This is a genomic window from Nakamurella deserti, from assembly GCF_003260015.1.
GTDB classification, from domain to species: Bacteria; Actinomycetota; Actinomycetes; order Mycobacteriales; family Nakamurellaceae; genus Nakamurella; species Nakamurella deserti.
On the sequence record NZ_QCXS01000002.1, the window covers coordinates 978,097 to 1,439,469 of the forward strand.

At 71.5% G+C, this 461,373-nt stretch carries 382 protein-coding genes, 4 tRNA genes, 5 pseudogenes and 1 riboswitch (2 of these 392 cut by a window edge); of the genes and pseudogenes, 185 read left to right on the forward strand and 206 right to left on the reverse strand.

The window, feature by feature from the left end; all coding sequences use genetic code 11:
• The 3 genes from DB033_RS04625 to DB033_RS04635 form a co-directional block, all read left to right on the forward strand.
• Positions 1–458, forward strand: partial view of a TetR/AcrR family transcriptional regulator gene (locus DB033_RS04625; protein ID WP_111765655.1) — the 3' portion only. It extends 133 nt beyond the left edge of the window; 458 of the gene's 591 nt are visible here — the last part of the coding sequence; its start codon lies beyond the left edge, outside the window; its stop codon occupies positions 456–458.
• Positions 459–818: 360 nt separating this feature from the next.
• Complete coding sequence (locus DB033_RS04630; protein ID WP_111765656.1) at positions 819–2,219, forward strand: ATP-binding protein; 1,401 nt, start codon at positions 819–821, stop codon at positions 2,217–2,219.
• Positions 2,212–4,188, forward strand: coding sequence for a vWA domain-containing protein (locus tag DB033_RS04635; RefSeq protein ID WP_111765657.1), 1,977 nt, complete (start codon positions 2,212–2,214; stop codon positions 4,186–4,188). Before DB033_RS04630 ends, DB033_RS04635 begins: the two co-directional genes overlap by 8 nt.
• Before the next feature lie 61 nt (positions 4,189–4,249).
• Here the strand turns inward: DB033_RS04635 and metE are convergent, their stop codons facing one another.
• Positions 4,250–6,535: a 5-methyltetrahydropteroyltriglutamate--homocysteine S-methyltransferase gene (gene metE / locus DB033_RS04640; RefSeq protein ID WP_111765658.1), complete on the reverse strand. Its 2,286-nt coding sequence runs from the start codon at positions 6,533–6,535 to the stop codon at positions 4,250–4,252.
• A 145-nt stretch (positions 6,536–6,680) separates the two neighbouring features.
• Positions 6,681–6,920, reverse strand: a riboswitch (cobalamin riboswitch).
• A 110-nt stretch (positions 6,921–7,030) separates the two neighbouring features.
• Here metE and DB033_RS04645 point away from each other — a divergent pair.
• The 3 genes from DB033_RS04645 to DB033_RS04655 all read left to right on the forward strand — a co-directional run bounded on the left by DB033_RS04645 (position 7,031) and on the right by DB033_RS04655 (position 10,328).
• Entirely contained in the window at positions 7,031–8,266 is a 1,236-nt protein-coding gene (locus tag DB033_RS04645) for a helix-turn-helix domain-containing protein (protein ID WP_111765659.1), read from the forward strand.
• 101 nt (positions 8,267–8,367) lie between these two features.
• Entirely contained in the window at positions 8,368–9,891 is a 1,524-nt protein-coding gene (gene adh, locus DB033_RS04650) for an aldehyde dehydrogenase (protein ID WP_111765660.1), read from the forward strand.
• Positions 9,891–10,328, forward strand: a complete 438-nt coding sequence (locus DB033_RS04655; protein ID WP_111765661.1) for a DUF779 domain-containing protein — start codon at positions 9,891–9,893, stop codon at positions 10,326–10,328. Before adh ends, DB033_RS04655 begins: the two co-directional genes overlap by 1 nt.
• Positions 10,329–10,388: 60 nt before the next feature.
• On the opposite strand, the gene DB033_RS04660 is transcribed toward DB033_RS04655, so the two are convergent.
• Positions 10,389–10,628 (reverse strand): hypothetical protein, encoded by a 240-nt coding sequence (locus DB033_RS04660; RefSeq protein ID WP_170315450.1) that lies wholly within the window; start codon positions 10,626–10,628, stop codon positions 10,389–10,391.
• A 157-nt stretch (positions 10,629–10,785) separates the two neighbouring features.
• Here DB033_RS04660 and DB033_RS04665 point away from each other — a divergent pair, with 157 nt between their 5' ends.
• Positions 10,786–12,312: a cryptochrome/photolyase family protein gene (locus DB033_RS04665; protein ID WP_240615734.1), complete on the forward strand. Its 1,527-nt coding sequence runs from the start codon at positions 10,786–10,788 to the stop codon at positions 12,310–12,312.
• Here the strand turns inward: DB033_RS04665 and DB033_RS04670 are convergent.
• Positions 12,309–12,710 carry a hypothetical protein gene (locus tag DB033_RS04670; RefSeq protein WP_111765664.1) on the reverse strand — a complete coding sequence of 134 codons (402 nt, stop codon included), beginning with the start codon at positions 12,708–12,710 and terminating at the stop codon, positions 12,309–12,311. The genes DB033_RS04665 and DB033_RS04670 overlap by 4 nt on opposite strands.
• Positions 12,711–12,940: 230 nt before the next feature.
• Between DB033_RS04670 and DB033_RS04675 the strand changes: the two genes are divergently transcribed.
• The 4 genes from DB033_RS04675 (at position 12,941) to DB033_RS04690 (ending at position 18,374) form a co-directional block, all read left to right on the forward strand.
• The gene (locus DB033_RS04675) at positions 12,941–13,966 is read left to right on the forward strand and encodes a 3-oxoacyl-ACP synthase III (RefSeq protein ID WP_111765665.1); all 1,026 of its coding nucleotides are present in this window, start codon (positions 12,941–12,943) and stop codon (positions 13,964–13,966) included.
• On the forward strand, positions 13,963–16,518 hold the full coding sequence (locus DB033_RS04680) for an alpha/beta fold hydrolase (protein WP_111765666.1): 2,556 nt from the start codon (positions 13,963–13,965) through the stop codon (positions 16,516–16,518). Before DB033_RS04675 ends, DB033_RS04680 begins: the two co-directional genes overlap by 4 nt.
• Positions 16,515–17,489: an NAD-dependent epimerase/dehydratase family protein gene (locus tag DB033_RS04685; protein ID WP_111767242.1), complete on the forward strand. Its 975-nt coding sequence runs from the start codon at positions 16,515–16,517 to the stop codon at positions 17,487–17,489. Before DB033_RS04680 ends, DB033_RS04685 begins: the two co-directional genes overlap by 4 nt.
• 222 nt (positions 17,490–17,711) lie before the next feature.
• The gene (locus DB033_RS04690; protein WP_157970506.1) at positions 17,712–18,374 is read left to right on the forward strand and encodes an alpha/beta hydrolase; all 663 of its coding nucleotides are present in this window, start codon (positions 17,712–17,714) and stop codon (positions 18,372–18,374) included.
• Here the strand turns inward: DB033_RS04690 and DB033_RS04695 are convergent.
• The 4 genes from DB033_RS04695 to DB033_RS04710 all read right to left on the reverse strand — a co-directional run bounded on the left by DB033_RS04695 (position 18,331) and on the right by DB033_RS04710 (position 22,051).
• Complete coding sequence (locus tag DB033_RS04695) at positions 18,331–19,089, reverse strand: alpha/beta fold hydrolase (RefSeq protein WP_111765668.1); 759 nt, start codon at positions 19,087–19,089, stop codon at positions 18,331–18,333. The two genes, DB033_RS04690 and DB033_RS04695, sit on opposite strands and share 44 nt — an antisense overlap.
• A gap of 9 nt (positions 19,090–19,098) precedes the next feature.
• Positions 19,099–19,803, reverse strand: coding sequence for a dienelactone hydrolase family protein (locus tag DB033_RS04700; protein WP_111765669.1), 705 nt, complete (start codon positions 19,801–19,803; stop codon positions 19,099–19,101).
• Positions 19,804–19,852: 49 nt separating this feature from the next.
• Complete coding sequence (locus DB033_RS04705; RefSeq protein WP_170315475.1) at positions 19,853–21,448, reverse strand: PAS and ANTAR domain-containing protein; 1,596 nt, start codon at positions 21,446–21,448, stop codon at positions 19,853–19,855.
• 90 nt (positions 21,449–21,538) lie between these two features.
• Positions 21,539–22,051, reverse strand: a complete 513-nt coding sequence (locus tag DB033_RS04710) for a GNAT family N-acetyltransferase (protein WP_111767243.1) — start codon at positions 22,049–22,051, stop codon at positions 21,539–21,541.
• Between the two features lie 86 nt (positions 22,052–22,137).
• Between DB033_RS04710 and DB033_RS04715 the strand changes: the two genes are divergently transcribed.
• On the forward strand, positions 22,138–22,521 hold the full coding sequence (locus DB033_RS04715) for a thioredoxin family protein (protein ID WP_111765671.1): 384 nt from the start codon (positions 22,138–22,140) through the stop codon (positions 22,519–22,521).
• A gap of 104 nt (positions 22,522–22,625) precedes the next feature.
• Here DB033_RS04715 and lon read toward each other — a convergent pair whose 3' ends face one another.
• Positions 22,626–24,998 (reverse strand): endopeptidase La, encoded by a 2,373-nt coding sequence (gene lon / locus DB033_RS04720; RefSeq protein ID WP_111765672.1) that lies wholly within the window; start codon positions 24,996–24,998, stop codon positions 22,626–22,628.
• A 222-nt stretch (positions 24,999–25,220) separates the two neighbouring features.
• On the opposite strand from lon, the gene DB033_RS04725 reads away from it, so the two are divergent.
• Positions 25,221–27,455 (forward strand): hypothetical protein, encoded by a 2,235-nt coding sequence (locus tag DB033_RS04725; RefSeq protein ID WP_111765673.1) that lies wholly within the window; start codon positions 25,221–25,223, stop codon positions 27,453–27,455.
• 293 nt (positions 27,456–27,748) lie between these two features.
• Here DB033_RS04725 and DB033_RS04730 read toward each other — a convergent pair whose 3' ends face one another.
• On the reverse strand, positions 27,749–28,771 hold the full coding sequence (locus tag DB033_RS04730; protein WP_111765674.1) for an NADPH:quinone reductase: 1,023 nt from the start codon (positions 28,769–28,771) through the stop codon (positions 27,749–27,751).
• A gap of 288 nt (positions 28,772–29,059) precedes the next feature.
• On the opposite strand from DB033_RS04730, the gene DB033_RS04735 reads away from it, so the two are divergent.
• Entirely contained in the window at positions 29,060–31,519 is a 2,460-nt protein-coding gene (locus DB033_RS04735) for a WD40 repeat domain-containing protein (protein ID WP_157970507.1), read from the forward strand.
• 130 nt (positions 31,520–31,649) lie between these two features.
• Here DB033_RS04735 and DB033_RS04740 read toward each other — a convergent pair whose 3' ends face one another.
• From DB033_RS04740 to DB033_RS04750, 3 genes are all read right to left on the reverse strand, one after another.
• Positions 31,650–32,387, reverse strand: a complete 738-nt coding sequence (locus DB033_RS04740) for a GntR family transcriptional regulator (RefSeq protein ID WP_111765676.1) — start codon at positions 32,385–32,387, stop codon at positions 31,650–31,652.
• A gap of 207 nt (positions 32,388–32,594) precedes the next feature.
• On the reverse strand, positions 32,595–33,194 hold the full coding sequence (locus tag DB033_RS04745) for a class F sortase (RefSeq protein ID WP_205843645.1): 600 nt from the start codon (positions 33,192–33,194) through the stop codon (positions 32,595–32,597).
• 149 nt (positions 33,195–33,343) lie between these two features.
• A complete protein-coding gene (locus tag DB033_RS04750) occupies positions 33,344–34,039 on the reverse strand; it encodes a CHRD domain-containing protein (RefSeq protein WP_111765677.1) in 696 nt (231 codons plus the stop codon).
• A 383-nt stretch (positions 34,040–34,422) separates the two neighbouring features.
• Between DB033_RS04750 and DB033_RS04755 the strand changes: the two genes are divergently transcribed.
• The 3 genes from DB033_RS04755 to nagA all read left to right on the forward strand — a co-directional run bounded on the left by DB033_RS04755 (position 34,423) and on the right by nagA (position 38,583).
• Positions 34,423–36,582, forward strand: a complete 2,160-nt coding sequence (locus tag DB033_RS04755) for a glucose PTS transporter subunit IIA (protein WP_111765678.1) — start codon at positions 34,423–34,425, stop codon at positions 36,580–36,582.
• A gap of 79 nt (positions 36,583–36,661) precedes the next feature.
• Positions 36,662–37,447, forward strand: a complete 786-nt coding sequence (gene nagB, locus DB033_RS04760) for a glucosamine-6-phosphate deaminase (protein ID WP_111767245.1) — start codon at positions 36,662–36,664, stop codon at positions 37,445–37,447.
• Positions 37,448–37,449: 2 nt separating this feature from the next.
• Positions 37,450–38,583, forward strand: a complete 1,134-nt coding sequence (gene nagA, locus DB033_RS04765; RefSeq protein ID WP_111767246.1) for an N-acetylglucosamine-6-phosphate deacetylase — start codon at positions 37,450–37,452, stop codon at positions 38,581–38,583.
• 160 nt (positions 38,584–38,743) lie between these two features.
• Here nagA and DB033_RS04770 read toward each other — a convergent pair whose 3' ends face one another.
• On the reverse strand, positions 38,744–40,006 hold the full coding sequence (locus tag DB033_RS04770) for a serine hydrolase domain-containing protein (protein ID WP_111765679.1): 1,263 nt from the start codon (positions 40,004–40,006) through the stop codon (positions 38,744–38,746).
• Positions 40,007–40,055: 49 nt separating this feature from the next.
• On the reverse strand, positions 40,056–41,741 hold the full coding sequence (gene dacB, locus DB033_RS04775) for a D-alanyl-D-alanine carboxypeptidase/D-alanyl-D-alanine endopeptidase (RefSeq protein WP_111765680.1): 1,686 nt from the start codon (positions 41,739–41,741) through the stop codon (positions 40,056–40,058).
• A 186-nt stretch (positions 41,742–41,927) separates the two neighbouring features.
• Here dacB and DB033_RS21055 point away from each other — a divergent pair.
• The 5 genes and pseudogenes from DB033_RS21055 to DB033_RS04800 all read left to right on the forward strand — a co-directional run bounded on the left by DB033_RS21055 (position 41,928) and on the right by DB033_RS04800 (position 48,851).
• A pseudogene (locus tag DB033_RS21055) lies at positions 41,928–44,855 on the forward strand (glycoside hydrolase family 2 TIM barrel-domain containing protein).
• 149 nt (positions 44,856–45,004) lie between these two features.
• Positions 45,005–45,388 carry a hypothetical protein gene (locus tag DB033_RS04785; RefSeq protein ID WP_205843648.1) on the forward strand — a complete coding sequence of 128 codons (384 nt, stop codon included), beginning with the start codon at positions 45,005–45,007 and terminating at the stop codon, positions 45,386–45,388.
• Between the two features lie 22 nt (positions 45,389–45,410).
• Complete coding sequence (locus DB033_RS04790) at positions 45,411–46,109, forward strand: vWA domain-containing protein (protein WP_111765681.1); 699 nt, start codon at positions 45,411–45,413, stop codon at positions 46,107–46,109.
• Between the two features lie 553 nt (positions 46,110–46,662).
• A complete protein-coding gene (locus DB033_RS04795; protein WP_111765682.1) occupies positions 46,663–47,520 on the forward strand; it encodes an alpha/beta fold hydrolase in 858 nt (285 codons plus the stop codon).
• Positions 47,521–47,642: 122 nt separating this feature from the next.
• Positions 47,643–48,851, forward strand: coding sequence for a hypothetical protein (locus tag DB033_RS04800; RefSeq protein ID WP_111765683.1), 1,209 nt, complete (start codon positions 47,643–47,645; stop codon positions 48,849–48,851).
• Between the two features lie 327 nt (positions 48,852–49,178).
• Here the strand turns inward: DB033_RS04800 and DB033_RS04805 are convergent.
• A tRNA-Leu gene (locus tag DB033_RS04805) sits at positions 49,179–49,261 on the reverse strand.
• Positions 49,262–49,399: 138 nt separating this feature from the next.
• Here DB033_RS04805 and DB033_RS04810 point away from each other — a divergent pair.
• Positions 49,400–50,728, forward strand: a complete 1,329-nt coding sequence (locus DB033_RS04810) for a M20/M25/M40 family metallo-hydrolase (RefSeq protein WP_111765684.1) — start codon at positions 49,400–49,402, stop codon at positions 50,726–50,728.
• An 82-nt stretch (positions 50,729–50,810) separates the two neighbouring features.
• On the opposite strand, the gene DB033_RS04815 is transcribed toward DB033_RS04810, so the two are convergent.
• The 8 genes from DB033_RS04815 to DB033_RS04850 all read right to left on the reverse strand — a co-directional run bounded on the left by DB033_RS04815 (position 50,811) and on the right by DB033_RS04850 (position 58,491).
• Positions 50,811–51,116, reverse strand: a complete 306-nt coding sequence (locus tag DB033_RS04815; RefSeq protein WP_111765685.1) for an AzlD domain-containing protein — start codon at positions 51,114–51,116, stop codon at positions 50,811–50,813.
• Complete coding sequence (locus tag DB033_RS04820; RefSeq protein WP_205843649.1) at positions 51,113–51,802, reverse strand: AzlC family ABC transporter permease; 690 nt, start codon at positions 51,800–51,802, stop codon at positions 51,113–51,115. Before DB033_RS04820 ends, DB033_RS04815 begins: the two co-directional genes overlap by 4 nt.
• A 377-nt stretch (positions 51,803–52,179) precedes the next feature.
• A complete protein-coding gene (locus DB033_RS04825; protein WP_240615735.1) occupies positions 52,180–52,449 on the reverse strand; it encodes a DUF5703 family protein in 270 nt (89 codons plus the stop codon).
• Positions 52,450–52,498: 49 nt separating this feature from the next.
• Complete coding sequence (locus DB033_RS04830) at positions 52,499–53,383, reverse strand: oxygenase MpaB family protein (RefSeq protein ID WP_111765686.1); 885 nt, start codon at positions 53,381–53,383, stop codon at positions 52,499–52,501.
• A 125-nt stretch (positions 53,384–53,508) separates the two neighbouring features.
• Entirely contained in the window at positions 53,509–55,434 is a 1,926-nt protein-coding gene (locus DB033_RS04835) for an ATP-dependent DNA helicase (protein WP_240615736.1), read from the reverse strand.
• Positions 55,427–56,359, reverse strand: coding sequence for an aldo/keto reductase (locus DB033_RS04840; RefSeq protein WP_111765688.1), 933 nt, complete (start codon positions 56,357–56,359; stop codon positions 55,427–55,429). The genes DB033_RS04835 and DB033_RS04840 overlap by 8 nt, the downstream gene beginning before the upstream one ends.
• A gap of 92 nt (positions 56,360–56,451) precedes the next feature.
• On the reverse strand, positions 56,452–57,027 hold the full coding sequence (locus tag DB033_RS04845; RefSeq protein ID WP_111765689.1) for a TerD family protein: 576 nt from the start codon (positions 57,025–57,027) through the stop codon (positions 56,452–56,454).
• Positions 57,028–57,252: 225 nt separating this feature from the next.
• The gene (locus DB033_RS04850) at positions 57,253–58,491 is read right to left on the reverse strand and encodes a hypothetical protein (RefSeq protein WP_111765690.1); all 1,239 of its coding nucleotides are present in this window, start codon (positions 58,489–58,491) and stop codon (positions 57,253–57,255) included.
• A gap of 154 nt (positions 58,492–58,645) precedes the next feature.
• Here DB033_RS04850 and DB033_RS04855 point away from each other — a divergent pair, with 154 nt between their 5' ends.
• From DB033_RS04855 to DB033_RS04870, 3 genes are all read left to right on the forward strand, one after another.
• Positions 58,646–59,221, forward strand: coding sequence for a TerD family protein (locus DB033_RS04855; protein ID WP_111765691.1), 576 nt, complete (start codon positions 58,646–58,648; stop codon positions 59,219–59,221).
• A 119-nt stretch (positions 59,222–59,340) separates the two neighbouring features.
• On the forward strand, positions 59,341–60,474 hold the full coding sequence (locus DB033_RS04860) for a DUF475 domain-containing protein (protein WP_111765692.1): 1,134 nt from the start codon (positions 59,341–59,343) through the stop codon (positions 60,472–60,474).
• Positions 60,475–60,762: 288 nt separating this feature from the next.
• Positions 60,763–61,431 (forward strand): TerD family protein, encoded by a 669-nt coding sequence (locus DB033_RS04870; protein ID WP_111765694.1) that lies wholly within the window; start codon positions 60,763–60,765, stop codon positions 61,429–61,431.
• A 76-nt stretch (positions 61,432–61,507) separates the two neighbouring features.
• Here DB033_RS04870 and DB033_RS04875 read toward each other — a convergent pair whose 3' ends face one another.
• A complete protein-coding gene (locus DB033_RS04875) occupies positions 61,508–61,963 on the reverse strand; it encodes a tellurite resistance TerB family protein (protein WP_111765695.1) in 456 nt (151 codons plus the stop codon).
• 299 nt (positions 61,964–62,262) lie between these two features.
• Here DB033_RS04875 and DB033_RS04880 point away from each other — a divergent pair, with 299 nt between their 5' ends.
• From DB033_RS04880 to DB033_RS04895, 4 genes are read left to right on the forward strand one after another with little or no spacing between them, the layout of a single operon-like run.
• Complete coding sequence (locus DB033_RS04880; RefSeq protein ID WP_205843651.1) at positions 62,263–63,417, forward strand: HpcH/HpaI aldolase/citrate lyase family protein; 1,155 nt, start codon at positions 62,263–62,265, stop codon at positions 63,415–63,417.
• Positions 63,414–64,790 (forward strand): phosphoribosyltransferase family protein, encoded by a 1,377-nt coding sequence (locus tag DB033_RS04885; RefSeq protein WP_111765697.1) that lies wholly within the window; start codon positions 63,414–63,416, stop codon positions 64,788–64,790. The genes DB033_RS04880 and DB033_RS04885 overlap by 4 nt, the downstream gene beginning before the upstream one ends.
• A gap of 17 nt (positions 64,791–64,807) precedes the next feature.
• A complete protein-coding gene (locus tag DB033_RS04890; RefSeq protein ID WP_111767250.1) occupies positions 64,808–65,929 on the forward strand; it encodes a cysteine protease StiP family protein in 1,122 nt (373 codons plus the stop codon).
• A complete protein-coding gene (locus tag DB033_RS04895) occupies positions 65,926–66,780 on the forward strand; it encodes an HAD family hydrolase (protein WP_240615737.1) in 855 nt (284 codons plus the stop codon). Before DB033_RS04890 ends, DB033_RS04895 begins: the two co-directional genes overlap by 4 nt.
• Positions 66,781–66,948: 168 nt before the next feature.
• On the opposite strand, the gene DB033_RS04900 is transcribed toward DB033_RS04895, so the two are convergent.
• Complete coding sequence (locus DB033_RS04900; RefSeq protein WP_111765698.1) at positions 66,949–67,968, reverse strand: PHP domain-containing protein; 1,020 nt, start codon at positions 67,966–67,968, stop codon at positions 66,949–66,951.
• 116 nt (positions 67,969–68,084) lie between these two features.
• On the opposite strand from DB033_RS04900, the gene DB033_RS04905 reads away from it, so the two are divergent.
• The 7 genes from DB033_RS04905 to mshC all read left to right on the forward strand — a co-directional run bounded on the left by DB033_RS04905 (position 68,085) and on the right by mshC (position 74,309).
• Entirely contained in the window at positions 68,085–69,128 is a 1,044-nt protein-coding gene (locus DB033_RS04905) for an LLM class F420-dependent oxidoreductase (protein ID WP_111765699.1), read from the forward strand.
• A gap of 108 nt (positions 69,129–69,236) precedes the next feature.
• The gene (locus DB033_RS04910) at positions 69,237–70,067 is read left to right on the forward strand and encodes an undecaprenyl-diphosphate phosphatase (protein WP_111765700.1); all 831 of its coding nucleotides are present in this window, start codon (positions 69,237–69,239) and stop codon (positions 70,065–70,067) included.
• A 95-nt stretch (positions 70,068–70,162) separates the two neighbouring features.
• Positions 70,163–70,837: an MSMEG_4193 family putative phosphomutase gene (locus DB033_RS04915; protein WP_111767252.1), complete on the forward strand. Its 675-nt coding sequence runs from the start codon at positions 70,163–70,165 to the stop codon at positions 70,835–70,837.
• 45 nt (positions 70,838–70,882) lie between these two features.
• Complete coding sequence (locus tag DB033_RS04920; protein ID WP_111765701.1) at positions 70,883–71,437, forward strand: DUF3090 domain-containing protein; 555 nt, start codon at positions 70,883–70,885, stop codon at positions 71,435–71,437.
• Positions 71,424–72,284, forward strand: coding sequence for an SCO1664 family protein (locus tag DB033_RS04925; RefSeq protein ID WP_240615739.1), 861 nt, complete (start codon positions 71,424–71,426; stop codon positions 72,282–72,284). Before DB033_RS04920 ends, DB033_RS04925 begins: the two co-directional genes overlap by 14 nt.
• A gap of 10 nt (positions 72,285–72,294) precedes the next feature.
• Positions 72,295–73,050, forward strand: a complete 756-nt coding sequence (locus DB033_RS04930; RefSeq protein WP_111765702.1) for a M10 family metallopeptidase domain-containing protein — start codon at positions 72,295–72,297, stop codon at positions 73,048–73,050.
• Positions 73,051–73,076: 26 nt separating this feature from the next.
• Positions 73,077–74,309, forward strand: coding sequence for a cysteine--1-D-myo-inosityl 2-amino-2-deoxy-alpha-D-glucopyranoside ligase (gene mshC / locus DB033_RS04935; protein WP_111765703.1), 1,233 nt, complete (start codon positions 73,077–73,079; stop codon positions 74,307–74,309).
• Between the two features lie 278 nt (positions 74,310–74,587).
• Here mshC and DB033_RS04940 read toward each other — a convergent pair whose 3' ends face one another.
• Positions 74,588–75,448, reverse strand: coding sequence for a PAC2 family protein (locus DB033_RS04940; RefSeq protein WP_111765704.1), 861 nt, complete (start codon positions 75,446–75,448; stop codon positions 74,588–74,590).
• Positions 75,449–75,603: 155 nt separating this feature from the next.
• Between DB033_RS04940 and metH the strand changes: the two genes are divergently transcribed.
• The 3 genes from metH (at position 75,604) to iolG (ending at position 81,014) form a co-directional block, all read left to right on the forward strand.
• Positions 75,604–79,080 (forward strand): methionine synthase, encoded by a 3,477-nt coding sequence (gene metH, locus DB033_RS04945; RefSeq protein WP_420814048.1) that lies wholly within the window; start codon positions 75,604–75,606, stop codon positions 79,078–79,080.
• A complete protein-coding gene (locus tag DB033_RS04950; protein WP_205843653.1) occupies positions 79,067–79,744 on the forward strand; it encodes an HAD family hydrolase in 678 nt (225 codons plus the stop codon). The genes metH and DB033_RS04950 overlap by 14 nt, the downstream gene beginning before the upstream one ends.
• Positions 79,745–80,021: 277 nt before the next feature.
• Complete coding sequence (gene iolG, locus DB033_RS04955; protein ID WP_111765706.1) at positions 80,022–81,014, forward strand: inositol 2-dehydrogenase; 993 nt, start codon at positions 80,022–80,024, stop codon at positions 81,012–81,014.
• A gap of 258 nt (positions 81,015–81,272) precedes the next feature.
• Here the strand turns inward: iolG and DB033_RS04960 are convergent, their stop codons facing one another.
• Genes DB033_RS04960 through glgX (DB033_RS04975) form a run of 4 tightly spaced genes read right to left on the reverse strand, consistent with a single transcriptional unit; the run spans position 81,273 to position 88,735 of the window.
• Entirely contained in the window at positions 81,273–82,109 is an 837-nt protein-coding gene (locus tag DB033_RS04960) for a PhzF family phenazine biosynthesis protein (protein ID WP_111765707.1), read from the reverse strand.
• Between the two features lies 1 nt (position 82,110).
• Positions 82,111–83,904, reverse strand: coding sequence for a malto-oligosyltrehalose trehalohydrolase (gene treZ, locus DB033_RS04965; protein WP_240615741.1), 1,794 nt, complete (start codon positions 83,902–83,904; stop codon positions 82,111–82,113).
• Positions 83,901–86,300 carry a malto-oligosyltrehalose synthase gene (treY, locus tag DB033_RS04970; protein ID WP_240615742.1) on the reverse strand — a complete coding sequence of 800 codons (2,400 nt, stop codon included), beginning with the start codon at positions 86,298–86,300 and terminating at the stop codon, positions 83,901–83,903. Before treY ends, treZ begins: the two co-directional genes overlap by 4 nt.
• Positions 86,297–88,735 (reverse strand): glycogen debranching protein GlgX, encoded by a 2,439-nt coding sequence (gene glgX / locus DB033_RS04975; RefSeq protein ID WP_111767257.1) that lies wholly within the window; start codon positions 88,733–88,735, stop codon positions 86,297–86,299. Before glgX (DB033_RS04975) ends, treY begins: the two co-directional genes overlap by 4 nt.
• 170 nt (positions 88,736–88,905) lie before the next feature.
• On the opposite strand from glgX (DB033_RS04975), the gene uvrC reads away from it, so the two are divergent.
• The 8 genes from uvrC to secG all read left to right on the forward strand — a co-directional run bounded on the left by uvrC (position 88,906) and on the right by secG (position 97,855).
• Complete coding sequence (uvrC, locus tag DB033_RS04980) at positions 88,906–91,029, forward strand: excinuclease ABC subunit UvrC (protein WP_111765708.1); 2,124 nt, start codon at positions 88,906–88,908, stop codon at positions 91,027–91,029.
• A 74-nt stretch (positions 91,030–91,103) separates the two neighbouring features.
• The gene (rapZ, locus tag DB033_RS04985; RefSeq protein WP_240615744.1) at positions 91,104–91,988 is read left to right on the forward strand and encodes an RNase adapter RapZ; all 885 of its coding nucleotides are present in this window, start codon (positions 91,104–91,106) and stop codon (positions 91,986–91,988) included.
• Positions 91,989–92,065: 77 nt separating this feature from the next.
• On the forward strand, positions 92,066–93,067 hold the full coding sequence (locus tag DB033_RS04990; RefSeq protein ID WP_111767259.1) for a gluconeogenesis factor YvcK family protein: 1,002 nt from the start codon (positions 92,066–92,068) through the stop codon (positions 93,065–93,067).
• Positions 93,058–94,038: a DNA-binding protein WhiA gene (whiA, locus tag DB033_RS04995; protein WP_111765709.1), complete on the forward strand. Its 981-nt coding sequence runs from the start codon at positions 93,058–93,060 to the stop codon at positions 94,036–94,038. Before DB033_RS04990 ends, whiA begins: the two co-directional genes overlap by 10 nt.
• Before the next feature lie 175 nt (positions 94,039–94,213).
• The gene (gap, locus tag DB033_RS05000; RefSeq protein ID WP_111765710.1) at positions 94,214–95,221 is read left to right on the forward strand and encodes a type I glyceraldehyde-3-phosphate dehydrogenase; all 1,008 of its coding nucleotides are present in this window, start codon (positions 94,214–94,216) and stop codon (positions 95,219–95,221) included.
• A gap of 237 nt (positions 95,222–95,458) precedes the next feature.
• The gene (locus DB033_RS05005) at positions 95,459–96,655 is read left to right on the forward strand and encodes a phosphoglycerate kinase (protein WP_111765711.1); all 1,197 of its coding nucleotides are present in this window, start codon (positions 95,459–95,461) and stop codon (positions 96,653–96,655) included.
• Positions 96,655–97,440 carry a triose-phosphate isomerase gene (gene tpiA, locus DB033_RS05010; protein ID WP_111765712.1) on the forward strand — a complete coding sequence of 262 codons (786 nt, stop codon included), beginning with the start codon at positions 96,655–96,657 and terminating at the stop codon, positions 97,438–97,440. The genes DB033_RS05005 and tpiA overlap by 1 nt, the downstream gene beginning before the upstream one ends.
• Positions 97,441–97,606: 166 nt before the next feature.
• The gene (gene secG / locus DB033_RS05015) at positions 97,607–97,855 is read left to right on the forward strand and encodes a preprotein translocase subunit SecG (RefSeq protein ID WP_111765713.1); all 249 of its coding nucleotides are present in this window, start codon (positions 97,607–97,609) and stop codon (positions 97,853–97,855) included.
• Positions 97,856–98,037: 182 nt separating this feature from the next.
• Here secG and DB033_RS05020 read toward each other — a convergent pair whose 3' ends face one another.
• On the reverse strand, positions 98,038–98,550 hold the full coding sequence (locus DB033_RS05020) for an amino-acid N-acetyltransferase (RefSeq protein ID WP_111765714.1): 513 nt from the start codon (positions 98,548–98,550) through the stop codon (positions 98,038–98,040).
• Positions 98,551–98,657: 107 nt separating this feature from the next.
• Here DB033_RS05020 and rimO point away from each other — a divergent pair, with 107 nt between their 5' ends.
• The 4 genes from rimO to DB033_RS21630 all read left to right on the forward strand — a co-directional run bounded on the left by rimO (position 98,658) and on the right by DB033_RS21630 (position 101,825).
• Complete coding sequence (gene rimO, locus DB033_RS05025; RefSeq protein WP_205843654.1) at positions 98,658–100,103, forward strand: 30S ribosomal protein S12 methylthiotransferase RimO; 1,446 nt, start codon at positions 98,658–98,660, stop codon at positions 100,101–100,103.
• Positions 100,100–100,687, forward strand: a complete 588-nt coding sequence (gene pgsA / locus DB033_RS05030) for a CDP-diacylglycerol--glycerol-3-phosphate 3-phosphatidyltransferase (protein ID WP_111765715.1) — start codon at positions 100,100–100,102, stop codon at positions 100,685–100,687. Before rimO ends, pgsA begins: the two co-directional genes overlap by 4 nt.
• Entirely contained in the window at positions 100,684–101,220 is a 537-nt protein-coding gene (locus DB033_RS05035; RefSeq protein ID WP_205843655.1) for a CinA family protein, read from the forward strand. Before pgsA ends, DB033_RS05035 begins: the two co-directional genes overlap by 4 nt.
• A 212-nt stretch (positions 101,221–101,432) precedes the next feature.
• Entirely contained in the window at positions 101,433–101,825 is a 393-nt protein-coding gene (locus tag DB033_RS21630) for a helix-turn-helix domain-containing protein (protein WP_111765716.1), read from the forward strand.
• Here DB033_RS21630 and DB033_RS05045 read toward each other — a convergent pair.
• Positions 101,806–102,267, reverse strand: a complete 462-nt coding sequence (locus DB033_RS05045; protein WP_111765717.1) for a dihydrofolate reductase — start codon at positions 102,265–102,267, stop codon at positions 101,806–101,808. The genes DB033_RS21630 and DB033_RS05045 overlap by 20 nt on opposite strands.
• Complete coding sequence (locus tag DB033_RS05050; RefSeq protein ID WP_111765718.1) at positions 102,264–103,058, reverse strand: thymidylate synthase; 795 nt, start codon at positions 103,056–103,058, stop codon at positions 102,264–102,266. The genes DB033_RS05045 and DB033_RS05050 overlap by 4 nt, the downstream gene beginning before the upstream one ends.
• 153 nt (positions 103,059–103,211) lie before the next feature.
• Between DB033_RS05050 and DB033_RS05055 the strand changes: the two genes are divergently transcribed.
• Entirely contained in the window at positions 103,212–103,622 is a 411-nt protein-coding gene (locus DB033_RS05055; RefSeq protein ID WP_111765719.1) for a pilus assembly protein CpaE, read from the forward strand.
• A 36-nt stretch (positions 103,623–103,658) separates the two neighbouring features.
• Here the strand turns inward: DB033_RS05055 and DB033_RS05060 are convergent, their stop codons facing one another.
• On the reverse strand, positions 103,659–103,919 hold the full coding sequence (locus DB033_RS05060; protein ID WP_111765720.1) for a hypothetical protein: 261 nt from the start codon (positions 103,917–103,919) through the stop codon (positions 103,659–103,661).
• Between the two features lie 257 nt (positions 103,920–104,176).
• Between DB033_RS05060 and DB033_RS05065 the strand changes: the two genes are divergently transcribed.
• From DB033_RS05065 to DB033_RS05075, 3 genes are all read left to right on the forward strand, one after another.
• A complete protein-coding gene (locus DB033_RS05065; protein WP_157970508.1) occupies positions 104,177–105,664 on the forward strand; it encodes a glycerophosphodiester phosphodiesterase in 1,488 nt (495 codons plus the stop codon).
• Between the two features lie 61 nt (positions 105,665–105,725).
• Positions 105,726–106,238, forward strand: a complete 513-nt coding sequence (locus DB033_RS05070; RefSeq protein ID WP_205843656.1) for an RNA polymerase sigma factor — start codon at positions 105,726–105,728, stop codon at positions 106,236–106,238.
• An 84-nt stretch (positions 106,239–106,322) separates the two neighbouring features.
• Positions 106,323–107,717: a hypothetical protein gene (locus tag DB033_RS05075; RefSeq protein WP_111765723.1), complete on the forward strand. Its 1,395-nt coding sequence runs from the start codon at positions 106,323–106,325 to the stop codon at positions 107,715–107,717.
• A 65-nt stretch (positions 107,718–107,782) separates the two neighbouring features.
• On the opposite strand, the gene DB033_RS05080 is transcribed toward DB033_RS05075, so the two are convergent.
• The 3 genes from DB033_RS05080 to DB033_RS05090 all read right to left on the reverse strand — a co-directional run bounded on the left by DB033_RS05080 (position 107,783) and on the right by DB033_RS05090 (position 110,535).
• Complete coding sequence (locus DB033_RS05080; RefSeq protein WP_111767262.1) at positions 107,783–108,319, reverse strand: methylated-DNA--[protein]-cysteine S-methyltransferase; 537 nt, start codon at positions 108,317–108,319, stop codon at positions 107,783–107,785.
• 79 nt (positions 108,320–108,398) lie between these two features.
• Positions 108,399–109,937, reverse strand: coding sequence for an SPFH domain-containing protein (locus DB033_RS05085; RefSeq protein WP_111765724.1), 1,539 nt, complete (start codon positions 109,935–109,937; stop codon positions 108,399–108,401).
• A 13-nt stretch (positions 109,938–109,950) separates the two neighbouring features.
• Entirely contained in the window at positions 109,951–110,535 is a 585-nt protein-coding gene (locus DB033_RS05090) for an NfeD family protein (protein WP_111765725.1), read from the reverse strand.
• Positions 110,536–110,756: 221 nt separating this feature from the next.
• Between DB033_RS05090 and DB033_RS05095 the strand changes: the two genes are divergently transcribed.
• The 4 genes from DB033_RS05095 to DB033_RS05110 all read left to right on the forward strand — a co-directional run bounded on the left by DB033_RS05095 (position 110,757) and on the right by DB033_RS05110 (position 114,534).
• Positions 110,757–111,647: a glycoside hydrolase family 16 protein gene (locus DB033_RS05095; RefSeq protein ID WP_111765726.1), complete on the forward strand. Its 891-nt coding sequence runs from the start codon at positions 110,757–110,759 to the stop codon at positions 111,645–111,647.
• 413 nt (positions 111,648–112,060) lie between these two features.
• Positions 112,061–112,333, forward strand: coding sequence for a hypothetical protein (locus tag DB033_RS05100; RefSeq protein WP_111765727.1), 273 nt, complete (start codon positions 112,061–112,063; stop codon positions 112,331–112,333).
• 125 nt (positions 112,334–112,458) lie between these two features.
• The gene (locus tag DB033_RS05105) at positions 112,459–113,454 is read left to right on the forward strand and encodes a hypothetical protein (RefSeq protein ID WP_111765728.1); all 996 of its coding nucleotides are present in this window, start codon (positions 112,459–112,461) and stop codon (positions 113,452–113,454) included.
• A 762-nt stretch (positions 113,455–114,216) separates the two neighbouring features.
• On the forward strand, positions 114,217–114,534 hold the full coding sequence (locus DB033_RS05110; protein WP_111765729.1) for a hypothetical protein: 318 nt from the start codon (positions 114,217–114,219) through the stop codon (positions 114,532–114,534).
• A 1,584-nt stretch (positions 114,535–116,118) separates the two neighbouring features.
• Here DB033_RS05110 and DB033_RS05120 read toward each other — a convergent pair.
• Complete coding sequence (locus tag DB033_RS05120; protein ID WP_240615746.1) at positions 116,119–117,150, reverse strand: helix-turn-helix transcriptional regulator; 1,032 nt, start codon at positions 117,148–117,150, stop codon at positions 116,119–116,121.
• A gap of 166 nt (positions 117,151–117,316) precedes the next feature.
• On the opposite strand from DB033_RS05120, the pseudogene DB033_RS21775 reads away from it, so the two are divergent.
• A pseudogene (locus DB033_RS21775) lies at positions 117,317–118,007 on the forward strand (alcohol dehydrogenase catalytic domain-containing protein); the annotation flags it as partial.
• A gap of 145 nt (positions 118,008–118,152) precedes the next feature.
• On the forward strand, positions 118,153–119,001 hold the full coding sequence (locus tag DB033_RS05130; protein WP_111765732.1) for an aldo/keto reductase: 849 nt from the start codon (positions 118,153–118,155) through the stop codon (positions 118,999–119,001).
• Between the two features lie 351 nt (positions 119,002–119,352).
• Here the strand turns inward: DB033_RS05130 and DB033_RS05135 are convergent, their stop codons facing one another.
• Entirely contained in the window at positions 119,353–120,141 is a 789-nt protein-coding gene (locus DB033_RS05135) for an SDR family oxidoreductase (RefSeq protein WP_240615748.1), read from the reverse strand.
• A 111-nt stretch (positions 120,142–120,252) separates the two neighbouring features.
• On the opposite strand from DB033_RS05135, the gene DB033_RS20520 reads away from it, so the two are divergent.
• The 3 genes from DB033_RS20520 (at position 120,253) to DB033_RS05150 (ending at position 122,935) form a co-directional block, all read left to right on the forward strand.
• Positions 120,253–120,573, forward strand: coding sequence for a hypothetical protein (locus tag DB033_RS20520; protein ID WP_157970510.1), 321 nt, complete (start codon positions 120,253–120,255; stop codon positions 120,571–120,573).
• A 447-nt stretch (positions 120,574–121,020) separates the two neighbouring features.
• Positions 121,021–122,205 (forward strand): NAD(P)/FAD-dependent oxidoreductase, encoded by a 1,185-nt coding sequence (locus tag DB033_RS05145; RefSeq protein WP_111765735.1) that lies wholly within the window; start codon positions 121,021–121,023, stop codon positions 122,203–122,205.
• A gap of 88 nt (positions 122,206–122,293) precedes the next feature.
• Positions 122,294–122,935 carry an FMN-dependent NADH-azoreductase gene (locus tag DB033_RS05150; RefSeq protein ID WP_111765736.1) on the forward strand — a complete coding sequence of 214 codons (642 nt, stop codon included), beginning with the start codon at positions 122,294–122,296 and terminating at the stop codon, positions 122,933–122,935.
• Between the two features lie 117 nt (positions 122,936–123,052).
• Here DB033_RS05150 and DB033_RS05155 read toward each other — a convergent pair whose 3' ends face one another.
• From DB033_RS05155 to DB033_RS05175, 5 genes are all read right to left on the reverse strand, one after another.
• Positions 123,053–123,862 carry a DNA-formamidopyrimidine glycosylase family protein gene (locus DB033_RS05155; RefSeq protein ID WP_111765737.1) on the reverse strand — a complete coding sequence of 270 codons (810 nt, stop codon included), beginning with the start codon at positions 123,860–123,862 and terminating at the stop codon, positions 123,053–123,055.
• Between the two features lie 40 nt (positions 123,863–123,902).
• Positions 123,903–124,337, reverse strand: coding sequence for a VOC family protein (locus DB033_RS05160; RefSeq protein ID WP_111765738.1), 435 nt, complete (start codon positions 124,335–124,337; stop codon positions 123,903–123,905).
• Positions 124,338–124,409: 72 nt separating this feature from the next.
• Positions 124,410–124,832: a VOC family protein gene (locus DB033_RS05165; protein WP_111765739.1), complete on the reverse strand. Its 423-nt coding sequence runs from the start codon at positions 124,830–124,832 to the stop codon at positions 124,410–124,412.
• A 131-nt stretch (positions 124,833–124,963) separates the two neighbouring features.
• Positions 124,964–126,670, reverse strand: coding sequence for an NAD-dependent malic enzyme (locus DB033_RS05170; protein ID WP_240615749.1), 1,707 nt, complete (start codon positions 126,668–126,670; stop codon positions 124,964–124,966).
• A 62-nt stretch (positions 126,671–126,732) separates the two neighbouring features.
• Positions 126,733–128,115 (reverse strand): cation:dicarboxylate symporter family transporter, encoded by a 1,383-nt coding sequence (locus DB033_RS05175; protein ID WP_111765741.1) that lies wholly within the window; start codon positions 128,113–128,115, stop codon positions 126,733–126,735.
• 131 nt (positions 128,116–128,246) lie between these two features.
• Between DB033_RS05175 and DB033_RS05180 the strand changes: the two genes are divergently transcribed.
• From DB033_RS05180 to DB033_RS05195, 4 genes are read left to right on the forward strand one after another with little or no spacing between them, the layout of a single operon-like run.
• On the forward strand, positions 128,247–129,893 hold the full coding sequence (locus DB033_RS05180; protein ID WP_205843657.1) for a sensor histidine kinase: 1,647 nt from the start codon (positions 128,247–128,249) through the stop codon (positions 129,891–129,893).
• Positions 129,890–130,615, forward strand: coding sequence for a response regulator (locus DB033_RS05185; RefSeq protein WP_111765742.1), 726 nt, complete (start codon positions 129,890–129,892; stop codon positions 130,613–130,615). The genes DB033_RS05180 and DB033_RS05185 overlap by 4 nt, the downstream gene beginning before the upstream one ends.
• A 44-nt stretch (positions 130,616–130,659) precedes the next feature.
• On the forward strand, positions 130,660–130,911 hold the full coding sequence (locus tag DB033_RS20525) for a hypothetical protein (protein ID WP_157970511.1): 252 nt from the start codon (positions 130,660–130,662) through the stop codon (positions 130,909–130,911).
• 58 nt (positions 130,912–130,969) lie between these two features.
• A complete protein-coding gene (locus DB033_RS05195) occupies positions 130,970–131,491 on the forward strand; it encodes a class I SAM-dependent methyltransferase (RefSeq protein WP_111765743.1) in 522 nt (173 codons plus the stop codon).
• 30 nt (positions 131,492–131,521) lie between these two features.
• On the opposite strand, the gene DB033_RS05200 is transcribed toward DB033_RS05195, so the two are convergent.
• Complete coding sequence (locus DB033_RS05200; RefSeq protein WP_111765744.1) at positions 131,522–132,124, reverse strand: hypothetical protein; 603 nt, start codon at positions 132,122–132,124, stop codon at positions 131,522–131,524.
• Between the two features lie 299 nt (positions 132,125–132,423).
• Between DB033_RS05200 and DB033_RS05205 the strand changes: the two genes are divergently transcribed.
• Positions 132,424–134,337, forward strand: coding sequence for a DUF8189 domain-containing protein (locus DB033_RS05205; RefSeq protein WP_111765745.1), 1,914 nt, complete (start codon positions 132,424–132,426; stop codon positions 134,335–134,337).
• Positions 134,338–134,389: 52 nt separating this feature from the next.
• Here the strand turns inward: DB033_RS05205 and DB033_RS05210 are convergent, their stop codons facing one another.
• A complete protein-coding gene (locus DB033_RS05210; protein WP_111767264.1) occupies positions 134,390–135,103 on the reverse strand; it encodes a class I SAM-dependent methyltransferase in 714 nt (237 codons plus the stop codon).
• 197 nt (positions 135,104–135,300) lie between these two features.
• Here DB033_RS05210 and DB033_RS05215 point away from each other — a divergent pair, with 197 nt between their 5' ends.
• The 9 genes from DB033_RS05215 to DB033_RS05250 all read left to right on the forward strand — a co-directional run bounded on the left by DB033_RS05215 (position 135,301) and on the right by DB033_RS05250 (position 143,767).
• Entirely contained in the window at positions 135,301–135,804 is a 504-nt protein-coding gene (locus tag DB033_RS05215; protein WP_111765746.1) for a YfbM family protein, read from the forward strand.
• 114 nt (positions 135,805–135,918) lie between these two features.
• On the forward strand, positions 135,919–136,455 hold the full coding sequence (locus DB033_RS05220; RefSeq protein ID WP_111765747.1) for a mycothiol transferase: 537 nt from the start codon (positions 135,919–135,921) through the stop codon (positions 136,453–136,455).
• Between the two features lie 275 nt (positions 136,456–136,730).
• Positions 136,731–137,123, forward strand: a complete 393-nt coding sequence (locus tag DB033_RS05225) for a hypothetical protein (RefSeq protein WP_157970512.1) — start codon at positions 136,731–136,733, stop codon at positions 137,121–137,123.
• Between the two features lie 38 nt (positions 137,124–137,161).
• Positions 137,162–137,308: a hypothetical protein gene (locus DB033_RS20530; RefSeq protein WP_157970513.1), complete on the forward strand. Its 147-nt coding sequence runs from the start codon at positions 137,162–137,164 to the stop codon at positions 137,306–137,308.
• A gap of 422 nt (positions 137,309–137,730) precedes the next feature.
• On the forward strand, positions 137,731–139,257 hold the full coding sequence (locus DB033_RS05230; RefSeq protein WP_111765749.1) for a glyceraldehyde-3-phosphate dehydrogenase: 1,527 nt from the start codon (positions 137,731–137,733) through the stop codon (positions 139,255–139,257).
• 107 nt (positions 139,258–139,364) lie between these two features.
• Entirely contained in the window at positions 139,365–140,273 is a 909-nt protein-coding gene (locus DB033_RS05235; protein ID WP_111765750.1) for a S41 family peptidase, read from the forward strand.
• Positions 140,274–140,653: 380 nt separating this feature from the next.
• Positions 140,654–141,937: an META domain-containing protein gene (locus DB033_RS05240; RefSeq protein WP_111765751.1), complete on the forward strand. Its 1,284-nt coding sequence runs from the start codon at positions 140,654–140,656 to the stop codon at positions 141,935–141,937.
• Complete coding sequence (locus DB033_RS05245; RefSeq protein WP_111765752.1) at positions 141,934–142,926, forward strand: META domain-containing protein; 993 nt, start codon at positions 141,934–141,936, stop codon at positions 142,924–142,926. Before DB033_RS05240 ends, DB033_RS05245 begins: the two co-directional genes overlap by 4 nt.
• 46 nt (positions 142,927–142,972) lie before the next feature.
• Entirely contained in the window at positions 142,973–143,767 is a 795-nt protein-coding gene (locus DB033_RS05250; protein WP_111765753.1) for a DUF427 domain-containing protein, read from the forward strand.
• Positions 143,768–143,776: 9 nt separating this feature from the next.
• Here DB033_RS05250 and DB033_RS05255 read toward each other — a convergent pair whose 3' ends face one another.
• From DB033_RS05255 to DB033_RS05270, 4 genes are all read right to left on the reverse strand, one after another.
• Positions 143,777–145,021 carry an RNA polymerase sigma factor gene (locus DB033_RS05255; protein ID WP_205843658.1) on the reverse strand — a complete coding sequence of 415 codons (1,245 nt, stop codon included), beginning with the start codon at positions 145,019–145,021 and terminating at the stop codon, positions 143,777–143,779.
• Positions 145,018–145,395 (reverse strand): YciI family protein, encoded by a 378-nt coding sequence (locus DB033_RS05260; protein WP_111765755.1) that lies wholly within the window; start codon positions 145,393–145,395, stop codon positions 145,018–145,020. The genes DB033_RS05255 and DB033_RS05260 overlap by 4 nt, the downstream gene beginning before the upstream one ends.
• Before the next feature lie 137 nt (positions 145,396–145,532).
• Positions 145,533–145,751, reverse strand: coding sequence for a hypothetical protein (locus tag DB033_RS05265; RefSeq protein WP_111765756.1), 219 nt, complete (start codon positions 145,749–145,751; stop codon positions 145,533–145,535).
• A 58-nt stretch (positions 145,752–145,809) separates the two neighbouring features.
• Positions 145,810–146,625: an alpha/beta fold hydrolase gene (locus tag DB033_RS05270; protein ID WP_111765757.1), complete on the reverse strand. Its 816-nt coding sequence runs from the start codon at positions 146,623–146,625 to the stop codon at positions 145,810–145,812.
• A gap of 299 nt (positions 146,626–146,924) precedes the next feature.
• On the opposite strand from DB033_RS05270, the gene DB033_RS05275 reads away from it, so the two are divergent.
• Positions 146,925–148,094: an RtcB family protein gene (locus DB033_RS05275; RefSeq protein ID WP_111765758.1), complete on the forward strand. Its 1,170-nt coding sequence runs from the start codon at positions 146,925–146,927 to the stop codon at positions 148,092–148,094.
• Between the two features lie 181 nt (positions 148,095–148,275).
• Positions 148,276–148,482, forward strand: coding sequence for a hypothetical protein (locus tag DB033_RS05280; protein WP_111765759.1), 207 nt, complete (start codon positions 148,276–148,278; stop codon positions 148,480–148,482).
• A gap of 13 nt (positions 148,483–148,495) precedes the next feature.
• Here the strand turns inward: DB033_RS05280 and DB033_RS05285 are convergent, their stop codons facing one another.
• A complete protein-coding gene (locus tag DB033_RS05285; RefSeq protein WP_157970514.1) occupies positions 148,496–149,506 on the reverse strand; it encodes a hypothetical protein in 1,011 nt (336 codons plus the stop codon).
• A gap of 279 nt (positions 149,507–149,785) precedes the next feature.
• Positions 149,786–150,577, reverse strand: a complete 792-nt coding sequence (locus DB033_RS05290; protein ID WP_111765761.1) for a class F sortase — start codon at positions 150,575–150,577, stop codon at positions 149,786–149,788.
• A gap of 121 nt (positions 150,578–150,698) precedes the next feature.
• On the opposite strand from DB033_RS05290, the gene DB033_RS05295 reads away from it, so the two are divergent.
• The 3 genes from DB033_RS05295 (at position 150,699) to DB033_RS05305 (ending at position 152,611) form a co-directional block, all read left to right on the forward strand.
• Positions 150,699–151,403 carry a DUF4142 domain-containing protein gene (locus tag DB033_RS05295; RefSeq protein ID WP_111765762.1) on the forward strand — a complete coding sequence of 235 codons (705 nt, stop codon included), beginning with the start codon at positions 150,699–150,701 and terminating at the stop codon, positions 151,401–151,403.
• Between the two features lie 149 nt (positions 151,404–151,552).
• Positions 151,553–152,224 (forward strand): GNAT family N-acetyltransferase, encoded by a 672-nt coding sequence (locus DB033_RS05300; RefSeq protein ID WP_111765763.1) that lies wholly within the window; start codon positions 151,553–151,555, stop codon positions 152,222–152,224.
• A 42-nt stretch (positions 152,225–152,266) separates the two neighbouring features.
• On the forward strand, positions 152,267–152,611 hold the full coding sequence (locus DB033_RS05305) for a GNAT family N-acetyltransferase (protein WP_111765764.1): 345 nt from the start codon (positions 152,267–152,269) through the stop codon (positions 152,609–152,611).
• Positions 152,612–152,702: 91 nt separating this feature from the next.
• Here the strand turns inward: DB033_RS05305 and DB033_RS05310 are convergent, their stop codons facing one another.
• From DB033_RS05310 to DB033_RS20535, 7 genes are all read right to left on the reverse strand, one after another.
• Positions 152,703–153,551: an alpha/beta fold hydrolase gene (locus tag DB033_RS05310; protein ID WP_111765765.1), complete on the reverse strand. Its 849-nt coding sequence runs from the start codon at positions 153,549–153,551 to the stop codon at positions 152,703–152,705.
• A 209-nt stretch (positions 153,552–153,760) separates the two neighbouring features.
• Positions 153,761–153,949 (reverse strand): hypothetical protein, encoded by a 189-nt coding sequence (locus tag DB033_RS05315; RefSeq protein ID WP_111765766.1) that lies wholly within the window; start codon positions 153,947–153,949, stop codon positions 153,761–153,763.
• Positions 153,950–153,982: 33 nt separating this feature from the next.
• Positions 153,983–154,699 (reverse strand): class I SAM-dependent methyltransferase, encoded by a 717-nt coding sequence (locus DB033_RS05320; RefSeq protein ID WP_205843659.1) that lies wholly within the window; start codon positions 154,697–154,699, stop codon positions 153,983–153,985.
• A 41-nt stretch (positions 154,700–154,740) separates the two neighbouring features.
• A complete protein-coding gene (locus DB033_RS05325; protein WP_111765767.1) occupies positions 154,741–155,133 on the reverse strand; it encodes a TIGR03618 family F420-dependent PPOX class oxidoreductase in 393 nt (130 codons plus the stop codon).
• A gap of 36 nt (positions 155,134–155,169) precedes the next feature.
• The gene (locus DB033_RS05330; protein ID WP_157970515.1) at positions 155,170–155,427 is read right to left on the reverse strand and encodes a hypothetical protein; all 258 of its coding nucleotides are present in this window, start codon (positions 155,425–155,427) and stop codon (positions 155,170–155,172) included.
• Positions 155,428–155,506: 79 nt separating this feature from the next.
• Complete coding sequence (locus DB033_RS05335) at positions 155,507–157,225, reverse strand: RecQ family ATP-dependent DNA helicase (RefSeq protein WP_111765769.1); 1,719 nt, start codon at positions 157,223–157,225, stop codon at positions 155,507–155,509.
• Between the two features lie 553 nt (positions 157,226–157,778).
• Positions 157,779–158,915: a hypothetical protein gene (locus tag DB033_RS20535; protein WP_157970516.1), complete on the reverse strand. Its 1,137-nt coding sequence runs from the start codon at positions 158,913–158,915 to the stop codon at positions 157,779–157,781.
• A 36-nt stretch (positions 158,916–158,951) separates the two neighbouring features.
• Here DB033_RS20535 and DB033_RS20540 point away from each other — a divergent pair, with 36 nt between their 5' ends.
• A complete protein-coding gene (locus tag DB033_RS20540; RefSeq protein WP_157970517.1) occupies positions 158,952–160,502 on the forward strand; it encodes a glycosyltransferase family 39 protein in 1,551 nt (516 codons plus the stop codon).
• Here the strand turns inward: DB033_RS20540 and DB033_RS05355 are convergent.
• From DB033_RS05355 to DB033_RS05375, 5 genes are all read right to left on the reverse strand, one after another.
• Positions 160,448–162,130 carry an NAD(P)/FAD-dependent oxidoreductase gene (locus DB033_RS05355; protein WP_111765773.1) on the reverse strand — a complete coding sequence of 561 codons (1,683 nt, stop codon included), beginning with the start codon at positions 162,128–162,130 and terminating at the stop codon, positions 160,448–160,450. The genes DB033_RS20540 and DB033_RS05355 overlap by 55 nt on opposite strands.
• Positions 162,131–162,389: 259 nt before the next feature.
• The gene (locus DB033_RS05360; RefSeq protein WP_157970518.1) at positions 162,390–162,869 is read right to left on the reverse strand and encodes a GtrA family protein; all 480 of its coding nucleotides are present in this window, start codon (positions 162,867–162,869) and stop codon (positions 162,390–162,392) included.
• Positions 162,870–163,137: 268 nt separating this feature from the next.
• Positions 163,138–163,995 (reverse strand): DUF350 domain-containing protein, encoded by an 858-nt coding sequence (locus DB033_RS05365; RefSeq protein WP_111765775.1) that lies wholly within the window; start codon positions 163,993–163,995, stop codon positions 163,138–163,140.
• Between the two features lie 13 nt (positions 163,996–164,008).
• Positions 164,009–165,316 (reverse strand): glutathionylspermidine synthase family protein, encoded by a 1,308-nt coding sequence (locus DB033_RS05370; protein WP_111765776.1) that lies wholly within the window; start codon positions 165,314–165,316, stop codon positions 164,009–164,011.
• A complete protein-coding gene (locus tag DB033_RS05375; protein WP_111765777.1) occupies positions 165,316–165,711 on the reverse strand; it encodes a hypothetical protein in 396 nt (131 codons plus the stop codon). The genes DB033_RS05370 and DB033_RS05375 overlap by 1 nt, the downstream gene beginning before the upstream one ends.
• A gap of 379 nt (positions 165,712–166,090) precedes the next feature.
• On the opposite strand from DB033_RS05375, the gene DB033_RS05380 reads away from it, so the two are divergent.
• The 6 genes from DB033_RS05380 to DB033_RS05410 all read left to right on the forward strand — a co-directional run bounded on the left by DB033_RS05380 (position 166,091) and on the right by DB033_RS05410 (position 176,865).
• On the forward strand, positions 166,091–166,999 hold the full coding sequence (locus DB033_RS05380; protein ID WP_170315476.1) for a GAF and ANTAR domain-containing protein: 909 nt from the start codon (positions 166,091–166,093) through the stop codon (positions 166,997–166,999).
• A gap of 289 nt (positions 167,000–167,288) precedes the next feature.
• Entirely contained in the window at positions 167,289–173,147 is a 5,859-nt protein-coding gene (gene pulA, locus DB033_RS05385) for a pullulanase-type alpha-1,6-glucosidase (protein WP_111765779.1), read from the forward strand.
• 68 nt (positions 173,148–173,215) lie between these two features.
• Positions 173,216–175,147, forward strand: coding sequence for a nuclear transport factor 2 family protein (locus DB033_RS21065; RefSeq protein ID WP_205843660.1), 1,932 nt, complete (start codon positions 173,216–173,218; stop codon positions 175,145–175,147).
• A gap of 196 nt (positions 175,148–175,343) precedes the next feature.
• Positions 175,344–175,991 (forward strand): class I SAM-dependent methyltransferase, encoded by a 648-nt coding sequence (locus DB033_RS05400; RefSeq protein ID WP_170315477.1) that lies wholly within the window; start codon positions 175,344–175,346, stop codon positions 175,989–175,991.
• A 188-nt stretch (positions 175,992–176,179) separates the two neighbouring features.
• The gene (locus tag DB033_RS05405; RefSeq protein WP_111765781.1) at positions 176,180–176,659 is read left to right on the forward strand and encodes a DUF2975 domain-containing protein; all 480 of its coding nucleotides are present in this window, start codon (positions 176,180–176,182) and stop codon (positions 176,657–176,659) included.
• The gene (locus DB033_RS05410; RefSeq protein ID WP_111765782.1) at positions 176,659–176,865 is read left to right on the forward strand and encodes a helix-turn-helix domain-containing protein; all 207 of its coding nucleotides are present in this window, start codon (positions 176,659–176,661) and stop codon (positions 176,863–176,865) included. Before DB033_RS05405 ends, DB033_RS05410 begins: the two co-directional genes overlap by 1 nt.
• Positions 176,866–176,915: 50 nt before the next feature.
• Here DB033_RS05410 and DB033_RS05415 read toward each other — a convergent pair whose 3' ends face one another.
• Positions 176,916–177,362 (reverse strand): hypothetical protein, encoded by a 447-nt coding sequence (locus tag DB033_RS05415; protein WP_111765783.1) that lies wholly within the window; start codon positions 177,360–177,362, stop codon positions 176,916–176,918.
• Positions 177,363–177,439: 77 nt separating this feature from the next.
• Positions 177,440–178,267 carry a signal peptidase I gene (gene lepB / locus DB033_RS05420; RefSeq protein ID WP_111765784.1) on the reverse strand — a complete coding sequence of 276 codons (828 nt, stop codon included), beginning with the start codon at positions 178,265–178,267 and terminating at the stop codon, positions 177,440–177,442.
• A gap of 221 nt (positions 178,268–178,488) precedes the next feature.
• Between lepB and DB033_RS05425 the strand changes: the two genes are divergently transcribed.
• Positions 178,489–179,517, forward strand: coding sequence for an Atu2307/SP_0267 family LLM class monooxygenase (locus DB033_RS05425; RefSeq protein ID WP_111765785.1), 1,029 nt, complete (start codon positions 178,489–178,491; stop codon positions 179,515–179,517).
• Positions 179,518–179,610: 93 nt separating this feature from the next.
• Positions 179,611–180,627 (forward strand): alcohol dehydrogenase, encoded by a 1,017-nt coding sequence (locus DB033_RS05430; protein WP_111765786.1) that lies wholly within the window; start codon positions 179,611–179,613, stop codon positions 180,625–180,627.
• 253 nt (positions 180,628–180,880) lie between these two features.
• Here the strand turns inward: DB033_RS05430 and DB033_RS05435 are convergent, their stop codons facing one another.
• The 14 genes from DB033_RS05435 to DB033_RS05500 form a co-directional block, all read right to left on the reverse strand.
• Positions 180,881–181,696, reverse strand: coding sequence for an HAD-IIA family hydrolase (locus tag DB033_RS05435; RefSeq protein ID WP_111767267.1), 816 nt, complete (start codon positions 181,694–181,696; stop codon positions 180,881–180,883).
• A gap of 20 nt (positions 181,697–181,716) precedes the next feature.
• Entirely contained in the window at positions 181,717–183,228 is a 1,512-nt protein-coding gene (locus DB033_RS05440) for a xylulokinase (protein ID WP_240615751.1), read from the reverse strand.
• Complete coding sequence (locus DB033_RS05445) at positions 183,215–184,774, reverse strand: iron-containing alcohol dehydrogenase (protein WP_111765788.1); 1,560 nt, start codon at positions 184,772–184,774, stop codon at positions 183,215–183,217. The genes DB033_RS05440 and DB033_RS05445 overlap by 14 nt, the downstream gene beginning before the upstream one ends.
• A gap of 125 nt (positions 184,775–184,899) precedes the next feature.
• The gene (locus DB033_RS05450; RefSeq protein WP_111765789.1) at positions 184,900–185,706 is read right to left on the reverse strand and encodes a lipoate--protein ligase family protein; all 807 of its coding nucleotides are present in this window, start codon (positions 185,704–185,706) and stop codon (positions 184,900–184,902) included.
• Positions 185,703–186,395 (reverse strand): 2-oxo acid dehydrogenase subunit E2, encoded by a 693-nt coding sequence (locus DB033_RS05455; RefSeq protein WP_111765790.1) that lies wholly within the window; start codon positions 186,393–186,395, stop codon positions 185,703–185,705. Before DB033_RS05455 ends, DB033_RS05450 begins: the two co-directional genes overlap by 4 nt.
• Positions 186,392–187,261, reverse strand: a complete 870-nt coding sequence (locus tag DB033_RS05460; RefSeq protein WP_111765791.1) for a class II fructose-bisphosphate aldolase — start codon at positions 187,259–187,261, stop codon at positions 186,392–186,394. Before DB033_RS05460 ends, DB033_RS05455 begins: the two co-directional genes overlap by 4 nt.
• A gap of 118 nt (positions 187,262–187,379) precedes the next feature.
• Positions 187,380–188,879 (reverse strand): FGGY family carbohydrate kinase, encoded by a 1,500-nt coding sequence (locus tag DB033_RS05465; protein ID WP_111765792.1) that lies wholly within the window; start codon positions 188,877–188,879, stop codon positions 187,380–187,382.
• Entirely contained in the window at positions 188,876–190,546 is a 1,671-nt protein-coding gene (locus DB033_RS05470; RefSeq protein ID WP_111765793.1) for a glycerol-3-phosphate dehydrogenase/oxidase, read from the reverse strand. The genes DB033_RS05465 and DB033_RS05470 overlap by 4 nt, the downstream gene beginning before the upstream one ends.
• Positions 190,547–190,642: 96 nt before the next feature.
• A complete protein-coding gene (locus DB033_RS05475) occupies positions 190,643–190,888 on the reverse strand; it encodes a lipoyl domain-containing protein (protein WP_111765794.1) in 246 nt (81 codons plus the stop codon).
• 51 nt (positions 190,889–190,939) lie between these two features.
• The gene (locus DB033_RS05480) at positions 190,940–192,016 is read right to left on the reverse strand and encodes an alpha-ketoacid dehydrogenase subunit beta (protein WP_111765795.1); all 1,077 of its coding nucleotides are present in this window, start codon (positions 192,014–192,016) and stop codon (positions 190,940–190,942) included.
• Complete coding sequence (locus DB033_RS05485; RefSeq protein ID WP_111767268.1) at positions 192,013–192,999, reverse strand: thiamine pyrophosphate-dependent dehydrogenase E1 component subunit alpha; 987 nt, start codon at positions 192,997–192,999, stop codon at positions 192,013–192,015. Before DB033_RS05485 ends, DB033_RS05480 begins: the two co-directional genes overlap by 4 nt.
• 183 nt (positions 193,000–193,182) lie before the next feature.
• On the reverse strand, positions 193,183–194,196 hold the full coding sequence (locus DB033_RS05490) for an ABC transporter permease (RefSeq protein ID WP_205843661.1): 1,014 nt from the start codon (positions 194,194–194,196) through the stop codon (positions 193,183–193,185).
• A 38-nt stretch (positions 194,197–194,234) separates the two neighbouring features.
• Positions 194,235–195,791 carry a sugar ABC transporter ATP-binding protein gene (locus DB033_RS05495; RefSeq protein WP_111765796.1) on the reverse strand — a complete coding sequence of 519 codons (1,557 nt, stop codon included), beginning with the start codon at positions 195,789–195,791 and terminating at the stop codon, positions 194,235–194,237.
• A 61-nt stretch (positions 195,792–195,852) separates the two neighbouring features.
• Complete coding sequence (locus DB033_RS05500) at positions 195,853–196,857, reverse strand: substrate-binding domain-containing protein (protein ID WP_111765797.1); 1,005 nt, start codon at positions 196,855–196,857, stop codon at positions 195,853–195,855.
• Between the two features lie 174 nt (positions 196,858–197,031).
• Here DB033_RS05500 and DB033_RS05505 point away from each other — a divergent pair, with 174 nt between their 5' ends.
• Positions 197,032–198,012 (forward strand): sugar-binding transcriptional regulator, encoded by a 981-nt coding sequence (locus DB033_RS05505; protein WP_157970519.1) that lies wholly within the window; start codon positions 197,032–197,034, stop codon positions 198,010–198,012.
• A 141-nt stretch (positions 198,013–198,153) separates the two neighbouring features.
• Here DB033_RS05505 and pepD read toward each other — a convergent pair whose 3' ends face one another.
• From pepD to DB033_RS05570, 13 genes are all read right to left on the reverse strand, one after another.
• Positions 198,154–199,617 carry a beta-Ala-His dipeptidase gene (gene pepD / locus DB033_RS05510; protein ID WP_111765799.1) on the reverse strand — a complete coding sequence of 488 codons (1,464 nt, stop codon included), beginning with the start codon at positions 199,615–199,617 and terminating at the stop codon, positions 198,154–198,156.
• Positions 199,618–199,671: 54 nt separating this feature from the next.
• Positions 199,672–200,703, reverse strand: coding sequence for an ABC transporter permease (locus DB033_RS05515; RefSeq protein ID WP_111765800.1), 1,032 nt, complete (start codon positions 200,701–200,703; stop codon positions 199,672–199,674).
• 1 nt (position 200,704) lies between these two features.
• Positions 200,705–202,267 carry a sugar ABC transporter ATP-binding protein gene (locus DB033_RS05520; RefSeq protein WP_111765801.1) on the reverse strand — a complete coding sequence of 521 codons (1,563 nt, stop codon included), beginning with the start codon at positions 202,265–202,267 and terminating at the stop codon, positions 200,705–200,707.
• Positions 202,264–203,295, reverse strand: a complete 1,032-nt coding sequence (locus tag DB033_RS05525) for an ABC transporter permease (RefSeq protein ID WP_111765802.1) — start codon at positions 203,293–203,295, stop codon at positions 202,264–202,266. Before DB033_RS05525 ends, DB033_RS05520 begins: the two co-directional genes overlap by 4 nt.
• A 116-nt stretch (positions 203,296–203,411) precedes the next feature.
• Positions 203,412–204,548 carry a sugar ABC transporter substrate-binding protein gene (locus tag DB033_RS05530; RefSeq protein WP_111765803.1) on the reverse strand — a complete coding sequence of 379 codons (1,137 nt, stop codon included), beginning with the start codon at positions 204,546–204,548 and terminating at the stop codon, positions 203,412–203,414.
• Between the two features lie 279 nt (positions 204,549–204,827).
• Positions 204,828–206,072, reverse strand: a complete 1,245-nt coding sequence (locus tag DB033_RS05535) for an epoxide hydrolase family protein (RefSeq protein ID WP_111765804.1) — start codon at positions 206,070–206,072, stop codon at positions 204,828–204,830.
• A gap of 39 nt (positions 206,073–206,111) precedes the next feature.
• The gene (locus DB033_RS05540; protein ID WP_111765805.1) at positions 206,112–207,059 is read right to left on the reverse strand and encodes a beta-keto acid cleavage family enzyme; all 948 of its coding nucleotides are present in this window, start codon (positions 207,057–207,059) and stop codon (positions 206,112–206,114) included.
• A gap of 570 nt (positions 207,060–207,629) precedes the next feature.
• Positions 207,630–208,454 carry an ABC transporter ATP-binding protein gene (locus DB033_RS05545; protein WP_111765806.1) on the reverse strand — a complete coding sequence of 275 codons (825 nt, stop codon included), beginning with the start codon at positions 208,452–208,454 and terminating at the stop codon, positions 207,630–207,632.
• Positions 208,451–209,515 (reverse strand): FecCD family ABC transporter permease, encoded by a 1,065-nt coding sequence (locus tag DB033_RS05550; RefSeq protein ID WP_111765807.1) that lies wholly within the window; start codon positions 209,513–209,515, stop codon positions 208,451–208,453. Before DB033_RS05550 ends, DB033_RS05545 begins: the two co-directional genes overlap by 4 nt.
• Entirely contained in the window at positions 209,512–210,549 is a 1,038-nt protein-coding gene (locus DB033_RS05555; protein ID WP_111765808.1) for a FecCD family ABC transporter permease, read from the reverse strand. The genes DB033_RS05550 and DB033_RS05555 overlap by 4 nt, the downstream gene beginning before the upstream one ends.
• 49 nt (positions 210,550–210,598) lie before the next feature.
• Positions 210,599–211,726, reverse strand: a complete 1,128-nt coding sequence (locus DB033_RS05560; RefSeq protein WP_111765809.1) for an iron-siderophore ABC transporter substrate-binding protein — start codon at positions 211,724–211,726, stop codon at positions 210,599–210,601.
• A 288-nt stretch (positions 211,727–212,014) separates the two neighbouring features.
• A complete protein-coding gene (locus DB033_RS05565; protein ID WP_111765810.1) occupies positions 212,015–212,875 on the reverse strand; it encodes a siderophore-interacting protein in 861 nt (286 codons plus the stop codon).
• 185 nt (positions 212,876–213,060) lie between these two features.
• Positions 213,061–214,335, reverse strand: a complete 1,275-nt coding sequence (locus tag DB033_RS05570) for a S1C family serine protease (RefSeq protein ID WP_111765811.1) — start codon at positions 214,333–214,335, stop codon at positions 213,061–213,063.
• A 64-nt stretch (positions 214,336–214,399) separates the two neighbouring features.
• Here DB033_RS05570 and DB033_RS21730 point away from each other — a divergent pair.
• Both DB033_RS21730 and DB033_RS05580 read left to right on the forward strand, forming a co-directional pair.
• Positions 214,400–215,163: pseudogene (locus tag DB033_RS21730) on the forward strand (histidine phosphatase family protein).
• Between the two features lie 315 nt (positions 215,164–215,478).
• A complete protein-coding gene (locus DB033_RS05580; RefSeq protein ID WP_111765812.1) occupies positions 215,479–215,772 on the forward strand; it encodes a hypothetical protein in 294 nt (97 codons plus the stop codon).
• 13 nt (positions 215,773–215,785) lie between these two features.
• On the opposite strand, the gene DB033_RS05585 is transcribed toward DB033_RS05580, so the two are convergent.
• The 3 genes from DB033_RS05585 to helR are packed head-to-tail and all read right to left on the reverse strand — an operon-like array spanning position 215,786 to position 218,928.
• Positions 215,786–216,196, reverse strand: coding sequence for a VOC family protein (locus tag DB033_RS05585; protein WP_111765813.1), 411 nt, complete (start codon positions 216,194–216,196; stop codon positions 215,786–215,788).
• Entirely contained in the window at positions 216,193–216,675 is a 483-nt protein-coding gene (locus DB033_RS05590; protein WP_111765814.1) for a helix-turn-helix transcriptional regulator, read from the reverse strand. Before DB033_RS05590 ends, DB033_RS05585 begins: the two co-directional genes overlap by 4 nt.
• A gap of 45 nt (positions 216,676–216,720) precedes the next feature.
• On the reverse strand, positions 216,721–218,928 hold the full coding sequence (helR, locus tag DB033_RS05595) for an RNA polymerase recycling motor ATPase HelR (RefSeq protein WP_111767270.1): 2,208 nt from the start codon (positions 218,926–218,928) through the stop codon (positions 216,721–216,723).
• A gap of 240 nt (positions 218,929–219,168) precedes the next feature.
• Here helR and DB033_RS05600 point away from each other — a divergent pair, with 240 nt between their 5' ends.
• The 3 genes from DB033_RS05600 to DB033_RS20545 all read left to right on the forward strand — a co-directional run bounded on the left by DB033_RS05600 (position 219,169) and on the right by DB033_RS20545 (position 221,507).
• Positions 219,169–220,314, forward strand: coding sequence for a metallophosphoesterase (locus tag DB033_RS05600; RefSeq protein WP_111765815.1), 1,146 nt, complete (start codon positions 219,169–219,171; stop codon positions 220,312–220,314).
• 432 nt (positions 220,315–220,746) lie between these two features.
• Positions 220,747–221,103, forward strand: a complete 357-nt coding sequence (locus DB033_RS05605) for a hypothetical protein (protein ID WP_111765816.1) — start codon at positions 220,747–220,749, stop codon at positions 221,101–221,103.
• Between the two features lie 245 nt (positions 221,104–221,348).
• Complete coding sequence (locus tag DB033_RS20545; RefSeq protein ID WP_157970520.1) at positions 221,349–221,507, forward strand: hypothetical protein; 159 nt, start codon at positions 221,349–221,351, stop codon at positions 221,505–221,507.
• Between the two features lie 135 nt (positions 221,508–221,642).
• Here DB033_RS20545 and DB033_RS05610 read toward each other — a convergent pair whose 3' ends face one another.
• Positions 221,643–221,954, reverse strand: a complete 312-nt coding sequence (locus DB033_RS05610) for a hypothetical protein (RefSeq protein ID WP_205843663.1) — start codon at positions 221,952–221,954, stop codon at positions 221,643–221,645.
• A gap of 208 nt (positions 221,955–222,162) precedes the next feature.
• Between DB033_RS05610 and DB033_RS05615 the strand changes: the two genes are divergently transcribed.
• Complete coding sequence (locus DB033_RS05615; protein WP_157970521.1) at positions 222,163–224,019, forward strand: KUP/HAK/KT family potassium transporter; 1,857 nt, start codon at positions 222,163–222,165, stop codon at positions 224,017–224,019.
• Positions 224,020–224,083: 64 nt separating this feature from the next.
• Positions 224,084–224,938 carry a tryptophan 2,3-dioxygenase gene (kynA, locus tag DB033_RS05620; protein ID WP_111765818.1) on the forward strand — a complete coding sequence of 285 codons (855 nt, stop codon included), beginning with the start codon at positions 224,084–224,086 and terminating at the stop codon, positions 224,936–224,938.
• Between the two features lie 126 nt (positions 224,939–225,064).
• On the opposite strand, the gene DB033_RS05625 is transcribed toward kynA, so the two are convergent.
• Positions 225,065–225,691 (reverse strand): HEAT repeat domain-containing protein, encoded by a 627-nt coding sequence (locus DB033_RS05625; protein ID WP_111765819.1) that lies wholly within the window; start codon positions 225,689–225,691, stop codon positions 225,065–225,067.
• A 142-nt stretch (positions 225,692–225,833) separates the two neighbouring features.
• Positions 225,834–226,589: a hypothetical protein gene (locus DB033_RS05630; RefSeq protein WP_157970522.1), complete on the reverse strand. Its 756-nt coding sequence runs from the start codon at positions 226,587–226,589 to the stop codon at positions 225,834–225,836.
• A gap of 564 nt (positions 226,590–227,153) precedes the next feature.
• Between DB033_RS05630 and DB033_RS05635 the strand changes: the two genes are divergently transcribed.
• Positions 227,154–227,507 carry a DUF2200 domain-containing protein gene (locus tag DB033_RS05635; RefSeq protein WP_111767272.1) on the forward strand — a complete coding sequence of 118 codons (354 nt, stop codon included), beginning with the start codon at positions 227,154–227,156 and terminating at the stop codon, positions 227,505–227,507.
• Between the two features lie 186 nt (positions 227,508–227,693).
• On the opposite strand, the gene DB033_RS20550 is transcribed toward DB033_RS05635, so the two are convergent.
• Both DB033_RS20550 and DB033_RS05645 read right to left on the reverse strand, forming a co-directional pair.
• Positions 227,694–228,212, reverse strand: a complete 519-nt coding sequence (locus DB033_RS20550) for an Lsr2 family DNA-binding protein (protein ID WP_157970523.1) — start codon at positions 228,210–228,212, stop codon at positions 227,694–227,696.
• A 980-nt stretch (positions 228,213–229,192) separates the two neighbouring features.
• Positions 229,193–230,161 carry a sugar phosphate isomerase/epimerase family protein gene (locus tag DB033_RS05645; protein WP_111765821.1) on the reverse strand — a complete coding sequence of 323 codons (969 nt, stop codon included), beginning with the start codon at positions 230,159–230,161 and terminating at the stop codon, positions 229,193–229,195.
• Positions 230,162–231,506: 1,345 nt separating this feature from the next.
• Here DB033_RS05645 and DB033_RS05650 point away from each other — a divergent pair.
• From DB033_RS05650 to DB033_RS05665, 4 genes are all read left to right on the forward strand, one after another.
• Positions 231,507–232,253 (forward strand): SDR family NAD(P)-dependent oxidoreductase, encoded by a 747-nt coding sequence (locus DB033_RS05650; RefSeq protein WP_111765822.1) that lies wholly within the window; start codon positions 231,507–231,509, stop codon positions 232,251–232,253.
• A 56-nt stretch (positions 232,254–232,309) separates the two neighbouring features.
• Positions 232,310–232,798: a nuclear transport factor 2 family protein gene (locus DB033_RS05655; RefSeq protein WP_111765823.1), complete on the forward strand. Its 489-nt coding sequence runs from the start codon at positions 232,310–232,312 to the stop codon at positions 232,796–232,798.
• Between the two features lie 50 nt (positions 232,799–232,848).
• Positions 232,849–234,045 carry an MFS transporter gene (locus DB033_RS05660; RefSeq protein WP_205843664.1) on the forward strand — a complete coding sequence of 399 codons (1,197 nt, stop codon included), beginning with the start codon at positions 232,849–232,851 and terminating at the stop codon, positions 234,043–234,045.
• A 203-nt stretch (positions 234,046–234,248) separates the two neighbouring features.
• Complete coding sequence (locus DB033_RS05665) at positions 234,249–234,878, forward strand: TetR/AcrR family transcriptional regulator (RefSeq protein WP_111765825.1); 630 nt, start codon at positions 234,249–234,251, stop codon at positions 234,876–234,878.
• Positions 234,879–235,128: 250 nt separating this feature from the next.
• Here the strand turns inward: DB033_RS05665 and DB033_RS05670 are convergent, their stop codons facing one another.
• Positions 235,129–236,049, reverse strand: coding sequence for an SDR family NAD(P)-dependent oxidoreductase (locus DB033_RS05670; protein WP_111765826.1), 921 nt, complete (start codon positions 236,047–236,049; stop codon positions 235,129–235,131).
• 99 nt (positions 236,050–236,148) lie between these two features.
• Between DB033_RS05670 and DB033_RS05675 the strand changes: the two genes are divergently transcribed.
• Entirely contained in the window at positions 236,149–236,817 is a 669-nt protein-coding gene (locus DB033_RS05675; protein WP_111765827.1) for a TetR/AcrR family transcriptional regulator, read from the forward strand.
• A gap of 542 nt (positions 236,818–237,359) precedes the next feature.
• Entirely contained in the window at positions 237,360–238,616 is a 1,257-nt protein-coding gene (locus DB033_RS05685) for an FAD-binding oxidoreductase (RefSeq protein WP_205843665.1), read from the forward strand.
• A gap of 251 nt (positions 238,617–238,867) precedes the next feature.
• Here the strand turns inward: DB033_RS05685 and DB033_RS05690 are convergent, their stop codons facing one another.
• The 3 genes from DB033_RS05690 to DB033_RS05700 all read right to left on the reverse strand — a co-directional run bounded on the left by DB033_RS05690 (position 238,868) and on the right by DB033_RS05700 (position 244,692).
• Positions 238,868–239,506 carry a LysE family translocator gene (locus DB033_RS05690; protein ID WP_111765830.1) on the reverse strand — a complete coding sequence of 213 codons (639 nt, stop codon included), beginning with the start codon at positions 239,504–239,506 and terminating at the stop codon, positions 238,868–238,870.
• A 409-nt stretch (positions 239,507–239,915) separates the two neighbouring features.
• The gene (locus DB033_RS05695) at positions 239,916–241,394 is read right to left on the reverse strand and encodes an APC family permease (RefSeq protein WP_111765831.1); all 1,479 of its coding nucleotides are present in this window, start codon (positions 241,392–241,394) and stop codon (positions 239,916–239,918) included.
• Between the two features lie 280 nt (positions 241,395–241,674).
• Positions 241,675–244,692: a DUF7507 domain-containing protein gene (locus DB033_RS05700; protein WP_157970524.1), complete on the reverse strand. Its 3,018-nt coding sequence runs from the start codon at positions 244,690–244,692 to the stop codon at positions 241,675–241,677.
• 560 nt (positions 244,693–245,252) lie between these two features.
• Between DB033_RS05700 and DB033_RS20555 the strand changes: the two genes are divergently transcribed.
• Positions 245,253–245,642 (forward strand): hypothetical protein, encoded by a 390-nt coding sequence (locus DB033_RS20555; protein ID WP_157970525.1) that lies wholly within the window; start codon positions 245,253–245,255, stop codon positions 245,640–245,642.
• Between the two features lie 133 nt (positions 245,643–245,775).
• Here DB033_RS20555 and DB033_RS05705 read toward each other — a convergent pair whose 3' ends face one another.
• From DB033_RS05705 to DB033_RS21075, 3 genes are all read right to left on the reverse strand, one after another.
• Positions 245,776–246,573 carry an alpha/beta fold hydrolase gene (locus tag DB033_RS05705; protein ID WP_111765833.1) on the reverse strand — a complete coding sequence of 266 codons (798 nt, stop codon included), beginning with the start codon at positions 246,571–246,573 and terminating at the stop codon, positions 245,776–245,778.
• A gap of 361 nt (positions 246,574–246,934) precedes the next feature.
• Complete coding sequence (locus tag DB033_RS05710) at positions 246,935–248,692, reverse strand: sensor domain-containing protein (RefSeq protein ID WP_205843666.1); 1,758 nt, start codon at positions 248,690–248,692, stop codon at positions 246,935–246,937.
• Positions 248,685–249,395 (reverse strand): alpha/beta fold hydrolase, encoded by a 711-nt coding sequence (locus DB033_RS21075; protein ID WP_205843667.1) that lies wholly within the window; start codon positions 249,393–249,395, stop codon positions 248,685–248,687. The genes DB033_RS05710 and DB033_RS21075 overlap by 8 nt, the downstream gene beginning before the upstream one ends.
• An 896-nt stretch (positions 249,396–250,291) precedes the next feature.
• On the opposite strand from DB033_RS21075, the pseudogene DB033_RS21780 reads away from it, so the two are divergent.
• Positions 250,292–250,663: pseudogene (locus tag DB033_RS21780) on the forward strand (DUF1016 N-terminal domain-containing protein); the annotation flags it as partial.
• Between the two features lie 48 nt (positions 250,664–250,711).
• Here the strand turns inward: DB033_RS21780 and DB033_RS21360 are convergent.
• Positions 250,712–250,981 (reverse strand): hypothetical protein, encoded by a 270-nt coding sequence (locus DB033_RS21360; protein ID WP_240615758.1) that lies wholly within the window; start codon positions 250,979–250,981, stop codon positions 250,712–250,714.
• Positions 250,982–251,594: 613 nt separating this feature from the next.
• On the opposite strand from DB033_RS21360, the gene DB033_RS20560 reads away from it, so the two are divergent.
• Positions 251,595–251,870: a hypothetical protein gene (locus tag DB033_RS20560; protein ID WP_157970526.1), complete on the forward strand. Its 276-nt coding sequence runs from the start codon at positions 251,595–251,597 to the stop codon at positions 251,868–251,870.
• 25 nt (positions 251,871–251,895) lie between these two features.
• On the opposite strand, the gene DB033_RS05725 is transcribed toward DB033_RS20560, so the two are convergent.
• Both DB033_RS05725 and DB033_RS05730 read right to left on the reverse strand, forming a co-directional pair.
• Complete coding sequence (locus DB033_RS05725; protein ID WP_205843669.1) at positions 251,896–252,309, reverse strand: GNAT family N-acetyltransferase; 414 nt, start codon at positions 252,307–252,309, stop codon at positions 251,896–251,898.
• A 38-nt stretch (positions 252,310–252,347) separates the two neighbouring features.
• Positions 252,348–252,920: a helix-turn-helix domain-containing protein gene (locus DB033_RS05730; RefSeq protein WP_111765837.1), complete on the reverse strand. Its 573-nt coding sequence runs from the start codon at positions 252,918–252,920 to the stop codon at positions 252,348–252,350.
• A 67-nt stretch (positions 252,921–252,987) separates the two neighbouring features.
• On the opposite strand from DB033_RS05730, the gene DB033_RS05735 reads away from it, so the two are divergent.
• Entirely contained in the window at positions 252,988–253,989 is a 1,002-nt protein-coding gene (locus DB033_RS05735) for an NAD(P)/FAD-dependent oxidoreductase (protein ID WP_111765838.1), read from the forward strand.
• 372 nt (positions 253,990–254,361) lie between these two features.
• Here DB033_RS05735 and DB033_RS05740 read toward each other — a convergent pair whose 3' ends face one another.
• From DB033_RS05740 to DB033_RS05750, 3 genes are all read right to left on the reverse strand, one after another.
• Positions 254,362–255,051: a class I SAM-dependent methyltransferase gene (locus tag DB033_RS05740; RefSeq protein ID WP_205843670.1), complete on the reverse strand. Its 690-nt coding sequence runs from the start codon at positions 255,049–255,051 to the stop codon at positions 254,362–254,364.
• The gene (locus DB033_RS05745) at positions 255,048–255,791 is read right to left on the reverse strand and encodes a 3-hydroxybutyrate dehydrogenase (RefSeq protein WP_111765839.1); all 744 of its coding nucleotides are present in this window, start codon (positions 255,789–255,791) and stop codon (positions 255,048–255,050) included. Before DB033_RS05745 ends, DB033_RS05740 begins: the two co-directional genes overlap by 4 nt.
• Positions 255,792–256,082: 291 nt before the next feature.
• A complete protein-coding gene (locus tag DB033_RS05750; protein WP_111765840.1) occupies positions 256,083–256,412 on the reverse strand; it encodes a hypothetical protein in 330 nt (109 codons plus the stop codon).
• Between the two features lie 73 nt (positions 256,413–256,485).
• Between DB033_RS05750 and DB033_RS05755 the strand changes: the two genes are divergently transcribed.
• The 4 genes from DB033_RS05755 (at position 256,486) to DB033_RS05775 (ending at position 259,395) form a co-directional block, all read left to right on the forward strand.
• Positions 256,486–257,259 (forward strand): glycerophosphodiester phosphodiesterase family protein, encoded by a 774-nt coding sequence (locus tag DB033_RS05755; protein WP_111765841.1) that lies wholly within the window; start codon positions 256,486–256,488, stop codon positions 257,257–257,259.
• 83 nt (positions 257,260–257,342) lie between these two features.
• Positions 257,343–258,053: a thymidine kinase gene (locus DB033_RS05760; RefSeq protein WP_240615759.1), complete on the forward strand. Its 711-nt coding sequence runs from the start codon at positions 257,343–257,345 to the stop codon at positions 258,051–258,053.
• 249 nt (positions 258,054–258,302) lie between these two features.
• A complete protein-coding gene (locus tag DB033_RS05770) occupies positions 258,303–258,833 on the forward strand; it encodes a CGNR zinc finger domain-containing protein (protein WP_111765843.1) in 531 nt (176 codons plus the stop codon).
• 217 nt (positions 258,834–259,050) lie between these two features.
• Positions 259,051–259,395 (forward strand): RNA polymerase-binding protein RbpA, encoded by a 345-nt coding sequence (locus tag DB033_RS05775; RefSeq protein WP_111765844.1) that lies wholly within the window; start codon positions 259,051–259,053, stop codon positions 259,393–259,395.
• A 66-nt stretch (positions 259,396–259,461) separates the two neighbouring features.
• Here the strand turns inward: DB033_RS05775 and DB033_RS05780 are convergent, their stop codons facing one another.
• Positions 259,462–260,253: a polyprenol monophosphomannose synthase gene (locus tag DB033_RS05780; RefSeq protein ID WP_111765845.1), complete on the reverse strand. Its 792-nt coding sequence runs from the start codon at positions 260,251–260,253 to the stop codon at positions 259,462–259,464.
• A gap of 2 nt (positions 260,254–260,255) precedes the next feature.
• On the reverse strand, positions 260,256–261,944 hold the full coding sequence (gene lnt, locus DB033_RS05785) for an apolipoprotein N-acyltransferase (protein WP_111765846.1): 1,689 nt from the start codon (positions 261,942–261,944) through the stop codon (positions 260,256–260,258).
• Between the two features lie 194 nt (positions 261,945–262,138).
• Here lnt and DB033_RS05790 point away from each other — a divergent pair, with 194 nt between their 5' ends.
• Positions 262,139–262,501 carry an MmcQ/YjbR family DNA-binding protein gene (locus DB033_RS05790; RefSeq protein WP_111765847.1) on the forward strand — a complete coding sequence of 121 codons (363 nt, stop codon included), beginning with the start codon at positions 262,139–262,141 and terminating at the stop codon, positions 262,499–262,501.
• Here DB033_RS05790 and DB033_RS05795 read toward each other — a convergent pair.
• Entirely contained in the window at positions 262,479–264,095 is a 1,617-nt protein-coding gene (locus tag DB033_RS05795; protein WP_111765848.1) for an amidohydrolase, read from the reverse strand. The two genes, DB033_RS05790 and DB033_RS05795, sit on opposite strands and share 23 nt — an antisense overlap.
• A gap of 169 nt (positions 264,096–264,264) precedes the next feature.
• On the opposite strand from DB033_RS05795, the gene DB033_RS05800 reads away from it, so the two are divergent.
• Together DB033_RS05800 and DB033_RS05805 are read left to right on the forward strand one after the other, a co-directional pair.
• Entirely contained in the window at positions 264,265–266,640 is a 2,376-nt protein-coding gene (locus tag DB033_RS05800; RefSeq protein ID WP_240615760.1) for a cation-translocating P-type ATPase, read from the forward strand.
• 58 nt (positions 266,641–266,698) lie between these two features.
• Entirely contained in the window at positions 266,699–267,670 is a 972-nt protein-coding gene (locus DB033_RS05805) for a DUF808 domain-containing protein (protein WP_111765850.1), read from the forward strand.
• A gap of 116 nt (positions 267,671–267,786) precedes the next feature.
• On the opposite strand, the gene DB033_RS05810 is transcribed toward DB033_RS05805, so the two are convergent.
• Entirely contained in the window at positions 267,787–268,242 is a 456-nt protein-coding gene (locus DB033_RS05810) for an Lrp/AsnC family transcriptional regulator (protein WP_111767276.1), read from the reverse strand.
• A gap of 103 nt (positions 268,243–268,345) precedes the next feature.
• Positions 268,346–269,458 (reverse strand): M24 family metallopeptidase, encoded by a 1,113-nt coding sequence (locus DB033_RS05815; protein WP_111767277.1) that lies wholly within the window; start codon positions 269,456–269,458, stop codon positions 268,346–268,348.
• Positions 269,459–269,561: 103 nt separating this feature from the next.
• Here DB033_RS05815 and DB033_RS05820 point away from each other — a divergent pair, with 103 nt between their 5' ends.
• Positions 269,562–270,497, forward strand: coding sequence for a 5'-3' exonuclease (locus DB033_RS05820; protein ID WP_111765851.1), 936 nt, complete (start codon positions 269,562–269,564; stop codon positions 270,495–270,497).
• Positions 270,498–270,579: 82 nt separating this feature from the next.
• Here the strand turns inward: DB033_RS05820 and DB033_RS05825 are convergent, their stop codons facing one another.
• The 3 genes from DB033_RS05825 to tatC all read right to left on the reverse strand — a co-directional run bounded on the left by DB033_RS05825 (position 270,580) and on the right by tatC (position 275,585).
• Entirely contained in the window at positions 270,580–271,785 is a 1,206-nt protein-coding gene (locus tag DB033_RS05825; protein ID WP_111765852.1) for a DUF4333 domain-containing protein, read from the reverse strand.
• Positions 271,786–271,943: 158 nt separating this feature from the next.
• Positions 271,944–274,697 carry a DEAD/DEAH box helicase gene (locus DB033_RS05830; RefSeq protein ID WP_240615761.1) on the reverse strand — a complete coding sequence of 918 codons (2,754 nt, stop codon included), beginning with the start codon at positions 274,695–274,697 and terminating at the stop codon, positions 271,944–271,946.
• A 48-nt stretch (positions 274,698–274,745) separates the two neighbouring features.
• Positions 274,746–275,585, reverse strand: coding sequence for a twin-arginine translocase subunit TatC (gene tatC / locus DB033_RS05835; RefSeq protein WP_111765854.1), 840 nt, complete (start codon positions 275,583–275,585; stop codon positions 274,746–274,748).
• A 193-nt stretch (positions 275,586–275,778) separates the two neighbouring features.
• On the opposite strand from tatC, the gene DB033_RS05840 reads away from it, so the two are divergent.
• Complete coding sequence (locus DB033_RS05840; RefSeq protein WP_205843671.1) at positions 275,779–276,792, forward strand: LacI family DNA-binding transcriptional regulator; 1,014 nt, start codon at positions 275,779–275,781, stop codon at positions 276,790–276,792.
• A 1,351-nt stretch (positions 276,793–278,143) separates the two neighbouring features.
• On the opposite strand, the gene DB033_RS05845 is transcribed toward DB033_RS05840, so the two are convergent.
• The 5 genes from DB033_RS05845 to DB033_RS05865 form a co-directional block, all read right to left on the reverse strand.
• Positions 278,144–279,091: a helix-turn-helix transcriptional regulator gene (locus DB033_RS05845; protein ID WP_240615762.1), complete on the reverse strand. Its 948-nt coding sequence runs from the start codon at positions 279,089–279,091 to the stop codon at positions 278,144–278,146.
• Complete coding sequence (locus DB033_RS05850) at positions 279,088–280,110, reverse strand: helix-turn-helix transcriptional regulator (protein ID WP_205843672.1); 1,023 nt, start codon at positions 280,108–280,110, stop codon at positions 279,088–279,090. The genes DB033_RS05845 and DB033_RS05850 overlap by 4 nt, the downstream gene beginning before the upstream one ends.
• A gap of 3 nt (positions 280,111–280,113) precedes the next feature.
• Positions 280,114–281,472 (reverse strand): Pup--protein ligase, encoded by a 1,359-nt coding sequence (pafA, locus tag DB033_RS05855; protein WP_111765855.1) that lies wholly within the window; start codon positions 281,470–281,472, stop codon positions 280,114–280,116.
• Between the two features lie 113 nt (positions 281,473–281,585).
• Positions 281,586–282,401, reverse strand: a complete 816-nt coding sequence (locus tag DB033_RS05860) for a cache domain-containing protein (RefSeq protein WP_111765856.1) — start codon at positions 282,399–282,401, stop codon at positions 281,586–281,588.
• A complete protein-coding gene (locus tag DB033_RS05865; protein WP_111765857.1) occupies positions 282,398–283,195 on the reverse strand; it encodes a FadR/GntR family transcriptional regulator in 798 nt (265 codons plus the stop codon). The genes DB033_RS05860 and DB033_RS05865 overlap by 4 nt, the downstream gene beginning before the upstream one ends.
• Before the next feature lie 75 nt (positions 283,196–283,270).
• Between DB033_RS05865 and DB033_RS05870 the strand changes: the two genes are divergently transcribed.
• The 4 genes from DB033_RS05870 (at position 283,271) to DB033_RS05885 (ending at position 287,496) form a co-directional block, all read left to right on the forward strand.
• A complete protein-coding gene (locus DB033_RS05870; protein WP_170315478.1) occupies positions 283,271–284,338 on the forward strand; it encodes an ABC transporter ATP-binding protein in 1,068 nt (355 codons plus the stop codon).
• 177 nt (positions 284,339–284,515) lie between these two features.
• On the forward strand, positions 284,516–285,709 hold the full coding sequence (locus DB033_RS05875; RefSeq protein WP_111765859.1) for an ABC transporter substrate-binding protein: 1,194 nt from the start codon (positions 284,516–284,518) through the stop codon (positions 285,707–285,709).
• A gap of 81 nt (positions 285,710–285,790) precedes the next feature.
• The gene (locus tag DB033_RS05880; protein WP_240615764.1) at positions 285,791–286,699 is read left to right on the forward strand and encodes an ABC transporter permease; all 909 of its coding nucleotides are present in this window, start codon (positions 285,791–285,793) and stop codon (positions 286,697–286,699) included.
• A complete protein-coding gene (locus DB033_RS05885) occupies positions 286,696–287,496 on the forward strand; it encodes an ABC transporter permease (RefSeq protein WP_111765860.1) in 801 nt (266 codons plus the stop codon). Before DB033_RS05880 ends, DB033_RS05885 begins: the two co-directional genes overlap by 4 nt.
• Before the next feature lie 778 nt (positions 287,497–288,274).
• Here the strand turns inward: DB033_RS05885 and DB033_RS05890 are convergent.
• Complete coding sequence (locus DB033_RS05890) at positions 288,275–289,336, reverse strand: hemolysin family protein (RefSeq protein WP_111765861.1); 1,062 nt, start codon at positions 289,334–289,336, stop codon at positions 288,275–288,277.
• The gene (locus tag DB033_RS05895; RefSeq protein ID WP_157970527.1) at positions 289,333–290,964 is read right to left on the reverse strand and encodes a hemolysin family protein; all 1,632 of its coding nucleotides are present in this window, start codon (positions 290,962–290,964) and stop codon (positions 289,333–289,335) included. Before DB033_RS05895 ends, DB033_RS05890 begins: the two co-directional genes overlap by 4 nt.
• 220 nt (positions 290,965–291,184) lie before the next feature.
• Here DB033_RS05895 and DB033_RS05900 point away from each other — a divergent pair, with 220 nt between their 5' ends.
• Positions 291,185–292,201, forward strand: coding sequence for a cation diffusion facilitator family transporter (locus tag DB033_RS05900; protein WP_111765862.1), 1,017 nt, complete (start codon positions 291,185–291,187; stop codon positions 292,199–292,201).
• A gap of 276 nt (positions 292,202–292,477) precedes the next feature.
• On the forward strand, positions 292,478–293,617 hold the full coding sequence (locus DB033_RS05905; protein ID WP_111765863.1) for a metallophosphoesterase: 1,140 nt from the start codon (positions 292,478–292,480) through the stop codon (positions 293,615–293,617).
• Between the two features lie 33 nt (positions 293,618–293,650).
• Here DB033_RS05905 and prcA read toward each other — a convergent pair whose 3' ends face one another.
• From prcA to dop, 4 genes are all read right to left on the reverse strand, one after another.
• Entirely contained in the window at positions 293,651–294,475 is an 825-nt protein-coding gene (prcA, locus tag DB033_RS05910) for a proteasome subunit alpha (RefSeq protein WP_111765864.1), read from the reverse strand.
• A 43-nt stretch (positions 294,476–294,518) separates the two neighbouring features.
• The gene (gene prcB / locus DB033_RS05915) at positions 294,519–295,247 is read right to left on the reverse strand and encodes a proteasome subunit beta (protein ID WP_240615765.1); all 729 of its coding nucleotides are present in this window, start codon (positions 295,245–295,247) and stop codon (positions 294,519–294,521) included.
• A gap of 182 nt (positions 295,248–295,429) precedes the next feature.
• Entirely contained in the window at positions 295,430–295,627 is a 198-nt protein-coding gene (locus DB033_RS05920) for a ubiquitin-like protein Pup (RefSeq protein WP_111765866.1), read from the reverse strand.
• 105 nt (positions 295,628–295,732) lie between these two features.
• Positions 295,733–297,244: a depupylase/deamidase Dop gene (dop, locus tag DB033_RS05925; RefSeq protein ID WP_111765867.1), complete on the reverse strand. Its 1,512-nt coding sequence runs from the start codon at positions 297,242–297,244 to the stop codon at positions 295,733–295,735.
• A gap of 148 nt (positions 297,245–297,392) precedes the next feature.
• Here dop and DB033_RS05930 point away from each other — a divergent pair, with 148 nt between their 5' ends.
• Positions 297,393–298,061 (forward strand): DUF998 domain-containing protein, encoded by a 669-nt coding sequence (locus tag DB033_RS05930; protein ID WP_157970528.1) that lies wholly within the window; start codon positions 297,393–297,395, stop codon positions 298,059–298,061.
• Between the two features lie 7 nt (positions 298,062–298,068).
• Here the strand turns inward: DB033_RS05930 and arc are convergent, their stop codons facing one another.
• The 9 genes from arc to DB033_RS05975 form a co-directional block, all read right to left on the reverse strand.
• Entirely contained in the window at positions 298,069–299,829 is a 1,761-nt protein-coding gene (gene arc, locus DB033_RS05935) for a proteasome ATPase (protein ID WP_111765868.1), read from the reverse strand.
• 120 nt (positions 299,830–299,949) lie between these two features.
• A complete protein-coding gene (locus tag DB033_RS05940; protein WP_111765869.1) occupies positions 299,950–300,876 on the reverse strand; it encodes a tRNA (adenine-N1)-methyltransferase in 927 nt (308 codons plus the stop codon).
• 40 nt (positions 300,877–300,916) lie between these two features.
• Complete coding sequence (locus tag DB033_RS05945; RefSeq protein WP_111765870.1) at positions 300,917–302,038, reverse strand: site-2 protease family protein; 1,122 nt, start codon at positions 302,036–302,038, stop codon at positions 300,917–300,919.
• Positions 302,039–302,098: 60 nt separating this feature from the next.
• The gene (locus DB033_RS05950; RefSeq protein WP_111765871.1) at positions 302,099–303,361 is read right to left on the reverse strand and encodes a GGDEF domain-containing protein; all 1,263 of its coding nucleotides are present in this window, start codon (positions 303,359–303,361) and stop codon (positions 302,099–302,101) included.
• 94 nt (positions 303,362–303,455) lie between these two features.
• On the reverse strand, positions 303,456–304,136 hold the full coding sequence (locus tag DB033_RS05955) for a hypothetical protein (RefSeq protein ID WP_111765872.1): 681 nt from the start codon (positions 304,134–304,136) through the stop codon (positions 303,456–303,458).
• Between the two features lie 552 nt (positions 304,137–304,688).
• The gene (gene hisG, locus DB033_RS05960; RefSeq protein ID WP_111765873.1) at positions 304,689–305,534 is read right to left on the reverse strand and encodes an ATP phosphoribosyltransferase; all 846 of its coding nucleotides are present in this window, start codon (positions 305,532–305,534) and stop codon (positions 304,689–304,691) included.
• A gap of 178 nt (positions 305,535–305,712) precedes the next feature.
• Complete coding sequence (locus DB033_RS05965) at positions 305,713–305,976, reverse strand: phosphoribosyl-ATP diphosphatase (RefSeq protein WP_111765874.1); 264 nt, start codon at positions 305,974–305,976, stop codon at positions 305,713–305,715.
• Between the two features lie 413 nt (positions 305,977–306,389).
• Positions 306,390–309,377, reverse strand: a complete 2,988-nt coding sequence (gene uvrA / locus DB033_RS05970) for an excinuclease ABC subunit UvrA (protein ID WP_111765875.1) — start codon at positions 309,375–309,377, stop codon at positions 306,390–306,392.
• 135 nt (positions 309,378–309,512) lie between these two features.
• Complete coding sequence (locus DB033_RS05975; protein WP_111765876.1) at positions 309,513–310,184, reverse strand: maleylpyruvate isomerase N-terminal domain-containing protein; 672 nt, start codon at positions 310,182–310,184, stop codon at positions 309,513–309,515.
• A 48-nt stretch (positions 310,185–310,232) separates the two neighbouring features.
• On the opposite strand from DB033_RS05975, the gene DB033_RS05980 reads away from it, so the two are divergent.
• The 4 genes from DB033_RS05980 to DB033_RS05995 all read left to right on the forward strand — a co-directional run bounded on the left by DB033_RS05980 (position 310,233) and on the right by DB033_RS05995 (position 316,133).
• Complete coding sequence (locus tag DB033_RS05980) at positions 310,233–310,904, forward strand: MBL fold metallo-hydrolase (protein WP_420814023.1); 672 nt, start codon at positions 310,233–310,235, stop codon at positions 310,902–310,904.
• Positions 310,883–312,157, forward strand: a complete 1,275-nt coding sequence (locus DB033_RS05985; RefSeq protein WP_111765878.1) for an MFS transporter — start codon at positions 310,883–310,885, stop codon at positions 312,155–312,157. The genes DB033_RS05980 and DB033_RS05985 overlap by 22 nt, the downstream gene beginning before the upstream one ends.
• A 110-nt stretch (positions 312,158–312,267) precedes the next feature.
• Positions 312,268–315,198 (forward strand): alpha/beta fold hydrolase, encoded by a 2,931-nt coding sequence (locus DB033_RS05990; protein ID WP_111765879.1) that lies wholly within the window; start codon positions 312,268–312,270, stop codon positions 315,196–315,198.
• Positions 315,195–316,133: an ABC transporter permease gene (locus DB033_RS05995; protein ID WP_111765880.1), complete on the forward strand. Its 939-nt coding sequence runs from the start codon at positions 315,195–315,197 to the stop codon at positions 316,131–316,133. The genes DB033_RS05990 and DB033_RS05995 overlap by 4 nt, the downstream gene beginning before the upstream one ends.
• Before the next feature lie 1,386 nt (positions 316,134–317,519).
• On the opposite strand, the gene uvrB is transcribed toward DB033_RS05995, so the two are convergent.
• Positions 317,520–319,667: an excinuclease ABC subunit UvrB gene (gene uvrB / locus DB033_RS06000; RefSeq protein ID WP_170315479.1), complete on the reverse strand. Its 2,148-nt coding sequence runs from the start codon at positions 319,665–319,667 to the stop codon at positions 317,520–317,522.
• A gap of 46 nt (positions 319,668–319,713) precedes the next feature.
• On the reverse strand, positions 319,714–320,922 hold the full coding sequence (gene coaE, locus DB033_RS06005; protein ID WP_111765882.1) for a dephospho-CoA kinase: 1,209 nt from the start codon (positions 320,920–320,922) through the stop codon (positions 319,714–319,716).
• Between the two features lie 129 nt (positions 320,923–321,051).
• On the opposite strand from coaE, the gene DB033_RS20565 reads away from it, so the two are divergent.
• Complete coding sequence (locus DB033_RS20565; RefSeq protein WP_157970529.1) at positions 321,052–321,219, forward strand: hypothetical protein; 168 nt, start codon at positions 321,052–321,054, stop codon at positions 321,217–321,219.
• Positions 321,220–321,267: 48 nt separating this feature from the next.
• Here the strand turns inward: DB033_RS20565 and DB033_RS06010 are convergent, their stop codons facing one another.
• Both DB033_RS06010 and rpsA read right to left on the reverse strand, forming a co-directional pair.
• Positions 321,268–322,038, reverse strand: coding sequence for a hypothetical protein (locus DB033_RS06010; RefSeq protein ID WP_111765883.1), 771 nt, complete (start codon positions 322,036–322,038; stop codon positions 321,268–321,270).
• Positions 322,039–322,224: 186 nt separating this feature from the next.
• Positions 322,225–323,721: a 30S ribosomal protein S1 gene (rpsA, locus tag DB033_RS06015; RefSeq protein ID WP_111765884.1), complete on the reverse strand. Its 1,497-nt coding sequence runs from the start codon at positions 323,719–323,721 to the stop codon at positions 322,225–322,227.
• A gap of 304 nt (positions 323,722–324,025) precedes the next feature.
• On the opposite strand from rpsA, the gene DB033_RS06020 reads away from it, so the two are divergent.
• Both DB033_RS06020 and DB033_RS20570 read left to right on the forward strand, forming a co-directional pair.
• Positions 324,026–324,895, forward strand: coding sequence for a class I SAM-dependent methyltransferase (locus tag DB033_RS06020; RefSeq protein WP_420814049.1), 870 nt, complete (start codon positions 324,026–324,028; stop codon positions 324,893–324,895).
• Positions 324,896–325,017: 122 nt separating this feature from the next.
• On the forward strand, positions 325,018–325,689 hold the full coding sequence (locus DB033_RS20570; protein WP_157970530.1) for a hypothetical protein: 672 nt from the start codon (positions 325,018–325,020) through the stop codon (positions 325,687–325,689).
• 25 nt (positions 325,690–325,714) lie between these two features.
• Here DB033_RS20570 and DB033_RS06030 read toward each other — a convergent pair whose 3' ends face one another.
• Positions 325,715–326,035, reverse strand: coding sequence for a putative quinol monooxygenase (locus DB033_RS06030; protein WP_111765886.1), 321 nt, complete (start codon positions 326,033–326,035; stop codon positions 325,715–325,717).
• A gap of 119 nt (positions 326,036–326,154) precedes the next feature.
• On the opposite strand from DB033_RS06030, the gene DB033_RS06035 reads away from it, so the two are divergent.
• From DB033_RS06035 to DB033_RS06045, 3 genes are all read left to right on the forward strand, one after another.
• Entirely contained in the window at positions 326,155–326,916 is a 762-nt protein-coding gene (locus DB033_RS06035; RefSeq protein ID WP_111765887.1) for an IclR family transcriptional regulator, read from the forward strand.
• 99 nt (positions 326,917–327,015) lie between these two features.
• The gene (locus DB033_RS20575) at positions 327,016–327,555 is read left to right on the forward strand and encodes a hypothetical protein (protein WP_157970531.1); all 540 of its coding nucleotides are present in this window, start codon (positions 327,016–327,018) and stop codon (positions 327,553–327,555) included.
• Complete coding sequence (locus DB033_RS06045) at positions 327,552–329,117, forward strand: GMC family oxidoreductase (protein WP_111765888.1); 1,566 nt, start codon at positions 327,552–327,554, stop codon at positions 329,115–329,117. The genes DB033_RS20575 and DB033_RS06045 overlap by 4 nt, the downstream gene beginning before the upstream one ends.
• 127 nt (positions 329,118–329,244) lie before the next feature.
• Here the strand turns inward: DB033_RS06045 and DB033_RS06050 are convergent, their stop codons facing one another.
• From DB033_RS06050 to polA, 3 genes are all read right to left on the reverse strand, one after another.
• Positions 329,245–329,760, reverse strand: a complete 516-nt coding sequence (locus tag DB033_RS06050) for a DUF1990 family protein (RefSeq protein WP_157970532.1) — start codon at positions 329,758–329,760, stop codon at positions 329,245–329,247.
• Between the two features lie 184 nt (positions 329,761–329,944).
• Positions 329,945–330,244, reverse strand: coding sequence for a DUF805 domain-containing protein (locus tag DB033_RS21365; protein WP_240615767.1), 300 nt, complete (start codon positions 330,242–330,244; stop codon positions 329,945–329,947).
• An 82-nt stretch (positions 330,245–330,326) separates the two neighbouring features.
• On the reverse strand, positions 330,327–333,080 hold the full coding sequence (gene polA / locus DB033_RS06060) for a DNA polymerase I (RefSeq protein ID WP_240615768.1): 2,754 nt from the start codon (positions 333,078–333,080) through the stop codon (positions 330,327–330,329).
• Between the two features lie 176 nt (positions 333,081–333,256).
• Between polA and DB033_RS06065 the strand changes: the two genes are divergently transcribed.
• From DB033_RS06065 to DB033_RS21635, 3 genes are all read left to right on the forward strand, one after another.
• Positions 333,257–333,682 carry a hotdog fold thioesterase gene (locus DB033_RS06065; protein ID WP_111765890.1) on the forward strand — a complete coding sequence of 142 codons (426 nt, stop codon included), beginning with the start codon at positions 333,257–333,259 and terminating at the stop codon, positions 333,680–333,682.
• A gap of 98 nt (positions 333,683–333,780) precedes the next feature.
• Entirely contained in the window at positions 333,781–333,999 is a 219-nt protein-coding gene (locus DB033_RS06070; RefSeq protein ID WP_111765891.1) for a hypothetical protein, read from the forward strand.
• A 58-nt stretch (positions 334,000–334,057) separates the two neighbouring features.
• The gene (locus tag DB033_RS21635; RefSeq protein ID WP_111765892.1) at positions 334,058–336,958 is read left to right on the forward strand and encodes a helix-turn-helix transcriptional regulator; all 2,901 of its coding nucleotides are present in this window, start codon (positions 334,058–334,060) and stop codon (positions 336,956–336,958) included.
• Between the two features lie 411 nt (positions 336,959–337,369).
• On the opposite strand, the gene DB033_RS06080 is transcribed toward DB033_RS21635, so the two are convergent.
• Positions 337,370–338,293 (reverse strand): FAD-dependent oxidoreductase, encoded by a 924-nt coding sequence (locus DB033_RS06080; protein ID WP_111765893.1) that lies wholly within the window; start codon positions 338,291–338,293, stop codon positions 337,370–337,372.
• A 240-nt stretch (positions 338,294–338,533) separates the two neighbouring features.
• On the opposite strand from DB033_RS06080, the gene DB033_RS06085 reads away from it, so the two are divergent.
• Positions 338,534–339,304, forward strand: a complete 771-nt coding sequence (locus DB033_RS06085; RefSeq protein WP_111765894.1) for an SGNH/GDSL hydrolase family protein — start codon at positions 338,534–338,536, stop codon at positions 339,302–339,304.
• Between the two features lie 24 nt (positions 339,305–339,328).
• Here the strand turns inward: DB033_RS06085 and DB033_RS06090 are convergent, their stop codons facing one another.
• A complete protein-coding gene (locus DB033_RS06090) occupies positions 339,329–342,163 on the reverse strand; it encodes an FAD-binding and (Fe-S)-binding domain-containing protein (protein WP_111767285.1) in 2,835 nt (944 codons plus the stop codon).
• A 322-nt stretch (positions 342,164–342,485) separates the two neighbouring features.
• Here DB033_RS06090 and DB033_RS06095 point away from each other — a divergent pair, with 322 nt between their 5' ends.
• On the forward strand, positions 342,486–343,511 hold the full coding sequence (locus tag DB033_RS06095) for a DMT family transporter (protein WP_157970533.1): 1,026 nt from the start codon (positions 342,486–342,488) through the stop codon (positions 343,509–343,511).
• Here the strand turns inward: DB033_RS06095 and DB033_RS06100 are convergent.
• From DB033_RS06100 to DB033_RS06130, 7 genes are all read right to left on the reverse strand, one after another.
• On the reverse strand, positions 343,508–345,484 hold the full coding sequence (locus tag DB033_RS06100; RefSeq protein ID WP_111765896.1) for a BCCT family transporter: 1,977 nt from the start codon (positions 345,482–345,484) through the stop codon (positions 343,508–343,510). The two genes, DB033_RS06095 and DB033_RS06100, sit on opposite strands and share 4 nt — an antisense overlap.
• 609 nt (positions 345,485–346,093) lie before the next feature.
• Entirely contained in the window at positions 346,094–346,810 is a 717-nt protein-coding gene (locus DB033_RS06105; RefSeq protein WP_111765897.1) for an ABC transporter ATP-binding protein, read from the reverse strand.
• Complete coding sequence (locus tag DB033_RS06110; RefSeq protein WP_111765898.1) at positions 346,807–347,739, reverse strand: ABC transporter ATP-binding protein; 933 nt, start codon at positions 347,737–347,739, stop codon at positions 346,807–346,809. The genes DB033_RS06105 and DB033_RS06110 overlap by 4 nt, the downstream gene beginning before the upstream one ends.
• On the reverse strand, positions 347,736–349,979 hold the full coding sequence (locus DB033_RS21080; protein WP_205843675.1) for a branched-chain amino acid ABC transporter permease: 2,244 nt from the start codon (positions 349,977–349,979) through the stop codon (positions 347,736–347,738). Before DB033_RS21080 ends, DB033_RS06110 begins: the two co-directional genes overlap by 4 nt.
• Positions 349,976–350,893: a branched-chain amino acid ABC transporter permease gene (locus DB033_RS06120; RefSeq protein WP_205843676.1), complete on the reverse strand. Its 918-nt coding sequence runs from the start codon at positions 350,891–350,893 to the stop codon at positions 349,976–349,978. Before DB033_RS06120 ends, DB033_RS21080 begins: the two co-directional genes overlap by 4 nt.
• A gap of 184 nt (positions 350,894–351,077) precedes the next feature.
• Positions 351,078–352,301, reverse strand: a complete 1,224-nt coding sequence (locus DB033_RS06125; RefSeq protein WP_111765900.1) for a branched-chain amino acid ABC transporter substrate-binding protein — start codon at positions 352,299–352,301, stop codon at positions 351,078–351,080.
• A 571-nt stretch (positions 352,302–352,872) separates the two neighbouring features.
• Positions 352,873–353,448: an ANTAR domain-containing response regulator gene (locus tag DB033_RS06130; protein WP_111765901.1), complete on the reverse strand. Its 576-nt coding sequence runs from the start codon at positions 353,446–353,448 to the stop codon at positions 352,873–352,875.
• Positions 353,449–353,568: 120 nt separating this feature from the next.
• Between DB033_RS06130 and DB033_RS06135 the strand changes: the two genes are divergently transcribed.
• Both DB033_RS06135 and DB033_RS20580 read left to right on the forward strand, forming a co-directional pair.
• Positions 353,569–353,641, forward strand: a tRNA-Leu gene (locus tag DB033_RS06135).
• A 1,038-nt stretch (positions 353,642–354,679) separates the two neighbouring features.
• On the forward strand, positions 354,680–356,653 hold the full coding sequence (locus DB033_RS20580) for a hypothetical protein (protein WP_157970534.1): 1,974 nt from the start codon (positions 354,680–354,682) through the stop codon (positions 356,651–356,653).
• A 1,400-nt stretch (positions 356,654–358,053) separates the two neighbouring features.
• Here the strand turns inward: DB033_RS20580 and DB033_RS20585 are convergent.
• Positions 358,054–359,010: a hypothetical protein gene (locus DB033_RS20585; protein WP_157970535.1), complete on the reverse strand. Its 957-nt coding sequence runs from the start codon at positions 359,008–359,010 to the stop codon at positions 358,054–358,056.
• 87 nt (positions 359,011–359,097) lie between these two features.
• On the opposite strand from DB033_RS20585, the gene DB033_RS20590 reads away from it, so the two are divergent.
• On the forward strand, positions 359,098–362,073 hold the full coding sequence (locus tag DB033_RS20590; protein ID WP_157970536.1) for a tetratricopeptide repeat protein: 2,976 nt from the start codon (positions 359,098–359,100) through the stop codon (positions 362,071–362,073).
• Positions 362,074–362,450: 377 nt separating this feature from the next.
• Here DB033_RS20590 and DB033_RS21785 read toward each other — a convergent pair whose 3' ends face one another.
• From DB033_RS21785 to DB033_RS06150, 3 genes are all read right to left on the reverse strand, one after another.
• Positions 362,451–363,317 carry a protein NO VEIN domain-containing protein gene (locus tag DB033_RS21785; protein WP_420814050.1) on the reverse strand — a complete coding sequence of 289 codons (867 nt, stop codon included), beginning with the start codon at positions 363,315–363,317 and terminating at the stop codon, positions 362,451–362,453.
• Between the two features lie 1,336 nt (positions 363,318–364,653).
• A complete protein-coding gene (locus DB033_RS06145) occupies positions 364,654–365,094 on the reverse strand; it encodes an SRPBCC domain-containing protein (RefSeq protein WP_111765903.1) in 441 nt (146 codons plus the stop codon).
• Positions 365,084–365,500 carry a VOC family protein gene (locus DB033_RS06150; protein ID WP_111765904.1) on the reverse strand — a complete coding sequence of 139 codons (417 nt, stop codon included), beginning with the start codon at positions 365,498–365,500 and terminating at the stop codon, positions 365,084–365,086. The genes DB033_RS06145 and DB033_RS06150 overlap by 11 nt, the downstream gene beginning before the upstream one ends.
• A gap of 20 nt (positions 365,501–365,520) precedes the next feature.
• On the opposite strand from DB033_RS06150, the gene DB033_RS06155 reads away from it, so the two are divergent.
• Positions 365,521–366,138, forward strand: a complete 618-nt coding sequence (locus DB033_RS06155; RefSeq protein WP_111765905.1) for a CGNR zinc finger domain-containing protein — start codon at positions 365,521–365,523, stop codon at positions 366,136–366,138.
• 10 nt (positions 366,139–366,148) lie between these two features.
• A complete protein-coding gene (locus DB033_RS06160; protein ID WP_111767287.1) occupies positions 366,149–367,573 on the forward strand; it encodes a pyridoxal-dependent decarboxylase in 1,425 nt (474 codons plus the stop codon).
• A 1-nt stretch (position 367,574) separates the two neighbouring features.
• Here the strand turns inward: DB033_RS06160 and DB033_RS06165 are convergent, their stop codons facing one another.
• From DB033_RS06165 to DB033_RS06215, 11 genes are all read right to left on the reverse strand, one after another.
• Positions 367,575–368,507, reverse strand: a complete 933-nt coding sequence (locus tag DB033_RS06165; RefSeq protein WP_111765906.1) for an acyl-CoA thioesterase — start codon at positions 368,505–368,507, stop codon at positions 367,575–367,577.
• Complete coding sequence (pyk, locus tag DB033_RS06170; RefSeq protein WP_111765907.1) at positions 368,507–369,931, reverse strand: pyruvate kinase; 1,425 nt, start codon at positions 369,929–369,931, stop codon at positions 368,507–368,509. The genes DB033_RS06165 and pyk overlap by 1 nt, the downstream gene beginning before the upstream one ends.
• 425 nt (positions 369,932–370,356) lie before the next feature.
• Positions 370,357–370,554: a hypothetical protein gene (locus DB033_RS06175; protein WP_111765908.1), complete on the reverse strand. Its 198-nt coding sequence runs from the start codon at positions 370,552–370,554 to the stop codon at positions 370,357–370,359.
• 173 nt (positions 370,555–370,727) lie between these two features.
• A complete protein-coding gene (locus tag DB033_RS06180) occupies positions 370,728–372,191 on the reverse strand; it encodes a glutamate synthase subunit beta (protein ID WP_111765909.1) in 1,464 nt (487 codons plus the stop codon).
• Positions 372,184–376,758 carry a glutamate synthase large subunit gene (gltB, locus tag DB033_RS06185; RefSeq protein WP_111765910.1) on the reverse strand — a complete coding sequence of 1,525 codons (4,575 nt, stop codon included), beginning with the start codon at positions 376,756–376,758 and terminating at the stop codon, positions 372,184–372,186. The genes DB033_RS06180 and gltB overlap by 8 nt, the downstream gene beginning before the upstream one ends.
• A 213-nt stretch (positions 376,759–376,971) precedes the next feature.
• Positions 376,972–378,036, reverse strand: coding sequence for a prolipoprotein diacylglyceryl transferase (gene lgt / locus DB033_RS06190; protein ID WP_111765911.1), 1,065 nt, complete (start codon positions 378,034–378,036; stop codon positions 376,972–376,974).
• A 25-nt stretch (positions 378,037–378,061) separates the two neighbouring features.
• Positions 378,062–378,838 carry a tryptophan synthase subunit alpha gene (trpA, locus tag DB033_RS06195; protein WP_111767288.1) on the reverse strand — a complete coding sequence of 259 codons (777 nt, stop codon included), beginning with the start codon at positions 378,836–378,838 and terminating at the stop codon, positions 378,062–378,064.
• A 56-nt stretch (positions 378,839–378,894) separates the two neighbouring features.
• Positions 378,895–380,250 (reverse strand): tryptophan synthase subunit beta, encoded by a 1,356-nt coding sequence (gene trpB, locus DB033_RS06200; RefSeq protein ID WP_111767289.1) that lies wholly within the window; start codon positions 380,248–380,250, stop codon positions 378,895–378,897.
• A gap of 14 nt (positions 380,251–380,264) precedes the next feature.
• Positions 380,265–381,083, reverse strand: a complete 819-nt coding sequence (trpC, locus tag DB033_RS06205) for an indole-3-glycerol phosphate synthase TrpC (RefSeq protein WP_338066258.1) — start codon at positions 381,081–381,083, stop codon at positions 380,265–380,267.
• Between the two features lie 44 nt (positions 381,084–381,127).
• Complete coding sequence (locus DB033_RS06210; RefSeq protein ID WP_157970539.1) at positions 381,128–381,814, reverse strand: Trp biosynthesis-associated membrane protein; 687 nt, start codon at positions 381,812–381,814, stop codon at positions 381,128–381,130.
• On the reverse strand, positions 381,811–383,394 hold the full coding sequence (locus tag DB033_RS06215) for an anthranilate synthase component I (protein WP_170315480.1): 1,584 nt from the start codon (positions 383,392–383,394) through the stop codon (positions 381,811–381,813). Before DB033_RS06215 ends, DB033_RS06210 begins: the two co-directional genes overlap by 4 nt.
• Positions 383,395–383,491: 97 nt before the next feature.
• Between DB033_RS06215 and DB033_RS06220 the strand changes: the two genes are divergently transcribed.
• Positions 383,492–384,259: a GNAT family N-acetyltransferase gene (locus tag DB033_RS06220; RefSeq protein ID WP_240615875.1), complete on the forward strand. Its 768-nt coding sequence runs from the start codon at positions 383,492–383,494 to the stop codon at positions 384,257–384,259.
• Between the two features lie 266 nt (positions 384,260–384,525).
• Here DB033_RS06220 and DB033_RS06225 read toward each other — a convergent pair whose 3' ends face one another.
• Entirely contained in the window at positions 384,526–385,767 is a 1,242-nt protein-coding gene (locus DB033_RS06225) for a DUF5685 family protein (RefSeq protein WP_205843678.1), read from the reverse strand.
• A gap of 54 nt (positions 385,768–385,821) precedes the next feature.
• Between DB033_RS06225 and DB033_RS20595 the strand changes: the two genes are divergently transcribed.
• Positions 385,822–385,974, forward strand: coding sequence for a hypothetical protein (locus DB033_RS20595; protein ID WP_157970540.1), 153 nt, complete (start codon positions 385,822–385,824; stop codon positions 385,972–385,974).
• Positions 385,975–386,149: 175 nt separating this feature from the next.
• Here the strand turns inward: DB033_RS20595 and hisI are convergent, their stop codons facing one another.
• Genes hisI through priA form a run of 3 tightly spaced genes read right to left on the reverse strand, consistent with a single transcriptional unit; the run spans position 386,150 to position 387,979 of the window.
• A complete protein-coding gene (hisI, locus tag DB033_RS06230) occupies positions 386,150–386,476 on the reverse strand; it encodes a phosphoribosyl-AMP cyclohydrolase (RefSeq protein WP_111765915.1) in 327 nt (108 codons plus the stop codon).
• Complete coding sequence (hisF, locus tag DB033_RS06235; protein WP_111765916.1) at positions 386,473–387,237, reverse strand: imidazole glycerol phosphate synthase subunit HisF; 765 nt, start codon at positions 387,235–387,237, stop codon at positions 386,473–386,475. The genes hisI and hisF overlap by 4 nt, the downstream gene beginning before the upstream one ends.
• A gap of 10 nt (positions 387,238–387,247) precedes the next feature.
• A complete protein-coding gene (gene priA, locus DB033_RS06240) occupies positions 387,248–387,979 on the reverse strand; it encodes a bifunctional 1-(5-phosphoribosyl)-5-((5-phosphoribosylamino)methylideneamino)imidazole-4-carboxamide isomerase/phosphoribosylanthranilate isomerase PriA (protein ID WP_111765917.1) in 732 nt (243 codons plus the stop codon).
• Between the two features lie 288 nt (positions 387,980–388,267).
• On the opposite strand from priA, the gene DB033_RS06245 reads away from it, so the two are divergent.
• Positions 388,268–389,446 (forward strand): peptidoglycan-binding domain-containing protein, encoded by a 1,179-nt coding sequence (locus DB033_RS06245; protein ID WP_111765918.1) that lies wholly within the window; start codon positions 388,268–388,270, stop codon positions 389,444–389,446.
• 54 nt (positions 389,447–389,500) lie between these two features.
• Here the strand turns inward: DB033_RS06245 and DB033_RS21640 are convergent, their stop codons facing one another.
• Genes DB033_RS21640 through DB033_RS06260 form a run of 3 tightly spaced genes read right to left on the reverse strand, consistent with a single transcriptional unit; the run spans position 389,501 to position 392,269 of the window.
• Positions 389,501–390,667 (reverse strand): THUMP-like domain-containing protein, encoded by a 1,167-nt coding sequence (locus DB033_RS21640; protein WP_111765919.1) that lies wholly within the window; start codon positions 390,665–390,667, stop codon positions 389,501–389,503.
• On the reverse strand, positions 390,664–391,455 hold the full coding sequence (locus tag DB033_RS06255) for an enoyl-CoA hydratase/isomerase family protein (protein ID WP_111765920.1): 792 nt from the start codon (positions 391,453–391,455) through the stop codon (positions 390,664–390,666). Before DB033_RS06255 ends, DB033_RS21640 begins: the two co-directional genes overlap by 4 nt.
• A complete protein-coding gene (locus tag DB033_RS06260; protein WP_111765921.1) occupies positions 391,448–392,269 on the reverse strand; it encodes an ABC transporter ATP-binding protein in 822 nt (273 codons plus the stop codon). The genes DB033_RS06255 and DB033_RS06260 overlap by 8 nt, the downstream gene beginning before the upstream one ends.
• A gap of 145 nt (positions 392,270–392,414) precedes the next feature.
• Between DB033_RS06260 and glgX (DB033_RS06265) the strand changes: the two genes are divergently transcribed.
• The gene (glgX, locus tag DB033_RS06265) at positions 392,415–394,481 is read left to right on the forward strand and encodes a glycogen debranching protein GlgX (protein WP_111765922.1); all 2,067 of its coding nucleotides are present in this window, start codon (positions 392,415–392,417) and stop codon (positions 394,479–394,481) included.
• A 7-nt stretch (positions 394,482–394,488) separates the two neighbouring features.
• On the opposite strand, the gene DB033_RS06270 is transcribed toward glgX (DB033_RS06265), so the two are convergent.
• The 3 genes from DB033_RS06270 to DB033_RS06280 form a co-directional block, all read right to left on the reverse strand.
• Positions 394,489–396,549: a bifunctional copper resistance protein CopD/cytochrome c oxidase assembly protein gene (locus DB033_RS06270; RefSeq protein WP_205843679.1), complete on the reverse strand. Its 2,061-nt coding sequence runs from the start codon at positions 396,547–396,549 to the stop codon at positions 394,489–394,491.
• Between the two features lie 205 nt (positions 396,550–396,754).
• Positions 396,755–397,360 (reverse strand): FMN reductase, encoded by a 606-nt coding sequence (locus DB033_RS06275; RefSeq protein ID WP_111765924.1) that lies wholly within the window; start codon positions 397,358–397,360, stop codon positions 396,755–396,757.
• Positions 397,361–397,464: 104 nt separating this feature from the next.
• Positions 397,465–398,562 carry an LLM class flavin-dependent oxidoreductase gene (locus tag DB033_RS06280; RefSeq protein ID WP_111765925.1) on the reverse strand — a complete coding sequence of 366 codons (1,098 nt, stop codon included), beginning with the start codon at positions 398,560–398,562 and terminating at the stop codon, positions 397,465–397,467.
• Positions 398,563–398,774: 212 nt separating this feature from the next.
• Here DB033_RS06280 and DB033_RS06285 point away from each other — a divergent pair, with 212 nt between their 5' ends.
• The gene (locus DB033_RS06285; RefSeq protein ID WP_111765926.1) at positions 398,775–399,821 is read left to right on the forward strand and encodes a LacI family DNA-binding transcriptional regulator; all 1,047 of its coding nucleotides are present in this window, start codon (positions 398,775–398,777) and stop codon (positions 399,819–399,821) included.
• 8 nt (positions 399,822–399,829) lie between these two features.
• Here the strand turns inward: DB033_RS06285 and DB033_RS06290 are convergent.
• Both DB033_RS06290 and DB033_RS06295 read right to left on the reverse strand, forming a co-directional pair.
• Positions 399,830–399,906: transfer RNA gene (locus tag DB033_RS06290), tRNA-Arg, on the reverse strand.
• Positions 399,907–399,953: 47 nt separating this feature from the next.
• Positions 399,954–400,724: a DUF6308 family protein gene (locus tag DB033_RS06295; protein ID WP_111765927.1), complete on the reverse strand. Its 771-nt coding sequence runs from the start codon at positions 400,722–400,724 to the stop codon at positions 399,954–399,956.
• 202 nt (positions 400,725–400,926) lie between these two features.
• On the opposite strand from DB033_RS06295, the gene DB033_RS06300 reads away from it, so the two are divergent.
• Together DB033_RS06300 and DB033_RS06305 are read left to right on the forward strand one after the other, a co-directional pair.
• Positions 400,927–401,205: a GlsB/YeaQ/YmgE family stress response membrane protein gene (locus tag DB033_RS06300; protein WP_111765928.1), complete on the forward strand. Its 279-nt coding sequence runs from the start codon at positions 400,927–400,929 to the stop codon at positions 401,203–401,205.
• A 185-nt stretch (positions 401,206–401,390) separates the two neighbouring features.
• Entirely contained in the window at positions 401,391–402,485 is a 1,095-nt protein-coding gene (locus DB033_RS06305) for an isopenicillin N synthase family dioxygenase (RefSeq protein WP_111765929.1), read from the forward strand.
• Positions 402,486–403,271: 786 nt separating this feature from the next.
• Here the strand turns inward: DB033_RS06305 and ptsP are convergent.
• The 7 genes from ptsP to DB033_RS06340 all read right to left on the reverse strand — a co-directional run bounded on the left by ptsP (position 403,272) and on the right by DB033_RS06340 (position 410,476).
• Positions 403,272–404,987 carry a phosphoenolpyruvate--protein phosphotransferase gene (ptsP, locus tag DB033_RS06310; RefSeq protein ID WP_111765930.1) on the reverse strand — a complete coding sequence of 572 codons (1,716 nt, stop codon included), beginning with the start codon at positions 404,985–404,987 and terminating at the stop codon, positions 403,272–403,274.
• Positions 404,987–405,256: an HPr family phosphocarrier protein gene (locus tag DB033_RS06315; protein WP_111765931.1), complete on the reverse strand. Its 270-nt coding sequence runs from the start codon at positions 405,254–405,256 to the stop codon at positions 404,987–404,989. Before DB033_RS06315 ends, ptsP begins: the two co-directional genes overlap by 1 nt.
• A 132-nt stretch (positions 405,257–405,388) precedes the next feature.
• Positions 405,389–406,897, reverse strand: coding sequence for a PTS fructose transporter subunit IIC (locus DB033_RS06320; protein WP_111765932.1), 1,509 nt, complete (start codon positions 406,895–406,897; stop codon positions 405,389–405,391).
• Positions 406,894–407,349: a PTS sugar transporter subunit IIA gene (locus DB033_RS06325; protein WP_111765933.1), complete on the reverse strand. Its 456-nt coding sequence runs from the start codon at positions 407,347–407,349 to the stop codon at positions 406,894–406,896. The genes DB033_RS06320 and DB033_RS06325 overlap by 4 nt, the downstream gene beginning before the upstream one ends.
• Positions 407,346–408,323 (reverse strand): 1-phosphofructokinase family hexose kinase, encoded by a 978-nt coding sequence (locus tag DB033_RS06330; protein ID WP_111765934.1) that lies wholly within the window; start codon positions 408,321–408,323, stop codon positions 407,346–407,348. Before DB033_RS06330 ends, DB033_RS06325 begins: the two co-directional genes overlap by 4 nt.
• Entirely contained in the window at positions 408,320–409,081 is a 762-nt protein-coding gene (locus tag DB033_RS06335) for a DeoR/GlpR family DNA-binding transcription regulator (protein ID WP_111765935.1), read from the reverse strand. The genes DB033_RS06330 and DB033_RS06335 overlap by 4 nt, the downstream gene beginning before the upstream one ends.
• 261 nt (positions 409,082–409,342) lie before the next feature.
• Entirely contained in the window at positions 409,343–410,476 is a 1,134-nt protein-coding gene (locus tag DB033_RS06340; protein ID WP_111765936.1) for an acyl-CoA dehydrogenase family protein, read from the reverse strand.
• Positions 410,477–410,625: 149 nt separating this feature from the next.
• Between DB033_RS06340 and DB033_RS06345 the strand changes: the two genes are divergently transcribed.
• Together DB033_RS06345 and DB033_RS06350 are read left to right on the forward strand one after the other, a co-directional pair.
• The gene (locus DB033_RS06345; protein WP_111765937.1) at positions 410,626–411,627 is read left to right on the forward strand and encodes an LLM class flavin-dependent oxidoreductase; all 1,002 of its coding nucleotides are present in this window, start codon (positions 410,626–410,628) and stop codon (positions 411,625–411,627) included.
• 62 nt (positions 411,628–411,689) lie between these two features.
• Complete coding sequence (locus tag DB033_RS06350) at positions 411,690–412,610, forward strand: methylenetetrahydrofolate reductase (RefSeq protein WP_111765938.1); 921 nt, start codon at positions 411,690–411,692, stop codon at positions 412,608–412,610.
• Positions 412,611–412,727: 117 nt separating this feature from the next.
• Here DB033_RS06350 and DB033_RS06355 read toward each other — a convergent pair whose 3' ends face one another.
• Entirely contained in the window at positions 412,728–413,555 is an 828-nt protein-coding gene (locus DB033_RS06355) for a hypothetical protein (RefSeq protein ID WP_111765939.1), read from the reverse strand.
• 221 nt (positions 413,556–413,776) lie between these two features.
• Positions 413,777–415,381, reverse strand: a complete 1,605-nt coding sequence (locus DB033_RS06360; protein ID WP_205843681.1) for a helicase HerA-like domain-containing protein — start codon at positions 415,379–415,381, stop codon at positions 413,777–413,779.
• 143 nt (positions 415,382–415,524) lie between these two features.
• Between DB033_RS06360 and orn the strand changes: the two genes are divergently transcribed.
• The 4 genes and pseudogenes from orn to DB033_RS06380 all read left to right on the forward strand — a co-directional run.
• A complete protein-coding gene (gene orn / locus DB033_RS06365; protein ID WP_111765941.1) occupies positions 415,525–416,136 on the forward strand; it encodes an oligoribonuclease in 612 nt (203 codons plus the stop codon).
• 63 nt (positions 416,137–416,199) lie between these two features.
• Positions 416,200–416,275, forward strand: a tRNA-His gene (locus tag DB033_RS06370).
• A gap of 109 nt (positions 416,276–416,384) precedes the next feature.
• Entirely contained in the window at positions 416,385–417,755 is a 1,371-nt protein-coding gene (locus DB033_RS06375; RefSeq protein WP_111765942.1) for an 8-oxoguanine deaminase, read from the forward strand.
• A 13-nt stretch (positions 417,756–417,768) separates the two neighbouring features.
• A pseudogene (locus DB033_RS06380) lies at positions 417,769–418,296 on the forward strand (Rossmann-fold NAD(P)-binding domain-containing protein); the annotation flags it as partial.
• Here the strand turns inward: DB033_RS06380 and DB033_RS06385 are convergent.
• Both DB033_RS06385 and DB033_RS06390 read right to left on the reverse strand, forming a co-directional pair.
• Positions 418,248–419,048, reverse strand: coding sequence for a Type 1 glutamine amidotransferase-like domain-containing protein (locus DB033_RS06385; RefSeq protein WP_111765943.1), 801 nt, complete (start codon positions 419,046–419,048; stop codon positions 418,248–418,250). The pseudogene DB033_RS06380 and the gene DB033_RS06385 overlap by 49 nt on opposite strands.
• Positions 419,049–419,376: 328 nt before the next feature.
• Entirely contained in the window at positions 419,377–420,255 is an 879-nt protein-coding gene (locus DB033_RS06390; protein WP_111765944.1) for an AraC family transcriptional regulator, read from the reverse strand.
• Positions 420,256–420,347: 92 nt separating this feature from the next.
• Between DB033_RS06390 and DB033_RS06395 the strand changes: the two genes are divergently transcribed.
• The 6 genes from DB033_RS06395 to DB033_RS06420 all read left to right on the forward strand — a co-directional run bounded on the left by DB033_RS06395 (position 420,348) and on the right by DB033_RS06420 (position 428,765).
• Entirely contained in the window at positions 420,348–423,758 is a 3,411-nt protein-coding gene (locus DB033_RS06395; protein WP_111765945.1) for a DUF5107 domain-containing protein, read from the forward strand.
• 110 nt (positions 423,759–423,868) lie between these two features.
• Positions 423,869–424,912: a substrate-binding domain-containing protein gene (locus tag DB033_RS06400; RefSeq protein ID WP_111765946.1), complete on the forward strand. Its 1,044-nt coding sequence runs from the start codon at positions 423,869–423,871 to the stop codon at positions 424,910–424,912.
• A gap of 88 nt (positions 424,913–425,000) precedes the next feature.
• Positions 425,001–426,542, forward strand: a complete 1,542-nt coding sequence (locus DB033_RS06405; protein WP_111765947.1) for a sugar ABC transporter ATP-binding protein — start codon at positions 425,001–425,003, stop codon at positions 426,540–426,542.
• Positions 426,539–427,573: an ABC transporter permease gene (locus DB033_RS06410; RefSeq protein WP_111765948.1), complete on the forward strand. Its 1,035-nt coding sequence runs from the start codon at positions 426,539–426,541 to the stop codon at positions 427,571–427,573. Before DB033_RS06405 ends, DB033_RS06410 begins: the two co-directional genes overlap by 4 nt.
• The gene (locus DB033_RS06415) at positions 427,570–428,484 is read left to right on the forward strand and encodes an aldose epimerase family protein (protein ID WP_111765949.1); all 915 of its coding nucleotides are present in this window, start codon (positions 427,570–427,572) and stop codon (positions 428,482–428,484) included. The genes DB033_RS06410 and DB033_RS06415 overlap by 4 nt, the downstream gene beginning before the upstream one ends.
• Positions 428,481–428,765 carry a hypothetical protein gene (locus DB033_RS06420; RefSeq protein WP_111765950.1) on the forward strand — a complete coding sequence of 95 codons (285 nt, stop codon included), beginning with the start codon at positions 428,481–428,483 and terminating at the stop codon, positions 428,763–428,765. The genes DB033_RS06415 and DB033_RS06420 overlap by 4 nt, the downstream gene beginning before the upstream one ends.
• A 178-nt stretch (positions 428,766–428,943) precedes the next feature.
• Here the strand turns inward: DB033_RS06420 and DB033_RS06425 are convergent, their stop codons facing one another.
• The 6 genes from DB033_RS06425 to DB033_RS06450 all read right to left on the reverse strand — a co-directional run bounded on the left by DB033_RS06425 (position 428,944) and on the right by DB033_RS06450 (position 435,977).
• A complete protein-coding gene (locus tag DB033_RS06425) occupies positions 428,944–430,377 on the reverse strand; it encodes a 2-oxo acid dehydrogenase subunit E2 (RefSeq protein ID WP_111765951.1) in 1,434 nt (477 codons plus the stop codon).
• Positions 430,377–432,563, reverse strand: coding sequence for an alpha-ketoacid dehydrogenase subunit alpha/beta (locus DB033_RS06430; RefSeq protein ID WP_111765952.1), 2,187 nt, complete (start codon positions 432,561–432,563; stop codon positions 430,377–430,379). The genes DB033_RS06425 and DB033_RS06430 overlap by 1 nt, the downstream gene beginning before the upstream one ends.
• A gap of 101 nt (positions 432,564–432,664) precedes the next feature.
• A complete protein-coding gene (locus DB033_RS06435) occupies positions 432,665–433,453 on the reverse strand; it encodes a shikimate dehydrogenase family protein (RefSeq protein WP_170315481.1) in 789 nt (262 codons plus the stop codon).
• A 64-nt stretch (positions 433,454–433,517) separates the two neighbouring features.
• On the reverse strand, positions 433,518–433,841 hold the full coding sequence (locus DB033_RS06440) for a muconolactone Delta-isomerase (protein WP_157970543.1): 324 nt from the start codon (positions 433,839–433,841) through the stop codon (positions 433,518–433,520).
• A gap of 1 nt (position 433,842) precedes the next feature.
• Complete coding sequence (locus DB033_RS06445; protein ID WP_111765955.1) at positions 433,843–434,595, reverse strand: SDR family NAD(P)-dependent oxidoreductase; 753 nt, start codon at positions 434,593–434,595, stop codon at positions 433,843–433,845.
• 443 nt (positions 434,596–435,038) lie between these two features.
• Positions 435,039–435,977, reverse strand: coding sequence for a LysR family transcriptional regulator (locus tag DB033_RS06450; RefSeq protein ID WP_170315482.1), 939 nt, complete (start codon positions 435,975–435,977; stop codon positions 435,039–435,041).
• Between the two features lie 187 nt (positions 435,978–436,164).
• On the opposite strand from DB033_RS06450, the gene DB033_RS06455 reads away from it, so the two are divergent.
• The 7 genes from DB033_RS06455 to DB033_RS06485 all read left to right on the forward strand — a co-directional run bounded on the left by DB033_RS06455 (position 436,165) and on the right by DB033_RS06485 (position 444,221).
• Positions 436,165–437,352, forward strand: coding sequence for a serine hydrolase domain-containing protein (locus tag DB033_RS06455; RefSeq protein ID WP_205843683.1), 1,188 nt, complete (start codon positions 436,165–436,167; stop codon positions 437,350–437,352).
• 172 nt (positions 437,353–437,524) lie between these two features.
• Positions 437,525–437,878, forward strand: coding sequence for an NIPSNAP family protein (locus DB033_RS06460; protein WP_111765958.1), 354 nt, complete (start codon positions 437,525–437,527; stop codon positions 437,876–437,878).
• A 296-nt stretch (positions 437,879–438,174) separates the two neighbouring features.
• Positions 438,175–439,389, forward strand: a complete 1,215-nt coding sequence (locus tag DB033_RS06465; protein ID WP_157970544.1) for an ABC transporter substrate-binding protein — start codon at positions 438,175–438,177, stop codon at positions 439,387–439,389.
• Between the two features lie 8 nt (positions 439,390–439,397).
• Positions 439,398–441,413 (forward strand): ABC transporter permease, encoded by a 2,016-nt coding sequence (locus DB033_RS06470; protein WP_111765960.1) that lies wholly within the window; start codon positions 439,398–439,400, stop codon positions 441,411–441,413.
• Positions 441,406–442,227, forward strand: a complete 822-nt coding sequence (locus tag DB033_RS06475; RefSeq protein ID WP_111765961.1) for an ABC transporter ATP-binding protein — start codon at positions 441,406–441,408, stop codon at positions 442,225–442,227. The genes DB033_RS06470 and DB033_RS06475 overlap by 8 nt, the downstream gene beginning before the upstream one ends.
• A complete protein-coding gene (locus tag DB033_RS06480) occupies positions 442,224–442,979 on the forward strand; it encodes an ABC transporter ATP-binding protein (protein ID WP_111765962.1) in 756 nt (251 codons plus the stop codon). Before DB033_RS06475 ends, DB033_RS06480 begins: the two co-directional genes overlap by 4 nt.
• Positions 442,980–443,318: 339 nt before the next feature.
• The gene (locus DB033_RS06485; protein ID WP_111765963.1) at positions 443,319–444,221 is read left to right on the forward strand and encodes an alcohol dehydrogenase catalytic domain-containing protein; all 903 of its coding nucleotides are present in this window, start codon (positions 443,319–443,321) and stop codon (positions 444,219–444,221) included.
• Positions 444,222–444,396: 175 nt separating this feature from the next.
• Here the strand turns inward: DB033_RS06485 and DB033_RS06490 are convergent, their stop codons facing one another.
• A complete protein-coding gene (locus tag DB033_RS06490; protein ID WP_157970545.1) occupies positions 444,397–445,374 on the reverse strand; it encodes a sugar-binding transcriptional regulator in 978 nt (325 codons plus the stop codon).
• A 128-nt stretch (positions 445,375–445,502) separates the two neighbouring features.
• Between DB033_RS06490 and DB033_RS06495 the strand changes: the two genes are divergently transcribed.
• The 8 genes from DB033_RS06495 (at position 445,503) to DB033_RS06530 (ending at position 453,430) form a co-directional block, all read left to right on the forward strand.
• Positions 445,503–446,555, forward strand: a complete 1,053-nt coding sequence (locus tag DB033_RS06495) for an ABC transporter permease (protein WP_205843684.1) — start codon at positions 445,503–445,505, stop codon at positions 446,553–446,555.
• Between the two features lie 113 nt (positions 446,556–446,668).
• Positions 446,669–447,703 carry a substrate-binding domain-containing protein gene (locus DB033_RS06500; RefSeq protein WP_111765965.1) on the forward strand — a complete coding sequence of 345 codons (1,035 nt, stop codon included), beginning with the start codon at positions 446,669–446,671 and terminating at the stop codon, positions 447,701–447,703.
• Between the two features lies 1 nt (position 447,704).
• On the forward strand, positions 447,705–449,336 hold the full coding sequence (locus DB033_RS06505; RefSeq protein ID WP_111765966.1) for a sugar ABC transporter ATP-binding protein: 1,632 nt from the start codon (positions 447,705–447,707) through the stop codon (positions 449,334–449,336).
• On the forward strand, positions 449,333–450,028 hold the full coding sequence (locus DB033_RS06510; RefSeq protein WP_157970546.1) for a KpsF/GutQ family sugar-phosphate isomerase: 696 nt from the start codon (positions 449,333–449,335) through the stop codon (positions 450,026–450,028). The genes DB033_RS06505 and DB033_RS06510 overlap by 4 nt, the downstream gene beginning before the upstream one ends.
• Entirely contained in the window at positions 450,028–451,512 is a 1,485-nt protein-coding gene (gene xylB, locus DB033_RS06515) for a xylulokinase (protein ID WP_111765968.1), read from the forward strand. The genes DB033_RS06510 and xylB overlap by 1 nt, the downstream gene beginning before the upstream one ends.
• A 24-nt stretch (positions 451,513–451,536) precedes the next feature.
• Entirely contained in the window at positions 451,537–452,256 is a 720-nt protein-coding gene (locus DB033_RS06520) for a transaldolase family protein (protein WP_111765969.1), read from the forward strand.
• Positions 452,253–452,909: a beta/alpha barrel domain-containing protein gene (locus tag DB033_RS06525; RefSeq protein WP_157970547.1), complete on the forward strand. Its 657-nt coding sequence runs from the start codon at positions 452,253–452,255 to the stop codon at positions 452,907–452,909. Before DB033_RS06520 ends, DB033_RS06525 begins: the two co-directional genes overlap by 4 nt.
• Positions 452,906–453,430 carry an SIS domain-containing protein gene (locus DB033_RS06530; protein ID WP_111765971.1) on the forward strand — a complete coding sequence of 175 codons (525 nt, stop codon included), beginning with the start codon at positions 452,906–452,908 and terminating at the stop codon, positions 453,428–453,430. Before DB033_RS06525 ends, DB033_RS06530 begins: the two co-directional genes overlap by 4 nt.
• A 250-nt stretch (positions 453,431–453,680) precedes the next feature.
• Here DB033_RS06530 and DB033_RS06535 read toward each other — a convergent pair whose 3' ends face one another.
• Positions 453,681–454,106 carry an FGGY-family carbohydrate kinase gene (locus tag DB033_RS06535; protein ID WP_111765972.1) on the reverse strand — a complete coding sequence of 142 codons (426 nt, stop codon included), beginning with the start codon at positions 454,104–454,106 and terminating at the stop codon, positions 453,681–453,683.
• Positions 454,107–454,466: 360 nt separating this feature from the next.
• Positions 454,467–455,471: a GGDEF domain-containing protein gene (locus tag DB033_RS06540; protein ID WP_157970548.1), complete on the reverse strand. Its 1,005-nt coding sequence runs from the start codon at positions 455,469–455,471 to the stop codon at positions 454,467–454,469.
• A 1,560-nt stretch (positions 455,472–457,031) separates the two neighbouring features.
• Between DB033_RS06540 and DB033_RS06545 the strand changes: the two genes are divergently transcribed.
• The 3 genes from DB033_RS06545 to DB033_RS06555 form a co-directional block, all read left to right on the forward strand.
• The gene (locus DB033_RS06545; RefSeq protein ID WP_111765974.1) at positions 457,032–457,496 is read left to right on the forward strand and encodes a GtrA family protein; all 465 of its coding nucleotides are present in this window, start codon (positions 457,032–457,034) and stop codon (positions 457,494–457,496) included.
• A 101-nt stretch (positions 457,497–457,597) separates the two neighbouring features.
• Positions 457,598–460,618 (forward strand): galactose oxidase-like domain-containing protein, encoded by a 3,021-nt coding sequence (locus tag DB033_RS06550; RefSeq protein WP_111765975.1) that lies wholly within the window; start codon positions 457,598–457,600, stop codon positions 460,616–460,618.
• Positions 460,619–460,678: 60 nt separating this feature from the next.
• On the forward strand, positions 460,679–461,373 hold the 5' end (the start) of the coding sequence (locus DB033_RS06555) for a glycosyltransferase family 2 protein (protein WP_111765976.1). It continues 907 nt past the right edge of the window; 695 of the gene's 1,602 nt are visible here — the first part of the coding sequence; its start codon is at positions 460,679–460,681; its stop codon lies off the right edge, out of view.

Genomic DNA, 461,373 nt, shown 5'->3' on the forward strand with positions numbered 1-461,373 from the left:
CGGCCGGCGTCAGTCGGGCGACCCTCTTCCGCCGGTTCCCGTCCCGCGCCGCCCTGGTGGCCGAGCTCTGCCGCGCGGCGGCGCAGGGCTTCGTCCGGGCGGTCGACGACGCCGCCCTGGACCGAGGGACCCCACCGCAGGCGTTGGACCGCCTGTTGGACTCCCTGAGCCGGCTCGCCGCGGTCGCCGGTCTGCTCGGGCTGCAGCCGCTCGACCAGCACGTCGAGGCGTCGTTGTTGACCGAGACCGCCGCGACCGAGGAATCGATCCGTGGCCTGCTGGTCCGGGGGCAGGAGAGCGGGCACTTCCGGGTGGACGTCGATCCCGAGTGGTTCCTGTCGATGCTCACCTGGCTGATGGTGGGGGCCGCCGACAGCGTCCGACAGGGGCGCCTCACGCCCGCCACCGCCCACCGGCAACTGGCGGCCACCATCACCGCCGGGGTGCGTCGCGACTGACACCCGCGGGTCGGCATCACGCCGCGGCGGCACAGCACCTCTCGTCGCCGCCGGCTCCCCGGCAGCCGGCACGGCGGCGGCATTCCGACGCATCCCGCGGGTCGGCACCGCGGCGCGGCGGCGGAACACCTCTCGTCGCTGCCGGCCTCCCGGCCTGCCGGCGCAGCGGCGGCATCCCGACGGCCGGGGGCATCGGCACGTCCGGAGCGGCGCCGCGCCCGAGCCCCGGGGTGACCGGCCAGGGCCGGTCGGCGCCGCATCTTTCGCCGGAAGACGCCTCGACGCAAGAGGTCTGCGCTGCCCGCTGAACGCCCGGCGCGACCGCCGGGCCCTCCGACCCCGCGGGTACCGTTGGCGGGCATGCGAATCACCCCTCCCGCTGATCTGCCCACCACCCTCGGCGCGCTCCGCGCGTCCGGCCATCAGCTCCGCTCGGTCAAGGCCGAGCTCCGCGGCAACCTGCTGGACGCGCTGCGCGCCGGGACCGACCCGTGGCCGGGCATCGTCGGCTTCGAGAGCACCGTCGTCCCGCAGCTCGAGCGGGCGATCATCGCCGGGCACGACCTCGTCCTGCTCGGCGAGCGTGGGCAGGGCAAGACCCGGCTGCTGCGCACGCTGACCGGACTGCTCGACGAGTGGACCCCGGTCATCGACGGCTCCGAGATCGGCGAGCACCCCTACGATCCCATCACCGTCGGCAGCCTCCGGCGGGCCGCGGAGCTGGGGGACGAGCTGCCCGTGACCTGGCGGCACCGCAGCGACCGCTACACCGAGAAACTGGCGACCCCCGACACCGCGGTGGCCGACCTCATCGGCGACATCGACCCGGTCAAGGTGAGCGAGGGCCGCTCGCTGGGCGACCCGGAGACCATCCACTTCGGCCTGGTCCCGCGCGCGCACCGCGGCGTGATGGCCATCAACGAGCTGCCCGACCTCGCCGAGCGCATCCAGGTCGCCCTGCTCAACGTGATGGAGGAACGCGACATCCAGGTCCGCGGCTACACCGTGCGACTGCCGCTGGACGTGCTGCTGGTCGCCTCGGCCAACCCCGAGGACTACACCAACCGCGGGCGCATCATCACGCCGCTGAAGGACCGCTTCGGCGCCGAGATCCGCACCCACTACCCGCTGGAGCTCGCCGACGAGATCGCCGTCATCCGGCAGGAGGCGGCCCTGACCGCCGACGTCCCCGACCACCTGCTCGAGATCATCGCCCGGTTCACCCGGCTGCTGCGCGAGTCCAACGCCGTCGACCAGGGTTCCGGGGTGTCCGCCCGGTTCTCCGTCGCCGCCGCCGAGACCGTCGCCGCCGCGGCGCTGCGGCGGGCCGCCATCGCCGGCGAGAAGTCACCCACCGCACGGCCGATCGACCTCGAGGCGACCATCCCGGTGCTCCGCGGCAAGCTCGAGTTCGTCACCGGCCAGGAGGGCCGCCAGGAGGAGGTGCTGGAGCACCTGCTGCGCCGCGCCACCGCCGACACGGCGCGTCACCTGCTCCGCGGGGTCGACCTCACGCCGCTGGCCGAGGCCGTCACCCGGCATCCGCTGCGCACCGGCGACCGGGTCACCGCCACCGACCTCGTCGCCTCGCTGCCGAAGGTCGAGACGTTGACCACCGTCGCCCAGCGGCTCGGCGTCACCGGCACCGAGGACCCCGGCCCCATGGCGTCGGCGGCCGAGCTGGCGCTGGAGCTGCTGTTCCTCACCCGCAAACTCACCAAGGAGCCCAGCGACGACGGCGACACCATCAGCTATGGCTGATCCCAGCGGCCGGCGTCCCGGCCCCCATGCCCGCAGGCGGGGTTACTCCTACGGCCCGTACCTCGACGGGCCCGACCCGCTGGCGCCGCCGTTCGACCTGACCGCGGCGCTGGACAGGATCGGCCGCGACGTGATGGAGGGCAGCTCGCCGCAGCAGGCGCTGCGCGAGCTGCTCCGGCAGGGTCTGCAGAACCGCCGCGGGCTGGACGATCTCACCCGGCAGCTGTGGGAGCGGCGACGGGAACTGCAACGGGACAACCGCGTCGACGGCACGCTGCAGGAGGTCCGCGAGCTCCTCGAGAAGGCGCTCACCGCCGAACGAGAGGCGCTGGCCCGGCAGGACTCCGACGACGCCCGCTTCCGCGAGATGGACCTCGACACGTTGCCCGACAACACCGGTCGGGCGGTCGCTGCCTTGAACGACTACCAGTGGCAGTCCTCCGACGCCCGCGAGGCCTACCAGGAGATCAAGGACCTGCTCGGCCGGGAGATGCTCGACCAGCGCTTCGCCGGGATGAAGGAGGCACTGCAGCAGGCCACCCCGGAGGACGTCGCCCGGGTGCAGGAGATGCTGGCCGACCTCAACCAGCTGCTGGCCGACCATGCCGCGGGAACCGAAAGCCCACAGCAGTTCGCCGATTTCATGGCGCGTCACGGCGACTACTTCCCGGAGAACCCCCAGGGCACCGAGGAGCTCGTCGACCTGCTCGCCGCGAGAGCCGCGGCGGCGCAACGGATGATGAACTCGCTCAGCCCGGAGCAGCGGGCCGAGCTCGCCGAGCTCAGCCGGCAGGCGTTCGGCGATCCGGCGCTCGCCGAGGCGCTGGCGCAGCTCGACGCCCAGTTGCAGGGCATGCGCCCCGGCGAGGACTGGTCCGGCTCCGGACGGTTCCGCGGCGACAACCCGATGGGGATGGGGGAGGCCACCCGGGCCATGGAGGAGCTCGCCCAGCTCGAGGGTCTCGGTGACCAGCTCGGCCAGAGCTACCCCGGCGCCCGGCTGGACGACATCGACCTCGACGAGCTGGCGGCGGCGCTGGGCGACACGGCGGTGGCCGACGTCCGGGACCTGGCCGCGCTGGAGCGGGAGCTCCGCGACCAGGGGCTTTTCGAGCGCGCGCCGGACGGCTCGCTGCGGTTGTCGCCGAAGGCGTTGCGACGGCTGGGACAGGCGGCCCTGAAGGACGTGGTGGACAAGATCGGGTCCCGCCGCGGTGACCGGCAGACCCGGCGGTCGGGTGCGGCGGGAGAGCCCACCGGCGCCAGCCGCCCGTGGGCGTTCGGCGACACCGAGTCGTGGAACGTGCCGCGGACGCTGCTGAACGCGGAGCTGCGCCGTTCCGGCGGCGACGAACGGACACTGGATGTGAGTGACGTCGAGGTGATCGAGACCGAACACCGCTCCCGGGCGGCGGTCGCGCTGTGCGTGGACACCTCGTGGTCGATGGTGCAGGACGGCCGGTGGGTGCCGATGAAACGCACGGCACTCGCGCTGCACCAATTGATCTCGACCCGCTTCCGCACCGACGACCTGCAGCTGATCACCTTCGGCCGGCAGGCCGACGAGGTGGAGCTGGAGGAGTTGATCGGGCTGGAGGGCGCCTACGTGCAGGGCACCAACCTGCACCACGCGCTGATGCTGGCGTCCCGGCACCTGCACCGGCACCCGGACGCGGTGCCGGTGGTGCTCGTCGTCACCGACGGTGAGCCCACCGCGCACCTCGAACCCGGGGCCGGGCCGTACTTCTCGTACCCGCCCGACCCGGAGACCCTCCAGGTCACCGTCCACGAGCTGGACAACCTGACCGCCCGGCGGGCGGCGATCACCTTCTTCGTGCTCGGCGACGACCCGCGGTTGGCCGTCTTCATGGACAACCTGGCCCGGCGCTGCCACGGCCGGGTGGTGGCGCCCGACCTGGACGGTCTCGGTGCCGAGGTGGTCGCCGACTACCTCCGCCAACGGAGCTGAGGTGTGCCGGTTTCGGGGTGAAAACGTCCGCTCAGCGGACGTTTTCACCCCGAAACCTGTCTCAGCGACGGATCTTCAACTCCGACCGGGCCGCCACCGCCGCCGCCACCATGTGGCGCAACGCCGGCTCGACCTCGGCCGGCGTGCGGGTCTTGAGCCCGCAGTCGGGGTTGACCCACAGCCGTCGCGGGTCGACCGCCGCCACCGCCCGGTCGATCAGGGCCCGGATCTCGGCGACCGACGGCACCCGCGGCGAGTGGATGTCGTACACGCCAGGGCCGATGCCGCGGGTGTAACCCACCCCGGCCAGGTCGTCCAGCAGCTCCATCGCCGACCGGGCCGCCTCGACCGACGTCACGTCGGCGCCGAGATCGGCGATGGCGTCGATGATCTCGCCGAACTCCGAGTAGCACAGGTGGGTGTGCACCGCGGTCGCGGCACTCACCCCCGAGGTGGCCAGCCGGAACGCCCGCACCGCCCAGTCCAGGTACGCCGCCCGGTCTGACCGCCTCGGCGGCAGCAGCTCCCGCAGCGCCGGCTCGTCGACCTGGATGATGCCGATGCCCGCGTTCTGCAGGTCGACGGTCTCGTCGCGGATGGCCAGCGCCACCTGCAGGGCGGTGGTGGCCAACGGCTGGTCGTCCCGGACGAACGACCAGGCCAGGATGGTCACCGGGCCGGTCAGCATCCCCTTCACCGGCCTGGTGGTGAGGCTCTGCGCATACGCCGCCCAGCCGACCGTCATCGGCCCGGTCCGGTGCACGTCGCCGAACAGCACCGGCGGCCGTACACAGCGGGAGCCGTACGACTGCACCCAGCCCTGCGCGGTCGTCGCGAAACCGCCGAGCTGCTCGGCGAAGTACTGCACCATGTCGTTGCGCTCGGGCTCGCCGTGCACCAGCACGTCCAGTCCGATGTCCTCCTGCAGCGCGATGACGTCGGCGATCTCGGCCTTCATCCGGGCGTCGTAGCCCGGTCGGTCCAGCGTCCCGGCGCGCAGCTCGGCGCGGGCCGCGCGGAGCGCGGTGGTCTGCGGGAACGAGCCGATCGTGGTGGTCGGCAGCGGCGGCAGCTCCCAGCGGGTGCCCTGCACCATCCGGCGGTGGGCCTCGTCGCCGCGGCGGAACGCCTCCTCGCGCAGCCCGGCCACGCGCGACCGGACCTGCGGCTGGTGCACCCGGGTCGTCGACCGTCGATCGGCCAGTGCCGCCCGCGCCCCGTCCAGCGCCGGGACCGCGGCGCCGCCCAGCGCGGTCGCGAGATCGGCCACTTCCGCCACCTTCTCGTCGGCGAAGGCCAACCACGACCGCAGCTGCGGATCCAGACCGGCCTCGCCGACGAGCGTGTAGGGCACGTGCAGCAGCGAGCACGAAGTGGACACGGCGACCGGTGAGCCGACCCGGTCACGCAGCGCCGCGAGCAGCTCCAGCGCCCGGTCGGGGTCGGTCCGCCAGATGTTGCGACCGTCGACCACCCCCGCGACGACGAGCCGGCCGGCCCAGTCGAGACCGGCGTCCGGCGCCGCGCCGCTGACCAGATCCAGGGCCACGCCGTCGATCCGGGTGGCGAGCAGGTCCGGCAGCACCGGCCCGGCGTCGCCGAAGTACGTCGCCACCAGCACCGCCGGGCGGTCGTCCGCCGACGTGAGCAGGTCGTAGGCCCGACGCGTCGCCGCGCGCACGGTGTCGTCGACGTCCAGCGTCAGTGCCGGCTCGTCCAGCTGCACCCAGGCCGCTCCGGCCGCGGCGAGCGCGGACAGCAGGGCGACATAGTGCGGGAGCAGGTCGTCGAGCCGGTCCAGCGGCGCGGCCGTCCCGCCGAGCGGCGCCTTGGCCAGCAGCAGCAGGCTCACCGGTCCGACGACCACCGGCCGGGCCGGCACACCCTCGGCGACCGCCGCCGCCACCTCCGTCAGCAGTGCCTCGGCGTGCAGCGAGAACGCCGTGGCGGGGCCGATCTCCGGCACGAGGTAGTGGTAGTTGGTGTCGAACCACTTGGTCATCTCCAGCGGCGGCACGTCGGCGGTGCCGCGGGCCATCGCGAAGGTGCGGTCGAGGTCGTCGGTGATGCCGGTGAACCGTTCCGGGACCGCCCCGAACAGCACGGCGGTGTCCAGGACGTGGTCGTACAGCGGGGTGCCGACGGGCACCGAGTCGAGACCGGCGGCGACCATCGCGGCCCGGTCGGTGCGGGCGAGACCCGCGGCGACGCCGAGCAACTCGGCGCGGTCGGTGGCTCCGGACCAGTACCGCTCGAGTGCCCGTTTGAGCTCGCGGTGCGGGCCGATCCGGGGGCGGCCGAGGACGGTGCGGGTGAACGTGGGGACGGGGACGGCAGAGGTCGACATGGCGGGTCCTTCGGACACGGGGGGACGGGCCGCGCCCGTCGTGCGGGGACACCCGGCCGGCGCCGGGCCGCGGTGGATCTCCACCGGGGCGCGTCGCGCGCGGGTACCCCCGCCCTCCCTCGGGGCAGCGGACCACCGGGGACGGACGTTCCCGGTACGCGTGGCAGGTCTTCGGACTCGTGGGCGGTCGCTGTCCGGGACGGACCCGAAAGCGCAGCCCGGAGCATCCCGGGCTCTTCCTACTGGCCGTCGCTTCCCGGGAGGCTTCCCAGTGCGGATGACGGCGGTCGTTCCCACTGACCGCTGCGGGGCAGTTCCGGAGTTCCACCGGATTCCCTCTCGCCACTCCGACCCGCCTCTGCGGACGTCGGGGAAAGCTTCGACACCTCCGGCGCCGCCTGAGCGGACCGGGGTGAACCACGAGCAGGGCGATCATAACCACAGCCGACGGGCCGGTCGCAACCACGTTCCGCCGGTCGGTGCTTCACTGGTGGGGTGGCGACGTCGCGCGGGCTCCGGGCACTGGTGGCCGAGTCGTGGTTCCGGTCGGCGGCGGCGGGCGTCCGGGCCGACACCGTGCACGCACCGATCACGCTGCCCGACGACACCCTGCGCGACCACCGCGAGGCGCATCCGCTGGCCCGGGTCTTCCCGTTGCTGGAGGACGTGCTCGGCCAGGCCGCCAGGGACTGCGACGCGATTCTGGCGGTCAGCGACGAGGCCGGCCAGCTGTTGTGGCTGTGCGGCAGCCCGGCGTCGCTGCGCCGGGCCGAGCCGATCGGTTTCGTCGAAGGCAGCAACTGGGACGAGACTATCGCCGGCACCAACGCCCCCGGGATGGCGCTACGGCTCGACGAGTCCGTGCAGGTGATCCGGGCCGAACACTTCCGTACCTCGGTGCAGCGCTGGAGCTGTGCGGCCACCCCGATCCACGACCCGACGACGCACGCGCTGCTGGGCGTTCTGGACATCACCGGCGGGGTGGCGATCGAGGTGCCGCAGACGATGGGCATGGTCCGGGCGGCGGCCCGGATGGCCGAGGCGGAGTTGGCACGGGACAGCCTGCAGCGCAGGACGTCTCCGGAGCCGGCGGCACACCGGGCGGACATCGCCGTGAACGTCGAGTCGCTGGGTCGCAGCGAGACGCTGCTGACCGTGTCGACGGGTTCCCGGAACCCGGTGACGATCCGGCTGAGCCCCCGGCACTCCGAGATCGTGCTGCTGCTGGCGTGCGCGCCGCGGGGCCTGTCCGGCGACGAACTGGCGGTGCTGCTGTACGAGCACGACACCTCCGACTCGACCCTGCGCGCCGAGCTCAAGCGGCTCCGCGGCCTTCTCGGTGACGAGCTGCTCGCCTCCCGGCCGTACCGGCTGGTCGCCGAGATCAGCGCGGACTGGCTCGCCGTGCGGGCCCGGCTGTCCGCCGGTGACGTCGCCGGCGCCCTGCTCGCCTACCGCGGTCCGCTGCTGCCGCAGTCCACCGCGCCCGGGGTCGGACGGCTCCGCGCGGAACTGGAGAACGAGTTGCGGCAGGCGGTCCTCACCAGTCGGCAGAGCAACCTGATGTCGACCTGGACACGCTCCGCCTGGGGGACCGACGACTACGGGATGTGGCGGGCCCAGTACGAGCACCTGCCCACCACCAGCCCGTTGCGCCCACTGGCCGCAGCTCAGTTGCGTCGGTTGGACCGCGAACTGGGTGTCGGCCAGCCGACCCTGCGTCGCCCCTGACTGTGACCCACGCAACGTCGTTGCAACGTTGCGGCTCCTAGCGTGTCGTCACCGCGAGGTCGGGTGGCCGAGCGGAATCTGCGACACGAGGGAGAACAGCAATGACGGTGTACTCCGCACCCGGCTCGGCCGATTCGCCGGTGACGGTGAAGAGCCGCTACGGGCACTACATCGGCGGCGAATGGGTGGACCCGATCAAGGGTCGGTACTTCGAGGACATCGCCCCGGCGACGGGCCAGGCGTTCACCGAGATCGCGCGCGGCACCGCCGAGGACATCGAGGCGGCGCTGGACGCCGCGCACGCGGCCGCCGACGCCTGGGGACGGATGTCGCCGGCCGAGCGGTCGAACCGGCTGCTCAGGATCGCCGACATCATGGAGGCCAACCTGGAGGACCTGGCGATCGCCGAGTGCTGGGACAACGGCAAGGCCGTCCGGGAGACGCTCGCCGCCGACCTGCCGCTGGCGATCGACCACTTCCGCTACTTCGCCGGCTCGCTGCGCGCCCAGGAGGGCGGCATCTCCGAGATCGACGAGAACACCATCGCCTACCACTTCCACGAGCCGCTGGGTGTGGTCGGCCAGATCATCCCGTGGAACTTCCCGATCCTGATGGCCGTGTGGAAGCTGGCCCCCGCGCTGGCCGCCGGCAACGCGGTCGTGCTCAAGCCCGCCGAGCAGACACCGTGGTCGATCCTCAAGCTCGCCGAACTGATCGGCGACGTGCTGCCGGCCGGCGTCCTCAACATCGTCAACGGCTTCGGCGTCGAAGCGGGCAAGCCGCTGGCCTCGAACAAGCGCATCGCCAAGATCGCCTTCACCGGTGAGACCACCACCGGGCGGCTCATCATGCAGTACGCCTCGCAGAACATCATCCCGGTCACGCTCGAGCTCGGCGGCAAGTCACCGAACGTCTTCTTCGACGACGTGGCCGCCGCCGACGACGCCTTCTACGACAAGGCGCTCGAGGGGTTCACGATGTTCGCCCTCAACCAGGGTGAGGTCTGCACCTGCCCGTCGCGGGCGCTGATCCAGAGCAGCATCGCCAGCGACTTCCTCGCCGACGCGGTCAAGCGGGTCGAGGCCATCGTCCAGGGCAACCCGCTGGACACCGCCACCACGATGGGTGCGCAGGCCTCCAACGACCAGCTGGAGAAGATCCTGAGCTACCTCGACATCGGCCGTCAGGAGGGCGCGAAGGTGCTCACCGGCGGTGCCCGCGCCGATCTCGGGGGTGAGCTGTCGGGCGGATACTTCGTGCAGCCCACGGTGTTCCAGGGTGACAACTCGATGCGGATCTTCCAGGAGGAGATCTTCGGGCCGGTGGTGTCGGTGACCACGTTCGACGACGAGGCCGACGCCCTCAAGATCAGCAACGACACGCTCTACGGCCTGGGCGCCGGCGTCTGGACCCGCGACAGCGGCCGGGCCTACCGGATGGGCCGCGGCATCAAGGCGGGGCGGGTCTGGACCAACTGCTACCACCAGTACCCGGCACACGCCGCGTTCGGTGGGTACAAGCAGTCCGGCATCGGCCGGGAGAACCACAAGATGATGCTGGACCACTACCAGCAGACCAAGAACCTGCTCGTCAGCTACTCGCCCGACGCGCTCGGGTTCTTCTGATGAGCGTGCTGCCGGGTGGCGTCCACGACGACCCGGTGGGCGACGGTGGAATCCCCGCCGTCGTCCGCCGCGTGGACGCCACCCCGGCGGCGGTGGACCTGCTGCGGACGATGACGGACCGGCACGGGCCCCTGATGTTCCACCAGTCGGGCGGTTGCTGCGACGGCAGCTCGCCGATGTGCTTCCCGGACGGTGACTTCCTGCTCGGTGACGCCGACGTCCACCTGGGTGACCTGCCCGTCGACGGCCTGGACCGGCCGGTGCCGTTCTGGATGTCGGTGGCGCAGTACGAGTACTGGAAGCACACGCACCTGACGGTGGACGTGGTGAAGGGCCGGGGTAGCGGGTTCTCGGTGGAGTCACCGGAGGGGGTGCGCTTCCTGATCCGCTCGCGGCTGCTCAGCGAGGCGGAGATGCGCGGACTGGGGTTGCTGTGAGCGTCCGGGTGGGGTGACGCCCGCCGGCCGGGAACGCCGGCCGGCGGAGCGCAGAACGCGTCAGGCGCGGTCGGTGACCCGGTTCGCGCCGGTGGTCTCGTCGTCGGTGAGATCGGCGCCGGTCTCGGTCCCGATGGCCTTCTCGGCCTCGGCGATCTTGTCGTCGAACGCCTTGGGGTAGGTCTGGACCATCGCCGTCGGGTCGTTCAACTCGTCGGAGTCGTCGGCCGGGTCACGTTCGTCCACGTCCTGGTCGACGATGGCGCGCTGGTCGCCGGTCACGGGCTGCTGGTCGGTCACGGGATCCTCCGGTAGGGGTGGGCGCCGGACGTCGGGCGCGGAGACTGGTGCGCGACGCGACCGGGTCGGCCCGGTCGACGTCCGCAGTGCATCTGTATCCATCCGGCGCGCCCGGCAACCGCGCGTCCGGCGGGAGGTCGCTGGGCACTGCTCCGGTGTGCCCACACCCGAGCCCGCGACCACCGCCGCGACCACCTCAGCCCGCCCGGACACCGTCCGCTGGCTCTTCGCCGACCAGCTGGGACCGTCCTTCCTCGACCACCCCGAGCAGCGGGTGCTGCTCGTCGAGTCGCGAAAGGTGTTCGCTCGGCGTCGCTTCCACCGGCAGAAGGCGCACCTGGTGCTGTCGGCGATGCGGCACCGCGCCGCGGAGCTCGGCGAGCGGTGCACCTACGTCCGCGCGGACCGCTACGCCGACGCGGTGCGGGACTTCGGCGAGCCGCTGACGGTGTGCCACCCGACGAGCCGCTCGGCGCTGCGCCTGGTCGGCCGGCTTCCCGGGGTGGAGGTGCTGCCGGCGCGCGGGTACGCGACGTCAATGGAGCAGTTCGACACCTGGGTGCGGTCACGGGGGCAGCGGCGGTTGCTGCTGGAGGACTTCTACCGGGAGTCGCGGCGTCGCTTCGACATCCTGCTCGACGGTGACGAGCCCGTCGGCGGCAGATGGAACTACGACGCGGACAACCGGGAGCCGGCGCCGCGGTCGGGTGAGCTGGACGTCCCCGCGCCGTGGTGGCCGACCGAGGACGCCATCGACGAGGAGGTGCGCGCCGACCTCGACCGCTGGGAGGCCGACGGCGACGTCTCGTTCGTCGGCGTCGACGGCCCGCGCCGGTTCGCCGCCACCCGGGACGAGGCCCGGCAGGCGCTGGCGCACTTCGTGGAGCACCGGCTGGACCGGTTCGGCCCCACCGAGGACGCGGTCCTCGCCGACGATCCGTGGATGTCGCACTCGCTGCTGTCGGCGCCGCTGAACCTCGGTCTGCTCGAACCGCTGGAGATGGCGCACGCCGCCGAGGAGGCCTACCGCTCGGGCGACGCCCGGCTCCCCTCGGTCGAGGGGTTCGTCCGGCAGGTCATCGGCTGGCGCGACTACGTCTGGCACCTCTACTGGCAGCAGGACGCCGACTACCGCGACCGCAACGCCCTCCGGGCGACCACCTCGCTACCGGAGTGGTTCGCCGAGCTCGACGGCGACGCGGTGCAGGCCCGCTGCCTGTCCACGGTGCTGGGCAACCTGCGCAACCACGGCTGGGTGCACCACATCCCGCGGCTGATGATCCTGGGCAACTACGCGATGCAGCACGGCTGGCAGCCGGCCGAGGTCACCGACTGGTTCCACCGCTCGTTCGTCGACGGCTACGACTGGGTGATGGTGCCCAACGTGGTGGGAATGAGCCAGCACGCCGACGGCGGGGTGATGGCGACCAAGCCGTACGCCGCGGGCGGCGCCTACATCGACCGGATGACCGACTTCTGCAAGGGCTGCCGGTACGACCCGAAGGTCAGGGTGGGGGAGAAGGCGTGCCCGTACACCGCGGGCTACTGGGCGTTCCTGCACCGCCACAAGGACAGCTTCGCCCGCAACCACCGGATGGCACAGGCCGTCCGCGGCCTGGACCGGCTGAAGGATCTGGAGCCGCTGCTGGAGCAGGAGGCCCACCGGGGATCCGAGGCACCCTAGGCGGATCGCCGGGCGAGCAGGGACCGGAGCCCGTCGCCCAGCCAGGTGGCCAGGACCATGCCGGCACCGCACCCGACCAGGACGCCGATCGCGCCGACCAGCCAGAGACCCGTCTCGTCCGACGAGGCCTCGGCCGACCAGGCGAGGGTGAACGCGCCGGTCACGAGGACGACGATCGCCGTGCGGCGCAACCACCAGCCCGCGCCGATGGCGAGCAGGGCGAGGACGGCCGCGCAGGCGAGGATCTGGGGCTGCTCGTACGGACCGCTGGTCACGCCCGAATCGGGGTCGCGCTGGTACGTGGTGTCACGGCCCAGGAACACCCACCAGGTCAGCACGGTCGCCGCCACCAGCAGCAGGCCGAGCAGGCGTCGCCGGTCCGTCGGTCCCACCGGCACGGACGGCTCCTCTCCGGCCACACCCGTGCGGGTGTGACCACTGTCGCACCGGGCGTGCGAGGGTCGGTACGTGTGGCGGGGTACCGCTGTGGGCGGGCTGGATCGGACCCACGTCACGATCCGTTACCGTGGAACGGTCAAGCCTACGAGCCCCGTAGTGGGACAGTCTTGGGCATCGCGGGCGACCCTGCCGATCGACGGGTTCGTCGCGTGCCCGCAGGAAGGGTCGTATGGCCGGGAACGCCATCCACAGATTCCGCAACACCTCCGTCCTCGCCGTCTGCGCGATCGAGGCGCCGCGGGTCATCACCTCCGACGCGCTCGACGCCCGCCTCGCCGAGGTCTACCAGCGGGTGGGCCTGCGGCCGGGCATGATGCAGCGGCTCGCGGGGATCAGCGAGCGCCGCTGGTGGAACAAGGGCACGACGTTCGTCGACGGGGCCGCGATGGCCGGTGCGAAGGCGATGGCCGAGGCGGGTGTCCAGCCCGGTCAGATCGGGCTGATGATCAACACCTCCGTCAGCCGGGCGCACCTGGAGCCGTCGACCGCCGTCGCCGTGCACCACCAGCTGGGACTGCCCAGCTCGTGCCACAACTTCGACGTCACCAACGCCTGCCTCGGCTTCGTCAACGGCATGCAGCTGGCCTCGGCGATGATCGACAGCGGCCAGATCGACTACGCGCTGATCGTCAACGGTGAGGACGCGGAGGAGCTGCACGAGGCGACCATCGCCCGGCTCGAGGAGCGCGCCGCCAACGCCAAACACGTGTTCGACAACTTCGCGTCGCTGACGCTCGGTTCGGGCGCCGCCGCGATGGTGCTGGGCCGGACCGACCTGCACCCCGAGGGGCACCGCTACCTCGGCGGCGCCACCCGGTCGGCCAGCCAGCACAACGAACTGTGCGTGGGCGACATGGACGACATGCGCACCGACTCGACCGGGCTGATGAACGCCGGGATCGAGCTCACCCTGGAGATGTGGGGCGAGTCCGCGGCCGACTTCGGCTGGGAGCACGACATCAGCCGGTACATCATCCACCAGGTGAGCAACGTGCACACCAAGGCGATCGCGCAGGTCCTGGACCTCGACCTCGGCCTCATCCCGCTGACCTTCCCGACCCGGGGCAACCTGGGCCCGGCGGCCATCCCGCTGACCCTGGCCAGCGTCTCGGGTGAGCTGTCGCAGGGGGACCGGGTGCTGTTGATGGGTATCGGGTCGGGGCTCAACGCCTCGATCTCCGAGATCGTCTGGTGACGGGCAGGCCCTTCCGCCCGCGTTCCCGTACCGCTCCGGCCACGCTGCCGCCGGCCGGACTGCCCGGTCTGGACCCGTCGTGGTCGCGGCTCGTCGACGTCGTCGACGCGGACGGCATCACCCGGACGTTCCACGTCCTGGACGCAGGTGACCCGGACGCCCCGGCCGGCACGCTGCTGTGCGTGCACGGCAACCCGACGTGGAGCTACCTGTGGCGCCGTCTCGTCGCCGATCCGCCGCCCGGCTGGCGGGTGGTCGCGATGGACCATCTCGGCATGGGCTGGTCCGAGCGGCTGCCCCACGCCCGGACGCTGGCGCAGCGGGTCGACGACCTGGGCCGCCTCACCGATGCCCTCGGCGTCACCGGGCCGGTGGTCACCGTCGCCCACGACTGGGGCGGCATCCTGTCCCTGGGCTGGGCCGAACGGCACCGTGACCAGCTGCGCGGCGTCGTCCTGACCAACACCGCCGTGCACCAGCCCACGTCGTCGAAGGGGCCGATCCTCATCCGCCTCGCCCACCGGCGGCTGCTGAACGAGCTCACCGTGCACCGGACGCCGCTGTTCGTGCGCACCACCACCGCACTGAGCCGCCCGAAGCTGCCGGCCGACGTCCGCGACGCCTTCTCCCGGCCCTATCCCGACACGGCCTCCCGGGCCGCGGTGTCGGAGTTCGTCGCCGACATCCCGTTCGCCGCCGGTCACCCGAGCCGGCCCGGCCTCGACCGGATCGCCGACGCCGTCCCCACGTTGGACGTGCCGGCCCTGCTGCTGTGGGGCCCGAAGGATCCCGTGTTCCTCGAGGAGCACCTGCGGGACCTGCGGCGACGGCTGCCGCAGGCCGACGTGCACCGCTACGAGCGGGCCGGCCACCTGCTGCCCGAGGACGCGCCCGGATACCCGGCGGTCGTACACGACTGGCTGTCCCAGCTCGGCTCCGCGCCGCCGGCGCGCCGGCCGGACCCGGCACTGCCGCCCACCCTGACCCAATTGCACCTGCGGCGCGACGACACCACGCCCGCCGTCGTCGGCACCGCCGGCGCCGCGATCAGCTGGGCCGACCTCCACCGCCGGGTCGAGGCCATCGCCGCCGGACTCGCCGCCGCCGGCGTCCGGCCGGGCCACCGGGTGGCGTTGCTGGTGCCGCCGTCCATCGACCTGACGGTGGCGCTGTACGCCGTCTGGCGAGCGGGTGCGGTCATCGTCGTCGCCGACAAGGGACTCGGACTGCGCGGGATGGGCCGGGCGCTGCGCAGCGCCCAGCTCGACCACGTCGTCGCCGACACCGCCGGACTGCTGGCGGCCGGTCCGATGCGGCTGCCCGGCAGCCGGATCGCCGTCCGGCCGCCGTCGCCGGTCGTCGCGCGGCTGTCCGGAGCGCGCACCTCGCTGGCCGAACTGGAACGCCGCGGTGCCGGCCTGCCGGCACCGGCGGAACCAGGTCCGGAAGCCGAGGCAGCGGTGCTGTTCACCTCCGGCGCGACCGGCCCGGCCAAGGGCGTCCGGTACCGGGACGGGCAGGTGCGGGCCCAGCTCGCGCTGATCCGCAGCACCTACCAGCTCACCCCGGACGACCGCATCGTCGCCGCCTTCGCCCCGTTCGCGCTGTACGGACCGGCGCTGGGCATCCCGAGCGCCGTGCCGGACACCGACGTCACCCAGCCCGGCACGCTCACCGCCGCCGCCCTGGCCGACGCGGCCGCGCGGATCGCCGGCACCGTCGTGTTCGCCTCACCGGCCGCGCTGCGCAACGTGCTGGCCACCGCCGGGGACCTCACCGACGCGCAGCGGACCGTGCTGTCCCGGGTCCGGCTCCTGATGAGCGCCGGCGCCCCGGTACCGGCCGCGCTGCTGCAGAGCCTGCAGAAGGTGCTGCCCCGGGCCGACATGCACACGCCGTACGGGATGACCGAGGCGCTGCCGCTGACCGACGTCTCCCTCCCAGAGATCCTCGAGGCCGGCGACGGCGACGGGGTCTGCGTGGGCCGCCCGCTGGCCGGCGTGGAGCTGGCAGTCGTCCCGCCGGACCGGGCCGGGCACGCCGACGGCGAGCTCACCGACGCGGTGGGCGCGACCGGTGAGATCTGGGCGCGGGCGCCGCACCTGCGCGACTCCTACGACGCGCTGTGGGTCACCGACCGCGCCGCGGCCGCGCACCCCGGCTGGCACCGCACCGGTGACGTCGGGCACCGCGACGCCGCGGGACGGTGGTGGATCGAGGGCCGCACCGCCCACCTGGTGCTGACCGACCGGGGACCGGTGACCCCGGTCGGTGTCGAGCAACGCGTCCAACGGGCCCTCGGCGACGACACCACCGCGGCCGTCGTCGGGGTCGGTCCGGCCGGGGTCCAACAGGTCGTCGTGGTGCTGACGGGCACCGGTCCGGTGCTGCCCGACCTCGGCCTCGCCGACGCCGTCCGGGCGGCCGCCGCCCCGGTACCGGTCGCCGCGGTGCTGGTGCGGGAGGCGCTGCCGGTGGACATCCGGCACAACTCCAAGATCGACCGGACCGCGCTGGCGGCGTGGGCGACGGACACGCTGGCCGGCCGGTGAGGATCCTGTTGACCGGAGCCACCGGCCTGATGGGCCGGCTGACCGCGGAGCGGCTGCTCGCCCGGGGTGACGACGTCACGGTCCTGCAACGCCGCCCGGCCGGTCTGGACACGCGCGAGATCCTCGGGGACGTCACCGATGCCCACCTGGTCGCCGAGGCCTGCCGGCGGCAGGACGTCGTCCTGCACCTGGCCGCCAAGGTCGACGCCTTCGGCGCCTGGCCCGACTTCGAGCGGGTCAACGTCGGCGGTACCGCCGCGATCCTCGCCGGCTGCCGCTCGGCCGGCGTGCCCCGACTGGTCAACGTCTCCTCGCCGTCGGTGGCCCACGCCGGCGACGACCTGGTCGGTGTGGGGGCCTCACCCGCCGACCCGCACGCCGCCCGCAGCCACTACTCGCGGTCCAAGGCGATGGCGGAGCGCGCGGCCCTCGCGGCGAACGGTCCCGACCTCGCGGTGCTGTCGATCCGGCCGCACCTGGTGTGGGGCCCCGGGGACACCCAGCTGATCGCCCGCATCGTCGAGCGTGCCCGATCGGGGCGACTGCCGCTGATCGGCAACGGCGCCGCGCTCATCGACGCCACCTACGTCGACAACGCCGCCGACGCGATGGTCGCCGCGGTCGACGCCGTCGGGCGGGTGCACGGTGAGGCCCTGGTCGTCTCCAACGGCGAGCCCCGACCGGTCGGCGAGGTGCTCCGCCGGATCTGCGCCGCCGCCGGCGTCCCGGGCCCACGTGGACGGGTGCCGGCCCGGCTGGCCACCGCCGCCGGGGCGGTCGTCGAGAAGCTGTGGAGGATCGACGGGTTCGCGTCCGAGCCGCCGCTGACCCGGTTCCTCGCCGAGCAGCTGAGCACCGCCCACTGGTTCGACCAGCGGCGCACCCGGGAGGCGCTGAACTGGACGCCCGCGGTCGGGATGGACGAAGGATTCCACCGGCTGGCCGCGTCCTACGCCGCCGCGGACGGGTGACCGGCGTCATGTCCGCCCACCGGGAATGAACGTCGGGGTGCCGTGGTTGGACCTCTCGACGGACGCCTGGACATGCCCCGGGTACCAACTATTGAAAAGTCGCTGCGAGCGACCACGCTGCCGAGAGGCGCACTGGCAGGCGTCCGTCCCTTCTTCGCCGCCGTCGTTCATCCCTGAGCGGAACCCCGCGGCGGTGTCGTGGATCCAGGCACCATGGAGTGCATGAGTTCACCCGCAGGCACCGTCCAGGTCGGCCGGATCGGCCGACCCGGCAGCACCGCGCCGACCCTGGTCGTGCTGCACGGCTACGGCGCCGACGAGCGCGACCTGATGGGCATGCTGCCGGTGCTGGGCATGATGCTGCCCGGCGTCGACGCCCGGGTGCTCGGCATCCGCGGGTTCTACGACGTCACCCACCGCGGGCGCCCCGGGCGTTCGTGGTTCCCTGGACCCGTGGCCACCCCGCCACCGGACGACGAGATCGCCGCCGTCGGCGACCGCATCACCGCACTGGTCACCGAACACACCGACCGCGCCGTGTGGCTCGGCTTCTCGCAGGGCATGTGCGCGGCCATCACGGCGGTCCGCCGGCGCCCCGACGTGTGCAGCGGGTTGATCGCCCTCAGCGGCTTCAGCTGGCCGAACCCCCAACCGGGAGACCCGACCATGGCCGCCGAGGTCCGCGCGGGCGGCGGCATCCCGGCGTTTTACGGCCGCGACCCCGCCGACCCGGCCATCCCCGGCTACGCGAGCGCGTGGGCGCTGGACTACCTGCGCGACCACACCCGGCTCACCGAACGCAGCTATCCCGGGATCGGGCACAGCCTGTCGATGCCCGAGATCACCGACATCGTCGGCTTTCTGCGGCCGCTGCTGGCGCGCTGACCCGGCCTACCCGGGGTCGGTCGTCGCAGAGCGCGTCGAGCAGCGAGAGCAGCCGCGTCACCAGCACGATCGGCTGGGACAGCGCGAGAAGGTGCCCACCGGGCAGGATCTCGACGTCGACGTCGACGCGCTGGTGCGCCACCCGCTGCTGCAGCTCCGCCGGGAACAGCCGGTCGTCGCGGCCGGCCAGCACCAGGGTGGGCACCGTCGGGTGCGTGCGCGTCGGTTGCGGGGAGGTGAAGAGCGAGTCCGGAGGCATCCGGCCCTCGCCGGCGGCGAGGACCGCGACCACGTCGTCGGGCAGATCGTGGAAGAAGATCGCCTCCGGGCCGACGTCGGTGTCGGGGTCGCGTCCGTCGCGCACGGCCGCCGCGTGAGCGGCGTCGCTCTGACCGACCGCGTCCCACCACGCCCCGGCCGTCTCACCCGGCGCCGGGATCATGGCGTTGAGGTACACCAGCGCGTCGACCGGCATCCGGTCGCACACCGCCGGCGCCAGCTGGCCGCCCATCGACTGGGCGACGAGGACGACCGGACGTGGTGCCGACACCGCCGCGGCCACGACGGCGTCCACCTGGTCGGTCAGGGTGACGCCGTCGTGGTTCGGCAGGTCGACCGCGACGACGACGTGCCCGGCCCCGGTCAGCGGCGGTACGACCCGGTACCAGTAGCCCGGGTCGCCGCCCGCTCCCGGGACCAGCACGAACGACGCCACGGTCGGAGCTCAGCCCAGGGACGCGTGCAGGAAGTCGATCGTCCGCTGCCAGGCGACCGCCGCGAGCTCGGGATCGTAGGTGCCCATGTGGTTGTCCGGGTTCATGAACGCATGACCGGCCGGGTAGTAGTGGATGTCGGTCGCCACCCCCGCCTCCCGTTGCAGCTGCTCGTCGAGCTTCATGGCGTCCTCGAGCGGATACATCTGGTCGGTCTGGCCGTAGTGGCCCTGGACCGGTGCGGTCAGCGACCGGTACGAGTCCGGCACGCCCGGACCGACCCCGTAGAACGGCACCGCGGCGCCGATCCGGTCGCCCTCCTGGGCGGCGAGCATCAGCACGAAACCACCGCCCATGCAGAAGCCGACCGCGCCGACCTTGTCCGAGGTCACCGCCTCGTGACCGAGCAGGAAGTCCACGGCGCCGGACAGGTCGCGGGCCGCCTGCTCCACCGGCAGCTGGTTCATCAGCTCGCCGGCCGTGGACGCCTCGTGCGACACCCGGCCGCCGTACAGGTCCGGTGCCAACGCCACGAATCCCTCGGCGGCGAACCGGTCGACGTAGGCGGCGAGGCTGTCGTCGAGTCCCCACCACTCCTGGATGACGATCAGGCCCGGCCCGGAACCGCCGGGCGGCAGCGCCAGGTAACCGTGGGCCGTGCGCCCGCCGCTGTCGAAGGTGACGTTCTGTCGGGGCTGCTCGGTGGTGCTGGTCACGCGTCCTCCTGGGATGGGTACACCCGGCGGGGGTCGGCCGGGGGTCGGGTCAATCCTGCGCCGCGGCGGTGGCCGCGCCGACCAACGACGCGGCGTCGGACCCGTCCTGCGGGAACCGGGCCCGCCCGATGCGCAGCGCGGAGTCGACGCGCAGGCCGGTGGGGAAGCCGCCGACCGTCTCGGGCCGGCTCATCGTGTCGCGGATCGCGGCCACCACGGCGTCGGTGTCGCCACCACCCAGCGGCAGCCGCAACAAAAACGACTGGTCGTCCTGCACCGACAGGCACGCGTCCGCCGGCAGGGTGGCGCGCAGCCGCTCGACGGCGGACCGCTGCACGGTGCGCGCGCCCGCGGCGTCGACGTCCCCGGTGATCACGCACAGCAGGTCGAAGCAGCGACCACGGCTGGTCAGCACGGCGGCCTCGAGGTCGGCGGCGCCGGCCACCGCGTTCGGCAGGTCGGTGCCGGCGTCCCGGTAGGCGAGGCTGCGCAGCTGCTCCTCGCGCTCCACCCGTTCGCTGACGTCGCTCTGGTAGCCGATGTAGTGGGTGATCCGGCCGGCGTCGTCGCGCACCGCGGAGAGGTGCACCTCGTTCCAGAACGCGGTGCCGTCCTTGCGGTAGTTGCGCAGCACACTGCGGACGTCACGACCGGTGTCCAGCGCCTGCCGCATCTCCTTCACGGCGCGCTGGTCGGAGTCCGGGCCCTGCAGGAAGCGGCAGTTGCGGCCGAGGATCTCGTCCGAGGAGTAACCGGTCAGCGTCGCGAAGGCGTCGTTGACGTAGACCAGCGGCTGCTCCGGGTCCAGCCAGTCGGCGATGGTGATGCTGACCGCGGCCACCGAGACCGCACGGACCATGGTCCGGGGCAGGTCGGCGCCGGAGATGCGGCGCCCGGCCGGCGTGGTCCCACCGGTCCGCGGTGTCGCGGTCGCCGGCCGGGGTGTCGCCACCGGCGCCGGCAGCGGCGGACGTGCCGTGCCGCCGGACTTCTTCAACCCGGCCAGGATCGCGGTGAGCCGTTCACGGGGCCGCGTCCCCGACAACTCGGGGTCGACGAGCCGCTCGACGAGGGTGGCGGCGACGTCGCGCAGCTTGATGTTGTTGTGCGAGGAGTGCCACCGCAGCAGGTCGAACGCCTGGGCCTCGGTGAGGTCGAAGATGACCATCATCATGCCCTTGGCCTGCTCGATCAGGTCCCGGGTCGCCGCGGCGTCGATGACCGCCCGAGTGGTCTCCTGTTCGCGGTGCCGCCGCAGACCCGCCGTCAGGTCGACGACGAATCCGCTGACCACCGACACGCCACCCGCGGCCCCGGCCGCGTAGCCGACGGCGAGCACGGTCCTGACCTTCCGCCGGGTGTCGACCAGCCGCAGCCACTCGCAGAAGGTGGCCCCGGTCTGCAGGGACCCGGCCACCGCCGCGTCCCAGCGCGGGCGGTCCTCGGGGTGCACGTGGCTCGACATCAGATCGAGTGTGGGCACCACCTCGCCCGGACCGAAGCCGTAGATGCCGTAGGTGCGATCGGTCCAGACCGTCCGGCGGGTGCGGACGTCGTGGGAGAACCGGCCGAACGGCGGCCCCGGCGGGGGACTGTGCGTCGCCGCGGCCTCGACGCCGGGCACCGTGCTCTTCGTGTCGGTCACCCGACGAACCTCATCCGTACTCCTGCTGCCGCACCTGCTGCCCTGGCCCATCGTCTTGAGCGGTTTCGATCGTATCCGCCGCGGGCGCGGTCAGGACCGGACCGCGACCGCCCGCAGGGCCTTGCCCAGGTGGACCGAGTTGGGCTCCGCCGCGTAGTGGCCGAAGGCGGGCACCGGGACGTAGCCGCCGGCGCCGTAGAGGCCGATGGCCTCCGGCTGCATCAGGCCCGTCTCCAGGACGAGCCAGCCGGCACCGGCCGCGGCGGCGGTCGCCTCGAGGTGGGCCAGCACGGCCCGGGCGTAGCCGCGACCCCGCCGGTCCGGCACGACGTACATCCGCTTGAGTTCGGCCACCGGCGCGGGCGGCCCGGGGACGGGTGGCGCCTCGGCGCCGAGCATCCGCCAACCCCCCATCGCCGCCGCGACGCCGTCGGGGGCGAACAACACGAAGAACCGGCCGAGCGGCGGGCTGAACTCCCCGTGATCCACCGGGGTCTCGTCGGGACCGCCGTAGCGGACGACGTACTCCTGCTGGACCTCGGCGATCAGCCGTTGGGCGTCGGCGTGGTGGTAGGGGACGGGGCGGATGTCGAACGTCGGCACCCGCACATTGTCCCTGCCGCCGGCGCCGGGAATACCGCTCCGGATGCGGCCGTTGCATCCGTGAGCCCCACGAGAGGACGTTCTTCATGGCCACCACTGAACTGACCGGCGACATCTTCGAGAGCACCGTGACCGGCAACGGCATCGTGCTCGTCGACTTCTGGGCGTCCTGGTGCGGCCCGTGCCGCGCCTTCGCGCCGACCTACGACGCGGCGTCGGAGAAGCACCCCGACATTGTCTTCGGCAAGGTCGACACCGAGGCCGAGCAGGGTCTCGCCGCCGCCGCCAACATCCGCTCGATCCCGACGCTGATGGCGTTCCGGGACGGCATCCTGGTGTTCTCGCAGCCCGGGGCGCTCCCGGCGAAGGGCCTCGAGCAGGTCATCGAGGGCGTCCGCGGGCTGGACATGGACGACGTCCGTGCGCAGGTCGCCAAGGCCCACGAGGCCCAGGCCGGCGCCCAGGTCTGATCGACCGCCCACCGCACGAAGGCTCCACCCGGACACCGGGTGGAGCCTTCGTGCATGTCGGGGCCGGGTGTCCCGGGACCGCTCGGAGCGGTCCCGGGACACGGTCAGGCAGCCGCCCGCGCCGCGGCCGGGTCGGCCGCCTCCAGGGCGTGATCGAGGATCTCCCGGATGTCGCCGACCGGCCGGACGTCGAGCAGGGCGAGGATCTCCGCCGGCACGTCGTCCAGGTCGGGCTCGTTGCGCAGTGGGATGAACACCGTCCGCACCCCGGCCCGCTGGGCGGCCAGCAGCTTCTGCTTGACGCCGCCGATGGGGAGCACCCGCCCGCTGAGCGTCACCTCACCGGTCATCGCCACGTCCGAACGCACCGGGCGGCCGGTGGCCATCGAGGTGAGCGCCGTGATCATCGTGACCCCGGCGGACGGGCCGTCCTTGGGCACCGCACCGGCCGGTACGTGCAGATGCACGCCCCGCCGCAGCACCGCGGGGTCGATGCCGAGGTCGGCGGCGTGGGACCGGACGTAGGACAACGCGATGCGCGCCGACTCCTTCATCACGTCACCGAGCTGCCCGGTCAGCGTCAGCTCGCCGGTGCCGCCCTCGGTCGGGATCGAGCCGGCCTCGATGAACAGCACGTCACCGCCGAGTCCGGTGACGGCCAGGCCGGTGGCCACGCCCGGGGTGGAGGTGCGCTCGGCGGTCTCCGGGGTGAACCGGGGACGGCCGACCAGCCCGCGCAGATCCGCGGCGTCCACCGTGAGCGCACCGGTCCCGTCGTCCAGCCGGGTCGCCGCCTTGCGCAGCACCTTGGCCAGCAGCCGCTCGAGCTGCCGAACCCCGGCCTCGTGGGTGTGGGAGGTGACGAGCTCCCGCAGGGCGGCGTCGGTGACCGTCACCTCCGCGGGGTCGATCGCCGCCCGCTCCAGCTGCCGGGGCAGCAGGTGCGTGCGGGCGATGGCCACCTTGTCGTCCTCGGTGTAGCCGTCCAGCTGGATGAGCTCCATCCGGTCCAGCAGCGGGCCGGGGATGGTGTCGAGCACGTTGGCGGTGGCCAGGAAGACCACGTCGGACAGGTCCAGGTCGACGTCGAGGTAGTGGTCGCGGAACGTGTGGTTCTGCGCCGGGTCGAGCACCTCCAACAATGCGGACGACGGATCACCCCGGTACCCGTGCCCATCAGACCCGACCTTGTCGATCTCGTCCAGCAGGACGACCGGGTTCATCGAGCCCGCCTCGGCGATGGCCCGCACGATCCGGCCGGGCAGCGCGCCGACGTAGGTGCGCCGGTGCCCGCGGATCTCGGCCTCGTCGCGGACGCCACCGAGGGCGACCCGGACGAACGTGCGGCCCAGGGCGGTGGCCACACTCTCGCCGAGCGAGGTCTTGCCGACCCCGGGCGGGCCGACGAGGGCCAGGACCGCGCCCGAGCCGCGGCCGCCGACGACCTGCAGCCCGCGGCGGTTGCGCCGCTCGCGGACCGCCAGGTACTCCACGATGCGGTCCTTGACGTCGGTGAGGCCGTGGTGGTCGGCATCGAGAACCGCTCGCGCGGCGGCGATGTCGTGGTTGTCCTCGGTGCGGACCGACCAGGGCAGGTCGAGCACGGTGTCCAGCCAGGTGCGCAGCCAACCGGCCTCGGGAGACTGGTCGCCGGCGCGTTCCAGCTTCCCGACCTCGCGCAGGGCGGCCGTCCGGACGGACTCCGGCAGGTCGGCCGCTTGCACCCGGGCGCGGTAGTCGCCCTCCTCGCCCGCGGTGCCGTCGAGATCACCCAGCTCCTTGCGGATGGCCGCCAGTTGGGACTTGAGCAGGAATTCGCGCTGGCTCTTCTCCATGCCCTCGCGGACGTCGTCGCGGATCTTCTCGCTCACCTCGATCTCGGCGAGGTGCGCCCGGGTCCAGGCAGTCACGCGCTCCAGACGCGTGGTGAGATCGGTGGTCTCCAGCAGTTCCCGCTTCTGTTCGTCGGTCAGGTACGACGCCCAACCGGCGGCGTCGGCCAGTGCGGACGGGTCGGTCATGCGTTCGACGGTGTTGATGACCTGCCAGGCGTCGCGGTGCTGCAGGACGCCGATGACCAGCGCCTTGTACTCGACGGCGAGTTCGCGGTCGTGGTCGGTCGGGGTGGCGTCCGGCTGCGGCTGCGCCTCGACCCACAGGGCCGCACCCGGGCCGCTGACGCCGGTGCCGATCCGTGCGCGCACACCGGCACGCACGACCGCGGCCGAGGCGCCCGACGGGGTGCGACCGACCTTCTCCACGGTGGCGATCACCCCGTGGCTGGCGTAGCGGTCGGCCAGCCGCGGCACGATCAGCAGGGTGCCCTCGACGGACTCCTGGCCGTCGGGGGTGCGGACGGAGCGGGCGGCGTCGATCGCCGCGCGGGCGGCGTCGTCGAGTTCGAGGGGGACGACCATGCCCGGCAGCAGGACGGTGTCGGACAGGCTCAGGACGGGAAGTTCACGGGACGGTGACATCAGGCTCCTCAGGACTGGTTGAGTCTGATCCACTCAAGTCTCGGCGGACCGGTGTTGTTCCCGTCGGATGCCGGCCTTCGCCGTCGGCGAACGCCGGCCGCTGCCCGGGGCCCCGGGCGGGTACCGGAGTCCCCAGGATGCCGGGGCGGCCTGGCGCCCACACCGGCCCGGTGTCGTTCCGGCACCGGCCCGCACCGACCGACTCGACGACACGGGGTACGCATGCGACGACGTCCGATCGCCCGGTCCGCGGTGCTGGTCACCGCGCTGGTCGTGAGCCTGGCGCAGGGGCCGGGCCCGTCGTCGGCGGCCCCGGCGCCGCGGGTCGCCGCGGCGGCGGCGGCACAGCCGGTCGCGCAGGCGGTCGCCCAGGCCGAGGCGAACGCCGCCGCCAACGGGGTGTCCACGGCGATCAGCGTGGTCGACCGGGCCACCGGGGCGGTGCTGGCCGAGACCGGCAACGCCGGGTCGCAGGTCGCCTCGGAGTCGATCGTGAAACTGATGATCGCCGCCTACCACCTGGTGGCCAACGGCGGTTGGGCGTCCACGCCCGCCGCCCTGCAGGACCGGCTGAGCTACATGCTGCGGGTGTCGGACGACTCGACCGCGACGAACCTCTTCCGCGGGGACATCGTGCCGAGCGTCGCGGCGCGGTACGGGATGGGCTCGACGACCAACGCCACCGACCGCGTCGGTCACTGGGGAGCCGTCCGGATCACCGCCCACGACATGACGACCTTCCTCTGGCGGGCGTCGCAGGACCCCGCGGTCGGTCCGTGGCTGCTGCCGGTGATGGCCCAGAGCGCCCCCCGCGGCTCGGACGGATTCGACCAGGCGTTCGGACTGAACGCGCTGTCCGGTGACCACGGTTCCAAGCAGGGCTGGGGTGGCGACAGTTTCTTCACCCGCTTTCCCTACGCCGTCCACTCGGTCGGCTACACCGACCGGTACTTCGTCGCCATCCTGCAGACGGCACCCACCTACCCGGACCCGATGCGGGCGACGGCGACCACCGCCGCGCAGCTCATCCAGGCGTCGACGGCGGTGCCGCCGGTGCGCGACGGCGACTTCGTCGTCAACGGCGACGACGGCACGCTGTACCGGGTGGCCGGCGGCGCACCGGTGTACGTCTCCGAGTTCGCCGCCGTCCCGGGATCGGCGGCGTACCGGGTGCTCTCCGGGACGGAGTTCGCCGCGCTGGCCCAGGTGCCGCGCGACGGCACGCTGCTGGAAGCGGGCGGGCAGGTCTTCATCGTGGCGGGCGGTGCGCCGCTGTACGTCTCGGACTACGGCCGGGTGGGCGGGTACCGGCCCGGCACGGTGGTGGACCCGGCCGCGGTGCGGCGCGCCGGGGAGGGCGGCCGGTGGAGCCACCTCACCGCGGTGCCGGCCGATGGGACCCTGCTGCAGAACGGATCCGAGATCTTCGTCGTGGCCGGCGGTGCCCCCCTGTACGTCAGCGACTACGCACCGATCGGCGGATACCGCCCCGCCGTCCCGGTGGACCCGGCCGCGCTCAACGCCGCCGGTCAGCCCGCCCCGTGGGACCACCTGCGCTTCTACCCGTCCGACGGCACGTTGCTGCAGGCCGGGCCCGACGGTTCCCCGGTGTACCTGGTGGCCGGCGGCGCTCCGACCTACGTCACCTCCTACGACGCGATCGGCGGCCCGCGGCCCGCGACCCGGGTGGATCCGGCGGCCCTGGCCAACGGAGGCCAGGGCGGGCGCTGGGCGCACCTGCGGTTCACCCCGCCGGACGGCACGTTGCTGCAGGCCGGCCCCGACGGGTCGGCGGTCTACCTGGTGGCCGGCGGCGCTCCGACCTACCTGAGCAGCTACGACGCGATCGGCGGACCGCGGCCGGCCGCCCGGGTCGACCCGGTGCAGATCGCCTACGCGGGCACCGGCGGGTGGTTCGGTCACCTGTCGTTCCGGCCGGCCGACGGCACCCTGGTGCAGGCCGGGGGCGACATCCACGTCGTGGCCGGAGGCGCTCCGGTCTACCTGTCCGACTACGCGGCCATCGGCGGCTACCGGCCGGCCTCGGTGATCGATCCCGCCGCCGTGCGCACGGCCGGCGGCCCGGCGGAGTGGAGCCATCTCACCGACGTGCCGTCCGACGGCACCCTGCTGCAGGCCGGATCCGACGTGTTCGTCGCCGCCGGCGGCGCACCGGTGTACCTGGCCGATTTCGCCGACATCGGCGGCTACCGCCCCCCGGTGCGCATCGACCCGGCCGCGGTGGCGGCTGCGGGCACCGACGACCGGTACCGGCACGTCCGCCAGGTCCCCGCGGACGGCACCGCGCTGCTCGGCAGCCCGGGCGGGCGGCGTTACGTCGTCACGGACGGCACTCCACGCCCCGCCGAGGCGGGCCCCGGGGTGACGGTCAGCCAGGCGGCGGTCGACCGGGCCGGCGAGCCCGGCGTGTGGTCGCACCTGCGGGCCACCGCCTGATCCGTCCGGCCGCCCGGCCCCCGTCATCGACCACGGTCGCCGACGCGCGGTTCCGGAGACGGTGGCGGTGGGGGTGCGCCGACGGCACCGGCGTCGCCGTCGACGCGCCGGTGCCGGCCGGCCCCGCGGTCGAGGGGAACGGACAGTGGCAGTCCGTGATCCGGCACCGGGCGTCGCACCGGGCCGGTCGCGGTGCGGTGCGGGCTCCGGTCGTCCGCCCCCGACCCGTCGTCAGGACCGCCACCGGGGGAGGTGCGGCACGTTCGTCGACGGGGCGCCGAGCGCGGGAGGCGTCAGGGCAGGACGAGGAGCCGCCCGTCCACCGGACCGTCCTCGATGCGGCGGTGCGCCTCCGCCGCCGCGGCCAAGGGGTAGCGGCCGGCGATCCGGGTGGTCAGACTGCCCTCGACGACCATCCGGTTGATGAGTTGCGCACCCGCGGCGAGCTGCGCCGAGGTCGCCCGGCTGAGCACGAAGCCCTGCACGGTGATGTCCCGGGTGTACAGCGGCGCCCAGCTCATCTCCGGTGACGCCACCCGGGCCGCGGTCACCAGCACCCGGCCGCCGGTCGCCGTCGCCGCCGCGGCCACCCGGAAGTCGTTGCCGCCGGCGGTGTCCCACCAGACCTGGACACCCCCCGGGGCGGCCCCGGAGACCTGTGCGGCCAGGTCGGGGGCGCGGTCGTCCACCACCGCGTCGGCGCCCGCCGCGCGGCAGCGCGGTGCGTTCGCCGGCCGGCAGCCGGCCACCACCCGCACACCGGCCCGCCGGGCCAGCTGGATCGCCGCGGTGCCGACGTTGCCCGCCGCACCCCCGACGTACACCGTCCACTCCTTGCGCACTGCCGCGTGCACGAACCAGGCGAGGTAGGCGGTGATCGCCGGATGCGCCACCGCGACCAGGGTCTCGCGGTCGGCTCCGGCAGGGACGGCGTAGAGGCGGTCCTCGGCCACCACGGCCAGGTCGGTGAACGATCCCTGCCGGCCCTGGTGCCCGAGGCTGTTCGCCCACACGGCGTCACCCGGCCGGAACGAGCGCACCGCGGACCCGGTAGCGACGACGGTGCCGACCAGATCGCGACCCAGGATGAACGGGAACGGGATCGGGGTGTCGTACCGGCCGCTGCGCACATAGCCGTCGACCGGGTTGACCGTCGCCGCCTCGACCGCCACCAGCACCTCGTCCGGTCCGAGCCCGGGGACCGGGAGGGCGGTGAGGCGGATCGTGTCGGCCGGGCCGACGCGGTCGACGACCGCGGCGCGGCGGGACACCGGGGTCGGGGACGGAACCGGGGCCGGGGTCCGGAGCGGGGGCATCGCGACATCGTGTCACCGCGCCGCCGCGACCGGCAGGGACCCAGGTCGGTTGCCGGGCCGCACGCACCGATGCCGGCCCGCGCCGTCGTTCTCCTGCGGACCTCGCGACAGCCGTGGGATGATCCGTCGGCGCGAAGTGCCGCGTCCGCCGCGGCCGGTGCGGTCGGCTCGGTCCCGGGCGGACCGCCGTCAGGTGCCGGGTGGACGGCGGTGGCGGGGGCGGAACAGCCCCCCGCCGCGATGTTCCGTCCGCCGGCGTCGCCGCCGCCGAACCCCTGGGATGTGCTGATGACCTCGTTCGACACCGCTGTGCAGCCGGGGGCGCGCCCCCACGCCGGGCGCGCACGCCGCCGCCGGACCGCCGCGACGGCGGCTCTGCTGGTCGCGCTGGCGTCGGTGGGGATCGGGCGGGCCGCCCCGGCGGTGGCCGACACCCGACCCGCGCCCGGGGTGCCCGCGACGGTCAGCGCCGACGTGCTGCCCACGGTGCAGATCAACGGCATCGTCCGGGGACAGGTCGTCGTCGGGAACACCGTCTACGCCACCGGCGATTTCAGCGCGGCCCGGCCGGCGGGGTCGCCACTGGGCGTCGACGAGGTGCCCCGCGGCAACCTGCTGGCCTACGACATCACCACCGGGGCGCTGTCCACCACGTTCGTCCACACGCTCAGCGGGGGCGGCGGCTCCGCGGTCGCGGCCTCCCCGGACGGCACCCGGCTCTACGTCGGCGGCAGCTTCAGCCAGGTGGACGGGGTCGACCGGCTGCGCATCGCCGCCTTCGACCTCACCCAGCCCGGCGCGCCGCTGGTGCCCACGTTCACCAACGGCGTCGACCGCCCCGTCGCCGACATCGTGGCGACCAACGACACCGTGTTCGCGGGCGGGAGCTTCACCGGGCGGCTGCGGTCGTGGGACCGGTCCGGCGCCGTCCGGCAGGGGTGGTCGGCCACCGCCGACGGCAACGTGTTCGCCCTGGTGCTGACCCCCGACGGCAGCAAGCTGGTCGTCGGCGGCGGTTTCACCACGCTCAACGGACGTCCCGCCGCGAGCGTCGGGGCCGTCAGCGTGAGCACCGGAGCCACGATTACCCCGTGGGCGTCGGCCTCGTCGGACCTGTCCGTCTGGCCCATCCGCAACGTCGCGCCCGACGGCGCCGTGACCAGCCTCAGCACCGACGGCACCAATCTCTACATCAGCGGCTACAACTTCGGGGATCGTTCCCAGCCCCGGCTCGAGGGTACCGCGGCCCTGTCACCCACGGACGGCACCATCCGCTGGATCGGCGACTGCCACGGCGACACCTACGACGCGTTCCCGATGAACGGTGTCCTGTACTCGGTCTCGCACGCCCACGACTGCGCCAACATCGGCGGCTTCCCGGAGTCGCCGTCCCGGCGGGCACTCGCCCAGACCACCACCGTCGGCGGGGTCAACACGCATTCCGACGTCGGCGGCTACTACGACTTCGCGGGCTGGCCGCGTCCGAACCTGCTGCACTGGTACCCCACGCTCAACGTCGGGACCGCGTCCGGCGTCGGCCAGGCGGCGTGGTCGGTGACCGGCAACAGCGACTACATCGTGCTGGGCGGCGAGTTCACCATCGTCGACGGCGTCGCGCAGCAGGGCCTGGTCCGCTACGCGATCGCGTCGGTCGCGCCCGACCTGGCGGGCCCGACGCTGGCCAACTGGCAGTTCCCCGGCACCGCCACCGTGGCCGACGCCACCGGGCGTTCGGCCGTGTCGTTCGCCGGGACCTGGGACCCGGACAACACGGCGCTGACCTACTCGGTGTTCCGCGGGACCGGCTCCACCACCCCGGTGTGGACCTACGGCCCGGTGAAGTCGAACTTCTGGACCGTGCCGACGCTGTCGTTCGTCGACCGCAACCTCATCCCCGGCGCGGTGCACCGGTACCGCATCGTCGCCACCGACCCGTTCGGCAACTCCGTCACCGCCTACACCGGCATCGACCAGGACACCACCGCGGCGACGTATCTGGGCTCCTGGAACACCATCTCCCGAGGAATCGGCGACATCTACGACGACGTCCGGTACACCACCACGGTGGGGGACTCGGCGGTGTTCAAGGTGACCGGGACCAACGTCAGTGTGATCGGCAACAAGGCGCCCGACCAGGGTCTGGTGTCCATCTCGGTGGACGGCGGTGCACCGGTGACGGTGAACACCGCGGTGCCGGCGGGTGTGCAGGTGCGCGCGACGCTGTGGGCCACCACCGGGTTGAGCAACACCCTGCACACGGTCCGGGTCACCAACCTGCAGCCGCGCTCGATGGTCATCGACGGTGTGTACGTGTTCAACCGCAGCATGGACGTGACCGTCGACGGTCAGCCCCGGGTGGCCGGCAGTGCGCTGCCGATCAACGACACCTCTCCCGCCATCACCTGGAGCGGCCAGTGGTTCGTCGACACCACCCGCGCCCCGGCCGAACTCACCATCGGTCGCGACATCCACTACACGCCGGTCGACGGCGCCACGGCGACGTTCTCCTTCGTCGGATCCGGTGTGGACGTCCTGGGTCTGTCCGGCGTGGGGCTCGGCACCGCCGAGGTCATCGTCGACGGCGTCTCCCGCGGCGTGTTCAGCCAGTCCGGCTCGGGCGCGAACATCGCCTCAACCCTGGTCTCGCTGCGCGACCTCACGATGGGCGCGCACACCGTGGTGGTGAAGAAGCTGAGCGGGAACTACCTCGTCATCGACGGTTTCGCCGCGTTCGCCGGCGCCGCCTGACGGGTCGGCCGCACCCCGGGCCCGCTGCCCCCTGGCAGGCGGGTATCCCGGGGGGCCGCGCCGACCACCCTCCCGCGGGGTGTCGCCCCCGGTGGTGGCGGGGAGGTCGGCCGGGTCCGGCCCGTGGTGCTCAGCCCGGGGTGGAGGTGGCCGTGCCCGCGGACGCGCGGTCCGGCCGACTGCGGGCGACGAAGCGGAAGCGGTCGCCACGGAACACCGACTCGGTCCACTCCACGACGCGGCCGGCGTCGTCCCAACCGGTGCGGTGCACGAGCAGCAGGGGCAGCCCGGGGTCGACCTCCAGCCGGGCGGCCTGCACCGGGTCGGCCAGCGTGGTCTCGACGAGGTCCTCCACGGCGGCCAGGTCGATGCCGTAGGCCTCGCGCAGCGTGCGGTAGAGCGATCCCCGCAGGGCGAGCTCGGCCGCCAGGTCGGGCAGCGGTCCGGGCAGGTGGGCGACCTCGTGGGCGATGGGTTCGTCGGCCACGGTCCGGATGCGTTCGACGCGGTGCACCGCCGCACCCGGGGCCACTCCGAGGTGCGTCGCCAGCGCCGTGTCGGCCGGGCGGACGTCGATCGAGAGCACGACGCTGCCGGGCCGGCGGCCCTCGTCGGACGTGTCCTGCGAGAACGAGGTCAACTGACGGACCTGCATCAGCCGCGGCTGGGCGATGAACGTGCCGCGCCCCTGCGTGCGCTCGAGCCGGCCGTCGATGACCAGCTCGGTGAGCGCCTGCCGCACCGTGGTCCGCGACGTCGAGAAGCGTTCCGCCAGTTCACGTTCGGTGGGGACGGCCGTGCCCGGGCCGAGGCCCGCGATCAGGGAGAGGATCTCGTTCTTCACCCGGAAGTACTTGGGCAGCCGCACGCCCGGCGGAGGACTCCCGGCTCGGACGCCCACGGCATCGGGATCGGGTCTGGTCAACGTGGCAGCCCTCCGTCAGCCGGCGGTCGACCGGTATTGGTCTGGACCATTACACCGTGCCGCCGGGGTGCGGCGGAGGACCGCACACCCGGTGTGAGGGAGACCACACCGACCGAGCGCGAGCGCGCCGTCCCGGGGCCACCGGTGTCGTCACGCGCGGACCGCGGTGACCACCAGGTTCTCCCGGTAGCTGCCGGCGTCGCGGTCGAACTCGCCGCCACAGGTGACCAGCCGCAGCACGTCGTCCAGGGTGGCGCCGAAGACGGCGAAGGTCGGGAAGACGTCCTTCGGGTACCGGTCCACCGCGGTCACCCGGTAGGACGCGGTGCCGCCGTCGGCGAGTCCGACGTCGACCCGGTCACCCGGCGCGAGCTCGGTGAGGCGGTGGAAGACAGCCGGTCCGGTCGTCGAGTCCACGTGCCCCATCAGCACCGTCGGACCCACCGCGCCCGGGCGTCCGCCCGGGGCGAACCAGCCGGCCGCGTCGTAGTCCGCCGGCACCTCCGCGGCGCCGTCGTCGTCCACGCCCAACTCGATGAGCGGCTCGTCGAGGCCCAGGACCGGCACGGCGACCCGTACCGGAGCCGGCGGCGCCGTCACCGGGGCGGGGGCGTCGGTCGGGACGACCGGCTCGCCGGTGCCGGCCGTTCCGGTCGCGGCGGCCGCGGGAGTGGGGTCGGGCCCCACCGCCGACGGCGCAGCGGCGGTGGGCGGTGACGGCGACGCGAGGACCGCCGGGGGCGACGTCACCGGATCCGGCGCGGCCGGCCCGCCCGACGGCGGTCCGGAGCACGCCGACACGAGCACCCACAGCGCCGGCGCCGCCCACCATCGCCGACGGTGCGTGAGCCGGGACCGCCGGCGGTGGCCGGCGGTCCCGGGCCCATGGGGCACCGCGGTCAGCGGGTGGCCGCGCGCCGTGCGACCCAGGCGAAGCCGCCCAGGGCGAGCACGGCGGCGCCCACCGGGATCAGCGGGGAAGTCGCCCGGTCGGCGGTCCCGCCGCCGCCGGTCGCCACGCCGCCGAGGGGCACCACCGTGAGCTGACCCCGGACCGCGCCGGCCGGGTTGGCCGCGGTGTGGGTGTCGGTGAAGAACGCCGACGGGTCCGCCTCGATCTGCGCCAGCGTGAAGTTCGTGCCGGTGTCGGCGCCGTCCGAACCGGTGATGCCGGTGGTGAACGGACCCTCCAGGCAACCGGCGCTGCGGAAGCTGCCGTCGGACTGCGGGGTCGGGTCGGGGAAGGCGATCCGGGGCGGCCCGGCCTGGCCGGCGGCGGCCTGGTGGATGTGCGTGGCGGTACGGGCCGGACTCTGGAAAGGCTCCGAGATGCCCGTGACAGTGATGTCGTAGCAGATGATCTCGTCGTCGCTGTTGATCCGGTAGTCGAACCTGCCGGTGGCCCCGGCGGTGCCGGGCGTCGGCACCCCGTCGGCGTTGACGACCATGCCCGGCGTGGCCATCGCGGTGTACGCGGACGTGAACGACGACGGCTCGGCGACGGCTTCGTCCGCGGCGGCCGACCCCACGGGGGACGCCGCCAGCAGACCGAACGTGGCCACGGACAGAACGGACAGGGCGGTACGGGAACGCATCAGCGGATCTCCTCGCTCGGGCGGATGTCGGGAGTGGATACGAACCCGCCCGGGCCGGTGTTCACCGCGGATGCGGCCTCGTCCGGGCCGGTGTCGACGACGGATGAGGACCCACCCGGGGCCGGCGTCCACCGCGGATCCGGGTCCGCCCGGGGCCGGGGACGTGGTCCGGCGCGTCCGATCCCCCCGTCCGCACCGCACGCGCGATGTGTGACCGAGACCACATCCGACGCGACCTTGACCGGCTGATTGGTCTATGCCAATGTTTCGTGAATCACATTGGTCCAGACCAATCTCGCCCCGGGAGCGAACGCCCGGACCCCTGTCCAGCACCGTCCGCCGCCCGTCGGCGTCGGTCCGTCCACCGCGGAGGAAACCCGTCCATGAGCACCGCCACCACCAGCGCGGCCGCAGCGCCGCCCCGGAAGAGGTCCGGGTTGCGCATCCCCGGTTTCGCGCAGCTGCAGCGGCTCGGCAAGAGCCTGATGCTGCCGATCGCGCTGCTCCCCGCTGCGGGCATCCTGCTGCGGCTCGGCCAGCCCGATCTGCTGGGTGGCATGTCCACCCCGGTCATCGGCCCGTTCTTCGACGCCATGAGCGCTGCCGGCGGGGCCATCTTCTCGCACCTGCCGCTGCTGTTCGCCGTCGGCGTGGCGATCGGGTTCGCCAAGAAGGCGGACGGTTCGACCGCGCTGGCCGCGGTCGCGGGCTACCTGGTCATCGAAGCCGTCTTCACCACCATGTCGCCGGTGGTGCTCGACGGTGACGAGGTCATCAACTTCAGCGTCTTCGCCGGCATCCTGGTCGGCCTCATCACCGCCGTGCTCTTCGACCGCTTCCACAACATCCAGCTGCCGTCCTACCTCGGCTTCTTCGGCGGGCGACGTTTCGTGCCGATCGTGGTGTCGGTCAGCACCCTGCTCCTCGGCTTCGCGCTCAGCTACCTGTACCCGCTGTTCGACGCCGGTCTGACGTCCGTCGGCCAGTTCATCGGCGGCTCCGGGGCGTTCGGGGCGTTCGCCTACGGCTTCGCCAACCGGATGCTCATCCCGCTCGGTCTGCACCACATCCTCAACACCTACGTCTGGTTCCTCTACGGCGACTACACCCCGCCGGGTGGGGGCGCGGCCGTCACCGGGGAGCTGACCCGTTTCGCCGCGGGTGACGTCACCGCCGGCCTCCTGACCAGCGGCTTCTATCCCATCCTGATGTTCGGTCTGCCCGCCGCGGCGTTGGCGATGATCCACGTCGCGCACAAGAAGCAGCGCAAGGTCGCGCTGGGCATCCTGTCCGCCGCGGGCCTCACCGCCTTCCTCACCGGTGTCACCGAGCCGCTCGAGTTCTCGTTCATGTTCGTGGCCTTCCCGCTGTACGTGGTGCACGCGGTGCTGACCGGTCTGTCGCTGGCCATCGCCTACCTGCTCGACATCCATCTCGGCTTCTCGTTCTCCGCGGGCCTCATCGACCTGCTGCTCTACGGCACCGCGCCCGCCGCGAAGAACATCCCGTTGCTGATCGGCATGGGCGTGGTCTTCTTCGCCGTCTACTACCTGCTGTTCCGGTTCGCGATCACGCGCTGGAACATGCGCACCCCGGGTCGCCAGCCGGAGGCGGAGTTCGAGGCCGAGCAGGCCGCCAACCTGACCGATGCCACCGCGTCCGAGGGTGGCGCCGCCGGCGGTACGGCCGTGGACAGCCAGGCCGAGCGTCTCATCGCCGCGTTCGGCGGCCGGGAGAACCTGGTCAACGTCGACGCCTGCATGACCCGGCTCCGGATGGAGGTCGCCGACCCGGCGAAGGTCGACCGCAGCCGGCTGAAGGCCCTCGGAGCCGCCGGCGTCATCGACGTCGGCTCCAACGTCCAGGCCGTGTTCGGCACCCAGGCCGACACGCTGAAGAACCAGATCAAGGACGCGTTGGCCGCGACCCCGGTGCTCGTCGGCGCCGGGACCACCGGTGCCGCGTCCGTGCCGGCCGTCCCCACCACCGCGAGCACTCACACCGCGAGCACCGACACCGCGAGCACCGACACCGCGAGCACCGGCAGTGCGAGCACCGGCAGTGCGGGCTCCCCGGCGGGCACCGGTACCACCGTGGTCCGCTCGCCGCTGCCCGGCCGCACCGTCGCGCTCACCGACGTCCCCGACCAGGTCTTCGCCCAGGGTCTCGTCGGCTTCGGGATGGCCGTCCAGCCCCCCATGGAAGTCGTCGAGGCGGTCGCGCCGGTGAGCGGTCGCATCCACACCCTGCTGCCGCACGCCTACGTCGTCATGACCGACGACAACGTCGGTGTGCTCGTGCATCTCGGACTCAACACGGTGCAGCTCCAGGGCGAGGGCTTCACCGCCCACGTGGCCGCGGGCGACCGGGTCGAGGTCGGCCAGCCGGTGATGCGCTACGACGTCCCGGCCGTCGCCGCGACCGGGCGGCCGACCGTCGTCCCGGTGGTGGTGATGGAGAAGCCGGTGACGGCGGTCGCCGTCGAGGCCGCCGTCGCCGCCACCGCGGCGACCGGCGACCGGTTGTTCACCGTCACCCACTGACCTCCTGGGCCGGGACGGCTCGGCTCGACCCGCCGTCCCGGCCACCTCCGTGTCCACACCCTTCGAGGAGCACACCACCATGGAAATCGTCATCCTGGACGACGCCCGCGACATCGGCCGCCTCGGTGCCGACGCCGTCGGCGCCCTCCTGCGCCGCAGACCCGATGCGGTGCTGGGCCTGGCCACCGGTTCGTCGCCACTGGCCGTGTACGACGAGCTCGCGGCGCGGTGCGCGGCCGGCGAGGTGTCCTTCGCCCGGGCCCGCGGGTTCACCCTCGACGAGTACGTCGGGCTCGCCGCCGACCACCCCGAGAGCTACCGCAACGTCATCGACACCGCGTTCGTGTCCCGGGTCGACTTCGCGCCGGGGACGGTGCAGGGCCCCGACGGGCTGGCCGCCGACATCCCCGCCGCCTGTGCGGCCTACGAGGCCGACATCGCCGCCGCGGGGGGCATCGACCTGCAGATCCTGGGCATCGGCACCGACGGTCACATCGGGTTCAACGAGCCCGGATCGTCCCTGGCCTCGCGGACCCGGATCAAGACCCTGACCCGGCAGACGCGGCTGGACAACGCCCGCTTCTTCGACGGCGACCTGGACGCGGTGCCCACGCACTGTCTGACCCAGGGTCTGGGCACCATCATGTCCGCGCGGCACGCCGTGCTCATCGCCACCGGCGCCGGCAAGGCCGAGGCGGTCCACCAGATGGTGGAGGGTCCGGTCAGCGCGATGTGGCCGGGCACCGTCCTGCAGCACCACCCGCACGTCACCGTCCTGCTCGACCGGGCGGCCGCCGGCCGGCTGCAGCTGGCCGAGTACTACCGCGAGACCTACCGGTCCAAGCCGCGCTGGCAGGGTCTGTGACCGTGTTGATCACCGCGGCCACGGTCGTCACCGGCACCGGGTTGTCGCGGCCCGGCTGGCTCGAGGCCGCGGACGGTCGGGTGATCGCGGTGGGGGCGGGGGCACCACCCCGCCCCGCCGACCTCGACCTCGGGTCGGTGACGGTGGTCCCGGGCTTCGTGGACATGCACGTCCACGGCGGTGGGGGCGGTGCCTTCCCCGAGGCCACCGCGGCGGCGTCACGTGCCGCCGTCGAGCTGCACCGGCGGCACGGGACGACCTCGATGGTCGCCTCCCTGGTGACCGCGGCGCCGGACACGCTGCTGCGGCAGGTGGCGGTGCTCGCCGACCAGGTCGGCGACGGTGACCTCGTCGGGCTGCACCTGGAGGGTCCCTGGCTGTCGCCGCGCCGGTGCGGCGCGCACGAGGTGGGTGCGCTGCGCGATCCGGACGCCGCTGAGTTGGACCGGGTCCTCGCGGCCGGCCGCGGGACGATCCGGATGGTGACCCTCGCCCCCGAGCGCCGCGGCGGCACCGCGGCGATCCGGCGGCTGGTCGACGCGGGGGTGGTGGCGGCCGTCGGGCACACCGACGCCAGCTACGACCAGGTGCGCGACGCGATCGCGGCCGGCGCCACTGTCGGCACCCACCTGTTCAACGCGATGCGCCCGGTGCACCACCGCGAACCCGGTCCGGTGCTGGCGCTGCTGGAGGATCCGCGGGTCACCGTCGAGCTGATCAACGACGGGGTGCACCTGCACCCGGCGCTGTACCGCGAGGTCACCCGCGCGGCCGGCGCGGACCGGACCGCGCTCGTCACCGACGCGATGGCCGCTGCCGGGATGTCGGACGGGGACTACGTTCTCGGGCCGTTGCCGGTCACCGTGACCGACGGGGTGGCCCGGGTCGTCGGGACCGACACCATCGCCGGCAGCACCGCCACCATGGACGGGGTCTTCCGGGGAGCGGTGACCCACTGCGGACGGCCCCTGGACGAGGCGTTGCTGCTCGCGGTCCGCCAGACCTCGACCACGCCGGCGCGGGCGCTGGGCCTCTCCGGTGCCGGGCTGGCCGTCGGCGGTCCGGCCGATCTCGTGGTGCTGGACGACGGGCTCGCGGTCACCGGCGTCTTCCGGCGGGGCGTCCGGGTGCGCTGACCACCGGGGCGGTGATCACGACCCCGCGATCACCGGCGCGGTGGTCACGACCCCGCGATCACCGGCGCGGTGGTCACGACCCCACGGTCACCGGCGCGATGGTCACGACCCCACGGTCACCGGCGCGGTGGTCGCGACCCCGCGATGACCGGCCCGGTGGTCACGACCCGGTGAGCGCCAGGCACACCGCCCGCTCCTCGGCGTCCCGCAGCGCCCCCAGCACCTGCAGCTCCTCGGGGCTCCCGTCGGCGTTGCGGGCCAGCGTCATCGACACGGTCGCCGACCGGCTCCCGTCGGGGGACGCCGCGGCGAACTGGGTGTACCCGGGGATGTTCCCGGTGTGGCCGTAGACGGTTCCACACGTGGTCGTGTACCGGAACAGGGCCAGGCTCGCGGCGTTGGCGCCCGGCCCGGGTGGGCCGGACTCCCCGCCGGGGATGAACAGGTCGGTCTGCATGGCCTGCGTCGGAGCGCCGAACAGCAGACCCCCGACGTACCCGCGGATGAAGGTGTTGAGGTCCGCCGGGGTCGAGACGATGCCGCCGGAGGCCCAGGCCCAGCCGGCCGCCGCCAGCCCGGTGACGTCGACGGGCTCGTCGGGCGGGTCGAGGTCGTAGCCGTGCAGCACCGGGTCCGGCATCTCCACCCCGACCGGCAGCGAGGTCCCGCTCAGGCCGAGCGGGTCCAGGACCTGTTCCTGCAGCGCTTCGGCGTAGGTCTTCCCGGTGGCGGCCTGGATCATCAGACCCACCGCGATGTTGTCGGAGTTGTCGTAGGCGTACCGGCTGCCGGACGGAAAGGCCAGCGGCTCGTCCGCGACGAAGGTCAGCAGCTGTTCCGGGGGCAGCGGGGTCTCCAGCGACGCTCCGACGGCGGCGCCGAACTCCGGGTCCCGGGTGAAGTCCGGCAGTCCGCTGGTGTGGCTCAGCAGTTGGCGCAGCGTCACCCCGGCCCACGCCGCCGGCAGGTCGGGCAGGCGCCGGCCGATGGTGTCGTCCAGTGACAGCACTCCACGGTCGACGAGCGCGAGGGCGGTGGCACCGCTGAACGCCTTCGCCGCGGAAGCGACCCGCATGTGCTGGTCGGCGGTCGGCGCGGCCCCGGTGTCGAGGTCGGCCACCCCCGCCGTGTGCACGGTCCGCCGGTCACCGATCTGCACCACGGCGATCGCGCCGGGCGGGCCGCCGGGCATCGCGACCAGCTCCGCGAGCGCCCGGTCGAGTGCTGCCGCCGGGTCGGCGCTCCCGGTCCCGGCCGGGGGTGGGCCACCGCTGGTCCCGGTGGCGGACGGCTGGTCGGTGACGCCGGACGTCGTGCCGCCTGACGCCTCGTCGGCGGGCCGCTCGGCCGTGCAGCCGGCGAGCGTGAGTGCGAGTGCGGCGGCGGTCGCCGTCAGCACGGTGGAGCGGCGTCGTGAGCGCACGGTGCCACCTCTCGGGTTCCGGCGGGTCGTAGCGCCGCCGTGGGTCGGTTCAGTAGGCCTGCTGGATGGCGGCGACGACCCGGCCGACGTCGTCGTTGGCCGCGAACACCCCCTGGATGTCGGCGAAGACGCTGTCGGTGGCGATCACCGCGAAGGCGAACCGCCGCCCGCCGGCGGTGTCGATATAGCCGCCGAGGGCCTTGCTGGGCAACAGGAACCGCTGGTTGAACAGGTCCTCGGCACCCAGGGTGCCGGTCTTGCCGACGACCTTGCCCCTGGCCGGACTGTCCTTCTGGACCAGGGCCAGTGACCCGTCGACGCCCAGCGCCGGCATGGCGGACCGCCAGGCGGCCGCGTCGGGCCGGGACGCCATGATCGTCTGCAGCTCCACCTGGTTGTCGGCGGTGATCAGGTTGCCCGGCAACCCGGACCCGTCGATGAGGACGGCGCCCTTCGGGTCGAGGCCGGCCGCCGACCAGATCCCGGCCGCGCGCGCCAGCCCGTCCGAGCACGTGGTGCTGCCGGCGGCGACGGCCAGCCGGCAGACGAAGGTCTCCGCGCCGAGGTTGTAGCTGATCTTGAGGACGTAACGGGCCTCCTGCTCGAAGGTGAGCGAGGTCAGCTCGGCCACCGGGGCCAGCGCCGTGACCGCGGCCACCGGCGGCAGGTCCCCGCCGGGGTTGGGTGCCAGCGGATCGGTGGTCACGGCCACCCCGGCACGCTGCAGCGCCTCGATGAAGGCGGTGCGGGCGAACCGGGCGGGATCGGCGAACGCGTGGATATTCACCACCGGTGGGCTGTCCGCGGCGATCGTGCCGGTCAGGACGACGGTCCGCTCGTCGGGCGAGGACACCGTGATGGCCGTGCTGCCGCCCGCGGCGACCGTCCGCACCCTGCTCTCGACCGCCCACGGCGACACCCGCGGCCGCAGCTCGCTGGCGGCGACCTCACCGACGGCGGCCGGTGTCGTCGTGAGGTCGAGGACGTTCTGGTTCACCACGATCGGGCTCACCGGGCCGTTCTCGAGGGCGTGCGGCTCCCAGAGCCGGTCGTCGACGATGACGTCGCCCGACACGGTCTCGACGCCGGCCGCCCGGACCTGCGCGGCGAGGTCGTCCAAACCGGTGAGCGGATCCTCCGGCGTCAGCGTCGCCCCCGGGATGCCGTTGGCGTCGTTGTGGTCGAGATCGGTGAAGTCGACGGTGCCGTCGGGCCGGGTGCGCCCGCCCAGCGTCAGGTCGCCCATGCCGACCAGGATCAGGTCCCCGTCCAGGGTGCCGTCGACGATCTCGCCGGTGCGTTTCACCGGGGTGACGACGGTGGAGCCGGGGCCGAACTCCTGCCAGGCCGCACCGGTGCTGTAGGTCTTCACGACCGAACCGGGCTGGAACAGGGTGTGGGCATTGAGGTCGATGACCTGCTCGCCGGTGTTCAGGTCGCGCACGGACAACGCCCACTGCCCGGATGCGTAGGGCGGGGTGGCCATCACCGCCGCCGCCGCGTCGGGCAGTCCGGCCACCGTCGGCGCAGTGACGGGTCCGTCGGCGGGCGGCGTCGCCGTCCCCTCGGCGCGCGTCGGCCCGGCACCGGTCGCCGTGACGGTGGCCGAGGCGCCGGCGTCGCTCGTGGCGGTCCGGTCCGGACCGGGGTCGGCGGTGCAGGCGGTGCAGGCGGCGACCGCCAGCAGCAGGACGGTTACCAGCACACACCGGCGCGGGGGACGGACAGCGGCCATCGTGGGGTCACTCCTGTCGACGTGCGCCGGTGGCGCATCGCACCAGTACCGGCACGACCCTGCTCCGCGGGCCGTTGGCACGGCAATGGACCTGGGTCCTCACCCCCGGACCCGGTCCGCGGCGCGGCCGACGCGGCCCGACGTCACCGTGGTGGCCGGCGCCGGAGCGCTCGGTAGGTTCGCAGGATGAGTCATCTCGGCGACACCGCCCCCGGATCCGACACCCGTTGCCCGCCCAGGGCCTTTCTCCGTTCCGACGCACCCACGGCTTCCCTGGACGGACGGTGGCGTTTCCTGCTGCACGCCGCGGACCCCGCCGACGACGGCGTGCCCGCCTTCGCCGCGCCGGACTTCCCCGACCGTGCGTGGCCGACGGTGGCCGTGCCCGGTCACTGGGTGCTGCAGGGGCACGGCAGCCCGATCTACACCAACGTCCAGTACCCGTTCCCCATCGACCCGCCGCACGTCCCCGACGAGAACCCCACCGGTGACCACCGGCTGGTGTTCACCGTGCCCGTGGACGTGGCCGCGGCCGGCCGCGTGCGGTTGCGGTTCGACGGGGTGGAATCGCTGGCGACGGTGTGGCTGAACGGATCCGAGATCGGATGGTTCACCGGGAGCCGGTTGCCCACCGAGTTCGACGTCACCGACCGGCTGACCGACGGCGACAACGTGCTCGCCGTACGGGTCCACCAGTGGTCGGCCGCGAGCTACGTGGAGGACCAGGACCAGTGGTGGTTGCCCGGCATCTTCCGCAGCGTCACCCTGGTCGGACGTCCCCTCGACGGACTCGACGACGTCGGCGTCCTGGCCGACCTGGACCCGTCGACCGGTGTCGGCACCCTCACCGTCGAGCTGGTCGGGACCTTCCCGGTCACCGTGGCGCTGCCCGAACTGGGCATCCTGCGGACCTGGGACCGGGCGGCCGACGTCGCGCCGATCGAGATCGGCCCGGTGCAGCCGTGGAGTGCGGAGACGCCACGCCTGTACGACCTGACCGTGTCCGCCCCGGGCGAGACCGTCTCGCTGCGTGCGGGTTTCCGCCGGATCGAGATCGTCGGCGACCGGCTGCTCGCCAACGGCCGCCCGCTGGTCTTCCGTGGGGTCAACCGGCACGAGACCAACCCCGACGTCGGCCGGGTGTTCGACGAGGACGTCGTCGTGCGCGACCTGCACCTGATGAAGCGGCACCACATCAACGCGATCCGCTTCGCCCACCAGCCCCCGCACCCGCGCAATCTGGAGCTCTGCGACGAGCTCGGGTTCTGGGTGGTCGCCGAGTGCGATCTGGAGACGCACGGCTTCTCGGAGGTCGACTGGCGCGGCAACCCCTGCGACGACCCGCGGTGGCGCCCGGCGCTGCTCGACCGGATCGCCCGCACCGTCGAACGCGACAAGAACCACGCCTGCATCGCCCTCTGGTCGCTGGGCAACGAGGCCGGCACCGGACGCAACCTGGCGGACATGGCGGCCTGAGTGCACGACCGGGACCCGTCCCGGCCGGTGCACTACGAAGGCGACTACGAGGGCGCCTACACCGACGTGTACTCCCGGATGTACCCGACCTTGGAGGAGATCTCGTCCATCTGCGGCGAGCAGACGATGCCGGTCCACGAGGCCGGTCCGGCCGCGGGTGCCCGTCAGCGCAGCAAGCCGTTCGTCATGTGCGAGTACGCCCACGCGATGGGCAACGGCCCCGGTTCGCTGGCCGACTACGAGGAGCTGATCGACCGGTACGACCGGTCGCACGGAGGCTTCATCTGGGAGTGGCGGGACCACGGGCTGCGGACGGTCACCCGGGACGGCACCGAGTTCTTCGCCTACGGCGGCGATTTCGGCGAAGCCGTGCACGACGGCATCTTCATCATGGACGGGCTGGTGCTGTCCGACGGCACCCCGTCGCCCGCGCTGGCCGAGCTGGCCGCGGTGTGGTCGCCGGTGCGCCTGACCTTCGACGGAACCGACCTGGTCGTCGAGAACCGCCGCCACACCCGGGGTTCGGATGACGTCGCGCTGGCGTGGACGCTGGAGGACGACGGTGTGGCGGTCGGCACCGGATCCCTCGAGCTGCCCGACGTCCCCGCCGGGAGCTCCACACGCATCCCGCTGCCACTGACCGGCGAGCCCGGCGGTACGGGGGAGCGATGGCTGACGGTCTCGGCTGCGCTCACCGACGAGGTTCCCTGGGCCCCGGTCGGTTTCGTGGTCTCCACCGCCCAGCGCGCGGTGGCGCCGGCCCGGCCGCGGCCGGCCGCCCCGGACGCCGACGTGCGCGCCGCGGCGACCTTCGCCGCCGACGGGTCGCTGACCGGATGGCGGGGGATCGCGATGACGGGGCCGCAGCTGGAGCTGTGGCGGGCGCCGACCGAGAACGACCGGCTCGCCGGTCAGGGCTCCTACGAGACGGCCGACCCGGCGCTGACCGCCGGGCGTGGGGACCCGCGCACGCCCTCGTCGGCGCAGCGCTGGTACGAGCGGGGTCTCGACCGGCTGCGGCACCGCACGCTGTCCGTCGAGGAGACCGCGACCGGTCTGGTCCGCCGGGTGCGCTCGATGGCCGCGCACTCCGCGGTGGGCGTGGACGCCACCTTCACCTGGACCGCCCGCGCCGACGGTCTGCACCTGCGGTGCGTCGTGGTCCCGTTCGGCGACTGGGACTGCACCTGGCCCCGGCTGGGCGTCCGGTTCGACCTGCCCGCGTCGGTCGCCGACGAGGTGTCGTGGTTCGGCACCGGTCCGCACGAGTCCTATCCGGACAGCGCCTCGGCCGCCCGGGTGGGACGGTTCTCGTCCCGCCTGGACGACCTCAACGTGGTGTACGCCCGCCCCCAGGAGACCGGCCACCGGCCGGCGTTCCGGGAGCTGCAGGTCGGTGATCTGCGGTTGGCCTCGGTCCAGCGGCAGGGCCAGCGGCCCGGCTTCCAGTTGAGCCGGCACACGGCCCAGCAGCTGGCCGCCGCCGGACATCCGCACGAGCTGCCGCCGAGTGACCGGGTCGTGCTGTACGTCGACGCCGCCCAGCACGGTCTCGGCTCGCGGGCCTGCGGACCCGATGTGCTGCCCCGCCACGCCCTGTGGCCGCAGGCCGCGGACTGGGAGATCGTGCTGCGCTGACGGGCCGCCGTCCCCCCCGGACCGCACCGACCGCCCCGCCGATCATCCTGACCGGCGGGGCGGTCGTCGTCCGGCACCGCACGCCCGTCCGCAGACCCGACGGCAGCAACACTGATGCGGACCCGCAGTAACTGCGGTACGCTGCCACTATGACGACCGATGACCCCCTCGACGCTTCCCTGACGGGCGCTCGTGACGCGCTCGCCGCCGTCGACCCGGCGCAGCCTGCCGCGGCACTGCCGTTGCTGCGCCGGGCCGCCGAGCTGGTCAGTCAGGCGATCGACGAGACCCTGGCGCGCACGGTGCTCGCCGACAACGTCTCGATCCGGGCGGCCGCCCAGCTCGCCGGTCTGAGCGAGAACGCGGTGGGGCCGCGACTGGCCCGGACCGCGGCGCTGGCCGCCTACGGGGACGCCACCGGCCGGGTCTCCGCGAAGGGTGTGGAACGTGCCCGCTACGACGTCGAACGAGGGGAGTACGCGCCGGTACCGCCGCCGGCGCCGATGCGATTCCGCGCCCGCCGCAACGACTGACCCTTCCCGGAGAGGCACCGCCATGACCGATCCCCACTTCACCCACATCGCCTTCCTGCTCGACCGCTCGGGTTCCATGCAGTCGACCCGCAGCGACACCGTCGGCGGCTTCGAGGCCTTCATCGCCGAGCAGCGTGAGCAGCCCGGCCGCTGCACGGTGTCGCTGGCGCAGTTCGACAACGACTACGAGGAGGTCTATCTCGACGTCCCGGTGGCCGACGTGCCACCGCTGGACCTGGTGCCGCGGGGGAGCACCGCCCTGGTCGACGCGATCGGCCGGCTGGTCAACGGCACCGGTGCGCGGCTCGCGGCCCTGCCCGAGGACGAACGGCCCGGCACGGTCATCGTCGGCATCATGACCGACGGCCTGGAGAACGCGTCGCGGGAGTTCACGCGTCCGCAGATCAGGGCCATGATCACCGAGCAGACGCACGGGTACGGCTGGCAGTTCATGTACATGGGGGCCAACCAGGACGCGGTCGAGGTCGGCACCTCGCTCGGGGTCGATCCGGGACTGGCGGTCACCTACGCGGCCGGTGCCGTCGATCAGGCGCTGCGGACCTACGGTCGCAAGGCCGCGGGGCTGCGGTCCGCGGCGGCCGCCGGGATGGCCCCGCAGGAGGCGCGGGCCCTGCACGCCTGGACCGCTCAGGAGCGGGCCGCGGTGGTCGACGGCGGTGCGGTGCCGCCGCGGCCGACGCGCCGCCGTCGCGCCGACTGAGCCGCCGTCGCGCCGACTGAGCCGCCGGGACCCGCTACCGGCCCGGTGCGGTCCGGCCCGGGGCTCCCGCCCCGCGCCGCCGTTGCGCCGACCGAGCCGGGGGCGGCTGCGCTGCCGACCGAGCCGGGGGCGGCTGCGCTGCCGCCCTGGTGCGGTCGAACTCGGGGCTCTCGCCCCGCGCCGCCGTTGCGCCGACCGAGCCGGAGGCGGCTGCGCTGCCGCCCTGGTGCGGTCGAACTCGGGGCTCCCGCCACGCGCCGCCGTTGCGCCGACCGAGCCGGGGGCGGCTGCGCTGCCGCCCTGGTGCGGTCGGACCCGGGCCTCTCGCCATGCGCCGCCGCTGCGCCGACCGGGCCGGGGGCGGCTGCGCTGCCGCCCTGGTGCGGTCGGACCCGGGCCTCTCGCCATGCGCGGCCGCTGCGCCGACCGGGCCGGGGGCGGCTGCGCTGCCGCCCTGGTGCGGTCGGACCCAGGGGTTTCGCCGCCGCATCCCGGCCGTGGCACGGCCGATCTCACCGCGCCTGCGCGCGACCGGTCGTCGTAGGGTCGCGGGATGGCGGAGCGGATGCTGACGTCCGGTGCGGTCTCGCTGTGCGTGCAGACCTTCGGATCCGCGGCGGACCCCGCGGTGCTGCTGATCGCCGGTGGCGCGCAGTCGATGGTCTGGTGGGAGGACGCGTTCTGCCGCCGGCTCGCCGCCGGTGGGCGTCTCGTGGTGCGCTACGACCACCGGGACACCGGCCGGTCCACCGCGTCGCCCCCCGGCCGGCCGGACTACACGGCGTCGGATCTGGCCGGCGACCCCCTGCGCATCCTCGACGCGCTCGGGGTCGATGCGGCGCACGTCGTGGGTCTGTCGCTCGGCGGCGGGTTGGCACAGGCGCTGGCGGCAGGGTCGCCGGGTCGGTTGCGGACGCTCACCCTGGTCGCCACCAGCCCTGCGGGACCCTACGACGGGGTGGCACTGCCCGGACCGACCACACCGTTGGTGCGGTGGTTGTCGGACCCGCCGCCGGCACCGGACTGGAGCGACCGCGCCGCGGTGCTGGCGTACCGCGTCGACGCCGAGCGGCCCTACGCCGGGGCCCTGGGGTTCGACGAGGCCCGGGTGCGACGCCTGGCCGTGGCGGAGATCGACCGGACCACCGACATGGCGGCCGCGATGGGCAACCACGTCCTGGCCGCGGGTGACGCCTGGCCGGACGGCAGGGCGATGGAGGACATCCGGTGTCCCACGCTGGTGCTGCACGGCACCGCGGACCCACTGTTCCCGCTCGCCCACGGTCGCGCCCTCGCCCGGTCGATCCCGGGCGCCCGGCTGCTCGCCCTGGACGGGGTCGGGCACCAGCAGCCACCTCCCCAGCGGTGGGACGTCGTCGTCCCGGCGCTGCTCGCCCACACGGACCGGTGACCGGACGCCGGACGGGACGGCGGTACGGCGGATCCCTTCCGGACGTCGGTGCGCCGGCGTCCGCGCGGTGTGTCACTGACCCGAATGGACCTGCACCGCCCCGATGAGGCAGGGTGGTGGGCATGGGAAGGCACCCTCTCGGCGGGGACCGGTCGGTCCGTCTGGTCTCCGGCCACGCGGTCTGGGAGGTGCTCGGCCCCGCCGTCGCCGGACGCACGGACGTGGTCGCGGCGGTCCCGTCCGTCGGTGCGGACGCCGACCGGCTGTTGCCGCTGGGCCGCGGCTGCACCCTCGTGGTGAACGCCTCTCCCGAAGCACTGCAGCGGGGGACCACCGATCCCGGCGTGCTGGTGCGTTGGCAGCGGGCCGGGGTGCAGATCCATTCGCTCGCCACCCTCAACGCGACGCTGGTCCTCGCCTCCGGTACCGACCCGTTCCTCGCCACGGGCTCGGCCGACGCCGCCCCGCGGTCGGCGCCACGGATGTTCGAGGCGGCCCTGATCACCGATCTGCCGGAGGTGCTCGAGGATGCGCGGCAGGCGTTCGCCGCGCTGCTCGCTCTCGCCGGTGACCCGCTGACGGGGGCCCAGCTGCTGGAACTGGAGAACCGGTACGCCACGGAGCCCGCGCCGCGACCCAGGGCCGCCACGGTGGTACCGAGCGAGACCCGCGCCCCCGTGACCCGGGACGTGCGACCCGCCGCCGAACGCCCGTCCGTGGAGCGGGCCGCGGGTGCCGCCGGCGGCGCCGCGGGAACGCCGGCCGACGCGGGGTCCGGTCAGTCGCCGGAGGTCGAGCTCGACGCCCAGCCGGTCGAGCTGCCGTGGCCGCGGCCGCGGACGGTGTACCTCCTGGGCTGGACGGGCCCGGCGCCGGTGTCGGAGCGGGCCCGGGAGCGCCTCGCCGAGTGGGAGAGCGACCTGGGGCTCCGCGCCAGCCCCGGCGGTGTGCCGACCGTGGAGGGCCGGTTCGCGCTGTTCCCGGTCTGCATCACCGAGAACCTGGGCAGCGACCGACCTTTCGGCCTCCCGGTGCCCACGGGTGCGCACGTCGTGCTGGTCACCACGCCTGCGAAATCCGCGCCCCGCCCGTCCGCCCAGGTCGAGTCGCCGGCCCGGGTGATGGGCAGCTGGGTCGACGAGGCCGCCTACCCGCGGCAGAAGTACTACTTCCTGGTCGGTCGGCACCACGCGCCTCGGCGCACCCTGCGGGACGTGAACGCCGCCCTGCAGCCGCTCGGCGCGAAAGCCAGCTTCCTGCAGGCGTACATGACCTCCGACAAGGTGCAGGCCATGCTCGATCTGTGGCCCGGCGCCGAGTACGACGCCTGACCCATCGGCGTCGGGGACCGCGCCGCCGGCGCGGGCGTTCGGTGCCGGTGTTCCCCCATGGCTGGGGCATCGGCGGCCACCGGGCCGACCCGGGATGGCGTCCCGCACGTTGCGGCATCCGGGCTCACGCCGTCGAGCCACCCCGTGGCCGCGACGGTGGGAGACGGGTACCGTGGCCGCGCCTCGCAATGGCCCGGACGGTGGGAGTCGGGTGCCGCGATCGCGCCACGCGGTGGCCGCAACGAGGAGCCGGATAGGCAGTCGACCCACGCAGCGGCCCAGACTTCACAGGTAGCGCAGGTGACCCGATCGGTGCGGGTCGAGATGTGTCCGAGGGGGGACTTGAACCCCCACGCCCTTGCGGGCACTAGCACCTCAAGCTAGCGCGTCTGCCATTCCGCCACCCGGACAGGGTGTGCCCCGCACCGAAGTGCAGCGACTCGACCACGATAGTCGGTCGGGTGCGGAGATCCCAAATGCAGCTCCCGCGAACACCGTGACCTGCACCGCGAGTGATCCGGATGCTTGCGGGTGGTAGGAACGACGCCATGACCGAAGCACGTGAAGTCAGCCCCTCACCCGCCGAGGACGAGGTCGTCCAGCTCTGCAGCGAGCTGATCCAGATCGACTCCGTCAACACCGGCGAGCTCGACACCATCGGGGACGGCGAGACCCGCGCCGCCCGCTACATCCAGCAGAAGCTGGAGGAGGTCGGGTACGAGACCTGGTTCCACGAGTCGGTTCCGGGCCGGGGCAGCGTCGGCTGCCGGCTCGCCGGCGCGGACCCCTCCCGCGGTGCGCTGCTCATCCACGGGCACGTCGACGTCGTTCCGGCCAACCCCGCCGAGTGGACGGTCGACCCGTTCTCCGGCGCCGTCCAGGACGGCTACGTCTGGGGACGCGGCGCGGTCGACATGAAGGACATGGTGGCGATGACCCTGGCCGTCGCCCGGTACTTCAAGACGGCCGGGATCGTCCCGGCCCGCGACCTCATCTTCGCCTTCATGGCCGACGAGGAGGCGGGCGGCTACTACGGCGCCCGCTGGCTCGTCGAGCACCACCCGGAGCACTTCGAGGGCGCCACCGAAGCCATCAGCGAGGTCGGTGGGTTCTCCATCACCGTCGACGACACCCGGCGCGCCTACCTGGTCGCCGCGGCCGAGAAGGGCGTCGCCTGGGCCACTCTCAAGGCGACCGGCACCGCCGGCCACGGGTCGATGATCAACCACGACAACGCCGTGACCCGGATCGCCGGGGCCGTCGCGCGGCTGGGGGCCCACGAGTTCCCGCTGACGCGCACGAAGACCGTGGACGCCTTCCTCGCCGCCGTCACCGAGCTGACCGGTATGGAGTTCCCGGCGGAGGACCTCGAGGGATCGATCGCCAAGATCGGCCCGGTGTCGCGCATCCTGCTGTCGACGCTGCGCAACACGGCCAACCCGACGATGCTCACGGCCGGCTACAAGGCCAATGTCATCCCGTCGGAGGCGTCCGCGGCGGTGGACTGCCGCATCCTGCCCGGCAGCGAGGACACCTTCCGCGAGCAGGTCGCCGAGATCGTCGGCGAGGGCGTCACCATCGACTGGGTCTGGCAGCCCCCGTTGGAGGTGCCCTTCGAAGGCGACCTCGTCGACGACATGAAGGCCGCGCTGGCCGCCGAGGACGAGGACGGCACCGCCATCCCGTACATGCTGTCGGGCGGTACCGACAACAAGGTCTTCGCCGAGCTCGGCATCCGGGGCTACGGGTTCTCGCCCCTGCGGCTGCCCGCGGATCTGGACTTCTCCGGCCTGTTCCACGGTGTCGACGAGCGGGTCCCGGTGGACGCACTCACGTTCGGTGTGCGGGTGCTGGAGCGGCTGCTGCGCACCTGCTGAGCGGCGTCGGCGCTTCGGGGTGCCGACGTGGCCGATGGGCGCCGTCACCGTTCCGTCCGGCCGGCGGGGGCTCCGTGGACGCCTACCGCGCGACCCAGCGCACCGCGGCGGTCGACGCCGCCGCGAGGCCGACCACCACCAGGAACGGCCACCGCCGCCACACGGCGACGCCGGCGACCGCCAGTCCGACCAGCCGGGCGTCGAACACCACCCGCTGGCCGGCGGCGAAGGTCTGCACCCCGATCAGCGCGGCGAGCAACGCGACCGGCATGACCGTCGAGATCCGCTGCAGCCGCGGCTTCTCCAGCCACGACGCGGGCAGCGACAGGCCGGCGAGCTTGAGCAGGTAGCAACCCGCGCACCCCAGCAGGACCCCGAGCCAGATCACCGGCGCACCGGGCGGTAGGCCGCCGCCACCGCGACCAGCGCCGCCACCAGCACGGGCACCCCGGGCGGCACCAGCGGCACGGCGACGACCGCGACGAGCGCGGCCACGACGGCCACCGCCCACGGCTCCCGTCCCCGCAGCCGCGGGCCCAACAGCGCCAGGAACGCCGCGGCCGCGGCGGCGTCCAGACCGAGCACGCTGGGATCCTGCAGGGCCTTCGCGCCGAGGGCGCCGACGGCGGTTCCCAGGTTCCACAGCCCGAGGACCGACAGCCCGGTGGCGTAGAAGGCGTAGCGGGCGGTCCGGCGGTCATCCGGGCCGATGGCCATCGCGGTGGACTCGTCGATGACCAGCTGCGCGGCGGCGAAACGACGCCGGCCGCGGGTCTGCAGCAGCGGTGCCAGCCGGAGCCCGTACAGCGCGTTGCGTGACCCCAGCATCACGGCCGTCGCGGCTCCGGCGAGGGGGCTGCCGCCGCCGGCGATCACCCCGACCAGGGCGAACTGGGAGCCGCCGGTGAACATCAGCAGGCTCAGCGCCATCGTCTGCAGGAACGACAGGCCGGCGGCGGTGGAGATGGCGCCGAAGGAGATCCCGTACGCCCCGGTGGCCGCGCCGATGCCGAGCGCGTCGCGCAGGACCGCCCGCCGGGACGCGGGCCAGGGTGTGTCGTCGGAGATGCTCACGACGCGTCAGGCTACTGACCCGCACCCGACGGCACCCGACGGCATCCGGCGGTCGGCGCCGCCCTCGTCCACCGCACCCGGCGTCGGTGACAGGTGGTGGTCGGCAACGGCAGTCGGTAGCGCCGTCGGGTCGCCGGACCGGGGCCGGCCCACCGGCGGTCAGCGCCACCACCGGCGTCCGTCCGGGCCCGGCGGCCCGGGAACCCGGTCGGGCGGCGTTCGTCCAGCATCGAGGTCGACTGTCGAGGTCCACCGTCGGGGTTGGCCGGCGGCGGGTCACCGTCGGCATCCACCGCCGCCGTTCACCGTCGGCGTCCGCCACCGAGGCCCGCCACCGGCGTCCACCGGCGTCCACCGGCGAGGGCGGGGATGCCGTCTCAGACGATCAGGCCGGGCAGCATGTGCCGGGACCGCTTGCGGCGCAACCACACCTTGCGCGACCCGTCGGTGAACTTCAGCGTGCGGGCCAACTCCCAGCCGGAGAACTCGGCGCGGACGGCGAGCATGGTCGCCGCCGCTCCACGCGACAGGTGCGGATCGATCCGCAGCGGCTGGTACTCGTACTCCTCGTCGTCGGTGATCCCGGCGACGCCGGCGGCCGCCGCCGTCCAGCGGGGTGACCCGTCCTGCTCGTGGCTGTCGTTCAATGGTGCTCCCGTACCTGTGCCGTCCCTGCGTCCATACCTACCACCACGCTCACGCGGTCCGTGTCTCCTGTCCCGGTGGCACCATCGCCCAGCGGATGGTCGCGGTCGCGACCTTGCCCATCGGTTCGGCGACCGCCCAGTCCAGCAGCGGGACCCGCGGGAGCCGCAGCTCGCGGCGGGCCCAGCCCGGCATCGAGGACACCGCGGCGGCGGCCAGCATCCCGTACCCAGGGCGGGCCGGCAGCGGCAGCGGCGGGTTCAGCAGCAGGAACTTCGCCGCGTCCCAGGCGATCGGCGACCCGCCGAGCTCCGGGCGGTAGACCTGCAGCGCCTTCTGCAGCTCGGCGTGGGTCTGCGGCGGGTCGACGACGCCGAGCTTGGCGGCCACCAGCCCGGTCTGGGCGACGTACTCGTCGCAGAAGTCCCGGCTCGCCGGCTGTGCCCCGTACCGCTCGTACGCGGTGAGGAAGCTGTCGATCTCGGCGAGGTGCACCCAGCGCAGCAGGTGCGGGTCACTGGCGGCGTAGGGCCGGCCGTCGAAGGTCTTGCCGCGGACCCGCTCGTGGATGCCGCGGATCTTGCCGATCAGCTCCTCGGCCCGGTCGACGGGACCGTAGGTCGTCATGGCGATGAAGGTCGACGTGCGCTGCAGCCGGCCCCACGGATCGCTGCGGTAGCCGGAGTGCCCGGCCACCCCGGCCATCGCGGACGGGTGCAGCATCTGCATGAGCAGCGAGCGGAGGCCGCCGACGAACATCGAGGCGTCCTGGTGCAGGACGTGGATGGCCGTGCCGGGGGCGAACCACCGCTCACCCGGATCGGTCCAGATCCGCCGGCCCACCTCGGCGGCGTCGTCGCCGGCCACCCGCTCGCGCAGCGCTTCGCTGATCGCCCGTCGCACCAGCGGCACCGGGAACACACTCGAGAGCGTCATACCTCCAGGATGCCCGAAAGTGCCATGGGGCCTCCGGACGGCGCCCGGCGTCGCGGCGTCCGCTCCCGGCGGCCCGGGAGACGTGGCGAACGGGGACCGTCGCCACCGCGGCGACCCGGCCGGGGTCAGGTCGCCGTGGCGGACCCGGGCGCGGCCGTGAGCAGGCTGCGCAGCCGGGTGCGCCGCGGTTGCTGCCCGATCTGCTCGACCGCGCGGGCCAGCGCCGGACCGGCCGAGTGCACCACCGACAGGTGCAGGCGCGCCCGGGTCAACGCCGTGTAGACCAACGGCCGGGACAGCATCGAGCCCGCCTCCGGCGGCATCACCGCCACGACCGCCTCCCACTCCGAACCCTGGGCGCGGTGCACCGTGATGGCCCAACCGTGCAACAGGTCGTTGAGCGCCTTGCCGCTGATGTCGGACCGGCCGCCGGTGAACTCCACCGTCAGCGAGTTGTCGGCGGCCCGGGTGACGGTGCCGACCTCGCCGTTGGCGTAGCCCACCGGGGTGGCCTCGGTGTGGTTCGCGGTCGCAACCACCCGGTCGCCGACGTCGAAGCCGCGGACCGATCCGCGGCCGGGGTTGAGCGCGGCCTTGAGCGCCCGGTTCAGCGACTGGGTGCCGGCGTCACCGCGGTGCACCGGGGTGACGACCTGGAGCTGGTCGGCGGTGGTGCCGAACGCGCGCGGGATGGACTGCGTGACGAGCTGCACGACACGGTGTGCCGCCTCACCGGACCCCCGTGCGGGCACCACGACCACCTCCCGGGTGGGATCGTCGACCCGGGGGAGTTCACCGGCCCGGACGGCGGTGGCCAGCCGGGCGATACTGCCGCCGGCGCTCTGCCGGTACAGCGTCTCGAGTTCGACGACCGGCAGCGTGCCTGCGTCGATCAGGTCGCCGAGCACCCGGCCCGGCCCGATCGACGGAAGTTGTGCCGGGTCGCCGACGACGACCAGGTGGGTGCCGTCAGGGAGCGCCGACATCAGGGCGGCCGCCAGCTCGACGTCCAGCATCGAGGCCTCGTCGATCACCACGAGCTTCGCGTCGACGGGGTTCTCGGCGTTGTACTCGAAGCGGTCGCCGTCGCCGACGGGTCCGCCGCGGGCGCCGAGCAACCGGTGGATGGTCATCGCTTCCGCGCCGGTCAGCTCCTCGAGCCGCTTGGCCGCGCGGCCGGTCGGCGCGGCCAGCGCGATGCTGATCTTCGCCGCCCGGCACATCTCGACGATGGCGGCGACGGTACGGGACTTGCCCGTCCCGGGCCCGCCGGTGAGCACGCTGACACCGTGCTCGGCGGCGTGGGCGACCGCGCTGCGCTGCACCCTGTCGAGCACCGCCCCGGCCTTGCCGATGTCCTTGACCAACGGGACCGCGGCACGTTCCAGGCGCAGGACGGCGTCGGCGACCTCGGTCTCGGCGGTGGCCAGTACGGTCGTGGCGATCCAGTCCGGCGTTCCGCTGACGGGGTCCGCGACCCGCACCACGTCGCCGCCGGCGACCGCGGACGCCACCGCGGTGGTCACCGCGTCGGCGTCCATCCCGAACGGCCGTAGCCCGCCCGCGAGATCATCGGTCGCGGCGGCGGTGTGGCCGTCCCGGGCGAAGCGGTTCAGGGTCCACGCGACGAGCGCGCGGCCGCGGCGCGGATCGTCGCGGCGGACGCCCGGTTCGATCGCCCGGGCCAGCCGGTCCGCCTGGCCGACGACCGCGTCCGGGAGGACGAGCAGCCGCCACGGGTCGCTGCGCAGGGCGGTGGCCGCGTTGTCGCCCAGCGCGTCGATCAGCCGCGACACCCAGCGGACCGGGATCTCCTCGGGCACCAGCAGTTCCGCCAGCGCGTAGGCCTGCCCGGCGCCGATCCAGGCGGTGAACAGCCGAGCGGCGCGGGTGTCGGTGACCCGGGGCAGCGTCCGGAGCCGGGCCTGCGTGACGTCGCGGGCGCTGCGGATACCGGCGTCCGGGAACGCCTGCCACAGCGCCTTTCCCGCGCCCGGCCAGAGACCCGCCGCGCAGAACTCGGCGAAGACGGGGTCGGAGAGCTCAGTCACCGGTGCGGTCGGCCGAGCTGACATCGTCGAGCGCGGCGGTGATCTCGGGCGGCAGCGTGATGTTCTCCGACGCGAGACAGCCCAGCAGCTGGGCGCTGTCGCGGGCCCCGATGACGGCGGACGCCACGCCCGGACGATCCCGGGCCCAGGCTGCGGCCACCGCCAACGGGGACGTGCCCAGCCCGTCGGCGGCGGTCGCCACGGCCTCGACGATCCGGGCGGCCGCCTCGGTCCGGTGCCGTCCCACGTACCGGGCGAAATGCGGCGAGGCACCGCGGGAATCGGCCGGTGTGCCGTGGCGGTACTTGCCGGTGAGGACGCCCCGACCCAGCGGTGCCCACCCCAGCACGCCGACGCCGTGGGCCGCGGCGGCGGGCAGCACGGTGGCCTCCGGTTCGCGGTCCACCAGCGAGTACTCGACCTCGATCGAGGTCAGCGGCACGCCGTGGTGGGTCAGTTCGGTGGCGACGGTGGCCAGCTGCCAACCCTGCAGACCCGACACCCCGACGTAGTGCGCCCGGCCGGAGGTCACGGCCCGGGCGAGGGCGGCGCAGGTCTCCCGCCACGGCACGGTGGCGTCCCAGGCGTGCACCTGCCAGAGGTCGAGGTGATCGGTCCGCAGCCGGCGGAGGGTGGCGTCCAGGGCGCGGCTCAGGGCACCGCGGCCACCGCCGGCGCCGACGGTGGTGGAGGCGATCCGGATCTGTTCACGGGTGACCACGTCGGGCACCAGGGTGCCCAGGATGGTCTCGGCGTCGCCGTCGCCGTAGATGTTCGAGGTGTCGACGAGGGTGCCGCCGGCGGCGACGAACGCCTCCAGCTGGCCGGCCGCCTCGTCGGCGTCGGTGTCGCGGCCCCAGGTCATCGTGCCGAGCCCGAGTCGGGACACCTTCAGACCACTTGCTCCGACCGGGCGCATCTCCATCCCAGCAACCTACGTCGGCGGCGGGGGAGAAACCGAACCCGGCGCCGCGGCGGGTTGCCGCGGCGCCGGGCCGGTCGAACGGATGCCGCGACTCAGATGTTGACGCCAAAGTCGCGGGCGATGCCGGCCAGCCCGGAGGCGTAGCCCTGGCCGATGGCCCGGAACTTCCACTCGGCTCCGTTGCGGTACAGCTCACCGAACACCATCGCGGTCTCGGTGGACGCGTCCTCGGACAGGTCGTAGCGGGCGAGCTCGGTGCCGTTGGAGGCGTCGACGACGCGGATGAACGCGTTGCGGACCTGGCCGAAGCTCTGGCCACGGGAGTCCGCGTCGTAGATCGACACCGGGAAGGTGATCGACGAGACCTCCTGCGGGACAGCGGGGAGGTTGACCTTGATGACCTCGTCGTCGCCCTCGCCCTCACCGGTGAGGTTGTCGCCGGTGTGCTCGATGGAGCCGTCCGGCGAGCGGAGGTTGTTGAAGAAGACGAAGTACTGGTCGTTGACGATCTTCTTGTCGTTGTTGAGCCCCAGCGCGCTGGCGTCGAGATCGAAATCGACGCCGGTGGTGGAACGGACGTCCCACCCCAGGCCGACGTTGACCGCGGTGAGGTTCGGCGCCTGCTTGGTCAGCGAGACGTTCCCGCCCTTGGTCAGACTTACGCTCATTGCTGTCTCCTCCTCGGGATGTGCGGATCAGGGGTACCGCAGCGGTTCCCGGACGTACCGGAAGCCCGACGCAGTCACCCTAGGGTCAGCGTGCCGGGGCCGCAGGAAGTTCCCCGGGTCCGGGTCACGATGCGTCCTCGCGGAGACGGCGTGCCGCCCGCGGCGGTGGTCGGGGTCGTGCCGCCGCCACCCGCCGGTCGATCCCGCCCGGGTCGTCCGTCGCGGTCAGCGGCCCTGCTCGACCTCGCCGCGCACCCGTTCGACCACCGTGCGCACGAACGCGGTGACCGACGCGAGCTCGCCGAGGTAGGCCCAGAAGTTCGGATGGGCGCCGGTGAGCCGTTCGCGGGCGACGTCGACACGGCGGGACTGGGCGTCCAGCACCGAGCCCCACTGGGCGACCTTGTCCCGGTCGACGACCAGCCGCTGCGCGTCGCGGATGCGGAACCGGGTCTCCCGTTCCACCGTCGACGGGTCGTCGCGCACCGCCCGCAGCTGCGCCAGCCGGTCGGTCAGGGCGTCACAGGCGTCGGCGGCGGCGGTGAGGTGCTCGCGGGCGGTGGCCGACAGGTCCATTGCGTCCTCCGGCCGGCCCTCACGGACGGCCACACCCGCGGCCTCCCACTGCGCACGCCCGGCGCCGAGTTCACGGACGGCGAGGTCGACGTTGCCGATCAGGTCAGCGGAGTTCGGTTCGCTGAACTCCCGCAGCAGCGCCGACCGCACCGGGGGCAGCCGGTCCAGCCGGCTCTGCACGGTGTCGATCCGGGTCCGCACGCTGGTCAACGTGGTCGTCGCCCGGTCACCGGCGGTGCGGGCCGCGGCCAGGGCCGTGTCGATCTCGGCCGCCGCGCCGTGCACCCGGGTCGCCGCCGCCCGGACGCGCTGCGCCGACGCGGCCGCGAGTGCCGCATCCAGGTCGGCGATCGCGGCGGTCAGCTCCGAACCCGCTTGCCGCACCGAGCGGAAGCCGGCGAACGCGCCCGCGGCGTCCAGGGTCCGCCGTGCCGTCGCGGCGGCGGACGCGGCCTCCTCGGCGATCCGGGGCGTCGCGGCGACGGCCGACCGGGCCTGGTCGAGTTCGCCGCGGTGCCGCTGGTGGAAGCGGTCGACCGCGGTGGCGGCGTCGGCCAGCCGGGTGTGCACCTGCTGATAGGCGGTGGTGGCCCCGAACAGGTCGACCGGAGCGCCGCCCGCGGGCACGGTGGTGCGGTCCAGGTCGTACCGCTCGCTGACCGACACGTACTCCGCGGTGGCGGTGAAGCACTGCTGCTCCACCCGCTCCCATTCCCGGGCCAGGGGCGAGCGCGGATCGAGCTCGACCACGGCCCGGATGGCCGCGTCGACGAAACGCTGCCGGGTGTCCAGATCGAGGAAGGCGGCGACGGCGCCGTCCCGCGCCGCAGTCGCGGCCGCTGTCTCCTGCGGGCTCCTGCGGACTCGCCCGAACCATCGACCCGCCATCGAGCGTCACAGTACCCAGCGCCGTCGCCGGCCATCGACGGTCACGACGCCCGCGAGGAACCATCGTCGGCTCGCGGCCGTTCCGGTCAACAGCAGTTAAAGTTCTCCACCGGCGCCCCGTCCGGTGGAGCCGACGGCATCAGGAGGAACATCCATGGGCGTCAGCTTGACCAAGGGCGGCAACGTCTCGCTCACGAAGCAGGCCCCGCAGTTGACCGCGGTCAACGTCGGGCTCGGCTGGGACGTGCGCACCACCACCGGCGTCGACTTCGACCTGGACGCCAGCGCACTGGCGCTGGACGCCGGCGGCAAGATCGTGTCCGACCAGCACTTCGTGTACTTCAACAACCTGCGCTCGCCCGACGGCGCCATCGAGCACGTCGGTGACAACCTCACCGGCCAGGGCGAGGGCGACGACGAGGTCATCAAGGTCGACCTCGCCGCGGTCCCGGCGAACGTCGCCTCCATCGTCTTCCCGGTGTCGGTCTACGACGCGGACTCCCGCGGGCAGAGCTTCGGGCAGGTCCGCAACGCGTTCATCCGGGTCGTGGACCAGGCGACCAGCACCGAGCTGGCCCGCTACGACCTCACCGAGGACGCCTCCACCGAGACCGCCATGGTGTTCGGCGAGCTGTACCGCAACGGTGCGGAGTGGAAGTTCCGCGCCACCGGCCAGGGTTACGCCTCCGGCCTCGCGGGCATCGCCCGCGACTTCGGCGTCAACCTGTAGCACCGCAGCATCCGGGTGTTCTCCGTCCCACCCCGGCTCCCGGGCCCCGGCGGGACGGAGAATGGCCTTCCCGGCCTCTCCGGCCGGGCCCCGTCGTATTCCGAAAGGCGTTACCCACCGTGTTGAAGATCTTCGGCTGGTCCTACGGGGTCACGGTCGTGTCGTTGGTGATCGCCGTGCTCTACGGCGGCTGGACGGCCCTGTTCCTCTGCGTCATCCTCGGCATCCTCGAGGTGTCGCTGTCGTTCGACAACGCGGTGGTGAACGCGACGATCCTGCAGCGGATGAGTGACTTCTGGCAGAAGATCTTCCTCACCGTCGGCATCGTCATCGCGGTGTTCGGCATGCGGTTGGTCTTCCCGCTGCTGATCGTCGGGATCACCGCCGACCTGGGCCCGATCGAGGCGATCCAACTGGCCATGGAGCAGCGGCCGGCCGAGGACCCGACCAGCTACGCGGCGCTGCTCACCGCGGCGCATCCGCAGATCGCGGCCTTCGGCGGCATGTTCCTGCTGATGCTGTTCCTCGACTACATCTTCGAGGACCGCGACATCAAGTGGCTGACCTGGCTGGAGCGCCCGTTGGCGCGCATCGGCAAGCTCGACCAGCTGTCGGTCATCGTCGCCGTCGTCGCCCTGGTGCTGTCGGCGGAGTTCCTCGCCGAGGATCCGGGCATCGTGCTGCTGTCCGGCATGCTGGGCCTGATCACCTATCTCGCCGTCAACGGGCTCGGAGAGCTGTTCCACGTGCCGGAGGAGGTCGAACCGGACGACGAAACGGGTGACTCGCCGGTCGCGGACCCCGCCGGCGCCGCCGCCAAGCCGGCCCGCGGCCAGAACAAGATCGTCAAGGCCACCGGCAAGGCGGCGTTCTTCCTGTTCCTGTACCTGGAGGTGCTGGACGCGTCGTTCTCCTTCGACGGCGTCATCGGCGCCTTCGCGATCACCTCGGACCCGATCATCATCGCGCTCGGCCTGGGGCTGATCGGCGCCATGTACGTCCGGTCGCTGACGATCTTCTTCGTTCGCAAGGGCACGCTGCAGGACTACGTCTACCTCGAGCACGGCGCCCACTGGGCGATCGGTGCGCTGGCGGCGATCCTGATGATCTCCATCGGTGTGCACATCAACGAGATCGTCACCGGCCTGCTGGGCGTCGCGTTCATCGGCGCCGCCTTCATCTCCAGCCTCCGGCGCAACAAGCGGATCGCCCGCGAGGACACCGAGACCCCGCTGCAGACCGCCGCGCACTGACCCGGCGCCAGCCGGCGCCTCGCCGCGGGTCCGGCCACGGGTCCGCCCGGACAGAAGGGCCCCACCATGGCCATCGACTACACCCGGCCGCCGAAGCGGCCGGCGACCCCGGAGTCGGCCGCGCCCACCGCGCCGCCGGCCCCGGCGGCACCGGCCGCACCCGGCGCCGGCGGGCGGATCGACTTCAGCCGGCCGGGCCGGCAGTCGAGCCCCCCGCCCGCCCCGGCCACCACCACCGCACCGCCCACGCCGGCGGCACCGCCCACTTCGGCGACACCGCCCACCCCGTTGGCACCGCCCACTCCGGCGGCACCGGCGACGCCCCCCGCCCCGACGGCACCACCGATCTCGCTGAGCAAGATCACCCTGACCAAGTCGGCACCCACGATTAGCCTGACCAAGCGCGGCCAGAGCCAGGGCGTGATGCGGGTCAACCTGAACTGGACGTCGAAGGCGCCCGGCAAGGGGTTCCTGGCCAAGCTCGCCGGCAGTGACCAGATCGATCTGGACTTGGGTTGTCTCTACGAGCTCAGCGACGGCCAGAAGGGCGGGGTGCAGGCGCTGGGCAAGCAGTTCGGCAACCTGCAGCGGGCGCCGTACATCCTGCTCGACGGCGATGACCGCAGTGGCGCCTCGGCCGGCGGGGAGAACCTGCTGATCAACCTGGAACGGCCGGACCGCTTCAAGCGCATCCTCATCTTCGCGATGATCTACCAGGGAGCCACCAAGTGGGGCGAGGCCAACGGCGTCGTCACGCTGTACCCGACCGCCGGACCCGAGGTCGAGGTGCGGTTGGACGGCGACGCCCCCGGGGCCCGGGTCTGCGGAATCGCGCTGCTGGAGAACCGGGGCGGCGAGCTGGTCGTCAGCCGCGAGGTCCGTTACGTCACCGGCAGTCAGCGCACGCTGGACGAGGCCTACGGGTGGGGTCTGAACTGGGCGCCCGGCAGCAAGTAACGCGCCGGTCGGATCCTCCCACGACGACGGGACCCGCCCCGGCGATGGCCGGAGCGGGTCCCGTCGGACCGGTGGCTCAGAGGTCGAACTCGGACGGGGCGATCCCGACGGCGAAGCAGGCGTCCTTGACGGCAGCGCGTTCGTGGGCGTCGAAGTTGCCGTCCGCACCGCCGATGATGATGCCGATCTGGATCACCGCGCGGGCCTGGTCCGGCTTGGACTTGAGCTTGGCGACCGTGGCGATCGCCTCGACCTTGCCGAAGTCGAAGTCCTTGGCCAGCTTGTCGCAGTACCAGTCGAACTTGTCGCGCAGCTCCGACGGCGGGAAGATCGACAGGATGTCGTTGCTGGTGATGAGCGCGGCGGTCTTGCGGCGCTCCTCCGGGTCGATGGTCCCGTCGGCGGCGGCGATCAGTGCGCACATGGCCATGGTGCCGTTCGCGAATTCCTTGTTCTTGAACTGACCGGTCTTGGTCTTCAGCTGTGAACTCATATCGGCGGTCTTCGACTTGAGCTGGTCCCAGAATGCCATCGACGATTCTCCTGATCTTCGTCCACCGTTCACCGTGAACGGGGAGGCCGGGATGCTCCCGGACTCCAGACTTCCCAACGAACGGGAATGCATGCGAGTTCCCCGCGCACCCCGGCGGTGACGCCCGGGGAGTGTATGTCCACCCGTCGCGTCAAGCAGGATGACACCACCGGCTCCACCCGTCTGGGATGATCGGGGAAAAGCCGGACCACCCCTTCGGTCCGTCCGGACCCGCCATTCCCCGCGGCCCGTCCGTCGTCGCCGGTTCCCGGCCGAGCAGAGAGTACGAGCGATTCACCGTGCGCCATTTCGACCAGTTGCCCCCGGACGTCCGGGCGCAGCTCTTCGCCCGAGAACCCGAGGAGTTCGGTCTCGACACCGACATCCCCCTGCTGTCACGGGCTCTCGGAGCCACGCTGTACGTGCCGGGCACGCGTCCGGATCTGTCCGCGGCGGTGCGCAAGGCGATCGCCGGCGGCGTGCGGTCGATGGTGATCGACCTGGAGGACGCGGTCGAGGACGGCCGTGTCGGGGATGCCCTGCGGCAGGCCCGGGAGAGCCTGGCCGAACTGTCGTCCACCGGTGTCGACGCGTTGATCTTCGTCCGGGTCCGATCCGCCGATCACATCGTCGACATCACCTCTTCGGGTACCGCAGCGGAATTGTCCGCGTTGGCCGGCTTCGTCCTGCCGAAATTCTCGCCCGGAACGGGTGGCAAACACCTCGAAGCGGTACGCGAGAGTGGCCGTCTGCTGGGTCGGCGCATTCTCGGGATGCCCGTCATCGAGACGCCCGAGGTCATCTTCCGCGAAAGCCGGATCGAGAGCCTCACGCAGATCAGGGCAATTCTCCGGGAGTACCGCGAGGAGGTTCTCGCGGTCCGTTTCGGTGCCACGGATCTGTGCGGGCTGTACGGCATCCGGCGTGACCGGGATCTGAGCATCTACGACGTCCGGGTGGTGGCCGACCTGATCTCGGACGCCGTCAACCAGCTGGGACGGGAAGGTGCGGAGAACTTCACCATCTCCGGCCCGGTGTGGGAGTACTTCTCCAACCACGAGCGGATGTTCCGCCCGCAGCTGCGGGCGACACCGTTCGTCGAGTCCGACGAGACGCAGCTGCGGCATCGGCTCATCACCAAGGACTTCGACGATCTGATCCGGGAGGTCGTCCTGGACCGGGCGAACGGGCTGCACGGCAAGACGGTGATCCATCCGTCGCACGCCGCTCCCGTGCACGCCCTGTCGGTGGTGAGCTCGGAGGAGTTCAGCGACGCGAGCGACATCCTGGCCAGCGGCACCGGCGTCCGCGCCTCGGAGTACCGGGACAAGATGAACGAGGCGCGTCCGCACCGGTTCTGGGCCGAGCAGATCATGCTGCGGGCGCGGGCTTTCGGCGTCGCCGGCCCGGACACCAACTTCGTCGACTTCCTCGCCGCGTTGGTGCGGACGTGACGGCGGCTCCGCCGCGGACCGACGGCTGGGTCGGGGACCGCTTCGGGGTGCGGCTGCACACCGGAGGTTCCGTGGTCGGCTGGGAGCTCCCCGAGCTGGTGGGGCTCGCACTGCGGCGCAATCCGCGACGCGCGCACCTGCTGGTCTCGACCGTGCTGGGCAAGCACGTCCCCGTCGAACCGGGGCTCGTCCGCGGCGCCGGGCGGCTGCTCGGCCTGCTGGTCGCCGCCTCGCTGGGCGAGCTTCCGGCGGACCGGGTGCGGACCGCGGCGGAGGCGCTGCGAAGGGGGGACCACGACCCGGTCGACGCGCTCGTCGCGGGTCACCGGCCGGCCACCGGCACCGCGGTGTTCGGCTTCGCCGAGACCGCCACCGGCCTCGGGCACTGCGTCGCCGAGGCGCTGCACGCCCGCAGCTACCTGCACTCGACCCGGCGGGAGGTCGCCGGGGTGCCGGTCGCACTGCGCTTCGAGGAAGGCCACTCCCACGCCACCGCCCACCTCGTGCAGCCGCAGCCGGCCGGGTTGCTGGGCGGCGGGGGGCCTGACGAGGTGCTGGTCCTCGTCGACGACGAGCTGTCCACCGGAACCACGGCCATCGGGGCGATCCGCGCCCTGCACGCGGTGGCGCCGCGGCGGCGGTACGTCGTCGCGGCGCTGATCGATCTGCGCAGTCCCGCCGACGCCGCCACCCTGGACGCGTTCGCCGACGATCTCGGCGTGGCCATCACGGTGGTGGCGCTGACCTCGGGCGGCGTCCACCTGCCCGCCGGCCTGGCCGGCGCGGCGGCCGCGCACGTCGCCGCGCACCCGGCCGCGCCGTCCGCGGCGGCTCCGGTGCCGCCGGTCACCCGGGTCGTGCTGCCGTGGCCCGCCGCGCTGCCCGAGGGCGGACGGCACGGGGCGCTCGGCGCCGAGGCGGCGGCCTTCGACGCGGCGGTCAGCGCCGCCGCCGAGGTCCTCGACGCCGCGGTACCGGCCGGTCGGGTCCTGGTCGTCGGCACGGAGGAGCTGATGTACCTGCCGCTGCGGCTGGCCACGGCACTGGTCACCCCTCTCCGGACGGTGCGCTTCCAGACCACCACCCGCTCACCCGTGCACCCGGTCGACGACCCCGGATACCCGGTGCGGCGGGCCTTCCGTTTCGTCAGCCCCGAACCGGACCCGGACGGCGTGCCGCGCTACCTCTACAACGCCACCTGGGACGACGGCACCGATCCGGACGCCGTCGTCGTGGTGGTCGACGCCGCGACCGACACCGCCGCACTGTCCGCGCCGGACGGCCTGTTCGCCGCCCTGGCGGTCCTGGGGGTGCCGCTGGTGCTGGCGGTCGTGCCCGGTGCCGACCCGTCGATCCTCGGAGACCGCCCGTGACCCGCCTGGTCCGTCCGCTGCCGCCGCCGCTGACCGGTCCGGCGTTCGGCTCCTACCGGCCCGACGAGGTGTCCTGGCTGCTCAAGGACCTGTCGGCGGTGGGTCTGGAGGCCGACACCGCGTCCCGGGAACGGCGCATCCAGTCCGGGCAGGCGCACTACGCCGAATCGCTGCCCATCGAGTTCCAACCCGACGACGCCTACCAGCGGTTGTTCGCCACCGTGCTGGCCGACAGCGCGTCGCGGCTCGCGACCGCGGTCGGGCTGGTCACCGACCTCGTCCTCGCCGAGCGTGGCGACGACGTCACGCTGGTCTCGCTGGCCCGGGCCGGCACCCCGGTCGGCATCCTGATGAAGCGCTGGGCCGCGCACCGCCACGGTCTTGACCTGCCGCACTACGCGGTGAGCATCGTCCGGGGGCGCGGCATCGACGAGGTCGCGCTGGCCTACCTCGCCCACCACCACGACCCGGCGCGCGTTGTCTTCGTCGACGGCTGGACCGGCAAGGGCGCGATCGCCCGGGAGCTGCACGCGGCGATCACCGGGCTCGCCGCCGCGGGCGGGCCGGTGTTCGACCCGGCCCTGGCGGTACTGGCCGATCCGGGCTCGTGCGTGTCGCACTACGGCACCCGCGACGACTTCCTCATCGCGTCGGCCTGCCTCAACTCCACCGTGTCCGGCCTGGTCTCGCGGACCGTCCTCAACGACACCCACATCGGCCCGGACGACTTCCACGGGGCTAAGTTCTACGCCGAGCTCGCCGCCGGTGACCGTTCGAACCAGCTGCTCGACGCGGTCACGGCGCGGTTCGCCGAGGTGACGGCCGCCGTCGACGCCGAGCTGCCGGCCCTGCAGGCGGCCGACCGGACGCCGACCTGGGCGGGATGGACGGCGGTGGAGGAGATCCGGCGCCGCTACGGCGTCTCGTCGGTGAACTTCGTCAAGCCCGGTGTGGGGGAGACCACCCGGGTGCTGCTGCGGCGCACCCCCGACCGGGTGCTGGTGCGCGACCTGAACAATCCCGACCACGCCCACATCCGGCTGCTCGCCGGGCAGCGGGGTGTCCCGGTCGAGGTCGTGCCCGACCTGGCCTACGCCTGCGTCGGGCTCATCGAGCAGGTCACGGCGGACGCCCAGTGAGCGGCACCCTGATCGCGACCGACCTCGACCAGACGATGATCTACTCGCCGGGCGCGCTGCGGCTGCCCGGCCCGGACCTGGACGCCCCGACGTTCGTCTCGGTGGAGGTGCTCGACGGGAAGCCGTCGGCGTTCATGACCGCCACGGCCCATCGCGGGTTCGAGCAACTGTCGGCGGAGCACACCCTCGTGCCCTGCACCACCCGCACGGTGGAGCAGTTCCTGCGGATCCGGCTGCCGCTGGCGGCGACCGGCCGCCCGCGGTACGCCGTGGCCAGCAACGGCGGCACCCTGCTGGTCGACGGCCGGCCGGACGTCGACTGGCGGCGGGGCCTGGACCAGCGGCTGCGGGAGACGGCCAGCCCGCTGGCCGAGGTCACCGCGGCGCTGCAGGAACGCGCCACCGGTGACTGGGTGCTCAAACGGCGCTCCGCCGACGACCTGTTCACCTACCTCGTCGTCGACCTCGCGGCGGTCCCGGACGGCTTCCTGGCCGAGTGGGGCCAGTGGTGCGCCGACCACGGCTGGCTGCTGTCCGTACAGGGGCGCAAGGTGTACTCGACACCGATCGGACTCCGGAAGTCCGCGGCCATCGCCGAGGTGGCGGCCCGGGTCGGCACCACGCGGATGCTGGCCGCCGGCGACGGACTGCTGGACGCGGAGATGCTCAAGCTGGCCGACGCCGCGATCCGGCCCTGCCACGGCGAACTCGAGGGCCTGGGCTGGACGCGGCCGCACGTCAGCGTCACCGAACAGGCCGGGGTGCTGGGCGGCGAGGAGATCGTCCGCTGGTTCGCCGACCAGGCCGTGACCGCGGACGCCGCGCCGGTAGTGGCGAGCGGCTCGCGCTGACTCTCCCGCCCCCGGCCCCGCCGGGCCGGACGGCCATGCCGCGGGCGTCGCACCGGTGCCGGCCGCCCACCGGATGCTGTCGCGCCCACGCCGCGGGCACCGCGGTGCCGGCTGCGGTGGGCCGGTCGCCGGGGGCTGCGGGCCGGATCAGGGGGGATCGATCCGGGGTCAGCGCTCCCGGGTCGTCCAAGCGAGCAGCTTCTCCAACGGCCACGTGTTGACGATCCGCTCCTCGGGGACTCCGCATTCCACCGCGCGGGCGGCGCCGTAGGTCTGGAAGTCCAGCTGCCCCGGGGCGTGCGCGTCGGTGTCGATGCTGAACAGGCAGCCGGCGGCGACAGCCTGCTTCAGCAGGGCCCGCGGCGGGTCGAGGCGCTCCGGGCGGCTGTTGATCTCCACCGCCACCCCGCGCTCGGCGCAGGCGGCGAAGACCTTCTTCGCGTCGAACGAGCTCGGCGGCCGGGTACCGCGACCGCCGGTGACCAGTCGGCCGGTGCAGTGGCCGAGGACGTCGATGTAGGGGTTCCCGATGCCGGTGAGCATCCGCTCCGTCATCGTCGCCGAGTCCGCCCGCAGCTTCGAGTGCACCGACCCGACCACGATGTCCACCCGGCCGAGCAGCTCGTCGGTCTGGTCCAGGGTGCCGTCCTCGTTGATGTCGCACTCGATGCCGGACAGCAGCCGGAAACCGTCACCCAGCTGCCGGTTCATCGCCGCCACCAGCGTCAACTGCTTCTCCAGCCGTTTGGCCGTCAGCCCGTGGGCGACGGTCAGCCGGGGGGAGTGGTCGGTCAGGGCGAGGTAGTCATGGCCGAGTTCCAGGCCGGTGACCGCCATCTCCTCGATGGGGCTGCCGCCGTCACTCCAGTCGCTGTGCGAGTGCAGGTCGCCGCGCAGCCGGGTCCGCAGGTCCGCACCGGCGGGATCCAACGGGCCGGCGGCCGCCTCGAGGTCGGCCAGGTAGGCCGGGACGACACCACCCGCCGCCTCCTCGACCACCGCGGCCGTCTTCGGGCCGACGCCGGGCAACTCGGTCAGCGAGTGCTCGCGGATCCGGGTGGCCAGCTCGTCGGCGGGCAGCGTGGCGATGGCCAGCGCGGCGGTCCGGAACGCCTTCACCCGGTACGTGGGCGCCAGCGAGCGTTCGAGCAGGAACGCGATGCGGCGCAGCGCGGCGAGACCGTCCATCCGGCCACCCTAGAGCCGGCCGGTCCCCGGCCCCGCACCCGGTGAGAGCTGCGTCACCCGCGTCGGTACGGTGGTCGGACCGGCGCCCGAGGACGGGGACCGGTCAGGGAGGCGACATGAGGCTGGGCGTCAGCCTGGGCTACTTCAGCAACGGCGACCAGATCCGGGAGGCCGTCGCCCTGGCCCGCGGCGCCGAGGACCTCGGATTCGACTGCGCCTGGGTGGCGGAGGCCTACGGCAGCGACGCGCCGACCGTGCTGGCCGCGATCGCCAGTCACACCACCGGGATCGACATCGGTTCCGCGGTGATGCAGATCCCGGCGCGCACCCCGGCGATGACCGCGATGACCGCCGCCACCCTGGACGGCATGAGCGACGGCCGCTTCCGGCTGGGTCTCGGGGTGTCGGGCCCGCAGGTCAGCGAGGGCTGGCACGGCGTCCGCTACGCCGATCCCGTGGGCCGCACCGAGGAGTACGTCGCCATCGTCCGGCAGGCCATCGCCCGCCGGCGGGTGCAGTTCGCCGGTGACCACTTCACGCTGCCGCTGCCGGACGGGCCCGGCAAGACGCTGATGCTGGGGATGAGCCCGCACCGGCGGTCGCTGCCGGTCTACCTGGCCGCGGTGGGACCGAAGAACCTCGCCCTGACGGGCCGGATCGCCGACGGCTGGCACGCCATCTTCTTCGACCCGGCCGGCGGCGCCGCGCAGGTCGCGGTGGTACGGGACGCGGCGACCGCCGCCGGGCGGGACCCGGCCGCCGTCGACATCGCGGCGACCGTGGCCGCCGCGGTCGGTCCCGACCCGGCCACCGCCGCGGACGCGGTGCGCCCCAACGCCGCGCTCTACATCGGCGGGATGGGGTCGCCGACGACGAACTTCTACCACGGCATCGCCAGTGCCATGGGTTACCGGGAGGCGGCGGACGAGGTCCAGCAGCTGTTCCTGTCCCGTCGCTACGACGAGGCGGCCGCGGCCGTTCCGCTCGAGTTCCTCACCCGTACGAGTCTTCTCGGCACCGCGGACGACATGGCGACTGCGCTGATCAGGCTCCGGGACGCAGGGATCACATCCGTGAACGTCGCTCCTTACGCCCGATCGACGCACGACCGCCTTACGATCCTCAAGGCTGTCGCGCACGCGCGGGAGCTGATCCGCTAGGCACACCCCGGCATCCCGACGTCGGACCGTGCCCCCGACGAACGTAGGTCGCTCCTTGCCGAACCGCCCCGCCGACGTGCCGCGCGCACCCGAGACCCCCGCCGCCGCATGAACGTCTGGCAGTCCATCGTCCTGGGCATCGTCGAGGGCCTGACCGAGTTCCTGCCGGTCTCCTCGACGGGTCACATCACCATCGCATCCGACCTCCTCGGCCTCGACATCGCCGACCCGGCGGTCACCGCGTACACCGCCGTCATCCAGGTCGGTGCCATCGCCGCCGTGCTGATCTACTTCTGGTCCGACATCAGCCGGTTGTTCCTGGCCTGGGTCCGCGGACTCGTCCGCGCCGACCGGCGCACGGATCCGGACTACCGGATGGCCTGGCTGGTCATCATCGGCTCGCTGCCGATCGTGGTCGTCGGGTTCGCCGGGAAGGAACTGATCAAGGGTCCGCTGCGGTCGCTGTGGGTCGTCGCGGTCGCGCTAATCGTCTGGGGTGCGGTGATGCTCTACGCCGAGAAGGTGGCCACCCAGAAGCGGCCCGAGTCCGACCTCGGCCTCAAGGACGTGCTGTTGATCGGCTTCGCCCAGAGCCTCGCCCTGATCCCCGGGGTCTCCCGTTCGGGGGCCACCATCTCGGTCGGCCTGATGCGCGGCCTCGACCGGGTTGCCGCCACCCGGTTGGCCTTCTTCCTCGGCATCCCGGCGCTGCTCGGTGCCGGCGCCTACGAGCTGCCGTCCGCGCTCGGTGAGGGCGTCGGGGCGCTGCCCACCATCGTCGGCACCGTGGTCAGCTTCGTCGTCGCCTACGCCAGCGTCGCCTGGCTGATGAAGTTCGTCTCCGGCAACAAGATCACCGTCTTCGTCTGGTACCGCTGGGTGCTCGGTGCGGCGCTCATCGTCGCGCTGTCCGCCGGCTGGATCGAGGCCGTCCAGTGACCGCCCCCGAGAGCGCCGCGGCTGCCGCCCCGGCCGCCACCACCACCGAGCCGGCCACCGCCGCCGCCCCGCCGCCCCGCCAGGACGGCCGCACGGTGATCCTGTTGCGTCACGCCCGCTCCACCGCCAACGTGGCCGGCGTGCTCGCCGGACGCAGCACCGGCGTCGTGCTCGACGAGAAGGGTGCCGGCCAGGCGGCCGACCTCGCGCAGCGGATGGCCGGCGTCCACGTGACGCAGATCGTCTCGTCCCCGCTCACCCGTTGCCAGCAGACGCTGGCTCCGGTCGCCGCCGCCCTCGGACTGCCGGTCGAGATCGACGAGCGGTTCTCCGAGGTCGACTACGGCACCTGGACCGGCCGCCCGTTGAAGGACCTGGCCGGTGAGGACCTGTGGCGCATCGTGCAGGCGCGGCCGAGTGCCGCGGTGTTCCCGGAGGGGGAGGGCCTCGCCGAGGTGTCCGCCCGCGCGGTCGCCGCCGTCGCCGAGCTGGTCGCCGCGGGTGGCGGGCCGGTGCTGGTGTGTTCGCACGGGGACGTCATCAAGGCGATCCTGGCCGACGCGCTGGGTATGCACCTGGACAGCTTCCAGCGGATCAACGTCAACCCGGCGTCGCTGTCGGTGGTGCGGTACTCGTCGATGCGGCCGATGGTCGACCGCATCAACGACACCGCCGACCTGAGCGCGTTGCTGCCGCCGCCGGCGACGGACCACCCCGTCACGGCCGCCGTCCCCGCCGGTGACGCGGTCGTCGGCGGCTCCACCGGATGACGGATTCCCGGGCCCGGCCCGGGCGCGCATAGGATCGGGGACGACATGGATCGCCAGGTACACATCTTCCGCTCACCCGACCGCTTCCTCGTCGGGACGGTCGGCCGTCCCGGGGAACGGGAGTTCTACCTGCAGGCGGTCGACGGCAAACGCGTCGTCTCGGTCGCCTGCGAGAAGCAGCAGGTCGCGGTCTTGGCCGACAAGCTCGGATCGCTGATCGGCGAGGTCGTCCGGCGCTTCGGCGAGAAGGAACCGACCATCGACCCGACCGAACCGTCGCTGGAGACCCCGGTGGACCCGGAGTTCCGGGTCGGCACCATGGGCCTGGCCTGGGACGGGGACGGGTCGCGCATCGTCGTCGAGCTGCTGGCCATCACCGAGGCCGAGGTCAACGAGGACACCGTCCTGGACGACAGCGCCGACGGGCCCGACGCCCTTCGGGTGTTCCTGTCGCTGGACGAGGCGATGAGCTTCGCCGCGCAGGCCGGTCGCGTCGTGTCGTCGGGGCGCCCGCCGTGCCCGCTCTGCGCCAACCCACTCGATCCCGAGGGCCACATCTGCCCGCGGCTGAACGGCTACCACCGCGGTGACCTCGGCTGACGCCGGGGGCGCAGAGCCGCCCGCGGACGACGCCGACACCGGTGTGGTCGCGGCCGATCTCGCTCCCGACGACCTCGCCGAACTGCTGGTGAACGGCGACCTCGAGATCGCCGGCCGGCTCTCCGACGCCTCCAACGTCACCCTGCTGGCCGAGGTCAGCTGGAACGGGCTCAAGGCCGACTGCGTCTACAAGCCCATCCGCGGCGAGCGGCCGCTGTGGGACTTCCCGGACGGCAGCCTGGCCGGCCGGGAGGTCGCCGCGGCGCTGGTCGCGCACGCCGCCGGCTGGGAGTGCGTGCCGCCGACCTTCCTGCGCGACGGGCCGGTCGGGACCGGCATGGTGCAGCTCTGGATCGACGACGCCGACTCCGAGACCATGGTCGACCTGTTCCCGCGGAAGAAGCTGCCGAAGGGCTGGCTGCCGGTGCTGCGGGCCACCGACGCGACCGGCTCCCCGGCGGTGCTGGCGCACGCCGACGACCCCCGGTTGCAGCTGCTGGCCACCTTCGACCTCGTGGTCAACAACGCCGACCGCAAGGGACCGCACGTGCTCCCGGTGGTCGGCGGCCCCGTCTACGGCGTCGACCACGGGCTGACGCTGCACACCGAGAACAAGCTGCGCACCGTGCTGTGGGGCTGGGCCGGTGAGCCGCTGCCGGAGCAGGGCGTCGAGGGCCTGCACCGGCTGCGGGCCGCCGTGGCCGGTGACCTGGGGGAGTTGCTCGCCGAGCTGCTCACCCTCACCGAGATCGCCGCGCTGCAGCGGCGCGTCGACCGGCTGCTGGACCGCCCGGAGTTCGACCGGCCCCCGGAACACCGCACCCCGATCCCCTGGCCGCCGCTGTGAGGACCCGCTGATGCCGACCCCCCACTCGCTGGGCGCCACCGTCTTCGGCGCCGGTCGCTACCTGGTCCGCACCGCCGGCTCGATGGCCGCCGACGTGGCCAGTGCCGCCGTCCGAACCGGCGAGGTCGTCGGCGGACTCGTCAGCGGCACCGCGGCCACCCCGGGGACCGTCCGGCTGACCGTGCTGATCCTGTCCGACGAGCACGGCGTGCCGTTGCTGCACCCCGCCCAGCTGGAGCCGGCGCTGGCCCGTGCCGACGCCGTGCTCACCGACGGCGCCGGCGTCCGCGTGCGGCACGTCGGCACCCACGTCATCACCGAACCCGCGCCCACGACGGCGCTGAACCCGCGCGCCAACAAGCTGCTGCTGCTGGACGAGGCGCTGGGCCGGACGGACTTCTACCACCGGCAGCTGAAGTACGTCGAGGACACCGGCAGCGTCACCGACGTCGTCGGCCGCCCCATCACCGCCATCGTGGTCCGCGACATCGCCGGCCGCACCACCGGCTGCTCGCTGGGCATCTCGGCCGACTGGGTCGTCGTGCAGGCCGGCCTCTTCGACACCGAGCGGCCACACGAGTACGACGAGACGGTGCTGGTGCACGAACTCGGGCACGCGCTGAACCTGCCGCACCACCCGTCGTCGGACAACCTCATGTACTACTCGTCCAGTCCGCCGGAGCATGTCCGCGGGACCGGGCTCAACGCCGTGCAGCGGGCCGTGATCAACGCCAACCGCCATGTGGTGCCCGGAGTTCGTCGCTGAGCGCCGGACTTCGTTAGGGTCGTGAGGTGCAGTCATGGCCAGCTCCGAAGCTCCCGGTGGTTCCCGGCGTTCCCGTCCCGCTCCGGCTGTACGACTCGGCCACCCGGACGGTGAAGCCCACCGAACCGGAGGACGTGGCCACCCTCTACGTCTGCGGGATCACCCCGTACGACGCCACCCACCTCGGTCACGCCGCCACCTACCTGGCGTTCGACCTGGTGCAGCGGGTGTGGCGGGACAACCGCTTCGACGTGCACTACGTGCAGAACGCCACCGACATCGACGACCCGCTGCTGGAGCGGGCGGAGCGTGACGGCGTCGACTGGCAGGAGCTCGCCGCCTCGCAGATCCAGCTGTTCCGTGAGGACATGGAGGCACTGCGGGTGCTGCCGCCGCGGGACTACATCGGCGCCGTCGAGGCGATGCCGGAGATCATCCGGGCGGTGAAGCAGCTGATGGAGTCGGGCGCTGCCTACCGCATCGACGTCCCCGACGCCGACGGCGAACTCCACGCCGACGTGTACTACGACGTCCGCAGCACCGACGCGTTCGGCTACGAGTCCGGCTACGACCGCGGCACCATGCTGCGGCTGTTCGCCGAGCGCGGCGGCGACCCCGACCGCCCCGGCAAGCGCGACGCGCTCGACGCCCTGCTGTGGCGGATGGAACGGCCGGGTGAGCCCGCGTGGGACTCGCCGATGGGCCCGGGACGCCCCGGCTGGCACATCGAGTGCGCGGCGATCGCCGGCAACCGGCTCGGTTACACCATCGACCTGCAGGGTGGCGGCAGCGACCTCATCTACCCGCACCACGAGTGTTCGGCCGCGCACGCCGAGGCGCTGTCCGGCCGCCCACCGTTCGCCCGGCACTACACGCACGCCGGGATGATCGGGCTCGACGGCGAGAAGATGAGCAAGTCGCGCGGCAACCTGGTGTTCGTGTCGCAGCTGCGACGCGAGGGCGTCGACCCGATGGCCATCCGGTTGGCGCTGCTGTCCCGGCACTACCGGGAGGACCGCTTCTGGACCGCGGCGACCCTGGACGAGGCCGTCGAACGGCTCGCCCGCTGGCGTGCCGCCGCCCAGCGTTTCGGTTTCGACACCACCGAGGTGGTGGCCAAGCTGCGCAGCGCCCTCGGCAACGACCTGGACACCGTCAAGGCGATCAAGGTCGTCGACCAGTGGGCGCAGAACTCCTCGCTCGGTGGCGCGCAGGTCGCCGCCGCGGTGGACGCGCTGCTCGGCATCCGCCTGGTCTGAGCAGGATCCTCCCGAAGTCGGGGAGGGAAGTTCCCGCTGGGCGGAAGGAATCCTCCCGAAGTCGGGGAGGGAAGTTCCCGCTGGGCGGAAGGAATCCTCCCGGAGTCGGGGAGGGAAGTTCCCGCTGGGCGGGAGGAATCCTCCCGAAGTCGGGGAGGGAAGTTCCCGCTGGGCGGAAGGAATCCTCCCGGAGTCGGGGAGGGAAGTTCCCGCTGGGCGGGAGGAATCCTCCCCGATCCCGGACGTCCCCGCTCAGCTCTCAGCGCAACGCCGCGGCGTCAGCGGCCGTCCCGTTTGTCGCCCTTGGGGGAGTTCCGGCGGCGCAGGTAGCGCTCGAACTCCTCGGCGAGCATCTCGCCGCTGGCCGGGGTGAGCGGCTCGGTCTCGGAGTCGCGCTCCTCGAGCCGGGCGATGTACTCGGCGATCTCGTCGTCGTCGGCGGCGATCTGGGTGACCTCGGCCTCCCACTCCTCCGACTGCTCCGGGTAGTTGCCGAGGTCGACCTCGATGTCGAGGAACTCCTCGACCCGGTGCAGCAGCGCGAGCGTCGCCTTGGGCGACGGGGCCTGCGAGACGTAGTGCGGCACCGACGCCCAGAACGACACCGCGGGGATGCCGGCCTGCAGGCAGGCGTCCTGGAACACCCCGGTGATGCCGGTCGGACCCTCGTAGGTGGACCGGGCCAGGCCGTAGCGCTCGGCGGTCGCCGCGTCCACCGCCGAGCCGCTGACCTGCACCGGACGGGTGTGCGGCACGTCGGCCAACAGCGCGCCGAGGCTCACCAGACTGCTCACCTGCAGCGCCTGGGCGATCTCGATGAGCTCGCGGCAGAACGCCTTCCAGCGGAAATTGGGCTCGATGCCGTGCACCAGCACGATGTCGCGGGCGGCCGCGGGCATCCGGCAGAAGGTCAGGCGGGTGGTCGGCCATTCGATGCGGCGGGTCACGCCGTCGACCATCTTGGTCTCCGGTCGCGACACCTGGAAGTCGTAGAAGCTCTCGGGGTCGACCTCGGTCAGCTCCTCGGCGTCCCAGGTGAGCGCGAGGTGCTCGACCGCCGACGTCGCCGCATCACCTGCGTCGTTCCAGCCTTCGAACGCGGCGATCATCACCGGATCGCGGAGTGCAGGTAGTTCCATCACCTCGACAGCCTACGACGCGCGCCCGCGGGAGCCGGCGCTCCGCGACGGCCGACCCCCCGCACGGACGCCCGTAAACTCACCTGGTGCCTTCTTCGCCGCGTCATCCGCTGTTGTCTGCGCTCTCCACCCAGGTGATCGTCGCGGACGGGGCGATGGGCACCATGCTGCAGGCCTACGACCCCACACTCGACGACTACGCGGGTCTGGACGGCTGCAACGAGATCCTCTGCGTCACCCGGCCGGACATCGTCCGCGCGGTGCACCGGGAGTACCTCGAGGTCGGCGTGGACGCCATCGAGACCAACACGTTCGGCACCAACCTGGCCAACTTCGCCGAGTACGACATCGTCGACCGGATCCAGGAGCTGGCCCACGCGGCGGCGTCGCTGGCCCGCGCCGAGGCCGACGCGTTCGCCACCCCGGACCGCCCGCGCTGGGTGCTCGGCTCGGTCGGCCCCGGAACCAAGCTGCCCACCCTGGGGCACGCCCCGTACGCCGCGCTGCGCGACGCCTACCGGCAGCAGGTCACCGGGATGCTCGACGGCGGCATCGACGCCGTGGTCGTGGAGACCTGCCAGGACCTGCTGCAGGCCAAGTCGGCCATCATCGGCGCTCAGCGCGCGATGGCCGATCGCGGCCAGCAGGTGCCGATCATCTGCCACGTCACGGTGGAGACCACCGGCACCATGCTGCTGGGCAGCGAGATCGGCGCGGCGCTGACCGCGTTGGAGCCGCTCGGCATCGACCTGATCGGCCTCAACTGCGCCACCGGCCCGGCCGAGATGAGCGAGCACCTGCGCTACCTGTCGCGGCACGCGCAGACGCCGGTGTCGGTGATGCCGAACGCCGGGTTGCCGCAACTCGGCCCGAAGGGCGCGGTCTACCCGCTCGGACCCGAGGAGCTGGCCCAGGCGCTCACCGGGTTCGTCACCGAGTTCGGCCTCGGTCTGGTCGGCGGCTGCTGCGGCACCACTCCCGAGCACATGCGTCAGGTCGTGGACGCGGTGCGGTCGGCGCAGCCGGCCACGCGCCGCCCCCGCTCCGAGCCGGGACTGTCCTCGCTCTACCAGGCGGTGCCGTTCGAGCAGGACGCCTCCGTGCTGATGATCGGTGAGCGCACCAACGCCAACGGGTCCAAGGCCTTCCGGGAGGCCATGCTGGCCGAGCAGTGGGACCGCTGTGTGGAGATCGCCCGGTCGCAGACCCGGGACGGTGCGCACCTGCTCGACCTGTGCATCGACTACGTCGGCCGGGACGGAGTGGCCGACATGCGCGAGCTCGCCGGCCGTTTCGCGACCGCCTCCACGCTGCCGATCATGCTGGACTCCACCGAGCCGGCGGTGCTGCAGGCCGGTCTGGAGCACCTCGGCGGCCGGTCCATCGTCAACTCGGTCAACTTCGAGGACGGCGACGGCCCGACCTCGCGCTACGCCAGGACGATGGAGCTGGTCCGCGAACACGGCGCCGCCGTGGTCGCGCTGACCATCGACGAGGAGGGTCAGGCGCGGACCAGGGACACCAAGCTGGCCATCGCCGAGCGGCTCATCACCAAGATCACCACGGAGTACGGGCTGCCCGAGAGCTCCATCGTGATGGACTGCCTCACCTTCCCGATCGCGACCGGCCAGGAGGAGACCCGCCGCGACGCGATCGAGACCATCGAGGCTATCCGGGAACTCAAGCGGCGGCACCCGGACGTGCTGACCACCCTGGGCCTGTCGAACGTGTCGTTCGGGCTGAACCCGGCGGCGCGGCAGGTGCTCAACTCGGTCTTCCTGGCCGAATGCGTGGACGCCGGGTTGGATTCGGCGATCGTGCACGCCTCCAAGATCCTGCCGATGGCCCGAATCCCGGAGGAGCAGCGCACCGTCGCGCTGGACATGGTCTACGACCGCCGGCGGGAGGGCTACGACCCGCTCGAGAAGCTGCTCAACATGTTCGACGGGGTGACCGCCGCCGCCGGCAAGGAGACCCGCGCCGCCGAACTCGCCGCGATGCCGCTGGACCTGCGGCTCAAGCAGCGCATCATCGACGGCGACAAGAACGGTCTCGAGGCCGATCTGGACGAAGCGCTGACCACGCGGCCCGCGCTGGAGATCATCAACGACACCCTGCTGGACGGCATGAAGACCGTCGGTGAGCTGTTCGGCTCGGGTGCGATGCAGCTGCCGTTCGTGCTGCAGTCCGCCGAGGTGATGAAGAAGTCGGTGGCCCACCTCGAGCCGCACATGGCCAAGGCGGACTCCGAGGGGAAGGGCACGATCGTGCTCGCCACCGTGAAGGGCGACGTCCACGACATCGGCAAGAACCTCGTCGACATCATCCTGAGCAACAACGGCTACTCGGTCGTGAACATCGGCATCAAGCAACCGATCTCGGCCATCCTGGCCGCGGCCGAGGAGCACGGTGCCGACGCCATCGGGATGAGCGGGCTGCTGGTCAAGTCGACGGTGATCATGAAGGAGAACCTCGAGGAGATGAACTCCCGCGGGGTCGCCGAGAAGTACCCGGTGCTGCTCGGGGGGGCCGCGCTGACCCGCTCCTACGTGGAGAACGACCTGTCGGCGATGTTCGGCGGTGACGTCCGGTACGCCCGCGACGCTTTCGAGGGTCTGCGGCTGATGGACGGGGTGATGGCCCGCAAGCGCGGACTGGCGCCCGCCGAGGACGCCGCGGAGCGGCAGAAGGCCGCCGAACGGCGGGCGCGGCACGAGCGGTCGGCCCGGATCGCGGAGGCCCGCAAGGCCGCCGCGGCGCTCGAGACCCCCGTGATCCCGGAGCGTTCCGACGTCGCGCTGGACAATCCGGTGCCGACGCCGCCGTTCTGGGGTTCCCGCGTGGTGAAGGGCGTGGCGCTGGCGGAGTACTCGAAGTTGCTCGACGAGCGCGCCACGTTCATGGGGCAGTGGGGGCTGCGGGGCGCCCGCGCCGGTCAGGGCCCGTCGTACGAGGAGCTGGTGGAGACCGAGGGCCGTCCCCGGCTGCGGTACTGGCTCGACAAACTGCACACCGACAAGGTTCTCGAAGCCGCGGTGGTCTACGGGTACTTCCCGTGCGTGTCCGAGGGTGATTCGGTGGTCATCCTCACCGAGCCGCGCATCGACGCCCCCGAGCGGCACCGGTTCACCTTCCCCCGGCAGGCCCGGGACCGGCACCTGTGCCTGGCCGACTTCTACCGGCCGCGCTCGTCGGGGCAGGTGGACGTCATCGCCTTCACGGTCGTGACGATGGGGCAGCGGATCAGCGAGTACGCCAACGTGCTGTTCGCCGACAACAACTACCGCGAGTACCTGGAGGTGCACGGACTCTCCGTGCAGCTCACCGAGGCGCTCGCGGAGCTGTGGCACCAGCGGATCCGCTCCGAGCTCGTCTTCCCCGACGGCTCCACCGCCGCCGACGACGATCCCGCCGACGTCGAGAAGTTCTTCGACCTCGCCTACCGCGGGGCCCGGTTCTCCTTCGGCTATCCCGCCTGCCCGGATCTCACCGACCAGACGATGGTGATGGAGATGCTCGATCCCGGCCGCATCGGCGTCGAGCTGTCCGAGGAGTACCAGCTGCACCCCGAGCAGTCGACGTCGGCGCTGGTCGCCCACCACCCGGAGGCGAAGTACTTTGCCGCCAAGTGAGGGGTCGCACGTCCTGTCCGCGGTGCTCTTCGACATGGACGGCACGCTCACCGACACCGAGCGACTCTGGGCACTGGCCCTGGACGACGTGGCGGCCGAACTCGGTGGCGTGATCTCACCCGGGTGCAAGGCGGCGATGGTGGGGCTGCCGGTGCAGCCCACGGTCGTCCGGGTGCACGAGGAGCTGGGGCTGACCCGGGACTGGCGGTCGACGGCGGCCGACCTGTCGCAGCGGGCGGCGCACTACTACCGGCGCGAGCTCCCGTGGCGGCCGGGCGCCGCCGCGCTGCTGGCCGCGGTGCGCGCGGACGGGCTGGCGACGGCGTTGGTGACCGCCACCGAACGGGATCTCGTCGAGCTGGCCCTGGACACCCTCGGCCGGGACAACTTCGACGTGGTCGTCACCGGCGACGACGTCAGCGTCGGCAAGCCCGACCCCGAGCCCTACCGTCGCGCGCTGGACCAGCTCGGGGTGGATGCGAGATCGGCGCTGGCGCTGGAGGACTCGCCCACCGGGGTGGCCGCGGCGGTGGCCGCCGGCCTGACGGTGCTGGTCGTGCCGTGCGAGATCCCGGTGCCGGCGGGGCAGGGGCGCGTCTTCCTGGAGAGCCTGCACGGCGTCGACGTCGAGCGGCTGCGCCGGGCGCACGCCTCCTCGAGCTGACCGCTTCCGCCGTCACCCGTCCGGTCCTTCCCGCAGGCGTTCAGCCACATCAGCCTGATCAGCAGCGCGGTCAACCCGACCCGGCGGCGGGCCGTGCAGCACTGAACAGCACCGACGGGGCCGCCCCGGGTGCAGCTCGGCGGTGGTGGTGCTGGAACGTTCCACCCGGTGGCGTTGACGGGTCCGGACACGGCTCCCATACTGGCAGCTGTCACGTTCTAGGGGTGGGCCCGCGGTCCCGCCGGTACACGGTGTTCCCACGACGGAGGAGTCCACGGTGGTGCGGTTCGGGTTGTTCGGTGCCGGCCGGATCGGGCAGGTGCACGCGGCGACGCTGGCGGCGCATCCTCGGGCCGAGCTGGTGGTGGTCTGCGACCCGATGCTCGAGTTCGCCGGTCGACTGGCCGACACGCACGGTGCGGTGGCCACGTCCGACGTCGACGCCGTGCTGGCCGACGACACGATCGACGCGATCGTCATCGGCTCGCCGACCCCCACCCACGTCGACCTGCTGTCGCGCGCGGTGCTGGCCGGCAAGGCGGTGCTCTGCGAGAAGCCCATCGATCTCGACCTCGCCCGGGTCGACGCCTGCTGGGAGCAGATCAAGGACGTCGACCACACGGTGATGATCGGCTTCAATCGCCGCTTCGACCCGTCGTTCGCCGACATCCGCAGCCGCGTGGCGGCCGGTGAGGTGGGGCAGCTCGAGCAGTTGATCGTCATCAGCCGCGACCCCGAACCGCCGCCCGCCGCCTATCTGGCCGCTTCGGGCGGTCTGTTCCGCGACATGACCATCCACGACTTCGACATGGTCCGGTTCTTCCTCGGTGACGTGGTGGAGGTGTCGGCCACCGGGACCAACCTGGTCGCCGACCACGTCCGGGAGGCCGGCGACATCGACGGTGCCGTCGTCGTGCTGCGCGGCGCTTCCGGCGCGGTCGCCCAGATCACCAACAGCCGCCGCTGCGCGTTCGGCTACGACCAGCGGCTGGAGGCGTTCGGCTCGACCGGCATGCTCACCGCCGACAACCTGCGGCCGACGAGCGTGCGGTACTCCGGCGCCGAGCGCACCGAGGCCGCGGCCCCGTACCTGAACTTCTTCCTCGAGCGCTACCTGCCGGCCTACCGCGCCGAGCTCGACCACTTCATCGGCGCCGTCGAGAACGGCACCGAACCGTCCCCGAGGTTCGCCGACGGCCGCGCCGCCCTGCTGCTGGCCGACGCCGCCGGCGAGAGCATGCGCACCGGGTCCGTCGTCCGCCTGGGCTGACACCGTGATCCGGTCCGAAGGGGTGGAATTCCCGGACGGGCCGGGTGGTGTGTGGCGAACGGATCCACCGGGCGGGCCTGCCACAGAACGACCGAGCACGGCTGACCGGACCCGGTCGGCCTGACCGTACACACGGTGGGCTCGACGCCCGACCCGGCGGGCCCGGCGGCCGCACCCGATGCTCCGGACGGCCCGACCGGGCAGGCAGGACGGCCCGACCTGCCGGACCACCCGACGGCCGGCGGACGGCGTGTCAGGTCAGAGCTCGACGACGCCGCGGACCAGCGTGTGGCTGATGCCGCCGACCCAGAGACCGTCGGCGCGGTCGTCGACCGTGACGACCCCGGCCCGCCCGACGCGCGCGCCCTGGGAGGCGGTGTACCGGGGCGGCGCGACACCCGCCGTGGTGAGCCACTGGCCGACGGCGGCGTTCAGCGAGCCGGTCACCGGGTCCTCGTTGACGCCGACGGTGGAGTAGAACGCCCGCACCTCGAAGGCGTGCGGCGCTCCCGCCGGGTAGGCGCCGACGACCCCGACCTTCAGGCCGTCCAGCTCCACCGCGTCGGGCTCCACCGCCAGGACCGCGTCGGCATCCCGCAGCAGCACCCCCGCCCAGCGCGGTCCGTTGTCCAGCCACTCGTGGTCGACGATGTCGCGGCGGTCGACCCGGAGTCCACGGGCGATCCGGGCCACCAGCTCCTCGTCCAGCGGTCCGGTCCGCAGCCGGTCCGGAGCCCGGAAGCTGATCGTCGGACCGCTCACCCGCAGCTCCACCAGACCGAGACCGCACTGCTGGACGAGGGTCCCGCCGGCCGGCCGGCCGCCGTGGTCCAGCCAGGCGTGGGCCGATCCGAGGGTCGGATGACCGGCGAAGGGCAGTTCCTCCGTGATGGTGAAGATCCGCAACCGGTAATCGGCGCCGGCGACGGTCGGGGACACCACGAACGTCGTCTCCGACAGGTTGGTCCACGCCGCGAACCGCTGCATCGTGGAGTCGTCGAGGCCGTCACCGTCGAGCACCACCGCGACCGGATTGCCCAGGTACGGCGTGTCGGTGAACACGTCGACCTGGGCGAACCGGCGCGAGCGGGTCATCTCAGCCCTTCAGGACCGCGGCGCTGTGCGGCGGCAGGGTCACCGAGCAGGCCCCCATCCCGAAGTCCTCGACGGTGATCTCACCGACGGTGCCCAGCAGCAGCTCCGGGGCGTGCGCCAGGAACGGCACGCGGTGCTCGTCGTCGGAGAAGTTGAACGCCACCTGGACGCCGCCACGGTCCAGCAGCAGCCAACGGGCGCTCTCGTCGTAGTCCACCCGGGTCCGGCCGAACCGCGGATCGGTCAGCGCCGGGTGCTCCCGGCGGATGACCGCGAGCCGGCGGTACAGGTCGAGGATGTCGCTGTGGTGGTCCTCGGCGCTCTCCGACCAGTCGAGCTTGGAGCGCCGGAACGTCTCCGGGTCCTGGGGGTGCGGCACGATGGCCTCGTCCCAGCCCATCCGGGAGAACTCGGCGAATCGGCCCTTGGCCGTCGCCTCGCCCAGCTCCTCGTCGGGATGGGAGGTGAAGAACTGCCACGGCGTCGACGCGGCCCACTCCTCACCCATGAACAGCATCGGGGTGAACGGCGCGGTCAGCACCATCACCGCGGCGATGGTCAGGTCCCGGGCACCCAGCGTGTCGGTCAACCGGTCACCGGCGGCGCGGTTGCCGATCTGGTCGTGGTCCTGCGCGTAGACCACGAAACGCCAGCTCTCGGTGGTGCGGGTGTCGATGGCCCGGCCGTGTGCGCGTCCCCGGAAGCTCGACCAGGTGCCGTCGTGGAAGTAGGCGGACCGGTACACCTTGGCGATCGACTCCATCGACCCGAAATCGCCGTAGTAGCCGACCCTCTCGCCGGTGAGGGCGACGTGCAGGACGTGGTGGAAGTCGTCGCTCCACTGCGCGGTGAGTCCGTAGCCGCCCGCGGCCCGGGGCGTGATCAGCTTCGGATCGTTCAGGTCGGACTCGGCGATGAGGGTCAGCGGCCGCCCGAGGTGGGCCGACAGCGCGTCGACCTCGGCGCTGAGTTCCTCCAGCAGGTGCACCGCGCGGTGGTCGACCAGGGCGTGCACCGCGTCCAGCCGCAGGCCGTCGACGTGGTAGTCGCGCAGCCACATCACGGCGTTGTCGATGATGTAGTCGCGCACCGGGTCCGAGTCGGGACCGTCCAGGTTGAGCAGGCTGCCCCAGGTGCTCGCGCCCGCGTCGTGCAGGTACGGGCCGAACTGGGGGAGCACGTTGCCCGAGGGGCCGAGGTGGTTGTAGACGACGTCCTGGATGACGCCGAGACCCCGCTCGTGGCAGGCGTCGACGAACCGCTGGTACTCCGCCGGTCCGCCGTAGGACTCCTGCACGGTGTACCAGAGCACACCGTCGTAACCCCAGTTGTGCTCACCGTTGAAGCCGTTCACCGGCAGCACCTCGACCAGGCTGACCCCGATGTCGACGAGGTGGTCGAGCTTCCCGATCGCCGCCCCGAAGGTGCCCTCGGTGGTGAAGGTACCGATGTGCAGCTCGTAGATGAGCCCGCCGGCCAGCTGGCGTCCGGTCCACTTCCGGTCGGTCCAGGCGTAGGCCGTCGGGTCGAAGGTGCGGGACAGGCCGTGCACCCCGTGCGGTTGGCGACGCGACCGGGGATCCACCAGCGGCTCGGTGGCGTCGTCGAGCAGGAAGCCGTAGTCGACCTCGGCGCCGGTGTGCGGCACCTCGACGCCCCACCAGCCGTCGGCGCGGGCCGACATCGGCACCACCTCGCCGTCGACCTGGACGGACACAGTGGTGGCGGTCGGCGCCCACACCTCGAACGAACGGTGACCGGCCTTGACCGGCTCCAGACCTTCTCCGTGACTCACTTCTCTCCTCGGACGAGCAGGGCCACCGGCAGCGCGGTGAGCAGATCGGAGACCGTGGCCGCGCCGGAGATCTCGTGGCGGGCCCCGGTCAGCGCGTCGGTGTACACGCCGGGGGGCAGGGTGAGGGTGGTGTCGGCCCAGCCGCCGACGGAGCGCAGACCCACCGGCAGGCGGGTGGTCAGGACGACGACACCGCCCCGGTCGTAGGCCAGGACATGCGCGGCCGCCGGACCGGACGCGGTCAGCGCCACGTACCGGTCGAAGAGCTCCGGCCGGTCGCGCCGCAGGGTCAGCGCCCGGTGGGTGACCAGCAGCTTGGCCGCCGCCGAGTCGTCGATCGCGGGTGTCGCCGCGCCGTCCAGCGCTGCGAGCAGCCGACGGCGCACGCCGTAGTCCACGGGTCGGCGGTTGTCGGGATCGACCAGCGAGAAGTCCCACAGCTCGGTGCCCTGGTAGGTGTCCGGGACGCCGGGGACGGTGATCGCGATCAGCTTCGCGGCGAGACTGTTCGACCAACCCGGCGCCTGCAGCTCGGCGACGACCGCGGTGACGGTGTCGGCGAGATCGCCGCCCGGGAGCAACCGGCCGACCAGCGTCGACAGCTGGGTCTCGTAGGCCTCGTTCGGATCCAGGTAGTTGGTCGAGCTGCCGGCCTCCCGGGCCGCCTTCTGCGCGTAGGCGTCCAGGCGCTCGGTCGAGATCGGCCAGGCCCCGACGGTGGCCTGCAGCACGAGGTTGAGCACCGGTCCGTCGGCGAGCACCAGGGGCAGGTCGTCGATGCGGGCGACGACGTCCCGGACGAACGTCATCCAGTGGTCGGGGAGCTCGGCCAGCACGCTGATCCGCGCCCGGGTGTCCTCGCTGCGCTTGGTGTCGTGCGTGGACAGCGCCACCATCGAGGTGCTGAGCCGGGCCAGCCGGTCGGCCTGGATCTCGTGGAACTCGTCGACGTCGACGGCGAAGTCGCTGGGGTCGGCGCCCACCTCGGTCAGTGTGGTCAGCCGGGTGTAGCGGTAGAAGGCGCAGTCCTCGACACCCTTGGCCATCACCATGCCGGAGGTCTGCTGGAACCGGCGGGCCACCTCGAGGGACGCGTCGCGCAGCAGCACCGTGACCGCGTCGATGCTGTCGGCGAGGTCGGGGCGGAAGTGCTTGGCCCGCGCGGCGTTCTCGGTCATCAGCTGCTCGTCACGCTCGACGTCCGCGGCCGCCGGCGGGTTCTCCCGGCCCTCGCCGGGCACCAGGTAGGTGCGGTACACCGGGAAGCACGCCAGCAGCTCGGCGAGCGCGTCCTCCGGGTCGACCAGCGTGGGATCCACGGACCGGGCCAGTCGGCCCAGCCGGTTGACCTCGGCCCGCAACGAGACGTCGGCGACGGTGCGCTTGGTGTCGTGGATGAGGTCCTCCCAGTCGACCGGCACCCCGCCCCGCAGCTCGGTGTCCAGGGCGGTCAGCCCGGGCTCGCCGGCCGGATCGACCAGCACCCGGTCGATGACACCCATCGCGTCGTAGCCGGTGGTGCCGTCGCAGCGCCAGTTCTGCGGCAGGTTCTCGCCCGGCTCCAGGATCTTCTCGACCAGTACGTAGGTGCCGCCGGTGGCCGCGGCCAGGCGGTCCAGGTAGTCGGCGGGGTCGAAGACGCCGTCCGGGTGGTCGATGCGCAGTCCGTCCGCGAGTCCCTCGTGGATCCAGCGGCTGATCTCGGTGTGTGACTCGTCGAAGACGGCGGGGAGCTCGACCCGGATCGCGGCCAGCGTGGTGACGGCGAAGAACCGGCGGTAGTTGAGCTCGCTGTCGCCACGGCGCCAGTCGATCAGCTCGTAGTTCTGGCGGGCGTGGACCTCCCGCGGGGTGCCCCCGGCGGTGCCCGGCGCGATCGGCAACCGGTGGTCGTAGTACACGAGCTCGTCGCCGTCGACCTCGAGCGCGTCCAGATCGTCGGCAGCGCCCAGGATCGGCATCAGCAGCTTGCCGCCGCCGGCCGCCCAGTCGACGTCGAAGGCGTCGGCGTAGCGGGACCGCTGACCGTGGGTGAGCACGTCCCACCACCACACCGAGTGGGCGGGGGTGGCGACGCCGACGTGGTTGGGGACGACGTCGATCAGCACGCCGAGGCCCGCGGCATGGGCTCTGTCGCAGACCCGCTGCAGGGCCTCGGCACCGCCCCGGGCCGGGTCGACGCGGCCGTGGTCGACGACGTCGTACCCGTGGTCGGAGCCCGGCTCGGCCTGCAGCACCGGCGAGAGGTAGACCCAGCCGGCCCCGAGGTCGGCGAGGTAGTCGATCTGGGCGGCGGCGTCGTCCAGGGTGAAGTCGGCGGTGATCTGCAGACGGTAGGTCGACGGCGGCACCCGGCGGGTGGTCGTCGGGGTGGGCACGGCGGATCCTGCGGTCACAGAGCTGCTCCATGGGATTCGTAATCGGAGTCGTCGTCCGGTGCCGGCGTCGGCGCCGGCGCAACCGGCGGGGAGGCCTTGCGCGTTCTCGCCCGGGTGGAACGGGGTTTTCCCGCCCCCGTGGCGTCACTGCTGCTACCCGCATCCTGCGCGGTTGACGCGCGCTCGGGGGTGCTCTTGGTCGCACCGCGCCGGGCGCCGGTGGCCTTTCCGGCGGTGCCTCCGGCGGTCCGCGGTCGGGGGCTGCGCCGGCGGGCCGGCGCCTTCGCCGCCGGCGGCGCCTCGGTCGGGACGACCCGCGCCGTCTGCAGCACGACCATCGCCTTGCTCGGCACCGGGACCGGGTCCCCGGCGGAGATGTGGTCGATCCGCGACACCTCGGAGGCGGTGTCGATCACCACCGTCCAGTCCTGCCCGTACTCGGCGCCGGGGACGACGAACTCGAGGACGTCGTCGTGGGCGTTGAACAGCAGCAGGAAGTTGTCGTCGTAGACGATCTGGCCACGCTCGTCGCGCCCACGGATCCCGTTGCCGTTGAGGAACACCCCGATCGACCGGCCGTAGCCGGAGTCCCAATCGGCGTCGGTCATCGGGTCGCCCGAAGGTCGCAGCCAGACGATGTCCTGGACGGGGTCGCCCTCGCCCCGCGGCACCGGCTTGCCCTCGAAGAACCGGCGCCGGCGGAAGGTCGGGTGGTCACGCCGCAGCGCCGACACCCGCGCGGTGAACTCGACGAGGTCGCGGTCGGCGGTGTCCCAGTGGGTCCAGGTCAGCTCCGAGTCCTGGCAGTAGGTGTTGTTGTTGCCCTGCTGGGTCCGGCCCAGCTCGTCCCCGCCGAGCAGCATCGGCACCCCCTGCGACAGCAGCAGGGTGGTGAGGAAGTTGCGCACCTGGCGCCGGCGCAGCGACAGCACCTTCTCGTCGTCGGTGTCGCCCTCCACGCCGCAGTTCCACGAGCGGTTGTGGGACTCGCCGTCCTGGTCGTCCTCGCCGTTGGCCAGGTTGTGCTTCCGGTTGTACGACACCAGGTCGCGCAGGGTGAAGCCGTCGTGGGCGGTGACGAAGTTGATCGAGGCGACCGGCCGCCGCCCCGAGTTCTCGTACAGGTCCGACGACCCGGTGAGCCGCGACGCGAACTCACCGACCGCGCCGGACTCGCCCCGCCAGAGGTCGCGGACGGTGTCGCGGTACTTGCCGTTCCACTCCGTCCACTGCGGCGGGAAGTTGCCGACCTGGTAGCCCCCGGGGCCGACGTCCCACGGTTCGGCGATGAGCTTGACCTGACTGACCACCGGGTCCTGCTGGACGAGCTCGAAGAACGTCGACAGCCGGTCCACCTCGTAGAACTCCCGCGCCAGGGTGGCGGCGAGATCGAAGCGGAAACCGTCGACGTGCATCTCGAGCACCCAGTAGCGCAACGAGTCCATCAACAGTTGCAGCGAGTGCGGCTGCCGGACGTTGATCGAGTTCCCGGTGCCGGTGTAGTCCATGTAGTACTGCGGCGTGTCCTCGACCAGCCGGTAGTAGCCGGCGTTGTCGATGCCCCGGAACGACAGGGTGGGTCCGAGGTGGTTGCCCTCGGCGGTGTGGTTGTAGACGACGTCGAGGATGACCTCGATGCCGGCCAGGTGCAGCTGCCGGACCATGCCCTTGAACTCCTGCACCTGCTGACCCATGTCGCTGTCGGCCGCGGTGTAGCTGTTGTGCGGTGCGAAGAAGCCGATGGTGTTGTAGCCCCAGTAGTTGCGCAGCCCCTTCTCGACGAGCGTGGAGTCCTGCACGAACTGGTGCACCGGCATCAGCTCCAACGCGGTGACGCCGAGCTTCTGCAGGTGGGCGATCACCGACGGGTGGGCGATGCCCGCGTAGGTGCCGCGCTGCCACTCCGGGACGTCCGGGTGCAGCTGCGTCAGGCCCTTCACGTGCGCCTCGTAGATGACCGTGCGGTGGTACGGCGTCTTCGGCGCCCGGTCGCCCGCCCAGTCGAAGTAAGGGTTGATGACGACCCCGTGCATCATGTGGCGGGCCGAGTCGTCGTCGTTGACGCTGTCCGGGTCACCCAGCTGGTAGGAGAACAACGACGGGTCCCAGTCGATCTCCCCGGCGATGGCCTTGGCGTACGGGTCGAGCAGCAGCTTGGCCGGGTTGCACCGCTGGCCGGCCCGCGGGTCGTACGGGCCGTGGACGCGGTACCCGTAGCGCTGGCCGGGCTGCACGCTGGGCAGGTAGGCGTGCCAGACGTAGCCGTCCATCTCGCGCATCCGGACCCGCGTCTCGTGCCGGTGCTCGTCGAACAGGCACAGCTCGACGCTCTCGGCGACCTCGCTGAACAGGGCGAAGTTGGTGCCGGTGCCGTCGAAGGTGGCGCCCAGGGGGTACGCAGAGCCGGGCCACGTCTCGAGGGCGGGCGGGGGAGTGTGGGTCTGCGCGGGCATCGGGTGGGGGTGTTCCTCTTCGACGGTCGGGGCCTCCATCGCGGCGGGCCGTGGCGGGTGCTCATACCTTAGGGGAGTCGGGCGGTCGCCCAGCGCTACCGCGGTGGCCGTGACGGGGTCCTCACCGCAGGCCGACATCGGTGTCGGGGGTGCCGACTACCCTGGTCCGAGTGCCTGATCCGTCGTCCTTCCGCCCGGCCCCGGGCACCATCCCGGACGCGCCGGGCGTCTACCGCTGGCGCGACAAGGACGGGCGCGTCATCTATGTCGGCAAGGCCAAGAGCCTCCGGCAGCGCCTGAACTCCTACTTCGCCGACATCGGCGGCCTGCACCCGCGGACCGCGTCGATGGTCACCAGTGCGGCGTCGGTCGAGTGGACCGTGGTCGGCACCGAGGTCGAGGCGCTGCAGCTGGAATACAACTGGATCAAGGAGTTCGACCCCCGGTTCAACGTCCGCTACCGGGACGACAAGTCCTACCCCGAGCTCGCGGTCACGCTGAACGAGGAGTTCCCGCGCTTCCAGGTGATGCGCGGCCCGCACCGCAAGGGGGTCCGGTACTTCGGGCCCTACGCGCACGCATGGGCCATCCGGGAGACGCTGGACCTGCTGCTGCGGGTGTTCCCGGCGCGGACGTGCTCGACCGGGGTCTTCAAGCGGGCCCAGCAGATCGACCGGCCGTGCCTGCTCGGCTACATCGGCAAGTGCTCGGCGCCGTGCGTCGGCAGGGTCACCGCCGAGGAACACCGCGACATCGTCGAGGACTTCTGCGACTTCCTCGCCGGCCGCGCCGAGCCGATGGTCAAGCGGATGGAGCGCGAGATGCGCGCCGCGTCCGACGAGTTGGACTTCGAGCGGGCCGCCCGGCTGCGGGACGACCTGTCGGCGCTGCGGCGGGCCCTGGAGAAGCAGTCGGTGGTGCTGGCCAACGGCACCGACGCGGACCTCATCGGCATCGTCGGCGACGACCTCGAGGCGTCGGTGCAGATCTTCCACGTCCGCGGCGGCCGGATGCGTGGTCAACGCGGCTGGATCGTCGACGTCGACGTGGACAACGGTCCCGACGGCACGGCGGCGTCGTCGCTGTCGGTGCAGGTGGAGAACTTCCTCGTGCAGTACTACGGCAACCGGGCCAACGAGACGCAGCCCGAGGCGCCGGTGCGTGGCGCCCGCCTGTCGCCGCGCTCGGCGCGCAGCCGCGAGGAGTACGCGCCGGACATGTCGCCGGTGCCGCGGGAGATCCTGGTGCCGGCGTTGCCGCCGGACCCGGAGCAGATGTCGGACTGGCTGTCCGGGCTGCGCGGCTCGAGGGTGTCGCTGCGGATCCCGCAGCGCGGGGACAAGAAGGACCTCGCCGAGACCGCCGCCCGCAACGCCAAGGACGCCCTCGCCCGGCACCGGCTCAAGCGGGCCAGTGACATCACCTCCCGCTCGGCGGCGCTGACCGAGCTCGCCGACGCGCTGGGGATGGACAACTCCCCGCTGCGCATCGAGTGCATCGACATCTCCCACGTGCAGGGCACCAACGTGGTGGCCTCGCTGGTGGTGTTCGAGGACGGCCTGTCCAAGCGGTCGGACTACCGGCGCTTCGCGATCCGGGACGCCCCCGGTGACGACGTCGCCTCCATCGCCGAGGTGGTGCGGCGGCGGTTCTCCCGGCAGGCCAAGGAGGAGCAGTCGGCGGAGGTGGACGGGCCGGCGCTGCCGCCCGGCATCGACCCCGAGACCGGCCGGGTCCGGCGCTTCGCCTACCCGCCGCAGCTGCTCGTGGTCGACGGCGGCCAGCCGCAGGTCAACGCGGCGGCCGCGGCGATGACCGAGCTGGGCATCGTCGACGTCACCGTGGTGGGCCTGGCCAAGCGGCTGGAGGAGGTGTGGCTGCCCGGCGACGACGAGCCGGTCATCCTGCCGCGCGCGTCGGAGGCGCTGTACCTGCTGCAGCGGCTCCGCGACGAGGCACACCGCTTCGCCATCACCTATCACCGCGAGAAGCGGTCCAAGGCGATGACCGTCTCCGCGCTGGACGACGTCCCGGGCCTCGGGGCCACCCGGCGCACCGCCCTGTTGAAGCACTTCGGATCGGTGGCCAGACTCAAGGCCGCGGGTGTCGACGACCTGACCGCGGTGCCCGGGATCGGCGCCACCACGGCGGCGGCCATCGTCGCCGCCCTGTCCGGGGCGCCCGCTCCGGACCCCGCCGCTCCGGCGACCCCGGGTGTCCGTAGCGTCACCGTCCGTCGTGACAATGGTCCCGCGATGGCCGGAGCGGTCGACGCGAACGGCCGAGAGGAGTGACCGTGACCTCACCACCGCCGTCCGGATCCGGGGGCGCCGAGGCAACCGGGGGGCTTGCCGGTGCGTCTGACGACGTGCCCGATCTCCCCGCCGACCCGCCCATCGGCATCGAGGTGGCCATCGTCTCCGGCTTGTCCGGCGCCGGCCGGTCCACCGCAGCCAAGTGCCTGGAGGACCTCGGCTGGTTCGTCGTGGACAACCTGCCGCCGGAGCTGATCGCGACCATGGTCAAACTCGGGGCCAAGTCCCACGGTTCGGTCACCCGCATCGCCGTGGTCGTCGACGTGCGGTCGCGGGCCTTCACCGAGGACCTGGCCGCCGTCGTCCGCGATCTGGACAGCCGCGGGTACCGGCCCCGGGTGTTGTACCTGGAGGCGTCGGACGCGGTGCTGATCCGCCGTTACGAGGCCAACCGGCGCGAGCACCCCCTGCAGCGCGGCGGCCGGCTGACCGACGGGCTGGCCGCGGAGCGTGCCCTGCTGGGACCGTTGCGCGAGGTGGCCGAGGTCATCGTGGACACCTCCGACCTGTCGGTGCACGACCTGCGGGCCTTGGTCGAGAAGCAGTTCACGACGGCGCCGCGGCGGACCACGCTGACCGTGGTGTCCTTCGGCTACAAGTACGGGCTGCCGCTGGACGCCGACCTGGTCATCGACATGCGGTTCCTGCCGAACCCGTTCTGGATCCCCGAGCTGCGCGAACACACCGGCCTGGACGCCGACGTCAGCGACTACGTGCTCACCCAGGAGGGGGCGTCGGACTTCCTCGCGCGCTACGTCGAGATGTTCGACCTGATCTCCGGTGGCTACCTCCGCGAGGGCAAGAAGTACCTGACCCTGGCCGTGGGCTGCACCGGCGGCAAGCACCGCAGCGTGGCCACCGCCGAGGAACTCGGCCGGCGGCTGACGTCCGGGGACCTCGCGGTCAAGGTCGTGCACCGCGATCTGGGACGCGAGTGAGCCCCCGGCTCCCGGAGCCGCGCCGGCCCGGCCGGCCCCGGGTCGTCGCCCTCGGCGGCGGCCACGGCCTGTACGCGATGCTCCGCGCGCTCGTCCGGCTCGACGTGGACATCACCGCGGTCGTCACCGTCGCCGACGACGGCGGCTCGTCGGGCCGGCTGCGCCGGGAGATGCCGACCATGGTCCCGCCCGGTGACCTGCGGATGGCGCTCGGCGCCCTGAGCCGCGACGACGAGGACGGCATGCTGTGGGGGCGCACCTTCCAGCACCGGTTCGAGGGCTCCGGCGTGCTCGCCGGGCACCCCGTCGGCAACCTGCTGTTGGTCGGGTTGATGGAGGTGACCGGAGATCCGGTCACCGCGCTGGACACCGCCGCCGAACTGCTGCACGCGCGCGGCCGGGTGCTGCCGATGTCGCGCCACCCGCTCGACATCGTCGCCGACGTCACCGGACTCGACGACGACCCGCGGGCCGTCCGGCAGATCCGCGGGCAGGTCGCGGTGGCCACCACGCCCGGCACCGTGCAGCGCATCTTCGTCGAACCCGCGCTGGCACCGGCGTGCCCGGAAGCGGTCGCCGCCATCCGCGACGCGGACGTCGTGACCCTCGGTCCCGGCTCGTGGATGACCAGCGTGCTGCCGCACCTGCTGCTGCACGACCTCGCGTCGGCGCTCAGCCAGACCCCGGCGAGCCGGGTGGTGGTGCTCAACCTCGAGCCGCAACCGGGTGAGACCGACGACTTCTCGCAGGAGCAGCACCTGGACGTGCTCGTGCGGTACGCCCCGGATTTTCGGATCGACACCGTCCTGGCCCACACTGGAGCGGTTGTCCTCCCGCAGCGGCTCGCCCGCGCGGTGCACCGCGCCGGCGCGGAACTCGTCGTCGCACCGGTGGGTGATCCGTCCGGTGCGCCCCGGCACGATCCGGTCGCGCTCGCCGCGGCGATGGCACCCGTGATCGCGGCCGCGGTCGACCGGCGGGGCGGGGACCGGGCGCCCCTGGCGGGGACGCCGGCCGCTGCCGGGATCGGACAGGGACAGATGACCAGCGAGGACGAAGGGGGCCCGGCATGGCGATGACCGCCGACGTGAAGGACGAGCTGAGCCGGGTGGTGATCACCAAGGTCTCCGCACGCAAGGCCGAGGTGTCGACCGTGCTGCGCTTCGCCGGCGGGCTGCACATCGTCGGCGGACGGGTCATCGTCGAGGCCGAGCTCGACACCGGGGCGGTCGCGCGCCGGGTCCGCAAGGAGATCGCCGAGCTCTACGGCCACCAGGTGGACGTGCAGGTGCTGGCCGCGTCCGGCATCCGCAAGGGCACCCGGTACGTGGTGCGGGTGGTCGCCGGCGGTGACTCCCTCGCCCGCCAGACCGGGCTGCTGGACCTGCGCGGCCGCCCGGTCCGCGGACTGCCGTCGCAGATCGTGTCGGGCTCCGTCGGGGACGCCGAGGCCGCCTGGCGGGGTGCGTTCCTGGCCCACGGCTCGCTCACCGAACCCGGCCGGTCCGCCTCCCTCGAGGTGACCTGCCCCGGCCCCGAAGCCGCTCTCGCCCTGGTCGGTGCCGCCCGCCGGCTCGGCGTGGTGGCCAAGGCCCGCGAGGTCCGTGGCGCCGACCGGGTCGTCGTACGCGACGGTGACGCCATCGCCACCATGCTCACCCGACTGGGTGCCCACAGCAGCGTGCTCACTTGGGAGGACCGGCGGCTGCGCCGTGAGGTGCGGGCCACGGCCAACCGGCTGGCCAACTTCGACGACGCCAACCTGCGGCGCTCCGCCCGGGCGGCGGTCGCCGCGTCCGCACGGGTCGAGCGGGCGCTGGAGATCCTGGCCGACGACGCGCCCGACCACCTCGCCGAGGCCGGCAAGCTGCGGATCGAACACGGCCAGGCGTCGCTGGAGGAGCTGGGCCAGCTCGCCGACCCGCCGATGACCAAGGACGCCATCGCCGGCCGCATCCGCCGATTGCTCACGATGGCCGACAAACGCGCCCAGGAGGACGGCATCCCGGACACCGAATCCGTGGTCACTCCGGACATGCTGGACGGCTGATTCACCCTTCCGGCCCAGCGGTGACCTGCGACACCCTCCGGTCGAGCCGCACCCCGGATCTGTGGGTAGAGTGCCCTTGCCAGGCACGCCGGAGTGCTTCTGGACCGATTCACCTGTGAGCTCACAGCCGGCACCTTCTTCGTGTCGCCGGCGCAACCGAAGGGCAGGACTGCACGTGACTGTGAAGATTGGTGTCAATGGCTTCGGCCGTATCGGACGTAACTTCTGGCGGGCGCTGGACAAGCTGGACCACGACGTCGAGATCGTGGCGGTCAACGACCTGACCGACAACAAGACGTTGGCGCACCTGCTGAAGTACGACACCATCCTGGGCAAGCTGCCCTACGACGTCAGCTTCACCGAGGGCGAGATCATCGTCGACGGCAAGTCCATCAAGGCGCTGGCCGAGCGCGACCCGGCCAAGCTGCCGTGGGCCGAGCTGGGCGTCGACATCGTCATCGAGTCGACCGGCCACTTCACCAAGGCCGAGGCCGCCCGCAAGCACCTCGAGGGTGGCGCGAAGAAGGTCATCATCTCCGCCCCGGCCACCGGTGAGGACCTCACCGTCGTCATGGGTGTGAACGACGACGCCTACGACGGCAGCCAGACGATCCTGTCCAACGCCTCGTGCACCACCAACTGCGTGGCCCCGATGGCCAAGGTCCTCAACGAGAGCTTCGGCATCGTCAAGGGTCTGATGACCACCATCCACGCCTACACCAACGACCAGGTCATCCTGGACTTCCCGCACTCGGACCTGCGCCGCGCCCGCGCCGCCGCGCAGAACATCATCCCGACCTCCACCGGTGCCGCCAAGGCCACCGCGCTGGTGCTGCCGGAGCTCAAGGGCAAGCTGCACGGTTACGCGCTGCGCGTCCCGGTGATGGACGGCTCGGTCACCGACCTCACCGTCGAGCTGTCCCGCTCGGTCACCGTCGACGAGGTCAACGACGCGTTCAAGGCCGCCGCCTCGTCGGGCCCGCTGGCGAATTACATCGCCTACTCGACCGACCCCATCGTCTCCAGCGACATCGTCGGTGCCCCGGTCTCGGTCACCTTCGACTCGCCGCTGACGCTCGTGCTGGACGACAACCTGGTCAAGGTCGTCGGCTGGTACGACAACGAGTGGGGTTACTCCAACCGTCTCGCGGACTTCACCGCGCTGGTCGCCTCCAAGCTCTGACCCGTCCGGCGCGGTGCACCGCACTGCGCTCGGCTCAGTAACAGCTGGTGGTGTCCCAGTAGTCGACCGCGGCCGCGGCCGCGGTACGGACCGGACAGCGGGTGGGAGCGGAAGGACCTTCCGATCCCACCCGCTGTCGTCTGTACGGCCCGGGCACCGCCGGCGCCGCCCGGCAGCACCGCTGTCCCGGTTCCGGGTGCCCGTCGCCCGGCCCCTCCGAGTCAAGGAGCATTCACCGTGAAGACCCTCGACGATCTACTGGCCACGGACCTCACCGGCCGCACCGTACTGGTCCGCGCCGACCTGAACGTCCCGCTGGACGGCACCACCATCACCGACGACGGCCGCATCCGCGCGTCGCTTCCCACCCTGCAGGCCCTGACCGGCGCCGGCGCCAGGGTCGTCGTCACCGCACACCTGGGCCGGCCGTCCGGTACCCCGGAGGCCAAGTTCAGCCTGGCTCCGGTGGCGGCCCGTCTCGCCGAGCTGCTGGGCGACGACGTCGCCTTCGCCACCGACCTGGTGGGGGACTCCGCGAAGGAGGTCGTCGCCGGCCTCGGGAACGGCAAGGTGGCCCTGCTGGAGAACGTCCGCTTCGACGCCCGCGAGACCTCCAAGGACGCCGCCGAGCGGGGCGCCCTGGCCGCCGAGCTGGCTGCGCTCGTCGGCGATTCCGCCGCCTTCGTCTCCGACGGCTTCGGTGTCGTGCACCGCAAGCAGGCCTCCGTCTACGACGTGGCCACCCTGCTGCCGCGCTTCGGCGGCTACCTCGTCAGCACCGAGACCGAGGTGCTGCGCAAGCTCACCACCGACCCGGAGCGGCCCTACGTCGTCATCCTCGGCGGCTCCAAGGTGTCGGACAAGCTCGGCGTCATCACCTCGCTGCTGCCCACCACCGACCGCATCCTCATCGGCGGCGGCATGGCGTACACCTTCCTGGCGGCCAAGGGCTACGGCGTGGGCGACTCCTTGCTGCAGGCCGACCAGATCGACACGGTGCGCACGCTGCTGGCGGAGAACGGCGACAAGATCGTGCTGCCCAGCGATTTCGTGATCGCCGACGCGTTCGCCGCGGACGCGAGGACCGAGACCGTCGCCGCCGACGCCATCCCCGAGGGCTGGATGGGTCTGGACATCGGGCCGGATTCGCGCGCCGCCTTCGCCGAGGTGGTCGCGGGCGCCAAGACCGTCTTCTGGAACGGCCCGGTGGGCGTGTTCGAGATGGCGGCGTTCGCCGACGGCACCAAGGCGGTGGCCGAGGCCATCGCCGCGAGTGACGCGTTCTCCGTGGTCGGCGGCGGTGACTCGGCCGCGGCCGTGCGCACCCTCGGTGTCGACGAGGCCGCGTTCTCGCACATCTCGACCGGCGGCGGTGCGTCGCTGGAATTCCTGGAGGGCAAGGACCTTCCCGGTATCTCGATCCTGGAGAGCTGATGCCCAACCGCAAGATCCTCATCGCCGGCAACTGGAAGATGAACCTCAACCACCTCGAGGCCATCGCCCTGGTGCAGAAGCTAGCGTTCACGCTGCCGGAGAAGTACTTCACCAAGGTCGACGTGGTCGTGCTGCCACCCTTCACCGACATCCGCTCGGTGCAGACCCTCGTCGACGGCGACAAGCTGGGCGTCGTCTACGGCGCCCAGGACATCTCGCCGTTCGACTCCGGCGCCTACACCGGCGACATCTCCGGTCCGATGCTGGCCAAGCTCGGCTGTTCGTACGTGGCCGTGGGGCACTCGGAGCGACGCGAGATCCACGAGGAGGACGACGCAGTCGTCAACGCGAAGGTCAAGGCCGCTGTCAAGAACGGCATCGTCCCCATCCTGTGCGTCGGCGAGGGCCTGCCGGTCCGCGAGGCCGGCAACCAGGTGCAGCACTCCGTCAACCAGCTCAAGGCCGCGCTGGACGGGGTGTCCGCCGAGCAGGCGGCGACCATCGTGCTGGCCTACGAGCCGGTCTGGGCCATCGGCACCGGTCGCGTCGCCACCCCGGAGGACGCGCAGGAGGTCTGTGGCGCCCTGCGGTCGGCGTTGTCGGAGCTGTACACCGCCGAGCTCGCCGACGGTGTACGCATCCTGTACGGCGGCTCGGTCAAGTCCGGCAACGTGGCCACCATCGTCGCCCAACCCGACGTCGACGGTGCGTTGGTCGGCGGCGCCAGCCTCGACGCCACCGAATTCGCCACCATCGCCGCCAACTCGGTGGGCGTCGTCGCCTGAGCCGGTCCCGGCCCGTCACCGTGAGGTGACCCTCCGGGTGACGGGCCGGATCCGCGGGTCCGTCGGGTCTGGCGGAACACCGGATCCACGCACGGTTACCGGTAGAGTCTCCAACGGTCCCAGGCGGGGCCGGCCGCCACGACAGATCTAGGTACTGAAGCGAACCATGGACGTTCTCAAGACGGTGCTCTCCATCCTGCTGCTGATCACGAGCATCGGGATGATCCTGCTGGTGCTGCTGCACCGCGGCAAGGGTGGCGGTCTGTCGTCCATGTTCGGTGGCGGCATGCAGTCCTCGCTGTCGGGCTCCAGCGTCGTGGAGAAGAACCTCGACCGGCTGACCCTCTTCGTCGCCATGGTGTGGACGGTGTCCATCATCGGCGTCGGGACCATCCTGGCCGTCCAGGCCGCCTGACCGCATCCTGGGCGACGGGCCGTCGCAGTTGTCGCCCGTCCCCGCTTCCACCCCGCACAGCGTTCTGCTGGCCTGCCCGCGCAGCGTGACAGCTGTCCTATCCGCGCAGCGTGACAGCTGGCCTGTCCGCGCGGCGTCGCTGCTGCCGCTCAGCCCCGCGCCGCGCCGGAGCGGCGCATTCCTCAGAGCTGCATCAACATCCGCGTGTTGCCGAGCGTGTTCGGCTTGACGTACGGCAGGTCCAGGAACTCCGCGACCCCGGCGTCGTAGGACGCCTGCAACTCCGCCAGCGCCTCCTCCGACAGCTCCAGCTCACCGATCGGGACGAACCCCAGGTAGGTGAAGAACCGGGTCTCGAAGGTCAGGCAGAACAACCGCCGCAACCCCAGGTCCCGGGCCTCCTCGATGACCGCGCGGCAGACGGCGTGCCCGATCCCGTGCTTGCGTCGCCGCGGGTCGGTGGCCACGGTCCGCAGCTCGGCCAGGTCCTCCCACAGCACGTGCAGGGCCGCGCACCCGACGATGTCGCCGTCGAGCTCCGCCACCCAGAACTCGGTGACGTCCTCGTACAGGTTGGCCAGGCTCTTCTCCAGCAGCACCGGCCCCGCGTAGGCGTCGACCAGCCGTTTGATCCCCCGGACGTCGGCCGGACGGGCCCGCCGGACCGAGAGCGGGGGTGGGGCGGGCGTTGTCACGGTCGGTCAGCCTACCGACGACGCCGGCCCGAACAGCCTGCCGGCCCGCGGGACGGACCGCGTCGAGGTGGGAGGACGCGTGCTATGCGGGCGACTACTCTGGACGGGTGCCTGCCGCTCCCCGTGTGTCCCTGCTGACCCTGGGCTGTGCGCGGAACGAGGTGGACTCCTCCGAGATCGCCGGCCGGCTCGCCGGCGGCGGCTACCAGCTCGTCGAGGACGACGCGCCGGCCGATGTCGTCGTGGTCAACACCTGCGCCTTCGTCGCCAGCGCCAAGAAGGATTCGATCGACACCCTGCTCGCCGCCGCCGACACCGGCGCCAAGGTCGTCGCCGTCGGCTGCCTGGCCGAGCGGTACGGCAAGGAACTCGCGGCCGAGCTGCCCGAGGCCGATGCCGTGCTCGGTTTCGACGCCTACCCCGACCTGGCCGCCCTGCTCGGTGACGTCATGGACGGCCACCGCCCGGCGTCGCACACCCCCGTCGACCGGCGCACCCTGCTGCCGATCAGCCCGGTCGCCCGCCAGGGCGCCGCGGGCGGGGTGTCGGTGCCCGGCCACACGCACGCACCGGTCGGGCCGCAGCCCGCCTCGGGTCCGACGCTGGTGCGCAAGCTGCTGCACAGCGGCCCGGTCGCGCCGTTGAAGATCGCCTCCGGCTGTGACCGCCGGTGCACCTTCTGCGCCATCCCCGCGTTCCGCGGGTCGTTCGTGTCGCGCTCGGCCGCCGAGATCATCGGCGAGGCCCACTGGCTCGCCGGTCAGGGCGTGCGCGAGGTCGTACTGGTCAGCGAGAACTCGACCTCCTACGGCAAGGACCTCCCCGGTGAGCAGCTGCTCGAGCAGCTGCTCACCGACCTCGCGGCGGTGCCCGGGTTGACCCGGGTGCGGCTGTCCTACCTGCAGCCCGCCGAGACCCGTCCCAGCCTGGTGCAGACCATCGCCGCGGTCGACGGTGTCGCCGACTACTACGACATGAGCTTCCAGCACGCCTCCGAGCCGGTGCTGCGGCGGATGCGCCGCTTCGGCAACCGGACCTCCTTCCTGGCGTTGATCGAGCAGATCCGCGTCGTCGCGCCGGAAGCGGGTATCCGGTCCAACTTCATCGTCGGCTTCCCCGGTGAGACCGAGGCCGACTTCGAGGAGCTCTGCGCCTTCCTGATCGCGGCCCGGCTGGACGCGGTCGGCGTGTTCGGGTACTCCGACGAGGACGGCACCGCCGCCGAGGACCTGCCGGACCACCTCGACGACGACGTGGTCGCCGACCGGGTCGAGCGGCTCACCACCCTGGTGGACGAACTGGTCGCGCAGCGCGCGGAGGACCGGGTGGGCACCGAGGTCATCGTGCTGGTGGAGGCGCCGGGGGCGCAGCCGGTCGGCCGGTCGGGACACCAGGCGCCGGAGGTCGACGGCAGCACGACCCTCACCGACGGCACCGGTCTGGAGCTCGGCGACCTGGTCCGGGCCACGGTGGTCGGCACCGACGGCGTCGACCTCGTCGCGACCCCGATCGAGCGGCTGCCACGGCCCGACACCGATCTGGTCCGACGATGACCCAGCAGCGGGCGGTGCCGCTCCTGAACCTGCCCAATGTGCTCACCGTGACCCGGCTGCTGTTGGTGCCGCTGTGCCTGCTGTTCCTGTTCCAGGGCGACGGTCACGACGCCGGCTGGCGGTGGCTCTCCTTCCTGGTCTTCGCAGTCGCCGCGATCACCGACCGGTACGACGGGCACATCGCCCGCAAGCGCGGCCTCGTGACCACCTTCGGCAAGGTCGCGGACCCGATCGCCGACAAGGCGCTGACAGGCAGCGCGCTGATCGCGCTGTCGATCCTGGGGGACGTGCCCACCTGGGTCACGGTGGTCATCCTCGTCCGCGAGATCGGTATCACCATCCTGCGTTTCGCCCTGCTGCGGCGCCACGTCATCCCGGCCAGCAACGGCGGGAAGCTCAAGACGCTGATCCAGATCTTCGCCATCGGGCTGTACCTGATGCCGCTGCCGGACTTCCTGGACTGGTTCCGGATCGGGATGCTCGCCGCGGCGGTGATCCTGACCGTGGTCACCGGAATCGACTACCTGATCAAGGCCGCCCGGATCCTCGGCGGCGCGGGCCGGTCCACCACGACCCCGGCGTGACCGATCCGCTGGTGTCGGCGTGCGGCGTGGACGAGGCCGGGCTCATCCGGTTGGTCGGTGCGCTCGGCGCGGCCGGCCGCACGGTGGCCACCGCCGAGTCCCTGACCGGCGGGCTCATCGCCGCCGTCCTGACGGCCGTACCCGGTGCGAGTGCGGTGGTCCGCGGGGGGCTGGTTGTCTACGCCACCGACCTCAAGCACACGCTGGCCGGGGTGGACCGTACTTTGCTCGCCGAGGTCGGCGCCGTTGATCCGGAGGTCGCCCGGCAACTCGCGACCGGCGCGCGCGAGCGGTGTGGTGCCGCCCTGGGCGTCGGGGTCACCGGCGTCGCCGGGCCGGACCCGCAGGACGGGACGGCCGTGGGGACGGTGTTCGTCTGCGTCGACGCCGCGGACGGGCGGTGGGAGAGTGCGGCACGATTCGAGGGTGACCGCGCCGCCATCCGGGCGGCCTCGGTGCGGCGGGCCCTGGAGCTGCTGACCGCGGCGGCCGCCCCGGACACCGAGGGTGACCGGAACTCCGCCCGATCGTGACCGAGGTCCGGGAACACGGAACGGGTAGTCCAGCGTTGCAAGGAACAGTCACCGTCATCAGTCGGACCGCCCCCACGAGGGCTCCGGGCCTCCCGAGTACGGTGATGACATTCCCGGATCGTCAGGTCCGCGGAGCCGACCCGCGACGCGATCGTCGTCGCGGGCGGGGTTCGACACGATTCATCGTTCGATGAGAATCAGGGGAGGTACCGGTGCTGCTCCGAGATGCACTGGGCGAGACTCTGCGGGATGCCCGTACTCGCCAGAACCGCACGTTACGCGACGTGTCCACAGCGGCCAACGTCTCCCTGGGCTACCTGTCCGAGGTGGAACGGGGTCGCAAGGAGGCGTCGAGTGAACTGCTCGCGTCCATCTGCGACGCCCTGGACGTGGAGCTGTCCGACGTCCTGACCACGGTGTCGCGGGCCATCCAGACGGGCACCCTCAAGCACGAGGCCGCCAAGGTCAAGGCCGGCGTGCACGCCGATGCCGCCACCGTGGCCGACACCACCGGCAGCCGCCGGGTGGGCGCGCTCAAGCCGCAGCTTCGCATCGTGGTGCCCTACGACAGCAACCGCCAGCCGGTCAGCGGCGTCGGTAGCTGACGAAGGAGAAGCCGTCGCGGTCGTCCCGCGCGGTCTCCACCCACCGGTCCGGGTCGATCGGCGGCAACCTCGTGTCGCCGTCGATCTCCCGGTCGATGTGGGTGATCTCCAGGACGTCGACGTCGTCCCAGAGCTGCCGGTAGAGCTCGCCACCACCGGCCAGCACGACGTCCAGCCCGGCCAGCAGCTCCAGGGCCGCCGCCGGGGAGCGCACCACCTCGACCCCGTCGTGGTGCCACGACGCGTCCCGGGTCACCACGACGGTCCGGCGGCCGGGCAACGGCCGCCCGATCGAGTCGAAGGTACGGCGTCCCATGACCATCGGGCGTCCCATGGTCAGCGCCCGGAAGCGTTTCAGGTCCTCCGGGAGGTGCCACGGCATGCCGTTGTCCCGGCCGATGACGCCATTGGCCGTCACCGCGGCCACCACGGTCAGGCTCATACCGCGATCGGCGCCTTGATCGCCGGGTCGCTGACGTAGTCCAGCAGCGTGAAGTGCTCGTACTCGAAGCGGTCCAGGGAGTCGATGCCGTCGGCGATGACCATCCGCGGCAGCGGCTTCGGGGTCCGCGTCAGTTGCAGACGCGCCTGGTCGAGGTGGTTGGCGTACAGGTGCGCGTCGCCCAGGGTGTGCACGAAGTCGCCCGGCTGGAGTCCGGTCACCTTGGCCACCGTCATCGTCAGCAGCGCGTACGACGCGATGTTGAACGGCACCCCCAGGAAGACGTCGGCCGACCGCTGGTAGAGCTGGCAGGACAGCTTCCCGTCCGCGACGTAGAACTGGAACATCGTGTGGCACGGGGGCAGTGCCATCTGGTCCACCTCGGCCACGTTCCAGGCCGACACGACGTGTCGCCGGGAGTCCGGGTTGGTCCTGATCGCCTCGACGACCGCGGCGATCTGGTCGATGGAGCCGCCGTCGGGGGTCGGCCAGGAGCGCCACTGGTGCCCGTAGACAGGACCGAGTTCACCCTCAGGATCGGCCCATTCGTCCCAGATCGAGACACCCCGTTCCTGCAACCAGCGGACGTTGGTGGCCCCCCGCAGGAACCACAGCAACTCGACGACCACCGAGCGCATGTGGATCTTCTTGGTCGTGACCACCGGGAAACCCTCGGCCAGGTCGAAGCGCATCTGGTGGCCGAACACCGACAGGGTGCCGGTACCCGTGCGGTCGGACTTGGCGTGGCCCTCGGTGAGGACGCGGTTCATCAGATCCAGGTACTGCTGCATGGCACGCAAGCCTAGTGCGCCTGAACGGGACACCAGCCTCGTGCGCCTCATCGGGACGCGAGCCTCGTGCGCCTCACCGGGACGCAGGCCCGGGAGCGCCGACCAGATCCGTCCGGGCGGCGCCCACTGCAGTGGGGCGGTGATACTGGCCTGATGATCAGTGTGCCGACCGCCCGGCGGTTGCGAGACGGTGGCGTGCGGTGGAATCCCGTGGCCGGTGACCGCTTCGTCGTCCTGCAGCAAGATCTCGACGAGGTGTTCGTGGTGAGCACGATGGTCGTCGAGGTGATCTCGCGGTCCGACGGCGACGTCATCGGGTTCAACGGCACCACCGAGTGGGCCATGGACTCGGTGGACGCGTCCGAGACGCTGTGGCTGCCGCGCGAGGGGCAGTTGCGCGACCTGCTCGGACGGACGTTCCGGGCGCTCCGGCCGGTGCCCGACGGGTGGCAGGTGGAGCTGGAGATCAACGGGATCCCCTCGACGGTGGTGCATGCCGACGCCGAGGAGGCCTACGGTTTCGCCCTGCTGCGGCTGGTGGAGGGCGAGCGCGAGCAGGTCTGACCGAGTGCCGGATCGGGCGGCGGGGCGAGCGCCGGCTCAGGCGGCGATGCCGCGGCCGAACGCCGCCCGCTCGACCTGCAGCACGCGCAGCCGTCGCCGGACCTCGGACAGCCGTCCCGGCCCGGCGGGCAGGTCCGCCCACGCGAGGGACCGCCGCGGGCGGTCGCCGATCGGCGCCGGCTCGGGTGACGTCGATCCGGGCGACGAGGGGACCGACGGATCGAGGACCGCGCGGCGGATGGCGCGGACACCGGGGTAGTCCGATCCGAGGGTCACGGAAGGCGGGACGTCGGCCATGGGGTGTTGCTCCGTCCGGGCTGGTCGTGGGAACGCAGGCTCAGTGTCACTGACTGGTGATGAGAGTCGCACCCATCGTGACCGTCACGCTGCCGACGGCCGGTTCACCCGACCGGGGTCGACGACCACCGACGGTCACCGCCGGCCGGGACCGGCTGCGTCGATCGGGTGGCCCGGAGTCCGTGCCGCCCCGTCGGGCGATGACGCGTTCGCCGGATCCCGCCCGGCCGGCGCCCGCCGCTCGCTACCGTGATCGCGTGCCGCACCCCGACGCTCCGACCCTGTGGTCCCGGCGCACCGCGCTGCGGGTGGGGGGCACCCTGGGCGGTCTGGTCGGTCTGTCCGCGCTGCTCCCGCGGCGTGCGTCCGCGGCAGCGGGCCGCGCGCCCGTGACCGTGGACGGTTGGCGGGCGTCGTGGACCGAGCCGGTGCTGGTCGCCCATCGGGGTTCCGGCGACACGTACCCGGAACACACCATGGTCGCCTACCAGGCGGCCGTCGACTGGGGCGCCACCGCCATGGAGGTCAGCGTCGGCATCACCTCCGACGGGGTGCTGATCTGCATGCACGACGCGACCTACGACCGGACCACCACGGGGAGCGGCCGCATCGACGCACAGCCGGCGTCGGTGCTCGACGACATCCGCGTGCTGCAACCGCAGCTCGGCGCGTACTGGGTGCGCAACGCGCCGCCGGTGCCGTTGCTCGAAGACGTGCTGGACCGCTTCGGCGGCCGGCTGGTGCTCTGCCTCGAGGCCAAGAACCGCGCCGCCTACGCGCCGATGATGGCGGCGGTCGTCCGCCGCGGTCTGCAGCGGTCGGTGATGGTGAAGGTGCATCACACCAGCGACGTCCTGGCCCTGGCGGCGGCGGAGGGCTACCCGCGCTTCGCCTACCTCGGCTCACGTGACGAGGTCACCGAGACGAACATCGCGGCGCTGCAGACGGCCCTCGACCCGGCCCGGGACGTTCTGGTGATCGCGGCGGGCACGGGCCCGGCGGCCCGGCCGTTCGTGCCCGACGCCCTGGTGCGCCGCGCCGTGGCGACGGGGATACCCGTGTGGGTGTTCCCGCTGCACCGGCGGTCGGAGCTGCGGCACTTCGTCGATCTCGGCGTCCGGGGTGCGGTCTGCGCCGGCTACGGCTACCTCGCCGGGGTGGTGCCGCCCGTGGTCCGGGACAGCTGGTCGCGGCAACGCGTCGCCCCGGGCGAACTGGCCCTGGCGGTGACGACCCCGCCGACCTGGACCGCCGACGGCGAGCTCGTGCTGGACCTGCCCGGTCGGGCGCACTTCGTCATGCCCGGTCAGTTCAGTTCGGTGGCGTCGACGGACGGCCGGTGGTCGCTGGACGTCGACCTCCGGTGGCGGGAGGCACCCGGCGCCGACGACGACCTGCTGTCAGTGGCGTTCGGGCACGAGGACGACCGTTACTACGAGCACCGCGGGGGAATCGGCACCGGTTACCACGCGACGCTGCGCGCCGACGGACGACTCGGGCTCTACCTCCACCGGGACCGCCGCGTCGCGGGTCAGCAGCTCGCCGTCACGACCACACCCGCACCGGTCACCGGCAGGTGGGCACACCTGCGGATCGAGGTCACCCCGACGACGGTCACCGTGCGGCGGACCGACACCGGCGAGGTGGTGCGCGCGACCGACCGCACCGTCCGCGGCGGTCACCTCCACCTGGGCCGCGCCTCCCGGACCGGAACGGCGGGATTCCGGGCGCTGACCGTCGGCTGAATTCTCCCGTCGGAGGTGCAAGAACCGGTGGACCGGGGACACAGACAGGCGTCGGGTGTGGGTGAGCGGATCGGGGAACGCGGTGGCCGTGCGGGACGACAGCTGGTTCGACGGGCTGTTCAGCGCGCACGCCGCCGCGGTCCACCGGTTCGTCGTCCGCCGGGCGGCGCGGTCCGACGCCGACGATCTGACCGCCGACGTCTTCACCACGGCGTGGCGCCGGCGCGACGACGTCCCGGACGGGATGGAGCTGCCGTGGCTGTACCGCACGGCCGGGTTCGTCGTCGCCAACCACCACCGCAAGCACCGCCCGCTGCCGCTGCACGCCGTGCCCGACGACGGCGAGCCCGAGACCGCCCAGTGGCCCGATGGCGCCGACGACGTCCGGCAGGTGTTGGCGGCGCTGTCCCCCCGCGATCAGCGCATCCTGCTGCTCACCGCCTGGGACGGTCTGGACGGCACCCAGCTCGCGGCCGTCCTTGGGATCTCCCGGGGCGGCGCGGATGCCGCGCTGTCCCGTGCCCGGTCCCGGTTGCGGGACGCCTGGGCCCGGGTCGACGCCGCTACCGGCTGAGATCCACGACGCCGCAAGGATCGTCGTCCCCGAGACATTCCTCCAGCAGTAGCTCGTCCGCCGTCGATGTACCAGGAGACTCCCATGTCCGACCACGACACGCCCCGTCCCGGAGCGGATTCCGGCGACGCGGCCTACGCCCGTCTGGAAGCCGCCGACCCGGCAGCGGAGGCGAACGTCGATCTGGCCGCCGTCCGGCGGGAGGTCGACCGGCGCATCGCCGAGGCCCCGGTGACCGCCGTGACACCTCCGGTCCGGTCGGGACCGCCCCGCTGGCTGCAGGTCGCGGCCGTCGCCGCCACGGTCGCCCTGGTGGGGAGTGCCGCGTTCGTGGTCGGGCGCGAGACCGGCGGCGCCGATGACGGTGTCGGCCCGGCGGCGGCTGCGTCCACCCCGTCGGTGCCCTCGTCGGGCGGCGTCGTGTTCGACGGTGCCCCGGCGGCGGCCGTGGCGGGCGCGACCGAGTCGTCGGGCGGCGACATGCAGTCCAAGCTGGCCGGTTGGGGTGGGCGTCTGCACTTCAACGACGGCGGCCTGGGAACCGACGGGGGTGCCGCCGAGGCTTTCGCACTGGATGCGGCGCCGGTGGCCACCCCGGAGACTGCCGGCCGGGTCGCGGCGGCGCTGGGGGTGTCAGGGTCGCCGCAGATCCTGTACGGGAGCTGGACCGTCGGCCCGAACGACGGATCCGGCCCCTTCGTGTCCATCGGTGCCAACGGTTCGCTGCAGTACAACGACAACAGTCTGTACCTGAACGACACCAGCTGCCCCAGCTCGGCCGGTTCGGCCGAGCCCGCCCCTGCGTCGGACGCGAACGGGGCCCCTATCGGGCCCGCATGCGTGTCGCTGCCGTCCGACGACGGTGCGCCCTTGACGACCGACGAGGCGATCGCCCGGGCACAGGGCGTCCTCTCCGATCTCGGGGTCGACCCGGCCGGATTCGACTTCTCGGTACCTGACGACCAGCCCAGCGGCGACACACGTCTGGTGACGGCCGCTCCGACGGTCGGTGCCGCGGTCGCCGACCGGACGTGGAGCCTGTCCTTCAAGGGTCAGGCCCTGGAGTACGCGTTCGGCTCCATCGCCACCGTGGTGAGCCTGGGGGAGTACGACGTCGTCAGCCCCGCCGCAGCACTCCAGCGGATGAACGACCCGCGTTTCGGGGTCAGTGGTGGGATGGCCTCCCCGTTGGCCGACAGTGTCCGGTTCCAGGCCGACGGGTCGTCCCCGGGAGCCGACGGGGCGGATCCGAGCACCGGCGAGACGGCGGTGGTCGCGCCGTCGGTTCCGGCCGCGGGTGCACCGCTCGCCTGGCCGGTCACCGAGATCACCATCACGGCTGCCTCACCGGAACTGATGAGCCACTACCAGCCCGACGGCGGCACCGTGCTGCTGCCCGGGTACACGATGACCGACGACACCGGCGGCACCTGGACGGTGCTCGCGGTCGCCGATGACCAGCTGGACTTCACCGGCTGACGGACCGCATGGCGGGGGCGGGGCCGAGCGGAGATCCTCCGCTCGGCCCCGTTGTGTTCCCGCGGTCAGAACAGCGCGTCGGCGCGGCGCTCCCAGGCGAGCAGGAACGCCTTGCGCTCCAGTCCTCCCGCGTACCCGGTGAGGGTGCCGGCGGCGCCGACCACCCGGTGGCACGGCACCACGATGGACAGCGGGTTCCGGGCGTTGGCCGTTCCCACCGCCCGCGCCAGCCGGACGTCGCCCAGCTCCGCGGCGAGATCGCCGTAGCTGCGGGTCGATCCGTACGGGATGTTTCGCAGCAACGCCCAGACCCGTTGCCGGAACGGTGGTCCGGCCGGGGCCAGCGTCAGGTCGAAGACGGTGCGGTCACCGGCGAAGTACTCCGCGAGCTGCCTCCGGATCGCGTCGAAGTCGGCGGCCCCACTGTCGGCCCGACGGCCCAGGCGCTCCGGGGAGGGGGCGTGCACGTGCGCGGGGAAGTAGATCCCGGTGAGGGCGAAACCGTCGGAGGTGGAGCCGCCGACGACGGTGAGCGCACCGACGGGGGAGTCCACGGACGTGTACCGCAGGTCCGTGACCGGTGGGGCGTCGTCGGTCGTCATCGGGGTCCGCAACAGGCTCATGTCCGGTAGACGTGCGGGCCCCCTCGAACGTGAGGCCCGCACCCGCGTCCCGGGACGGTCAGTGGTTGATGTCGATGGTCGACGGGCGCCCGTTCGTCCCGGCGGCCGCGGGCTTGTCGACGGTGCCGGTGCCCGCCTGTCCGCCGAGCTTGCCCAGCAGCGCCCTGATGTCGACCCCGGTGAGGTCACTGCTCATCTCGAGCCCCAGCGCGACGTTGGCGGCGACCGTCTTCGACAGGTCGCTGGCGCCCTCGGTGGAGATGATCGAGATCTTGTCCACGTTGGCCAGCGGCTCCGAGGCCGACCGGACGATCTCGGGCAGCACCTTGACCAGCAGGTCCAGGACGGCGGCTTCACCGTAGGTCGCGAACGCCTTCGCCCGCTTGTCCATCGCCTCGGCCTCGGCGGTGCCGCGGGCCAGGATGGCGCTCGCGTCGGCAGCACCCTCGGCTTCGACGGCGGCGGCGATGGAGGTACGGCGGCGCTGCTCGGCCTCGCCCTTCTTGGCGCCCTCGATGGCTTCCGCGTCGGCCAGAGCCGACCGGCGCGCCCGCTCGCCCTCTCCGGACAGCCGGGCCTGCTCGGCCGCCGCCTGGGCGCCGGCGATCGTGGCCTGCCGGTCGGCTTCGGCCTTGGCGATGACGGCGTTCTTGGAGCCCTCCGCCTGCTGCTCGATGCGGTACCGGTCGGCGTCGGCCGGCCGGCGCACCTGGGTGTCGAGCTGCCGCTCGGTCAGCGCCGAGGTGGCCTGCGCGACCTTCTCCTGCTCCTGCAGCACCCGCTGGTCCTGTGCCGCCTTGGCGATCGGGCCGGCGGCGGCGGCCGCCGCCTTGGCCGCGTCGATCTCGGCGTTGATCTCGGCCTGCTTGAGCGACAGCTGCCGCTGCGAGATGGCGATCGCCTCCTGCGCGAGCAGGCTCTCCTGCTGGGCGGCCTGCTGCGCGCGGGCCTCGGCGATCGCCGCCTCCTTGACGACGCGGGCCGCTTCCGGGCGTCCGAGGTCGGCGAGATACGAGCCCTCGGCGGCGATGTCCTGCAGCTGGAAGGTGTCCAGCACGAGACCCTGGCCGGTGAGCGATGCCTCGGCCTCCTCGGCGACCGCGGAGGCGAAAGCGGCGCGGTCACGGATGATCTCCTCGATGCTGAGGCGGCCGACGATGGAGCGCAGCGCACCCGAGAGCACCTCGGAGGTGAAGACGTCGATGCCGGACTGCTGGTTGAGGAACCGTTGCGCCGCCGCCCGGATGGAGTCCTGGGAGCCGCCCACCTTGACGATGGCCACGCCCTCCAGATCGCATTTGACCCCGAGCTTGGAGACCGCGCCGCGGATGCCGACCGGGATGCGGCGACTGGACAGGTCGATCTTGTGCAGCTTCTGCACCACGGGCAGCACGAACACGCTGGCCCCCATGACGACCTTCTGGCCGGACATGTCGGTGCTGACCTGCCCGGCGGCGTTGGTCGTGGACCGGCCCTTGGCGCCGGTGACCAGGAAGGCCTGGTTGGGGCCGGCCACCTTGATGCGGCTGAGGATCAGCAGGACGACCAGGACGATCAGGACTGCGCTGCCGATGACGGCGATGATCACGGGACTCATGGGTCCTTCTCTCTCAATCGGGCTCGTGGCTCCGGGGGTGGTCGGACAGCGGGGCGATCGGCGGGGCCGGCGGGTCGTAGGCGGTCGAGACGACCTCGACGGACGTCTCACTCGGCACGTCGACCACGTACACCGGCGTTCCGACCGGCAGCGGGTGCTGGCTGCGGGCGTAGTACTTGAGGGTGTGGCCGCCGATGGTCAGGCGCACCTCCCCGAAGCTGGTCGGCGTGGTGATGGCGGTGACGACGACACCGTGGCTGCCGAGGAGCCCGGCACCGGTCAGCGTCTCGTCGGTGCGCATCCGCATGAGTCCCGACATCAGCCGCAAGGCGCCGAAGGCCAACGGCAGGGCGACGACCGTGCCGACCCCGAGAGCGGCCAGCAGGCGTGGAGTGTCGTCGAGTCGATCCGCCAGCAGCGACGCCGCGGCACCTCCGGCGAAGCCCCCGCCGCCGAGGAAGGCGGCCAGCGCCGGCAGCGAGAACGGCCCGTCCGCGTCGGCGGCGAAATGGCCCACATCGCCGATCACCACCGAGATGAGCAGCAGCACGAGACTGAGGCCGCCGACCACCAGAAAGGTCAACGTCATCGTGTCCATCTGCCCTCCCCGGCCCTGACCTTCACTCTATCGGACGCGTGTCCACCGGGGCCAGCGCCCCCTACGCCGTAAAGCGGCCTTCCGGTCAGTGTCAGTGTGTGACCGGGGTACGGCCCGTGACCGACCGACCGGCAGACCGGCAGCGCCGGGCCGATGCGCTCCCGCGTCTTCGTCCGGGTCGCGGCGGTATCGTTGTCGGGGTGCGGTGCGAGACTGCCCCCATGACGCCGGTTCCCGACCGCCTAACCGATGAGACCGCCGACGAGACCGCCGTCGAGAACGCGGCGCCCCACAGGTCTCACGGGACGTCACCGTCCGCGTCCGACGGGGAGTGGACGTTCGTCGACGATTTCGACGGACCCACCCTCGACGATCGCGTCTGGTCGCCGCACTACCTGCCGGCGTGGAGCTCCCGGGCGGAGTCGGCGGCGACGTACCGGTTGCGGGACTCCTGCCTGGAGCTCCTGCTGCCACCCGGGACGGGGGCGTTCCTGCCCGGTCGGCACCATCCGGCGTTGCGGGTGTCGGGGATCCAGTCGGGCAACTTCTCCGGGCCGGTGGGGGGCACCCACGGCCAGCAACCCCCGCTCCCCGGGACCCGGGTGCGCGAGCGGCAGCCGCTGTTCCGTGGCTGGACACCCACCGGGGGGCGGCTGGAGATGCGGGCCCGGTTCGATCTCTCACCGCGGTCGATGGCCGCCTGGTGGCTGGTCGGCGTCGAGGAGGACCCGCAGGAGTGCGCGGAGATCTGTGTCGCCGAGATCTTCGGTGATGCCGTCATTCCCGGTCGTTCGGCTGCGGTGGGCATGGGCCTGCACGCCTTCCGCGACCCACGGGTGACGGAGAACTTCGCGGCACCACGGCTGGACATCGACGTCGCCGCGTTCCACGACTACGCCGTCGACTGGACTCCCCACGAGGTCGTCTTCGCCGTGGACGACGTGGTGGTCCGGCGCTGCCCGGCCCCGCCGTGGTACCCGATGCAGTCGATGCTCGCGGTGTTCGACTTCCCGGAGCGGTCCCGGGGCGACGACGACGACCACACGCCGGCGCTCGTCGTCGACCGTGTCCGCGGGCGGGCACCGGCCGACGGAACCGTCCGGACGCCGTGACCGGTCCTCAGCGCCCGGTACGCGCTGGCTCCAACCCGCACTGCACCGTCGGCTGCGGATCCTTCGGCGGGGTGGGGGCGCAGACGTCACTGCGAGCGTGGTCCTCGCCGAGTTGTCCGGCCCGGACGGCACCACCGACCACATCGCCGGGTCCGTCGACTCTTCCCACTACCCGAGCCCGCGGACAGCTGCAGATGCAGGTCGCCCCTCCACCGACGTCGCCCTCCGCGTGCTGGTCATCTCGGCCCGTGCCCTATCGAGGTCCTGGTGTCGAGTGGGCTGAGATTCGCGATGTTCCGCCGGTGCCCGTCCGCGACCTGGGTCATGGCCGAGACGGTGCGGCACCCAACCGTGGGACGGGCGCGGTACAGCAGGGTCTGGCCTCAGGGACAGGATCAGGGGACGATGCTGGCATGCCTATCGATCAGGCTGGGATGTGGCGGCCGCGGAAGCGCAACGGTCGCCTCGTTGTGGCTGCAGCGGTGTTGTCGATGGCTACGGGGATCGCGCTTCTGGTGGCGGGCTTCGCCCATGCTTTCCGGCTGGGTTACGGCCGCGGGTTCGACGAAATCCCGTTGGATGCGATACCCCATGCTCGGTTAGCACTGGTCACGGTCGCCCTGCCGGGAGCTGTCGCATTCATCTACGCCTGCTGGGCGTACTGGCGCTTCGATCGCACCCATTGACAGGGGCGGGTGAAACAGCCGGAGACCCTGCAGCGGGGAACATCTCCCGCGCGATCGAGGAGCGGTGGGCGCAGCTGCGTCGGTTCCATCGGGCTGAGGCTCGGTTGCGGTTGCCGTCGTGGCCGGTGTTCGCGCCGGTGGACGAGGTGTACCCGGCGCGGTTGGGGCGTGTGATCGCGCGGACCGGGCCAGTGGAAGCGATCGCGTTCAACTCCGGTCCGCGGCAAGGCAGCCCTGTCGTCACGGTGGACAACCACCCGGTCGGTGCGCACGCGGACGAGACCCACGGTGTCCGTCCGGAGTGGTCGGAGTCAGCGACAAGCGAACCGGTGACGGTGGACGTCGACACCCGGGCTTGCCCAGGGTTGCTGCAGTATCGGGGGGACAGCCGGCTGTACCGGCTGGAGGTGGATGGCACAGAGGTACTGATGGAAATCATCGGCCCTCGGGCTCCGCGCACCGTCCGACTGGAACGGGTCACGGACCTCGACCCGCTGCGCCAGCGCAGGTTCGCCATGGACGAGAAGTCGCACACCGACTTCGACGCCGGCCGCGGAAATCAGGAGTGGCGCAACCCGGACGCCTGGTGGCATGGTCCGCCGGACACCACCATCGAGTTGTGGGCGCACCGCGGTCCGCTACGCAACGTCGCCGCCCAGCTCGACGAACTGCCCGTCGAACTCAGGCCCGACTTCGCAGCAGCAAGGGCCCTCCGCGTGGGACGGGTCGACGACGGCGGGTTCTGGTTCGACGCGGCCTCACACCAGCAACACCAGGCAGTCGGCGGCGCTTTTGCTGATGCTGAGCGGACAGGGTTCCTCGCGATGCAGCTGGTCCGCTTCCTGTCCGCCTACGCCCCGTGGTGGGCGTCGCAGTCGCTGCGTGAAAGCGCCATTTTCGACATCGCCCGTCAGGTCACCCAAGACGCGGACCCCGGCGATACCGGACACGGGCCGGACACGACCGTCGGAGGGGGCGAAGGGGACGACCGGTGGGAAGCGTGGGCGGCGCACCGGCGCACGCAGACTGGCCGCCCCCTGTCGCCGGTCGACGCCGGCAGCGACGCACTGATCGAGGCCTGGCAACGCTGGTCCGACGATCCGGTACAGCCCCCCGCGTAGATGTTCCGCAGCGGTTGAACCCTGCCGATCCGCGTACTCCAGCTCGTGCGAAGTCATCATGAGCAACGGGACCTGATGTCGGTGCGCGGGCCGCCAGCCCAGCTAACACACCGCCCGGGCCCGGGATGTAACGCAACTCGTGTACGCGTTACAACGTCTCATAAGCCCGACGAGCATGCGGAAAAGGCTTACGGACACCTGTCACGTAAATAATCCTTTGCTTGCTGTGTCTCATAACCCGTGTACGAAAGCTTTTCAGAGGCAGTTATGGACACGAGTTATGAGCACGACGACCGGAGCAAAGTGGTGCGGTACCGGCCGCAACCGCAAGACGGGTAGCACTCACGAGGCAGGAGCTCGCGGGACGCTGCTCCAGCGCTCCAGTCTCCTTCAAAGATCCCGGCTCCGCCTGATCCATGGTCTACTCGGCAACTGACCTAGTTTCGGCGCCGAGTCGGGGACCGTGGCCGGTCTGAGCTCTCCGTCCCGGCTCGGCTACCGCAAGCCTCGAAGGAAAATGCAGATGGAGACCCCGCCAGTTGCACCATTGGACACAAGCACCGATGCCAGCCAGGTTCAGTTCGCTGAGCTTCTCCGCGCGTTCGGTCCTGCGGTTCCGCTGAATGCAGGTGCTACCGCTGAGTGGGCTTGGGCTTCAATCAAGACCACCGATACTGACGGGGGGAAGCCGGCTGGGACACCCGATCGTCGGGTCCGCAGAACAGCGAGGAGCTGTTAGGCGCGTTGAAGGTTCGACTGCGTGTGCTCTTGGAGGAGCAGCTCACCCTGTGGGACGCGGACGCTCCAAACCTCCAGCCAGAAGACACGCCGGACTACGACGACGATCCGGACCCCGGTGAGGTCACGCTCACACAACTTCTCGGGACGTTGGCAACCCGCACACTCGAGTCCCCCGACGACATCAAATCTGCGACGATACCGATCCGCGCTCGCTTCCAGGATGGCGATCTGAGCTGGGAATGGCGCGATCTGGGCGAGATCTCCGCCGAGGAACTCATCGGCGCGCTGCTAGTTCAGTCCGAGCTGCTCGAACGACGCATCTTACGGAGCTGGTTTTGATCGGCAGGTCGCTTAAGTCTAGTCGTGCACAGTGAGGTCATGGAGCCAACAGGTGCAGTAGCAGCGAGGGACCTGCGCGCACGCCTTGCAGCCGCCGGAGTTGCCAGCTCTCACCTCGAAATCGAGCTGGATGAATTCGAACAGCAGGTGACCGTCACGTTCCGGCTCCCTGGTGGCAACGGAAGGTGCCCTCTGTATGCCGACGTGTCGCAGGACGCCAACGGCATGTGCCAGCTGTCAGTGGCCTTCGATGACTGGGGCACGGACTGGGAAACCAGGACGATGACCGAGGCCGTCGAAGATCTATGGACCTGGCTACGACCCGCTGCAACGAGAGCACTAGCTGTCGCCCTGATTAGCCAAGGACGCTGGAGACGGAGGAAGGTCATTCTCGACCGAGACCGAAGCGACAAGGTGCTCCTAAGTGGCTGGGGCTCGACCTGGCGCCTACAGCCGGCGGACGACTCCTCGGCTGTGCAGATCCTCCGCACCTACGCGCCTTACGGCGACGCTTCCTGCTAGATGAGCCCGGCACCCTGTTGTAACGCAACTCGTGTACGCGTTACAACGTCTGACAACCATGCCGAGCATGTGGACACGAATTACGGACACATGTCAGGCGAACCGTCCTTTGTTTGTCATGTCTCATAACCCGTGTACGAATGCTCATCGAAGGTAATTTTGGACACAAGTTAAGAGACACAACGCGGCAAACCCGTGGGCGGCCAGCGGAACCGACACCGCCGGCACCCAAGTCCCGATTGAGGGCAATAGGCAGGGATTGATAGATACACGAGCTCGCGAAGGAGTCGGACCGAGCCGCTCGTCACCCCGGCGGCTCCTACGAAAAATGGGTGGGTGAAGCGGCCCTCGTCGACCGGAGACGACCAGTGGGCAGACGAAAACAGCCGGCTGTGGAGGATCCGCGGCGCAGGTGAGCTGGCCGCCCGCTACGAGGCGGTCTTATTCCGGCGGGATCGTTGCACGATCATTGCGAACAGCAAGGTAGCGAACACGAAGCAAGAGATTCCGCCGCTGACGGACGACGTGAGGAAAGCTTTGATTCCTATAACGACCCCTATCAGGATGAGGACACGCAGGATTGGTGAGCGCTTCATCTCAGCTATCAGCTGATCCATCGGTGTGCTCCGTGTGAGGGTTGAGGCCGGATGGGTCATGTTACCAAGTTGCCATCACGGGTCACCGACTGCCTCTCGGACAGAGGTATCAGCGCTCGACCACAGATTTGGGGTTAATCACGGGACTCACGCGGAACAGCTGAACGACGAACTAAGAGACCGGATCTACTTGCTAGAGGTTGCCTGAGCACCTGGTCGACGAGGGTTCTAGGCCATCAGCTCTGCATCGTCGGGCGAACAGTTGTGGTCATGGACGACGGGCCGCTGGTTCGCCTACAGCGACGATCAGGTAGCGCAGAAGGCAGGGTGTAACGCAACTCGTGTGCGCGTTACAACGTCTCATAACCTCGCGGAGCATGCGGACACGGGTTACGGACACCTTCTCGTGAACCATCGTTTGCATGCCTGCGTCCGAATGCCGTGTACGAATACCCGGGAGAGGCGGTTATCTACACGGGTTATGAGACACATCGAGGCTGGCGCCAAACAGTGCTGGTGGGATGTACAGCCCGCGGCGTTGGGCGCGGACGGCGGCGAGCGCCCGGGTGTCGGCGTCGAGTTTGATCAGGATGTGCTCGATGTGGGTGGCGATGGTGCGCTGGGTGACGGTGAGGGTTTGGGCGGCTTGGGCGTTGTGTTGACCGGCGATGAGCAGGCCGAGGACCTCGAGTTCGCGGCGGGTCAGCCCGTGCAGGTCGGCGCCGCATGGGGAGAGCACGACGATCGCGTTGTGGTGGTTTGGGGCGTTTTGCGGCACCAACAGGACGGTGACGCGTAGGTAGCCGCCGGGTTCGGTTGGCGCTGGCAGAAGGAACGAGGTTTGCGGTCCGTCGAGCATTTTGTGGGCAGCGGCCAGTACCGGCGAGCCGGGGCGTAACGCGGGGTGGTCGGGCAGCCCGGGCACGGCCAGGACGTCCCGTGACCGGGTGAGGATCACAGCAGCGGCTGCGGAGTGCACGAGCTGGGCCGCCGCGGCGGTTGAGCGCAGTGGGTCGATGGCCTGGGTCAACGCCGGTCCAAGGATGGCGAGCAGGTCGCGGGCGGCGTCCGACGGGACGGTGGCGCTGCCGGTGAACAGGCCCACGAACCCCATCGGCCGGCCGTCGGCGGTGAACAGGCCCATTTGCAGGCATTCGCGGAATCCGGCGGGGGTGAGGCACTCTGCCCAGGACCGCAGCTCGCTGACTGGTGTCGGGAAGTCCGCGACCCGCAGCGGGGTGTGGGGGCGGGTCATGCCGAGCTGCTCGATCTCGTCGACCAGGATCGGCCCGTCGAGGTAGGCGGCCGTGCGCCTGTCCCAGCCGGTGCTGACCAGCGAGTGGTGTCCGCGGTGGTCCTCGTCGGCCAAGGCCAGCCACGCCCCGTCGAACGGCAGCAACTGGTGCAGCGGCTCGAGCAGCGCCGCGGCGCGTTCCGCCGGTGGGCCCGGCATGACCGAGATCTGTGCAACCTCGACCGCGATGCGCCCAGCATCCACTGGTCCATACATGACGTGCCTTGGCCGGCTGCCCTGGTCCGGATGCCGTCCTGTCGGTCGTTCTGCCGATGCGTCGCGGTGCGGGAGAGGGGTTTGCTGTCCTGGTAAGACCCGCAGTGCACAGCGAGCGTACTGCGGATTCCTGGGACCAGCGACCGACGCAGGGATAGGAGCACTGGTCTACGAGGGGCTGCGGCAGATCAGCGTGAACGACGCACCGGACGCGAAGATCGAACGACCCACCGACGTGCTGGTACGGATCACGGCCGCGAACATCTGCGGGTCGGATCTGCACATGTACGAGGGCCGGACCGATTTCGAGACCGGACGCTGGTTCGGGCACGAGAACCTCGGGAAGGTCATCGAGGTCGGGGCCGGGGCCGGGGCCGGGGTCGACAAGGTCAAGGTCGGCGACCGGGTGGTGCTGCCGTTGAACGTCTCCTGGGGGTTCTGCAAGAACTGAGAGCGGGGGTTCACCAACTACTGCCTGACGACTCAGCCGGACCCGAAGATGGCCGGCGCCGCCGCTGGGTTCGCCGACATGGGGCCGGGGCAGGGCGGGCAGGCGGAGCTGTCGCGGGTGCCCTACGGCGACCACGACTGCTTTCGGCTGGGTGAGGATTCGGTGGAGAAGGAGACGACTACGTGATGGTCGCGGACATTTTCCCGACCGGGTATCACGCCACCGAGCTGGCCGGTGTGGTCCCCGGGGACTCCGTGGTGATCTACGGGTCCGGCCCGGTCGGTCTGTGGCCGCGTACTCGGCGACGATCCAGGGCGCGGCCAAGGTGATGGTGGTGGATCGGCACCCGGACCGGCTGCGGCTGGCCGAGGAGATCGGCGCGATCGCCGTCGATGACTCGAAGGTTGACCCAGAGCGCAGTCGGCCCCCGGCTCACGGATCGCGCGGCACATGCGGCCCGGGCTCGCAGACACCGGCACCGTCGAGGATCGTTCAGACCCTCGTGTTCCACCACCCGCACCCCCCGGAGGACACCCGCCATGGCCGCACCCACCGTCCGCACAGTGTCCCTGCCCAACGGGAGCACCGTCCCGGCACTGGGCTTGGGCACCTGGTACATGGGTGAGCAGCCCGCCCGGCGCGGCACCGAGTTGGCCGCCCTGCGCATGGGCATCGAGCACGGCCTGACGCTGATCGACACCGCCGAGATGTACGGCGACGGCACCGCCGAGGAGCTCGTCGGCGAGGCCATCGCGGGGCGGCGGGACAGCGTCTACCTGGTCAGCAAGGTGGTGCCCAGCCACGCCACGCGACGAGGGACCCTGGAGGCCTGCCAGGCCAGTCTGCGGCGGTTGGGCACCGATCACCTCGACCTGTACCTGCTGCACTGGCGCGGCCGAGTGCCTCTGGCTGAGACGGTGGCGGGGTTCGAGGACCTTGTGCAGGCGGGGCTGATCGGCGGGTGGGGCGTCAGCAACCTCGATGCCCCGGACCTCGACGAGCTCGCCTCGGTGGCGGGTGGAGCGCGGGTGCAGACCGATCAGGTGCTCTACAACCTGGCCCGCCGAGGACCTGAGTACGACCTCCTCCCCAGATGCCGCGCGGCCGGCATGCCGTTGATGGCCTACTCCCCGGTCGACCACGGCCAACTGCTCAAGCACCCCGCGGTCCGAGACATGGCCGGCGCAAAAGAGATAACTCCCGCCCAGCTGGCCCTCGCCTGGGTGCTGCGACTCCCCGAGGTCTTCGCCGTCATCAAGGCATCCACGCCGGCGCGGGTGATGGAGAACCGCGCCGCGATGGAGATCGGCTTCAACCAAGCAGAGCTGGAACAGCTCGACCGGATGTTCCCACCACCAACCAGCAAGGTGCCGCTCGAGATGCTCTGATCTGCGGCAACTCCAGCTGTCGGAGCACCTCGCCGACGCGATAGGCACGGCCGTCACAGCACGCAAACCCCAACCCGCTGCGCCGTGGGATCCGGGCCGAAACCGCTTATGGCGGCCCATGCGATGTTGAGGGACCGGGCGTTCGACACCATCATCAGCCGTGCGGTCGAGAAGCTGTGTCCGCGGTGACGCGTGATTGAAGGACACTTTCGACTGGAAACGGAACGGAACGCTTGAACCGAGGCTGGGAGGTGAGCGCTTCGCCGGCGCGTTCGCACCGACACGAACCAGATCGTCGTATCAGGCGGTGACGGTTGGTGCTCGAAAACCGTCGTTGTGGGGTGTCGGCCCTCACCGCCGCCAGGCGTCCGAGGTCAGCAGTGGGGCGGCCTGGGCCCCCATCAGGCCCATCCCGCCGTCCACCGTCCAGGACGCGCCGGTGACGTAGGCGGCGGCGGGGGACGCGAGAAAGGCGACGACGGCGGCGATCTCGCGCGGATCACCGGGCCTCCCGGCCGGAATGCCGGGGCGGTCGACGGTGTACGGGTCGACTCCGTCCAGTCCCGTCATGGGTGTCGCGATCTCGCCCGGGGCCACCGTATTGGCGGTGATGCCGTGGACGGCGAGTTCCAACGCAGCGGTGCGGATCAGGCCGGTGATCCCGTGCTTGGCGGCGGAGTAGGCGGCGGCGCCCATGCCCGGGAGGTCGGCGTGCACGCTGGTCACGGCCAGGATCCGGCCACCCCGGCCGGCCTCGATCATCCGCTGCGCGGCCCGCTGGACGCCGACGAACGCCGCGTCGAGGTTGAGCGTCAGCGTGTGCCGCCAGGTCTGCAGGTCGAGGTCGACGAGGCGGCCGCCGGGGCCGCCGCCGGCGTTGTGCACGTAGACGTCGAGACCACCGAGATCGACGGCCAGACCGTCGACGGCGGTAGCGATCTCGGACAGGCGGGTGGCGTCCATCCGGGCCACCGCCGCTCGCCGACCCAGCCGGACGATCTCGACGGCCACCGCCTGTGCCGCGGACTCGTCGGTGAACCAGGTCAGGCCGACGTCCATCCCCGCCGCGGCGAGCGCCAGTGCGGTGGCCCGGCCGATACCGGATTCGCCGCCGGTGACGACCGCAGTCGTGGGTGGCACGGCGCGGACGCTTTCGGTGGCGTTCACGGCGCAGGCGCGGGGTCGTGGAGACGGGGCATGGGTACACACGGTAGGCCCGGGACCGTCTCGGGCGGCGACGGTGGGGGAACCATGGCGACAGCAGCGGCAGGCCCGGAACGCACCTCCGACGGGCGGTACGTGGTCATCGACGGCCGCCGCTGGCGGGCCACCGATCCCGAGATCCCCGACGACGCGGCGGCGGTGCTGCGCCGTGAGTTGATGAGCGCCCGGCGGGCGGTGGGGGCGGCGCTGAAGGCGGCGGAACCGGACGCCGAGCGGGCGGCGCGTGACCGGGTGCAGCGGGCGAAGGTGGCGCTGGGTGAGCGGGGCACCCCCTGGTGGGAGCAGAACGCAACGGAGCGGCGGCAGCGGTGGGCGGCGTTGGTCGAGGAGCTGTCGGACGACGGGTGAGCGCCAGCGGGGCATCGCACCCGGACCGGGCGCCGACGCCACGGGACGTCGAGCCGGACCGCCGGCGGCGGTGCACTGCCACCGTAGGCCGTCCGCGCACCCGTACCGGTCGTCGACCGCACGGGATGCCGAGCCGGACCGCTGGCGGCGGTGACACTGCCGCCGTAGGCCGTCCGCGCACCCGTACCGGTCGTTGTCCGCACGGGATGCCCCGCCGGGCCTGCGGCGTGACACGGCCGCCGCAGGCCGCGGGAACACCCTCGAGGCTCGCGGACAGCCCCGGTTCGCCAGGCCGGGCCAGCCGCCGCGGGTCGGCCGCCTGCGGGCCGACAGCCCGCCCGCACCACCCGCGGACGGCATGGGACGCCGACCGGATCGGCGGCGGTGCCAAGTCCGCCGCGAACCGTCCGCGCACCCACGCCGTCGGAGCTGGGTACCGTCGGCCGCGTGGACCGACCCGAGTGGGACCTGGTGATCATCGGCGGCGGCCCGGCGGGGACCTCCGCCGCCGCGGCGGCCCTGACCGCCGATCCGGGCCTGCGGGTGCTCATCGTCGACCGGCAGGACTTCCCGCGCGACAAGGTGTGCGGGGACGGCATCGCCGCCGAGGCGCTGGACGGGCTCGCCGCGCTCGGGTTCGACCTGGATGCGGTGCTGGACGGCTGCCCGCCCCTGGGCCGGCTGCGGCTGACGGCACCGGGTGGCACGGTGGTCGACCGCCGGATGGCACGCACGGTGCGGGTGATCCCGCGGGAGTTGCTGGACGCCCGGCTGATGGCCGACGTGCGCGCCCGCGGCGTGGCGTTCGAGCGGCGCACGGTGCGGGATGTCGTCGCCGCGGCCGATCACGTGGTGGTCGACGGGACGCTGCGGGCGTCGGTCGTCATCGGCGCCGACGGCGCGGAATCGACGGTGCGGCGGGCGGCGTCGGCGCAGCGCGGCCGGCGGCCGGCCGATGTCCCGCGGCGGGTCGCACTGGCCATGCGCGGGTACGCCGCGGAGCTGCCCGGTCAGGCCGACACCCAGCTCATCACCATGTCGGCGCGGCACTGGCCGGCCTACGCCTGGAGCTTCCCGCTGGGCGACGGCCGGGCCAACGTCGGCTACGGCGAGCTGCTCACCGGACGCACGCTGAGCCGGGCCGATCTGGTCGCCGGGATGCGGCGGCTGCTGCCGGGGCTCGACCCGGAGCCGACCTCGCTGCGCGCGCACCGGTTGCCGCTGTCGCCGGGACGTCCGCGGATCGGTGACGGACGCGTGCTGCTGGCCGGTGACGCACTGTCGCTGGTCAACCCGCTCAGCGGGGAGGGGATCTTCTACGCGGTGACGTCCGGGGCGCTCGCGGGGCGTGCGGCGGCGGCCGCCGTCACCGGCGGCGGCGACCCCGGGGCCGCGTACCGGACCACGATGACCGCCACCCTGGGCCGACACCTGCGGACCACCGACGGTCTGGACCGGCTGCTCAGGCGGCCGTTGCTGCTCGACGCAGGGGTCCGCGCCGCGGCCGCCCGTCAGGGTGCCTTCGACGACCTGGTCCGGCTCAGCCTGGCCGACGGCACCTTCACCGCACGGCTGGCCGCCGGGGTCGTGGGCCAGCTGCTGCCGGCGCCGGTCCGCCCCCGCGTACGGTGACCGATCGGGGACGGGTCGCCGCCGTGCGTCCGGCTCCGGCGACCCGCACCGGGCGTCACCGACCGACCCACCGCCCCGGAGGCCTGCCGTGCCCACCTTGCTGCACCTCGACTCGTCGGCCGACCGCACAGGCTCCGTCAGCCGCACCCTGACGGCCCGGTTCGCCGCGGGCTGGACCGCCAACGGCGCCGACCACGCGGTCGTCCGTCGGGATCTGCACGCCGACCCGCTCCCGCACCTCGCGACCCACGTCCTGCACTGGGCGCCGCATCTGCGCCGGCCGGACGAGACGGTGCCGGCCGCCGCGGAGGATCTGCAGCGGACCCTGATCGACGAGCTCCTGGCCGCGGACGTCGTCGTCGTCGGAGCCCCGATGTACAACTGGTCGCTGCCGTCGACGTTGAAGGCGTGGGTCGACAACATCCACGTCCCCGGAACGACCGCCCCGTTCGGCGACGGGCCGCAGCCGATGGCCGGCCGCCCGGTGGTGATCGTGTCCAGCCGCGGTGCCCAGTACGGGCCGGACACGGCCAACGCCGGCTTGGACCACGAGATCCCGGCGCTGCAGCAGGTTCTCGGGGTCGCTTTGGGAATGAGCGTCTACGTCGTCACAGCGGAGCTCACGCTGGCCGGTCGGATCGCCGCCATGGCGCCGCTGGCCGGCGAGGCCGAGGCGAGCCTCGCCGCCGCCGAAATCGCCCTGGACGCCGTGGTCGCCCGTCTCGCCTGACCCGCCGCTCCGACCGCTCACGGCCCGGACCCGGGCGACCGCTGACCGGGCGGCGGTGGCGACGGTCCCGGTCCGGGGGGCCGATCAGGGAACGCGCTCGAGCGCAGGAAAGGGCCGTCAGCGGTCGGGGCCCGGGCCGGGCTGACAGTTCGGGCACCACCAGGTCCGGCGCCGACCGGGGTCACCGGGGACCTCGGCGACGACCCGGATGGTGGTGCCACAGCGGCGGCACGGGTCACCGGCGCGACCGGAGACCCAGTGCTGTTCGCCCGGCCGGGTGTTCCCGGTCGTCACCTGCATGGCACCGGGCACGGTCGCCGACTGCTTGAGCGCCCGCGCCGCCAGCCGCACCGTCGCCGGCAGGTCGACCTCACCGACCGGCGTCCACGGGCTGTAACCGCGGAGGAAGCACAGCTCGTTGGCCCACAGGTTGCCCAGGCCGGCCATCAAGCGCTGATCCAGCAGCGCCGCGGCCAGCGGCCGGGTCGGATCGGCGCCCAGCCGGGCGACGGCCTCGGCCGCGTCCCAGTCGGCGCGCAGCGGGTCCGGCCCGAGGTGCCCGATCAGGTCCGATTCCCGGTCGGTGGCGACGAGGTCGACGACCGGCAGGCTGACACCGTAGGCCGTGGCCCCGCTGTCCAGGGCCATCAGCACCCTGACGTCGGGCAACAGCCGCCGGGGGAGCTGCCGCCCCGGCCGCGTCACCGTCCACGACCCGGTCATCTTCAGATGCGTGTGCAGCGTGACGTTCTCCGACAACCGCGTCAGCAGGTGCTTGCCGTGGGTGTCGTGGTTGAGGATCGTCAGACCGGCCATCCGGACGTCGGCGTGGGCGGCGACGCGCAGTTCGCCGTGCGTGATGGTGCGCCCGTCGAGCGAGGAGCGCAGTCGTCGCGCCAGCTGGAACACCGTGTCACCTTCGGGCATGCGGTTGTTCTCCCCGTTGGGGTGCCGGTGTCAAACGGGCTCAGCCCAGCGGTGCGGTCAGTTCCCCGTGGATGCCGTCCGGGTCGGTGAACGACAGGATGGCCAGACCGGAGTCCGTCAGATCGATGATCTCGCCGTGTTCGACGTCGTGGGCGACGAACCAGGCGGCGGCGTCGATCAGCACCTCGCGCGACTCGACGAGAAAGCTGAAGTGGTCCAGACCCACGTGCTCGGAGTCGAACCGTTGACCGCCGGGCGCACTGGGGCGCAGTCCGAACAGTGCGCCGCTCGGCGTCTGGTAGACCACGCCGCCGAAGAACTCCTGCGGTGAGGAGGTGACCCCGGGCTCATCGACCCGGGCCGAGTTGTCGACGGCGGTCGGCCAGCCGAACAGCTCGTCGTAGAACGACTTCGATCGTCCGATGTCGGTGACGGTGATGCGGACATGGGCGTAACCACTGCTGGGGATGGGCATGTCGGAGTCCTACCCGAGCACCGACCGGAGCAACCCCGGGTTGCTCCGACCGGGGCGGCGACACCCGTACGGTCAGCCGCCCTGCCCACTGCCCGCCACGTTGACCAGCCAGTTGATGCCGAACCGGTCCACGCACATGCCGAAGGTGTCGCCCCACGGTGCGGGCTCCATCGGCACGGTGACCGTGCCGCCGTCGACCAGCTTGTCCCAGTAGCCGCCGAGTTCGGTGAGGTCGTCCCCGCTCAGCGAGACCGACACCGAGTCGCCGACGGTCAGCGGCATGGACGGCGGGGTGTCCGACGCCATCAGGGTGAAGCCCTGGGTGGTGGTCAACTGACCGTGCATGACGTGGTCGGCCAGCGCCGGGTCGTCCGACATCCCGAATTCGCCGAAGGTGCTGATGTTCAGCTCGCCGCCGAAGACGGACCGGTAGAACTCGAGGGCCTCCCGCGCGTTGTCACGGAAGCTGAGGTAGGGATTGAGCACGCTGGACATGGCGCCGCCTTTCCATCGGAGCTGACCGGAGCGCATGCATTCTCGCGCCGACCGGCCGCGCCGACAACCGGACGCGGACGCGCCGCCCGTCCCGGATGGATCGGGGACGGACGGCGCGGGTCGGGATGGGCTCAGACGGCCTGGATGGCGGGGTACACCGGTCGCCACATCGCCTGGTGCACCTGCTGGATGGCGTCGTCCAGACCGGTCCGCGCCAGGCCCTCGGCGACGGCTGCCCGGGCGACCGCGATGGCCACGGCGGCCGAGGCGCGCCGCAGGTTGTCCATCGACGGCAGCAGTGGTGCGCCGGGCGTCGTGGCGTCGCTCATCCCGGCGACCGCGTCGGCGGCCGCGGCGATCATGCGGTCGGTGATCCGGCTCGCCCTGACGACGGTGACGCCGAGTCCGAGGCCGGGGAAGACCAGGGCGTTGTTGGCCTGTGCGATCGCGTAGCTGCGACCCTCGTGGACCACCGGTTCGAACGGGCTGCCGGTCGCGGTGAGGACGCGGCCGTCCGTCCAGGCGATGAGGTCCGCGGGCAGTGCCTCGCACTTCGAGGTCGGATTCGACAGCGGCATGATGATCGGCCGCTCGGTGTGGGCGGCCATGTCGCGCACGATCGCCTCGGTGAAGGCGCCGGTCTGGGTGGACGTGCCGATCATCATCGTGGGGCGGGCGTGCGCCACGACCGAGGCCAGACCGATCCTGCCGTCGGCGTCGACCCAGTCGGCCACGTCGGCCCGCGAACGGGCGTAGGGCACCTGGAAATCCAGCAGTTTCATGTCGTCCAGCAACAGCCCACTGCGCGTCAGCGGGTAGAAGCGGGAGGTCGCCTCCTGCCGCGACAGCCCCTCGCGGACCATCTGGTCACGCATCATGTCGGCGATGCCCAGACCCGCGGTGCCGGCTCCGTAGATGACGACCCGCTGGTCGCTGATCCGGGTGCCGGCCGCCTTCACCGCGGAGAACGCGGCGGCGAGGACCACCGCCGCGGTGCCCTGCATGTCGTCGTTGAAGGTGCAGCAGGTGCCGGCGTACTTGTCGAGGATGCGGCGGGCGTTGGCGGCCCCGAAGTCCTCCCAGTGCAGCATCGCGTTCGGGAACAACTTCGCGCACGCCGTCACGTAGGCCTCGATGAGGTCGTCGTAACGCCGCCCGCGGACCCGGGCGTGCCGTTCCCCGAGGTACATGTCGTCGTTGAGCAGCGTCAGGTTGTCGGTGCCCATGTCCAGCACCACCGGCAGCACCCGGCGGGGGTGGATGCCGGCGGCGGCGGTGTAGACGGCCAGCTTGCCGATGGAGATCTCGATGCCGCCCACGCCCTGGTCACCGATCCCGAGGATGCCCTCGGAATCGGTGGCCACCAGCAGGTCGACGTCGTCCTCGCCGAGACCCGTGTTGCGCAGAGCGGTCTCGACGTCCTCGGGGTGGTCCACCGACAGGTAGACGCCCCGCGGCCGGCGGAATTCGTGGCTGAACCGTTCGATCGCCAGGCCCACGGTCGGGGTGTAGACGACGGGCAGCATCTCGGAGAGGTGCTCGGTGAGCAGCCGGTAGAACAGCACCTCGTTGCGGTCGCGCAGGTTGGCCAGGTAGACCCACTTGCGCAGATCGCCGGACTGCTCGAGGTACTGCGCGTACACCCGGCGGACCTGACCGTCCAACGTGGTGACCCCCGTGGGGAGAAGCCCCGTCAACCCCAGCGAGTCGCGCTCCTCGAGCGTGAACGCGGTGCCCCGGTTGATGGTCGGCGACGCGAGGACGGCGGAGCCGCGGGCGGCGATCCGCGCGACCACCCGGCCGTCCTCGGTGACCAGCTGGTAGGGGACGTTCGTCACGGCGGGTTCCTTCATCGGTGATCGGGCGGGACGGTCGGGCCGGCGGGTGTGCCGCTGCGGGGTCAGACCGCGGCGTGCGGCCGTGGGGTCGACTCGTCGGTGACGAGGACCTTCTTCGGCGCCTCCTGCGTGCCCGGGACGTGGTGGTGCTCGTCGAGCATGTCGGTGTCGTCGAACGGATCCTGACGGGAGAAGACCCGCTTGACCTGATCGTTGTCGACCTCCCTGACCCAGTGCCCGATGATCAGGGTGGCCACCGCGTTGCCCGAGAAGTTGGTCAGCGCGCGGGCTTCGGACATGAAGCGGTCGATGGCCACGATGAGGCCGACGCCGGGGACGAGATCCGGCCGGTGCGAGGCGAGACCGCCACCGAGGGTGGCGAGGCCGGCACCGGTGACGCCGGCGGCGCCCTTGCTGGCGATGATCATGAACAGCAGCAGGGAGATCTGCTCGGAGCCCGACAGCGGGGTGCCCAGGGCGTTGCCGATGAACAGCGAGGCCATCGTCAGGTACATGGCGGTGCCGTCCAGGTTGAACGAGTAGCCGGTCGGGACGACGATGCCGACGACGGGGCGGGACACGCCCAGGTGCTCCATCTTGGCGATGAGGCGGGGCAGCGCCGTCTCGGACGACGAGGTCGCCACGATCAGCAGGTACTCCTGGCGCAGGTAGTACATCAAGCTGAAGATGCTGTGCCCGGTGGTGAACTTCAGCAGGGCGCCGAGGATGACGACGACGAACACGAGGCAGGTGGCGTAGAAGACGCCGACGAGCATGCCGAGCGCGGCGATGGCCGACCAGCCGGTGTTGCCGACGACGCCGGCGATGGCGCCGAAGGCACCGATCGGGGCGAGCCACATGATGCCGGCGAGGATCTTGAAGACGAGCTTCTGGATGCTGGCGATGCCGTTGAGGATCGGCTCGCCCTTCTTGCCCATGGCCTGCAGCGCGAACCCGACGATAAGGGCGACGAAGAGGGCCTGCAGCACCGAACCGGAGGTCAGCGAGGACAGCAGGGACGTCGGGATGATGTCCAGCAGGAAGTTCCCGGAACCCGGCGTCTTGGGGACCTCGTAGGCCGCACCCGCGGCCTGCAGGCTGTCGCCGGGGTGGATGACGTTGCCGACGAGCAGTCCCAGCACGAGCGCGAAGGTCGACATCACGACGAAGTACAGCAGGGCGATGCCGCCGACCTTGCCGACCTGGGAGGCCTTCCGGATGGAACCGATGCCTAGCACGATCGTGCAGAAGATGATCGGGCCGATCATCATCTTGATCAGGTTGACGAACGCGGTGCCGATGGTGGCCAGCCCGGCCGCGTCCTTCTTGAAGATGAGGCCGACGGCGATGCCGAGGACGACCGCGACGATCACCGCGATGTAGAGCCAGTGGGTGCCGACCTTCCGCTTCGGCTTCCCCTCCGGAATGGTGACGGTTCCTGCCATAGCAACCTCCGTGATTCGGGCCCGGGCAATCCATTGACCGGTGCTGGGAGAACTGTGCGGGAGAGCTCGGCGACGGGTCTCGGTTGTGTTCGTTGTGTTCAGCCAGGACCGCCGGCGTGGAGAATGTGACGATGATGACAGCCAGATCCCGGGTCCGCCGGGTCAGCGTGGCGAGCCAGCTGCTCATCCTGCAGACGCTGTTGCTGCTGTTCGTGCTGGGTGCCGCCGGTCTGACCAGCGTGCTGTTGGCCGCGAACCGCGAGGATCAGGACACCACGGACGAGGTGCTGCGGGTGGCCGACGCGGTCGCCACCGATCCCTGGGTGGGCGCCCAGATCGCGACCACCGACCCGACCACCACGTTGCAGCCGTACACCGAGCGACTGCGGTCCGCGACGGGGGCGGACTTCATCGTCGTCATGGACCCCGACCGCACCCGGTTCACCCACACCGACCCCACCCAGATCGGCGGCCGCTTCCTCGGCAACATCGACCGGGCGCTGGCCGGGCAGACCTTCACCGAGACCTACACCGGCACCCTCGGGCCGTCGGTGCGGGCGGTGTCGCCGATCCGGGACGCCGCCGGCGCGATCGTGGCGCTGGTCAGCGTCGGTGTCACCACCGACGCCATCCACAGCCAGTTCGTCGCCCAGCTCCCCGTCCTGCTCGTGGGACTGATGGTGGCCCTGCTGACCGCACTCGTGGGGGCGACGTTGGTGAGCCGCCGGCTACGGCGGCAGACGAGCGGTCTGGACGCGAAGGGGCTGGAGGAGCTCTACGCCTCCCACGACGCGGTGCTGCACTCGATCCGCGAGGGACTGGTGGTGGTCGACGACACGCGCACCATCGCCATGATCAACGACGAGGCGGTGCGACTGCTGGGCGTCCCCGGGGCGCGGGCCGGCGCCCGGATCGCCGACCTCCCGCTGCCCGAGAATCTCCTCGACCTGCTGGGGTCGGGCGTCGGGGCCCGCGACGAGATGCATCTGGCCAACGACCGGGTGCTGGTGGTCAACCAGTCCGACGCGACCTTCCACGGCCGCACCTACGGCACCGTGGCGACGCTGCGCGACCGCACCGAGATGGAGTCGCTCACCGGCGAACTCGACACCGTCCGCGCGTTCGCCGAGTCGCTGCGCTCGCAGGCCCACGAGGCCTCCAACAAGCTGCACACCGTGGTCACACTGGTCGAGACCGGCCGGTACGACGCCGCCGTCGAGTACGCGACCTCGGAACTCGAGCTGTCGCAATGGCTCACCGACCGGGTGGTGGAGTCCGTCGCGGAGCCGGTGCTGGCCGCCCTGTTGCTGGGCAAGACGTCGCAGGCGGCCGAACGCGGGGTCGAGCTGCGGATCACCGACGACACCCGGGTGCCCGCCGGGGCCGTGCCGGTCGGGGACCTGGTCACCGTTCTGGGCAACCTCGTCGACAACGCCCTGGACGCGACGGCGGAGGGGCCGCTGGACGGGGTGCGGGTGGTCGAGGTGGCGGTGCTGCCCGAGGACGGCGATCTCGTCGTCGAGGTCTCCGACTCCGGACCGGGACTTCCCCCGGAGGTGCAGCGGTCGGCCTTCACCCGTGGTTGGTCGACCAAGGTCGTGACCACCCCCGGCGGCCGCGGCCTCGGACTGGCCCTCGTCGACCAGGTCGTGCGCCGGCACCGCGGCAGCATCGAGGTCGACGACGGTCCGCTCGGTGGCGCGCACTTCACCGTGCGGCTGCCCATGGCCGGTGCGCCGACGCCGGGGCCACGCCCGGTCGTCGCGGCGACCTCGTGACCGGCGCAGCGCCCCGTCCCGGCGTCGGCGAGATCGCGGTCCTCGTGGTGGAGGACGAACCACTGACGGCCGAGGCCCACGCGGAGTTCGTCGGACGGGTGCCGGGGTTCCGCGTCACCGGGACGGTGAACAACGCCCAGGCGGCCATGGCGTTCCTGAAACAGCACCGGGTCGACATGGTGCTCCTGGACTTCAACCTGCCGGACGCGCACGGACTCGAGATCTGCCGGGCCCTGCGGATGGCCCGGGCCGACGTCGACGTCATCGCGGTGACGGCCAACCGTGACCTGCCCTCGGTCCGCGCGGCGGTGTCGCTGGGGGTCGTGCAGTACATCCTCAAACCGTTCACCTTCCGCTCGTTGCAGGACAAGCTGGTGCAGTACCGGGAGTTCCGGCAGCAGCTCCGCGACGGCGCCAGCATCTCCGGTCAGCTCGACATCGACCGGGCGCTGGCGACACTGCGCCGCGGTGGCGGGGAGTCGTTGCCGTCGGGACTGACGGAGGCGACGCTGCAGGACGTCTCGAGGGTGCTGCAGGAGCAGCGGGCGGCCGCGGCGGACACCGGGTTGTCGGCCCTGGAGGTCGCGACCCGCAGCAATCTGTCCCGGGTCACCGCGCGGCGCTACCTCGAGCACCTGGTGGACTCCGGGCCGGTGCAGCGGCACCAGCGGCACGGCCGCAGCGGCCGGCCGGAGATCGAGTACCGCTGGACGGCGTCGTGAGACCGGCCCGACGCACCCGGAGTCGGCTGTGTCACAGTGGACGCATGACCGAACCGAGGTTGGAACCCGAGGATCTCCCCGCAGGTGACACGCCGGACTACCCGGCGATCGACCCGTCCGAGCCCGTCCCCGACGATCCGGGGGAGTTGCTGCCCGACACCCCGGAGACGTTGCCGCCGGCTCCGGTCGAGCCGCTGCCCGAGGAGCCGGTGCACCCGCTGCACCCCAACGACCCGCTCAATCCGGATGATCCCGATGAGCCGGGTGGGCCCACCCACGTCCCGGTCCCCGCGTGAGGGGGCGGGGCGCCGATGACAGGATTGCCGCTCGCGCCCGCCGGGCAGTGAGATCCGCATGCCACTGAGTTCTGCCGAGGGAAAGTCCTGGACCAAGGGACGTGTCGACGCGCTGGCCGCCGAGTCGGGGCCGCTGGTCGTGCTCGACGTCGGTCCCGGCGTGGGCACCTACGCCAAACTGCCTGCGGGACCGTCGATCTCCCGCTTGATCGGGCTCGAGATCTACGAGCCCTACGTCCACACGTACCGGCTGAACGACTACTACGACGAGATCGTCGTCGGCGACGCACGCGAGATCGACCTGCCTGTCTGCGATGTCGTCATCCTCGGTGACGTCGCCGAGCACATGACCGAAGCGGACGCACTCGACCTGTGGGAACGCTCCGCGGCCGCCGCGCGCCGCGCCGTGTACCTGTCGATCCCTATCGTGCACTATCCGCAGGGCGAGATCGAGGGCAACGAGCACGAGCACCACGTGGTCGACGACTGGGACCACGACAAGGTGCGCGCCGCGTTCACCGGCATCGGCGAGTTCTGGACGGGTACCGAGGTGGGGGTCTACGAGCGTCGGACCGGCTGAATTCCGGCTCGGGCGAGCGGCCCGACCGACTCAGCGCCGGTCGAGGCGGTCGTTGATGGTGGTGAGGGCGCGGCGCAGACCCGCGACTTCGGCGACGTCGTAGAACGCGTTGGTGAAGCTGCCGCCACCCAGCATCTCCGCACCGGTGTTGTCGGGAGTGACGCCGAAGAAACCACCACGGCGACCCTTCCACCACGGCTGGTCGTCACTTCCCCGGGTTTGCAGCAACACGGTGAGGTGCGAGCCGTCGGCGGTGCCCGAGACGGTGAGCGGCGCGTACCGGAGCGGGATCTCGGTGGTGGCGCCGCCGCTCACGATGGAAGCGGTGTCGGTGGACAGGCCGTAGACGGTGGCGCGCGCACGCCGCGCCTTGAACACGAAGCGGCCCGCGACCGCCCACAGGGCGACGCCCGTGATCACGGCTCCGACGACCCGGAAGAACCACGGCGCCCCACTGCTGATCGCCTGGTACAGCCAGAACGCGGTGAAACCCAGCATGAGGACGCTGGTCGGGATCATCACCCGGTCCACCCTGGTGAACCGCTTCCGCGCGTCGGGGCGACCGGCCCAGAGCAGCGTCTCGCCGACGGGAAGGTGTGGCTGCAGCACGATCCTGGGGTCGGTGTCCGTCACGGTGCCGCCTGCGGGGTCGGGGCGGGCCGGAGGACGTCGGCGCCGTCGCCGGTGCGCCCTTCCACCAGCTCGATCGCGGCGCGCATCCGCTCGTCGGACTGTTCTGACACCGATGCCCCCACCTCGTCGTCTCGTCTCACCCGATCGGCCGAGTGCTCGTGACGGCACGACGGTAGCTGCCCCTTCGGGACATCCCCGAGCCGGGACGTATCAGCGATGCCCGCACGGTGCTCTGCCCGGATGACGCTCGCGACGCCGACCCGATCCGCCCACCCTTAGCCCCGAACCGAGGACCAGCCATGACGATGACGTCACCGCACCGATCCGACACCACCACCGACCCGCACATCAGCTCCCCGGGAACGGCACCCGTGCCGATCCCCGGCCGCGATTTGATGCGACCCCACCGTCACATCGACGCCCCCACCACCGTTCTCGCGACCGGCGACACCGGTGACCAGGTCGCCGCCCTGCACGCGTATCTCACGCGGTTCGGCTACTTCCCCAACCCCGGCATCCGCACGGGGAACCTGCTGTTCCGCCCGGTGATGGCGTTCGGCCCCGGCGACTCCACCACCTACGACGACGCGACGGCGACCGCCGTCGGCCAGTTCCAGCAGCAGCACGGCCTGCCGGTCACCGGCGCGGTCGACGAGGCCACCCTGGAGCTCATGGGCCGGCCGCGCTGCGGCTTCCCCGACCAGCCGGTCGTCGGCGGCGACGGGATCGCGCCGTTCGTCGCCCAGGGCAACCGCTGGACCTCCCACCAGGTCTCCTACCACTTCAACGGCTTCTCACCCGATCTGAGCCAGGCCGACCAGCGTGCCGCCCTGCGCGGCGCCTTCGACCGGTGGGCGGCGGTCTGCCCGCTGGACTTCACCGAGAACCCGGTGACCGGCGACATCCGGATCTCCTGGGTCAACGGCGACCACGGCGACGGATCGCCGTTCGACGGTCCCAGCGGTGTGCTCGCGCACTGCTTCTACCCGCCGCCCAACGGAGGCGACATCGCCGGCGACTGCCACTTCGACGACGCCGAGACATGGTCGGTCAGCACCCCGCCCACCGGGATCGACCTGCCCACCGTGGCGTTGCACGAGCTCGGCCACGGTCTCGGCCTCAACCACTCCGCCGACCCGGACGCGGTGATGTACGCCTACTACGGCGGTCCCCGACGCGAACTGAGGGCCGACGACATCGCCGGTATCCGGTCCATCTACGGTGCGCGGCTGCGCTGGGCGTCTCTCGGCGGCATCGTCTCCGACGCCCGGGTGGCCGACAACGCCGACGGGCGCATGGAGGTGTTCGTCCGGGGTGCCGACAACGCGCTCTGGCACATCTGGCAGACCGCCCCCAGCAACGGATGGGGCGGCTGGAGCTCCCTCGGCGGCGTCATCCAGGGTGCGCCGACCGTGGGGCGCAACGCCGACGGTCGGCTGGAGGTCTTCGCGCGCGGCACGGACGGCGCGCTGTGGCACCGCTGGCAGACCGCGCCGAACGGCACCTGGAGCGGCTGGGAATCCCTGGGCGGGGGCATCTTCCAGCCGGTGGTGTCGAGCAACGCCGACGGCCGGTTGGAGGTGTTCGTGAAGGGCCTCGACGGTGCGCTCTGGCACATCTGGCAGGTCCGCCCGAACGGCACCTGGAGCGGCTGGGAGTCTCTCGGCGGCGTTCTCGGCAGCACGGTCGCCGTCGACCGGAACCAGGACGGCCGGCTGGAGGTGTTCGTCCGCGGCACCGACGGCGCGCTGTACCACCAGTGGCAGGTGGCCCCGAACGGCACCTGGAGCGGCTGGGCGTCCCTCGGCGGCGTGATCACCGAGGCGCCCGCGGTCGGCCGTAACGCCGACGGACGGCTCGAGGTCTTCGCCCGCGGCACCGACGGTGCCTTGTGGCACCTCTGGCAGGTCGCCCCGAACGGCACGTGGAGCGGCTGGGCGTCCCTCGGCGGCGGCATCACCCTCCCGGCGGTCCGCGCCAACGCCGACGGACGGCTCGAGGTGTTCGTCCGGGGCGGTGACGGTGCGCTGTGGCACATCTGGCAGCTGGTCCCGAACGGCGGCTGGGGTGGCTGGTCGTCGCTCGGCGGCTTGCAGACCGAGGGACCCACCGTCGGTCGCAACGCCGACGGCCGACTCGAGGCGTTCGTCCGGGGCGGCGACGGCGCGCTCTGGCACACCTGGCAGAGCACACCGAACGGGGTGTGGAACTGATCGACTGTCCGCGGGGGCGGGGCCTGTCCGGGCTCCGCCCCCCGGTGTCGGGTCAGTCGGCCGGGCGGCGGAACACCGCCCGCCAGAACAACCGTCCGGGAGCGCGCTCCGACGGCAGCCGCTCGACCGTGACCGGCTCGAGCAGGTCGGTGAAGGCCGCGACGTCGGTCTCGGTGAGCGGCCACGGCGGACCGGCCGTGAGATCGTCGTCCGGCCGGGCGGCGAACACGGTGAGCACCAGGCGGCCGCCGGGGGCCAGCAGCCCGGCCACCGCCGCCGTGGCCGCGGCGCGGACCTCGCGCGGCAGGGCCTGGACGGTGTAGACGTCCACGACCAGTTCGAAGGCCCGGTGCCAGGATGCGGGCGGCGCGAACAGGTCGGCGTGGCGGTAGTCCACCGCCGAGCGTGGATACCGCCGACGGGCCAGTTCCACGGCCGTGGCCGAGACGTCGAAGGCGACGGTGGGGACACCGAGGGCGGCGACGTGTTCGGCGTCGGCTCCCAGCCCACAGCCCACCACCACGGCCGATGCCGGCCGCCATCCCGGTGGCCGGTCGGCCGTCCATCCGGCCAACAGCGGCTGCGGTTCACGGGAGTCCCACGGCATCGTGGTCTCGCCGTCCCGGGCCCGGCTCCAGAGCCGGTCGAACCAGCCCGTCGGGTCGCCCGCCGCGACCGCCTCGGCCGCGAGCCGGTCCGCCTCGCCGGGCCACGGCCGCGGCGTCGGGCGGGGCGGGATCGGGCCGCCGCTGCCGGAAGCACCCATGACCGTGAGGGTAGACCGCCCTCCGGTGGCGTGATCGTCGACGGCGACGCCGGCCAAGTGCGGGGCGGCCGTCCTCCCGCGCACCGCCCGCCGACCGCCACCGCAGCGCCGCGACGGGACGGGACGGCGGGCACTGCTCCGCCCCGTCGGTCACCCGCGGCGGCGACCACCCGGCAAGCCCGTGGGATCATCGACCCATGTCGGTCACCGCGCGGTATCTCATGATCAACCAGGACGAGCTGACCGCCCTGCTGGACTCCGGCGTCGACCTGCTCGACGACGTCCGCACGCTCGAGCGCGACCCGGCCCACGAGGTGCTCGATCTCGGATCGTTGTGGGACGCCCTGCATTTCGTCATTACGGGGGTGAGTGCGTCGACCCCGTTGGACGACGACCCGATCAGCGACGCCATCGTCGGGGTGCAGTTGTTCTTCGAGGACGACGACGCCGACTTCATCGCCTTCACCCCGGCCCCCGACCTGCCCGCGCTGATCGCCGGTCTGAAGGCCGTGGACGTGCCGGCCCGCGGCCGTGCCTTCACCCCGACGGCGGCCGAACGCGTCGAGGCCTACCCGGACGGGATCTTCGACGGTGACCGGGAGGATCTGGTCAGTCGGCTGTTCACCGCTGTGGAATCCCTGATCGACTTCTACGAGCGGGCCGCCGCGTCGGGTCGGCACGTGATCGTCAGCATCGTCTGATCGGCCCGCCGGGGCACCACCCGCGGATGACCCCAGCCGGACGGCGGGCGCAGCGGCGATCTGCACCCGTCCGGACCTGCCGGGGCCCGGCCGGAGTGCCCTACGGTCCTGCGGATGACCACACCTGACACGGCGGGTGACTTCCCACCCGCGGGAACCGAGACCCAGAACCTGCTGGGCGCGCTCGACCGGATCCGCCGGACGTTCCACTGGAAGTGCAGCGGTCTGGACGCGGCGGCGATGCGGACGCCGCTCGCGCCGTCGTCCATGACCCTCGGCGGACTCGTCCGCCACCTCGCCTTCGTCGAGCAGGTCACCTTCACCTGGACGCTGCGCGGCGCCGATCCGGGGCCGCCCTGGAATGAGGACCACGACGAGCCGGACTGGGAATGGAGCACGGCCGCTGCTCACACCCCCGACGAGCTCCTCGCCGCCTGGCGGGCGGCGGTGGCCGCCTCGGAAGCGGCGGTGACGGCTGCGGTCGCCGACGGCGGCCTCGATGCGATGACCGCCGTCCCGAAGGGTGAGGGACCGCTCAACGTCCGGCGACTCGTGGTCGACATGATCGAGGAGTACGCCCGCCACACCGGCCATGCCGACCTCATCCGCGAATCGATCGACGGCCTGGTCGGTGAGGACCCGCCGCGGTGACCGGAGTTCCGTCCGGTGCCGCCGGGTCGCAGCTCGTCGCGCCACTGCCGAGCGGGTCGAGCCTCGCTCGGCCGGCGGTCGAGCATGCGGTCGTCGTACCGCCGCCGGACGGTCCCTGACGGGGCCGGACACCTGACCGCAGCAGCCGTGACGGTGACCACCGGGCCGCTCGTCCGGGGAGGTGCTGCGGCGGCGCGGCCACCTCCACCGCGCGAGCGCGGACCTGTCGGAGTCGGTCGGCGGCCGACCGGAGCGGGTGACGTCACAATGAGGTGGTGCACGACGCCTGCGACCCCACCGGCCGGGCCACCGCCCTGCGCGACCTGCGGGCGGCGGACGCCGCGCGCGTGCTGGGCCTGCTCGATCCGGCGACCCTGCCGGAGCGCGCCCGGCACTGGACCGGGCAGGGACTCGTCACGCCGGCGGCGCTCGCACTGGCCGGGGGGACAGGCGGCACCGACCGGTTCCCGGTGCTGCTCGCCACAGTGGCCGCGGAACACGGGGTGTCGGTCGCGGACGTCCCGACCGCCCGGGCCGTCCACGCCGAAGCCGTCCTCGGGATGACCGGCGCGGCCTTCGGACCGGCGGTGTTCGAGCTCGCGAACACCGTCACCGACGGCCTCACCTCCCGGGTCCGCCGGTGGTGGCGGAGCCGGTCCGCGGGGTGAGTCCGATCCGTCGCCGTCGTCGCCGTCCTTCCCGGCGCGTGCGGCTCTGGCTCGCCGGTGCGGCGGTACTGCTGCTGGCCGCCGCCGTGTCGACCGGCGCCCGTGGCCAGCACTCACCGGCGCCGCTGTTCCTGATGGGCCTGGCGACCGCGGCGGCGGCATGGTGGGCGCACCGCCGCCGATGATCGCCGCCGACCCCGCGCGGGTGTGCCGGCGGTCACGTCTGGACTCCGGATCCCGTTGCGGTGCGATCCTTCTCACCCGGCCGGCTCTGAATCGGTTCGGGTGCGGTAGAGAACGGCCGCTGTCGCGGTCCCTCCGGGCCCTGCGGAACACCTGCCCGGGAAGGGCACGACCGTTCCGAGACCTGTGGCGGGGTCGGGTGTGTCGAGCATCTCGCGGCGGCCGGGCCCACCTCGTGTGATCCCCGGAACACCAGCCGGGACCGGCGCCCGGCCGCGATAGTTTCGAGCCGCGGGGTGCGCCGCGCACCTGGTCCGACCGCTCACCCCCGGCCACCGGCGTCCGCCCGCGGCGTCACCGACACCTGTTCCCACCACGACGATCTCGACGCGGCGACGCGGACTCGACGAGGAGCCTCTCCCTGATGACGGAATCACTCACCACCCTGCTGGCCGAACGTGCCCAGGCACCCAAGGAGTACGAGGACACCCTCGTCGACGCCCACCGCGCGAGCTGGATCCAGCGCGAGGAGCTCGCCGAGCAGATGATCCCGCTGATCGGCCAGCTGTACCGGCGTAACGACGTGGTGACCTCGGTGTACGGCCGCAGTCTGGTGAACCGGTCCGTCATCGGCCTGCTCAAGGCCCACCGCTTCGCCCGCCAGATCGACGACGTGGAACTGCCCCTGGAGGACACGCTGCCGGTGTTGCGGACGTTGGCCGCGCTCGACCTCGGCGCCGCCTCGATCGATCTCGCGCGGTTGTCCGCGGCCTACCGCACCGACGGGGCCGGGCGCTCCCTGGAGGACTACCTCCGAGCCGAGCTGGCGCCGGTCGTCGGCGGCCGCGGTCGGAGCGTCTCGCACAGCACCGATGTCGTGCTGTACGGCTTCGGTCGCATCGGGCGGCTGCTGGCCCGCATCCTGATCGAACACGCCGGTGGCGGCCAGAACCTGCGGCTGCGTGCGATCGTGGTGCGCAAGAGCAACGTGCCGACAGCCAACGACATCGTCAAACGGGCGAGCCTGCTGCGCCGCGACACCATCCACGGCCCGTTCGACGGCACCATCACCGTCGACGCCGAGAACAACACCATCCTCGCCAACGGCACCCTCATCCAGGTCATCTACTCCGACGACCCGTCGACGGTCGACTATCCGTCGTACGGGATCGACGACGCCATCGTCATCGACAACACCGGCAAGTGGCGCAAGCCGGACGGCCTCTCGCTGCATCTGCAGTCCCCGGGGGTGGCCCGGGTGCTGCTCACCTCGCCGGGCGGCGGCGGCCTCAAGAACGTCGTCCACGGCATCAACCACACCGACATCACGCCGGACGACACCATGATCACCGCGGCGTCGTGCACCACGAACGCGATCACGCCGGTGCTGAAGGTCGTCAACGACCGGTGGGGGATCGTGCACGGGCACGTCGAAACCGTCCACTCCTTCACCAACGACCAGAACCTGGTCGACAACTTCCACGCCGGTGACCGCCGCGGTCGCTCCGCGGCGCTGAACATGGTGATCGCCGAGACCGGCGCGGCCAAGGCGGTCGCCAAGGCCCTGCCCGAGCTCGCCGGCAAGCTCACCGGCAGCGCGATCCGGGTCCCCACCGCCGACGTCTCGATGGCCATCCTCAACCTCACCCTGGAGCGGCCCACCACCAAGAGCGAGGTGAACTCCCATCTGCGGTCGGTCTCGTTGGACTCGGATCTGCACCAGCAGATCGACTACATCGAATCGCCCGAGGTGGTGTCCAGCGACTTCGTCGGATCCCGGCACGCCGGGGTGGTCGACGGTCTGGCCACGATCAGCAACGGCACCGATCTGGTGCTCTACGTCTGGTACGACAACGAGTTCGGCTACAGCTGCCAGGTCATCCGGGTGCTCGAGGAGATGGCCGCGGTGAACCCGCCGAAATTCCCGCGGCTCCTCGTCGGCACCGGCTGAGCCGAGCGGACACCCCCGGTCCGGAGGCCACTCCCGGCGGGGTGGCCGTGGCTGCGCCGTCGGCGCAACTGTGGCCGCACCGGTCGGCTCGTGGCTATGGTCGGCGCATGGACGATGCGGCGACCACCGGGACCATCGACTCCGTCGACGTTCTCGTCGACGCACTGGACTCCTGGACGGCTCGGCTGTTCCCCGACCCGCCCCGGGGCGAACTCATGGTCGCGGCGCTGCGGGCGGAGTTCGGCGGCGACGGCCGTCTCCTCAGCGGGCCGGCGGTCGCCTCGGTGGAGGCGCTGGCCCGGCGGTTCTGCCGGCACCTGGACCTGTTCTTCGAGCCCGGCGGCGGGCTCACGCCGGACGTCGACCCGCCCGGCTGGCCCACGGTCGACCCGGCAGAGGTGCGTGCGGCGGGCGGTTTCGTGTCGCAGGTCCGGCGGGAGCCCACCGGCCACGGCACCCTGGTCCTGGACCAGCTCGCCGGCGTCGCCGCGGCCGCGCCGTTCCTCCGCGCGGCCTTCGCCGTGCTCGACGGCGCGTCGGGACTCGTGCTGGATCTGCGCGACAACGGCGGCGGCGACCCGGCGACGGTCGGTATGGTGCTCGACTGGCTGCTCGGACCGGAGCACGTGCACTTCGCCGACGTCGAGTACCGGGACCGGGTCCGGCAGTGGTGGACGCCGGGCTCCGGGGTGACGACCGTGCCGGCCGACGTGCCGGTGACGGTGCTCGTCGGACGGGGCACCTTCTCCTCCGCAGAAGGTCTGGCCTACTTCCTGCAGAGCACCGGCAGGGCCACCGTCGTCGGGTCGGTCACCCGCGGCGCGGCGGACCACATCACCCCCGTCGTCGTGCTCCCGTCCGTCCGGGCGCACCTGGCCGAGGCCGTGTACCGCGATCCACGAACCGGCACCAACTGGGAGGGCACCGGGGTGGTGCCTGACGTCCGGTGTGACGACGCGGAGGCGCCGGCGGTGGCGCACCGGGTGCTCCGGGCGGCACGGACGCCGACGGGGTGACCGCAGCTGCCGTCCGATGACGGACCGGGGCCAGCGTGGCGCGATGAGTTTCGCTGTGTCGGCCGAGGCCTACCAGCACTACATGGGCCGCTTCGCCGAACGGCCGGCCCGGCGGAGCGTCCGGATGCCGGCTCCGCAACCCCGGGACCGGGTGGGATCCCTGCCCGGCGGGCGTCGGCCCGGCGCGGGCGTACGTCGCGCGTCTGGACGACGCTGCGCGAGCCGCGCTGCGCCGGCGCTGCCGCGAATTCCTGCCGGCGGGGCCCTTCGACGTGGACGCCATCGCCTGGACGGTCACCGCACGGGTGCCGGCTGGATCTTGACCACGTGCAACCCCCTGCGCACCGGTCGCGTCCTCCAGGTGACTCGGAGGAGCAGCGATGAGACATCGGACGACGGCCGCGGTGACCGCCCTGGTCCTGACCCTGACCGGATGCGCCGTGACTGCGGTGCCCGGCGTCTCGGAAGAGTCCGGCACCACACCGGCCGACACACCGGCGGCGACCGCGACGGCAACCGCGCCGGCAGCGGGGCCCTCCGTCGTCGGTACCTGGACGGTGGTGGCCGCCACGGGCATCGGGTGGCGGCCGGCTCTCCCGGCGCGTGTGGAGATCACCCGGGACGCCGTGGCCGCCACCATGGGCTGTCGGATGCTGATCGCCCCCACCGCGAGCCCACCCGACGTGGCCGGCGCGGCGGTGACGGTGTCCGGCGGCCCGGTGGACTTCGGTCTGCGCCCGTCGGACTGCGGGCCCGACCTCGACGTCGCCGAAGAGGAACTGGCCGACCTGCTCACCGGGTCGATGCGCTGGGAGGTGGCGGGGGAGCAGGCCACACTCACGGCGACCGACGGTGAGTCGACATCGCTGTCGCTGCAGCGGGTCCTGGGACCCGCGGCGGACGATCCCGACACGTTCGCCGACCCGGGGCTCGAGGGATCGTTCAACCTGCTGTACTGGACGTCGTACGAGAGTTCGCTCCCCGTCGGGACGGAGCCGCCGCCCGATGACGCCCGCACCGTGCCCAGCGGTCCCACTCTCGTTCTCACCATGGCCGACGGGCGAATCACCGCCGAGGGCAACTGCGGGACCGTCACCGGGACCTTCGCCCTCGAGGCGGGACACCTCGAGGTCGACGACCTCGCGCCGGTACCGGACGCGGCTGCAGTCGACTGCGACGCGTGGTCGCGTGAGTTCGACGACCGGGTGACGGCACTCCTGGCGGGTGCTCCGGTGCTGCACCGCACCGGCGACGAGGTCTCGGTGTCGTCACGCAACGACCGCAACGGTGTCACCGTCAGCCGGATCGCGGTGCCGGCGGACGCCGCCTTCGCCGACCGCGACTGGATCCTGCAGAGCTACCGACGGGCCGGCGGTCCGGTCGAGCCGGCGCCGGGCGGGGTCCGGGCGGTCCTGCGCTACAGCGACAACCGCCTGTCGCTCACCGGCGGGTGCAACGCCGGCGGCGGATCCGCCTACATCGCCGACGGCGTCATCCGCACCAACGGTCTCATGTCGACCGCGAGGGGCTGCGGCGATCCCCTGGAGGCGGTCGACGAGGTCATGCTCGAGCCCTTCGCCGATGCGCCGCCGGCCTACCGCATCGACGGGAACACGCTGACGATCACGTCCGACACCATCACCGTGACCTACGAAGGGGGATGACGATGGTCATGCTGCGCACGGTCATCGGGACCGCTCTCGTCACGGTGGCGCTCGCCGGTTGCGCGCCGGCCGCGACACCCCGGAGCGCCGACAGCGGCGAGACCGTCCCTGTGCCGAACGGGTCGCCCGGACAGGCCGGCACGACGGCGATGACCACCGCGGAGCCGAGCCCGCCGGGTACCGCCGGGTCGCCCGTGACGAACGCGCCCGAGCCCGGGGACGAGTTCGACGGGGTCTACCGCGTCACAGCCGACGCAGCCGTCACCGCCCTCACCGTGGTCATCCAGGACGGGAGCCTGCTGCTGACCGCGGGCTGCGACGGGCGGAGCGGCCGGGTCTCAGGTGCGGACGGCCGCCTGCAGGTCACTCTCCAGGAGGAGCCGCCGCAGATGTCCGGCCCGTACACCGACCATCTCGGCACGACGCACACCGCGACACCCACTCCGGAGCCCGCGACACCGGACCTCTGCGGGGACGCGACCGCCGCTGACCTGGAGACCGCCACCGAGGTACTGACCGCTGCGCTTTCGGTCGTCCGCAGCGGCAGGGACCTCGTCCTGTCGCCGGCCGACGGTCCGGGCCTGACCCTCATCCGACAGGAGCCGGCGCACGAGGTCACCGGTCGGCGCTGGGAGTTGGCCGACTACCGCCGCGCGGGAGGGGAGCGCGTGCCGCTCGGACCTGACGTCAGCTCCTGGTTCGAGATCTCGGAGGTGGAGCTGACGGGATCCACCGGCTGCAACGCCGTCTTCGGCGCGGTCCTCGCCGCCGCCGCGCAGTTCCGCAATTTCGGCCTCGGCCGCACCGAGAAGGCCTGCGCCGAGGAGGTCATGGTGGTCGAGAACGCCGTGACGGAACTGCTGTACCCCGTCACGGACGGGATGCCGGGAGTCAGCACGTACACCCTCTCCGAGGGCTTCCTGACGTTGACCTCGGACGCGGGGGAGCTGCGTTACCGCGACGCGGGACCCGCCCGCGGGACCGGCTGACCGGGTCGCCGTGCGCGGGCGGACACGTCGGCGCATCCTGAGCACCATGGCTCTCGATCTGCACCGGGCCGCCCTGGAGCGGTTGCCGGACCTGCGCACCGCCACCACCCCGAAACGGGTGCGGGCCCGCCATCGTGGGCGCACCGTCCTCGACACCACCCGGGCGCTGCTCGTCTGGGAGCCGCGCCGGGTCACGCCGCAGTACGCGGTGCCGGCCGCCGAACTCACCCTCGGACTCGTCCCGACGGCTCCGACGCCGCTGCCGCCGGACCTGCCGCCAGTGCTCCCGCCGGGTCGGTTCTGCTGGCACACCACCCCCGGTCGCGCGTTCGCCGCCGCCGACGGTCCCGCGGACGTCGAAGTCGCTTTCCGTCCCGACGACCCCGACCTGGACGGTCGGATGCTGCTGGACTTCGGCCGCTTCGACTGGATCGAGGAGAACCAGCCGGTCGTGAGCCACCCCCACGACCCGTTCGCCCGTATCGACGTGCTGGCCAGCGAGCGCCACATCCGGGTGGAACTCGGCGGTCGGCTGCTCGCCGAGTCCGGGCGCCCGGTGGCCCTGTTCGAGACCGGCCTGCCGGTCCGGTACTACCTCCCGCGGGAGGACCTCCGGATGGACCTGCTGCATCCGTCACCGACCCGGACCACCTGCGCCTACAAAGGTGTCGCCGGGTACGTCAGCGCCGATCTGCCCGGCGGCGACGACATCGCCTGGACCTACGAGGATCCGCTGGACGATGCGGCGAGAGTCCGTCAGCTGTGGGCGTTCTGGTCCGAGCGGGTGGAGCTGTACGTCGACGGCACGCGCTACGACGCCGCGATGCTCCCCGATCTGTGAGCCGGTCCCTCACCCAGGCAGCGCCTCCGCGCGCTGCCGTAGGAACTCCCGGACGGCCGGGTCCGTCGCCAGCGCGGCGGCGCGGACGTACGCCGACCGGGCGTCGGCGGGCCGCGCGGCGGCGGCCAGCAGGTGGGCCCGCACCGCCCAGGCCGGTTGGAAGGTCTGTGCCGCCGCGCCCAGACCGTCCAGCGCCGCGAGCCCGGCGGCAGGGCCCTCCACGTGACCCACCGCGGAGGCCCGGGCGACCCGGGCGCCGAGCGTCGGCGCCACCACGCACAGCGCCTCGTAGAGCACCCGCAGGGCCTGCCAGTCGGTCCGGCCGGTGACGGCCCGGGCGCAGTGCACCGCCTGGATGGCCGCTTCCAGCCGGAACCGGCCGGGCACGCCCGTGCCCGCGCGCCGCAGGTACGCCTCGCCCTCCGCGATCAGCGCAGGGTCCCACGAGGCCGGGTCCTGCTCGTCCAGGGGCACGTACTGCCCGGGGCGCCGGCCCGGATCCCGGGCCCGCGCCAGGGTGATCATCGCGGCCAGGCCCCACACCTCGGGCTCGTCGGGCAGCATCCCGGCCAATGTCACCGCCAGATACGCCGCCTCGTCGGCGATGTCGCCGGCGACGTCCGCGTCCGGTCGCGTCCGGGCGATCGCGAAGGCGCCGTACACCGCCTCGAGCACAGGTCCCAGCCGGTCGGTCAGCACCTCCCGGGGTGGCACCACGAACGGGATACGGGTGTCCCGGATCCGCCGCTTGGCCCGTACCAGCCGCTGCGCCATCGCCGCCGGTGCCACCGCGAACGCGGCGGCGATCTGCGCGGCCTCGAAACCCAGGACGGTCTGCAGCAGCAACGGCGTCCGGATGGCCTCCTCGATCGCCGGATGGGCGCAGACGAAGAGCAGGGCCAGCCGGCGATCGGGGATGCGGTCCGGATCGAGGTCGGTGAAGACGTCGGCCGACGGATCGGGCCGGTCGGACCGCCGGTCGTCGAAGGCCAGCGGGACGGTGCTGCGATGGGCGACGGACTTCCACAGGTCGCGCTGCCGGTTGCGGGCCACCGTGATCAGCCACCCCTCGGGATTCGACGGCACACCGTTCTCCGGCCAGCTGCGCAGCGCCTCTTCGAAGGCCCCCGACAACGCGTCCTCGGCGAGTTGCAGATCGCCGTGCAGTGCCGCGAGGACGGCGACGAGCCGGCCGTAGGAGGTGCGCGCGGTGCGGGCCGCGACCGCGCGTACCTCCCCGTCGGCCGTGGTCACGCGTTCGGCCGCCAGGCGCCGTCGGCGTAGAACACCGCACCCGGCCGCACCTCGACCGCACCCCATTCGACCGAGGGTGCCTGCTGCGCCCAGCCGAGCGCGGCATCCAGGTCGGGGACGTCGACCACGAAGCTGCCACCGAGCTGCTCCTTGGTGTCGGCGTACGGGCCGTCCTGGATGTGCAGCCGACCGTCGCGGGTCCTGACCGTGGTGGTGCTCGCGGATGGCTGGAGCACCTCGGCCGACAGCAGCACACCGGCCGCGGACAACGCGTCGGCGTAGGCGGCGAAGGCGCGCTGCCCGTACTCCTGTCCCTCGGGACCGAGCTCCTCGGGCGACATCTCCGGGTAGTGCAGCAGCAGGGTATAGCGCATGGGGTGTTCCTTCCCGTGGGGCGGCGTCCGCTGCGGACCCGCCGTCGATGGTGACACCTGCATGACGAGCCGGCACCGCCCCGATCGACATCGTGGGCGCAACGGTTCGGTCCGGGCAGCGGATCCGCCGACGCCCGTCACACCGGGCCGGGTTGGGTGACCATCAGCACCGTGCGGGGATCCGCGGCGAGCAGGTCGACCGTCCGCTCAGCAGGCGCCGTGCCCGGGTGGGCGGTCGGTTCCTCGACCAGCAGGATCGACGCCGGGCTCAACAGCGCCGGGGCCGCTTCGAGCCGCGCCGGCCCACCGGCCGACAGCCGCTCGCCGGGTTCACCGATCCACCCGTGCAGACCCACCGTTGCGAGCACCGGATCGAGACCGGCTCGCAGCAGTGCGTTCGGCCGTCGGCCGAACTCAGGACGCTCGGCTGCGCACCCGGAGCAGGATCGCTTCGGAGACGTCGTCCGGTCGGGTCTCGGGCAGGAAGTGTCCGGCGTCGAGCTCGACGAAGCGGTAGTCGCCCGAGACCTGCCCGGCGGTCCGCTCGGCGGCGGTGCGGCCCAACGCGGCGTCGTGCCGACCCCAGACGTACGTGGTCGGCACGGTGACCTCACCGATCGGTGTGCCGGCGGCGAAGGGCACCGCGCGGTACCAGTTCAGCGGGCCCGTCAGCCGGCCCCGCAGACCCGCGAGGTACTCGTCGGCGAGGTCGGCGGGCAGGCCCATGGAGCGCAACGAGCGGCCCAGGACCAGCGGCAGCACCGCCTCGGGCAGCAGCGGTGCCTGGAACAGGCCGATGTACCAGGACCGCAGTGCCTGGTCGCTGCGCAGCAGCGACGCCGCCATCGCCGTCGGGTGCGGGGTGGACAGCACGGTGAGCGAGGCGATGCGGTCGGGGTGCCAGGCGGCCGCCGCCCAGGCGACGGCACCGCCCCAGTCGTGACCGACCAGATGTACCCGGTCGAGTCCTGCGGTGTCCAGCAGCGCCCGTACGTCGTCCACGAGATCGACGGTGCGGTACCGGCTGCGACCGGCCGGGGTGTTCGCGGGGGCGTACCCGCGTTGGGTCGGCACCAGCGTGCGCAGGCCGTTGGCGTTCAGGGCGCGACCGACCGCGGAGAACGACGACGGCAGCTGCGGGAAGCCGTGCAGCAGCACGACGGCGGTGGCGTCGCGGTCGCCGTCGTCGAGGACGGGGAACGTGAGACCGTCCCGGGTGAAGGAGTCCATGGTCGACCTCTCGCAGCGGCAGCAGATGCCCTGCCTCTACCCGCCGCCGCCGTGCGGCGCGCGCAGCGGACCGGCTTCCCCCGCCCGGCCCTGTCGTGGCGGTAATGCCGTGGCCTCCGGGAGCGCACCGACGTACCGTGCTCGGGACGGCCGCCGGGGCCGCGACGCACCAGGACGGACACCGTGAACGCGACGACGAGGCGACAACCACCGAGACGGAGTGCCTCCCGCACTCCGTCCCGGCGTCGCTGACCCCCGCTCACCACCGCCCTCCCGGCGGACACCCCTGAGGGACTCCCGTGATCCAGATCAACTCCCGGCTGCTCAGCTGGGCCTCCATCCTCGACGAGCTGTCGCTGGCCCAGGCCGAGCGCACCGCCACCATGCCGTTCATCCACCCGCACCTGGCGTTGATGCCGGACGCCCACCTCGGCAAGGGAGCCACCGTCGGCTCGGTCATCCCCACGCTGGGTGCCATCATCCCGGCAGCGGTCGGGGTCGACATCGGGTGCGGGATGCGGGCCGTGCGTACCGGTTTCACCCGTGCCGACCTCGTCGGCCGGGACCTCACCCTGCTGCGGCAGTCGATCGAACGCGACATCCCGCTGTCGGCGGGACAGCAGAACCGTCGGCTGCGGGAGACCGCGGAGAACCGGGTGGCCGAGCTGGAGTCGGTGGCGGCGGAGCTGCTGCCGGTCATCGACGGGCGTTCGTCCCGCTGGCGCCTGCAGCTGGGGTCCCTGGGCAGCGGCAACCACTTCCTGGAGGTGACGCTGGACGAGCTGGACCGGGTGTGGCTGTTCCTGCACTCCGGGTCGCGGGGTGTGGGCAACCGGATCGCCCAGCACCACATCGGGGTCGCCCAGCGGCTGGCCGAGAAGTGGTGGATCCCGCTGCCCGACAGGGATCTCGCGTACCTGGTCGAGGACACACCCGAGTTCGACGCCTACATCACCGAACTCACCTGGGCGCAGCACTTCGCGCTGCTCAACCGCGACGAGATGATGGACCGGATGATCCGCTGCCTGCGGTACTGGATCGACGCCGAGGTGGAGGTGTTCGACGACATCAACTGCCACCACAACTATTCGGCCTCGGAGCGGCACTTCGGCCGGCAGGTCTGGGTGTCCCGGAAGGGCGCCATCAACGCCGAGGCCGGACGTCCGGGACTCGTTCCGGGATCGATGGGGACGGCGTCGTTCGTCGTGGTCGGAAAGGGCAACCCGGCGTCGCTGAACTCGTCACCGCACGGCGCCGGGCGGGTGCAGTCGCGGTCCAGCGCCCGCCGGACGTTCACCGGCGACGAACTCCGGGCGGCGATGCGGGGCATCGAGTACCGCGACTCCGACCAGTTCATCGACGAGATCCCGGCGGCGTACAAGCCGATCGAGCGGGTGATGGACGATGCGGGGGATCTGGTCGAGGTCGTGCACGAGCTGCACCAGATCGTCAACGTCAAGGGCGCCTGAGCCTGCGCCGTCGACAGGTTTCCGGAGTCGACGTCCGCGGAGCCACCCCCGGATCCTTCCCGCCGTGGCGGGACTCCCGCCACGGCCCCGGGGGCGGCAGGGGTGGCCGGGGTGCCCCGCGGGTACCAGCTGCACGAACGGACGGCGCCCGACACCGGCGTCCACGAGACCGGAGGCGCAGATGGCACACATCGAGCAGATCAGGACGCGGGTGGCGGAGATCGCCGACACCTGGCCGGACCGTCCGCGGGACGAGGTCGCTCCCTGGGTCGAGGAGTTGCGGGGATACACCGAGGAGATCGGCACCGACGACCATCCGGACGCCGGCGAGCTGTCGGCCCAGATCCTGCAGCTCATCGACAACATCGAGAACCTCAACGGCAGCTGAGCGCCGGGTCCCGTCACCGCAGCGGCAGCTCCCGGTCGCCCAGACCGATGAGCGACCCGACGAGGGCGCCGTCGCCCACCAGGCCGGCCACGCACAGCGGTAACGCGCCCTGGTAGGGCACCGGCTGCCGGGTCACGACGTCGACCCGTACCCGGCCGCCGAAGGTGGGGTCGGCGCGGCCGGTCATGGTGGCCGCGAGCTGCACGCAGGCGGCGGCCCGGTCGTCGGCGGACCCCACCCACGACCGGTCCGGCCAGCCCAGCACCTCGGTCCGGTGGGGCAGATCGCAACGGGACAGCGCCGCGGAGCCGTCCGGTCGGCAGTTCGCCCCGAGCGACGGCGGGCGCGGGACGGGTGACGTCGACCGCCAGCGCAGCGGACCGGCCCACGACGCGTCGTCGGCCGCGACGACCACACACGAGAGCCACCGCCACCGCGGCGGGCTGCCGTCGTCAGGAGCGCGCAGCAGGGCCGGCACCACCCGTGGCGGTACCGGCAGCCACGGGGTGGCGTCCCCGGGTGGCGTGATGTACTCCTGCGCCGCCCGCCAGCACGCGGTGACGAGGTGCTCGGTGACGCCACCCATCGCCCGGTCCGGGCCGTCCGACGGTCGATCGAGGTACCGGGAGAACCGCGAGAGTCGTTCCACGATCGGATCGTCGGCCCGCCAGGCGGCCACCACCTCGGCCCGGTGCGGCCCCGCGCAGTCGACGACACCGCCGTCGGCCGTTGCCGGGTCGACCGCCGGGCCGGCGGCCGCCGGGTCGGACGGAACCGACAGGCAGCTGCCCACCGCCGGTGGCTCGGGCAGCGGTGCCCGGGCCGCCGCCGCACCCCACGGGCGGGCCAGCAACGCCGGTACGGTCACGCCCGCGAGGAGGGCGAGTGCGAGCAGCAGCACGCCCATCGGGCGCGACCGGATGGAGACGGGGCCTCCTGCGGCGCCTCCCGGCGTCACCGGCACGACCGGGAGCGCTGCGTCGGGGGAGAGTCCGGGCGGGTCGGCCGACGGGCGGGAGGACACCGCACCATCATGCCCGTGGGGCGTTCGCGCCGACCCGGCGACGTCCGGGCCGTGGTGGTTCCGCGGCGCACCGTGCGGCGGTGCGGGAACGTCGGCCGACCCGCGGCTGCCGAACACCGCCGAACCCGTCACCGGGTGCCGTCGGTGGACTGCGCCTCACCGACCCGTTCCGGCGTGGTTCCGACACGCCGACCCGGCGAGCGGGGCGGGCGTGGAGACGCCACCGCCTCCGGTGGATCGTCGGGGAGACGTCGCGCCCGGACCCGACGGCCCCGGCGGTCAGCCGGTGACGGGTACGGCGGTGACCGCGACGTTGTCCTCGTAGGAGCCGCGGTCGCGGTCGAACGGGCCGCCGCAGGTCACCAGGACCAGCGTCGGCGGGCCCGACCGGTCGAACAGCGCGGCGGGCAGCGGCGCCGACTTGGGGAACGTCTGGCGGGCGGTGACCGCGTAGGCGACCGTCCGGCCGGACGCGGTGGTCACCGTGACGAGGTCGCCCTCGACGAGGTCGCGCAGGTGCACGAAGAAGCCGACGCCGGCACTGGCGGAATCCACGTGGCCGTCCAGCACCGTGGTCCCCGCGGCCGCGCCGACCCACGCACTCGCGGCCCACCAGCCCACCCGACGCGGGTCCTCCGGAACCTGGAGCGTCCCGTCGACGGCGAACACCTCGTCGATCGGGGCGGACACGGCCAGCCGGTCCAGCCTGACCTCCACCGGCCGGTCCGCCGCCGGGACCGCCGGCGTCACCGGACCGCCGGCTTCCGGGGCGTCCGTGCCGGTGGCGGGATCGGCTTCCACAGCGGTCGGCGGGGATCCGCCGTCGGTCGTCCCGGGCCCGGCCGGGGTCGCCACCGTCGTCCCGGGTACCGCCGGCGTCGGCGACGAGGGCTCGGCCGGGGAGAAGGCCGGCTCGGTGGTGGGGACGGACGGGGCCACGACAGCGGTCCGTGGAGCCGCGTCCGTACCGAAGTCCGCAGCCGGTGCCGCGCTCAACCGCGTGGCGCCGACCGCCGTCAGCGTGACGCCGGCGACGACCGCCGCGAGCCCCCACCGTCTTCGCAGCGTCATGACGACACAGTCTGCCGTGCTGCCGGAGTCACTGGAAGAGATGACACCCACGGGTTTAGCGGGGAGGTGATGACGGGCATCGGGAAGTGTGACCCGTACCACCAGTCGAAAGGTGTGACCCGTGACCGCACGATCGATACCGGCGCCCCGAACCACGCGCCCGACCTCCCGCGGCTGGTGGGTGGGTCTGTTCACCGCCGCCGCCCTCGTCGCTCTGCCCGGCGCCGCCCTCGCCGCCGCCCCGTCGACCCAGGACACCACCTACCTGACGTCCAACATCCAGACCAGCCTGGCCGAGGTCACCATCGGCAACCTCGCGCTGTCCAAGTCCGACGACCCGGGTGTGCAGGAGCTGGCCGACATGACCATCGCCGACCACACGGCGGCGCTGGCGAAGGCGACCGCCGTGGCTCAGCAGGTCGGGATCCCGGTTCCCACCGAGCCGAGCGCGGAACAGAAGGCGCAGGCGGCCCAACTGGAAGCGGCGTCCGGCGCCGCCTTCGACCAGCTCTACGCCCAGATTCAGGTGGCCGGTCACACCAAGAGCGTCGCGTCGACCAACACCGAGATCAGCAGCGGCAGCGAACAGGCGGTCATCCAGTACGCCACCGAGTACCTGCCCGTCGCGACGCACCACCTGGAGATGTCGCAGGACGTCCTGGACGCCACCGGCGGCAGCCCGACCGCGGTGCCCGCCGGCACCGGCGGGGACGCGGCCGACGGTGTCGACCCGGCAGCCGGTTGGCTGCTCGGTCTCGGCGTCGTCGCGGCGGCCGGTGGCATCCTGCTGCTGCGTGGACGCGGCGCTCGGCAGAACTCGCACTGACGGTCGTCGCCCGGGAGCTGCCGGGGTCGTCACGATCCCGGCAGTCCCTCGGGCGGTCCGTCGCCACGATGCGTCCGCCCGGCCGCCAGGGTGGACCGGCGTCCTGAAAACCAGCTGCGGGACCTGCGGTGGTCGGATTGACTGACCCGATGCCGGTCCTGCCTCTGCACACCTCCCGCCTGCTCCTGCGGGTCATGCGCTCCACCGACGCGGCGGTCCTGGCCGCGTACCGCAACGATCCCGCCGTCGCCCTCCACCAGGACTGGGATCTCCCGTTCGCGCTGACCGACGCGGTCGCGTTGCTCGAGAAGCAGGACGATGTCGACGATCTCGTTCCCGGACGGTGGTTGCAGATCGGCCTCGAGACCGCTGACGGCACGGTCGTCGGCGACGCGGCCGTCGGCATCGACAGCACGGGCGCGATCGCCGTGCTCGGCTACTCACTGGCGGTCGAGCACCAGGGCCGGGGTTACGCCACCGAAGCCGCCACCGCCCTGATCGACGCCGTCTTCGCCGGCACCACGGTGCACCGGATCCTGGCGACCGTGGACCCCGCCAACCACGCATCGCTGCGGGTCGTCGAGCCGCTGGGCTTCCGTTACGAGGGTCTGGCCCGGCGGGCCGCGCCGGTCCGTGGCGCATGGGCCGACGACCTGCGGTTCGCCCTGTTGCGGGAGGACCGCACGGCCTGGCTGAACCGGACGACGTCACCGCCGACGGAGGTCGATCTGGTGCCCCTCACGGCGGATCGTCTGGCCGAGGTCCGGCGGCTCGAGACGTTCCGCTTCCAGCGTGCGTTCGTCGCCCCGGTGGACGCCTGACTCGCCCAGGCGCTGATCCCCGGTGAGCGCGACGGCCGACCGGTGGTGCCGTGGTACCGCGCCGTCGTCGCCGACGGGGCTGTCGTCGGCTTCGTGATGCTGGCCGAAGCCGACGCCGGCACTCCGGTTCCCTACCTGTGGCGGCTGCTCGTCGACCGCAGCCACCAGCGACGGGGCATCGGCCGACAGGTCGTCGCGCGCGTGGTCGACGGCCTCGCCGCCCGCGGACACACCGCGTTGTTGGTGTCCTGGGCGTCCGGACCCGGTGGACCCGAGCCGTTCTACCGTGGACTCGGCTTCGAGCCGACCGGTGAGAGGGACGGAGACGAGACCGTCGCCCGCCTGGAGTTCGGCCACCACGGCAGACGGGGCGACAGCCAGGTGTAGGGGCGGCGCGGCACCGCGAGCCACCCGATGGTCATGGTTCCACGCGCGGACGGCGTCGCGTCGAGGTCGTCACCCGCGGTACGGATCCTCGTCAGTCTCCCCTCGGCGCGCCGCGGACGGCTCCGAGCGGCTCCGGTGCCGACCGGGTCCCGGCTGCCCGCGCTGCGGCGACGGCTCCGTCGACGAGCGCCAGGATCGCCGCCGGCCGGTCGGACTGCGGTGCGTGTCCGGCGCCGAACAGCGGGGTGAACCGGGCCGTGGGGATCAGCACCCGGAACCGTGGTGTCTGCCCGCCGGCGAGCACATCGGCGGTGCCCTGCGCGAGCACGACGGGGATGTCGGGGATCCGCAGGTCGGTCGGGACGTCGCTCAGGACGGCGTGCCAGAGCAGCCGCCAGAAATCGCCGGCGCCGGCGATCCCGTCGCGCAGCGCCAGAGCCTCGGGGCGACTGGCGCGCCACGGCATGGACCGCAGACCCGTCAGGAGGACCGTGCGACCCCACCGGGACCGGGACGCCGGTTCGATCAGCCGCCGGCTGGATCGCAGCACCATCCGGGTACCACCCAGAAGCGCTCCCTCGTAGAGCCTCTCGGGCGGCAGGCCGAGCCCGGAGGGGGCGATGGCCACCACCGACAGGGCGCGGCCGCGAGCCGCGAGCTCCAGCGCGATGCGCCCGCCGAGGGAGTTGCCCACTAGGTGCACCCGGTGCAGCCCCAGATCGTCGAGGTCCGCCTCGATCGCATCGGCGAGCGCGGCCACCGAGGGGACACCGGTCACGGCGGGGGACGCTCCCTGCCCCGGGAGGTCCGGTGCGAAGACCGCGTACCGGTCGTCGAGGGCGGGGCGCAGGGCGGTGAAGTCGGCGTGGGTGCTGCCGATGCCGTGGAGCAGCACCAGCGGCTCGCCGTGACCGGCGTGATCCCAGAACAGGCGGGGCATGGGGGCACCTCCACGGAGAGGCGCCGGCGGCTGCGGCGCGTCCCGTCAGGACGACCGTCGGGGTTCGATCGGCCCGGAGCGTGTCGGCCCCGTCTCAGAGGTGGGTACCCAGCGTCCATCGCGGTGCGCGCACCGACCGGCTGTGATCCGACCGACAGGCCGGACGTGCGGAAGGCCCGGCCGTCGGTCGGCCGGGCCTTCCGTCCCGCTCAGGAGCCGGAGCGCCGCCTGCGCACCCGGCCGGGGAGCACCAGCAACCCGGCGCCCGCCAGGAGCAGCAGCAGGCCGATCGGGATCAGCCGGCCCACCGGCTCGCCGGTGTAGGCGAGCGTGCCGCCGCCCTGACCGCTACCGCCACCGCCGGTGCCACCGCTCGACCCCGACGCCGCCGCTGTCACGTCGACCCGGAGTCGACCGCCGGCGGACGGGCCTCAGTCCGGGTACACCCGATCGACGCGGACCAGGGAGGTGAGGGGCACCGTGGCGGTCCCGCGGCGGTGTGCTTCGGCGCGGGCGACCGCGGCCAGTGCCATCAGCCGCCGCCGACGTTCGGCGGGCGGCAGGACCGCGTACGCGGAGTAGGTGCCGTACAGCTCGGCCAGGTCGTCGGGGGTGATCCGGCGGACCCACGGGAACGACGCGGTCTCGGTCCGGACGCCGGCCGGTCCCGGCGCGTCCGGCTCCGGTCCGGCGTGCGGGTCCACCGGTGCCGGACGCGACAGGTCCATCGCGGCGAGCTCGTGCTCCCAGGGTTGCGTCGGCGTCGGGATGTGGCCGATGAGACCCAGCCGGCCGCCCGGCCGGAGGATCCGACGCACTTCCGACCAGGCCCTCACGGGGTCGAACCAGTGCCAGGCCTGCGCCACCACGACGGCGTCGACGCTGGCGTCGGCCAACGGCAGTTGCTCGGCCGGCGCCCGGTGGGCGGTGACCGTCGGGTGCCGCCGCCGCAGCACCGCCAGCATCGCGGCGTCCGGCTCGACCGCCACCACCGTCAGCCGCCGGGCGACCAGTGAATCGGTGAGCTTGCCGGTGCCCGCGGCGATCTCGGCCACGGTGCGCGCGGCCGGATCGAGCAGCCAGTCGACCGCCGCGTCCGGATACCCGGGGCGCAGCCGATCGTAGGCGGCGGCGACGGAACCGAACACCGACGCCCGGGCCGCCGTTCCCCCGTCGCCGGACGTCCGGGTCAGCCCGTCCCCTGGATCTTGTCCGCGGCGATGGTCAGGATGAGCCGTTGCTGGTCCCGGCCGCCGTACCACGGGTACGGGCGGCCGGTGTAGCGCTGCGCCAGCGCCTCGATGTGATCGGCACCGCCGTCGGTGGTCGTCCGCACGACGCGCCCGCGCACCTCGAAGTAGCGCGACGGGTCCGCCGGATCGGACACCGTCACGGCCACCCGGGGGTCACGGGCGACGTTGCGGTCCTTCTGGTATCCGACCACCGTGTTGACGAGGACGTTCTCGCCGTCGGTGTCGACCCAGGTCTGCGTCAGTTGTGGTGCGCCGTCGGGCATCAGCGTCGCGACGTAGCAGGGGCTCGACCCACGGAGCAGGGCGAGAAGGGCAGGGGGCAACTGCACGGGAACCTCCGGGTCGTGGGCACCCGCCAGTATCGGTCAGCCGGCGGTGCGTGCGGGGGACGGTGCCTCCGGCGTGGTGCCGGGATCGACCGGTCCCGCCGGGTCCGCGACCGCGTCGGCGACGAAGGCCAGCACCTTCGCCGCCGGCATCTCGCAGGGTTGCAGGCGGTCGCCGTCGTAGAGGTTGGCGCTGATGACGTCGGTGCCGCCGAGTTCCTCGGCGTACAGCTTCTGCACCCGGCCGCCCGCCGCCCACGTCCTGGAGACGCCGTACCGCCGGCCCCGATAGGTCATGGACGACCATCCCCGTGGGATCCGGCCGAAGAGGGCGTCGACGGTGCTCACCCGGTCCAGCATGCCCCGTCCGTCGCGGTCAGGCTGCGTTCCGGTGACCGGTGACACCGTCGTCGGCGATCAGCAGGCCGTGGGTGCGTACGGCCTCGGCGTCCAGGGTGCGGTAGCCGACGTCGTCGAACAGCACGGTCAACCGGTCCGGCTCGACCGACATCACGACGCCGTGTCCCCACCGCGGGTGCCGCACAGGACTGTTGACCGCGGTCGGGCCGTCCGCGTCCGGGTGCCGACAGGCGGTACCCGCTGCGCAGGTGTCGCAGTTGCCGCAGGGCTCGGTGAGTTGCTCACCGAAGTAGCCGAGCAGGAACTGGCGCCGACAACCCGTGGTCTCGGCGAAACCGCGCATCATCTCGACCCGGGACCGGATCAGCTGCTGGTGCGCGTCCGCGGCCTCCCGGCACCGTTCCAGCGCGGTCCGGGTGTCCAGATCCGGGTCGATCCAGTCGACCGCCGTTCCGTCCGAGGCCACGGCGCCGACCTGTTCGAGGAGGTTGAGCGCCCGGGTGCGCCGAGCCGGGCCGGCGTCGATGCGCCGACCCAGCTCCGTGGGGGTGACCGGCGTCGCGGAACCCCGCAGCACGCCGGCGATCTCGCGGATCGCGTCCTCCGGGAGTCGGGAGGCGGTGAGGAAGGTCTGAAGATGCAGGTCCTCCGGGCGGTACCAGAGATCCACCTCGGCGGGATCGCCGTCCCGACCGGCCCGGCCGATCTGCTGGTAGTACGTGTCCAGGGATTCCGGGACCGCGGCGTGGACGACGAACCGCACGTCGGGCACGTCGATCCCCATCCCGAACGCCGAGGTGGCGACCACGATGTCGATCTTCCCGGCGAGGAAGTCCTCGTGGACCCGGCGGCGCTGCGTCGCGCGCAGACCGGCGTGGTACGCGGCCGCCGACAGCCCGTGCACCGTCAGCTCGGCGGCGTAGTACTCGGTGTCACGGCGGCTCGCGGTGTAGACGAGGCCCCGGTGCGGTCGGCCGGCGGCGAGCTCCCGGACACGCTCCACGACCGCCAGCCGCTTCCGGTCGTCGTCCGCGGTGCGGTCGACGGTCAACCGGAGCTCCGGCCGATCGAATCCGGCGACGACCCGGCAGGGGTCCCGCAGGCCGAGCCGGGCCTCGATGTCGTCCCGTACCGGTGGTGCGGCGCTCGCGGTCAGCGCCACCACGCGCGGGCGCCCGAGCCGCTCGACGACCCCGCCCAGCCGCAGGTACTCCGGGCGGAAGTCGTGGCCCCAGGCGGACACGCAGTGCGCCTCGTCCACCACGAGGAGTCCGACCCCGAGGGTCGCGAGGGCGTCGGTCACGTCGTCACGGGCCAGCTGTTCGGGCGAGACGAAGAGGTACTTCGCCGACCCGTCCCGGACGGCCGACCAGGCGGCGTCGCGCTCCGCGACCCGCTGTGCCGAGTTGATCGCGACGGCGGCCGGTGCCGAACTCGCGGCCAGCCCTTCGATCTGGTCGTGCTGCAACGCCAGGAGCGGCGACACCACCACCGTCAGGCCGTCGATCAGGACGGCGGGGACCTGATAGATCGCCGACTTCCCGGCCCCGGTCGGCAGCACCGCCAGGACGTCCCGGCCGGCCATCAACTGTTCCATCGCACGCAACTGGTCGGGCCGCAGTTCGTCCCAGCCGAACACCGTCGCCGCGGTCTCCGTCAGCTCCCGGCTGACCTGCGCCGACACCGGGGTGTCGTCCACCGTCGACGCGCAGCCGGGGGCCAGCGGAGTCGTCATCGGGAGGCCGCCGTGCGCGAGGTGTGCGGGAGCCCGGGTTCGCCGGGGACCCTGCGGAACCCGACTCCGGGTGTGCCCCCGGTCCGCGGACCGGCCCACGGCGTCCCGCCGGCCACGGCGGGTACCCCGGCCCGTGCGGGACGGACGACACCACCGGACCGTGCGGCCGCCACCGGGTGCCGCACCACCGACCGTGCGTCCGCGTCCCGGACGGCCGCGGTGTGGACCGGGTGGGCCCGTCCGGAGGTGCGTGGGGCCTGCCGCCCCCCGGCGTCGGCGCTGCGGCTGTGGACGGCCCGGGCATCCGCCGCCCCGCGGTCGTGGTCGGGGATGGTGCGGTCGCGGTCGTCGGCGATGACGTCCGGCGTGTCCGGCGTGACCATGGTGTTCCTCCGGGGTGTCGGTTCCACGGCGGCACCGATGCCGGCGTCCGGGCGTGGTGGAGCAGCGGTGCGCAAGGTTTCACACCGGGGCGGGCCTGTCGGGAGTGCCGACGGGCTCGGCGATGTCGGGGCTGTACCCACTGCGCCGGAGCTTCCAATCCCGCCGCCGGTCAGGGGATGTAGGCGTGCAGGAACGTGGTGAAGCTGTAGCCGACCACGGCCAGCGGCGCGACGACCATGGAGGCGCGACGCAGCCGCCGGTGCTGCAGCAACCACGCCACCCCGATCAGCAGCGGCACCGCGGACGCGGCGTACCGCTCGAAGGAGTTGAAGTTACGGGCGGTCATCCCGAGCAGAACGGTGGCCACCGCGAACGCCCACCACGACGTCGGCAGCACGGGGCGGGCGAGCACGAGCACCGTCACCGCCGCCACCACCCAGCACAGGTGCACCAGCGGTGCCGCTTCCCGGAGGTCGCCGGCGAACAGCGACGACACCCCGTGGGCCACCGTGCCCAGCGGGTTCACCGTCAGGCCGCCGCGCAGCCCGGGAACGGTCTGGGCGGTGAGGGGCCCGAGCAGATCCCCGAACGTCCGCCAGGACCACACCAGGTACGCGGCCATGCCGGCGGCCGGAGCGAGGACGGCCGTGGCGCGGCGGAGGCGTTCACCGGCGCCCGCCTCCCGTACACCGCGGAGGGCTTCGAGGAGGATCGGCAGGGTCAACACGATGCCGGTCGGCCGCAGCGCCCCCGCCACCAGTCCCGCCACGATCACCGGCCACCACCGTCGGGAGCGCACGGCGAGCAGCACCGTGCACACCAGGATGCCGAACACGCCCTCCGCGTACCCCATGACCAGGACGAACCCGGCGGGGGACAGCGCGACGATCCAGGGCAACCGGTCGGCGACCGCCCGGGAGAACCCGGCGGACAGGGCGACCCGGTGCACCAGCAACGCGTAACCGAGAGCGGCCACGTTGCTCTGCAGGACGAGGGCGGCACCCAGGTCGCCGCCGAGCGGCCACCCCAGCCCACGGGCGATACCGGGCAGCACCGGGAAGAATCGTCTTCCCTCGACCGCGATGCCCGCGTAGCCGTGCTGGGCAATGTCGAGGTACCAGGCGGCGTCCCAACCGAGCAGATCGGCGCGCCGTACCGGACCGGTGACGAGGTGGGAGGCGACGAACCCCAGTGCGATCAGCAGCCGTGCGACGACGAAGGACACCAGGACAGGCCGCCAGGGGAGTCGGGTGAACCCGTCCCAGGACACCTGCGCCACCCGTGCGTACCGGCGCCCGCCGGTCACGACGTGTCCGCCCGGGCGCGCCGGCGGGCCCACGTGGTGAGTGCCCCCAGTGCCACCGGCTCCCGCGGGGCGGGGCGCCCGCGGCTCGCCCGGCCCATTCCGGCACTCCTGTCGCTGCTGGTGGTCATCGGTTGCCTGCTGCGGTCGACCAGCCCGTCACCGCTGTGGCTGGACGAGGCGCTGTCGGTCAACATCGCCTCACTTCCCGTCCCCGAGCTGCTGGACGCCCTGCGCCACGACGGGTCCCCGCCGCTGTACTACCTGATCCTGCACGGCTGGATCGGCATCTTCGGGTCCGGTGCCACGGCGGTCCGCGCGCTGTCGACGGTGCTGGCCCTGGTGGCGATCCCGGTCGCGTTCCGGGTGGGCCGACTGTTCGGTGGGCGATCGACCGGCGCCGTGCTGGTGGTGCTGGTGGCCACCAACCCGTTCCTCATCCGGTACGCGACCGAGACCCGGATGTACGCGCTGCTCGCGCTGTGGGTGCTGCTCGGCGTCCTCGCGCTGCGGCGGGCGGCCCTGCGCCCCACGGTCGCGCGGCTGCTCCCGGTCGCGGTGCTCAGCGGGCTGCTGATGCTGACCCACTACTGGTCGTTCTTCGTGCTGGGGGCGGTCGGTGCCGTGCTCGCCGTGCGCGCGGTGCGGGGCCCGGCCCGGAGTGCCGCCCGTCGACTGCTCGCGGCCGAGGTCGCCGGTGCGGCGCTGTTCCTGCCGTGGACCGCCGGTTTCCTGTTCCAGCTGCGTCACACCGGCACACCCTGGGCGCCCCCGCCCGGGCTGCGGGAGATCCTGACCACCGTGCCGGTCTGGGCCGGCGGCACGACGGTCGCCGGTGTGGTGCTCGCCGTGGTCCTGCTGGCCACCGCCGCCGTGGCGACCGTCCCGTCCGAGGTCACCGCGGGCCGCCGGCTCGGGTTGCGGCGGGGCGGCCGCCCGGGGACCGCGGGGGTGCTGCTGCTGTGTTCGCTGGGCGCTCTGGTGGCCGCCGTCCTGGCCAGCCGGCTGGTCGGTGCCGGTTACGCCGTCCGGTACACGGTGGTGTTCGTGCCGCCGATGCTGCTGGCGGTGGCCCTGGGCCTGCAGCGCCTGCGGCCCCGAGCGCGAGGCGCCGTGCTGACTCTCGTCGCGGTGCTCGGGATCGCCGCCGCCGTGACCGGGGCGCTGACCGACCGCCGCACCCAGGCGGGCGTGACGGCGAGCCTGCTGACGGACAGCCTGCAGCCGGGCGATGCCGTGGTCTACTGCCCCGACCAGCTGGGTCCGTCCGTGAGCCGGCTGCTGCCCACGGACGTACCGCAGTACGTCTATCCGTCCCTTGCCGGCCCCCGGCTGGTCGACTGGGTCGACTACGCCCAGCGCAACGACGCCGCGTCCCCGACGGGTGTCGCGCAGCAGGTCGACCGTCAGGTCGCCGGACGGGTGTGGCTGGTCACCGACTCCGGTTACCTCACGTTCGCCGACTCCTGCGAGCGCTTCGCCGACGCGCTGACCGCGCTGCGGGGGACGTCGACCGTCGTGCAGCACTCGGACGGCTACTTCTTCGAGAACGAGGACGTCATCAGGTTCCCCGGCCCGCGGGCCGGCTGAGCGGGGGACGCCGGTTCCGTCGCGGACGCCGTCCCGGTCCGGGCCGCCGGTACGGCCGGACGGGGCAGCACCGGGGCGGCGCGACCGGTCCCGGCCGCCCCGTCGGACGCGGCGCCCGCGGATCGGCCGTCCTCCTCGTGGTAGTCCTGCTCCACGTTGACCGACCAGATGTCGTGCGGCGGCGTCGCACCGCCGATGTTCTCCACCGTCAACATCGCGGTCAGCATGCTGTGGTCGGCGTTGTTGTAGCGGTGCATGCCGTTGCGCCCAACCGGGTGCACGTTCGGCACGGCGGTTCCGATCCAGCCGCGGATGATCTCGACGTTGCGCTGGTAGGTGTCGTCGTAGACGGGATAGGCCTTCGGCTGGCGGACCACGTAGCCGGTCTCCACGGAGCCGGCCGGCACCAGTCCGAGGCGGGCCAGTTCTTGCTGCGCCAGCCGGATCAGGTCGTCGTCGTCACTGGTCCACAGTGCGTCTCCCTCGGTCACGAAGTACTCCAGCCCCAGGCAGGTACGGCCGTCCTTGACCAGGTACGGCGACCACGACCCGAAATTCTGGATGCGACCGACGGACACCTGCGGGTCGTGGATGTAGATCCAGTTGTCCGGGAAGCTGAACTCCTCGGGCACCACCAGCGCCACGGTCAGGAAATCGCGGTACCGGAGATCGTCGGCGGCCTGCCGGACGGCCTCCGGCGCGGGGGGCGACATCGACGACACCAGCTCGCTCAGCGGCATCGAGGAGATGACCTCCGACACCGGGATGCGGTCCTCGCCGGACGTTCCGTCGGCGTCGGCGGTAGTGGTGTGCAGGGCCGTGACTCCCGCCGGGCCGCGTTCGATCCGGGTGACCGGGGCCTGCATCCTCACCTCGACGCCGAGCTCGCGCACCCGGTCGCGGGCGGCTTCCCACATCATCCCGGGACCGAGCTTGGGATAGCGGAACTCGCTGATCAGCGTGGTGATCTCGCGCTCGCTGCGCCGGGGCAGGACGGCGTTGCGGATGGCGCCGAGCAGCGACAGGTTCTTGATCCGCTGCGCCGCCCAGTCGGCCTGGATGGTCGTCGCCGGGACGCCCCAGACCTTCTCGGTGTAGGTCTTGAAGAACGTGCGGTACAGCCGCCAGCCGAACCGCGCGGCCACCCATCCCTCGAAGTGCGACTGGTCGGCCGGCGGCCGGATCCGTACGTGCACGTAGGACGCGACACAGCGCACGGCCTCCAGCAGGCCCAGGTTGCCCAGCGCGTTCAGCGGCTTCAGCGGATAGTCGAACAACCGCCCGTTGTAGTAGATCCGGCTCATCCGGGGGCGCAGCAGGAACTCGCCGTCCGGCAGGATGTGCTGCCAGAAACGCTCGACAGCAGGCACTTTGGTGAAGAAGCGGTGGCCGCCGATGTCGAACCGCCAGCCGTCCCGCTCGACCGTGCGGCTGATGCCGCCGACGGTGTCGGAGGCCTCGAGGACGACGGCGGGCATCCCCGCGACGGCGAGTTCATGGGCGGCGGTGAGTCCCGCCGGGCCCGCGCCGATGATGCCCACCCGCGCCGGTGCGCCGGGCGGGGTGGTCGGCCGGATGTCGGCGTCGGGACGGACGGCGGGGGTGACGTCGGACTGGTCGTGGGTCATTGCATCTCCGGGGTGCACTGGAAGCAGAGACACCCCGGTCCGATGTCGTCGATACCGTCCCCATACCCAGCCGACCCGCACTCGGAGCGGCCCCCGGCGAGAATCTCGGCGACCCCGGGGGCGTGGTGACGGTCGCGGGCGGCGTGCGGCACCGGGTCATCGGTGTCCGTCGTCCCGTGGGGGGAGTCGCCCGGCGAGAAGACCCGCCGGAACCCGTTTGTGGCCGGTCGGCGGCCGACAGATGGTGGGACGGAACACCTCAGACGACGCTCGAGGTGAGGCCCCCGTCCCGGCGGTCACTGTCACGGTCACGACCACCGGCGGCACCCGCGGTGCCGTCGTCGTCGATGCTGGCGGCGCTCGCGCCGGCGAACAGGGCGCGGCGGGCCAGGAAGTTCCACGCGAAGACGACACCGGTGGCCACGAGCTTGGCAGGAAGCAACGGCACACCCCGGACGTCCACCAACAGCCACAGCATCGCCCACAGGAGGAGCAGGCCCACGACACCGATCGCCGCCGAGAGCAGGTGGCGCAGCACCGGTGAGCCGATCCGCGGTCCGCGGAACGCGAACCGCCCGCTGAGCACGGTGGTGATGGCCAGACCGGCCAGGAATCCCACGGCGGCCGCGGGCAGATGCCCCAGACGCCCGCTGAGCCACAGCAACAGCCCCGTGTCCGCCACGAACGCCACACCCGCGACGCCGCCGTAGCGGAGGAGTTCGGCCACTGCGGGAGGCATCCGGCGTCGGCCTGCCGGACGTGACAGGCCGGGTGGTGTCCCGCTCACAGAGCTCCGTCGGGTCGCGGCGTTCCCGGACGGCATCGGCAGGCGGTCACACCGGCCGTCCACGGCTGAGGAGTCTCTACCCCGTCGGGCGTCGCGGTGCACGGGCGGAGGCCGATCCGTCGTCGGAACGGCGTCACGGCACCCGGACGGCGGCCCCGCCGTACCGGCCCGGCCGGGACATCGGCTCGCCGTGTCGTCGTGTCGCCGTGTCGTCGCGCGATCAGACCACGACCACCGTGCTGGCGCCGAGCGCCACGGCGACCACCAGAGCACTCATCACCACCGCCGGCAGGACCTCGTCCTGGGCGACGATCTGGCGCAGCCGACGACTGCGGATGAGGACCAGGTCGACGAGCAGCACCACGACGACGAGCCCGAGGAACCCGGCCACGAAGGTCACCGCGAAACCGAGGAGTCCGCTGCCCCAACCGCTGAAATCCCCGGCGATGGCACTGCGCAGCACCAGTCCCAGCCCGATCAGCACGCCGGCGGAGACGATGGCGCCGGCCAGCGGCGGCGTGGCCCCCCGGCGCCGGCCGAGCGGCAGCACCAGTCCGAGCAGCCGGTAGGCCAGGACCAGGGCGACCAGGCCGAGGACGGCGAACACCGCGGTGGACGCGATCGCCTGCCCGAGAGACGGCGCCGAGCCGCTCAGGGCGGCGTGCAGCACCAATCCGGCCGCGAGGTACATGCCCGCCTTGACCACCGCCGAGGAGACCGAGGCCCGGTCCAGCGCGGCCAGCCCGCCGGGGTGCCGGACGAGCGCATCGACGACGAAGTTGAGCCCCACCAGCACCACGACGATCGCCGCGCCCCAGCCCAGCAGCGCCCCCACGTCGTTCCACCCACCGTCGGTGACCCCCAGCAACGGCACCGTCGCGATCGCCTGCGCCAGCACGATCGCCACCCGCACCAGTGCGTAGGGGAGGTTGCCGCGGTCGAAGAGCTCCTTTTCGTCGTCGAACCGGGTGAGCGCGTTGACCAGTTCCCACAACGCCACCAGCAGTGCCACGAACAGCACCACCTTGAGCGCCGCGAAGCCGTAGTCGCCCCACGTCGGAACGGTGTCGATGGTCATCAGGTGGTCCTGTTCAGCCGGAGGGCGGGGTGTCGATGATGCAGTGCGGCGCGAAGCAGCTGAGGTTGTCGGTGATGAGCCCGTCGCTCTCGCGGATACCGAGGCCGGCGGCCTCGCCGTCGACCAACCAGACCCCGAGGACGGGGTGGTGCGGACCGTCGACGCCGGCGAAGTCGGGCAGCGGGGCCAGCAGCTGGCGGACCGAACCCTCGCTGCCGTACGGCCCGCCGCGGGAGGCGATGGTGACACCGTCACGGACGAGCCGGACGTTGGCGCCCTCCCGGGACAGCAGCGGCTTCTCGGCGAAACTGCGGAACCCGGCCGGCTCCTCACCGGCGAAGTAGGTCGGGAGCAGGAATCGGGAGAGCTCCGGGTCGTCCCCGAAGAGCTCCCACAGCACCGCCAGGACTCCCTTGTTGCTCCACAGCATCGAGTACGGCGGCTGGATCCAGACGGTGCCATCCGGCTGGACGGCGTTCCACAGCACCGTCTTCCCGAACGGGTCGTGAGCCAGGTTCTCCCACGGGTACAGCTTGAAGATGACGTCGATCCCGCTGCTGTCCTGGTCGAGGATGCGCCCGGGGTGCACGGCGATGCCGTTCAGCGGGACGAGTTCGCTGCTCTGGGCCACCTTGATGTCCTCGGTGTGCAGGAAGGCGACCTCGTAGCCGGCCTCCCGGGCGGCGTCGGCCATGCACAGCACGGTGAACCTGTCCTCGCCGGACTCGTCGAGTGAACTCCAGGCGAAGTGCACCGTCCGGATCCGGCGGCCGGAGCGTTTCTCGAACGACGTGAGGTTGCGGCGCCAGGCCTGGACGAGCGCGTCGTAGATGTTGTTCCACTGGTCACGGTGTGCCGCCGCCGCGTTGCCGAGCAGCCAGTTCCACTGCACGACCGCTGACTCCACGAGACTCGTCGGGGTGTCGGCGTTGAACTCCAGCAGCGTGGGCACCGCCAGGCTCGGGTCGGCCGGGCCCCCGGGAGGCTGCCCGAACCGCAGGTCGAGCCGGCCGTAGACGCTCGGCGACTCCTCCGCCCACGACTTCTCGATGGCCGGCACCGCCCACGCCGGGATCGCCAGCTTGTCGTACAGCCGGTGCTCGATGATGTGGTCGCCGGCGTCCACCAGCATCCGTCCCAGCAGCGTGTTCGCCGTGGCGGCCAGCAGCTCGGTCTCGGCGGTGGTGAGCGAGTAGTACTGCGCCTCCCGCCAGTAGGAGGTCGCACCACGACCGGTGAGCGTCTCGTTGTAGACGAGCCCGTCACTTGCGATCTGCGCCTCCCAGCCCGGGCGCAGCACCCCGTCCTCGTGACGGCGCATCAGCCACCCGACCCGGTGGCGCCGCCGGAGCCCTTGCCGATGCCGCCGGACCGGATGGTCGTCCCGGCGGCCTTGCCGGTACCGGGCAGGCCCGCCCTGACCCGCGCGGCGGAGTCGGCCGGGTTGATCCGGGTGCCGCCGGTGGTGGGGATGTAGGAACCGCGCCCGAACCCGCCGGTGGCCAGGAACAGGAAGAAGAAGCCGCCGCCGTAGCCGTTGCGCTCGTCGCAGTTGGAGTCGTCGACCACCTGGTTGTTGGCGTCCACGCAGTAGGCGGTCTGCTCGTCGTCGTCGCCCGAGCTGCCGCAGGCGGCCACCGACGGCACCACCAGGACGCCACTCAGGGCGAGACCGATCAATCGGGGACGGAGCGGCCGCCGCTCGGGCACCGGCATCGGGTTCCTCCTGTTCGTGCGGCGGGCCCGGTCGACCGGATGCCGGGACCACGGGGAGCCGTGCCGGTCACGCGCCGCCACGCTGACGCGGTCCAGTGTCCACGAGAGCCCCGGTGCGGGCCGCACCCGGGGCGCCGTGTCGCGCCTGGCGCCGCGGCCCGGTGGTGCATCCGGTTGCTGTTTGACCCGGACCCGGCCCCGGGTAGATTTCGCACCGGGTTCAACCAGATGCCCCCGCAGTGTCCGCTCCACCGACTGTCCGTCGGTCATGCAGACGCACCCTGTCGTCCCGAGGGCGTGCCATGTCCGAGTTCTCGTCCCCCGTCACCCCGTGTCCGCGTGCCGATACCGGCACCCCCTCGCCGCAGCGGGTGAGCTCGTGAGCGCGCCCACCACCGGCAGCGGCGACCGCCTCGCCGACCAGCTCGCGGCGCTGACCACTCTGGTGGCGGTCCCCGCGGAGGAGGCGGGCGACCAGTTGGTCGAGACGCTCGAGGTCCTCGTCGGCATCGTCCCCGGCGCGCGATGGGCCACCCTCGGGGAGCGCAAGCGCCGCGTCCGCCCGCAGACCGTCGCCTCGACCGGTGAGCCCGGTTGGCTGGCCGACGCGGTGCAGTTCCACCTCGGCGAGGGGCCGACGCTGCAGGCGATGGACCGCCGCCAGCCGGTCGTGGTCTCCGACGCGACCCGGGATCCGCGGTGGCCGCGGTTCGCCGCGTCGGTCGCGGCCCAGCTGCGCGTGCGGTCGGTGCTGTCGGTGCCGTTGCGGGGCGTACGCGGGAAGGACGCCTCGCTCAGTCTCTACGGGGACATCAGCGACGCGTTCGACGGCGCGGCCGTGGAGGTGCTGCCGATCGCGGTGGCGTCGGCGGACATCACCCTGGCCGGGCTCCGCCAGCGGCAGCGCGCGCAGAACCTCACCCGCGCGCTGGCCAGCAACCGTCGGATCGGGGTCAGTGTCGGGATCCTGATGGCCCGGCACCAGTGGACCGAGGAGCAGGCGTTCGACGCGCTGGGGGAGGTCAGCCAGGCGCTCAACCGCAAGGTCGCCGATCTCGCCGAGGAGGTGTGCCTGACCGGGACGCTGCCGTCCCCACCCGAGGGCGTCGCGCCCGCGGAGCCGCGCACGCCGCGGCCGCCCCGCGCCGACGTCCGGGCGCGCAGCCACCAGCCCGGCCGGCACGGCACCGCCGGGAACGACGCGGGCCCGGTGCGGGGTGCGTCGCGGCCCGGGGACGGCAGCGGGGTGCCCGCACCGTCGACGCGGCGTCCGCCCGCGACCGGGTGACGGACCGGCGCCCGTTCCCGCCCCCGGGGCGCCCGCATCGTTGCCGCGGCGTCCGCCCGCGACCGGGCGGTCCTCCGGGTCGCCCGACATGTCGCGACCCATGATGTCGTCGCTCCGGTGACGGGTGGCGCCTGTCCGATTCGTCCGTTCAGCGGGTCGGCCTCACCGTTCGGGCGCCGACGGCCGCCCACGGTGACGGTGCGGTCGCGTCCGCCGGAATTGCCCCACCCCCGGCTTGTGGTTAGCGTCACAGGTGTTTCGCCCACCACCCAGCGTCGGGAGCGTGTGTATGTCGGTCGTCCCTGCCCTCGGACAGCCCGGAGTCGGACGGGGACGACGCCGACGACGTGGCCTTGCCGCCGTCACCGCGCTGACGCTCACCGCGTCGCTGGCCGGTCCGTTGCCCGCGTCGGCCGCGCCGGAACCGACCGCGGCCACCGTGTCGGCCACCCTCGCCGGCAGTTTCCAGAGCGAGCTCGGCTGTGAGGCCGACTGGGCCCCGTCCTGTGACGCCGCCGACCTGACCGACAACGGCGACGGCACGTCGAGCGCGTCGTTCGAGCTGCCGGCCGGGGCGTGGGAGTTCAAGGTCGCCCTCGACGACAGCTGGGACCTCAGCTACGGACCCGGCGGCGTCGAGAACGGACAGGACAACATCCCGGTCGTCCTGGAGCAGCCGACGGCGATCACGTTCGCCTTCGATCACACCTCGCACCTGGTGTCGATTACCCCCACCGAGCAGCAGCCCGGACTCCAGGACTCCGATGCCGACCTGGCCGCTGCCAGCCTCCGCGACGACCTGAGCCGCGAGCAGTTCTACTTCGTGATGGCCGACCGGTTCGCCAACTCCGACCCGGCCAACGACACCGGCGGCTACGACATCCCGCCCGGCACGCCGGCCGGCGACGAGCGCCTGGTGACGGGCTTCGACCCCACCGCCAAGGGCTTCTACCACGGTGGCGACATCAACGGCATCACCGCGAAACTCGACTATCTCAAGGAACTCGGCATCACCTCGGTGTGGATGACGCCGTCCTTCAAGAACAAGCCCGTCCAGGGGGAGGGAGACGGCATCAGCGCCGGCTACCACGGCTACTGGATCACCGACTTCACCCAGATCGATCCGCACCTGGGCACCAACGAGGACCTCACGGGTCTCATCGACGCCGCCCACGCCCGTGGCATGAAGGTGTTCTTCGACATCATCGCCAACCACACAGCCGACGTCATCTCCACGCCCAGCGAGTACATCACCAAGGCGGAGGCGCCCTACGAGGACGCGACGGGCACCGTCTTCGACGACCGTGACTACGCCGGCGGCGACACCTTCCCGGCGCTGGATCCCGCTGTGTCGTTCCCCTACGTGCCGACGTTCCCGACCCCCGCGGACGCGACCGTCAAGGTGCCCGCCTGGTTGAACGACCCGACGTACTACCACAACCGCGGCAACGCGGCCTTCGACGGCGGCGAGAGCGACATCTACGGTGACTTCGTCGGTCTGGACGACCTGTTCACCGAGAACCCCGAGGTCACCGACAACCTCATCGAGACCTACCGGTACTGGGCCGAGTTCGGCATCGACGGTTTCCGCATCGACACCGTCAAGCACGTCAACATCGAGTTCTGGCAGAAGTTCGCCCCGGCCATGCGCGAAGCCGCCGCCGCCGTGGGCAAGGACAAGTTCTTCATGTTCGGGGAGGTGTACGACACCGACCCGGTCGACATGTCGCGGTACACCACGGAGGGCGACCTCCAGGCCACGCTGGACTTCGGCTTCCAGGAGCAGGCGAAGAACTTCGCCAACGGGCGGTCCACCAACGTCCTGCGGGACCTGTTCGCCGACGACGACTACTACACCGACGCGAACTCCAACGTGTACTCGACCCCGACCTTCCTCGGCAACCACGACATGGGACGCATCGGTTACTTCCTGAAGAGCGCCGGCACCGAGGCCGACCCGGTCGGACCGGAGGAGCTGCTGGCCCGCGACCAACTGGCGCACTCCCTGATGTACCTCACGCGCGGTCAGCCGGTCGTCTACTACGGCGACGAGCAGGGTTTCGTCGGCGACGGCGGCGACCAGGACGCCCGGCAGGACATGTTCCCCAGCCAGGTGGCCACCTACAACGACGACGACCTCATCGGCACCGACGCCACCACCGCGGTCGACAACTTCGGCACCGACAACCCGGTGTTCCAGCACATCAAGCAGGCGTCCGCGCTGCGTGCGGCGCACCCCACGCTGGCCGACGGTGCCCAGATCCACCGCTACTCCTCCGACGACGCCGGCATCTACGCGTTCAGCCGGATCGATGCCACCGAGCAGGTCGAGTACGTCGTGGCCGCCAACAACTCCGAGGCGCCCGCCACCGCGACCTTCGACACCTTCACCCCGGACGGCACGTTCGCCGGTCTGTACCCGGCGGGCGCCGCCGGCCTGACCAGTGACGACGAAGGCAGGGTGACCGTCACCGTGCCGCCGCTGTCGGTCGCCGTCTGGCAGGGCACCGCCCCCATCCCGGCGTCCGCGGCCGCACCGGAGATGACCTTCCGCAACGTGCCGGGCAGCACCGTCGGCGGCCGCGCCGAGGTCGGCGTCGCGGTGCCCGCCGGTGGCTTCAATCAGGTGTCGCTCGCCTGGCGGCCCGCGGGCACCGACGCCTGGACCGCTCTGGGTACCGACGACAACGCGCCCTACCGGGTGTTCCACGACGTCCGTGGCCTGGCGAAGGGCACCGTGGTCGAGTACCGCGCCGTGCTCGAGGACAACGCCGGCCACCTGTCGGTGGCGGCCACCTCGGCCGTCGTCGGTGATCCCGCGCCGCCGCCGGTCGATCCCGGTGAGCCCGGCGGGCCGGTCGAGCAGCCCGGCAGCGTGACGGTCGCCGGCACGCTGAACACCGAGATGGGTTGCGCGTCCGACTGGGAGCCGTCGTGCGCGGCGGCGCACCTGACCCTGCGCGACGACGGTGTGTGGTCGGGGACGTTCACCCTCCCGGCCGGTGACTACCAGTACAAGGCCGCGATCGACGATGCCTGGACCGAGAACTACGGCGCAGGTGGAGCTTTCAACGGGGGCAACATCTCGGTCACGGTGGCCGAGGGCGCGACCGAGATCACCTTCTGGTACGACCACGGCACGCACTGGATCACCGCCTCCCCGCCGACCCCCGTGGTCACCGCCGTCGGCTCGTTCCAGTCCGAGCTGGGTTGTGCGGCGGACTGGTCGCCGGAGTGCCTGCGCAGCTGGTTGCAGGACGTCGACGGTGACGGCATCTACACCTTCGCCACCGCGTCCATCCCGGCCGGCAGCTACGAGACGAAGGCGACCGTCGGCCTCAGCTTCGACGAGAACTACGGTGCCGGCGGCACCGCCGGCGGGGACAACATCCCGTTCACCGTTCCCGCGGGCGCCGTGACCCGCTTCACCTACGACTCCGTCAGTCATGCTCTGACGGTGACCAGTGGAGCGTCGACCGCCGCCGACCTGTCGACCGCCCGGGCGCAGTGGGTCCAGCGGGGCCTGGTGGCCTGGGACCTGCCGGCCGAGGCGGCCGGGTGGAGCTTCCGGCTCTACGCCGCGCCGGAGGGCGGCCTCGGGTTGGACGCCGAGGCGGTGACCGGAGGTGACAGCGTCCCGCTGACGCTCGACCCCGCCGGGCTGCCGGCCGACACGGCGGCCGCCTGGCCGCAGCTGGCCGGGTACGACGCGCTCCGCCTGCGGGACAGCGACGCCGGCGACCGCCGGCTGCTGCAGGAGATCCTCGGCGGGCAGATGGCGGTGGCCGCGTTCGACGACCTCGGCCGGCTCGTGGACGCCACCGGCGTCCAGACCCCCGGGGTGCTGGACGACCTCTACCGGGGAGCCACCTCGGCGACGCTCGGCGTCTCGTTCCTCACGCTGCGCTTCGGGTCCCTGCGGTTCAGCATGCCGTCGATGAAGGTGTGGGCCCCGACCGCCAAGACCGTGTCGCTGCGCATCGACCCGGTGGGCCCGGAGGGCGAGGTGGTCCTGCCGATGTTCCGGGATTCGCAGGGGGTCTGGTCGTCCCAGGCGTTGGCACCTCGCTTCGTCGGCGCCGCCTACGCCTACGACGTCACGGTGTACGTGCCGTCCGCCGGTCAGGTGCAGACCACGACGGTGACCGATCCCTACAGCGTCGCGCTCACCACCGACTCGAGGCGCTCGGTGGTGGCCGACCTGGCCGGCCCGGCGCTGCAGCCGGCGGGGTGGAACGACCTGCGCAAGCCCGCGCTCGCCCAACCCGAGGACTCGAGCATCTACGAGCTGCACATCCGGGACTTCTCCATCTCCGACACCACGGTGCCGGCGGCCGAGCGCGGCACCTACCTCGCCTTCACGCACCCGGAGTCCGCGGGCATGACCCACCTCGCGCAGCTGGCGGACGCGGGCCTGAACACCGTGCACCTGCTGCCTGCGTTCGACATCGCCACCATTCCCGAGAACCGTGCGGCGCAGCAGACTCCCGCCTGTGACCTGGCGGCGCTGTCGGCGGCCGACCCGGCCGGTACCGCACAGCAGGACTGCGTCAGCGCCGTCGCCGGTGCGGACGCGTTCAACTGGGGCTACGACCCGTTCCACTACACGACCCCTGAGGGCTCGTACGCGACCGACCCCGAGGGGCCCGGACGGACCCGGGAGTTCCGGCAGATGGTGGCCGGGCTCAACGAGGCCGGCCTGCGGGTGGTGATGGACGTGGTCTACAACCACACCGCGTCGTCGGGCCAGGATCCCACGTCGGTGCTCGACAAGGTGGTTCCCGGCTACTACCAGCGGCTGTCGGCGACCGGCGCACTGGAGACCTCCACCTGTTGCGCCAACACCGCCTCCGAGCACGCCATGATGGAGAAGCTGCTGATCGACTCGGTGCTCACCTGGGCGGTGCAGTACAAGGTTGACGGTTTCCGCTTCGACCTGATGGGTCACCACAGCAAGGCCACACTGCAGAAGCTGCGGGCCGCGCTGGACAAGCTCACCGTGCGCAAGAACGGTGTGGACGGCCGCACGGTCTACGTCTACGGCGAGGGCTGGAACTTCGGTGAAGTGGCCGACAACGCGCGGTTCGAGCAGGCCACCCAGCTCAACATGGCCGGTACCGGCATTGGCACCTTCAACGACCGGCTCCGGGACGGCGTGCGCGGTGGCGGCCCGTTCGACGAGGACCCGCGGGTCCAGGGCTTCGGCTCGGGCCTGTTCACCGATCCGAACGCCCTTCCCGCCAACGCCGGGGACACCGCCCGCCAGACCCTGTTGCAGTACCAGGACTGGATCAAGGTCGGCCTGACCGGCAATCTCCGGGACTACCGGCTGGTCGACCGGACCGGGGCGACCGTCACCGGCGGCGACATCCCCTACGGCGCGGAGGGATCGGCGCCGGTGGGGTACACCGCGGACCCGTCGGAGGTGATCACCTACGTCGACGCGCACGACAACGAGACGCTGTTCGACGCACTGACGCTGAAGCTGCCGGTGGGCACCACGATGGCCGACCGGGTGCGGATGAACACCCTGTCGTTGTCGACCACCGCGTTGGGCCAGGGCCCGATGCTCTGGCACGCCGGGGCCGACCTGCTGCGCTCGAAGTCGTTGGACCGCAACAGCTACGACAGTGGCGACTGGTTCAACCGCATCGACTGGACCGGTCAGCAGAACACCTTCGGCTCGGGTCTGCCGCCCCGGCCGGACAACGAGGCCAAGTGGCCGTTCATGGCACCGCTGCTGGCCGATCCGGCGTTGAAGCCGGCTCCGGCGGACATGGCGGCGGCCACCGCCGGCGCCCAGGACCTGCTGCGGCTGCGGTTCTCCTCGCCGCTGTTCCGCCTCGGATCGGCCGCGTTGATCGGGCAGAAGGTCTCGTTCCCGTCCGGTGGTCCCGATCAGACGGCCGGACTCATCGTGATGGTCATCGACGACACCGTCGGACGCGATGTCGACCCCGCCCGGGATCGCATCGTGGTGGTGTTCAACGCGTCGTCGACAGCCCAGGAGGTGCCGGTGGCCGGAGCCGGTGACCTGGCCCTGAGCGCCGTGCAGGCGGCCGGTGCCGATCCGGTGGTCAAGCAGTCCACGGTGTCCGCCGACGGCGTCACCGTGCCGGCCCGCACGGTCGCGGTGTTCGAGGGCTGATCCACAGGTGCCGTCCGCCCGGCCGCGGTCGCGGCGGGCGGCACCGTCCCGACGACGGAGGAGCGGCCGTGGCGGCCTCACCCGAGGAGATCGCGGCCGCGTTCTCCAGCCACCGGTTCACCGACGCCTTCCCCTATCTGGCCGACGCGGTGCGCTGGGTACTCGTCGGTGGCCCCGTGCTCGAGGGCCGGTCCGCGGTGATGCAGGCGTGTGCGTCGACCACGGCGGAGCTCGCGACGGTCACCACCGAGGTCGGCCGGTTCCTCCTCATCGCCGGCGACCGCGGCGTGGCCGTCGACGTGCTCGCGGACTTCACCGCCCCTGACGGCTCGACGAGCCGGGTGTCCTCCTGTGATCTGTACGTCTTCGACCACGGGTTGATCAGCGAGATCATGTCCTACACCGTCGAGTTACCGTCTGACGACCGGACGCGCGGAACTCCGGGTCGGCCGTCCCGCCGCCGGACCGTCGTCGAGTCAGCCGTCGACGAGCAGCCCCCGGACCGGTCCGAGCAGCCGCTCGGCGCGGCGGGACACCGCCGGCAGCCGGGAGATCCGGGGCGGTCGTCGCCGGCGGGGGCCGCGTCGGAGTCCGTGTCGGCGTGGGCCTTCCACAGGGTGTCGATGACGGCGCGGGGATCCCCGTCGACCTCCGCGACCGGCAGTCCCAGGTGTTCGGCCCACAGCTGCACGCGGGTGTGCCGGGTCAGGTCCGCCGTCCGGCGGGTCGAAGGCGGCACCGTGGCCCAGCGCGGTGAGCCGCCGCCGGTGGTGCCGGCGGACCGCCCGCTCGAGACCGTCGCCCACGACCTCGTCGATCCGGTCGAGGCCGGGCAGCGAGATCACGCCCGCACCGCCCCGGTGCGGGTCGCATCCCCGTGGGTACCATCTGCGGGACGCGGACCACTGCTCACGGAGGCATCGTGCCGTACCGCCGTCACCGGTGCACACCCTGCCTCGCACCGGCCCGTCGGCGGGTGGTCCCACCCGCCGGATGCCGTCCGAGAGGACTTCACCGTGCACGTCGTCACCCTCCCCGCCAACTGTCCGCCGGACCGGTTCTACCGGGGCGGGCGACGGATCACCGACTTCCGCGGCGTCGCACCGGGAGGTGATCACGAACCGGAGGACTGGGTGGCGTCCACCACGGCCGTGTTCGGCCTGACCCGACCGGGTCGCACGACGCTGCCCGACGGCGTGGACCTCGACCGGGCGGTCCACGCGGACCCGGTCGGTTGGCTCGGCGACGCGCACGTGCACCGGTTCGGCGCCGACACCCGGCTGCTGGTCAAGCTCCTCGACGCCGGTCAGCGGCTGCCCGTGCACGCGCACCCCGACGGCGCGTTCGCCGGTGCGCACCTGGGGCGCCCGCACGGCAAGGCCGAGGCCTGGTTCATCCTCACCCCCGGTGTCGTGCACCTGGGGCTGACCGCCGCGGTGCCGCCCGACCAGCTCCGTCGGCTCGTCGACACCCAGGACATCGAGACGATGCTCGGTCTGCTCCACCGGGTGCCGGTGACGCCGGGCGACGTCGTGTACGTGCCCCCCGGGGTGCTGCACGCCATCGGGGAAGGGGTGTTCATCGTCGAGGTCCAGGAACCGGAGGATCTGTCGATCCTGTTGGACTGGCGGGACTTCGACCTCGACGGGACCCGGGACGGACACCTGGGTCTGGGCTTCGACCTGGCACTGCAGGCCGTCGAGCACCGTGCCCGCAGCACCGCCGAGCTGGCCGAGCTGGTGCGGCCGGCCGGCTTCGGCCCGTCCGTGCTGCCCGCGGCGTCCCGGCCGTACTTCCGTCTCGAGCGGGCCGCCGTCGACGGGCGGTTCGCCACCGACCCCGGGTTCGCGGTGCTGGTGACCCTCGCGGGATCGGTCGGGCTGACGGGGGGGCCGGAGCTGCCCGCCGGCACCACGGCGGTCGCCCCGCACGCCGCCGGCCCGCTCGTCCTCACGGGCGAGGGCGAGGTCCTGATCTGCCGGCCACCGGACGCCGGCTGACGCACGCCCCGGCCCGTCCGCCCCGGCCCGTCCGCCCCGGCCCGTCCGTCCGCCACGGCCCGTCCGTCCGCCGCGGCCCGTCCGTCCGTTGCCGGCGGTCCGTCAGCGGGCGTGATCCGGTCCGTCCACGCCGCGAACCGGCCCCGACCTCGCGGCGGGCCACCCGCGCGCCGGTCGGTCGGGCACCCTGGACAGCGTGACCACTCCCGCGCACGACCCGTTCCCCGCCGGCTTCTTCGACCGCGCCGACCCGTCACCGGACGCGGTGTTCTACGCCCCCACCCGGCTCGTCACGCACATCGACGACGGGGCAATCGCCGCCGTCGCCGAGCTCTACGCGGAGCTGGGACTGGACGGCAGCGCCGGGCCGCGGCGACTGCTCGACCTGATGTCGTCCTGGGTCTCCCACCTGCGGTCAGCTCCCGGTGAGCTCGTCGTGCTGGGGATGAACGCGGCCGAGCTCGACGCCAACCCGATGGCCACCGAGCGCATCGTCCAGGACCTCAACGACGACCCGCTGCTGCCGCTGCCGGACGCCTCGGTGGACGGCGTCCTGTGTTGCGTGTCCGTGGACTACCTGGTCCGGCCGGTCGAGGTCCTGGCCGAAGCGGCGCGGGTGTTGCGGCCCGGGGCGCCGGTCGTGCTCACCTTCTCCAACCGGTGCTTCCCGTCGAAGGCGATCCGGGGCTGGTTGGAGACCGACGACGCCACGCACTGCGCCATCGTGGCGACCTATCTACGACTGGCCGGGGGGTTCACCGAGCCCGAGGCGTCGTTGCGGACCCCGGGTGGCCGTCACCGGGGCGACCCGCTGTACGCCGTGGTGGCCCGCCGCCTCGGCTGAACACGCTGCGGCCGGACACCGCCGCGGCCGGACACCGCCGCGGCCGGACACCGCCGCGGCTGGGCACTTGACCCACCGATCACGACGGTGTCCTGCCGCGTGCCGATGCATCGTCGCCGGCGGATCGTGACCCGCACCGGGACGGTGTATCGATTGACTTTCGATAGATGTCGAGCGAGACTCGATACATGTTCACGACGCGACGGGCCGTCGCCCTGCTCAAGGTGTTCCTCGCGGTGCTGTTCGCCGTCCTCGTGCTGTTCCAGGTCATGTCGCTCCCCGGTCAGTTCCGCTCGATGGCCGAGCAGTCGCCCGAGGACGCGTGGCTGCGCTGGCCGCTGACCGCGATCACCGTGTTCTGGGTGCTCTGCATCCAGGTGGTGGTGGTGTGCGTCTGGAAGCTGCTGACCCGGGTGCGTGACGACCGGATCTTCACCGAGGAGTCGCTGGTCTGGGTCGACGTGATCGTCTGGGCGATCGGAGCGGGCTGGATCGTGCTGGTGGGCGTCCTCGGGCTCGTCGGGTTCAACGCCGACGACCCCGGACTCCCGCTGCTGCTCTTCCTGCTCACCGTGGGAGTGACGGTGGTGGGTCTGCTGATGCTGGTGATGCGTGCGCTGCTGCGGCAGGCCACCGCCCTGCGGACCGACATGGAAGCGGTCATCTGATGCCGATCGTGGTGCGGATCGACCTGGAGTTGGCCAAGCGCAAGATGAGCGTGGGGGAGTTCGCGGAGCGGGTCGGGTTGACGCCGGCCAACGTGGCCGTGTTGAAGAACGGGCGGGCCAAGGCGGTGCGGTTCAGCACCTTGGAGGCCATGTGCCGGGTCCTGGACTGCCAACCGGGCGATCTGCTCGAGTGGGTCGACGACTGACCCGGCGCGCGGGGGCGGGCGGCGCCGGTCCGGCCCGGGATGGTGGCGGGTCAGCCGCCGGAGCCGGGCGCCGCGTCGCTGCCGCCGGCGTCACTGTCGCTGCCGCCGGCCTCACCGGTGCCGTCGCCGGCCTCGGTGGCGTCCAGCACGCTGACCGGGATGCCGTACGGCAGGAAGCGCACCTTGCGGTTGCTGTCGGTGTTGTGCTTGTTCGCGCGGAGGGCGTCCAGCTCGGTGGCGAAGACCTGCTCGACCCGGGCATCGCCGTCGGCGTTCACCGTGTAGACCGCCCAGACACCGTCGCCGGTCTCGCCGGCGGTCTCCGGCCGTGCCGTGGGGCGGCCGGTGCGGGCGGCGCCCTCGCCACCCCAGCCCGCACGGTCGCCGCCGAACACGGAGCCGAACTGGCCGAAGACGCCGCGCAGCTGCTCGCCGGCGCCACGGAGCATCCGGTCCAGGTCCTCCGGGTCGATGCCGAATCCTTCGTTGTTGGCCATGGGTCCTCCAGCGGGGCTCGTCGGCCGCGCGGTGCGGCTGTCTCCAGTGTGCGCCCGGCGGCCCCGCACCGGCGGGGTTAACCGCCGCTCCCCAGGTCGGGGGAGCCGATGACACCCCAGCGCGACACCGGCGCCACGACGAGAACGGCGTGACCGATCACGTCGTCGACCGGGACCGGTCCCCGGCACCCGGTCACCGGCTGGTCACCGCGGCAGCCCAGCGCGGAGTCGCCGGACGCACCGCGGTGGTCACCCATCAGCCACAGGGCGTCCGCGGGCACGGTCACCGGCCCGAAACACCGCTGCGACCTCGGTGCCGTGGTGCAGTCGTCCGTGCCGGTCACGAAGGCCCAGTCCTCGTACAGGTACGGCTCGTCGAGCGACCGCCCGTCCACCGTCACCCGCCCGCGGGCGTCGCAACAGGCGACGGTCGGGCCGGCCGTGGCGATCACCCGCTTGACGAAGTCCTTCTCGTCCGGCGGCGCGACGCCGACCACCGAGCCGAGAGACCGGGCCACCGTCGCGAACCAGGTGGACGGACCCGGGGCCGCCGCCACCTCCGGCGCCCAGCTCGGCGGCCCGCGGAAGACGACGACCTCACCGGGCTTTGGATCGGAGAACTCGTACACGATCCTGTTCACCAGCACGCGGTCGCCGCCGGACGTGGCGCCGTGCAACGTCTGCTCCATCGAGCGCGACGGGATGTAGTAGACCTCGACCACGAAGGTCTGGATCACGAACGTCGCCAGGAAGGCGAGCACCAACAGGATGGGCAGCTCCACCCGGAACGGGCGGCGTCGCCCCGACCGGGGCCGCTCCGCCGGCGGGTCGGCGGCCCGCTCCGGTCCTGCGGTCCCGCCCTGCCCCGCCGGCGTCGCGTCCCCGTGTTCCCCCGTGTCGCTCACGGAGCCAGTGTGCGGCTCGGCCGGGTGCGGGACCGCGCCGCGTCCACCGTGTCGGCTGCGAGCCCGGATCCCGTCATCCGTACCCGTCTCGGCCGCCCGACTGCCAGGATGTATGTGCGCGCATGGATTCGGGCGGCGTCCGGTATCGAATGCACCGGTCGTTCGGTTGAGCGCTACCAGACGGGCCGGACGGCGGTCGCGTCCCACGACAGGAGGACATCATGTACGTCGGCGTCGACAGCTTCGTCTCGACCGTGACCGACCCGGCCACCGGCAGGGTCGTCGGACCGGAGGAGCGCATCGAACACCTGCTCGAGGAGATCGCACTGGCCGACACGTCCGGCCTGTACTCGTTCGGCATCGGCGAGCACCACCGCGAGGAGTACTACGACTCCGCCCCGCCGGTGATCCTGGGCGCGGCGGCGGCCCGGACGTCGCGCATCCGCCTCGGCAGCGCCGTCACGGTCCTCAGTGCCGCCGACCCGGTGCGGGTCTTCCAGCAGTTCGCCACCCTCGACCTCATCGCCAAGGGCCGCATCGACCTCGTCGTCGGACGCGGCTCGTTCACCGAGGCGTTCCCGCTCTTCGGTCTCGAGCTGCGCGACTACGACACGCTGTTCGCCGAGAAGCTCGACCTGCTGCTGAAGATCCGCGACGAGACCCACGTGACCTGGTCCGGCCGGCACCGGCCGGCACTGACCGGGCAGGGGGTCTACCCGCGCCCCGCACAGGATCCGCTGCCCATCTGGGTCGGCGTCGGCGGCACGCCCGAGTCCTTCGTCCGGGCCGGCCTGCTCGGGCTGCCGCTGATGGTGGCGATCATCGGGGGTGAGCCCCGGCAGTTCGCCCCCCTGGTCGACCTGTACCGGCGGGCCGGCGCCGAGGCCGGTCACGCCCCGGAGCGGTTGCAGGTCGGGCTGCACGTGTTCGGCTACGTCGGGGAGAGCGTCCGCGAGGCGTCGGACACCATCTACCCGGGCTGGCACGAGATGTTCACGAAGGTGTCGCGGGAGCGCGGGTTCCGCGCCCCCACGCGGGCCCAGTTCGACGCGACCAGCGGCCCGGACGGGGCCTTCTTCATGGGGGACCCGGACACCGTCGCGACCAAGCTGCGCCGGGTGGCCGACCAGCTCGGTGGTGTCGACCGGGTCTCCATCCAGATGACCAACCCGCGGCTGGCCCACGCCGACCTGTTGCGCGGCATCGAGTTGCTCGGTACCGAGGTCGCCCCGCAGGTCGCGGGCGTCTGAGCCGGCCGGCCGCCGGGTGCGCGCCGCGCGTGTCCGCCCAGGGCGTACCGACCGGCCTGGGACCGCGTCGTCCCGACGTGATTGGCTGACGCCATGACGACGACACGCGTGGTGCAGGTGGCGGGCCCCGGTGGGGCCCTCGAGGTGGTGGAGCGCGAGCTCCGGGGGCCCGGTCCGGGGGAGGTCCGGGTCCGGGTGGAGGCGTGCGGGGTGTGCCATTCCGACGCGTTCACGATCGAGGGGGGCATGCCGGGTATCGAGTACCCGCGGGTGCCCGGCCACGAGATCGCCGGCCGGATCGACGCGGTCGGCGACGGGGTGGTCCCGTGGGAGGTCGGGCAGCGGGTCGGCGTGGGCTGGTTCGGCGGCAACTGCGGACACTGCGATCCGTGCCGCCGGGGTGACCTGATCAGCTGCGTGAACGGCCAGGTCCCCGGGATCGCCTACGACGGCGGCTACGCCGACCACGTCGTGGTACCGCAGGGTGCACTCGCCGCCGTCCCGGACGACCTTGACGCCGTCGACGCCGCGCCGCTGCTGTGCGCCGGGGTGACCACGTTCAACGCCTTGCGCGAGAGTGGCGCCCGCGCGGGCGATCTCGTGGCCATCCTGGGGGTGGGCGGACTCGGCCACCTGGGCGTCCAGTTCGCCCGCCGGATGGGCTTCGAGACCGTCGCCATCGCCCGCGGGACGGACAAGCGCGAGCAGGCGCTGCAGCTGGGAGCCCACCACTACATCGATTCGACCACGACGGATGTGGCGGCGGCCCTCCAGGAACTCGGCGGCGCGGTCACCGTCCTGGCCACCGTGACCGCGCCCGACGCGATGAGTGCCGCCGTCGGCGGCCTGCGCCCGCGGGGCCGGATGGTCGTCGTCGGTGCGTCGGCGGACCCGATGCAGATCCCGCCGTTCGCGCTCATCCCCGGCAGCACCGGCGTCCTCGGACACGCCTCCGGCACGTCCAAGGACTCCGAGGACACGCTCCGCTTCAGTGCGCTGAGCGACGTCCGTCCCTTGATCGAGACGTACCCGTTGGCCGAGGCCGCCGCCGGCTACGCCCGGATGATGAGCGGCGACGCCCGTTTCCGGGTGGTGCTGACCACCGGCTGACGGCCCACGGGCGGCTACTCGTCGCCCATCACCGGGCCTTCGACGACGTGTTTCTGCTCCGGTCGGGGCAGTTCCGGGACCACCTCGCAGTGCAGGTGGTCCCGGACGGCCGGCGGCAGCGAGCGGTGGAACAGCCCGGTGCGGCCAGCACGTCGTGACCGGCCGGCAGATCGACGGCACCGGAGTGGACGGGTGCCTCCGCTCCGGCGGACGGGTGTCGGTGCCCGCCTACGTCCCCGGCGGCGGCGTCCCGTCAGCTCCCGGCGGGCAGCAGGTGGTCGATACGCTCGATCACCCAGGTGGGCCGGACGGCGGAGGCGGCCAGCATGGGCAGTGTGGTCTCGCCGGTCAGGACCAGTGCGGAGTCCATCCCGGCGGCGATCCCCATCGCGATGTCGGTGCTCAGCCGGTCACCCACCATCACGCACTGGTCGGCGCGCAGCCCGATCCGGCGCATCGCCGTCTCCACCATCAACCGGTCGGGCTTGCCCGCGTTGACCTGGCAGCGCACCCCGGTGCAGGCCTCGATGGCCGCGACGATGGCCCCCGCGTCGGGCTCTCCGGCGCCGTTCGGGAACGGGCAGTAGACGTCCGGATTGGTGGTCACCAGGATCGCCCGCTTGTGCACGGCCAGCGCGTCGAAGGCGATCTGCAGCTTCCGGTAGTCGAAACGCCGGTCGTAACTGGCGACGATGACGTCGATCTCGGCAGCGTCCTCGGACAACGTGAGCCCGGCGTCACGGAGCGCCCGCTGCAGCGGTTCCTCCCCGATGACGAAGATCCTGCGGTCCGCCGCGTGCTCGGTGAGCCAGGCCGTCATCGTCACGACGGTGTTGAGGATCTCCTCCGGCCGGGCGGGGATGCCCAGCCCGGCGAGCTTGTCGAGGTACATCTGCGGGTCGCGGGTCGGGTTGTTGCTCAGGTAGACGATCCGTGCGTTCCGCCGGCGCAGCTCCTCGATCAGCTCGCGGGCGCCCGGCAGCAGTTCCTTGCCGAGGTACACGGTGCCGTCGAGGTCGAAGATGTACCCGTCGTAGGTGCGGTCGGGTGCGGCGAGCAGCGTCCGCAGACCGACGGGGGTGTCGATGCTCACCGGGCCTCCGCCATCGCGCCGAACAGTTCCCGCAGGGCGGGGTAGATGGTCGTGTAGACCGCGTACAGCCGGTCGTAGGCGGCGACGTCGGTGTCCCCGGGCTCGAAGACCCGTGCGGTCCCGGTCATCTCGTGCGCGGCCTGCTCGATCGACGGGTGGATTCCGACCGCCGCCGCGGCGAGCACGCCGGAGCCCAGGCAGGTGCTCTCCGGCTCCTTCACGACCTCGACCCGGCGTTGCATCACGTCGGCCAGGATCTGGCACCAGATGCGGCTCCGGGAACCGCCGCCGAGCGCCACGATCCGCGAGACTTGTTCACCCAGCGCATCTTCGGCGCCGGTGGTCAGGAACCGCTGCTCGAACGCCAGGCTCTCCAGGATCGCGCGGTAGACGTGGCTCTTGCCGTGCACCCCGGTCAGCCCGATCAGGGCGCCGCGGGCGTGGTGGTCCCAGTAGGGGGTCAGCGCGCCCGTCCAGTACGGCAGTGCGACCAGACCCTCACTGCCGGGCGGCAGCATCTCCGCCGCGGCCTCCAGGACCTGTTCCGGCGACAGGTCCAGGCCGAGCATCTGGGTGTTCACCCCGGCGAACTTCTCGACGAACCAGCGGATGTTGTAGGTCCCGCCGCCGATGAAGGTCTCCAGTGTGTAGCCACCGGGGAGACCCGCGGCCAGCGTCCGGAAGCGCACGTCGCTGGCGTAGGTGCGGCTGAAGGTGCCCGACACGATGCCGGTGCCCAGGTTGAGGTAGGCGGTCCCGGGCGCGGTGATGCCGCAGCCGAGCTGGGCCGACTGGCCGTCGCCGACCCCGGCGACCACGGGCAGTCCGGGCGGCAACCCGGTCTCGCGGGCGGCCGCCTCGGTCACGGCCCCGACGACGTCGCCGGGGGCGGCCAGGTCGGCGAACTGGTCCCGGTGCAGACCGGCGGCGGTGAGCAGGTCCTCGGCGTAGTCGAAGGTGCGCAGGTCGACCACGCCGAGCGGGTCGGCGCTGGCCCAGCTGGTCCGGAACTCCCCGGTCAGCCGGTTCACCAGGAAGCCCCCGACGTCGACCACACTGGCGGTGTGGGACAGGGTCTCGGGCTCGTGGGCGGCCAGCCAGAGCAGCTTGTACCAGGCCGGCGTGGGGTTCGGCGGCTTGCCGGTGACCGTGTGCACCTCCGGGGTGCCGTACTTCTGCACCTCTTCGGTGGCGCGGGTGTCGGCCCAGATCATCGCCGGCCGCAACGGCTGGCCGGTGCGGTCCAGGCAGGCGAAGGTCTCGCGTTGATGGGTGATGCAGATGGCGGCGATCCGCTCCCGGTCGACGGTCTGCACGGCCCGCCGGATGGCGATCCGGGTGGCCGTCCACCAGTCCTCGGGGTTCTGTTCGGCCCAGGTCGGCCGCGGGTGGGCCAGCTCGAAGCCTGATCGCGCCTCGGACAGGGCCACTCCGTGGGCGTTCCAGACCACGGCCTTGGCGGCGGTGGTGGAGCAGTCCACCCCGATCACCAGGTCACCGCGCGGCACCGGACACCTCCCGGTCCGACGCCTGCGCCGCGGCCACCGTGCGGTCGGCGGCCGCGAGCACCGCGGCCACATCGGCGGGCTCCCACCAGCCGAGGGCGATCAACAGGTCGACGACGGTGAACCGGTTGCGCATGTACGCGCAGTTGGTCACCGCCCAGGTCGCGTGGTCGGCGTCGACCACCGACCGGACGTCGGTGAGCCGCGCGGTGGCGCCGGCCGCGGTGAGGGCCGTGGCCAGTGCGTCCGGCGTCCAGATCAGCGGCCGCAACCGGGCGGCGGCGGCCGGCCAGTCGGTGATCAGTGCGGCCAGGTTGTCCCGCAGGCCGTCCAGCGCCGCGGCCTTGCGACCGTAGTCCGACCAGCACTCGGCGCCGATCGCCCCGGTCGGGTCCACGTCTGCGAACGCGGCGAGGACGGTGTCGCGGGAAGCGCTGAGCGGCGCCGACCGCAGCCGCTCGGCCAGGCCTTCGAGGGCAGCGCGGTCGGCGGTCTGCAACCGGTCGAACAGCAGCTGCCACGCCGAGGCCCCGACGACGCCGGCGGCACCCACCTGCTCGCCGTGCAGCCCGATGGGCCGGTGCGCGGCGCCGTTGGACATGTCGAGCATGTGACTGACCAGGTGCTCCACCCCGGACAGGCACGCGGTGCCGCCGGAGATGCCGGTGGCGATCCCGCGGACGGCCAGCGCACGGGCGAGACGGCCCGTGGCGTCCGGGCTCTCACCGAGTTCACCGGACCAGACAGCGACGTCGCGGCCGGCTTCGGCGAGCACCTCGATGGGCGCCGGGTGGAACGAGGTGTCGGTGCCGACGAGGGACGCCAGCAGCCAGTCGGCGGGCGCGGTGAACATGGAGGTGAGCTCACCGAAGCCGGCGACGTTCATCGCCCGCGGCGCGCCGTGCACGGTGTCGACGTCGGCCAGCACGATGTCGGGCCAGCGGGACGGAGTGGTGCGCTTGACCCCGTTGCGCAGCAACACGGAGACGTCGTCGGTGAACCCGTCGACCGAGGCCGCGGTCTGCACGACGACCAGCGGCACTCCCACCGCGGCCGAGGCGACCTTGCCGATGTCGGTGATCGTGCCACCGCCGATGGACACCACCGCGTCCACGCCCTGCGCCCGCTCCCGGGCCTGGTCGAGCACCGGTTCCGAGGCGTGCAGTTCCGGATGCCCGTCGTCCAGCACGATCTCGCGGACGTCGAAGCGCTCCGCGAGGGTGCGGCGGATGACCGGCTTGATCGGCACCGCGTGCCGCCGGATCGGGGTGCGGTCCATCAGCAGGCCGACGACCGGACGCGACTCACCCGATCCCGTTGCGGCGTCCTCGCCGAGCATCTCGGTGACGGCGTCGGTGACCGCGGACCAGTCGAACGAGCCGATGCGCACCGAACGCATCCCGCAGCGGGGGAGCGCGCCCTCGGGGTCGGCGACGGCGACGACGCGCTGGGCGGCCACCACCGGGTCGTCGGCCGGCAACCCGCGGGTACCGGCCGCGAGGTCGGCGGCCGCCTGCCGGCGACGGGCGAGAGGGTTCTGGACGGTCACGACGGGACTCCTCGTTGAGCGGTGGAGCGACGTTGAGCGGTGAAGCGACGTCGAGCGGTGGAGCGGTGGAACGGTGCAGCGGTGTGGAACGGAGCGGGATCGAGTGGTCGAGCGGCGATTCTGGTTCAGGGGACGAGCGGTGGTACGGCCCGGCTGACCGCGAGCACGTCGGCCGGCAGTGCAGCGGGCTGTGTGGCGACCGAATGCGACAAGGTCGCCACCAGCTCGTCCACCAGGGTGGAGACCGGGCCGGTGAAGCCGAAGTCGGTCGCGGCGGCCACGGTCGCGGTGTCGACGGCGACACCGAGCTCGCGGTAGACGACCTCGATGACCTCCCGCAGCGGCGCGGCGTCGGCGACCACGATGCTGCCACCGAGCAGCAGCGCGCCTCGCACCCGGCGGCCGGCGGTGCCGGCGATCTTGCCGCGGCCACCCCCGTTGACGCTGAACCGCCCGGGGCAGTACTCGTCCGGCACCGGGCCGAGCCGGGCGTCCACCCCGAGACCGACGAGGACCGCGGTCAGCACCTCGCCGAGCGCGGCCAACCGGCCGACCGGGTCGGTCCCGTGGTCGGGCAGCACGAGGTCGAAGCACACGGTGGACCGGTGGTAGGCCGCGGCCCGGCCGCCGGGGGCGCGGACGGCGGGTTCGAAGCCCAGTCCGGTCGCCGCGGTCGCCGCCGCGGCGAAGCCCGGTTCGCGGGTGTCCCGGCGGCTGAAGCCCACGGTGGGCAGCGGTCGGTACAGCCGCAGCCACGCCTCCCCGGGGCGGTCGGCGACCCGGCGCAGCAACGCGGGCCCGACGGCCAGGTCGGCGGCCGCGGAGGGCAGGTCGGCGTCCCGGACGACGCGCAGCACGCGCGCGTCGCCGATCAGCACGGCGAGCTGCGCGGGCAGCGACGCCGTGGACCCGACCTCCGCGGTGACGGTCATCCCGCGATCCCGGTCCCGTCCTCCAGGACCCGCCGGATGGCGGACAGCAGCCCGGCCCCGGCGGCCCCGTCGACCGCGCGGTGGTCGCAGGTCAAGGTGAACGCGGCGAGCGGCCGGACGACGACCTCGCCGTCACGCACGACCGGGGTCTGCACGGTGCTGCCGACCGCGAGGATCGCGATCTGCGGCGGGTTCAGGATGGCGTCGAAGCGGTCGATGCCCAGCATGCCCAGGTTGGAGACGGTGAACGTGCCGCCGGTGACGTCGGCCATCGACAACTTGCCGGTCCGGGCCCGGGACACCACGTCCTTGCGCTTGGCGGCGATGGCGGCCAGGTCCTCTCCCTGCAGATCGGGGAGTACCGGGACGGTCAGCCCCTTCTCGGTGGCCACCGCCAGGCCGATGTTCACGCGGTCGAAGGTGGTGATCACGTTGTCGGCGAAGTGTGCGTTCAGCGCCGGGGTCTCGACCAGCGCGGTGGCGCACGCCTGCAGGATCGCGTCGGTCACGGTGCCGCCGACGGACTTCAGGTCCGCACCCAGCACCCGGCTCATGTCGACGTCCACCCCGAGGTGGAACACCGGCGCGGCCCACGCCTCGACCATCCGGCGGGCGGCGACCTTGCGCATCCCGGCCAGCGGCTTGGAAACTCCTTCGAGGGCGGCGTCCGGCGAGGTGGTGGCGGTCATCGGGCGGCCGCCCCGGCGAGGGTGCGGGCGGTCCCCGCGCTGCCCATCGCCTGGAACTTGGCGACGGTGGCGTCGATCATCCGGCGCCGGCCCGCGTCGAGCACCTCCTCGAGCTGACGGTCGCCCTTGGCCCACTCCTCCTCCAGGCCCGCGCGGAAGGCGTGCCGCAGGTCGGTGTCACCGTTCATCTTGTGCACACCGTGCGCGATGGCCTCCTTGACCTCGTCGTCGGGAACCCCCGAGATGCCGTGCAGCACCAGGGGAACCGGGACGACCTCACGGATCCGGGTGATCAGGTCCACGGCCAGCGGCTCCTGCTCCAGGCCCGGGATGACACCGTGCACCACGCCGGCCGAGATGGCCAGCAGGTCGACGCCGGTCTCGGCGACGAAGCGCTCGGCCTCGTGCACGTCGGTGTAGTAGGACGCCCACTCGACCGGTGCGCCGACGTCGGGGATCTTGCCCAGCTCGGCCTCGACCGGGATGCCGTAGTCGTGGCAGAGCTCGACGACCCGGCGGGTGATCCTGATGTTGTCCTCGAACGGCAGGTGTGCGGCGTCGAACATGATCGAGTCGAAGCCCAGCCGGACGGCCTCCAGCACCTCGTCCCAGGTGCCGTGGTCGAGGTGGATGGCGTACAGCGCGCCGGTGTCCTCGGCGTTGCGCACGGTCAGCTCGTAGGCCTTCTTCACGCCCATGTGCGGGATGATCGCCCGGCCGACCTGCATGAAGATGGGGGCGTCGGCCTGCTCGGCGGCCTGTAGCAGCGCCTGGGTCGTCTCGTCGTTGTGCATGTTGAAACCGCCGATGGCGTAGCCGCCGGTGCGGGCGGCTTCGACCCAGCGGAGCGGGTGGGGATCTCGCATGACGCGGTACCTCTTCTCGACAGGTGGTGCGGGACGGGTGGTTCCGGTGGCCGGGGCGGCCGGCCGCAGGCGTGGGGTCGGGCCGGCGGGGTGGCCGGCGGGCGACGGAGTGCAGACCTCAGGTGGTGGGGGCGTGCAGGCTGGGGAGTGTGCGGACGACGGCGTCGCGCCAGCCGGCCCGGCGCTCCTCGCGGGTGCCGACGTCGATCTGCGGGACGAACTCGTGCTCGCAGATCCAGGTCTGTTCGAGCTGGCCGATGTCGTCCCACATCCCGACGCCGAGGCCGGCGACGAAGGCGGCGCCGAGCGCGGTGCGTTCCAGCGACGTCGGGCGCTGGATGACCTTGCCGGACAGGTCCGCGGTCAGCTGGCACAGCAGGTCGCTGCGGGCGGATCCACCGTCGACCTTGACGGTGTCCACCGGCACCCCGCCGGCCTCCAGGGCGTCGATGATGTCGGCCGTCTGGAAGGCCATGCTGTCCATCCCCGCCCGCACCACGTGCGCCGACGTCGACTCCAGGGTGAGCCCGACGATGGACGCCTTGGCCGCGCGGTCCCAGTGGGGGGCGCACATACCGCCGAAGGCCGGCACCACGTAGACCCCGGCGGAGTCGGGGACGAGGCGGGCCAGGTACTCGATCTCGTCGTTGGACTCGAACAGCCGGAGGTTGTCCTTCATCCAGGACAGCGTCTGGCCGGAGTGGAACACCACCCCCTCCAGCTCGTAGTCCGTGACCCCGCCGATGGTCCAGCCGACGCTGGAGGTGAGACCGTCGACCAGCACGGCTTTCTCACCGGCGTTCACGGTCAGCACACCGGCGGTGCCGAAGGTGTTCTTCACCGAACCGGGGGTGAAACACGCCTGGCCGAACAGCCCGGCCTGCTGGTCGGCCAGGACGGCGCGCACCGGGACCTCGGCCCCCAGCACGTCGGCGGAACTGAACCCGAAGTCGCTGTCCGACGCGACGGCCTCGGGGAAGATCTCCATCGGGATGTCGAGGGTCGCGCACAGCTCGTCGTCCCAGCGCAGCGACTCGAGGTTGAACAGCGCCGTCCGTGAGGCGCAGCTGTGGTCGGTCAGGTGCGACCGGCCGCCGGTGAGGTTCCACAGCAGCCAGGTGTCCGGGGTGCCGAAGGCGATCTCGCCGGCCTCGGCGCGGCGGCGCAGACCGGGGACGTTCTCCAGCATCCACACGACCTTGGCCGCGGAGAAGAACGAGTCGTTGCGCAACCCGGTGCGTTCCCGGAACAGCTCGTCCAGGCCGTCGGCGGACCACCGCTGGACGATCTCGTCGGTCTGCTTGGAGATCCACACCAGCGCGTTGTGCACCGGCGCCCCGGTCGCCCGGTCCCACAGCATCGCGGTCTCGCGGTGGGTGGTGACGGCCACGGCCGAGAGGTCGGCGCCGGTCACCCCTTGCGAAGTCATCGCCCGCCGGATCGTGGACAGCTGGTCGGCCCACAGCCGGACCGGGTCGAGTTCGACCCAGCCCGGCCGTGGGTTCTCCCAGACGACGTTGGCCCGCGACTCGCCGTGCATCGCGCCGGTGCCGTCGACGAGAATCGACCGGCAGCTGCTGGACCCCTCGTCGAGAGCCAGCACCAGCGGGCCGGTCATGACGTCGTGCCCACGACGACTCCCGCACCGAAGCTCTCCGAACGGGGACCGTCGGGGTCGGGGACCTTGAGCTTGTCCAACCACTCGCGGTACTCCGCGATCTGGGCGCGGACCTGCTCGTCGTCCCAGTCGAGGTGGTCGGCCAGGGTCTTGGCGATGTCGTCGAGCTGTTCCAGCGCGTGGCCGGGCTCGAAGGCCAGCAGCACCCGCCGGGCCAGCACGTCGGTCAGCGACCGGGCGAGGTCCTCCTCGACGGCGAAGACCAGCTCGGCGGCGAGCACCCCACTGGGGTGCACCACCCGGTTGAGCTCCGGACGGTGCTCCACCAGCTGCCACAGCGCGAAGGTGCGGCTGCCGTAGAGATCGACCAGCCGGGTGGCCTGGTCGGCCGGCAGGCCGGTGCGGCCGGCCACGGACGCCTTGAGGGTGTCCAGGTCGACGAACTGCGCTCCGGGGTAGCGGCGCTTCTTGGTGGGCACCGGCGGGGCCTTGCGGCCCAGACGGGCGAAGGCGTCGTCCACGGTGTCCTGCGCGAGCTGCCGGTAGGTGGTCAACTTGCCGCCGACGATGGTGACCAGGCCGGGGAGGCCGTTCCCGGCGTGGTCGTGCAGCACGTGGCTGCGCGGTACCGACGACTCCGCCTTGTCCGGCACGTACGGCAGCGGGCGGACCCCGCTGAAGGTGTACAGCACGTCGTCCAGCGTGAGACCGGCCTCCGGGATCAGCGCGTTCACCTCGCCGAGAAGGTAGTCGACCTCACCGATGTCGCACCGCGCGTCGTCCGGATCGCCGTCGAAGCGGATGTCGGTGGTGCCGATCATGTAGCGGCCGCGCCACGGGATGATCAGCACCAGCCGGCCGTCCTGGCGGGACTCGTAGTACACGACGTCGGTCGGCGCGCCGGGGAACGGGTCCACGATGAGGTGGCTTCCCTTGGTGCCGCCGTTGAGCCGCGGCTGCCGGGGCAGCGACGGGTCGGCGATCAGGCGGTCGATGGCGGCGCCGGCCACGTTGTAGGTGACGAAGCCGCGGATCTCGAACCGCTCACCGGTCAGCGTGTCCACGGCCTTGACGCCGACGACCCGGCCGCGCTCGACCAGCGGCGCCTCCACCCGGGTCTTGGTCGCGATGACCGCGCCGGCCGCGGCGGCGTCCACCGCGAGCTCCACGCAGAGCCGCTCGGCGTTCTCCACCTGACCGTCGTAGAAGACGACCGAGCCCGACAGCCCGTCGGTCCCGACCCCGGTGAACCGCTGCAGGGTGCGCTTCTTCGACAACCTGCGGTGGTACGGCGGGGTCTTGACCAGCGACAGCGCGTCGTAGGCGATCATCCCCAGCTCGACCATCCAGCCGGGCCGGCGGTTGTGCTTGTAGACCGGGACCATCAACGGCTTGGGCTTGACCAGGTGCGGTGCGAGCTTGAACAGCCGCTCCCGCTCGTTGAGTGATTCGAAGACCAGAGGAACGTCGTACTGCTCGAGGTAGCGCAAGCCGCCGTGGACCAGCCGCCCCGACCAGGCCGAGACGCCGCTGCACAGGTCGTCCTGCTCGACGAGCACCACCCGCAGACCGCGCAGTGCGGCGTCCTGGGCGATGCCGACCCCGTTGATCCCGGCGCCGACGACGATGACGTCGAAGGGCTCACCGGTGAGCTCGGGCCTGACCATGGGAAGTTCCTTTCCTGGGGGTCGCGCCGCCACGTCGGCGGAGCGGGGGGGACCCGGCCGGCCCGCGGGCGTCGCGGGCCGGCCGGGTCGGCTCGATCAGTCGGCGGTCTCGATGACCGCGACCGGGGTGCGGACCTCCACGGTCTCGCCTTCGGGGACGAGGATCTCGACGATGGTGCCGGCGGCGGGGGACTCCAGGGTCTCCTCGACCTTCTCGGCCTCGACCTCGGCCAGCGCCTCGTCCTCGGTGACCTCGTCGCCGACGCCGCGCAGCCACGCGGTGATGACGCCTTCGCTCATGCCCATGCCCCACTGCGGGAGCAGCACCTCAACGCGTGCCATGACAGTTCCTCTTCTCGTGTTGGTGTGGTCGGTCGAATCGTGCGGGTGGCGTCAGCGCGCCGCGCCGGTGCTGAGCGCCTCGGCGTCCGCCCCGGGGGTGGACACGGAGCCGTTGCCACCGGCCGGGCGGGCGCCCACGGAGGCGCGCACGGCGTCGGCGATGGACTTGCGGTTCGGGTACAGCTGCTTCTCCAGTGCCGGGCTGAACGGGATCTGGATGTCCGGGGTGGTGACCCGGCGCACCGGGGCCTTCAGCGCGTCGAAGACGTGCTCGGACACCAGCGCGGAGATCTCCGCGGCGGCACCGCAGGTGCGGTGGGCCGGGTCGGCCACCACGACGCGGCCGGTCTTGGCCGCGGCGTTCAGGATGCCCTCGACGTCCAGCGGCACCAGCGTGCGGGGGTCGAACACCTCCACCGAGATGCCCTCCTCGGCCAGCGCGTCGGCGGCGGCGACGGCCTCCGGGACCGCGCCGGAGACGGCGACGATGGTGGCGTCGGTGCCGGTGCGCAGCGTGCGGCCGACCCCGAACGGGATGCGGTACTCGTTCTCGTCCACCTCCTCCTTGCTGCCCCAGAGGACGCAGGCCTCGAAGATCAGGACGGGGTCGTCGGAGTCCACCGCGGTGCGCAGCAGGCCCTTGGCGTCGCTCGGGTAGGCCGGCGTGACGATCTTGAGTCCCGGCACGTTCATGAACATCGGGTACGGACGGTCGGAGTGGTGGGCGCCGGTGTTCAGGCCGTAGAACATGGCCGACCGGAACACCACCGGGACGCTGGCCTGGCCGCCGAACATGTACCGGTTCTTCGCCGCCTGGTTCACGAACTGGTCCATCGCCATGTACAGGAAGCTCGAGTAGGACAGGTCGACGATCGGGCGCAGCCCGGTCATCGCGGCGCCGATGGCGGCGCCGACGATGACCTCCTCGGAGATCGGGGTGTTACGGATCCGGTTGCGGCCGAACTGCTGCAGGAAGTCGCCCTCCGAGGCACGGGACTTCCCGGAGCCGCCGGTGGTGCCGTAGACGTTGGCCTCCACGTCCTCACCGATGATGACCACGCGCTCGTCGGCGAGCATGGCCTCTTTCTGGGCGGCGCCGATCGCGCCGAGGTAACTCATGACGGTCATCGCACGTTCTCCAGGGTGCCGAAGGAGCTGCTGTGGTAGGTGTGCACGGCGAACTTCGAGTCCGTGTACAGGTCGTCGAAAGCGACGGAGGGGTCGGGGAAGGGGCTCGCATCGGTGAAGGCGACGGCCTCGTCGACCTCCCGCAGCACGTCGGCCTCGAGCGCGTCCATCTCCTCGGCGGTGGCCACCCCGCGGCGGATGAGCTCCTCGCGGAACAGCACGATCGGGTCCTTGGAGACCCACTCCGCCTTCTCGTCCTGGTTGCGGTAGTCCACGCCGAGCCGGAGGCCCTCCGAGTGCTCGTTGAAGCGGTAGGTGACGATCTCGACCAGGGACGGGCCCTCGCCGGCCCGGGCGCGACGGACCGCCTCGGCGACCGCCTCGTAGACGGCCAGCACGTCCTGGCCGTTCTCCACCCGGACACCCGGCATCCCGAAGCCGGCGCCACGGTCGGCGATGACACCCGACGTGACGGTGTGGGCCGGGGTGGACAGCGCGTACTGGTTGTTCTCGCAGAGGAAGATCACCGGCAGCTTCCAGACGCCGGACATGTTCATGCCCTCGTACAGGTTGCCCTGGTTGGCGGCGCCGTCACCGAAGAACGCCAGCGCGACGCGTCCGTTGTCCAGCACCTTCGACGACAGGCCGGCGCCGACGGCGATCGGGATGGACCCGCCGACGATGCCGGACTCGCCCAGGCTGCCGACGGCGAAGTCGGCCAGGTGCAGCGAGCCGCCCTTGCCCTTGCAGACGCCGTCGGACTTGCCGACCAGTTCGGCCATCAGCGGGCCGAGCGGTGCGCCCTTGCCGATGGGGTGGCCGTGGCTGCGGTGGTTGCCGGTCATGTAGTCGGAGTCGCCGAGCGCCATGCAGGCGCCGACGACCTGGGCCTCCTGGCCGATGCTGGTGTGCACCGTGCCGGGGATCGCCCCGCGCTTGACCATCTTGGAGGCACGCTCGTCGAAGCGGCGGATGCGCAGCATCCGTCGTTGCATCTCGACCAGCGTCTGGTCGGACAGTTCCGTTGTCACCGTTGGTGCCTTTCTGTGGGACGTCGTGGGCCGTCGCCCGGCGCTCGGTGCGCGTCCGGGGGGTCGGCGCGGTCGGGGTTCGGCCGGGCCGGGACCGGGCGTCACCGCGCCGGTCGGGAGTGCGGGTGGGGCCGGTCAGGCCGCTCGGAGTCGGTTGCCCTTCCGGTCGGTGAGGACGGCGGCCAGGATGACCGCGCCGATGACCACCGACTGCAGGTTCGGGTTGACGTGCAGCAGGGACAGACCGTTGTTCAGGACGCCGATGATGAGCAGGCCGATGAAGGTGCCACCCATGGAACCGACGCCGCCGGAGAGGCTGGCCCCACCGATGACGACGACGGCGATGACGTTGAGCAGGTAGTTGGCGCCGGCGGTGGGCTGTGCGGAGTCCAGCAGGGAGATGTTGAGCCAGCCGGCCACCGCTGCCAGCCCGCCGGCGATCATGTAGACGCGGGTCTTGGCCCAGCGAACCGGCAGCCCGGAGAGCCGGGCGGCCTCCTCGTTGCCGCCGATGGCGTACAGGGCCCGGCCACCGGGCCGGTAGCGCAGCCACATCCCGATCACCAGGTAGACCACGACGAGCAGCAGGCCCTGCACCGGGATGGAACCGAACACGTCCGACGTCAGCGTGCCGAACCAGCTCGGGAACCCGTTGATCGTGTTGCCCTTGGTGATGAACAGCGCCATGCCCGCGCAGGCGGACATGGTCGCCAGCGTCGCGGCGAACGCCTGCACCTTGCCGTAGGCGGTGAGCACGCCGTTGAGCAGTCCGACCGCGGTACCCAGGGCCAGGCCGAGGACCATCGCCACCGGCCAGGGGAGCCCGACGTTCTGGTAGAGCCAGGCACTGAACATCATGGTCAGTGCCAGGTTCGCCGCCACGGAGAGGTCGATGCCGCCGATCAGGATGACCAGCGTGGCGCCGGCGGCCATGATCCCGATGTCGGAGACCTGCGAGATGATGTTGCTCAGGTTGCGGGTGGTGAGGAAGAACGGCGACAGGAACGACATCGCCACGATCATCACCACGAGGCCGACCACCGGTCCGCCGAGCCCACGGGCGCGGGTCAGCACCATGGTGCCGAGGCCGGGTCGGGCGGCGGCGGCCGGATCGGTGTCCGGGGCCTGGGGGTCCGAGAGGGTCTTCACGGTCGATCGAGCTCCTTTGCCCGTCGTGTCGGGGCGGGTCACTGCTGACCCATCGGTACGGCCAGCTGCATGACCGCTTCGGCGGTGGCCTGTTCGCGGGTGAGGATGCCGCGCTGGCGGCCGCCGGACATCACCAGGACCCGGTGCGAGAGCCCCAGGACCTCCTCCAGCTCGGAGGACACCACCACGACGGCAACGCCCCGGGCGGCACAGTCGCGCACGATGCGGTAGATGGCCATCTTGGCGCCGACGTCGACACCCCGGGTTGGCTCGTCCAGGATCAGCACCTTGGGCTCGTGGACCAGCCACTTGGCGAGCAGCACCTTCTGCTGGTTGCCGCCGGACAGGCGCACGACCGGCAGGTCCATGGAACCGCGGATGTCGAAGTCCTCCCGGCTCTTGGCCGCGGCGCGGTTGAGCAACCGCTGGGTGATCGCCCGGCCGCGGCCCATCTCGCGTTCCCAGGGCTGCAGGATGTTCGCCGCACTGGACAGACCCAGGTTCAGGCCCTGTCCCTTGCGGTCCTCGGGCACCATCACGATGCCCTCGGCGATGGCCGCGGACGGCGAGTGCAGCGCCAGCGGCCTGCCCTCGAGCCTCACCTCGCCCTCGTCGAAGCGGTCGGCACCGGCGATGGTGCGCACCATCTCGGTGCGGCCGGCACCGACGAGCCCCGCCACGCCCAGGATCTCGCCGCGGGAGACGGTGAAGTCCACGCCGGAGAAGGCGCCCCGCCGGCCCAGACCGCGGACCTCCAGGACGACGTCCTCGCGGTGCGGCTCGGGGGCGTGGTGCTCGAAGGCGAAGTCCCGCCCGACCATGGCCGAGACCATCTCCGGGGCGGGCACGTCACCGGTCTCCCAGTGGCGCACCAGCGCGCCGTCGCGCAGGCAGATGATCTGCGAGCAGACGTCGCGCACCTCCTCGAGGCGGTGGGAGATGTAGACGACGCCCACGCCGGTGGCGGCCATCCGCCGGATCTGGTCCAGCACGAGGTCGGTCTCGTGTCCGGTGAGGGACGCGGACGGCTCGTCGAAGATGACGTAACGCGGCTTGCGCGAGATGGCCTTGGCGATCTCGATGCTCTGCTGCGCGGCCATCGACAGACCGGTCACCGGCCGGCGCGGGTCGAGGTCGATGCCGAGCACGTCCAGCACCTCCCGCGACCGGCGGACCATCGCGGCGGTGTCCACCCGGCCTCCGCGGAGCGGCAGGCGGCCGAGGAAGATGTTCTCCGCCACCGACAGCGACGGGACCATCCGGATCTCCTGGTGGATCAGCGCCACCCCCCGGTCCAGCGCCTCCGACGGTGATGTCGGTGCGTAGGACTCGCCGTCCAGGGTCATGCTGCCGGCGGTGGGCGGCACGATCCCGGCGATCATGGAGCTGAGAGTGGACTTCCCGGCGCCGTTCTCACCGATGAGGCCGACGACGGCGCCGGCCGGGACGGTGAAGTCGACGCCCTTGACGACCTCGACGCCGGCGTAGGACTTGCGTAGCCCCGATCCGCTCAGCGCCCGGCCGGGGGCCGTGTGGATCGCGTCCGGGCGGGCGGCCGGGTCGGTGCGGGTCGTCGCAGGTGCGGCGTCGGACATGCGCTTCTCCGTTTCTGGCTGGGACGGTGCCGGGATCCGGCGGGTGACGGGCGGCGCGGCGTTACTTGACGTCGGGGCCGTAGAACTGGACGACGTCGATGGTCGCGGCGTTGTCCTGGGTGACCAGCACGGTGTCCTGGTACTGCTCGGCCGGCACGGAACCGCCGCCGAGGATGGTCAGCGCGTCCTTCACCGACTGCTGCCCCATCACGTACGGGACCTGCGCCTGGGTGGCGTTGGTGAGCTTGTCCTGGATGGCCTTCACCATGGTGGGGAAGCCGTCGATGCCCACCGTGACGATGGTCTTGCCGGCGTCCTTGGCGGCTTTCGCGGCACCCATGGCCATGGCGTCGCTCTCACCGAAGATGGCCTTGATGTCGGGGTTGGCCTGGAGCATGTTCTGTGCGGCCTTGTAGCCCTCGGTCTCGTCCCAGTTCGCCGCCTGCTTGGCGACCACGGTGACGCCCGGGGTCTTGTCCAGCGCCTGCTGGCAGCCCTGGCTGCGCTGCAGCTCGGCCGTCGCGCCGAGAACGCCCTGCAGGATTCCGATCTCGCCGGAACCACCGATCTGCTCGAACATCCAGGTGCAGAGGGCGTCGGCGGCCTTGACGCTGTCGGTGGCGATGTAGGTGGCGAGCTTGCCGTCGCCACTCTCGGGCTTCTGGTCGACCGCGATGACCGGGATCTCGGCCTTGTTGGCGGCCCGGACCCCGGCCGCGGCGGCGGTGGCGTCCTGGGCGATGAAGATGAGTGCGTCGACCTGCTGGGTGATGAGGTCGTTGACCTGGTTGACCTGCTGCGTCGAGTTGTTGTCGGCCGACAGCACGACGGTCTTGACGCCGAGATCGGCGGCCGCCTTCTCCATGCCGTCCACCGCGGCGATGTAGAACAGCGACTTCTGGTCGGCCACCGAGATGCCGATGGTGTAGTCGGAGGCGGCGGCCGAGCCGGCGCCGGCGGCTGTCGACGAGGGGGTGTTCTCCCCGGATCCTCCGCAGCCTGCGAGGACGAGCGTTCCCGCCATCCCCAGGGCCACTGCCAACCGACTGCGCTTCAAGGCGGTCATTGCCTCTCCTCGGATCGGGTCGACGTCATCGTCGACTCTTGTGCGAATAAATATCTCGCAGTAGCATTTCTACGTGCTAAGCTTAGGCAGGGCCTGGATATGCTGTCAACGAGTGAATATCTACCCGTCAGGGTGGCGGGTCCGCGTGCGCTGATTTCGGAGAGAGGAATCACGATGGTCAAAGCTGCGCCACCGGCGAGTGCCCGACGGATGATCGCCACCGTCGCCTGGCTGTACCACACCCGCGGACTGCGCCAGAACGCGATCGCGGAGCGGCTGAACATCTCCCAGTCGCGGGTGTCGCGGCTGTTGGAGCAGGCGGTCGACCTCGAGATCGTGCGCACCACCGTGGTCCTGCCCACCGACGAACAGTCGGTCCTGGAGCGCGAGCTCGAGTCGGCCTACGACCTGCGCAGTGCCCACGTGTACGACATCGGAGAGGTGCTCGACGAGGCCCAGCTGGTGCGCGAACTGGGTCAGCTGCTGGCTCTGCAGCTGCAGAGTGCGCCGCTGGACGCCGAGGTCATCGGGTTCACGTCCTGGAGCCGCACGCTGCAGGAGACCGTCCGTCACCTGCGCCCGCTGCGCAACTCCGGCACCCGGCACGTCGTCGAGATGCTGGGTGATCTCGGGCCGCCGGTCCTGCAGCACCTGGCCGCCCAGAACACCCAGCAGCTCGCGTCGCTGACCGGTGCCGAACCCCGGTTCCTGCGCATCCCGGGTGTGGTCCCCAACCGCGAGGTGCGGGAGACGCTGCTGGCCCACGACAGCCACGCCCGGCAGGCGCTGGCCACGCTGGACGAGATGGACCTGGCCATCACCGGTTTCGGGTCGGGCGACATCGTGGCGCCGCTGCGCGCGGGCGACAACTTCTTCACCGACGCGCAGGTCGCGTCGGTGAAGAAGCGGGGGGCGGTGGCGGAGGTCAACCTGCGCTACATCGCCGAGAACGGTGAGCCGATCCGGTCGGAGCTGGACGAACTGGTGGTCGGGGCCACCCTGGAACAGCTGCGGCGGGCCGAGCGACGGCTCGGCGTGGGCGGGGGACCGTCGAAGTACCGGGCGGTGCGCGCCGCGTTGTGCGGGGGCTGGATCAACGTCCTGGTCACGGACTCCACGACCGCCCAGTGGCTGCTGGCGCACCGGGGGAACTGACGCGTCGCCCGTTCGGCCGCATCGCGGGCCGTGCCGCCCGTCAGGGCCGGCCGGCGTCCCCGACGCGACGATGCCCCACATCCAGGGCGGGATGTGGGGCATCGTCGTGTCCGGGGACGCTCAGCCGGCTCGTCGGGCGGGTCAGCTCAGCCGGCTCACGACCTCGCGGACCAGGGGCCACACCTTGGCCACCGAGGTGTGGTTGACCGACTCCAGCGGCGAGTGCAGGGCGTGCAACTCCGTGCCGATCGAGATGATCTCCAGGCCGGGGATCTTGCGGCTGAACATGCCCAGCTCCAGGCTGCACTGCGACACGTGGATGTCGGGCTCGGCCCCGATGACGTCACGGTAGGCGTCGGCGGCGGTCTTGAGCAGCACAGAGTTCTCCTGGTAGGGGAACTCCGGGGCGTCGAGACCGTACTGCTCGACGGTCACGCCGCCGCCCGCGAGTGCGGCCAGTGCCCGCGCCCGGTCGAGGATCTCGTGTTTGCGGGAGGTGACCTGGGCGGTGATCGTGGACGCCAGACGGACGCCGTCGTCGGTCGGACGCAGTGTGCCCACGTTGTTGGAGCTCTCGACGACACCGGGGGTGAGCAGGCTCCAGCTGAGCACCCCGTTCGGGATCAGCGCGGTCAGCCGGGCGAACCGGGCGGTCGCGTCGGCGCTGAACGCACGCCCCGGTGCCTCGGCCTCGGCGACCTCGAGCCGGATGTTGTCGCCGGCCCGCTCGTACTCGCCGTGCAGGGTGGCGGCCAGGTCGGCGAGCAGTGCCTCGACGGCGTCGACGTCCTCGGGGCGCAGCGACAGCACGGCCTCGGCGTCGGCCGGGATGGCGCTGTTCTGGGTGCCCCCGTACAGACCGCTGACGCGGATGTCGTACGAGGCCAGCACGGTGTTCAGCGCCCGGGCCAGGACCAGGATCGCGTTGGCGCGCTCCAGGTGGATGTCGAACTCGCAGTGGCCACCGAGCAGCCCCCGGACCGCCAGCGACCGGGTCGCCGACAGCTCCGCCGGAACGGCCTCGTACTCGCCGGGAACGTCGACCAGGAAAGTGATGTCGCCGCTGCAGCCGGCGAGGATCTCGTTGTCGGTGATCCAGTTGAAGTCGATCATCCGGGTGCCGGTGAGCACCGACGTGTCGAACTGGCCGGCACCGACCTTGCCCTTCTCCTCCATGGCCGTCATGACGGCCTCCAGCGGCGGGTGGGGGAGGTCCTTCGAATCCAGCAGGGCCAGGATGTAGGAGCAACCGATGCCGTTGTCCGCCCCCAGCGAGGTGCCGTCGGCCTTGATGAAGTCGCCGTCGACGACGAGCTTGATCGGCTCGGTGAGGAAGTCGATCTCGACGCCCTCGTTCTTCGCGCACACCATGTCCAGGTGGCCGTGCAGGATCAGCGCGGGCGCGTTCTCCAGCCCGCCCTGACCGGGCTTGCGGACGACGACGCAGTGCTTCTCGTCCTGGAAGGCTTCCAGCCCGCGCTCCCGGGCGAAGTTCACCACCCAATCGGCGGCCTGCTTCTCGTTCTCCGAACCGCGGGGGATGTCGGACAGGATCTCGAAGAACCGCAGTACCTCCTGCGGCTGCAGCGATTCCAGGACGGGCATGAGTGTTCTCCTCGATGAGATGTGCGGTGGATGTCGGTGTGTCGGAGCGCGAACCTACTTGACCACGCCGACGCGCTTGCGGCTGATGGTCAGGGCGACGGCGATGATGATGACGAGACCGTAGACGAGGCTCTGTGCCTCCGAGGGCATCCCGAGAGCGGCGGCCCCGATCGGGATGAGCGTGACGGTCAACGCCCCGAAGACGATGTTCACCGGGTTGGTGATCCCGCCGGTGATGGCGGTGCCGCCGACGATGGCGGCGGTGATGCCGGGGAGCAGCAGGTCACTGCCGAGTCCGGTGGACGACGCCGAACCGGCCTGGGCGATGATCATGATGCCGGCGACCGAGGCGAACAGGCCGGACAGCGCGAACGCCACGACCTTCAGCGCCCGGGTGCGGATACCGGAGAACAGCGCACCGGTCTCGTTGAGGCCCACCGCGGTGAGGCTCTGCCCGAGGACGGTGAAGCGGAGCACCGCCCACATCACCACCGCCAGGATCACCCCGACCCAGAACGCCGTCACCAGCGTGCCGATGGCCGAGCCGAAGAGCGGCGTCAGCAGGCTGGTGTCGTCGGCGTAGACGGTGGTCTTGTCGCTGATGATCAGCGAGGCGGCCTGCAGGATGCCGAGGGTGCCCAGGGTGAGCGCGAAGCTCGGGACCTGGAAGAACGCCACCAGGAAGCCGTTGACGGCGCCGATGAGCACGCCGAGGACGATGACCACGACGATGCCCGCGGCGCCCATCGGACCGAGCGTCTTCGCCAGCACGATGGCCGACAGCAGGGCGATGGCCGCGTTGGACAGGTCGATCGAACCGACGTGCAGGACGAGTCCCTGCCCGAGGGCGACGAGCAGGATCGCCGTGGCCTGGGTCGCCACGATCGCCAGGCCGTTTCCGCCCAGGAAGGCCGGTCGCAGGATGGCGACAAGAGCCAGCAGGACGATGAAGACGGCCAGCGGTCCGGCGGAGGCCCACAGGTCGATCAGGCGCCAGCGCCGCTGCCGCTCGCCCGACGGGGGAGCCGCGGTCTTCGTGCTGCCGGTGGGGACGTGCGGACTGGTGACTGCGGGGGGCTGGGTCATCTCACACCATCTTCTCGAGCAGGTCGAGGGTCGTCGGGGTGTCCTTGGTCAGGTCGAAGCGGGCGGTGACCTCGCCGTCCCGCAGGACCAGCACGTCGTCGCCCATCTCGAGGGCTTCCTCGAGCGTGTCGGCGAGCAGGATGACCGCGGCGCCGTTGTCCCGGGCGGCGCGGATCTGCTCGTTCACGGTCTCGGCCGCCCCCGGGTCCAGGCCGCGCAGCGGGTGGTCCAGGATCAGCAGTTGCAGGGACTCCGACTGCAGCCACTTGGCCATGACGACCTTCTGCTGGTTGCCGCCGGAGAATCGGCCCAGGTGCAGCTTGATGTCGTTGGGCCGCACGTCGAGCCGGTCGAACCACTCGCGCGCGAGGGTGGCCTGCGAGCGGCGGTTCAGCAGGAACTTCGAGCCCTTGCCGGTGCGGGCGAGGGTGAGGTTCTCCGCGGAGTTGAAGCCGCCGACCATGCCCTCGACCTTGCGTTCCGCCGGGACGTAGGCCATGCCGGCGCGGGTGGCCTTGGCCGTCGACCACGACCGGAGCGTCTGCCCCCGGTAGCGGACCTCGCCCGAGTCGAACGGCTCGGCGCCGAAGACGGCTCGCACCAGCGACTCCCGTCCGGATCCGAGAGTGCCGACCATGGCGACGCAGTGGGCGGCGCGCAGGGAGAAACTGACGTCCTTGTACTCGCCCTTGCGGGTCAGGTTCGACACTTCGAGGAGCGTCTCGGAGCCGCCGGGCCGGTTGGCGTCCGAGTGCTTCCTGGCCTTGGCCGCGTGGCCGATCATCAGCTTGAACAGGTCGTCCTCGGTGACGTCGCCGGTGGGCCGGTCGGCGACAATCTCGCCGTGGCGCATGACGATGATGCGGTCGCAGATGCGCCGGATCTCGTCGAGGCGGTGGGAGACGAAGATGACCGAACCGATCTCCTTCAGGGCGGCGATCTCGCGCTCGAGGATGGCGGTCTCGTTGCGCTCGAGCACGGCGGTGGGCTCGTCGAGGATGACCAGGGGCGAGGTGTGGGCGATCTCGTCCACCCGCAGGGCCCGGGCGATCTCCACCATCTGGCGGTCCACGAACGACAGGTCGCCGACGATGGAGCGCGGGTCGATGTCGGCGCCGACCTTGGCCAGCACCTGGGTCGCCTCCCGGTTCAGCTGACCCCAGCGGTACCAGCCGAAGCGGGTGGCGTTGTCCGACGACGACAGGGCGTTCATCGCGATGTTCTCGGCCACGGACAGGTTGGTCAGCAGCGACTGCTCCTGATGCACCACCCCGAAGCCGGCCGCCGCGGCGTCCTGCGGGCGGCGGAACCGCACCTGCCGGCCGTGCACCTCCATGGTTCCGGAATCGGGCTCGTGCAGGCCGGACAGGATCTTGAGCAGGGTGGACTTGCCGGCGCCGTTCTCACCGATCAGCCCGATGACCTGGTTGCGCGGGATCTCGAACGACACGTTCTTGACCGCGGTGACCGGGCCGAACGACTTGGTGATGCCGGTGAGCCGGAGCGCCGGGGCGTTCGCCGGGGCGGCGTCGCGGGTGCTGGACACGCTGTTGGCCTTGGTCATTTCATGATCCTCAGTCGATTCCGCTGCGGCCAGGCCGCGACGATGATGGCCACGATCAGGACGGCACCGGACACGCCGGACTGCACGCTGGAGTCCACTCCGGACAGGATCAGCCCGTTGGTCAGCACGGTGAGCATCAGCACGCCGAGCATCGTGCGCAGCACGCCGCCCTTGCCGCCGCCGAGGGAGGTGCCGCCGATGACGACGGCGGCCACGGTCACGAACAGGACGCCACCGCCGACGCCCGGGCTACCGAGACCCAGCCGCATGGTGGCGAGGATGCCGGCGATACCGGTGCAGGCGCCGGCGAGGGCGAAGATGTACAACTTGATGCGGTTGACCGCGATGCCGTTGCTGCGGGCGACGTCCTCGTTGTCGCCGATGGCGTAGGCGGAGCGACCGAGCTTGGTGTAGCGGGAGATGACCCACCCGACGGCCACGACGACGACGGCCAGCCAGAACGAGTGCGGCAGGCCGATGAAGTTCGTGTTGGCCCACGCCTTGATGCTGTTGTCGGGCAGCTGCGGGATGGTCTCGGTACCGAAGAGCACCGTGCCCACGCCCAGACCGACGAACCAGAAGCCGAGCGTCACGATGAACGACGGCACCTTGAGCTTGGTGTGGATCAGGCCGGCGATCATCCCGAGCACCGCGCCGACGGCGATGCCGACCACGAAGGCGCCGGCGCCGAGGTCGGCGGACCCGCGGCTGTTCGCGGTGGTGAGGATGAAGGCCATGCCGGCGGCACCCATCAGACCCTCGACCGACAGGTCGATGGCGCCCATCAGCACCACCAGGGTGGCTCCCACCCCGACGATCAGGGGGGTCGCGGCCTGGTCGAGGATCGTGCGGATGTTGCCGATGCTGAGGAACGTGCTCGGGTTGATCAGCGCGAAGACGACGATCAGGACGACCAGGGCGCCCAGCTCGCCCAGACTCCGCAGCTCGAACCGGCGGTGCTTCGCCGGGGACGGCCGGCCCGTGGGCAGGCTCTGCCCAGGTCGGTCCTGGGTGATCTGGTTCGCCATTGAACTTTCTCCGATCGTGGAGGGTGATGAGGCGGTGGCACACGACGGCGGTACGGGGTCGGCACCACCGGGCCGGTGGGCGGCGCGGCCCGGTGGCCGCGCCGCCCGTCAACGCGTCAGGACGGCAGCTTCTCCGGGCCCTGGCCGACCAGCGGCGTCGGGTCGACGCTCCACGGGTCACCCTTGGCGACGAGGGTGTCGACCCAGCCGGCGACGTCGCTGTCCCACTTCGTGTACTCCTCGAAGTTGGACGGGGTCACGCAGGCCAGCTTGAACAGGCTGTCGCGCTTCTCCGGAGGCAGCGTCGAGGGGTCGATCTTGCCGGTGGCCGCCAGGTAGGCGGTGTACAAACCGATCGAGGCGGCCATGAAGCCACGGTGGAAGGTCTCGCCCACCACGGGGGAGTTCGGCTCCTTCATCATGTCGACCACCGGCGGGTACAGGCCGTCGGAGACGAACTTGATGTCGTTGTAGAGGCCGGCGTTCTTGGCCGCGTTGGTGGCGCCGATGATCATCGCGTCGTCGGCGGCCCAGATGCCGTCGACCTGGTCCGGGTACTTCGTCAGCAGGCTCTGGGTCACCGAGAGGCCCTGCTGCGGGTCCCAGTTCGCCGACTGGACCTCGAGGAGCTTGATGTCCGGGAACTCCTTCAGGCCCTCCTTGAACCCGGCGACGCGGGTCTGCGAGGTGGTGGAGTCCTCGACACCGGCCAGGCCGATGACGTTGCCCTTGCCGCCGAGGCTCTCGCCCAGCGCCTTGGCGTTGCACTTGCCGCTCTCGACGCCGGAGTACTTCTGGAAGGCGACGAAGTTGTTCCCGACGTCGGCCGGGCTGAGGTTGTCCGGCTTGTTCCACCAGACGACGACGTAGCCGCCGGCGGCCTTGACGGCGTTCACGATGGTCGGGGCGTCGGAGCTGGCGACCGTGTTGACCATGAGGGCGACCTTCTTGCCCTGGGCGAGGATGGCCTGGATCTTGGAGATCTCGGTCTGGCTGCTGCCGGCCGAGTCCACGATCTGGACCTCGACGCCGAGCTTCTTGCCCAGCGCCTGGGCGCCCTCGATCATCGAGGCCATGTAGGGGTTGGTCGTGTTGATGACCGACGCCACGAGAACGAGATCGTCGTTGGCGATGGGGGCCTGGCTGGTGCCCCCGCCGCCGGCGGCAGTGGTGGAGCAGGCCGCGGTGGTGGCCAACACAGCGACCGCCACGGCGGCGGCGACGCGCTGGCGGAGACTTCTGGTGCGGAACATCGTGACTCCTTTGTCCAATGCCGGGGTTGTGCCCAGAGGGGCGAGACGGCGGTGATGAATAGTTATTCACTCACTGCATCATGATGTGTTTAGTGTGGATCACATCGGCGGTCGCGTCAAGACCGGAATCGCGACCTGATCCGCAGGCCGCCCGGCACCCTGGCCAGGACGACGAACGGCGCGCCGGACGGGGACTCCCCGTCCGGCGCGCCGGCGTGCGGTCAGGGGCCGGCGACGTCGGCCGCGGACCCGGTCAGGTCACCGTGGGTGCACCCGAGGTCACCGGAAGGTGCGGAAGAAGTCCCGGACGTCGGTGACGTAGGTGTCGGGGACCTCCAGCGGCGCGAAGTGGCCGCCCTCGTCGTGCACGCGGTACTGCTGCAGGTTGAAGTAGCGCTCGGTCCACTTCCGCGGCGGCTTGTAGATCTCCCCGGGGTAGATGGCGACGGCGGTGGGGGCCCCGACCACCGGGAAGCGGTCGTGCGAGGGCGACCACGGGTTGTTGCGGCACTCCCAGTAGTACCGCGACGACGTGCCACCGGTGTTGGTCAGGAAGTAGACCGCCGCGGTGGTGACGAGATCCTCTTTGGGCCAGACCTTCTCGAAGGCCTCGGTGCCGGTGCCGCGTTCGGCGAGCCCCCAGAAGTAGCGCTTCTCGGTGATCCAGGCCAGTTGCCCCGCGGGCGAATCGGCGAACAGCGACGCCAGGGTCTGCGGCTTGGTCAGCTGCATCTCGCCGTAGCCGCTCTCGTTCTCGACGAAGAGTTTGCCGCGCTCGAACCAGCCCTCCTCGCCCTCGCCGTACTCGCTCTCCGCCGGCAGCCCCAGCACCGGGTCGAACTCGACGTCGGCCGGCTTGTCGGGGTGCTCGAAGAGGTAATGGCTCATCTGGGCGGCGAAGTGGGTGTAGATGCCGAAGACGTCGGCCTCGTACTTGTGCCCGTGCTGCTGGGTGACCAGCGCGCCCCAGTCGCCACCGGCGACGGCGTACTTCTCGTATCCGAGAACCTCCTTCATCAGGGTGTTCTCGAGGTCGGCCGTCGTCCACCAGTTCCAGCCGGTCTCGGTCAACGGCGAGGAGAAGCCGTAGCCGGGCAGCGAGATCAGCACGACGTCGAACACGTCCTTCGGGTCACCGCCGTGGGCGGCCGGGTCGGTCAGCGGCCCGATCACCTTGCGCAGGTCCCAGAACGTCCAGGGCCAGCCGTGGTGGATGAGCAGCGGCATCGGAGCCGGCCCGCCCTCGACCTGCTTGCCCTTGACGTGGATGAAGTGCAGCGGGACACCCATCAGGTCGACCTTGAAGTGCGGCAGCTCGTTCATCCGGCGCTCGACGTCGCGCCAGTCGTACTCGTTGAGCCAGTAGTCGACCATCTGCTTGTGGTAGGCGGTGTTGTAGCCGTACCGCCAGTCGTCGTTGGCGAAGTCCTGAGGGAAGCGGGTGCGGCGCAGCCGCTCGTTCATGTCATCGAGATCGGCCTGTGGGATGGCGATCTCGAACTGCTCGACGTGGTAGTCGGTCATCGTCGACCTTTCTGTGGGAACCGGATGCGAGGGGAGTTCTCAGCTCAGCTGGTACAGCGCGCGCGCCTCGTCGTGGGTCGCGATGGGACGGCCGACCTCGCGGGCGATCTCCTGGGCCTGCTGCAGCAGTTCGAGGTTGGTCGGGTTGCGGGCCGGGTCGTAGAACAGCTCCAGGCCGGTCTTGATGTGCCCGCCGAGCTCGATGGCCCGGCGGAGGATGGTGGTGTCGTCGAGCGCGCCCTGACCCCAGATCGAGATGTACCAGGGGTGGCGCACCCGGGCCTCCTCGATCATGTGCAGGTAGTAGTACAGACTCTCCAGACTGGGCTTCATGCCGTTGGTGCCGATCGGCTCGGTCGCGGTCAGGCCGTAGTCGCCGATCAGGTAGAAGTCCCACATCGAGCCCGGCGTGGACAGCCCGCGGTTGACGTAGTGCATCGCGTGCCGCAGGTGACCGGGTTCGTACACCCCGTACACCATGGGGATGTTGCGCTCGCGGAGCATCTTCCACTGGCTGGCGACCCGCTGGTAGTTGAAGCCGAATTCCGGCCCCGACAGGTAGCCCTCGTCGTCGACCTCGGTCGCGAACAGCGTGAGACCGGTGTCCACACAGGCGATCCGCGCGTTGGCGTGGTCGTTGAGGTACATCACGTGCTCGAGGCCGTTCTCGTCGGGGAGCAGCCGCAGGTTGTTGCACGTGGTGGGGTACCAGGTGATGTCGGGGTGCTTGGCGAGGACCTTGTCCCAGGTCCGCATGTAGTCCTTGAACGCGTTCTCACCCAGCAGGTCGAAGCTGGTGTTGTGGGCGTGGATCGCGCCGGCCCCCGCCTCCCAGCACCGGATGGCGTCCTCGGCGATCTCCTCGTAGGTGGTCGGGGTGTTGGGGTTCATCTCCTTCGTACGGACCCCGTTGATGTGGGACTCGATGACCACGGGCGAGTCCCAGGTGGGCAACATGTCGGCGTACTTGTCCAAAGCGGTGACCACGGTGTCTCCTGGCTGTCGACGAGCTGTCAGCTCCGCGGGTGTCCCGTGTCGTCGAGGGTTCCCGGGGAGTCGATCGTAGGCAGACGGATGCCGTTTTGGCTATCGACGCAGGCACTGAATATTCATTCAGGACGGCTGTCCCGGGAGGCGCCGACCGCGTTGCCCTTGGAAGTACCCCGACGCCGGGGACATAGTCGCCGCACCCGGACGCACGCATCTCGTCGCCGGCGATCGACGCCGACACGGCGGACACCGAGTCGAGAGCGGGATTCGCGGAGGCGGAAGGCCCGGAGCTGGGAAGGCCCGCCGCTACAAGGGCCCGGAGCTACAGGGGCCCGGAGCTGCGAAGGTGCAGCGCTACGAAGGCGCGGGCTACGGAGGCCCGGAGGTACGAAGGCGATATCTCCGGCGTCCGGTCGCCGGTGTACCGGCCGTCGCGTTCCGGCTGATGTCGGTGGGCCCGTCCAGCAGGAACCGGCCGGCGCCGAGCCTGCCGACGGGACCCCGACGAGGTCGGCGACCCCGCCGGCAGGCGCCCGGATCGTCCGGTGCCCGGTCCGGAGCGGGGGCTCAGAACGGGGCGGGCAGCGGTGCTCCGGTCATCCGGTGCCGGCCGATCGGCAGCATCAGCGGACGCCCGGACGTCGGGTCGACGATGACCTGGTTGGACAGCCCGAAGACCGCCCGCACCGTCTCCTCGGTGAGCACCGCGGCGGGCTCGCCGGCCGCATGGACCGTCCCGCCGGCCAGCGCGACCAGGTGGTCGGCGTAGCGGGCCGCCAGGTTCAGGTCGTGCAGCACCATCACGATCGTCGTGCCGCGGGCGTGGTTGAGGTCGGTCAGCAGGTCCAGCACCTCGATCTGGTGGCTGACGTCGAGGAACGTGGTCGGTTCGTCCAGCAGCAGCAGGTCGGTGTGCTGCGCCAGGGCCATCGCGATCCAGACCCGCTGCCGCTGCCCGCCGGACAGTTCGTCGACGGGACGGTCGGCCAGCCCGGCGGTGGCGGTGGCGTCCAGGGCGGCGGCGACGGCCGCGTCGTCGGCGGCACTCCACCGCGCGAACATCCGCTGGTGCGGGTGGCGGCCCCGGCCGACGAGGTCGGCCACCGTGATGCCCTCCGGCGCGGTGGGGGACTGCGGCAGCAACCCGAGCGTGCGGGCGAGCTGCTTGGCGGGAAGTCGGTGGACGTCACGCCCGTCCAGCACCACCCGGCCGCCGCGCGGTGCGAGCAGCCGCGACATCGACCGCAGGAGCGTGGATTTGCCGCAGGCGTTGGCCCCGACGATGGCGGTGACCCGGCCCGGCGGCACCAGCAGGTCGAGTCCCTCGATGACGGTGTGCGGGCCGTACCCCAGGGTGAGGCCTTCGACGGCCAGGGTGTGGTCTGAGGTCACAGTGAGCCGCCTGCTCGGTTGGTCCGGACGAGGAGATAGATCAGGTACGGCGCACCCAGCACGCCGGTGACGACGCCCACCGGGTACCGGGCACCGAAGGCGAACTGGCCGCAGAAGTCGGCGACGAGCACCAGCAGGGCGCCGACCAGGGCGGCCGGCAGCAGCATCGGGCCGCCCGCACCGACGATGCGGGCCGCGATCGGACCGGACAGGAACGCCACGAAGGCGACCGGGCCGGCGGCCGCGGTGGCGAAGGCGATCAATCCGACGGCGGCGACGATGACCACCAGGCGGATGCGGTCCACCCGCACCCCGAGGGCGACCGCCGTGTCGTCCCCGAGCTGGGTGACCGACAGGCTGCGCGACTGCAGCGCCAGCACCGGTGCGAGCACGAGTACGGCGATCAGCACCGGGACGACCTCCGACCAGGATGCTCCGTTGAGGCTGCCGGTCAGCCAGCGCATCGCCTCCTGCAGGTCCCACTGGCCGGCCCGGGAGAGCACGTAGGCCGTCATGCTGTCCAGCATCGCCGCGACGCCGATGCCGATCAGGATCAGCCGGGTGCCGACCACCCCGCTGCGGTAGGACAGCAGATACACCAGCAGCGCGACGCCCAACCCGGCGACGATCGCGAAGACCGACACCCGGGCGGCGCCCAGCGACAGCACGACGATGGCGAACGCCGCCGCCGCGCTCGCGCCGGAGCTGATCCCGATGATGTCCGGACTGGCCAGCGGGTTGCGCAGCATGGTCTGGAAGGTGACGCCGGCCAACCCGAAGCAGAGTCCGACGACGACCGCGAGGACCACCCGGGGCAGCCGGAGCCGGCCGACCGAGAACGACGCTCCCGGAACGTCCTCACCGAGGACGACCCGCAGGACCGTCCCCGGCGGGTAGAACGTCTGGCCCACCATGAGGCTGACCGCGACACCGGCGGCGATGAGCACCCCGAGCACGCCGATCACGGTCCGGCGCCGGGCGGAGCGCCGGCGGCGACCGCGGGCGACCGCGACGGCCGTCGGTCCGGGGGCGGCGCCGGGCGGCGTGGCGAGGGCGGTCACGGCGACGTCACCTTCTGCCGGCGGACGATGGCGATGAACAGCGGGGCGCCCACGAGCGCGGTGACGATGCCGGCGTCGACCTCCGCGGGCCGCGCCACCACACGTCCGAGGATGTCGGCGGCGGTGAGCAGGGCGGCCCCGACCAGGGCCGAGAACGGCAGCAGCCAGCGGTGGTCCACCCCGACGATCAGCCGGCAGCCGTGCGCCACCAGCAGCCCGACGAAGGCGATGGGACCCGTCGCGGCGGTGGCGGCCCCGCACAGCACCACCGACCCGACGAAGGCCACCCACCGGACGACGACCACCCGCTCGCCGAGGCCGGCGGCGAGCTCGTCCCCGAGCGCCAGCGAGTTCAACGCCCGGGCCGACAGCAGACACAGGGCGAACCCGGCGGCGAGGAAGGGGGCGACCTGGCGGACGGACTCGAAGCTACCGCCACCGACGCCACCGATCTGCCAGGAGCGGATGGTGTCGGAGATGTCGCCGCGGACCAGCAGCACCGCGGTGACGAAGGACGTCAGCGCCGCCGACGTGGCGACCCCGGCCAGCGCCAGCTTCAACGGGGTGGCCCCGCCGCGGCCCAGCGACCCGACGGTGTAGACGAACACCGCGCTCACGGCCGCACCGAGGATGGCCACCCAGATCTGGGAGACGGCGGCGGTGAGACCGAACCAGGCGAGGCCGGTGACCACGGCCAGCGACGCTCCCATGGTCACGCCCAGGATGCCGGGGTCGGCCAGCGGGTTGCGGGTGACGCCCTGCATCACTGCGCCGGCCACCCCCAGGGCGGCGCCGGCCACCACGGCCAGCAGCGTCCGGGGGATGCGCTTGCTGACCGCGGCGGCGTCGAAGCCGTCGGCCGACCCGCCGACGGCGGCCATCACGTCCGACCAGCCGACGTCGCGGGACCCGATCGCCACCGAGGCGACGAGCAGCGCGGCCAGCACCACCAGGACGCCGGCCACCCCGGCGCCGCGTGCGCCGGAACGGCGCCGCCCGGCGGCGACGCCGTTCCGTGGCCCGGCGGTCGTCACCGTGTCGGACCTGTCACCGTGCGGTCCGTCGTCGTCGCGGGTGCACCGGTCACCGCACCTTGTCGGCCGCCGCGGCCAGCAGCGCCAGGTAGTCGTCGAGGACGTAGGAGATCGACAGCGGCGTCGGGTTGGCCGCCGTGCCCAGCGGGCTGGTGCCCGGCAGGTTCACGACCGCACCGGCGGCCACGGCGGGCATCTGCGACAGCAGCGCGTCGCCCTTGAGCGCGGTGAGCAGCTCGTCGCCGCCGTAGGTCACGATGACCTGGACGTCGTCGAAGGCGTCGGCCTGCTCGGCGCTCCGGGACAGCGAGAACGTGTCGGTGGACGCGGACGCCGTCGCGATGCTGGCCGGCGTGGCGAGGCCGAGGTCGGCGAAGAACGCCACCCGGGTGTCGTGGGTGGTGTAGAAGCTGACCTCGCTGAGGTCGGCGGTGTCGACGTGGGTGAGGAACGCGGTGGCGACGCCCTCGAGCTGCGGGTACTTCGCCGCGGCCGTGGCGATCTCCTGCTCGAGCTCGCCGATCAGTGCGGTGCCCTCGGCCGCCATGCCCATGGCCTGGCTGTTGAACTGGATCATCTCGCGCCACGAAGTGCCCCAGGCGGTCTCGGGGTAGGCGACCACCGGAGCGATCTCGCTGAGGGTGTCGTAGTCCTCCTGGGTCAGACCGGAGTAGGCGGCCAGGATGACGTCCGGATCGGTGTCGGCCACGGCCTCGAAGTCGATGCCGTCGGTCTCGTCGAACAGCACCGGGGTCTCGGCGCCGAGTTCGTCGAGCTTCGCCTCGACCCAGGGCAGGACACCGTCGGCGTTGTCGTCGCCGAAGTTCGCCGCGGCCATTCCGACCGGGACGACGCCCAGCGCCAGCGGAACCTCGTGGTTGGCCCAGTTGACGGTGGCCACCCGCTCGGGCCGCTCCTCGATCGTCGTCGTGCCCAGGGCGTGCTGGATGGTGACCGGCGTCCACGGGGCGGCGGGATCCACCGTCGCCGCGGTGCCGGACGCCGCGGTACCGGAGGTGGCTGCGGTCGAGGTGGCGCCGGCGGAGGGTGCTGCGGCGGAGGTGGACGCGGACGGGGTCTGACCCGCCCCGGTGTCCGTCGCGGACGAACAGCCGGAGACGGCGGCGGTGAGGAGGGCGGCCGCGGAGAGTGCGACCAGTCGCGAGATGCGCGGCATGGTGTCCTTTCGTCGCTCCGTCGACGGTCGACGGGCGGAGCGCCGGACGGCGCGGCGGGAACCACCGCACCACGGCTGTCGAGTTTGGTAAGGCTAACCTATCTATCGGTCCGGTGAGGGGACAACCCCAGGTTCACCGACGACCTCCGTGACACGGAACACGCTGACGGGCAACGGGTGTCACGGTCAGCGGCGTTCCGGGGACAGCCGGGCGCCGCCCCGGACGTCCCTCCGGTACGCCACGTCCGGTACGCCGGTGACGGCACTCCGGGACCGGTGCGTCGCGCCTCAGTCGAGGATCTGACCGACCGGCTCGCGCTTCTCGGCCTGGAACCGGTCCTCGGCACGGCCCAGCGCCCAGTAGGCCGACAGCGACAGCTCCCGCCGGTCCAGTCCCCAGACCCCGGTGAGGAACCGGCCGATCGCCTTCATCGCCGCACGCTCGCCGTGGGCGAAGACCTGGACCGGGCCCGCCGGGCGGGGGAGTCCGCAGACGACGGCGGTCAGCAGCTCGCCGGGCGCGAGACCCGTTCCGGCGACCGAGGTCTGGTGCAGCCAGCGCACGGCGACACCGGCCGGGGCGGGAAGGGCGATCTCGTCATGCGCGTCGTGCACCTCCACGAAGACGTGCCCGGTGGCGTCGGGGGTCAGCGACTCCAGAGCCGCGGCGATGGCCGGGAGCGCCGTCGCGTCACCGGCGAACAGGTGCTCGACCGCGGGGTCGTCGGACGGCGCGTACTGGCCACCCGGGTCGGAGATCGACACCACGTCCCCCGGACGGGCGGCGACGGCCCAGGGGCCGGCCACACCGTCGGTGCCGTGCACGACGAAGTCCACCGTCAGCGTCTCCCGCTCCGGATCCGCGGCACGGATCGTGTAGGTGCGCTGGACGGGCAGGTCCTCGGGCTCGAGGACCTCGCGCAGCGCTGCGAGGTCGTAGGGCGGCGTGAGACCCGAGCCCGGCCGGGCGAACAGGATCTTCACGTAGGTGTCCGTGGCGGCGAGACGGTCCGGGTGGGCGGCGGCCATGAAGGTGGCGAAACCCGGCCCACCGAGGTGCACCCGGATCAGGTGGGGCGCCAGCCGTTCGATGCGTTGCACGACGAGGGCGTGCTGTCCGCCCCGGCGGCGCTGCCCCGCAGCGGCCACCGCCGCGGTCGGTGTCTGAGCGGCCGTCTTCGCCGTGGTCCCTTCTGTCGGTGCGGGGCGCGCGGCGCCGTGACGGGGCCGCGCACCGGCTCACGCCGGGTCCGGCGTGTGCCGCGAACTCCGACGTCCGGAGATCGTGGTTAGCCTAACCTCACTTGTTTCCCGGGCGCTCCGGGACGGCGACCTCACCCGGCGGCCGGCCGGTCGGTAACGGCGAGGGACACCGTCCGTTCGGTCGCTCCGGGCCGGAACACGGTGAGCAACAACACGTCTCCGGGCCGGTGCGGGCGGAGTTCGGCCAGGAAGTCCTCGGGTGTGGGCACCGGCACACCGTCGACCGCGGTGATCACGTCGCCGGGCTGCAGCCCGGCGACGGCGGCCGGTCCGTCGGTGGCGACCTCGGCGACGATGACGCCGTCGGTTCCGGGGAGGTCGAACCGGGCGGCGAGGTCCGGGGTGATGCGGGCGGGCACGAGCCCCGCGAACGCGTGGGTGGCGCGTCCGGAGGTGGCGAGTTGTTCGGCGATGTCGACCGCGGTGGCCGCCGGGATGGCGAACCCGAGGGCGACGGCGCCCTGCTGGGGCGGGATGTAGGCCTCACTGATGCCGATGACCTCGGCGTCGCCGTTGAGGACGGCGCCGCCGGAGTTACCCGGACTGATGGGGGCGTCGGTCTGGATGAGGTCGACGAGCGACTGGCCCTGCGACGCGCTGCCGGGGATCTCGCGGTGCAGGCCGGACACGATGCCGGCCGTCACCGTGTTCTGGAACCCCAGGGGACTGCCGATGACCACTGCGAGGCTGCCGACCTCCGGAAGCTTCTCGGCGAAGGTGGCGGGGACCAGGCCGGTGCGTTCGGCACGCACCAGCGCCAGGTCGGTGACCGGGTCGGTCGCGGTGACGGCGCCGTCCACGAGACGTCCGTCGGCGAATTGGATCCGGACCGCGGTGTCGCCACGGACGACGTGTTCGTTGGTGAGGATGAGACCGTCCTCGGAGTAGACGACGCCGCTCCCGGTACCGCCGGACACCAGGACGGTGACCACCGACGGCTGCCCGCGGCGAGCCACCTCCGGCACGTCCTCCAGACCCGCTGCGCTGTCGCCGGGCGAGGAGGGATCCGACTGGGAGGTCGGGGTCGTGGCGCCCGGTCCGGGTTCTCCGGTGTCGGGTCCCCCCGCGCCGGTGGTCCCGGTTCCGGACGGTGCCGTCCCGGACGGTGCGGCCCCGGTCGGGTCGGTCCCGGACGGTGCCGTCCCGGACGGTGCGGCCCCGGTCGGGTCGGTCCCGGACGGTGCGGTTCCGGACGGGTCGACCGCCCCCGTGACCGCCGACGACGTCGCCGGACCGGCGTCGGGGATGGGCCCGGTACAGGCCACGGCCAGCACCGCCGTGGCCAGGACGAGGCCCAGGCGGGCCTGACGGCCCGTCCCGTGGCCGGAGGTGCGGTGTCCGTTCATGGTCAGGTCCTCTCGGCTCCGTCGCGCGTGGGTTCCACGCCGACCCGGCGGCGCCGACGGCGCGATGCCGGGTGACATCCCGGAGATACCCCGCGGTCCCGGTCGGGGAACGGGCACTGCCACCCGGCAGGATGGCAGCGTGAAGCTCATTCTCGTCCGCCATGGCCAGACCTCCTCCAACGTCGGGGGGTTGCTCGACACCGCTCTCCCGGGGGCTTCGTTGACCGACCTGGGCCGCCGTCAGGCGGCCGCGCTGGTCGAGCTGTTCGCCGGGGACACCATCGGCTCGGTGTCCGCGTCGGAGGCGGTGCGCACCCAGCAGACGGCGGCGCCGCTGGCGACGGCGCGTGGGGTCACGGTGCGGGTGCGTGACGGGCTGAAGGAGGTCGCGGCCGGGGACTGGGAGATGTCGGGCGAGCGGACCGCCGTCGAGGGGTGGCTCACGACGATCAACGCGTGGATGGACGGCGACCTCGATGCGCGTACCCCGGGACGGGACGGGACGGGGAGAGCGGGCGGGACTGCCTCGACCGGTACGACCGCGCCCTGGCCGGCCTGGCCGCGGAGGTCACCGCCCGGCCCCACCTGCGCGACGCGGCCCACGTGGTGGTGTCGCACGGTGCGATCATCCGCACCTGGGCGTCGCTGCGCTCGGCCAACCTCGAGCCGCGCTACGGTGCCGCGCATCCGCTGACCAACACCGCCGTGGTGCGGCTGACCGGCACACCGACCGACGGGTGGATCTGTACCGCCTGGGGCGAGACCGAACACCGGGTGGCCGCCCCTTCCGTGGCGGATCCGACCGCTGCGGTCCTGCCGGCGACCTGACGACGGCCGCGGGACCGGTCGTCAGCGGCGGTCGGCCGGGCGCCCGGCGGGCCGCGGCCACGACCGCCGCGCACGGTCACCCCGGCCAGGACCGCGCCCGGCAGCAGCCGCGTCATGAGTGCACGTCGCGGTCCCCGGCGCCGCGACCGGTGATCCGCCTCCGGGCGTCGCGCCCGGCCGGGTGGAGTCGCGGCGCCCCCGGTGTGGAGGCCGGCCGGGACGGGCACCACAGACGACGACGGAGGTCGGCGGACCGCACACCGGGTGGTGCGGGCCACCAACGACCGCCACCCCGGCGAACGACGGAGGAACGACATGACGGACGAACACCGCGGTGACGACGACGCCACCACCGGGACCGCATCGGCCGGTCTCGCGACCGGCAGCGACGCCGGCGCACCCGGCGAGGACTCAGCGCCGCCACCGCAGGACGGGGACGATGCCGCCCTGGCGGCGCTGCGCGGGTCGGGGGGCACCCCGGTCGAGTCCGTCGAGGACGATCCGGAGATGGCCGCCGCGGCCCGCGAGGACCGGGTCACCGGGCTGCTCGCCGGGTCCGGCGGCACGGATGCGGACACCCCGGACTTCCGCGAACCCGGCGCCGGCTGACCGGCGGCCCGGTTCAGCGCAGCTGCTGGATCCGGATGAGGTTGCCCGCGGGATCGCGGACAGCGCAGTCCCGGATCCCGTACGGCTGGTCGACGGGTTCCTGCACGATGTCGGCGTCGGCGGCCTGCAGCCGCTCGAACGCCGCCGCGAGATCGTGCGTGGCCAGCAGGATCCCGGCGTAGGTGCCCTTGGCCATCATCTCGATCACGGTGTTGCGCTCGGCGTCGGTGATGCCGGGGTCCACCGCAGGCGGGGTGAGGACGATGGACACGTCCGGCTGCTCGGGCGGTCCGACGGTGAGCCAGCGCATCCCGTCGTAGCCGACGTCCAGGCGTAGCTCGAAGCCGAGCGTGTCCCGGTAGAAGGCCAGCGCGGCGTCGGCGTCGTCGTGGGGCAGGAAGCTGGAGTGGATGGTGATCGTCATGGCGTCGAACCTAGATCCGGGGCCGGCGCCACCGCTTCTCGAATCCTGACCGGTCGGGTGACCTGTTTCGTGACACATGAGGGCAGTTCGGCCCCACCGCGGGCCGCCTCCCGCCGATAGACGCTGGGCGGCATCCCGACGAGCTCGGTGAAGCGGGTGCTGAAGGTGCCCAGCGAGGCACAGCCGACGGCGAAACACACCTCGGTGACACTCAGGTCGCCCCGCCGCAGCAGAGCCATGGCCCGTTCGATGCGCCGGGTCATCAGGTAGGAGTAGGGCGATTCGCCGTAGGCCGCCCGGAACGCCCGGCTGAGGTGTCCGGCCGAGAGGTGGACGCCGCGGGCCAGGGCGTCGACGTCCAGCGGCTGGGCGTAGTCCCGGTCCATCCGGTCCCGGACGCGGCGCAGCAGGGTGAGTTCGCGCAGGTGCGGGGCCGCGGGGGAGCTGCTCACGAGGGGGATCGTCCCACGTCGGGGCATCGCCGCGCAGGGGCGGCGGATCGCCGGACCGGCATCGCGGTGAGGTCACGGGGCGGTCAGCACGGTGAGCTGCCGGGTCGCCCTGGTCATCGCGACGTAGCGGTCCACCGCACCCTCGATCCCGGATCCGAACGCGGCCGGCTCGACCAGCACGACGAGGTCGAACTCCAGGCCCTTCGCCTGCTCCGGGGTGAGCGACCGGACGCGCGGGCGCTCGGGGAAGCCCGGATCGCCGATCACACAGGCGATCCCGTCCTCGTGGTCGGCGAGCCAGCCGTCGAGCACGGCGGCGAGTTCCGCGGTCGAGCCGCGGCGGACGGGCACACCCGACCGGCGGATGGACACGGGCACGTTGGCGTCGGGCAGCACGGCCCGGATCTCCGGTTCGGCCACCGCCATCACCTCTTCCGGCGTGCGGTAGTTGACCGTCAGCGTGGCGACCTCGATGCGGTCGACGCCGAGCCGGCCCAGGCGTTCCCGCCAGGACTCCGTGAAGCCGTGGCGCGCCTGCGCGCGGTCGCCGACGACGGTGAAGCTCCGCGACGGGCAACGGGCCAGCAGCATCCGCCACTCGGCGTCGGTCAGTTCCTGGGCCTCGTCGACGACGATGTGCGCGAACGGCCCGGCCAGCAGGTCGGCGGGGGTGTCCCCGGGTCCCTCGACGTCGGACAGCGCCGCGGTCAGGTCCTCGCCCCGCAGCATCCGCATGACCCCTTCGCCGTCGTCATGGTCCTCGCCCCGGATGAGGTCGTCGATGACGGTGGACCGGTAGGCCCGTTCGGCGGTCACGGCCGCGTCCCGTTCGCGCCGGCGACGCGCGGCGAGCGGGTCGCCGAGTCGCCGCATCGCCGCATCCAGCAACGGGAGGTCCGACACCGTCCAGGCTTTCGGCTCGCTGCGTTGCAGCCGCCGTACCTGTTCGCGGTCCAGCCCGGGTGCGCACCGGCGCAGGTAGGCCGGTACCGACCACAGGTCCGACACCAGATCCGCCGCCGCCACCAGCGGCCACGCCGCCGTCACGGCGCGGCGCAGGCCGACGTGGCGGGCCAGCGCCGCCCGCAGGGTGTCGGTGGCCACCGTTCCGCGGTAGGTGGCGACCAGCAGGTCGAGCACCTCCGTCCAGATCTGCTCCCGTGCCTCGTTGTGCGGGGTACCGGGCTCCACCGCGTCGAAGGCCCGGGCCCAGTCGGCGGCGGTCAGCACCAGCTCCGCCCAGGGTGTGTCCACCCTGAGAGGGGTCGTGGGCGGTTCCTCGTGGAAGCGGACGGCGGGTTCGACGGCGTCCACCAGCGCCGTGGACGCCTTGAGCCGGGCCACCTCGGGGTCGGTCTCGACGCCCGCCGCGGCACCTTCGGGGACGAGGTCGCGCAACGTCGTGGTGCGGACCCCCTCCTCGCCGAGGCTCGGCAGCACGTCCGCGACGTAGGCGAGGTAGGGCCGGCTGGGCCCTACCACCAGTACGCCGCCGCGGTCGGCCCGCAACCGGGGGTCGGCGTACAGCAGGAACGCGGCGCGATGCAGCGCGACGACCGTCTTGCCGGTGCCGGGCCCACCGTCGACGACCAGCGCCCCCGGGGAGGCGGCCCGGATCACGGCGTCCTGGTCGGCCTGGATGGTGCCCAGCACGTCCCGCATCCGGGCCGACCGACCGGCACCGAGGCTCGCGATGAAGGCCGACTGATCGTCCAGAGCGGCCCGCTCGGTGGCGTCGTCGAGGTCTTCCGGACGGAACACCTCGTCCCAGTAGTCGTTGATGCGCCCGCGGTTCCAGCGGTAGCGGCGACGGCGGGTGAGCCCCATCGGGTCGCCGTGGGTGGCACCGAAGAACGGCTCGGCGGCAGGGGAGCGCCAGTCGACGAGCAGCTGCCGCCCGTCGTCGTCGGTGAGCCCCCGACGGCCGATCCAGACCGGGGCGGAGCCGTCCGCCCGCAGCTGGTGACCGAGGCAGATGTCGAGCCCGAAACGCCGGGCGGTGCGCAGCCGACCGGTCAGCCGGTGGATCCGCATGTCCCGCTCGACCGCCTCGTTGTTGCCGCTGTCGTCGGTGGCCCGCCGCTCGACGACCAGCCGGCCGGTGAGTTCGGCGACGGCCCGCGCTTGGCCCGCCGCGAGGTCGGCGAAGAAGCGCTCGTCGGTGGCGATCAACGCCGGATCAGCCTTGTGCCGCAGCCGGTCCGGAAGATCGAACACGCTGTCCCCGGCGCCCTCGCGGGCGTCGACCGCGCTGTGGGTCCCGTCCGTCGGTTCCTGCATACCGGCCCCCGTGTTCTCGTCGATGACGACGTCGATCGGCGATTCTGCGCGATGCACGGGGCCTTGCCGCAAGGCCCCCGGTGCGCGGTACGTTGAGGACGGCGCCGGGTCGTGGCCGTCGGCGGGACGCGTCCGGCGGGGGCGGGGACGCCCGGCGGTCTGGAACACTCGGCGGAGTGACGCCCTCCCTCCCCACAGCCTCCCCGACCGCCGTCCATCAGCCTGTGACCGGCTGACCGGATGGGGTTCCTGTTCGGTCTCGGCGGCCTTGTGCTGGTCGTGCACCTCTACCTCCACTGGCGTCTCGTCGCGTCGACCGGCCGGTCCCGGCGTTGGCGGGTCACCGGTGCCGTCGTGCTCGGGCTGCTCTTCGCCGTCCTGGTGACCGCGTTGGCGACGCAGCGCTCCGGCCCTCTGCAGCAGTGGACGCCGCTGCACTTCACCGGCAACACCTGGCTGGCGGGGGTTCTCTACCTGACCCTGGCGCTGCTGGTCGGCGAGGTGATCCGCCTGGTCCTCCTGGTGGTGCGTCGCGCCCGGCGCCGTCCGACCGACGCCGCCCGCCGCCTGCTGCTCTCCCGCGTGGTGGCGGTGGGCGCCGGGGCCGTGGCGACGGGGGTCGTCGGCTACGGGCTCACGCAGGCCCACGGACCGATCCGGGTGGTCCGACAGACGGTCACCCTCCCCGGGCTGCCACCCGCGTTCGAGGGCTACCGCATCGCGCTGGCCACCGATCTGCATCTGGGTGCCATCTCCGGCCGCGCCCGCACCCGGGAGGTCGTCGACCTGGTCAACGCCGAACGCGTCGACGTCGTCACCCTGGTCGGTGATCTGTCCGACGGGCTGCCCAGCACCCTGGTCGACGCGACGGCGCCCCTCACCGACCTGCGGGCGCCCGACGGCATCCTGTTCACCACCGGCAACCACGAGTACTACAGCGACGCCGTCGCCTGGCGAGAGGCGCTGCCCGAACTGCGGGTCGAGGTGCTGCACAACGCTTCCCACGTGGTCACCCGGGGTGACAGCCGACTGTTCTTCGCCGGCATCAACGACTACACCGGCGAGGAGTTCGGCGACCCGGCCGACCTCGCCTCGGCACTGGCGCAGCGGCGGCCCGACGACACGGTGGTGCTGCTGGCGCACCAGCCACGGCAGGCCGCGATGGCCGCGGCGGCCGGTGTCGACCTGCAACTCGCGGGTCACACCCACGGCGGCCAGGTCTGGCCCTTCCACTACGCCGTGCTGGCCCAGCAGAAGACCCTCGCGGGGCTCAGCCGCGTCGGTGACACCCAGGTCTTCACCAGCCGCGGGGCAGGGTTCTGGGGGCCGCCGGTCCGGGTCGGCGCGCCGCCGGACGTCAGCGTGCTCACCCTCACCGCCGGCTGACCGCACGATCCCGCCGCCGGGAGTGGGTTGTGGCGGCGGACGGTCGGCGGTGCGCCGGTGGTCGGGCGTCCCCGTCGCACGTCACGCTCATCGTGGGTCCCGGCGGGGCCCGGGTCGTCGACGTGCGCCGCTGGGGAGACCCCGTCGGCCCCCCCGGGGTCACCTCGAGCACCACGGACGGTCGGGCAGACCGGCCGGCTCGCCCGGCCCGGCCGTGCCACGGGCGGCGTCGACCGCGATGCCGTCCGGCTGGTCCGCCGCCCGGCACCCCCGGCAGCCGCCACCGATCGGGGGACGGTCGTTCCACCGGCTTCCCGGCCGATCGGTGGCTGCACCGGGGGACGCCCGCCGCCGAGACTCGGAGGAGCACCGGGAGAGTCCCGGTCCGCGGACCGGCCCTCCCGCCGGTCGGCATCCGAGAGGGGAAACCTCATGCGCAGAGCCATCGCCGTCGCCGCCGTCACCGCCCTCAGCGCCGCCGGTCTCGCCGGAGGAGCGGCCGCGGCGTTCGCCGACACCGGCGGCGACCGGGTCGCCGCGGCCCAGCCCGGAGTCGTCCGGGTGCTGGAGACGTACACCTACCGCTCCCCGTCGACCGAATTCCACCCGGCGCTGACCCTGAAGCAGAACACACCGGTCCTGGTCACCTGCTGGACCAAGGGCCAGCAGGTGCACGGGGACGACCTATGGTATCGCGTCGCGGCCGACAACGTCGTCACCTTCGCGCCACCGCGCTCGGTCAAGGTGCTCACCGACCCGTGGTCGATCCCGCAGTGCGGCACGGGTTGAGAGGCCTGAGGGCCGGACACGGACCGGCCCGTGCGGTCACCACCGTGCGCCGGGGCGGAGGGGTCCCCGGCGCACGCGTGGCCCGGTCGGACACGCCACGGCCCGGCACACAGCAGGCCCGGTGCGCGCCGGCAAAAGTTGGTCGACCCCGCATCCGGGCGTGCCCACGCCGGGCGCGGTTCGCCCCGGTCGGGGACGGGCATTCCACAGGTCGACCCATCCGGGACGACAGCAGGGAGCGCACCATGCCAGATCAGGACTCGGTCGAGGAGCGCAAGGCCGCATCCGCAGCGGGAGCCGCGGACAACTCCGGTCTCGGTGTGGACGGCGACGACCCGAGCACGGTCGACGCGTCCACGGACAGCGTCGATCCGGCAGCGGACAGCGGGAGCACCGACGACTGAGCCGCGGTGGGCCCGGGAAGGACGGCCGCCCCGGGTCGGTCGCCGGTGCTGCGGCGCGGGACTCTCAGCGGTGGCGGCGGTCCGGTCGTCGCCATAGGGCGGCCGGATGGCCTCGTCGCGGATGCCGCCGTCGGGTCAGAGGATCCAGGGCAACGGTCCGGGGCCACCACGGGTGGACCGCCGTTGCCAGCACGAGGAGTGCCAGTGCCGCCGCTCGGTCACGTCGGCCGCGGCCGGCCAGACCACCACATGAGCGGTACCCGAACGGATCTCGTGCTGGCACCCTGGACAGCGGTAGGTCTTGAGGGCAGCGGCGCCGGTGACGCTGCGGACGGTGAAGGTGCCCTCGCGCAGCTCCTGGTGGTCCTCGCGTCCCCCGGTCGGCGCCGCCTCCGGCGTGACGGGTGTGCGTCCACGGCGCACCGCACCACTTGATCGTCGAGGCATCGGTCCAGGCTAGACCGCGTCGCCGGAGCGCCGGGCCTCCCGGCACCGATCGCCGGTCTGGGCCCCCTTCCCGACATCGCCGGTGGCGGGCGTCCTGCGTGCGGGCCTGTGTGATAGACCGACGACTGTGAGTGACATGCGGGGGAGCGGGGCCACAGTGCCGCGGGCGGTCGGAACGCGCGGATCCCGGGCGCGCCGCGCCGCGCCCGTGGGGGCGGCCTCCACGATCGGCGCCCTCGGCATCGTCTTCGGCGACATCGGGACCAGCGGGCTCTACACCTACCAACAGGTCCTCAACACCCCGGACGGCCGGCTCGACCGGGTCATGGTGCTGGGCACCGTGTCGATGCTGATCTGGGCGCTGACCCTGGTGGTGACCGTGCTGTACGTGCGGCTGTTGATGCGTATCGACAACGCGGGCGAGGGCGGGCTGCTGGCCCTGTTCGGCCTGCTGCGGCTGCGTGGGGCCGGGCCACGCGTCACCCGGGCGTGCGCGGTGCTGGCCATGGTCGGTGCCGCGACCTTCCTGGGCGATTCGGTGATCACCCCGGCGGTGTCGGTGCTGTCCGCGGTGGAGGGGATCGAGACCTACGACGAGGCGCTGCAGGACGCGGTGGTGCCGATCGCCGTGGTCATCCTCGCCGGGCTGTTCCTGTTGCAGCGGTTCGGCACCGAGCGCATCGGCGGATTGTTCGGGCCGGTGATGCTGGTGTGGTTCGCGATCATCCTGGTGATCGGGGTGGCGTCGCTCGTCCGCAGCCCCGAGGTGCTCGCGGCGGTGTCACCGCACTGGATCGTGCTGCTCGTCGCCGAGCAACCCTGGGTCGCCTTCGTGGCCCTCGGCGGGGTGGTGCTGGCGATCACCGGCGCCGAAGCCCTCTACGCCGACATGGGTCACTTCGGCCGCCGGCCCATCGCGCTGGCCTGGCTGGCCGTGGTGTTCCCCGCCCTGCTGTGCAACTACCTCGGCCAGGGCGCCGAGGTGCTGCGCACCTCCGACGCCGTCCAGGACCCCTTCTGGGACCTCGTCCCCCGGTGGGCCACCCTGCCCACCGTGGTCATCGCCACCCTGGCCACCGTCATCGCCTCGCAGGCCGTGATCTCCGGCAGCTTCAGCGTGGTCCACCAGGCGGGCCGGCTCGGCCTGCTGCCGCGGTTGCGCGTCCTGCACACCTCGGACGAGAACCCCCGGCAGATCTACCTGCCCGCGGTCAACGTGGTGCTGGCGGCGGCGGTGCTGACGCTCGTGCTCACCTTCCGCAGCTCGGAGGCCCTCACCGACGCCTACGGGCTCGCCGTGACCATCACGATCGTCATCACCACGACCATCTACCTGGTCCTGCGCCGGCTCACGACCCCGCGGAGCCCGCAGGTCACCGTCGGCGCGCTCATCCTGCTGGTCATGCTGGTGTTCCTGGCGTCCAACGCCCTGAAGATCCCCACCGGCGGCTGGCTGCCGCTGTCCATCGGGTTCGTCCTCGCCACGCTGATGGGCATCTGGCGGTGGGGCACGGTGCGGCTGCGCCGGCGCCTGCAGGACGACGTGGGCACCGCGGACTTCCGGATCGACACCGAGATCGAGCAGCACGCCGGCGCGACCCGGGTGCCGGGGACGGCGGTGTACCTCACCCGGGTCGCCGACATCGCCCCGCTCGCCCTGCGGTCGATGCTGGACTTCACCCAGGTGCTCCACGAGCACGTCCTGATCCTGCACACGACGGTGTCGGATCTGGCCGTCGTGGCGCCGGCGGACCGGGTCCGTGTCGTCGACCACGGCCGCGGTGTGGTCGAGATCGGCTTCACCGTCGGCTACGACGAGCGTTTCTCGGTGCCCGAACTGGTCGCGTCGGCGGTGTCCGGGAACGAGCTGATGACCGGGGTCGACGTGGACGCGGCGATCTACTTCCTGTCCGAGGTCACCCCGCACCGGCGGCCGCAGACGGTGCCGGCCACCTGGCGGCAGCGGGTGTACATCGGGCTGGACCGGATCGCCCCCGACCGCATCGACGCCCTCGGGCTGCCGACCGACCGCACCGTCGTCGTCGGGCGTGACGTGGTCATCTGAGGCGGGATAGCGTGACCGGGCGGTGACGACGGTGTCGTTCCGCGGGATGGAGGGGACCACACGCATGACCGTTGACGGCAACACCAGGCCGCTGGAAGACGGGATCGTCACCGACTTCTCGCAGCGCATGAGCTACAGCTCGTATCTCGCGCTGGACGAGCTGCTGGCGGCGCAACGCCCGCAGAGCGTCCCCGTCCACCACGACGAGTTGCTGTTCATCATCCAGCACCAGACCAGCGAGCTCTGGATCAAGTTGCTCCTGCACGAGCTGCGGGCGGCCAAGGACTCGATCCGGCTGGACGACCTGCCGACGGCGATGAAGCGCATCGCCCGCTGCAAACACATCCAGGAGACGATGACCCAGCAGTGGTCGGTGCTGGCGACGCTGACGCCCACCGAGTACGTGCAGTTCCGCGGGTTCCTGGCGAGCTCGTCGGGGTTCCAGTCCTACCAGTACCGGGCGCTGGAGTTCGTGCTCGGCAACAAGAACGCGAAGATGCTGGCCGTGTTCGACAGCGAACCGCAGGCTCGTGAGCTGCTGCAGACGCTGTTGGACGAGCCCAGCCTCTACGACGAGTTCCTGCGTTACCTCTCGCGGCAGGGCTTCGACATCCCGGCGCCGGTCCTGGAGCGGGACGTCACCAAGGCACACGTGTTCACCCCCGAGCTGGTGCCGGTGTTCGCGGCCCTGTACGAGGACGCCCATCGCAACTGGAGCGTCTACGAGGCGTGCGAGGAGCTCGTCGACCTCGAGGACAACTTCCAGCTGTGGCGGTTCCGGCACATGCGCACGGTCCGGCGGACCATCGGGATGAAGACGGGCACCGGCGGCTCGACCGGGGTCGACTTCCTGCAGCGGGCCTTGAGCCTCACGTTCTTCCCGGAGTTGTTCGCGGTCCGGACCGAGATCGGCTCCTGACCACGGTCGGTGCCGTCCGCCCGGAACGTCCGGCCACTGATCGACCGCCGGAGCGGGCCGCGCCCGCGGTGACCGTCGCAGCCCCTGCCGTGACCGTGGCGAGGTCGGGCGCGCCGACTCTCCGGCTCAGGTGCCGGTCACGTCCAGGAAGGCGAACGGCGGTTCCTCGGGGTCGAGGATGAGCCGCTCGGTGGCGATGGCGTGTGCCCGGATCTCCGGGCGGGGGTCGACCCTGGCCCGACGGACGGCGGGCAGCGCGGTGTCGCCGAGCATGGCCAGCGCCCGGCAGAGGCTCAGCTGCACGTCCCGCCCGCCGCGCCCGAGCTGCGTGACCAGCAGCTCGGCGAGGGCGGACCGCCGGTCGGGCGGGACGAGGCCGGCCGCGGTGCGCCAGGCGGTGCGGGCGACGGTGTCGTCGGGATGCAGCAGCAGTTCGCGGGTGACGGCCGGCCACGCCCGCCGGTTCCCGATCTTCGACAAGGTGTGCAGCGCCTGGCTTCTGGCCTGGAGGATGTCGGAGCGGAGCTCGAGAACCAGGCGGTCGACCGTGAGGTCCTGGTCGTGGCGGACCAGGGCCCAGGTCAGCATCTCGCGCACCGAGAGATCGGGCTCGACGGCGCACCGCGCGACGAGGACCTCGACGAAGTGCGGATCGGGCCGGGTGCCCGCGGCCATGGCGGCCCGCAGCCGCGCGGAGGGGTCCCGCTGGGTCAGCGCGGCCTCCAGGCGCCACGCCTTTCCGCCGTCATCCATGCCGTCCTCCCGGTCCGCGATCCGACGCCTGCACACCCACCTTGCCCGATCCGCGGCGCCGCCGGCGGCCCGCCCGGCGCGACGCCGGCGCACGGTGGTGCGGTCGGAGGATCGACGCCCCGCCATCGGCACCGTCGGGCACTCACCCGGTGGAAGCGGTGCCCGCCCGTGATCCGTCGCCGGTCTGCGCCATCGCCGCCGACTTCACACGGACGTGCGGGGAGTACCGCGCGACGATGCCGACCCGGATGCGCTCGAAGTCGTCCGGCGCGAGGCGGTCGTCGAGCCCGACGACCGCCTGACCCGCCCGCACGTCGACACCCCACATGATGACGGCACGCGGCCAGTCCGGGTCGGCGACGATGTGGTCGGCGATGCTCCACAACGCGTTCTTGGACAGCTCGCGCTCCTCGATCGTGATGGTCATCCCGCGTTCGCGGGCGAGATCGATGCCCTCCTGGAGCTCGTCACTGATCACCGGGTGGGAGGCCAGCAGGTAGAGGACACCCGCGGTGACGCCCTCCGCGCCCCCGGTGCCGACGTAGCCGGCGTACTCGTCGCCGTGGTCGGTGACGTAGGTGTCGAGGAAGCTGTGGGGTAGTGAGGCGTCCCCACTGTCGCCGAAGATCCTCCTGGCTTCGTCGAGGGATTCGATGACCCGTCCTCCCGTGGTGACCGCGGCCGGATCCTCGGCCGGCGGCACCTCCACCGGCGAATTGTCCGCCGTCGGGACCTCCGCGGACTCCGCCGGCTCGACCGTCGTGGTGACCGGCGGGGCGGACCCGGTCGGCGCGGAGGACTGCGGGGTCCGCGTTCCCGCACATCCGGACAGCATCAGCACCGCCACTCCGAGCACGACAGGCACTCCGGCCCGTGATCCGGGGATCGGTGTGGTCATGTACGCCTCTCGGAGCCGACGGCAGGGGGGTGTGGCCAGAGGTGCATCGTCGCACCGGCGGGCCGCTGGCGCCGATCGGGGCGCTCACGCCGAACGGGCCGCTCGCGCGATCGGGCCCGCCCGCGCGATCGGGCCGCGCGCGCGATCGGGCCGCCGAGTACGGACCGGGTTACGACGCCGAACGGGCCACCCGACCGCCGAACGGTCCGCCGACACGACCGGGCCGCCGACGTGACAGGGCCGCCGACTCAGACAGGTCACGGAGCGCCGAACGGGCCGCCGACGTGACAGGACCGGCGCCGATCCGGCCGCTCGCGCCCGACGGGCCGCTCGCGATCCCGTCGGCGTCTGGTGCGGCCGGGAGCTCCGGCCGGCTGCCGGCACCGGGGGTGCTGCGTCCAAGGCCTTGCGGAACAGGGAGCCGGCGGGAGTCGGCCGGGGGGCTCACCGACCGGTCGGCGGGACCGCATCTTGCCCGGCGGGGTGCCGTCGGCTTGCATGGGGGTTGCGGCCTGGTCCCGTCGGGGCGGGCCCAGCCGAGACCGAAGGGACCAGGTGAACTCGATGGGCGGACACCGCATCTTCGCCACCCCGTACGCCGCCATCCGCCCGCACTACGTGGCCAAGGCCGAACGCAAGGGCCGCACCGCGGCGGAGGTCGATCTCGTCGTGTCCTGGCTGACCGGGTACGACGACGCCGCTCTGACCCGGGCGCTCGAGGACGAAGTGACCCTGGAGCAGTTCTTCGCCGCCGCGCCCGCGATGAATCCGAACGCGTCCCTGATCACCGGCGTGATCTGCGGGATGCGCGTCGAGGAGATCGAGGACCCGTTGATGCGCAACATCCGTTACATGGACAAGCTCGTCGACGAGGTCGCCCGGGGGAAGAAGATGGCGTCGATCCTGCGTGGCTCGTAGCGCCCTGGGGTCGGCGCGTCGACGACGTCCCGCCGCGGCCGCGGGGCGGTCACGTCGGCGACAGCCCGGCGGGCCCGCGGCCGGGTGCGCCGGTGTCCGAGACCTGGTTCGCGACGCCAGGTGTCACTTCAGCCGTCCGGCGCCGGGTGGATCGGGTCCGCCGGCCGCCGACCGGTCATCCGGCGGTCACTGGTGAGCGGCCTCGAACGCCTCGATGATCTCCGCCTTGATGCGCCCGCGGTCGCCGACGGTGTAACCGTTGTTGTTCGCCCAGTCCCTGACGGCAGCGCGCTGTTCCCGCGATCCGGAATCGGACGACGAGGGCTCGCGTCTGGCGGCGGGCGCCCGACCTGTGCGGTGGGCCGGTGGGGCTGCCGAGGGGTAGTACGGCTCGGCGTTGGCGAGTGTCTCGTCGACGTCGGACTCGAACACCTTGTCGAAGACGTCCCCGGGCACGACGACCCGCCGCGGAGCCTGACCGGGGAGGACCACCTCGAGCGTGACGAACTGGTCGCCGGCGTCGAGCAGGCTCTGCACCTCGAGAGCGTAGGCGTCCAATGTCACCGGACGGTTGATGCTGGGGTGGTCCAACACGCGGATCTCGACCAGCTCGTCGGTGTTCTTGATGTCTTTTCCGGTCAGATCGCTGGTGTAGATCCGAACTGTCTTGCTGGCCACCGGAATCTCCTTCAATCGATCATTCATTCGGACAAAGCATAGCCAGAACGCGCAATCACGAGTGATCGACGCGCAATCCGCGGATTTCACGGGCCGAGCCGAATGACCGGCCATCGGGTCACGAACCGGCGTCCGGTCGCGGTGTCGGCGGTGGACCGGTCGCGTGCCCGTCCGCGGCGCTCGTGCAGAAGACGACGGCGCGCACATTCGCACCGCACAGCGACCGATCCCCTGGCACCCCACGAGTTCAGGTGCTGCACAACAGGTCTGGGTACCGACGGCCTCCGGTTCGGCTGGCCCGCTGATGTCGCATCCCGCGGCGCCGACGGCGGTCACCGTCCGCACGACCGGCAGCCACCACGCCGGCCGGCGCTGCGCGTGTCGGGCCACGCCTGGTGCGGTGTTCCGAGCCACGGGGATCGATGAAGTCGAGGAAACAATGGGATGTTCGCCGATCTTCTGCTGGCGGGGCTGTGGTGGGTCGCCGCGTCCAGGCTACTGTTCCGAGCGACTCTTCTCGGCGTCGGTTTCGGTGGCGGCGTGACCGTGTCGGCCACCTCCACCGTCATCGCGGGCGGGAGTTCCCGGCGGCCGACATCAGCACCACCCGGCCCCGACACGTCTCGAGGTCGTCCTGACGCGCGCGGGCGACGTGATCGTCGCAACCGGGTGTGCCTTGCCGGGGCGGCGCCGACCGCAGCTTTCAGCCGTGTGTCCGGCCGCGGTCGAGAACCCGGGTGACTTCTGAGCATCGTCGGGGGTGCATCCGTTGCCAGGGTCGCCGGTCGGAGGCGGGGCGTCGACGAACCGGCCGGCCCGTCACCGACGCGACCGGGCCGTCGCGTCGGTGACGGGTGCGCCGTGGTCGCGCTCCCCGAGGTGTCGGTCGCCGCCGCTGCGATCACTCCGTTTCCGTCGGGCGTCGCGGCGCCACCGGCGGATGCCATCACGAGTCGCCGGTCAGTGCTGCGTCGGGGTGGTCCTGTCGGCGTGGTCCGCGGCGGTGATCAGATGGCGGCGGGTGTCCAGTCCGGGGCGTCGACCAGCAGGACGTCCTTCAGCAGCGTGGCGGCCCGGGTGACGCCTTCGGCGGCGCTCACCAGCGCGTCCTCGTGTTCGATGTTGAGCGTGCCCTCGTAGCCGACAGCCCTGAGCTGGTAGACGAAGTCGGCCCAGAACGAGCTCCCGTCGGCGTGTCCGAGCCCGAGGGTGACGTAGTTCCAGGCCCGTCGGTGTGGGGTGGTGATGGGGACGGTGTCCAGGAGTCCGTCGGTGGCGGCCGCCCACGGGTTGATGCGCACGTCCTTGGCGTGGACATGGAAGATCGACGGACCGAGAGCCCGGATCACCGACGGGATGTCGGCACCCATCCACATCAGGTGCGACGGGTCCAGGTTGGCCCCGACGACGTCGGAGCCGGCGTGGTCGATGAGCCGCTGCAGCGACGAGACGGTGTGCACGAGTTGACTGCCGCAGGCCTCCACGGCCAGCCGGACCCCGTGATCACGGGCGAACGCGGCGAGCTCCGTCCAGTAGGGCAGGGCCACCTGTTCCCACTGGTACGTCAGCGCGGTGATGTTCTCCGGCGGCCAGGCGGTGGTGATCCAGTTCGAGGTGCGGTCGTCCGGGCCGCCGCCGGGTAGTCCCGACATCAGCACCACCGTCGGCACGTCCATGGCGGCGGCGGCGCGGATGGTGTCGCGGACGACCCGGTCGTGCTCGGGGCCGGTGACCGGGTGCAGCTGGTTGCCGTTGGCGTTGAGTGCCGACAGCGTCACGTCGCGGGCGGCGATCTGACCGAGGAATTCCTCCCGCGCGGCCGACGAGCGCACCAGGGCGGCGAGGTCGGCGTGCGGAGCGGTGGACCAGTTGCCGGTGGCGACCTCCACGGACGACAATCCCAACCGCTGGGCGAGGTCGAGGACCTCGGTGAACGGCAGATGACTCACCGAATCGGTGATGAGCCCGATCTTCATCGACGGCCCTTCCTCGGACGCCGGTGCAGGTCGTCGACCGCCCAGCGTGATGTATGTGTGTATGTCCGGACAAATCTATGCCGTTTGCGGTTCCGTCGCCACCCCCGGGGGTCGGCGTGATCGCATCAGCACCTGTGTGGCGAGACCTCCGCCGGATCGAGGAAACTCCGCCGGGGCCCGACCCGGACGTCGTCGGGTGGAAGGCGCCTCGGCGGGCATCGCTGATTCTCGGACCCGGGAGCGGGTCTCGACCGCGAGGACGAGCCGTCCCTGGGAGTGGCTCGTCCCTTGCGTGCCGCCGGCCGACGGCGCCGCGCGACGGCCGGCCACCCGCTCGACTCGGGCTCGCGAGGGGTGTCGGGGGATCCGGAGGGCGATCCTCCCGACCACCCGGAACGGTTCGTCCGAGCCGGCGTTGCGGTGCCGTGGGCGATCGTCGCGCACACGCACAGAACCGTTGCCGCGCAACGGCACCCTTGACACGGGTGATGTGATCACGTCGGCGAGGCCGGATGTGCGGGCGGAGCGAGGGGGAGCGGATGAACAGTGTCGATGGCGGGGAGTGGTGGCTCGGGCTGCTGAAATTCCTGCTCGCGCTGATGGCGTGGTGACGCCGGGCCCCAGCGATCCCGCCACCGACCCGCGGCTCGCCCGGCGGCGATGCGGGGATCGCCACGTCCGCCGCGTCGCACGGGTACGGCAGCGCGCGGCGATCCGGTGATCAGGTCCTCGTTCTGACCTGAACCACCCGGCCCGGGAACCGCGCCCGCGCGGTCAACCACGACGGCGACCGCCGCCGCCACAGACGTGGCTGTGGTGACCCGTCGGCACGGGTGGGTCGACGGACCACCACGTTCGCCGAGGTCCGAGCCCGGGCCCCGATCGCTCGACGGACCACCGCGTTCACCGAGATCCGAGCCTTCTGCCCCCCGCGGTCGACGGACCGCCACGTCCGCCGGAATCCGAGCCTCGCGGGCTCGAAACGGGCAAGCCGTCGAAGGCCCTGGAACCGGCACCGTCGGACGGCCGGCACCACCTGGACGGCCATCCATCCGACGTGCGCCACGCGACGTGCGCCACCCGCTGGTCGGAGACGGACACGTGGCCGACGGACTCCCGGCCCGGCGACCCGCATCCGACCCACGCGACACATGCTCACCGTCCCGCATCTCGCCCGGAACTCCTCGGCTCACCCCTCGTCGGACCCCCACGTCGCGGTCGCCGTGCGGGCCACGTCCACCCTCTGCCGGAGACGCTTCCCACCGTCCGCACACGTTATTGACTGAACGGTCCACTACGGTCTAGCTTCGAGACCGATCAGTCAATAACAGAACGGAGCTCCACCATGGACGCAGTACTCAACGGCAGGACAGCCCTCGTGACCGGTGGCACGTCGGGGATCGGACGAGCGGTCGTACGCCGTTTCGTCGACGAGGGGGCCCATGTCATCGTGACCGGGCGCCGGCAGGCGCAGCTCGACGAGGTCGCAGCGGAGTTCGGCGACGCGGTCACCGCCGTGCGCGCGGACGCGTCGGATCCCGCCGACGTGACCACGCTGTTCGAGGTCGTGGCGGCGCGGGGAAGCGGACTGGACGCGGTGCACGCCAACGCCGGCCTGGGCGAGTTCAAGCCCCTGGCCGACGTGACGGCCGCCGACATCGACGCCGTCTTCGCCACCAACGTCCGTGGCACCACGCTGACCGTGCAGGGCGCGGTGCCCTTCCTCAACGAGGGAGCCGCGATCGTAATCACCGGGTCCACCGCCGGGTCGGGAACCGAGAAGAACTTCGGTCTCTACGGCGCCTCGAAGGCCGCGGTCGCGACGTTGACCCGTACCTGGGCGGCCGAGCTCGCCCCTCGGCGGATCCGCATCAACACGATCATTCCCGGACCGACCGAGACGCCCGGACTCAAGGGGCTCGCCCCGGGCAACGAAGACGGACTCCTGGCGGCGATCGCCGCCGGACTGCCGTTCCGGAGGGTGCTGCGCCCCGAGGAGGTCGCCGCCGCCGTCCTCTTCCTGGTCTCCAGCGAGAGCTCCGGCATGACCGGCAGCGAGGTCTTCGTCGACGGCGGCGCCTCGATCGCCTGACCCCACCGTCCCCACCCACGTCCGGACACCCATCGACCCGCAAGGAAACCCATCTGATGACCGACCACACCACGCCCGTCCCGTTCGAGACCGAGCGTGAGCTCGCGCCGTTGCCCCTGCTGTGGGCCAAGGCGCTCGACCAGGGCGACGCGGACGTCCTGACGGACCTGCTCACCGAGGACGTCGTCGTCGACCTGACCCCCGCCACGACCCGGATCGGACTCGAGTTCCCGGTCCTGACAGGCCGCGACACGGTCGTACCAGCCATGATCGGCTCCGTCGGGCCCCTCGACACCACGCACATGGTGTCCAACGTGACGTTCCGCGCCGTCGACGACGGTTGGGTCGTCGAGGCCTACGCACTGGCGCAGCACTATCTGCCGGGGGAGGGCCCGGACAGCACGAAGACGCGGCACGTGCTGATGGGCAACACCTGGGCTTTCCACGTCCGTCCCACTCCCGCGGGACCGCGGGTGGCGCGATTCACGATGGACAACCGATGGCTCGAAGGCGACCCCTCGGTCCTGATGGCGGCCGTGGCATGAACCAGCCACTCGTCGCGACGGGTCACCCATCGAACCGGGGGTGGCTCGGCGTGAGTTCCGTCGCGCTGGGTTCGTTCGCGATCGTCCTCTCGGAGTTCCTGCCCGTCGGGCTGCTGCCCGCCATCGCCTCCGACCTCGACGTCGGGATCGGAGCCGCGGGCCTGATGGTCGTCGTGACGGGCCTTTTCGCGGCGGTCGCCGCTCCCACCGTCACCGTGGCCGCCTCCGGCCTCGACCGTCGCGTCGTGCTCATCGGTCTGAGTGGACTGCTGGTCGTCTCGGACGTTCTCGCCGCCGTCGCGCCCACCTTCTCCGTCCTGCTGCTGGCCCGGGCACTGCTGGGGGTGGGTCTGGGCGGGTTCTGGGCGATCGGTGCCGGCATCGCCGGCCGCCTGGTGGCGGAGGCGGACACGATCCGGGCGACAGCGCTGATCACCGGGGGCATCTCGGTCGCCACCGTCGTCAGCCTCCCGCTCGGCGCGGCGGTCTCGGCACTCTCGAACTGGCGCCTGGCCTTCGTCATCGGCGGTGTGGTCGGCCTGGTCGCGCTCGGGCTGCAGCTGGCGTACCTGCCGAAGATCATTGCGCCACCACGGGTGCGGGTGTCGATGCTGGGGACGCTGTTCCGCGTGCCGCGCGCCCGGATCGGGCTCGTCGCGGCCGCCTTCGCCTTCGCCGCGCAATTCGCCGCCTCCACCTACATGGCCCCCTTCCTGCAGGACCGGGCCGCCGCCGGTCCCGGCACGGTGACCGTCGCGCTGCTCGCATTCGGCGTGGCGGGGATCGCGGGCAACTTCGTGGCCGGCGTGACGCTGAGCCACAGCGTGCTCGGCACGACCGCGATCGCGAAGGTCGTACTCGCCGTGGCGGTGGTGCTGCTACCGCTGTCGGCGCACGCGCTCGCCGGCGTCCTCGTGCTGGTCGTGGTGTGGGGTTTCGTCTGGGGTGTGCTGCCTCTGGCCCTGCAGACGTGGATGTCGACCGCGTCACCGGCCGGGACGGAGACAGGCCTGGCGCTGTTCGTCACGACGATCCAGCTCGCCCTCGCGGCGGGCTCGGTCCTCGGCGGCGTGGCGGTGACCTCCCTCGGTCTCGACGCGGACTTCCGGCTCGCCGGAGCGGTCGCCCTGGTCGGTGCCGTCCTGTTCGTCGCTCTCGGTTCGCGCACCGCAGCGCCCGGTCCCCGCGGGGAACCGCCCTCCGGTGCGACCGACCGCGGGCACCCGGCGACGGCGACCGAGCGCTGACGGCAGCGCTTCCGCGCGTCGCTTCGGTGCGCGCCCCTGCACCCGGCCGCGTGGGTCCGGTCGGCTCCGGTCCGCCCGTCCCGCATGCGGTCGACCCGCCACGGCTCTGCCGGGATGCCGTCGCCGACCCCGCATTTGCGGTCGGAGTGCGCGCGGTACGGGATGATGGACGACGCGTCACGAACTCGAGCCGGAGGACGACCATGCCGAGACCCCGCACCTTCGACGAAGCGGACGTCGTCGCCCGTGCCCGCAAGGCGTTCGCCGAGAGCGGTTTCGCGGGAACGTCCCTCGACACGCTCCTCGAGGCGACCGGCCTGGCCCGGCAGAGCCTGTACAACGCGTTCGGCGGCAAGAAGGAACTCTTCATGAAGGCGTTCCTCAGCGACGCCGCCGAGGCGGTCGACGCCGTCGAATCGATCCGGCACGGATCCGACAGCCCCATCGGGCGCATCCGCAAACAGCTCGTCAAGGTCGCGGTCGAACACGGCTCCGCACAGGCCCCGCCGTCCCTGTTCACCAAGGCCGCTGTCGAGCTCTCCGCCCAGGACACCGAGGTGGCTTCGACCGTGGCGGCCGCGTTCGACACGATGCGGACGCACTACGCCGCCTGTATCGCCGAGGCGCAGGCCGCCGGCGAGATCGACGCGGCCGCCGACGCGGACTCACTCGGAACCTACTTCTGCGCGGTCATCGAGGGGATGTCCACGCTCGGTGGATCCGGCGTGCCCCGGGCGACGCTTCTCGACATCGGCCTGACCAGCATGGGGGCCATCCCGCTCACCGATCTCGGCCGCGACCACCTCGGGACCGGTGACGGCGACTGGGCCTGAGGTCTCCTCGACGGCGTCCCACCGGGGCGTCGGCAGGGGGTGGTCGGTCCGCGGCGGCGCAGCCTCGGTCCCGTGGGGCCGGGACCAGCGCATGCAGATCCGCACCCGGCGGGCCACGCCGTCAGCATCACGGACCCTGCCCGCGACTGTGCTCGAGGGCGCACGGTCTCGGGCAGTCAGCCTCCCGCCGCGACCGGGGTGATGGTCGAGGGCCGAGTCACGTCGCCCCTTCCCGCGCGGTGTGTGCGGTTCAGGGAGTCACCGAACTCGGTGCGACGGGGAACCGGACGCCGGTGAGTTCTTCGGACACGCTCCACAGCCTCTGCTGGACGGCGAGGTCGTAGGAGGCCGGACTCGACGTCACGACCTCGGGGTGACCCCGGTTCTCTCCTCGTCCGTCGGGACCGTAGTACTGGCCGCCGAGGACGCTGGGGTCCGTGGCGGCGCGAAGGGTCGGCAACGCACCCATCTCCGGCTTCTGGGTGAGTAGCGGGGCGAGCAACGTGAGTGGCACCCGCAGCGCAGCGGGCGTGCTGCGGGCGAGGTCGGTGTTGGCCACCCCGGGGTGAGCGGCCACGGCGATCGTGGTGCCGTGCGGTGCGAGTCGGCGCTGCAGCTCGTAGGTGAACATCAGGTTGGCGAGTTTCGACTGGCCGTAGGCTGCGGAGCGGCTGTACGAGCGCTCCCACTGCAGGTCGTCGAAGTGGATGGCCGCCCGGATGCGGTGGCCGTTGCTGCTGACGGTGACGACACGGGAGCCGGGTACCGGCGTGAGCTGGTCCAGCAACAATCCGGTCAGCGCGAAATGGCCGAGATGGTTCGTACCCCACTGCATCTCGAACCCGTCAGCCGTGGTCTGCCGCGGCGTGTACATCACCCCGGCGTTGTTGATCAGCAGATCGACACGGGGATGCGCGGCCCGCAGGTCGGCTGCCGCGGAGCGGATGGAGTCCAGTGAGGTCAGATCAAGAGCCTGCACGGTGACGTCACCGCCCATGCGGGCGGCTGCCTGCCTGCCTTTCGCGGCATCGCGCACCGCCAGGACGACCGTCGCCCCGCGCGCCGAGAGCGTCCGGGCGGTCTGGAAACCCAGCCCGGTGTTGGCGCCGGTCACGATCGCCACCCGGCCGTGCTGATCAGGGACGTGCTGCTCGGTCCACGTGATGGTCATGGTGTCTCCTTAAGTACCGATGGTCTCTTACATCCCCGACGTTAAGACACCACCGGTCGGTTGTCAAAGAACCACTGGTCTCTTGTGTAGGATGGGTCCATGACGACGTTTCAGCGCGCGCGGAGCGAGGAGCAGCGGGACATCCGCCGGCGGGCGATCCTGGACACCGCGGCGGCCATGCTGCAGGAGATGCCCGTGACGCAGCTGAGTCTGAACGAGCTGAGCCGCCGCGTCGGGTTGGCCAAGTCGAATGTGCTGCGCTATTTCGAGTCTCGGGAGGCGGTGCTGCTCGACCTGCTCGACGATGCACTCGGCCGTTGGCTCGGCGGCCTGAGCGACGAGCTGGAGGCGGGCATCGACCATGACGCCGAGCCCGAGATCCGGGCCACCCAGCTGGCCGCCATCCTGAGCCGCTCGCTCGCATCGCAGGTGGTGCTGTGCGATCTGTTCGGTGCGCAAGGTGGCGTCCTGGAGCACAACGTCTCGGTCGACGTGGTCCGGGAGCACAAGCGCTCCGCCCTGGCCAAGCTCACGACGATGAGCGGACTCGTCTGCCGGCACGTACCCGAGATCGGCGACCGCGCCGACCTGTTCTGCCTGACCAGCCTGATCACCGCGGGCGCCCTGGCCACCTACGTACCACCGCCACCCAGCCTGCTCGCCGCGTACGCGCAGGAACCCGCGCTCGGCGTGTTCCACCTCGAGTTCGAGGACGCGCTGCGGGTCGCCTTGACCTCGGCCCTGCTGGGTGTGGTGCCCCGCGACTGACGGTTGTCGGACCCGGTCCGCCGACGGAGCGGTCGGCGTGGACGGTGCGGCCACCTCTGCACTGACGCAGAGTCGGTCGTCAGCTCCGCCCTGGACCTTCCCCGTCACAGCGGACTGATCGCGCCGTGCCCCGGGTCCACGGAGCCACCGTGGTGTTGTACCTTCAGTCCCGCCGCCGGTTGGGGTGTCAGCAGGGGCGTTCGACTCGGCCGATGGGAGACGCCGGTGGCCGTGGCCTCGCTGATCCGGGTCGCGTTCGCGCGGTGCGTCCTGGTCATTCCCGACAACGCCGGCATCCGTGGCCTTGTCGCGATCGGCCCTGTCGCGGTCGGTGCTGCCGCCTCCGCCACGAGGATGACATCGAACCGTGCTGCCCTCGAGACCGCCCCGAGCGGCGACGACGTCGCGACCAGACCGGCGTAGGCATGACGGGCCCCGGGATCGATGTGGCCGGGCTGACCGGCCGGGTGGTGCGTCCCGGCGACACCGGTTACGCAGCAGCGTGTGTCCGGTGGAACCACCTCCATTCCCACCGTCCGGCCGTGATCGTGTTCGCGCAGGACTCCCTGGACGTCGTCAACGCCCTGACCTGGGCTCGGCAGCATCACATGGCTGTCCGGATCCGCAGCGGACGGCACAGCCTCGAAGGCTGGTCCAGCCTGGATGACGGGTTGGTGGTCGACGTCAGCGAGCTCAAGTCCACCGTGGTCGACGCGTCCGCGCGGACAGCGACGATCGGCGCCGGCCTGACGCAGATGGAGGTCGTCGAGGAGCTGGGCCGGTTCGGCTGTGCGGTCCCCACCGGTACCGAGGGCACGGTGGGCGTGGTGGGCGCCACCCTCGGTGGCGGGTTCGGGCTGCTGACCCGCAGTTTCGGGATGGCCTCGGACAACCTGCTCGCCGCCGAGGTCGTCGTGGCTCCGGCCGACGGCGGCGCAGCGGTCGTCCAGATCGGCGAAGGGGATGACAGCGGTCTCCTGTGGGCGCTCCGCGGTGCGGGCAACGGCAACTTCGGTGTGGTGACGTCGCTGACGTACCGGATCCACCCGCTGCCCGAGGCCGTCTTCGTGACGGCCACGTGGACCGGACTCGACGAGCTCGAATCGGTCTTCGCGGCCTGGCAACACCTGGCGCCCCACGCCGCAGACGGCCTCACGAGCCAACTCGAGATCCGCCGCGACGAGATGGTGCTGTTCGCCGTCCTGACCTCGGGGGACCGGTCCGATGCCGAGCACCATCTCGCCCCCGTCCTGGCGATCGGACACCCTCGGGTCTCGAGCAGGCGGTCCGCGTGGACGGACATCTACCGGGATCTGCAGATCCCGTCTGACGACGAACCCGCGAACTGGAAGTTCCGTTCCCAGTTCGTCTCTCGGCCCTTCCCACCGGAAGCGGTACGGATCATCGGCTCGTTCATGGGCCGGGCGCCGACCTCGCACTGCAACTACTTCACCAATGCCTTCGGCGGCGCCGTCCGTGACAGTGAACCGAACGGCGGCTCGGCCTTCGCTCATCGCGACGCGCTGTTCTACGCCGAACCGGGAGCAGGGTGGGGTGACCGCGCCGGAGTACCGGCGGCCGACGACGCGCTGACCCCGGTGTGCCTCAGGTGGCTCGAGGAGTTCGGTACGGCCCTGCAGCCCTTCGTCGACGGTGGCTACGTCAACGTCCCCAACCCCGGCATGTCCGACTGGCCGACCGCGTACTGGGGACCGCACGTCGACCGGTTGATTGCCATCAAGGCGCGGGTGGATCCCGACGGTGTCTTCCGGTACGAGCAGAGCGTGCCCACCCGGTAGATGCGCACCGCCAGGGGCGGCGGAGGTCCGATGCGCCAGGGGTGTTCGCCGGACGACGGGTGGGCCGGTGACGGTCGGACCGAGCCGGTCCGATCGGCACCATCGATGCAGGGTCCAGGGTCCAGGGGGAGGACGAAGGCCTGACCCGGACGTTCGGCCATCGACCGGGACCGTCGTCATCCGAAGGTCACGACCTCCGCATCCGATGGTGCCACCGTCATTGCAGCCGAGCCACCGGTTCTTCCCAGGCGTCAGTGTCTGTTGCCGGTGGCCACCAGGCAACCGCCGAGGCCGACCATCATCACGCCGCCGCCGGCGCCCATCTGTGACAGACGGCGCGGGTTGCGCCCGAACCATGTGCGAGCCATACCCGCGGTCAGCGCCCACACACTGTCGCAGCACACAGCGATCGCGGCGAACACGCAACCGAGGACCGCGAGCTGCAAGGGCACCGAACCGGCGTCACGGCTGACAAACTGGGGCAGGACCGCCATGAAGAACACGAAGGTCTTGGGGTTGGTGACGCCCACCACGACGCCCTGCCAGAGCTGTCGACCGCCACTGGGTACCCGCGTCGGACCCGACGGCAACGACGCGTGGCCGTGACGGTGCCGGATGGCCTGGACGCCCAGATACATCAGGTACAGCGCTCCCGCGATCTTGACCGCCGTGAACACGACGATGGAATCGGCGATCAGCTGACCGAGCCCCAGGGCCATCAACGTCGTCGCGGGCAGCGTCCCGATGGCGTTGCCCAGTACCGACAGCAACCCAGCGCGCCGTCCGTACGCCAACGACCGGCCGATGGTGAACAACACGCTGGGACCCGGGATGACGATCAGGACGAACGCGGCGAGCGCGAACGCACCCATATCGGCCAACGGCACCATCAGCGGCTCCTACGGTTGACTCGGCGGGGCGGTGGGAATCCGTCAGCGGCACCGGCCCTTGGAACCGCGTCGTCATGCACCGACGGCTCAGGATGCTCCGTCGTGGAGGACGTGACAACTTCATTGACAGGCGCCCGCCGGTGGCGCAGCGACACCGACCGGAGCTGCGCCTCGAACGTCACGGTGGTTGGGTGCGGCAGGGCTGTTCACGCGGCGGGACCGGCGCCGCGACCTCGGGCGTCGTCGGCCCTTCCCTGCAGCGGCCCAGCCGTCAGAAGGCCGAGGCGGCCTCTCGGGCTCCGACTGATCGGCGCCAGCTTCAGGAGCGTCATGCCACTGCGGCGCGCCGGCTCGGAGTCGTGTGTGAAGGTGCACGACCCGTCCGGTCGACGCGGCGCTGCGGTGACGGTCAGACCGACGCCGGCGTGACGACGGGGTCGTCACCCTCCGGCTCGGTCTCCAGGACCGCGCGGCGCGTGCGGAGCATGGTCACGAAGTACCCGGCCCCGACGACGGCGAGGCCGACGATGACGAGGCTCGGGACACGGGCGTCATCCGGGGTCACCAGTACGAACAGCGCGAACAGGACCCAGACCATCGCCGCCACGGCGACCGGGGTCTCCCATCGACCCAGGTTGAAGGCGCCCTGCCGACGCCCCAACCGACGGCGTACCGCGAGGTAGAGCACCACGATGCCGCCGTAGATCAGGGCGGGCAGGATGGTGGAGGCGACGATCAGCTGGAGCAGCGCGGCGCCTGGCAAGGCGATCATCAGGACGATCCCGACGACCAGGATCAGCACCGTCGCGTAGACCGGGGTGTGCGTCCGCGGGTGCACCTTCTGCATCCACCGGTGGGCCGGGAACCGTTCGTCGCGGGCCATCGCGAAGACCTGGCGGGAACACGCGGCCATCACCACCGTGCCGGCGCCGAACATCGCGATGGCGATCGCGGCCAGCAGCAGCCGCTCCATGGCGGAACCGAGTTGGCTGCGGATGATCTCGGCGACCGGCGAACCGCTCCCGGTCACTGCGGCGACGTCCTCGATGCTGATCGTCAGCATCACCACGAAGAGCAGTCCGACCACGGCGGCCGCCACCACCGAGGTGACGATCGCGCGGGGAACACTGCGGTACGGGTCCTTGGCCTCCTCTGCCAGGTTCGCCGCCGAGTCGAATCCGACCAGCGTGGTCAGACCCATGATCATGCCGGACATCAGACCGCCACCGATGGCGAAGTAGTTCGGATCGCCCGCGGACACGCCGCGGGATGCGAGGTTGCCGAGGTCACCGCCGCCGGAGAACACCACCGCGGCTGCCAGGGCCACGACGAGGACGGCGACCAGAGCTATCTCCAGGGCCACGGCCGCCGAGGTGATCATGCCCAGCAGGCGGATGGAGGCGATGACCAGGACCGCCTGGACCACCAGGATCGCCACGGTGAGAAGCCTTGCCGTGTTCTCGTTGTCGTCCATCCCGGCGAGCGGCATCAGGGCCTGGCTCGCGAGTGCGTTGTCGAGCGCGACGACGGCGATGGCCAGGAACCAGAACGTCAGCCACCCGAACCACCACCCGACCTTCGGGTTGGCCAGCCGGGACGCCCATTGGTACGACGATCCGCTGAGGGCGATCCGCGCCGCGAACTGGGCGACCACGAAGGCGACCAGGGTCTGCCCGACGGCGGCGAGCACCCACAGCCAGATGCCCACGGGACCCGCGGTCTGCAGCACCTCGCCGTAGGAGGCGAAGACGCCCACGACCACGGAGATGAAGGCGAAGGAGATGGCGAAGACCTGGAAAGATCCCAGCGTCCGTTTCAGCTCGGGCTCGCCGTCGGGTCGACGGGCGGTGTGGGGTGTCGGTGTGGGCGGCACGTTCGCGGTCGTCATGGATGACTTCTTTCGGTGGGGATGAGTGGTCCTGCCTGCGGACCGGGGCGCTCCCGCGGCGGGGAGTGCTCGACCGGTTGCTCGTCGACTGTCGTCGGTGGCCGGCCGCGGGGGAGTCCGCCGATCGGCCGGCGGGGGAGACGGGGCGGTGTCCACCGGTCGGCGGACGAGGAATGGTTCTACCGCGCGGTGCGGTGCAGCCCACGACGACGGTGGCGGCGCGCACCCCGCACCGGGACGCGCCCGACCGGCGCGTCCCGGAAGGCTGCCCGGCGGGGCATCAGCGCCGGGAGGGCGAGCGCCGGCGGGCGAGCAGGAGTGCGACGGCGCCGGCGGCGAGCAGCAGGAAGGCGGTCCACAGGAGGTGGACGGCGTCCGTGCCGGTGTAGGCGAGTGATCCGGAGCCTGAGGTCGGCACCCCCGACACGACGCCGGCCGGCACCGGTGCGGCGACCGTCGTGGGCCGCTCGGCGGTCACCGTCGGGGGCGGCGACGACGCGGGGGGTGGTGTCTCGTTGGGGCCGGGCGGGGTCGACCCGGGCGGGGGGACCGCAACGATGACGAGGTCCCGGGTCTCGGTGTCGCTGACCACGGCCCCCGACGGTGCGGTGCCGTGAGCGATCGAGGTGACCGTCACCGCGCCGGCGACCGCCGCGCGCACCTGGACGCCGCTGTCCTCACCCGACGACGGTTCGGTCCCCGCGCCGATGGTCGCCCTGCCGGTGGCGGTCTGACCGGGCGCCAGCGACCCGGTCTCACCGGGCCACGTCACCGTGAGGTCGGAGCCACCGGGAACGTCGTGACTCACGTCCATGGCGGCGAGCGGCACGTTGCCGGTGTTGGTCACCGTGACCGTCGACGTCGCCTGCGCCGAGCCGGCCGGCTGCACCGTCTCCAGGGCCACGTCCACCGACGGCTTCTCGACCACCCAGACGCCGTTCACCAGCGCCACCGGGGTCGAGTCCGAGGAGACACCCGTCCGGTTGGCCGCGGCGTCGGCGAACCATCCGGTCCAGGTGGCCGTCACGTCCAGCGTGGTCACGCCCGTCCAACCGGCCGCGGTGACGAGGTCCCCCGGAGAGATGCTCGGCGCACCGGCCGGTGTCGTGGTGGTGAAGATCTGGCCGGTCGGCGTGGTCGCCGTCCAGGACACCGTGGGTGCGACGACCAGTGCACCGCCGGCGGCGCTGCTCTGGCTCTCCCACTGCGGAGCGGTGGAGCTGACCGACGAGGCCGCGGCTCCGTCCCCGACCACCGGCACGGCGGTAGCGACCGGCGCCGGCAGCGCCGGGTCGGGGATGTTCGCGGCGAGCCAGGCGTCCATCGCGGCGCCGCACCGCGTCGGCACGCCCCAGCTGGTCCAGCAGTCCGGCGACGTCGCCCGGTCCGGCACGGTGGCGGCCGGCCACAGGGTGGCCGCGTCGTCCGGGACCCCGGCGATCGTCGTCAGCCACCCGGGCTTGCCGGTGACGGTGTCGAGCCCGATGCCGCAGGTCGTTCCGCTGCAGTCGTTGTCACCGCGGGAGCCGGACCCGGCGAAGGCGGTCACGGCCGTGCTGCTGGGCGTGACCGCGAAGGACCCCTGCGAGCTGTAGTTCTGGGTGAGGACGTTCCAGTCGGTGAGACCGTAGGAGACGGTCAGCTGGCCGGCCCACCAGGAGGAGACGACGGCCGGGTCGCACAGGACCCCGTCGGGGCTGAGCACCATGCACTTGGTGCCGAGTCCGGGGCCGTTGTAGTAGGGGTAGGTGTACTGCCGCTCCGTCAGGTTGGCGAAGTCGTTGTCGGCCTGGTTGACGCTGAACTGCCCCGGGAACATGAGACCGGGTCCGGTGTTGTAGTTCGTGCCGTTCGGGTCGGAGCGCCAGGGGTGCAGATCCGGCGACGCACTCTCGCCCGGCATCCACACGTGGGCGACGCCGGCCGTGGTGAACGCACCTCGCTGGTCCGAGGTGATCACCCGCTGCATGAGCGGCAGGATGTCCAGGGGGGCGTAGGGGCGTACGCCCGAGCCGGTGTACATGTCCTGCGGGTTCGGACACCGGGAGAACTGCGCGTCGCCGGTGCAGATGTTCCCGGTGCGTGCCGGGCGCACCGGTGGCGCCGCCGACGGGTGGCTCGCCCGGTACCCGTCGTCCAGACCCTGCCACTGGGCGCCGGTGGCCGGCGTCCAGGTGAAACCGTCTGCCGTCGCAGAGGTCTGGCTCGCCGACCACGGTTGCGGTGTCGTCGCCCACGGGATGCCCGACGCCTTCGGGTCGCGCAGCCAGGCCGTGGTGGGGATGGCGTCACCGTCGGCGGCCTTGAGCCCGGTCACGTTCGTGCCCAGCGACAGCAGCACGGTGTCGTCGGTGAGGGGGACACCGGCGGATTTCCACTCGTCGACGAGATTGCTGCGGTTGGTCTTGCCGTAGGTCAACAGCGAGACACACAACTGTTCGTCCGCGACGTTCGTGATGGCGGTGCAGACGCCGTCCGGATTGTCACTGGCCGGGGCCGTGGTGGTCGTCGGCCACTTGCTGCCGATCTTCATCAACACCGCCTGCTGCTGCAGGAACACCGCGTGGCTCTCGACGGTCTGCCAGAACTGCACCAGCTGCGTCATGTTCGTGTAGTAGGACCGGTCGTCGGCCCACGCGCCGACGGTGTCCGCGCCCACGGCCGTCGGCGCCGCTCCGGCGGCGGTGCTGTTCAACCACGTCTGCAGATACGCCTTGCCGCACGTCGCGATGATGCCGTCGCTGCCCAGCAACGACGCATGGATGTTGTCCGCCGCGGTGGCCAACGGGGTGCCGAACACCTGCGTGACGTCAGGGCCGAGCGCGGCGGCGATGAAATCGTCCTGCGCGGCCTTGACTCTCGCGAGATCGGTCTTGACCTTCACGGCCGCCAGCTCGGTGACCCACGTCTGGTAGCTCTCGTTGATCTCGTAGACCTGGGTCCGGTACTGCTTCAGGGCGTTGGTCTCGATGTTGCAGTCGCCGATCTCGGTGACGGCCTCGGAGTCCAGCACCTGCTTGTTGATGTCGACGAGCTGGGTCTCCATCTGCTTGAGGTCGTCCTCGATGACGTCGAGCTGGGCCAGCACGTCGGAGATCGACGGGCCCTGCGGGGCGCCCAGCAGTCCACTGATGACGGGCGCGGCCAGGGTCAGGGCCAGGCCGATGCCGCCGCCGCCCAGCAGCACCTTGTCGTTGTTGAAGAACCGGTTCAGGGACTGGCCGGTCGCCTGCAGCGCCGTCACCCACGCCGTCGACAGGCCCAGCCCATCGGCTGACGCCGGCGGCGGCGGTGCCACCGGTTGCACCACGAGGGCCGCGGCGAGCGCGACGGACAGCCCACCTCCCGCTGCGGCGCGACGCCATCGGCGGGCCCCGTGGGCCGCGGTTGACTGAACCCGGTGTGTTCCAGGCATGTGAAGGACGCACCCTTCCGACGCCGCCGACGGGCGGATCCGCACCGGCCCCTCGGCCGGTCGATCCCGACTGTAAATGACGGATGGGTGACATTCGGTGCGGATCGGAAAAGTGGCTGCGGAGAAGGGTGAACAGGTCACTGGACAGTGAGCGGCGCACCCGGGACCCGTCGACGGAGCGCGGGATGTACGGACCCGACCGGGATGCCCTGGCCCGGATTCGTCGCCCGCCCGGTGCCGCGCCCGGCCGGGAGCAGCTCCGGCGGTCCGCTGCCCGCAGTCGTCGGTCGCGACGACGTCCCATGCCCGCAGCCGCTGTCGGTGCGGCACCCTGGGATTCGTCCAGGCGGCGATATCGAGCACTGACGGTCGTGGTGGGCGCGGCCGCGGCGTGGACGGCGGTCGGAACGGTGCCATCGGCTGACGCATCGGTGGTCACCACGGTGAACACGACCGACGGTGGCCGGGCCGGCGGCGAAGCCACCTGGACCGCCTACGGCGACAAGCTGACCGTGTGCGACCGGGACGCCGACGGTTACTCCGCCGTCGGAGTGCTGCAGTGGATCGACGACGACCATCACACCCACCGGTTCCAGGTGATCGACCGGCAACGGCAACTGCACGACCGTCGACAAGAACATCGAGGACCACCGCACCGGCTGGGTGTCGGTCTACCTCACCCACGCCGGCACGAACTCACCCTGGGTTGGCTACCACACCGTCGACACCACCACCTGAGCGGCGCCTCGATGCGCGTGGGGGATCGGGCCAGAACGGATCACCAACCTGCTGGCGCCGGTGCGGGTTCTCGTGGTGCGAGTAGATCCCACTGAACAGGCCATCATGGGACTGCCGTCCCGATTCAGTCCCTGGGGCCGGGGCCCGCTGTCATCACGACCGCACTGGTCGTACGAAAGCTCACGAACTTCGATCAGTCAGAAGACAGCGACAGGGTCGGTCAAAGGGTCACCCGGGCAGAACCTCATCGGTCTTGTCAAGAATCAGTCGGGTCGCTTCGAGCGGTGCGTCCCATTGTGGAAAATGACCGCATCGGTCGAACCAGTGCAGCACCGCGTCGGGGAACAGCTCTGTTGCACGTGCGGCCTGTCTCGGCACGGTCACCAGGTCACGACGACCCCAACCGATGGTGACCCGGCCGGGCACTGAGCCCGCCGGGGCGCCCTGCTGCTTGGGACCCTTGATCAGGGCGGCCAAGGCAGCCCCAGTCGCCGGGGAGTCGGCCAGCCCGCGCACGTCGGGCAGCACTGTTTCTCGCGAGAGCGCCCACGGCCGCGCCGACAGTTGCGCCAGAAGTAACGTCCTCCCAACGCGGCTGCCGAGCAGCGTCGGCAGCACGCCTCGCAGGACTCGGACCAGAGCGATAGAAGGCCGCAGCGTGGCACCGAAGACCGCGACTTCGCGGTCGCTCCAGAAGCCGCCCGGGTCCAACGCCACGGTGTCGCCGCCCACTCCACGCCGCGCGAGCTCGAGCACGATGCGGCCACCCATCGACTGGCCGACGGTCGAAACCCCGTCCAGGCCCTGCTCACGGATGAAGTCGGCGACGGAGTCGGTCAGGCTGGCAATCGAGACCTCGCCGGTCAACGGTGGCGTCTCACCGAACCCCGGGAGGTCGACGGCGATCACCTCGCGGCGTTCGGCCAACGCGTCGAGGATGGGGGACCAAGATCGCCACCCGGCACCGAGGCCGTGCACGAGTAGCAGCGGGCTGCCGCTCCCTCGCCTTACGTGATTCAATGCCATACCGTCACGCTACTCACCCTGGGGGCGGCATCGGTCATTGCCACCAGCGCCGACGACCTCATCGCCGCCCGCAATGCCGGGAGCGCATCGCTGTTCGGGTCGAACCTACCGATCCCCGATCTCACCGCGAGCGGGGACAACGACACCGCCCGCGCCCTCCCGTTTGGACGCGTACGTTGTGGCGGCCACGTTCGACGCACCCGGGGCGGAGACCTGGGACGGGGGTGTCACCGCCGAGCTCCGTCGGCTTCTTGCTGAGCGTCCGCCGTCGCGGGAGTTCGACGCCATCTGCGAAGAATGGCTCGGCCGGTTCTTGAGCGCGGCGGCGCAGACACCGACGAAACACAAGAACCTCGCTCATCTAAGCGGCGGGGCCTGGGACGCCGGTCGGCCCCGTCACCGGGAAGCGCTCCGGCGGTACCGGGCGGCCGAGGAAGTAACCTTGCGCCAGGTCGCAGTGCAGCGCGACGAGAGCCTGTTGCTGTGCGACGGTCTCGACCCCCTCGGCCACTGCTCGGATGCCCACGGCGTGGGCGAGTTGGATGCAGCTCGCGACGATCGCAGTGTCACCGGTGTCGATGCCCAGGCCCGCTACGAAGCTACGGTCGATCTTGAGCTCCTGGACCGGGAACCGCTTGAGATAGGTGAGACTTGAGTAACCGGTACCGAAATCATCGATGGCCAGTACCACTCCGAGGGCGCGCAACGCGGTGAGGGCCCGCAGCGCCTCGTCAGGGTTGATCATCAGCGCGGTCTCGGTGATCTCCAGGGTCAGCAGCCACGGTTCCAGGTCGTGACGACTGAGGGCGTCCACGACCACGTCGACCATGGTCGGGTCCGCGAGTTGCCGAGCCGACAAATTGACAGCGATTTCCAGTGGCGGGCAATTGGCGCGGGCTCGGTTCCACGATGTCACCTGGGCGATTGCGTCATCCAGGACGCGGGCGCCGAGTTCATGGATGAGTCCGGATTTCTCTGCGATGTCGATGAAGGCGTCAGGTGTCAGCAGGCCGCGGATCGGGTGTTGCCACCGGACGAGCGCTTCGGCGCCGTGCACCCGACCGGTGGCTACGTCCACGCGGGGTTGGTAGTGCACCTGTAGTTCACCGCGACCGATGCCCTCACGGAGCTCATCGATGATCCGCAACCGATCGACGGTTGGGTCCAGTGTGAGCGGGTCATGCAGCTGCCAGGTGTTACGGCCCGCCGACTTCGCCCGGTGCATCGCCGTTTCGGCGTTGCGAAAGAGTTCGTTCACGGTGTCCGCTGGGCCGGCGACGGCCAAACCAATGCTGACTGAGGGCATGACGTCGACGCCGTCGATGGAGACAGGTACGTGGACCCTTTCAAGCAGCCGCTCAGCCAGGACGATCAATTCTGCGGTGTCGGTGACGTTCTCGACGATGACGAACTCGTCGCCCGAAGGCCGAGCCAAAGTGCTCAAGTGGCGCAGCGCGGCCCGGAGTCGTTGGGCGACGACGACGATCAGTTCATCACCAGCGGAGTGCCCCAGGCAATTGTTGATGGAGCTGAAATGATCGATGTCGACGAACAGCAACGCGGGTCGCGAACGGTCGATGGGTGGTGTGAGGAAGAGGCGGTGTAGGAGGGCGGTCAGGCCCACGCGGTTGAGCAGTCCTGTCATCGGATCGTGCTGAGCGAGGTGGGTGAGGCGGGTTTCGGCGTCCGCCCGCCCCGTGGGCGACGTGGCTGCTGCGCGTCCGGCAGCCAGCAGTGCCCTTTCGTGGAACTGTTGCTCGTACGACCCCAGGATGACGACTCGGACCACCGGTTCGCCGGTGGTGGTTCCGTGGCTCCGGTTGGCGGTCAAGAGCGCGGCCCGTTGCTCGCCGCTGTAGTTCAAGATGTCGAGTGCAATCTCGTTCACGGCCCCTGTCATGGCGAGCAGAGGCTGGCAATAGGTGATGTAGAGGGCGCGGTCGTCGGCGGGCAACAGTGCTGTCAGCTTCCTGCCGATGAGTTGCTCACGCGCGTGTCCAGACCACACCAGGAAGGTGTCGTTGACCGCGGTGATGGTGGTGTCGTCCTTGGTGATCAGATATCCGCATGGCGCGCTCTGAAACAGGTCACCCGCTGCCTGTGCAGCCCAGTCACTCACCGGACAGGTACTTCGCGATCGCCCGTGCGGCGTCCCTGGGTGTACGGCTGGCGGCCTCGAGTTGCAGATACGTGCAGGTTTCCCTCGGCGGGTCGAGCGGGTGCTGCGGAACATGGATCGAGGCGACACTGGTGCCGCTGCCCTGCTCATGCTGTCCGGGAACGCACACCCGGTCGAGCATCTCGCGTGCGGCTGCAGTCCAGTCAGGGTGGTCGCTGTCCAGTGGGCCCAGCAGGTCGTCGATGTCCCGCGGGGAGAACGCACCGACGTGGTCCTGGATGGCGACAAGACGCGGCGAAGGTGCGACCAGGACGAGGTTGACAAACAGTTGTGGGCGACCGGCCGCCGCTGTCAGGGCGACCATCGAGCTCCCACTGTGCCCGATCAAGGTCACGCCGGTGAGGCCGATCTGGTCGCAGATCGCGATGACCTCAAGGGCGTAATCCCCTGTCGAGGAGGTGTGGACGCGCCCGGTCGCTGCCGACCCCCGTCGTTGCGCACGGGCGTGGTCGAACACGACCAACCGACATTCTGGACCGAGGTGCAGGATGAACTGGGACCACATGTTGAGGTCCCTACCGAACTCGTGTGCCAGCAGCACGATCGGCCCGTTCAGTGAGCAAGACGAATGAGCGACGTTACGGACGGCCGCAGCGAGGTCGGAGGTGCCGACAACTGAAAACAGGGCACACAGCTCAGACATTTGGCATTCCAGTGACCGGAAGGGCGAGGTTGCTGGGCGGTTGACATTGTGTCGTCGTGACGCGGCAGCGGTTCTGCAGCGGCGTCGGACCCCAGCGGGCTGTGTCTTAGCAACTCCAAGTTATCGAATGATCACGGTTTGTCAACGGAGCAAGGACGGTCGAAAGCATCACAGTGAATTGGAGGTCAACCAGGAGCGTTGTCCGCCCGGTCCTGGTCAGCCACGCCGGCGGCAGCCACGAGCACGCGCCGATGCCGGTCCTGATCGACGACACCGGCAGTTACTTACCGAAATCCCGACCGGGGAGCGCCTCGGACCGCGGTACCGTGGCCGTCGGAGAGGGCCTAGGCAGCGCCGAGTCGAGGTCAGCTTAACATAATGTGCATTATCGGCATTTGGTCTCGGAGTTCCGGAACGCTGCCTGACCTGGCGTGGCCTCGCCATGCGTGTATCCGCTGGTGCCGCCGTTGCGAGTCCGCCCGCAGGGACTCGCCAACGGCGGCTACACCGACTGCAGGTGCACCCACAGAGCACGACACGTGGTCCGGTCGACTGACCGCATGAAGCGACGATCCTTCGACTCGGCGACCCGCCGACGAGGACGCGTCATGCGCTTGGCCAGAACGCGGCCGACAAGTTCTAGATGGATTCAAATTCCTCGGACCCCTGTTGGTTCCCCCGGTAATGTGCCATCGGGCCACCCTCCGGCATTCCGTCACTGTGACGTAAACGGGTGCCTGGTTGGGCCGCCGGTCAGCGTCGATTGATGGTCAGCGACAACCGACTGAGGCTCGGGTCGCGTCCAGGTCCGCCTGTGGAAGGAGCTGACCGGAGCCCGGAGCCGAACGGTAGCCTCAGGCGTCTGATTCCACCTAACGTCCGAAGTCGTCTTTCTCATGGAGGTTCGCGTGCCGTCGCTGGAGCCGGGTGGGTTCGGCGATCTCGTCGATCGGATCGGCGCGGAGGTCCGCACCACCCGACTTCCTGCGGCCCGAGCGGCCAACACCGAGCTGGTGGCGATGAACTGGCGCATCGGAAGACTGATCCTCGAGCGTCAGCAGTCCGAGCCCTGGGGATCGGGAGTGATCAAGCGCCTTGCTGCAGAGTTGCGGCGGGAGTTTCCGAACATGACCGGCTTGTCGGCGACGAACCTGCAGTACATTCGGGCGTTCGCCGCCGCCTGGCCCGACCAGCACGCAATTTCCCAACGACCCGTTGGGAAATTGCCGTGGGGTCACGTCTGCAGCCTGCTCGACCAGCTCGACGAGCCTGATCTGCGGGATTGGTACGCCGAGCGCGACGCCGACAACGGCTGGTCACGACGCACCCACCAGATGCTGCACTCCGTCGACGACGACGCGGAACGGACGGGTGACGTCGATACCCGCGGGCACCTCGACGATCGACCGGACCGACGAGATGTCGGCGGTGCTGCCGACCCAGCGCGTGCCGTCCCGCACCCCCCTCTGGCCGGTGACCACGATGGTGATCGTCGACGCGATGGTCACGGCGCCGGGTGCCGTCACGGTGACCACGTCGGGGAAATGAGGACACGTGGCGGCGGCGGCGAGCACAATCTCGAGCATCCCGTCCGAGGTGAGCCGCACACTGCTCCCGCCGTCGACGAGAGCCTAAGTGTCTGCCCCCGTGCCGCGGCTCCAGCTCTGCACCACCACCGGCGGCTCGGTGCGCGGCGCCCGTACCCCGCCGTCGCCGGGTGGTGCGCAGGCCGCCAGCGCGCACAGTCCGGCGCCGAGCCACCACCGCCGGCCACGCCGTCCTGAGTTCACGCCGACCTGACGTCGGCAGCCGCCGACGGGGTTGCATCCCCCTGCCGGACAGCCCCGCCTCAAGTCCATCTCCCAGGGGTGCAACCGGATGCCCCATACACACCGACCACCCAGCGACGAGCGAACGGCCCTGCCGGACGGAGTCGCCCCGGAGCCGATCTCCGAAGGGGTGCAACCGGATGTTCCACCCGCACCGTCCACCCAGCGACGAGCGAGCAGGGGCGGGAGATATCGCGTGAACACGACGGGCAGCAGGGTCGGATGCGGCGCGGCGGTACTGCTGCTCGTCGCCTCGTGTGCGGTCAGGGGCGGCAGCGGCCGGATCTCCGTGCCGGACGTAGTCGTCAGCTGGACAAGGGGCGTCCCCACCGGCTCCACGCTGTCCGCCGGGTCCGACCCGCACCATGACGTGGCTCTGACTGACGCCGGCACCCTCGAGATCGTTTTCCTCGGCAGCGGCTCCTGCCCGACCTTCCCCGTGTCGGTGACGGCCGGCTCCGCGTCGACCGTCGTCGTCGAGTCCGCACCTGCCGAGAAGGGCGACGACGCGCCGGCCGGATCCATGGCTTGCACCGCCGACCTCAGCCTGACCACCTCCACGGTGGAGGTGCCGGCCGGCGTCGACATCCGGAAGCCCTTCTCCGTCATCGTGGACGGGTACGACCACCGGGTGGTCCCGCGCTGAGCAGCCGTGCGACGGCGGCCCCGGCTCACCCCCGCCAGTAGCCGACGAGGCCGTGCTCGGCGTGTGGCCGCAGCCCGAGAGCTCGGTAGAACCGGGCGGCGGAGACGGCCTCGGGGCCGCCGTCGGCGTCGGTCGTCAGCACGAATGCGCGGCAGTGCCGGTACCGGTCCAGCAGGTCGGTCACCAAACGGGTGCCGACACCCTGCCGGTGCCTGTCCGGATGCACCAGCACATCCTGGACGTAGCAGACGGTCTCGCCGTCGGAGACGGTCCGGGCCAGCCCGACGAGTCGACCGTCGACCCGCGCGGTGAGCACCGTGTGCGAGCCCGACAGCGCGCGCCGCAGCCGGTCGGGTTCACGGGTGTACGCCGACCAGCCCACCGCGTCGTAGAGGGCGAGAGTCTCGTCCTCCCCGGGCATCTCCGCACGGAGGGACACCTCGGGTGACGCGCCGCCGCGTCGGCCGCCCGCCGCGGTCACGCCGCACCGGCCCGCAGATGGGCCCGCTCGCCCTGGCGACCGAACAGGCAGAGCACCTCGACCGGCCCCGCCGCGGTGGCGTCCAACCAGTGCGGCTCGCGGGTGTCGAACTCGGCCGCCTCACCGGGCTCGAGGATCAGGTCCTGTTCCCCTATCACCAGCCGCAACCGGCCGTTCAACACGTAGAGCCACTCGTAGCCCTCATGGGTCTTCGGGTCCGGTGTCCCACCTCCGGTAGGGATGATGATCTTGAACGCCTGCATGCCGCCGGGCCGGCGGGTCAGCGGGATGAACACCCGGCCGTGCCGCCGGAGGGGCCGCAGGTGGATGCGCGGATCGCCGGTGTCGGGTGCTCCCACCAGTTCGTCCAGCGGCACGCCGTAGGACTTCGCCAGTGGCAGGAGCAGTTCCAGCGTCGCCTTGCGCTGGCCCGACTCCAACCGGGACAACGTGCTCACCGAGATGCCGGTGTCCTCCGACAGCGCCGCGAGGGTGATGTCCCGCCGCGTCCGCAGTCCGCGCAGTCGCGGCCCCACCGCGGTCATGATCTGGTCCAGGTCGTCGTCCATACCTCCAACCTTGCCACATCAGCAACGTTGTTTGCCAGATCGCGGTCAGGATGACCACTCTGGGGACATGACCGAAACACTGCTCCCCCGTTATGACGTCCTCGTGGTCGGTGGCGGACCCGCCGGCCTGAACGGCGCGCTGATGCTGGCGCGTTCCCGCCGTTCGGTGCTCGTCGTCGACTCCGGCACCCCCCGCAACGCCCCGGCCGACGGCGTGCACGGCCTGCTCGGTCGCGACGGCATGCCGCCCCGCGACCTCATCGCTCTCGGCCGCCGCGAGATCCTCTCCTACGGCGCCCATGTCGCCGACGGCGACGTCACCGCTGCGGTACGCGACGGTGACGACTTCGTCGCCACGCTCGCCGACGGCCGCGCAGTGCGGGCGCGTCGGCTCCTCGTGACCACCGGACTCACCGACGAACTGGCCGACGTCCCGGGCCTGCGCGAACTGTGGGGCCGCGACGTCGTGCACTGCCCGTTCTGCCACGGCTGGGAGGTCCGCGACACCACCATCGGCATCCTGGGCACCGGGCCGATGGCGGCCCACCAGGCGCTGTTGTTCCGGCAGCTCAGCGACGACGTGGTGCTCTTCGAGCACACCGCCACCGTGACCGACGAGGACCGGGAGAAGCTCGCCGCCCTCGGCGTCCGGATCGTCGCCGGTGAGGTCGCCGCCCTCGAGACCGACGCCGCCACCGGTCGTCTCACCGGCGTGCGGCTCGCGGACGGCACGGTCGTCGCCCGCCGGACGGTCGCCACCGCGTCGCGCATGGTGGCCCGCAGCGCCCTGCGGAGCGGACTCGGTCTCGTCGCCGTACCGCACCCGATGGGTGCCGCCGTCGGCGAGTACATCCCGAGCGAGCCGATGGGGCGCACCTCCGTGCCCGGCGTGTTCGTGGCCGGCAACATCACCGACCTGCAGGCGCAGGTGGGCGCGGCCGCCGCCGCCGGCGCCCTGACCGCCGCGATGATCCACATGGACCTCATCCAGCAGGAGACCGCCGACGCCGTCGCGCGCTACCGGGCTGCGCAGCAGGTCGGGGATCCAGCGTCGGTGGGCGCCGCCTGACCGCAGGCATCCGGGGTCCCGCGTCCGGATCGGTCTGCGGACCGACCGGCCGGGACGTGCCGTCAGGATGACCGAGCCGGACTCCCGTGTGCGGGTCGGTCGAGCTGCCGACCGGCCGGGCCGAGGCTGCCGTCAGGGTGACCGAACCGGACTCCCGCGTGCGGGTCAGTCGAGCTGCCGACCGGCCGGGCCGAGGCTGCCGTCAGGTCGACCGAGCCGGACTCGCGTGTGCGGGTCAGTCGAGCTGCCGACCGGCCGGGCCGGGACGTGCCGCCAGGTCGACCGAACCGGACTCCCGCGTGCGGGTCAGTCGAACTGCCGGCCAGCCGGGACGTGCCGCCAGGTCGACCGAACCGGACTGCCGCGTGCGGGTCAGCCGAGCTGCCGGCCGGCCGGGGCGTGCCGGGCCAGCAGGTAACCGGGCGGCGGGCGACCTTCCTCCAGGGGTTCGATGCGCAGCCGGGCCATCTCGGTGAAGCCGTGCCGATCGAGGTGCGCCGCCAGGGCGTCCAGATCCCAGGCGTAGGCGGGCGAGGCGCGGTGGTCACCGTGGGCCACCCAGCCACCGGCGCCGGGCTCGACCGCGACCTGCATCCCGAGCAGCAACGGGGCGCCGGGCTCGAGCGCGCGGGCGAACTCGGCCAGCGCGGACGGCAGGTCGGCCGGGTCCAGGTGGATGAGGGAGAAGTGGGCCAGCACGCCGCCGAGGGAGTGGTCCGCGGCGCCGGTGCGGAGCAGCGACCCCACCTCGAACCGCAGGTCCGGACGGTGCCGCCGCGCGATCGCGATCATCTCGGAGGAGACGTCGAGGCCGCGGACGGCGATCCCGAGATCGGCCAGCAGCTCCGTCCACTGCCCGGGCCCGCAACCGGCGTCGAGGACCGGCGCACCGGTGCCGTGGTCGCGGACCAACCGGCCGAAGGCGGTGATCATCGCCGTGGACAGCGTGTGGGTCGAGCTCCGGTCGTGGCGGACCAGGTCGTCGTAGGCCTGCGCGACGGCGTCGTAGTCGCGCCGGACGCGGTCCGCGTCGTCCCGACCCGTCCCCCCGGGGCGGCTCACCGCGCGCTCCAGCCGCCGTCCATCGTGTACGAGGCGCCGGTGACCATGCGGGCGTCGTCGGACACCAGCCAGGCGACCAGGGAGGCGACCTCGGCGGGCTCGACGAGTGACTTGATCGCCGACTCGGCCAGCATGACCTTCTCGACCACCTCCGTCGGCGGCAACCCGTGGATGCGCGCCTGATCGGCGATCTGCTGTTCGACCAGTGGGGTGCGGACGTACCCGGGGTTGATGCAGTTGCTGGTCACCCCGTGCGGCCCGCCCTCGAGGGCGGTCACCTTCGACAGACCTTCGAGTCCGTGCTTGGCGGTGACGTAGGCCGACTTGAACGGCGACGCCCGCAGCCCGTGGACCGACGAGATGTTGACGATCCGGCCGAACCCCCGGGCGTACATGTGCGGCAGCGCCGCGCGGACCAACAGGAACGGCGCCTCGACCATGATGCGCAGGATCATCCGGAACTCGTCGGGGACGAACTCGTGCAGTGGGCGCACCCGCTGCAGGCCCGCGTTGTTGACCAGGATGTCGACGTCGAGCGTGAGCTCCTCCAACGCGGCACCGTCGGACAGGTCGATCGTCCAGGCCTCGCCGCCGATCCGGTCGGCCACCGTGTGGGCCGCCTCCGCGTTGACGTCCGCCACGACCACATGTGCGCCGCCGTCGGCCAGCCGCTCGGCCACCGCGGCGCCGATGCCGCTGCCCGCACCGGTGACGAGCGCTTTACGTCCGGTCGTCGTCATCGCCACTCCCTCGTTCCGCGGGCACCACCACACCAGCGTCGCACGCCGGGGTGGCCCGGGACAGGACCGGACGTCGAGGGTCGGGCGCCGAGTCGCCTCGAACCGGCGGCTCAACGCGGTTCCTGGGACCCGGAGGTCCTGGTGTTCCGCGAGAGCGGTTATTGCTTGGAGCCCGGGGACATGCCGGCGCCCAACCGATTCGACCCTAACGCGGTGACGGCCGTCACGCCGGACGGGAACCGGGTGAATCCGGAACCCGAACGGTGGGTACCGCCGGCCCGTCGACGTCGGTCAGCGCAGCCGCTCGGCATCCCGCGCGGCCGCCATCATGGCCTCCACCAGCCCGGCGAGCTCCCGACCGGTCACCCTCTCCCCCACTGCGGTCGCGACATCCTCCGCCGCGCAGCGCATCTGGTAGAGCCGGTCGGCCAGATCGGAGGCCTCGGCGGCGGTCAGGACCACGGCGTCGACGGGCAGATCGCCGCGGTTGTGGGCGTTGCGGTTCTCGTAGGCGCGCTGCCGGCAGGCGTGTGCGCAGTAGCGGCGACGGCGGCCGAGCCCCTCCTGGACGGGGAGTTCGCGGCCGCACCATTCGCAACGGGTGGGGGCGGTCCGGCGCATTCCCGTCACGGTAGGGCGCGCGGTCGGCGCGCGGCCGCACCGACACACGGCCGTCGCCCGGCAGACTGACCCGATGAGCACGTTCCTGGACGGCCCGACCCCGCGGCTGTTGGCCCACCGCGGGTGGCACACGGGTGAGCTGCAGGGTCTGGAGAACACCGCAGCGGCGTTCTCCCGGGCCCTGGACGAGGGCATCCGCTACCTCGAGACGGACGTGCACGCCACGGCGGACGGCGTCCTGGTCGCCTTCCACGACACCGTTCTCGACCGGGTCACCGATCGGGCCGGGCCGATCGGTGCGCTGAGCTGGGACGAGGTCCGCCGGGCCCGCATCGGCGGACGGGAGCCCATCCCGCGGATGGACGAGCTGCTCCGCGACTTCCCCGACGCCCTGTTCAACATCGACGCCAAGTCCGACGCGGCGGTCGCCCCGCTGGCCACGCTGCTGGAGCGCACCCGGACGGTGGACCGGGTCTGCCTCGCGTCGTTCTCCGACGCCCGGCTGAAGGCGCTGCGCGACCGGCTGGGACCGGCCGTCGCGGTGTCACTGGGTCCCCGGCAGGTCACCCGGCTGGTGGCCCGGACCCGTCACCTGCCGGTGCGTACCCGGTTCCCCGGCGCGGTGGCCGCGCAGGTACCGCTGCGGATGGGGGTCGTGCCGGTGGCGACACCGGCCTTCATCCGGGCCGCGCACCGGCGGGGGCTGGAGGTCCACGTGTGGACCGTCGACGACCCGGCCGAGGTGGACCGGCTGCTCGACCTGGGCGTCGAGGGGTTCGTGACCGACCGGCCCGACGTGGTGCGCGCGGTGCTGCAGCGGCGCGGCAGCTGGCCCGGGCCCGTCTGACGAGCCGTAGGGTGTCCCGCGTGTCAGCGCCTCCTTCCCCCGAACCCGCCCCTCCCCCGGATCCGCCCGGCGGGATCCGCCGGGTGGACGAGCAGCCGGGTGCCCTGTCCGAGGTGCCGGCGGCGGGGTCACGGCGCGGGCTGCCGTTGCGCGGCGTGGTCAAGTACTTCCACGGCCCGATGGACTGCGGCAAGTCGACCCTGGCGCTGCAGATGGACCACAACTTCACCCGGCAGGGCCGGCACGGTCTGCTGCTGATCAAACTCGACCGGACCCAGCCCGGCGTCATCTCCTCACGGATGGGGTTCGTCCGTCCTGCGGTGGAGGTGGACGACGCGATGGACCTCGCGCTGCTCGTCCGCGGGCAGTGGGCCCAGGGGGTGCGGGTCGACTACGTCATCGTGGACGAAGCCCAGTTCTTCACCCCCGAACAGGTCGAGCAACTGTGCCGGATGGCCGACGACGCGCAGGTCGACGTCTACGGCTTCGGGATCGCCACGGATTTCCGGGGGCGCCTGTTCCCCGGCTCCGCCCGGTGGTTCGAGCTGGCCGACGAGGTCCAGCTGCTGCAGGTCGAGGTGCTGTGCTGGTGCGGGCGGCCCGGCCGGTTCAACGCCCGGGTGGTCAACGGCGTGGTCGCGCGGACCGGCTCCACCGTGCTGGTCGCCGACGTCGTCGAGCCGGGTGCGGGCGATCCGTCCGACGACCGGGTGCGCTACCAGGTGCTGTGCCGCAGCCATCACCGCAGTGGCGACCTGGGACCGTCGGCGTCCCAGCCCGACCAGCTGTTCTGAGTCCGCGGAGCCGGTCGGCCGACGATCGTGCGGCTGACCGCCACCGGTGGGGTCGGGTCGGCGGCCTGCAGGTCGACCCGCCGGGCTCCGCAGTCGCAACGGACGTAGCTCAGACGTCCTTCGGAGGTGTGGTGGGCCGACTGCACCCGCCAGCCGTGCTCGTGGACGTGCGGCGGGGGGCCGGTGTCCGGTCCGGCGGTGATCGCGCTGTGGGTCGGAGTCATGCCCCGAGGGTGCTGTAATGCCGTTGTGCATCTCAACCCTTACGGCGAGTACGCCGTGCTGCTGGCCGCGTCGTTGGCCAACGACTGGCCCGACCGCCGGGACGGGATCGTGGCCCGCGCCCGTGAGTTCGGCATGACGATGACGTTCCCGGCGGCGTCCACCGACCACGTGCGCACCCGTGCGGTCGTCGACCGCTGGCTGACGGTCGTCGACGCGGACGACCCGCAGCGGCGGGCCGCGCTGCTCAACGGCCAGATGGCCGCCGTGACCGCCTACCCGCGGCTCACCGACCACGACGACGAGGGCTGGCACCTGCACTACCGCGACGACGACCGGCCGCTCCCCGAGGTCCTGGCGGCGGTCATCGGCGTCGGGACCGCGTTGCACCTGTCCACCCGCGGGATGCACCGGCTGGGTCGGTGCGCCGCCGGGCTCGATGCCGGCGACGACTGCCGCGCCGTCGTCGTCGACGTCACCCGCAACGGACGGCAGCGCTACTGCTCCGTCCGCTGCGCCAACCGGGCGGCGGTGCGCCGGCACCGGGCCCGCAGCTGACGGGAGATCCCGGACCACGACGACCGGTGCGGGAACGACGCCGACCGGAAGGGCCCGGTCGGCTAGACTCAGTGGGTTGTGGCGGATCCCGGTCCGCCCTCGGGAGTCGGGAACGAACCGACCCGCTCCCGCGTTGAACCCCCCGTGCCACCGCCGCCGTCCGGACCCGTCCGCCGGCACCCCGCACGTCCTGCACCACCTGATGAGAGGAACCGACATGGCCGATCGCGTCCTGCGCGGCAGCCGTCTCGGAGCGACCAGCTACGAGGCCGACCGTAACCACGACCTCGCGCCCCGGCGCACCGCCACGTACCACTGCCCGCGCGACCACGACTTCGCCGTGCCGCTGGCCGACGACGCCGAGGTCCCCGGATCCTGGGACTGCCGGATGCACGGGCAGGAGTCCAAGCTCGTCGACGGCTCCGTGCCGGAGATGAAGAACGTCAAGCCGCCGCGCACCCACTGGGACATGCTGCTGGAGCGCCGTTCCGTCGAGGAGCTCGAGGAGATCCTGGCCGAGCGCCTCACCGAGCTGCACAGCCGCCGCGGCATCGTCAGCTGACCCCTGCACCACACGGAACGGCCCGTCCCCGCTCGGGGGCGGGCCGTTCCGTCGTACCGGGACGGCTCAGACGTCGGCGCGGATCACCGGGTTGCGCCGGGACTCCTTGATGCTGTGGGTGGCCTGCGCGAACCGCTGCTTGATCCCCCAGTAGGTGATCTTCACCAGCGCTTCCCGGATGATGCTGCCGCTCATCTTCGACGCACCGATGGCGCGCTCGGTGAACGTGATCGGCACCTCGATGACGATGAACCCCTCCTGCACGGTGCGCCAGGCCAGATCGACCTGGAAGCAGTACCCGTGGGACTCGATGCTGTCCAGCGGCAGCGCCCGCAGCACGTCGGCCTGGTAGGCGCGGTATCCGGCGGTGATGTCGTGCAGGCCGACGCCCAGCGCCAACCGGGCGTAGAGGTTGGCCGCCTTGGACAGCACCATCCGGTGCAGCGGCCAGTTCACGACGTGGCCGCCGGCCACGTACCGGGAGCCGATGACGAGGTCGCCGACGCTGGTCGCCGCGAGGATGCGGGGCAGGTTCTCCGGGGCGTGCGAGCCGTCGGCGTCCATCTCGACGAGGATCTCGTAGCCCCGCTCCAGGCCCCACTGGAAACCGGCGATGTAGGCCTTGCCCAGGCCGTTCTTGGCGGTGCGGTGCAGGACGTGTACCCGCTCGTCGTCAGCGGCCCGGCCGTCGGCGAGCGCGCCGGTGCCGTCGGGGCTGTTGTCGTCGACGACCAGCACGTCGACGCCGGGAGCCGCTGCGTGGATGCGGTCCAGGATCAGCGGCAGGTTGTCGATCTCGTTGTACGTCGGGACGATGACGAGGACCCCGGGAGGCGTCGTCGGGGTGGTGGCGGGCATGTCTAGAACACACCTTCCTGGGTTCGGAAGCGGGCATCGGATCCGCGAGGTGTTCGCGTCCGGTGTCGGACCAGCACCAGGGCGAGGGCCAACGGGGTCAGGGCGGTGAGCAGCCACTCGACCGGCCCGCCGAGGACGGTACCGGGCGTCCTGTCGGAATTCAGGCCGATCGACGGTGTGAGATACCCGGGAGTGAACAGCCCGATGGTCGCCTCGACGTGGCCGTCGGACCGGATCACCGCCGACACCCCGCTGGTCGCCGCGATCAGCACGTCGCGGCCGTGCTCGACGGCCCGGACGCGGCTCATCGCCTGCTGCTGGTAGGTCTCGTCGGTGTAGCCGAAGGTGGCGTTGTTGGTCTGCACGACGAGCAGTTGCGCGCCGCCGTCCACGACGTCGCGGACAAGGCCGTCCTCGACGATCTCGAAGCAGATGACGTCACCGACGGCGACGCCGGCGATGTCGAGGTTGCCGGGGGCACTGCCCGGCAGGAACTCGCCGCGCAGCAGGTCCACCTTGTCGGAGAAGACCCGGAAGAAGCTCCGGAACGGCATGTACTCGGCGAACGGCACCGGGTGGCGCTTGGTGTAGGTCTGGCCGGGGCCGGTCGCCGGGTCCCAGACGATGCCCTGGTTGAGGTTGCGCGTCGGGTCGTCGGTGCCGACCACCGCACCGACGAGGATCGGCACCCCGATGTCGGCCGCCGCGTCGGAGATGACGGCGGCGGCGTCGGGGTTGCGGTACGGATCGATGTCGGAGGAGTTCTCGGGCCAGATCACCAGGGACGGTGCCGGCGCGGTCCCGGCCCGGACCTCCGCGGCCAGCTCGTGGGTGCGCGCCGCGTGGTTGTCCAGCACGGCCCGGCGCTGGGCGTTGAAGTCCAGCCCGGCGCGCGGCACGTTGCCCTGGATCACCGCGACGGTGCGCTGCGGGTCGGTGGCCGTGTTTTGCTCGGTGACCAGTCCCGCGACCCCGATCCCGAACGGCAGCGCCAGGACGACGGCGGCGGTCGCCCACCGGCGCACGTCGGTCCGCCCGGCGACGAGCCGGCGGGCCAGGTCGGCCGCGGCGAATCCGGCGAGGGCGGTGAGGAAGGCCAGGCCCGCCGAGCCGAGCAGCGACGCGGCCGGCAGCAGCGGACCGTCGGGCTGGGTGAAGGCGATTCCGCCCCAGGGAAACCCACCGAACGGGAACCGGGCCCGCAGCGCCTCGCCGAGCACCCACGCGGCCGCGGCGAACACCGGCCAGGCCGGCAACCGCCGGGTGGCCGCGGCGATGAGCATGCCGGCGGGGATGACCAGCAGCGCCTCGGCGACCGCGAGGGCGAGCCACGGCAGCGCCCCGACGTACACACCCGACCAGCTGAGCAGCGGAATGTAGTAGGTGGCGCCGGCGAGCAACGACAGTCCCGCCGCGACGCGCAGCCGACGGCCGTGCAGCACCGCGCCCAGCAGCATCAGGCCCAGGATCGCCGACCACCACCAGGTCCGCGGAGCGGTCGCGAGGTAGAGGGCACCGCCGGCCGCGACGGCCCCCAGCAGACGCAGTCCGCCGGCGCCACGGACCGAGCGCCACCGCCGCGACCAGCGCCGGCCGATCACCGTGTCGCGGAACGCGGGGGTACCGGGATCCCCGGACGCGCCCGGGCCGGCGCCGTCGCCCGGCTGGGCGCGCAGGGTCGGAGAAGCCATCCGATCAGCCTAGTGGGCGTCGTCGCGGGCGACGGCGGAGAACCGGACGCGGGGTCCCGGCGCCGACCGGACGGGGCCGCTCCGCGGGCCGCCGCCGTCGCGCACCGTAGGGTGACGCGGACGACCGGGGTCCCGATCCCGGAGGACCGGCGGCGGCCCGCGGACGGGCCGCCGGAACGAGCGGAGACCACCCCATGGACCATCACCTGTTGCTCGCCTACTGCACCGGCCGGCCCGGCGCCGAGCAGGCCGAGACCAGCGCCGGGCACGACGAGGTGACCGTCGGTGGTCAGGCCTTCGCCGTCTTCGGTCCGGAGGTCGGGACCGTCACCCTCAAGTGCGGGCGCGACGCCGACGAGGCCCAGTGGTGGCGGGACGCCTACCCCGACGACGTGCTGATCGCGCCCTACGTCGGCCAGTACGGCTGGAACACGTTCGCCCTGTCGGCCGACATCGACGACGCCGAGTTCCACCGCGCCGTCGACGTGTCCTACGCCGACGTCGTCGAGCGCCAGCGCGACGCCGGCACCTCCGTCAGCGGGGAAGCGACGAGCTGACCAGCAGGCCGGTGTCGAAGGCGACCCGGCCGGCGGCGACCGTGGCCACGCACACCGGGTCCGGGGCGTGCGGCGCGAGGTCGGGCAGCAACGGGACCCGCGACCGCGGGTCGGTCGACCAGCGCTGCGCCAGCTCCGCGGCCTCAGGACGCACCAGCGGCCCGGTCTCCCAGATCGCCAGGTCGGCGACCGAGCCGACGGTCAGCACGCCGCGGTCCAGTCGCCGTGCCGCGCGATGGGCCCCACGGGTGTGGGCGGTGAAGGCCGCCCGGGGCGTGACCGACGAGCCGGGCGTGCGGTGGTTGACGGCGGCCCGCACGGCCTGCCACGGCTCGGCCGCGGTGACCGGGGCGTCGGACCCGAAGGCCAGTGTCACCCCGGCCGCGGCGATGGCGGCGAACGGGTTCATCGGAGCGGCGCGGTCAACGCCGAGGCGCTGCACGTAGACGCCGTCCGTACCGCCCCACAGGGCGTCGAACAGCGGCTGCACGCTGGCGATCGCGCCGCAGCGGGACAGGATGTCGATGTCGGCGGCCGAGATCATCTCGGCGTGCTCGATCCTCGGCGCGACCGCGGCCAGCGGCAGCGTGCCGCCGAGGATCTCGGCGGCGCGCCGCAGACCACCGGCGACGGCGGCGACCGCGTCGTCGCCGATGGCGTGGAACCCGGGCTGGATCCCGGCGCGGGCGCAGGCCACCAGGTGGTCGGCGATCTGGTCGTCGCTCAGGTACCGCACGCCGGTACCGGCGTGGTCGGCGTACGGGGCGTGCAGCGACGCCGTCCGGGAGCCCAGTGCACCGTCCACGGAGAGGTCACCGCCGAGGGCGTGCGCCCCGGTGCGGGCCAGCAACGCGGTGGCCTCGGCCGGGTCGGTCACGGCCTGCCCGAGATAGGCCCGGACCGCGACCGGGGCGTCCAGCGCCAGCAGCCCGGCCAGGTCGGCCAGCGCCTGGGGATCGGAGAAGGCGCACTCGTGCACCTCGACCATGCCGCGGGACGCCGCATGGGTCAGGAACGCCCGCTGGGCGGCCGTGCGGTCGGCGTCGGACAGCAGCGACCTCGCGAGCCCGCGCGCCTCGTGGTGGCTGTCCTGGGTCAGCGGACCGTCCGGGGAGAAGCCGGGCCTGGCGGTGTCCAGCCGGTCACCGATCGCGCCGGACACCACCGCGGAGTGGACGTCGATGCGGGACAGGTACGTCGGACGGCCGCCGACGGCGGCGTCGATCTCCGAGCGGCTCGGTGGCCGTCGCTCCGGCCAGCCCGCGTCGTCCCAGCCGTGGCCCCATATCAGGCCGGCGTCGGAGGACGCGGCGTGGGCGCGCAGCAGGTCCAGCGCCTGGGTCAGGCTGCGGGCGCCCCGCAGGTCGAGACCGATCAACGCGAGCCCCGCGTCGGTGCAGTGCACGTGGGCGTCGACGAACGCGGGCGCGACGAAGAGCCCGTCCAGGTCGATCGTCTCGTCGATGTGGCCCGCCTGCTCGACCCCGGTGTCGGGGCCGATCCAGCTCACCACCCCGTCGGTGATCGCCAAGCAGGTGGCGGCGGGTTCGGCGGGGTTGTGGATGCGGCCGCCGCGCAGCAGTGTCGTGGTCATCGCCGTCCAGTGGAGCACGGACGGCGGCCCGCCCGGAACCCGGTCACCCCACGGCCGGCCGGGATCTGCCGCCGGTTCGGCAAAGGAACGGCAAAATCGCCAGCACATGGTGGGTGTGACCGACCCCGACACCCTCCTGCAGCGGGCGTGCGTCTGCGACGATGACCCGGTGAGTACTGCAACCACGCGCCTCGACGACCTCGACCACCCCCGCACGGAGGACGGTCTCACCGACGCGCAGGTCGCCGACCGCGTCGCCCGGGGGCTGCTCAACGTCACCGACCGCACCTCGACCCGGTCCGTCTGGGACATCGTCCGGACGAACGTCATGACGCGGTTCAACGCGATCCTCGGTGCGCTCTTCGTGCTCATCCTCATCGCCGGCAGCCCCGTCGACGGGTTGTTCGGCGTCGCGCTGATCGTCAACTCCGCCATCGGCATCGTCCAGGAGCTCGCCGCCAAGCGGAAGCTGGACCGGCTGGCGCTGCTCAACGCGCCCACCACCACCGTCGTCCGGGGCGGCCGGGTCTCCACCGTCCCCACCGGCGAGGTGGTCCTCGACGACCTCATCGAGCTGCGCGCCGGCGACCAGGTCCCCGCGGACGGGAAGCTGCTCACCAGCGCCGGGCTCGAGGTCGACGAGTCCAACCTGACCGGGGAGTCCGACGCGGTGCCGAAGGCCCCCGGTGACGAGTGCCTGTCCGGCACCACCGTGGTCGCCGGGGCCGGCCGGTTCCACGCCGCCGCGGTCGGCCCGGACGCCTACGCCAACCGGATCGCCGCCGAGGCCCGCAAGTTCACCCGCACCCGGTCGGAGATCCAGGACTCCATCAACACCCTGCTGAAGTACATCACCTGGGTCATCGTGATCGCGTTGCCGCTGCAGATCTGGTCGCAGTGGCGGACCATCGGCGACCAGGGCTGGCAGGAGGTCATCATCCGGTCGTCGGCCGGGCTGGTCGGGCTGGTGCCCGAGGGCCTGGTGCTGCTCACCTCGGTGGCGTTCCTGCTGGCGGCGGTCACGCTGACCAAGCAGCAGGTGCTGGTCCAGGAACTGCCGGCCGTCGAGGGCCTGGCCCGGGTGGACGTGGTGTGCCTGGACAAGACCGGCACGCTCACCGTCGGCGACATCGTCTACGAGGGGCTGGAGCACCTCGAACCCGAGCACGACGACGTCTACGTGCAGGCCGCGCTCGGCGCGCTGGCCGACGACCCCAACGCCAACGGCACCCTGGTCGCGGTGGCCGCCAAGCTCGCGGCACCCGAGGGCTGGCACCGCACCCAGACCGTGGCGTTCAACTCCGCCCGCAAGTGGTCGGCCGCGGAGTTCGAGGGGCACGGCTGCTGGGTCTTCGGGGCGCCGGACGTGCTGCTGGCCGCCGACGACCCCATCCGGGACCGGGTCCGGGAGCTGGCCGCCACCGGCCGGCGGGTCCTCGTCGCCGGGCAGACCCGGCACCCCCTCACCGGGCCGGTGCTGCCGGCCGGGCTGATCTGGAAGGCGCTGGTCATCCTGGGTGAGCAGGTCCGCCCGGACGCGGCCGAGACGTTGCGCTTCTTCGCCGACCAGGGCGTGGCCATCAAGGTGATCTCCGGCGACAACCCCGACACCGTCGCCGCCATCGCGCGCCGGGTGGGGCTGGACACCAGCCACGTCGTGGACGCCCGCACGATCGGCGAGGACGCCGAGGAGCTGCGCGAGGTCGCCGAGCGGACCACCGTCTTCGGCCGGGTGTCGCCGCTGCAGAAGCGGATGCTGGTGCAGGCGCTGCAGAAGAACGGACACGTCGTCGCGATGACCGGTGACGGCGTCAACGACGCGCTGGCCCTCAAGGACGCCGACATCGGGGTGGCCATGGGCAACGGTGCCCAGGCGACCAAGGCGGTGGCCCAGCTGGTCCTGCTGGACGGCAGGTTCTCGCACCTGCCGAGCGTGCTCGCCGAGGGCCGCCGGGTGATCGGCAACGTCGAGCGGGTGGCCAACCTGTTCGTGGCCAAGAACGTGATGAGCCTGATCGCCATCGTCAGTGCCGCGGTGTTCTTCCTGCCGTTCCCGTTCCTCCCCCGACATCTCACGCTGGTCTCCACGGTGACGATCGGCATCCCCGCGTTCTTCCTGGCGCTGGGCCCGAACAAGCGCCGCTACGTCCCCGGCTTCCTCACCCGGGTCCTGCGGTTCGCCGTGCCCGTCGGCGTCATCGCCGGCGTCTCGGTGATCGTCGCGTACCTCATCACCCACGGCAGCTTCCCGGGCCGCGACGGACAGGAGCAGACCGGCACCGCCGCCACTCTGGCGCTGGTGGTGGTGTTCCTGTGGATCCTGATCTGCCTGGCCCGCCCGTTCGTGCTGTGGAAGGCGCTGCTCATCGGCGCGATGATCGGCATCGTGCTGCTGGCGTTCCTGCTGCCCGCCGGCCGCGACTTCTTCAACTTCTCGCTGACCGGTGAGTTCACCGGATGGGCCCTGGCCGTCGGCGCCGTCGGCGCAGTGCTGGTGGAGATCGTCTACCGGACCTTCGGGAAGCCGCAGGCGTCGGTGCACTGAACACGTCGCCACCGCGGTACCGGTGCGACGAGCGGGCCGGGTAGGTAAAGATGAACCCATGAGCGGAATCTTTGCCCTACTCGACGACGTCGCGGCGTTCGTCAAACTGACGGCGTCGTCGCTGGACGACATCGCGGCCGGCGCCGGCCGGGCGAGCGTCAAGGCCGCCGGTGTCGTCGTCGACGACGCTGCGGTGACTCCGCGCTATGTCCAGGGCCTCAAGCCCGAGCGGGAGCTGTCGATCATCTGGCGGATCGCCAAAGGATCGCTGCGCAACAAGTTGTTGATCATCCTGCCGGTGGCGCTGCTGCTGAGTCAGTTCGCGCCGTTCCTGCTCACCCCGATCCTGATGGTCGGCGGCACCTACCTCTGTTACGAGGGTGCCGAGAAGCTGTGGGAGAAGTTCTCCGGGCACGAGGCGAAGGCGCAGGACCCCACCGAGGCCGCCGGCGGTGAGCCGGTCGACCACGAGAAGCAGGTGGTGTCGGCTGCCACCCGGACCGACTTCATCCTGTCCGCGGAGATCATGGTCATCGCGCTCAACGAGGTCGCCGATCAGGGGCTGGTGGCGCGGGCGCTCATCCTCATCGTGGTGGCCATCCTGATCACGGCGCTGGTGTACGGCGCCGTCGGGCTCATCGTCAAGATGGACGACGCCGGCCTGGCGCTGGCCAAGCGCGACGGCAAGGCCGTGGCCGGCTTCGGACGCGGCCTGGTCAAGGCCATGCCCATCGTGCTGTCGGTGCTGTCGTGGGTGGGCATGGTGGCCATGCTGTGGGTGGGCGGCCACATCCTGCTCGTCGGCGCCGACGAACTCGGCCTGCACGCGCCCTACGAACTGGTCCACCACCTGGAGGTGGCCGTGCACGACGCCACCGGCGGTCTCGGTGCGGTGCTCGGCTGGATCACCAACACGTTCTTCTCCGCCGTGCTGGGCATCATCGTCGGCGCGATCATCGTGACCCTGCTGCACGTCCTGCCGATCGGCAAGAAGGCCGGTCACGACGGAGCGGACGCCGCGGCCCACTGAGGCCGCAAGGCTGCGCGCAGCACAGCACCGCGCCGGACTGTGGGGTCCCCCGGCGACGACCCGGCGACGACCGCGCGGCCGCGCCGCCTGCCGGGGTCGGGAATCGGGGCCGACGCTCAGGCCTGGGACGCCACCAGCGGCGGCCGGTCCTCGAACGGGGTCGACAGCACCACCGTGGTGCGGGTGGACACGTTGGCGGCGGCCCGGATCTGGGCCAGCAACGCCTCCAGCGCACTCGGGGTGGGCACCCGCACCTTGAGGATGTAGGACTCCACCCCGGCGACGGAGTAGCACGCCTCCACCTGACGCAGGTGCGCGATGCGGCTCGGGTAGTCGTCGGCGGCGGCGGGGTCGATCGGCGTCAGCGACACGAACGCCGTGAGTGGCAGCCCGATCTCCTCGCCCCCGATGCGGGCGGCGTAGCCCCTGATGACGCCACGCTGCTCCAGCCGGCGCACCCGCTGGTGCACCGCCGACACCGACAGGCCGACCCGCTCGGCCAGGTCGGTGTAGGAGCACCGGCCGTCGGCCGCCAGCTCGTTCGCGATCCGCGCGTCGATGTCCTCGAGCATGTTCGTCTCTTCCACTCGGCCGCACGGAGGCGGTGACATCCGTTCCCCGCCACCGGGTCCGGGGGGCGGTCACTACGGGCGCGCGGACCGGGATCCGCGCGCACTACACGACGGTGAGGTCGCGGGTGCAGTTGTTGACGCGGCGCGGGCCGGCCTCGGTGGCCACCACGATGTCCTCGATGCGGATCCCGAAACGGCCGGGGAGGTAGATGCCGGGCTCGACCGAGAACGCCATCCCGGCGGCCAGCGGCCGGCTGTTGCCGGCCACCATGTACGGCTCCTCGTGGACCTCGAGACCGATGCCGTGGCCGGTCCTGGTGATGAAGAACTCGCCGTAACCCGCATCGACGACGACCCGGCGCGCCGCGGCGTCCACCGACTCGCAGGTCGCCCCGAGCACCGCCGCGTCGACGCCGGCCTGCTGGGCGCGCTGCACGACGTCGTAGACGGCGGCGAACTCCGGGTCCGGCTCGCCGACCACCTGATAGGTGCGGGTGCAGTCGGAGAAGTACCCACCGCGGTGCGGTCCGCCGATGTCGATGACGACGACGTCACCGGCCTGCACCACCCGGTCGGACGCCTCGTGATGCGGGCTGGCCCCGTTCGGCCCGGATCCGACGATGACGAAATCGGCCCGCTGGTGCCCCTCCGCGCGGATGGCGGCGGCGATGTCGGCGGCGATCTCGTGCTCCGTGCGGCCGGGTCGCAACCACTCGCCGATGCGCTCCTGCACCCGGTCGATCGCCGCTCCGGCCGCGGCGAGCTCCTCGATCTCGGCGGCGGACTTGCGCACCCGCAGCGCGGCGACGGCCTCTCCGGCCAGCGACAGCTCCGAGCCGGGGACCGCGTCCCGCAGGTGCAGGGCGTGCCCGGCGGGCATGTGGTCGCCGACGGCGATCCGGGCGGTGCCGGCCGGCAGCAGGTCGGCCACCAGCGCGTAGGGGTCCTGCCCGTCGAGCCAGGTGGCGATCCGGACGGCGTCCTCGGCGGCGGTGCCGGCCCAGCCGAGCCGCTCCAGCTGCGGCACGAGCAGCGTCGGGCTGCCGGCGATCGGCACCACGAGGCAGCTCAGCCGCTCGTGGGAGGCGACGGAGTGGCCGAGCAGGTACTCGACGTCGGGTCCGGGCGTCAGCACCGCGACCTCCGCGCCGCGCTCCTTGACGTGCGTCCGGAGCCGGTCGAGACGGTCGGCGTACGGCAGGGTGTCGGTCGGCATGGGGATCACCCTAACCGGCGCCGCGCGGCACCCGGGTGACCTGGCGCGGTGGCCGTGACGTCCCGCACCGGGTCGACGGCGTCGACCGGGATAGCGTGCAGCCATGCTGCAGCTCCTGGACCTCGCCGGCATCTACTTCCGCGCGTTCTTCGCGGTACCGGGGTCGGTGAGATCACCCGACGGCATGCCGGTGAACGCCGTGCGCGGGTCGCTGGACATCATCCGGCGGGTGGCCGAGGACGGCCGGCCCACCCACCTCGTCGCCTGCCTGGACCTGGACTGGCGGCCGGCGTTCCGGGTCGCGGCGATCCCGTCGTACAAGACGCACCGGGTGCTGACCAGCGCGCCACCCGTGCGCGGCGTCGCCCAGGAGGTGGTGCCGGACGAGCTGTCCCCCCAGGTGCCGGTCCTGCTGGACATTCTTGGGGCGATGGGCATCGCGCTGGCCGGCGCCGAGGGCTACGAGGCCGACGACGTCATCGGCACCCTCGCCGAGCACCGCAGCCGCCCGGTCGAGGTCGTCACCGGCGACCGCGACCTGATGCAGCTGGCCACCGACGACGAACCCCCGGTGCGGCTGCGCTACATCGGCGCGGGCATGGCGAAGACCGAGGTGCTCACCGGGGCGGCGGTCGCGGCCAAGTACGGCATCCCGGCGGCCGGTTACGCCGACTTCGCCGCGCTCCGCGGCGATCCCTCCGACGGCCTGCCCGGGGTGCCCGGGGTCGGCGACAAGACCGCGGCGTCGCTGATCGCCCGCTTCGGCACCCTGGAGGGGCTCGTCGCGGCCGTCGCCGACCCGACGTCCGGGCTGACCGCGTCGATGCGGCACAAGCTCACGCCGTCGCTGGAGTACCTGGAGGCGGCCAAGACCGTCGTCCGGGTGGCACGGGACACCACGGTCATCCTCGACCGCCCGGACCCGGTCGTCCCGGCGGCGGCCGCGGACCCGGAGCGGCTCGCCGGGCTGGCCGCCCGCTACGGGGTCGTCAACAGCGTCGACCGACTGGGCCGGACCCTCACCGAGCTCGCCGGCTGACCGCGGTCCGGGATCGGTCACCGACCACGACAACGCCCCCGCTGCAAGACTTCTCAGCGGGGGCGTCGGGTACGTCGGCAGGTCAGCGCGGCAGACCCACGGTGTAGTTGCCCTTCTCGGCGTCGCTCTTCTCGTCACCGGTGACGGTGATGGTGACCCGCTTGGCCTCACCGGCGATGTCGACGGTGCAGTCGAACGTGGTGCCCTTGACGACCGACTGGTCGGCGGGGCACGAGACGTTCTCGACGTCCTCCAGGCCGTACCCGTCGGGGCTCGCCGACGTCAGGATGGTGCGCACGCCGTTCTGCACGGCGTCGGCGTTGAACGTCTCCTTGTTGAGGAAGCCGGGCCACAGGAACGCGGCGACCGCGGCCAACGCGATCACCACCGCGGCGATCGCGGCGATGATGATCGGGGTCCGGCTGCCGCCGGACTTCTCCGCCGGCTGCGAACCGTACGGCTGCGCCGACTGACCGTAGGCGGGCTGCTGACCGTACGGGGTCGCGGCGGCCGCGGCGCCGTACGCGGGCTGCTGCCCGTAGCCCGCCTGCTGCCCGTACCCCTGCTGGCCGTACCCTTGCTGGCCGTAGCCCGGCTGCCCGTAGGCGGGCTGCTGTCCGTATCCGGTGTTCGGGCCGCTGCTCTGCCCGTAGCCGCCGGCGTAGCCCTGCGGGTTCGGGTCGTACCCACCGGTCTGCGGGGACTGGCCGTACCCGCCCGGGGAAGTGCCGTACTGGCCCGGGACGGCCGGCTGCACGGTGGTGGGGTGGCCCCCCGACGCGTCCTGGTTCCAGCCCTGCGGGCCGTACCCGGACGGCTGACCCTGCCCCGACGCGGCGGAGTCGCCACCGTAGGCGGCCTGGGAGCCGGTGGTCGGCTGCTGGCCGTAGCCACCGGCGGCGGGCTGCGCCCCGGTCCCGGTGTCCTGTGTGCCGTAGCCCGACGGCCCGCCGTAGGACGGCTGCTGACCGTAGGACGGTTGGCCCTGGCCGTAGGTCGGCTGCTGGCCGTAGGACGACCGGCCCTGCTCGGTGGGGGCGCGCCAGTCCTGCTGATCGGTGCCCTGTCCGGAACCGGGTTGTCCCCAGCCCTGGTCACCGGAGCCGTACTGCGGTGCGGGCGGCGCACCCGCCTCCGGGGTCCCGCCGTACTGCGGGGCCGCCGGCTGACCGCCGGTGGGCTGATCGGCACGGGCGTCGTCCCCGCCGGTGGGCGGCGGGGTCCACTGCTGGGTGCCGTCGGACTCCTGCCCGCTGCCGGACCGACCCGGATCGTGTGGCGTGCTCATCGCGGACTCCCTCACCTCGTACCGAGAACCGTTCGGGCGCCGCATCGGCCCGCGGCGTCGTTCCTGCCGTCGTTGATCCAATCACGCTGCCCGCGACGCCAGCGTCCCAACCGCCGCAGTGCACCCGACGTCACCCTCCCGACCCGGGCCGGGCGAGGTCAGCTCGCCCCGAGGGCGACCACCCCGCGGCGGAGTTCCTTCACCGCGTCGCCGGCGACCTGGCCCACGGTGCCGTCGTCCACGCCCTGGAGCTGGTCGAGCAGGTCGATCACCTGACGGCACCACCGCACGAAGTCCCCGGCGGACAGCTCCGAGCCGGAGGCCGAGGCGATGGCCAGCGCCTGGGTCAGCGTGGATCCGTCGGCCCAGGCGGCGACGGCCGAGGCGAACCCGATGTCGGGCTCCCGGGTGGCCGGCAGGTTCGCCTCCCGTTCCAGACCGGCGATGCGGGACCAGATGCGCACCGTGTCGGCGATGGCCTCGGCCGCGGCGTTGCTGGGCATCCGCGGAGCCGCCGACACGTCCTGACGCGCCTCGAACACCAGCACCGACACCGTGGCGGCCAGATCGGCCGGTCCCAGCCCCGACCACGCCTCCGAGCGCAGGCACTCCGCCACCACCAGGTCGCTCTCGGACCAGATCCGGGACAGCTGCCGGCCGGCGTCGGTCAGTCGCGACCCCTGCAGGTAGCCCAGGGTGCGCAGCAGGCCGACGATGCGGTCCAGGGCGTTGCCCAGCGAGTCCTTGGCCGAGGAGACCTTCGCCGACAGCGCCCGGTTCTCGGCGAGGAGCTGCTCGCGCCGCCGCGCCCACTGCAGGTGCGCGTCCCGGTCGGCGCACCCGTGCACCGGATGGGTGCGGATGGCCACCCGCAACGCCCCGATCTCGGCGTCCTCGGACGAGTCGCGGCGCGGCCCACCCCGCGGCATGGCGATGCCCTGGGCCAGCAGCGTCGAGGCGATCTGCCGCCGGACCTCCGCCGAGCCGTGGTCGACGTGCTTGGGCAGCTTCACCCGGCCCAGCGTCGGCACGGGCCCGCGGAAGTCGGCGTTGGACAGCCGGCCGGCCCAGCGCTTCTCGGTGATCACCAGCGGCCGCGCGCTGCCGTCGGAGCTGACCCCCGGGTCGAGCACGACGGCCAGACCGGCGCGCCGGCCGCCGGGGACGGCCACGACGTCGCCCTTGCGCAACCGGGCGAGGTCGTCGTGGGTCTGGTTGCGACGCCGGGCGGCGCCGCCCCGGGCGGCGTCCTTCTCCAGCCGGGTCAGATCGTTGACCAGCCCGTAGTACTCCTCGACGTCACCGAGATGGCAGGCCATCGAACCGGAGTGGGCGGCGATCGCGTCCTCGTTGCGGCGCAGCTGGCGGGCCACCCCGACGACGGTCGCGTTGGCCTGGTACTGCGCGAAGGACTGCTCGAGCAGCTCACGGGCCTGCTGCGGGCCCATCCGGTCGAGCAGGTTGACGGCCATGTTGTAGCTGGGCCGGAACGACGAGCGCAGCGGGTAGAGGCGCTTGGAGGCCAGGCCGGCGACCGCGCGGGGGTCCATCCCCGGCGTCCACATGACCACCGCGTGGCCTTCGACGTCGATGCCACGGCGGCCGGCCCGCCCGGTGAGCTGGGTGTACTCCCCCGCGGTCAGGTCGACGTGGCCCTCGCCGTTGTACTTGACCAGCCGTTCCAGCACCACGGTGCGCGCGGGCATGTTGATGCCCAGCGCGAGGGTCTCGGTGGCGAACACCGCCTTGACCAGGCCCGCGACGAACAGCTCCTCGACGGTCTCCTTGAACGCCGGCAGCAACCCGGCGTGGTGCGCGGCGATGCCGCGCTCCAGCCCGTCGCGCCACTCCCAGTAGCCCAGGACGGCCAGGTCGGCCTCCGGCAGCTCGGCGGTGCGGCGGTCGATGACCGCCCGGATCTCGGCGCGCTGCGCCTCCGTGGTCAGCCGGAGCCCGGCGTGCAGGCATTGCTGGACGGCCGCGTCGCAGCCGGCCCGGGAGAAGATGAACGTGATGGCGGGGAGCAGGCCGTTGCCGTCCAACCGCTCGATGACGTCGGCCCGCGACACCGGCCGGAAGCTCTGCCGGCGCGGCTCGTACCGCCGGCCCGGGCCGCCGCCGCCGCTGAACCGGCCGTGCCGCGACTCCGCCTCCGACGCCGCCCGCGCCAGCGCCGGGTCGATGCGCGTCTGCTGGCCGGTCAGCTCGTTGTCCTTGGCCGAGGCGAACAGGTCGTACATCCGGCGGCCGACCATCATGTGCTGGAACAGCGGCACCGGCCGGTGCTCGTCGACGACGACGGTGGTGTGGCCGCGCACCTCCTGCAGCCAGGCGCCGAACTCCTCGGCGTTGCTCACCGTCGCCGACAGGCCCACCAGCTGCACCGACAGGTCGGTGTGCAGGATGACCTCCTCCCACACCGCGCCGCGGAACTTGTCGGCCAGGTAGTGGATCTCGTCCATCACCACCGACGTGAGGCCGTCCAGATCGGGCGAGTCCGCGTACAGCATGTTGCGCAGCACCTCGGTGGTCATCACCACGATCGGGGCGTGCGAGTTGACCGAGGTGTCGCCGGTGAGCAGCCCGACGTGCTGGGCGCCGTGACGGGCCACCAGGTCGGCGTACTTCTGGTTCGACAGCGCCTTGATGGGCGTGGTGTAGAAGCACTTGCCGCCGTGCTGCAACGCCCGGAAGACCGCGAACTCCCCGACGATCGTCTTGCCGGCACCGGTCGGCGCGCAGACCAGGACACCCTGGCCCTGCTCGAGCGCCTCGCAGGCGGTGCGCTGGAACGGGTCCAGGCTGAACGACAGTCCGGCGGTGAACTCCGTCAGGTCGGCGAACCGGGCGCGTTGCCGTGACCGCTGGAACCGCTCGGCCGGGGACAGCTCCACATCCGGCTCAGTACTCACCCCACCAGGGTGTCACAGGTCATGACCGACCCCCGGGCGCGGCACGACTCAGAGGTCGGACGCCTGGTCGTCGGAGAGCGCGGCCAGCTGTTCGGCCTCCGGGTTGTTGCGTCCCCGGCGCCGGTCGTTGAACCGCGCGACCTGGGTGCTGATCTCGTAGAGCAGACACATCGACAGCGCCAGCGCCAGCATGCTGATCGGGTCGTTGCCCGGCACCACGAGCGCGGCGAAGACGAACATCGCGAAGATGGCGTACCGACGCCACTTCGCGAGCTGGCGGCCCTTCAGGACGCCGATGAAGTTGAGCGCGACCAGGAACAGCGGCAGCAGGAAGCTGATGCCGAACACGATCAGCAACGTCATCAGGAACGAGTAGTACTGCTCCGGTCCGGTCATGTTGACGACGCTGGTGTCGCCGAAGCCGAACAGCACCCGCAGGCCCTCGGGGATCACCAGGTACGCGAGGTACGCGCCCAGGGTGAACAGCACGGCGGCGAGGGTCACGAAGGAGACCGCGTAGCGCCGCTCCTTGGAGTACAGCGCCGGGGTGACGAAAGCCCAGATCTGATAGAGCCAGCCGGGTGAGGAGAACACCAACCCGGCCATCAGAGCCGCCTTGAGCTGCAGCTGCAGCCCGGAGAACGGGTTCAGGGCCAGCAGCCGGGCATCCTCGTTCCCGATGGCCACCTTGTAGGGCTCGATGAGGATGGCGCCCAACGACGGGATCGGCCCGACGGGCTTGTCGAACCAGATGAACCCGAGCACCACGCCCACGAAGATGAAGACGACCGCCCACATCAGCCGCTTCCGCAGCTCGTAGAGGTGCTCCATCAACGACATCGAGCCGTCGGCCGGACGTTCGACCTTCGTGCGGCGGAACCAGGCCACGGACAGAGCTCCCAGCGGGCGGCGATCGGACGGATGTTCTCGCGGTGATCCTACTGACCCGCGCGGTGGGCGGACGGTGTTCGGGCCCGGGGCCGGGCCTCCGTGGGCCGGGGTCGGTCACGGCGGACCGGGCGTCCGCGGGCCGGGACCGCGTGCCGCTAGAACGTACTAGGGACGCCGGTTAGGGTGGGGCATGCCCCGGGAACCGATCGCCCGCCGCCCGACGATGGCCGACGTGGCCGCGGCCGCCGGCGTGTCGACCGCGTTGGTGTCCATCGTGATGCGCGACGTGCCCGGAGCCAGCGCCGCCACGCGGGAGCGCGTCCTCGCCGCGGCCGCCGAGTTGGGCTACCGGCCGGACAGCCGGGCGCGGCTGCTGCGCAGCAGCAACAGCCGCCTCCTCGGTGTGGTGTTCCACGTCCAGCAGGACTTCCACGGGAGCCTGCTGACCGGGTTGTACGCCGCCGCCGCGGCGGTCGACCACCAGATCACGCTGAGCGCGGTGACGCCCGGCCGCGACGAGCGGGCCGCGGTGAACGACCTGCTGCAGGACCGCTGCGAGGCGGTCATCCTGCTCGGGCCGGAGTCACCGCGGGCGTTCCTGGCCGAGATCGGCGCGCGCACACCGGTGGTCGCCCTCACCCGCAACGTGCGCCACCGGCTGGTCGACGTGGTGCGCACCGCCGACGACCAGGGACTGCACCAGGCCGTCGACCACCTGGTGCAGCTGGGCCACCGCCGCATCGTGCACGTCGAGGGTGGCCGCTCCGCGGGCGCGGCCGAGCGGCGCCGGGGCTACACCGAGGCGATGCGGCGGCACGGCCTCGACGCCGAAGCCCGGATCGTCCCCGGTGGTGCGGACGAGGACGACGGCGCGGCCGCCGCCCGGCTGCTGCTGGCCGGCGGGCTGCCGACCGCCGTCACGGTGTTCAACGACCGCTGCGCGACCGGCCTGCTCGAGGTGCTGCGGACGTCCGGTGTCGACGTGCCCGGTGACGTCAGCGTGGTCGGGTTCGACGACTCCCGGCTCGCCCGGCTGTCGTTCGTCGACCTCACCACGGTGGCGCAGGACGTGCCGCTGCTGAGCCGGCTCACCGTCGAACGTGCCATCGCCCGCGCGCAGGGCGAGACCGTCGTCGGACGGGAGCAGGTCATCCCGCCGCGACTCGTGGTGCGGCAGACCAGCGGGCCGGTGCGGGTGGGGTGAGCCCGGGAACAGCGGGCCCCCGGTCGCGCCGGCCGGGATCTGCCGCACGGGTTGAGGTCTGTGCGGGTGGGCGCCGCCGGTTCCGGTGGGTGAGTGCGCGGCGCCGCGACGCAAGCACGGGCTGGTGGGCATTGGGCTCAGCTCTACCGCACGAGGCTCTAATCCGTTGCCGTCGGGCACCGGTCGGCCGGGCCCGATCCGTAGATCTGCCGCACGAACCCGGGTCTGCCCACCCTGCAGGGTGCGCACCGACGCGCCGGGGGGCAGATCCGCGACGCCGCGACGCAGGGCCGGTGCGCATCCGGCTCGGCACTGCCGGCCCGGGGGTCGGACCCGTTGCTGTCGGGCACCGGTCGGAAGGGCCCGGCCCGCAGATCTGCCGAACGAACCCGGGTCTGCCCACCCTGCAGGGTAGGCACCGTCGCATCCGGTGGGCAGACCCGCGACACAGCGACAACGCGCAGGCACGGGCCGGTGCGCGTCGGGCTCGTCTCTACCGGACTGGACTCGGATCCGGCGCGGCGGAGGTACGTGTCTGTCGGCCCGGCCCGCGATCTGCCGCACGAACCCGGGTCTGCCCACCCTGCAGGGTGGGCACCGTCGCATTCGGTGGGCAGATCCGCGACGTCGCGACGCAGGGCCGGTGCGCACCGGATTCGGCTCCACGGCAGCGGGGGGCACCGGTCCGCCGGGCCCGCCAATCTGCCGCACGAACCCGGGTCTGTCCACCCTGCAGGGTGGGCACCGTCGCATCCGGTGGGCAGACCCGCGACGCAGCGAACCGGGCCCGGGCCGTGCGCACCGGACTCGGCTCCACCGCGGCGGGGGGCACTGGTCGGCCGGTCCCGGCCCGCGGATCTGCCGAACGAACCCGCGTGTGCCCACCCTGCAGGGTGGGCACCGTCGCATCCGGTCGGCAAATCCGCGACGTCGCGACGCAGGGCCGGTGCGCATCCGGCTCGGCACTGCCGCACCGGGGGTCGGACCCGTTGCGTCGGGCACCAGTGGGCCGGTCCCGGCCCGCAGATCTGCCGAACGAACCCGGGTCTGCCCACCCTGCAGGGTGGGCACCGTCGCATTCGGTGGGCAGAGCCGGCCACGCAGCGACGCGGGCCCGGTCGAAGCAGATGGGCTCGGCTGTACCGCCGTCCGTACAAGGGCACCGGTCGGCCGGCCCCGGCCCGCCGATCTGCCGAACGAACCCGGGTCTGCCCACCCTGCAGGGTGCGCACCGACGCATCCGGTGGGCAGACCCGCCCAGCAGCGACGGGCCCACGCCCACCGGCCACGCAGCGACGGGCCGACGCCCACCGACGCCCAGCGACGGGGCCGACGCCCGGTAAAGCGAGCCTCAGCCGTAGTGGGCCAGCGCCGCCCGCGCCCGACGGCCCACCTCGGCGGCCAGGTCGGGCCGGTCCTCGATCACCGCGCCGCCGCCGAGGGACAGCACCTGACGCACGAGCCATTCGTCGCTGGACGGCCGCATCCGGACCCGCAGCCGGCCGGCCGGACCGCCGGGCAGCTCCTCCGCCTGGTAGTACTCGGCGAACCAGCGCAGCTCCGGGTCCAGCGCCACCGTCACCGACGGGACCGCCGGGTCGGGGTGGAACATCTGCTCCGGGACGTCGTCGATCACCAGCAGCGGCTGCTGGGCGGGTTCGTCGAGCAGCCTGATCTCCTCGATCCGGTCCACCCGGAAGTGCCGGATCGCCGAGACCAGGTGGCAGTACGCCTCGAGGTAGGTCTGGCCGTCGGTGACCAGCAGCCGCAGCGGGTCGACGGTGCGCTCGCTGACCGCGTCACGCGACGCCGTGTAGTAGCGCATCCACAGCTGCCGCCCCTCCTCCAACCCCTCCCGGACGACGCCGAGTGCCGCGGCCGGCGCGGCCGCCTCGACCTGCACGCCCGCGGTGTCCCCGGCCCCGACCTGCTCCAGCTTCGCCAGCGCCGAGTACACGCTGTCGGCGTCGACCAGCCCGGGCAACCCGGCCAGCGCGCGGAGTGCGACGGTGAGCGCCACGGCTTCGTCGTGGGTGAGCCGCACCGGCCGCTCCAGGCCGGCGTCGAAGGTGATCGACACGGTGGCGCTGTCCTCGGACAGCACGACGTCGATGAGGTCGTCGGGGTAGTACCCGGGCAACCCGCACACCATCAGAAGGTCCAGGTCCTTCTGGATCTGGGCGGCGCTGACCCCGAACTCACCGGCCAGGTCGGCGATGGCGATGCCGGGACGGCGGGAGATGTAGGGCACCAGCGCCAGCACGCGGGCCAGCCGATCGGTGGCGGATTCGCTGATCACGACAACTCCTCGTCGATCCCGTCCAGCGGTGGGACCACCGGCAGGTCCGGCGCGGCGGTCGCCGCGGCGTCGGTCAGCAGCCGGATGACGGCGTCGCGCAGGTCGGCCGGGGACTCGACCACGGCGTCGGCCCCCAGCGCGGCGACCGAGCGGGCGGTGTCCCACAGGTGGTCCACGGACACGGTCAGCCGGTCGAACCCGGGCCGCGTCGCGCTGTCCCCGGCGGGAGTGGCGCGGCGGCGCAGCCCCGCACCCGCACCGACGGCCAGCTGCACCACGGCGTCGCGGACCTGGGGCGCGGGTTGCGACCCGGCGACGGCTGCGAGCAGGTCGACGTCGGCCGGGATGGTCACCGCGCCGGACCGGCCGACCCGGGCGACCTCGCCGGCGATCCGGGACAGCCGGAACGTGCGCTGCTCGCCGCGGGCGACGTCGCGGCCCACCACGTACCAGCGGCCCTTCCAGCTGACCAGCCCCCAGGGCTGCACCCTACGGGTCTCGACGGCCCCGGCCGGATCCTTGCGGTAGGGGAAGGTGACCGCCTGCCGGGCCTGCACGGCCGCGTACAGCGGACCGAACGCCGGGTCGGAGGTGCGCACCCGCGGCTGTAGCGCGAGCCGCGGTCCGGCGAGCTGATCGCCGCTGGCGTCGGCCAGCTTGCGCAGCGCACCCGACCCGGCCTCCCCGAGGACGCTGGTCTCCCAGAGCCGTCCGGCGAGGGCCAGGGCCGCCTTCTCACCCGGCGTGAACGACATCTCGGGCAGCGCGTACTCCCCCGGCGGGATTCGGTAGGCGCCGTCGGCCGACGTCTGCAGAGGGATGCCGAGGTCGCGCAGCTCGACCTTGTCGCGCTCGAACATCCGGAAGAAGGCCTCGTCGTTGGCCGCGTCGCGATAGCCCTCGACCTTCTCCCGGATCCAGCTGACGTCGCGGAACCGGGCGGAGTTCAGCAGCGCGATCACCAGGTTCAGCAGCCGCTCCGCCTTCGCCGCGGACTTACCCGACGGCACGTGCACCACCCACTAGATCGACTCGATCAGCTTGTCGACCCGGTCGTCGATGGACTTGAACGGGTCCTTCAACAGCACGGTGCGCTGCGCCTGGTCGTTGAGCTTGAGGTGCACCCAGTCGACGGTGTAGTCCCGGCCGGCGTCCTGGGCGGCGGCGACGAACTTCCCGCGGAGCTTGGCCCGGGTGGTCTGCGGCGGCACCGTCATCGCCTCCTCGATCCGCGCCTCGTCGACGACGGTGCGGGCCATCCCGCGGGCGGCCAGCAGCGAGTAGAGCCCGCGGCCGGGCCGGACGTCGTGATAGGCCAGGTCGATCTGGGCGACCCGGGGGCTGGTCAGCTCGAGCTGGTTCTTCTCCGCGTACCGGTCGATGAGCTTCTTCTTGATGACCCAGTCGATCTCGGTGTCCACGCCCGACAGGTCGCCGGTCTCCACCGCGCGCAGCGTGCGGCCCCACAGGTCCATCACCTGGTCGGTGACCGGGTCGCTGCCGCGGACGGCGACGAAGTCGACCGCCCGCTGGTAGTAGTCCAGCTGCGCGTCCAGTGCGCTGATCACGCCGCCGCCGGCCAGCTTGACCTCCTTGCGGCCGGTCAGGTCGTTGGAGATCTCGCGGATGGCCCGGATGGGGTTCTCGAAGGTGAAGTCGCGCAGCGCCACCCCGGCCTCGATCATCTCCAGCACCAGCGCGGCCGACCCCACCTTCAGCAGCGTGGTCGTCTGGCTCATGTTGGAGTCACCGACGATGACGTGCAGCCGGCGGAACCGCTCCGCGTCGGCGTGCGGCTCGTCGCGGGTGTTGATGATCGGCCGGGAGCGGGTGGTCGCCGACGAGACGCCCTCCCAGATGTGCTCGGCGCGCTGGGACAGGCAGTACGTCGCACCGCGTGGGGTCTGCAGCACCTTGCCGGCCCCGACGATGAGCTGCCGGGTGACCAGGAACGGGATCAGCCCGTCGGAGATCCGGGAGAACTCGCCCTGCCGCGCGATGAGGAAGTTCTCGTGGCAGCCGTAGGAGTTGCCTGCCGAGTCGGTGTTGTTCTTGAACAGGTAGATGTCGCCGCCGACACCCTCCTCCTGCAGCCGCGCCTCGGCGTCGACCACCAGGTCCTGCAGGATCCGCTCGCCGGCCTTGTCGTGGGCGATCAGCGAGTACAGGTCGTCGCACTCGGCGGTGGCGTACTCGGGGTGCGAGCCGACGTCCAGGTAGAGCCGACTGCCGTTGCGCAGGAAGACGTTCGACGACCGTCCCCACGACACGACGCGGCGGAAGAGATACCGGGCCACCTCGTCGGGGCTCAGCCGGCGTTGCCCCTTGAAGGTGCAGGTGATCCCGAACTCGGTCTCGATACCCATGATTCGGCGCTGCATGACCCAAACCCTATGCGTCCCGCGCACGGTCCCGCGGACGGCCCGGGCCCGCGTCGTGGCGTCGCCCGCCGCCGCGGCCGCGCAACGGGCTCCGCGCGGCCCCGGCGGTCGGCTCAGCCGACGGCGTCGAGCAGCAGGGTCAGCCCGGTTCCCGGGCAGCCGTGCAGCGTCCGGCCGTCCGGCAGCGCCCCCGTCGGATCCGGCTGCTGGAGTCGTTCGCGCAGGCCGGGGAAGCGCAGCACCGTGCCGGCGGCGCGGTGCGCGTCGGTGGACACCACCACCCGGCCGGCGGCGTTGAGCAGCGTGGCCGGTCGGCCGGCGCCCAGCAGCCGCGGCAGCAGCAGCGACTCGACCGTGCGGACGTAGATGTCCATCCCGACCATGCCGATCATCGCCGGCGCCGCCCCGGGCGCCCGGACCGCGACCGGGGCGGTCAGGGTCAGCGTGTACTCGTCGGTGCACAGGTAGTCCACGTACGGGCCGGTGATGTGCGGGCGGCCGGTCGCGGCGGGCACCCGCCACCATTCCAGGACGGTGTAGTCCCGGTAGCCGTCCGAGCCGGGGTCGAGATCCACGGACAACCGGCGGACCGGTGCCGATCCGGCCGGAACCGTCCCGCGCCCGATCGGGTTGTCCGGTCCGAGCCACCACGACAGGTAGCGCGTCGCGCCGCGGACCCAGTCGGGCCGGGCGATGAACCCCGCGCCCACCACGGTCGGCTCGGGGCGGGACAGCTCGGCGAGCACCAGCGACCGGGTCACCAGGTCGAGCTGCCCGGGGGTGGGGCCGGCGGCCGGCCAGCCGCGGGCGCCGAGTGCGGCGGCCCAGCCCTGCATCGTGGCGACCATGGCCGCGAAGGTGTGGCTGACCGCCGCGACGCAGTCGGCGACGGCGTCGACCGGCGGCACCAGGGTGGACGGTCCGGTCATGACGGCGGTTCCTTCCGGACGGGGACGGTCGGTGGACCGCTGTCGAGGGTGCTCTTGTGGTCGACGAGCCATTCCAGACTCGCGTCCACGTGGGCGGCGGTCAACGCCCGGGCCCGCTCGGTGTCCACGTCGTCCAGAGCGGCGGCGATGGCGTCGTGCGCCTCCCGGGCGGTGACCCGGGCGTGGGGGTCGTCCTGGCAGCGCCACAGCAGGGCACCGAACTCGGCCTGCAGCCGCACCTCCTCGCGCACCAGCCGGGGCGACTGGCTCAGCGCGGCGAGCTGCAGGTGGAAGGCGTTCTCGCCGCGGCGGCCGGCCACCGGGTCGTCGGTGCCGGTGCGCTCGACCAGGAGGCGGAGCTGCGCGACGTCGTCGGGTGCAGCCCGGTCGGCGGCGAGCTCGGCGGCACCGGCGTTGATGGTGCGGTAGTAGGTGGCCATGTCGCGCAGGTCGACCCGGGAGAGCTGCCTGAGGCGGTGGTCCAGGGCGGCGCGGTCGGGTCGGTCCGCGGCCGTGACGAAGCTGCCGCCGTCGCGGCCCCGGGTGGTGCGGACCAGCCCGCGGTGCCGCAGCGCCTCCAGCGCCTCCCGCGCGGTGACCGTCGCCACCCCGAACCGGCGGGCCAGGTCGGCTTCGCGGGGCAGCCGTTCGTCGTGGTGCAGCAGCCCCGCCGCGATGGCCTCGGCCAGGCGGCGCTCGACGAGCTCCGCCCGGCCGCCGCCCTCCAGCGGGGCGAACACCGCCGCCCGCGACAGGTCGTGGTCCTCCTGGGAGGACCGCACGGAACTGGGCATCGGGACTCCGGGGCTGGTCACAGACTTGTGACCGGATCGTAACGTGGGCCGATGGCAAAAGACATCTGGTTCCATATGATTCAGCGACCAGACGGCCGGACGGAGTTGAGCGTGACAGGAACCGATGTGGCCCCACCCGCCATCCGGCTGACCGGACTCACCCGCGTGTTCGGGGACGTCCGTGCCGTGGACGGTGTCGACCTGGACATCGCCGACGGCGAGTTCTTCTCGATGCTGGGGCCATCCGGGTCGGGCAAGACGACCGTGTTGCGGATGATCGCCGGGTTCGAGCAGCCCACCTCCGGCACCGTCGAGCTGCACGGCCGGGACGTCACGGCGCAGGCGCCGTTCCAGCGGGACGTGAACACCGTGTTCCAGGACTACGCGCTTTTCCCGCACATGAACGTGCTCGACAACGTGGCGTACGGGCTGCGGGTCCGCGGGATGGGGCGGCGCGAACGGCACGGCCGGGCCCGGGAGGCGCTGGCCCGGGTCCGCCTGGAGGGGTACGACGAACGCCGGCCGTCGCAGCTGTCGGGTGGCCAACGACAACGCGTCGCGCTGGCCCGGGCGACGGTCGTCCAACCGAAGGTGCTGCTGCTCGACGAGCCTCTGGGCGCGCTGGACCTGAAACTCCGGGAGGAACTGCAGGTCGAGCTGAAGGCGCTCCAACGCGACCTCGGCATCACCTTCATCTTCGTCACCCACGACCAGGAGGAGGCGCTGACCCTGTCCGACCGGATCGCGGTGTTCAACCACGGCCGGATCGAACAGCTCGGCACCCCCACCGAGATCTACGAGTCCCCGCGGTCGACGTTCGTCGCGACCTTCGTCGGGACGTCCAACGTCTTCGACGCAAAGCTGTCGCAGGCGGTGCTCGGCCGCGGCGGCGTCAACGCGTTGCGGCCGGAGAAGCTCGCGCTGACCGGCACCGGACCGGGCGTGCCCGGCACCGTCGCCGAGGTGATCTACCTGGGCGCCGGCAGCCGGGTGCTCGTCGACCTCGACGCCGGGACCCGGGTCACCGTGCTGGAACAGAATTCCGCCGGCCGCGCCGCGATCGTGCAGCGCGGTGAACGGGTGCGGATCCGCTGGTCCGACGCGGACGTGGTCGCCCTGACCCCCGCCGCCGCCCTGCCCTGACCCCGTCGTCCATCAGGCCCACCTCGATCCACCACGTCGTGCGTGCCGCCGGGGGGCCACGCCTCCCGCTCCCGCCGCACCGGACGACCGCACCACCGCACGATCCGTCCCGACCCCCCCCGGTCCCGACCCCCCCGTCCAGGGAGTCCCGTCCACCACCGAACGGAAGGCACCACCATGCACACACCGATCCGCCGCCGCGGCGCGCTGGGGGTGACCGCGGGCGCGATGCTGCTGCTCGCCGCCTGTGGCACCACGTCCGGCTCGTCGCCGTCCACCAGCGCCGCCCCCTCCGCGGCCCCGTCGGTCACCGCCACCACCATCGGCGCCGGTGAGGGGACCGTGTCGATCCTGGCCTGGCCCGGTTACGTCGAGGACGGGTCCAACGACCCGGCCGTCGACTGGGTGACCCCGTTCGAGACCCAGACCGGGTGCCAGGTCACCTCCAAGACCTACGGCACGTCCGACGAGGCGTTCTCGCTGATGAAGACCGGCGACTACGACGTCGTCGCGGCGTCCGGCGACGCGTCCCTGCGGCTCGTCGCCGCGGGCGACGTCGCCCCGGTCAACACCGAACTGCTGAGCAACTACGACGGCATCTACGACTTCCTGAAGATGCAGTCGTGGAACAGCGTCGACGGTCAGTCGTACGGCATCCCGCACGGCTACGGCGCCAACCTGCTGATGTACAACACCGAGGCCGTCACCCCGGCGCCCACCTCGTGGGACGTCGTCTTCGACAAGGCCTCGTCCTACGCCGGCAAGGTGACCGCCTACGACTCCCCCATCTACATCGCCGATGCCGCCGTCTACCTGATGACGCACCAGCCGGACCTGGGCATCAAGAACCCCTACGCGCTGGACGAGACCCAGCTCGCCGCGGCCGTCGACCTGCTGAAGGCGCAGCGCGCCCACGTCGGCGAGTACTGGTCGGACTACCTCAAGTCCATCCAGTCGTTCGAGACCGGTGACACCGTCGTGGGCACCACCTGGCAGGTGATCGCGAACTCGATCCCCGAGGGCACCCCGGTGGACGTGGTGCTGCCGGTCGAGGGCGTCACCGGCTGGTCGGACACCTGGATGGTCGCGTCGAAGGCCAAGAGCCCGAACTGCGCCTACCAGTGGCTGAACTACATCGCGAGCCCCGAGGCGAACGCCGCCGCCACCGCGTACTTCGGCGAGGCGCCGTCGAACCAGGCGGCGTGCGAGTTCCGCACCGACTGCGAGGCGTTCCACGCCGGTGACGCCGACTACGCCGCCAAGATCTGGTACTGGTCGACGCCGATCGCCGAGTGCATCGACGGGCGTACCGACGCCACCTGCACCGACTACTCCGCCTGGACCAAGGCCTGGGCCGAGATCAAGGGCTGAGCCGGGCCGACCCCGTCGTCCGTCGCGGTCCCGTCCGGGTCACCCCCGGACGGGACCGCACCTCTGGAGAGAGTTGACCGAGTGAGTACCGAACTGCAGGAGCGGGTGCCCCGGATCCGTGACTCGCCGGCGCGCCGCGCCTCGGTGGTGCTGTCCCGGCACGCCCGGCTCCGGCTGGGGCTGCTGCTGACCGCACCGCTGTTCTGGCTGGGCCTGGTCTACATCGCCGCGCTCGCCGCGCTGCTGATCACCGCGCTGTGGACGGTTGACAGCTTCACCGGGCTGATCAGCACCACCTGGACGCTGGACAACATCGTCGAGGTCGTCACCGGGTCGCTCTACCAGACCGTCACGCTGCGGACCGTGGCCGTCGCGGCCCTGGTCACGGTGGTCGACATCGTCATCGCGCTGCCCATCGCCTTCTTCATGGCCAAGGTCGCCTCACCCCGGCTGCAACGCGCACTGGTCATCGCCGTGCTGATGCCGCTGTGGGCCAGCTACCTGGTGAAGGCGTACGCGTGGCGGTCGGTGCTGTCCAACGACGGCCTGTGGGACTGGGCCGGTGCGCCGTTCGGCATCAGCAGCCCCGGGTACGGGCTGACCGCCACGGTGATCACGCTGGCCTACCTGTGGCTGCCCTACGTCATCCTGCCGATCTACGCGGGCCTGGAACGGGTTCCCGACAGCCTCCTCGAGGCGTCGTCGGACCTGGGTGCCTCGACCTCGCGGACGCTGCGCACGGTGGTGCTGCCGCTGCTGTGGCCGGCGATCATCGCGGGCTCGATCTTCAGCTTCTCGCTGTCGCTGGGCGACTACATCACCGTCAACATCGTCGGCGGGACGAACCAGTTGCTGGGAAATCTCGTCTACACCAACGTCGGCGCGGCCAACAACCTGCCGCTCGCGGCGTCGATCGCGTTGATCCCCATCGTCATCATGTTCGTGTACCTGACCGCGGCCCGCCGCAGTGGTGCTCTGAACAGCCTGTGAAGCTCAGCCGCCCGGCCCGTGTCCTGCTGGGCACCTTCACTCTCGTGGTGCTCGGCATCATCTACGTGCCGCTGCTCGTGGTGCTGGTCAACAGCTTCAGCACCTCGACCAGCCTGACCTGGCCACCGCCGGGCTTCACCTTCGAGTGGTGGGGGCGGGCGTTCCGCAACGAGGGTGCCCTGGACTCGCTGGCGACCAGCGTGCAGGTCGGGCTGGCGGCGACCGCCATCGCGCTCGTCCTCGGGACGCTCATCTCGCTGGCGCTGCAGCGGTACGAGTTCTTCGGCCGGGACACCGTCAGCCTGCTGGTGATCCTGCCGATCGCGCTGCCCGGCATCGTCACCGGCATCGCCCTGAACAACGCGTTCCGGACGATCATGGGGATCCCGTTGAGCCTGTTCACGGTGATCGTGTCGCACGCGACGTTCTGCATCGTGACCGTGTTCAACAACGTGATCGCCCGGCTGCGCCGCACCGGCACCACCCTCGAAGACGCCTCCGCCGACCTCGGGGCCGGCGTCTGGACGACGTTCCGGCTGGTGACCTTCCCGCAGCTGCGGTCGGCGCTGTTCGCCGGCGGGTTGCTGGCGTTCGCGCTCAGCTTCGACGAGATCATCGTGACCACCTTCACCGCCGGCTCCGGGGTGTCGACGCTGCCGATCTGGATCCTCAACAACCTGTTCCGCCCCAACCAGGCGCCGGTGGTCAACGTGATCGCCGTGGTGCTGGTCGTGGTGTCCATCGTGCCGATCTACATCGCGCAGCGGATCGCCGGGTCGGAGCAGACGCGGCGGTGAGCCCCGTTCTGCACAGTCGGCGTGGGATGACCGGATGACGGTGTCGGTCACGCCGGAGCCGGGTCGGGGGTGGGATCGGGGGCATCTCCAGGGTGCTGAGGCCGGTGCCGGGTGCCGGGGCCGGGTGCCGGGTGCCTGGGCCGGGTGCCTCACTTTCGACGTGAAAACTCCCGGAATCCGGCGATGTCCACGCCGAAATGAGCGGCTGCACCCGTCCTCGGGGCCTTCCGGCCGAGCCTTCTCTTTTCGGCGTGACGACAGCCGGAATCCGGAGATCTCCACACCGAAAGTCGCGGCCGCCCCGGTCCTCGGGGGACTCCCGACCAGGGCTCTCCCCTTTCGGCGTGGAGACGGCCGAATCCGGCGATTCCCACGCCGAAAGCAGCCGGGGCGCCGATCCCCGGGGGCGTCCCGGCCGAGCCTTCGCTGCCGGCGTGGAGACAGCCGGGATCCGGCACTCACGCCGAAACAGCCCGTCCTGTGGTCGGGCTGCCTGGGCGCCGCGGCTCCTTTCCGCGTGACGACAGCCGGAATCCGACGATCCACACGCCGGAATCAGCGGCTGCCCCGGCCCCCCGGGTCCCTCCGGCAACGGCTCCCCCTTTTCGGCGTGAACACTATCGGAATCCGAAGGTTTCCACGCCGAAACAGCCCGTGTACTGTTCGGCCGCCTCGTCGCCGGGGGCTCACTTTCGGCGTGACCAGCACCGGGATCCGGTGATGATCACGCCGAAACCGACCGGGGCGTAAGACCCCGGAACGGACCCGGCCGTACGGGTCAGGCCCGGTGCTTCCGGGTGGCGTCGCGGACCTCACCGATCAAAGTCTCGATCGCGTCCTCCAGCATCACCACGCCGGTCCGTTCGGCCGAGACCGGGGTCCCGGTGCCGGCCAGTGAGACCTGCGCGAGGTGCGCGCCGACCCGGCGCATCTGATCCAGCGCGGACCGCAGCGGAATGTCCTGCGGCAGCACCGGCAGCTCGCGGATCCGCGCCGCCGGCACCGGGCGGTCCCGGTCGTCCTCGTCGAGACCGACGACGTCGCGGATGTGCAGGTACCCGAGGTAGCGCCCGTCCGGCGCCTGCACCGGGAACCGGGAGAAGCCGGTGCGCGCACAGGCCAGCTCGACCTCCGCGGGCGTGGCACCCTGCGGGACCGTGACGACCTGCCGGTCGGGCACGACGATGCCGGCGAGCGTCGCGGTGTCGAAGTCCAGCGCACTGGTCAGCCGGCCGCTCTCGTCCTCGTCGAGCAGACCCTCCTCGCTGGACTCGCTGATCAGCCCGGCGACCTCCTCACGGGTGAAGGTCGAGCCGACCTCGTCCTTGGGTTCGAACCCGAGCAGCCGGACGATGGCGTTGGCGAGGTGGTTGAGACCACGCAGCACCGGTCCGAGCAGCTTGGCGATCATCCGCAGCGCCGGCGCCAACGTCATCGCGACCCGTTCGGGGCTGGCGATGGCGATGTTCTTCGGCACCATCTCGCCCAGCGAGACGTGCAGCGACACCACGATGAGCAGCGCCAGCGTCAGCGCCACCGGGTGCAGCCACGAGTCGGGCACGCCGAGGGAGTGGAACAGCGGCTCGAGCAGCGTCGCCACGGCCGGCTCACCCAGCGCACCGAGCAGCACCGCGCACACGGTGATGCCGAGCTGGGCGCACGCCATCATCAGCGAGACGTCCTCCATCGCCTTGAGGGTCGACCGGGCGCTCTTGCTGGTGACGGCGAGCGGTTCGATGACGCTGCGGCGGGACGAGACGAGGGAGAACTCCGCGGCCACGAAGAACGCACTGGCGAACAGCAGCAGGACCGAGATCAGGACCAGGAACCAGGGACTCATTCGTCCTCACCGTCCCAACCTTCACGCAGGCCGATGGCCGACAGCTGCAGCGTCTCTATCCGGTGCCCGACGCGGTGCACCACGTCCAACCGGACCCAGGCCGACCGGGGCAGGTCGTCCTCGGGGTCGGGCTCGATATCGGTGGCGGACTGGGCGGCGGGATGCGTCCGGCGGGACTCCGCGAGACCCTCGGCACGCTCGGCGGGGGTGCGGTGGTCGTCGTCGTGCTCGGCGTGCGTCGCGTGGTCGTCGCCGGACCCGAGGCCGGACCCGGCGATGTAGGTGCTCGACGCCGCGGCGGCCGGGGCGAGCCCGGCCTCCTGCAGCAGCTCCTCGGCTGCCGACGGCGCCTCCCGGGCGGCGTCCAGGGCGCCGAGTGCCGCACTGTGACGCACGGTGGCCTCGACGACGGTGAAGTCGCCGTCGGTGGCGAGCCGGCCGAGCCGGGCCAGCACCAGGCCGGCGATCGTCTCGTACTCACCGGCTTCGGGCAGCAGCACCCCGGTGATCTCGGCGACCTCGTCCGGCCGCAGGATCCCGGGCAGCAGCCACGTGCGGTCGGGCAGCCGTTCGGCGCGCCGCGCCTTGGGGTCGTGTTCGTCGGTGATCTCACCGACCAGCTCCTCGACGACGTCCTCCAGGGTCAGCACCCCGGCGGTCCCGCCGTACTCGTCGGCGACGACCGCCATCTGGAAACCGCGCTCGCGCAGCAGGTCGAGCAGACCGTCCAGCGGCATCGTCTCCGGGACCACCGGCAGCTCCGAGACCAGCGCCGACACCGGTACGTGCGCCCGCTGCTCGCGGGGAATGGACACCGCCCGCTTGAGGTGGACCAGGCCCAGCACGTCGTCGGAGTCCTCGCCGATGACGGGGAACCGGGAGTGGCCGGTCTCGGCGGCGGCGGCGATGATCTCCTCGGCCGACTCCACCGACTTGATGAAGCGCACCCGGGGCCGTGGGGTGAGTACGTCGGCGGCGGTCTTGTCGGAGAACGAGATGGACCGGGCCAGCAGGCCGGCGGTGCGGTTCTCCAGGGTGCCCTGCTCGGCGGAGCGGCGAACCAGGCTGGACAGCTCGTCGGGCGATCGGGCCGACCGGAGCTCCTCCTGGGGCTCGATCGAGAACATCCGCAGCACTCCGTTGGCCGCGCCGTTGAGCACCCAGATCAGCGGCTTGAACACCGTCGCGGAGATCCGTGACGCTCCGACGACGGTCTTGGCCGTACCGAGCGGTTCGGCGATGGCCAGGTTCTTGGGCACCAGCTCACCGAAGACCATCGACAGGATGTTGGTGATCACGAGGGCGATCACCACGGCGGCGGTGACGGACGCGCCGTCGCCGAGACCGACGGCACCCAGCGGCGCGCCGATCAGGTCGGCCAGGGCCGGCTGCATGACGAAGCCGAGCGCCAGGGTGGTGAGGCTGATGCCGACCTGGGCGCCCGACAGCTGGGTGGACAGCGTCCGCAGGCCGGTCAGCAGGGACTGGGCACCGGCGTCGCCGTCGGCGGCCTGCCGGGACACGGTGGCCCGGTCGACGGTGATGAGGCTGAATTCGGCGGCGACGTAGAGCGCGGTGAAGGCGATCAGGACGAGGCCGACGCCCAGTCCGATCCACGCGGTGATCATCTGGGCGCGGACATGCGCTGGGGAACTCCAAGCTCTGGACTGCACGGTGGTGCGAGAAGCCCCAACCTACCAAAGGCGGTGGGGGCCGTCGGGCACAGCGTGCCGGGCACGGCGACGAGACGACCGATGTACACGTCGGTCTCGGGTACCCGCTCGGGCGTCCCGCGCACCGCACGCGGGGGGGTGTGGCCGCGGACGGCCGCCCGGGTACACAGCAGCGGTGACCTTCTCGCTCTCCCCGTCCCCGTCCGGTGATCGCTCCCCGGGCCGGTCACGGTCGCGCACCCCGGTCGCCGCGACCCCGCCCACGACGGGCGGTGAGAGCCTGCTCACGGTGCTCGTCGCGTTCGGCGCCAACCTGCTGATCGCGGTGGCCAAGACGGTGGCGGCGACGCTCACGGGTTCGTCGTCGCTGCTGGCCGAGGCGGCGCACTCGTGGGCGGACGCCGGCAACGAGGTGTTCCTGCTGATCGCCGACCGCCGGTCGAAGAAGGCGGCCGACGAGGATCATCCGCTCGGTTACGGGCGGGAGGCCTACGTCTGGTCGATGTTCGCCGCGCTCGGACTGTTCGCCGCGGGATCGGCGGTGTCGCTCACCCACGGCATCTCCGAACTGCGCGATCCGTCGCCGGCGGAGAACTTCCTTCTCGGGTACCTGGTCCTCGCGGTGGCGTTCGTGCTGGAGGGCGTGTCGTTCCTGCAGTCGGTGCGGCAGGCCCGCCGCGAGGCCCGCACGTTGCAGCGGGACCTCATCGAGCACGTCCTGGTCACCTCTGATCCGACCCTGCGCGCGGTGTTCGCCGAGGACGCGGCGGCCCTCGTCGGCCTGATCGTGGCGGCGGCGGGCCTCGCCGCGCACGAGATCACCGGATCTGCGGTGCCGGACGCGGTGGCGTCGATCGTCATCGGCGTCCTGCTCGGGGTGGTGGCGCTGGTGCTGATCAACCGCAACCGACGCTTCCTGGTGGGCGAGGTGGTCGACCCCCGGGTGCGGGCGGCGGCGGTCGAGTCGCTGGTCGCGATGCCCGGGGTGGCGCGGGTGACGTACCTGCGGTTGGACGTCGTCGGCCCCCGCCGGATCAGCCTGATCGCCGACGTCGACCTCACCGGTGACGACCCCGAGTCGCACCTGGCGGTCCGCTTGCGCGACCTGGAGGCACGGTTGGTGGACAGCCCGGTCGTGGTCGGGGCGGTGCTGAGCCTGTCCGCGCCGGACGAGCCCTCGCTGACCCGCTGACCCGCTGAGCCGGCCCCGGCCGGCCTCGCCCCGGCCTGTCCGGCCTGCGCCGCTCTGTCCTGCCTGCCCGGCCCCGGCCGGCGTCGCCCGGCCGTCCGGCCTGCGCCGCCCTGTCCTGCCTGCCCGGCCCTGTGCTGACCCGGCCCGGCCCTGTCCTGACCCGGCCCGGCCCGGCCACCGTCGGTCGTCGCGTCGGCGGCCGACCCGGGGAACACCGCCGGGCCGACACGCGTTCGGCCAGAGGGCCGGTAGAGCGCGGGCCGCTGGGAGTGAGTGATGCCTGCGAAGCGACGTCTGGTCTTCTCCACCGTGCTGGTCGCGGTGCTGGCGCTGCTGCACGGCGTGCCGTGGTTGGTGCTCGTGCTGGCGCCGGGATGGCCCACCGCGGTCACCGTGACCGGCACCGTGCTCGCCGTGGGTGCGGCGGTGGGGTTCCCGGTGGCGATGTGGCAGGGCCACGGCGCGCGGCACCGGGACCGGGCCGCGGTCGCCGGTGACGTCTGGCTCGGCGTGGTCTGGCAGTTGTTCGCGTGGACGCTGGTCGCGGGCGCCGCGGAGCTGGTCGCCGTCGTCGCCGGGGCGGACCGGACGGTCATCCGCGGCATCGCCGTCGTCGCGCTCATCTGGATCGCCGGCCTGCTGCTGTGGGGTCACCGCCAGGCGATGCGGGTGCCGCCGGTCCGCTGGGTCGACGTGCGGCTGCCGCGGCTGGGCGCCGACCTCGACGGGTTCCGCGTGGCGATGATCACCGACACCCACTTCGGTCCCCTCGACCGGAGCCGGTGGTCGGCCGCGGTCGCCGACGTCGTCAACGGTCTGGACGCCGACCTCGTCGCCCACGCCGGTGACATGGCGGACGGCAGCGTGGAGCAGCGACGCGGACAGGCCGCGCCGCTGGCCCGGATGACCGCCCGCGAGGGCCGGGTCTACATCACCGGCAATCACGAGTACATGAGCGGCGCCGCCGCATGGACCGCGCACCTGGAGGACCTCGGCTGGACGGTGCTGCGCAACCGGCACCTGTTGATCCGACGTGGTGCGGCGACGCTGGCGGTCGCCGGTGTGGACGACCGCACGGCGGCGGGTTCGGGGGTGGCGGGGCACGGCACGGATCTGGCCCGGGCCCTGCACGGGGTCGATCCCGACCATCCGGTGCTGCTGCTGTCGCACCAGCCCAGGCAGGTGTCACTCGCCCGGGCCGCCGGGGTCGACCTCCAGTTGTCCGGGCACACCCACGGCGGCCAGATGTGGCCGTTCCACCTGCTCGTCCGGGCGGAGCAGGGTGTGCTGCAGGGGCTGTCACGCCACGGCGACCGCACCCAGCTCTACACCAGCCGCGGGTCCGGGTTCTGGGGTCCGCCGTTCCGGATCTTCGCCCCGAACGAGATCACGCTGCTCACCCTGCGGGCCGGCTGACCACCGGAACCGGCCGGTAACGGCCCGGCGGCGTCAGCCCTCGAACGGCGCTTCGTCCGGGCCGCGGACACCCTCGGGTGTCGCACCCCCGGCCGCCGGTGCGTCACCGGGCACGCCCGGCAACGCCGGCTGCTCGTCGACGGGCGGCGGCGCGACGTCATCGGTCGGCGGCGCGAGCAGCAGATCCAGCTCGGCACCGGCGATCCGCCGGAAGGTCCGCCCGGTGCGGCGCCGGTCCAGCACCGCCACCTCCAGCTGCGCGCCGGTCAGGGTGCGCGGCGCACTGTCACCGACGGTGCCCAGCGCGGTCGCGGCCGACCGCAGGGCCACCCCGAGCGACCAGCCGGCGGTGAACGACTCGCGCATCGACGCGACCACGGGCTCGGTGGTGCCACCCATCACCAGGAACGTCGTCTCGTCGGAGATCGAACCGTCGTAGGAGATCTGGTACAGCTGGTCGACGCCGCCGTTCTCGGCCACCTCGCCGACGCAGATGCCGACCTCGAACGGCTTCTGGTGCTCGGAGAAGATCGAGCCGAGCGTCTGGGCGTAGGCGTTGGCCAGCCACCGCCCCGTGACGTCCCGGCGGTCGTAGGAGTACCCGCGCACGTCGGCGAGCCGGATACCGGCCGTCCGGAGGTTCTCGAACTCGTTGTAGCGCCCCACCGCGGCGAACCCGAGGCGGTCGTAGATCTCGCTGACCTTGTGCAGGCTCGGCGAGTGGTTCTCGGCGACGAACAGCACACCGTCGGCGAAGGTGGTGGCGATGACGCTCCGGCCCCGGGCGATGCCCTTGCGGGCGTACTCGGAGCGGTCGCGCATGAACTGCTCGGGCGACGCGTAGATCGGCATGGACATTCAGCGGCCCCCCAGGGTCGTTCTCACGGTCGGCACGCGGGACTCAGCCACCCGGCCGTTGCAGTCGGCCGGCGACGACCGCCTCGGACACCCGGCCCACCTCGGCGGCCGGCAGCTTCACGGCACCCACGGCGGTCATCACCACGACGCTCGGGTAGATCCGACGGGCGAGATCGGGCCCGCCGGTGGCGGAATCGTCGTCGGCGGCGTCGTAGAGCGCCTCGACGGCGGCGCGGACGGCGCCGGCCTCGTCGGCCTGGGGATCGTGCCGCTTCTTCAGGGCCGAACGCGCGAACACCGACCCGGACCCGACGGCGTGGTAGTCGTTCTCCTCGTAGCGGCCGCCCGCCACGTCGTAGGAGTAGATCCGGCCGGGCCGCAGGGACTCGTCGTTCTGCGCCAGCCGGGCCGCGGCCCGGTCGGTGTCGTACCCGGCGAAGAGCGGGACCACGGCGAGCCCCTGCATCGCCGCACCGAGGTTGCCGCGGATCATGGCGGCCAGCCGGTTCGACTTGCCGTCCAGCGACAGCCGGACACCCTCGATCTTCTCGTAGTGCTCGAGCTCCAACTGGAACAACCGGACCATCTCGACCGCGAGGCCCGCGGTGCCGGCGATGCCGACCGCGGAGAACGAGTCGGTGACGAAGACCTTCTCGATGTCGCGCTGGGCGATCATCGGCCCCATGGTCGCCCGGCGGTCACCGGCCATCACGACCCCGTCGGCGAAGGTCAGCGCGACGATCGTGGTGCCGTGCGGGAGTTCGGGGACCACCCCGGGCGAGCCGGCCGCGCCGCGCCCCGGCAGCAGCTGCGGCTCCGCCTCGGCGATGAAATCGGTGAACGACCCGGTACCCGGGGGTGAGGTAGCGGGCCGGGACGGCGGACACCGGCCAGGGTGCGGTCACACCACACCCCCGGGCGGTGCCGCGGTCGGGACGACGGGTCGACCGACGATCACTGGCCGCCCTTCTGCACGTACGCGCGCACGAAGTCCTCGGCGTTGGTCTCCAGGACGTCGTCGATCTCGTCGAGGATGTCGGTGGTGTCGGACGCGAGCTTGTCGCGGCGCTCCTGACCGGCAGCCGAGGAGGCGGCGTCGTCGGCGTCGTCGGAGCCGCCGCCGCCCTGCCTGGTGGTCTGTTCCTGTGCCATGTGCTGACCTTTCCGCGGGATGAGTCAAACAGTACCCAGCGGCACCGACAGCGCCGGTGACCGACCGCACCGGCCGGGTCCGTCAGCGGTCGGCGCCACCGGCGGTCAGCGCCGGGTGAGCGCCTCGACGAGCTGGACGGCGTCCTCGGCCTCGTCGAGCAACGGCCCGACGTGGGCCTTCGTCCCCCGGGTGGGCTCGAGGGTGGGGATCCGCACCAGCGACTCCCGGCCGACGTCGAAGATCACCGAGTCCCACGACGCGGCCGCCAGCCGGTCGGCGTACTGCGAGACGCAGCGCCCCCGGAAGTAGGCGCGGGTGTCCTCCGGCGGGTCGGTGACCGCGGCGAGCACCTCGTTCTCGGTGACGATGCGCTCCATGGAGCCGCGCGACACCAACCGGTTGTACAGGCCCTTGTCCAGCCGGACGTCGGAGTACTGCAGGTCGACCATGGCCAGTCGCGGCGCCGCCCAGCCGAGCCCGTCCCGCTCCCGGAAGCCCTCCAGCAGACGGAGTTTCGCCGGCCAGTCGAGTTCGCCGGCCAACTGCATGGGGTCGACGGCGAGCCGGTCGAGCACGTCCAGCCAGCGCCGCAGCACGTCGGCGGTCTGCTCGTCGACGTCGTCGCCGTAGGTCGCCTCGACGTAGGCGGCCGCCGACTCGGCGTAGGCGCGCTGCACGTCCAGACCGGTGAACTGGCGGCCGTCGGCCAACGGCACCAACGCCGTCAGGCCCGGGTCGTGGGAGATCTGGTGGACCGCCGTGACCGGGGAGGCGAGCTCGACGGGCGGCATCGGCCAGCCCGATTCGATCATGCTCAGGACGAGCGCCGAGGTGCCCACCTTCAGGTACGTGGCGACCTCGGACAGATTGGCGTCGCCGATGATCACGTGCAGTCGGCGGTACTTGTCGGCGTCGGCGTGCGGCTCGTCGCGGGTGTTGATGATGCCCCGCTTGAGGGTGGTCTCCAGCCCCACCTCGACCTCGATGTAGTCACTGCGCTGGGCCAGCTGGTAGCCGTCCCGCTCCCCCTGCGGCCCGATGCCGACCCGGCCGGAGCCGGCGAAGACCTGGCGGGAGGCGAAGAACGGCAACAACCCGCTGACGATGGCCGGGAACGGGGTGTCGCGCGAGCAGAGGTAGTTCTCGTGGGTGCCGTAGGAGGCGCCCTTGCCGTCGACGTTGTTCTTGTACATGTGGATCGGCTTCGCCCCGGGCACCGCGCCGGCCAGCCGCGCCGCGGTCTCCATCACCCGCTCGCCGGCCTTGTCGAAGATCACCGCGTCGCGCGGGTTGGTGACCTCGGGCGCGGAGAACTCCGGGTGCGCGTGGTCCACGTACAGCCGCGCACCGTTGCTGAGGATGACGTTCGCCGCGCCGATGTCGTCCGGGTCCGGCGAGGCGCTGCCGAACAGTCCGGCGAGGTCATAGCCGCGGGCGTCCCGTGACGGGGACTCCACCTCGTAGTCCCACCGCGGGCGGCGGGCGCGCGGGGCCGCCACGGACGCGGCGTAGGCGAGCACGACGTGGGTCGAGGAGATCACCGGGTTGACCGAGGGCTCGGTCGGGATGGAGATCCCGTACTCGACCTCGGTGCCCATGATGCGTCGGACGGTCATGCGTCAAACCTATCCGGCGCTCGGCGCGCGACGACCGTCGCGGACCGGACGGCCGCCGGACCGCTTCCCGACGGTGGCCCGCGCCCGGCCCTGGCGGGGTGACGATGGGAGGCGCCACCGACGGGGCGGCGGCCAGGGGGGGACGGCGATGAGACGGGCACTGCGGATCGGGGCGACGCTGTGGGCGGTGCAGCCACTGCTGATCGTCGTGGAGCTGGGGGTCGCGCTGGCGGCGGCGTCCGCGGCGGTGCCGCTGTCCACACTGCTCGTCGACCGGTCGATCAGCGACCTCGGGGCCGACCGGCAGAACTGGGTGGTGCTGGGCGGACCGGAGCCGGTCCAGTCACCGGCCTGGGTCACCATGGACGCCGCGTTCGTGGTCTTCGGGCTGCTGATGGCGGCCGGGGCGGTCATGCTCCGGTCCCGGCTGCCCCGCGGCCTGCCGGCCACCGTGGTGACCGCGCTGTGGGTCGTCGTCGGGCTCAGCGCGGCCGGTGCGGGTCTGGTGCCGCTGCACGTCGACCAGCAGGCCCACGTCGCACTGTCGGCCCCGGCGCTGCTGCTGCAACCGGTCGCGACGGTGCTGCTGGCGACGGTGCTGCCAGGCCGGTGGCGGTGGGCCACCATGGTCGTCGGCGTGCTGTCCGTCGTCGGTGCCGTCGGCTACCTGGGCCGCACGTCGACGGCGGTCGGGTCGGGCGCCTTCGAACGGTTGGCGCTCTGGCCGGCGTATCTGTGGCTGCCGGTGGTCGCGCTGGTGCTGGTCGCGGGAACGCGACAGCCCGGCCCGCGGGAGGCGGACCGGGCTGTGCGCTGACGCGCGGCTAGAGGTACTGGCCGGTGTTGGCTGCGGTGTCGATGGACCGCGAACCCTCGGAGTTCTTACCCGAGACCAGGGTGCGGATGTAGACGATCCGCTCCCCCTTCTTGCCCGAGATCCGCGCCCAGTCGTCCGGGTTCGTGGTGTTGGGCAGGTCCTCGTTCTCGGCGAACTCGTCGACGATGGCGTCCATCAGCTGCGACACCCGCAGACCGCTGGTGCCGTACTCGATCTTGCTCTTGATCGCCGCCTTCTTGGCCCGGTCGACGATGTTCTGGATCATCGCTCCGGAGTTGAAGTCCTTGAAGTACAGGACCTCCTTGTCGCCGTTGGCGTAGGTCACCTCGAGGAAGCGGTTCTCCTCGGTCTCGGTGTACATCCGCTCGACGGTCGTCTGGATCATCGCCTGGATGGTGCCCTGACGGTCGCCGCCGAACTCGGCGAGATCCTCGGCGTTGATGGGCAGCTCGGCCGTGAGGTACTTGGAGAAGATGTCCCGGGCGGACTCGGCGTCCGGCCGTTCGATCTTGATCTTCACGTCGAGCCGGCCGGGCCGCAGGATGGCCGGGTCGATCATGTCCTCACGGTTGGAGGCGCCGATGACGATGACGTTCTCCAGGCCCTCGACGCCGTCGATCTCGCTGAGCAGCTGCGGGACGATCGTCGTCTCAACGTCGCTAGACACGCCCGACCCGCGGGTCCGGAAGATCGAGTCCATCTCGTCGAAGAAGACGATGACCGGGGTGCCGTCGGACGCCTTCTCGCGGGCCCGCTGGAAGATCAGCCGGATGGTCCGCTCGGTCTCGCCGACGTACTTGTTGAGCAGCTCCGGTCCCTTGATGTTGAGGAAGTAGCTGGTCATGTGCTCGAGCCCCCGCGCCGCGGCGATCTTCTTGGCCAGCGAGTTCGCGACCGCCTTGGCGATCAGCGTCTTGCCGCAGCCGGGCGGGCCGTAGAGCAGCACACCCTTCGGCGGCCGCAGCTGGTACTCGCGGAACAGCTCCTTGTGTAGGAACGGCAGCTCCACCGCGTCGCGGATCTGCTCGATCTGCCGTTGCAGCCCGCCGATGTCGCTGTAGTCGACGTCCGGCACCTCCTCGAGGACGAGGTCCTCGACCTCGGCCTTGGGCACCTTCTCGTAGGCGTAGCCCGCCTTGGAGTCCACCAGCAGCGAGTCTCCGGGCTTGAGCGACTGCTCCAGCAGCGGCGCCGCGAGCCGGACGACCCGCTCCTCGTCGGCGTGCCCGACCACCAGCGCCCGATCGCCGCCGAGCACCTCGCGCAGACTGCTGACCTCGCCGACCAGCTCGAAGGAGCCACCCTCGACCACGGTCAGCGCCTCGTTGAGCCGCAGCTGCTGACCGGGGGTCAGCTCGGCGACGGTCACCGACGGAGATGCGGCGAGCCGCATCCGGCGGCCGGACGTGTAGACCTCGACCGTGCCCTCGGGACCGGCCTCGATGAAGACGCCGTAGCCGCTGGGCGGCTGGGCGAGCCGGTCGACCTCCTCCTTCAACTGCAGGAGCTGGCTGCGCGCGTCGCGCAGGGTCGTCACGAGCTTCTCGTTGCGCTCGGACAGGGCCTCGACCTGGGCCTGGGCCTCGGTGAGACGCCGTTCGAGCGGACGGGTGTCGGCTCCGGAGCCCGCCAACCGGCGGCGGGCCACGGTGAGTTCCTCGTTGAGTGCGCGGATGTGTGCGCGCAACTCGTCGGTGTTTGCCTGGGTGGCGTCCGAACGTCCCCCAGTTGGTCCCATATCGGGCATCGGGGCCCCCTTCACCTGGCGGCACGGATCACTGGCCGCCTGTTCACCCTACCGAACTGTCCCGCGGGCCCGGCGGGGACGCGTGCGGCGTGTGCACGTCCGATGTACGCGCGGTGGCCGTCAGGCCCCGGTCGGGGCGTCCGGCACCTCGACCGCCACCGCTGCGGTCGCCGTCGCCGTCGCCGTCGCAGTCGCCGCCGCCGCGGCCGCCCGGCTGGTCGGGTGGTCGGTGCCGGTGGCCGTGGTGCGGCGCTGCGGCTTCGGCGCCACCACCCCCGGGGCCAGCCGCCGGGCGGTCAGCAGGAACGCGGTGTGGCCGATCATCCGGTGCTCCGGACGCACCGCGGCGCCGACCAGATGCCAGCCCCGCTGCATGGTCTCCCAGCCGTACGGCTCGGTGTAGCCGGTGTCCTCCCGGATCTCCTCGGCCATCCGGGACAGCTGGGTGGTGCTGGAGACGTAGACCGTGAGGACGCCGCCGGGCACCAGGTTGGCGGCCACCATCGGCAGCATCTCCCACGGTTCGGCCATGTCCAGCACGATCCGGTCGACCTCACCGACATGGGCGGCCGCGTCACCGATGCGGAGCGACCAGTTCACCGGTCGCTCCCGGAAGAAGGTCTCGACGTTGCGCTCGGCGTGCACCGCGTGGTCCTCGCGGACCTCGTAGGAGATGACCTCCCCACCCGGCCCGACGGCCCGCAGCAGCGAACACGTCAGCGCACCAGAGCCGGCGCCGGCCTCCAGCACCCGGGCGCCCGGGAAGATGTCGCCCCAGGCGACGATCTGCGCGGAGTCCTTCGGGTAGATGACCGCCGCGCCGCGCGGCATCGACAGCACGTAGTCGGTCAGCAGCGGCCGCAGCGCCAGGTAGCTGGTGCCCGCGGCCGAGGCGATGACGCTGCCTTCGGGCCGACCGATCAGGTCGTCGTGCAGCAGGGCGCCGCGGTGCGTGTGGTAGGTGGCACCCGCCTCGAGAACGACCGTGTACTTGCGGCCCTTCGGATCGGTCAACTGCACCCGGTCACCGGCTGTGAACGCCGCCATGTCACTGTCCTCTTGCTCTGCTGTCTGCGCTGGGAGCGGGTCACCGCGGGGTCGCGCCCGGGAGATCCTCGCGTCGCAGTACACCCTGTGGTTGGCCGTCTTGACCAATCAGCAGGAAGTACAGGGCCGGTACCCGGCGGAGCTGGTCCTGGATCTCGGCGCTGTCGTCACTGAACAGCACGACGGTGTCGGGCCCCACCCGTTGACCGGCTCTGGCCGCCGGCGCCGCGGGGGTACGGGCCGCCAGCGACCGCGCGGCCGGCGGGTCGAGCACCGCCTCCACCACCCCGTCCGCCCCCAGCAGCAACACCTCGCGGTCGGCCGCGGCGGTCAGCGCGAACTCCACCGGCGTCTCGGCCGGCAGCCGGACCACCGGACGGGCCACGCTCAGCGGATCGAAGTCCGCGGGCCAGCCGGGCGGCTCACGGTCGGTCTGCTCGTCGCGGGCGCCGACGGCGATGTACAACGCCATCGCGAGGGCGATCGCCCCCTGCACGATGGCCGACCGTGAGCCGTCCACCAGCCGGTACACGCCCCACCCGGCCAGCAGGACGCCGATGACGTAGCCACCGACCGCGGCGGTGACGGTGCCGGTCCGGCGGTTGCCCGATCGCTGCCAGATGCCCGCCCGCAGCACCCGGCCACCGTCCAACGGCAACGCCGGCAGCAGGTTGAACACGGTGATGATGCCGTTGGCGACGGCCATCTCGATGGCGATGAGCCAGAGCACCGACGACGGCTGCAGCGTGGCGGTCACGGCGGCGAAGACGCCGGTGAGCAGGGCCGACACCACCGGTCCGGCGCCGGCGACGAGTGCCTCCTCGCGCGCGGTCCGTGGGATCCGGTCGATCTCGGACACCCCGCCGAGCAGGAACAGCTGCACCCGGGTGACTCCTACCCCGAAGCGCTGGGCCATCACGCAGTGACCGAGCTCGTGCAGCAGCACGCTGACGCCCAGCAGGGCCGCGAGCAGCACCGCGACCGCGTAGGCGCCGGGATCGGACAGGGTGGGCACGAGGCTCTCCACCACCGGCCCGGCCATCACCGCGATGACGGCGACGGACACGAACCAGGACGGCGTCACGCTGATCGGGACGCCCAGCAGACGGCCGGCCGGGAGGCCGCGCGTCCAGCGGGCGTACGCCGCGCCGGTCCCGGTCATCGGGCGAGCGTAGCGGCCGGCGTCACGGGCCCGGGAACGGTGCGCGAGCGGGACACGGGCTCAGAGGGTGGACGCACGGCCGGCAGGGCGACCGGAATCGTGTCCCGCGGTGGGCTCCCGCGGTGCCGGGACGTGACCGGACCCGACGCGGGCGACCCGGCGCATCTGCTTGTCGGCGTTGACCGCGGCGTCACCGACCCGGAACGCCTGCGCGATGGTCGGCTGCTGCGGGCACGACGCACCGGCCACCGCCACCGAGAACGGGCCACCGGCGACCTCGCCGCGGGCGAGCACCGCCTGCCGCAGGACGTGGACCAGCTCGTCCACCGGAGGGGCGTCCCGGTCGACCAGACGCAGCAACGCGAACTCGTCGCCGCCGGTGCGGCACACGGTCGTCCGGGGCGGGGCGGTGGCCGCCGCGACCTCGGCCATCGCCCGGATCAGGGCGTCGCCGGCCTCGTGCCCGCGACTGTCGTTGGCCTCCTTGAGGCCGTCGATGTCGGCGACCACGACGTCGGCCCGCAGGGTGCCGTCGGTGAGCGCGGCCTCGGCGGCCTCGACGGCCTCCGACCAGGCCCGGCGGTTGCCGAGGCCGGTGAGCGGGTCGAGCCGCGCCTCCTCCCGGGCGTCGGAGATCTCCCGGTCGAGCCGGACGGTGCTGTGGGCCAGTTCGCGGCGGTCCCCCGCGAGCAGCGCGACCAGACCGATCGGTACGGCCACCAGGACCAGGGTCATCGGCAGGCCCAGGCCGGTCGCCACCGCACAGAACCCGATGACCGCCAGCGCCGCGTCGATGGCGAAGGTCCACGCCATCGGGCGCAGGATCGGTGTCACGCCGTCGCCCAGTGCCGCGGCGCGCAACGCACCGGACCCCAGGTCGAAGACGAACTGGGCGGCCAGTGCCAGCAGGAGGACCCGCCAGCGCGCCGGATCCGGCTCGGTCACCCCGGTCAGCGACAGGACCAGCACGGGGCCGACGCAGTGCCAGCCGTTGAGCGCGCGGATCGCCAGCGTGCGCACGATCTCCCGCGGCGCCCGGCCGAGGTGCGGGTCGCCGAGCAGCTGGGCGAGCAGCACCGCCAGCGGTACCAGCCCCAGCGGCAGCAGGAAGAGCATGCCGATGAGGGCCGGCTCGGTCGGCACCGTGCTGTGTACGGCCGTGCTCCGACGCCTCACGTGTTGGAAAACCGTGCGGAACGCGACGGCATAGAGCCCGATCAGGACGACCAGGGCGATGACGTCCTGAATCGTCAGGTCGCGAACGCCCATCGCGGTGACGAGCGCCACCATCACGAACCCACCGCCGAGCAGCACGCGGCTCATCGCTTCCAGACGCTGTCGCCTCCGGGTCGACGGTCCCGTCGCTTGAACTACGGCCTGCGCATGTCGATCAGACCGGCTCACGGACCGGCGCCTGTCAGCCGGATCGCCACGGGTCCAGCGCCACGTCGTCCAGCCGCCAGGTGCCCCAGCCGACCGGCTCGAAACGGAGGGTGAGGTACTGGACGCCGGACGCCCCGCGGACATCGGGCACCGTGAGGGGCGCAGACGCCGCCCAGGACGCGCCACCGTCCACCCGGTGCGTCACGGTCGCCGTAGTGCCGTCCACGTTCTGCGCCGTCACCGTCACCTTGAGCCAGGACGAGGACGGGCCGGTCAGCCGCTGGGTGAAGAACCGCAGCTCGGCGGCGAAGTGGTCGGTGGTGCGCAGGGTGCCGGACGCCCCGGGCAGCAGGGAGACGGAGCGGCGATCGGTGGGGTTCCACACCCGCCAGGGCTCGTTGCCCCAGCTGATGAAGGCGCCACCGCTGAACTGCCAGTGGGCGGCGGACTCGGCGTCGCCACCCACGAGGAGCGTGTACAGCCGCTCGTCGCCCCAGGGCGCGAAGACGGAGTTCCAATTGACCAGGTCCATCGCCGGGAACAGGTTGAGATCGAGCGTCACCGGCCCCACGGCCACGTCGAGCGCGCCCGGGATCGTCGCGGTCACCGTCGGTGGCGGCGGTACGGGCACGGGGGTCTCGTCGGCACCGGCCGGGACCGCACCCGCCAACTGCACCGCCACCGCGAGGGCGACGGCAGCGCCGACCCACCGCACACGTCGCCCACCATCAGTCACCACGAGTACCCGCACACCCCTCTCCCTGCTGCAAATTGTACCCAGCGCTGTCGCGGAAGCACAGAACGTTGCACCCGGCTGGGCTCCGTGCTCCGAACGGTGGAATGGCGCGACGCTGGGTGCACGCCGCCACCGCAGGATGCTCGGGCGTGGGGTGGGGCGGGTCAGCCGTTCGGTGCAGTGGCTCCAGAACCGGGGCAGGGGCGGCGGCCCTGTCCGGGAGGGCGGACGACGGGTGACGGGGTCGAACGGCCGTCGCCGGCCGCGTCCGCCTGGCGGGGCACGTAGCCCGGTCATGGCCAACGGGGGTCGGACAGGCACTCGTCGGCGGAGTCCGCCGGGCCAGGCCCGCCGCCCGGTCATGGAGTACGGGGGTGGGACAGACACCCGCCGGCCGGGCCCGCCGCCCGGTCGTGGGAGACGGACGGCGGGCCGGGGGCGGGAGCGCAGGACAGCCGACGCGGGTCGGGCTCGGCCGTCGGCCTGCTGCCGCGGCGAGACCGGGAGGGGACGGAGCGGCGCCGGGAGGGTTCAGAGCCGGCAGGACCGGATGTCGGACGCCAGGATCGCCTTGGCCCCGAGCTCGACGAGGGCGTCCATCACAGGGTTGGCGTCGTGGCGGGGCACCATGGCGCGGACCGCGGCCCAGTCGGGATCGGCCAGCGGGGCGACGGTCGGCGACTCGAGCCCGGGGGTGATCTCGACGGCCCGCTCGAGCAGCGCCCGCGGGCAGTCGTAGTCGAGCATCAGGTACTGCTGGGCGAGGACGACGCCCCGCAGCCGGTTGACGACCTGCCGAGCGGCGGGCGAGAGCTCGCGCTGCGACTGGCCGATGACGACCGCCTCGGAGCTGCAGATCGTGTCGCCGAAAGCGACCAGCCCGTGTTGGCGCAGGGTGCGACCCGACCCGACGACGTCGGCGATCGCGTCGGCCACACCGAGCTGGATGGAGATCTCGACGGCTCCGTCCAGGCGGATCACGTCGGCGGTCACGCCGCGGGCGGCGAGGTCGGCGCGGACGAGGTTCGGGTACGCGGTCGCCACCCGGATGCCCTCGAGGTCCTGGACGGTCCAGTCCCGGCCGCCCGGGGCGGCGTACCGGAACGTCGAGTGGCCGAAGCCGAGACCGAGCTCCTCGTTCACCGTCGACTGGGACTCGGCGGCGAGGTCACGACCGGTGAGACCGAGGTCGAGCTCACCCGAGCCGACGTAGATCGCGATGTCCTTGGGGCGGAGGAAGAAGAACTCGACGTCGTTGGCCACGTCGATGACGGTCAGGTCGCGGGCGTCGGTGCGCTGGCGGTACCCGGCCTCGCGCAGCATCGCGGAGGCGGGTTCGCTCAGGGTGCCCTTGTTGGGCACGGCGAGGCGGAGCATGGGTGGTCCTTTCGTCGGGCGCCCGGTCACGTCGACGGACGGCGGCCGGGCAGGGAGGTCAACGGGTCACGGGGTCGGCCGGCAGGCTCGCGCCCCGGTGTGGCCGGGCGGCGGATCGGCGTCGCGTCGTCGACGGCGGTCCGCCGCAATGACACGGGCAACGAGAGCCGCACCGCCGCTACAGATGTCGGTACACCTGCTCCAAGGTGATCCCACGGCCGACCATGATGACCTGGGCCCGGTAGATGAGCTGAGAGATCTCCAGGGCGAGCGCGTCGTCGCCCTCGTGCTCGGCGGCCAGCCACACCTCGCCGGCCTCCTCGATCAGCTTCTTGCCCTGGGCGTGGACACCGGCGTCGAGCGCGGCGACGGTTCCGGACCCGTCCGGTCGGGTGGCCGCCCGGTCCAGCAGCTCGGCGAACAGGGAGTCGAAGGTCTTCACAGGGGCCGATTCTCCCAGACTCCGAACGCGGTTCCGTCCGCGCGGCGCAGGGGTCGTGCGCGTCCGACTCCGCACGGTCGGTGCTGGCCGGTCTCGGCGCCGGGTACCCCTCCCCGGAACCTGGACGGGCAGCCTGCGGGCCGGTCAGTCCCGCCCACACCGCCGAGCCGCGCGAGCACCGGGTCGACCGACCGACCGCGGCAGCCACCGACGTCGCGCGGGGCCGGCTCGGCTCCAGCCGGTGGGCCAGCGCGGACCAGCCCCAAGACAGACGGCCCGGACTGGCCGGACCGTTCGCGCGACGACCGCCATCTTGGCGCCGAGCGCCGGCTCGGCCGCGACCGACGGCTCGCCCATCCGGCACGCACCACCACACGGGCGACGCCGACCCGGGCCGTGGCGCCGCTCACCACTCAGGTGAGACGGGCAGCCTTCGACCGCGCCCGGCCGGCCGCCTTGGCCGCCGTGGCGACCTCGGGCGTGCGGGTGGGTTTGATGACCGTCTTGCGGGTGGTCCCGCTCGGCTCGCGGCCGCGCAGCACCGGTCGCAGGAACGTCCCGGTGTGGGAGCCCACCGTGGCGGCGATGGTCTCGGGTGTGCCCTCGGCCATCACCCGTCCACCACCGGAACCACCTTCCGGACCCATGTCGATGATCCAGTCGGCGGTCTTGATGACGTCGAGGTTGTGCTCGATCACGATGACGGTGTTGCCCTTGTCGACCAGACCGTTGATCACCCCGAGCAGCTTCTCGACGTCGGCGAAGTGCAGACCGGTGGTCGGCTCGTCCAGCACGTAGACGGTCCGGCCGGTGGAGCGCTTCTGCAGCTCGGACGCCAGCTTCACGCGCTGCGCCTCACCGCCGGACAGCGTGGTCGCCGGCTGGCCCAGCCGCACGTAGCCCAGGCCCACCTCGACGAGCGTCTTGAGGTGACGGTGGATAGGCCCGATCGCCTCGAAGAACGTCGCCGCCTCCTCGATCGTCATGTTGAGGACCTCGGCGATGTTCTTGCCCTTGTAGTGCACCTCGAGCGTCTCGCGGTTGAAGCGGGCGCCCTTGCAGACCTCGCACGGCACGTAGATGTCCGGCAGGAAGTTCATCTCGATCTTCAGCGTGCCGTCGCCCGCACACGCCTCGCAGCGGCCGCCCTTGACGTTGAACGAGAACCGACCCTGCTGGTACCCGCGGACCTTGGCCTCCGTCGTGGAGGTGAAGAGCTTGCGTACGTGGTCGAAGACGCCGGTGTAGGTCGCCGGATTGGACCGCGGCGTGCGGCCGATCGGCGACTGGTCGACGCCGACGACCTTGTCGACCTGCTCGACCCCGGTGACCCGGATGTGCCTGCCGGGGATGAGCTGCGCCCGGTTGATCCGGTTGGCCAGCACTGCGTGCAGGATGTCGTTGACCAGCGTCGACTTGCCGGACCCGGACACGCCGGTGACGGCGAGGAGGGTGCCCAACGGGAACTTGACCGTCAGGTTCCGGAGGTTGTTCTCCTTGGCGCCGACGACCGTGAGCATCCGGTCCTTGTCGATGGGGCGACGGGTGAGCGGCACCGGGATCTCGCGCCGGCCCGAGATGTAGGCGCCGGTGAGGGACTCCTCGGAGGCCTCGAGCTCGGCGACCGACCCGCTGACCACGACGTTGCCGCCGTGCTCTCCCGCGCCCGGCCCGATGTCGACGACCCAGTCGGCGATCCGGATGGTGTCCTCGTCGTGCTCGACGACGATGAGGGTGTTGCCGAGGTCGCGGAGCCGGGTCAGCGTCTGGATCAACCGGTGGTTGTCGCGTTGGTGGAGGCCGATGGACGGCTCGTCCAGCACGTAGAGGACACCGACGAGACCGGACCCGATCTGGGTGGCGAGCCGGATGCGCTGGGCCTCGCCGCCGGACAGCGTCGCCGCCGGCCGCGACAGCGACAGGTACTCCAACCCGACGTCGAGCAGGAAGCCCAGCCGCGCCGCGACCTCCTTGAGCACCGGCTCGGCGATCATCCGGTCGCGCTCGGACAGCACCAGGTTCGGGAAGAACTTCTCCGCCTCGCCGATGGACATCGACGAGATCGTGGCCAGGTTGACCTCACTGACCACCCCGTCGTCGCCGGTGACCTGGACCGTGACGGCGAGAATCTCGGGACGCAGCCGGCTGCCCCTACACGCCGGGCAGGGCACCTCCCGCATGTACCCCTCGTACTTCTCGCGGGAGTAGTCGGACTCGGTCTGCGCCGCCCGCCGCTCGAGGAACGGGATGACGCCCTCGTACTCGGCGTAGTACGAACGCTGCCGGCCGTAACGGTTCTTGTAGCTGACGTGGACCTGGTCCTTGGATCCCTTGAGGATCGCGGTGCGCGCCTTCTCCGGCAGGCGGTGCCAGGGGACGTCGACCGAGAAGCCCATGGCCGAGCCGAGGCCCTCCAGCAGTCGACCGAAGTACTCGCTGGTCTGGCCGCCGGCCCACGGGTGCACGGCCCCCTGCCGCAGGGTGAGCTCGGTGTCGGGGACGACCAGCTCCGGGTCGACCTCCTTGCGGGTGCCGAGGCCGGAGCACTCCGGGCAGGCGCCGAACGGCGAGTTGAACGAGAACGACCGCGGCTCCAGCTCGTCCAGGGCCAGCGGGTGGTCGTTCGGACAGGCCATCTTCTCGGAGTAGCGCCGGAAGCGGGCCTTGGGGTCGTCCTCCGGTTCGTCCACGAACTCGAGCACCACGATGCCCTCGGCCAGCCGCAGTGCGGTCTCCACCGAGTCGGTGATGCGCTGCCGGGACGTCATCTTGGCGGTCAGCCGGTCGATGACGACGTCGATCGAGTGCTTCTCCTGCTTCTTCAGCGCGGGCACGTCGGCGATGAGGCTGACGGTGCCGTCCACCCGCACTCGTGAGTAGCCCTGGCTCGTCAGCGACGACAGCAGGTCGACGAATTCGCCCTTGCGCTCACGGACGACCGGCGCGAGCACCTGGAAGCGGGTGCTGTCGGGCATCTCGAGGACGCGGTCGACGATGGCCTGCGGGGTCTGCTTGGTGACGAACTCGCCGCAGATCGGGCAGTGCGGACGGCCGATCCGGGCGAACAGCAGCCGGAGGTAGTCGGAGATCTCGGTGATGGTGCCGACCGTGGACCGCGGGTTGCGCGAGGTCGACTTCTGGTCGATGGACACCGCCGGCGACAGACCTTCGATGAAGTCGACGTCGGGCTTGTCCATCTGCCCGAGGAACTGCCGCGCGTAGGACGACAACGACTCGACGTAGCGCCGCTGCCCCTCGGCGAAGATGGTGTCGAAGGCGAGGGAGGACTTCCCGGATCCCGACAGACCGGTGAAGACGATGAGCGCGTCACGGGGCAGATCGAGGTCCACGTTGCGCAGATTGTGTTCGCGGGCTCCGCGGACGACCAGACGTTCCATCACGGGATCCCATGCTAGGCGGAGGTACCGACAGTGACCTTCTTCCTGCCCCGCCGGACCCTCCCGCAGGCCGTTCTGTGAGCGATCGAACACCTGTTCCGACCGGTGGGGCGACGAACCGGTCGCTCCCGGTTGCGGTCACCGGATGACCGGCAGCAGGGACGTGCCGCCCCGGCCGGTCAACACCTCGAGCAACCCGACCGGATCGGCCACCGCGGCGACGACCTGGAGGCTCCGGCGCACGGCCGCCGCCGGTGCCGCGGGTCCACCCACCGCCGCGATCAGGTCGAGCAGGTGCACGGTCTGCTCCATCACCGCCACCTCCAGCAGAGCGGCCACCGTGACGGAGCCGAGCACCGGATGCCCCACCACCCGGTCCGGCGGCACGGCCCGCAACCGAGCGGCGAAGGACGGTTCGGTGACCCCCCGGAACCGGTCGACGAGGTCGGCGGTGGACAGCGCGGCCGCCGTCCGGACCGCCGCGTCGGCCACGGCCGGCGCGGCGGCGGAGGCGAGGCCGTCGGCGCGGTTGTAGGCGCGCAGGATGCCCGCCCCGTCGGTGACGGCCGCCCGACCGTCGGTGACGGCCGCCCGACCGTCGACGCCGGCGGACAGGAAGCCGAGCAGTTCGTCGGGAACCGGAGCGACGTGGGCGTACAGCTCGCGGACGGTCCACCCCGCCAGCCGTGTCGGCGTCGACCACTGCGCCGCGGTCAGGGTGGCGCCCCGTTCGGCCCAGGTCGTCCAGAGTCCGTGGACCAGATCGCCGTCGGACCGGTCTGATTCCGTGTCGTCGAAGACGTCGTCCATGACCGTCCAGCGTAGGTCGGAGGGGCACTGTCGGCACGGCTGTCTAAGGTGGGCGCCATGTCGGAATACAGCGGTCACGTCGATCCCGGCGGGGCGCCCGTCACCCGCTCGCTGGAGCACCTGAGCATCACCAAACTGTCGGTCGGCCCGATGGACAACAACGCCTATCTGCTCGTCTGCGCGGCGACCGGTGATGCCCTGCTCATCGACGCGGCCGCCGAGCCCGAGCGGCTCACCGAGGCGCTGGACCTCGCCCGTCGACGGCTGCGCACCATCGTCACGACGCATCAGCACCAGGATCACTGGCAGGCACTGGAGGCCGTCACCGGCCAGGGCGGCGCCACTCTCGTCGCGCACCGCGACGACGCGGAGGCGCTGCCGGTCCCGACGGACGTGTTCCCGGAACAGGGCACCGCGTACGCCGTGGGCGAGTGCCCGATCGAGTTCATCCACCTGCGCGGGCACACGCCCGGTTCACTGGCGGTGCTCTACCGCGACCCGGCAGGCAGCCCGCACCTGTTCACCGGTGACTCGCTCTTCCCCGGCGGCCCCGGCAGGACCGGCTCCCCCGCGGCCTTCGCGTCCCTGATGGACGACCTCTCCCAGCGCATCTTCGACGTCCTCCCGGACGACACGTGGGTGTACCCGGGTCACGGCGACGACACCACCCTCGGCGCGGAACGCCCGCACCTGGCGGAATGGCGCGAGCGGGGCTGGTGACCGGCCGGTCCACCGGTCCACGGCAGAGCCTCCGCGCATTCCGGCACGACACCTTCTCCTCGCTCGCCAACGCGAACTTCCGGCGCTACTTCGCCGGCCAGTCCGTGTCGCTGGTCGGCACCTGGATGCAGACGGTCGCCCAGGGCTGGCTGGTGCTGCAGCTGACGGGCTCGGGCACCGCCGTCGGCGTGCTGGTCGCCCTGCAGACCCTCCCCGTGCTGCTGCTGGGCCCGTACGCCGGGGTGGTCGCCGACCGTCTCGACAAGCGCCGCCTGATGATCCGCCTGCAGTCGGCGATGGGTGTGCTCGCCGCGGCACTGGGCCTGCTCACCGTCACCGGCGTGGTCCAGCTCTGGCACGTCTACGTCCTCGCGGTGCTCCTCGGCCTCAACAACGCCTTCGAGAACCCGGCGCGGCAGACCTTCATCCTGGAGATGGTGGGGCCCACCGAGCTGCGGAACGCGGTGAGTCTGAACTCCGTCCTGGTCAACGTCGCCCGTGCGGTCGGCCCGGCGGTGGCCGGCCTCATCATCGGCTGGGGCGGACTGGGGATGTGCTTTCTGCTCAACGCGGTCAGCTTCGCCGCGGTCGTCTGGTCGCTGACCGCCCTGGACCTGGCCGCCCTGACCACGCCGGACCCGGTGCCACGGGCGAAAGGGCAGCTGCGGGAGGGGCTCGCCTACGTCCGGCACGAACCGGACCTGCTTGTGCCGCTGCTGATGATGGCGCTGGTCGGATGCCTCGCCTACGAGTTCCAGGTGGTGCTGCCCATCGTCGCGGCCGACACCTTCGGCGGCGACGCCCGCACCTACGGCTTCATGACCGCCGCGATGGGGGTCGGGGCGGTCGTCGGCGGGCTGTGGGTCGCCGCGCGTGGACGTACCGGTACCCGCGCGATGATCCGGACGTCGGTCGCCTTCGGCGTCGTCATCGCCGGTGCGGCCCTCGCGCCCAGCCTGCCGCTGGAATACCTGGCCCTGGCGCTCGTCGGCGGGGTGAGCATCGGGTTCCTGTCGAAGGGCAACAGCACCCTGCAGCTGTCCGCCGCACCGCACATGCGCGGCCGGGTGATGGCGCTGTGGAGCGTCGCGTTCCTCGGCTCCACGCCGATCGGCGGTCCCATCGCCGGTGCGGTCAGTGAGTACTACGGCGGGCGGGTCGGCCTGCTGATGGGCGCGGTGGCGTGCCTGCTCGCCGCCGCTCTCGGCGTGCTGGTGCTGCGCCGGAGCCGTCGCGGCACCGCCGCGGCCTGAGTCCCGGGCGATCCCCGACGGGTCACGGGGTTGCGCCGGCAGCGAACCGTCCGGCGCCGCCCCGTCACCGACGGTCGGGGTCCCGTTCACTCTCTGGCACTCTGGACCGCATGTGGAGACGCCGCCGCGGGCTGCTGATCGGGTTGGCCGTGGCGCTGGTCGCCGTCCTGGCGATCGTGGTGTGGCCGAAGGGCGGCACCGCCACCGCCGCGACAGACGACGTCACCTTCACCGCACCGGGTGGCGAGGGTGAGGACCCCACCGTCACCCTCGACGCCACGATCTACCTCCCCGAGGTGACGCCGGCGCCGGCGGTCATCCTGGCGCACGGACTGGGGGGTACCAAGGCCTCCGTCGCCGACGACGCACAGGATCTCGCCGCCGCCGGCTACGTCGTGCTGGCCTACACCGCCCGCGGATTCGGCGCCTCCACCGGCCACGTGCACCTGGACTCGCTGGACTACGAGGCCCAGGACGGCAAGGCCGCGGTCGACTACCTGGCCACCCGCGGAGACATCGTCACGCAGGACGGCGCGGACAACCCCCGCGTGGGTGTGATGGGCGGCTCCTACGGCGGTGCGCTCGCCCTGATGCTGGGCGGCATCGATCCCCGCGTCGACGCGGTCGTGCCGCTGATCACCTGGCACGACCTGTCCGACGCGCTGTTCCCGAACTTCGCCGACACCGAAGGCGCAGCGGCCGGCGGCGACAGCCTCGGCGGCGTCTTCAAGAAGTACTGGGCGTCCGTGCTCGTCACCTCCATCAGCCTGTCGGGCGGAGCGGGTGGAGCCGGCGGCGCGGGTGGCCTGGGTGGCCTGCTCGGCGGCGCCAACGGTGCCGGTTCCGCGTCCTCCGAGGCGTCGTCGTCCGCGGGAACCACCGGCTCGGAGCCCGCTGGGTCCGACCCGACGACGCCCCCCGGTGGCGCCACCAGCGGCAACGGCGACACCAGCGGCAACGGCGCGGCCGGCGGAGCCCCGTCGGCCGCCGGCGCGCTCTGTGGGCGTCTCGCCACCGACCTGTGCACCGCCTACCTGCAGGTCGCCGAAACCGGTCGGCTGACGCCGGAACTCAAGGCCCTGCTCGACCGCTCGTCGCCCTCCCAGGTCGTCGGGGAGATCACCGCGCCGACGCTGCTGGTGCAGGGCGAGCGGGACACCCTGTTCGGGCTCGACCAGGCCGACGCCAACGCCAAGGCGATCGCCGCCAACGGCACGGACGTGTCCGTCATCTGGTTCGCCGGTGGCCATGACGGCGGCGGCATCGACAACCAGACCCGCGCCGCGATCCACACCTGGTTCGACCACTACCTCCGCGACGAGGGCGACGCTCCGGCGCTCGGCTTCCGCTACTCCATCGACGGCGCCATCTCCGACACCGGGTCCGTGCGCAGCCGCATGCTGCAGGCCGACGGATATCCCGGGATCGACGGCGCCGCGGCCACGGAGGTGCCGGTCACCCTCAACGGACGCACCGCACCGGTGGTGAACCCGCCGGGTGGCACACCGGCGGCGGTCTCGTCGCTCCCGGGCCTCGGCGGTACGGCCTCGACCGCGCTGGCGACCCTGGGCCTCGACATCCCCGGTCAGTCGGCGACCTTCACCTCCGATCCGCTCACGTCACAGCTGCTGCTGACCGGCTCCGCGACGACGACGCTGTCGGTCACCGCGGGACCGCCGCTGTCCAGCGCCGCGGACGCGTCGAGCGACGCCACGCTGTTCCTCAAGCTGTACAAGGTGACCGCCAGCGGGGTCCGCACCCTCGCCGGCAGCGCGGTCTCGCCGATCCGCGTGACCGGACTGACCCCCGGTCGGACCGTGGACGTGCCGGTGTCGCTGACCGGCTTCGCCCTGCAGGTCGACGCCGGCTCGTCGGTGCAACTCGTCGTGTCCAGCACCGACCAGGGCTACGCCCTGCCGGCGCAGGCGTCGGTCCACCTGGTCGGTCTCGCCGGCGACGGGGTGCTCACCGTGCCGGTCGCCGGCGGCAGCAACATCTCCACATCGGAAGTGCCGCTCGGGCTGCTGATCGCGCTCGTCGTGTTGATCGTGGTGGCGATCACCGCTCTGGTGCTGGCCGGACTGGTACGCCGGCGGACGCCGGCGACCGACCCGGAGCTCGCACGGATCCCGCTGCGCATCTCGGGTCTGCGTAAGGAGTATCCGGGTGGTGTCGTGGCGGTCAAGGACGTCAGCTTCGACGTCCGGCCGGGTCAGGTCGTCGGGCTGTTGGGTCCCAACGGAGCCGGCAAGACGACGTCGTTGCGGATGGTCATGGGCCTCATCAACCCCAGCGCCGGCGAGATCACCGTGTTCGGGCAGAAGGTCGTTCCCGGAGCCCCGGTGCTGTCGCGTATCGGCTCGTTCGTCGAGGGCTCGGGTTTCCTCCCGCACCTCACCGGCATCGACAATCTGAACCTGTACTGGGCGGCGACCGGCCGACCGGCCGAGCTCGCCCACCTGGACGAGGCGCTGGCCATCGCCGGCCTGGGCACCGCGGTCGACCGGCGGGTGCGGACGTACTCGCAGGGCATGCGGCAACGCCTCGCCATCGCCCAGGCGATGCTGGGGCTGCCGGACCTGCTGATCCTCGACGAACCCACCAACGGGCTCGACCCGCCCCAGATCCACGCCATGCGTGAGGTGCTGCGGCGCTACGCGGCCACCGGCCGGACCGTGCTGGTGTCCTCACATCTGCTGGCCGAGGTCGAGCAGACCTGCACCGACGTCGTCGTCGTCAACAAGGGCGAGGTCATCGCGTCGGGCACGGTGGCCGAGCTGGTCGCGCTGTCCGGCGAGATGAGCTTCACCGTGGATGATCCCGAGCGGGCGCGGACCGTGCTGCAGCGGATCCCGGGGGTCGACGGCGCCGAGATCGAGGACCAGCAGGTGCACGTCGACCTGGCCGGCGTCGCGCCCGCCGCGGCCATCGCCGCGCTCGTCGACGCGGGGGTGGCCGTCTCCTCGGCCGCACCGCGCAACCGCCTCGAGGACGTCTTTCTCGACCTCGTGGGCGCCACCGGAAGAGGGAGTTCGGCATGAGTCCGGTACATCAGGACCGTTCGGCCGACGCCGCGGTCGCCGCGCTGGAGTCGTTGCCGGCGCCGGGAGCGGCGGAGCCGTCCGGGGTCGCGGTGGGCTTCGTCCCGGGCCGGACGCTGCCCTTCGGGGTGGAGGTGCGGCGGCAGCTCAAGCGTCGGCGGACCCAGTTCACGCTCGGGTTCATGGTGCTGTTGCCGATCATCCTGGCGATCGCCTTCGCCGTCGGTGACGGCGACGGCGGTGGGGGCCGCTCGGGCAGCACCCGCGCGTCGATCGTCGACCTTGCGCAGAACGGCGCCGGCAACTTCGCCATGGTGACGATGATCTTCTCGGCGAGCTTCCTGCTCATCGTGGTGATCTCGTTGTTCTTCGGCGACACGATCGCCTCCGAGGCGTCGTGGTCGTCGCTGCGCTACCTGCTGGCGATGCCGGTGCCGCGGATGCGGCTGGTGCGGCAGAAGGTGCTGGTGGCGGGGGCGCTGTCGATCCTGGCGATCCTGCTGCTGCCGGTCACCGCGATGATTCTGGGCGGGATCCTGTACGGCTTCGGGCCGCTGTCGACGCCGGTCGGCGACCAGCTCGACTTCGCCGCGACGGTGTTCCGGCTGGGCGTGGTGGTCGTGTTCATGATCCTGCAGCTGTCCTGGGTGGCGGGACTCGCGTTCCTGCTCAGCGTGTCCACCGACGCGCCGCTCGGCGCGGTGGGCGGTGCGGTGCTGCTGACCATCCTCAGCCAGATCCTCGACCAGATCGACGCGCTGGGCGACATCCGCAACTTCCTGCCCACCCACTACTCGTTCGCCTGGACGGGGACCCTGTCGGATCCGATCCGTTGGGACGACATGGTGCGAGGCAGCTTCGCCGGCGTCGCCTATGCGCTGATCTTCTTCGGCCTCGGCATCCTCAAGTTCCGCCGCAAGGACATCACCAGCTGAGCTGTCCGTTCCGGGTGCACCAGCCCGGTCGGAGGTCCGCTTCGAGTGGTACAGGTCGGTGGTCGTCGTCGAGGAGCGCGCGGGGCGGCGCCGTTGCCGGTGGTCCGTCGAGAGCCTGGCTCCGGGCCGGCCCGAATCTGCCGCACGAACCGGAGTCTGCTCACCCTGCAGGGTGAGCACACCCATACCCGGTGGGCAGATCCCCGGTCCGCTGGTCAACCCCTGGACTGGAGACCTGCAGCGGTCCGACACGGTTGCGGTCCAGGATCTGCCGCGCGAATCGGAGTCTGCTCACCCTGCAGGGTGAGCGCACCCACATCGGGTGGGCAGATCCCCGGTCCGCTGGTCAACCCCTGGACTGGAGACCTGCAGAGGTCCGACACGGTTGCGGCTCAGGATCTGCCGTACGTACCGGAGTCTGCTCACCCTGCAGGGTGCGGACACCCACATCGGGTGGGCAGATCCGCGGGTCCGCTGCTGAAATAGGGAGCGCGAACCTGCAGCCGTCCGTCAACCGGATTCGGCTCCAAATCTGCCCCATTACCGGAGCCTGCTCACCCTGCAGGGTGCGCACACCCACACTCGGTGGGCAGACCCGCAGGACGCAGCCGGGCGAATCTCACAGAGCCTGCAGCCGCGGCCTCAACCGGAGTTCGCTCCGGATTCGCCCCATCGACCGGGATTTGCTCACCCCGCGGGCTGAGCACACCCCACAGTGGACGAGCAGATCCGCAGCCCGCAACGGGGCAGACCTGACGGAGCCCGCCCCACGGACGGCCGGCAACGAATCCAGCTCCGGACCTACCCCACCGGTTGGCTCTGCGGAGGCCTTCACGAGACGTGAGTGACGGCGTCCGGAAGAACCGGCCCCAGATCTGCCGCACGAACCGGAGTCTGCCCACCCTGCAGGATGAGCAGACCCACATCGGGTGGGCATATCCGCAGGACGCAGCCGGGCGAACGTCACCGGAGCGGCAGCGGCTCCATGGAGCCTGACGAGGGATCCACCCCGCCAACCGGAGTCTGCTCACCCCGCAAGGCAGATGCGCGCGCATCCGACCAGGCACATTCACAGGTGAACCCAGGGAGCGCGAACCTGCAGCCGTCCGCACGGTTGCGGCTCTGGATCTGCCGCACGAATCGGACACTACTCACCCTGCAGGGTGCGCCCATCCACATCGAGTGGGCAGACCCGCAGGACGCAGCCGGGCGAACGTCACCGGAGCGGCAGCGGCCCCACCGAGCGCGACGACGAACCGTCCCGGGTCATTCGAACCCCGTCGCGCCGGCTGGCCCGGTACCGGCCTCTCAAGACTGCAGCCACGCCCGAGATCACGAGACGGAAGACACCGGTTCCCACCCTGCAGCGCCAGCCACCCGAACCGATCAGGCCATCGCGGCGTCCATGTGCCGCAGCTCCTTCTTCAGCTCGGAGATCTCGTCGCGGAGCCGGCCGGCCAGCTCGAACTGCAGATCCTTGGCCGCGGCGAGCATCTGGTCGGTCAGCTGCTGCACCAGGCTCGCCATCTCACCACGGGCCATGCCCGCCGTGGGGTGCCCGGCGTAGATGCCCGCCGAGGTGCCACCGGGCTCGCTCTGGGCCTTACGACCTCGGGACATGTTGCGTCCCGAGCCACCGATGGCGACGGTGTCCTCCGCCTCGGCGTACACCCGCTCGAGGATGTCGTTGATCTTCTTCCGCAGCGGCTGCGGATCGAGCCCCATCTCGAGGTTGTACGCCACCTGCTTCTCGCGTCGCCGGTTGGTCTCCTCGATGGCGGTGGCCATCGACGCGGTGATCCGGTCGGCGTACATGTGCACCTGACCGTTCACGTTCCGCGCGGCACGGCCGATCGTCTGGATGAGCGACGTACCCGACCGCAGGAAGCCCTCCTTGTCGGCGTCGAGGATGGCCACCAGCGACACCTCGGGCAGGTCGAGGCCCTCCCGGAGCAGGTTGATGCCGATGAGGACGTCGTACTCGCCCATCCGCAGCTCGCGGAGCAGCTCGACCCGTCGCAGGGTGTCGACCTCCGAGTGCAGGTAGCGCACCCTGATCCCCAGCTCGAGCAGGTAGTCGGTGAGGTCCTCGCTCATCTTCTTGGTCAGCGTCGTGACCAGGACCCGCTCGTCGCGCTCGGCCCGGGCCCGGATCTCCCCCACCAGGTCGTCGATCTGGCCCTGGGTCGGTTTGATGATGACCTCCGGGTCGACCAGACCCGTCGGGCGGATGACCTGCTCGACGAACTCGCCCTGGGCCCGGCCGAGCTCGTAGTTGCCCGGGGTCGCCGACAGGTAGACCGTCTGGCCGATCCGATCGGAGAACTCCTCCCAGGTCAACGGCCGGTTGTCAAGAGCGCTGGGCAGCCGGAAGCCGTGCTCGACCAGGGTGCGCTTGCGGGCCGCGTCACCCTCGTGCATGCCGCCGATCTGCGGAACGGTCACGTGGGACTCGTCGATGACAAGGAGGAAGTCGTCCGGGAAGTAGTCGATCAACGTGGCCGGCGCGGTGCCCGCCGCCCGGCCGTCGATGTGGCGCGAGTAGTTCTCGATGCCCGAGGTGAACCCGACCTGGCGCATCATCTCGAGGTCGTAATTGGTGCGCATCCGCAGCCGCTGGGCCTCCAGCAGCTTGTTCTGAGCGTCCAGCTCGGCCAGCCGGTCGGCCAGCTCGTTCTCGATGTCGTTGATGGCCTTCTCCATGCGCTCCGGTCCGGCGACGTAGTGCGTGGCCGGGAAGATGCGCAGCTCGTCCACCTCGCGCTGCACGTCGCCGGTGAGCGGGTGCAGGTAGTACAGCTTCTCCACCTCGTCGCCGAAGAACTCGATCCGCAGGGCCAGCTCTTCGTAGGACGGGATGATTTCGACGGTGTCGCCCCGGACCCGGAACGACCCCCGGGTGAACGCGAGGTCGTTGCGGGTGTACTGGATGTCGACGAGTGCGCGGAGCAGCTTGTCGCGGTCGAGGTCCATCCCCACCCGCACCGGCAGCGATCGGTCGAGGTAGGACTGCGGGGTGCCGAGGCCGTAGATGCACGACACCGACGACACCACGATGACGTCGCGGCGGGACAGCAGCGACCGGGTCGCCGAGTGCCGCAGACGCTCGACGTCGGAGTTGATCGACGAGTCCTTCTCGATGAAGGTGTCGGTCTGCGGGACGTACGCCTCCGGTTGGTAGTAGTCGTAGTAGGAGACGAAGTACTCGACCGCGTTGTGCGGGAAGAGCTCGCGGAACTCGTTGGCGAGCTGGGCGGCCAGCGTCTTGTTCGGGGCCATCACCAGCGTCGGCCGCTGCACCTTCTCGATCAGCCAGGCCGTCGTCGCCGACTTCCCGGTGCCGGTGGCGCCGAGGAGCACGACGTCCTTCTCCCCCGCCGCGAGCCGTTTCTCCAGCTCGGCGATGGCCGCCGGCTGGTCACCGGACGGCTTGAACTCGGACACGACCTCGAAGCGCCCGCCGGTACGCGGGAGCTCGCTCACGGTCCGGAACTCGGAGGTCGCCAGGACGGGTTTCTCTGCTGCGAATGCCACGGAAGTCAGGCTACGCGGCGGCACCGACAGTGTTCGTCGCCGCAGGTCAGACGCGTGAGTCCGGGCCCGGCCGCCACCCCGTCCGCTCGACCCACCGGGCCAGCGGCTCCGCCGCGGCACCCCACCACGCCTCGCGCGCCGCGTCGACGCCGGCACCGTCCGGGTCGTCGGCGTGCTCGGCCGCCCAGCGTCGTTGCCGGGCCAGATGGGCCTCCCGTTCGGCGTCGTCGGCGATGAGGCGGTCCCGCATGGCCAGCGCCCACCGCCAACCCGGGCCGTCCGCGGGGCGGACGTGCAGGTCGACCGCGCGACCGGGATCGGCGTTGGCGTGCCATCTCGCGCGCCACCGCGCCGGATCGGCGTCCGCGGGATGCGGCGTGTCGGTGTCCCGGTTGGGCATCGCGACGAACCCGGCGCGGGTGAGCGCAGGCCCGACGCGCTCGGCGGCCGCCAGGTCGGACACCGTCAACTGCAGCTCCAGCACGTCATCGGCGGGCAGTCCCGGGACGGCGGTGGCGCCGATGTGGTCCAGACGCACGGTGTCGTCGCCGGCGGCCCGGCCCACCCGCGCGAGCAACCGGACCGCGTCGGTCGTCCACCGCGGATCGTGCGCGACCGGTTCCGGGCGGTCACGCGGAGCCGCAGCACCACGCAACAGGAGCTCCTCGAAGGGCTGCACCCGTTCGCTCCAGAGGCGGTCCACCCGGTCGGCGAGATCGTCGGCGGCGCCGTCGTTGTCGAGCCAGACGTCGGTGAGCGGCCGCCGGGTGTCGTCGTCGATCTGGGCGGCGATCCGCGCCCGCGCGTCGGCCTCGGCCAGACCGCGCGCGATCAGGCGGCGGACCCGCAGCTCGGCGTCGGCGCCCACGCCGATCACGAGGTGGAACCCCGCCGCGACCGGCAGCGCCACCAGCAGTGGGATGTCGTTCACCACCACCGCGTCGACCGGGGCGGCCGCCGCGAGCTCGTCGAATCGGGCGCGCACCCGGGGATGCGTGATGCCCTCCAACGCCCGTCGGGCGTCCGGGTCGCTGAACACGACCGCAGCGAGAGCCGCCCGGTCGAGGGCGCCGTCGGATGTCAGCATCGAGGGCCCGAAGCGTTGCACCACGGCGGCGAGCCCCGGCGACCCGACGGCCACCACCTCGCGTGCCAGCCGGTCGGAGTCGACGACGACGGCGCCCTGCCGGGCGAGCCGTGCCGACACGGTGCTCTTCCCCGATCCGATCCCGCCGGTGACCGCCACTCTCAGCACGTTGTCTCCCCCTGTCGACCGCCGACGGACCGCCGGACCGTGTCGGTCACCGACGGCGTCGACGGCGCCGCCTACCGTCGAGTCTCGCCCACCCGGGCAGGGCCCACGTCACCGACCCGAGGAGCACCCATGAACGCCGTCGCCACCGGCCGGCACCGCCACGGAACGCCGGGGCTCATCCCGGTCCGCACCCTGGTCAGGGTGCGGCGCGGCATCTTCGGCTGGTTCCGGCCCGGACGTCACCGCACCACGACGCCGACGGTGCGGACGCGACGACCCGTCCCGGCCGCCGCCTGAACCGGTCGTCACCGCGGCCGTACCCTCCGGCCACCGGGACCGCGCGCCTCAGCCCGTGCTGACGACCTGGTTGAGCGCGTACTCCGCCGCGCCCTCGAGGGCGGCCGGCAGCTTGTCCTCGGGAACGATCCCGTTCGCCACCACCACGGACAACGTCCACGAGTCGTAGCCGGCGACGATGAGGCCACCGTCGCGCAGCAGCACGTCCGCCGGGTAGCCGAGGACCGTGGTGGTCGAGTCCTTCGCCCCCGCCTGCCTTTCAGACGTGGCGGTGAGCGTGCGCTGGGCGTCGGCGGCCTGCTGGGAGGTGAACTGGGCCAGGATGACCTGGACGGCGATCGATCCGCCCTCGACGCCGTACTGGCACTTCAGCCGGCCGGTGATCTCCCGCTCGGGGTTGGCTGCCTCGAGGATGCGGTTCGTCCCGGCGGGCAGTTGGCCGAACGCCTTGCCCAGTTCGGTCGGGTTCATGATCTTGGTGCAGTCGGCCGCCAGCGGATCGACCGACACCACCGGCGCCGACGACTCGGTCGCGCTCGCGGACGCTTCGGAGGTGCTCGAACCCGTCGAGGTCTCCGACGCCGACGTCGACGGGTCCGAGGTCTCCACCGCGCCGCTGGTCGCCCCCGTGCCGGCCGTGGTGGTCCCTGCGGTGGCGTCGGCGGTGGCGTCGGCGGTGGTGTCGACCGCCGAGGTGGCGGCGGTCTCGGTGACGATCACGGTCGAGCGGGCGGTGTCGTCGGACGAGCCGCAGCCGACGAGGACCGCACCGCTGAGCAGGACGGCGGCGGACAGGGACAGGAGCCTGGGGGTTCGCATAACGACAACCGTAATGAAGTGGGTGCGCCTGATCGTGCAGGATCACCGCCGCGTCGCCGGCCGCGCACGGTCGGGACCGCCGCGGTGTCGCGATCGGGCAACCGGGTCCGTCCCGGAGACGCCGGAAGCCCCGGCCCGCCCACACGAGGTGGACGGGCCGGGGCTTCCGGTCGCGGTGCGGGACGGTCAGTTCCCGGCGAGGCGCTCCTTGAGAGCGGCCAGCTGCTCGTCGTTGACGAGCGAACCGGTCGGGGCGCTCGACGAGTACGACGAACCGGCGGCGGCGTCGTCACCGTCGGCGGCGTCGGCGTCACCGGTGGAGGACGAGTAGTTGCTCGGCTCCGCCGCCGCGGCGTCGGCGGCCTGCGCCGCGGCGACCTGCTTCAGGTGCGCGGTGTAGGTCTCCTGGGCGTCCGCGTACTGCTTCTCCCAGGCCTCACGCTGCGCGTCGAAGCCCTCGAGCCACTCGCCGGTGGCGACGTCGAAGCCCTCCGGCGGCACGAAGTTGCCCTGCTCGTCGTAGTGGTCCACGACGCCGTACTGGGCGCGCACCTCGTCGAACTCGGTGTCCGGCGTGATGCCCTCGTTGGCCTGCTTGAGCGACAGCGAGATCCGGCGACGCTCGAGGTCGATGTCGATGACGCGGACGAAGATCTCGTCGTCGACGGACACGACCTGCTCCGGGATCTCCACGTGGCGACCGGCCAGCTCGGAGATGTGGACCAGACCCTCGATGCCGTCGTAGACACGGACGAACGCACCGAACGGCACCAGCTTGGTGACCCGACCTGGGACGACCTGGCCGATGGCGTGGGTCCGGGCGAAGTGACGCCACGGGTCTTCCTGCGTCGCCTTGAGCGACAGCGAGACACGCTCGCGGTCCATGTCGACGTCGAGAACCTCGACGGTGACCTCCTGGCCCACCTCGACGACCTCGGACGGGTGGTCGATGTGCTTCCAGGACAGCTCGGAGACGTGCACCAGGCCGTCCACGCCACCCAGGTCGACGAACGCACCGAAGTTGACGATCGAGGAGACGACGCCCTTGCGGACCTGCCCCTTGCCGAGCTGGTTGAGGAACTCGCTGCGGACCTCGGACTGGGTCTGCTCGAGCCACTGACGGCGGGACAGCACCACGTTGTTGCGGTTCTTGTCCAGCTCGATGATCTTGGCGTCCAGCACCCGGCCGACGTACGGCATGAGGTCGCGCACACGGCGCATCTCGACGAGCGAGGCGGGCAGGAAGCCACGGAGACCGATGTCGAGGATGAGGCCGCCCTTGACGACCTCGATGACGGTGCCGGAGACGACGCCGTCCTCTTCCTTGATCTTCTCGATCGTGCCCCACGCGCGCTCGTACTGGGCGCGCTTCTTCGACAGGATCAGGCGGCCTTCCTTGTCCTCCTTCTGGAGAACCAGGGCCTCGACGTGCTCGCCGACCTCGACGACCTCACTGGGGTCGACATCGTGCTTGATGGAGAGTTCGCGCGAGGGGATGACACCCTCGGTCTTGTAGCCGATGTCCAGCAGGACTTCGTCCCGATCGACCTTGACAATGACGCCTTCGACGATGTCGCCGTCATTGAAGTACTTGATCGTCTTGTCTACTGCTGCGAGGAAATCCTCGGCCGACCCGATGTCGTTGATGGCAACTTGCGGGGCGGTGCGGGTAGGTGCGGACATGTGTGGGGTTGCTCCGGAGGGACGTGGGGTGTGGTCGCCGCGCCATGGGACGGGGTGACTGTGGACAGGGTCTGAAGCGTCGGCCGGCCCGCGGGAGGCGATCCGGACGGCACGCGGTGGAAGAGGGAGACCGCCGAGGATGGGCCCCGGAAAGGGCGGCCCGTCGGGATGTCCGGGCCGGTGAGCAGGAGGCTCCCGGACCGGTCACACCGGCACATCGACGACAGGGCAGCACAGACCCACAGCGCGTCGACAAGCGTACCCCGCACCACAGTCAGGTCAAAGTCGACCGCCGGGCGGGGACCTGCCGGGGTGTCTTCCGCGGGCCCCTAGTGTCGGGGACGTGTCCGATCCGCACCGTACCGCCGAAGCCGTCCTCGGCCCGACCCGCCCGGTCAAGCGCCCCGCCGGCCCCGACGACTCACGTCGCGCCAATCGCCGCTGGTGGGACGCCGATGCCGACGACTACCACGCGGAGCACGGGACGTTCCTGGGCGACGCCGACTTCGTCTGGTGTCCGGAACGGGTCCGGGAGGCCGACGTCGGGCTGCTGGGCGACGTCCGGGGCCGGCGGGTGCTGGAGGTGGGCTGCGGCTCCGCGCCGTGCGCCCGTTGGCTGGCCGCCCAGGGTGCGCAGGTCGTCGCGTTCGACCTGTCCGCCGGGATGCTGCGTCACGGGCAGGAGGCGGCCCGCCGCACCGGGATCGACGTCCCGTTGGTGCAGGCCGACGCGGTGGCACTGCCGTTCCGGGATGCGGCGTTCGACGTGGCGTGCTCGGCGTTCGGCGCGGTGCCCTTCGTCGCCGACGCCGGGGCGGTGATGGCCGAAGTGGCGCGGGTGCTGCGCCCGGGCGGCCGCTGGGTGTTCTCGGTGACGCACCCGATGCGCTGGATCTTCCTCGACGACCCGGGCGAGCGTGGACTGACCGCGGTGCAGTCCTACTTCGACCGCCGGCCCTACGTGGAGGTCGACGCGGACGGCGAGCCCGCGTACGTCGAGCACCACCGGACGCTCGGCGACCGGGTGCGCGACCTCGTCGGCGCCGGGTTCACGCTCACCGAGCTGGTCGAGCCGAGTTGGCCCGAGGACCTGGACGCGACCTGGGGCCAGTGGTCGCGGACGCGCGGCGAGGTGTTCCCGGGGACCGCGATCTTCGTCTGCGAGAAGCGCTGACCGACGCTCGGTGACCGGTTCGTAGCTCGGGGCGGCGTGACGGCAGGTCGCGTCCGTTCGTCACCTGACGGAAAAGGACGCCACCGAAGGGGTGCGCGTGCCACGACCGCGAAGGACCCCCGGTGCCCCGAACCGACCAGATCACCGTCCGCGCGATCGGTTTCACGATGCTGGCGGTCACCGCCGTCGTGTTGTCCGGATGCGTCACCACCGTCGACGGACGGGCCGCCGCGAGCGCCACCATCGCCCCCCTTGCGACCACGACCACCTTCCCGACGACCACCACGCCGACGACCACCACGCCGACGACCACCGACACCGGCACGACCGACGACGCAGCCGTGGGCGCACCGACAACGGGCGCACCGACGACCGACGCCCCGTCCGGCCCGGTGGACGACGCCCCGGTCGGACTGTCCATCGGCGAGGCGATCACCAGCACCTATGAGGACGGCGAAGCCGACATCTGGGTACGGCGGGCGACCTTCGAGGGCACCGGCGCCGAGACCGTCCTCCGGGTCACCGTCGACTACGAGTGCTACGAGGGCGAATTCTCCTACGACGTCCGCGACTGGACCGTGCTGGACTCGACGGGCCGTCGTTCCCGGCCGCTGCTGGAGTCCGGTTTCGGGGCGGCGGACGAGCAGGATTCCGAGGTGGCCGAGTTCGGTGTGATCCCGGAGTGGGAGCAGAAACGGGGTCAACTCATCTTCGACGTCGCTCCCGGCGACGCGACCCTGGAGTTCGGCTACGCCTGGGGCGATCCCGCGACCTGGATCGCCCCCGCGTCCTGACGTCTCCCGCCGAAACTCTCAACCTCTACTCGACGGTGAGCTCACCCATCTCGCCCCAACCCTCACCCTCGACCTGACGGCTGACGATCTTCGGCGTCGCCACCAGCGCCTGCGGCATGTCCTTCATCGCCTGCTGGAAGTGCGCGCTGTTGACGTGCGGTCCGGCACCGTCGTCGGTGAATGCCTCCACCAGCACGAACGTGTCCGGCTCGTCGATGCTGCGCGACCACTCGAACCACAGGTTGCCCGGCTCCTGCCGGGTGGAGCGGGTGAAGTCCCCGACCAGATCCATCCAGCGGTCGGTCCACTCCGGCTTGACCTTGAACTTGACCACGATCAGGTACATGCGTCGTCTCGCTTCCTGCCCCCGGCGGTCGCGGGCACGGTGATCGTGGGCTGAGCCGACGGCCGCCGTCAACCCGGGACGGACCGGACGGCGCGGGCAGGGCGCGGCACACTGGTTCCGTGACCAACGCTGTTCGATCCGGGCCGGTGGCCCGTGCGCTGCAGATCCTGGAGGTCGTGGCCGAGCGGGGCGGGGCGACCGCCAGGGACATCGCCGACGCCACCGGGCTGCCGCTGCCCACGGTCTACCGCCTGTGCACCGAGCTCTCCGACGCCGACTACCTCGTGCACATCCGCAGCGAGGGACGCTACGAGCTGGGCCATCAGGTGCACCAGCTCGGGATGTCGCTGCACCGGCAGCTGGGGCTGTCCCGGCCGGTCACCCGGGAGATCGCGCTGCTGCACGAGTCGACGGGCTTCGCCGCCTACCTGGCGGTGCTCCGCGGCTCCGAGCTGGTGGTGGTCCACGTCGTCGACTCCCCCGACTGCCCCCGTCTGCAACCGATGCGGTTCGGCTTCCACGAGGCACCGCACGCCACGGCGTTCGGCAAGATCCTGCTGGCCGACCTGGACGGCCCCGCGCGCGACACCTACCTCGACCGGCACGGGTTGCGGGCGCTGGCCGCCAACACGATGACCGAGAAGGCCGCGCTGAACGCCCACCTCGACGAGGTCGCCACGACGGGGGTGGCCTGGGAGAACGAGGAGTTCCTGGCCGGTTGGGCCTGCGCGGCGGTGCCCGTCCGCGGACCGGACGTGGCCCTCGTCGGCGCGGTGGCGGTCAGCGCCCAGGTCGACCGCTTCCCCCTCAACGACGGCCGGCTGCCGGCCCGGCTGCGCCAGGTGGCGTCCCGGGTCGGCGCCCACCTCCGGGGTCGCTGACCGTTCTCAACCGTTGAGAACGGTGCTGGTCCGCTCCGCCCCACGTTCCCTACGGTGTGAGCTGCACCTCACACCGACGTGAGGGGACGAGGAGGAACGATGCCCGACATCCAAGCCGGTCAGTCTCCGCAGGAGCCGATCGAACTGCAGAGGGACACCGCCGCGACCGCGGACGACGGAACCGGTCTCACCGGCGCCCGCACCGCGACGCTGGTCCGGCTGATCCGGGTCGCCTACCCGCACCCGACCTTCCCCGACGGGCCCTACGAGCGCACCGCCAGAGCCGTCCGGGACGCCGACAGCGCCGACCTGATCCCCGCCGGGCTCGACGCCCTCGACGCCGCCGCCGGTGGCGACTTCACCGCCCTCGACGACGACGCGGCCACGGCCGCGGTGACGGCCATCGCCGACACCCCGTTCTTCAAGCTGGTGCACTCCACCACGATCGTCGCGCTGTACGACGACCACGAGGTGTGGGACCTCCTCGGCTACGAGGGCGCGTCGTTCGACAAGGGCGGATACCTGCACCGCGGCTTCGACGACCTCGACTGGCTCCCCGACCCCCGGATCGAGGAGTACGCCGGCGAACCGCGCACCGAACTCGTCCCCGTCCCCACCGAGCAGGGAGCCCGGTCATGACCAGCATCGAGCACAGCGAACCGTCCGTCGTCATCATCGGATCAGGCGCCGGCGGCGGCACCCTCGCGTACGAGTTGACCGCCAAAGGGATCCCCTGCGTGGTCCTCGAGGCCGGCCCGCACCTCACCGGCGACGACTACGAGAACGACGAGTGGCGCGCTTTCAGCCAGATGGCCTGGCTGGACATGCGGACCACCAGCGGATCCTGGCGGGTGGCCGACGACTTCCCGAACCTGCCCGCATGGATCGTCAAGGCCGTCGGCGGCACCACCACGCACTGGTCGGGGGCGACCCCGCGCTTCATGGCCCACGAGTTCAAGGCGCTGTCCACCTACGGCCCGGTGGCCGGCGCGAACCTGCTCGACTGGCCGGTGACCCTCGAGGAGATGGCGCCCTGGTACGACCGGGCCGAGATCGCCATGGGGTCGACGCACCGGCACGGCCGGCCGCCGCTGCCGGCGAACAACAACTACAAGGTGCTGGCCAACGGTGCCGACAAGGTCGGCTACCGCTACTACGCGACCGGCCCGTACGCCACGAACGCGACGCCGTACGACGGCCGCCCCGCCACCGTCCAGGACGGGTTCAACTTCCAGGGCGACAAGCAGGGTTCGAAGTGGTCCACCCTCGTGCGGGAGATCCCGCGGGCGCTGGCCACCGGGCTGCTCGACCTGCGCCCGGAGTGCCACGCCACGAAGATCAACCACGACGCGAGCGGGAAGGTCGACGCGGTCGAGTACCTCGACGCCGCGGGCAACCTGCACCGGCAGTCGGCCCGGGTGGTGTGCGTGGCCGGCAACTCCATCGAGACGCCTCGGTTGTTGCTGATGAGCGCGTCGTCGCTGCACCCGGACGGACTGGCCAACAGCTCCGGCCAGGTGGGCCGCAACTACATGCGGCACATGACCGGCTCGGCGTACGCCCAGTTCGAGAACCCGGTCCGGATGTACCGCGGCGAGACGATGGCCGGGTTGATCGCCGACGAGGCCAAGCACGACCCGTCCCGCGGCTTCGTCGGCGGCTACTACATGGAGACGCTGTCGCTGGGCCCGGCTTTCCTGGCCAGCTTCGTGGAGCCCGGCGAGTGGGGCCGCAGCTTCACCGCGAAGATGGAGGCCTACGAGCGGACCGCCGGTATGTGGCTCGTCGGCGAGGACATGCCGCAGGAGAGCAACCGCATCACGCTGGACCCCGAGGTCAAGGACCAGTGGGGGCTGCCGGTACCGCACGTGCACTTCGACGACCACCCCAACGACGTCGCGATGCGCAACCACGCGTACGCCGCGGCCGATGCGGTCTACGACGCGGTCGGGGCGGTCCATGTGCACCACACCCCGCCGTACCCGTCGACGCACAACCTGGGCAGCTGCCGGATGAGCGCGCGGGCCGAGGACGGCGTGGTCGACAGCCACGGCAGGGCCCACGACGTGCCGAACCTCTTCGTCAGTGACGGCTCGCAGATGACCACGGGCGCCGCGGCCAACCCGACGCTCACCATCGTCGCGCTGGCCATCCGGCAGGCCGACCATCTCGCCTCGGAACTCGCGGCCGGTCGGCTTTGACCGACCCGGGCCGGGCCGTTCCGTCGGGGGCGGTCCGGTCCCGGGTCCGCGTGCGCGGGCCCGCGCGGCGGGAGTCGGTCCCGGGTCTGCGCCGCGGCGCAGCCCGGCGGCCCACCGGGACGTCGGTTCAGCGGTCGAACGTCCGCAGGTAGCGACCGATGATGCGGTGCTGCACGAGTCGCATGACCGGAAGGCCGACGATGGTCAGCCAGGTGCCCGGACGGGAGACGGCGGTGATCCGGAACGTGACCTCGCCGCCGGCGCCGAGGTCGAGCTCGAAGGTCTCGGCACCGTGCTCGGGGTGGCCGGGCAGCGTGTGGTAGCGGAAACCGGCGCCGGTGTCGTCCCGCCACACGTCGGTGACCTCGCACGGGGCCACCAGGGTCAGCGGGCCGCAGCGGAACTCCTGACGCACCACGCCCTCCGGGCGGACGGTGGGATCGGTGGCCCTGAGGACCAGCCCGGCGCCCGCCTGCACCCCCCACGACAGCAGCAGGTCGGTGGCACGCTCGAAGTCCGCCGTTCCGGAGCCGACCACGGCGCTGCGCTGCACCGTCGACGACGTCAGCCGGGGGACGCCCCGTAGGGGAGGCCGCCGCCGCAGACGGTCGGCCTCGGCTGCGGTCAAGCGTCCGACGGTCACCGTGACGACGGTACCGATCGCCCGTCCGGTTCCGGACGTCGAGCGGACGGACGGTCGACGCCGCGCCCGGGTGAGTACCTGCTCCGGTTCGGCCGTCCGGAGCGGCAGAGAGTTTCCGACCCGGCGTCGGCGGGTCGGACCGCTCCCTGCGCCGCCCCGAACCGGCACCGGGCGCGGCGTTGCGTCAGTACTGCTGCGCGGGCTGATGGCCGACGCGCGACCGCAGCGCGGCCAGTTCGCGCTGTACCGGCCACTCCTTGAAGCAGAAGATGAGCAGGAACACGATGTTGGCGATGGGCACCAGCATGATGAGGATCCACACCCGCGAGTAGCCGGCCCGGGCGATGACGTTGGTGTAGGCGATCAGCATGATGACGAACACGACGGAGCCGATGATGATCGCGGTCGCAATGGCGCCGCTGCTGAGGTTGCTCAGCTGGTTCGTGGTGGTGGTGATCTCTTCGGTGGTGATCACTTCGGACATGGGTACCCCCCTGGGTCTCGAGCGGTGACACCACGCCACCGCATCGAACAGAGAGTATCCGATCGCTCACGCAGCGTGAGGGCTAATGTGCAGCAGCCTCCCAACTGTGACCGATCCCGATCGAGACGTCGAGCGGCACGTCGAGCTGGTAGGCGGTGCCCATCTCCTCCCGCAGCACGGTGGCGATCGCTTCCTGCTCCCCCGGGGCCACCTCGGCGACGAGTTCGTCGTGCACCTGCAGCAGCAGCCGCGACTTCAGCCGCTCGGCCCGGATCCGGGCGTCGACCTTGAGCATCGCCACCTTGATGAGGTCGGCGGCGCTGCCCTGGATCGGCGCGTTGAGTGCGTTGCGCTCGGCGAGCTCGCGGCGCTGCCGGTTGTCGCTGGTCAGGTCGGGGATGTAGCGCCGGCGTCCCAGCAGCGTCTCGGTGTAGCCCTCGACACGAGCGGTGTCGACCACCCGGCGCAGGTACTCGCGGACCCCGCCGAAGCGGGAGAAGTACAGGTCCATCTGCGCCTGCGCCTCTTCGCGGCTGATCTTGAGCTGGTTCGACAGCCCGAACGCCGAGAGCCCGTAGACCAGGCCGTAGGTCATGGCCTTGATCCGCCGGCGCATCTCACCGTGGACCTGCTCGATGGGGATGTTGAACGCCTGCGCCGCGACGAACGAGTGCAGGTCCTCGCCCGAGTGGAAGGCCTCGATGAGGCCTTCGTCCTTGGACAGGTGCGCCATGATGCGCATCTCGATCTGCGAGTAGTCGGCCGTCATGACGCTCTCGTAGCCGTCGGAGGCGACGAACACCCCGCGGATGCGGCGGCCCTCGTCCGTGCGGACCGGGATGTTCTGCAGGTTGGGCTCGGTCGAGGAGAGCCGGCCGGTGATGGCGATGGTCTGCTGGTAGGTGGTGTGGATCCGGCCGTCGTCGCCGACCGCCTTGATCAGGCCGTCGACGGTGGTGCGCAGCTTGGACACGTCACGGTGCCGCAGCAGCGACGTCAGGAACGGGTGCGGAGCCTGCTCGTGCAGGGCGGCCAGCGCGTCGGCGTCGGTGGTGTACCCCGTCTTGGTGCGCTTGGTCTTGGGCATCTGCAGCTCGTCGAACAGCACGACCTGCAGCTGCTTGGGCGACCCGAGGTTCACCTCGTGCCCGATCGCGTCGTAGGCGGCCTGCGCCGCGGTCGCGGCCTCCGCGGCGAAGTCGCTCTGCAACGCCTGCAGGCCGTCGGTGTCGACCGCGATGCCGGTGCGCTCGACGGCGCCGAGGACGACGGTCAGCGGCAGCTCCAGCTTGCGCATCAGGTCGAGCTGGCCGGCGGTGGTCAGCTGCGTGGTGAGCGCTGTGTCCAGGTCGAGCACCGCCAGAGCCCGCAGCATGTCCTCGGCGGCGGCCGCGTCGGCGGCGCCGTCGGACTCGGCGTCGGCGTCCAGCTCGAAGGACAGCTGGGCCTCCGGCGTGGGAACCGGCGTCTCCGCGGTGAGCGTCCGGTGCAGGTAGCGCTGGACCAGGTCGGACAGGTCGAAGGTGCGCTGCCCGGGGAGCGCGAGGTAGGCCGCCAGCGCGGTGTCGCTGACCACGCCCCGCAACTCCCAACCGCGGCCGGCCAGGATGTTGGCGGCGAGCTTGACGTCGTGGCCGACCTTCTCGGAGCTCGCGTCGGCGAGCCAGGCGCCGAGCGCGGCGTCGTCGTCGGCGTCGACCCGGATCGGGTCGATCGCCGCGGCCACCCCGCCGGGGGCGGCGACGGAGAGCATCCGCGGGTCGCCGTCACCCCGGATCCAGGTGCCGGTGACCCAGATGCCGACCTTGCGGCCGACGGCGTTCTCGGTCAGCCAGTCGCGCACCGAGCCCGGTTCCAGGAGTCCGCCGTCGAGCTGGAACTTCTCGTCGCTGGTGACGTCGGTCTGCTGGAAGTACTCCAGCAGCCGCTCCCGCAGGACCCGGAACTGCAGCTGGTCGAAGATGTCGTGCACGGCGTCCCGGTCGTAGGGCTGCGCCTCGAGGTCGACCAGTGGATCGACGTCCAGCGGCACGTCCCGGACGAGTTCGGTCAACCGCCGGTTCATCAGCACCTGCGGCAGCGCCGCCCGGAGCAGGCCGCCGGCCTTGCCGGGGACCTCGTCGACCCGGTCGGCGAGGGTGGCCAGCGAGCCGTACTCGGCGACCCACTTGGCCGCGGTCTTCTCGCCCACCCCGGGGATGTTCGGCAGGTTGTCCGACGGGTCGCCCCGCAGGGCCGCGAAATCCGGATACTGCGCCGGACTCAGCGCGTACTTCGCCTGCACCGACTCCGGGGTGAACCGGGTCATGTCCGAGACGCCCTTGACCGGGTACAGCACGGTCACGTCGGGGGTCACCAGCTGGATGGCGTCGCGGTCGCCGGTACAGATCCGCACCGTCATGCCCTGTGCGGTGGCGTGGGTGGTGAGCGTGGCGATGACGTCGTCGGCCTCGAAGTTGACCGCCGTCAGGGACGGGATCCGCAGGGCGTTGAGCACCTCGCGGACCAGCTCGACCTGGCCCTTGAACTCGTTCGGCGCGCTGGACCGGTTGGCCTTGTAGGCGACGAACTCCTCGCTGCGCCAGGTCTGCCGCGACAGGTCGAAGGCGACGGCGACGTGGGTGGGCCGTTCGTCCCGCAAGAGGTTGAGCAGCATGGAGGTGAAGCCGTACACGGCGTTGGTGTGCTGGCCGCTGCTGGTGGCGAACTTCTCCGCCGGCAGTGCGTAGAAGGCGCGGTAGGCCAGTGAGTGACCGTCGAGCAGCAGCAGCGTCGGTTTCCCCGCGGCGCCGCCGTAGGGGCCGACCGGACCGGGTTTCAGGGTGGGAGCACTCACGGGCACCACTCTAGGGTCGGGGTCCGACAGTCACCGCCGTGGCGGCGGAACCCGCCCACCCGGCCCGCCCACCCCGCCCGTACCGGCCGCGGCCGGTGGACCGCGAGTCGGGACGTAGCCTTCCCTCGTCCGCCCGCCGCGGGCGGACGACGACCTTCCGGACAGCGAGGACGACGATGACCGACTTCACCAGCCTGGGTACCGGCGAGCTCGCCGCGAAGTTGGGGATCGTCGTCACCGAGCACACGGCGGCGCGGACCTCGGGGACCATGCCCGTGGCCGGGAACCGGCAGCCGTTCGGGCTGCTGCACGGCGGTGCCTCGGCCGTGCTGGCCGAGACCCTGGGCAGTGTGCACGCAGCCCTTGTCGCCCCGGCCGGCCGGATGGCCGTCGGCACCGACCTGAACTGCACCCACCACCGCGCGATGAGCACCGGGACCGTGTTCGGCGTGAGCACGCCGGCGCACATCGGCCGGGCGGTGGCCAGCTTCGAGATCGTCATCTCCGACGAGAACCACCGACGGATCTGCACCGCCCGGTTGACCTGCGCCTACATCGACGCCGGCCGCGCCCGTCCGGCACCCGCGCCGCCGACCGGCTGAGTCGACGCCACCGGTCTGAGGTGCTCCGCGGGCGCGGAATTAGGGAGGTCTCCCGATGCCCACCGCTACCTCAGCGGCCGAGGCTCGAGGACATGTTGATGAGTCCCGAAGCCACCGTCCACGCCGAGATCCAACGTCGCCTGGAGCTGGCCGGCGCACACCGCCGGTACCGCCCCGTCCGCGCCCGGCGCCCCCGGTCCCGACTGCGGGCACTGTGGGACCGCGTGCTCCGCTCCCCACACCCGCCGGCGCCGGCGGTCCTGGCCACCGCCGGTCGACACCACCTGCCGGTGCCGCCGACCGCCGTCCCCCACTGACCGGGCCGGACGGGCCGCGGCACTGGCCACTGTCGGTGGGCTGCGCCATGATCCCGTCATGGCTGAACCGGCATCCGTCCAGCGACCGGCCGCGCGGTCGGCGGTGACGCCGCTGCTCGGTCGTCGGCCGGAGCTGCGACGACTCCTGGAAGCGAGTGGTGTCGAGCCCGGGGGTGTGCCGGCCGCGGTGCTCCTCAGCGGCGACGCCGGGATCGGCAAGACGCGTCTGCTCGAGGAGGCGGTCGTGCGCGCCGCGGGCGCGGGACACCTCGCGCTGGTCGGGCACTGCCTGGATCTCGGTGACGACGCCATGCCCTACCAACCCTTCATCGAGGCGTTCGGTTCGCTGGACGCCGCGCAGAGCGACGAGATCGTGCACCGCCTCCCGGCGCTGGACGCCCTGCTGCCCGCCCGGGCCGGATCGGACGAACGGCGGGGCGGTGTCGACCGGACGGCGCTGTTCGCCGCCATCGCGGCGGCCCTGGACCATCTCGCCGGCACCCAGCCGCTGCTGCTGGTGGTGGAGGACGCGCACTGGGCCGACGGTTCGACGCGGCAGCTGCTGCGGTTCCTGCTCGCCCAACGATTCGTCGCCCCCGTGCACCTGGTGATCAGCTACCGATCCGACGATCTGCACCGCCGCCACCCCCTGCGCGAATCGGTCGCCGAGTGGACCCGGATGCCGCACGTCGAGCGGCTGGAACTCAGTCCGCTCGCCGATGACGACATTGCCGCGCTGGTCCGCGCCCGGGGCGTACCGCCGTCCGGGGAAGAGCTGCGGACGATGGTCCGGCGGGCGGCCGGCAACGCGTTCTACGCCGAGGAGCTGCGCGACGCCGACGCCGGCGGCGGACTGCCAGCGACGCTGGCGGATCTGCTGCTGGTCCGGGTCGACCGCCTGGACGAAGCGGCCACCGCGGTGGCGAAGGCGGTCGCCTGCGCCGGTGCCCGGCCCGGGGAGTCACTGCTCGCCGAGGTCACCGGTCTCGTCGACGGGGACCTCGACCGTGCCCTGCACGCCGCGATCGACCAGAAGGTGCTGGTGAGCGACCGGCGTGGCGGCTACCGGTTCCGCCATGCCCTGCTCGCGGAAGCCGTCCACGACGATCTGCTGCCGGGCGAGCGCCGCCGCCTGCACCGCCGCTACCTCGACGCGCTGCTGCAGGCGGTCCCGCCGGCACCGGCCGCCGAGATCGCACTGCACGCCCACGCTGCCGACGATCCCGCGGTGGCCTTCTCCGCCGACGTCCGCGCGGGCGACGAGGCCGTCCGGGTCGGCGGACACGACGAGGCCTCCCGGCACTACCACCGTGCGCTGACCGTCGCCGCGCACGCGCCGCCGGGCACCGATCTGATCGACGTGGTGGTGGCGGCAGGCGACGCACTGGTGGCGGCGGGGGCGCTGCGGACCGCCGCCAACTTCTTCCGCGAGCACCTGGACCGGCTGCCCGCCGACGACGTGGCGGGCCGGGGCCGCCTGCTGCTGGGAGCGGGCAACACGGCCTACTACGCCGATATGGACGACGCCGCCGACCGTGCCAGCGCCGCGGCGATGCAGATCGTCTCGGCCGAACCGGGCCTGCTCCGGGCCCGGGTCGAGGCGTTGCGCGCCCGCGTGCTGTCCGGGGTGCGGCGCGACCGGGAAGCCGTCGCGGTCGCCGAGCACGCGTTGGCGATGGCCGAGACGCTGGGCTCCGGCGAGGTGGTCGCCGACGCGGCCACGACGCTGGCCCGGCTGGCCGCCCGCGGTGGCGGTGACCGCGCGCTCATCCGGCGGCGGTTCGACACGCTGGTCGCCGACTCCCGCGCCGAGGGTCACGTGCTGGGCGAGTTGCGCGGGCTGCACCAGCTGGCGTTCGTGCACTACGCCGACGGTGACCTCGACGAGGCGGGACGGCTGTTCCGGGCCGCGATGCACCGGGCCGAGGAGACGGGATGGCGGTGGGGGCCGTACGGCTTCGACGGGCGGGTGTTCGCCGCCGTGGTCGACCACATCCGGGGTCGGTGGGACGACGTGCTCGCGCTGACCACCGTCGGACCCGACGTACCGCCGCTCGGACGGGCACTGCTGCGCGCGGTGGCGTTGCTGGTCGCCGCCGGTCGCGGCGACACGGCCGCGCTGGGCGACGGCCGGGAGTTGCAGGCCCTGTGGGATCAGGACGTCACCCTGGCCGTCCACAGTGCCGCCGGGTTGATCGACCTGTTCGGCGACGCCGGCGATCTCGCGGCCGCCGAACAGGTCCACGACGACCTGGTCACGGTGATGACCGACGTGTGGCACGACGCTTGCTTCCACGCCCGGATCCGCAACGCGGCGCTGTTGCTCGGCCAGTTCGCCCGGGTCGTCGAGCGCCTCCCCCGGGTCGAGCAGCTCCGTGTCGTCGAGCGTGCCGCCGCTGCCGAGCAGCAGGTGCAGGCCATGCTGGACGGCGACGCCACCCTCGGGGTCGAGGCGGTCGCGTGGGCCGGTCGGGTGCACGCCGAGGCGGACCGGTTGCGGTGGCTGGCCAACCGCGGCGCGCCGCCACCAGCGGAGCTCGAACGGCGGTGGCGGTCGTCCGTCGACGACTTCGACCGCTTCGGCAACGTCCACGAACGGGCCCGCTCGCAGACCCGCCTCGCGGCGGTGCTGCTGGCCGCCGGTCGCACCGCGGAAGCCGGGACCGTCCTGGACGCCGCCCGCCGGACCGCGCAGGCGGTCCGCGCCCATCCGCTGCTGGCCGAGATCGACCGCCTGACAGGCACTCTCGAACCCGGCACCCGGGCGCTCACCACCCGCGAGCGCGAGGTGCTGGCCCAGGTGGCGCGGGGCCGCAGCAACGGCGACATCGCCGCCCGGTTGTTCATCTCCACCAAGACCGTGTCGGTGCACGTCTCCAACATCCTGGCGAAGCTGGGTGCCACCAGCCGTACCGAGGCGGCGGCGATCGCGCGTGACCGGGGCCTGCTGGACCCGTGACGCGGCTCTGCGGGAAACCGGATCCGGCTGGCGGCAACGGATGTCGTCCGACCGGGGCAGGACGGCCGGCGGCGGGCGGCCGGGGGCAGGACAGGGACGACGAGCGGCGGGCAGCCGGGGCGGAACGGCCGGGGCAGGACGACGGGCGTCCGGCGGCCGGGTCGGACGGGCCGCGGGCGGCGGGGCGGAGGACGACCGACGGCGGGCGACGGCGGGGCGGCGGGGCAGAGCGGCCGGCGGCGGACCGACCCCGGCAGAACGGCCGGCGGCGGGCGCCGGCGGCGGCCAGCGGCAGGACGGCCGGCGGCGGACCGACCCCGGCAGGACGGCAGGCGGCGGGCTGCGGGGCGGCCGGGGCCAGGACGGCCGGCGGCCGGCCGCACGGTCACAGGCGGGCGGCCGCCCGCACGGTCACAGGCCGGCGACCAGCGCGGCGACCTCGTCGGCGCATCCCCAGGACAGCGTCACACCGGCCCCACCGTGGCCGTAGCAGTGCACCACCGGCGACCGGTCGGCGCGCCGCTCCACCTCGAGGCGGACGGCGGGCCGCGCCGGCCGCAGGCCGGTGCGATGCCCGACGACGCGCGCGCCCCGCAACTCGGGCACCAGCGCGCACGCACGCTCGAGGATCGTGCCGGCGACGGCGGTGTCGACGGCGAGGTCCCACTCGCCCTCGTCGTCGGTGCCGCCCACGACGATGTCGCGGCTGCGCGGGATGACGTACACCGGCGCGGCGCCGTCCAGCCACCACCGGTCCAGACCGACCTGCTCGACGTACACGACCTGTCCTCGGACGGGGAACACCGAGGAGTCCGAGACCGTCCGCCGGGCGCCCAGGCCGGTCGCGTTGACCACCGTCTCCGGGCCGTCGGGCAGCGCGGTGAGCTCCCGTCGGGTGAGGCTGCCGCCGAGCTCCCCCACCCGCGCGGCCAGCCACGGCAGGTAGACGGGCATCTCGATCACCGGGGCCACGAAGCTCCAGCCGTCCTCGTAGGGCGCCGGCGGCGATCCGGTGCGGGCCAACGACGGCACCGCTGAGCGCCACCACGGATCCGGTGACGGGATGCGCAGCACCTCGGTGCCGGCGAGCATCCGGACGCCGGTCGCGGGGTCGTCGGCCAGCGTCGCGAACGCGCCGTAGCCGGTGCGCGACCACCCGGTGACCAGCGCCTCGGGGTGGGCCCGGTACGGATACCAGAGCGCCGCGGCGACCGCGGAGGTGGTCTCCGTCGGCAGCTCCCGGGCCAGCACCCGGACCTCGTGGCCGGCCTCCAGCAGCCGCACCGCACACGACAGTCCGACCACACCCGCGCCCACCACGACCACCGCTGCCATCCGCCGAGTGTGCCGCACCCGGAGCGCGCAGCGTGTGCCGCACCCGGAGCGCGCAGCGTGTGCCGCACCCGGAGCTCAGCGTGTGCCGCACCCGCAGCGCGCAGTGCCCGACGGGCCCGCACCCGGAGCGCGCAGCGCCCGACTGGCACGCACCCGGAGCGCGCAGCGCCCGACGGGCCCGGACCCGGCCGGCGGCCCACCGACCGTCCGTGGTGACCGGTCGCGCACTACCCTGTCGGGGTGACTTTTCACCGCTTCGTGGCCCTGGGTGACTCCTTCACCGAAGGCGTCGGCGATCCCGACGACACGCGGCCGAACGGGGTGCGGGGCTGGGCCGACCGGGTCGCCGAGGTCCTGGCGGCGAGGCAGGACGACCTGACCTACGCCAACCTGGCCATCCGCGGCCGCAAGCTGGGCCAGATCATCGCCGAGCAGGTGGAGCCGGCGGTCGCGTTGGCGCCCGACCTCGTCACGCTCTACGCCGGCGTCAACGACGTCCTGCGTCCCCGGGTCGACATCGACGCTCTCGTCGCCCTCTACGCCGACGGCATCCGGCGGCTCGCCGCCACCGGTGCGCGTCTGGTCCTGTTCACCGCCTACGACACCGGCGGGCCGAGCGCGTCCGGGATCTTCGCCGCTCTCCGCGGCCGGTTCGCCATCTACAACGAGCTGGTGCGCGAGGTCGCCGACCGGCACGGTGCCACCCTCGTCGACTTCTGGCGGATGCGCGCGCTGGACGACCCGCGGATGTGGGACGTCGACCGTCTGCACCTGTCGCCGGCCGGTCATCAGCTGGTGGCCATCGCCGTCCTCGACGCGCTCGGCGTGGCGCACGACCTGCAGCCGCTGGAACTGGCTCCGGCGCCGGTGTTGTCGGCGCGTGACAAGCGGGCCGCCGACCTCGTCTGGGCCCGCCGCCATCTCGCCCCCTGGGTGAAGCGCCGACTCACCCGCTCCTCGTCCGGCGACACCCTGCAGCCACGCCGCCCGGTCCCGTCCCGGTTGCGGTGACCCCCGCCGACTCCGCTGCCGGCGTCAGCGGCTGACGCGCTCCAGCGTCTCCAGGATGTGCTCGTACGGGTGCCCGGTGGCCCGCGTCATCCCCAGCTCGCAGGTCCGGTTGCAGGACGCGTAGCCGTCGTACTCCCCCGCGGCGACCTCCGCACCCTGCGCCGCCGTGGCGGCGGCGGTCAGTTCGGGGTGCAGCAGTCCGCGGTCACCGGCGAAGCCGCAGCAACCCCAGGTCGCGGGCACGGTGACGTGCGCCGCCACCGCGGAGGCCACCGCCAGCAGCTCGCCGTTGAGCCCCATCCGGGTCGACGAGCAGGTCGGGTGCACCGCGAGAGAGTCCAGCGGGGCGCTGATCTCGAGCCGCGGCAGCACCTCGGCCTCGACGAACGCCACGCTGTCGACGAACATCAGCGGGCCGCCGCCGACCGAGTTCTCCAGCATCTGCCGCAGACCCTCGGTGCACGACGAGGCGTCGCAGACGATCGGGATCTCGCCGTCGTGACTGGCCCGTCGCAGCGCCGGCAGCACCTTCGCCGTCATCGCCTCGTACCCGCCGGTCATCCCCTTGGACTTCCACGGCGTCCCGCAGCACAGGCCGGGCAGGCCCTCGGGGTGGCGCAGCGTCAGACCGGCACGCTCGCAAAGGGTCTCGAAGGCCGACCGTACGCCCGGTGACCCGTCGGCGGGCCCGAACATCGTCCCCACACAGGCGGCGAAGTAGACCGCGTCGACGGTGTCCCGGTCCGACGCCGGCCGGCTCCCCCTCGCGGACACCGGTCGGGGCCGCGGCTCACCGCCGCCCGGGAGCTCCGGCGACCACAACGGGAGCACGTCATGATCGATCACGGTGCGGGCCAGGCGGTTGGGGCCGAGCACCAGGGGCGACGGCAGCGCGGCCGCCACGTCCAGCGCCTTCGACGCCGTGCGGGTCGCGCCGTTCCAGTGCCGGGCCGCGGAGGTCCAGCCGCTGCGGGCCACCCGGCCGGCGCCCTCGGCGCGCAGCCTCTTCATCAGGTCGCCGGTGTTGATCAACACCGGGCAGGCCGTCTGGCACATGCCGTCGACCGCGCAGGTGTCGACCGCGTCGTAGTCGTACTCCCGCTCCAGCTCGGCGAGCAGCGCGGTGTCGCCGAGCTCGCGGGCGCGCTGCATCTCGCGGCGCAGCACGATCCGCTGTCGCGGCGTGGTGGTGAGATCCCGGCTGGGGCAGACGGGTTCGCAGTAGCCGCACTCGACGCAGCGGTCCACCTCGGCCTCGACGGTGGGGGTGGTCTTGAGGTTCTTCAGGTGGGCGGACGCGTCGTCGGTGATGATGACACCCGGGTTGAGGACCCCGCGCGGGTCGCAGAGCCGCTTGATCTCACGCATCACCGCGTACAGCTCGTCGCCGTACTGGCGGCGCACGTAGGGCGCCATCACCCGCCCGGTGCCGTGTTCCGCCTTCAGCGATCCGCCCTGGTCGAGCACGAGATCGACCATGTCGTCGGTGAACGCGGCGAACCGGTCCAGCGAGGCTCCCGCGCCCAGCCGCTCGGTGAGCATGAAGTGGATGTTGCCGTCCTTGGCGTGCCCGAAGATGACGCTGTCGGTGTAGCCGTGCCGGTCGAACAGCCGGGTCAGCTCCTCGCAGGTGGGCAGCAACGCCGGCACCGGCACCGAGATGTCCTCGAGCATCGCGGTGGTCCCGGACGGCCGGGCCTCGGCCACCGTCGCGTACAGCCCCTTGCGGATGTGCCAGAGACCGGCCCGGGTGCGCGGGTCGGCCGACAACGCCGCCGGCCCGGCGAGCGGCAGCGACCGCAGGACCGTGGCCGCGGCCGCCGCCCGGGCCCGGACCTCGCCGACCGACTCCGCCTGGTACTCGACCAGCAGCGCCGCGTGCCGGTCGACGGCCAGCTCCCGCAGCACCGGATCCGCCTGCAGGTCCCGCTGGCCCACCCGCAGCGACGCCGCGTCCATCAACTCGATGGTGGCCGGCCCCGTCGACACCAGGGCCGGCAGCGCCGCGGTCGCGCGGCTGAGGTCGTCGAACACCAGCAGCCCGGTGACCGCCTCCGACAGCAGCGGCACGGTCCGGAAGACGACCGAGGCCACGAACGCCAGGGTGCCCTCGCTGCCGACGACGAGGTGGCTCAGGATGTCGACGGGGAGGTCGTGGTCGAGGAAGGCGTTCAGCCCGTATCCCATGGTGTTCTTCATCGAGAACTGGTGCCGCAGCAGCGCCACCGACGCCGCGTCGCCCCGGACCCGGTCGCGGAGCCGGTCCAGACCGGCGTGCAGCTCCGGTTCCAGGGCACGCAGCCGGTCGTCGGCGTCGGTGTCCGCGGTGTCCAGCACCGTGCCGCTGGGCAGCACCACCACCATCGACTCGACCGTGTTGTAGGTGTTCTGGACCGTTCCGCAGGCCATGCCGCTGGAGTTGTTGGCGACGACCCCGCCGATGGTGCAGGCGCTCTCGCTCGCGGGGTCGGGTCCGAGCTTGCGCCCGAGCCGGGACAGCCGCTGGTTGACCTGACGCACGGTGGCACCCGGTCCGACCCGCACCCGGGCGCCGCCGTCGAGCACCTCGATCCCCCGGAAGTGCCGCCGGGTGTCGGCCAGGATGCCGTTCCCGACGGCCTGTCCGGACAGGCTGGTGCCGCCCGACCGGAACGTCAGGGGCAGGCCCTGGGCGGCGCTGACCGCGAACAACCGGGCCACCGCGTCGGCGTCGGTGGGGGTGGCCACCGCGGCCGGGGTCAGCAGGAAGTGCGAGGCGTCGTGGGCCATCCCCAGCCGGTCGGTCGCGCGGGTGCGCACAGCGTCCGGTCCGACGGCGGCGCCCAGAGCCCGTACCACCGTGTCGCTCAGGCCCGCCATCGCGCCGCTCCCCACCTCGTCCGTCCGGTTCATTCTGCGGCAGCCCGGGCCCCGCCGGGCACCGACGTCGACTGTGGGGAGCGACCATCGCCGGCGCCGGGCCGGTCCTCCGGTCGGCGCCCGCGGCGGTGACGTCCCGCGGACCGCCGAATCCGGTGGACGCAGGTCCTATGCTCGTCCGGTGAGCATCCTGTCGCCGGTCCTGCCGCCTCCGCGCTCGTAGTAGCGCGTCCCGACGGCGACCCACCGGTGACGGTGGCCGCCGTCCGCTGACGTGCCCGCGCGGATCCCGGCCACCGTCGACCTCACCGAAAGCGCACGCATGTCCGACTCCCCCACCGTCCCCTCCGTCACGCCCGCCCCCGGCCGCCACCCCGCCCGCGCCCGGATCGGCCTGATCCAGATCACCGCCGCCGCCGTCCTCTGGGGCACCTCCGGCGTCATCGCGCAGCTCGTCCACCGTTCCACCGGCATGGGGGCGATGGACATCAGCTTCTGGCGGCTGGCGGTGTCCGCGGCGGCGATGCTGCTGATCGCCGTCCCGGGCTTCCGGCTCGTCGTCCGCGCCGCCCGCCGCGACCCGTGGGCGCTGACCCTCGCCGGAGTCGCCCTCGCCGCCTACCAGGGCCTCTACTTCCTGTCCGTCACCACGGCGGGCGTCAACATCGCCACCATGGTCAGCCTGGGGACCGCTCCGGTGGTGGCCGCGCTGTGGGAGGCGTTCCGCCGCCGCCGCGTCCCTGGCCTGCGTCCGACGGCCGTGATCGTCGTCGCGGTGATCGGTCTGGTGCTCGTCGCCGGCGGGCACGGCAGCGAGGCCGCGGGTCCGAACCCGACGCTGGGGGTTCTCGCCGCGCTCGGTTCGGGGGTCATCTACGGCGGCAGCGCGATCCTCGGGCGCCACCTCGCCCAGCACACCCCGGCCGTGGCCATGACCACCCTGACCTCAGTGGTGGGCGCCGCCGTCCTCGCCCCGTTCGCCGTGTTCAGCGGTCCGTACGTGGTGCCGGCGGACGCCCCGGTGTCCGTCGGGGTGGCCTGGGCGGGGATCGCCGCGATGGGCGTTCTGGCGACCGCGCTGGCCTACATCCTGTTCAACCGCGGGCTGCAGGCCACCGAGAGCAGTGTGGCGGCGGTGCTCACCCTGATCGAGCCGCTCACCGCGGCGGTGCTCGCGGTGACCGTGCTGTCCGAACCCACGGGACTCACCACGGTCGTCGGCGCCGCGCTGCTACTCGGCTCGGTGGCGGTGCTGTACCTGGCGCCCGGTCCGGCGGGAACCGTCGAACGGACGACGGCCGGTGGTGTCCCGGCGGGGACGGCACCGGCCCCGCCCACAGCCGGCTAGGGCACCCGCCCCTCGGCGCGGCTGCCCGCCACGCGGGTGCCCGGGGCGGCGGCGGGGTCGAGGATGTGCTCGGCGGGGTCCGGTCGGCGGCTCGCGGGTAGCCGCGCGGATCCCTCCGGCACCGCACCCGCCGGTACCACCGCGTCCGGTACCACCGCGTCCGGTACCACCGCGTCCGGCGCCGAGACGTCCGGCGCCGAGGCGTCCGAGGCGGCGGGCGCCACCGCTGCGGCCATCTCCTCGGCCGGGGCCGCCGACTCCGGTCGGTTCGGCTTCACCGTGAGGTGGAAATCGTCCTGGAAGTTCTCGGTGCCGAAGGCGACGGCCTGCTCGGTCGCCTCGGTGACCTTGCGGAACCGCTGGATCAGCGGATCGCTGTTGAGGTCCTTCATCAGGGCCACGCACATCACGATCATCACGACGACGAACGGCGCCGCCATGATGATGGTGATGTTCTGGATGCCGGACAGCGCGTCGCTGCCGCCGACGACGAGCATCAGCGCCGCGATGGCGCCCATCACGGTGCCCCAGAAGACGACGAGCCGCCGCGACGGGTGGATAGTGCCCCGCTGCGACAGGGTGCCCATCACGATGGACGCGGCGTCCGCGCCGGACACGAAGAAGATGGCCACCAGCACCATCGCGAGCACTCCGAGGATGCCGCCCAGCGGCAGCGTGGACAACAGCCCGAACAGCTGGCCCTCCACCGGCAGCGACGCCAGGCCGGCGCCGTTCTGCTCGGCGGTGATGGCGGCCCCACCGAAGACGGCGAACCACACCAGGCTGACCGAGCTCGGGATCAGGATGACCCCCGCCACGAAGCCACGGATGCTGCGACCGCGGCTGATCCGGGCGATGAACATCCCGACGAACGGGGTCCAGGAGATCCACCACGCCCAGTAGAAGATCGTCCAGCCCGACAGCCACTCCTCGGTGGCGCTGCCGCCGGTGGCCGCCGTCCGGGAGGCCATCGCGGCCAGGTCACCGAAGTAGTCGCCGATGGCGGTGGGGATCAGGTTCAGGATGACGATCGTCGGGCCGCCGATGAAGACCACGACGGCGAGCACCGCGGCCAGCACCATGTTGATGTTGGACAGCCACTGGATGCCCTTGGAGACACCGGACACCGCCGAGGCGATGAACGCCGTGGTGAGGATGGCGATGACGGCGACCAGCAGGGTGGTGCTGAACGAGTCGATGAAGCCCCCGGCGACGAGACCGCCGCCGATCTGCAGCGCGCCGAGGCCCAGGGAGGCGGCGGAACCGAACAGCGTCGCGAAGATGGCCAGGATGTCGATCGTCCGGCCGAAGGCGCCCTCGGTGCCGCGCCTGCCCAGCAGCGGGGCGAAGGTCGAGCTGATCAGCTGCCGGCGCCCGCGGCGGAAGGTGCCGTAGGCGATGGCCAGCCCGACCACCGCGTAGATCGCCCACGGATGCAGCGTCCAGTGGAACAGCGTGGTCGCCATCGCGGTGTCGAACGCCGCGGGGGTTCCGACGTCGACGGTGCCGGGCGGCGGTGATGCGAAGTGCGACAGCGGCTCGCCCACCCCGTAGAACATCAGGCCGATGCCCATCCCGGCGCTGAACATCATCGCGATCCAGGAGACCGTCTTGAACTCCGGTCGTTCGTCGTCGCGGCCGAGCGGGATCCGGCCGTAGCGGCTCAGCGCCAGCCAGATCGCGAAGACCACGAAGGCGCTCGCGGCGAGCACGAAGCCCCAGCCGCCGCCCTTGATCACCCCGCCCAGCACGCTCGAGGCCACGGCGCTCAGGTTGTCCGAGCTCAGCAGTCCCCAGGCGAGGAAGGCGACGACCAGACCGGCGGCCACGCCGAAGACGATCTTGTCGGTCGGGGCGCGCTTGCCGGCGTCACCGGCGAGCGACGGCGGCTCGAAGGGCGCGGCCACGCCGGTGTCGGGGAAGTGCGGCAGGTGCAGGTGGTGCCCGGCGTCGTTCTTGTCCTGTGTCGTCATTGTCGGCCTTCATGTCGCAGCGTCGGCTGGATCGGACGGTGGCCTGCAGCGGGCGGGACGGCCCGTGGAACGGATACCTCGGAAAAGGCGCGGACATTCTCACGTGGGAGCCGGAGATCGTCCGGTCACTGTGACGCCGACGGCGGTGCGGGCGCAATGGCCCGGTCCGTTTCCGTCACCGAAATGAAATGCCGGAGCGCCGGGCGCATGGAGATCCGTCCGTTGCGCAGAGCGCTCCGTGTTGCGCAGTACGCCTACTGTGCCGCGCGCCAGTGGCGCGGTCAAGCCGACGATCGGAGGAATTGTCGCAGGTTGGGGCGGTGCCGGCCGAGGCGTGACGGGATCGGCCGGCGATCGTTCGTCACGCGTGGGGCGGCGCCCTCGCCCATCCCGGAAATGGTGTGAACGACGCGTGTCCATTTCCTGACGACGCGAGTTCCGGTGCCGCGGAAATGCCGGTGCGGCATTCGCGTGGTCATCCGCCCGATATCCCGCTCACCCCCGGCCGGCCGTCGCGGCCGCCCCGACCTTCCCCGACAGACGGAAGAGCCCCCGGACCGCGCGGTGGCACCGCGCCGTCCGGGGGCTCCCCGGTCGGTCGACTCCTGCTCAGGAGGCGATCTCCTCGCCCAGGTACGCCGCGCGCACCCGGTCGTCGGCGAGCAGCTCCCGGCCGCTGCCGGACAGCACGATCTCCCCGGTCTCCAGGACGTAGCCGCGGTTGGCCAGGCCGAGGGCCTGGGCGGCGTTCTGCTCGACGAGCAGCACGGTCACCCCGTCGTCGTTGATCTCCTTGATGATGTCGAAGATCTGCTTGACGATCAGCGGCGCCAGGCCCATCGACGGCTCGTCGAGCAGCAGCAGCCGGGGCTTGCCCATCAGGGCGCGCCCGATGGCCAGCATCTGCTGCTCACCGCCTGAGAGCGTGCCGGCCTGCTGCCGGATCCGCTCCTTGAGCCGCGGGAACAGCTCGAAGACGTGGTCCATGACCGCCTGGTCGGGCTTCTTGAACCGGAACGCGCCCATCTCCAGGTTCTCGTGGATGGTCATCCGCGGGAACACGTGCCGGCCCTCGGGGACGTGGCAGATGCCGAGGTGGATCAGTTCGTGCGCCGGGATGCCGTCGATCCGCTGGCCGTCGAAACGGATCTCCCCGGCCGACGGCCGCAGCATCCCGGACACCGTCTTCTGGGTGGTCGTCTTGCCGGCACCGTTGGCCCCGAGCAGCGCGACGATCTCCCCCTCGTTGACGTCGAAGGAGATGCCCTTGATCGCCTTGATGGCGCCGTAGCGCACCTCGATGTCGTCGACCTCGAGCAGACTCATCTCGTCCCACCTTCCGGCTCGTCCAGGTTGCCCGTGGGCGTGGTGTCCATGGGGGTCGGCCCACCCGCAGCGGCGGCCTCGGCCGCGGCCGGGTCGTCGTCGGAGGTGCCGAGGTAGGCCGCGATGACGGCCGGGTTCTTCTGGATCTCGTCCGGGGTGCCCTCGGCGATCTTCTGGCCGAAGTTGAGCACCACCAGCCGGTGCGCGATCGACATGACGAGCTTCATGTCGTGCTCGATGAGCAGGACCGAGACGTTGTCCTTGACGTTGATCCGGACGATGAGCTCGGCCAGGTCCCGTTTCTCGGCCGGGTTGGTGCCGGCGGCGGGCTCGTCGAGCAGGATGACGCCCGGGTTGGTGCCCAGCGCCCGGGCGATCTCCAGCCGGCGCTGCTCCCCGTAGGCCAGGGAGCCGGCCAGGTCGTTGGCCCGGCTGGTCAGCCCGACCTCACGGAGCAGCTCGTAGGCGCGTTTGGTGCTCTCGCGCTCCTCCCGGCGGGCCCGCGGCAGGGTCAGCATCGACGCCAGCGGCCCCGACTTCTGCCGCGTCTCGATGCCGACCTTGACGTTCTCCAGCGCGGTCAACGCCGGGAACAGCCGGATGTTCTGGAAGGTGCGGGCCACTCCGAGGTGGTTGATGACGTGTGTCTTCTTGCCCAGCACGCTGGCCGGGCTGTCCCCCACCCGCGCGGCCAGCTGGATGCTGCCCTCCTGCGGGGTGTAGACGCCGGTCAGCGAGTTGAACAGCGACGTCTTGCCGGCGCCGTTCGGGCCGATGATCGCCAGGATCTCGCCGCGGAACATCTGCAGCGTGACGTCGTTGAGGCTGGTCACCCCACCGAAGCGCAGGGTCACCCCGGAGACGTCGTAGACGACGTCGCGGGGACCGACCGGCGATCCGGCCTTCTCGGTGCTCACCGCGTGGCTCATGCCCGGGCCCCCATTCCCTCGCCCGCGGGTACCGCTCGAGGCTCGTTCGGTGTGTCGTCGTCGAAGCCGTGCAGCTCGGCCGCCCGCCGCTTGGCCGGGATCAGCCCGCCCGGACGGAAGATCATCATCAGCAGCACGACGGCGCCGATCCACATCTGGCGGTCCTCGGCCGGCACCTGGTCCTTGAGGAACTCCGGCAGCCAGGTCAGCACGGCCGCACCCGCCATCGCGCCGGGCAGCGAGCCCATGCCGCCGAAGACGACGTAGGCGACCACCAGGATCGAGTTGTTCAGGATGAAGTTGTCGGGGGTGAAGAAGCCGACGTCGCTGGCGAAGAACACACCGGCCAGGCCGGAGGTCGAGGCGCCGATGGCGAAGGCCAGCAGCTTGACCCGGGTGGTGTTGACGCCGGTGGCCTGCGCGGCGATCTCGTCCTCGCGGATGGCCGCCCACGCGCGGCCGGTGCGGGACTGCTCCAGGGCGCGGAACAACACCACGACGATGACGATGATGATGAGCAGGAGGTACCAGTACTGCAGCTGGTTCAGGCCGAACTCGAACCGCACGAAGCCCAGGTTGATGACCGGGTGCGGCACCTGCGGCGACGGGCCACGGGTGGAGTTGGTGACCTCGTCGGCGTTGATCGCCACGATGCGGACGATCTCACCGAAGCCCAGCGTGACGATCGCCAGGTAGTCACCGCGCAGCCGCAGCGTCGGACCACCCAGGATGACGCCGGCGATCAGACAGACCAGGATGGCGAACGGTATCGCCCACAGCGGCGACATCTCCAGCCAGCTCGGCGGCTTGATCGGCAGTGAGCCGACCAGGTAGGCGGTGACGTAGGAGCCGATGGCGTAGAACGCGATGAACCCCAGGTCGAGCAGGCCGGCCCAGCCGACGACGACGTTCAGGCCGACCGCGAGCAGCACGTAGATGCCGATCTGGGTGACCAGCACCGACTGCCAGAAGCTGGTGGCGGTCGGCGGGTAGAACAGAGCGACCGCGAACACGGCGAGCAGCAGGGTCTTGGTGGCGACCGGGTTGGAGAACAATCCGGCGTCGGACGACTTCGGCGCGGCGACCTTCATGCCCGCGGCCACGATCGTCTTCGGGGCGCGGCGCCGCGCGGTGGCCACGACGAAGCCGGCACCGGCGAACAGGAACAGCGCCGCCGAGGTCATCCAGCCGCCGGTGCCGAGGTTCTGCCACGGACCCGAGACACCCTCGAGCTTCTGCACCGCCGCGGCCGAGGAGAAGAGGTACATCGTGTTGAGCGTCAGGTACAGGCCGGCCAGACCGACGACCAGCGCCGCCCAGCCGAGCGCGGTGATGCGCAGGTACGACGCGGCGGCGGCCAGGATCAGCGCCACCGCGAACACGACGTAGCCCAGCCAGCTGAGGTAGGCCTCGGCCAGCGGTGCCAGTCCGCGGTCGGCGAAGAAGGCCGCGGTGTCCACGAGGGTGGCGTTGATCCGGTTGGGCGAGTACCAGGTCGCCGCCGCCACGCCGATGATCCCGACGACCGCGCCGATGACGGCCAGCGGCAGGCCCGGCCGCCACGCCAGCACCCGGGCGAAGAACGCCTTGGTGTCGGCGATCTCGTCCCTGCTCATCGCGATCGTGACCGCGGCGGCGGCCAGCACGAGGTACCCGACGACGGCGACGCCGGCGCCCAGCGAGTGGTCGGGCCGGGTGGAGGTGGCCTCGAACGCGGCGCTGGACACCAGCACGATGAAGACACCGAAGACGGCGAGCCCGGCCGCGACCCAGCCGAGGATCCGGCGGTCCGCGACGATGCCGGCGCCGGCGACGAGCACGGTGACGATCAGCAGGGTCCAGGCGAGCCACCCGAAGAAGACCGTGGCCAGCGGCGCGAGCCCGGCGATGCCGGCGGCCGCGTCGGCGACGGTGTGGAACTTGCCGTCCCCCGTGGGGTCGTGCCACTTCAGCAGCGTCTGCGCGGCGACCACGGTGATGCCGCCGACGGCCAGCGGGAAGACGCCCGGCCGCTTGAAGTACGGGGTGATCCGCGGCCAGAAGGTGACCACGAGGAAGACCAGCACACCGATGCCCAGGAAGACGAACACCCGCGGCGCGAAGACCGCCTCCCGGAACGCCAGGCCGTAGTCCTGCTGGGTGCCCTGCTGCGGGCCGACCATGATGGCCAGCGCCAGACCCAGCGCCAGGCACGCGATGAACCGCTTGACCAGCGGGTTGGAGAACACTCCGGTTTTCATGCCGCCCTCCCGAGCTTCTCGCCGAGGATGCCGGTGGGCCGGAAGACCAGCACCAGGACCAGCACCACGAACGCCACGACGTCGGTCCACTTCGTGCCGATGAACGGCAGGGCCGGGATCAGCACCTCGATGATGCCCAGGAGCAGACCACCGATCATGGCGCCGCGGATGTTGCCGATACCGCCGAGCACGGCGGCGGCGAACGCCTTCACACCGGGCAGGAAGCCCATGATGTTGCTGAACACGAAGGCGGTGCCGAAGAGGAACCCGGCGGCCCCGCCCAGCGCGCCGCCGATGACGAACGTCTTGCTGATCGTCTTGTCGATGTTGATGCCCATCAGGGCCGCGGTGGGCGCGTCCTCGGCGACACCGCGGATGCTGCGGCCGAGCTTGGTGCCCGACACCAGGCGGTCCAGGAACAGCATCATCAGCAGCGCCGAGACGATGATGATGAGCTGGATCAACCGGACCTGCGCCCCGAAGACGGTGAAGACCACCGAGTCCTTGTTGAAGTAGTCGGGGAACTGGTTGTTGGTGAAGCGGTTGAACAGCTTGCCGGCCAGCGCGGACAGCAGGAACGACATGCCGATCGCACTGATCAGGAACGCGAGTTTGGGCGCGCCGCGGCGTCGCAGCGGTCGGTAGGCGACGCGCTCCAGACCCCAGGCGATGCAGGCGCCGGTGAGGCCACCGGTGACGAGGCCGAGCACGAAGATCAGCGGGACCGCCCAGCCGGGCGTCTGGCCCTCACCGACGACCGCCGACACGACGATGAAGCTGGCGAAGGCGCCGGACATGAACACCTCGCTGTGCGCGAAGTTGATGAGCTGCAGGACGCCGTAGACGAGGGTGTAACCGAGCGCGATGAGCGCGTACATCGATCCCCGGGTCAGCCCCGAGAAGAGATACAGCATGAAATCCTGCATGCAGGATGCCTTCCGTGAACGAGCCGGCGGGGCTGACAGGCGGTGGAGGTGTGGCGGGAACAGGCGCTGAACGCCAGAAGGCGCCGCCGATGCCGAGCATGCACATCGGCGACGCCTTCGTCGCCCGGTCCGCTGCAGGGATTCTGCAGGGTCGTGGCGTGGTGCGGTAGGGCTACTTCTGGTCCGCGATCGGCCCGAGCAGCTTGATGACGCCGTCCTCCTGCTGGTACAGATTGATGACCTGCTGCTCGACCTCACCGGTCTCGGTGAACTTGATGGTCGTGGTGATGCCCTTGTAGTCCAGTGCCTTCACCCCGGCCAGCACGTCGGCGCGGGTGACCTCGCCCTTGGACGCCAGGTCCTTGATGACCGAGATCATCGCGTTGGCGGCGTCGTAGGCCTCCGGCGAGTAGGTGGAGGACGGGGTGTTGAACTTCGCCTGGTAGGCCTTCTCGAACTCGGCGGCGGCCGGGGCGACCGTGGCGTCGAGGCAACCGCAGGAGAAGTACCAGCCGTCGCCCGCGTCGCCGGCACCCTCGGTGAAGACCGAGGACTTGCCGCCGTTGCCGGTGACGGTGATGCCGGCGAAGCCGGCCGACTTCAGCGCCTGGGCGAACAGCGACGCCTGGGCGTCGTAGCCGCCGTAGAACAGCGCCTCGACGCCGGAGGAGGCGACGGTCTGGGCGATGGCCGAGTAGTCGGTGGTCTTGGCGTCGACGCCCTCACGGGTGACCGTGACGCCCTTGGACTCCAGCTCCTTCTGGACGTCGTCGCCGACACCCTTGCCGTAGTCGGACAGGTCGTCGACCACGTAGACGGTCTTGGCCTTGGTGGACAGCCAGTCGGCGGCCTGCTGGCCCTCGACGGAGTCCGGCGGCACGATGCGGTGGAACGCGGTCCAGCCGGAGGTGGTCAGCGTGGCGTTGGTCGCCGACGGGCTGATCAGGGCGAGCTGGGCCTCGCTGTAGGTGGCGCCCACGGCCTTGGTCGCACCGGAGAAGCTCGGGCCGACGACGCCCATGACGGCGGTGTCCTGCAGCAGGGTCTGCGCGGCGGCCGGGGCCTTGTCCGGGAGCCCGACGTCGTCGGACTTGACGAGCTCGAGGGTGAAGCCGAGGTCACCGGCGGCGTTGGCCTGCTCGACGGCCAGCTCGACCGCGTTGACCTCGTTGATGCCCAGCTGCTGGTTGTCGCCGGAGAGCGGTCCCTGGAAGCCGATCTTGTAGGTGGCGCCGGAGCCGCCGCCGGCGGGGGTGGCGCCACCGGTGGAGCTGGTCGGCGCGGCGGCGTTGCCGCCGGTGGTGGGGGCGGGGGTGGTGCTGTTGGAGCAGGCGGTGAGCGCGAGCGCCCCGGCCACTCCGAATGCGGCGAACTTCGCCAGGTAACTGCTCCGCACTGACTCTCCTTAGATTTCTCGGCCCACACGACGGGGACCGAACGGGTTACTGCGGAAGTCTGCCGTGGCGGGCGAATCTCCCGCCGGCCCGGCTGTCGTGATTGTGGAGACTAGCCCACACGGGCAACCGCACCCAGGAACGTCAAACCCGGCCGAACCGATTGTGACCAAATTGCGTCCATTCGTGCGGAACCTCTCGACGGTTCGCACTCCGGCGGAGACGAGCCGATGCGCCGCATTCGTCGGCCGGATCTGCCGCGGACGGGCGGAAGTGGGTTCGGGACCCGCCGTGCACCGATGAAACCTCAGCCGTGGGGCGACATGTCGCGCAGTGCACAGTTGCGCGGAGCGTGACGTGCCTCATGATGCGCAACAACGACACAGGGCGTGAGAACGGATCCGGGTCCGGCGTGTCACCGCCCGCACGGTCGCCGGCACGGGCCGCCGACCGCGGCCGTCCGGCGGCGCCGGCCACCCACGCGCCACCGGACCCCGGAAACGACGGACCCGCCGGGCGCCGGAGCGCACGACGGGTGTCGACAGGCGGCCGGGTCCCCGACCGCCGGGAGGGTCAGCTCAACCCGTCGATGACGGCCTGCGAGATCTCCTTCATGGACGTACGCCGGTCCATCGCCGCCCGCTGCAGCCAGCGGAACGCCTCCGGTTCGGTCATCTTCTGCTTCGCCTGCAGCAGACCCTTGGCGCGGTCGATGATCTTGCGGACCGCGAGCCGCTCGGTGATGTCGGCGACCTCGGCCCGCAGCGAGACCATCTCGCTGTACCGGGCGATGGCCAGCTCGATGGCCGGCAGCAGGTCGGACTTGGTGAACGGCTTCACCAGGTAGGCCATCGCGCCCGCGTCGGTGGCCCGCTCGATGAGGTCGCGCTGCGAAAAGGCGGTCAGGATCACCACGGGCGAGATCTGCGCCTCGGTGATCTCACCGGCGGCGTCGATCCCGTCCTTCTTCGGCATCTTGACGTCGAGGATGACGAGGTCGGGCTTGAGCTCCGTGGCCAGCGCCACCGCCTGCTCACCGTCACCGGCCTCACCGACGACGTCGTAACCCTCTTCGGTCAGCATCTCCTTCAGATCCAAGCGGATGAGGGCTTCGTCCTCGGCGATCAGGACCCGCCGTTGCGTCGTCATGCGGAGAATCGTATCGGTCGGCCCGAAGCGTCTGGTCCACGGTGTGGAACATCTTCGTTAAACTCGGCTCGCGAACACGGTCCACCACCGCCGGCGACGTCGGCACGGTGACCGTTGTGGGCCCCTGTATCCCAATGGCAGAGGAAGCGGTCTCAAAATCCGTACAGTGTCAGTTCGAATCTGACCAGGGGCACTGACCAGGCAAAACAGCCTGTTGGCAACATCGAAGTCGGCACAGGGCACGTCCACAGCACGTTTTCGGTGCGATGCCGTCCATGGCACGACAAAGAATCGCCCCCGGCACGATGGGCGACATCGCCGTCATCGAGGACAAGACGCAGACCGACCCCGGGAAGAAGTACCGGGGACTCGTGCGGGTGGTTGACGCCGACACAAGGCGCACATGGTGCGCAGGTGGCGTCCGACCAAGGCCGCAGCGAAGGAGGCCACCCGTCGAGCCGCCGCCGACAAGCTAGCCGCGCTGGCGCGTGGTCGCGACGAGGCGACCGAAGCGCAGCGGACAGCTGACCAGGGCGATACGACGACAACCAACCGTGGGCGACCTGATAGACCAGACGATGGCCAGTCGGCAGGTCCAGGACCTTGCGCCGGGCGCCAGAGACAACTACTCCCCCGTCGCCGAGGCAATCCGGGCACACGAGATCGCCGCCGTATTGCCGCGTGACCTCGACGTGTAACAGGTACGAAAGTTCCTGGACACCTACACCAACGGTCACGGCCGGACCCGAGGCGACATCGCGCTGTCGCTGCTGAACAAGGCCATGGTGCTCGCCGGGGCACCTGCCGCCACCTTGAGCGAAGTCAGACCCTCAGAATGGGCCGGCTGGTCGGCACTCCTGCTTCGCCGTAAGCAGTGCGCCGTTCGAGGCGGACACTAACCACATGGGCCGCTGCATCACTCTGCCTAATTCTGCCGTCTTGTCTGTGGCAGACCCCCGCCCCAACCCCAGAATCGGCACACGGGGAGTGCGTAACTACAACGCCCTTGGCCTCTTGGTCTCTTGGTGCCCTTGCTCCTTTGCGCCTAACGCATTGTGACTCGCGGAGGACAGGATCCAAATGTATTACTCGCCCCGAAGGCCGACGGTGAAGCACTCGAAAGAATAATGGGCCTTTCAGCTTGTCTGCAGCTCGCCATTCACTGCTCTCCATTGCGGGGCTGTGTTGACCCGAACGGCGCTGTCCTGCCGTAACCCACTATGATGATCAAATGCCCACCTCTAACACTCCAATACAATACTCCGATCTGACAGAAATAGAGCATGACATCGTGCGCTCGTCCCAGACGGGCAACTGGTGGTACGCCGACCCGGATGCAAGCTTCGGGCCAGCGCTCGGAGCAGGTAACGACTCAACGCGCTGGGATGTCCGGGCAAAGGTGCTTGTCCAACTTCTTACCGGACTCGACGAACTGTCGTTCGACGCGAGCGGCGATGCCCGTGCGGTGCGCGCCGTGCGCGTCTCGGGCGCGCGGATCGTAGGAGACTTCAACTTGGCGGGGTTCAAGCTGCGCTGTCCGCTTGAATTCGTCAACTGCTCTTTCATCACCAGTCAGCCATTAGACCTCAGCGGAACAAGCACCAGTGGACTTCGAATCGTTAGCTGCTCAATGCCGCGTGGTCTCAATGCAGCTCAGGTCGAGGTCAACGGTAACCTGGATCTGAGATTCCTTACAAGTGGCGACGTCGTAGACCTCAGTCAGGCGCAGATCGCCGGTTCACTTTACCTCCAGGGATCTTCCCTCCGCAGCTCCGGCGATCAATCGCTACTTCTAGTCAGTGCCAAAGTGGGTGGCGGAATCTTCGCGGATAGAATGCAGTGCCGGGGAACCATGGATGCCCTAAATTTGCAGGCCGACTTCCTTAAGCTTGACGGAGCTCATCTAGACAGTGAAGGGTCTACGGCTTTCATAGGCGAAGGCCTCAGGTTGCAGGGCAACTTTCTGGCTAGACAGGGTGCACGATTCGATGGTCTCGTGTCGCTCCGCAGTGCTGCGATACGGGGGCACCTGCTTTTAGACGGTAGTAGCTTCAACAATGTCGGCCAAACGGCCCTCGATCTCAGTAATGCCGAGGTGAGTGGCGATATAGCATGCCGCGCCGGCTTTCTCTGTTACGGACGCTTCCAGATGCATGATTCAAAAGTATTTGGATCTTTGCAGATGAACGGCGCGAGTTGCCACAACCCAGGCGATCTGGCTATCGCATTTGACCGACTGCAGGTCAAAGGCAGCTGGTTGTGCCGCGGCGGATTCTTCGCTGACGGCACAGTCTCTACCATCGACGCGAAGATTGAGGGCGAGGTTGCATTCGACGCCGCTGTACTCACCAATCCCGGTGGAGATACTGTGCGTGCGGAGAGGATAAGTGTCGGAGCATCCATCTTTTTCCGGGCACGCGCTCGCTCTGTGGGTCGTTTGAACTTCAGCAACGCGCAAGTAGGTGGTTCCGTATTGCTAGTTGAATGTGACCTGGTTGGTGCGGCGGACCAAGTGACATGCACCTTGAACGGTGCATCTGTCTCGGACTTGATGCACGTCGCGCCCGCTGAACACCACGGTGTCATCGATTTGCGCGGAGCAAAGGCATCCCGACACAAGGGTGCTGCAGGTATAGCGGACCGGTATCAGCTACAGGGATACGTTTACGGAGCAATTATTCCTGAGGTTCCGACGGTGGACCTCCGCAACCGCCTGCAATGGCTGAGGAACGATCCAGAAGGGTACTCTCCAGGACCGTACTCAGTGCTCGCCGGCGTCCTAAAACACCACGGGTATCTGGCGGAAGCCAAGAAAACGTCGATCGAATCTCAGCGCATTCGACGTGCTAGAACGCGCGGCGTGCGTGGTGTTGTATCGCGTTCCTGGAGCTTCCTCTTGCGCAATACAATTGGATACGGCTACAAGCCAGGGTTGGCTTTCGCCTGGCTCGTAATAACGGTGGCGGTCGGTAGTACATCGATACAGTTGTTGCGAGACAAAATGGTAGCGGGTTCCGGTGCGCCGCCGTTCAACAGTCTAATATACGTCGTGGATAATATGCTGCCGTTCGTTGACTTCGGCTACTCGAAATGGGTGGCTAGTGGTCTCGCTCAAATCGTGACCGTGGCCACTGTACTTTGCGGTTACGTTCTAGTTGCGGCCATCTTGGCCGCTCTCGCAGGCGTATTACGGCGCGGCGACTAGCGGCGCAGAAATGCGACCTCAAGGGTCCGCGTGGCGGCTTATCAGGCGTGCCGCGAGACACCACGACTTGGCGGTCGACCTCCCAAGAGCTCGCTTGGTGGACGACTGCGTGTGAACACGGTCCGCGGACACCGACGTGCGCGACCTGGGGCACTATCCAGGAGAAAGGCGTCGCCGCCTGGGTGGAGAACCCCCCGCGGGCGTCACGACGGGCGCTAGGTCCGATCCTGAGTCACCACCTATTGGTCACCAGAGTCAGTCGAGCATGAAGGCGCTCATGAACACCGTGAGCCAGGATGTGCCCCACCTGTGGGTCCTCGGTAAACGAAGGAGACTAGCAGCCGTGCCCTGAGGCTTTCGTCGCGGGCAGTGGCGAACTCAATGTTGTTCCATCCATCACCGACGGGTCTGACAGACAGGGGTCGGGACCGGGCCGGATACGAAATTGACAGGCGTCTTGGGCGAGTCGCCGAATCTTCACCGCCACGATGAAGCGCTTAATACCAAGTCGCATCCCGTTGACGCTGACCTCCGATCAGACGGAACCCAGCTACCTAGAGGCGTCCGCAGCGTGCGCTGGTAGCCTACCGCTAGCATGTAGCGAAGAAGGTTAAGGAGTGCATACCACACTGAAGAGGAGTGTCGTGATGGAGAAAATACCGCAAGTGTCTCCGCAAGGGAATACTGTTTATCCAGATGTCCCCCCTATTTTAGCTGCTTCTGCGCATGAATCCATCAAGTTCGCTGTCGGCCCCGCAGAGAGCAAGCGATCAGAACTATGGTGGATTCATGCAACCGACGACGGGTTTTATGTTGGTACGCCCCTATTCAACTACATGACCTTCTCCTTTCACAAGTCCGGTCGGTGGTCGCTGGCTTGGACCCATTCAGCTGCTCAGCGGTTCGGCATAAACGGCACGCGAATCATCGAGTCCTTCCGTCCGTCGCCTGAATCGGCACCCGGCCGAATGCATGCGTTGTCTATTGTGATCCCCATGACGAGTTTAGTCACACCGGGGGTTGGGCGCACAAACGTCGGTGACGAAGTTTCGTATTGGCCGCCCCTTCGGAGAGACGAAGCCGTCTCGTTTGACATATACGTACATCAACCTAACGCACCTGAAGCCACTCTTGCGGGACCCATACTGGGACTAGTAGGAACCTGTCCAACGCTTGACGGAGGCCAGCTGGCGATCGTCGCGATGGCGCTTTGCTCGGTTGAGGCGAAAAATTGGTTGTGGCAAATGCGGACACAGGAGATGCAGAAACCGGTCCAACCAAATCCTAAAGGCGGGCAACATTCTTTCGCTACAGCCAAAGTAGGCGGGGTATTGCATATCGTCGATCTGGGCGATCCCAACAGTCCTAATCTTTTCTAGCCATTTAGACAGCACAACCACTCAAAGTACAGATGACACGAGCTCACCGACGGACTTATGTGCCAAGTATCTAAAAGCGTCGTGTGAGCGTCTACCGTTGTTGACTACAAGCGATTCAATGGAGCGGCCGAAGCCGTGGACATCTGGAAACAATTGGGATATGTCCGACTTAGTCGCTACAAGATCATTTTTATCACTCACGTTCACCCAACGAGGCACGAATTCCGGGAACGCGGGTGGTCGCTTTGAGAGCCTGTCGTAGATTACTGATCTTAACCCGAGCGGGCTCCCGAGTGTGATTAGCAGAGAAGGTACGGGCATTGAGTCTTCCTGCCGGCAGAGGTAATCGTAAGCAACAACTGATCCAAGGGAATGCGCGATAAGGACCTTCGTATCGGAATCGCAAACTGCAACCAGTCGTCCACTCACCTGCTCACGAATTTCTTCGTCTGTCATGTAGCGAACCACCTCAACGAGATCTCGGAAGAACAAGCGTTGTGTGAGCCAAAGGCCGCTTGTCGCCAGCCAACGAACTCTGCTCAACGAAGAAACCGCCGTCCGCGCAGCCCTTTTGCCGATTCCTTGTTGCTCGCGCCCCGCTCCTGTCAAAGCTGATAACTCGCGTTGCGCCTGGGCATTTGCCGAATGGGCAGGATCTTCGGCCAGCTCGTACAACCACAGCATCGATAACTCTTCGGCAAGATCACGTTGTTCGGAAGTCAAACCGATAAAAGGGTCTGCAGCTCCCTGCGTATTGGGAGTAGTAAATACATCAGCATAATAGGCCAAGTCTACCGATATCAAATTACTGTCTCGCGCGAGCCGTGCAGACGGATTAGGCGTATGGATGCGGCACGCTAAGTCAGCGCGCCCTGCCTCCAAGAGACAACTCTTTAAGGCCTCACCGAACTCTTGTTGTAGAAGTACCGGTTCCCGGTTCGTCTGCCCGATGCCGTGGACGACAGCTATTCGTGTCATTCAGATTCCTCGTTGATTATTACGACGCGCGAGTGCAGTTATACTAGGTTCCCGTAATGGTAGCAGCAGAAAAATCTTGGAGAGCAGATGAGTGAACGGCATGCCATTGTTGTTGGCTCACAGTGCATCAGCCTGCCGTCGCAACCACTCACCTTCCTCCCAGGTAGAGCATCAGACCTGTTCGACGTACTTGTGGACCCTGACTTAGGTGCATGCGATCCTGCAGCGTCTACGCTGCTGATTGATCCGACGACATCGGAAATGGTAGCTGCAGTTCAAAGATCTGTAGCCAGTGCCAGCGAGTCAGACGCGGCCCTACTTGTCGCACTCATCGGGCACGGTCACGTGCCGGAATTCGGTCCAGCAGATCAGCTGTTCTTCCTCACCAAGGATGCTTCGGTTCCCCCGACCAGCCACGCTGGCTACCACATTGCGCAGAACCTAATCGACAGTTTACGACTTGACGGATCCGCAGGAGTAACAGGTGTACTACTCATCATCGACACTTGCTACGGCGGTGTCGGTGCTGCGGAGGTAATGAATGGGTTGCAGACCATCGCGGCGTCAGCAGATATCTCGTTGGAGATTGCAGGAGCCACGTTTGATCAAGTTGCCATTGATGGGTGCTTCTCAAACTCACTGGTTGAACTGTTGCGTAGCGGGCACCAAGCCCCGATTGAGCACTTCAGCGTCCGCGATACGAGCAATTGGGCGGCTCAGATATGCACGGCTCAAGAGGAACCGGTACATTTGGCTTTCGCCCGGGGACGTCTTCTGCCCATGGGCGACCCCGGGCTCTGGATTGCAAAAAATAAGAAATACAACCAGCAACCGGGCGGCCTATTGGGCGGCATGCAAGAATTAGCCATTTCCTCGACTTTCTACGCGCCGACAACTGCCTTGGAGGATGTTGTGGAAGCTGCCGACAGCGGCGGCTGCGTATTGATAGTCGGTACGTCCGGTAGCGGGAAGACCACGCTGTTCTCTGCCCTCGCGGCACCGGAAAAGGCCCCCGGGATCATCCCCCAAAGCTTTCTGAATGCGGCCGCTTTCTGCTCGAAGTCGTCCACGGTGGAGACGTTGTGCGACGTTCTAGTCGCTCAACTTTCGAATAGTCATAGTTTCTTGCTATCAAGCGCAAGCTATCAGGACGCTCGCTCGGAAACCGAATACGCCCTTGAGTCGACCTTCCTGGCACGTGTTCTGGGTCCCTTACTTGATAGTGTAGAGCAGGACCCCGCAACGCCGCCGGTTCGGATCGCCATAGACGCGGTCAACTTGCTTGCACCTTCCGATCTGACCGAAGTTTTGTCGACGGTGATCGATAATCAAGCACGACTTAACGACAGCTCGTTAACTGTGATCCTGTCAACGACCGCTGAGGCAGATCTGGTGACAAACTTCCCCGCGCTTCGTGTTGTGTACTCTAGAGATCCCACTTCGGACGAGATAGCCGTATATCTTCGTTCTCGGGGACTGCCCTCGAAGCTGGTCGCTGCGGTGACAGAGGCTATGGGCCAGTGCTCGTGGATGCAGTTAAGCCTATTGGCTGATGAACTCCTGCGTCGAGAAGCTGCGGCTCTAAGAGCCGTACGGTCGCTCGACGAGATGTATGAACTCATGCTTGCAGATCTCACATCGAATGATGCACTCGCCAAAGCCGCGGTGGAAGTAATGGCAGTCGGAACGAAAAGCGCGTCAGTCCCCTCGGACATCGCTCGTCGGGCCGTCGAAGTCGTACTTGAGCAATCCGTTACGCTGGCAGCCTGGCGCTCCGTATTAGCAAAATGCGGTTCTCTCATAGTGCGCCGGTCCGCAGGAACTGAAGGGGAGCAGATCGGGCTTCTCCACGACTCATTATCGGCATTTCTAATAGCGTCAATGGACGAAGCCACCGTGCATTCTGCTTTCCTAGCGACAGCGAGTATAGGGGCCGAGCCTGGACTAGCGCGGGACTATTGGGAAGTTAGTCTTATTGAGCACCTCTGGGGCGCGGGTGCCTATCACGAAGCTCTGGCAGCTGTTCGCGAGTCTCTAACTCAGCGTCCAGGTGATAATCTGCCCAAACTTCGTAGGTGGATTACTCGCGCCGGGAGCGTTCTAGGCGAGTTCGATACCGAAATGATTGAGCTTCAAACTGCCGTTGCTAATCAATACGGTATGGCTGGCGCTGTGGACATGGCTGTGACGGAACTGAGCGAGTTGCTTGAACGCTTGTCAGCGGAGTATGGCGCACACGACGAGATGACCTTCAGCACTCGCTATAGCATATCTCATTGGCTAATCGAGCTTGGTCATTTCGAAGAGGCTATGCACTGGCTGAAAGCATTGCTCAGGGACCAAACAGTTTTCTATGACCCCAAATCTGGAGAGGTATTAGTAACCAAGTTTGCGATTGCGACTGCACGACTGGGGGTAGGTGATTCGGGTGCTCGCGATGATCTAGTCGAGCTGATCGCGGAATTCCCGGAGGGGAGCGAGGACAACCTCAATGGCCTTCGATGGTTGTCCGCTGCGAAGAACAACGAAGCATATGCCCGAGCACAATCCGGAGATCTGAAAGGTGCGTTGTCAACGTTCCGCGAGTTATTAGGTGATCAGCTAGAGCTAGGTTTATCCGCTTCGGACCGAGATGTGATGCTGACGCGAAACAACATTGCGCAGATGTATCAAGATCTTGGTCAGCTAGACCTTTCGCTGGCGGAGAACAGATTACTGGTCGCGGACAGGACCGATGCGCTTGGTGAACGCGATCCAGACACGCTAGTCTCGCTCAACAACCTAGCCGCGTCCTACTTCTTATTGGGCCATTTTGGCACAGCGCGGCAACAATTTTGGACCTTGTATCAGACTAAACTCGAGGTCTTCGGACCGCGTCGTCAGTCTACGCACTACACCTTGGAAAATTTGATTTCCTGCATCAACAAGGATCGAACGACTGCGGTGACAGAACTGCGGGCTCTCCGATCGGCGATAAGTGAGCTGCCTCTTAGCGCATCTTGTTGTTTGGAGTTTGTCGATGCCGCGCAATCTAAGGGGTTGGACTCAGGGATACTTCAATAGAACATCCGTCGAGGGAATCGTCCTGCTGCGCCAGATTCGGTCAATGCGGTATGTGCCGTGTCAGGTCCCTCGTCCAGACCGGGGTCAATCAGAACCTTTCGTGGCCTCCAAGTTCATCCTTCAGATAACCAGGTGGAGTCCTGGTCCGACTCCATGTGCGGGGACATCTGGGTCAACGGCCCCTCGGCCGATCTGTCGCAGCGAGCCAAGGCGTGGGTCACCGGCGGCGGCCGATCCCGCTAAGCGACCAGCAAGCAAACAGATTGTCTCCGCCATCACGAACGTCTACTGTCAGCAATGACCCCTGAAGGGGAGCAGTGACCTAAGCCCCTGCTCCGAACAACACCCATCGCTTCGATACCTCAGCTTGATGTCAGTTAATGAGTAGCTTTCAAGGTGCTTGGCAATAGACGCATAGGTTTCTCCGAGAAACGCAATGTCTGTATCGTCGTCCTGTCCGCAGTGAAGACATCGAACCCGTCAGCATCCGCGTTAGGCCGTCGTGATGGAAGTCGAGCGAGCCGTTGGGGCTCGACGCACCTCAAGGTCCCCCAGTCCCGCAGCATCCATGGGTCTAGTACCTGCAACGCGGCTTCCGTATCTAAACCCAAGAGGCTCGCTCGGAACTGCGTCGGGACCAGGGATACGAACCTGCTCAATGGTCCGGCGAGTCTGTAAAACTTGGCAGTCTCTGTGGACGCATCGAAATGATACACCCGGACAAGTTCGAAACTATCGGGGTGTGTTTCGCTGAAGGCGAGCTCGTTAGGACTAACGAAGAACGACGCAGATGCGGCATTCCTCGTTGTCTTCACCTCGATGTGCCGTGCGCGTCCGTCTTCACTAAATGAGCGGATGTCATAGCCTGCACCATCTCCTTCGACTACTAACACGTGGACGATCCGTTCTGCGAGTTCGGGCCGCCCAAGTTGCACAAGCCGGCGTTGCTCCGCAAGCAGAATAAGCCGTTCGCCAGCCAAGCCGAGGACCTTGTTTCGTGCGTCTTGATCCGGGTGCAGCGCCATCTTGACTGCCTTGAATTGCGCTGTTCTAGTGGGTCCAGGAGTGCGGCCGCCTGGTGCTTCCTGTTCCACCAGGTGGTATCGGTCCAGGGTCTCGTCCTCCGCGCTCATCAACTCGACCGAAGCCGGATTGATCGACGGTTCTTGCACTGCGGGGTTGTCTACTGGGACGAGGGGTAACCCCATGCCGCGACGGACATGAGCGGGCACTGGCCAGTCCATGAGCTGCCATTGAAAGTGCACTGGCTGCTCCCGTTCTTGATCATGACTCAAGTACCCCAGGGTTCCATGTATGTGTACGGATCACGCGCGCGGGTCCGCAAGAATAGAAAGATTGACTCCGCGAGGTCGTTGTGACTTATCAAATCCTTCACCGTTGCATGTTGCAAGCGTTGTTGCGGCTGAGACTGCCAGGACAACACACCGTCCGCAGTAATGGACTCGTCGAAGGCGTGTTTACCTTCGATGCGACCGAAGGTCACGAAGAAGACGAATGACGTGGGCCGCTCCGGTAGGCGAACTATCCCCGAGATGCCCAGCTGCCTGCCTGTGGAGTGAAGTGAGTGTCCGGAGAGAAAATGGCGTGGACATCTTCTCGGGTGTAGCTGTGCCAGAGCTCTAGTGTCTTCATCCTGCCTGCATGCTCCTTGGTGACCCGCCAGGAGGCGGTTCACGTTGAGTTGGGCGGCTCACGACGGCCGCCGGGCGGGTCTACCTACCTCCGGCGGTCACCACCTGCCTGGCGTGGCGAGGAGAAGCCGCCGCGGTGGTCGCGGACTCAGCCGCGGAGGCACGATGCCCCGCGCAGGCCACCTGAGGTACCGCGGACGATTCTGTGCCGTCTGTAAATCGGAGTCGCTACCCCGATGCCCGCGTTGCCGTTACGTAGGAGGCTCCTGGAGGAGCGAAGGGAAGCCGGGGGTAAGTAGACCCGCCCCCGGCGACTCCCGACCACTCTGGCGTACTAGGAGAAGTCCCCATGAGGGTGGTGGTGGGCGTGGACTTCGACTTGGGCAGGGATGTTCCGAAACGAACAAAGGACCTACAGTCAGGGCCGGAGGCCGCCAGTTGAAGCTGGCGACCCCGACCCGGGTGCTCAACCTCGGACGATTACAACCCGACGTTGTCGAACGGGTCCGAAGGCATGTGCGTGTTCAGAAAATGCTGGGCTCAGGCCGAGAGCGCGTTATTCAAGCTCCGCCTCGACTGCCCGGAGCCTGGGCGACGCGGCACCGCAGCTCATGGCCGTCGCGCTCCACGACGAAGACTGGAGCGAGGGGATGAAAGACTTCGCGCAGGCTGCACGCGCCAGCGCCAGCACGGTGACGCCGCCCGCTGAACGTTCACTGAACGAATTAGAAGGGAAAATCCGCGTACTGAAGCGCGGCTCTGCGTAGGGACAGGGTCTGCGACGCGTGGTCTCATCAGCTATTACTCGTCACGGCCACTCACGAATGACCCCCACGCTGCCCCATCTGACCCCCGCCTGAAACGAATCCGTACAGTGTCAGTTCGAATCTGACCAGGGGCACCCACTCCGCGCCGTCCTTCCCGGCGGTCATTCCCTGTCGCGCCCGACGGTCGCGATGTCCGCGGCGATGGCCGAGATGACGCCCCGCCAGTGCTCACGGCGGTGCTCGCGGGCCCGGGCGTCGGGCAGTCGCTCCTCGTGGAAGCCCAACCGTGCCCGGCCGCGGGAGGCCGCCCGGACGGACACCTGCACGACCGTCATGCCCGCGCCTCCGGCGGGCTCCCACCGCAACCGGATCTTCTCGCCGTCCCGCACGGAGCGGATCTCGAAGCGGCCCCCGGTCGCGGTGCGCCCGGTGGCGCCGGCGTCGTGGGGCAGTGGGCCGCCGGTCTCCCCCAGCCAGTGGGCCAGGCCGGAGCCGGTCAGCCACCCCCACAGCGCGTCGGGGGCGATGTCCAGGACAGCACTGACGCCGACCTCCCAGCCGGCGTCGCGGGTGTGCCCGACCGCGCGCGGCTCAACTGACACAGAATTCGTTGCCCTCCGGATCGCGCAGCGTCGTCGTCGCGACCCCGCGGTCGGCACTGGTCCACGCGACGGTGGCGCCGAGCGCGACGAGGCGCGCGACCTCGTGGTCGGCGCGCTCCGCGCCGACCTGCAGGTCCAGGTGCTGCCGCAGCTTCCCCGGCGGGCGACCCGGTTCCCGCTGCAGCAGCATCCGGGGTCGACGGCCCTCCGGGTCGCGGCAGGCCGCGAGGTCGGCGAACCCGGTGCCGTGGTCGGTGTGCACCACCGCCTGCTCCGGGAGCCGCCCCGTGGCGACCAGCCCTTCCACGACCGCCGTGTGGTCCTCGATCTCGTAGCCCAGCGCCGTTGACCAGAACGCGACCAGCTCGTGGGGCTCGTCGCAGTCCAAGGTGATCTGGATCTCCATGTAACCATTACAGTGGTTACATGCTGGGTCGTCAAGAGCGGGAACGGTGGCTGGTCGACCCTCGCGGCGGACGGTTCGCCTTCGACTCCGGGTCGGTGGCGCTGGACCTCGCCTACACCGGCGGGCCGGGCCGCTACGCGGTGTTCGAGGTCCTGCACTCCCCCGTCGATCTGGTCCACTGGCTGGCCGACAGCGATCTGGGCGTCACCGTGCCGACGCCGGACAGCGCCACGTTCGACCGCATCCGCGATCTCCGGCCGGCGATCCTGGGGCTCGCCACCAGTGCCGCGACCGGCGGGGTGCCTCCCGACGACGACGTCCGGATCGTCAACGACTGGGCCGCCCGGCCGGCGCTGGTGCCGCAGCTCGTCGACGGAGCCGTGCACTGGGCCGCGCCGAGCGCCGCGGCGGCCGCCGCCACCGTGGCCCGGGAGACCATCACCCTGGTGACCACCGCCGACGGCCGGCTCCGGCGGTGCGCCGCCGACGACTGTCCCCTGGTCTTCCACGACCGCTCCCGCGCGGGAGTACGCCGGTGGTGCTCCATGCAGCGCTGCGGCAACCGACACAAGGTGCGCCGGCACCGGGCCCGGTCCGTGCCCCCGGCCCCCGACGCGCCCGGGCCCGCCGCGCGCTAGCGTGCAGCGCGTGCCTGCTCCCCACTGGACCCCCGACGAGTTCCGCCGTCAGGGCCACGCCGCCATCGACTGGATCGCCTCCTACCAGGAACGGGTCGCCGATCTCCCGGTGCGTTCGTCGGTGCGACCGGGCGAGATCGCCGCGATGCTGCCGGTGTCGCCGCCGGCCGGCGGCGAACCGTTCGCCGCGCTGCTCGCCGATCTCGACCGGTTGATGCCGGGCATCAGCCACTGGCAGCACCCGTCCTTCTTCGCCTACTTCCCGGCCAACGCCTCCGGACCGGCGATCCTGGGTGATCTGCTCGCGTCCGGGCTCGGGGTGCAGGGCATGGTGTGGGCGACGAGCCCGGCGGCCACCGAGGTCGAGACCCGCACGATGGACTGGCTGGCCGAGCTGCTCGGCCTGCCGGACCGCTTCCGGTCGAGCGGGGCCGGCGGTGGGGTCATCCAGGACACCGCCTCGAGTGCGGTGCTCACGGCGCTGGTCGCGGCGCTGCACCGGGCCAGCGACGGGATGCTGCGGCGGCGCGGCTTCGACCGCCCCTACACCGTCTACTGCTCGGCCGAGGCCCACTCGTCCGTGGCCAAGGCCGTGACCGTGGCCGGGGTCGGGTCCGACCAGCTGCGCAGGATCGCCACCGTCTCGCCGGGCGGTCCGCTCGACGTGGCCGCACTGGAGCAGGCGCTGACCGACGACGTGACCGCCGGCCGGCGGCCGGCGCTCATCGTGTCGGCCGTCGGCACGACCGGCACCGGCGCCGTGGACGACACCGTCGCACTCGGCGCGCTCGCCCGCCGCTTCGGCGCCTGGCTGCACGTCGACGCCGCCTGGGCCGGGGTCGCCGCCGTGGCGCCGGAGTTCCGGCCGCTGCTCAACGCCGGGCTGGAGTCCGCGGACTCCTACGCCACCAACCCGCACAAGTGGCTGCTGACCAACTTCGACTGCGACGCCTTCTACGTGGCCGACCGGGTGGCGCTGACGTCCGCGCTGGCCGAGAACCCGGAGTACCTCAGGACGGCCGAGTCCGACGCCGGGGCGGTCATCGACTACCGGGACTGGCACATCCAGCTCGGCCGGCGGTTCCGGGCGCTCAAACTGTGGGCGGTGCTGCGCCACTACGGCCCGGACGGCCTCGCCGCCCACATCCGGGACGGGGTCGCCCTGGCCGAGCGGTTCGCGGCGGGCCTGCGGGGCGACGACCGCTTCTCGATCACCCACGAGAACCTGTCGCTGGTCTGCTTCCGGCTCACCGACGACGACGCGACGGGGAGCGCCACCCTCGATCTCATGCGGCGGGTGAACGAGAGCGGGCGGGCGTACCTGTCGCACACCACCACCGGCGGCCGGGCGGTCATCCGGATGGCGGTGGGGACACCGGCGACCGCGGAACGGCACATCGACGACCTGCTCGCGCTGCTGGCCGAGCTGCGCTGACTCAGCGCAGCCGCATCAGACCCTCCTGCACGACGGTCGCGACCAGTTGCCCCGCGCGGTCGTAGAACTTGCCGATGCCCAGTCCCCGCCCGCCGGACGTGCTCGGTGAGCTGACGTCGTAGAGCAGCCACTCGTCGGCGCGCAACGGTCGGTGGAACCACATGGCGTGGTCCAGCGACGCCAGCTGTACGTCGTCCCCGCCGTAGGCGAGACCGTGCTGCGTCAGCACCCCTTCGAGCAACGTGACGTCGGACAGGTAGGCCAGCAGACAGACGTGCAGCACCGGGTCGTCCGGCAGGACGCCGTCGGCCTTGAACCAGATCCGGCTGTGCGCCTCCTCCCCGGGGGCGGCGGGCTGGACCACCCACGGCGGCTCGCTCACGTAGCGGACGTCGAAGGCACGGGGCGCCCGACGCCAGCCGGCGATCTCCCGGGAGACACCCGCGACCCGTTCGGCCAGCGTCGGCAACGACTCCGGCGCAGGCACGTCCGGCATCGTCTCGGTGTGGTCGAGGCCGGCCTCGTCGATCTGGAACGACGCGGACATCGCGAAGGTCGTCTGGCCGTTCTGCTGGGCCAGCACGCGGCGGGTGGTGAAGGAGGTGCCGTCCCGCAAGCGGTCCACCTCGTACTCGATCGGGATCGAGGACATGCCGGGCCGCAGGAAGTAGGCGTGCAGTGAGTGGACCTGGCGGTCCGCCGGCACGGTGCGGGCCGCGGCGACCAGCGCCTGGCTCGCGACCTGCCCGCCGAACACCCGGGCACGCCCGGATCCGGGCGGCGAATAGCCGCGGAACGACGCCGGCCCGGTCTGTTCGAGCGTCAGCAGCCGCACCAACGCATCGAGCACGACCTGGCCGCGCAGCACCCCGTCGGTGTCGCGCTCGGGTGCGGCGGCCGGGCCGGCCGACGACCGGTCCGACCCGTCCGTCATCAGTCGAAGTCCGCCTCGCCGATCCGGTGCACCCGGATCAGGTTGGTCGAGCCGGAGGTGTTGGGCGGCGAGCCCGCCACGACGACCACCAGGTCACCCTTGCTGAACGCGGGCATCTTGCTCAGCTCGGCGTCGACCAGGTCGATCATCTCGTCCGTGGTCTCGACCGGGGGGACCAGGAAGGTCTCCACACCCCACGTCAGCGCGAGCTGGGAGCGGGTCGACGCGTCGGCGGTGAACGCCAGCAGCGGCAGCTCGGTGTGCAACCGGGCGAGGCGCTTGATGGTGTCGCCGGACTTGGTGAAGGCGACCAGGGCCTTGGCCTCCAGGCGCTCGCCGATGTCGCGCGCGGCGTAGGAGATGACGCCACGGCGGGTCTTCGGAACGTGCTTGAGCTCGGGCGCCTCGACCGACTCGGCCTCGACGGCCTGGATGATGCGGGCCATCGTCTTGACCGTGATGAACGGGTACTTGCCCACCGACGTCTCGCCGGACAGCATCACCGCGTCGGTGCCGTCGAGGACGGCGTTGGCGACGTCGGACGCCTCGGCGCGGGTCGGCCGGGAGTGGTCGATCATCGAGTCGAGCATCTGGGTGGCCACGATGACCGGCTTGGCGTTCTCCCGCGCGATGGTCACGATGCGCTTCTGCACCAGCGGCACCTGCTCCAGCGGCAGCTCGACGCCGAGATCGCCGCGGGCGACCATGACGCCGTCGAACGCGAGCACGATGGCCTCGAGGTTGGCGACCGCCTCGGGCTTCTCGAGCTTGGCGATGACCGGGATGCGCGGCGCGCCGACCTCGTCCATGACGGCGTGCACCAGCTCGATGTCGCTCGCGGAGCGGACGAAGGACAGCGCGATGAAGTCCACGCCCAGGCTCAGCGCGAACTTGAGGTCGGCGACGTCCTTCTCCGACATCGCGGGGACCGAGACGTTCATGCCGGGGAGCGAGATGCCCTTGTTGTTGGAGACCTCGCCACCTTCGACGACGGTGCAGACGACGTCGTTGCCCTGCACGTCGTGGACGACGAGCCCGACCTTGCCGTCGTCGATGAGCAGGCGGTCACCCGGGCGGGCGTCGGTGGCCAGGCCCTTGTAGGTGGTGGAGACGCGGTCGTGGTCGCCGACGAGGTCGTCGACGGTGATCGTCACCTGCTCCCCGTTGGCCCACATGACCGGACCGTCGGCGAACCGGCCGAGGCGGATCTTGGGGCCCTGGAGGTCGGCGAGGACGCCGACGGCGCGGCCGCTGGCGTTGGAGGCCTCGCGGACGCGGTGGTAGACGACCTCGTGGTCGGCGTGGTCACCGTGACTGAAGTTCATCCGGGCGACGTCCATCCCGGACTCGACCAGATTGGCGATGGCCTCCGCGGAGTACGTGGCGGGGCCCAGTGTGCAGACGATCTTGGCTCGACGATCCATGCGAGCACCATAACGCCTTCTTGACCGATTCACCTCCCTCGACGTGCGGAATCATCCGATGGCCGGTCAGTGTTCGCCCCCCGGTCCGCTCCGCGACGCCTGACACCGTCCTGGTGGCCGCCCCCGGCGACTCGCGGACACGCTGATCCGGAGGCCGACCGTGGGTGCACCCGGACGCACCCCCGCGCCGATCAGCGGCCGGGCTGTCCGCCCTCCGGACGCCCGGCGCGACCGCGGCTACGTCCCGGTCGCGATGCCCGGCGGCGCTGCGACGGCGCGTCGACGTCGTCGGCTCCCGGCCACCGGCGAGGTGCGGTTCCGCCCGGCGGCTGCGGCGGCCCGGATGTCAACGGCCTCAGCCGTCAGCCTCCCCTGATGTCGACGACCGAGAACGTCACCGGCCGCGATCGTCACTGTCGCTGACGTCAGCGGCCGCGGTGCCGCGGCAGGACGTGGAAGTCGGGGTGGTCGTCGTCGGTCACCAGCTCGGGAGTTCCGGCGACCCGCAACCGCGGGGTCCGCACCGAGGGGGCGTCCGTCCGACCGAGGCTCTCGAGCACCTCGAACTCGGCGGTCCGGTCCGATCGCACGGCACGGCCGGGGCGACGCAGCGGGGAGGCCATCAGAGGGACCGTAGAGCGCGAGTGATCATGCTCTGACTATCGGGGATCACAGCGCTGTAGTTACACAAAGTCGACAACCGTTAGCTGAGTGTGACCTAGTCGCGGCGCCGCAACCACGACGGCCCGACCTCCGTGGGAAGGCCGGGCCGTCGGTCGGACCAGGAGAAACCGGATCAGCGCAACGCGACCGCGGTCGGGTGCACAGGGTCCGGCAGCATCGACGAGCCCATCAGGTAGGCGTCGACGCCGGCGGCGGCCGACCGTCCTTCGGCGATCGCCCAGACGATCAACGACTGGCCGCGGCCCGCGTCGCCCGCCACGAACACGCCGTCCACGGTGGTCATGTAGGCGTCGTCGCGCTGGACGTTGCCCCGCTGGGTGATCCCCACGCCGAGGCCCTCGAGCAGACCCGGCGTCTCGGGCCCGGTGAAGCCGAGCGCGATGAAGACGAGGTCGGCCTTGACGAACGTGTCGGTGCCCTCGGTGGGGATGAACCCGCCGGGGACGCGCGTGCCCTCGACGAGGTGGATACCGGTGACGGCGCCGTTCTCGTCGGCGGCGAAGGTGGTGGAGTTGACCCCGAAGATGCGCTCGCCACCCTCTTCGTGCGCGGCGGAGGTCCGCAGCATCAGGGGGTAGACCGGCCACGGCGTCGAGGGATCCCGGGTGGCGGGCGGCGCCACGTGGATGTCGAGCTGGCGGACCGACCTCGCACCCTGGCGCAGCGCGGTGCCGTAGCAGTCGGCGCCGGTGTCACCGCCGCCGATGATGACGACGTCCTTGTCCTTCGCGTCGATCGACAGGGTGTCCAGGGTGCCCTCGAGCACCTTGTTCGCCTGGACCAGGTAGTCCATGGCCAGGTGGATCCCGGCGAGATGACGTCCCTCGACGTCGATCTCGCGCGGCACGGTCGAGCCGGTGGCGAGGATGACGGCGTCGAACCGGTCGCGGAGCGCGGCGACGGTCACGTCCGAGCCCTCGGCGCCGACGTTGACCCCGGCGACGAACTCGACCCCTTCGGCCCGGAGCTGGTCCAGCCGCGCGTCGAGCACGGCGCGGTCCATCTTGAACCACGGGATGCCGTACCGCATCAACCCGCCGATACGGATGTCGCGCTCGAAGACGACGACGTCGTGACCGGCACGGGCCAACTGCTGGGCCGCCGCGAGGCCGGCCGGACCGGAGCCGACCACGGCGACCTTCTTGCCGGTGCGGACCTCCGCCGGGCGCGGCACGAGCGCCTGGCCGGAGGCGATCGAGCGGTCGGCGATCTCCTGCTCGACCAGCTTGATGGCCACCGGATCGTCGCCGATACCGAGGACGCAGGAGCCCTCACACGGGGCCGGGCACAGCCGTCCGGTGAACTCCGGGAAGTTGTTCGTCGCGTGCAGCCGTTCGGACGCGTCCTCCCAGCTGTCCAACCGGGTCAGCTCGTTCCACTCCGGGATGAGGTTGCCCAGCGGGCAGCCCTGGTGGCAGAACGGGATGCCGCAGTCCATGCAGCGGGCGGCCTGCGCACGGGTCGCGTCCTTGTCGAACGGCTCGTACACCTCGTTCCAGTCCCGCAGCCGCAGCGGCACGGGACGCCGGTGCGGGGTCTGCCGCTGGTACTTCAGAAATCCGCTGGGGTCAGCCACGCGACGCCTCCATGATCATCTGGTCGGCGTCCACGCCCAGCGACGCCGCCTCGGCCCGCAGGTCGAGCACCCGCTTGTAGTCGCGCGGCATGATGCGCACGAAGCGCAGCGCCGACCGCGGGAAGTCGTCGAGCAGGTCGGCCGCCACGCGGGAGCCGGTGAGGGCCACGTGGGTGGTGAGAACCTGCTCCAGCCAGTCGATCTCGCTCTCGACGAGGTCCTCGATCTCGACCAGCTCCGGGTTGACCTTGGCCGCCACGTGGTCGAGCAGGTAGGCGATGCCGCCGCTCATGCCCGCGGCGACGTTGCGCCCGGTCTTGCCCAGGATGACCGCCCGGCCACCCGTCATGTACTCGCAGGCGTGGTCGCCGGTGCCCTCGACGACGAGCAACGCCCCGGAGTTGCGCACCCCGAACCGCTCCCCCACCCGACCGCGGATGAAGATCTCGCCCGAGGTCGCGCCGTAGGCCACCGTGTTGCCACCGATGACCTGACGGATCCCCGGCTGCGTGCGCGGCGCGTGCGGCGACGGCCGCAGCACGATCCGCCCGCCGGACAGCCCCTTGCCGATGTAGTCGTTGGCGTCGCCGACCATCGTGATCGTGATGCCCGGCGGCAGGAACGCCCCCAGCGACTGCCCGGCGGTGCCGGTCAGCTTGACGTCCAGGGTGCGGTCCGGCAGGCCCTCGGGACCGAACCGCTTGGTCACCTCGTAGCCGAGCATGGTGCCGGCGGTGCGGTCGACGTTGCGCACCGGCAGGTCGATCCGGGTCCGCCCGCCCTCCAGCAGGGTCGGCGCGGCCAGCTCGATGAGCTTGGCGTCCAGCGTGCGGGACAGGTCGTGCCGGGCCGGCCGGGTGCAGTACAGCGCACTGTCCACCTCCGGCACGTGCAGCAGCGGACGCAGGTCGAGACCACCGGCGCGGAAGTGCGCGACCGCCTTCTCGATGTCGATCAGCTCCGCGTGTCCGACGGCCTCGTCGACGCTGCGGAAGCCGAGCTCGGCCAGGTACTCCCGGATCTGCTGGGCGAGGAACAGGAAGAACGTCTCGACGAACTCCGGCGTCCCCGTGTAGCGCGCCCTCAGCACCGGGTTCTGGGTGGCGACCCCCACCGGGCAGGTGTCCAGGTGGCAGACGCGCATCATCACGCAGCCGGCGACCACCAGGGGGGCGGTCGAGAAGCCGAACTCCTCCGCACCGAGCAGCATCGCGATGATGACGTCGCGGCCGGTCTTGAGACCGCCGTCGACCTGCAGCCGGACCTGGGCGCGCAGCTGGTTGAGCCGCAGCGTCTGCTGCGCCTCGGCCAGACCGAGCTCCCACGGCTGGCCGGTGTGCTTGAGCGAGGTGAGCGGCGCGGCACCGGTGCCGCCGTCGTAGCCGGCCACGATGACCGCGTCGGCGTGCGCCTTGGTCACCCCGGCCGCGACCGTGCCGACCCCCGGCTCGGACACCAGCTTGACCGAGACCCGCGCCGCCGGGTTGGCGTTGCGGACGTCGTGGATGAGTTGCTTGAGGTCCTCGATCGAATAGATGTCGTGGTGCGGCGGCGGCGAGATGAGCCCGACCCCGGTGGTGGCGTGCCGGGTCTTGGCGATCCAGGGGTAGACCTTCTGGCCGGGCAGCTGGCCACCCTCGCCGGGCTTGGCCCCCTGCGCCATCTTGAGCTGGATCTCGCCCGCGTTGACCAGGTAGGCGCTGGTCACGCCGAACCGGCCGGACGCCACCTGCTTGATGAACGAGCGCCGCGACGGGTCGAGCAGCCGCTCCACGTCCTCGCCGCCCTCGCCGGTGTTGGACTTGCCGCCGAGGCGGTTCATCGCCACGGCCAGGGTCTCGTGCGCCTCGGCCGAGATCGAGCCGTAGCTCATCGCCCCGGTGACGAAGCGCTTGACGATCTCGGTCGCCGGCTCCACCTCGTCCAGCGGGACGGACGGCCGGACGTCGGTCCTGAGGGTGAACAACCCGCGCAGCGTGCCGCCCTTGGTGGACAGCCCGTCGACGGTGTCGGTGTACCGGCGGAAGATGCTCTCCTGCTTGGAGCGGGTCGCGTGCTGCAGCAGGTACACAGTCTCCGGGTTGAACAGGTGCAGCTCGCCCTCACGACGCCACTGGTAGTCGCCGCCGGTGGGCAGCTTGCGGTGCTCCAGCACGGCGTCGTTGGCCGGGAAGGCCAGTGCGTGCCGGGCGGCGACGTCGGCGGCGATGATGTCCAGTCCGGAGCCGCCCGTCGGCGAGAACGTCCCGGTGAAGTACTCGTCGAGCACCGACTGCTCGAGGCCGAACGCGGCGAACACCTGCGCACCGGTGTAGGACGCGACGGTCGAGATGCCCATCTTGCTCATCACCTTCAGCACGCCCTTGCTCAGCGCGTACACGGTGTTCTTGACGGCCTTCGACGGCGAGATCTTCGGACCCAGGGCCCCGTGGGCGGCCAGGTCGGCGGCGGTCTCCAGCGCGAGGTACGGGTTCACCGCGGCGGCGCCGTAGCCCAGCAGCAGAGCCACGTGGTGCACCTCGCGGGCGTCACCGGCCTCCACCACGAGGCCGACCTTGGTGCGGGTCTTCTGCCGGACGAGGTGCTGGTGGATCGCCGACGTGATGAGCAGCGACGGGATCGGGGCGTAGGTCTCGTCGGAGTCACGGTCGGAGACGACGATGATCCGCGCACCCGCGGCGACGGCGGCGTCGGTGTCCCGGCGGGCCTGCTCGATCGCGGCGGCCAGCGCCTCACCGCCGCCGGCGACCTCGTACAGGCCGGGGACGACGGCCGCGGCCAGCCCGGGCAGGTCACCGTCGGAGTTCACGCCGACGAGCCGGGCCAGGTCCTGGTTGTCGATGACCGGGAGCGGCAGCAGGATCGTGCGACACGACGCCGGTGTGGGCTGCAGCAGGTTGCCCTCCGGGCCGAGCACCGAGGCGAGCGAGGTGACGACCTGCTCCCGGACGGCGTCCAGCGGCGGGTTCGTGACCTGCGCGAAGAGTTGGCTGAAGTAGTCGAACAGCAGCCGCGCGCGGCTGGACAGCACCGCCTCGGGGGTGTCGGTGCCCATCGAGCCGATGCCCTCGGCGGCGGTGCCGGCCATCGGGGTCAGCAGGACCCGCAGGTCCTCCTCGGTGTAGCCGAAGACCTGCTGCCGCTGCAGCACGTCCTCCGGATCCGGGTGGTTCTGCGGGCGCGGCGGCAGGTCGGCCAGCGCGATGGTGCCGGCGTGCACCCACTCGGTGTAGGGCTGCTCGGCGGCCAGCGAGTACTTGACCTCGGTGTCGTCGAGGACGCGGCCGGCCACCGTGTCGACGAGGAACATCCGGCCGGGCTGCAGCCGGCCGCGCTCGATGACGTGCTCCGGCGGGATCGGCAGCACGCCGGACTCCGAGGCCAGCACCACGGTGCCGTAGTCGGTCAGCCACCAGCGGCCGGGACGCAGGCCGTTGCGGTCGAGCACCGCGCCGAGCATCCGGCCGTCGGTGAAGGTGACGCAGGCCGGGCCGTCCCACGGCTCCATCAGGCAGGCGTGGAACTCGGCGAAGCCCCGGACCTTCTCGTCCAGCGTCGGGTTGTTCTCCCACGCCTCCGGGATCATCATCATCACCGCGTGCGGCAGCGACCGGCCCGCCAGGTGCAGCAGCTCCAGGACCTCGTCGAACGACGCGGAGTCCGACGCCGCGTCCGAGCAGATCGGGTAGACCCGCGACAGGTCGCCGGGGATCAGGTCCGTGGCCAGCAGCGCCTCACGGGCGCGCATCCAGTTGCGGTTGCCGCGGACGGTGTTGATCTCGCCGTTGTGGGCGATGAAGCGGAACGGGTGCGCCAACGGCCACGCCGGGAAGGTGTTCGTGGAGAACCGCGAGTGCACGATGGCGATCGCACTCTCCATCCGGACGTCGGTCAGGTCCGGGTAGAAGGCCGGCAGCTGCTCGGTGGTCAGCATCCCCTTGTAGGTGATGGTGCGGCTCGACAGCGACGGGAAATAGACCTCGCAGCCCTCCGCCGCGGTCTGGTGCTCGATGCGCTTGCGGGCGGGGAACACCAGCCGGTCCAGGGCCAGCCCGGCCGGGCGGACGCCGTCGGCCCCGGCCTCGGCGGCCAGGAACAGCTGCTCGAAGACGGGCATCACGTCCAACGCCATCTGCCCGACGCCGGCGTGCACGGGCACCGTCGGCACGGTCCGCCACCCCAGCAACTCCAGGCCCTCCTGGGCGACGATCATCGCGATGATGTCCTTGGCCGCGGCGCGCTGCGCGGCGTCGCGGGGCAGGAAGGCGATGCCGGCCGCGAACGCGCAGCCGTCGGCGCCCGCCGGGGTCTTCGGCAGGTCGAATTCGCAGACCGCGCGGAACAGCTCCTCCGGGACCTGCACCAGGATGCCGGCGCCGTCACCGACGGCGGGGTCGGCGCCGGCGGCGCCGCGGTGGTCGAGGTTGATCAGGGCCGTGATGCCGTCGGCGACGATGCGGTGCGAGCGGCGACCTCTCAGGTCGGCGATGGCGGCGACCCCGCACGAATCCTTCTCGTAGCGGGGGTCGTAGAGCCCTTGCGGGGCGGGGATTGCCGAGAAGCTCACGGCACTCCTCCCGTCGTCTGCGGTGTCAACACGGCGGCCAGTAAGGCGTAAAAGCGGTGCACTGATCCACAGGGGTGATCGGGATTCAGCGGCGGCGGATCGATGGCGCTGCGTCCAGCCTGTTTGACGGGAGCGTCGGCGCGAGTACGGGAGCATGTGCAGGTATCGCACCAGGACGGCGATGGCCCAGTTGGTGCTGAGATTACCAGCAGTTCATTCCTGGTTCGGCACTCGCGGACGTGCTCCGGAGGTGTCGGTGGTCCCATCCGGGGAGCCGGACCCGACCCTGTCCGCGGGCTCGTCGGCCCCGGCGTCGGCCCCGGTCCGGTCGGTGGTGCCGGCGGCGTCGTCGCTGGTGGCGTCGTCCGCCCGGCCCTGCAACAGGGCCGGGTCCTCGCGCATGTCCGTCCCCGGCTCCGGGCGCCGGACGACCAGGAACACGACGGCGGCCAGGAAGACCACGATGGAGGTCAGCACGTTGATGCGCAGCCCCAGCACGTGGTTGGCCGGGTCGATCCGCAGCATCTCGATCCAGCCACGACCGAGGGTGTAACCGGCGACGTACAGCGCGAAGACGCGACCGCCGCCCAGCCGCCACCGGCGGTCGGCCCAGACGATGAGCGCCGCGACGCCGAGGTTCCACAGCAGCTCGTACAGGAACGTCGGATGGTAGGTGCCGCAGAGGATCTCGGGGGTGGCCTTGACCCAGGAGGTGTCGTACTCGCAGACCGCGCCGGCGCCGGGCGCGACCCCGGCGGCCCCGCCGGGGGTGCGGACGAAGACCTCCAGCGCCCACGGCACCGTGGTGGGCGAGCCGAACAGCTCCTGGTTCCAGTAGTTGCCCAGGCGTCCGATGGCCTGGGCGACGACGAGACCGGGCGCGATGCTGTCGGCGTAGGCGCCCAGCGGCACCCCGTAGCGCCGGCAGCCGATGTAGGCGCCCAGCGCACCGAAGGCCACGGCACCCCAGATACCGAGGCCGCCCTCCCAGATGGCGAACGCGCGCCAGGGGTTGCGGCCCTCGCGGAAGTACAGCTGGTTGTCGGTGACGACGTGGTAGATCCGGCCGCCGACGATGCCGAACGGCACGGCCCATACCGAGATGTCGGTGACGAGTCCGGGCCGTCCACCCCGGGCGACGAAGCGCTTGTCGCCCCACCAGATCGCCACCACGATGCCGGCGATGATGCACACCGCGTAGGCCCGCAGGGGCAGCGGACCGAGGTGCCAGACCCCCTGGGCGGGGCTGGGGATGAACGCGAGGTCGGTGGTCGTCACGGACGGCTCCCGGCGGCCCGACGGCTCATCGCGCGGTGCCGGTGGCGAGCTCCGCGGTGAGGGCCCGGACCGCCTCGGTCGCAGCGGCCGGATCGGTGCTCGAACCGGCGGCACTGACCAGCGCCGAGCCGACGATGACCGCATCGGCGTAGGCACCGATCTCGCGCACCTGGGCCGCGGTGCGGACCCCGAGCCCGACGCCGATGGGGGTGTCGGTGACGGTGCGGCACCGCTCGACCAGGGCGGGAGCCGCCGAGCCGACGGAGTCCCGGGCGCCGGTGACGCCCATCGTGGAGGCCGCGTAGATGAACCCGGTGGCCGAGGCCGCCGTGATGGCGATGCGCTCCAGCGGCGACGACGGTGCGACCAGGAAGATCGAGTCGATGCCGTGCGTGCGGCTCGCGGCCAGCCATTCGGCCGCCTCGTCGACGATGACGTCCGGCGTGATGACGCCGAGTCCACCGGCGTTGGCGAGGTCGCGTGCGAACCGGTCCTGGCCGTACGCCAGCACCGGGTTGAAGTAGGTCATGACGACGGCGCGGCCGCCGCGGTCGGCGATCGACTGGACGATCTCGAACAGGTGCGTGATCCGGAAACCGCCCCGGCGGGCGGTCTCGGCGGCGTTCTGGATGACCGGACCGTCCATCACCGGATCCGAGTACGGGAACCCGACCTCGACGAGATCGCAACCACCGTCGATCATCGCCCCGAACAGCGCCTTGGACTGCTCGATGTCCGGGTAACCGCCGGGCAGGTACCCCACCAGGGCCGCGCGGTCGGCCGCGCGGGTGTCGTCGAACATCGGCTGCAGCCGCGAGGTCGCGGCGGGGGCGGTCGATCCGGGCACGTGGGGTGCGGTCACAGCTTCTCGCCCTCGCCCTCGGCGCGGATGTCCGACGGCGGCTGCGGTGCGTGCGGGTCGCCCAGGCCGAAGTACTCCATGGCGGTGCCCATGTCCTTGTCGCCCCGGCCGGAGACGTTGATCAGCACGATGCCGCCCTTGCCGATCTCCCGGGCCAGGTCGATGCCGCCGGCGATCGCGTGGGCGGTCTCGATGGCCGGGATGATGCCCTCGGTCCGCGACAGCGTCTTGAACGCCTCCATCGCGGCGGTGTCGGTCACCGGACGGAACTCGGCGCGGCCGATCTCGGCCAGGTGCGAGTGCTCCGGTCCGACACCCGGGTAGTCCAACCCGGCCGAGATGGAGTACGACTCCACGATCTGGCCGTCGTCGTCCTGCATCAGGTAGGTGCGTGCGCCGTGCAGCACGCCGATCTGGCCGCCGCTGATGGTCGCCGCGTGCCGACCCGAGTCGACACCGTCGCCGCCCGCCTCCAGCCCGACCAGACGGACGTCGGCGTCGTCGAGGAAGGCGTGGAAGATGCCGATGGCGTTGGAGCCGCCCCCGACGCAGGCCGCGATCGCCGACGGCAGTCGGCCGGTCAGGTTCAGCACCTGCTGGCGTGCCTCGAGGCCGATGATGCGGTGGAAGTCGCGCACCATCATCGGGAACGGGTGCGATCCGGCGACCGTGCCCAGCAGGTAGTGCGTGGTGTCGACGTTGGCGACCCAGTCCCGGAACGCCTCGTTGACGGCGTCCTTGAGCGTGGACGAACCGGAGTCGACAGGGACGACCGTGGCGCCGAGCAGCTTCATCCGCGCCACGTTGAGGGCCTGCCGCTCGGTGTCGACACGGCCCATGTAGATCACGCACTCGAGGCCCAGCAGCGCGCACGCGGTGGCGGTGGCGACCCCGTGCTGGCCGGCGCCGGTCTCGGCGATGACCCGGGTCTTGCCCATCCGCTTGGTCAGCAGCGCCTGGCCGATGACGTTGTTGATCTTGTGGGACCCGGTGTGGTTGAGGTCCTCGCGCTTGAGCAGGATGCGGGCTCCGCCGACCATCTCCGACAGCCGCTCGGCGTCGGTGATCGGGCTGGGCCGACCGGAGTACGTCTCCTGCAGCCGGTCGAGCTCGGCCAGAAATTCGGGGTCGAAGCGGGCCTTGTCGTAGGCCTCGGAGAGTTCGTCGTGCGCGTGCACGAGCGCCTCGGGCAGCCACCGGCCGCCGAACGAGCCGAAATAGCCGCGGCCGTCGGGGTCGTGGGGGGTGCCGGTCAGGCCGTCCGACGGGCGGGGCAGCCCGTCCGCCCGGCGGGCACGGCCCGTCACCGGGTGCTTCGGGGCGCGCGGGACGTCGGTCGACAAGTCAGTCATCGTCAGTTTCGGTTTCAGCGGTTGCGGCTGGGCCGCGGACACGACGGGTGGGAACCGGCGGTCACCAGGTCGGCGACCGCGGCGCGGGGATCGGGTGCGGTGACCAGACCCTCGCCGACGAGGATGGCGTCCGCGCCGGCCCCGGCGTAGGACATCAGGTCGGCGGGACCGCGGACGCCGGACTCGGCGATCTTGAGGACGTCGCTGGGCAGGCCCGGGGCGATCCGGGCGAAGACGTCGCGGTCGACCTCGAGGGTCTTGAGGTTCCGGGCGTTGACGCCGATGACCTTGGCGCCGGCCTCCAGCGCCCGGTCGGCCTCCTCCTCGGTGTGCACCTCGACGAGCGCGGTCATCCCGAGGCTCTCGATGCGGTCCAGCAGGCCGTGGAGCACGTTCTGCTCCAGCGCCGCCACGATCAGCAGGACGAGGTCGGCGCCGTGGGCGCGGGCCTCGTGCACCTGGTACGGGCCGACGATGAAGTCCTTGCGCAGGACGGGGATGTCAACGGTGGCCCGGACGGCGTCCAGGTCGGCCAGCGAACCGCCGAAGCGGCGTCCCTCGGTGAGCACGGAGATGACGCGTGCCCCGGCGGACTCGTACAGACCGGCCAGTGCCGCCGGGTCGGGGATGTCCGCCAACGCGCCCTTGGACGGGCTGGACCGCTTGACCTCGGCGATGACGCCGACGCCCGGTTGACGGAGCGCGGCGAGCACGTCGACGGCCGGAGCTGTCCGCGCACTGCGCGCCTTGACCTCGTCGATCGGGCAGGCGGCCTGGCGTTGCGCGAGGTCCTGCCGTACTCCGTCGAGGATCGAGTCGAGCACGGTTGACAACTCCGCCTCCTTCGGTCGCACCTTCGGACCCATGCTAGCCGCCCTCACGGCGCGGTCTCGCCACGTGGGGTGCCCTGCTCCGGCGCCCGATCGGCGCGTCGCGGGTCGGTCGCGGTGATCGGATCGCGGGCCGGGTCGAGGGTGGGGTCGCGGTCCGCGTCCAGGTCCTTCCACATGTCCAGCGACGGGTCCTCGCTGCCCGTGGCGCCGCCGGCGGGCGCCCCGGACCGTTCGTACCGCGCCCCGAGGGCCTTCGCCCGGACGCGGCCGGTGAGGACGGCGAACCCGGCGACGACCAGCACGACGCCGCCGAGCGTGGCGACGAACGGGCCCAGCGGCCGGATCGTGACGTCGACGAACTGCACCGAGGAGGTGTCCGGGAACAGCACGTCGGCCGGCTCCCGCAGCAGACCCCGGACGCCGAACCAGCCGACACCGAGACCCAGGAGCGTCGTCACCGCGCCGACGGCGCGGCGCAGCGCTCCGCGGGCGGCCAGCAGCGCTCCCAGTGCGGCGAGCGACGCGGCCGCCAGCGGGACCAGTGCCGGTGCGACCCGGGCGCCGGTGGCCGTGACGTCCAGCGGTCCGCGGAGATCGTCGGTGCCGGTGGCCGCCGCCCAGGTGATCGCGGCCGAACCGGCGGTCAGGGCCGCCCCCAGCGCGATCAGACCCAGGACGGTCCCGGAGCGCAGTGGCCTGCGGACCTTGACGTAGCCCCTGTGGGTCCTCACCGGGCGGCTCCGGACACCCCGACCGGTCGCATGGTGCCGGCGGCGGCGACCGCGTTGATCACGGCGGCGGCCTTGTTGCGGCACTCCGCGTCCTCGCTGGCCGGCACCGAGTCGGCGACGACCCCGGCCCCGGCCTGTACGTGCACCCGCTCGCCGCGGACCAGCGCGGTCCGGATGGTGATCGCCGTGTCGGCGTCGCCGTGGAAGTCGAGATACCCGACGATGCCGCCGTACACGCCGCGGCGGGCCGGCTCGAGGTCGTCGATGATCTGCATGGCCCTGGGTTTGGGTGCGCCCGACAGGGTCCCGGCCGGGAAACAGGCGGTCAGCGCGTCGAACGCGGTGCGGTCGGCGTCCAGGAGACCGGTGACCGTGGAGACGATGTGCATGACGTGGCTGTACCGCTCGATGGTGAAGAAGTCGACGACCCTGACGGTCCCCGGGCGGCACACCCGGCCGAGGTCGTTACGGCCGAGATCGACCAGCATCACGTGTTCGCTGCGTTCCTTCTCGTCGGCCAACAGGTCCTTGGCCAGCAGGACGTCGTCCTCCTCGGTGGCGCCGCGGGGGCGGGTGCCGGCGATGGGGTGCATGGTGACGTGGCCGTCCCGCACGGTCACCAGCGCCTCCGGCGACGACCCGACGATCGCGGTGGGGACGCCCGCGTGGGGGCCGTCCTCGGCCGCGGGGAGCTGCAGCAGGTACATGTACGGGCTCGGGTTGGTCGCCCGCAGGGTCCGGTAGATGTCGAGCGGGCCCGCCGTGGTGTCCATGTCGAAGCGCTGCGAGACCACGATCTGGAAGGCGTCACCGGCCCGGATGTGTTCCTGCGCGATCTCCACCGATCGCTGGTACTCCGCCGAGCTGGTGCGGCGGGTGACGTCACCCGCCACCCGCTCGAACACCACCACCGGCGGCGGCGACACCGTGCCCAGGGCCTCGGTCATCGCGTCCAGCCGCGCGACGGCGTCGTCGTAGGCCAGCTCGACCCGTTCGGGTGAGTCGTCCCAGTTCAGCGCGTTGGCGATGAGCGTGACGGTGCCCTCGTGGTGGTCGAGGGCGGCGATGTCGGTGGCCAGCAGCATCGCCAGTTCCGGGATGCCGAGCTCGTCGGGGGTGTCGCCGGTGATCTTCTCCAACCGCCGGACGATGTCGTAGCCGAGGTAGCCGACCATCCCACCGGTGAGGGGCGGCAACCCGGCCCAGGGTTCGGTGTGCAGGAACTTCAGCGTGTGGTCGAGCACCGCGAGCGGGTCACCGCTGGTGCGGACCCCCTGCGGCGGAGTGCCCAGCCAGCGCGCCTCGCCGCCGCTCTCGGTCAGCACGGCGGCCGAGTTGACCCCGACGAACGACCAGCGCGACCACGATTTGCCGGTCTCGGCGGACTCGAACAGGAACGTCCCCGGACGTCCGGCGGCCAGCGTCGCGTACAGACCGACGGGGGTGAGGGAGTCGGCGAGGAGCACCCGGGTGACCGGGATGACCCGCCGGTGGGCCAGTGCGACGAAGTCCTCGCGGCTCGGCAGCGTCGCTCCGAGTGCGGTCGCCGGGGGCCGTTGCTGGTCGGACATGGCCCTCATTGTGCCGGTTCGGACACGGTGCGTTGACCGTCGCGGGGCGCGCCCGGAGCGGCGGGACGCGGCCGGGTCACGCGATAGGGTCGCCCGCGTGATCAGCATGCTGGACCTGGAACGCATCGCCGCGCGGGGCTGGCGGGGTACCGGCACCGCCACCCTCGGCGACTGGTTGCTGCGCGCCGGCGGCGGGTTCACCGGCCGGGCGAACTCGGTCCTGGTGCTCGGCTCGCCCGGCGTCGCGCTGCCGGCGGCGATGGCCCGGGTCGAGGCCTTCTACGGCGAACACGGGCTGCCGCCGATGTTCCAGATCCCGTTCGTGCCGGAGCGCACCGACGACGAGCCCATCCGCACCAGCCGGGCGCTGCAGAGCGCCGGCTGGCGCGCGTTCAACGAGACCACCGTGCTCGTGGCGTCCCTCAAGGCCGCCCAGAGGTCCTTCCCGGGCAGTGATCTCGGCGAGTTCCGGCACGCGGCGGAACCGTCCGCGGAATGGCTGGCGGGCTACCTGTACCGGGGCCGTCTCCGTCCGCCGGGCCGGCCGCTGCCGGCGGCGGCGGTGGCGGTGCTGACCAACGCCGACGGACCGGATTTCGTCAGCCTGCACGCCGACGGCGAGCAGCTCGGGGTGGCCCGCGGCGTCCTGGTGGACGACTGGCTCGGTGTGACCGCGGTGACCGTCGCCGAGCGGCACCGGCGCCGTGGCGTGGGGACCGCGCTGATGGCCGAGCTGGTCCGCTGGGCGGCCGACCGGGGCGCGACCCATGCCTACCTGCAGGCTGACGCGGCCAACACCGCGGCGCTGAAGATGTACCGGCGGGGCGGGTTCAAGGAGCACCACCGCTACCACTACCTCTCCTACGCCGACTGACGGGCACCACCGCGGGCCACGCTCACCGCGACGCGGTGGACGCCGACGGACGCACACCGGGCAGGCGACGCGCCGCGGCGTCAGCGCGGTCGGCGGTCAGCAAACGTCCGCGGTCGGCAGTCGTCCGCGACCAGCAGTCGTCCGCGGTCGGCAGTCGTCCGCGACCAGCAGTCGTCCGCGACCAGCAGTCGTCCGCGGTCAGCAGTCGTCCCCGGTCGGCAGTCGTCCCCGGTCGGCAGTCGTCCGCGGTCGGCAGTCGTCCGCGGTCAGCAGTCGCAGGAGCAGCAGCCGTCCCCACCACAGCAGTCACAGCAGTCACAGCACCCGCCGCAGTCGGTCCCGGAGCCACAGTTGCCACAGCCGGCCGGGTGCTGCCGTCCGGTGCAGGGGTTCTCGTGGTCGGCGCAGCAGGCGTACCCCGTGCAGTACACGCCGATCCACGGCAGCAGCGCCGACCGGACGGACCGTCGCTGTGCGGCCTCGGCGAACTCCGGCGGTGGAGGCGGGGGCGCCGGGTCCGCTGACGGCGGCCGCAGGTCGGGGTCCTCCGGCGGGTTCTCCCCCGGTGCCGCCGGCGGCGGGCCGGGTGCGGCGGTGTGGGCGGCGGCCGTCCGTGCGGGGTGGGCGGCGAACGCCGTGTGCAGCGCACGGTGCGTCCCGTCCACGAGCAACGCCCGGACCAGCCGCGGGTCGTGCAGGGTCAGCCCGTCGACGCCGTGCCGGACGAGCCGGACCAGGTCGGCGCACCGCCGGCGGACCTCGTCCAGACCGGTTCCGGTGGCCGTCACCGGGTTGAAGGCGCCGGCGCGCCGATCGTCCTCGAGGTCACGCACCGCGTCGAGCAGGTGCGCCAGTGTACCGAACGCCTCGCCGATCGCCCGCAGCGGTTTCGCGTTCGCCGGACGTCCGGCCAGCACGGCCGACGCGGCGAACACCCGTCCGCAGGCGCGGGCGGTGGGCGCGGTCACGGCGTCCAGCGGGTCACCGGAGCGCACCCGGGCTTCGATGGCGGGCTGGGCCGCGAGGTCGGTGAGCAGGTCGACAGCGCCGAGGGCGGCCGCCATCTCGCCGTCGCCGAGCGCCCGTCGGCGCAGCGGCCGCTGCAGCCGCCCGGCGGCGTACGTCCGGAGCCCGACGCCGCCCCGTCCGTGCCCGCCCAGTCCGAACCGGACCTCCCCGACCACGTCCGCGGCCTTCGCCGCAGCCAGGGTGAGTGACGCGGTGGCGGCCAGCCGGACGCTCGCGTCGGTGGCCGGCACCACCGCCGCGGAGCGCATGCCCCGGAGCGGGCACGGACCCGCCACCGACCGCGCCGCGGGGCCGGGGTACTGCGCCTCGGTCAGTACCGACACCAGCACGGCATCGGTGTTGTTCAGCACCCGGGACAACTGACCGGAGCCGTCCCGCAGCGTCAGGCAGACACCGCACAGATGCGCCTGCCACCGGGCGAACAGGTCCGCGTCGAGCGTGCCCGGACACGCGTGGACGATCCCCAACATGGCCGACATCCCACCACGACCGGCCCGGCGGCGCCCGGGGAACGGCGCCGTGACGACGGCACCGTGACGACGGCGCTGTGCGACGACGCCGTGACGACGGCGCTGTGCGACGACGCCGTGACGACGGCGCTGTGCGACGACGCCGTGACGACGGCACTGTGCGACGACGCCGTGACGACGGCACCGTGCGACGACGCCGTGACGACGGCACTGTGACGACCGGGGCGCCGTGACGACGACGCCGTGACGACGTCATCACGACGGACCCTGACGGCGACACCACTAGCGGCCGGGCTCCCGACGGCGGCCTGTGCCACCGGGACGACGGCGACCCGTCCGGGGCGGTCGGTGCACGGTCCGGGCGGACGGCGGGCCGGGACCCGCCGCGCGCTCAGTCCAGCGTGAGGACCCGGTCGTCGAAGCAGGTGCGCGAGCCGGTGTGGCAGGCCGCACCGGTCTGATCGACCGAGACCAGCAGGGTGTCGCCGTCGCAGTCGTAGCGGACCTCGACGACACGCTGGGTGTGCCCGGAGGTCTCACCCTTGACCCACTGCCGTTGCCGGGACCGCGAGAAGTACGTCGCCGTGCCCGTCGTCAGCGTCGCGCGGACGGCCGCGGCGTCCATCCACGCCACCATCAGCACCTCGAGGGTGTCGTACTGCTGCGCCACCGCGCAGACCAGGCCGTCTTCGTTGAACGCGATCTCGTCGAGCTTCATCGGACGCTCACCCCCGCCGCCGCCAGGTCGGACTTGACCTCGGAGATCCGGAAGGTGCCGAAGTGGAACACCGATGCGGCCAGCACCGCGTCGGCGCCCGCGGCCACCGCCTCCGGGAAGTGGTGCAGCTGCCCGGCTCCGCCGGAGGCGATCAGTGGCACCGACACCGCCCGCCGCACCGCGGCGAGCATGTCCACGTCGAACCCGGCCTTGGTGCCGTCGGCGTCCATGGAGGTCAGCAGGATCTCGCCGGCGCCGGCCCGTTCGGCCTGCCGGGCCCAGTCGACGGCGTCGATGCCGGTGCCCTGCCGGCCGCCGTGGGTGGTGACCTCGTAACCGGACGGGACGTCGAGGGTGCTGCGCCGCGCATCGATGGCGATCACCACGCACTGGGAGCCGAAGCGGCGCGCGGCCTCAGCGAGGAACTCCGGCCGGGCCACCGCGGCCGAGTTGATGCTGACCTTGTCCGCGCCGGCGCGCAGCAGCGCGTCGATGTCGCCGACCTCGCGGACGCCACCCCCGACGGTCAGCGGGATGAACACCTGCTCCGCGGTCCGCCGGATCATCTCGTAGGCCGACGCCCGGTTGGAGCTGGTCGCGGTGATGTCGAGGAAGGTCAGCTCGTCGGCACCCTCCGCGTCGTAGAGCCGGGCCATCTCCACCGGGTCGCCCGCGTCCACGAGATCGACGAAGTTGACCCCCTTGACCACCCGGCCGTTGTCGACGTCCAGGCAGGGGATGACGCGCGTCGCGACCGCCACGGCGGGCGGCTCAGCCGGCGACCGCGGCGACCGCGGTCAGCGCGTCGGGAAGGGTGAACGCCCCGGCGTACAGCGCCTTGCCGACGATGGCGCCCTCGACGCCGTCGCCGAACAGACCGGCCAGGGCCCGGAGGTCGTCGAGGCTGGACACGCCGCCGGAGGCGACCACCGGGGCCGACGCCGCTTCGCAGACCTGGCGCAGCAGGTCGACGTTGGGACCCTGGAGGGTGCCGTCCTTGGTGACGTCGGTGACCACGTAGCGCGAGCAACCCTGCGACTCCAGGCGCTCCAGCACCTCCCAGAGGTCACCGCCGTCCTCGGTCCAGCCACGGGCGGCCAGCGTCGACCCGCGGACGTCGAGTCCGATGGCGATCCGGTCGCCGTGCTCGGCGATGATCCGCGCGCACCAGTCGGGGTTCTCCAGCGCCGCGGTGCCGATGTTGACGCGGGTGCAGCCGGTGGCCAGCGCCGCGGCCAGCGAGGCGTCGTCGCGGATGCCGCCACTCATCTCGACCTTGATGTCGAGGGTGCCGACGACCTGGGCCAGTAGTTCCGCGTTGCTGCCGCGCCCGAAGGCGGCGTCCAGGTCGACCAGGTGGACCCATTCGGCGCCGTCCCGCTGCCACGCGAGGGCGGCGTCCAGCGGTGAGCCGTAGTCGGTCTCGGTGCCCGCCTGTCCCTGGACCAGGCGCACGGCCTGGCCGTTGGCGACGTCGACGGCGGGGAGGAGTTCGAAAGTCACGGTTGTTCACCCTAGTGCGCGACGCGCGCCTGCCCGGACGGCTCCACGACCCGCGCGGGCGGCATCCGCGCACCGGGGGCGCGCCGCGGCACGGACGCGGACCTGCCGCGCACCCGGTGACGGGTCCGACCCGGATCGCGAGGTCACCGACGGCTGGTCGGTGCACCGTTCGCCGGACACGGGGCGCGCACCCGCCCTACCCTGTTCGGGTACCACCGGCCCGGATCCGGGTAGACCGGGTGCCGAACGGATGCGCGGGATCCCCCTGAGGAGGGAGTCAGGTTGGCTGTGCGTGACTGCGTCGAATGCGGCGCCCCCGTCGCCGGGGACCGCTGCGACGCGTGCGGAGCCGCCCGTCCCGCCGTCGCCGCACCGGTCGCCGCGACCACGCCGCGCCTCGGCCACGGTGGCGCCGTCGTGGTGCCGGTCGAGGACGACGACGACGATCCGGACGCGCTCCGGACCGCCGAGCAACCGTGGCACCCCTTCGAGCAGCCGAGCTGGCTCGACGCCGCCGCCGATCCCCGCCACGTGGCCCCCGGTGGGTTCGCCGGCAGCGCCGCCGACGGCTCGGACGTCCTGGGTGTCGGCACCTGGCAGGTCGGTCAGGAGGCCGTCGTCGAGGAGGAACGACGCCGCTCCTGGTTGCTCGGCGCGCTGGCCGGGGTCGCGGTCGTCGTCGTGCTGGCCGCCGTCGCCTTCTTCGCGCTGGGCGACCGGAGCTCGGCCACCCCCGGAACGCCGCCCCCGGCCCCGGTGACCGCGGCGACGGTGTCCGCCACACCGACCGCCGCCTCGCCGGCGCCGACGTCCGACACCGAGCCCACGCCGGACCGGACGCCGGTGGCATCCCCGACCACCGCGGCGACCCCGGCGCCGGTCTCCACCGATCCGACCGCCGACCCGATGGGCGGCCCAGCCCGCGACATCGCCTGCGCGCCCGGCTACGTCGTGCAGATCGCGTCCGCCGGCGACGACGCGGCGTTCGTCGCGCGGGTCGCCGAGCTGCGCGCGGCGGGCCGGCTGCCGCCAGAGGTGGCGGTCGCCCGTACGGCCACCTCGTGCGCCATCTTCGCCGGCCAGAGCAACAGCATCGTGCTGTACGCGGGGCCCTACGCCGCACCGTACGACGGCTGCCCGGCCCGGCTCGCCGGGGCGGCCGACTCCTTCGTCAAGGGCACGACGCCGGAGACGGCCACCGAGTACGTCTCGTGCCTGTGCCCGGCGCAGGTGGTGACGGTGCCGACGCTGGACGCCGTGGGCCAGACCGACGTCTGGGTGGGTGAGTTGCAGCGGGTGCTGGGCAACCGGCTCGACATCCCGATCCTGGACCTCGCCGGGAACTGGGGCACCTACACCGAGTCCACGGCCGAAGCGGTCCGGCAGTTCCAGACGCGCACGAACCTGCCCGTCACCGGCACCGTCGACGCCGGTACCTGGCAGGCGTTGCAGCAGGCCGGCTGTTGACGGCGGGCCCGGACCGCACGACGGAGGTCCCCTCGTCGCCCTGACGTCTGCACGTCAGCCGACCACGACCGCCTGCGTGAGGTAGGCCATCGCGTGCCGGCCCACGCGGGCCAGCACCAGGGTCCGCTCGACGTTCCGCGGCCCGGTGAGCGCCTTGCGAAGCCGGAGCCGCAACTCGTCGGGGATCACCGGCAGCCCCCGCACCTTGATCTCCACCGTCCCGGCACCGGCGGCTCGCAGCCAGTCGGCCACCGTCCGCTCCTTGAACGGAGCCGACTCCAGCACCCGGAAGGCCCGCCCGACCGGAGGGGGCACGTCCCCGGTCAGGTAGGCCAGGTGCGGGTCGAGCTGGCCGAGGCCGTGCCGGAACCCGTACTGGCGCACCAGGTGCGACCGTACGACGGCCGGATCGGGGTCGACCAGCCACCGCCCCACCGGGCCGACCGGGATCTCGTCCGGGTCCAGGTCGGTCAGCTGCACCGCCGGTCCGGTCGAGCTCAGGACGGTCGCCCGGCGCCCGACCCGGGCCAGGGCCGGCGGCCACAGCACCGCCTCCCGCGCCGATCCGTCCAGCGACACGATCTCCACCTCGCCCGGACGGGCCAGCGCGTCGTAGTCCACGCCCGGCGGCACCCGCAGCACCGGCGGCCGGCCGGGCCAGGCCCGGTCGAGCGCGTCCAGGCTCGGAACCGTCGCCGCGGACAGGATCCGGCGCCCGCTGCCGTCGCGACGCGCCGGATCGGCGTAGGGCTGCATGCCTGACGAGATCGGCTGCAGCGCGTCGGCTCTCACGACGACCGGCCCGACGTTGTGCCGGGCCATCCGGACCCGGACGGGGTCGAGGTCCGATCCCAGGACGCGGCTCCCGGCGTCGACCAGGGCCGCGAGGTCGGCCCCGATCGAACAGGTGACGTCGTGGACGGCCACCCCGGCCAACCGGCCGGCGCGGTGCACGGCGACCGGCCACGGTGTGGCCTGCTGCAGCGCCTCGTCGGTCAGCCACCAGCCGGCCGCACGCCCACCGAGTTTGGGCACCGCGCGGCGGCGCAACGTGAGCGTCTCGACCGCGGCGGCCGCATGGTCTCCGACCCGGCGGCGGGCGACGTCGAGGTCGCGCAGCGTGCTGTCCGGGCGCAGCGTCAGCGACGGCGCCAGCGCGGCGAGGTCGTCCTCGCCGGCGGCCAGGAAATCCAGGTCCGCGGCGCTGAACCGGAAGCTCACGCGCCGGTGAACCCGGCCTTGCCCGGTCCGGACTCGATGAACGACCGCATCCCCGACCGCTGGTCGGCGGTGCCGAACAGGCTGCTGAACACCTGGGCCTCCAACCGGAGTCCGCTGGCGAGGTCCATCTCGGTCCCGGCGTCCACCGCGTACTTGGCCGCCCCCAGCGCCACGGTCGGTCCGGCGGCGAGCTCCCGCGCCCAGCTCAGGGCGGTCTCGTACACCTCGGCGGCGGGCACCGAGCGCGACGCCAGCCCGATCCGCACCGCCTCGTCGCCGTGCACGGGCCGTCCCCCGAAGATGAGCTCCTTGGCGCGGGTCACCCCGACCAGGCGGGGCAGCCGCTGGGTGCCGCCACCGCCGGGGACGACGCCCAGGGTGATCTCGGGGAGCCCGATCAGCGCGTCCTCACCCATGACCCGGAAGTCGGCGGCCAGTGCGAGCTCGCAGCCGCCGCCCAGGGCGTAACGGCTGATCGCGGCGATGACCGGCTTCGGGATGCGGGCGACCGCGTCGATCGCCTCGATGAGACCCCTGCCGTAGGTGGTGATCTCGGCGGACGACTGCTCCGCCATCTCCTTGATGTCGGCACCGGCGGCGAACGCCCGCTCACCGCCGTACACCACGACCGCGCGGATCGCCGGGTCAGCGGCAGCCGCTTCGGCGGCCGCCCGCAGCGGGGCGTGCATGGCGGCGTTGATCGCGTTCACCGGCGGCCGGTCCAACCGGATGATCCCGACCGCACCGTCGGTCTCCAGCCGCACCAGCGGCGCGGTGGGCTCAGGCATGGGCGAAGTAGCGCCCGCGGCGCTGGGAGACGGTCAGCGGCAGGCCGAACGTGGCGGTCAGCGCCTCGTCGGTGAGGGTCGACGCGATCGGCCCGGCGGTGACCACCCGGCCCTCCCGCAGCAGCAGCAGGTGGGTGAACGCCGAGGGGATCTCCTCGACGTGGTGGGTCACCAGAACGGTCGTCGGCGCGGCCGGGTCGTTGGCCAGTACGTCGAGGCGGGCCAGCAGATCCTCCCGGCCACCCAGGTCCAGGCCGGCCGCCGGTTCGTCCAGGAGCAGCAGTTCGGGGTCGGTCATCAGCGCCCGGGCCGCGAGCGCGCGTTTGCGTTCACCCTCGGACAACGTGCCGTACTGACGCGCACTCAGGGTCGACATGCCCATCGCCTCCAGCAACTCGTCGGCGCGCGCGAAGTCGAGTTCGTCGTAGGTCTCCCGCCAGCGGCCGACCTGGCCGTAGCCGGCGGACACCACGACGTCGCGCACGGTCTCCTCGGGTGGCATCCGGGCGGCCAGCGCGGCCGAGGAGATGCCGATGGACGGCCGGATCTCGGCCAGGTTGACCGCACCGAGCCGGGCGCCCAGCACGTGGGCCCGGCCCGAGGTCGGGTGCAGCTGAGCGGCGGCGATCTGCAACAGGGTCGTCTTGCCCGCCCCGTTGGGACCCAGCACCACCCACCGCTGGTCGACGCCGACGTCGAGGCTGACCCGGTCGAGCAGCAGGGTGTTCCCCCTCCGCACGGTGACCTCGTTGAGGTGGACGACCGATTCCGGTCCGGGCTGGATGCTCACTGCGCTGGCGCTCACGCACAGCATTGTCCCGTACGGCGGGCGTCCCGGAGCGGCAGGACCCGCTTCCGGCCGGTCGCGACACCCCCGGAGGGAGGGTCCTGCGCGGTCGCGCCGCCCGGCCGCCCCCGGCGGGGCGTCCGGGACCGGCCGGATCGGCGAGAATCGGCGGATGTTCTCCGACGTCGTGCCGTCGCCGCCCGCGGCCCCCATCCCCGGCGCCGGGCGGCCCTTCCCGCTCGGCGCCACCCCCACGGCCGGGGGCACCCACTTCTCGGTGGTGTCCGACCGCGCCACCGCCGTCGACCTGTGCCTGGTCGACCCCGACGGCACCGAACGTCGGGTCCGGCTGCCGCAGCGCACCTACGGGGCCTGGCACGGATTCGTCCCCGGGGTGGCACCCGGTCAGCGGTACGGCTACCGGGTGCACGGCGTCGACCCGTCGAAGCTGCTGCTGGACCCCTACGCCCGACAGGTCGACCGCACCGCCTACGACCTCGACGTCGTCCGCACGCAAGGCGCCGACAGCGCCGGTCACGCGCCCCTCGGCGTCGTCACTCCACCGCCGCCGCGCCCGCGCCCCGGACCGGGCGTGTCGTGGGAGGACACCGTGTTCTACGAGGCCCACGTGAAGGGACTCACGCAGCTGCACCCCGAGGTGCCCCCGGAACTGCGCGGCACCTACGCGGGCGTCGCCCACCCCGCGGTGATCGCACACCTGCAGGCGCTGCAGGTCACCGCGGTGGAGTTGCTGCCGGTGCACGCCACCGCCACCGAACCCGGACTGCTGGCCACCGGTCGGGCCAACTACTGGGGCTACTCGACGCTGTCGTACTTCGCGGTGCACCCCGGGTACGCCGCCGAGCCGGGTGCCGAGCTCGCCGAGTTCGCCGCGATGGTCGACGCCCTGCACGCCGCGGGCATCGAGGTCGTCCTCGACGTCGTCTACAACCACACCACCGAGGGCGGCGTCGACATCCCGATCTGGCTGTCCCAGCGCGGCCTGGACCGGGACGCCTACTACCTCACCGACGGGCACGACATCACCGGCACCGGCAACACGGTGCAGTGCGGGTCGCTGGCCACGGTGCGGATGGTCTGCGACTCCCTGCGGTACTTCGCCGAGGAGCTGCAGGTCGACGGCTTCCGATTCGACCTCGCCTCGGTCCTGGGCCGGCCCAGCGGCGGCCCCTTCGACCCCAACGCGCCGCTGCTGGCGGCCATCGCCGCCGACCCGGTGCTGTCGACCCGCAAGCTGATCGCCGAGCCGTGGGACGCTACCGGCGAGGGCTACGCGGTGGGCCGCTTCGGGCCGTCCTGGGCGGAGTGGAACGACCGCTTCCGCGACACTGTCCGCGACTTCTGGCGCGGCGTCGGCGGCATCCAGGACCTCGGCTACCGGTTGTCCGGCTCGTCGGACCTCTACGGCCAGCTCCGGCGGCCCTGGGCCTCGGTCAATTTCGTCACCGCCCACGACGGCTTCACCCTGCGCGACGCCGTGTCCTACTCGCACAAACACAACCTCGCCAACGGCGAGGACGGCCGGGACGGCACCGACAACAACCGCAGCGCCAACTACGGCACCGAGGGCGAGACGACGGACCCGGCGATCCGGGCGATGCGCACCCGGCAGGCCCGCAACATCGCGGCCACCCTGCTGCTGTCGACGGGGACTCCGCTGATCACCCAGGGCGACGAGATGTGGCGCACCCAGCGGGGCAACAACAACGCCTACTGCCAGGACAACGACATCTCCTGGGTCGACTGGACGGAGTCCGAGGACAGCCGGGACATGCTGGCCTTCTTCCGCCGCACCCTCGGCATCCGACGCGCGACACCGGCGCTGCACCAGGGCGAGTTCTTCGAGGGGCGCGCCGCGTCCGGCGCCGACAGCACCCCGGACCTGATGTGGTTCAACACCGACGGCCTGCCGATGTCCATCTCGGACTGGTTCGACTCCTACCGCAGCACCGTGCAGATGTGGATCGACGGCGACGCCGCGACCGGTGCGGACGGCACCCCTGGGCCGGCGTCATCCTGGCTGCTGGTGCTGCACGCCGGCTGGGACAGCACCGACATCACGCTGCCCGGACCCCCGTACGGCTCGACCTACGTCCCGGTGCTGGACACCGACACGCCGACCGGCGAACCCGCCGACGTCACCCCGCTGCCGTCCGGCACCCCGATGACCATCAGGGGCCGGACGTGCTGGCTGCTGCGCACCGAGCCGACCCGGTGAGCCCGCGTCACTCCTCGCGGGGCGTCGGGCGGTTGCCGTCGCGCTCGGCGAACCGGGCCAGCATCGCGTTGTAGGCCGTCAGGTCGGAGTCCTCGTCCAGCTCCGCCCGGCGGTCGGTGCGTCGCGCCTCCCGCTCGTCGCCCTTGGACCACTGGGCGAGCAGCGAGATGATCACCACGACCAGTGGGATCTCCGAACCGCCCCAGGCGATACCGCCACCGACGTGCTGGTCGGTCAGCAGCGAGTCGACCCACGGCAGTCCGAGCGACTGGAAGTACGACTGCCCCAGCACCGTCCGGGTGTTCATCAGAGCCAGGCCGAAGAAGGCGTGGAACGGGAGCGCGCCCAGCAGCATCGCCAGCTTGGTCAGCGGGGTCAGCCGCCGCGGCGCCGGATCGACGCCGATGATGACCCAGTAGTAGAGGTAGCCGACCATCAGGAAGTGCACGTTCATGACCAGGTGCCCGGTGTGGGACGAGATCATCGAGTCGAACAGGGACGTGAAGTACACGGCGTAGAAGCTGCCGATGAACAGCGGGAACACGACCAGCGGATGCGTCAGCACCTGCAGCCAGCGGGCGTGCATCACGCCGACGATGCCCTCGCGCAGACCGGGGACGCCGTCGCCGCGGGACGCCGGCAGGGCCCGCAGCGCGAGGGTCGTCGGGGCGCCGAGGACGAACAGGATCGGCGCCAGCATGCCGAGCAGCATGTGGGCCATCATGTGGAAGCTGAACTGGGCGTCGGCGTACACCGCCAGCCCACTGGACGTGGCGATCAGCATGACCAGGCAGCCCGCGAACCAGGCCACCGCCCGTACCCGCGGCCATGCGGTGCCGCGCCGGTGCAGCCGCACCAGTCCCCAGGCGTACAGGGCGGCGAGGACGAGCGCGGCGGTCCCGAGGATCAGGTCGAACCGGCCGCCGAGGACCAGCGTCGCGAACGACGGCCGCTGAGACAGGTCGTACCCGAGGACCAGCGCGGTGTCGGTGGGCACCACGGGCAGCGGCGCCGGCGGCGCGGTACGGCCCAGCGCCACGGCGACACCGATGGTGGCGGCCATCACCCCGATCTCGAAGACGGCCAGTCTCAGCAGTGGCCGGCGGTCACCGTTCTGCAGGCCGACGACCGAGCGCCGGCGCTGCAGGTACCCGAAACCCCCGAGCGCGACCAGCAGCACGGCCTTGAGCACCACGAGCCGGCCGTAGTCGGTGGTCGCGAGGTCCGACAGCCGCGGCACCCGGATCAGGGCGTTGCCGATGCCGGACACCGCGACCAGCACGAAGGCCACCAGCGCGACCACCGAGTAGCGGCGGGCGATCAGCGGCAGGTGGTCGGCCCGTTGCCGGACGAGCCCGAGGAACGCGACCAGCCCGCCGACCCAGACACTGATGCCGGCCAGGTGGTAGATCATCGTGTCGGTCGCGAAGTCGTGGTCGCTGCTGGCGGCGGCGTGCCCGGCCAGCGCGATCGGCAGCATCGCGACGGCGGCGAGGACCAGCACCGGCGCGGCGGTCGCGGGCCGCAGCACCACCCGGGCGAGCACCGCCACCAGGGCGGCGAGCAGCGCCGTGATCAACGGGGCGCGCACGGTGTCGATGGTGGACACGGCCCTGGTGAGCTCGTCCGCGCCGAGCGACGACAGCAGCGGCTGCCCGACCACCGACGCGTAGGTCAGCGGCACCAGCGCCAGGGCGGCGACCGCCCAGACCATCGCGGCCAGGGAGGCCGCCTGGGCGCTGCGGTAGCCGCCGGTGTCGAAGCGGCCGCCGACCGCGGGCGGGGCGAAGAAGACCGCGGCGATCAGCCAGCCCACGGTCACCGCACCCGCGAAGTCGACGATCCCCTTGACCGCGGGCAACGTCAGCGCGACGAACTCGGTGGTGCTGCGTCCGGCCAGCTGCAGCACGGTGCTCGCCGGCAGCGCGGCCGACAGGCCGACGGCGACGCAGACGCCGATCAGGCCGGCGGCGAGGACGACCCCGGTGACGCTCCAGCCGACGGGGGCGGGACGGTCGGGGGCGGCGGAACCGTCCACGCCGCCGGGGGAAAGCTGCTGGTCGGACACGATGCGAGTTTACAAGCGCCGCAGGCCGGGCGGCCGGGCCGCGGGCCGGTGGAGCGGCCGCTGTGGCGGGGTGCACACCCCGGCGGTGGCCTGACTCGCCGGCGGCCACCGGCGTACGGCCGGACCGGCGCCGACTCCGGCGGCCGCGGATGCGCCGGACGCTCTCGTCCGGACCCACCGGGCCGCGGTCGGGCCCGGGGGCCGGTCAGACCCCCTTGAGCAGATCCTCGAACGAGTCGCCGAGTGCCCACGGGTCCTTGACCGTCCGGCCGGCCCGGGTCATCTCGGCGGCCAGCTCGCCGGCGGCCCGTTCGATGCGGCCCGGCAGCTCGGAGGCGGTGCTCCCCCAGTCCTCGGAAGCGGCGAACACGGTGGTGCTCAACGGGCGGGCGCGCAGATAGCTGAACAGCGGCCGTACCGCGTAGTCCAGGGCCAACGAGTGCCGCGGCGTGCCGCCGGTCGCCGCGAGCAGGACCGGTTGCCCGGTGAGCGCCGTGGGGTCGAGCACGTCCACGAACGACTTGAACAGGCCGCTGTAGCTGGTGGTGAAGATGGGCGTGACGGCGATGAGACCGTCGGCGGCGGTGACGGCGTCGATCGCGGCGGCCAGCTCGGGGGCGGCGAAGCCGGTGAGCAGGTTGTCGGTGATCGCGTGCGCGTGGTCACGCAGCTCGACGACGGTGACCTCGGCGGTGATGCCGTCCTCGGCGAGCCGGCGGACGGTCGCCTGGGTGAGCCGGTCGGCCAGCAACCGGGTGGACGAGGGCTGTCCGAGCCCGGCGGTGACGACGGCGAGATGGCGGGTGTTCATGGCTGGTCCCTCGTGCGGGCGGGTGGTGCGGGATCCGGGGATGGCACCGCGCTCTCGCAGTGCCACCCCCGGGGTTCGGGGGGCGCCGGACGACCGGCGCCGGGTCAGACCAGCGCGGGCTGCTGGTCGGCGGCCTTGGCGGCGACGCGGGCGGCGTGGGTCGGACCGTCCGGGACGTGCGCGGGCTTCAGCGCCGCGAACTCGCGGCGCAGCACCGGGACGACCTCCTCGCCCAGGATGTCCAGCTGCTCCAGCACCGTCTTCAACGGCAGACCGGCGTGGTCCATCAGGAACAGCTGCCGCTGGTAGTCGCCGAAGGTCTCCCGGAAGGTCAACGTCTTGTCGATGACCTGCTGCGGGCTGCCGACGGTGAGCGGGGTCTGATCGGTGAAGTCCTCCAGCGACGGCCCGTGTCCGTAGACCGGGGCGTTGTCGAAGTACGGCCGGAACTCCTTCACCGCGTCCTGCGAGTTCTTCCGCATGAACACCTGGCCGCCGAGGCCGACGTAGGCCTGGTCGGCGGTGCCGTGTCCGTAGTGCTCGTAGCGCTCGCGGTACAGCTGGATGAGCCGGGCGAAGTGCGACCTGGGCCAGAAGATGTTGTTGGCGAAGAACCCGTCGCCGTAGTACGCGGCCTGCTCGGCGATCTCCGGCGTCCGGATCGAACCGTGCCAGACGAACGGGGCGACGCCGTCCAGCGGACGCGGGGTGGCGGTGAAGCCCTGCAGCGGCGTGCGGAACTTCCCCGACCAGTCGACGACGTCCTCGTGCCACAACCGGTGCAGCAGCGCGTAGTTCTCGAAGGCGAGGTTGACTCCCTGACGGATGTCCTTGCCGAACCACGGGTACACCGGGCCGGTGTTGCCGCGGCCCATCATCAGATCGACCCGGCCGTCGGCGATGTGCTGCAGCAACGCGAAGTCCTCGGCGATCTTGACCGGGTCGTTGGTCGTGATCAGGGTCGTCGCGGTGGACAGGATGAGCTTCTCGGTCCGGGCGGCGACGTAGCCGAGCAGCGTCGTCGGGGACGACACGACGAACGGCTCGTTGTGGTGCTCGCCGGTGGCGAAGACGTCGAGACCGACCTCTTCCGTCTTCTGCGCGATGGTCAGCATCGCCTTCAGCCGCTCGTGCTCCGTCGGTGTGGTGCCGGTCGTCGGATCGGTGGTGACGTCGCCGACGCTGAAGATGCCGAATTGCATTATCGCTCCCCTGGAGGATTTCCATGCGTCTGCATGGACATTGTCGTCAACAGGCTACCCGGCGACTTTGTTCCCGGGGCCGTTGCGACGAGGCGGGCGGTCGGGATCACCACGTCGGGCGGCGGGCGGGCGGGAACGCCACGTCGGGCGGCGGGCGTCCACTAGAGTCGCTCCCGCCGAACCGGCGCACCGGGCACGGGTCAGGGAGGGTCATGGCTGTCACCATGGCCGATGTGGCGCGGGCTGCGGGAGTCTCGACCAAGACGGTGTCCAACGCCCTCAGCGGCTCGCCCTCGGTCCGCCCGGAGACCCGGCAGCGCGTGCTCGACACCGCCGAACAGCTCCAGTACGTGATGAACCGGTCCGCCAGCAGCCTGCGGTCGGGCAGGACCGGGATCATCGGCCTCGTCCTGCCCGATCTGCGCAACGGTTACTTCTCGGAGCTGGCCGACGCCGTGATGGAGGCGGCCGAGCGTCGCGGCCGCGTGGTGATGATCCGCCAGACCCGCAACACCCGCGAGCGCGAGATCGCATCCCTCGCCTCTGCGGCGGCATCGTCGGACGGCCTGCTGGTCAACGCGGTCGCCCTGGACGACGACGACCACGACTTGCTGACCGCCGCCGGGCCGGTGGTGCTGCTCGGCGACCAGATGCACGCGTCACCGGTCGACCACGTCACGATGCACAACACCGCCGCCGCGACCGCGATGACCCGGCACCTGCTCGACACCGGACGCCGGCGGATCGCGGTCCTCGGCGCCTCACCGCAGGCCAACGAGGGCTCGTCCGGTCTGCGGATGGCCGGGTACCGGCAGGCCCACGCCGAGGTCGGACTCCCGATCGACGAGTCGCTGATCGTCGACGTCCGGCTCTGGCACCGCTCCGACGGCGCCGAGGGACTGCGCCGACTGATCAGCCGCGGTGGCGAGTTCGACGCGGTGTTCGCGCTCAACGACATGATGGCGTTCGGGGCGGTCCGGGTGCTGCAGGAGCGCGGGTTCCGGATCCCCGATGACGTGCCCGTGGCGGGCTTCGACGATCTCGAGGAGACCCGGTTCACCTTCCCGCCGCTGACCACCGTCGACCCGGGGCTGCCGCAGATCGCCGATCTGGCCGTCGAACTGCTCGTCCGCCGGATCGAGGGCCGCGGGCAGGTACCGCGGCGCTACTTCGCCGATTTCCGGTTGGTCGAGCGGGACTCCACCCGCGTCCGAACGGCCGGTCGTCGCCCGCCGACCGGGACGGCAGCGGCTCCGTGACGCCGGCGTGGTGCCCCCGGTAGGAATCGAACCTACGACCGCCGGATTAGAAGTCCAGTGCTCTATCCAACTGAGCTACGGAGGCGCGCCGCAGAGTCTAGCCCGGCGGCGCGGGCCCCGGCGGAACCGCGATCAGACGCTGTCGTCGAGGTCCACCGGCGGGTCGGCGTCCCCCGCCCCCTCCGAGTCCTCGAACTCGTCAGGCACGTCGTTGCTCCACAGGCCGGGCTTCGGGCCCGAGCTGCGGCCCGCCTGCCAGGCGACGATGTCCAGCGCGCGCAGCGTCGTGATGACCGGGTTGGTGGCCATCGCCACGACCTCGGCGAGGTAGTCGGCCTCGCGTCGGAGATCCTCGATCATCGCCGCGCCCAGCAGCGGCATGAACTCGCTCCACGCCCGGCGCACGTCACGGGTGATCGGCGCGCCCGGCGCACCGCGGTAGCAGTGGTCGACGTGGCGGTCGTACAACGGCACGAACGCCGGCCGCTTGCGGTGCATCACCTTGGCCAGCACGGCACCCGACAGGTGCGGCCGCCGCCGGGTGCCGTCGAGCACCTCGAACAGCTCGCCGAGCAGGGCCAGCTCGTCGGGCCCGCTGTCGATGAGCCGGGCGTCCGGCGGCACCTTGGTCAACCAGGACTCGAGCTGCGGCCGCAGGTCCGTCAGGGCGTAGAAGGTCTTCACCGACACGGGCACGTTCAGCAGTACCGGCGTCAGCTGGTCGCCGTCGCCGACCCGGAAGCGGCCCGCGCCTCCGTCGAAGGCGTCGTAGGCGGGATATCCGAAACGGTGCCCCTGCGCGGCGAGGTACTGCGCCGCCGCCGACCGCGCGCGGGCGCGGTCGATGTCGACCCCGCCGATCCGGATGGATTCCCCACCGCTGGTGCTGACGCTCTCGGCCACGATGTCTCCGTCTGTCGATCCAGCAGGTCCCGGTTGCGCCCGGTGGTCGGGCGGCCGGCACAAAGCCTAGGAAATCCCTCGTACGGCCCTTGCAGGGGGTCTGTTAGTACTCACGGTGATCGGGGCATCTGAATCGATGTGGTCGCACCCGGCCACATCCGCCGGTCGGAGCAGTCTCCGTACCGTCAGAAAGGACAGGACCATGATCGGTCTCATCATCAGTCTCCTCATCGTGGGCCTCATCGCCGGTGCGGTCGCCCGTCTGCTCGTCCCCGGCAAGCAGAACATCTCGATCCCGATGACCATCCTGTTGGGCATCATCGGATCCTTCGTCGGAGGCTTCCTCGGCTACCTGATCTTCCACAAGGACGGCCAGGACGGCTTCTTCCAGCCGTCGGGCATCATCGGCTCGATCATCGGCGCGGTCATCGTCCTGCTGCTGTGGATCAAGTTCGGCAGCAAGTCCCGCGTGGGACGCTGACCCAGGTCGACACCCCGCGTCACGTCGTCGTCATCGGCGCTTCGTAGGATGTGAGTCGCGCGGCCACCCGGCCGCCCCGGCCTGCAGACACCAGAAGGCAGTGCCCCCGCAGCGTTCTGCGGGGGCACTGCTCGTTTCTGTTCAACAGCGCAGCCACTCCGCGCCGCAGAAATGGAGCTCCGCTCATGGACAGCCCCCGACCCGCCCCCTCGTTCGTCGTCCCCGCCATCGACATCTCCCCGTATGTCAACGCCGGCACCGGCGCCCCGAACGACACCGACAGTGACCGGGCCCGGGTGGCGCGTGAGATCGACGAGGCGTGCTCGACGGTCGGGTTCATCCAGATCCTCGGCCACGGCATCCCGGCGGAGGTCGCCGACGGGTTGGCGTCGGCGATCGACGACTTCTTCGCGCTGCCCCTCGAGGAGAAGAAGGACTACATCTCACCCCCGGAGATCAACCGCGGCTACACCGCACCCAAGTCCGAGCAGCTGAGTCTGAGCCTGGGGGTCGAATCGTCGACCCGGATGAACGACTTCTTCGAGGCGTTCAACATCGGCGCGACGGCCGCCGACTATCCGCAGGCCGATCCGGCGGTGCTGGCCGGCAACGACTACGCCGACAACATCTGGCCCGCGGGGATCGACGGGTTCGACACCCGCACCCGCGCGTGGTTCGCCCATGCGGGGAAGGTCGCTCGCGTGCTGACCCGAATCTTCGCCGACGCCCTGGAGCTCCCCGCCGACTTCTTCGCCCGCTTCACCGATCACTCCCTGGACGTGTTGCGGATGAACAACTACGCGCTCCCGCCGGGCGAGGTCGTGCTGGACGGCGACCTTGTCGGGATGGGCGAGCACACCGACTACGGCATCGTCACGGTGCTGTGGGCCGACCAGGTCCGCGGCCTGCAGGTGCTCGCGGCGGACGGCTCGTGGAACGACGTCTCCCCCTTGCCGGGGGCGCTGCTGGTCAACTTGGGTGACCTGACCAACCGGTGGACCAACGAGCGGTGGACGTCGACGCTGCACCGGGTGAAGCCGCCGATCGTGGACGGCACCATCAAGCGCCGCCGCTCGGCCGCGTTCTTCCACGACGGCAACATCGACGCGGTCATCGCCGCGCTGCCGACCTGCGTCGACGCCGAGCACCCGCAGCTCTACGCGCCGGTCACCGTCGGGGAGCACATCCAGGCGAAGCTCAACGGCTCCCGCGCCGGGGTTCTCAACGCCGCGGGTACCGAACGCGAAGCCGCCCGCGTCACCTCCGCCGCCACCGCCTGAAGCACGCCGCTGCCCGACCTCGCCGCTGTCCGACCCCGCCGCTGCCCGACCTGGCGGCTCCCGGTCCGCGGCGAGGTCACCCGGCGAGGCGCGCACCGGGTCCGGTGCGCGCGTAGCTCCGTCCGGTCTCGCCGGGCCCGTTCGATGCGCGTCCGTGGCAGGGCCCCGTGCTGTCCGTGACTCGGTCCGAGCGTGCCGGGCCCGGTCAACGCCCGTCCGTGCCCGGGAGCGGTGCAGCCGGGCCCAGTGCCTCGGCGTCGGCGGCCGCCCGGTGCGCGATCTGCCGCACGAGTTCGAGCCTGCCCACCCTGCAGGCTCGGCATACCCGTATTCGTAGGGCACACGGCCGGCGTGGCCCGCCCCACCGTCCACCCCACCCCACGCCGGCCCCTCCCGTACGAGAGGCGCACCATGCCGGACGTCACCGCGAGATCGGTGGGCGTCCGATGAGGTGCGGCTTCACCCTGTCGCCGAAGAGGGCGTCGATCGACTTCGCACCCACCACCGCATCAACCGGTGCGGTGAATCGACGGACGACGAGCCGCAACTTCACCGTCTCGCCCGAGAGGGAAAGGAGTGTTCTGGAGTTCGGCGCCCACCGCAGCCCACGCCGGCCCCTCCCGTACGAGAGGCGCACCGTGCCGGACGTCACCGCGAGGTCGATCGACGCCCGATGAGGTGCTGCTTCACGTTGTCGCCGAAGAGGGCGTCAGTCGACTTCGCACCCACAGCAGCAGAAAGGCCCGGACAACGGATGCCCGGGCCTTTCCACACTTCATCCAGCGACTACAGCGCCAACAGCTGACGCACCTTCTGATCGATCCGCCCCACCACGTTGGCCCGGGCCTCCTCGGCGGAGTCGGCCTCCAGCGCCGCGGCGGCGAGCGCCCGGCACCAGTCCATCGTGTGCTTGCTCAGCATGTACCGGGCGGTGGCGACCGCGGCCGGCGACATGGACAGCGACGACACACCGAAGCCGGCCAGCACCAGCGCCATCAGCGGATCGGCGGCGGACTCACCGCAGACCCCGACGGGAGTGCCCGACTTGGTCCCGGCCGCGGCGACGCGCGCCACGAGCTCGAGCACGGCCGGCTGCCACGGATTGAGCAGGTCGGCCAGTTCACCGCGGAGCCGGTCGGCGGCCATCGTGTACTGGGCGAGGTCGTTGGTGCCGATCGACACGAAGTCGACGACCTCGACGATCTGTTCGGCCCGCACCGCGGCCGACGGCACCTCGATCATCACGCCGACGGTCCTGATGCCGGCGGCGCGTGCCTGGTCGGCGAACGCCTGGGCCTCGGCCTTGGTGGCGATCATCGGAGCCATCACCCACGGGTAGATGCCGGTCTCCTCCTGGGCGTCGGCGAGCGCACCCAGCTGGGTCTCCATCAGCGCCGGGGTGATCCGGCCGAGCCGGTACCCACGGACCCCGAGGGCGGGGTTCTCCTCGTCCGGCTGGGTGGCGAAGGCCAGCGGCTTGTCCGCGCCGGCGTCCAGCGTGCGGACGACGACCTTGCGGCCCTCGAACGCCCGCAGCACCTCGGCGTAGGTCTTCGCCTGGCCCTCCCGCGGCGGCGCGTCCTGCGAGTCCAGGAACAGCACCTCGGTGCGGAACAGGCCGACACCCTCGTTGGCCCGCTTCGCGGCCCGCTTGGCGTCCTCGACCTGGCCGATGTTGGCCAGCAGCTGCACCGGGTAGCCGTCGGAGGTCGCGCCGGGGGCGGTGTTGTCCTCCAGCGACCGGAGCAGCTCCGACCGGTCGGTGAACAGCTGCCGGGTCTCCTGCGAGGGGTCCAGTTCGATGGTGCCGGCGGCGGCGTCGACGGCGACCTGCTGGCCGTCCTTGAGCGCCATCACGCCGGTCACCCGGACCACGCACGGGATGCCGTGCTGGCCGGCGATGATCGCGGTGTGCGACGTCGGACCACCGAGTTCGGTGACCACGGCGAGCACCTTGGCCAGGTCCAGCGCCGCGGTGTCGGCCGGCGCGAGGTCCTCGGCGACGATGACCGACGGCACCGACAGGTCCGGCATCTCCGGCTCCGCGAGGCCCATCAGCCGCGCGAGCACCCGGCCCCGCACGCTGCGCAGGTCGGTGACCCGCTCGGCGAGGTAGTCGCCGAGCGACTTGAACATGTCACAGAAGCCCTCGACCGAGCGGTCCACCGCGGTGAGCGTCGGCTCACCACCGTCGATCCGCTTGAGGATGTCCTTGATGAGGGCCTTGTCCTCGGCCATCAGCGCGGTCGCCGACAGCACGGTGGCCAACGTCCCCGACGACTCGGCGGCCCGCTCCCGCAGGCCGGTGGCCACGGCCACGAAGGCGGCGGTCACGTCGGCCTTGGCCTTGTCCTTGTCGGCGGGCGGCTTCTCGTCGGACGGTGGCTTGGGCACCGAGGAGACCCGCGCGACCGGGCCGGCGACGGCCCCACGGCCGACCCCGACTCCCTGCAACACGGTCCCGGCGGTCACACCGGCCTCCGCCGTCGTCCCGGCCGTCATTACTCGGCGTCCAGGTCTCTGGCCAGCAGGTCGACCAGGCCGTCCAGGGCCTCGTCGGCGCCGTCACCCTCGGCCTCGAGGGTGACCTCCTCGCCGTGCCCGACGCCGAGCGCCATGACCATCAGGATGCTGGAGGCGTCCATCGGCGGCTGACCGGCCTTGGCGATGGTGACGTCGAGTCCGGTGGCGGCGACGGCCTGGGTGAACAGCGACGCGGGACGGGCGTGCAGTCCGACGCTGGATCCGATCGCAACAGTTCTCGTGGGCATGGACTCTCTCTTTCGCGAGGTTCGTCAGGTGGTGTTCGAGCGTGTCGTACCGCTGCTCGGGTGCGGCCGGAGGTGCCGCCGTCGCGGGGTGGACCGCGCGTGCGGTCCACCCCGGGAGACGACGGTCACACCCTATGCTGCGACCGCGACGCTCTTCTCGTCGGCCGCCAGGGTCTTGCGCTGCTTGTTGCTCATCAGCAGCACGACGAGGGCGGCGGTGATGAGCGTGCCGATGACCAGCGCCAGCAGGAACAGGAACGGGCTGGTGATCAGCGGGGTGACCCAGATGCCACCGTGCGGGGCCCGCACGCCGGACCCGAAGGCCATGATCAGCGCGCCGGTGACGCCGCCGCCGACCATCGAGGACGGGATGACCACCAGCGGGTGCGCCGCCGCGAACGGGATGGCGCCCTCGGAGATGAAGGACAGCCCGAGCAGCCAGGCGGCCTTGCCGTTCTCGCGCTCCACCGGGGTGAAGAGCTTGCTGCGCACGGTGGTGGCCAGGGCCATGCCCAGCGGCGGCACCATGCCCGAGCCCATGACCGCGGCCATGATCTGGAACTGGATGGTGTTGCCCGACGCCGCCGCGGCGGAGGCCAGGCCGGTGGTGGCGAAGACGTAGGCGGTCTTGTTGAGCGGGCCACCGAGGTCGAAGCACATCATCAGGCCGAGGATGAGGCCCAGGACCACGGCGCTGCCGGTCCCCAGACCCTGCAGCCAGGTGGTCAGGCTGTCCAGGATCCACTTGAGCGGACGGCCGAGGATCAGGATCATCACCAGGCCGGTGATGAGGGTGGCCAGCAGCGGTGTGACCACGACCGGCATCACGCCGCGCACGCCCTTGGCGACCTTCCACCCGGAGATCCACCGGGCCAGGAAACCGGCCAGGAAACCGGTGACGAGCGCACCCAGGAAGCCGGCCCCGACGAGACCGGCGACCGCACCACCGGCGAAGCCGGGGACGAGGCCGGGCCGGTCGGCGATGGCGTAGGCGATGTAGCCGGAGAGCGCGGGCAGCAGGAAGGCGAAGGTCAACTGACCGAGCGTCAGCAGCAGCGCACCCCAGTAGCGGTGGTCGCCCCACTGGAAGTCGGTGGCCACCATGGCCTGGCTGATGCCGCCCGACTCGGGTGCCAGCGCGATCTCCCAGCCACCGATCATGAAGCCGAGGGCGATGAGGATGCCACCGGCCGCGACGAACGGGATCATGTACGACACGCCGGTCATCAGGTACTGCCGGATGCGGCTGCCACCGCGCACCGGCTCCGGCCGCGCGGCCGGGTGCGGTGTGGCGGCGGCGACGGAGGTGGCCGCGGCCTGCGGGTTGGCGCGGGCGGCCTCGACGGCGGCGACCGCCTGGGCGATGACGCCCTTCGCGTCGTGCACGCCCTTCTTGACGCCGACGTCGACGGTGGGCTTGCCGGCGAACCGCTCCTTGTCACGGACCTCCAGGTCCGCGGCGAAGATGACGGCGTCGGCCTCGGCGATCAGCTCGGGATCGAGCGGGATGGTGCCCGCCGAGCCCTGCGTCTCGACGACCATCTCGTGACCCTGGGCCTTGGCCTCCTGCTCGAGGGCCTCGGCGGCCATGTAGGTGTGCGCGATCCCCGTCGGACACGAGGAGACCCCGACGAACTTCATGAGACGACGACCTCTCGGGACACGATGTCGGCGACTTCCTGGGCGTCGGCGGCGTTGAGCAGCGACGACCGGAAGGAGTCGTGCACCAGCCGGCGGGCCAGCGAGGCCAGGATCTTCAGGTGCTCGGAGCCGCCGCTGGCGGGCGCCGCGATGAGGAAGATCAGGTTTGCGGGGCCGTCGGGGGCACCGAAGTCCACGCCCGCCGGGACGCGGCCGACCGCCAGGCTCGGCACGGTGACGTGCTCGGAGCGGGCGTGCGGGAGGCCGACGCCGCCGGGCATGCCGGTGGCCATCTGCGCCTCGCGGGCCCGCACGTCGGCGTGGAAGCCGTCGGCGTCGGTCACGCGACCGGCGGCAGCCATCAGGTTGATGAGCTGGCGGGTGACGTCGTCGCGGTCGGTGCCGGTCAGATCGATGCCCACGAGTTCGGGGGTGATCAGCGGAGTGCTCATACGTGTAGCTCCTTCAGTGGTAGGGCTGAGTCGGGTTCGGCCACGACGGTCACCGCGGCCCGGTCGATCTGCTCGGGGCCGGGAGCGGCGCTCCCGGGTAGTAGGACAGCCGCGCGTCCCCAGGCGATGGCTGTACGGAGGGCATCCGCGGGGTCGTGGTCGGGGTCGGCGGCGACGCTGAGGTAGCCGGCCAGGGTGGTGTCGCCGGCTCCGACGGTGGAGAGCGGCGTCAGGGGCGGGCCCGCGGCCCACCACGTGTGCGTGGCGGTCACGAGCAGGGCGCCGGCCGCTCCGAGGCTGACCAGGGCGGTGTCGATGGCGCCGTGCGGTCCGCCGGCCATGACCTCGCGGGCGCCGTCGACGACCTCACCGACGGTGGTCAGCTCGCGGCCGAGGAGGTCACCGAGTTCCTCCTCGTTGGGCTTGATCAGGGTCATCCCACCGGCCGCCGCGGCGGCGGCGAACGGCTCCCCGGACGTGTCCAACGCGAACCGCACCCCCTTGGACGTGGCCCGGTCGGCGACCTGGACGTAGAAGTCGGCGCCGACCCCGGCCGGGAGACTACCGGCTCCGACGACCCAGCTGACGTCGCCGCTCAGGTGCGTGTCGACCGCGGCGAGCAGCGCCTCGCGCTCGTCGCCGGACAGGGTGGGGCCGGGTGCGTTGATCTTGGTGGTCTCCCCCGCCGCGTCGACCAGGGTGATGTTGCTGCGGATCGTGCCCGCGATCGGGACGGGTTCGACCGCAACGTGTCTGGCGGCGAGCTCGGAGGTCAGCAGCGCGCCGTCGGGACCACCGGCCGGGAACACCGCGACGGTGTCGACCCCGTGCAGCACGAACGCCCGCGAGATGTTGATGCCCTTGCCGCCGGCGTCCAGGTGCGCACGCAGCGCCCGGTTGACCTCGCCGACCTCGAGCTCGGCGACGTCCAGTGCCCGGTCGACGCTGGGATTGGGGGTCACGGTCAGGATCATGCGCGCACCACTCTCGGGCCGGCGACCTCGATGTCCGACGCGGTCTCCGCGTCGAGATCGCTGTCGGTGATGATGGTGTCGACCTCGTCCAGGCCCGACACCCGGGCGAACTCGGTGCGTCCGAACTTGCTGTGGTCGGCGAGCACGACGGTGCGCCGGGCGGCTCGGGCGAGCGCCCGTTTGACCTGCGCCTCACCGAGATCCGGCGTGGTCAGGCCACGCTCGGTGGTGATGCCGTTGATCCCGAGGAAGGCGACGTCGACGCTGACGTCGGCGATGTTGCGCAACGCCCAGTCGCCGACGGCGGCCAACGTGATGCCCCGGACGATGCCGCCGAGCAGGTGCAGCGTGATGTTGGCGTAACCGGCCAGAGCCGAGGCGACCGGCAGCGAATGGGTGACGACGGTGAACTTCCGGTCAGTGGGCAGCAGGCTGGCCAGCCGGACCGTCGTCGTGCCGGCGTCGAGGATCAGCGAGCCACCGTCCGGGAGTTCGTCGAGCGCGGCCTTGCCGATGCGGTCCTTCTCGGCGGAGAACTGGTTCTCCCGCATGGCGACGTTAGGTTCGAAGCCGAAGCGCTCCACCGGCATCGCGCCGCCGTGCACACGCCGCAGCACGCCGAGACGCTCCAGGGCGGTCAGATCGCGGCGCACGGTCTCCGGGGTGACGTCCATCCGGGTGGCCAGCGCGAGGACCTCCACACGGCCCAGCGACCGTGCGGCCTGCAGGATCTGCGCCTGCCGCTCCGCTGCGTACACCCCGACTCCGTCGTCTGTGCGTGTGTGGCACCTCGAGTGCCACCGACCGTCCGTGCGCAGGTCATCGTCCGCGTGATGTCTGCTTGTTTTTGTTTAGTCCCGTTCATGTGGGAAGTCAACGCGAATACGGTCCGGATCACTCGTTCGGCGTATCCACTGGCTCACCCAGCGCTTCGTTGGTCATTGTCTACCCAGACGGCAGGTTCGGCGCGTCAGCCGCCGACCCGATCGGGCGGTGCGGACGGGGCGCAGCGCGGCCGCTCAGCGCGACACGGCCCGCCCGATGATGACGCTCATGATCTCGTTGGTGCCTTCGAGGATCTGGTGCACCCGCAGGTCGCGCACGATCTTCTCGATGCCGTACTCGGAGAGGTAGCCGTAGCCGCCGTGCAGCTGCAACGCGCGGTTGGCCACCTCGAACCCCACGTCGGTGACGAACTTCTTGGCCATCGCGGCCAGCTCGACCTGACGGGGATCGCGGGAGTCCAGCGCGGCTGCCGCGCGCCACAGCAGCAACCGGGCCGCCTCCAACTGGGTGGCCATGTCGGCGAGCGCGAACTGCAGGGCCTGAAACGAGGTCAGATCACTGCCGAAGGCCCGCCGCTGCTTCATGTAGGCGACGGCCCGGTCGAACGCCGCCTGCGCACCGCCGAGTGAGCACGCGGCGATGTTGATGCGACCGCCGTTCAGTCCGCGCATGGCCAGCCGGAAGCCGTCGCCCTCGCCGCCGAGCCGGTTCGCCGCCGGCACCAGGACCTCGTCCAGGATGACCTGCCGGGTCGGCTGGGCACGCCACCCCATCTTGGCCTCGTTCGGCCCGAACGACAGGCCGGGCATGTCCTTCTCCACCACGAACGCCGAGATGCCGTGCGAGCCCTCGTTGCTCGTGCGGGCCATCACGATGTAGACGTCGGTCGCGCCGGCGCCGGAGATGAACTGCTTCACCCCGGTGAGGACGTAGCCGTCGTCGGTGGGGACGGCGCGGGTGGTCAGGTTGCCGGCGTCCGACCCGACCCCGGGTTCGGTGAGGCAGTAGCTGCCCAGGTCCTCCATCGAGCACAGTCGCGGCAACCAACGGGCCCGTTGCTCGACCGTGCCGTGGGCGTCGATCATCCAGCCGACCATGTTGTGGATCGACAGGTACGCCGCGACCGTCGGACATCCCGTCGACAGCGTCTCGAAGATGAGCGCGGCGTCGACGCGGCTCAGCGCCGAGCCACCGTGCTCCTCGGCGATGTAGATGCCACCGAGACCGAGATCGGCGCTCCTGCGGAGGGTCTCGACCGGGAAGTGCTTCTCGGCGTCCCACCGGAGGGCGTGTGGGGCGATCTCCCGATCGGAGAAGTCCCGGCAGGCCTCCACGATCGCCCGCTGGTCGTCGGTCATGTCGAACATCGCCGCGCCGTCCTCTCCGTCCGTCCGCTCGCCGTCGAGCTCGCGACGGATTCGACAGTGGTTCCGATACTCGGACATCCTACTGCTTGACGACATGGAAGGCGCCGGCCTATTGGAATACCCCCGTCGGAGGCGCCGTTGACCCCGACATGACCGTGCCGCTCTCCGTCCTCGAACTCTCCCCCGTCGCGAAAGCCGCCGGTGCGGCAGGCGGCGCCGAAGCCCTGCGCCACACCACCGAGTTGGCGCGCCGGACCGAGGAGTTCGGCTACCGGCGGTTCTGGGTGGCCGAGCACCACAACATGCCCGGTATCGCCAGCTCCTCGCCGGCGGTGCTGCTGGCCCACCTGGCCGCGCACACGAGCACGATCTCGCTGGGGTCCGGTGGGGTCATGCTGCCCAACCACGCCCCGCTGGTGATCGCCGAGCAGTTCGGAATGCTCGCCGCTCTGCACCCCGGCCGGATCGACCTCGGGATCGGCCGCGCTCCGGGCGCCGACCAGCGCACGGCGATGGCCCTGCGCCGGACGGTGGAGGGGCTGTCGGCGGAGGACTTCCCGCAGGAACTGGCCGAGGTCATCGGCATGCTGGACGGTGACCCGGCCCGGTTGATGGCCGTGCCGCAGGCCGAGACGCCGCCGCAGATCTGGCTTCTCGGGTCGAGCGGCTACAGCGCCCAGCTCGCCGGCCACCTCGGGCTGCCGTTCTCCTTCGCGCACCACTTCTCCAGCCGCAACACCGAGCCGGCGTTGGCGTTGTACCGCGAGAGCTTCCAGCCGTCCCGCTGGCTGTCGGCGCCGCACGCGATGGTGGCGGTGAACGCCGTGGCGGCCGACACCGACGAGCACGCCGCCTATCTGGCCAAGCCCGGACTGCTGTCGTTCCTGCGGCTGCGGTCGGGCCGCCCCCAGGCGATGGACTCCCCCGCCGTCGCGGCGGAGTACGAGTTCGACGCCTTCGAGGAGGACTTCGCGGCCGAGCGCCGGGTGGGCCAGGCCCTCGGGTCGCCGGACACCGTCCGGCGTCAACTCGGCGAGCTGCTCGAGCGCACCCGGGCCGACGAGCTGATGATCACCTCGCAGGTCTACGACATCGAGGACCGGGTGCGGTCGTACGAGTTGATCGCCAAGATCGCCGCCGACGGCTTCTGAGCACGCCGCGTGCCGCCGGTCCGCCGACGTCGTCGGCGGGCCGCGCCGTCTAGGGTCGGCGGGTGGATCTTGTGGAGCGGTTGCGTACGGGTGAAGGCGGCTTCCTCTGCTTCGGGATCACCCCGCCGAGGGCCTCGGCGGCGCCCGACGACCTCCGCCGCATCGCGGACGCGACGGCGGGCCGCCTGCGGTCGCTGGATCCGGACGGCGTCGTCCTCTACGACATCCTCGACGAACAGGACCGCAACCCGGCCGAGCGGCCGTTCCCGTTCCGGTCGACCCTCGATCCGGGTGACTACCTGACCGGCCACCTCACCGGCTGGCGGAAGCCGGCGGTCGTGTACCGCGCGGTCGGCAAGCACACCCAGTCCGACCTGCGCACCTGGATGCAGGACCAGCCCGTCGACCGGGTCGCGACGGTGCTGGTGGGCGCGTCCTCCCGGCAGCGTCCCGGCCTCACGTCGTTGCCGCGCGCCCACGAACTGCGGCGACAGGTGCGGCCCGACCTCGTCACCGGCGCCGTCGCGATCCCCGAGCGCCACGACGACCGGGGGGACGAGCACCTCCGGATGCTGGACAAGCAGGACGCCGGGTGCTCGTTCTTCGTCAGCCAGGTCCTCTACAACGCCGACGCCGCCAAGAACCTCGTGTCGGACTACCGGGACGAGTGCGACGCCCGTGGGGTGGCGCCGCGCCCCGTCGTCTGGACGCTGTCGGTCTGCGGGTCGCTGAAGACACTCGAGTTCCTGGGCTGGCTCGGCGTCCACGTGCCACGGTGGATGCAGCGCGATCTGCACCGCTCGGACGACACGCTGGCGGCGTCGATGACCCACGCCCGCGTCGTCGGACTCGACATCCTCACCTACTGCCGGCGTCTGGGGGTACCGGTGGGGATCAACGTCGAGAGCGTCTCCACCCGCCGGGTGGAGATCGAGGCGGCCATCCAGCTGGCGACGGTGCTGCGGTCGGTTCTCGACGACTGACGCCGTGAGCCGACGGGCTCCGCCCTGACCCGGCGGCGCTCTGGTGGCGGTCCCGACCCGCCGGACGGGAACTGCACCCGTCCGGGGTCAGGGTCGGGCCGCCCGGGAGCACGCGGGTCAGAAGTCCATGCCACCGCCGAAGTCGCCACCGAAATCGCCGCCACCGAAATCGCCCCCGCCGAAGTCCCCGCCGTAGTCGCCGCCGCCGGTGTCGCCGTAGTCCCCACCGGTGTCGGCCGCACCGTCGTAGCCACTCCCGTCACCGGCATCACCGCCGCCGTCGCCTGCTCCGCCGTCGCCGCCGTCACTCGCGCCGTCCGCGTACCCGTCGGCGTAGGCGTTGCCGGCCATCCCGCCGAAGAGCGCGCTGGTGAGCATGAACGCACCGACTCCCCAGGCGCCGGCCACCAGCGCGGGCTTCCACCACGGCTCGGAGTACCAACCGCGGGGCACCGGCCGTCCCGCGACCATGCCGCCGGGGTAGAAGTTGCGGGCCGTCGACGTGGCCTCCGGCGAGGCCTCGTACTCACGTCCCTCGACCTCGACCCGCCGCTGCTCGGTGACCGCGCCGGCCTGTGCCTGCCCGGGGATGGGCGGCAGCTCGGGACCGGGATCCAGGCCGAGCGTCGTACGGGCGGCGGCGATGTAGTACAGACCCTCGTAGGCGGTCTGCTGGGCGAGCCGGTACTGCTGCACGGTGGTCGCCTGTTCGACCTGTGACCCAGCGGCGGTGAACCGCTCCGAGGCATCGGCGATGGCCTGCTTGGCCGCGGCGTTCCCGCCGGCGTCCAACGAGTAGACCTGACCACCGAGTCGCTCCACCCAGCGGCGGGCCTCCGCCGCGGCGTCGGCCAGGGTGTTCCTGCTGTCGGAACTGCGGGACCGTGCCAGGTAGACACCACCGAGCACGATCACCGCGATGACGGCGATCCAGAACAGGGTCACGGGTGGGGCCTTTCGATTCGTCGGGTACGGGCGGGGCTGTCCGCCCGACGTCTCGTCCCTACCCGTCGCGGCGACCAGCCGACACCCGGTCAACGCCCCGGGACGGGGCGATGGTTCCCCGACCACACCGACCGCCGCCCATCGCCGCCGCCGGCCGCACCGAACGCGTCGACCGCGGCCACCGCGCCGACCCCGCCGACCGCTGCGCCGACCGCGATCGATCAGCGGCGCCGCCGCCGGGTTCCGGTGACGCTGCGGCCCAGCGCGCCGCCGACGGCGGTCCCCAGCGACTTCCAGAACGCCTTCACCGCCGGGTTCTGCGCGAGTTCGCCGAACAGGCCGCCCTCCTCCGGCGCCGGGTCGGGAACCCGGTTCGGCGCGGGCCGGTCGGTGGGTGCCGGCGTCGGCGTCGGTGTCGGTGCAGGTGCAGGTGCAGGTGCGGGCGGCGGGGCGAGACGGGCGGTGAGCATCTCGTAGGCGGAGTCGCGGTCGACCGCGGTGGCGTACGTCGCCCGCAACGGCGACGCGGCGACGGCGGCGGTGACCTGGTCGGCCGGCGCGGGCCCCATCAGCGACCGGGGTGCTCGGATCCGGGTCCAGGCGACGGGTGTCGGTGCCCCGGACTCGGAGAGCACGGTGACGATGGCCTCCCCCGTACCCAGGCTGGTCAACGCGGTGGCCAGGTCGTAGTCCGTCGTCGTCGGGTACGTCTTGACCGTGGTGGCCAACGCCTCCTGGTCCTGCGGGGTGAACGCGCGCAGCGCGTGCTGGACGCGGGCACCGAGCTGCGACAGCACCCCGGCGGGCACGTCGGTGGGCAGCTGGGTGCAGAAGAACACACCGACGCCCTTGCTCCGGATGAGCTTCACCGTCTGCTGCACCGCGGTCAGGAAGGCCTTGGACGCGTCGGCGAAGAGCAGGTGCGCCTCGTCGAAGAGGAACACCAGGCGGGGCCGGTCCGGGTCGCCGGCCTCGGGCAGCTGCTCGAACAGCTCCGACAGCAGCCACATCAGGAACGTCGACAGCAGCGCCGGCCGGGTCTGCACGAGCCGCGCGTCCAGCAGCGAGATCACCCCGCGCCCGTCGATCACCCGCATCAGATCGGCGACGTCGAGCTGCGGCTCGCCGAAGAAGACGTCACCGCCGTCGGCGTCGAGGTTGGCCAGCGCCCGCAGGATCACGCCGGCGGTGGCCTTCGACACCCCGCCGAGTCCCTCGAGATCGGCCTTCCCGGCCGCGCTGGTGAGGTGCATGATCACCGACCGCAGGTCCTTCAGGTCCAGCAGCGGCAGGTGCTGGTCGTCGGCCCAGTGGAAGATGAGCCCGAGCGTCGATTCCTGGGTGCCGTTCAGGTCGAGGACCTTCGACAGCAGGATCGGCCCGAAGCTGTCGATGCTGGCCCGGACCGGGATGGCGGTGCCCTGACCGGCGATCGACAGGTACTCGACCGGACAGGACGAGCCCTGCCAGCTGTCGCCCGTCTCGGCGGCACGGGTGGTGATGCGGTCGTCGGCGGTGCCCGCGACGGCCAACCCGGTCAGGTCACCCTTGACGTCGGGCATGAAGACGGGGACGCCGGCCGCCGACAGCTGCTCGGCGATGAGCTGCAGCGTCTTCGTCTTCCCGGTGCCGGTAGCGCCGGCGACGAGGCCGTGCCGGTTGAACATCGCCAGCGGGACGGACACCTGCGCGTGCGGATCGACCCGGCCGTCGACGACCACGGCGCCGAGGGTGACCGCGGCACCCTCGCTGCGGTAACCGTCGGCGATGCGCCGGGTGGCCTCGGCGGACGTGGCCGCGGGGCCTGCGGTGGTGGGGTCCGTCATGGGTCTTCCGCCTCCCGGGCCGCTCGGGGCGTCGCCGGCCACGCCAGGCAGCCTAGCCATCCGTCGTCGCCGCCCACGGTGTGCGGGCGAACGCGCCGGTCTCGTCCCGAATGGGCCAGTCCCGGCGCACTAGCATTCGTCGGATGAACGACAGGCTGGTGTGGATCGACTGCGAGATGACCGGGCTCGATCTGAAGAAGGACGCGCTGATCGAGATCGCGGCCCTCGTGACCGACTCCGATCTCAACATCCTCGGCGACGGTGTGGACATCGTGATCCACGCCGACGACGAGGCGCTGGCCGGGATGCCGGAGGTGGTGGTGGCGATGCACGCCGCGTCGGGACTGACCGAGGAGGTGCGGCGGTCCACGGTGACCCTGCGGGAGGCCGAGGAGCAGGTGCTCGCCTACATCCGCGAGTTCGTCCCCGATCCGCGGACGGCGCCGCTGGCCGGCAACTCCATCGGGACCGACCGCGGCTACATCTCCCGCGACATGCCGGAACTGGACGAGCATCTGCACTACCGGATGATCGACGTGTCGTCGATCAAGGAGCTGTGCCGGCGCTGGTACCCGCGCATCTACTTCGCCCAGCCCGCGAAGGGCATGGCGCACCGGGCGCTGGCCGACATCAAGGAGTCCATCCGGGAGCTGGCCTACTACCGGCAGACCGCGTTCGTCGCCGCCCCCGGGCCGACCAGCGAGGAAGCCCAGGCGGTGGCCGCGACCCTGCTCGCGGCCGACGGGATGGCCTGACCGGTTCGGAGCACGGCTTCCGTTCGGGTAAGCTGATCCCCGGTCGTTTCGGCGGCCAGCATGGCGGTCGTAGCTCAGCTGGTAGAGCACTGGCTTGTGGTGCCGGTGGTCGCGGGTTCAAGTCCCGTCGATCGCCCCATGCAGTGGTTGGCAGTACCGGTATCCGACAGGGCCGTGTCAGCGAGGTCGCCTCGCGGCACGGCCCTGTTCCCGTTTCCGGCCCCGGCCGGGTGTCGAGAGGCCCACCGATGCAGACCGCGCTCGAGGTGACCGTCATCGCCGGCGGTGCGATCGCCACCGTCGACGCCGGCGACACCGAGTACGCCGATGGCCATCTCGTCCTGCAGGGCAACCGGATCGTGGCGGTGGGCCCCGGGCCCGCGCCCGCCGAGTGGCTGCGGGTGGCCACCCGCACCATCGACGGGCGGGGCACCCTGAGCACCCCCGGCCTGGTGAACACCCACCACCACCTCTACCAGTGGATCACCCGCGGCTACGCCCAGAACAGCGGCCTGTTCGGCTGGCTGACCACGCTGTACCCGGTGTGGGAGCGGCTCGACGAGGAGGCGGTGCACGCCGCCGCCGCAGCCAACCTCGGCTGGTTGTCGCTGTCGGGCTGCACCCTGACCACCGACCACCACTACGTCTTCCCGCGCGACGGCGGCGATCTGCTCGCCGCCGAGATCCGCGGTGCCCGCGACGTCGGCATCCGCTTCCACCCCACCCGCGGCTCCATGGACCTCGGACGGTCGGCGGGCGGGCTGCCGCCGGACTCGGTCGTCGAGGACACCGAGAAGGCCCTGCTGGCCACCGAACTGGCCATCACCACCTGGCACGACCCGAGCCCTGATGCGATGCTGCAGATCGGCGTCGCCCCGTGTTCGCCGTTCTCGGTCACCGCGGAGCTGATGACCGGTGCCGCCGAACTCGCCCGCCGCCACGGCGTGCGGCTGCACACGCACCTGTGCGAGACGCGCGACGAGAACGACTTCTGCCTCGAGACCTTCGGCCGCACCCCGGTCGACTACATCGCCGACCTGGGCTGGCTGGGTCCGGACGTCTGGTTCGCCCACAGCGTGTGGCCGTCGGAGCGCGACATCGCCACCTTCGCGGCCACGGGGACGTCGGTGGCGCACTGCCCGACGTCCAACGGCCGACTGGGCTCGGGGATCGCCCCGGTCGCGGACATGCTGGCCGCCGGCGTGCAGGTCGGCCTGGGCGTCGACGGTGCCGCCTCCAACGAGTCCGGCCGCCTCGTCGAGGAACCGCACCAGGCGTTGCTCGTGGCCCGCCTCCGCGGCGGTCCCGAGGCCATGACCGCGCGACAGGCGTTGCGGATGGCCACCTTCGGCGGCGCCCAGGTGCTGGGTCGCTCCGCCGACCTGGGCTCGCTGGAGGTCGGCAAGCTCGCCGACGTCGCCGTCTGGCGGGTCGACGACCTGGGCTCGGTGGACATCGCCGACCCGGTGTGCGCCGTGGTGTTCGGCTCCCGGCAGCCGCTGCGGCTGCTGGTCGTCGACGGTGTGCCGGTGGTGGAGCACGACACGCTCCAACGGGTCGACGCCGAGGCCCTCGCGCGCCGGTCCGGGACGGCCGCCCGGCGGCTGGCCGCACGCTGAGTCCCTCCCACCACCGCGGATCCGGCGCTCCGGGCGGCCTCTCGACGTACAGGGTCTGCTGGTCTGGGTCGGATCGACCAGCACCCGCGGTGGCACCCCGCCCTACCTCGCGCCGTACTTCGCGGCCAAGGCCGCCGAGGACTCCCTGGCCGTGAGCTACGCCGCCGAGCTCGCGCGGTTCGGCATCGAGACCACCATCGTGGTGCCCGGGTCCTTCACCACCGGCACTGAACACTTCGCGCATGCCGGACATCCCGCCGACGCCGAGGTCGCCGCCGCCTACGACGAGCGCTACGCGGGGTTGACGGCCCAGATCGGAGCCGGACTGGCAGAGCTCGCCCCGCCCGACGCCGACCCGGCCGAGGTCGCGCGGGTCATCGTCGCCGCCGTGGACGCTCCTCGCGGTGCGCGCCCCTACAGGGTCCACGTCGACCCCGCCGACGACGGCGCGGAGGTCGTCAACGAGGTCGGTGACCGGGTGCGCCGGGAGTTCTACGACCGCATCGGGCTGGCCGATCTGCTGACCGCGCGCATCCGCTGAGCGTCGACGGGCGCACCGCCCGCGAACGAGGTGACGTGCGCGCCGCCGGCACCGTCACCGGATGGCCGGACGAGGTGCACCCGCCCGGCCCCCGCGACGGTGGCGGAACCGTCGAGGGCGACCTGCAGCACGGTGTCCTCGTCCAGGGCCATCCCACTCCCGACCTGTCCGCCGGCCACCGCGGCGACAAGGCGTCCGAGGGTGCCCCATTGGGCGGCGTGCACGTCCACCGCGAACGGCACCAGGCCCAGACCGTCCACCACGGTGACCTCGTCCAGGTCTTCACCGGCGTCCTCGGGGCAGACCGGGACCCCCCGATCACGCCAGCCGCCGACCACGGCGCGGTCCGCAGCCACCGCGGCGCCGGCCGAGAATCCCGCGTAGGGCACACCCGCGGCCACCTGCGCACGGATGAGATCGCCTGCGGGGGCGAGAGACTCCGCATACGCCGGCGTCAGCCCGCCGCAGATCAGCAGGCCGTGCGCCGCCGCCACGATCGATCGTCGCTCGTCGGACAGCGGCGACCCCGACGGGATCAGGACCGGCACCGGTGTGCAGGCCGCCGTCCGCACCAGCACGTCGGCCCACCGCTGGACCTGTTCCGCGCCGTCCCCCTCGTCGATGACGACGCACGCGATCCTCGGCGCTTCACCGGCCGCCCGTTCGGCTGCGCGCCACAGGAACGGCCCCCACAGCGCATCCCGGTGCGCGTCCGACCAACCACCACCGACGAGGAAGATCCCAGGCTCCATGCCGCAGAGTCTGCCCGAGGCACCGGTGGAGGTCCGGGGCGACTCCGCCGTCGCCGCCCCGCTCCCCGTCGGTCCCCGACGGCGAGCGGCAGCGACCCGGATGCGTCGGTTGCCCGGCGGCTCGGGCTGCGTTCCGCCCTGCGCCGGAAGGCCGGGGAACCACCGGCCGACCGTCCTGCCTGAGCTGGGGGCTTCACCTGCACCGGCCGGCGGGCGTGGCGGGGCGATCACCCTCCGGACCTCCGTGCGACCGGCGGTTCGCCTACTGTCCACCACCCGCAGCCGGAGTCGACCGGGCAGGCAGGTCACGACCCGGAGGGGCCGCTGATCAGCCCTTGCGCTGCGCCCGGTAGGCACTCGCGGTCATCCCGTGCACCGCCCGGAACTGACGCGCGAAGTAGAACGAATCGGAGTACCCGGCTGCGGTGGCGACGGCGACGACCGGGCGGTCGGTGGTGTCCAGCAGTTCGCGGGCCACCGCCATCCGCAGCTGCGTCTGGTACTGGTGCACCGCGCAGCCGGTCTGTCGGCGGAACAGAGCGGCGAAGTGGGAGGTCGAGAACCCGGCCTGCGCCGCGAGTTCCGCCACGGCGACTCGTTCCGACAGGTGGGCGCGGATGTGCGCCCGCGCCTGTTCCACCGCGGTGGTCCCCGCGGTCACCGGACGCCCGGCCTCGGTCGGTCCGGCAGCCAGCAGCGCCAGGAGGTTCCAGGCCGCGCCGGATGCGGCGATCAGGTTGCGGCGGGTCTCGTCGCGCTCCATCCGATCGAGGATGTCGCGGACCAGCGCGACCATCTCGTCGAAGTCGTGGGTTCCGGAGACCGGGCGTTCCGCGGTGAGCCGGGTCGCCCGGAGCAACTCCGGCACGTCGGCGCCGGCCACGTGCAGCCACCAGATCGTCCAGGGATCGTCCGGATCGGCCGCATAGCTGTGCGGCCGGTGGGCCGGTAGCACCACCACCTGACGGGGCCAGACCCGATGTTCGGCGCCGTCGACCGTCACCGCACCGAGACCCGACGAGCACAGGATCACCACCGTCTGGGGAACACCGTCCGGTCGTGTCATCCCGTGCTGCGCGGCGTGCGGGAAGTGGCCGGCGTCGGTGACCAGGAGCCGGCCCGTGAGGGGCGCCGACAGCGCCTGACCGACCGCGGGCCGTGGCAGCACCCGCAGTCGTTGACCGGGGAACCCGTCGGCGATGAGCACCCACCGATACTGCGCGGTGATCGTCGTTTCGTCCAGCTATCTCAGCGGATCGGACATTCACCGCCGCCTCCACCCGTCGCTACGGTTGCGCCATGCTCAACGACGACGCAATCGGTGACGAGTCCCGCCTGGTGTTGCCGCCGCGGCCCGGTCACCTCGACGGGGTCGGCGTCGCCGCCTGGTCCGAGCCCGTGGACATCGACACCTATCTGCCGGCGGCGCCGGACCGCTACCCCGCGTTCCTCGAGAACCGTGTCTACCAGGGGTCGTCCGGGCGGGTGTACCCGTTGCCGTTCTGCGAGCGCATCGATCCAGTCAAGCGACCCCACCGCTGGCAGGCCGTGCACCTGGAGAACCGCTTCGTCCGGTTGATGATCCTGCCGGAGCTGGGCGGCCGGATCCACGTCGGCCTGGACCGGATCACCGGTTACGACTTCTTCTACCGCAACAACGTCATCAAACCGGCGCTGGTGGGACTCGCCGGGCCGTGGATCGCGGGAGGGGTGGAGTTCAACTGGCCGCAACACCACCGGCCGGCCACCTTCCTGCCCACCGACGTGTCCATCGAGGCCGACGACGACGGCAGTGTGACCGTCTGGTGCTCCGACCACGATCCGATGGCCCGGATGAAGGGAATGCACGGCATCCGGCTCCGGCCGGACAGTTCGGTCATCGAGGTGCGGGTGCGCCTGTACAACCGGACGGAGCAGCGGCAGACCTTCCTGTGGTGGGCCAACGTCGCCGCCGCCGTGCACGAGGACTACCAGTCGTTCTTCCCCACCGACGTCACGCACGTCGCCGACCACGCCAAGCGTGCGGTCACCACCTTCCCGCGGGCCACCGGCCGGTACTACGGAGTCGACTACGCCGCCCGCGCCGCCGATCCGGCGTCCCCGGACGCGGACCGGCTGGACTGGTACTGCAACATCCCGGTGCCCACGTCCTACATGGTGACCGGTACCGCGGACGACTTCTTCGGTGGTTACGACCACCGCGCCGGCGCGGGCTTCGTGCACTGGGCGGACCGGCACGTCGCGCCCGGCAAGAAGCAGTGGACCTGGGGCAACGCACCGTTCGGCTGGGCGTGGGATGCGAACCTCACCGACGGCGACGGCCCCTACGTCGAGTTGATGGCGGGCGCCTACACCGACAACCAGCCCGACTTCAGCTTCCTCGCGCCCGGGGAGACGAAGATCTTCAGCCAGTTCTGGTACCCGATCCAGGGCATCGGACCGGTGTCGCAGGCCACCCGGGACGCCGCGGTGAGCCTGACCCGGGTCGCGACGGCCGGCAGCGCGCGGTGTCTCGTCGGCGTCGCGGTGACCGCGGACCGTCCCGACGCGGTGGTCAGCCTGCGTGACACCGACGGCGCGGTCCGGTGGAGCGAGGCGGCGGCACTGTCCGTGGGCGCGGGCTTCGTCCGGGAGGTGGAGCTGTCCGGGTTGTCCGCGGACGCGGACCTCGAGGTGGTGGTCACGGCCGGCGGCGTCGAGCTGGTGTCGTGGCGGCCGGCACCGGGTACGCCGGTCCCGGCACCGGTGCTGGCCACCGAGCCGCCGGTCCCGGGCGACATCGTCTCCAACGACGAGCTCTACCTGACCGGGTTGCACCTCGAGCAGTACCGTCACGCCACCCGGTTGCCCGAGCCGTACTGGGCCGAAGCGGTGCGTCGCGACCCGGGCGACATCCGCAGCAACGTCGCCCTCGGCGCCCGGTTGCACGACGCCGGTCGCTACGACGAGGCGCTGCCCTACTTCGAGCGCGCCGTGACCCGGTCCGTCGCCCGCAACCCGAACCCGGCGGACGGCACCGCGCACTACCGGTGGGGTGTCACCCTGGCCCATCTGGGGCGGACGACGGAGGCCTACGAGGCCCTCAGCACCGCTGCCTGGTGTCCTGGCTGGCAGTCCGCCGCGCACACCGCGCTGGCCCGGCTGGACGCCCGGGCCGGCCGGTGTCAGGAGGCCCTGGACCATGCGCGCTCGGCCCTGCGCACGGAGGCCGACCATCTGCAGGCGATGGCGCTGGCCGTGCTCCTGCTGCGCCGGCTCGGTCGAGCGGCGGAAGCCGACGAGCTGCTGGCGGCGGCGCGGGCGCTGGACCCGCTGGACGTCTGGACCGCCCATCTCGCCGGGCGGATGATCACCGACGACCCGCAGACCCGGCTCGACGTGGCACTGGAGTACGCCGCCGCCGGGTTCTTCGACGAGGCTCTCGCCGTCCTCGACTCGGCGGTCGACGGCAGTGCGCGCCTCGCTGCGGGGCAGACCGGCGTCGCGCCTCTGGTGCACTACCACCGCGCGGTCCTGCTGGACGTGACCGGACGGCCCGATGCGGCCGCCGACGCCCGCGCCGCCGCGCGGGCCGCCGACGCCCGGTGGTGCCTCCCGTCCCGGCTCTCCGATGTCGATGCGCTGCTCGCGGCCACCGCCGCCGAGCCCGACGACGGGCTGGCCCGGCTGCTGCTCGGCAGCTGGTTCTACGACCGCCGCCAGTACGACGTGGCACTCGAGCACTGGTCGGCATCGGCGGCCGCCCGACCGGCCGATCCGGTGGTGCACCGCAACCTCGGCCTCGCCGCGTACAACGTGTCCGCCGACACCGCAGCGGCGGTCGCTTCCTACGGGCGGGCCCTGGAGCAGGCGCCGGACGACGACCGCCTCTGGTACGAGTCCGACCAGCTCGCCGAGATCACCGGCGTCGCGCCGGCGGAACGGCTGCGGCGTCTCCAATCCCGCCGTGACATCGTGTCCCGCCGGGACGATCTCACCGTCGTGCTGGCCCGGCTGCTGGTGGCCGCGGAGCGCGCCGACGAGGCGTGGGAGCTGATCGCCGGTCGACGGTTCCAGCCGTGGGAGGGCGGTGAGGGACAGGTGCTCGCCGCCTGGGACCAGGCGGTCCTGGCCCAGGCCGACCGGGCGCTGGACGCAGGCGACCCGACGGCGGCGGTCGATCATCTGCGGACGGCGTTCCGACCGCCCTCGTCCCTGGGTGAGGCGCCGCACCTGCTGGCCAACCGCTCGCACCTGGAGCTCGCACTCGGAGACGCACTCACCGCGGCCGGCGACCCGGCGGGCGGAGCGGCCGCCTGGCGCCGCGCCGCCGACTTCACCGGCGACTTCCAGCAGATGGCCACCCATCCGTACAGTGAGATGACCTTCTACTCGGCTCTGGCGTGTCTGCGTCTCGGGGAGCGTGACCGCGCGGCCGCGCTGACCGGGGCGCTCGACGCCTACCGACGCGACCTGGTCGACACCCCGCCGGTGGTCGACTATTTCGCGACGTCGCTGCCCAGCCTGCTGCTGTTCGTCCAGGATCCCGAGCTCCGGCAGCAGGCGGCGGTCGCGTTGCTCACCGCCCAGGTCCGCGCGCTGTGGTCGCTGATCCGCAACGGCCACGCCGAGGTGGTCGCGCTGTCCGACGACCAGACCATGTCCTACCACTGGCGTTACCTGGGCTCGTCATCCCGGCTCGCCGGCCGTCTCGAGGTCCCCGTGCCCTGACCGGGCGTCCCGTCCCCGATCGAGCGGGCACCACCGACAGCACGACCGCACGACAGCACCACCGCGACCGGCAAGGATGCCACGTCGTCCCGTAGAGAAAGGTCCACCTCATGTCTGTCCTGCCCTCCCGACGGACGGCGCTGCGCGCCATCGCCGCCGTCGCCACCGCGTCGCTGGCCCTCACGGCCTGCTCGTCCGGCCAGAGCACCACCCCCACGGCCGGGGCGGCGCCGTCGTCGGCGACCAGCGGCAAGATCACCATCGCGTTCCTGCAGAAGCAGGGCGACCAGCAGTACTTCGTCGACGAGGCCACCGGCGCGCAGCAGGCCGCCGAGGCGCTCGGCGACGTCGAGATCAAGGTCGTCAACCTGGGCACCGACGCCAACAAGGCGATCAACGAACTCGACTCGGTCATCGCCCAGAAGGTCAACGGCATCATCATCGTGGTGCCGGACCAGCAGATCGGCCCGCAGGTGATCGACAAGGCCACCCAGGCCGGGATCCCGCTGATGGCCGCCGATGACGTGATCGCCGACGCCGCCGGCAAGGAGGCCCCGTTCACCGGCTTCGACGGGACCGCCATGGGTGAGGAGGTCGGTAAGGCCGCCGCCGAGCTGTATCTCGCGGCCGGCTGGAACGCCGCCGATGTGAAGATCCTGTCCGGTTACAAGCAGGACCTGTCCGTGTGCGGACAGCGCGTCGACGGCGCGAAGTCCGCGTTCACCGAAGCGCTGGCCGGCGCGGCGGCACCGGAGGTCATCGACATCGGGACCGACAACTCGGCCACCGACGCCCAGAACAAGGCGGGTGCCACCATCACGGCGAACCCCGGTGTGAAGCACTGGATCGTCTGGGGCTGCAACGACGAGAACGAGACCGGCATCGTCACCGCCCTGCAGAACTCCGGCGTCGCCCCCGCCGACATCATCGGCGTCGGCCTGGGCGCCTACCTGACCTGCAAGGACTGGGCCGCGGGCCAGGACACCGGGAACAAGGCCGCACTGTTCATCTCCGGCACCGAGGTCGGCAAGGCCGCGGTGACCTCGATGGTGGGCCAGATCCGTGACGGCAAGGCCATGCCGCCCAAGACCATCGCCGAGACGAACATGGTCGACAGCACGAACTGGAAGGACGCCGGGGTCGTCTGCACCTGATCCGGCGGTGCCGGCCGGGACCGCCACGGCGGCCCGGCCGGCACCACACCCACCATCCCGCCCTCCCGGGCCCGTTCCAAGGAACCCCATGAGCCACGAACACGGCTCCGTCGCGCTGCGCGCCGACGGGGTGGGCAAGAGCTTCGGCCCCGTGCATGCCCTCGCCGGCGTCGACTTCGAACTGCGCCGCGGCGAGGTCACCGCGCTGATGGGAGAGAACGGCGCCGGCAAGTCGACGCTGCTCAAGATCCTCACCGGCGATCACCAGCCCGACCGCGGTCGGCTGCTGCTCGACGGCGCCGAGGTCAGCTTCGCCGACCCCTCGACGTCCCGGCGGGCCGGGGTCCGCGTCATCGCCCAGGAACCGGAGATCGTCCCGCACGTCACCGTGGCCGAGAACATCTACGTCGGGGCTCTTCCGACCGGCGGCGGCGTCTTCAGGGCGCGCAACCTCCTCGCCACCGCCACCCGTGACCTCGAACGCTTCGGCTTCGCCGGCGTCATCGACGCCCGCACCCTCGGCCGCCGGTTGTCACCGGCGCAGCGGCAGATCGCCGAGATCATGCGGGCGCTGGTCGGCGGGCCCGATGTCCTGTGCTTCGACGAGCCCACGTCGTCGCTCGGCGACGAGGAGGTCGACATCCTGTTCGCGTTGATCCGTCGACTCCGCGACGAGGGCAAGGCCATCGGCTACGTCTCACACCGGATGAAGGAGATCTTCCAACTCGCCGACCGGGTCACCGTGCTGCGCGACGGCAAGCTGGTCGGCACCACGCCCGCCGCGGAGACCGACGAGGCACAGCTGGTCCGGATGATGGTCGGGCGGGACCTCTCGCAGCTGTTCGACCGGACACCGACGACCCGCGACGAGGTGGTCCTCCAGCTCACCGCAGTGACCACCGACGACGTGACCGACATCGACCTCACCGTGCACGCGGGCGAAGTCGTCGGCGTCGCCGGCCTGATCGGCGCGGGCCGCAGCGAGCTCATGCACGCCATCGTCGGCGACGTACCCCTCAGCAGTGGCACTCTGACGCTCCACGGGGTGCCGCAGCGCTTCTCCAGCCCCGGAGACTCGGTCCGGGCCGGGATCGGTTTCGCCCCCGAGGAGCGCAAGGCGGATGCGCTGATCATGCAGCGCACGGTGCGCGACAACGTGTCACTCGCCGTTCTCGGGCGGCTGTCACGCTTCGGCTTCGTGCGGCGCCGGGACGAATCCGACACCGCCCGCCGGTACGTCGACCGCCTCCGGGTCCGGACCCCGTCCATCGAGCAGCTCGTCAAGAATCTGTCCGGCGGCAACCAGCAGAAGGTCGTCCTGGCGCGCTGGCTGGCCCGCAATCCCGCCCTGCTGATCCTCGACGAGCCCACCCGCGGCGTGGACGTCGGCGCCAAGGCCGAGATCTACGCCATCATCCAGGATCTCGCGGCCGAGGGGATGGCCGTCCTCGTCGTGTCCTCGGAGATGCCCGAGGTGATAGGACTCGCCGACCGGATCTACGTCATGGCCGGCGGGCGGATCAGCGGCGAACTGGCCGCCACCGAGGCCACCGAAGAACGCATCCTCGCCCTGGCGATGGCCGAACGGACAGCAGTGACCGCGCACGCGCAGAGAGAAGAACTCCGATGACCCAGAAACTCCTCCCCCCGGCGCCGGCCACCGCGAACGGCAGCACCCGGTCCGCCGTGTCCCCGGTGCGGCGGCTGATCGCCGGGATCGGCGTCCAGAACGTCTCGCTCATCATCGCGATCGCATTGGTCGCGGTGGTCATCGGCAGCCAGAACAGCAACTTCTTCGGCGTCGAGAACCTCAAGGTGATCGGCACCGCCATCTCGATCTCCGGACTGCTCGCCGTGGTGCAGACCGTCATCATCATCATGGGTGCGCTCGACATCTCGGTCGGCTCGATGGCCGGTCTCGCGTCGGTCACCTCGGCGATGATCTTCACCAGTCAAGGCGCGTTCCTCGGCGTCGTCGGTGCGGTGGCCATCGGCATCGTCTGCGGGGCGATCAACGGCTGCATCATCGTCTTCGGCCGGGTCAACCCGGTCATCGCCACCCTCGCCACGCTGGCGGCGTTCAAGGGCGTGGCGCAGTTGGTGTCCGACGGCCGCGCGCAGGGCTACACCGGCGCCGACCCGTTCTTCGTCTTCCTGGCCCGCGGCGCCATCGCCGGTGTCCCCACGCTCATCTGGGTGCTCATCCTGGTCGCGGCGGCCGTGCACATCCTGCTGCGCTACACCACCATCGGGCGCACCATGTACGCCGTCGGCGGCAACGACGTCGCCGCCCGGCTCGCCGGCATCAACATCAACCGCTACATCCTCGGCGCGTACATGCTCGCCGGGGCCGTCGCCGCCCTCGCCGGCATCCTCATCACCGCCAGGACCGGCTCCGGACAGCCCGTCTCGGGCTCGGAGGGGCTGGAGCTCGAGGCGATCACCGCGGCCGCGCTCGGCGGTTGCGCCCTCAAGGGCGGCAAGGGCACCGTGGCCGGCACCATCCTCGCGGTCATCCTGCTCGGCATCCTCACCAACGGCATGACCCTGCTCGGCGTGAACAGCTTCTGGCAGAACGTGGCCAAGGGCGCGCTACTGGTCGCCGCGGTGGTCATCCAGCAGCTCCGGTCGGGCGAACGGCGGATCGGCCTGCCCGCGTGACCGGCCCCGGGTCGACGGTCGGCGACGGGCCGCTCCGGGTGGTCGTCGACGCGGCGCGCGGGGGGCGCCTGACCCGCCTGACCTGTGACGGCCGCGAGTGGCTCGCGCCGACCCGCGCCCCCGACGAGGACCGGGTACCCGGGGAGACGACGCCGTTCGTCCGGCCGGGGATGGGTGGTTGGGACGAGGTCATCCCCTCCGTCGCCGCCACCACGCTCCCCGACGGCCGACGGCTCGCCGATCACGGCGAGGCCTGGCGGCGGCCGTGGACGATCGAGGCGAGTTCCGCGGAGGTCCTGACGATGTCGGTGCGCCTGACGAGCCTGCCGCTCACCCTCCGCCGCACCGTGCAGGTCACCGGCAGGACCCTGCGCCTGACCTACTCCGTCGAGGCGGACGCTGCCGCCGCGGGCCCGACCCCCGTGCTGTGGTCGGCGCACCCGCAGTTCGACGCCCCGGCCGGGACGCGACTCGTACTCGGTCGAGGGCCGATCCCGGCCCGGATCGACCACCCCGCCGGCCGCGGCGAGATGGTGCTGGACGACCGGGACGTCCTCGCCGAGTTGCCGGCGGGAACGGCGGTGAAAGCATTCGTCCAGCCCGGGACCGCCGTGGACACCGCCACTCTGATCCGCCCGGACGGTACCGTGCTGACGCTGCGGTGGGACGCCCGGGCGCTGCCGTACCTCGGCCTCTGGTGGGACAACGGTTGCTGTGCACAGACCCCGGTCATCGCCGTCGAACCGTGCACCGGTCTCGGCGACGACGCGGCCGCCGCGGTGGTCACCGGCCGGATCCTGTCGCTGCCGCCCGGCGGTCACCACAGCTGGTGGCTGCACACCGAGGTCGGAGCGGCGCCCGGCGGTGCCAGCTCCGAACGGTCCGGTTCTGTCGACGCTGGTGCGAGATGACCCCCGTGGAACGGGTCGTCACGTCCGCGTCGGTCCGTCACCTCACCGAAGCGACCCTCCGCCACCGGGAAGCGGCCGAGGCGCACGCCCAGCTGCGCCAGGCACTGGCCGCGTCGTCCCGTCGACTGCGCGCAGCGCAACAGGACCGCGACGACGCCGTCCGTGCCGCCCGGGCCGACGGCCTGACCTACCGCGAGCTGGAACTGGTCACCGGCTACTCCCGCGGATGGCTGGACCGCATCATCTCGCACCGGATGGACCGCCACTCCCGACACCGTTGACGCAGCCCGGGTTTCGGGATCCGCCACACCGCCCGCCGCTTCCGCGCCGGCTCGTCGTGCCGGGCCGGGCGACGGAGTCCTGATGGATCGGGTTCCCGGCATCTGCGAGCGCCGTCGAGCGGCCACTGCTCGCGCACCGTGGCCGACCTCGATCGACGGTGCACCTCGCCGAACTCCGTCAGAGCAGGATCTGCAGGGGGTTCTCGAGGGTGGTGATGAGGGCGGTGAACCATTGGGCGGCGAGGGCTCCGTCGACGGCGCGGTGGTCGACGGAGAGGGTGAGTTGGAGGGTGGTGGCGATGGTGAGGGTTTCGGTGCCGTCGGGGTGGGTGTCGACGGCGGGGGTGCGTCGGCCGGCGCCGACGGCGAGGATGGCTGACTGGGGTGGGTTGATGATGGCGCCGAAGTCGTCGATGCCGTACATGCCGAGGTTGGTGACGGAGAAGGAGCCGCCCTCGAGTTCCTGCTGCTTGAGTTTGCCGGTGCCGGCGCGGGCGACGAAGTCCTTGACGGTGGTGGACAGTTCGCTGATGGAGAGTCGTTGGGCGGCGCGGATGACGGGGGTGACGAGGCCTTTGTCGCCGGCGATGGCGACGGAGACGTCGATGTCGTCGTAGCGGCGCAGGGCGTCGTCGGTCCAGATGACGTTCATGGCCGGGACCCGGCGGTGGGCGAGGACGGCGGCTTTGACGACGAGGTCGTTGACGGAGATGCGGGTGGTGGCGGCGGCGTTGAGTTGGGTCCGCAAGGCGAGGAGCGCGTCGATGCGGGCGGTGCGGCGGAGGTAGAAGTGCGGGACCTGCTGCTTGCTCTGGGTCAGTCGTGCCGCGACGGCACGGCGGAGCCGGGTGTGCGGTTCGTCGGTCCAGGGACCGGTGCCCGGCGTGACGCCCGGCGACGTCTCGGTCGGTGGGTTCGTTGCCAGGGCCGGAGCGGGCGGCGCCTCCGACGCGGCGGAGGTGGAATGCCGCAGGGCGGCGTCGATGTCGGACCGCACGATGCGCCCGCCCGGGCCGGTGCCCGTCAGGGTGGACAGGTCCAGGCCCGACTCACGGGCCATCTTGCGGGCCAGCGGGCTGGCGAAGATCCGGTGCGGGGCGGGGCCGTTCGCTTCCGACCCGGCCGCGTTCCCACCGGCCGGGGCGGCCCACCCTGCCGCGGCGGGGTTCTCGGCCGGCGCTCGGCCCGAACCGGCCACCGCCGGTCCCGGGGCGATGCGCCCCTGCGCGCCGACTGACACGACGGTGTCGTCCGGTGGGACGACGGCACCCGCCTGGTCGGGCGCCTGCGCGAATGCCCCGGCGGCGGCGGTGGTGGTGCTGTCGGTGACGCCAAGGGAGACCAGCAGGGCGTCGACGTCGGCGCCGGCTTCGTCGGTGTCGCCGATGACCGCGATGGGGGCGCCGACGTCGATGGTGACACCGGCTTCGGCGAGGAGCCGCAGCACGATCCCGTCGGTGTCGGCCTCGAAATCGATGACGGCTTTGTCGGTCTCGATCTCGGCCAGGGTGTCACCCGCGGTGAACGTCGCGTTCTCGGCGACTTTCCATTCCTGGATGACCGCCTCGGTCATCGCCGCGGCGATCTCCGGCATCCGCAATAACGTGGCCATCAGATGCCCCCCAGGTTCCGCAACGCCACGACCATCTCCGCGTCCTTGGCGATCGCCGCCCGTTCCAGCACCTTGCTGATACTCGGCGAAGCGACCCCACCGGTGACCCGCTCGATCGGCGCGTCCAACCAGTCGAAGAACCGACGCCCAATCTCATCGGCCAGCCACCCGCCGTAGGAGGTACCGACCGCGCCCTGCTCGGCGATCACCACCCGGTTCGTCTTGCGCACACTGGCCCCGATGGTGTCCCAGTCGATCGACGCCCGATCCAGCCACCGCAGATCGATGACCTCCGCGTCCACCTCACCGACCTCCTCGACCGCGGCCAGCACATAGTTGGTCATCGCCAGGTAGGTGATGACCGTGACCTCGGTGCCTTCGCGGCGGACCGCGGCTTTGCCGACCGGCAGGCAGAAGTCCAGCTCGGCGTCATCGACCGGAGCAGCACCGGTCGAGGCGTAGAGGTCGACGTGTTCGAGCACGACCACCGGGTCCTGACAGGTCAGGGCGGTGTTCATCAAACCCACGTAGTCGTACGGGGTCGACGGCGCCACGATCCGCCAGCCGGGGGCGGTGGCGAAGATGCCGGCCGGGTCCATCGAGTGCTGCGACCCGTAGCCGGTGCCCATCGCCACCTTGGAACGCAGCACCAGCGGCACCGCGTCGTCCCCACCGAACATGTGCCGGGCCTTGCCGATCTGGTTGAACAACTGATCGGCCGCCACCCACATGAAGTCGGCGTACATGAACTCCACCACCGGCCGGAACCGCCCGTCCAGGGCGATGCCACCGGCCAGACCGGCGAACGCGTTCTCCGCGATCGGGGTCCCCAGGATCCGGTCCGGGAACCGGTCCTTCAACCCCTTCGTCGCCCCGTTCGTCCCACCACTGAGGCGGTGCACGTCCTCGCCCAGCACCAACACCCCCGGATCGGTGTCCATCCGGCGACCCAACACCCGGGCGATCACATCCACGAACTTCGCCTCCGCCACCTCACCCTGGAAGTCTTCGGGTTCGACGTAGCGGGAACCTTCCAGTTCGGTCAGGTCACCGCGGATACCGGTGTCCACCCACGACGGGTCCGGCCACTCCGCCGGCTTGATCTGCCGCTGACCGGGCTTCCCGCCCGGCAACGGCTCCAACAGCTGCCCACCGATCTCGGCCATCAACGCCTTCGACCGCCGGGTCAACTCATCGACCTCGCCCTGGGTGAGCAGGTTCCGGCGGACCAGGTGCCCGGCGACCAACGCGATCGGGTCCCGTTGCCGCCACGCCTTCTCCTCGTCCTTCGTCCGGTAACCGAACGCCGACCCCGGGAACGGCCCGTTCTGGTGGAAATAGCGGTACACGTCGGCCTCGACCACGGCCGGGCCGTTCCCGGCCCGCATGTGCGCGACCGCCTCACCCATCGCCAGATACACCGCCAACGGATCCATCCCGTCGACCTTCCACGAGGCGATCCCGAAGCCCGGCCCGCGGGCGGACAACCGCGGTTCCTTCGTGGCTTCCTCGACGTGGGTGGACACGGCGTAGCCGTTGTTCTCGATGAAGAAACACAACGGCAGGTCCCACGCCGCCGCCAGATTCAACGTCTCCAACGTCGACCCGATGTTGGACGCGCCGTCACCGAAGTAGGTCACCGCCACCGCGTCCGTACCGGCGAAGCGGTGCGCCCACGCCGACCCCGCCGCCAACGGCACCCCACCACCCACGATCGCATTCGTGCCGATCGCCCCCGCGGCCTTCCACTGCAGATGCATCGAACCACCACGGCCGTGGCTGAACCCCCGGTCCAGACCGCAGATCTCCCCCAACGTCCGCAACAACACCGCCCGCACGTCCTCATCCACCTCGTCACGCGGGTCGATGCCCTTCGGCGCCACGAAATGCAGCACCTTCGCCAGGAACTGGTGATGACCCCGGTGCGAACCGTTCACCGTGTCCGCGTCCGTCAACGCCAACACCGACCCGACCGCACCGCCCTCCTGCCCGATGCTGGAATGCGCCGGACCGTGGATCAGACCCGCCGCCGCCAACTCGAGCACGTACTCCTCGAAGGTGCGGATCAACACCATCTGGCTCAGCATCGGCAACAACAGATCAGGATCAGCCGCATCCCAATCACGTTCGGTGGTGAGGACCTCGACCCAGGGCGCGCTGGGCTCGAGATGCCGGTGCTCAGTCATCGGGTCACTTTCTGTCGGGAGGTCGTTGAGGCGCGGACCGGGAGGGCACGGCACCAGCCGGCCGGCACCAGCGGCCGGACGAGCACTGGTGCCAGTGACGGTTACGACGCGCGGAGGAACTGCGCGATGAGATGGGTTTGTCCGGCGAGCATGTGGATGCCCTCGTGCGTGCGGAGACCCGCCGCCGCGGCGGCCGCGAGGAACGGCGTCGGACTGCTGCTCATCACGACATCCGCGGCGGTGGCACCCGCCGGGAAGGCCGCGGCGGGAAGCGGGGACACGTCTGCCGGGTGCAGCCCCGCGGAGGTCGCATTGATGACGAGTGTCGCGGCGGGCAGGCGATCGAGACCGGTCCCGACGTCGCCCGACGGCACGGCAGCGTGCAGCCGTTCGACCAGGGAAGCCGCCCTCGGGGCCGTCCGGTTGCTCACGTCCAACGTCCGCACGCCGGCCGACAGCAGCGCGACGGCGACGGCGCTCGCTGCGCCGCCGGCCCCCACCACGACGACCCGTTGTCCTTCGGGCTCGATGCCCTGCGCCCGCAGGCCCGCGACGAAGCCGAGACCGTCGAAGGTCTCGCCGACGAGCCGGCCGTCCTGGGTCCGGCGCACCACGTTGACCGCGCCGACGAGCCGGGCGTTCGGCCCGAGCTCGTCGCACAGTGCCGCGGCGTTCTCCTTGTGCGGAACGGTCACGACGGTTCCGAGGACACTGGCGTTGACGCGGATGCCGGCGAGGAAGGCGCTCAGACCGGCTGCGGTGACGTGAGCGGCCACCGTGACGGCGTCGTCACCCTGCGCCTCCCAGATCCGGTTCAGGGACGTCGGAGTCCGCAGATGGTGGACGGGATCCGCCACCACGAAACAGGTTCTCGTGGTGCCGGAGATCACGAGACACGTCCCGTGGTCGCACGGAGGACACGAACGGCCGACGCGGGCAGTGCTGCTCGATGTGTCATGACGACTTTCCGTCGGTCCGCTGACGCGGCGACTCTTCCGGTTCTGCGGTTTCAAGGGGGTGCAGCGCGAGAGGCCGCACGGTGATGGACTTGTGACGGTAGAGCGGCAGGGCCGCGAGGAGTTCGTGCAGGGCCGTGGCGTCGGCGGCCCGCCAGATCGCCACGTTCGCCGGGCGGCCCGGCACCCGCCAGATCCGGACGAGATCCCCGTCGTCGCGTCGTGCCGCACCGTAGCGCGACTCGTCGTCGAGCAGGTGCTGCCGGGTTCCGGCGTCCAGATCCGGTGGCAGCCGGAACTCGGCCTCGACGAGGAACTCCACCTCAACCCGCCATGAAGAGGCCGCCGTTGACATGGATGAACTCGCCGTTGACGAAGCTCGCAGCATCGCTGCACAGGAACGCGATGACCGAGGCGACCTCCGCAGGGGTACCCAGGCGGCGCAGCGGAGTCTGCGCGAGGACCGTGTCGCCACGGTCGGCGATCATCGCCTCGGTCATCGGGGTGCTGATGATCCCGGGCGACACCCCGTTCACCCGGAGTCGCGGACCGAGCTCGCCCGCCAGCGTGCGCGTCAGACCGATGACGCCCGCCTTGCTCGCCGCGTAGTGCGCGTGCAGGGGACTGCCCCGGTGGCCCGCGAGCGAGGCCACCGTGACGATCGAGCCGCCGTCCCTGATCGATGCGACGGCGGCACTGACGAGGTAGAACACGCCGTCGAGGTTGACCGACAGCGTTCTGCGCCATTGCTGGACCGTCATCGTCTCCACGCTCTGATCGACATAGATGCCGGCGCAGGCGACCACGTGGTCGATCCGGCCGAACCTGTCGATGGCGGCGTCGACGATCGCCACCGACGATTCCGGACATGCCGCGTCGTAGTGGGCGGCCAGCGTCCGCGAACCCGTCGGATCGATCCGGCGGGCGACGGCTTCGGCTTCGGCGATGTCGAAGTCGGCCAGCACGACGTCGGCGCCCGCGCCGACGAAGGAGGCCGCGACCTCCGCACCGATTCCCCCGGCAGCGCCGGTCAGCAGGAGGACCTGCCCGGCGAAACCGTCACCTGTGTCGCTCATCGCGCTCCTCGTGGTCAGGTCGCGGCGGACGCCGCTGCCCCGACCCACTCTGCTATAGCTCCAGCCTCCGGCGAAGCAGTAGGCGATAGAGCGTTCCTATGGTTCTGCAGGATCTGGGTATCGCCGTTCTGACGGCGACACCCCTCCACCTCGAAGGCATCGCACTGACACCCGCGCCGCCGAGCCGCACGGCGGGTCGACGGACGATCCTGCCCCGGACGGCGGCGACACACGGTGCGGCATGACCGATCCGGCCGTCGACGGCATGCCGGAGCGAGCCAGGGTGCAGGCTCTCTCGGTCTCTCGCTGCCCGCGTGCAACGCGGTCGCCACGCATCCGTCCGCACACCCACCCTGCCAGGGCCCGGCACCACCGAGCGCATCAGCCCGGCAGGCCGGACGGCGAACGGACCGGGCGGCAGCCCCGGTCCTTGCCACGCACGGTCAGGTCCGGACCTGCGGAACCCGGGCCACGTCGTCCCGGTGCACCTCGGTGAGCACGCGCAGGAAGGTCCGGGTCGCCGGCGTCATCGCGCGCTCACGTTGCCAGACCGCCACCGCGATGAGGGCGGGCACCGTCTCCACCGTGCGGCGCAGCTCCACCGATCGACCGGCGAGAGAGCCGATCTGGTTCGGCATCAGTGCGACTCCCAGACCGCCGGCGATCATCGGCAGGCTGGTCTCACTGGCCGACACCTTGCGGATGACCCGGGGAGTCCAACCGCGACTGCTCCACATCCGCTCCATCAGACTCGCCATACCGGGAAAGCTCGGTGGCGTCGCGGGGACGATCCAGGGCTGATCGCGCAACTCGTCGAGACCGATCGGATCCGGCGCATCGGAGAACGCGGGCGGCAACACGGCGACGATGGGCAGCTCACAGAGGGGACGGAACTCCAGGCGGTCCCCGTAGAGCTCGGCGAGTCTGCCGGGATCGGACGTCGTCACGATGCCCAGATCGTCGTCACCCACACCGACCCGCCGCAGGATCTCCAACGGCGGCGGATCCGACAGTCGCACGTGGATGTCCGGGGCGGCCACCGTGACTGCGTTGAGCACCGTGGCCAGGTGGCCCCAGCTGTAGACCTGCCCGGCCGACAGGTTGATGTCGCCGATGGCGCCACGAGCCATCTCGTGGAGGTGCGTCGTGGCGTTGGCGACCTCACGCAGGATCCGGCGCGCCTCCTCGTGGAGGTAGCGGCCCGCCTCGGTGGGGGTGACCCCCGGGGCCGCGCGGATGAGCAGTGGTGTCCGGACTTCCCGCTCCAGATTGCGCATCGCGACCGTCAGCGTGGGCTGGGCGACCGGGATCCGCCGTGCCGCTGCCGACAGGGACCCGGCCTCGACGATGGCGCAGAAATACTCCAACTGTCTCAGGTCCACGACGCCTCCTGCCGCCCCTTCTCCGGCACGGCCGGGGCGACCAGCTGCCATAGGGTTCGACTATCGCAGCCTAGAGTACCGGTATTGGCGCCTATGGCCCCGGCAGGACATGCTCTGTTCGCAACGTCCACGCCACGCTCAACGGTGCGCAGCGAACGACCGGCACTATGACGAAGCAGGAGCCCCCATGACGTCCGTCCACCACTCCCCCGCAGAGGCCGCATCCATGACCGACACCGTCCACGGGACCGCGGACGCCCGCTTCGACGGGGTGCGAGCCCTGCTGGCGGACAACATCCGGTCCGGCACGGAGGTCGGTGCCTCGATCGCCGTCGACCTCCACGGCGAGATGATCGTGGACCTGTGGGGCGGGTATGCGGACGCCGCCCGTACGAAGCCCTGGTCGGCCGACACGATCGTCAACGTCTGGTCGAGCACCAAGACCGTGACCGCCCTGGCCGCCCTGATGCTGGTGGACCGTGGCGAGCTCGACGTCTTCGCACCGGTCGCGACGTACTGGCCCGAGTTCGCCGCGAACGGCAAGCAGGCGGTCGAGGTGCGACACCTGCTGTCCCACACCTCGGGCGTCTCCGGGTGGGACACCCCGTTCTCGATCGAGGACATGTACGACTGGGAGACATCGACGAGTCGGCTGGCGGCGCAGGCGCCCTGGTGGCAGCCCGGCACCGCGTCCGGCTATCAGGCGTCGAACATGGGACACCTGGTCGGCGAGGTCGTGCGACGCGTCAGCGGAAAGACGCTGAAAGAATTCGTCCGCACCGAGATCGCCGAGCCGCTCGGGGCCGACTTCCAGATCGGAGCGCTGCCGGGCGACGATCACCGGGTGGCGGAGATGATCCCGTTCAAGACCCGCGCGTTCGACCTCGACCAGATCGACCGCGACAGCGTGCTGGGCAAGACCCTCTGGGGTCCCATGGGCGACCCCAACTCCGCGAACACCGCGGAGTGGCGACGAGCCGACATCGGTGCGGTGAACGGCCACGGCAACGCCCGATCGATGGCTCGCGTCCTGTCCGTCCTCTCGCTCGGCGGGACCGTCGACGGCATCAGGCTTCTCGGGCCGGACACCATCGACCTGATCTTCCAGGAGCAGGCGAACGGGGTCGACCTCGTCCTCGGGGTGCCGCTCCGGTGGGGCATCGGCTTCGGCCTGCCCCAGCCCGAGACGGTGCCGTCGATCCCCACGGACGAGAGGATCTGCTTCTGGGGCGGCTGGGGCGGTTCGATGATCGTCGCGCACCCGGACCGCGGTCTGACGATCTCGTACATGATGAACAAGATGGCCGACGGCGTCATCCTCGGGTCCGACGCCGCCCACAGCTACGTCACCGCCATCTACGAAGCACTCGCCTGATGCGGCCGGCCCGCCTGCCGCCTGCTCGTCGTCCCCTGCCGAGATCAGTCGCAGGCTAGCGCATCTCGCTCGTCGGTCAGGCACTCCGCCGGAGCCGCGGTCGGCGGGATCCCCGAAGGGCGATCGACCTGTCCGCCCCCGTAACCTCCACCGTCCCTCACCGAGGAGCGACATGATCGTCGATCAACGCACCTACGCCGCTCGACCGGGGCGGCTGCAGGAGTTCGTCGACACGTTCACGGCGCGGGGCCTGCCGTTGTACACCCGCTACTGCGGGACGCTCATCGGCTACTTCACCTCCGAGAGTGGCGCGCTGAACCAGGTGGTGCACCTCTGGGGATACGCCGATGCCGCGGATCGCGACATCCGTCGCGCCGCGCTGGCTCGCGACCCGGGTTGGCAGGTGTTCCTGGACATGGCGCTGCCTCTGCTCGTCAGCCAGGAGAGCCGCCTCCTGAGACCGACGGCGTTCTCGCCGAGCATCGCCCTGCCGGCCGGCCAGGTGGGCCGGGAGTGGTCGTCGTGAAGATGGTCCACCGCTGACCGGAGGACACCTCCGACGTCATCGGCACCACGACGTCCAGCCGCTTCGCGGCATTGGCAAGCGGAGTCGCCCGACGCCGTGTCGACCGATCCCCGGCGAGGCCGGGTCCGCACGTTCCCGTCGTCAACAGCACCCGTCGCTGCCATGGGATGACCGCACGGCGGGTCGGACGGTGTCGTCGCGCGTCCAGATCAGTTCCGCACACGTCGCTGTCGCCGACAGCGGCACCGAGGAAAACACAACACCGCACCGAAGCGGTCCGAAGTGGGGTTCAACGCATGAGAATCGTCAAGCAGCTGTCCGTCCTGGGAATCGTCGCGGCGGCGGCGGTGGTGTCCGCCTGTTCCGGTACCGCGGGTGGATCCGCATCCCCTCCGACGTCGACGCCGACCGCCACGGCCATCAAGATCGGGTTCCTGAACCAGGGCTCCGGTGCCCTGGCGTTCCCCGACTTCGGCGCCGGCGGCACCGTGGGTGCCGACCAGGTCAACGCCGACGGCGGTGTCAACGGCCACCCGATCGACCTGGTCACCTGCAACACCGACGGCACACCCGCCGCCTCGGTCAAGTGCGCGAACCAGTTCGTCTCCGACGAGGTCGTCGCCGTCGTACAGGGCATCGATCTGAGCTCGGACACCGCGCTGGAGATCCTGGCGGGCGCCGGCATCCCGTTCGTCGGTCACACCCCCTTCGGCTCCGCCCAGGCCGACAGCCCGGACGCCTGGTTCTTCGGTGCGGCACCCGGGGCGTTCTACAGCGTCCCGTTGAAGACCCTCAAGGAGGAGTACGGGGCCAGGACGGTCGCGTTCCTCAATCCGGACTCGCCGGTCGACCGGTCGGTCGCCGACATCTCGCTCGTCCCCGCGGCCGAAGCGCTGGGAATCGATCTGTCGTTGAACTTCTACTCCACTCCGGCCAACTACAACGCCGCGTTCGCCTCGGCGGTCGCCGACAACCCCGACGCCGTGTTCATCATCGGACCGGAGCCCGACTGCACCGCCTTCATCCAGGCGGCCCGCACCCTCGGCTACCAGGGCGACATCTTCGCCGGCAGCTGCGGCCAGTTCGTCACCGCCGACCCCGCTGCGGCGGAGGGGGTCCTGGCGGACTCGGACCTCTACGCGACCAGCGACACGTCTGGTATCCCGGAGTCCGCGGCGCGTCAGATCGCGACCTATCTGAAAGCGGTGGAGGGTCAGCCGGCGGCCAACGTCGACAACTTCACCCAGATGACGTTCTCGGCCATGCAGGACCTCGCGGCCGTGGCGCGGACCGTCGACGGGGAGGTGACCGCGGAGTCGCTCACGGCGGCGCTGCGGGGCTTCTCCGGCGTGGACAGCTTCATGGGCCAGCCGCTGAACTGCGACGGCAAGCAGTGGCCGGACAACATGTCGATCTGCGCGCCGGGTCTGCTGGTCCACGTCGTGAAGGACGGGAAGCTCCAACCGCTCAGTGACACCTTCGTCACCACCGCAGACCTGTACGAGAGCTGAGGTCCGCGATGGAATGGCTGCTCTTCGCGGTCCTCGGCCTGGCGGCCGGGGTCGCGTACGGCGGGCTGGGGCTGGCGATCGTGGCGACGAAACGGGGCACCGGAGTCGTCAACCTCGCGCAGGGGGCCGTGGCGATGTGGGGCGCCTACGTCTACCAGGCGATGCGCGACACGGGCACGCTCCACCTGCCGGTGCCGGGCATCCCGAGCACGATCTCCACCGGGGGGCCTGCTGGTCCGGCGGTGGCGATCACCGCGGGAGTGCTGTCGTCTGTCGTGCTGTCCCTGCTGGCCTACGCCCTCGTGTTCCGGCCGCTGCGCAATGCGCCGCCGCTCGCCGGCGTCGTGGCGTCGATCGGGATCACCACGGTGATCCAGTCGATCGTGACCATCCAGTTCGGCACCGGCCAGATCATCGTGCCGTCGTGGCTCGGCACGGACACGTTGAAGATCGCCGGTCAGACCGTCCCGGTGGATCGGATCGAGTCGCTGATCCTCTTCGTCGTCGTGGTCGTCGCGGTCTGGGCCTACCTCCGGTTCGCGCGGCAGGGCAGCGCCCTCGCCGCCTACGCGGACAACGCCCGGGCGGTGACGCTCATGGGGTACTCGGCCGACCTGTTGGCTCTCCGGGCATGGACCCTCTCCGGCCTCATCGCGGGGATCGTCGGTGTCACCGTGGCGCCGCTCGTCCCGCTCAACCCCGTGACGATGACGCTGTACATCGTGCCGGCGCTCGCCGCGGCACTCCTGGCCCGGTTCCGATCGGTGATCGTCGTCGCCGTCGCGGGGCTGGGGATCGGGGTCCTGCAGGCCCTGCTGACCTACCTCAAGACGATGCCCTGGTACCCGTCCTGGCTGCAGGTCGGCGCCGAGGACCTGATCCCGTTCCTGCTGATCATCGGCGTGCTGCTGTTCGGTCCCGCATCGCTCGGCGGCCGCGGCGCCGCCGTCGCGGGTCGCCTCCCGGCGGTCCGTCGACCGACTTCGGCACGCGGGCCGGTCATCGTCGTCGTGGTGGCGACCGGGATCGCCCTGGCGGTGTTCGACGGGGTGTACCGCTTCGCCTTCACCCAGTCCCTGATCGCCGCGCTACTGGTCCTGTCCGTGGTGATCCTCACCGGCTACGCGGGTCAGATCTCCATCGCCCCGGTGGCCATCGCCGGCGCGGCCGGACTGCTGGTCGCCCGGCTCACCGTCGACGGCGGCCTCCCCTTTCCGGTCGCCGCGGTCATCTCGGTGGCGATCGCAGCTGCCCTGGGGATGCTCGTCGCACTCCCCGCCCTGCGGGCCGTGGGCATCCAGCTGACCGTCGTGACGCTCGCGCTCTCCGTCGCCGCGCAGTCCGTCCTGTTCTCCAACCCCGTCCTCAACCCGGCCGCCCTCGGCACCCTGCCCGCACCGCGGCTGTTCGGTGTCGACCTCAGCGTCCGGGCGGGCGCCGACCTCGCCCGCGTCCCCTTCATCCTGCTCTGCGCGGGAGTACTCGTCGTCGCTCTCGTCGTCCTCTCGCGCGCAGCGGGCGGCCGGACCGGTGTGCGGCTTCTCTCCGTGCGCTCCAACGAGCGCGCGGCGGCGTCGGTGGGTGTGGGCATCGTGGAGACCAAGGCGCTGGTCTTCGCCCTGTCCTCGGTGCTCGCGGCGACCGCCGGTGTGCTGATGACCTACAGCGTCGGGCAGTTCTCGAGTGCGGCCTTCGACGTGCTGTCGGTCGCGCTGCCGCTGCTCGCCTTCGCCTACCTCGGCGGCATCACCAGCCTGACCGGAGCGCTGCTCGGTGCCCTGATGGTGCCCGGCGGGGTCACCTACGTCCTCGTCAGCGGATGGTTCCAGGACCCGGGTTCGTGGTACCTGCTGCTGTCGGGGTGTGTGCTCATCCTGACCGCCATCCTGAACCCGGAGGGCATCGCCGGGGCCACGTCCAGAATGCTGTCGGGGCAACGGTTGCCGGTCGGACGCCGGCCGTCCACCGGCGACCGGGCCGAGCCTGTCGTCACGACGGAACGCGTCGAGGTGACCCATGGCTGACACCATCGGCGTCCCGGATCCGGCGGCCCGGTCCGGACTCTCGGTGCGCGCCGCCACCGTGCGGTACGGCGGTGTCGTCGCGGTGGACGACGTCGACCTCGACGTGGCGCCGGGCGAGATCGTCGGTCTGATCGGCCCGAACGGCGCGGGCAAGACGAGCTTCATCGACGGGGTCCTCGGCTTCACTCCCCGTTCCGGCGAGGTCACCATCGACGGACGCGTGGTCAGCCGGTCCGGTCCCCACCGCATCGCGCGTTTGGGTCTGGAACGGACGTGGCAGAGCCCGGACCTGTTCGGTGACCTCACCGTCGGGGAGAACATCGACGTCGGCAACCGGCCCGGTCACCCGGTACGGACGCTGCTGCAGGATGTGTTCCGACGACGCCGTCCGATGGTGGTGCCGGCGGACCTCCTGGAGGACTTCGAGCTCAGCGGACGGCTGGACTCCGTGCCCTCGACGCTGTCCCTGGGTCAACAGAAGCTCCTGGGGGTCGCCCGGGCGCTCGTCAGCGACCCGTCCGTCCTCCTGCTGGACGAGCCCGCCGCCGGCCTGGACTCCACCGAGAGCCGACACCTCGGCCGCCACCTGCGCGCACTGGCCGACCGCGGCCTGGGGATGCTGCTGGTGGACCACGACATGGACCTCGTCTTCGGCATCTGTGACCGGGTGGTGGTGCTGGAGTTCGGCCGGGTGATCGCCACCGGGACCCCGTCGCAGGTGCGGTCCTCGCCTGCGGTGATCGCGGCGTACCTCGGCGCCCCCGATACGTCGGTAACGGCTTCGACACCTACGACCACGGAGAGGACGTCATGACGACGCAGGTCCTGGAGGTCGACCATCTGGTCGGCGGTTACCGCAGTGCCGAGGTCGTGCGCGACGTCTCGTTCTCGGTGGCGGAGGGGGAGATCGTCGCTCTCCTGGGTCCGAACGGCGCCGGGAAGACGACCACCCTCCTCACCATCGCCGGTCTGATCCGTCCACTTCGCGGGGCGGTACGGGTTCTCGGTGAGCCGATCGGACGCGAGGCGACGAGTCGCATCGCGCGACGCGGCATGGTGTTGGTGCCCGACGACCGGGGGCTGTTCGGCGAGCTGAACGTCGCCGACACGCTGCGGCTCGCTCAGCGGTCCCGCGTCCGGAAGACCGACGACGTCCTCGAGCTGTTGCCGGCGCTGCAGCGCTTGTGGCGTCGCCGGGTCGCTCTGCTGTCGGGCGGCGAACAGCAGATGCTCGCGCTCGCCGCGGCGCTGGTGCGGCGCCCGCGTCTGCTGATGCTCGACGAGATGAGCCTCGGCCTGGCCCCGCAGATCGTGACCGGACTGCTGGCAGCGGTGCGGACCATGGCGGACCGGGAGGGAACGGGCGTGCTGCTCGTCGAACAGCACGCGCGGGTGGCTCTCGGCGCGTCGGATCGCGCCATCGTCCTACGACACGGAGAGATCGCCCTGACCGGGCGCCCCGATGACGTCGGTGCCCGACTCGAAGCCGGCGAGAGCTCGTATCTGGGCGACTCGCAGCACACCGCGGCGCCGCCGGACGGGAGTGACGGGATCGTCGTCCGATGAAACAGCGGTCGAGTCAGCGTCCACCTCACCGAACGGCGGGCGGCGAGTGACAGGAACGTGCTGGACGGCGAAGGAACGCCCGGATCGACGGCCCCACGGTGGACATCTCACGTGCGCCGTCGGTGGGAGGCGACGACCGCCACCGTTGCGACACCACGACAATGGCGGTTGCCACCATGACGTCGACCGCCCGGCGCGCTTCCGTCCTGAACGACCATCTCGACCCACCGCGTGCTGCATCGCACAGGCGCCGCTGCCGACGCACAGGGCGCCCTTCCGCTCACATCGCCACCCGCGGCAGCACATGCTGCCGACGTCCGACCAGAAAGCAGACCGTTCATGCGTGCTGTCCGTTTCCACTCCTACGGCTCCCCCGACGTCCTCGTCGTCGAGGAGGCACCGGAGCCCCACGCCGGTGAAGGCTCGGTCCGGATCACGGTGCGCGCCACCAGCGTGAACCCTATCGACGTCATCCTGCGTGCCGGCCATCTCGCGCAGAACTTCCCCCTCCCCCTCCCCGCCATCCCCGGCCGGGACGCTGTCGGCGTCGTCGACGAGGTCCGCCCCGGAGTGACGGACGCACAGGTGGGTGACGTCGTCTTCGGTCTTGGCGGGGTCAGCGACACCACGGCGGAATTCGCGGTCCTGAGCGCCTGGAGCACCGTCCCCGAGGGGTGGTCGACGGCGCAGGCCGCCGCTGCCGGGCTCGCATCCGCCACCGCCGCCGCCGGCCTCGAACCGTTGGGTGACCTGAACGGCCGGACGCTGCTCATCGAGGGGGCGTCGGGGGCGGTCGGCAGCGCCGCCGCCGCTTTCGCCCTCGCCGCCGGCGCCACCGTCGTCGGAACCGGGCGGGAGAGCAGTCATCCCTACCTCGAGTCGCTCGGTGTCGTCCCCACGACCTACGGTCACGGACTGGCCGGACGCGTGGCCGTCCTCGCCCCCGGCGGCGTACACGCCGCCCTGCATGCGGCGCCGTCGGACTCGCTACCGGACCTGCTCGACATCGTCGGGGACCGTTCCCGCGTGGTCACGGTCATCGACGATGACGGGGCTGCGCGACTCCGCGTCGCGAAAGTCAACGCGCGCAACGACTCCGCCCTCCTGCAATACGCCGCCGCCCTCGGGCGCCGGGGCCTCTACACGCCCCGTGTCGACCATGAGATCCCACTGGTGGACGCCGTCGAGGCCCACCGGCTGGCGGAGAGCGGCAGCGGCAAGGTCGTCATCACCCAGCCCTGACGGTCCCGGGCCTGACAGCCGCGCGGTCACTGCACGTGTCTGTCGCGGCGTCAGCCCGGCACCGCTCCGGGCAGGAACTCGACGGATCCGGTCGTCCTCGGCGTCCGTCGTCCGGACCGCCGCGCAGACCGGGACGGGGAGACCCCGGACGCCTCGCCTCCACCGACGGAACCGTTCACGGCTCGCCCACCTCGATCGGCTCGGTGTCGTAGGGGATGTCCAGAACGGCTTCGGCGAGCGCGCGGTCGGTGATCAGGCTGGTGATGAGCCGGGCACGGGCGACGGCGAGGACCGCCCGGGCCTTGGCACGACCGCCGGCGACGGCGATGACGCGCGGAATGGCCGCCAGCTGGGTGGCATTGATGGACAGGCACCGGTCGGTGAGTTGCTGTCCGACGACGCGGCCGTCGCGGTCGATGAAGATGGCGGCGACCTCCGCCTGCGTTCCCTGGTCCTCCATCGACCTTCGATCGACGTCGGAGAGCGCCTCACGCAGCCGCGATGCGGGCGGGTCCCAGGATCCGACGGCGACGACGGCGACGGTGACCGAACCGAACATGTCCATCACCTCGGCGACGTCGGCCTGTCGGCGGAGCGCAGCGGTGGTGACCGGGTCGTCCAGGAGGAACGGGGCGAAGATCGGTTTGGCGGTGCCACCGGCGCGCTGGGAGGCCTGCCGGACGATCTCCACCGGCGACTCGGCGAGGTCGCCGCCGACGGTCCCGGTCAGCTGCACGATCGAGATCTTCGGCAGGGACTTCAGTTCCGCGGTCATAGCGGCTGTCGTCCGTCCCCACGCCAACCCGAGGACGTCGCCTTCGTGGAGCGAGCTCGCGAGCAGCGTCGCGGCGGCGGCACCGATCTGCCGACGGACGTCGGCTTCGTCGCCGGCGGACTCGACGACCAGGCATTCGGTGAGATCGAGGTGCCGGCGCAGCCTCTCGGACAGTTCCCGGTCGGGCAGGCCGGCGTCGTCGAGGGTGATGGTCACGAGCCCCGAGCTGCGGGCCTGGTCCAACAACCGGGCGACCTTGAAGCGCGACAGCTTCAGCTCGGTGGCTATCTCCACCTTGGAACGGTCCTCGATGTAGAACCGCCGGGCCACGGCAGCCATGAGTTCCCGCTCGTCGATCCCCTGGTCTTCGATGCTCATTTGAGCGCCCCCGTTGCTCGCGTTACCGATTCGTGACCGAAGACCCTTGTCGATTCGACCTCCGGGACCTACTGTCATCTCATACGAGCAACACTACTGCTCATATGAGCGTAGCGCAAGGAGGCGCCATGGCACAGAAATTCCGGATGCCCGAGGAGGTCGGCATCCTCGGGATCCTCGTCCTGGTGGCGGTGATCGTGAGCCTGTTGTCGCCCAATTTCGCGACCGTCGGCAATCTGCAGGTCCTGCTGCTGAACGGGGCGGTGATCGCCTTTCTGGCCCTGGGCCAGACGTTCGTGTTGCTCACCGGCGGTATCGATCTGTCCACCGGCTCCACGGTGGCCTTGTCGGGCATGTTGGCGGCCCTGTCGATGCGAGCCGGAATGCCCTGGCCGGTCGCCGTCGTCATCGCGCTGGCCACCGGCGTCGTGGTCGGGATCGTGAACGGCAGCCTCATCCACCATCTCAAGCTGCCGCCGTTCATCGTCACCTTCTCCACCTTCGGGATCGTCGCGAGCATCCCGCTGATCCTGACCGGCGCGAGCTCGGTGTCGGTCACCGACCAGTTCTTCGCGATCATCGGTCGTGGCAAGCTGTTCGGGATTCCGATGCCGGTGGTGCTCGTGATCCTCGCGGCCATCGTGTTCACGTTCCTGCTGCGCCGCACCCCGACCGGGGTGCACATCTACGCCGTCGGCGGCAACACCGAGACCTCACGGCTGGCCGGGATCGGCATCGCGCGGACCACCATCCTGGTGTACGGGATCAGCGGGTTGTGCGCCGCGTTCGGCGGCCTCATCACCACCAGCCGCCTCATGGTCGGCTACCCCACCGCCGGCTCGGGCAACGAGCTGTTCTTCTCCATCGCCGCCGCCGTCGTGGGTGGCGTGTCCCTCTTCGGCGGAGTCGGCACCGTCCTGGGCGCTCTGCTGGGAGCGGTCCTGATCGCCACGGTCTCCAACGGGATGAACGTCATCGGCGTCGAGAGCTTCTGGCAGCCGCTGGTCATCGGCGTCATCATCCTGGTCGGGGTCAGCCTCGACACCTACCGACGCCAGCTGTCGATCTCGCAGCTGTTCCGCCGACTGACCACCGGCCGCGGCCCCACGGACGCGGTCGCCACCGCGCCCGCTGCGGCCGACGCTCCGGACGAAACGGTCACCACCGTGCCGCGTCGCTGACCCGGCTTCCCGCAGCACGTGCTCCGCCGCTCGAGCATCAACCGATCTCATCCGCGATCCCTCGCCCTCGCGTCCGGAACCGTTCCGGCGCATCTACTCTCGGAGGCAATCCAATGCGACGAAGCATTGCCGTCACCGGCCTCGCCCTCTCGGCGGCCCTCACCCTGAGCGCCTGCGGCGGTCTGGACACCGGCGTCACCTCGACCAGCAGCACCACCAGCAGCGCCGGCGGCTCAGCCACCGGGAGCGCGGGCGGCGCCGGCGAATCGATCCCGCGGCCGGCCGCCTGCGACGAGGACAGCCCCTACATCGCAGTGGCGCTCCCCAACCTCACCAACCCGTACTACGTCGCCATGAAAGCCGGCTTCGAGGACGCCGGTACCGCCGCCGGTTACACCGTCGAGGTGCAGATCGCCGGTGACGACGACGCCCAGCAGCTCGGCCAGGTGCAGGCGATGCTGGAGAAGAAGCCCTGCGCGCTCGCGCTGAACGCGGTGAAGTCCGCGCCGGCGGCGGCGATCGTCAAGGCGGCCAACGACGCCGGCGTTCCGGTGTTCACCGTCAACGTCACCGTCGACCCGGACGCGCTGACCTCCCAGGGCGCGACCATCGTCCAGTACCTCGGCGCGGACAACGCCGCCGGCGGCACCCAGGTCGGCGAGCAGGTCCTGAAGGATCTCGGCGCGGACGCGACCCTCAACATCGGATTCATCACCGAACCCGACGAGGTGCCTGTCGTGATCCGCGACGAAGGCTTCGAGAAGGCCGTCAGCGCGGACGCCAACGCCAAGGTCGTCGCCAAGGTCGACGGCAACGTCAAGCCCGACGACTCCCTCGCCGCCACCGCCGAGCTGCTGCAGGGCAACCCCGACGTCAACGTGCTCTTCGCCAGCACCGGCCCGGCCGCCTACGGCGCTCTGCAGGCCATCGGAGGCACCGACGTGAAGGTCTATGGGTTCTGCGCCGCCGACGAGCCCCTCACCGACGCCTACCCGGCCTGTGTGGCCCAGGAGCCCAACGACTACGGCAAGCGCGTCGTGGAGCAGATCAAGGGCTGGCTCGGTGGAGCGACCCCGGAGCCGGAGATCCTGCGGCCGCTGAAGCTGTTCGTCAAGGGCCAGACGCCCGCAGCCGGCGAGGTCGGCTGACATGACCGACCGGACGGCGACGGGCACCTCGGCCACCTCCGGCCCCGGCGCGGGGCTGCGCGCGGACGGCATCGTCAAACGCTACGCGGGCGTGCCGGCTCTCTCCGGAGTGACCATCGCCGTCCGGCCCGGTGAGGTGGTGGGTCTCGTGGGCCACAACGGAGCCGGGAAGTCCACCCTGCTCAAGTCCCTCGCCGGTGCGGTCCGCCCCGACGAAGGAACGATCAGCGTCGACGGGCAGCCGCTGGCCCTCACCGGCCCGGCCGCCGCGCTGGCCGCCGGCATCTCCACGGTGTACCAGGAACTGTCGCTGCTACCGAACCTGACCGTCACCCAGAACGTGTTCCTCAACCGGGAACTCCGGCGGGGCGGCCAGCTCGACACAGCGACGATGCGTTCGGCGGCAGCGGATCTCGTCAAGCGCTTCGAACTCGACGTCGACGTCGACCGCAAGCTCAGCACCTTCCCGGTGGCCACCCGCCAGCTGCTGGAGATCGCGGTCGCCACCCAGCGCGGGTCCCGATTCCTGCTGCTGGACGAGCCGACCACCTCCCTGGAAGGCGAGCAGGTCGACCGGCTCCTCGAGATCGTCAAGGGCCTCGCCCGCGACACCGGCCTGGGGGTCCTCCTCATCGACCACAAGATGGACGAGCTGTACGCGGTCGCGCATTCGATCGTCGCGCTCGTCGACGGCAAGGTACGCATCTCCGGCCGGGTCGACGAGATCGCCCGGGCCGACATCGTGCGTGCCATCGCCGGCGAGGAAGCCGCGGTGCACCTGCTCCAGGCCGGCCAGTACGACCAGCTCGAGATCGCCGACGACGGCACCACGCCGGACGCCGGGCGAAGTGCCACCACCGGCCCGCCCGTGGCACCGCACCGCGACCTCGCCACCGTCGCGGAGGGGACACCGTCGTTCACGGTGAGCCATTTACGCACCGGATCCCTGCAGGACGTCTCCATCCAGGCGTTCGCCGGCCGGGTGCTCGGCCTGTACGGGCTGATCGGCTCGGGCCGCACCGAGCTGCTGCGCGCGGTGGTGGGGCTCGACCAGATCCAGGGCGGCTCACTGACGTTCGAGGGCAGGCCGTACCTGCCCCGCAACCCCTCTCACGCTCAGCAGGCCGGCGTCGTCTATCTCACCGAGGAACGCAAGACAGACGGCATCGTGCCCAAACTGGACTCGGCGATGAACGTCGTGCTGCCGATCCTCAATCAGTTCACGAAGTTCGGCGCGTTGAACCGCAAGGCGATGGCCCGCACCGCCACGGAGTACATGGATCTGCTGCGGGTGCGCGGCAACCGGTCGGCTCCGGTTGTCAGCCTCTCCGGCGGCAACCAGCAGAAGGTCCTGCTGGCACGGGCCCTCGCGCAGAAGCCCCGGCTGCTGCTCCTCGACGAGCCCACCAAGGGAGTGGACATCGGCGTCAAGTCCGAGATCCACCGACTGCTGCGCTCCCTCGCCCACGACCAGAACATGACGGTGATCGTGGTGTCCAGCGAGGAGGAGGAGATCCTCGACGTCTCCGACGACGTCGCCACGTTCTCCCTCGGCCGCTGCGACGGCACCACCCGACCCGCCTCCGAACTCTCCGTCGTCCACCTGCGTCAGGCAGCGTGGGACGCCGCATGACGAAAGACCCTCTGATGACCCACATCTCCAGCAACGACACCGACACCGACGCGGTGCTGCGCGCGGCGCGCGAGACCGTCCGGCTCGAAGCGGCCGGGGTCCTGGCCGTCGTCGACCAGATCGACGGATCATTCGTCGCCGCCGCCCGGCTGCTGCACGACTGCACCGGGATGGTGTTCGTGACCGGTGCCGGCACCTCGGGAGCGATCGCCCGCCGGATGGCGCACCTGTTCTCCGTCTGCGGCACCCCGTCGGTGTTCATCCAGGCCGCCGACGCACTGCACGGCACCATGGGCGCCGTCACCAGCGGCGACATCGTCGTGGCCATCTCCCGCGGGGGCGGCAGCACCGAGATCAACAACCTGGCCACCCGGGTCAAGGACCGCGGCGCCACGGTCCTCGCCCTCACCGCCGTGCCCGACTCCGAACTCGGCCGCCGCTCCGACGTCGTGGTCACCCTCACCAGCCCACCCGGCGTGGACCCCGGCGAGGTCATCGCCATGGGATCCACGTTGGTCACCGCAGTGTGGGGTGACGCGATGGCGCTGGTGCTCATGCGACTCCGCGGCTACTCCTGGGACCGCATGCTGCACACCCACCCCTCCGGCGCGGTCGGCTCGCTCACCGACGCACCCGCACCGCTCCCGACCCTGGCACTGCCCGCCGCAGCCCCGTCCCCGCAGGGCCACTGATGACCGCGGCGGCCCGCCGACCACTGGTCGCCGGCGTCGACAGCTCCACACAGTCCTGCACTGTCGAGCTCCGCGACGCCGACACCGGGGCTCTCCGGGGTACCGGCAGGGCCCCCCACCCGGCCACCTTCCCACCGGTCAGCGAACAGCATCCGGCGGTGTGGTGGCAGGCGTTCGTGACCGCCCTCGCCGGCGCCTGCGCCGAGGCGCAGACGTCCCCGACCGCGATCGGCGCGATCAGCGTCGGAGCCCAGTGCCACGCAGCGGTGCTGCTCGACGATCACGACGAGGTCATCAGGCCCGCCAAGCTCTGGAACGACACCACCTCCGCCCCTCAGGCGACGCGGCTCGTCGACCGGTTCGGTGCCGCGAACTGGGTCCGGGCGATCGGCCTGACCCCCACCGCCGCGCTGACCGTCACCAAGCTCGCCTGGTTCGCCGACCACGAACCCGACACCCTGCAGCGCACCGCGAGTGTGCTGCTGCCGCACGACTGGCTGACGTTCCGACTCACCGGTCGCCGGGTCACCGACCGCTCCGACGCCTCGGGCACCGGTTACTACGCCGCCACCGAAAGCAGCTGGCGCACCGACCTGCTCGACGAGCTCGTCGCCGCCGACGTGGCGTGGTCGGAGCTGCTCCCGGAGGTGCTCGGACCCGACGACGTCGCCGGTCGCGTCCTCCCCGGGGTGGCGGCGGAACTGGGGCTGGACCGCAAGGTGGTGGTCGCTGCCGGGGGCGGTGACCAGCACCTCGGGGCGGTCGGCCTCGGTCTGCGACCGGGCGATGTCGCGTACAGCCTGGGCACGTCGGGTGTCGTCCTGGCCACCAGCCCCGACGCGGTGCACGATCTCACCGGTTGGGTCGACGGCGTCGCCGACGCCACCGGCCACTTCCTCCCGCTGGTCTGCACCCTCAACAGCGCGAAGGTCACCGACACCTTCGCACGACTGCTCGGCGTGGACGTCGTCGAGCTGGGACGGCTGGCGCTCGCCTGTCCGGTCACCGCACCTCGACCCACCCTGCTGGCCTATCTCGACGGCGAGCGCACCCCGGCCCGGCCGCACGCCGAAGGGCTCCTCGGCGGTCTGACCAACACCCTCAGCCGGGAAGCGCTCGCCCTCGCGGCCTTCGAAGGTGTCATCGCCGGTCTCGTGCGAGGCCACGACGCACTCACCGCCGCCGGCGTCACGACCGACGGTGACATCGTCGCCACCGGCGGCGGCGCCAGATCGCCCGCTTACCGCCAGGTCCTCGCCGACATGCTCGGCCGGCCCGTCACCACCCGCGACGTCGCCGAGGCGACAGCGCGCGGGGCGTGTGTGCAAGCGACCGCCGCCCTCAGCGGCGCATCGATCGTCGACATCCGTGACCGTTGGCAGCCACTCACCCAGGGCACGACAGCGCCACGGGCGGACGCCGCCGCCGGTGTGCCCGAGCGCTACCTGCAGCTCGCTGCTCTCACACCTCCCTCGTCCATCTGACCGCCGCGGACCGAAAGTGCGCTCATGACACGCCTCTCGCTGTTCATCGACTCCGCCCAGCAACGCGAGGTCGAGCCGTTGCTGGCCACCGGGCTCTTCGACGGTGTCACCACGAACCCGTCGCTGCTCGCCCGCGCGGGCCTCACCCAGGACGACCTCCCCGCCGTCCACCGGTGGGCCACGGCGGCCGGCGCGTCCCGGGTCTATCTGCAGACCCTGGGCCTCACCCTCCCGGAGATCCTCGCCAGCGGCCGCGGCCTGCGCGACCTCGGGGACGACGTCGTCGTCAAGATCCCCGCGACCGCATCCGGCTTCGCGGCGGCCCGCCGACTGGCGGCCGAGGACGTACCGGTGCTGATCACAGCGGTCCACCACGCGTCCCAGGCGGTCCTCGCCGTGGCCGCCGACGCACACTCCATCGCCCCGTACGTCGGACGGATGACGGACGCGGGACGCGACGGCATCGCCCAGACGCTCGCCATGCAGCGCATTCTCGGTGACTGCCGGACGTCGGTGCTCGCCGCCAGCGTCCGCACCGCCGACGACGTCGCACTGCTCGCCGCCGGCGGCGTCACCGACTTCACCCTCAGCCCGGCGCTGCTCGAGCAGATGCTGCAGGATGACCTCACCACGGCCGCGGCCGCCGCCTTCGAGGACGCCCTCGCGGGGCCACCACCACCGGCCGTCGCTCCCACCGGCCCCGCCGACGCCGAGGGCGGACAATGGACGGGCCCCCCACGATGACCACCCAGGCCCCGCCGTTCAACGCCGAACTCGCTGATCGCATCCGTGCATCGGGCGGCACCCTCGCGGGCAGCCTGTACGCGGTTCCCGCTGCGCAGCGCGCATCCGCCGCCGATCTCCTGCACCGGCACGGGGCCTGGGTACACGCCGACGTCTTCGACGACCCCGGTGAAGGTGTCGATGTCGACCTCATCGCCGCGCTGGCCGCGGCCCGGCTCGCGCGCCTGGACATCCATCTGCTCACCGCGGGCGCGCTGGCGGCTCTGGACCTGGTGTGCCGGCCGGGCGTCGACCGGATCACCTTCCCCTTCGAGGGTGTCGCTGCGGTGGGTGATGTCGCCGCCCGAATCAGAGCGGCGGGTGTGAGTCCGTGGTTGGCGGTCGCCCCGGGCACGTCGTTGGTCGAGTGCGCCGAGGCGTCGGCTCACGTGGACGGTCTGCTGGTGATGCTGCTCGAGCCGGGAACCCGCCGTTCCGCGGACCTCCGGCACCTCTCGAAAGTCGAGAATGCCCACGCCGGCACGACCGTCGGCGTCGATGGCGGGGTTCGGGAGGTGGACCTGGACCGTATTCTCGCCGCCGGCGCCACCTACATCGTCGCAGGACGGCGGCTCTTCACCTCGGTGCCCGCTCGCCCCCAGGTCGCCTCATGACCTCGTTGACGCGCATCCACGAAGAGCTGGTGGCCACCCTCGACGCCGTCGACCCGACCCGGGTCCAGCTGGCTGTCGCAGCTCTGACGACGCCACAGACCCGCTGGTTCACGACCGGACAGGGCCGATCGCGGCTGGTGGCGTGCATGGCCGCGATGCGACTCATGCACCTCGGTGTGGACATCCACGTCATCGGTGACGTGACGACACCGTCGATCGGGCCCGGCGACGGACTCCTGGTGCTGTCAGCCTCCGGGGAGACGCCGGTGACGCTGCACCTGGCACGCAGGGCTGCCGAGGCGGGTGCTTCCATCCTGGCCGTGACCACCCGTGAGGACAGCAGTCTCGGGAGACTGGCCACCCTCATGGTGCCGCTGCCCGTGGTCTCCACCCGGCAGTTCGGGGGCTCCCTGTTCGAGCAGGCCGCATTGCTGCTCCTCGACTCACTCGTCCTCGACATCACCGGCGCGGACCCGCGAACGTACCGGCGCATGCACGAACGCCACACGAATCTGGAATGACCGGCGCCGCGAGCGGTGGCGCCTCAGGAACCGTGCGGCGGCGGAACACGAGGCCTGGAGCGAGCTTCGTGCCGGCGCGCGCGGTGTCACCGCCACGTCGACGTCGGCGCCATCCGTCGAGCTGCGTACGACCAGGACCGCCGGTGCCGGGGTGAGGACCGGCGGCCACCGTTCAGCGGACTGCCGCCGGGTTTTCGAAGAGCGGGTCGGTGTGGTGGGTGATGCGGTCCTAGACGGGCGCGAGAGCGGCCTACTCGGTAGCGGCATCGGGCCGGGGTCGGAACGGGCGTCCCGGCGGGATCATGGCGGCAACCAGCGACGACTCCATCGCCACGGTGTGACGGCGCATGGTCAGGGCGATGCCTTCGACGAGGGAGCGGTACAGGTGTCCGTGGCCCTGGGTGCCGTCGAAACCCGGGATGGCGCCGCGCCGGTGTGGGTGGTCGGTCGGGGCCAGCCAGTCCAGCACGGTCATCGCTCCCCCGAGTCCGACCGGTACCCGGGCAGCCGCCGATGTGAGTTCCTCGAGGTCCACGCCGAGGAGGTCGCGCAGCCAGCTGACGATCCACATCCCACGGCGGATGCCGACACTCTCCAGGAGATAGGTGTGCGGGATCGAAGCGGAGTCCGCCCAGTACCGGTGGTCGTCGGCGCCTCGGTCCGGGCTGGCGGTCATCGCGGCGATGGAGGCGCCCGACGGCTTCAGGATCGTGTCGGGTTACAGCAAACCGCAGCCGAGGGCCTCGACCGCCTTGTCGTTGGCGATGGCGATGACCGGAAGACCCGCCGGCAGGCCGATGAGGGCGGCCGCCTCCGGTGTGTCACCCGGCCCAGCTGACGTACTCGCCCATCGGGCGCAGTCGGCGCGCGCAGGCGCCCTCGCCGCGGAACCCGCGGCGGCCACGGGACGACGCCAGGCTCCGGCTGATGGATGAGGTGTGGTGGTGACACCCGCCCCTGACCACTGACCTCGGGCCCGGTTCAGGCGCCGGCCCGAGCCGGTCGACAAGGGTGCACCACCGCGGCGACCCGTGTGTCAGACCTGGGCTGCCCGGTCACCACCGTCGCGGCGACGGCGCCGGGCGGCGTACATCGCGGCGTCGGCCTGTTCCCAGGCGGTGGTCAGCCCGCCGCCGGCGGTGTGCGGCGCGGATCCCGTCGAGATCTGCAGACCGGTGTCGATCAGCGCATGCTGGAGTCGCCGCACCAACGTCGCCGCCTCGGCCCGGCCGGCGCCGACGGCGATGATCCCGAATTCGTCACCGCCCAGCCGGGCGACGATGTCGGTTGCTCGGGCGGTCCTGCGGAGCTGGTGAGCCACTGCCTGCAACATGCGGTCGCCGACGTGATGGCCATGGGTGTCATTCACCGTCTTGAAGTCGTCGACGTCGATCACGATCACGGTGGCAGGATCGCCGAACCGGCGGAACCGCGCGTCCTCGAGCGCGAGGAGACGGCCCCAGCCGCGACGGTTGAGCAGGCCCGTCAACTCGTCCGACTCGGCGAAGCTCCAGGCTCGTTCGGCTTCCCGGTTCCTCTCCGTCAACGCCAGGTCCGCAGTGAGCACCACCGACAGCAGTCCCGCGAACACCGACAGCAGCGGTTGCGTCGCCTCCGACAAACCAGGGGTGGCGGTGGGGTTGTAACCGCACAGTGTCCCGAACAGCGTCCCTGAGGGCCCGAGGATCCTCGCTCCGGCGTAGGCGCCGACCTGGAAACCCAGATGCTCGGCACACCCCGCTGCAGCGGTGTAAGAATCCTCGACTGCGATGTCCGGAGCCACGGCGGGCGCCTGCCCGTTCGCCATCTGTGAACACAGCGACGTACGGAACGGCAACTCCACTCCGACTTCCACCGAGGGGTAGCCCGGCGAATCGACCGCGAGCATCGTCTGTCGGTCGTCGGCGACCCGGGTGACAGCCCACAACCCCATCGGTACCGCCCGGGACAGATGGGCCACCACCAGCTCACAGGCGGCATCGAAGGTGCTCGCCGGTCCGTGTCTCCCGGCGGCGATACCGGGCACCTCAGGTTCTGCCACCCCGGGCCTTCCCTCGGCGAGGAACGCAGGCCGCCGCGGCAGCCGGCCTGGCCGGCTGGATGCAGCCGGTCGTGCGCCACCCTACTGCGGTGGTCGCGTCGCTCATGCGGACCCCACTCCTGACCGTCCTTCGGTGACAGACCGCTGCGTGAACGTCCAGCTCGCGTGGTCCGTCACCGCACGGCGCGTGCGGGCGACGATGCGACCGGTGCGCTGTCGGAGCTCGGTCATGTCGCTGCCGGCGTCAGGTGGCCGTGATGGGTCCGCCGGCGCGGCGGGCCGACCAGATATGCGGAGTCGGCACGCACGGCGGCGCGACAGGTCGCATGGCCACTCCTGCCTCCACCACCACAGCGGGTGAAGGACCCGCACCGGTGGACGAGGATGACCCGCTGGAGTGGTCACGATGTACTGCCTGCTGAAGCGCTCTCGACCGAGGCAACGCGAAGGCGGCCCGGGGGTGATGGGGGCGCGCCGGCGGGAGCGGTCGTCTCGTGCGCTCGAGGTGTCGAGGCGCCCCTGCTCGGTGGTTCGGCACCACGACCGGGAGGCGGCGAAGTCGTCCTGATCTCGGGCGGCGCCGATCTGGCCGTGGCGCCGACGCGGCTCCCACACGGAGCCCCATGGCGATCGCAGCTGTGATCTGCACGACTTCCGACGCGAGAATGGCGCCTCGGCACCAGGTCTGAGCCGTGTCTCGGCGTGTGCGGGGCTTCCTTCCGGTGGTGCGACGCACGTCTGCGTGGCGCTATCGGGTGACTGACCAGGCACGCCGGACTGTGGGTGCCCGCGGCCCGGGCGACCGCCCGTTGGCCCTCCGGGGGCTTTCGTCATCCGGATGTCGTACGCGTTCGTGCAGGACAGCTGCCGCGCCGCTCACCACAGCACTCACTCGATGTCACGTTGCCGACGTGGTCGTAGCCGGTTCCGTGACACCGCGGTCACCCGGTGACGGACGCTGTGGCCGCCACAGCGGGTCCGGTGATGGCCCTGTGACAGAGGTGTGACGAGCGTGCGTCGAGCCGGCCGGTTCTGAGGGCCCCGCCTCCTGAGCATTCGTGTCACGGTCCGCGACTCCGAACACGGAGCGCGGGCTGTGTCGTCCGGGTGGCACCACGGTGCCCGCCGGCGTTTACGACGTTCAGAGTGCGGCATCTGATGCGTCGTAGCCCGTATGCACCAACCAGAACACGGACGGTTGCGGTGCAGCGGGTGGAATGTCTACTTTCGTGATCATTCGAGCGACGAGGCTCGGTGGAACAACTACTCCGGTTACTGGGGACGCGGGGGCGTACCGCAGTACCGGATCCGCCACGTCGACCCACGGAGCTCTGCCACCATGACGCAAGCAGTGTTCGACGTGCCCGGGAACGGCTCGCGGTGACAGGCGCCGTCCCGTCGTCGCGCCTGACGAACGACGTCGCAGCGCGGACGTCCGGTCCCGGGGGCGAGACTGCCGGCGAAGCCCGCAGGCGGTGGTCAGGTGCTGTCGGCTCGATCGGTTCGGTGTTGCGTGCTGTCCTCGGTTCGACCGCGGCCGTTCTCGCCCGGTCAGCTCGCTTGATCCGGTTCATGCTCGTCGGCGCGTCAGGGGTGGTGGTCAATCTCGGCGTCATGGCCGGGCTCGTCGCTGCGGACCTGCACTATCTGGCGGCCGGCCTCGTCGCCACCGAAGTCTCGATCGCATGGAACTGGCTGCTCTACGAGCGGTTCGTCTTCCGTGACCGCCGCGACGCCTCGCGATGGTGGCACCGCGCCATTAAGAACCTGGCGTACAACAACGCCGAGTTCGCCGCACGGGTTCCGTTCCTGGTGCTCGCCGTGTCGGGTCTCGGCGTGCCGGAGACCGTGGCGCAGTTGATCACGTTGGTGCTCGCCTTCGGCCTGCGCTTCGTGTTCGTCAGCCGGGTCGTCTACCGCCCCGTCGACGAGGCCCTCGGGGGTCCGCCGGACACCGCTGTGGCCGAGCCTCCGACGGACCCTGCCACAGCCGTGCGATGCACACCGACGTCCACAGCTCCGTGACGTTGCGGCTCTGACCGTTCCGACGGTGCGGGACGTCGTCCTCCACCGACAGCAGCAACTGTTCCCCGGGCGATCGCCCGGTCGACCGATCGAGAGAAGACATGCGCCGACCCCGTTGGTTGACCCTCCTGATGGTGCTGACCACCGTCGTGGTGGGCTCGTTCGCCCCGACCATGGCGGCGTCGGCCGGTCCGGTGTGCCCGGGTTCGGCGTGGAGCGCCGACTACTTCCCCAACCGCACGTTGACGGGTCCGGCCTCGCTCTCACGCTGCGATGCGGCGATCAACTTCAACTGGGGGGCGACCTCACCGGGCGCAGGAGTGCCGGCCGACGGGTTCTCGGCCCGCTGGTCCAGGACGGTGGCGTTCACCGCAGGCACGTGGAACCTCACTGCTTCCGCCGATGACGGCATCCGGGTCAGCCTGGACGGCGCCGTGGTGCTCGACGGCTGGAAGGACCAGGGCACCACGACCTACCGTGCGGCCGTCGCGGTCACCGCGGGGAATCATCTCCTGACCGTCGAGTACTACGACAACACCTACGACGCGACCGCCGTCTTCTCCTTCGCAGCCGCCGGCAACCTGGTCGGCAACGGCGATCTCGCCGCCGGACCGAACTTCCCTGGTTGCTTCTTCGACGGCAGCTGGGGCACGAGCCGTCGCCAGGGCGCGTTGAGCGCTGACGTACCCGCCGGTGTCAGCGGTCGCTCGTACTCACTGACCGTGGCCGACCACGCGTCCGGCGACGCCAAGATCATGCAGTCCGCCGATCCGGGGTGCGCGGCGACTGTGACGGCCACCGGCAACTACACCGTCGGCCTCTTCTACCGCTCCACCGTTGCGGCCAATGCGGTGGTGGTCTTCACCCAGGACGCGGCCGGCGGCTGGACCTTCTGGCAGACGCTGGCCACCCTTCCCGCCGCAGCGGCGTGGACGCAGCAGACCTACACGCTCACCGGACTCCCGGCGGGTACGACGAGGGTCAGCTTCGGCGTGGCCGCTCTCGGCAACGGAACCCTGTCCACGGCGGGATATTCGTTGACCGCCGCACCGGCGACGCAGGCCGGCCTCGACGTCACCGGACGGTGGTCGGTGTCCGCCGTGACACTGCCGGGTCGCGCCATCCACACCACGCTGTTGCGTGACGGCAGGCTGCTGCTCATCGCCGGGTCCGGCAACGACGCGAACAATTTCGCTGCCGGCTCGTTCACCACCTCGGTCTGGAACCCGGCCACCGGTGTGACCACCCCCGTCCCGACCCCCGAAGACATGTTCTGCTCCGGCCACGTGACGTTGCCGGACGGGCGGGTCCTGATCCAGGGCGGGACCAAGGACTTCCCGGGGGTGGACGGGGCCGAGACCTTCACCGGGCTGCGCAGCAGCTACATCTTCGACCCGGCGACCAACGCATTCACCCGCACCAACGATGCGCAGGACGGTCACTGGTACCCGACGCTCACCAAGCTGGGCAACGGTGACGTCTGGATGGCCGGCGGTCTCGGAGAGACGTTCAACAGTGTCTCGGTGAAGACCGAGATCTTCCGGACAGCCGAACAGCGTTGGCTCGCGTACGGCGAGATGACCCAGAGCTGGCAGTACTGGGGCGAGTACCCCCACATGTTCCTGATGGCCGACGGGCGGTTGTTCTACACCGGTGGTCACACCTTCGGCGATCAACGAAGCGGCACCGGGGCGTCGATCTACGACATCGCGACCGGCACCGTGGGCGACGTCCCGGGCCTGACCGACAAGGATCTGCGGGATCACGCCGGATCGGTGCTGCTGCCGCCGGCCCAGGACCAGAGGTTCCTCATCGCCGGTGGCGGTCACATCGACGTGGGTGCCGCACCGACCAACTCAGCTGCTGTCATCGACCTGGACGTCGCCGCCCCCGCCTTCCGAGCGGCTCCCGCGATGCCCGGGCCCGGACGTCAGTACGTCAATCTGACTACCCTTTTCGACCGGACGGTGCTGGCCAGCAACGGCGCCACCGGGAACCGCACGGGCGACATCGCCGCCGCGGCGATCTACCGACCGGCGGCCAACACCTGGACGACGAACACGCCGGCCGACCCGGTCGGACGCAACTACCATTCGACGGCGGTGCTGATGCCCGACGGCCGGGTGATGGTGATGGGTTCCAACCCCATCGACGGCAGTTTCGAGTCGCGGATCTCCGTCTACGAGCCGCCGTACCTGTTCAAGGGAACCCGGCCGACCCTGACCGCCGCGCCCTCGTTCGCCACCTACGGCTCGACGGTCTCCGTCGGTGTCACCGGCACTGCGGTCAGTGCCTCACTGACCTCGCCCGGCTCGGTCACACACCAGATGGACAGCAATGCACGCCTGGTCGATCTGCCGATGACCGGCACCGGGGCGACCCGCACCCTGACCGTCCCGGCGAACCCGGACCTGCTGCCCCCGGGGCCCTACATGCTCACCGTTCTCGACGCCAGCGGAGTGCCGTCGGTCGCCAGGTGGATCACGATCAGGCCGGGCGCCGTGACTCGTGACCTGGCCGCCGGGATCGACACCCCCGCCACCAGGTTCACCGGGTGGGACGGCGCAACCGCCGCCCTGACCTCGCTGACGAATGTGTGGAGCGCCGTCCCGGGAAGCACACCGTCGGGCCGGTCCGATCTCCCGGCGCACGGCCACGCCGGTCATCCGACGGCGGCGACGCCGTCGGCCGCGGCTGCCTCTGCCACCTCTGCCCCCTCCGGTCGAGCGTCGGACAAGGCGCTCGAGATCGCGGTACGCCGACCGTATCTGGTGCCGATCACGCCGACCGCGGACCAGGTGCAGATCGCGTCGGGCGTCCACGAGCAGGCGACACAGGTACCGATGGCCAAGGTCACCCCGGAACAGGGAGCGGCGGCCGCGGCGGAAGCCGTGACCGAATCGGCTCGAACCGGCGGATGCGTCGTCGGCTACGGGGATGACGGCAGCTGCCTCCCGCAGGTTTCGCCGTCGTCGGCCCGGATGGGGGGGATGGCGATGGATTGGACCTGTGACGAGGTCCGAGCGATCCTGCCGGACGGCATCGCACTCAGCACCCCGGGGGTCGATCCCCAACGCCTTGATGCGAACCAGGACGGCACGGCCTGCGGTCGCGGTGACTGACACCGCCGTCACCGTCGCCCCCGACCACACGCCCTCGCCGACACCGAACCGGAGCCTCTCGTGACGCTGACCAAGGCCGATCTCGTACCGCCCCCGCCGCTGTATGCGGTACCCCCCACCGACGCCGAGAAGCACCAGTACATCAAGGGTTCGCAGCACCGCTGGTTCTTCTGGGCCCATGCGGTGGCGTTCCTGGGCATCGCCGTCAGCCTCTACGGGTTCGCCACGATGCGGTACTGGACCTTGATCTTCCTGGCTCCGTTGGCGCTGTACGCCGCCGAGACGTTGCTGGGACTGCGTACCTCGACGTATCCGCGGCGGGTGACGCTGCCCGACCACCGTTTCCTGGTGGAGACCTACGACCCCGAGGAGTTCCCGTCGGTGGACGTGTACCTGCCGACCTGCGGTGAGTCTCCCGAGCTGCTGGCGAACACGCTGCACTGGATCTCGCAGTTGGAGTGGCAGGGCGAACTCACGACCTGGGTCCTGGACGATAAGGCGAGTCCTGAGGTCCGTGAGCTCGCGGAGAGCTACGGGGTGCGCTATCTCGCCCGCCCGGGCAGCGAGTTCAAGAAGGCCGGCAATCTGCAGTACGCCTTCGAGCGCAGCACGGGGTCGCTGATCCTCATCCTGGACGCCGACTTCGTGCCGCGTGCGGATCTGCTGACGGAGGTCGTCCCCTACTTCTCCGACCACTCGATCGGGATCGTCCAGACGCCGCAACTGTTCTCGACCGGCAAGCACCTCAGCTGGCT

Excerpts from the sequence above, each read along its gene's own strand:
- DB033_RS04630 (WP_111765656.1), top strand. The coding sequence starts at position 819 with ATGCGAATCACCCCTCCCGCTGATCTGCCCACCACCCTCGGCGCGCTC.
- DB033_RS04635 (WP_111765657.1), top strand. The coding sequence starts at position 2,212 with ATGGCTGATCCCAGCGGCCGGCGTCCCGGCCCCCATGCCCGCAGGCGG.
- metE (WP_111765658.1), bottom strand. The coding sequence starts at position 6,535 with ATGTCGACCTCTGCCGTCCCCGTCCCCACGTTCACCCGCACCGTCCTC.
- adh (WP_111765660.1), top strand. The coding sequence starts at position 8,368 with ATGACGGTGTACTCCGCACCCGGCTCGGCCGATTCGCCGGTGACGGTG.
- DB033_RS04655 (WP_111765661.1), top strand. The coding sequence starts at position 9,891 with ATGAGCGTGCTGCCGGGTGGCGTCCACGACGACCCGGTGGGCGACGGT.
- DB033_RS04675 (WP_111765665.1), top strand. The coding sequence starts at position 12,941 with ATGGCCGGGAACGCCATCCACAGATTCCGCAACACCTCCGTCCTCGCC.
- DB033_RS04690 (WP_157970506.1), top strand. The coding sequence starts at position 17,712 with ATGAGTTCACCCGCAGGCACCGTCCAGGTCGGCCGGATCGGCCGACCC.
- DB033_RS04715 (WP_111765671.1), top strand. The coding sequence starts at position 22,138 with ATGGCCACCACTGAACTGACCGGCGACATCTTCGAGAGCACCGTGACC.
- lon (WP_111765672.1), bottom strand. The coding sequence starts at position 24,998 with ATGTCACCGTCCCGTGAACTTCCCGTCCTGAGCCTGTCCGACACCGTC.
- DB033_RS04725 (WP_111765673.1), top strand. The coding sequence starts at position 25,221 with ATGCGACGACGTCCGATCGCCCGGTCCGCGGTGCTGGTCACCGCGCTG.
- DB033_RS04730 (WP_111765674.1), bottom strand. The coding sequence starts at position 28,771 with ATGCCCCCGCTCCGGACCCCGGCCCCGGTTCCGTCCCCGACCCCGGTG.
- DB033_RS04735 (WP_157970507.1), top strand. The coding sequence starts at position 29,060 with ATGACCTCGTTCGACACCGCTGTGCAGCCGGGGGCGCGCCCCCACGCC.
- DB033_RS04750 (WP_111765677.1), bottom strand. The coding sequence starts at position 34,039 with ATGCGTTCCCGTACCGCCCTGTCCGTTCTGTCCGTGGCCACGTTCGGT.
- DB033_RS04755 (WP_111765678.1), top strand. The coding sequence starts at position 34,423 with ATGAGCACCGCCACCACCAGCGCGGCCGCAGCGCCGCCCCGGAAGAGG.
- nagB (WP_111767245.1), top strand. The coding sequence starts at position 36,662 with ATGGAAATCGTCATCCTGGACGACGCCCGCGACATCGGCCGCCTCGGT.
- dacB (WP_111765680.1), bottom strand. The coding sequence starts at position 41,741 with ATGGCCGCTGTCCGTCCCCCGCGCCGGTGTGTGCTGGTAACCGTCCTG.
- DB033_RS04785 (WP_205843648.1), top strand. The coding sequence starts at position 45,005 with ATGACGACCGATGACCCCCTCGACGCTTCCCTGACGGGCGCTCGTGAC.
- DB033_RS04790 (WP_111765681.1), top strand. The coding sequence starts at position 45,411 with ATGACCGATCCCCACTTCACCCACATCGCCTTCCTGCTCGACCGCTCG.
- DB033_RS04795 (WP_111765682.1), top strand. The coding sequence starts at position 46,663 with ATGGCGGAGCGGATGCTGACGTCCGGTGCGGTCTCGCTGTGCGTGCAG.
- DB033_RS04800 (WP_111765683.1), top strand. The coding sequence starts at position 47,643 with ATGGGAAGGCACCCTCTCGGCGGGGACCGGTCGGTCCGTCTGGTCTCC.
- DB033_RS04810 (WP_111765684.1), top strand. The coding sequence starts at position 49,400 with ATGACCGAAGCACGTGAAGTCAGCCCCTCACCCGCCGAGGACGAGGTC.
- DB033_RS04830 (WP_111765686.1), bottom strand. The coding sequence starts at position 53,383 with ATGACGCTCTCGAGTGTGTTCCCGGTGCCGCTGGTGCGACGGGCGATC.
- DB033_RS04840 (WP_111765688.1), bottom strand. The coding sequence starts at position 56,359 with ATGGAGATGCGCCCGGTCGGAGCAAGTGGTCTGAAGGTGTCCCGACTC.
- DB033_RS04845 (WP_111765689.1), bottom strand. The coding sequence starts at position 57,027 with ATGAGCGTAAGTCTGACCAAGGGCGGGAACGTCTCGCTGACCAAGCAG.
- DB033_RS04850 (WP_111765690.1), bottom strand. The coding sequence starts at position 58,491 with ATGGCGGGTCGATGGTTCGGGCGAGTCCGCAGGAGCCCGCAGGAGACA.
- DB033_RS04855 (WP_111765691.1), top strand. The coding sequence starts at position 58,646 with ATGGGCGTCAGCTTGACCAAGGGCGGCAACGTCTCGCTCACGAAGCAG.
- DB033_RS04875 (WP_111765695.1), bottom strand. The coding sequence starts at position 61,963 with ATGGCATTCTGGGACCAGCTCAAGTCGAAGACCGCCGATATGAGTTCA.
- DB033_RS04900 (WP_111765698.1), bottom strand. The coding sequence starts at position 67,968 with ATGGACGGTCTCGCCGCGCTGCGCCGCATCGCGTTCCTGCTCGAACGC.
- DB033_RS04905 (WP_111765699.1), top strand. The coding sequence starts at position 68,085 with ATGAGGCTGGGCGTCAGCCTGGGCTACTTCAGCAACGGCGACCAGATC.
- DB033_RS04910 (WP_111765700.1), top strand. The coding sequence starts at position 69,237 with ATGAACGTCTGGCAGTCCATCGTCCTGGGCATCGTCGAGGGCCTGACC.
- DB033_RS04920 (WP_111765701.1), top strand. The coding sequence starts at position 70,883 with ATGGATCGCCAGGTACACATCTTCCGCTCACCCGACCGCTTCCTCGTC.
- DB033_RS04930 (WP_111765702.1), top strand. The coding sequence starts at position 72,295 with ATGCCGACCCCCCACTCGCTGGGCGCCACCGTCTTCGGCGCCGGTCGC.
- DB033_RS04940 (WP_111765704.1), bottom strand. The coding sequence starts at position 75,448 with ATGGAACTACCTGCACTCCGCGATCCGGTGATGATCGCCGCGTTCGAA.
- metH (WP_420814048.1), top strand. The coding sequence starts at position 75,604 with ATGGGCACCATGCTGCAGGCCTACGACCCCACACTCGACGACTACGCG.
- DB033_RS04960 (WP_111765707.1), bottom strand. The coding sequence starts at position 82,109 with ATGACCCGCTCGCGCCGGTTCGCCCAGGTCGACGTGTTCACCGACACG.
- glgX (WP_111767257.1), bottom strand. The coding sequence starts at position 88,735 with ATGCCCGCGCAGACCCACACTCCCCCGCCCGCCCTCGAGACGTGGCCC.
- DB033_RS04990 (WP_111767259.1), top strand. The coding sequence starts at position 92,066 with ATGCTCCGCGCGCTCGTCCGGCTCGACGTGGACATCACCGCGGTCGTC.
- whiA (WP_111765709.1), top strand. The coding sequence starts at position 93,058 with ATGGCGATGACCGCCGACGTGAAGGACGAGCTGAGCCGGGTGGTGATC.
- tpiA (WP_111765712.1), top strand. The coding sequence starts at position 96,655 with ATGCCCAACCGCAAGATCCTCATCGCCGGCAACTGGAAGATGAACCTC.
- secG (WP_111765713.1), top strand. The coding sequence starts at position 97,607 with ATGGACGTTCTCAAGACGGTGCTCTCCATCCTGCTGCTGATCACGAGC.
- pgsA (WP_111765715.1), top strand. The coding sequence starts at position 100,100 with ATGACCCAGCAGCGGGCGGTGCCGCTCCTGAACCTGCCCAATGTGCTC.
- DB033_RS05045 (WP_111765717.1), bottom strand. The coding sequence starts at position 102,267 with ATGAGCCTGACCGTGGTGGCCGCGGTGACGGCCAATGGCGTCATCGGC.
- DB033_RS05050 (WP_111765718.1), bottom strand. The coding sequence starts at position 103,058 with ATGCAGCAGTACCTGGATCTGATGAACCGCGTCCTCACCGAGGGCCAC.
- DB033_RS05055 (WP_111765719.1), top strand. The coding sequence starts at position 103,212 with ATGATCAGTGTGCCGACCGCCCGGCGGTTGCGAGACGGTGGCGTGCGG.
- DB033_RS05060 (WP_111765720.1), bottom strand. The coding sequence starts at position 103,919 with ATGGCCGACGTCCCGCCTTCCGTGACCCTCGGATCGGACTACCCCGGT.
- DB033_RS05075 (WP_111765723.1), top strand. The coding sequence starts at position 106,323 with ATGTCCGACCACGACACGCCCCGTCCCGGAGCGGATTCCGGCGACGCG.
- DB033_RS05080 (WP_111767262.1), bottom strand. The coding sequence starts at position 108,319 with ATGACGACCGACGACGCCCCACCGGTCACGGACCTGCGGTACACGTCC.
- DB033_RS05085 (WP_111765724.1), bottom strand. The coding sequence starts at position 109,937 with ATGAGTCCCGTGATCATCGCCGTCATCGGCAGCGCAGTCCTGATCGTC.
- DB033_RS05090 (WP_111765725.1), bottom strand. The coding sequence starts at position 110,535 with ATGGACACGATGACGTTGACCTTTCTGGTGGTCGGCGGCCTCAGTCTC.
- DB033_RS05095 (WP_111765726.1), top strand. The coding sequence starts at position 110,757 with ATGACGCCGGTTCCCGACCGCCTAACCGATGAGACCGCCGACGAGACC.
- DB033_RS05100 (WP_111765727.1), top strand. The coding sequence starts at position 112,061 with ATGCCTATCGATCAGGCTGGGATGTGGCGGCCGCGGAAGCGCAACGGT.
- DB033_RS05130 (WP_111765732.1), top strand. The coding sequence starts at position 118,153 with ATGGCCGCACCCACCGTCCGCACAGTGTCCCTGCCCAACGGGAGCACC.
- DB033_RS20520 (WP_157970510.1), top strand. The coding sequence starts at position 120,253 with ATGGCGACAGCAGCGGCAGGCCCGGAACGCACCTCCGACGGGCGGTAC.
- DB033_RS05155 (WP_111765737.1), bottom strand. The coding sequence starts at position 123,862 with ATGCCCGAAGGTGACACGGTGTTCCAGCTGGCGCGACGACTGCGCTCC.
- DB033_RS05160 (WP_111765738.1), bottom strand. The coding sequence starts at position 124,337 with ATGCCCATCCCCAGCAGTGGTTACGCCCATGTCCGCATCACCGTCACC.
- DB033_RS05165 (WP_111765739.1), bottom strand. The coding sequence starts at position 124,832 with ATGTCCAGCGTGCTCAATCCCTACCTCAGCTTCCGTGACAACGCGCGG.
- DB033_RS05175 (WP_111765741.1), bottom strand. The coding sequence starts at position 128,115 with ATGGCAGGAACCGTCACCATTCCGGAGGGGAAGCCGAAGCGGAAGGTC.
- DB033_RS05180 (WP_205843657.1), top strand. The coding sequence starts at position 128,247 with ATGATGACAGCCAGATCCCGGGTCCGCCGGGTCAGCGTGGCGAGCCAG.
- DB033_RS20525 (WP_157970511.1), top strand. The coding sequence starts at position 130,660 with ATGACCGAACCGAGGTTGGAACCCGAGGATCTCCCCGCAGGTGACACG.
- DB033_RS05195 (WP_111765743.1), top strand. The coding sequence starts at position 130,970 with ATGCCACTGAGTTCTGCCGAGGGAAAGTCCTGGACCAAGGGACGTGTC.
- DB033_RS05205 (WP_111765745.1), top strand. The coding sequence starts at position 132,424 with ATGACGATGACGTCACCGCACCGATCCGACACCACCACCGACCCGCAC.
- DB033_RS05210 (WP_111767264.1), bottom strand. The coding sequence starts at position 135,103 with ATGGGTGCTTCCGGCAGCGGCGGCCCGATCCCGCCCCGCCCGACGCCG.
- DB033_RS05215 (WP_111765746.1), top strand. The coding sequence starts at position 135,301 with ATGTCGGTCACCGCGCGGTATCTCATGATCAACCAGGACGAGCTGACC.
- DB033_RS05220 (WP_111765747.1), top strand. The coding sequence starts at position 135,919 with ATGACCACACCTGACACGGCGGGTGACTTCCCACCCGCGGGAACCGAG.
- DB033_RS05230 (WP_111765749.1), top strand. The coding sequence starts at position 137,731 with ATGACGGAATCACTCACCACCCTGCTGGCCGAACGTGCCCAGGCACCC.
- DB033_RS05235 (WP_111765750.1), top strand. The coding sequence starts at position 139,365 with ATGGACGATGCGGCGACCACCGGGACCATCGACTCCGTCGACGTTCTC.
- DB033_RS05240 (WP_111765751.1), top strand. The coding sequence starts at position 140,654 with ATGAGACATCGGACGACGGCCGCGGTGACCGCCCTGGTCCTGACCCTG.
- DB033_RS05245 (WP_111765752.1), top strand. The coding sequence starts at position 141,934 with ATGACGATGGTCATGCTGCGCACGGTCATCGGGACCGCTCTCGTCACG.
- DB033_RS05250 (WP_111765753.1), top strand. The coding sequence starts at position 142,973 with ATGGCTCTCGATCTGCACCGGGCCGCCCTGGAGCGGTTGCCGGACCTG.
- DB033_RS05260 (WP_111765755.1), bottom strand. The coding sequence starts at position 145,395 with ATGCGCTATACCCTGCTGCTGCACTACCCGGAGATGTCGCCCGAGGAG.
- DB033_RS05270 (WP_111765757.1), bottom strand. The coding sequence starts at position 146,625 with ATGGACTCCTTCACCCGGGACGGTCTCACGTTCCCCGTCCTCGACGAC.
- DB033_RS05280 (WP_111765759.1), top strand. The coding sequence starts at position 148,276 with ATGGCACACATCGAGCAGATCAGGACGCGGGTGGCGGAGATCGCCGAC.
- DB033_RS05290 (WP_111765761.1), bottom strand. The coding sequence starts at position 150,577 with ATGACGCTGCGAAGACGGTGGGGGCTCGCGGCGGTCGTCGCCGGCGTC.
- DB033_RS05300 (WP_111765763.1), top strand. The coding sequence starts at position 151,553 with ATGCCGGTCCTGCCTCTGCACACCTCCCGCCTGCTCCTGCGGGTCATG.
- DB033_RS05310 (WP_111765765.1), bottom strand. The coding sequence starts at position 153,551 with ATGCCCCGCCTGTTCTGGGATCACGCCGGTCACGGCGAGCCGCTGGTG.
- DB033_RS05330 (WP_157970515.1), bottom strand. The coding sequence starts at position 155,427 with ATGACCTATCGGGGCCGGCGGTACGGCGTCTCCAGGACGTGGGCGGCG.
- DB033_RS05335 (WP_111765769.1), bottom strand. The coding sequence starts at position 157,225 with ATGACGACTCCGCTGGCCCCCGGCTGCGCGTCGACGGTGGACGACACC.
- DB033_RS05355 (WP_111765773.1), bottom strand. The coding sequence starts at position 162,130 with ATGACCCACGACCAGTCCGACGTCACCCCCGCCGTCCGTCCCGACGCC.
- DB033_RS05360 (WP_157970518.1), bottom strand. The coding sequence starts at position 162,869 with ATGCCTCCCGCAGTGGCCGAACTCCTCCGCTACGGCGGCGTCGCGGGT.
- DB033_RS05365 (WP_111765775.1), bottom strand. The coding sequence starts at position 163,995 with ATGACCATCGACACCGTTCCGACGTGGGGCGACTACGGCTTCGCGGCG.
- DB033_RS05370 (WP_111765776.1), bottom strand. The coding sequence starts at position 165,316 with ATGCGCCGTCACGAGGACGGGGTGCTGCGCCCGGGCTGGGAGGCGCAG.
- DB033_RS05375 (WP_111765777.1), bottom strand. The coding sequence starts at position 165,711 with ATGCCGGTGCCCGAGCGGCGGCCGCTCCGTCCCCGATTGATCGGTCTC.
- pulA (WP_111765779.1), top strand. The coding sequence starts at position 167,289 with ATGTCGGTCGTCCCTGCCCTCGGACAGCCCGGAGTCGGACGGGGACGA.
- DB033_RS05405 (WP_111765781.1), top strand. The coding sequence starts at position 176,180 with ATGTTCACGACGCGACGGGCCGTCGCCCTGCTCAAGGTGTTCCTCGCG.
- DB033_RS05410 (WP_111765782.1), top strand. The coding sequence starts at position 176,659 with ATGCCGATCGTGGTGCGGATCGACCTGGAGTTGGCCAAGCGCAAGATG.
- DB033_RS05415 (WP_111765783.1), bottom strand. The coding sequence starts at position 177,362 with ATGGCCAACAACGAAGGATTCGGCATCGACCCGGAGGACCTGGACCGG.
- DB033_RS05425 (WP_111765785.1), top strand. The coding sequence starts at position 178,489 with ATGTACGTCGGCGTCGACAGCTTCGTCTCGACCGTGACCGACCCGGCC.
- DB033_RS05430 (WP_111765786.1), top strand. The coding sequence starts at position 179,611 with ATGACGACGACACGCGTGGTGCAGGTGGCGGGCCCCGGTGGGGCCCTC.
- DB033_RS05450 (WP_111765789.1), bottom strand. The coding sequence starts at position 185,706 with ATGACCGTCACCGCGGAGGTCGGGTCCACGGCGTCGCTGCCCGCGCAG.
- DB033_RS05455 (WP_111765790.1), bottom strand. The coding sequence starts at position 186,395 with ATGACCGCCACCACCTCGCCGGACGCCGCCCTCGAAGGAGTTTCCAAG.
- DB033_RS05460 (WP_111765791.1), bottom strand. The coding sequence starts at position 187,261 with ATGCGAGATCCCCACCCGCTCCGCTGGGTCGAAGCCGCCCGCACCGGC.
- DB033_RS05465 (WP_111765792.1), bottom strand. The coding sequence starts at position 188,879 with ATGACCGGCCCGCTGGTGCTGGCTCTCGACGAGGGGTCCAGCAGCTGC.
- DB033_RS05470 (WP_111765793.1), bottom strand. The coding sequence starts at position 190,546 with ATGGTCAGGCCCGAGCTCACCGGTGAGCCCTTCGACGTCATCGTCGTC.
- DB033_RS05475 (WP_111765794.1), bottom strand. The coding sequence starts at position 190,888 with ATGGCACGCGTTGAGGTGCTGCTCCCGCAGTGGGGCATGGGCATGAGC.
- DB033_RS05480 (WP_111765795.1), bottom strand. The coding sequence starts at position 192,016 with ATGACCGTCATGAGTTACCTCGGCGCGATCGGCGCCGCCCAGAAAGAG.
- DB033_RS05485 (WP_111767268.1), bottom strand. The coding sequence starts at position 192,999 with ATGCTGCGCATCCGCCGCTTCGACGAGCGTGCCTCCAAGATGGTCAAG.
- DB033_RS05495 (WP_111765796.1), bottom strand. The coding sequence starts at position 195,791 with ATGTCCGACGCCGCACCTGCGACGACCCGCACCGACCCGGCCGCCCGC.
- DB033_RS05500 (WP_111765797.1), bottom strand. The coding sequence starts at position 196,857 with ATGACCGCCTTGAAGCGCAGTCGGTTGGCAGTGGCCCTGGGGATGGCG.
- DB033_RS05505 (WP_157970519.1), top strand. The coding sequence starts at position 197,032 with ATGGTCAAAGCTGCGCCACCGGCGAGTGCCCGACGGATGATCGCCACC.
- pepD (WP_111765799.1), bottom strand. The coding sequence starts at position 199,617 with ATGCCCGTCCTGGAATCGCTGCAGCCGCAGGAGGTACTGCGGTTCTTC.
- DB033_RS05515 (WP_111765800.1), bottom strand. The coding sequence starts at position 200,703 with ATGACCCAGCCCCCCGCAGTCACCAGTCCGCACGTCCCCACCGGCAGC.
- DB033_RS05520 (WP_111765801.1), bottom strand. The coding sequence starts at position 202,267 with ATGACCAAGGCCAACAGCGTGTCCAGCACCCGCGACGCCGCCCCGGCG.
- DB033_RS05525 (WP_111765802.1), bottom strand. The coding sequence starts at position 203,295 with ATGGCGAACCAGATCACCCAGGACCGACCTGGGCAGAGCCTGCCCACG.
- DB033_RS05530 (WP_111765803.1), bottom strand. The coding sequence starts at position 204,548 with ATGTTCCGCACCAGAAGTCTCCGCCAGCGCGTCGCCGCCGCCGTGGCG.
- DB033_RS05535 (WP_111765804.1), bottom strand. The coding sequence starts at position 206,072 with ATGACCGACTACCACGTCGAGCAGTTCGAGATCGCCATCCCACAGGCC.
- DB033_RS05560 (WP_111765809.1), bottom strand. The coding sequence starts at position 211,726 with ATGCCGCGCATCTCGCGACTGGTCGCACTCTCCGCGGCCGCCCTCCTC.
- DB033_RS05570 (WP_111765811.1), bottom strand. The coding sequence starts at position 214,335 with ATGAACGGACACCGCACCTCCGGCCACGGGACGGGCCGTCAGGCCCGC.
- DB033_RS05580 (WP_111765812.1), top strand. The coding sequence starts at position 215,479 with ATGACGGACGAACACCGCGGTGACGACGACGCCACCACCGGGACCGCA.
- DB033_RS05585 (WP_111765813.1), bottom strand. The coding sequence starts at position 216,196 with ATGACGATCACCATCCACTCCAGCTTCCTGCCCCACGACGACGCCGAC.
- DB033_RS05590 (WP_111765814.1), bottom strand. The coding sequence starts at position 216,675 with ATGCCCCGACGTGGGACGATCCCCCTCGTGAGCAGCTCCCCCGCGGCC.
- helR (WP_111767270.1), bottom strand. The coding sequence starts at position 218,928 with ATGCAGGAACCGACGGACGGGACCCACAGCGCGGTCGACGCCCGCGAG.
- DB033_RS05600 (WP_111765815.1), top strand. The coding sequence starts at position 219,169 with ATGGGGTTCCTGTTCGGTCTCGGCGGCCTTGTGCTGGTCGTGCACCTC.
- DB033_RS05605 (WP_111765816.1), top strand. The coding sequence starts at position 220,747 with ATGCGCAGAGCCATCGCCGTCGCCGCCGTCACCGCCCTCAGCGCCGCC.
- DB033_RS20545 (WP_157970520.1), top strand. The coding sequence starts at position 221,349 with ATGCCAGATCAGGACTCGGTCGAGGAGCGCAAGGCCGCATCCGCAGCG.
- DB033_RS05610 (WP_205843663.1), bottom strand. The coding sequence starts at position 221,954 with ATGCCTCGACGATCAAGTGGTGCGGTGCGCCGTGGACGCACACCCGTC.
- kynA (WP_111765818.1), top strand. The coding sequence starts at position 224,084 with ATGACCGTTGACGGCAACACCAGGCCGCTGGAAGACGGGATCGTCACC.
- DB033_RS05625 (WP_111765819.1), bottom strand. The coding sequence starts at position 225,691 with ATGGATGACGGCGGAAAGGCGTGGCGCCTGGAGGCCGCGCTGACCCAG.
- DB033_RS05630 (WP_157970522.1), bottom strand. The coding sequence starts at position 226,589 with ATGACCACACCGATCCCCGGATCACGGGCCGGAGTGCCTGTCGTGCTC.
- DB033_RS05635 (WP_111767272.1), top strand. The coding sequence starts at position 227,154 with ATGGGCGGACACCGCATCTTCGCCACCCCGTACGCCGCCATCCGCCCG.
- DB033_RS20550 (WP_157970523.1), bottom strand. The coding sequence starts at position 228,212 with ATGAATGATCGATTGAAGGAGATTCCGGTGGCCAGCAAGACAGTTCGG.
- DB033_RS05645 (WP_111765821.1), bottom strand. The coding sequence starts at position 230,161 with ATGAAGATCGGGCTCATCACCGATTCGGTGAGTCATCTGCCGTTCACC.
- DB033_RS05650 (WP_111765822.1), top strand. The coding sequence starts at position 231,507 with ATGGACGCAGTACTCAACGGCAGGACAGCCCTCGTGACCGGTGGCACG.
- DB033_RS05655 (WP_111765823.1), top strand. The coding sequence starts at position 232,310 with ATGACCGACCACACCACGCCCGTCCCGTTCGAGACCGAGCGTGAGCTC.
- DB033_RS05665 (WP_111765825.1), top strand. The coding sequence starts at position 234,249 with ATGCCGAGACCCCGCACCTTCGACGAAGCGGACGTCGTCGCCCGTGCC.
- DB033_RS05670 (WP_111765826.1), bottom strand. The coding sequence starts at position 236,049 with ATGACCATCACGTGGACCGAGCAGCACGTCCCTGATCAGCACGGCCGG.
- DB033_RS05675 (WP_111765827.1), top strand. The coding sequence starts at position 236,149 with ATGACGACGTTTCAGCGCGCGCGGAGCGAGGAGCAGCGGGACATCCGC.
- DB033_RS05690 (WP_111765830.1), bottom strand. The coding sequence starts at position 239,506 with ATGGTGCCGTTGGCCGATATGGGTGCGTTCGCGCTCGCCGCGTTCGTC.
- DB033_RS05695 (WP_111765831.1), bottom strand. The coding sequence starts at position 241,394 with ATGACGACCGCGAACGTGCCGCCCACACCGACACCCCACACCGCCCGT.
- DB033_RS05705 (WP_111765833.1), bottom strand. The coding sequence starts at position 246,573 with ATGGCATTGAATCACGTAAGGCGAGGGAGCGGCAGCCCGCTGCTACTC.
- DB033_RS21075 (WP_205843667.1), bottom strand. The coding sequence starts at position 249,395 with ATGTCTGAGCTGTGTGCCCTGTTTTCAGTTGTCGGCACCTCCGACCTC.
- DB033_RS21360 (WP_240615758.1), bottom strand. The coding sequence starts at position 250,981 with ATGCTCGAGATTGTGCTCGCCGCCGCCGCCACGTGTCCTCATTTCCCC.
- DB033_RS05730 (WP_111765837.1), bottom strand. The coding sequence starts at position 252,920 with ATGGACGACGACCTGGACCAGATCATGACCGCGGTGGGGCCGCGACTG.
- DB033_RS05735 (WP_111765838.1), top strand. The coding sequence starts at position 252,988 with ATGACCGAAACACTGCTCCCCCGTTATGACGTCCTCGTGGTCGGTGGC.
- DB033_RS05745 (WP_111765839.1), bottom strand. The coding sequence starts at position 255,791 with ATGACGACGACCGGACGTAAAGCGCTCGTCACCGGTGCGGGCAGCGGC.
- DB033_RS05750 (WP_111765840.1), bottom strand. The coding sequence starts at position 256,412 with ATGCGCCGGACCGCCCCCACCCGTTGCGAATGGTGCGGCCGCGAACTC.
- DB033_RS05755 (WP_111765841.1), top strand. The coding sequence starts at position 256,486 with ATGAGCACGTTCCTGGACGGCCCGACCCCGCGGCTGTTGGCCCACCGC.
- DB033_RS05775 (WP_111765844.1), top strand. The coding sequence starts at position 259,051 with ATGGCCGATCGCGTCCTGCGCGGCAGCCGTCTCGGAGCGACCAGCTAC.
- DB033_RS05780 (WP_111765845.1), bottom strand. The coding sequence starts at position 260,253 with ATGCCCGCCACCACCCCGACGACGCCTCCCGGGGTCCTCGTCATCGTC.
- lnt (WP_111765846.1), bottom strand. The coding sequence starts at position 261,944 with ATGGCTTCTCCGACCCTGCGCGCCCAGCCGGGCGACGGCGCCGGCCCG.
- DB033_RS05790 (WP_111765847.1), top strand. The coding sequence starts at position 262,139 with ATGGACCATCACCTGTTGCTCGCCTACTGCACCGGCCGGCCCGGCGCC.
- DB033_RS05795 (WP_111765848.1), bottom strand. The coding sequence starts at position 264,095 with ATGACCACGACACTGCTGCGCGGCGGCCGCATCCACAACCCCGCCGAA.
- DB033_RS05805 (WP_111765850.1), top strand. The coding sequence starts at position 266,699 with ATGAGCGGAATCTTTGCCCTACTCGACGACGTCGCGGCGTTCGTCAAA.
- DB033_RS05810 (WP_111767276.1), bottom strand. The coding sequence starts at position 268,242 with ATGCTCGAGGACATCGACGCGCGGATCGCGAACGAGCTGGCGGCCGAC.
- DB033_RS05815 (WP_111767277.1), bottom strand. The coding sequence starts at position 269,458 with ATGCCGACCGACACCCTGCCGTACGCCGACCGTCTCGACCGGCTCCGG.
- DB033_RS05820 (WP_111765851.1), top strand. The coding sequence starts at position 269,562 with ATGCTGCAGCTCCTGGACCTCGCCGGCATCTACTTCCGCGCGTTCTTC.
- DB033_RS05825 (WP_111765852.1), bottom strand. The coding sequence starts at position 271,785 with ATGAGCACGCCACACGATCCGGGTCGGTCCGGCAGCGGGCAGGAGTCC.
- DB033_RS05840 (WP_205843671.1), top strand. The coding sequence starts at position 275,779 with ATGCCCCGGGAACCGATCGCCCGCCGCCCGACGATGGCCGACGTGGCC.
- pafA (WP_111765855.1), bottom strand. The coding sequence starts at position 281,472 with ATGCAGCGCCGAATCATGGGTATCGAGACCGAGTTCGGGATCACCTGC.
- DB033_RS05860 (WP_111765856.1), bottom strand. The coding sequence starts at position 282,401 with ATGACCGGACCGTCCACCCTGGTGCCGCCGGTCGACGCCGTCGCCGAC.
- DB033_RS05865 (WP_111765857.1), bottom strand. The coding sequence starts at position 283,195 with ATGCCCAGTTCCGTGCGGTCCTCCCAGGAGGACCACGACCTGTCGCGG.
- DB033_RS05870 (WP_170315478.1), top strand. The coding sequence starts at position 283,271 with ATGATTCAGCGACCAGACGGCCGGACGGAGTTGAGCGTGACAGGAACC.
- DB033_RS05875 (WP_111765859.1), top strand. The coding sequence starts at position 284,516 with ATGCACACACCGATCCGCCGCCGCGGCGCGCTGGGGGTGACCGCGGGC.
- DB033_RS05890 (WP_111765861.1), bottom strand. The coding sequence starts at position 289,336 with ATGAGTCCCTGGTTCCTGGTCCTGATCTCGGTCCTGCTGCTGTTCGCC.
- DB033_RS05895 (WP_157970527.1), bottom strand. The coding sequence starts at position 290,964 with ATGATCACCGCGTGGATCGGACTGGGCGTCGGCCTCGTCCTGATCGCC.
- DB033_RS05905 (WP_111765863.1), top strand. The coding sequence starts at position 292,478 with ATGCCTGCGAAGCGACGTCTGGTCTTCTCCACCGTGCTGGTCGCGGTG.
- prcA (WP_111765864.1), bottom strand. The coding sequence starts at position 294,475 with ATGTCCATGCCGATCTACGCGTCGCCCGAGCAGTTCATGCGCGACCGC.
- DB033_RS05920 (WP_111765866.1), bottom strand. The coding sequence starts at position 295,627 with ATGGCACAGGAACAGACCACCAGGCAGGGCGGCGGCGGCTCCGACGAC.
- dop (WP_111765867.1), bottom strand. The coding sequence starts at position 297,244 with ATGACCGTCCGACGCATCATGGGCACCGAGGTCGAGTACGGGATCTCC.
- DB033_RS05930 (WP_157970528.1), top strand. The coding sequence starts at position 297,393 with ATGAGACGGGCACTGCGGATCGGGGCGACGCTGTGGGCGGTGCAGCCA.
- arc (WP_111765868.1), bottom strand. The coding sequence starts at position 299,829 with ATGCCCGATATGGGACCAACTGGGGGACGTTCGGACGCCACCCAGGCA.
- DB033_RS05940 (WP_111765869.1), bottom strand. The coding sequence starts at position 300,876 with ATGGCGGCGTTCACAGCCGGTGACCGGGTGCAGTTGACCGATCCGAAG.
- DB033_RS05945 (WP_111765870.1), bottom strand. The coding sequence starts at position 302,038 with ATGACCGGGACCGGCGCGGCGTACGCCCGCTGGACGCGCGGCCTCCCG.
- DB033_RS05950 (WP_111765871.1), bottom strand. The coding sequence starts at position 303,361 with ATGAGCCGCGTGCTGCTCGGCGGTGGGTTCGTGATGGTGGCGCTCGTC.
- hisG (WP_111765873.1), bottom strand. The coding sequence starts at position 305,534 with ATGCTCCGCCTCGCCGTGCCCAACAAGGGCACCCTGAGCGAACCCGCC.
- DB033_RS05975 (WP_111765876.1), bottom strand. The coding sequence starts at position 310,184 with ATGGACGACGTCTTCGACGACACGGAATCAGACCGGTCCGACGGCGAT.
- DB033_RS05985 (WP_111765878.1), top strand. The coding sequence starts at position 310,883 with ATGGCGCGAGCGGGGCTGGTGACCGGCCGGTCCACCGGTCCACGGCAG.
- DB033_RS05990 (WP_111765879.1), top strand. The coding sequence starts at position 312,268 with ATGTGGAGACGCCGCCGCGGGCTGCTGATCGGGTTGGCCGTGGCGCTG.
- DB033_RS05995 (WP_111765880.1), top strand. The coding sequence starts at position 315,195 with ATGAGTCCGGTACATCAGGACCGTTCGGCCGACGCCGCGGTCGCCGCG.
- DB033_RS20565 (WP_157970529.1), top strand. The coding sequence starts at position 321,052 with ATGAACGCCGTCGCCACCGGCCGGCACCGCCACGGAACGCCGGGGCTC.
- DB033_RS06010 (WP_111765883.1), bottom strand. The coding sequence starts at position 322,038 with ATGCGAACCCCCAGGCTCCTGTCCCTGTCCGCCGCCGTCCTGCTCAGC.
- rpsA (WP_111765884.1), bottom strand. The coding sequence starts at position 323,721 with ATGTCCGCACCTACCCGCACCGCCCCGCAAGTTGCCATCAACGACATC.
- DB033_RS06030 (WP_111765886.1), bottom strand. The coding sequence starts at position 326,035 with ATGTACCTGATCGTGGTCAAGTTCAAGGTCAAGCCGGAGTGGACCGAC.
- DB033_RS20575 (WP_157970531.1), top strand. The coding sequence starts at position 327,016 with ATGCCCGACATCCAAGCCGGTCAGTCTCCGCAGGAGCCGATCGAACTG.
- DB033_RS06045 (WP_111765888.1), top strand. The coding sequence starts at position 327,552 with ATGACCAGCATCGAGCACAGCGAACCGTCCGTCGTCATCATCGGATCA.
- DB033_RS21365 (WP_240615767.1), bottom strand. The coding sequence starts at position 330,244 with ATGTCCGAAGTGATCACCACCGAAGAGATCACCACCACCACGAACCAG.
- DB033_RS06065 (WP_111765890.1), top strand. The coding sequence starts at position 333,257 with ATGACCGACTTCACCAGCCTGGGTACCGGCGAGCTCGCCGCGAAGTTG.
- DB033_RS06070 (WP_111765891.1), top strand. The coding sequence starts at position 333,781 with ATGAGTCCCGAAGCCACCGTCCACGCCGAGATCCAACGTCGCCTGGAG.
- DB033_RS21635 (WP_111765892.1), top strand. The coding sequence starts at position 334,058 with ATGGCTGAACCGGCATCCGTCCAGCGACCGGCCGCGCGGTCGGCGGTG.
- DB033_RS06080 (WP_111765893.1), bottom strand. The coding sequence starts at position 338,293 with ATGGCAGCGGTGGTCGTGGTGGGCGCGGGTGTGGTCGGACTGTCGTGT.
- DB033_RS06090 (WP_111767285.1), bottom strand. The coding sequence starts at position 342,163 with ATGGCGGGCCTGAGCGACACGGTGGTACGGGCTCTGGGCGCCGCCGTC.
- DB033_RS06095 (WP_157970533.1), top strand. The coding sequence starts at position 342,486 with ATGTCCGACTCCCCCACCGTCCCCTCCGTCACGCCCGCCCCCGGCCGC.
- DB033_RS06100 (WP_111765896.1), bottom strand. The coding sequence starts at position 345,484 with ATGACGACACAGGACAAGAACGACGCCGGGCACCACCTGCACCTGCCG.
- DB033_RS06105 (WP_111765897.1), bottom strand. The coding sequence starts at position 346,810 with ATGAGTCTGCTCGAGGTCGACGACATCGAGGTGCGCTACGGCGCCATC.
- DB033_RS06110 (WP_111765898.1), bottom strand. The coding sequence starts at position 347,739 with ATGAGCCACGCGGTGAGCACCGAGAAGGCCGGATCGCCGGTCGGTCCC.
- DB033_RS21080 (WP_205843675.1), bottom strand. The coding sequence starts at position 349,979 with ATGAAAACCGGAGTGTTCTCCAACCCGCTGGTCAAGCGGTTCATCGCG.
- DB033_RS06120 (WP_205843676.1), bottom strand. The coding sequence starts at position 350,893 with ATGCTGTATCTCTTCTCGGGGCTGACCCGGGGATCGATGTACGCGCTC.
- DB033_RS06130 (WP_111765901.1), bottom strand. The coding sequence starts at position 353,448 with ATGACGACGCAACGGCGGGTCCTGATCGCCGAGGACGAAGCCCTCATC.
- DB033_RS20580 (WP_157970534.1), top strand. The coding sequence starts at position 354,680 with ATGCCCACCTCTAACACTCCAATACAATACTCCGATCTGACAGAAATA.
- DB033_RS20585 (WP_157970535.1), bottom strand. The coding sequence starts at position 359,010 with ATGACACGAATAGCTGTCGTCCACGGCATCGGGCAGACGAACCGGGAA.
- DB033_RS20590 (WP_157970536.1), top strand. The coding sequence starts at position 359,098 with ATGAGTGAACGGCATGCCATTGTTGTTGGCTCACAGTGCATCAGCCTG.
- DB033_RS21785 (WP_420814050.1), bottom strand. The coding sequence starts at position 363,317 with ATGGACTGGCCAGTGCCCGCTCATGTCCGTCGCGGCATGGGGTTACCC.
- DB033_RS06150 (WP_111765904.1), bottom strand. The coding sequence starts at position 365,500 with ATGGAGATCCAGATCACCTTGGACTGCGACGAGCCCCACGAGCTGGTC.
- DB033_RS06155 (WP_111765905.1), top strand. The coding sequence starts at position 365,521 with ATGCTGGGTCGTCAAGAGCGGGAACGGTGGCTGGTCGACCCTCGCGGC.
- DB033_RS06165 (WP_111765906.1), bottom strand. The coding sequence starts at position 368,507 with ATGACGGACGGGTCGGACCGGTCGTCGGCCGGCCCGGCCGCCGCACCC.
- pyk (WP_111765907.1), bottom strand. The coding sequence starts at position 369,931 with ATGGATCGTCGAGCCAAGATCGTCTGCACACTGGGCCCCGCCACGTAC.
- DB033_RS06175 (WP_111765908.1), bottom strand. The coding sequence starts at position 370,554 with ATGGCCTCCCCGCTGCGTCGCCCCGGCCGTGCCGTGCGATCGGACCGG.
- trpA (WP_111767288.1), bottom strand. The coding sequence starts at position 378,838 with ATGTTCGACGACACCCGCGCGGCCGACCGCGCGGCCCTGGTGGGGTAC.
- trpB (WP_111767289.1), bottom strand. The coding sequence starts at position 380,250 with ATGACTGACTTGTCGACCGACGTCCCGCGCGCCCCGAAGCACCCGGTG.
- DB033_RS06215 (WP_170315480.1), bottom strand. The coding sequence starts at position 383,394 with ATGAGGGCCATGTCCGACCAGCAACGGCCCCCGGCGACCGCACTCGGA.
- DB033_RS06220 (WP_240615875.1), top strand. The coding sequence starts at position 383,492 with ATGCTGGACCTGGAACGCATCGCCGCGCGGGGCTGGCGGGGTACCGGC.
- DB033_RS06225 (WP_205843678.1), bottom strand. The coding sequence starts at position 385,767 with ATGTCGGCCATGTTGGGGATCGTCCACGCGTGTCCGGGCACGCTCGAC.
- hisI (WP_111765915.1), bottom strand. The coding sequence starts at position 386,476 with ATGAAGCTCGACGAGATCGCGTTCAACGAAGACGGCCTGGTCTGCGCG.
- DB033_RS06255 (WP_111765920.1), bottom strand. The coding sequence starts at position 391,455 with ATGCCTGAGCCCACCGCGCCGCTGGTGCGGCTGGAGACCGACGGTGCG.
- DB033_RS06260 (WP_111765921.1), bottom strand. The coding sequence starts at position 392,269 with ATGCTGTGCGTGAGCGCCAGCGCAGTGAGCATCCAGCCCGGACCGGAA.
- glgX (WP_111765922.1), top strand. The coding sequence starts at position 392,415 with ATGTTCTCCGACGTCGTGCCGTCGCCGCCCGCGGCCCCCATCCCCGGC.
- DB033_RS06275 (WP_111765924.1), bottom strand. The coding sequence starts at position 397,360 with ATGAACACCCGCCATCTCGCCGTCGTCACCGCCGGGCTCGGACAGCCC.
- DB033_RS06280 (WP_111765925.1), bottom strand. The coding sequence starts at position 398,562 with ATGCAATTCGGCATCTTCAGCGTCGGCGACGTCACCACCGATCCGACG.
- DB033_RS06285 (WP_111765926.1), top strand. The coding sequence starts at position 398,775 with ATGGCTGTCACCATGGCCGATGTGGCGCGGGCTGCGGGAGTCTCGACC.
- DB033_RS06300 (WP_111765928.1), top strand. The coding sequence starts at position 400,927 with ATGATCGGTCTCATCATCAGTCTCCTCATCGTGGGCCTCATCGCCGGT.
- DB033_RS06305 (WP_111765929.1), top strand. The coding sequence starts at position 401,391 with ATGGACAGCCCCCGACCCGCCCCCTCGTTCGTCGTCCCCGCCATCGAC.
- ptsP (WP_111765930.1), bottom strand. The coding sequence starts at position 404,987 with ATGACGGCCGGGACGACGGCGGAGGCCGGTGTGACCGCCGGGACCGTG.
- DB033_RS06315 (WP_111765931.1), bottom strand. The coding sequence starts at position 405,256 with ATGCCCACGAGAACTGTTGCGATCGGATCCAGCGTCGGACTGCACGCC.
- DB033_RS06320 (WP_111765932.1), bottom strand. The coding sequence starts at position 406,897 with ATGAAGTTCGTCGGGGTCTCCTCGTGTCCGACGGGGATCGCGCACACC.
- DB033_RS06325 (WP_111765933.1), bottom strand. The coding sequence starts at position 407,349 with ATGAGCACTCCGCTGATCACCCCCGAACTCGTGGGCATCGATCTGACC.
- DB033_RS06330 (WP_111765934.1), bottom strand. The coding sequence starts at position 408,323 with ATGATCCTGACCGTGACCCCCAATCCCAGCGTCGACCGGGCACTGGAC.
- DB033_RS06340 (WP_111765936.1), bottom strand. The coding sequence starts at position 410,476 with ATGTTCGACATGACCGACGACCAGCGGGCGATCGTGGAGGCCTGCCGG.
- DB033_RS06345 (WP_111765937.1), top strand. The coding sequence starts at position 410,626 with ATGACCGTGCCGCTCTCCGTCCTCGAACTCTCCCCCGTCGCGAAAGCC.
- DB033_RS06360 (WP_205843681.1), bottom strand. The coding sequence starts at position 415,381 with ATGACGGACCCCACCACCGCAGGCCCCGCGGCCACGTCCGCCGAGGCC.
- orn (WP_111765941.1), top strand. The coding sequence starts at position 415,525 with ATGAACGACAGGCTGGTGTGGATCGACTGCGAGATGACCGGGCTCGAT.
- DB033_RS06375 (WP_111765942.1), top strand. The coding sequence starts at position 416,385 with ATGCAGACCGCGCTCGAGGTGACCGTCATCGCCGGCGGTGCGATCGCC.
- DB033_RS06385 (WP_111765943.1), bottom strand. The coding sequence starts at position 419,048 with ATGGAGCCTGGGATCTTCCTCGTCGGTGGTGGTTGGTCGGACGCGCAC.
- DB033_RS06395 (WP_111765945.1), top strand. The coding sequence starts at position 420,348 with ATGCTCAACGACGACGCAATCGGTGACGAGTCCCGCCTGGTGTTGCCG.
- DB033_RS06400 (WP_111765946.1), top strand. The coding sequence starts at position 423,869 with ATGTCTGTCCTGCCCTCCCGACGGACGGCGCTGCGCGCCATCGCCGCC.
- DB033_RS06405 (WP_111765947.1), top strand. The coding sequence starts at position 425,001 with ATGAGCCACGAACACGGCTCCGTCGCGCTGCGCGCCGACGGGGTGGGC.
- DB033_RS06410 (WP_111765948.1), top strand. The coding sequence starts at position 426,539 with ATGACCCAGAAACTCCTCCCCCCGGCGCCGGCCACCGCGAACGGCAGC.
- DB033_RS06420 (WP_111765950.1), top strand. The coding sequence starts at position 428,481 with ATGACCCCCGTGGAACGGGTCGTCACGTCCGCGTCGGTCCGTCACCTC.
- DB033_RS06425 (WP_111765951.1), bottom strand. The coding sequence starts at position 430,377 with ATGGCCACGTTATTGCGGATGCCGGAGATCGCCGCGGCGATGACCGAG.
- DB033_RS06430 (WP_111765952.1), bottom strand. The coding sequence starts at position 432,563 with ATGACTGAGCACCGGCATCTCGAGCCCAGCGCGCCCTGGGTCGAGGTC.
- DB033_RS06445 (WP_111765955.1), bottom strand. The coding sequence starts at position 434,595 with ATGAGCGACACAGGTGACGGTTTCGCCGGGCAGGTCCTCCTGCTGACC.
- DB033_RS06455 (WP_205843683.1), top strand. The coding sequence starts at position 436,165 with ATGACGTCCGTCCACCACTCCCCCGCAGAGGCCGCATCCATGACCGAC.
- DB033_RS06460 (WP_111765958.1), top strand. The coding sequence starts at position 437,525 with ATGATCGTCGATCAACGCACCTACGCCGCTCGACCGGGGCGGCTGCAG.
- DB033_RS06465 (WP_157970544.1), top strand. The coding sequence starts at position 438,175 with ATGAGAATCGTCAAGCAGCTGTCCGTCCTGGGAATCGTCGCGGCGGCG.
- DB033_RS06470 (WP_111765960.1), top strand. The coding sequence starts at position 439,398 with ATGGAATGGCTGCTCTTCGCGGTCCTCGGCCTGGCGGCCGGGGTCGCG.
- DB033_RS06475 (WP_111765961.1), top strand. The coding sequence starts at position 441,406 with ATGGCTGACACCATCGGCGTCCCGGATCCGGCGGCCCGGTCCGGACTC.
- DB033_RS06480 (WP_111765962.1), top strand. The coding sequence starts at position 442,224 with ATGACGACGCAGGTCCTGGAGGTCGACCATCTGGTCGGCGGTTACCGC.
- DB033_RS06485 (WP_111765963.1), top strand. The coding sequence starts at position 443,319 with ATGCGTGCTGTCCGTTTCCACTCCTACGGCTCCCCCGACGTCCTCGTC.
- DB033_RS06490 (WP_157970545.1), bottom strand. The coding sequence starts at position 445,374 with ATGAGCATCGAAGACCAGGGGATCGACGAGCGGGAACTCATGGCTGCC.
- DB033_RS06495 (WP_205843684.1), top strand. The coding sequence starts at position 445,503 with ATGGCACAGAAATTCCGGATGCCCGAGGAGGTCGGCATCCTCGGGATC.
- DB033_RS06500 (WP_111765965.1), top strand. The coding sequence starts at position 446,669 with ATGCGACGAAGCATTGCCGTCACCGGCCTCGCCCTCTCGGCGGCCCTC.
- DB033_RS06505 (WP_111765966.1), top strand. The coding sequence starts at position 447,705 with ATGACCGACCGGACGGCGACGGGCACCTCGGCCACCTCCGGCCCCGGC.
- DB033_RS06510 (WP_157970546.1), top strand. The coding sequence starts at position 449,333 with ATGACGAAAGACCCTCTGATGACCCACATCTCCAGCAACGACACCGAC.
- xylB (WP_111765968.1), top strand. The coding sequence starts at position 450,028 with ATGACCGCGGCGGCCCGCCGACCACTGGTCGCCGGCGTCGACAGCTCC.
- DB033_RS06520 (WP_111765969.1), top strand. The coding sequence starts at position 451,537 with ATGACACGCCTCTCGCTGTTCATCGACTCCGCCCAGCAACGCGAGGTC.
- DB033_RS06525 (WP_157970547.1), top strand. The coding sequence starts at position 452,253 with ATGACCACCCAGGCCCCGCCGTTCAACGCCGAACTCGCTGATCGCATC.
- DB033_RS06530 (WP_111765971.1), top strand. The coding sequence starts at position 452,906 with ATGACCTCGTTGACGCGCATCCACGAAGAGCTGGTGGCCACCCTCGAC.
- DB033_RS06535 (WP_111765972.1), bottom strand. The coding sequence starts at position 454,106 with ATGACCGCCAGCCCGGACCGAGGCGCCGACGACCACCGGTACTGGGCG.
- DB033_RS06550 (WP_111765975.1), top strand. The coding sequence starts at position 457,598 with ATGCGCCGACCCCGTTGGTTGACCCTCCTGATGGTGCTGACCACCGTC.